The organism is Azospirillum sp. A1-3, assembly GCF_023806445.1.
GTDB lineage: Bacteria > Pseudomonadota > Alphaproteobacteria > Azospirillales > Azospirillaceae > Azospirillum.
The window spans coordinates 1-340,000 of the sequence record NZ_JAMSLU010000008.1; the positions used below are offsets into that span (position 1 = coordinate 1).

Genomic DNA, 340,000 nt, shown 5'->3' on the forward strand with positions numbered 1-340,000 from the left:
ATGATCACCTCGGCGGTGTTGTGCACCTCGCCCAGGCGCTGCTGCCAGCGCTGATAACGGTCGTTGAACTTGTCGTCGCTCTCGTCGGGCCGGCGCGAAGGCTCGGCGCGCTCAAGATAATACTGTTCGCGGAAGACGAACATCACCACGTCGGCGTCCTGCTCGATCGAGCCCGACTCGCGAAGGTCGGCCAGCTGCGGGCGCTTGTCCTCGCGAAGCTCCACCGCGCGGCTTAGCTGCGACAGCGCCACCACCGGCACGTCCAGCTCCTTGGCGATGGCCTTCAGGCCACGGGTGATCTCCGAGATTTCCTGCACCCGGTTCTCCGACCCGCGCGACGACGACCCGCGCAGCAGCTGGAGATAGTCGACCACCACCATGCTGAGGCCGGAGGTCCGCTTCAGCCGGCGGCAGCGCGTGCGCACCGCGGCGACCGACAGGGCCGGCGTGTCGTCGACATAGAAGGGGCAGCGGGCCAGATCCTGGCTGGCCTGGACGAATTTCGGGAAGTCGGTGTCGCGGATCTCGCCGCGGCGGATCTTGTCGCCGGGCACCTGCACCTCGTCGGCGAGGATACGGGTGGCGAGCTGTTCCGCCGACATTTCCAGCGAGAAGAAACCGACCACGCCGCCTTCTTGGCCTGAGGAGCGCATGTGCGCCTTGGCGGCGTTGAAGGCGATGTTGGTGGCCAGCGCCGTCTTGCCCATGGACGGACGACCGGCGAGGATGATCAGGTCCGACGGATGCAGGCCGCCCAGCTTGCGGTCGATGTCGATCAGGCCGGTGGTGACGCCGGTGACGTGGCTGGAGCGGCGGAAGGCCGCCTCCGCCGTCGTGATGGCGTGCTTCACCGACTCGCCGAACGCCACGAAGCCGCCCTGCACGTCGCCGGTGGAGGCGAGGTCGAACAGCTGCTTTTCCGCCTCGCCGATCTGGTCGAGCGCGGTGATGTCGAGGTCGTGGCGGTACGCCTCGTTCACCATGTCGGTGCCGACCTCGATCAGCTGCCGGCGGATGAACAGGTCGTGGATGGTCTTGCCGTAATCGCCGGCATTGACCACGGTGACGACGTTGGCCGCCAGCTCCGCCAGATAGGCGCTGCCGCCTTCCACCGCCAGTTCGGGATCGTTGTCGAACAGGGCCTTCAGCGTGACCGGGTTCGCGATCTGGCCGCGGTCGACCATCTTGGTGATGGCGGCGAAGATGCGCTGGTGGGCCGGGTCGTAGAAATGCTCCGGCCGCAGGAACTCGCCGACCTTCTCATAGGCCTTGTTGTTGACCAGGATCGCGCCCAGCAGCGCCTGCTCCGCCTCCTCGTTGTTGGGGGGGGTGCGGTATTCCGCCGTCGGCTTGACCGCGGCGGAGGGGCGGGGATCGAACAGCGATGAGGTCTGGTTGCTCATGGAGGACACAATATCAGAAACAGAACGCGAACGCTCGGTGAAGGGCGGGGAGCCATCCACAAAAGCTGTGCACAGAAGTTATCCACAAGCTGGGAAGTCTGGGGATAACCGGCGGAAGGGCCGATAGGGCCTCAGAGCTTCATCAGAGCTTCCGGGGCTGGGCCGGCTGGGCGGCGTCCGGCATCCCCTCCAGCGCCTCGAACACGCCGTCGATCTGGTCGGCGACGCGGTAGAGGGCGGAGCGGTCGATGCGGGCGAAGCCCTGGGCGACCATGTGGTCGATCAGGCCCAGCAGCGGGCGCCAGTAGCCGTCGACGTCGGCGATGACGATCGGCTTGTCGTGCAACTGCAGCTGCTTCCAGGTCAGGATCTCGAAGGCTTCGTCCAGCGTGCCCAGCCCGCCGGGCAGGATGACGAAGGCGTCCGACCGCTCCACCATCATGCGCTTGCGGGTGTGCATGCTGTCGACGACATGCAGTTCGGTCAGGCCGGTGTGCTCGATCTCTGCCGACTGGATGTGTTCCGGGATGATGCCGACCACCTCGCCGCCGGCGGCGATGGCGGCGTCGGCGGCGATGCCCATCAGCCCGACCCGGCCGCCGCCATAGACCATGCGGATGCCGCGGCGGGCCAGCCCGTCGCCCAGCGCGTGGGCGGCTTCCTTGTGAACATCGGCGACGCGGCTCGACGCACCGCAATAGACGCAGACGGACGACAGGCTCTTCATCGCGGGTCAACCTTTCTCGCCACCGTCACCCATCGGGGTCGGGGCCGTAAAAAATCTGGCGAATGCCATGGAATATCGGGCGAGGGCGGCGCGTCAACAGCGGCACAGGCACCGTTTAGAACCACGGCATCATCGGGAGGGACCACATGAGCAACCGGGTCGTCAATGTCCTTGCGGCGGCATCCGTCGCCGGTCTGATGTTCGCGCTGTTCGGCATGTCGGCACAGAGCGCCGGCGCCGCCGATCCGGCGGAGCAGGTGAAGGACCGGCAGCAGACCATGAAGAAGATGGGCGGCGGCATGGGCGCGGTCGCCAAGTTCGTGAAGAACGAAGGCGCCACCGCCGAGGATGCGGCCAAGGGGGCGGAAGCCGTGCTGGCGGTGTCCAAGATGGACCCGAAGAAGATCTTCCCCGAAGGCACCGCCGTCGGCGTCGCCGACAGCGCCGCCAAGCCGGAGCTGTGGAAGAACTGGGACGAGGTGCAAAAATACTGGAGCGCCGTCCAGCCGGCGGCCGAGAAGCTGAACGTCGCCCTGAAGAGCGGCGACCGCGCCCAGATCGCCCAGGCGCTCGGCGCCACCTCCAAGACCTGCGGGAGCTGCCACGAGGACTTCCGCGTCAAGAAGAACTGACCGGTGCGGCGCCTCCTGACCGCCGCGTCCGTGCTGCTGCCGCTCGCCCTCGCGGGCGGCGCTGCGCGTGCCGCCGGCCCTCTTCAAACCAGCGGGGCGTCCGCGGACAATGCCGGCAGCGATGCCGTCCAGCGGGGCGCCTACATCTTCAACGCCGCCGGCTGCCTCGGCTGCCACACCGACGAGAAGGGCGGCGGTCAGCCGCTGGCCGGTGGCCGGGCGCTGGCGACGCCCTTCGGCACCTTCCACACCCCCAACATTACGCCGGACCCGGAGAGCGGCATCGGCCGCTGGAGTGACGCCGACTTCATCCGCGCTCTGCGCGAAGGTGTGCGGCCGGACGGCGCCGCCCTGTTTCCGGCCTTCCCCTACGCCAGCTACACGCGGATGACCGACCGCGACCTGCTGGACCTGAAGGCCTATCTGTTCAGCCGGCCGGCGGTGGCGGCCCCGAACAAGCCGCACGACCTGACGCCGCCCTTCTCCTGGCGTTTTCTGCTGCCGGTCTGGCAATGGATGTACCTGACCCCCGGCGCGGTGCCCGACGACCCGGCCAAGCCGCCGGCCTGGAACCGCGGGCGCTATCTGGTCGATGCGCTCGGCCACTGCGCCGAATGCCACAGCCCGCGCACCCCGCTGGGCGGGCTCGACTCCGACCGCTATCTGGCCGGCAATCCGGACGGGCCGGACGGCGACAAGGTTCCGGGCATCACCGGCGCCAAGGGCAAGGGCGGGATCGGTGCCTGGTCGGACGGCGACCTGACGCTGCTCCTGGAGACCGGCCTGACCCCGGACGGCGACGTCGTCGGCGGCGCCATGGGCGAGGTCGTGCGCAACACCACCTCCAAGCTGACGGCCGACGACCGCGCCGCCATCGCCGCCTATCTGAAGACGGTTCCGGCGAAAGAGTGAGTCTTCGGCGCAACAGGCGCCGCTTTGCCGTGGACTCATGATCCTATGGGGCAATCGAGCCCGTTTGGCGGATGGTTCCGCTCCAACGGCGCCATTCTTTTGCGACCTGTCCTTCTGCTATAGTCAGTCATCCTGCCATTGTGGTGGGCCGCCGGATGGGTGCTCAGGTGAAACGAAACGCGTTGTTCGCAGCTTTGGGCGTGGCTCTGATGGGGGGAGCGGCGGCGGTCGCCCTTTGGCCGGGGGCCAAGCCGGTCGAGGCACCGGTGGTTCCAGCGTCCGTTCCGGCTCCCGCCGCACCGGTCCAGACCGCCGCATCGGCGAAGCCCGCCCCCCCGGCGAAGCCCGCCCAAGCCCCGGAACAGGCCAAACCTGCGGCTCCCAGCTTCGACGTGGTGCGGGTGGCGCCCGACGGTGCGACGGTGATGGCCGGCCGCGCCGCGCCGGGGTCGGAGGTGACGGTCACCGACGGCGGCAGCCCGGTCGCTTCGGCGAAGGCCGACCAGCGCGGCGAATGGGTGATGCTGCCCGACAAGCCGCTGGCGCCGGGAACCCGCGAACTCAACCTGACCGAGACCCGTCCGGGCGCCGAAACCCCGGTCCCCGCCGACAAGGTGGTGGTGGTGATGGTGCCCGATCCGGCGCCGAAGCCCGCTGCCGAGTCGGCAACCGAAAGCGCCCCGACCGCGCCGGTCGCGGTGGCGATTCCGCGCGACGGGCTGGCCGGCACACCGCCGACCATGGGCGGCAGTTCGCTGCTGCAGGCCCCGCCGGTGCCGGACAACGGGGCGCCGCCCCCGCCGGGCGGCGTGTCGGTGGAGACGATGGATTACGATCCGGCCGGCCGGGTGGCGTTGGGCGGACGGGCGGCGCCCAACAGCGCGGTCCAGCTCTATCTCGACAACATCCTCGTCGGCAGCGCCCACACCGACCCGAAGGGCAACTGGCGACTGACCCCGGAAAAGCTGATCGACCCCGGCGTCTACACCCTGCGCGCCGATCAGGTCACCCAGGGCGGCAAGGTGGTGGCGCGGGCCGAACTGCCGGTGCAGGTTTCCGCCATGCCGGCGGCCTCCACCGACGGCCGCAACGTGGTCGTCCAGCCCGGCAACAGCCTGTGGCGGCTGGCCCGCCGCACCTACGGCGATGGCATGCTCTACACCACCATCTACACCGCCAACCGCGAGCAGATCCGCAACCCGGACCTGATCTATCCCGGTCAGATCTTCGCGCTGCCGCAGGTGAACTGAGAAAAACGCCTCAATCCTCCGGCATCCGGCCGATGGCGGCCCAGCCGAGCGGGGTGAGGCGCAGCACCTCCGGCCCCTCGCCGGCCGGGTTCGGGTCCAGCGCCACCAGCTCGCGATTCTCGAACCAGGCCCAGCGCGCCACCTCGGCGGTGGTGCCGGGCCAGCCGTCGGCCAGACGCTTCAGAACCTCCAGGTCGGCCGACGCGATGGGGAAGCGCGGCTTGGGCATGATCGCCTTTTTGACGGGCGCGGGGGCCGCCTCCGCCCCGGTTGCCGGCAGCGGCGGGGCGTCGGACCCGGCGCGGGCGCGGATCCAGTCGGTCTGATAGCTGCGGAGCGCCTGTTCCAGCTCCGTGCGCGCGGCCTCCACCGGGCAACGCAGATAGGCGTCCAGCAGGGCGTGCAGCGTGTTCGTCGCGTCGGTCATGTCCGTCACCAAATTCCCGTCAAAGCGTCCCGTCATATCGTCTGGGGCCGGGCCGCCGTCACAGCCATCCCATCCGCCGGAAGCGGACATACAGCACGGCGCAGACCGCAATGATCAGCGCCAGCACCGCCGGGTAGCCGTAGCGCCAGTGAAGCTCCGGCATATGCTCGAAGTTCATTCCGTACAGGCCGGCGACGGCCGTCGGCACGGCGAGGATGGCGGCCCAGGCAGCCAGCTTGCGCGTCACGTCGTTCTGCCGCGCCGTCGCCAGGATCATACTGGTTTCGAAGGCGAAGGACAGCACCTCGCGCAGCGAGCCGATCTGCTCGTTGACGCGGATCACATGGTCCTGAACGTCGCGGTAATAGGGGCGGATTGCCGGGTCGATCATCGGCAGATCGAAGCGCTCCAGCCGCGAGCAGACCTCCAGTAGGGGCGAGGCGTTGCGGCGCAGCCGCTCCAGGTCGCGGCGCAGCTGGTGGATGCACTCGATCTCCGCCATGCTGGGCGGGCGGGCGATCAGCAGGGCGTCCAGCTCGTCCGCCGTGGCGGCCATCTGGTCCACCACCGGGAAGTAACAATCCACCACATAATCCATGATGGTATAGACGATGAAGTCCTCGCCATGCTTCAGCAGATGCGGCGCGCTTTCCGCCCGCGCCCGCACTGGCGAATAGCTGGTCGAGGCGCCGTGCCGCACGGTGACGACATAGCCGCGGCCGGCGAAGACATGGGTCTCCCCCAGCACCAGCTCGCCTTTTTCCAGCCGGGCGGTACGCAGGACCATGAAGAGGCTTTCGCCATAGATGTCCACCTTCGGCCGCTGGTGGGCGTGCAGCGCGTCCTCCACCGCCAGCTCATGCAGGCCGAACTGCTGCTTCACCTCCATCAGCAGCGCTTCATCAGGCTCCCACAAGCCGATCCAGACGAAGTGACCCTCCTTTGCGGCCCAGGCGCCGGCCTCGGCGATCGGCACGTCGGCGATGCGCCGGCCCTGGCAATAGGCGGCGCTCGCCACCACCGCATTGTGGGGGGCGTTGTGGGGGTGGCTGGGGTCCGGCGGCAGCGTCATGGAAATGAAAACCGGGTGGGAGGCGGCAGGTCGGCGTCACTCTAAAGAGGTTCCCCGGCAGCGTCGACGGATCCGGCGGCACCGCCTGGGCTGACCGGCCGCCTCAGGTGTTGTTGCTGCCAAGGACCAGCTTCGGAAGAGGGTAGGGCGATGTTCCAGTCGGCGGCGCGCGGGATGTATCTGCTGGCGGCGGTGACGCTCAGCCTGTTCTCCCTGCTGTTCATCGGCCTGTCCGCCCTGACGGTGTTCGAAGGGATGGTGGCGCTGGACAGTGCCGCCCTGACCTCGGCCATGCTCGACGGGGTGGGGATGATCGTGCTGGCCATCGCCGTGTTCGAGATCGCCAAATACCTCTACGAGGAGGAGATCGTCCGCGAACGCGAGCTGCGCCGCGCCGACGAGGCCCGCCGCACCCTGACCAAGTTCCTGACCACCATCATCATCGCCGCCAGCCTGGAAGGGCTGGTCCTGGTGTTCGAGGCCCGCACCAGCGAGATTTCCGCCATCGTCTATCCGGTGATGCTGCTGGGGGTGGTCACGCTGCTGGTGGTCGGGCTGGGTGCCTTCCAATGGCTGGCACGCCGGGCCGAGAGCATCCATGTCGACCCCCGGGCCTCCGAAGCCGACGAGGCGGAGGAGGACAAGCGTTCGGAGGCCTGAACCGGCACGGCATAGGCGGACATGGCGGGATCCCGACCCCGTAAAGTCCGCCTTTCGCAATGATTGACCCGCCCATACCGCCTGCGCCAAGCTTGCCGCCGTCCAAGGTGGTGAGGGAGATGGGGCATGGCCCGCGATACGGGCAACTACACGGCCGTCTACGGCTTTCCGGAATCGGCCGATGCCGCGCGCCGCCTCGCCGGGGTGCTCGACATCCCCTGCCACATTGCCGAGCTGCACCGCTTCCCCGACGGCGAGAGCCTCGTCCGCCTGCCGGAGCCGGTGGAGCGCGCCATCGTCTACCGGTCGCTCGACCGGCCGAACGACAAGCTGGTGGAGCTGACGCTCGCCGCCTCGGTCCTGCGGCGCCAGGGGGCGACCGACCTCTGTCTGGTGGCGCCCTATATGGCCTATATGCGCCAGGACGCCGTCTTCCGGCCCGGCGAGCCGGTCAGCCAGGCGGTGGTCGGCGAGTGGCTCGGCCGCTGCTTCGACCGCTTCGTCTGCGTCGAGCCGCACCTGCACCGCACCCACACGCTGGACGAGGTGTTCGTCGGCCGCCCCTCCGTCGCGCTGAGCGGCGCCGCGCCCATCGCCGCGCATCTGCGGGCCGCCGGCGTGGCCCCCGGCACCGTCGTCATCGGTCCCGACGAGGAGTCCGCCCCGCTGGTGGAGGCGGTGGCCGGGCCGCTCGGCCTCACCGGCATCGTCGGCCGCAAGGAGCGGCGTGGCGACCGCGACGTGACGGTGGCGCTTCCCCCCGATGCGCCGATCCATGGCCGGCCGGTGGTGATCGTCGACGACGTCATCAGTTCCGGCGAGACGATCTTTTCCTGCGCCCGGGCGGCGCGGGTGCTGGGAGCGGAGCGGGTGCAGGTCTACGGCGTCCATGCCCTGTTCAGCGACATCGTCGCCGAACGCTTCGCCGCGGAAGGACTCGGCCGCCCGCTGTCCTGTGACGGCGTGCCGCATCCGTCCAACTCCCTGTCCCTCGGCAGCCTGATCGCAGACGCCGTCAAGTCTTTCGCAATCCAATGAGAAAGGAGGCGGGTGCGACCATTGTGCCCGCCCTTTCGCCGCCATTCGTCGGATTCTATGACCATGGTGGGTTGCGTTTTATGACAATTTTTATATAACTGTCGCAAATTCAGTGCGGCGTCATGCTGATTGTGCGCCGCATCATCTGTATGGGTGGGCGACATGGCGGGCGATGGGCGGACGGGTGGCCGGGCAGGGGTCGATGCGGGCTTCTTCGGGCTCGAGGCGGAGGAGCGCGGGCTTCTCGCCAGCATGGGGCGGTTGATCGACCGCAGTCTGCCGGACCTGTCGGAGCGCTTCTATGCCCACCTGTCCCGCTGGCCGGAAACCCGTGCCCTGCTGGACGCCCACGGCGATCTGTCCGGGCAGAAGCGCCGGCAGGCCGATCACTGGCGCCTGATGTTCCAGGATGCCGGCTCGCCCGAGCATGAGGCGCGCTGCCGTGCCGCAGGCGAGGCGCACAGCCGCATCGGTCTCGACTCCTCCTGGTACATCGGCGCCTATGGCGTGGTGCTCAGCGACCTGCTGGCGCTGGTCCAGGGGGCGCTGCGCTGGCGCCCGGCCATGGCGCGGCGCGCGGTGGCGGCGGTGGCCCGTGCCGTTTCCTTCGACATGGACCGGACGCTTGCCGGTTATGGCCTGTCGGCGGCGGGTGCGGGCGGGCAGGGCTGCGGCCGCGCGCTGGGCGACTTCGCGTCGTCGCTGATGGACCGGACCATCGAGGTGGCGATGGCGATCAACGACGCGGCGGTCGCCAATGCCCAGATGGTCGGGCAGCTGCGCGCGGTCGATCACGAATCCCAGGGCATCGCCACCGCGACCGAGGAGACGGTGACCGGCATCCAGGAGATCTGGGCGCGCAGCCGCGACGTCGCCGCCCTGGCCGGACAGGCGCAGACGGTGACCGCTGAGGGTGGCCGCACCGTGCAGGAGGCGGTCGTCCGCATGGAACAGATCGCCGGCGCGGTGGAAGGCGCGGCGATGCGGGTCGGCGAACTGTCGATCGCCTCCGAACGCATCGCGGAGATCGTCTCCACCATCGAGGCGATCGCCAAGCAGACCAACCTTCTCGCCCTCAACGCCACCATCGAGGCGGCCCGCGCCGGGGAGGCCGGAAAAGGCTTTGCCGTCGTGGCGAGCGAGGTGAAGAGCCTGTCCAACCAGACCGCCCGCGCGACCGAGGACATCCGCCTGCGCATCGATTCCCTGAAGGCGGAGATGGGCGCCATCGTCGCCTCGATGGAGGACGGCACCCGCGCCGTCGCCGCCGGGCAGGCGGCGATCCGCGCGGTCAGCGACCGCATGAGCGACATCGGCGACCATATCGGCCGCACCGAACAGCGCATGTCCGACATCGCCAGCATCCTGACCCAGCAGTCGGCCGCCGCCAATCAGGTGGCTTCCGGCACCTCCCGCATCGCCGAGAGCAGCGCGTCGAACAGCGCCGCCATCCTGCGCAGCGTCCAGGCGACGCGCGGCGTCGAGACCCTGCTGGGCAACCAGCTGAAGCAGCTGATGGAACAGGACATCCCCGGCAAGATCGTCAAGATCGCCAAGGTCGACCACGTCATCTGGAAGAAGCGGCTGGCCGACATGCTGGTCGGGCTGGAGACCCTGCGCCCGGACGAGCTGGCGAGCCACGAGGCCTGCCGGCTGGGCAAGTGGTATTACGGCCCGTCGTCGATGGCCTACCGCGCCCATTCGGCCTTCGTCCGGCTGGAGGCCCCGCACCGCCGGGTCCACGACCACGGCAAGGCCGCCGCCCGCGCCTTCGCCGACGGCGACATGGACCGCGCGCTGGCCGGAGTGGCGGAGGTGGAGCGCGCCTCCCAGGAGGTGATCGCCCTGCTCGACGAGCTCGACAAGGCCGGGCTGGCGGGCGGTGCGACGCCGGCTGCGGCGGTGGGCTTCTGACCCGGCTGCCGGTAACACTAACGATAGGGGAAGGAACTGGTGTAGTCTGGCGGGGCAGCCGCCACGGGAGGCTGTCCGGTGTTGGCGATGCGATGATGACGCGATGATGACGATGCGCGGGGGCGGTCGGTTGAGCGGAGGCGTGTGATGTCGAAGGTGACGGACGTCGTGCTTCGGATGTCCCGCAAGCTGACCGAGGACATCGCCACCCTGGGTCGCCTGCGCGCCGCCGGAAAGCCCAAGACCTTTCCGCGATTCCGCGAGATCCGGGCGGCCTATCTGGACATCCAGGGGCTGATCTTCTCGATCCAGGAAAGGCTGGAGGCCGCCGGGAAGGAGCTGCCGCCGAACTTCCCGCAATGGGTCATCCGGCAGAAGCTGAGCGCCATCGCCATCTTCACCGACATCAGCCATTCCTTCGTCAGCGACCCGCCGCTGGCGCTGACCGCCTCGCTGGGCGCCTTCGACGTGCTGGTGGCGGAGCAGAAGGCCTTCAACGAAACGCTGCACACCTTCGACACCATGCTGATGGAAGCCGGCATCGACGACAGGATGGCCGACGAACTGGACGCCACCCGCACCAAGATCGAGCAGATCCTGGGCATGATCGAACAGCTCCTTCTGACCAGCCCGAAGATCCTAGAGGAGTTCTGATGCCGGAGCCGGCAGCCGAGTCCAAGGCCGATCCCAAGGCCGATCCTGGGCGGGATCCCCTTGCGGAAAGCCCGCCGGCCGCTGCTCCGGAACCCTCCCTTCGCCGCTTCCTTCGCAATCTGAACTTGCCGGTGGCCGTTCCCGTTCTGGCTTTGATTGCCGGTGCGGGGCTGTCCGTGGTGGCCATGCTCCACTCCGGCCGCCTGCTGCGCCTGGAGGAGGAGCATCGCTTCGCCGCACGGGTCGAGGAAATCCACGGCCAACTGGCCGACCGCCTGCGGGTGTACGAACAGGTGGCGCGCAGCGCCGCCTCGCTGGCGATGACCTTTCCCGACCTGCATTGGACGCAGTGGAGCCGCTTCGTCGAGGCGCTGGACATGCCGCGGCGCTATCCCGGCATCATCTCCATCGCCTATGCCCGCGCGGTGGCGGCCGACCGGGCCGGCGATCTGGTGGCGTCGATGCGGGCGGCCGGCCTGCCGGACTTCCGCATCTGGCCGGAGACGGCGGGGGCGGAGCGCGTGGTCAACATCTTCGCCGCCCCGGTCAACGAAGGCAACGCGCGGGCCATCGGCTTCGACATGATGTCGGAGGCGATCCGGCGATCCGCCATCGAACGGGCGCGCGACAGCGGCGAGCCCGCAGCCACCCGCGCCATCACGCTGAAGATCGACCAGGCGGCCGGGGTCGGCCCTTCCTTCATCCTCTATCAGGCCACCTACCGCGGCGATCCGCTGCCGCCGTCGCTGGAGGCGCGGCGTGCGTCCTTCACCGGCGTGGTGCTGACCCCGGTCAGGATCGGCCCGCTGGTGAACGGGCTGATCGACGCGAACCGCCAGGACACCGGCATCGAGATCTACGACGTGCCGCCGGCGGATGCCGAGTTTCCGCTGTACCGCAGCCGCCGCCCGCTGGACGCCACGCCCGTCCTCAGCCTGACGCGGGAACTGCCGGTCGGCGGGCGGGTGTGGACCGTCCGGTACGACAGCCTGCCCGATGGCCTGTTCACCGCGCAGCACTGGGTGCCCGGCGCGCTGCTGGCCGGCGGGCTGGCTCTCAGCTTCGCGCTGTCGCTGGTGCTGCGCATGGCGTTGGTGACCCATTCCCGTGCGGTGGAGCTGGCCGGGGAGATGACGGCCTCGCTCCGCCTGCAGGAGGCGGAGCGGCAGCAGCTGTTCACCCAGGCGCCCTTGGGGATCGCGCTGGTCGGCACCGACGGGCTGGTGATGGACTGCAACCCGGCCTTCGCCGTCGCCGCCGGCCTGCCCCGGCAGGAGCTGCTCGGCACCGACCTGCGCCTGCGTTTCAGCGATCAGGCCTCGGTCTTCGCGCTGGAGGCGGCGCTGCAGGGCGAGAGCGGCAAGCTCGAATCCGACCAGCCCCTGCTGCTGGGTGGCCGGCGCAGCCATTTCAGCCTGCATTTCCAGCCGGTCACCGCCGACGGCGCGCTGAAATTCGTCCTGGCCTTCGCCGAGGACATCGGCGAGAAGCGCCGGGCCGAGCAGCACATCCAGTATCTGGCCCATTTCGACGCGCTGACCGGCCTGCCCAACCGCGTCCTGCTGTACGACCGCATCGCCCAGGCCCTGCGCGAGGGGCGGCGCGACGGCACCAAGGTGGCGGTGCTGTTCATCGACCTCGACCGCTTCAAGGTCATCAACGACAGCCTTGGCCATAGCTTCGGCGACGAGGTGCTGCGGTCGGTGGCGCGCCGCCTCCAGGCGGGCCTGCGCGAATCCGACACCGTCGGCCGGCTGGGCGGCGACGAGTTCCTGATCGTCGTCCGCCGGGTGGCGGAGCCGAACGACGCCGCCCGCGTCGCGGAAAAGGTGGTTGCGCATCTGGCCAGCCCCTTCGCGGTCGGCGGCCAGAATTTCGTGGTGACGCCCAGCATCGGCATCAGCCTCTACCCCGACGACGCCGAGGATCCCGAAGGTCTGATCCGCTGCGCCGACATCGCCATGTACCATGCCAAGGAGCAGGGCCGGAACGGCTTCCGCTTCGTCACCAAGGAGATGGGCGCCAAGTCGCGCGAACGCATGGACCTGGAGGGCAGCCTGCGCGAGGCAATCCGCGCTGGTCAGCTGTTCCTGGTCTACCAGCCGCAGGTCGACACCCTGACCGGCCGCATCGTCGGTCTGGAGGCGCTGATCCGCTGGCGCCATCCCGACGAAGGGCTGATCCTGCCCGGCCGTTTCCTGCCGGTGGCGGAGGAGACGGGTCTGGTGCTGGCGATGGGCGACTGGGTGCTGTTCGAGGCCTGCGCCCAGATCCGGCGCTGGCGCACCCGCTTCGACCTGTCGATCCCGGTGGCGGTCAACGTTTCCGGCGCCCAGTTCCGCGACGGCCAGCTTCCGGCCAAGGTCGCCCGCGCGCTGGACGCCAACGGCCTGAGCGGCCCGGAGCTGGAGATCGAGGTGACGGAAAGCACGCTGATCGACGACGTCGAATCGGCGGCGGCGACCCTGGCGGCCTTGAAGCAGCGCGGAGTCCTGATCGCGCTGGACGACTTCGGCACCGGCTATTCCAGCCTCAGCTATCTGCACCGTCTGCCGATCGACAAGCTGAAGATCGACCGGTCCTTCATCCACGACCTGTCGACCGGCGCCAGCGACTCCTCCGTCCCCCGCGCCATCGTCGGCCTGGGCCGCAGCCTGGGCCTGTCGGTGATCGCCGAGGGGGTGGAGACGCAGGAACAGCTGCAACTGCTGCGCGACCTCGCCTGCGAAAGCTACCAGGGCTTCCTGTTCAGCCGCCCCATCCCGGTCGAGGAGGTGGAGCGGCTGCTGGAGAAGATGTCGGCCGTGGCGCAGACGGTTTCGGCGGAGTGATGGGTGACATCTTCATGTGGCCGCTTTTGACCCGAAGCGGTCATCAGGGCTCGCGATATCAGGTGTTTTAGCCTTCGAGAACGCTTGCAATCGAGCGTCGGAGCAGTTAACGGATATACAGTTTGACTGTACATCTTCTAACCGTTCTTGAGAGGCCGAGCATGACGATCGACAATAAGGAGTTGGTTCGCCGCTTCAACATCGAGGTCATTCAGAACGGCAATGAAGCCGCATTCAACGCATTGATGGCGCCGGACTTCATCAATCACGCCGCACCCCAGGGTATGCCTAACGGTCCGGAAAGCATGTGGAACACCTTCCAGAACATTCTTCGGCCCGCCCTATCGGGCTTGAGGGTGACAATCCATGACCAGATCGCCGAGGGTGACAAGGTCACCACCCGCAAGACAATCAGCGGCGTTCACTCCGGTACACTGGCTGGGATTCCTGCGACAGGACGTGACGTTACCATCGACGTTATAGATATCGTGCGTGTTCGGGACGGCAAATATGCTGAGCATTGGGGCTTGAACACTCTGTCAAATGTTCTTGCTTCACTGTCAAAGGCGTGATCCGGACTAGCAAAGCCGTCCGATAATAGGAATTGCGGCTTCAAGCGTCCGTCTATCCTCTTCGGACAGACGTTCCTCTATCAGAACGGCGATCTTCGATGTCCTGGCTTCGCGGGAGCGAGACAATCCCTCTCGCCCCTTTTCGGTGATCGATAGAAGTTGGCTGCGCCCGTCCGCTGGATTGGGCAATCTACAAACCAAGCCCTCGGTTTCAAGCTGAGCGGTCACCAGTCGCATACTTTGATGCCGGACATTACGGCTGTTCGCTAGTTCGGCGACACTCAACGGACCGCTTTTTTCAAGAAGCAGCAGGGTTTCAGACTGAGATGTCGTTGGCGTATCTGTCTCATTCCTCACGCTACGTACGAATTGACTGATAGTATCGCGCAGCCTTTCTGCAAGTGCCAGCGCAGTGGCTTCTTCTTTGGAGAAGGCTTTATCGTTGGTCATTTGCTTTCTCTGTCCTTGTGAAAATGCGTTGTACCTTCCCAATAACCCGGGCGCAACCGAAGTGAAACAGCATCGGCCGTTATGACCGCTCCTGGCGCTTTGCGGACGTTATCACTAAAGCACCGCAAGCTTGACACCGGGCCAATGTCAAACCGCCAGTTTCCCCAGTCGGCCACCCTCCGCGTTTGCAAAACCCCGACATCGCAGGAAAATTTTCCTGTAAACTCCCCCGCAAGCCCCCGCTTGTGGAGTTACGCCATGCCCGTCGATCCCCGTGCCTTCGCCGACGACCGTTACCCCTGCTGGGCCGAAGAGCCGCCGGTGCCCTCCGAAGGCTCGCTGGTTCCCGGATCGCAGTTCCATGACGAGCAATGGATCATGGCCGCCGGCATGCTGGCGCGCGGCAACAGCTTCCTGCAGGTCTCGCGCGCCATGGGCTGCAGCCGCACCACGCTCTGGCGCGCCTATTACGGCTCCAAGGATTTTCGTCACAGGGTGTGGTGGGAACGGCAGGCGCTGAACCGCGAAGCCGAGCTGCGCCTGTCCTCGATCCGCGCCCTGGTGGCCGAGCAGATCGAGCGGCTGGTCTCCGCCGGCGATCCGGCAACGGTGCGCTGGCTGGCCGAGCGGCTGGGGCTGTTCGCCGGCCTCGACCTTCCGGCAGCGAGGCCGCAATCCTCACGGCCCGACCTTGCGGCCGCCGCTGAAACGCCCGCTCCCAGGCCGTCCGCCCCCAGGCCGGAAGACCCGCCCGCCGTCACCGTCCCGGAACTTGACGACGATCTCCCCGGCGCGCTCCGCGAGCGCATGCCCCCCGATCCGCACGCCGTTGCCGCCATCCTCGCCCGCCCGGAATCCGCCGGCCCGAAGGGGGTCTTCCCCTGGACCCTCAACCAGTATGAGCCTTACCCCAACCTCAACCCCGGCCCGGTGAGCCGCCGCGCCGCCGGTGCCTTCTCCGGTCGCCGCTAGAGGGACCGGTAGATGGAACATCCGCCGAAACCTGTTCCACGCCGTTCCATCCGCCGCTCCCGCGGTCAGAAACGCAACCCGTCCTGTCCACCCATCAGATCCAGCGTCGCCAGCGCCATCACCTGGGCGGATTGCACCATGTCGTCGATGCCGACCCATTCGTCGGGCTGGTGGGCAAGGTCGAGAATGCCGGGGCCGTAGGCGATGCAGTCCTTCAACTGGCCGACGCGCACCACATGCTTCTGGTCATAGGTGCCGGGGGAAACCACATGCTGCGCCGGGCGGCCCAGCACCGTTTCGATGGCGGCGGCCACCGCCCGCACCACCGGCGCGTCGGCGTCGGTCATCGTCGGCAGGAAGGCCAGCACCTCGCGCAGCTCATACGCGAAGCCGGGGCGGGTGCGGCGCAGATCCTCCAGGATGGCGACGATCTCGCCGCGCACCGCCTCGGGGTCCTCCTCGATCAGGTACCGGCGGTCGATCACCATGCGGCAGCGGTCGGGCACCATCGGGCTGGGCAGGCCGCCATGGTCCTCGGGCTGGCCGCCATGGATGGCGTTGATGTTGATGGTGGACTGGCGCGCCCCCTCCGGCACCACCGGCATGTCGGTTCGCTTGGCGGCGAGGCGGGGGATCAGCTCGGTCTCGATCCGGTGCAGCACGGCGCCCATGTGGCGCACCGCGCAGTTGCCGAGGAAGGGCATGGAGCCGTGGGCGACGCGGCCCTTGGTCTCGATCTCCGCCCACCAGACGCCGCGATGGCCGATGCAGACGCGGTCGACGTTCAGCGGCTCCGGAATGATGACGTGGTCGACGCGCGGGCGGGAGAAATAGCCGAGCTTCGCCAGATGCCCGACGCGGCCATAGCCGCCGGATTCCTCGTCCACCGTGCCGGAGATCTCCAGGGCGCCCGCCGTCAGCAGCCCTTCCTCCAGCAGCGATTCCACGGCGATGATCGACGCGGCGATGCCGCCCTTCATGTCGCAGGCGCCGCGGCCATAGACCCGGCCGTCCTTCACCACCCCGCCGAAGGGATCGACGGTCCAGCCCTGGCCGGCCGGCACCACGTCGATATGGCCGTTGAAATGGACGCAGGGTCCCGGTCGCGGTGCCTCGATGCGGGCGACGACGTTGGTGCGCGGATAGCGGTCGCTGTCGCCGGCCGCCCCCTCCGCCCGCACATACTCGACATCGAATCCGCGCGCCGCCAGCCGCCGGCCGATCAACTCGGCGCAGTCGGTATAGACGTCGCCGGGCGGGTTGACGGTGGGGATGCGGATCAGATCCTGCGTCAGCGCGACCAGATCGTCGCGCCGCGACTCGATCCGGCGGAACAGCAGCTTGGTTGCGGCGTCGGTGTCGGAACGCATGGCCTCTCCCGCGGCAAGGACGGGTTCAGTGTCACCGCAAGCGGATGGTTCGTCCACCCCGCCTTTCGGGGACCATCATGGTGCAGCGCACTTTCCCGCATCGGCGGGGACCGCTACAGTCGCGGCGCCCCTCAGCGGAGAAGCTTTCCATGACCGTCACGCACCCCATCGGGCTGAGCGCCCCGACCCTGGCCGACCCGGTGATCGCCGAGGCAGCGGCCCGCTTCGTCGCCGCCCGCCGCGACGCGGCCGGCCTTGCCGATTTCCCCGGCCCGCTGCCGGCCGACCTCGCCACCGCCTATGCCATCCAGGCGACGGCGACCGCCTCCTGGCCCGACGAGGTCGCCGGCTGGAAGGTGGCGCGGGTGCCCCCGGCGCTGGAGGAGACGCTGGGTGCCATGCGCTACATCGGTCCGATCTTCGCCCGCACGGTTTCGGCCGCCAATGGCGGGCCGCTGAGCTTCCCGGTCATTCCCGGCGGTTTCGGCGCGGTGGAGGCGGAGTTCGCGGTGCGCATCGCCGCCGACGCCCCCGCCGACAAGCTGGACTACAGCCCGGCGGAGGCCGCCGCCTTCATCGCCGCCGTCCATGCCGCCATCGAGGTGGCGGGCGGGCCGCTGGCGCCGGTCAACACGCTCGGCCCCACCGCCTCCACCTCCGTCTTCGGCAACAACACCGGCCTGATCGTCGGCGAGGAGATCGTCGGCGGCGTCGAGGGCGCCGATACCCTTCGCGCCGAGGTGCTGATCGACGGCCAGAGCGTCGGCGTCGGCAGCGCCGCCAAGCTGCCGGGCGGCATCGCCGCCGCGGTCGCGGTGGCGTTGGGCATGGCGGCTCGGCTCGGCCGGCCGCTGAAGGCCGGGCAGTGGGTGTCCACCGGCGCCCTGACCGGCGTTCACTCCATCGCCATCGGTCAGCAGGCGCGCATCACCTTCACCGGACTGACGCCGATGTCCGGCACCGCCGTCGCGGCCGATCCGGCTTGACCGGCGTCTCCCAACCAATCACCGGATCCACGGCCTTGTCCCAGTCCAGCCTGCCCTCCGAAGCCGCCGCGACGCGGTTCCTGCCGCCGGTCCAGATGCTGGTCGGGCTGGGCCTTGCCGTCGCCGGGGTGATCGCCTTCTCGCTGCGGCCGGTCATCATCAAGCTGGCCTACCGCTACAACGTCGATCCGGTCACCCTGATCATGCTGCGCATGGTCTTCGCGTTGCCCTTCTTCCTGGCCATGGCTCTGTGGTCGAGTGGCCGGAAGGGAGAGCGGGCGCCGATCGCCGGACGCGACCTCGCCCTGACCGTGGCGCTGGGCATCACCGGCTATTACGCCGCCAGCTTCTGCGATTTCCTCGGTCTGCGCTATGTCTCGGCCGGGATGGGGCGGCTGCTGCTGTTCCTCTACCCGACCATCGTCGTGATCCTGTCGGCCCTGTTCCTCGGCAAGCGCATCGGCCTGCGCGAGGTGGTGGCTCTGGTGGTCTCCTACGCCGGCGTCGCCCTGGTGGTGTGGTCGGAGGTCGGGACCGGCCATCCCGACTTCATGACCGGGGCCGGATTGGTCTTCATGGGCGCCTTCCTCTATTCGATCTATCTGGTCGGCAGCAGCCGGGTGGTGCAGCGGATCGGCTCCATGCGCTTCACCGCCTATGCGATGACGGCGGCCTGCCTGTGCTGCATCCTGCAGTTCCTGGTGCTGCGGCCCCTGTCAGCGCTCGACCTGCCGCTGCCGGTCTATTGGCTGTCGGTGGTGATGTCGGTGGTCTGCACCGTGCTGCCGGTTCTGATGACGGCGGAGGCGCTGCGGCGGGTCGGCCCCAATCTGGTGGCACTCAGCGGCGCCATCGGCCCGGTCGCCGCCGCCGTCTTCGGCTATCTGGCGCTGGCGGAGCCGATGGGCTGGCTGCAGCTGGCCGGCGCCGCCCTGACCGTCGCCGGCGTCATGATCATCAGCCTGTGGAGAACCGCCTGATCCCGCATTTTTCATGGAATAACCGCCGCCCCGCCGCCGTCCCAATCCAAAGCCATTGGGAAAGGGACGAGCGATGACGAACCATGCCACCGCCTACGAGACCGGTGCCGCCACCGGCTGGCAGGATGCTCTGCTGCTGGCGGCCCGCGTGCTGCTAGGCGCCATCTTCGTGCAGAGCGGCTTCGGCAAGCTGATGGCGCTCGGCGGCTTCATCGCCGGAATGGAGAGCCAGGGCGTGCCGATGGCCACGATCGTCGCCCCCATCGGCGCGCTGGTCGAGGCGTTCGGCGGGCTTGCCATCGTGCTGGGCGCCTGGACCCGGCTGGCGGCGCTGGCGGTCGCGGCCTTCACCGTCGCCGCAACCCTGATCGCCCACCGCTATTGGGACGCCGCACCCGACGCCATGAAGATGCAGCAGATCCAGTTCATGAAGAACCTCGCCATCATCGGCGGCTTCCTGTCGCTGGTGGCGTCGGGGGCCGGGCGCTTCAGCGTCGACGGCTGGCGCGCCCGCCACTGACCTTAAGCCTGGACCTCACTCGTCATACGCCATCAGCGAAATGCTGGGCACGTCGATGCGGTCGCGGCCGTTCAGGAAGGTCAGCTCCACCAGGAAGGCGGCGGCACGGACGTCGGCGCCGACCTGACGCAGCAGGTTGATCGCGGCCACCATGGTGCCGCCGGTCGCCAGCAGATCGTCCAGCACCACAACGCGCTGGCCGGGCTTCACCGCGTCGGCCTGCACCTCGATGGTGTCGGTGCCGTATTCCAGGTCATAGGAATGGGCGATCTTGTCGCCGGGCAGCTTGCCGTGCTTGCGCACCATGATGAAGCCGATGCCAAGCGCCAGCGCCAGCGGGGCGGCGACCAGGAAGCCGCGCGATTCGATCCCGACCAGCAGGTCCGGCTTGTGCGGGCGCACCGCCTCGGCCAACTCGTCGATGGCGGCCTTCCAGGCGGCGCCGTTCGCCAGCAGCGGCGAGACGTCGTAGAACAGAATGCCGGCCTTCGGGAAATCCGGGACGCCGCGGATATGGTCTTTGAAGTTCATCGGAAGTCTTGTCCGTAAAGAATCGTATGCCGGCATGAACGGCCCGGTCGGCCGCCCGGCACTCTAGCGGCTGCCCACCCCGGCGCAAAGCCGGGAATGGACGCTTTGGCGGTGCCGCCATTTTACCGCATGGGGTTGACCATCCGACGATGCTCCGCCACGTTCCAGGCGCACCGGCCAGACGTACCGGTGAATGTGCGGATGCGTGCGGCGGAGCCTGTGGCTGGGACTTTAGCGAAGCATGGGACGGCGGACGAGGCCCGGATCGATGCCGGTCCGGAGGACGGCGGTTGGCGGATCGCCGCCGCCGGACGCTGGACCCTGCATGCTGCCGCCACAGCCTCCGATGCGCTCGACCGCGCACCGAAACCCCAGGAGGGTGCTGCGGTGCGTCTCGACATGGCGCGGGTGGAGGCGCTCGACACCGTCGGCGCCTATCTGCTGAACCGGCTGGCCGACCGCTTGGGGGCGGCGGGCCACACGGTTGCGGTGGTCGGGCTGCGGCCGGACCATGCCGCCCTGTTCGATGCCGTGCGCGATGCCGGCAAGGCGCCGCCGCATCCGATCGAGCGCGAGCATCACCCGATCATCGACATGATCGTCCGCACCGGTGAGACGACGGTGAGCGCCGCCAAGGAAATCCTCGACCTCGTCGGCTTCCTCGGCCTGGTCACCGTCACCTTCGCCCGGCTGATCCTGCGCCCGTCGCGCCTGCGCCTGACCTCCGTCCTGTTCCACATCGAGCAGACCGGGCTGAATGCCCTGCCGATCCTTGGGCTGCTGTCCTTCCTGATCGGCGTGGTGCTGGCCTTCCAGGGGGCGGACCAGCTGAAGCGTTTCGGCGCGGAGCTGTATGTCGTCAATTTGCTGGGCATCTCCGTCCTGCGCGAGATCGGCATCCTGATGACGGCGATCATCGTCGCCGGCCGCTCAGGCTCCGCCTTCACCGCGCAGATCGGCACGATGAAGGTGAACCAGGAGGTCGACGCCATCGGCACCATGGGCCTCGACCCGGTGGAGCTGCTGGTGGTGCCGCGGGCGCTGGCACTGATGATCACCCTGCCGCTGCTGGCCTTCTACGCCGACGTGATGGGGCTGTTCGGCGGGGCGGTGATGGCCTATGCCACGCTGGACATCACCTTCGGTCAGTTCATCCGCCAGCTTCACAGCGCGGTCGGCATCAATACTGTGATCGCCGGGCTGATCAAGGCCCCCGTCTTCGCCCTGGTGATCGCCATGGTCGGCTGTTACGAGGGGCTGAAGGTCTCCGGCAGCGCCGAGAGCGTCGGCATCATGACAACCAAGGCGGTGGTGGAGGGCATCTTCCTGGTGATCGTCATCGACGCGGTCTTCTCCGTCCTCTTCTCCATGCTGGGGGTGTGATGGCCGAAGCTCCCGTCATCCGCGTGCGCGGACTGGTCACCCGCTTCGGACCGCAGACCGTCCATGATGGCCTCGACCTCGACGTCGAGCGGGGGGAGGTGCTGGGCGTTGTCGGCGGCTCCGGCACCGGCAAGTCGGTGCTGCTGAAGGAGATCCTCGGTCTGATCGACCCCGCCGCCGGTCGGATCGAGCTGCTGGGCCACGACACCGCCGAACTGGACCGGGCGGAACGGACGGCGCTGCAGGCCCGCACCGGCGTGCTGTTCCAGAACGGTGCCCTGTTCAGTTCCATGACGGTGGCGGAGAATGTGATGCTGCCGCTGAAGGAGCACACCGACTTGTCCCCGTCGCTGATTGCCGAGGTCGCGCGGGTGAAGATCGCCATGGCCGGCCTGCCGCCCGATGCCGGGACCAAGCACCCGGCGCAACTGTCCGGCGGCATGATCAAGCGCGCCGGTCTGGCCCGCGCGCTGGCGCTCGACCCCGACATCCTGTTCCTGGACGAACCGACCGCCGGCCTCGACCCCATCGCCGCCGCCGCTTTCGACACGCTGATCCAGGGGTTGCAGCGCAGCCTGGGGCTGACCGTCTTCATGGTCACCCACGATCTGGACAGCCTGACCTCGATCTGCGACCGCATCGCCGTGCTGGTCGACAAGAAGATCCGGGTGGGGACCTTGGCCCAGCATCTGGCCGATCCGCACCCGTGGATCCACGATTACTTTCACGGACCGCGCGGCCGCGCGGCTCTCGACGCGAAAGAGCGCAATGACGCTCGGCGACATGAAGAAGACGCCAGGCGTCTTGCGAAAGGGTAGGGGCACGTCATGGAAACCCGCGCCAGCTATATCCTGGTCGGCAGCTTCGTGCTGGCGCTGGTCGCCGGCCTGCTGGTCTTCACCGCCTGGATCGCCAAGGTCCAGTTGGACGAGACGCGCGAGACCTACCGCATCTATTTCACCGGTTCCGTCACCGGGCTGCAGCAGGGAAGCCCGGTGCGCTATCGCGGCGTGCCGGTGGGCACCGTGTCGGACATCCGGCTCGACCCCGACAACGTGACGCGGGTCCGGGTGACGATCGAGGTGCAGAACGGCACGCCGATCATGTCCGATTCCATCGCCTCGCTGGAGGTGCAGGGCATCACCGGCGGCGCTTATGTCCAGATCTCCGGCGGAACGGTGGGGGGCAAGCGGCTGACCGCCACCGATGCCGACGGGGTGCTGACCATCCCGTCGCGGCCCAGTTCGCTGACCGCGGTGGTGGACAGCGCCCCGCAACTGGTCAACCGCTCGCTGGAGGTCATCACCAGGCTTGGCGAGATGCTGAACGGCGAGAACCAGAAGGCGATCGGCGACATTCTGGCCAACGCCCGCACCATCAGTGCCGAGCTTGCCCGTGCCAGCGCCGGCCTTGAGGAAACGATGGCCCAGGCGCGGCGGACGCTGAACGGGTTCGAGACGGTCGGGCCTCAGCTGGACCGCACGCTGGCCCAGACGCACGACACGCTGGCGACGGTGGACGGCACCGCCAAGCAGCTGGGTGGCGAGACGCGCGAGCTATTGCGGTCGCTGAAGCGCACCTCGGACACGCTGAACGGCCTCGTCGCCGAAAATCGTGAGCCGGTGCGCGACTTTACCGCCACGGGCCTGTATGAACTGACGTTGCTGATCACCCAGCTGCGCGATCTGTCGGGTCAGCTGTCGCGGGTGGTCACCCGGATCGAGAACGACCCGTCGAACTTCCTCTTCGGCGGGACGCGGCAGGGCGTGGAGGTGCGTGGGAAATGAGGCGGGCGACGATGGGGCGGGGCGAGGTCGCGGGGCCAATGGTGCGCAGGATGCTGGGTGCTGCCTTGCTGCTGGGGCTGGCCGCCTGTTCGACGCTGAACCCGACGGCGCCGCATCTCTACACCCTGACCCCGCGGGCCAGCGTCGCCCCCGGCCCCAAGGCCGACTGGCAATTGCTGGTGGAGACGCCGTCGGCTGCGGCGGGGATCGACACGCCGCGCATCGCCCTGGCCCGCACGCCGACCTCGCTCGACTATTTCGCCGATGTGTCCTGGGCCGACCGGGCGCCGAACATGGTGCAGGGGCTGATCGTCCAGACCTTCGAGGACAGCGGTCGCATCGTCTCGGTCGGGCGCGACACGGTGGGGCTGCGCTCCGACTATGTGCTGAAGTCGGAACTGCGTGATTTCCAGGCCGAATACGCCACGCCGGGTGCCGCCATGCCCGACCGGGTGCATGTGCGCCTATCGGCCAAGCTGGTCGCCATGCCGCGCCGGACCATCGAGGCCGGCGAGACCTTCGAGGCGTCGGCACCGGTGCGCGGCCGCTCCTTCACCGACGTGATCACTGCCTTCGACGAAGCGCTGGGCAAGGTTACCGGAGAGCTGGTGACATGGTCGCTGTCGCAGCGTTTCCGCCCTTCCGGTAGCTGAACGGCCAAGCGCAGGCCCGGCTGCAACCGCAGGTGCGGCAATCGAAAAGACCTTGCCACGCCCGCGTAGCCGCGTACGTAATAGGGGTGTTCGCGCAGCGCAGGATCGGGCGATGACGGATTTGTCGGACGTGTCCCGGGAAGAGTTGGAGGCGATGGCCGAGGCGGGACGCGAGGTGCGCCTGTGCCAGCGCGTTCTGGCCAAGACCGGCGATACGGTGGTGGGCGAGCTTCTGCGCGGCCACGGCACGCTGTACGAGTGGAAGCATTATCCGCCGGGTGACGTCTACGACGCCGAATTCCATGCCCAGTATTACTATCACTGCCATCCCGAAGGCGAACGGCCCAATGGGGAGCATGGGCATTTCCACACCTTCCTGCGCCCGCACGGCATGCCGCCGGGGCTGAGGCCGGCGCCGCTGGCCGATTTCTCGGCCCCGGACAACGACAATGACGCGTTGTCCCACCTGATCGGCATCGCCATGGACGTGGCCGGCCAGCCGGTGCGTCTGTTCACCACCAACCGCTGGGTGACCGGGGAGACCTGGTACAAGTCCGACGACGTGATCGCCATGCTCGATGCTTTCGAGATCGACCATGCCCGGCCGTCCTGGCCGGCCAACCGCTGGATCACCGCGATGATGCGGCTGTTCCGTCCGACCATCGTCGAATTGCTGCGCGACCGCGACGCCGCCATCCAGCGCTGGGCGGAAAGCCATCCCGACGCCTATGTCTACGAAGACCGCGGGTTGGAGGTCGCCTCGCAGCGCCACATCTCGGTGGAGGAGCAGATCGCAACTGTGGCGCTGCATCTGCGCGGGGCACGGCGACGCCGGCCGATCCTGCCGGAGCCGCCCAGCTTCGTCGGGATGCCGTGAGCCGCTCCTCCTCCTGCGGACTTATGGCCAAAGGCCATGGGCTTATGACCGCAGGGCGTTAAGGAAGGTTCAACCGTTTCGGAAGATCCTTGACGGTGTGGACAAGTCTCCGCCCACATTCGCGCGGGTTTTGCGTTCCGCGGCCCATATGGAGACGGACCAGGGCAGGAAGGGTCCGGCACCCATGAGTGACGGTTTCAAGTCGGGTCATCTGACCCAACAGGACGTGGCGCGGCTTCTGGCCGACCCGTCGCCGAACAGCCGGACCGATCTGGCCGCCAAGCTGGCTCAGCAGTTCGACAGCCCGGAGCTGTCGCAGTCGGAGCGCATGCTGGCGGAGGACATCATCCGCGTGATGGTCACGGACACGGTCCTGCGCGTCCGCCAGACCCTGGCCGAGAATCTGAAATCCAGCCCGTCCCTGCCGCGCGACGTCGCCCTGACCCTAGCCCGCGATGTGGAGGCGGTGGCGATCCCGGTGTTGAGCGTCTCCACCGTGCTGACCCCGGCCGATCTGGTCGAGATCGTGCGGACGGGTGCGGAGGCGAAGAGCACCGCCATCGCCCAACGCCCGACCGTGCCGGCCGTGGTCGCCGACGCGCTGATCGAAAGCGGGTCCGAACACGCGGTCGCGGCGCTGGTCGCCAACGAGGGGGCGGAACTCGGCGAGCAGAGCCTGGGCCGCGTCATCGACCGCTTCGGCGCGAGCGAGGCGGTGCAGGACCCGCTGGTCCACCGCTCCAAGCTGCCGATCACCATCGCCGAGCGTCTGGTCGCCGTTGTGTCGGAACGGCTGCGCCAGCATCTGGTCTCGCACCACGAACTGCCGTCGAAGGTCGCGTCTGAGTTGATCCTGCAAAGCCGTGAACGGGCGACCGTCGCCCTGTTCACCGGCGAAAGCGACGAAGGGGCGCTGGACCGTCTGGTGACGCAGCTTGCCCGCACCGGCCGCCTGACGCCGTCGCTGCTGGTCCGCTCGCTGTGCACCGGCGACATCGCCTTCTTCGAGATGGCGATGTCGCGCTTGGCGAACGTACCGCTGACCAATGCCCGGCTGCTGATCCACGATGCCGGACGGCTGGGGCTGAAGTCGCTGTATGACAAGGCGAAGCTGCCGCCGGCCCTGCTGCCGGCCTGCCGCATCGCCATCGACGTGCTGAAGGAAACCCCCTATGACGGCGAACCCGGCGACCGCGAGCGCCACCGCCGCCGCGTCATCGAGCGCATCCTGACTCAGTACGAGGATCTGGCGCCGGAGGATTTGGAGTTCCTGCTGGCGAAGCTGGGCGACATGATGCAGCCGGAAAACGCCGCGGCGTGACCGATCCGATCTTCTTCGCCGAGCCGGCCCCACCGCCGGGAGGCGGCCCGGCCGACATTGTCCGCCGGTTGGAACGCCGCATCGCCGAGTTGGAAGCCGCACTGCGCCAGAGCGAGGCACGGGCCGGGGAGGCGCGCTTCCGCTCTCTGCTGCGCACGGCTGCCAGCATCATCCTTGTGCTGGGAGACGACGGCCGCGTGCTGGAGGCCAACCGTGATGCCGAACGCGCCTTCGGGCTTGAGGCCGGCACCGCCATCGGCCGCCCCTGGACCGAGATGATGGGGGAGCAGCCGGCCGGCGCCTTCGCCGCCCAGCTCAAGGTCGCCGCCGAGGGGATGGAGGTCCGCAATTTCGAGCAGTCCCTGCGCGAGCAGGACTGCATGAGCGAGCGGGTGCTTCTGTGGAACCTGAACCGGCTGCCGGAGGCCGACGGCGCGCCGGCGGGTATTCTCTGCGTCGGCCAGGACATCACCCGGCGCAAGCGGGCGGAACTGGCTCTGCGTCAGGCCCGCGACGAGCTGGAGATGCGGGTGGCCGAGCGTACCCGCGCTTTGATGCAGGAGGTCCAGGAACGCCGCCGCGCCGAACAGGCGCTGATCCAGGCCAAGGAACAGGCCGAACTTGCCAACCGCGCCAAGAGCGAGTTCCTCGCCAACATGAGTCACGAGCTGCGCACGCCGCTGAATGCCATCATCGGCTTTTCCTCGATGATGGAGAGCGAGATCGTCGGGCCGCTCGGCCATCCCAAATACCTCGACTATGCCAAGGTGATCGGCAAGTCGAGCCAGCATCTGCTGGCGGTCATCAGCGACATCCTGGACGTTGCCAAGATCGAGGCCGGCAAGCTGGAAATGCATCCGCAGCCGATGGACGTGCGCGACGCCGTCGAAAGCTCGCTTCTGCTGATCGCCGAACGGGCGGAGGAGGGCGGGCTGACCCTGACCCAGGACATCGCCCCCGAAACCCCCCGCCTGCTGGGCGATCCGGTGCGGGTGAAGCAGATCCTGCTGAACCTGCTGACCAATGCGGTGAAGTTCACCCCCGCCGGCGGCAGCGTCGCCCTGCGGGTCCGCCCGGAATGCGGCCGCATCCTGATCGAGGTCGCCGACAGTGGGATCGGCATGAATGCGGAAGGCATCGCCATCGCCCTGCAACCCTTCGGTCAGGTCGACAGCCAGTTGTCCCGCCGCTCCGGCGGCACCGGGCTGGGCTTGCCGCTGGTGCGATCCTTCGTCGATCTGCTGAACGGCACGCTGGACATCCGCAGCCGCGAGGGGGAAGGCACGACGGTCAGCGTACGGCTTCCGGTGGCGCCGCCGTATGAAGGAGAATAATTGGGAATGATATGTCTGTGATGCAGGGATCGGCAGGGCAGGACGGCGACCGGAGCGATGATGCCTTGTCGGTCGCAATGGTGTTCGGGATTTCCGGAGTCGATCCGCTGGAATGGGACGCCTGTGCCGCCGGCAAGGGGCCGTTCCTGAGCCACGCCTACCTGAGGGCGGCCGAGGAAAGCGGGCTGGCCGGCGCGGACAATGGCTGGCGCTCTGCCCACATGATCGTGCGTGAGGCATCCGGCCGGTTGGTCGGAGCGGCCCCCCTCTATCTGCGCGACCGGTCGACGGACGAGTTCTGGCCCGATCAGACCTGGGTCGACGCCTTCCAGGCCTCGGGTGGGCGCTATTTTCCGAAGCTGGTCATGGAGGTCCCTTACACGCCGGTGACAGGAGCGCGGATCCTGCTGCGGCAGGGGGCGCCGTTCGGCGTGGCCGATGCACTGACAGGGGCCATGCGTTCGCTGGCCCACAAGCATGGGCTGTCTTCCATCCATGTCGGCTTTCCTGACGAGGAGGACCGTGCCCTGTTTGAGGCTGCGGGATGGTTGTCCCGCCACGGCATCGATTACGAATGGCGGAACGAAGGATTCCGTGACTTCGCCGACTACACCGCCGGCCTGACAAGCCACCGGCGCGGCACGCTTTTGTGGGAGCGGCGCAAGGTCCGCGAAAGCGGAGTGCGGATCCGCGACGTGCCGGGCAGCCGGGTGGAGGAGACGGACGCTACGGTCTTCTTGCAATTGCTGGCCGATCTCCATACCCGCAAGGGGCGACGCCAGGCACTGACCGTTGATTTCGTCATGCGGCTCTGTGCCGCCTTCGGTGACGCCCTTACATTGACGTTCGCAGAAGCGGACGGCGTCTCGATCGGCGCTCTGCTGACCATGGAAGGGGACGGCTGCCTCTATGTCCGCAACTGGGGGGCGAGGGAGGACACGCGGCTGGTCCACTTCGAGATCTGCTATTACCGGACTGTCGAACGGGCGATCGCCCGGGGTTTGAACCGGGTGGACGGCGGACGTGGCGGCCCGCACAAGCTGGCACGAGGGTTCCTGCCGAAACTCTCCCATGCCTGCCATTGGTTCCTGCACACCAATATGCGCCGCGCGGTGGCGGAAGGGCTGGAATTGCACAACGCCAAGGCTCTCGCTGCCTTCGCGCAGGAGCGGGCCCGCTCCCCCTTCCGGCAGCACAACGGCCGATAGCCGCTTGCACGGTGCGGCACGGCGGGCCACTTTGCCTCTTTGAATAGGTGACAGGCGGAGTGGGACATGACGGTCAGCCGGGCAGTGGGGCGGGACGATCTGAAGACGCGCATCGGGCAGGCGCTGGGCGAGGCGAAGGCCGATCTGGTCATCAAGAACACGCGCTTCCTGAATGTCGTCACCGGCGAGATCGCCGAGGGCGACATCGCCGTCTGCGGCGAGGTCATCGTCGGCACCTACGAGTCCTACGACGGGGTTGAGGAGATCGACGGTCGCGGTCTGACCGTGGTTCCGGGCTTCATCGACACTCATGTCCATTGTGAATCCACTTGCGTCACCCCGCAGGAGTTCGACCGCTGCGTCCTGCCCCGCGGCACCACCACCGCCATCTGCGACCCGCACGAGATCTGCAATGTGCTGGGCGAGCGGGGCCTCAGCTATTTCCTCGACAGTGCCGGGGGAACGGCTCTCGACCTGTTCGTACAGCTGTCCTCCTGCGTGCCGGCGACGGAGCTGGAGACGTCGGGCGCCCGGCTGGAGGCGCCGGACCTGATCCGCCACATGGACCATCCCCGCGTGCTTGGGCTGGCGGAGTTCATGAACTTCCCCGGCGTCTTCCATAAGGTGGACGGGGTGCTGGACAAGCTGGCCGCCTTCGATGGGCGCCACATCGACGGCCACGCCCCGCTGGTGTCGGGGAAGGAACTGAACGCCTATCTGTCCTGCGGCATCCGCAATTGCCACGAGACGACCAGTGCGGATGAGGCGATGGAGAAGCTGCGCAAGGGCATGCAGGTGCTGATCCGCGACGGATCGGTGTCGAAGGATGTCCATGCCCTGGCCGAAGTCATCAAGCCGGAGACTTCGCCCTTCCTGGGCTTCTGCACCGACGACCGCAACCCGCTGGACATTGCGGAGGAGGGGCACATGGATCACCTGATCCGCAGCGCCATCCGCCTCGGCGCGCCGGTGGCCCATGTCTATCGCGCCGCCACATGGTCGGCCGCCCGCGGCTTCCGCCTGTACGACCGCGGGCTGGTGGCGCCGGGACATCGCGCCGATCTGGTCCTGCTCGACGATCTGGAGGACTGCGCGGTCAACCGCGTCATCCGCAACGGCAAGATCGTCGGGCCGCACAGCTTCGACGGTCGCCCGGCAGTGACGCCGGTGGGCCTCGATTCGGTGAAGCTGGAGCCGGTAGCCGAGGAGGATTTCGCCGTGCCGGCCGGCGGGTCGGTCCAGTCGGTGATCGGGCTGGAGCCGGGCAAGATCCTGACCGAACACCGGCGGATCGAGGTCCCGGTGGTGGGCGGCCGGATGGTGGCCGATCCGTCGCGCGACCTGCTGAAGATCTGCGTCTTCGCCCGCCACGGCAGCAACCGCAACATCGGCCGCGGCTTCGTCCAGGGGTTCGGTTTTGTGGAAGGTGCGCTGGCCTCGTCGGTCGGCCATGACAGCCACAACATCTGCGTGGTCGGGGCGAGCGACGCCGACATGCGCGTCGCGGTCAACCGCCTGATCGAACTGCAGGGCGGCTTCGTCGCCGTGCACAACGGGCAGGTTGTCGGCGAATTGGCCCTGCCTCTGGCCGGGCTGATGAGTTTGGAGCCGTTCGAGACGGTGGAGGTGAAGCTGCGCTCCCTGCGCGCCGCCGTCCGCGCCATGGGCTGTCCGCTTGCCGAGCCCTTCCTGCAACTGGCCTTCCTTCCCCTGCCGGTCATCCCGCACCTGAAGATCACCGACCGCGGCATGGTCGATGTGGATCGTTTCGAGCTGATTGCCGCCTGATTGGGCGATCTGCGCGTCAAAGCGGCATCGGCCTGGGGAATGGGCGGCTGGAATTTGGCCTTGTGTTGATCGGCACCAACCACGAAACGACCGCGAAACCCGGAAAAGCCTGCTCTCCGCAAGGAGCGCGGGCTTTCCATGCCCGGATTTACGACCCTAAAATTTAGGCCGATTGCCGTCCCACCTCTGGCATGGGCTTTGCCACGACGACACATCATCTGTTGTTCGTCATCGAGCGAGCCCGATCAGCCATGACCCATCTGGCCCCGGTGATCCACCACTCCCACAGCCTGCTGCCGGTCCGGCCGCCGGAAACCGTGTCGATGCGGACGCGGGACGGCGTGCGGCTGGATGCGGACCTCTATCGGCCCGACGCCGCCGGCACATGGCCGGTGCTTCTCCTGCGCGTCCCCTGCGGCCGGCGCACCGCCCTGACCAGCCACTACGCCCATCCGCGCTGGTATGCAGCGCGCGGCTATGTGGTGGTGGTGCAGGACATGCGAGGCTGCGGCACCTCCGACGGCCGCTTCCGTCCCTTCGAGGCGGAGCGGGAGGATGGGGCCGATGCCGTCGCCTGGGCGGCCTCCCTGCCGGGATCGTCGGGGACGGTGGCGATGTATGGCTGCGGCTATGCCGGAATGGCGCAATGGTTGGCGCTGGTGGAAGCGCCCTCGGCCTTGCGTGCTGTGGCGCCGGCCTTCGCCGGCTGGGATGTCTTCTCCGACTGGGCCTATGAGGGCGGGGCTTTCCGGTTGGCCGACGCCATGGGCTGGGCCTTGCGCACCGCGGCCGACGCCGCGCGGCGGGTCGAGGACGGAACCGGGCACCGGCTGCTGTCGGATGCGGCGCGCAGCCTGCCCATCGACGACGAGATTCCGTCGCGGCCGCAGGCCCTGCGCGACTACGCCCGCTACACCCATTACGACGACTGGTTGACCAACCCGGTGCCCGGCCCGTCCTGGGCCGCGCTGTCGCCCAAGGCGATGCAGGACGCCATGCCGACCGATGTGTCGGTCCTGCAGATCGGTGGCTGGTACGACCCGCGTCTGGCCGGCATGCTGGATGCCCATGATCGTTTCGCCGCAAGCCAGAGGGCGCCGGTGCGGCTGGTCGTCGGCCCCTGGGGCGCCGATGGACCCGCCGCCGCGCCGGGACAGGCGCCGACGCTCGACACGTTGCAACTGGCGTGGTTCGACCGGGTGCTGAAGGGCGAGGGCGGCGACCGCGGCGGTCCGGTCCGCCTGCATGATGTCGAAACCGGACGCTGGCACGACCTGTCCAACCTGCCGGCGGCCGAAGCGGTCCTGCATCTGGCCAGCGACGGCCTCGCCAACCGACAGGGTGGGCGGCTGGAGTTGGAAATGCCCGATCTGGAGGCGCTCGACGTCATGGTGCACGACCCGCGCAGGCCGGTACCGACAGTCGGCGGCCATGCGGTGCCGGATGCCGCCGGGCGCCCCGACCGCGCCGCCATCGACCGTCGCCCGGACGTCGCGACCTACACCAGCCTGCCGCTGGACGAGCCGCTGATGCTGGCCGGGCGGGTGGCGCTGGATGTGTGGGTGGAGGCCGATGCGCCATCCTTCGATGTCAGCGCCGTTCTGTCGGTCTTGCGGCCTGACGGGCAGGTGCTGCCGTTGACCCAGGGTCATGCGCGGGTGGAGCCGGGCGACCCAACCCGTCCGCTGACCATCGCCATGCGGGCTGCCTGCGCCACGCTCGCGCCGGGATCGGCCTTGCGCCTCAGCCTTGCCGGGTCCTGTTTCCCGGCCTATCCGGTCAATCCCGGCACCGGGGCGGAGCCGGGCGAGACCCGCCGCGTCGATGCGCTGCCGATCACCCTGCTGATCCACAGCGGTCCAGACCGGCCGTCGCGCCTGCGCCTGCCGGCCGGATCGGCGGTTTAGGGAGCCACGTCCCCGTCCGCTTCGTCTTCACCTTTGCCCGCCGATTCCAGGCAGAAATCTAGGCTTTGGGACAGGAATCGCATCATCAGGTCGCGGAAGGGCGTCTTGTCGCCGACCGACCAGGCCCGCTCGACAAGATCCAAATACAGGCCGCGGTCGTCGGCCTGGACCACCACCGGCGGGTAGCCGGCGCGGTTCAGGATCAGATTGCACAGCAGCAGCGCCGTCGCCCGGTTGCCGGCATGGAAGGGACGGATGGCGCTCAGCCGGTGATGAGCCTCGAAGGCGGTGTCGGGGCCGGCGTCCGACTTGCGCATCCAGGTCGACAGCGCCGACATCGACACGCGCAGCTTGGCCGGGTCGGGTGCGGTTTCCGCCGGGTCGTCCTTCGGCGGACCGTCGCGGTACTTCCCGGCCTCATCCTCGATCCCGCGATAGAGCACGGCATGAAAGGCGGTGACCGTGCGTTCGGTGACGGCGCCCGACGGATCGAAGGACAGCCGGGCCATCAGTTCCAGCGCCGCGCGGTGGTTCAGGACGAAGCGCTGCTCCTCCACCCCGCGGTGGCGCAGGATGCTGCCGCGCTCCAGGATCGCTTTGACGTCCGCGCGCTTGAGCGGAATCTCCTCCAGCGCTGCGGCGGCGACGGTCAGATCCAGCTCGAACCGGTCGGCGATGCCGTGCACGACCTCCTGCGGCAGGGGACGCGCGGCGTCCAGCGCCCGTTTCTTCTCTGCGATCTCGTCGAGCAGGGCCATCGGTCACTCTGTCGCTGGGCAGGGGAGGGTTTGGCGCGATGCGCATCTTGCCGCGCCCCCTGCGGGGATTTGCCGCTTGGACGGGCACGGTTGCCGGTTTTAGGATCCCTGTCAAGATGTCCACAACCCAGCCATGGCCGGCCGCAACCGCCTCAGTCCGCGGGATGCGCCTGCGATCGCGGGTCGCGAGGGGGGAGATCGCTGCGATGAGCTACGTCGTCTGGGACAAGTCCATGAGCGTCGGCGTGCCCGTGCTCGACGACGAGCACCGGCGCCTTCTCGACCTGTTCAACGGTCTGCTGGAAAGCGGCATCACCCCCGCCAACCGGGAGGAGCTGTCCAGTCTGCTCGCCAGCCTCCGCGATTATGTCGCCGTCCATTTCGCACGGGAGGAGGCGATGATGGAACGCTGCGGCTATCCCGAATTGGACGGCCACCTCGCCGCCCACCGCTATTTCGCCGACGAGGTGGAAAAGCTGGCCCGCGACTTTGACGGCGACAATCCCACGATGCTGCGCATGGACCTGATCCTGCTGCTGAAGGACTGGTTCGTGGAGCACATCCAGCAGACCGACAGCCTGTACAAGCCCTATGTGGGGGTGCAGTAGCACTTCGCATATCCCCGAAGAGGCAGAAGTCCCCTCTCCCCTCCCGGGGAGAGGGTTAGGGTGAGGGGGGCGCGCGGCGAGGCGTCGATCTGCTGAAACGCGCTTTGCCTATCCCGGAATCCACCCTGTGCATCCCCCTCACCCAGCCCTCTCCCCGGGGGGGAGAGGGTTACCGCTCCGGGGAGAGGGCGTTCACTCACTGCTTTGCGGCGGCCTTCTGCTCCGGCAGGCCCTTGTCCAGCTTGGCCTGGATGGCGGCCTTGTCGGTGTCGTCGTCGGCGCTGCGCAATGCGCGCATCCACTGGAATCGGGCTTCATTGCGGCGGCCGGCCCGCCAATAGGCATCGCCGAGATGGTCGTTGATGGTCGGATCGACCGGCTTCAACTCCACAGCACGCTCCAGCTTGGCGACGGCGGCCTCATAGTCGCCTAGCGTGTAGAGCGCCCAGCCCAGGCTGTCGACGATGTAGCCGTCGCGCGGGCGCAGTTCCACCGCGCGCTCGACCATCGCCCTGGCCTTGTCCAGATGCTCGCCGCGGTCGATCCAGCTGTAGCCGAGGAAGTTGAGCAGCGACGGTTCGTCCGGCCGCAGCTTCAGCGCCGTCTGCAGGTCGGCTTCGGCCTGCGGCCATTGCTTGGTCTTCTCGTAGCACATGGCGCGGGCGTACAGCAGCGGCCAATGCCGCTCCTGCGGCGTGCCGATCCGCTCCAGCGCCGTGGTGTAGGCGGGGATCGCCTCGGCATAGCGCTTGGCGTAGCGATAGATGTCGCCAAGGCGGGTGATGGCGTCGGTGCGCTCCGGCCGTTCGGCGGCCAGATCCTTGAGGATCGCGATGGCCTCGTCGTTGCGCTCCATGCGGGCGAGGCTGTCGGCCTCGCGCATGCGGGCGGTCCAGCCCAGCAGCGGGTCCTTCTCCAACTGCTTATAGGCAGCCAGCGCCTCCTCGTGATGGTCACGCGACGCGGTGATGTCGCCGATCATCAGATGGGCGAGCGCCAGATCGCCGCGCAGGTGCAGGGCGATGCGGCCGAACAGCAGCGCCGGCTCGTCGGCATTCTCATGATGCAGTGCGCTGCCCAGATCGAACAGCGCCTCGGCAAGGCCGGAACGGGCATCGGGGACCGGGCGGGTGTCCGACGGGGCGTTCGCCATTGCGGCCAGCGCCGGCTCCACCAGCAGCCCGTCGGGGTTGCTGCCCTGGAAGGCCTCGTAGAGCTTGCGGGCTTCATCCTTGCGGCCGGTGCGGGTCATGAAGCTGCCGACGATCTGCACGACGCGCAACGGTGCGTCCGTCTCCGTCACCTTCGCGTAGCGGGCCGCCGCCTCGTCGTTGCGACCGGCGAGGTCGAGGATCAGTCCGGCATGCAGGTTGTAGAGCGCTTCGAAGCCCTGCACGCCGGACAGCGGCTGCAACGCCGTCAGCGCCTCGTCCGTCTTGCCGCGGGCCGTTGCCAGCCAGGCGCGGGTCAGCGGCGTCAGGAACCGGCCGAGTCCGTCGGTGGGCAGGCGGGCGGCATAGCCGTCGGCCTCGTCCAGCTTGCCCTTGGCCAGCGCGTCGGCGGCCAGCAGGGTCAGCGCCATCTGCGGCTCGCCCTTTTCATCGAGCAGACGGCTGGCGTAGCCGATCGCCGTGTCGATCCGGCCCTCGCCCAACCGCAGCAGGAAGGTGCGGCGCAGCAGGGCGGGGTCGTCCGGATCGGCGTCCAGAGCCTGTGCGGTGAAGCGCGCCGCCGCCGTCCAATCGTCCTGGTGCTGGGCGTAGCGGCCGGCCAGATAGCTGCCGGTGGCGGAACCGGTGCCGTCATCCGCAGCCAAGCCAGCCCCAGGCCCGGCGGCAAAGGCCGGCACCAGGGTGGTCCCGGCCATCAGAACGGCCAGGGAGATCGGCTGCAACCGGCGTCGCACACTCGTCATGCTCTCGTCACCTCGTTTTCCGAGTCGCTATCCCATCATCTTCGGCAGGGCGCGGGCAAGAGACTTTCGTGCGAGTCCCCTTTTCGCAACCGCTACCGCCACTCCCGCCGCACCTGTTCAATCCGCTCCGGGCGCAGGATGTCGGTGGCGTGGGCGTCCATGTGGGCACGGAGATGTTCCGGCATGCCGGGCGACAGGGTGGCGCCCTCGACCGACCAGCGGGCCATCCAGGACAAGGTGCGCAGCCATGTCAGCCGGCGCAGCGGCTTCAGCCATGGCCGCACTTCGTTGGCGAGGTCGCCCGGAACCGCGATGGTCCAGGCTTCGATGAAGGCGTCGACGTCGGCCGGGGTCAGCTCCGCATTCACCTCCGGATCCCATTTGGTCGAGGTGTAGAGGCTGGCATGGGCGAGATCGCTGGCCGGGTGGCCGTATTGCAGCTTTTCCAGGTCGGTGAACCACGCCTTGCCGTGGGCATCGATCAGGAAATTGCCGGGATGTACGTCCACCCCGACCGCGGTCAGTGGCATCGGGGTCTCTCGCGGCGGGGCAAGGTCGCCGGCGCGGGCGGCGGCAAGCTCCTCCGCGATCAGCGCGCGCGCCTCGGTCGACAGATCGGCGCGGTCGAACCATTCCGCCTGTCGTTCGACCTGGGCCAGCAAGGCGGCGACCGGATCGGGCGGGGCGGGAAGCGGTTCGTAGAAATCCGGCGGTGCCATGCGGTGCAGGGCGGCAAGGGCGCGGGCGATGGCCGGCATGTCGTCGGGCAGGGTGGGGGTGCGCCCCTCCACCTCGCCCACCACCAGGGCACCCAGTGGCAACCCCTCTCCCGGCGGCAGCAGGCCGGCGAAGCGCGGGGTGTGGCCCGACGGCTCGGCCCGCTGGAAAGCGGTGGCCTGTCGCTCCAGCGCCGTCCAGGCGTCGAGGCCGAGTTGGCTCCAGCGCGGAATGCGGGCGACCAGCAGCCGGCCGCGCAGCCGCACATGGTCGTGGGCGACGCCCTTCAGCGGCATCGGCTCCAGCGCGTCGGCCGGCAGGTCGGCAAGGCGCGGAAGCCGCGTCAGCGCATCGTGCAGGGCCTCGATCGAGAATCCAGCCGGTCCGCTCACGCCATATGCTCGCGCAGGCGGGGCATCAGCTCCACGAGGTTGCAGGGACGGTGGCGGTTGTCGAGCTGCCAGACCAGGATGTCGTCCCAGGCGTCGCGGCAGGCGCTGGGCGAGCCGGGCAGGGCGAAGATGTAGGTGCCGTTGGCGACGCCGCCGGTCGCCCGGCTCTGGATGGTGGAGGTGCCGACCTTGGCATAGCTGAGATAGCGGAACAGCTCGCCGAAGCCGGGGATCGCCTTTTCATAGAGCGCCTCGACCGCTTCCGGCGTCACGTCGCGGCCGGTGACACCTGTGCCGCCGGTGGTCAGCACCACGTCGATCTGCGGATCGGCGATATAGGCCTGGACCTGCGCGCGGATCGCCGCGATGTCGTCCCGAACGATGGTGCGGGCGGCGACCCTGTGCCCGGCGCCGGCGATCCGCTCCGCCAGCGCGTCGCCGGAACGGTCGTCGGCGGCGCTGCGGGTATCGGACACCGTCACCACGGCGATGTTCACGGGAAGGAAGGGGCGGTTCTCGTCGATCTTCGGCATGGCGGCAGGCGTGTCCTCATGTCGGGCCGGAGCCCGACAAGGGGGCGCCGGCGGTCAGGGTGTCGGGCTGGCCTCTCCCCGCTCCGCCACCGTTTCCACCGCGACGGGGGTCGCCGGCTTCACCGCGGGCAGCGAGTCCGGACGGGTCGCCACCTCGGTCGGGCGGGCCTCCACCGGGGTGTAGGTCGGCCATTTCCCATCGGCGACGGCGGTGAGCGACGCGGTCTCCTGGCCCAGCCGCAGCCGGTAGATCCAGAAGTTCGCCATCACCTTCTCCACATAGTCGCGTGTCTCGCCGAAGGAAAGGCTTTCGATGAACAGCAGTGGATCGGTGATGTCGCTGAGATCGCGCCGCCAGCGCGCCAGATTGCCCGGCCCGGCATTGTAGGCGGCGGCGGCCAGGAACAGGTTGCCGTCGATTTCCGGCATGCCCAGCAGCTCCGACAGGTAGCGCTGGCCCAGCTCCATGTTGCGGGACGGATCGAACAGCGCGTCGCGGCTGGCGTCATCGCTACCGATGTCGGCGTTGCGTTCACGCACATGCTGGGCGGTGCTGGGCAGGATCTGCATCAGCCCGGTCGCCCCGGCGGAGCTGACCAGACGCGGGTCGAAGCGCGATTCCTGGCGCATCACCGCGAAGACCAGCGCGCGGTCCAGCGCGAAGCCGTCGCGCGGCTTCCAGTGCGGCAGCGGGTAGAGCGCCGCGGCATAGGGTGCGCCGTCCGGCCCGGCCACCGCATTGCCCAGCCGCAGGGACAGCGAAGCCACGCCGGCGCGGTCGGTCAGCGCCACCATCGCCTGTTCGACCAGTTGGTCGCCCTGCGGATCGATGCGTTGCAGCTCCATTCCCGCCAACTCGCGCTGACCGGCCTGGAGCAGGGCGATGGCGCGGGAGCCGGCCGGCTTGGCCGCCATCGCCGCCAACTGGCGTCCGGTCAGTTCCGGCGCCTGCCAATGCACTTTTTCCAGCCCGTCCATGGTGCGCAGCGCGATCAGGCCATAGAAGGTGTGCGGATAGCGGGCGGCTGCGGCCAGATGCTCGGCCGCCTCCTTCTCCTTGCCCGGCTTGCGGGCCAGCGCCCGGGCGGCCCAGTAGTCGGCCGCCGCGGCCTTCCAGGGGGAGCGCGGGCCGGCCGCGGCCATGCCTTCGAAATGGCGGGCGGCCCGGTCTGTCTGCTTCAGCCGCCAAGCGGCGAGCCCGGCGATCCAGTGCGCTTCCGGCAGCATGTCGCCCGACCGCGCGGCACTGGCCGAGGCGAGAGTCAGCGCCTGCGCCGTCTCGCCGGAATAAAAGAGGGATGCGGCGATGCGGGCGCGGGCGGCGTCATACTGCACGGTGTCGAGCTTGCCGCCGAACTCGTCCTGGCCCAGCAGGCTCAGGGCGGAGGCGGTGCGGCCGGACCGCAGCAGCTCCTCGACCCGGGCCACCGCCGCGCGGTCGCTGCGGGCGCGGGAAACGGTGCGGCTGCGCGGAGCGACGGTGACGCTGTCGTCATCGTCGTCTTCGTTGCTGGCGACGGTGCGCAAGCCACCCAGCCGCTCCAGCGATCCGACGAGGCGCACGCGCTCCTCGCCCCGTGGCGGCTTCGGCGCCTTTTGGCCGGCGGGCTGGCGCTTCTGGGCGAGGCTGTGGATCCGCTCCGCCCCGGCGAGGTCGCCGTAATCCTGCATCCAGCGGGCGAGTTCCTCGTAGCTGGCCTTGCGGTCGGGGTGGAGATAGCGCTGGCGCAGGACATAGCCGACCAGACGGCGGTCCTTCAGCTTCGCCATCTCGGCATCGGCGGCGTCCCAGTCCGCCCGCTCCTGCGCCGCGAAGATGCGGCGGTAACGGGCGGCATCCTCTTCGTCCAGCTGGACGGCGCGGGCATCGGCGTCGGCTGCGAGCAGAAGCGGGACGCCGGCAGGGTTGGGAGCCTCATTCACCGTGGGGGCCGCCGACGGGGTGTCGTCGGTGGACTCGGGGGCTGCAATTTCGGGGAGCCCCGCGGCCGGATCGCCAAGCGATTCGCCGAAAACGGGGCTGTCGGGGTCAGGCACGGAATCCCCGCCGGGCGGGACGACGGCGTGACCGTCCGGCGCGTGGATGATGAGGGCGGCGCAAGCGGGCCGGAACCCGACCGCGCCGTCGGGTCCCAGGGTGAAAGCCACCGTGAGACCCAGCACCCCCAGAAGGTTCCGCCGCAGCGGGGCCGCGATCGCGACCCGGTATGCTGCACTGCAAAATATCCGGAGCATGGCTCCGGGATACCCCACGACCGCGCGAACCGCAAGCAACGGATTCGCACGGAATGTGTCATGGCTGGTATTCGGCAGATGTTACAACGGCTTAACAAGCCTGGAAAAAAGGCTCTAGCCCGTTGGGAAGGTGCCTTTCGGCATGGGTTGACGGCATTTGTGCTGCACGACGACCGCAGTCATACGAACGATTTAGCCAGCGCTGTGACATCGTTTTTAGTCTTGGGAATACTTGATGCCTTCTTCGCCGATCCTTTGCTGCAACGCAAGCATGTCCCGCCACGCTTCCCGCTTTGCGATAGGATTGCGCAAGAGGTACGCCGGATGGAGCATCGGCATCAGCGGAACCGCTGTTCCCGCGACTTCATAGGTCTTCCACTGCCCGCGCAGGCGGGTGATTCCCTCCGCCCGGTTCAGCAGGGTCTTGGCCGACACTCCGCCCAGCGCCACCAGCAGCTTCGGCCGCACCAGCTCGACATGCCGTTCCAGAAAGGGCAGGCAAGCGGCGATTTCCGCCTGGGTCGGGCTGCGGTTGCCGGGCGGGCGCCAGGGCAGGATGTTGGCGATGTAGACCTTGCCGCGGTCCAGCCCGATCTGGGCCAGCATGCGGTCCAGCAGCTTGCCGCTGACCCCGACGAAGGGTTTGCCCTGCCGGTCCTCATCCTCGCCCGGCGCCTCGCCGATCAGCATCACCGGGGCCTGCGGGTTGCCGTCGGCGAAGACGGTGTTCATCGCGGTGGCTTTCAGCGGACAGCCGTCGAAGCTGCGCAGCGCCGCTTCCAGCGCCTCCAGCGTCTGCGCCTCTCCGGCCCTGGCACGGGCCTGGATGCCGGCCTCGCTGGCGCCCAGCGGCTGGTCGGGGGAGGCGAAGAGGGCGGCCGGACGTGCTGCGGCTGGGGTCGCAGGGGCGGGTGCCCGAGTCGGTGCGGGCGGGCGCGCCATGGCGGCACCGGGTGCCATGCCGGCCGCGGGTGCGCCCGAAGGCAACGCCCGCGCCGCCGGCCGGGCGGTGAGAGTGGCCCAGTCGGTCGGCTCGTCACCGATGGCCTCGTCGCAGCCGATGTCGGCATGCCAGCGCAGCGCGTCTAGGATGTCGCATACGTCAATCATCGTTTGACCTTACCACAGATCGTGTGGTCTTACATGTCCAGATACCCAATTTGGGTGCGGCGCAAACCGTGCTACAAGCACGCGCCCGCAAAACACCATAGGGCGTCCCGAGGGAAACAGTACCAAAACAAGACGGTGGGGGAGTGTGGTGATGGAACGCGAACCGCGCGAGGTCATGGAATACGATGTTCTGATCGTCGGCGCCGGCCCGTCGGGCCTGAGTGCGGCGATCCGCCTGCGGCAGCGCGCGGTCGAAAGCGGCCAGGAGCTTAGCGTCTGCGTGATCGAGAAGGGGTCGGAGGTGGGCGCCCACCTGCTGTCCGGTGCCGTCTTCGAACCGCATGCGCTGGACGAGCTGATCCCGGACTGGAAGGAAAAGGGCGCTCCCCTCACCACCAAGGCTCAAGAGGATCATTTCCTCTTCCTGACGGAAACGAAGGCCTACAAGTCGCCCTTCGCTCCGCCGCAGATGAACAATCACGGCAACTACATCATCAGCCTGGGCAATCTGGCCCGCTGGATGGCGACCCAGGCCGAGGAACTGGGGGTGGAGATCTACCCCGGCTTCGCCGCGGCCGAGGTGCTGTATGACGACAAGGGCGCGGTGAAGGGCGTCGCCACCGGCGACATGGGCATCGGCAAGGACGGCGAGAAGACCGGCAACTACACGCCGGGCATGGAACTGCACGCCAAGCAGACCATCTTCGCCGAGGGCTGCCGCGGCTCTCTGACCAAGACCCTGTTCGAGAAGTTCGACCTGCGCCGCGATTGCCAGCCGCAGACCTACGGCATCGGCATCAAGGAGCTGTGGGAGGTCGACCCGTCGCAGTCGAAGCCGGGCCTGATCGTCCACACCATCGGCTGGCCGATGGACCCTAAGACCTATGGCGGGTCGTGGCTGTATCACATGGAAGGGAATCTGGTGTCGGTCGGCTTCGTCGTCGGCCTCGACTACTGGAACCCGCACATGAGCCCGTTCGAGGAGTTCCAACGCTACAAGACCCACCCGGCGATCCGCCCGACCTTCGAAGGCGGCCGGCGTCTGGCCTATGGCGCCCGCGCTTTGTCGGAGGGCGGCTTCCAGTCGATCCCGAAGCTGACCTTCCCCGGCGGCCTCCTCATCGGCGACGGTGCCGGCTTCCTGAACGTGCCGAAGATCAAGGGCAACCACACCGCCATGAAGTCGGGCATGGTCGCGGCCGAGGCGGTGTTCGACCACCTGACCGGCGGCAACGACAATGGCCCGGAGGTCATCGCCTATCCGGAGCGGCTGAAGCAGTCCTGGGTCTGGCCGGAACTTTACGCGGTGCGCAACATCCGCCCCGGCTTCCAGAAGGGCCTGTGGGCCGGTCTGGCCAATGCCGCTTACGAGACGGCGTTGAAGGGCAAGTCGCCCTGGACGCTGAAGCACCACGCCGACCACACCACCCTGGTGAAGGCCAGCGAGGCGCCGAAGATCGCCTACCCCAAGCCGGACGGCAAGGTCAGCTTCGACCGCCTGTCCTCGGTCTACCTCTCCAACACCAACCATGAGGAAGACCAGCCGCCGCACCTGACGCTGAAGGACAAATCGGTCCCGATCAGCGTCAATCTGGCGCTCTACGACGCGCCGGAGCAGCGCTATTGCCCGGCCGGTGTGTACGAGATCGTCCGCAACGACGACGGCAGCGACCCGCGCCTGCAGATCAACGCGCAGAACTGCGTCCACTGCAAGACCTGCGACATCAAGGACCCCACCCAGAACATCAACTGGGTCGTGCCGGAAGGCGGCGGGGGCCCGAACTATCCGGGCGGCATGTAAGGCGCTTTTGTCTCTCCCTCTCCCGCGTGAGCGGGGGAGGGTTGGGGAGAGGGCAAGGCCGACAGTCGGGTGTCGGTTGCGCCGGGGGCCACTCCTATCTATAAGGCAGGGGGTAACCTTTCTGCGACGGCGCGATGATCGTTTCCTGTCCGACCTGCTCGACGCGCTACACCCTGTCCGACGAGTCGCTCGGCCAGGACGGCCGGAAGGTTCGCTGCGCCCGCTGCGGCCACACATGGTGGCAGATGCCCGATCGGCCGGAACCCGATGATGTGGTTCCCGACGCCCTGACGGAAATCCGGCCGGCCAATCCCACCAAGCCCGCCGCCAAGACTGCCGCCAAGACCAAGGTCAAGCCGCCGAAGGCCCCGCGCGCCAAGCCGGCGCGCAGCACGGTGATCGGTTTCGTCGTGCTGGGATTGCTGGTCGCCGGGGCCGCTGCCGGCGCCTACTTCGGCCGCGACGCCATCGTCCGCAGCTGGCCGCCCGCAGCATTGCTCTATGACACCCTCGGCATGCCGGCCGAGCCGCCGGGCTTCGGGCTGGAGTTGCGCAACATTCGTTCCGAACAGAAGATCGAGGGCGGAACCACCGTCCTGCTGCTCGACGGCGAGGTCGCCAACGGCACCGAGGTCGAGCGCACCCTGCCGCCGCTGCGCGTCATCACCTTCGGTCCCGAGCACAAGCTGCTGCAGAGCTGGACCATTGAGCCGTCGGCCGAGACGCTCGGCCCCGGCGCATCGGCGAACTTCCACCACAGCCAGCCCGATCCCGGCCCGGTGACCGAGGTGACCATCACCTTCGGCGGCCCGCCCCCCGGACTGGAACCCCCTGCTGCCGAGAAACCGGCCGAGAAGGCCCCGGAGAAGGCAGCCGGCCACGCCAAGCCGGCGGCGGACAGCCATGCCGCTCCGGCCAAGGCATCGGGGCACGCCAGCGGCCACTGACCCGTACCTCTGACCGGTGGGTCACCGCTCCGGAATGCCGTATTTCCGCAGCTTGTTGGCGATCATCGTGTGCGAGGTGTTCAGCCGTGCGGCCAACTTGCGGCTGGACGGGAAGCGCGGATAGAGCCGGCGCAGCAACGTCCGCTCGAACCCCTCCACCGCATCCTCCCAGCTGTCGGCCTCTTCCGCCGGCACCCCGGCCGACTGCATGCCGGCGCCGGCCAGTTCCAGGTCTGCGGCGTCCAGCGCCCCGCCGTCGCTCATGGTCATGGCGCGGAAGATGACGTTCTCCAACTGGCGGACGTTGCCGGGCCAGCGGTTGGCGAGCAGCGCCGCCGCCGCCGCCGGAGTCAAACGACCGGGCGGTCGGCGGGCCTGCGCGGCGGCGCGGGCGATGAAATGGCGGGCCAGCAGCAGGATGTCATGGCCGCGCTCGCGCAAGGGCGGGACGCTCAGCGACAGCACGTTCAGGCGGTAGAACAGATCCTCGCGGAAGCTGTGGTCGGCGACCATCGCCTCCAGCGAGCGGTGGGTGGCGCTGATGACGCGGACATCCACCTTCTGCTCGCGCTCGCCGCCCACCCGGCGGAAGCTGCCGTCATTGAGGAAGCGCAGCAGCTTGGCCTGGAGATAGGCCGACATCTCGCCGATCTCGTCGAGGAACACCGTGCCGCCATGGGCGAGTTCCAGCAGACCGGGCTTGCCGCCGCGCTGCGCCCCGGTGAAGGAGCCGGGGGCGTAGCCGAACAGCTCGCTCTCCGCCAGATTCTCCGGCACGGCGGCGCAGTTCAGCGCCAGGAAGGGTTTGTCGCGGCGCGGGCTGGCGCGGTGGCAGGCATGGGCGATCAGCTCCTTGCCGGTGCCGGTCTCGCCCAGGATCAGCAGTGGCGCCTCCATCGCGGCGACCCGCGCGGCCCGTGCCTTCAGCGCCCTGACCGGTGGCGACTCGCCGAGGATGCGGTCGAAGCCGCCCTCATCGAAATTCTGGATCGCGTCCAGCCGTTCGCCCAGACGCGACGGGGTGAACAGGGTGATGACCGCGCCTGCCGCTTCGACATCGACGATGGGCGTCACCTCCAGCAGGAAGGGCTGGCCGTTCAGCGTCACCTCGCGGCCCGACATGCGGAAGCCCCCGGTGGTCAGTTCGCGCGTCAATTCCGGTTCGCCGAAGAGTTCGCCAATATCAAGCCCGGCGAGGCGCGACTCCGGCAATCCCGCGACCTGGGCCGCGGCGGTGCTCGCCACCACGACACGCCCGGTACGGTCCACCGCCAGCACCGGGTCGGGCAGGGCGGCGAGCAGCGCATCCAGATGCAGCCGCCGCCGTGTGCCCGGCAGCATGTCGATGGCCGCCACCGATCGCACCCCGGCGATGGTGCGCAGCGCGTCGGACAGGGCCGGCAGCGCCGCCGGATCGAGGCCTGGAGCGTCGATGTGGATCAGCGGCGGGTCGACCTCGACGCCGACGACGTTCAGGCGGCGCAGCGCCAGCACGGCGAGGATCTCATGGGCGATACCGACGCGGTCGGTGAAGGTGACTTCGATGCGCATGGGGGTGGAGCGTTCGGAGTGGGAGGTGTCGATTGCCCCCACCCCAGCCCTCCCCCGCTCCGCGGGAGAGGGTGCCTTATGCGAAGCGGCGGCAGTTCCCTCTCCCGCGCCAGCGGGGGAGGGTTAGGGAGGGGGCTCCCGGCACCCACTGTACACGCATCATTACGCCGTATCAAAATCTTTACACTGCAAAAATTCCATGATTTCCAACACTCTGCGTCCAAAAACCCCTCATGCTGTAAACATCTGCATACACTCCACGCTCCACCCCTCCCCCCGCACCTCAGCAAATCCGCCATTTTCCCGTCTGGCACACAGTTTGCGATCCACTTCCCCAAGCGAAGTCATCCATCCCCTTGGGAGCCAGTCTCATGCGCGTGATCGTTCTGGGCAGCGGCGTCATCGGTGTCACCACCGCCTATTATCTGGCGCGCGCCGGGCATGAGGTGACCGTCATCGACCGTCAGGCCGGCCCGGCGCTGGAGACCAGCTACGCCAACGCGGGCGAGGTGTCGCCGGGCTATTCCGCTCCCTGGGCGGCGCCGGGGCTGATGCTGAAGGCCGCCAAGTGGATGATGATGAAGCACTCGCCGCTGGTGATCCGGCCGAAGCTGGATCCGGCGATGTGGTCGTGGTGCCTGAAGCTGCTGGCCAACGCCAACGAGGCGAGCTACCAGCTGAACAAGAGCCGCATGGTCCGCGTTGCCGAATACAGCCGCGACTGCCTGAAGGCTCTGCGCGCCGAGACCGGCATCACCTATGACGAGCGCACCCAGGGCACTCTGCAGGTCTTCCGCACCCAAAAGCAGATGGACGCCGCCGGCTACGACATGGCGGTGCTGGAGCGCTACGGCGTCCCCTATAGCCTGTTCGACCGCGATGGCCTGACCTCGGTCGAGCCGGCGCTGGCCCATGTGAAGGACAAGCTGGTCGGCGCGCTGCACCTGCCGGGCGACGAGACCGGCGACTGCTTCCAGTTCACCAACAAGCTAGCCGCCTATGCCGCCAAGCGTGGGGTGGAGTTCCGTTACGGCGTCTCCATCCGCGGCCTGGAGAGCGACGGTCGCAAGATCACCGGCGTGCTGACCGACCAGGGCACGCTGACCGCCGACAGCTACATCGTCGCCATGGGCAGCTATTCGCCCATGCTGGTGAAGCCGCTGGGCATCGACCTGCCGGTCTATCCGGTGAAGGGTTATTCGTTGACCCTGCCGATCACCGACGCTGCCCACGCGCCGGAATCGACGGTGATGGACGAGACGCACAAGATCGCCGTCACCCGGCTCGGCGACCGCATCCGCGTCGGCGGCACGGCGGAGCTGTCCGGATTCGACCTGACCCTGCGCGAGAGCCGCCGTGGGCCGCTGGATCATGTGGTCAGCGACCTGTTCCCCAACGGCGGCGACCTGTCGAAGGCGGAGTTCTGGACCGGCCTGCGCCCGAACACGCCGGACGGCACGCCGATCCTGGGGCCGACCCATATCCGCAACCTGTACCTCAACACCGGCCACGGCACGCTGGGCTGGACCATGTCCGCCGGCTCCGCCCGCGTGCTGGCCGACGTGGTCAGCGGCCGCCGGACCGAAATCGACATGGACGGGCTGAGCGTCGAGCGCTACGGCCGCAAGCCGTCGGTGGCGGTATCCCGCCCGGCGGCGGTGCGTCCGGCCTGACCTGAATATGTGACCCGCGCCGCCCGGCGGACGCGGGTCATCGCCAGCTCAAGAAGGGCGGCGTCGGTGATCTCGGCCCCATCCAGCCGATGTCGCCCGCGCCGCCCTTCGCATTTCTCCACCCGGTGGCCGAGGCGCCTGAGATGCAGGATCGCCTCGTAGAGCCGGGCCGCCGGCTCGTTCGCCGGGCGGGCCGTCATGGGTGGACCACCAGCACGATCAGCCGCTTCGGACCGTGGACGCCGTAGGCCAGCGTCTGCTCGATGTCGGCGGTTTTGCTGGGGCCGGACACCAGCAGCGCGTTGGTCGGCATCGCCTGTGCCCATCCCTGCTCGCGCATGGCCTGCAGGAAAGTGTCGTAAAGGGCATCGGTGCGCAGGATTGCGATGTGGATGTGCGGGACGAGCGAGAGGGTGCGCGGCTCGTCCGCCGTCGGCCACAGGATCAGGCTTCCGGTTTCGGCGATGGCGCCACGGGTGGTGGTCAGGCCGGCCTCGATGGACTCGAACAGCTGGGGCTTGATGTCTTCGAGAGAGCGGTCGTAGGGGATGAGAACCGGACCCTCTCCCATCCCTTCAAATTCCCTCTCCCCCCTGGGGAGAGGGTTAGGGTGAGGGGGATGCGCGGCGGGACCTTCGGGAGAATCATGCGATGCGTCCCCCTCACCCCGACCCTCTCCCCGGGGGGGAGAGGGGGATTTCGGTGCAGTAGATGTGGCGTCCCACCCCTCGACCAACGTCTTCCCCGCCCCAGTCCCCGGCGCATACATCAACGACCCCACACCCTCCTGTGCCAGGAACTCGCGCAGCACCGCCGGCCATTCGGCCTCTGTCGCCTCAATGAACTCCGTGTGCACCGCCTCCATCAGGCGGCGAATGCGGGGCAGGCGCTCCTCCTCCGCCCAGTGCTTCGTCTCGATCGGCGCGAAGTCCGACGGGGGCGGTGTCAGCGGATGGGCGTCGCGGGTGGCGCGCAGCTTCGTCAGGATCGAGTTGCGGGCGTCAGACATCGGGAATCCCCTTGGCGCGGGCGAGGTCGTGCAGGGTGCGGCCGGCGAAGCGCGGCTTGGTGCGGACGTTCGTCCACTCCTTCAGCATGGGCAGCGACGACGGCGCCGCGTTGCCGAGCTTGCTCATTGCCAGCGTGGCGATGCGGTAGGCGGTTGGGGAGGCGTTCATCGCCGCCCAGCCGCTCCACACCATCGATTCCGCACGGCTGGCCTTGGCGCCGCCATCCTTCACCGCACCGCCGGGCTTCACCGCTTCCACCCGCAAGCGTCCCATGATCTCGACGATTGGGATCTTCACCGGGCAGATCTCGACGCAGGCGTTGCACATGGTGCAGGCGTGGGGCATGGCGCCGCGCTTGGCCAGCCCCTCGATCTGCGGCACCAGGATCTTGCCGATCGGACCCGGATAGGGCGCCTCATAGGCATGGCCGCCGACCTGGGTGTAGACCGGGCAATGGTTCATGCAGGCGCCGCAGCGGATGCAGCGCAGCGTGTCGCGCAGTTCCGGGTCGGCGTAGATGCTGGATCGGCCATTGTCGAGGATGACCAGATGCACCTCGCGCGGGCCGTCCTTCTCGCCGTCCTTGCGTGGGCCGGAGATCATGTTGACGTAGGTGGTGATCGGCTGGCCGGTGGCGGAGCGTGGCAGCAGGCTGATGACCGGCGGCACGTCCTCCAGCTTTTCCACCACCTTTTCCAGCCCCATGAAGGCGATGTGGACCGGCGGCACCGTGGTGCACATGCGGCCGTTGCCCTCATTCTCGATCAGGCAGAGGGTACCGGTCTCCGCCACCGCCGCGTTGACGCCGGACATGCCGACATCGGCGGCCTGGAACTTGGCGCGCAGCACACGGCGGGCGAGGTCGGTCAGATAGGCCGCGTCCTCCCGGCTTTCGGCATCCTTGATCTTGCGCTTGAACAGATGAGCGATCTGTTTGGTGTTCAGGTGGATCGCCGGCATGATGATGTGCGACGGCATGGTGCCGTCCAGCTGCACGATGTATTCGCCGAGATCGCTTTCCAGCACCTCAATACCGTCCTTTTCCAGCACGGCGTTCAGGTGCATCTCCTCCGTCACCATCGACTTGCCCTTGACCACCAGCTTGGCGTTCGCCTTGTGCAGGATGTCGAGCGCGATGGCGTTGGCCTCGTCCGTCGTGGCGGCCCAATGGACGGTGATGCCGTTGCGGGTGCAGTTCTCCTCCAGCTTTTCCAGCAGTTCCGGCAGCTTCGACAGGGCGCGCAGCCGGACCGAGGCGGCCAGCGCCCGCACGCCATGCCATTCGCCCGCGTTAGAGAACTGGGCGGCGCGCTTGGTCATCAGCCCGTCCATGGCGCGGCGGAAATTGCCGCGCAGCTGCGGGTCGGCCAGCGCCGCGCGGGAGGCAGCGGCGAAATCCGGTACGTTACCGTCCATGGATGCGCTCCTTCAGGAACTGGGCGATGTGCTGGCCGCGCGCGGCCTTGGCTCCGGCTTCCAACGCGCCGGTGATGTTCAACAGGCACCCGCAATCGCCCGACACCACGCGGGCGGCGCCGGTGCCCTCGATGTCCGCCACCTTGTCGCCGACCATCGCGGCGGAGATCTCCGGATGACGCACGGCGAAGGTGCCGCCGAAGCCGCAGCATTCCTTCTCCCGCTTCAACTCCACCAGCTCGACATTGGCGAGCTGGCGCAGCAGCGCCTTCGGCTCCTCCACCACGCCCATCTCGCGTTGGGCATGGCAGGAGGCATGCCAGGTGACGCGCACCGGCTCGCCCTTGTCGGTGAGTTGGACGTCCAGCACATGGACCAGGAACTGGGTCAGCTCCCACACGCGGGACGCCACCTGCACCGCCTTCGCTTCGTCCGGCTCGCCGCGGAACAGGTCGGGCCAGTGCTTCTTCATCATGCCGGCGCAGGAGCCCGACGGCACGACGATGGGGTCGTCGCCGGGGAACAGGTCCAGCTGCGCGCGGGCAACCTTCAGGGCGTCGGCGCGGTAGCCGGAGTTGTAGGCGGGCTGGCCGCAGCAGCTCTGCCCCTGCGGGAAGACGACGGTCAGGCCCTGGGATTGCAGAAGCTCGATCCCGGCCATGCCGGCGTCGGGGAAGAACAGGTCGACCAGGCAGGTGCCGAAGTAATAGACCCGGGTGGGTTTGGGGGTGGCGGGCATCGGGCGCTTCCTCAGGGATATCTTTATCGGCAGGCGTCGTTCAGAAGGCCGGTTCCGCCACCCGTGCCCTCTCCTCCACCTTCGCCGTCGCGCAGGCGTCGACCAGATAGACGATCGACCGGTAGGGCACGCCCGCCTTGTCGGACAGGCCGATCTCGCAGGTGCGGCTGGTGGAATAGCCCGACGCGCAGCCCTCCGGCACCGATGCCGGCAGGTGGCGCAGTGCGTGGGCGTTCAGTTCCGGCGTGGTGAAGCCCTTGTCGCCGGCGAAGCCGCAGCAGCCGACGTCGGGCGGCACCACCACCGTCTCGGCGCAGGCTTTCGCCACCGCGGTCAGGGCTCCGTCCAGCCCCATGCGGCGGGTGGAGCAGGTCAGGTGCAGCATCACCGGCTCCGCCGTCTTGTCGATGTCCAGGCGCGGCAGGGCGAACTCGCTCAGGAACTCCGCCACGTCGAGGATGCGCAGGCCGGCATCGGTCAGGCGCTTCCTGAGACGCAGGGCGCAGGGGCTGGTGTCCATCACCACCGGATACCGGCCGCCTCGGCTCGCCTTCGACAGCGCGGCCAGCATGGCGTCGGCCTTGGCGTCGGCGGCTTCAATCAGCCCCTTGCTCTCCAGCGGCATGCCGCAGCACTGGCCATCCGCCTCCTCCGGATAGAGGATGCGGAAGCCGGCCTTGCGCATCACCGACTCCACCACCTGTGGAAGCGGGCGCTGATGCGGATCGGTCGCCGCCGGTCCCATGGTCCGGCTGACGCAGCTGGGGGCGTAGACCACGGTCGGCAGGTCTTCGCTGGTGAGAATGTCCGCCTTCGGCGAAAAGGTCGCGGATGTGGGCATATTGCGGGGCAGAACCGGCAGGTTGCCGCCGGTCAGCACACGGGCTGCCGCCTGGGTGGCGCCATGGCCGATGGTGCGGCGGGCGAGGTCGGCCAGACGCAGGCCGGTGCGGGCGAGGCCCAGCGTGCCTTCCATGTGGTCGGCGACCAGCGTCCCCGCCTTACGGGCCATGGCGCCGCGCCGCTCGCCGCGCATGGATTTGATCAGCAGCCCGGTCTCGATCCCCACCGGACAGGCGCTGGCGCACAGGCCGCAGGCCGCGCAGGTGTCGATGCCCTGATACTCATAGGCGGCACTGATCTCGGCCAGTCGCCCGGCATCGTCGCCGGCCGCCGCCAGCCGTGCCATCTCGCGCCGGCCGACGATGCGCTGGCGCGGTGACAGGGTGAAGCGGTGGGAGGGGCAGGTTGGCTCGCAGAACCCGCACTCGATGCAGGTGTCGACCAGCGGGTCGGCGGGCGGCAGCGGCTTCAGGTTCTTCAGATGGGCCTGCGGGTCGCCGTTCAGGATGACGCCGGGGTTCAGCAGCCCGTTGGGGTCGAACAGCCCCTTGATCTTCTTCATCAGTCCATAGGCCTGCGGACCCCATTCCATCTCGACGAAGGGGGCCATGTTGCGGCCGGTGCCGTGCTCCGCCTTCAGCGAGCCGTCATAGCGGGTAACCACCAGCACGGCGACATCGTCCATGAAGCGGCGGTAGCGGTCGATCTCTTCCTGGGTGTCGAAGGCCTGGGTGAAGACGAAGTGCAGGTTTCCTTCCAGCGCGTGGCCGAAAATGATCGCCTCGTGATAGCCGTGGCGGACGAACAGTTCCTGCAGCTCGCGAGTCGCTTCGGCCAGCCGGGGCAGGGGGAAGGCGACGTCCTCGATGATGACGGTGGTGCCGGTCTGGCGAATGGCGCCGACCGCCGGAAACAGGCCCTTGCGGATCTTCCAGAAGCCTTCACAGGCCTTGGCGTCGGTGGTGAAGCCGGTGTCGCCGATGGTGACGCAGTCGGCAAGAACTCTGGCGATCTCCGCCACATTGGCCTCCAGCGCCGCCGCACTCTCGGCACGGGTCTCCACCAGCACCGCCGCCACCTCGGGGCCGAAGCCGCGGATCTGCGGCGGCATGCCCGGCTTGTCCTGGATCGAGCGGAGGGAGGCACGGTCCATCAGCTCCGCCGCATCGACCGGTGCCGCTTTCAGCAAGGACACGGCATGGCAGGCCTCGCCGATGTCGGGGAAGAACAGCAGGGCGCTGGCCTTGTGCGGATGCTCCGGCACGGTGCGCAGCGTGATGGCGGAGATGAAGCCGAGCGTCCCCTCCGACCCGATCATCAGGTGCTGGAGGATGTCGACCGGGTCCTCGTAGTCCACCAGCGCATTCAGGCTGTAGCCGGTGGTGTTCTTGATGCGGAACTTGTCGCGGATGCGGCCGGCCAGCGCCTCGTCGGCGCGGGTGCGGGCGCCGAGATCGGTCAGCCGGCTGAGCAGCGCGGCGTGGCTGTCGCGGAAGCGGCTACGGCTGGCTGCATCGGCGGTGTCCAGCACCGTGCCGTCGGCCAGAACCAGCCGCATCGACTCCAGCGTGCGGTAGCTGTTCTGCGCGGTGCCGCAGCACATGCCGCTGGCGTTGTTGGCGGCGATGCCGCCGATCTTGGCGGTGGCGATGGAGGCCGGATCGGGGCCGATCTTGCGCCCCAGCGGGGCCAGCCGCCGGTTCGCCTCCGCCCCGATCACGCCGGGCTGCAGGGTGACGGTGGCGGCCCCCGGACCGATGCTGCAACCGCGCCAGCCGTCCCCCAGCACCACCAGCACGCTGTCGCTGACCGCCTGCCCCGACAGGCTGGTGCCGGCGGCGCGGAAGGTCACCGGCACCGTGTGGCCGCGGGTGATGCGCAGCAACCGCACCACCTCCTCCTCCGTCTCCACCAGCGCGACGATCTTCGGGATCAGCCGGTAGAAGCTGGCGTCGGTGCCGTAGGCCAGCGTGCGCAGCGGGTCGGTCACCAGCCGGGCTTCGGGAATGACGGCCTGAAGCTCGGCCAGCACGCGGTCGTAGGGGGCGGCCAGGGGGAGGGACGGCATCGGCAGCGCTTCCTGCTGGTGGGTGGAGGAGGTGGCGGGAGGAACCGGCCTTAGCGGCCGATCACCATCTGGGTGAAGGGCCACAGATAGGCCTGGGCCATGATCAGCAGGCCGACCAACGCCGTCAGCGCCAGCGAGTGCCAGATGACGAAGCGCAGGATCTTGCCCTCATGCCCATGCCACTTGGTGGCGACGGCGGCGACGACGATGCTCTGGGCGTCGATCATCTTGCCCATCACGCCGCCCGAGCTGTTGGCGGCGGCCATCAGCACCGGCGGCAGGCCCAGCTGCTCCGACGACACCTTCTGCAGGCTGCCGAACAGCACGTTGGACGCCGTGTCCGACCCGGTCAACGCCACGCCCAGCCAGCCCAGGAAGGTGCCGAAGAACGGGTAAAGGAAGCCAGAGTTGGCGAAGGCGAGGCCCAGCGTGGTGTCCAGACCCGAATAGCGGGTGGTGTAGCCCAGCGCCAGCATCGCCGAGATGGTCAGCAGCGAGTTGCGGATGGCATAGAGGGTGCGGCCGTAGGTCTTCACCATCTCGACCGGCGAATAGCCCATCAGGAAGCCGGAGATGACGGCGGCGATGAAGATGCCGGTGCCGGTCGCCGACAGCCAGTTCAGGACGTAGACGGCGGCCTCCGGATGGGGCTTGGCCACCACCGGCGGAACGCGCATCACCATGTTGTGCAGGCCGTCGATCGGGAACTTGAGGATCGACACGCCGTCGAGGAAGGCCTTGACCTCCGGGATGCCCCACAGGAAGACCAGGATGCTGAGGATCGCCCAGGGCATCCAGGCGCGGCGGACCTCGGCGGCGCTGTAGCCGTGGCTGCGGCGCGCCTCGCCCTCGACCACGGCGGCGCCGACACCCTGCGTGAGCGCGGACGCTCCGCCCGCGGTGTGCCAGATGGTCTTCGGGTGCCAGACCTTCAGGAACAGGGTGAGCGAGACCAGCGAGACGATGGCCGCGGCGACGTCCACCAGCCAGGGGCCGTGATAGTTCGACACCACAAACTGCGGGACGGCGAAGGACACGCCGGCGACCAGGATGGCCGGCCAGATCTGGATCATGCCGCGCCAGCCGGCGAAGGCGACGATCAGCCAGAAAGGAACCAGGACGGAGAAGAAGGGCAGCTGCCGGCCGATCATCGCCGACAGGTCCAGCAGCGGCAGGCCGGTGACGGCGGCCAGCGCCAGCACCGGCGTGCCGAGCGCGCCATAGGCGACCGGGGCGGTGTTGGCGATCAGCGACAGGCCGGACGCCGCCAGCGGGGTGAAGCCCAGCCCGATCAGCATGGCGCCGGTCACGGCGACCGGCGTGCCGAAGCCGGCCGCTCCTTCGAAGAAGGCGCCGAAGCAGAAGGCGATCAGCAGAAGCTGGAGCCGGCGGTCGTTGGTGATGCCGGTGATGCTTTCCTGCAGGATCTTGAACTGTCCGCGCTGCTCGGTCAGGTGATAGAGGAAGATGATGTTCACGACGATCCAGCCGATCGGCAGCAGGCCATAAGCCGCACCCATCAGCGCGGTCTTTCCCGCCATCGCCACCGGCATGCCGAACACGGCGACGGCCACCGCCAGCGCGGTCGCCAGGCCTGCCAAGGCCGCGCGGTGCGCCTTCATGTGGAAGATGCCGAGACCGCCCAGCATCACCAGGACCGGCAGCGACGCGAACAGCGTCGACAGCCAGATGTTGTTCATAGGGTCGTAGACTTGCGACCAGGTCATCCTCGGGGGTCTCCTTCTCGGGGAGTGATGTCGGTCCGAACGGTGTCCCGGGAGAAGGCTGGCCGCATTTGGCTGCACCCGGTCTGCCCGCATCCTGAAGGGAGGCGCGGAGGAAGGCCGGACGTTCGGCAAAGCGGAGGCGTTCACCGCCGCCGGGGTCTTGCGGCCCCGATGCTCGCGGTGCGGATGCGCCCTTGTGGGGCCTGGTCCGTCCTGTCCCGGTACGTGTGGATGCACCTTCCGCCCCGGTCAAGCTTGGGGAAGACCCCTTGCCATTCGGGAAGCGGTGGACATCTCTTATCCATACGGTGGAGCTTGGATAAAATATTTTACCAGACTGTGCAACGGCTGAATCGTTTGCCAAGCGGCCCACTTTGGTAGGGGGGTGCGACGTTGCCGGTCAGCCACTGCTCTGGACGCCTGTTCCGTCCATCGGTATTGAAGAGGATCAAGACGTGCAGGGAGAGGCCGCCTACCCAATGCAGGGGACGATCAAACCGGCCAAGCTGGCCGATGCCATTGCCGAGCATCTGGAGCGGTTGATCCTGGAAGGCGCTTTGCGCCCCGGCGAGAAGCTGCTGGCGGAACGCGAACTCGCGGTGAAGCTGGACGTGTCGCGCCCGTCGCTGCGCGACGCCATCGCCAAGCTGGAGGAGCGCGGCCTGCTGGTCACCGGGCGCAGCGGCACCCATGTCGCCACCTTCCTGGCGCAGATCGCCGATCCGCTGATGACGCTGATGCGCAACAAGCCGGACGCGTCCTTCGACTATCTGGAGTTCCGCCGCTCCATCGAAGTGGCGGCGGCCGGGCTGGCGGCCCAGCGGGCGACCGACCTCGACCGCGACAGCATCCGCACCATCGTCGCCCGCATGCAGGCCGCCCATGGCAAGGACGACAGCTCGGAGGAGGCGGACTCGGACGCCGACCTGCATCTGGCGATCTACGAGGCGGCGCACAACGTCGTCATGCTGCACATCATGCGGACACTGTCCGACCTGCTCCGCAACGACGTGTTCTACAACCGCACCGACCTCTACTCCCGGCCGGGCGTGCGTGAGCTGCTGCTGCAACAGCATCTCGCCATCGCCAACGCGGTTCTGGCCGGCGACGCGGCGGCGGCCAGCGCGGCGGCCGAGGTCCATGTGGAATTCACCCTGCAGACCCTGCGCGAGATCCGCGAGCACAACGCCCGCGTCCAGGTCTCGTTGCGGCGGATCGGACGCACCGACCTGATCGACAGCGGAGCATGAAGGGGGTGGGCGCCTCCTGCCGGCGCTCTCCGTCAAAAGTCATATGCAGGTAGGCTCAGCCCGACTGGCGGCAGAGCCTTGGCCGGGTTACACTGCGCGGGCAATCTTGCCTGATCGACGCCCATTCACCGACCGTCAGAGTGCCGCCCCGTGTCCTCTCCCAAGAAGCGCCGCATCCTGCTGATCGAGGATACGGTCCCGCTGGCCAAGCTCTACATCGAGTTCCTGCGCGCGGACGCCCATGAGGTCGTGCATTGCACCCGCGGGGGGGAGGCGCTGGACGCAGCGGCGGCATCGCCGCCCGATGCGGTGATCCTGGACCTGAAGCTGCCGGACGTGGACGGGCTGGAGGTTCTGCAGGCGCTGCATGCCCGCGATCCCAGCGTTTCGGTGGTCATCATCACCGCCCACGGCTCCATCGATCTGGCGGTGGAGGCGATGAAGCTCGGCGCTTTCGACTTCATCGTGAAGCCCTTCAACGCCGACCGGTTGAACCTGACCCTGCGCAACGCGCTGGAACGGCGGACGCTGGCGCGGATGGTGGAGGGATACCGCAAGGATCTGGACCGCGGGCGCTTCCATGGTTTCATCGGCAGCTCGCCGGAAATGCAGGCCGTCTACCGCACCATCGAAAGCGTGGCCGCCAGCCGCGCCAACGTCTTCATCACCGGAGAGAGCGGGACTGGCAAGGAGGTCGCGGCCCAGGCCATCCACCGCGCCAGTCCGCGGCGCGACGGCGCCTTCGTCGCGCTGAACTGCGCCGCCATCCCGAAGGATCTGCTGGAATCGGAGATCTTCGGCCATGTGAAGGGCGCCTTCACCGGGGCGGCGGGTGACCGGCCGGGGGCGGCGCTGCTCGCCGACGGCGGCACTCTGTTCCTGGACGAGATCTGCGAGATGCCGTTCGACCTGCAGAGCAAGCTCCTGCGCTTCGTCCAGACCGGCACGGTCAGCCCGGTCGGCAGCGGGCGGGAGGAACGGGTGGACGTGCGCTTCGTCGCCGCCACCAACCGTGATCCGCTGGCCGAGGTGCAGGCCGGCCGTTTCCGCGAGGATCTCTATTACCGTCTGCACGTCATCCCGCTGGCCCTGCCGCCGTTGCGCGACCGCGGCGACGACGTGATCGAGATCGCCCGCTCCTTCCTGATTGACTATGCGCGGGAGGAGGGCAAGTCGCTGTCGGCCTTCGCACCGGAGGTCGAGGCGCGGCTGCGCGCCCATGACTGGCCGGGCAACGTTCGACAATTGCAGAATGTCGTCCGCAACGTCGTGGTGCTGAACGACGGGCCGCAGGTCACGCTGGACATGCTGCCGCCGATGGGCGGTCCGGCAATCGGCAGTCCAGACGCCGGCGCCTCCCCGTGTGCCGCCTGCGGTTCGCCGGCCGCCGATGCGCCGGAGGAGGATGGCGCCGTGCAGCCGCTGTGGCGGGTCGAGAAGGACATGATCCAGAGGGCGCTGCGGCTGACCGGCGACGATGTGCCGCGCGCCGCCCTGATGCTGGAGATCAGCCCGTCCACCATCTACCGAAAGCTTCAGCAGTGGCGCGTCGCCGACACCCGCGGCGCCGGGGAGAGTGCCGCTTGAGCGCGGGGGCGGTGCCGGCCGCTCTGCCGCCTGATGAGAACCGGCGGCAGGCCGTTCTGGACTCCTACTGCATCCTCGACACCGCTCCGGAATCGGGCTTCGACAACATCACCCGGCTGGCCCGGCATTTCTTCGGCACGCGCATCGCGCTGGTCTCGCTGATCGACCGCGAGCGCCAGTGGTTCAAGAGCCGGGTCGGGCTGGAGGCGACGGAGACCCACCGCGATCTGGCCTTCTGCGCCCACGCCATCCTGGACGATGGCGTGCTGGTTGTGCCGGACGCGACCAAGGACCCGCGCTTCGCCGGCAATCCGCTGGTCACCGGGGCGCCGAACATCCGCTTCTATGCCGGCGCGCCGCTGGTGGCGGATGGGCAGAAGCTGGGAACGCTCTGCGTCATCGACGACGTGCCCCGCCCCGGTTTCGACGACCGCGAGGCGGAGACCCTGGCCCAGCTCGCCCGGCTGGTGGTGGACGAGATGACGCTTCGCCGCGAGGTGGCCCGGCGCGAGCGGGCGGAAGCGGAGTTGCGCGACCGTTCGCGCCTGCTGAACCTCGCCGAGGAGATCGGCCAGTTCGGCCACTGGTACATCGACTTCGTCACCGATGCCCGCCGCTGGTCGGACGAGGTCTACCGGATCATGGGCCTGCCGCCGCAGGGAGAAACGCCGACGGTCGAGCTGTCGCGCGCCTGCTACCATCCGGATGACCGGCCGCTTCTGGCCGAACTGGTCGAGCGGGCGCGGACGACCGGTGAAGGGTTCTCGGTCGAGGCGCGGGTCATCCGGCCGGACGGGACGCTGCGCTATGTCTTCATCCGCGGCATGGCCGAATGCGGGGCCGACGGCCGGCCGGTCGGCCTGCTGGGCGTCGTCCAGGACATCACCGACGCCAAGCGGGAAGAGGCGGAACTGCGGTCGAACCGCGAGCTTCTGGACCTGACCGTCCAGGCGACGCGGGACGGTATCTGGGACTGGAACCTGGAGACGGGCGGTATCTGGTTCTCCTCCACTTGGAAGGAACAGCTCGGCTATCGCGACGGCGAGCTGGAAAACAGCCTGGACATGTGGGCCGGCCTGATCTTCGAGGAGGACCGGATCGCCGCGCTGGAGATGGTCCGCGCCTACAATGCGGGGCGGATCCCGAAATTCGAGGCGGTTCAGCGCTTCCGCCACAAGCAGGGCCACACCGTCTACATCCTCAGCCGCGCCATTCACATCCGCGATGCCAATAGCCGGGTCGTGCGCATGGTCGGCGCCCACACCGACATCACGCGTGAGAAGCTGGCGGAGGAGGAGCTGCGGCTCGCCAAGCAGACGCTGGACGACGCGATCGAGGCGGTGCCGGAGGGGCTGGCCTATTTCGACGCCGACGACCGGCTGATCCTGTGCAACGAACGCTACCGCGAAGCCCATCCGCTGACGGCGCCGCTGCTGACCGCCGGCCGTCCGTTCGAGGACATCCTGCGCGCCGCCATCGCCAATGGCGAGTTCGCGGGCAACCCGGACGGCCCGAGCGACGAAGCCTGGATTCGGGCCGAACTGTCCCAGCACCGCAACCCCGGCGCCCCGTTCGAGCGGGAGTTGCCCGACGGCCGCTGGATCGTGGTGGCGGAGAACCGGACCAGCAACGGTTCGCTGGTCTGCACCCGCACCGACATCACCGAGCGCAAGCGCTTCGAGGCGGAACTGCAGCGTCAGGCCGCCGACATGTGCGCGCTGGCCGAAGGGCTCGACGCCGCCCGCGAGGAGGCCGATGCGCTCCGCGCCCGCGCCGAGGCGGCGACGCAGGCGAAGTCGGAATTCCTGGCGGCGATGAGCCACGAGATCCGCACGCCGATGAACGGCATCATGGGCATGACGGAGCTGCTGTTCGACACCGCCCTGACCCCCGAGCAGCACCAGTTCGCCCAGGCCATCCGCAGCTCGTCCAACGCGTTGCTGACCATCATTAACGACATCCTCGACATCTCCAAGCTGGAGGCCGGCCGCGTCACCATCGAGACGCTGCCCTTCGACGCCGCCGATCTGGTGGAAGGGGTGGTGGAACTGCTGACTCCGCGCGCGCACGAGAAGGGGATCGAGATCGGCTTCTACATCGACCCGCTGCTGCGCCGCACGCTGCTGGGCGATCCGACGCGCATCCGGCAGATTCTGGTCAATCTGGTCGGCAATGCGGTGAAATTCACCGACGAGGGGTCCGTCGCGGTGGAGTTGGAGGCGCTGGACGCCACCGACTCCCATCTGGTGCTGCGCATCACCGTGACCGACACCGGCATCGGCATCGCGGCCGAAGCGCTGCCAACCCTGTTCAACAAGTTCCAGCAGGTCGACGGCTCGATCACCCGCAAGTTCGGCGGCACCGGCCTGGGGCTGGCGATCTGCCGCCAGCTGTCGGAACTGATGGGCGGCAGCATCGCGGTGGAGAGCAGTCCGGGTTCCGGCAGCCGTTTCCTGGTCGACCTGCCGCTGGCCCTGTCGGACGAGGCCCTGCCGCCGGCCGAACGGCCGCTGGCCGGGCGCCGCGCCCTGGTGGTGGACGATCTGGCGGTGAACCGCCGGGTGCTGGCGTCGATGCTCGACAGCCTGGGCGCCATGCCTGTCACGGTGGAAAACGGACCCGACGCGCTGGAGGCATTGCGGCGCGCGGTGGCCGGCGGCCGGCCCTTCGACGTGGTGCTCGCCGATCAGACCATGCCCGGCATGGGCGGCGACGCGCTGCTGGCGGCGGTTGCCGGCGATCCGGCGCTGGCGGTGACGCGGCGCGTTCTGATCGTCACGCTTGGGCCCGCCGCGCGGACCGACGGCGTGCCTCAGGGGCTGGCCCACGCCACGCTGAACCGGCCGCTGCGCCAGAGTTCGCTGGCCGGCTGCCTGACCGGACTGCTGGCTGCGGCAACCCCCGCCTCTGCCGTGGCTGCCGCTCCGGCCAAGGACCCCGGGGCGGAGGAGGCGCCGCGCCGCGGCCGCATCCTGCTGGCGGAGGACAACCGCACCAACCAGCTGTTCGCCACCACCCTGCTGCGCAAGCTGGGCTATACGGTCGAGGTTGCGGAGGACGGGGAGCAGGCGGTCGCGGCCGCCTGCCGCGGCGGTCTCGATCTGGTGCTGATGGACGTCCAGATGCCGGGGATGGACGGGCTGGAGGCGGCGCAGGCGATCCGGGCGCGCGGCGGCGCCCTGGCCAGCCTGCCGATCATCGCCCTGACCGCCGACGCCATGCCGGGCACGCGCGAACTTTGCCTGCGCGCGGGCATGAGCGATTACCTGACCAAGCCGATCAGCCGCGCCGGCCTGCTGGCCGCGCTGGACTGCTGGATCGGAGCGTCGGAAACCAAGGCGGGGTCCACCGGCGTCCCGGCGGATCCGGGTGACGGGAGCGGCGGTGACGACAGCGGCGACGCGCTGGACGAGGCGGTGCTGGCCGATCTGGTGGAAACGGTGGGCGCCGACAATCTGGCACTGATCGTCGACAGCTTCCTCGACGACGTGTCGCGCCGGCTCGAACGGCTGTCCGCGATGGCGGAGTCCGTTCTGGCCGGCACCGCCGACCTGCGGGCGCTGGCGGGGGAGGCGCACGACCTGTCCAGCCTCGCCGGCAGCTTCGGCGGGATGACGGTCATGCACCACGCCTGGCGCATGGAAGTCCTCTGCCGCAACGGCGACCGGGATCAGGCGGGCCAACTCCTGCCGGTGCTGCTGCACGAGTCCGCCCGGCTGGAGCGTTCCTTGCGCGAGCGCACCGGCGTGCAGCGGCCGGCGGCCTGAGCTTCCCGCCGGCCTTCCGGATTGCGGTCAGCCGGTGCCCGGCTGGGTCGAGCCGTCGGCGTCCTCCGCCCGCTCCCGCAGCTCTTTCGACGACAGGCCGGCCGGCGTGGCGTCCTGCAGCGTTCCGTCGCCGGGAGTCTTGGTCAGGTCCTCGCGCGGGGAGCGTTCGCCGGCCGGGGTCTGGTCATGGGTGTTGGCGCCGGGCGTGTCTGCACCGGATTCCCTCGGCTGGGGCATTCCTTCGGAGGGGGTGCGCGTTTGAGGCGTGTCGGTCATGATGTCCTCTGCTATCTTCTGGAGGAGTCAACGACCAGGAAGGGTGGGGGTTCCGCTCCCGGCCGATCCTTGCGTCAGACCGGGAGAAGACGGCGCGGCGCCGCAAGGGGCGAACGAGCGCGCGATACAAGCGCGCCGCCCATGCGCGCCGAAGACGGGCCAACCACCAAGGTCCGGCAGCGGAGGCCGCGAGCCGCCGCCCGGCCGGCCAGCAAGGAGTGTGAGAAGGTCATGGAATCGAGCAAGCACACGCCGCACGGCGATGTGAACCAGGTCGGCACCGTCACGCTGACAGACGACGCCACCGGCAAGACCTTGAAGCTGCCGGTGCTCAGCGGGTCGACCGGTCCCAACGTGATCGACATCCGCAAGCTCTACGCCGAGACCGGCTATTTCACCTACGATCCGGGCTTCACCTCCACCGCCGCCTGCGATTCGGCCATCACCTACATCGACGGCGACCAGGGCGTTCTGCTGCACCGCGGCTATGCCATCGCCGATCTGGCCGAGAATTGCGATTTCCTGGAGGTCTGCCACCTGCTGCTGAACGGCGAACTGCCCAACCCGCAGCAGAAGGCCGATTTCGAGCGCACCATCACCTATCACACGATGGTGCATGAACAACTCGCCAAGTTCTACAGCGGCTTCCGCCGTGACGCCCACCCGATGGCGATCATGTGCGGCGTCGTCGGCGCCCTGTCGGCCTTCTATCACGACTCCACCGACATCTTCGATCCGGTGCAGCGCAAGATCGCCGCGCACCGGCTGATCGCCAAGATGCCGACCATGGCCGCCATGGCCTACAAGTACACGGTCGGCGAGCCTTTCATGTATCCGCGCAACGACCTGTCCTTCGCGGAAAACTTCCTCTACATGACCTTCGGCACGCCGTGCGAGGAATGGAAGGTCGATCCGGTCCTGTCGGAGGCGATGGAGAAGATCTTCATCCTGCATGCCGATCACGAGCAGAACGCCTCGACCTCCACCGTCCGTCTTGCCGGTTCGTCCCACGCCAACCCGTTCGCCTGCATCGCGTCGGGCATCGCGGCGCTGTGGGGTCCGGCCCATGGCGGCGCCAACGAGGCCGTGCTGAAGATGCTGGAGGAGATCGGCTCGGTCGAGCGTATCCCCGAGTTCGTCCGCCGCGCCAAGGACAAGAACGACAGCTTCCGCCTGATGGGCTTCGGCCACCGGGTCTACAAGAACTACGACCCGCGCGCCAAGATCATGCGCGAGACCTGCTATCAGGTTCTCGACCGGCTTGGCATCCAGGACGAGCCGCATCTGTCCATCGCGATGGAGCTGGAGAAGATCGCCCTGTCGGACGAGTATTTCGTCGAGAAGAAGCTCTATCCGAACGTCGACTTCTATTCCGGCATCATCCTGAAGGCGATGGGCTTCCCGACCAGCATGTTCACCGTGCTGTTCGCCGTGGCCCGCACCGTCGGCTGGATCAGCCAGTGGAAGGAGATGATCGAGGACCCGGCCCAGAAGATCGGCCGCCCCCGCCAGCTCTTCACCGGCCACGCCGCCCGTTCCTTCGTCCCGCTGGACAAGCGTTGATCGGTCGAATTACGGCGTCCCCTCTCCAAAAGGAGAGGGGCGCCCTGTGACCCAGCCTCTCCAACTCGGCCTGTCGGTCGCCATCGTTGCGGTGACCGGCGGGACGCCGCGCGTCGTGACGGTGCGCAGCGGCTTTTCCGTGCCGGAAGACCACCGGCGCGGCGACGAGCCGTTGCCGCATCGCGACGCGCTGCCCGGCGCACCGTTCGAGCCCAACCGCTTCCGCACCCTACAGGACGGCGTGCGCGCGGTGGCGGAAGGACTGTCGGGGCTGGCGCTGCGCTATGTCGAGCAGCTCTATACCTTCGGTGACCGCTACCGCGATCCGCATGAGCTGTTCGGCGGCCCGCGCTCCGTCGTGGTCGGCTATCTGGCCCTGGTCCGCGACGGCCCGCTGGGCGGCGAGGCCTCGGCCGAATGGCGCGACCTCTACGATCATTTCCCGTGGGAGGATTGGCGCGACCAGCGGCCGCCGCTGCTGGACTCCGTGATCTGCCCGGCGCTCGGCGGCTGGATCGCCTCGGCGCCCGACGAAGGCACCCGACTGCGCAGGGCCGAGCGTGCCCAGATGGCGTTCGGCCTGGAGGGTGCCGACTGGGACATGGAGCGCGTGCTGGAGCGGTTCGAACTGCTCTACGAGGCCGGGCTGGTGGTGGAGGCCTTCCGTGACCGTGACCTCGCCGCACGGGTCGACCCGTCGGTGCGGGCCGGTGGGCCGATGCCGCGGGCGCTCGGCCGGCCGATGGCGCGCGACGGCCGGCGCATCCTGGCAACCGCGCTGGAGCGGCTGCGCGGCAAGCTGCGCTACCGCCCCATCGTCTTCGAACTGCTGCCGCCGACCTTCACCCTGCATCAACTGCAGCTGGTGGTGGAGGCGCTGTCCGGCGAGCGGGTGCACAAGCAGAATTTCCGCCGCCTGATGATCTCCGGCGGCTTCGTCGAGCCCACCGGCCAGTATGAAAGCCAGACCGGCGGCCGGCCCGCCGAGTTGTACCGCTTCCGCCGCCAAGCCATCCACGAACGCACCAGCGCCGGTGCCATCCCATCCGCGGACGGATAAGGGTAAAATCCATCGGAAACTTCGACGCGCGGCATTGGGCGCAGTTGTCAACGGGCGGCTGCAAGCGGATACTGGTGGAACGGTTTTAAACCCGGACTGTCCATAGCCGGAAAATCCAAGAAGGCCGATGTCGCACCGCATCCTGATCGCCGACGACCACCCGCTGATGCGCACTGCATTGACCCAGACCATCGGTCAGGCGATTCCCGGCGCCGTGATTCTGGAGGCGTCGCGGTTCGACCACATCAAGCCGCTTCTCGATACCGGGGAGCCGCCGGACATCATCCTGCTGGACCTGCACATGCCGGGGATGAGCGGACTGATCGGGCTGATGATGCTGCGCTCCGAACATCCGGCGATTCCGGTGATCGTGGTGTCGGCGTCGGAGGATCCGGTGACGATCCAGCGCTCCATCGACTATGGTGCCTCCGGCTTCGTCCCGAAATCCGCCCCCAACACCCAGATCGTCGAAGCGATCCATTCGGTGCTGGACGGCGAATTGTGGCTGCCGGAGATCAATGGCGGCCCCGAAACCGACGCCCCCGACCCCGCCCAACGCGCCGCCACCCTGACCCCCCAGCAACTCCGCGTCCTCGCCGGCATCGCCGAAGGCAAGCTGAACAAGCAGATCGCCTACGAGATGAACGTCGCCGAGACGACGGTGAAGGCCCACGTCACCACGATCCTGCGCAAGCTGGGCGTGCTGACCCGCACCCAGGCCGCAGTGCTGGCGAGCCAGCTTGCGCTGTCCGCGGCACCGCCGCCGCCGGTGGAGTAAATCTCCCTCGAAGAGGGGGAGGGTTGGGGAGAGGGCTCGGCGCGTCAATCGCTCGCCATCCGCTGCCCCTCCGCCAGCAACTGCCCCAGCAGCGCCCGCAACGCACCCGGACGCACCGGTTTGTAGAGCAGCCGGCAGCCCGCGGCTTCGATGTCCTCGCGCACGGCGGCGTCGCGGTCGGCGGTGACGACAGCCGCGGGGATGTCGCTGCCCAGCCGGGCGCGCAATGTCCGCAGGGCCTCCACGCCGGTCAGGCTGCGGTCGAGGTGGTAGTCGGTCAGGATCACGTCGGGCGTGCGGCCCTCCAGCTTCTCCAGGGCAAGGTCCGGGGCGACCGCGGTGACGACGCGGCAGGACCAACTGGACAGCAGATCCTCGGTGGCGCGGGCGATGGCGGGCTCGTTTTCCAGGCAGAGCACCAGCACGCCGCGCAGGTCGCGGCCGCGCGGGCGGACCACCACGGCGCGGGCGGCGACCGGCTCATCGGTCAGCGGCACCAGCACGGAGAAGGCGCTGCCTCGCCCGACCTTGGAGCGCACCTGGACCGTATGGCCGAGGATGCCGGCCAGACGCTCGACGATGGCGAGGCCGAGGCCCAGCCCCTTGCCGCGGTCGTCGCCGTCATTGTCCAACTGCCGGAACTCCATGAAGATTTCCGGCACCTTGTGTTCGGGGATGCCCGGCCCGGTGTCCCACACCTCGATCGACAGGAAATTCCCCCGCCGGCGACAGCCCAGCAGGATGCGGCCGGTGCGGGTGTAGCGCACCGCGTTGGCGAGGTAGTTCTGCAGAATGCGCCGCAGCAGCGTCGGGTCGCTGCGCACCGTGGCCGAACAGTCGACCACGCGCAGCCCCAGCCCGTGACGGCTGGCCAGCACGGTGAACTCCTCGCCCAGCGGCTTCAGCAACTCTTCGATGCGCATCGGCACCGGGTTCGGCTTCACCACGCCGCTGTCGATCTTGGAAACGTCCAGCAAATCGCCCAGAATCTGCTCCACCGACCGCAGCGAGGCGTCGATCTGGCGAATGGCGCTGTCGCCGTTGCGTTCCGACAGGGCCGACAGGAACAGCCGGGCGGCGTGCAGCGGCTGTAGCAGATCGTGGCTGGCGGCGGCCAGGAAGCGGGTCTTGCCGCGGTTGGCGCGCTCAGCCTCGGCCTTGGCTTCCGACAGGGCGTGTGTGCGCTCCTCGATCCGTCGTTCCAGCGATTCGTTGGCTTCGCGAAGCGCGGCGGCGGCGCGGTGGCGCTCCGTGACGTCGGTATAGACGGCGACGAAGCCGCCGCCCCGTGGCTTTGAACTGGGCATCGGGTTGGTGGCGATCTCCAGCACCGTCCCGTCGGGCCGCACCCGTTCATAGACGTCGGGCTTGTTGCGGCGGCGCGGGTCGGAACGCCGCTCCAGCAGGGTCTCGATCTCGCCATTCCGGCCATATTCGCCGCGCCGCGCGATCAGCCCGACGATGTCCTGCAGCGAGGTGCCGACCTGGACGAAGCCGTCCGGCAGATCCAGCAGGACCAGGAACTGGTTGTTCCAGGTGGCGACGCGCCAGTCCTCGTCGAACACCGCGATGCCCTGAGGCACATTCTCGACCGTGGCGCGCAACAGCTCGTGCTGCTTCAGGATGGCGCGCGACGCCTCGTCGATGATGGAGCGCGCGTCGGTGCGCGACAGCCGGCGGTCCGACAGCAGCCCGGCCACCACAACGCGGGCCGACGCCGAACCGACCGCACCGGCCAAGAGCCGTTCGGTCAGCTGGATCGCCTCCCCGTCGGTGCGTGTCAGCAACGCGGTGCGCAGATCTCCCTCCGCCACCCCGGTGAACCGGCGGAAGGCGGCGTCGGCGCGCGGCTGCCCGACATAGCGTAACGCCAGATCGTGCAGGTCGGCCAGCGTGGCGCCGCGCGGCCCGTGCGGCTCGCCGTCGGAGGCGCGGCGCAGGCTCATGAAACGGGCGGCCTGCTGGCGCTCCAGCGTCGACGGGCGGGTCAGCAGCGACATCACGACGAACAGCAGGATGTTCGGACCCAGGCTCCACAGGGCGGCGTTGGTCAGTGGGTCGATGCCGGCGATGCCGGCCAGCGCCACCGGGCTTAGGCCGGTCAAGCCGAACGGACCCTCGCGCAGCGCGCTGGAGGCCAGCCAGCCGGCATCGGCGAAGGACGGCAGCAGCATGGTGTAGGCCCAGCCCAGGAAGCCGGCGCAGATGCCGGCGAAGGCGCCGCTGCGGCTGGCCCGGCTCCAGATCAGGCCACCCAGCAGGGCGGGGGCGAACTGCGCCACCGCGGTGAAGCTCATCATGCCGATGGTCGCCAGCGGAAAGGCGGGGCCGATCAGCCGGTAGCAGCCATAGGACAGCAGAACCAGCACGATCACCGCCGACCGGCGCACCAGCAGCAGGATCCCCGCCGGATCGTCGCGCAGCCGCCGGTCGTCCGGGCGCAGCGCCATCAGCAGCGGAACGGCGATGTCGTTGCAGATCATGGTGCTGAGCGCCACCATCTCCACCAGGATCATGCTGGTGGCGGCGGAAAGCCCGCCGATGAAGGCCGCCAGCGCCAGCCACGGCCGGCCCTGGCTCAGCGGGATGGACACCATGAAGGTGTCGGCGTTGGTCGTGCCGTCGGGAAGCAGCATCAGCCCGGCCAGCGCCACCGGCAGGACGAACAGGTTGATGGCGACCAGATAGGCGGGGAACAGCTTGGCCGAAGACCGCACGTCGCCGGCATGGGTGTTCTCCACCACCGCGACGTGGAACTGGCGCGGCAGGCACAGGATCGCCAGCCCGGACAGCAGGCAGGCCACCCACCAGTCGGTGCCGATGCTGTCCAGCCTGATCAGTTCGAGGAATCCGGGATTGCGGACGGCGGCGTCGATGAAGGTGGCGGGGTCGCCGAAGACGGAAAAGGCGATGGCGCCGCCCACCCCCAGCGCCGCGGCCAGCTTCACCACCGATTCGGCGGCGATGGCCATCATCAGCCCGCGGTGATGTTCGTTGGCCGACACGCTGCGTACGCCGAACAGGATGGCGAAGGCCGCCATCAGCAGCGCCGCCATCAGCGCCGTCCCGCCTGGCATCTGGCTGAGGTCGGTGCCCAGCGAGGCCCCGGCCAGGATTTCGAAGCTGACGCTGATCGCCTTCAACTGCAGGGCGATGTAGGGCAGAAGCCCGATCACGGCGGCGATGGTGACCAGCGCCGCCAGACTGCGGCTCTTGCCGTAGCGGGCGGACAGGAAGTCGGAGATGGAGACGACGTTCTCCGACTTCGCCACCCGGACGATGCGGGCCAGAATCGGCCAGCCCAGCCCGATCATCAGGATCGGCCCGATATAGATCGGCAGGAAATAGAACCCCCCCGTCGCCGCCCGCCCGACCGCGCCATAGAAGGTCCAGGAGGTGCAATAGACGCCGAAGCTCAGCGCATAGAGCCAGGGCGTGCGCCGGTCGCTGCCATGATTGCCGGTGCGGTCGCCGTACCACGCGATGGCGAACAGCGACAACAGATAGGCCAGCGATGCGGCCAGGATGAACCAGCTTTCCATGGGGCTTTGCGCATCCCGTTCTTGATTTTCACTCCCTGCGGGAGACAGCTTATCACAAGGCGCGCATGTGCGCCGCGCCCGCATTCGCCACCCACCTTCGGCCGCACGCATAAGGCGGATACCGGCCTTGGACGGGGGCAAAGGTAGCCGCCCGACCGCGCCTCCGGCGAACGTGGCACTCTTCCGATCAGTCGTTGTTCTTCCTGCGGGGCTGCAAAGCCTTTGGTCGAAAACGCAAGGGTAAGGAGAGTCCGAATGGTAGCGGTCAGCGCCGGGTCCCAGACCAGCATCAACACCGACGAACTCGGGGTGACGGGTATCCGGGGCGGCACGGTCACCGTGGCCACGCCCAGCCAGCTCGTCATCAGCTATCCGGACGGCCGGTCCACCGACTTCCGCGGCAATTTCACCTATGACGCGGCCAGCCAGACCCTGACCGGCGGCACCATCGCGAGCGTCACCAACGCCACGAACGGCGTTCCCGACCTGTCGGTGTCGCAGTTGAACCTGCCGGTCGCGACCGCACTGGGTTGGGCTGCGGCCGGTACCGACGCGGAGGCGATCCGTGATGCCCTGCTGAGCGGCAACGACAGCCTGACCGGGTCGGACTTCAACGACACGATGCGCGGCTATGCCGGCGACGACACCATCAACGGCGGCCGGGGCGACGACCTGCTGGATGGCGGCAAGGGCGTGAATATCATCGACGGCAGCGACGGCATCGACACGGTGGTCCGCCACGCCTCGCGGGCCGACAGTGGCGCCGTCAAGCACGATGGCGAGATCTATGTGATCGACGCCAACGGCTATGACCGGCTGACCAATGTCGAGTTCATCCAGTACGCCGACCAGACGGTTGCCGGCGCCACCGCCCCGGTGTTCGACGGCCTGTCCTATCTCGCCGCCAACACCGACCTCGCCGCGGCCTACGGCACGGACTCCGATGCCGCCTTCGACCATTACCGGTCCTTCGGGTGGAGCGAGGGGCGCACCCTGACCTTCAACGCCGCGGGTTATCTCGCCGACAATCCGGACATCTTTGCCGCCTTCGGCACCGACACCAGCGCGGCGACCCGTCACTATATCGAAATGGGACGGCTGGAAGGCCGCCAGACCGATTTCAATTCCATGAGCTATCTTGCCGCCAACCCGGACCTGATCGCCGCCTTCGGCGCGGACACGACCGCGGCGGCGCTCCATTATGCCCAGTTCGGCCGCAACGAGGGCCGGAACCTGGAGTTCGACGCCTCGTCCTATCTGGCGCGCTATCCGGATCTGCAGGCCGCCTTCGGCACCGATCTGCAGGCCGCGACCAACCATTACGTCCAGTTCGGCTACCAGGAAGGCCGCGACGCCTCGCCGCTCGCCACCGGCACCGCCTTTGCCGCGGCCGACGCCACGCAGCCGCAAGCGGCGTTGTCGATTGCCTGACGGTGGTGCCTGACGGAACCAGGACGGAAAATGGGCGGAGGGAAATCCCCTCCGCCCATTTCCTTTGCGGGACCATCGCCGGTTCAGGCGAAGGCCGGTGGCGTCAATCGTGCTGATAGATGTCCACGTCCTTGGTCTCGCGGACGAACAGCAGGCCGATCACCAGGGTCGCGGCGGCGATGATGATCGGGTACCACAGCCCGGAATAGATGTCGCCGGTGGCCGCCACGATGGCGAAGGAGGTGGTCGGCAGGAAGCCGCCGAACCAGCCGTTGCCGATGTGGTAGGGCAGCGACATCGAGGTGTAGCGGATGCGGGTCGGGAACATCTCCACCAGCATGGCGGCGATCGGGCCGTAAACCATGGTCACATAGAGGACCAGCACCGTCAGCAGGGCGACGACCATCACCGTGTCGATGCGGGCCGGGTCGGCCTTCGGCGGGTAGTTGGCGGCCTTCAGCGCGTCGCCCAGCCCCTTGTCGAAGGCGGCGCCCGCCGCCTTGGCGTCGGCCGGGGTGGCGGCGGTGGCCGGACCGTGGCTCAGCGACACGGTGGTGTTGGCCTGCGGCAGGGCGGAATAGCCGGGGATGACCGTGCTGCCGACCTTGATCGAGGCGACGGTGCCGGCCGGCCCCGCTTCGTTGGTGTAGGGGATGCCGCGTTTCACCAGGGCGCTCTTGGCGATGTCGCAGGAGCTGGTGAACTGGCTGGTGCCGACCGGGTTGAACTGGAACGAGCATTCGTTCGGATCGGCGACGACGACGACCGGGGCGGTCGCGATGGCTTCCTCAAGCGCCGGGTTGGCGTAGTGGGTGATGCCCTTGAACAGTGGGAAATAGGTCAGGCAGGCCAGCAGCAGTCCCGCCATGATGATCGGCTTGCGGCCGATCCTGTCGGCAAGCGAACCGAAGATCACGAAGAAGGGCGTGCCGATCAGCAGCGCCGCCGCGATCATCAGGTTGGCCGCCTGGGCATCGACCTTCAGCGTCTGGGTCAGGAAGAACAGGGCATAGAACTGGCCAGTGTACCAGACCACCGCCTGACCGGCGACGAGGCCGAACAGGGCGAGCAGCACGATCTTCAGGTTCTTCCACCGGCCGAAGGATTCGGTCAGCGGCGCGGTCGAATGCTTGCCCTCCTCCTTCATCTTCTTGAAGGCGGGCGATTCGTTCAGCATCAGCCGGATCCACACCGAGATGCCGAGCAGCACGATGGAGATCAGGAACGGGATGCGCCAGCCCCAGGCGTTGAAATCCTCCGGCGACATCGACACGCGGCAGCCCAGGATGACCAGCAGCGACAGGAACAGGCCGAGCGTCGCGGTGGTCTGGATCCAGGAGGTGTAGTTGCCACGGCGCCCATGCGGCGCATGTTCGGCGACATAGGTGGCGGCACCGCCATATTCACCACCGAGAGCCAGCCCCTGCAGCAGGCGCAGCCCGATCAGGATGATCGGCGCGGCGATGCCGATCGAGGCATAGTTGGGCAGGATGCCGACGATGAAGGTCGACAGGCCCATGATGAGGATGGTGACCAGGAAGGTGTATTTGCGGCCGATCATGTCGCCGAGACGGCCGAAGACCAGGGCACCGAAGGGCCGGACCGCGAAGCCGGCGGCGAACGCCATCAGGGCGAAGATGAAGGCCGCGGTCGGGTTCACGCCCGAAAAGAACTGCGCGGCGATGACCGCGCTGAGCGATCCGTAGAGGTAGAAGTCGTACCACTCGAAAACGGTCCCGAGCGAGGACGCGAAGATGACTTTCTTCTCCTCGCCCGTCATCGGTCGGACGGCATCAGCCGTCGAAGCCGCATAGGCCATGGTCTTCACCCTCCCAAGTGAATAAGCCAGGACTGTGGTAGGTTTTTGGTGAGCGGCACATCGCGGTCATGCCGTTGAATGACCGAGCCCGCTTCTTGGTCGTTGTACGGATAGTTGCGTGCACAAACTATCAGCGTCACCCCCGACCATGGTCGGGGGGCAACGGGGCGCGGTATTGGGTTACGCTGTCCTATTGTGCGAATTCGGCCGCTTGCCGGAACAGCCCTTACTGGAAAACCGGGGCATAGAGCAGCCCGCCCTGCGTCCAGGGCCTGTTCACGCCGCGGTCCAGCTTGAAGGGGGAGCGGCTGCCGAGATTGCGGTCGAAGATCTCGCCGTAATTCCCGACCTGCACCACCGCTTGATAGGCCCAGTCCGGACGCAGGCCCGCCTTGGCCGCCACGTCCGGCATGCCGGACAGCAGGCGCCGCATCTCGCTGCTGCCGGTGATGCGCTGGAAATTGGCGTTGGCGCCGGTGACGCCGGCATCGTCGGTCAGGAACAGCGCGAACATGACCCAACGCACCGCCGCCATCCACATGCGGTCGCTGTTCGGCGTCAGTGGGGCCAGCGGCTCGCGGGCGGCAACGGAAGAGGCGACGGGGGTGTCGGCGATTTCCAGCGCGTCCTGCGGCGCGTCCAACATATTCAGCGCCGTGGTCAGCAATGCCCGGTCGGCGCTGACCGCCGCGCAGTCCCGGCTGAGGAAGGCCTCCAGCGTGTCGGGCCAGCCGGGGAAGCTGCGCAGCTTCCAGGGTCGCTTGCCGCCGGCGATCAGGGACTCCAGCTCGGCCTGGGTGGTGGTGCCGGCCGGCACGCAGACCGTCAGCTCGCCGTCCAGCGCCGACCGGCCGTCGGGCAGCCGCCATGCGGCGATCCCCTGCACGTCGTAGAAGATCGGCGGTCCGAAATCGACGGCATAGGTGGCGTCGCGCGTCAGGGTCCAAGACGTCTGGGCGAAGGAGACGTCGACCTCGCCGGTGGCGACCGCGGCGAACTCCTGCAGCTTCGACAGCCGGCGGATCTCGATGGCGTCGGCCTTGCCCAGCACCGCGGCGGCCAGCGCCCGGCACAGATCGACCATGAAGCCGACCGGACGGCCACCGTCGTCGTTGGCGGCGAAACCGGGGTTGAAGGACACCCCGCAGCGCACGACCCCACGCCGCTCGATCTCCGCCAGCACCGGCCGGTCGCCGTTGCGTGCGGCTGAGTCAGGCTGCGCTGCGGCGATGCCGGTGAAGATCTGCAGCGCCAGCAGCAGGCCGAACGCGACGGCAACAGGCTTCGACCCCATCCTTCTCCCCTTATCCCACGGCCGGGCTATGATACGCTGCGATCGTTCTCGCGCAAACGATGCGGGACCGGATAAGCAGGGACAGGAATGGCGGACGGCAGCGGGTCGGGGTCTGACGGTTCTGAACCGGACAGGGCCGGGATGGTCAGGATCGGCGTCGGGGCGCGGCTGTTCGGCGCGCTCGCCTTCAACGGGCTGGTCGCCTTCCTGATTGGGCTTGGCGCCTACATCGCCTTCGACGGGCTGCATGCCGGCATCACCAAGGTCACGTCGGAACAGTTTCCCGCCGTCGTCGCCTCCGCCAAGCTGGAGCGCCAGCACCAGCGGATCATGCGGACCCTGGAACAATTGGCCCTGTCCGAAGAGAATTTCGGACGCGAAACGATCAAGCAGGGGCTGGCCGACCAGTTGGACGGCTATGATCGCCTGCTGGCCGAGTTGGATTCGGCCGACGGCCGGCAGGTCCAGCGGATTGCCGGGCTGAAGCTGCAGCGCGACGAGATTCTGCGGCTGCGTGACGCCATCGACCGCGGCGTCGCCGCCCGCATCACCGCGCGCCGCGCCCTGGCCGACCGCACCCGCGACGTGCGGCGGATGGCCGACGCCCTGGCCGAACCGGCGTTGCGCGAGGTGGAGGATGCCGGCGTGCAGCGCTGGCTGGCGATGGCGGAACGGCTGCTGTTCCTGATCGCCTCGGTCCATCAGGCGGAGAACAGCTTCGCGCTTGCCCGGCTGGCCGACAGCGCCGCGGCGCAATTGGCAACGCTGGACGGCTCGGTTCCGGCGGGGGACGTGTCGGACCGGCTTGCCCGGCTGGCCGAGGGCATGCGGTCGGTGGTGGAAGGCGACCGCTCCGTCTTCCGCCAACGGCAGGCGGAATTGCAGGCGTCGGAGATGCTGAACGGGTTGGTCGACCGCGCCAATCAGGTGTCGCTGGTCAACACTGGCCTCAACACCGGCATCTTCGTGGAACAGACCAAGGCGGCGGAGGAAAGCCGCCAGCAGGTGATCGAGGTCTCCACCACCTACACCCGCCTGTTCTTCGCCTCGGTCGGCGTCGTCGTGCTGGGGATGGTGCTGTCGGTTCTGTATGTGCGGCGCAAGGTGCTGGCCCGGCTGTGGGCGGTCAGCGAGGCGATTCGCGACCGCACCGGCGGCGGCCGGGCCGAGGTGCCGGTGACCGGCGCCGACGAGATCGGCCAGCTTGCCCGCGCGCTGCGCTTCTACATCCAGGAGACGGAGGATAAGAGCGCGGCGCTCCGCCGCAACGAGCAATGGTTGCGCACGGTGCTGGAGGCGGCTCCCGTCCCGCTGGTGATCTCCGGCCGCGCCGACGGCCAGATCCGCTTCGTCAACCGCCGCGCCGCCGACCTGTTCGAAGTGGACGAGGCCGGCGAGTTGCTCGGCCGCCCCGCCGCCAGCGTCTGGTACGTCCCGCAGGTGCGCGACGAGTTCGTCCGCGACGTCTTCACCAGCGGCATCGCGCTCGATGTGGAGACGGAACTGGTGACCCAGTCCGGTCGCCGGTTGTGGGGCCTGCTGTCCGGCATCGCCTTCGAATTCCAGGGCGAGGAGGTGCTGCTCAGTTCGGTCGTCGACATCACCCGCCGCCGCGAGGCGGAGGAGCTGTTGCGCCGGACCCAGGCCTTCCTGGATGCGGTGATCGACAATGTGCCGAGCGTTCTCTACGTGCTGGACGGCGACAGCGGCCGCGTCGTCCTGTGGAACCGGGCGGCGGAGGATTGTTTCGGCACCCGCCGCGCCGACATCGAGAACCGCACGTTGGCCGAGGTTCTGGGGCCGGAAACCGGCCGGGCGCTTGCCGGCGGCGATCCCGGTTCGATGCGCTCGCTGGGGGTGGAGGAGCTGGTGCTTCCCCGCAACGGCGAGAACACCGTCTTCGCCCTGCAGCGCCATCCCTTCGAATGGTCCGGCGACGGGCGCTGCCGAATCATCTGCGTCGCCAACGACATCACCGCGTCACGACGGGCGCGCGAGGAGTTGCGGCAGGCCAAGGAGCGGGCGGAGCGCGCCGACGCCGCCAAGACCGAATTCCTCGCCACCGTCAGCCACGAGATGCGTACACCGCTGAACGGCATCCTCGGCCTGTGCCGGCTGCTGCTGACCGGGCAGTTGCATGCCGGGGAGCGGCGCTATGCCATGTCGATCATGCGCTGCGGCCATGGGCTGCTCGATCAGGTCAACGACATCCTGGACCTGCGCAAGATCGAGGACGGCAAACTGGACCTCGACCCCGCTCCCTGCGCCCTGCTGCCGGTGCTGGAGGAGGTCGTTGCGACGGTGGAAGGATTGGCGAACGAGAAGGGGATCGACCTAGACCTCGACATCGCGCCGGAGGTGCCGGAGCTGGTGGTGGTCGACCGCCAGCGGCTGCGTCAGATTCTGGTGAACCTCGTCGGCAATGCCGTGAAGTTCACCGAGCGCGGTGGGGTGGACCTGCGCGTCGATATCGAACCGGGGCCGGAACGTTCCGGTTCCGGAGAGATGCTGCGTCTGGCCGTGCGCGACACCGGCATCGGCATTCCGGCGGACCGTCGCGCCGCCATCTTCGAAAAACTGGAGCAGGCCGATCCCACCATCGCCCGCCGCTTCGGCGGCAGCGGCCTGGGGCTCGCCATCGTCCGCCACCTGCTGGACGCCATGCAGGGCAGCATCCGCGTCGACAGCGCCGAGGGGCTGGGCAGCGTCTTCACCGTCACCATCCCCTTGCAGCGGGTGATCGAGCCGGCGCTCCCCGCCCGGCCCGGACGGCTGTTGCCGATCAGCCGGGTGCGCTCGCTGGCCCTGCTGCTGGTGGAGGACGACGCGATCAACCGCGAGGTGGCGCTGGGCCTGCTGTCCGACGCCGGCCACCGCATCACCGTCGCGGAGACGGGGGAAAAGGCGCTGGAACTGGCGACGCGGCGGCGTTTCGATGCCATCCTGCTGGACATCCGCCTGCCCGACATCGACGGGCCGGAGGTGGCGCGCCGCATCCGCGCGCTTGAGGACGCCGACCGCGCGGCGGTGCCAATCGTGGCGGTGACCGCCAACGTCTTCGCCGCCGACCGTGCCCGCTACATCGCCTCCGGCATTGATGCGGTGATCGAGAAGCCGATCTTCCCGGAACGCCTGATGCACCTGCTGTCGAACGCCGTCGCCGCGCGATCCGATGAGGACGAGGAGACGGGTGCCGGAACGGTGCCGTTCGAGCCGTCCGCCCGTCCGCCGGTGGTGGAGGACGATGTGAACGAGGAAATTCTGGAGCGTTACATCCGCTCCCTCGGTCCGGCACGCTTTGCCACCATCCGCGGCCTGCTGCTGGAATCGGCGCAGGACGGTCTGCCCCGCCTGAGCGCCGCCGACAGCTCCGACGACGAGATCGAGGACATCGCCCACCGGCTTGCCGGCGCCGCCAGCCATTTCGGCCTGACCGGCTTCGTCGGCCTGATGCGCGCGGTTGAGGACGGCATGCGCGAAGGCCGCCGGGCCGAGGCGCAGGAGTTGGCCGCCACCGCGGAGTCGGCGTTCAGCCGCGGTCTCGCGGCGATGGACGCGGTGCGTGGTGTGCTGGAGGGGGTTTGAGGCGGGAGTTTGACGTCCCGCCCCAAACCAACCTGCTCACGCCCCCTTGGCGGCGCGGTAGGCTTCCATCAGCTGGCGGCCGGCGGCGAGGATGCCTTCGCGGTCGCCCTTCTTGACCAGGGTTTCGTCGACCAGCTTGCCGCCGGCGCCGACGCAGGCCACGCCGGCCGCGACATAGGACGCCACGGTGGTGGCATCGATGCCGCCGGTGGGGACGAAGCGGACGCCGGGGAAGACCGACTTCAGCGCCTTGATGTGCGCCGGGCCGACGGTGGAGGCCGGGAAGATCTTGATGGCGTCGGCGCCCGCGGAAATCGCGGCATGCACCTCGGTCGGGGTCAGGGCGCCCATCAGGCAGGCCACGCCATGGTCGCGGCAGGCGGCGGCCACCTTCGGCACGACGCAGGGCGACACCACATACTTGGCGCCGGCCTTCACCACCTCGGCGACGGCGGCCGGGGTCAGGACGGTGCCGGCGCCGATCAGGGCGCCGCCCTCGGCCGACAGCTCCTCGATCAGGCCGACGGCACCGGGGGTGGTCATGGTGATCTCGAAGGTGCCGTAACCGGCCTCGCGCAGCCAGGTGACGGCGGTGCGCGCCAGATCGGCGGAGCTGTTGCGGATGACCGGAACGACGCCATAGGCGACGAGCTGGTCCAGGATTTCAACAGGGCTCTGTGTGGTCGACATCAGGATTCCTCGGATTTCTTCTGGATGATTGGGGATGCGGGGTTTGAAAGGGAAGCCGGCCGCTCCGGTACGCGGTGGTGCCCGGCCAGGACCGCCTTGATGCGGGCCAGACGGCGGTCGAGGCCCGGCGGAGCCTGCAGCCCGACGGCGACCGTCAGCACGTCGATCAGCGCCAGCTGCGCCAGCCGCGACGCCATCGGGGTGTGAACGGCGGTGTCCTCGTCGACGTCGACGGTCAGGCGGATGTCGGCACGTTCGGCCAGCGGAGTCGCCGACGCGGTGATGGCGATCACCGTGGCGCCGCCGTCGCGGGCAATGGCGGCGACATCGAAGATCTCGTCGCTGGTACCGGTCTTTGAAATCGCCAGCAGGGCGTCGCCGGGGCCGAGCGTTGCCGCCGCCATCGCCTGAAGATGGGCATCGGTGCTGGCGGTGACCTGCGGCAGCAGGCGGAACAGCTTGTGATGGGCATCCAGCGCCACCGCGCCCGACGCGCCGACGCCGACGATCTGCACCCGCCGCGCCCGCGCCAGCACCCCGGCCGCCTTTTCCAGCGCCATGCTGTCGAGCCGGCCGCGCAGGCGGACCAGCGCGTCGATGGAGCGGTTCAGCACCTTTTCCGCCGCACTGGCGACGCTGTCTCCGGGGGTGAGGTCGCGCACCAGCGGGGTCGGGCGGTCGCCGACCTCCTCCCGCACGGCGGAGGCCGCCAGATGCTGGGCCAACGAGATCTTGAATTCCTGAAAGCCGCCGAAGCCGGCGGAACGGCAGAAGCGCAGGACCGACGGCTCGCTGACCCCTGCCTTCCCGGCCAGCTGCGCCAGGCTGTCGCGGACCGCGGCCTCCGGGTCGGCCAGAACGGTGCGGGCCACCGCGGCTTCCGCGCGGCGCAGGCTGTCGAGGGACGAGGCGATGGTGTCCAGCATGGGAAAGGCCAGCGTGGCTGCCGAGAAACGAGTGTAGTTTTACTACAGACACGCCGCTTTGTCGACCCACCTGTGAAGCAACGCTACATTTCGTCCGCGTACCCCTTCACTTTCCGCCCCCTCGCCCGAGTGGATTTGGCGGGTGCCGAAGGGGGGGAGTGCCCGATGCAGGAGGTGATCCTGGCGTTACAAATGAAAAGCCCCTCTCCCGGGGGAGAGGGGCTTTTCGGGTGGGTCAGGCCGACCGCACCTGACTGAGGAAGCGGTCGATCTGCTGCTGGAGGTGACCGGTCTGGGTCGAGACCTCCTGGGCGACCGACAGGACCTCCTGCGCCGACTGGCCGGTCTGGCCGGCGGCGGTGCGGACCTGACCGATGTTCTGCGAGGCCTGGGCGGTGCCCCCCGCCGCCTGCTGGACGTTGCGGGCGATCTCCGAGGTGGCGGCGCCCTGCTCCTCCACCGCTGCGGCGATGCTGGCGGCGATGTCGTTCAGGCGGCCGATGGTCAGGCCGATGCTGCGGATGGCGTTCACCGCCTCGCCGGTCGCCTGCTGCATGGCGCCGATCTGGCCGGCGATCTGGTCGGTGGCCTTCGCCGTCTGGCTGGCCAACTGTTTGACCTCCTGCGCCACCACGGCGAAGCCCTTACCGGCCTCTCCCGCTCGCGCCGCCTCGATGGTGGCGTTCAGCGCCAGCAGGTTGGTCTGGCCGGCGATGTCGGAGATCAGGTCGAGCACGGCGCCGATGCGGCTGGCGGCCTCGTTCAGTTCACGCATGGTGCTGTCGGTGCGGTCGGCCTCGTTTGCCGCCTTGGCGGCGATGGTCGCCGATTCGGTCACCTGCCGGGCGATCTCGCTGATCGACTGCGACAGCTCATGCGCGGCCGACGCGGCGCCGTCGACGTTTACCGACGCGGTCTCCGCCGCCTCGGCGGCGCTGCCGGCCTGACGGGAGGTGTCGTCGGCGGTCGCCACCATGCCGGCGGCGGTCTGATGCATCTGGGTGGCGGCGGCGGACACCGTTTCCACCACAGTCTTCACGCCGTTCTCGAACTGGTCGGCCAGCGACAGCATGGTCTGGCGGCGTTCGCCGGCGGCCCGCTGGCGTTCGGCCTCGGCGGCGGCACGGGTTGTTTCCACCTCGCGCGCGGTGTCGCGGAAAACGAGCAGCGCCGCCCCCATCTCCGCGATCTCGTCATGGCCATGCAGCGCGATCTCGGCGTCCAGGTCGCCGGCGGCGATCCGGGCCATGCCGGCTTTGAGAGCCATCATCCGACGGATGACGATGCGGCCGATATAGAGCCAGACGACCAGAATCGACACCAGGATGCTGGCGACGGCGACGGCGATCTGCGTCAGCTGGCTGTTGTCCAGCATGCGGGTGGTGGCGCTGCTGGCCTCGGCGATGTTGTGCTTCTGGCCCTCGACCAGGGTGGCGATCCCCTTGGACAGGGTGGTGGTCAGGGCGTGGTTGCTCTCCAGCAGCTGGGTGAAATAGCCCTGGATCGCCAGTTCCTTTTGCCGGAGGGTGACCAGCGAGGTCTCGCCGATCGAATAATCCTTCAGCAGCTCCGCCTGCTTCGAGGCGACGGCGGCCAGCCGCTCCGGCAGCCCCTGGGCACCGTTGGACAGGCCGGCGAGCGACACGCCGACCCGCGTCTCGATGATCGCCAGCCGCTGGTCGTCGTTGGTCGTCGCCGCTTCCATCAGCATGTTGCGGATGTTGGCCGCCTCGTTCGTGACGACCATCAGCGGCTTCTTCTGAGTCGTGATCTTGGACAGTGCGGTCGCCGCTTCGCGCAGCGCGGCGGGAGCGGTGTCCGCCTCTCCCAGGGTGGATCGGGCCTGTTCCTCGTCATTGTTGAGGACTGAGGTCCACGGGGCGGCGAATTTCTGGATTTCCGCCTCGGCCGCCAACACCTTCGGCAGCATCGCCGTGCGCTCGGCGGCGAGCGCCACCCGTTCGGCCGCCGCCTGGTCGAGCTGCACGAGGTTGTTGAGCAGCCCCTGCGACGCCTGCTCGATGGCGGCGAGCTGGTCCCCGGCGGAGCCGGTGGCGCGCAGCCGGGACAGGCGCGTGTTGAATTCCTCTTTCGCCTCCGCGATGCGGGTGGAAACCGCTTCCCGCGCGGCGGCGTCGTCGGCGGAGGTCAGGGCCGGTGCCAGCGCCACCAGCCGTTCGGCCTGCTGCGCCACCGCCATGCCCTCGGTCATCGCCGGCACCGCTTCGCCGACGATGGCGTCGATGGTGGTGCGCACATTCGCATAGCCGATCAGCGCCACGGCGGCGGCGACCAGCGTGCCGGACAACACCACGCCGATGGCGATCATCAGCTTGGCGCGCAGCCCGGAATACCAGGCAACGCCTTTCGCGGGCGCGCCTTGGAGCATCATGCTCCGGCTATCGTTCGACATACCGTCCTCCCCCCTTGATGCTCTCGGGCACCAGCGCTCCACACGTCACTGCGGCCGGCCGTTCCGGCTCTCGCCGCATCACCGTTTCCTCCGTCCCCTCCCCGGGACGGCCATCGGCGAGGTCACGGGAAAGGAACAGTTGCAAATAATTTGACCGTTCCGTGACTAGGAAAGCGCCAAAATCGCTAAGAAAGAAATAAGGAGAATCCACGATTCTTCCGCGTTGCGTTGCCGATCATGCCGCATCGCAATGGATGGCCCGCCGCGTCACATGAGGATTTCACCGAAAAGGAGCACACTTTGCCGGACGCAAGTCGGAAGGGTGGCCTATGCCGCAGCAATTCACATCTGATTTAAGTGATATAACAGATTTACTCGCAACCGCCGGACGCAAGGGCGTCAGGTGGACGGACATCGGCCGAAAAAACGCCGGCCTTTGGGGAAAGGCCGGCTTACGAGGTTTGGAGGCAACCTTGTTCGGGTGCCGCGTCAGGCGAGCGCTTCCCGCGGGCCGAAGAACTCGTGGATGATGGCCGACTCCGGGAGGCCCAGCGCGGTCAGCGCCTTGACCACCGCGGCCATGAAGGGCTTCGGGCCGACGACATAGGCGGCCACGCCCGGCTCCTTCGGCAGCAGGTTGGCCAAACGCTGCTGGTCGAGCAGGCCGACCATGTGCGGCTGGTCGCCCGGCTGCGGCTCGGCATAGCAATAGACCGGCTTCAGCGCCTCGTTCAGGGCGGCCAACTCGTCGATCTGCCGGCGGAAGGCGTGGACCGAGCCGTTGAGCGCGGCATGCACGTAAATGACCTTGCGGCCGGCGGCCAGCGCCTGTTCGGCCAGCGGCAGGGCGGGGGTCTGCCCGACGCCGCCGGTGATCAGCAGCAGCGGGCCGGCGCCCTCGCGCAGCACGAACTCGCCGGCCGGCGGATAGACGTCGATCTCGTCGCCTACCTGCACGCGGTCATGTAGGAAGCCGGACACCAGACCCTGCGGCTCGCGCTTCACCGAGATGCGGTAGTCGCGGCCGTTCGGCGAGGCCGAGAGGCTGTAGTTGCGGTGAACGGTGTCGCCGGCGACGGTCAGGCGCAGGCCGAGATACTGGCCGGGATGGAAGTCCATCACCCGCCCGCCATCGACCGGCGCCAGCCGGAAGGAGGTGATGACGGCGCTTTCCGGCGTCTTTTCCACGATGCGGAAGCGCCGGGCGCCGCGCCAGCCGCCGGTCAGCGCCGCCTTGCGGGCATATTCCTTTTCCTCCGCTGCGATCAGCAGGTCGGCCAGCTGCCAGTAGGCCGCGCCCCAGGCGTCGGCGACCTCGGCGGTCACCGCATCGCCCAACACCTTGCCGATCGCTTCCATCAGGCAGGTACCGACGATCTTGTACTGGTCGGGGGTGATGTTGAGCGAAACGTGCTTCTGCACGATGGCCTCCACCGCCGGGCCCAGAACCTCCAGCCGGTCGATGTTGGAGGCGTAGGCGATGATGGCGTTGGCCAGCGCTTCCGGTTGGGCGCTGCTGCGCTGGTGGCTCTGGTTGAAGACGGCGCGCACCTCGGGGAAGCGCTCGAACATCAGCGGATAGAAGGTGCCGGTGATCTCGTTTGCATTGGCGGCGACGGCGGGAGCCGTGGCCTTGATGACGGCGATCTGTGCAGGCGTCAGCATGAAGAGGGCAATCCTTTTACGCGTCACGTTGTCGCAACCAGATGGCAAACCCTGTGCCAAAGCGACGCAGCCAGCTATTCCGCACTGCACAGAAGGGAGCGTTGTCAAAGCGACCGCGGACGCTATGATGTCGAATGAACAACGATGTGGTCATTTCGACAACGGTGCTGCCGCTCGCAGAAGCAGGGGCGCTTTTGCGGGCGCTGGACGATCCGGCACAGCTGTGGCCGCTGCTGCTCGACCTGATGGCGCGGCATCTGCCCTGCGATGCCTGTGCGCTGCTGCGTCACGACAGCCGGCTGGGGGAGGAGGGGCTGCTGGTTCCGCTGGCCACGCGCGGACTCAGTCCCGACACGCTCGGCCGGCGATTCGAACTGGGTGAGCATCCCCGCCTGCAGGCGATTGCCGAGGCGGAGGACGGGCCGCTGCGCTTCCCCGCCGGCTGCGAGTTGCCCGACCCCTATGACGGGCTGATCCCCGACCTGCGCGAACGGTTGCATGTGCATGACTGCGTCGGGGCGCCGCTGAGCGTCGACGGGCGGCCCTGGGGCGTGCTGACGCTGGACGCGCTGAACGAGGGGCGTTTCGACGGCTGGGACGGGTCGATTGCCGCCTGGGCGCAATTGACTGCCGACCTCGCGACCGCGGTGGAGCGGCGGGCGGCACAGGACGCAGCCATGGCAGCGGATGGCGGAACGCCCTTGCGCATCCTGGACGATCCGCCGCAGGGGCTCGATTTCGACCCCGTCGGCAGCAGTCCGGCGATGGCGGCTCTGCTGACGGAGGTCGATACCGTGGCGGCCAGCGACCTCGTCGTGCTGGTGCTGGGCGAGACCGGGGTGGGAAAGGAGCTGGTGGCCCGCCGGCTGCACGCCCACTCCCCCCGCGCCGCCGGGCCGCTGGTCCACGTCAATTGCGCCGCCCTGCCGGACGCGCTGGTGGAAAGCGAGCTGTTCGGCCATGTGCGCGGCGCCTTCTCCGGTGCGGTGGCCGACCGGCGCGGCAAGTTCGAACTGGCTGACGGCGGCACCCTGTTCCTGGACGAGGTCGGTGAACTGCCGCTGGCGGTGCAGGCCAAGATGCTGCGGGCGCTGCAGAACGGCGAGATCCAGCGCGTCGGCTCCGACCGCCACATTACCGTCGATGTCCGGGTGATCGCCGCCACCAACCGCGACCTCGCGGCAGAGGTGCGGGAGGGCCGCTTCCGAGCCGACGTCTATCACCGGCTCAGCGTCTATCCGTTGCGGGTGCCGCCGCTGCGCGACCGCGGCACCGATATCCTGCGGCTGGCCGGCCTGTTCCTGGAACGCAACCGGGCGCGTCTGGGCTTGCGCAACCTGCGCCTGTCGGCGGCGGCGGAGCGGCGCATGCTGGCCTACCCCTGGCCCGGCAACGTGCGCGAACTGGAGCACGCCATCGGCCGAGGCGCCATCCGCGCCCGCGTCGCCCGTCCGCCGGACGGCGGTGTGCTGACCCTGACCCCGGTGGATTTGGGCTTGGAGGATTTGGGCTTGGCCGATTCGGGGCAGGAGGAGGGGAGTGCCGTGACGGCGGCGATGCCGGCGCAGCGGTCCCGCCTGCCGGAACCGCCGGACCCGCCCGAACTGCCGTTGCGCGACGCGGTGGAGGATTTCGAACGCCGGATGATCCGCGAGCATCTGGCCCGCCACGACGGCAACTGGGCGCAGACGGCGCGGTCGCTCGGCCTGGACCGCAGCAACCTGTTCCGTCTCGCCCGGCGGTTGGGATTGCGGGAATGAGCGGGGAGGGGCTGTCCTGGCGTGCGGACATCGACGCGCTGGTCTTCCGCCCGGCCGGTCACGGCGGCTGGTGCGCCGTCCACCGGCTGGCCTTCCGCGCCCTGCTCGGCCGGCGGGACCCGACGCCGGAGGACTGCCTCGCCTACGCCGCCGCCCACCGCACCGCGTTCGAGGCCGCGGCGGCCGGCAAGATCACAGGGCGCGGCTACGGCACCGCGGCCAGCCTGCATCTGACCAGCCGCGACATCGCCCGCTTCCTCTAGCAGGCTGCTGAAAAACACCCTTCCCGGCGCGGCATGGTTGTGATTCGCTTTCCTTGCGGTGGTCAGGTGAGGTCACGGGTATGCGCGGACGGCAGTCGCATCAGGGCGGGATGTTCAGCTACGTGTCTCTGGAGGAGCGGGTTCCGGCCAAGCATCCGTTGCGGGCGATCCGGGCAGTGGTCGATGAGGTGCTGGCCGGCATGGATACGGCGTTCGCCGGACTTTACGCCAGCACCGGGCGGCCGTCGATCCCGCCCGAACAGGTGCTCAAGGCGCTGCTGCTGCAAGCCTTTTACTCGATCCGCTCGGAGCGTCAGCTCGCCGAGCAGATTGACTTCAATCTGCTGTTCCGCTGGTTCGTCGGCCTGGGCGTGGACGATCCGGCCTGGCACCCGACAGTGTTCACCAAGAACCGCGACCGCCTGCTCGCCGGCGACGTGGCCGGCACTTTCCTCGGTGCCGTGGTGGCGCACGCCAAGGTCAAAGGCTTGCTGTCGGACGAGCACTTCTCGGTGGACGGGACGTTGATCGAAGCCTGGGCCAGCGTGAAGAGTTTCCGTCCGAAGGACGGGAGCGACGAGCCACCGGGGCCCGGACGCAACGGCGAACGGAACTTCCACGGCGAGCGGCGCAGCAACGACACGCACACCAGTCTGACCGATCCCGAAGCCAAGCTGTTCCGCAAGGGGCGCGGCAAGGAGGCCAAGCTCAGCTTCATGGGGCACGTGCTAATGGAGAACCGCAACGGCCTGGTGGTTGGAGCGACGCTCACGCAGGCCAGCGGCACCGCCGAGCGGAGCGCCGCGCTCGACCTGATCGGCGCCATGGAAGGCCGGCACCGTATCACGGTGGGCGCCGACAAGGGCTACGACACGGCGGATTTCGTCGCCGACCTACGGTCACTGAAGGCGACGCCGCACGTGGCGCAGAACATCTCCGGGCGGCGTTCGCGTATCGACGCGCGCACCACCCGGCATTCCGGCTACGAGGTGAGCCAACGCTGCCGCAAGCGCATCGAGGAGGTATTCGGCTGGATCAAGACGGTGGCCGGTCATCGCAAGAGCCGCTTCCGCGGCACCGCCCGGGTGGGCTGGGCCTTTACCTTCGCCACGGCAGCCTACAACCTGATCCGGCTGCCCAAGCTGCTGGCTACGGCGCCATGACGGCGGCGCGACGCTGCAAGGTGCTCGGCAAGTGGCGCCTCATCGAAGCCGACCAGTGGGACCGTGCATATCTCGATCTGGTCGAGCCGGCCTACATCCGCTTCGACGTCGACGGCCGCGGCGAGATGGTGTTCGGCGCCCTTCAAGCCGGCCTGGAGTGCGAGACTGGCGTCAGCACCATCTTCTTCGATTTCGAGGGCAGCGACGAGATGACCCCTATCCGCGGCACCGGCACGGTCGAATTGGCCGAGGATGGGAGCCTCGAGGTTGAAATCAGCATCCACCACGGCGACGAGATCCAACTCAAGGCTCACCGCTGGTAGTTTTTCAGCAGCCTGCTAGAACCCCATCTGCCGCGGCATCCACAGCGCCAGTTCCGGCCAGATGATCACCGCGACCACCACCAGCAGCATGGTGACCAGCGGCCACATCACCCAGCGCAGGGTGCTTTCCATCGAACAGCCGGTCATGCGGCAGGCCACCATCAGGTTGACGGCCATCGGCGGAGTGAACTGGCCGACGGCGATCATCAGGGTCAGGATGACGCCGAACCAGGTCAGGTCCCACTTGTAGGCGGTGGCGATGGGGATCAGCAGCGGCAGCAGGATGATGAAGATCGAGATGCCGTCCAGGAAGGTGCCGATGATGGTCAGCATCACCACCAGCAGCGCCATCACGCCATATTCGCCAAGGCCCGAGTGGATGATGGCGTCGGCGATGGGGTCGATCACCGACAGGGTGCTCAGCGCCCAGCCGAACACGCTGGCCAGCGCGATCACCGTCAGGATGATGGCGGAGATCTCCGCCGCCTCCACCAGCATGGAATAGAGATCGCGGAAGCGGATGGTGCGGTAGACCACCATGCCGAGCAGCAGGCCGTAGGCCACGGCGATCACCGCCGCCTCGGTCGGGGTGAAGATGCCGAGCCGCAGGCCGCCCAGGATGATGACCTTGGCGAACAGGCCGAGCGATGCGTCCCACAGGCTGCGCCAGAAGGGCGGTCGCGGCTCGTTCGACAGCTTGGCGCCCAGATTGTGTTTCCGCGCCAGCCAGAAGACCGGGATGATCAGGGCAAGGCCGGCCAGCGTACCGGGAATGATGCCGGCGGCGAACATCGAGGTGGTCGGGGCGGCCGGCACCAGGACGCTGTAGATGATGAGGGCGACCGACGGCGGGATCAGGATGTCGGTGGCGGCCGCCGCCGCGATGACGCTGGCGATGTAGGGGCGGGGATAGCCGGCGCGGATCATGCTGGGCGCCATCACGCCGCAGACCGCCGCGGCGATGGCGGGGCCGGAACCGGAGATGCCGCCCATCATCATCGCAACCACCACCGCGATGATCGCCAGTGCACCCTTACCCTGGCCGACGATGGCGGTGGCGAAACGCACCAGCTTCTGCGCCACGCCCGACCGGTCGAAGATGGTGCCGGCCAGCACGAACATCGGGATGGTCAGCAGCGGATATTTGGCGATGCCGGTATAGACGCTGGTCGGAACCGAAATGACGCCGAGATGGGCGAAGGCGATCGCGGCGGTGCCGGCCAGCCCAAGGGCGGCGGCAATCGGCACGCCCGCCAGCATCATGACCAGGAAGGACCCGAAGAGCAGGCTGGTGATCACGGTTCGCCCTCCGGGATATGTCCGGTTTCCAGCGGTTCGGTGCCGCGATGGATGCGGATCATGCGGCCGATGGTGCGGGCCAGCACCACCAGCGACAGGACCGGCAGCCAGATCGTGTAGATCCACTGCGGCAGCCCCAGCGCCGGCGAGGTCACCTCGAACCGGTAATCGTCCCAGGTCGTCCAGGTGCCATAGACCACCAGCAGCCCGTACATCACCGCCACGCAGGCCATGGCGAACTGCTCCGCCCGGCGGCGGTTGGTGGGCGACAGCTTGTCGGTGATGAAGGTGATGCGGATGTGCCGGTCCTTCACCACCGCGGCCGAGGCGCCGAGGAAGGTCAGGATCACCATCAGCGCGATCGAATATTCCTCGGTGAAGGCGAAGGAGACGTCGGTGAGGTAGCGCACCACGACGTTGGCGAAGGTGATCAGCGCCACCACCGCCATGGTGATGGCGACCAGCACCTCTTCGATGCCCAGGGGGACGCGGGGTTTCGGCACCGGCCGGACGACGGTGGGGTCGTGATCGCTCATATTGCCAGGGTCCAGATGGAGGGAGCGGGATTATTCCCTTCACCTGTCAATCAATGCAAGAAACGATCTCTCCGACGGATTAATCCGCCGGCATGCCGGCCATCCGGTCTTCGCAGAGCGCCTCTTCGGATAGCGGAAGCCGCAACGTGAAAACGCTGCCCTCGCCCAGCCTGCTGTCCACTGTCACCGTCCCGCCATGCAGCGCCGCGATGCGGCGGACCATGTTCAGCCCGACGCCGCTGCCCGCCGCCGTTCCGGTGTTGGACGCGCGGAAGAACCGGTCGAACACCCGCTCCCGCTCGCTGTCGGGGATGCCGATTCCCTGGTCGGCCACCGACAGCGCCAGCTGTGATTGCCCGTCCGGCCCGTCCTCGCTGCAGGCGCGCAGCCGGACCGGCGTGCCGGGAGGCGAGTATTTCAGCGCGTTGTTCAACAGGTTGTGGACGCACAGCTCCAGCATCGGGCCGTCGCCGGTCATCCGGGCCGGACAACCGTCCAGATCCAGCTCGATCCGCCGGCCGGGCGCGGCGTCGCCCTGGGCCGAAGCGGCGGCGCGCAGCAGGGCCGGCAGATCCAGCGGATCGCGGCGCAACGCGAAAGCCGGGTCGCTCAGCCGGTCGTCGGCAAGACAGGTCTCCAGGATGTTGACCTGCCGGCGCACGGCCCGACGGATCTTCTCCAGCCGCGGCAGCATGCCGGGGGCCTTCACCTCCGCATCCATCAGCAGAAGCTGGGCCGCGCCGTCGATGATGGCGAGCGGCGTCTTGAACTCGTGGGCCGCCATCGACAGGAAGCCGTTCAGCGCCCGCTTGGCCTCCTGCTCCGCCACCAGCCGCTCCTCCGCCTCCAGCCGGGCGAGGTCGAGGCGCCGCACCATGTCCTCCAGCCGCATTTCGGCCCGGCGGCGATGGGTGACGTCGCGCAGCATCAGCAGGCAGCCGACCTCGCGCGCGGCAACACGCCCGCCGGCATTGCCGGAGGTGAGCGGGACGCGCGTCGCCTCGAAGCTGCGCACTGCGCCGTCGCTCTCCAGCGTCAGCGGCACCGGTAGGGTGATGTCCCGCGGCGACAGTGCTGACAAGCCGGGGAGATCCGCCAGCGGGCGGCCGAGCGGCGTGCCGCCGGGCACCAGCGCCAGGGCCGCCGGGTTCGCCTCCACCACCGTGCCGTCGGCATCCAGCACCAGAACGGGGTCGGGTACGGCGTCCAGCAGGGCGTCGCGGGCGACCGGCAGCAGGACGAACAGGCGCCGCCGGGTGATCAGCCAGTAGAACACCGCGCCCATCAGCAGGAAGCTGAAGGGAGTGGGGTCGAAGTCGAACAGAGTCAGGTTGCCGGTGACGTAGCCGACATTCGCCACCCACGGCACCGCCATCGCCACCAGGAAGCCCAGGTAATGGGTGCGGTAAGCCGGCGTGGCCCGGTGGATGCCGCTGGCGGTGACGACGATGCTCATCACCATGAAGGCATAGAGATAGATGGTGACGACGAAGAACAGCAGGCCGTGGCTGTAGTCCAGCGCGGCGCCCGGCGCGTCGCTGATCGGTTGGACCGACGTGTAGATCAGCTGATGGGCATCGTTGGTCAGCGCCGCCGCCCAGGTCAGCGCGCCCACCACGACCGGCACCAGCCGCCAGCGCGCCGCCAATTCCTCCTGCGTGTAGGACCACAGGAACAGTGCCCAGAAGCTGGGGGTACAGACGATGCCGAACCACGCCATCTCGGCCCAGAACAGCTTGTCTGCCGGCGCCGGGACGATGGTTTCGATGGCTGCGGCCGTCGTCCACCAGGAGGCGGACAGCTGCATCGCCACGAAGTTGAAGCGTCCGGGAAAGGGGGGCAGAGCCCAGCTGCGCCATGCCGTCCACAAGGTCGCCAGCACCGCGGCAAGCAGGAGAAGGGCCGGCAGGGTCAGCATGGCGGAACGGACGGAACGGGCAAGATGGCTCCGGAGGAGTGGCGCGGCCGTTCCGCAATGGAGCGGGAAAGCGCTACGGCACCGCAGCATGGACCGGCCGGCCGCAACTCCGCAAGAGCCTGCGGCACTGTGATCGGCCTTGCCCCGAGGGTCTCTCTACCATTGCGGAATCCGGCATTGCGGAATCCGGGCTCGGTCCCGATAACACCTGGATGCGACGATCATGGGGAGCGATTGGGGTGACGGAACGGGCGGACGGCGGACGGCGGGGCGGAGCGGACAGGGCGGCGGTTCCCCTGGAAGGCGATGCTTTTGCCGGGAATGCCGCGTTGCTGCGCAGCCGCGCCATCCCGTCGCTGTTCGAGGCGCTGGAAACCCAGTCCGAGGGCACGGTGGCGGTCGACCGCGACGCGCGGGTGGTGTGGATCAACGAGAAATACGCCCGCATGCTCGGCATCTCCGATCCCGCCGAGGCCATCGGCCGCGAGGTGGAGGAGATCATCCCCCATTCGCAGATGCGTCAGGTGCTGGCGACCGGCCAGCCGATCCTGCTCGACCTGATGCTGTTCGGCACCCAGCGGCTGGTGGTGACGCGATTTCCCCTGACCGACGACCGCGGCGGGATCATCGGCGCCGTCGGCTTCGTCCTCTATGACAGTCTGCATCGCCTGAAACCCCTGCTGGCCGAGCTGTCGCGGCTGGAGGCCGAACTCGCGGCGACCCGACGCCGGCTCGACGAGGGGCGGCAGCCGCGCTACACGCTGCAAAGCTATGTCGGCGACAGCCCGGTTTGCCTGGAGGTCAAGCGCAAAGCCCGCCTCGCCGCCCGCAGCGATGCACCGATCCTGCTGCTGGGCGAGACCGGCACCGGCAAGGAGCTGATCGCCCAGGCCATCCACGGCCTGTCAGCGCGCAGCGGCCGGTCCTTCGTTGGCGTCAATGTGGCGGCGATCCCGGAAACGCTGCTGGAGGCGGAGTTCTTCGGCGCGGTGCCCGGTGCCTATACCGGGATGGACCGCCGGGGCCGGGAAGGCCGCTTCAAGACCGCCGATGGCGGCACCCTGTTCCTGGACGAGATCGGCGACATGCCGCTGGGGCTGCAGGCCAAGCTGCTGCGGGCATTGCAGGAGCAGGAGATCGAACCGCTGGGCTCCGACCGTCCGGTGAAGGTGGATGTGCGGGTGATTGCGGCGACGAATGTCGATCTGGAGCAGCGGATCCGCGACGGCCGCTTCCGCTCCGACCTCTATTACCGGCTGAACGTGCTGCCGATCCGCCTGCCGGCCCTGGCGGAGATGGGCGGCGGGCTGGAAGCCATCGCAGAGTCTATTCTTCAAGAGATCGCCGCCCGCAGCGGCCTTCCCCTGCGCGGCCTGACCCCGGAAGCGGTCGAGGCGCTGAGCCGCCACCGCTGGCCCGGCAATGTGCGCGAGCTGCGCAACGTGCTGGAACGCACCTGCCTGCTGACCGACAACCGCCGCCTGACCGCCGCCGACCTCGCCGAAGCGCTGCCGGATCTGGCGGATGCAGAACCGGCAGAGGTGACGCGTCCGACGCCGGTCCAGGCGCTGGTTCATGCGACGCCGCAGCCCTCACCGGGCTATGACGAGGCTTTCGACGAGTTCGAGCGCGGGCTGCTCGGCCGTGCGCTCGCGGCCAGCGGCGGCCGGGCGACGGAGGCGGCACGGGCGCTCGGCATTTCCCGCGCCGCCTTCTACAAAAAGCTCGCCCGGCTGGGGATGCGCGCCGGCGGGTGACGCCGGCGCCTCCCCACTCACATCGGCAGCTGCTTCACCGCCGCGACAGCGGTCATCACGCCGCGGATTTCGGCCAGACCACGCAGGCGGCCGATCATCGGGTAGCCGGGGTGGGTCGGCTTGCCCACATCGTCCAGCAGTTCATGCCCGTGGTCGGGGCGGAAGGGCAGGCGCCAGTTGTCGTTGCCGGCGTCCTGGCGGCGCTTCTGCTCCTCCAGCAGGGTGGTGACGACCGACACCATGTCGACGTCGCCGCCGAGATGGTCGGCTTCCTCGAAGGACCCGTCCGGCTCCTTGGCGACGTTGCGCAGGTGGACGAAATGGATGTCCTCGGCGAAGCGCTTGGCCATCGCCGGCACGTTGTTGGTCTGCCCCGCGCCCAGCGAGCCGGTGCAGAAGGTCAGGCCGTTGTTCGGCGACTTCACCGCGTTGATCAGATGGGCGAGGTCGTCCTCGGTGCTGACGATGCGGGGCAGGCCGAACAGCGGGCGGGGCGGGTCGTCGGGGTGGATCGCCATGCGGATGCCGACCTCCTCCGCCGTCGGGATCACCTCGCGCAGGAAGCGGGCCAGCGTCTCACGCAGGCCGTCGGCAGACATGCCGTTGAAGCGCGCGATCATCTTGCGCAGGCCGGGAATGTCGTAGCGGTCATAGGCGCCCGGCAGGCCGGCCATGATGTTCGACAGCAGCTTCGCCCGGTCGCTTTCCGACGAGCGGTCGAACCACTCCTTGGCCTTGGCGAGGACCTCCGGGGAATGGTCCTCCTCGGCGCCCGGACGTTCCAGCATGTAGACGTCGAATGCGGCATGCTCATGGGCGTTGAAGCGCAGCGAGGTGCCGCCGCCCGGCAGCGCCGCCGCCAGCTCCGTCCGCGTCCAGTCCAGAACCGGCATGAAGTTGTAGCAGATGGTGGTCACGCCGCAGGCGGCGAGGTTGCGCATCGACTGGCGGTAGTTGTCGAACAGCTCGGTCAGGTCGCCTTCGCCGATCTTGATCGCCTCGTGCACCGGCAGGCTTTCGGTGACGGTCCAGCTGAGGCCGAGTTCCTTGTCGGACTCGATCATCGCCTTGCGCTTCTGGATTTCCTCGACCGACCAGACGACGCCGTAGGGGATGTGGTGCAGGGCGGTGACCACGCCGGTGGCGCCGGCTTGGCGGATGTGGTTCAGCTTGATGGCGTCTTCGGGGCCGAACCAGCGCCAGGATTGTTCCATGGCTGCGAACTCCTTGGAAAGAGAGGGGCTTTGGATTTGGGTGTCAGCGGAAAAGCAGGCTCGGCAGCCACAGCGACAGGGCCGGGATGTAGGAGACCAGGAACAGGATCACGATGTTGCAGAGCAGGAAGGGCCAGATCGCCTTGGTGATGGCGCCCAGCGAGATCTTCGCGATGTTCGCCGCGACGAACAGGCAGACGCCGACCGGCGGGGTGGTCAGGCCGATCATCAGGTTCAGCACGGCGAAGGTGGCGAAATGGATCGGGTCGATGCCGACCTGCGTCGCCACCGCCAGCAGCGGCGGGAACAGGATGATCAGCGCGGCGATCGTCTCCATGAAGGTGCCGACGATCAGCAGGAGGATGTTGATCAGTAGGATGATCAGATACTTGTTGGTGGTCAGCGCCAGCATCGAAGCGGCGATGGCCTGCGGGATCTGCTCGCTGGTCAGGATCCAGCCGAACACGTTGGCAAGACCCACCAGCAGGATCAGCCCGCCCGACCCGATGGCGCTTTCCAACAGGATTCCCGGCAGCTGGCGCAGCTTGAAGCCCTTGTAGACGAACAGCCCGATGACGAAGGCGTAGAGCGCCGAGACGATGGAGGCCTCGGTCGGGGTGAAATAGCCGCCGACGATGCCGAACAGGATGATCGCCGTCATCAGCAGCGCCCAGAAGGCGCCGCGGCTGGCGCGCAGCAGGGCGCCGAAACCCTGCCACGGCTCCCGGGGATAGTTGCGCACCCGCGCCAGGATCCAGACCGTCAGCATCATGCCGATGCCCAGCAGCAGGCCCGGGACGGCGCCGGCCATGAACATCTTGCCGACCGACAGGCCGGTCAGGGTGCCGACGATGATCATCGGCACGCTGGGTGGGATGATTGGCCCGACGGTGGAGGCGGCGGCGGTCACCGCGGCGGCGAAGGGCGCGTCATAGCCGGACTTGCGCATCGCAGGGATCATCACAGCGCCGATGGAGGCCGTTTCAGCCACCGCTGTGCCGGAGATACCGGCGAACACCATCGACCCCGTCACGTTGGCAAGGCCGAGGCCGCCGCGGATGTGGCCGACCAGCCGGTTGCTGAACAGCACGATCTGGTCGGTGATGCCGCCGCCGTTCATCAGGTTGCCGGCCAGCACGAAGCCGGGGATGCAGAGCAGGACGAAGCTGTCCATGCCCGCATACATGAATTGCGGAACCACCGCGAGGTCGATGTCGCTGCCGACCAGATAGACCGCCGAAGCCCCGCCCAGCGCGATGCCCACCGGCGCGCCCAGGATCAGCAGGACGGCGAAGGTGACGAACAGTGCGGTGACCATCAGACGGTTTCCCCATGGCTGGGCGGCGCGGAATCGCGCCCGAGCCCGGCCAGCCGGGCAATCGAGAAGAAGGCGAGCGACACCGGGATGATCAGCGTCACCACATAGACCCAGATCATCGGCACGTTGATGGAGCGCGCCCGCTCACCAATGCTGCCGACCACGTAATCCCAGGCACCGGGGATGATGGCGATGGCAAAGACCAGGATCGCCAGATCGACCAGCCGGGCGACCGCCGTCTGCAGCGGCTTGGGCAGCAGCAGGATGAACATGTCGACATTCACCAGCTCGCCGCGCAGCAGCGCCAGCCCGCAGGAGAAGGCGACGAGATGGACCAGCGCGAAGCGGGCCACCTCCTCCGTCCAGGGCGGCGAGGGGAAACCGGGAATGCGGCCCAGCACCTGGATGGTCACGACGACGATGAGGACGCCGATGGCCGCCAGGGTTCCCCAGCGGCAAAGGGCGGAGACGGCCGACACCGCGGCGGCAAAGGCGTTGCGCATTGGAAAGGCTCTTGCGGTTTGGGGGGGCGCACTGCTCCCAATCTCCCTCTCCCCCCCGGGGAGAGGGTCGGGGTGAGGGGGATGCACATGGGTGGATTCTCGAGAATCCTCGCCGCGCGACCCCCTCACCCTAACCCTCTCCCCGGGGGGGAGAGGGGATAACTCCCGGGACGGGAGAGGGCTAGGGTCTTCCCCCTCACTTCACCGCGAGGATTTCGTCGTAGATCGGCTTGATCTCCGGCGACAGCGCCGCGACGACGGCCGGGCGGCCCTTCTCGGCGAAGGCGGCCTTGTCGACAGTGATGAATTCCATGCCCTTGGCCTTCAGGTCGGCCGCCAGCTTGGTCTCGTCCTCGATGAACAGCTTGCGTTCGGCGGCCTGGGCGGCCTTGGCGGCTTCCATGATCGCGGTGCGCTGCTCGGCCGGCATCTTGTTCAGCTTCTTCGACCCGCCAACCAGATAGATCCAGCTGATGACGTGCTCCGTCAGGTTCACGTATTTCTGGACCTCGTAGAAGCTCGCCGACTTGATGAGGGCCAGCGGGTTCTCCTGCGCCTCGATGGTATCGTTCTGCAGGCCGGTGAAGACCTCCGAGAAGGCCATCGGCGTCGGCTTGGCGCCCAGCCCCTGCCAGAAGGACACGAACAGCGGCACGTTGGGGACGCGCATCTTCAGGCCGTTCAGCTCGTCCGGCGACTTGATCGGGCGCTTGCTGGTCAGGTTGCGCGGGCCGCGGGCGAAGTAGGTCAGCGGGATCAGCTGGGTCTTCTGCTCGATGGCGTCGGCGATCTTCTTGCCCGGCTCGCCGGTGACGACCTTGTCGAGATGGTCGAGATCGCGGATGGCATAGGGAACCGCCAGCAGCGCCGCGGCCGGCGCCCAGTTCTGCAGCGACTCACCGGTGATGGTGAAATCGATGGTGCCGAGCTGGATGCCCTTGATCAGGTCGGTTTCCTTGCCGAGCTGCTCGTTGGGGAACACCTTGACCTCGACCGCGCCGTTGGTGCGCTTGGCGACTTCCTCGGCGAAGACCAGCGAGGCCTTGTGCCAGACATTGTCCTCGTTGGCGAGGTGGCCGAGCTTCAGCGTCGTCTTGGCCTGGGCGCGAACGATGGCCGGCGCGGCGATGCCGCCCAGCAGCGTCGCACCGGCGGCGATGCCGGCGCCGAGGCCGATGCTTTTCGCCAGCGTGCGGCGGGAGATCGGGGTCTTGCTGTTCATCCTGGTGTTCCTCCGTTATGGGCGGATCAGGTCCGCCATTGTTCGCTGGTGGATGCCGTTTGCCGGGCGGTCAGCCTTCGAAGTCGAGCTGGACCTTGATCGTGCTGGACGGGTCGGTCTCGATCAGGGCGAAGGCGCTCGCCGCGTCGGCGATCGGGAAGACCTGGGTGATCATCGCCGCCGGCTGCAGCTTGCCGCTCTCCAGCCAGTCGATGACCTGCGGCAGCAGGCGGCGGTTCAGGCGTGAACCGACCAGGGTCAGCTCCTTCTTCACGATCTCCTGCTGGCTGACGTTGCAGGGGGCGGGGGAGAAGCCCAGCAGGCCGATGCGCGCCGCCGGGCTGGCGAGGCGGCAGGCCTCCTCCAGCAGGGCCGGGACGCCGGCGCCGTCGATCACAACCGTGGGCCCTAGCCCGTCATTCTCGTCGCGCACCGCGTCGGGCACCGACACGCGCGACGAGTTGAGGACGACGTCGGCGCCGAACTCCTTCGCCCGCTCCAGCCGCTTGTCGTCCAGGTCGGCGACGATGCAGCGGGCGCCGTGCAGCTTGGCGACCTGCACCACCGTCAGCCCCACCGTCCCGGCGCCATAGACCAGCAGAGTGTCGTCGGCGCCGATGCCGGTGCGCGACAGCACGTTCGCGGCGATGGACAGCGGCTCCGCCAGTGCGGCAAGCGAGAAGGGCAGGTCGGAGCGCACCTTGATGGCGTTGGCTGCCGGCACCACGACATGGTTGCGGAACCCGCCGTCGCGATGGACGCCGAACACCTCCAGATTGGCGCAGACATTGGTCCGCCCGGCGCGGCAGGCGTAGCAGCGGCCGCAGGACACCACCGGATCGACCACCACATGGTCGCCGACCGCGACATTGCCCACGCCGTCGCCCACCGCCTCGACCGTGCCGGCGAACTCGTGGCCGATGACGCGGGGATAGACCGCGAAGGGGTTGGAGCCGTGGTAGATGTGCAGGTCCGACCCGCAGATCCCGGCGCGCCGGACGCGGACCAGCACCTCTCCGGCCTTGACCGGCCCGGCATCCGGGGCGTTTTCGGGGCGGAGCGCCAGCACATGCGGCTTTTCGACGGTCAGGGCAACCACGGGAACACTCCCTAAAGAAGATGATGCTGTGAAGCGGGGTCAGGCGGTGGCGGCAACCACGGCGCGGGCACCCTCGGCGAACAGCCGGTTGAGCGCGGCGGTGACCGGGCCGGTGAAGCGCGGGTCGCGCGGCAGATCTTCGCCAAACACTGCGGCCAGACCGAACAGAGCCTCGGCCAGCCGGTCGGGGTCGCCGGCGGTGGATGCGGCGATCTCCGCCAGCTTCGCGGCCAGCGGGTCGCGCACGTCGATGGGCTTGCCGGCCTCGTCGGTGCCGGCGACGTAGCGCATCCAGGCGGCGACGGCCAAGGCCAGCCGGTCGATGGAGAGGCCGGCGGCCAACCGGTCGCGGATCGGGTTCAGCAGCCGCTGCGGCAGCTTCTGCGTGCCGTCCATGGCGATCTGCCAGGTGCGGTGGCGCAGCGCCGGATTGCGGAAGCGGGCGATCAGCGCGTCCTTGTACTGTTTCATATCCGCACCGGGAGGCATGTGCAGCGTCGGCCCGGTCTCGCGGTCCATCAGGTTGCGGACCAGCGTGGCGAAGACGGGATCGGCCATGGTGTCCGACACCGTCTCATAGCCCGCCAGATATCCCAGATAGGCGATGGTCGAGTGGCTGCCGTTCAGCAGCCGCAGCTTCATCGTCTCATAGGGGTGGACGTCGGCGACCAGTTCGACCCCCACCGTCTCCCAGGCCGGGCGACCGGCGGGGAAGCGGTCCTCGACCACCCACTGGGTGAAGGGCTCCGTCACCACCGGCCAAGCGTCCTGCACGCCCAGAGACTGGGACACGCGGGCACGGTCGGCCTCGGTGGTGGCCGGAACGATGCGGTCGACCATGCTGTTGGGGCAGGCGACGGACTCCGCCACCCAGACGCCGAAATCGGCACCGCGCAGCTCGGCGAAGCGGCGCAGGATGCCGGCGACGGTGTCGCCGTTGCTCGGCAGGTTGTCGCAGCTCAGCACGGTGAAGGGCGGCAGCCCGGCGGCGCGGCGGCGGGACAGCGCCTCGGCCAGGAAGCCGATGGCGGTGCGCGGCTTGGCCGGATTGTCCAGGTCGTGGCGGATGTCGGGATGGTCCTCGTTCAGCGCCCCGGTCGCCGGGTCGTGGCAATAGCCCTTCTCCGTCACCGTCAGGGTGACGATGCGCACCGACGGGCGGCACATCCGCTCCAGCACCGCTTCCGGATCCTCATGCGCCACCAGCAGTTCCAGCAGGCAGCCGATCACCCGCAGCCGCTCACCGTCCGCGTCGCGCACGGCGACGGTGTAGAGCCCATCCTGCGGTTCCAGCGCGTCGCGGGTGTCGGGGCTGCGCAGGCTGACCCCGGCGATGCCCCACGCCCCGAACTGCGTCTCCAGCAGCGCGTCGGTATAGGCCGCCTGATGGGCGCGCTGGAAGGCGCCGACGCCGAGATGGACGATGCCGATCTCCAGATCCCTGCGGTCGTAACCAGGCCGCGCCACCGCCGCCGGCAGGGTCGCCAGTGTGGAGGCGTCGAGGCGCCGGGACGGGGCACCGGAAGGAGAAGAGGACGATGCGGGCGTTTGCATGGGAACTGTTTCCTTCCTGGTGAGCTGCGGGCTCACATTCTTGTATGGTAGTATGTCACAGGACTCGGAGAAGGGCAATCCGGATTGTTCCCTGGGCGAACTGATCTCCCCGACCGCGCCGTCGATGGAGACGGGCGAACCATGCCGGACCGCCCCTCACCATCCCCTTAAAGCTGGGCCGATCAGCGCGCTCCGGCAACCCTCGCGCGGCCCGCATTTCGGGAGGCCGCCTTCTGGGGCGGCGGAGGCGCGGCGTCATCCAGGGTGAACAGGTCGGGGAACTTGCCCTCCAACTCGGGCAGGGAGGTCAGGATCTCGCGCAGATGCAGCCCCATCGCCGCCTCCGCCTTGACGGGGTCGCGGGCGACGATGGCCTCGACCACCGCCTGATGCTGCGAGATCAGCCGGCGGATCGGCGTGGCGTAAGGAACGCTGAGATAGCGGACGCGGTCCATCTGGGCCTTCGTCTCCTCGACGATGCGCCACGCATACTCGCACTCCGCCCCGATGGCGATGGTCCGGTGGAAGGCCTCGTCCAGTTCCAGGAAACGCACGGGAACCGGTTCGTCGGCGATGTCCCACTGGGCCTTCAGGTTGTCGCGCAGTTCGGCGATACCGGCCGGCGTGATGGTTTCGCAGGCCTTGCGCACCACGGCAGTCTCCACCGCCTCGCGCACGAAACGGGCGTCGAGTACCTGCTTGACCGAGATCTTGACGACGAAGGTCCCGCGTTGCGGCCGGATGGTCAGCAGTCCCGACTCGCTCAGCTTGATGAAGGCTTCGCGCACCGGCTGGCGGCTGACGCCGAGCTGGTCGGCGATCTCCTGCTCGGACAGGGCTTGACCGGGACGGAACTGCATCGTCACGATGGCTTGGCGCAGCACCCGGTACACGCGCCGCGCGATCGGTTCGCCGGATTCCACGTCGATCTTGTTCAGCATCGGCACGTCATGGTTTATGGCGCCTCGAAACCGGCCCGAAGGACCGGAGCGAATATCTGGTCTATCAGGATACTACCATACCAAGCCGGCGGCAAGAGTATTTCCCGCCGCCCCGACTTGGCAAGGTGCGGATTTGCCAACGAAAGCTCTTTCCCGCCAAACAGTCCCTACCAGAGTTCCACAAATAAACCGTCGGCCTGTGCCGACGGAAATTGTGGGGACCGACTGCAAGACCATGATGCCGGCATCATGGTCTTGAGTGGAGCCGGGCCGTAACCCCGAGCTTACGCTGCGGGACGCTTGCCGCGGCCGACGATCTGGGTCGGGTTGACGAAGCGCAGGGCGACGATCAGCCAGACCAGCGTGGTGGCCATATAGATGACCGCCATGGCGTCGATCGACTGCACCGCCCGCACGCCGGAGGCGAACACCGCGTAGTAAAGCGCCACCACCAGCGTCTGGCTGCCGGGCCCGGAGACCAGGAAGGTCAGCTCGAACATGCCGATGGTCCGCACCAGCACCAGCAGCAGCGCCGCCAGCACGCCCGGCATCAGCATCGGCACCAGCACATGGACAAACATCTGGAAGATGTTGGCCCCGAAGACGCGGGCGGCCGCCTCGGTGCGGGGATCGATCTGCTCGATGAAGGGGATCATCACCAGCACCACGAAGGGCACGGTGGGCACCAGATTGGCCAGGATGACGCCGGTCAGCGTGCCGCCCAATCCCGCCTTGTACAGCACCGTCGCCAGCGGGATGCCGTAGGTGATCGGCGGAACCAGAAGGGGCAGAAGCAGAAGCAGCATCACCGCCCGCTTGGCCGGGAATTCGCGCCGCGCCAGCGCATAGGCGGCCGGGACACCGAGCAGGCCGGACAGCAGGACCACAGCCCCGACCGCCTGGAAGGTGACCCACAGCACGTCGCCCAGCTGGAACTCGTCCCAGGCGGCGAAATACCAGCGGGTGGTGAAGCCCGCCGGGATCAAGGTGCCGAGCCAGCGCGTCGCCACCGAAGAAGTCAGCACCGAGGCGATCAGCCCCATCAGATTGATAAGGAACAGCCCGATCACCGCCCAGACGGCGAAGACCCACAGGCGGGACATGATGGATTTCTGCATTGCCGCCTCTCCTCAGCCTTTGGCGCCCGCGGCGGGGCCGCGGTAGAACAGCGAGCGGCAGCCGAGAACCGCCACGACCACCAGCAATTGGACCGCCCCCATGATCATCGCGATGGCCGAGGCCATGGAGTAGTCGTACTCCTCGAACGCGGCCTGATAGGCGGCGATGGAGATGACGCGCGTGGCGTTGGCCGGATCGCCGACCAGCACCGCCGACGGCAGCACCGAGTAGGCCTGGACGAAGGACAGGCAGAAGGTGATAGCGAGGCCGGGGATCAGCAGCGGCAGGAAGACCTCACGGAAGCGGGCGGCCGGCCCGGCGCCGAGCGTCGCCGCCGCATTCTCCAGCGACGGGTCGATGCCGGTGACGTAGGACAGCGTCAGCAGGAAGGTGAAGGGGAAGCCGGTCAGCACCAGCGAGATGAAGACGCCCCAATAGCCGTTCAGCACCGAAATCGGGGTGGACAGCAGCCCGACCGCCATCAGGACCCGGTTGAACCAGCCCTGCGGCCCGAAATAGAACAGCATGCCTTCGGCGACCAGCACGGTGCCGAGCGTGATCGGCAGCACCAGCAGGGTGGTCAGCAGCCGCTGGCGCCGCATCAGCCGCACCCGGAAGGCGATGGGGATCGCGATCAGCAGGTTCAGCAGCGTCACCGGGAAAGCCAGCCGCAGCGTCTTGAAGATGGTGCCGTAGAGGAACGGATCGCTGAAGAATCTGGCATAGTTGCCGAACAGCGACCCGTCCTTCGGCTCGAAGGACAGCATCAGCCCGTACAGGAACGGGTAGATGAACAGCCCCAGGATCAGCGCCACGCAGGGCAGCACCAGCAGGGTCGCCCCGTCGATGCCGCGGGCGGCCAGCCGCTGGCGCAGGGTCGGGCCTTCGGCGCGGCCTTCCATGACGGCGCTCATCGCGCGTCACCGAACACCAGCACGCGGCCGGCCTCGGCGCCGAGCCGGATGGCGGCGCCCCGCTGCAGCGGATAAGGGGAGGCGAAATGCAGCTCCGTCCCCGACGCGGTAACGCCGACGCCGTGGAAGCCACGGCCACGATACTCCACCGCCTCCACCCGCACCGGAATGCCGCTGTCGGTGCCGGTCGGCTCAAGATCGTCGGGGCGGATCGCCGCGACGGCCGCCTTGCCGGCGGAGGCGGCCCGCATCCGGCCGCGGATCACCGTGCCTTCGATGTCGAGCAGGGCATCCTCGCCCTCCATCCCGACCAGTTCGCCATTGACGCGGTTGCGGAAACCCATGAAGTCGGCGACGTCGAGATGGGCGGGCAGGGCGTAAAGTTCCGCCGGGGTGCCGACCTGCCGGATGGCGCCGTCGCGCAGCACGACGATGCGGTCGGCCAGCGACAGCGCCTCTTCCTGGTCGTGGGTGACGTAGATGGTGGTGGAGCCGAGCGACTGGTGGATTCGGCGGATTTCCTGGCGCATCTCCAGCCGCAGCTTGGCGTCCAGATTGGAGAGCGGCTCGTCCATCAGCACCAGCGGCGGTTCGACCACGATGGCGCGGGCGATGGCGACGCGCTGCTGCTGGCCGCCCGACAGCTGGCCGGGCAGCTTCTCCGCCTGGGATTCCAGGCGCACCGCCGCCAGTGCGGCGTCGACGCGCTTTTCCAGTTCCGGCTTCGGAACGCCGCGCATGCGCAGGCCGAAACCGATGTTCTTGCGCACGGTCATGTGCGGGAACAGGGCGTAATTCTGGAAGACCATGCCGAAGCCGCGCTCTTCCGGCCGCAGCACGTCGACCCGGCGGTCATCCAGCATGATGCGTCCGCCGCTGACGGGCAGCAGCCCGGCGATGCAGTTCAGCGCGGTGGTCTTGCCGCAGCCCGAGGGGCCGAGCAGGGCGATGAACTCGCCTCGCTCGATGGTGAGGTCCAGCCCTTTCAGCGCCGTGAAGGCGTCGAACTCCCGCCTCACTCCCTGAAGGTGCAGTTGCTTGAAGGTGGTGGGTCCGACGTTCATTCCGGGGTCCTGTGGCTGGATGGAGCGCTGTCGCAGTTTGCGCCCTCTCCCGCCCCGGGAGAGGGCTTGCGAATGGGGCGCTGTCGTCAGCTGGAACGCTGTCACTTGCCCTTGCGCGCGCCGATCTCCTCGTCCCAGCGGCGGAAGGCCTGGACCAGCTTGTCGGCGGCGAGCGGCAGTTCGATGGGGTGGTCGGCGATCAGCTTGTCGTAGGACGGGCGGCCGAACTCGGCGATGGCGTCCTGGCTTTCCTTCGGCGCCATGGCGAGCGTCACGCCCTTCACCGCCGGGCCGGGATAGAAATAGCCCTCGTCATAGGTGTAGGCCTGCTGCGCCGGGGTCAGCAGGTGATTCATCAGGTCCAGGATGACGGCCAACTTTTCCGCCGACACGCCCTTGGGGATGCACATGTAATGGGCGTCGGCGACCCAGCGGAAATTCTCCACCGCGAAAACCTCGGCCGACTTCGGCACCACGCCGAGCACCCGCGGGTTGATGTCCCAGCCGGTGGTCGAGACGATGATGTCGAGCGACCCTTCGCCCAGCGCCTTCATGGTCGGGGTGGTGCCGGCCGGATAGGCCTCGATGGTCTCGCCCAGTTCGCGCAGGTAAGCCCAGGTCTTCTCCCAGCCATTGACGGGATCCTTGGGATCCTTGTCGCCCAGGATGTAGGGCAGCCCCATCAGGAAGGTGCGGCCGGGACCGGAATTGGCTGGGCGGGCATAGGCGAAGCGCTTCGGGTTGGCCTTCGCCCAGGACAGCAGCTCCGCCGCCGTCTTCGGCACCTGCTTCACCCGTTCCGGCGCATATTCGAACAGCGGGCCCGACGGGTAGTAGGTGACGACGACCCCCTGGCCTTCGGCGAGACCCTGCATGCGGGCGGCGGGCTCCAGATAGATGTCGGACAGCTTCGGCAGGTCACCGGCGCGATCCGGCAGCAAATTGATCCACAGCTTCTGGTCGATGCCGGCCGACAGCACGTCGGTGCCGGTAAGCACCAGATCGATGTCGACCCGGTTGGCGTCCTGCTGCGCCTTCAGCTTGCCGGGAAGTTCCGGCGCCGGCGCCTTGGAGAAGACGATGCGCGAGGCCCAGTCGGGCTTGGCCTTGCGGTAGTTCTCGATCGCCTTCTGGGTCAGCGCCAGATTGCCGGCGACATCCACCACGTTCAGCGTGACCGGGCTCGCCGGCTTCTGCAAGGCCGCGAAAACCGGACGGCCGGCAGCCAGCAAACCGGCGGTGCCGGCGGAGGCCGCAAGGAAGCCGCGTCTCGAAATCCCGAGGTCGATCATTGGAAGGTCCCTCCCGTTCAAGGCATTTTTTGGGTGTGGCCGGCAAGCTGGAAGCGGCCGGCGCACCAGGGGCCCGGCCGGACTGCGATCGATGTAGCGGAAGATGCGGATAATTCGTAACCCGTCCAAATGCTAGTATGGTAGCCGGGCGCCCGCAAGCCGAAACTTGTATGGTAGTGCCGCGCGCATGCGATTTTGCGCAGGAGGCTGGGAGACCGGGCGGGCCTATGCGCATGCCCTTATGCGACGTCGCATTTCTCAGCGCTGCGAATTATGGAAATCATTTCGCACCAGCACACGGACGGTTGAAACTTCTGACAGAATGGGCATGCTGTCGCCGATGGTCTGACCACTTCGCGTGCAGGGGGATTCTCCTGCCCGGACTTTGATCATCCCCATTCAAGTATCCAGCGTTCGCGCATCGACCCGTATCCGTCAATCCTCGACCAGGAAACCGTCGCCCATGTCCGCCATCCTGCTGCAGGAAAGTTCCGAGACGAAGGACCAGCCGCTCCGCGAAGATATCCGCCTGCTGGGGCGCATCCTGGGCGACACCGTCCGCAGCCAGGAGGGGGAGGCGGTGTTCGACATCGTCGAGCGGATCCGCCAGACCTCCATCCGCTTCCACCGTGAAGAGGACCAGGGCGCCCGCAAGGAGCTGGAGGCGATCCTGAACAGCCTGTCGCCGCCGCAGACGGCGCGGGTGGTGCGGGCCTACAGCTTCTTCTCGCACCTCGCCAACATCGCCGAGGACCAGCACCACATCCGCCGCACCCGCGCCCATGCGCTCGCCGGGTCGGCCCCGCGCGAAGGCACGATGGCCCACGCGCTGGACGAGGCGACGAAGGCCGGCGTCACCACCCAGCAGCTGAAGGAGTTCTTCGACGGCGCGCTGGTCAGCCCGGTGCTGACCGCCCACCCGACCGAGGTGCAGCGCAAGAGCATCCTGACCGTGCAGATGGCGGTCGCCAACCTGCTGGCGGAGCGCGACCACGGGCCGATGACGCCGGAGGAGGAGGAGACCAACCTCGAATCGCTCCAGCGCGCCGTGCTGACGCTGTGGCAGACCGCGATCCTGCGCGCCACCAAGCTGGCGGTAACCGACGAGGTGGCGAACGGCCTGACCTTCTACGACTACACCTTCCTGCGCGAGATGCCGCGCTTCTACGCTCAGCTGGAAGACCATCTGCGCAAGACCGACCCGTCCTGGGCGACGACGGAGCTGCCGTCCTTCCTGCGCATGGGCAGCTGGATCGGCGGCGACCGCGATGGCAACCCCTTCGTCACCGCCCCCGTCCTGCGGCAGGCGATGCGGATGCAGAGCACCCGCGCCCTGCAATTCTATCTGGATGAACTGCACACGCTGGGGTCGGAGCTGTCGCTGAGCACCCGCGTCATCGACGTGTCGGAGCCGCTGCGCCAGTTGGCCGAACGCTCGCCCGATCCCTCGCCGCACCGCAAGCTGGAGCCGTACCGCCGCGCCATTTCCGGCCTCTATGCGCGGGTCGCCGCGACCCTGCGGACGCTGGACGGGCTGGAGGCGCCGCGCCACGCCGTGGGCGACGCACCGCCCTACCTGACCCCGGCGGAGTTCCGCGCCGACCTCGACATCATCGACCGCTCGCTGACCGTCAACGGTTCGGCCGCACTCGCCAAGGGCCGGCTGCGCCACCTGCGACGCGCGGTGGACCTGTTCGGTTTCCATCTGGCCAGCATCGACCTGCGCCAGAACTCCGACGTGCATGAGCGGTCCGTGGCGGAACTGCTGTCCTTCGCCGACGTCGGCGTGGATTACAAGACGCTGTCGGAGGACGAACGGATCGAACTGCTGGTGCGGGAGCTCGAAACCAACCGTCCGCTCGCCTCGCGCTACGCCGATTATTCGGAGGAGACCGGGTCCGAACTGGACATCCTGCGCACCGCCGCCGAATCCCGCGCCCGCTTCGGCGCCGATGCGGTGGTGAACTGCGTCATCTCCAAGACCGACGGCGTGTCGGACATCCTTGAGGTCGCCGTCCTGCTGAAGGAAGCCGGGCTGCTGCGGCCGAAGGAAAAGGCGCTGGACCTGAACATCGCGCCGCTGTTCGAGACCATCGGCGATCTGCGCAACTGCGCCGTCACCATGGACCGGCTGCTGTCGATCCCGACCTACCGGCGCTTCCTGGAGAGCCGCGGCAACCTGCAGGAGGTGATGCTCGGCTATTCGGACAGCAACAAGGACGGCGGTTTCCTCACTTCAGGCTGGGAGCTGTACAAGGCCGAGATCGCACTGGTCGAGGTGTTCGCCAAGCATGGCGTGCGGCTGCGGCTGTTCCACGGCCGCGGCGGTTCGGTCGGCCGCGGCGGCGGCCCCAGCTATCAGGCGATCCTCGCCCAACCGGCCGGTGCCGTGCAGGGCGCCATCCGCATCACCGAACAGGGCGAGGTCATCGCCGGCAAATATTCCAACCCGGAAGTCGGCCGCCGCAACCTGGAAACGCTTGCCGCGGCGACATTGGAAGCCACGCTGCTGCACCCGGAATCGGCCGCCCCCTGTTCTGATCAGTTCCTCCAGACCATGGAAGAGCTGTCGGAGCACGCCTTCAAGGCCTATCGCGGGCTGGTTTACGACACCGAGGGCTTCGAGAAGTATTTCTGGGAATCGACGGTGATCGGCGAGATCGCCAACCTGAACATCGGCAGCCGTCCGGCGTCGCGCAAGAAGTCGACCAGCATCGAGGATCTGCGCGCCATCCCCTGGGTGTTCAGCTGGGCGCAATGCCGCCTGATGCTGCCGGGCTGGTACGGCTTCGGATCGGCAGTGAAGGCGTATCTGGCCCAGCATCCCGACGGGATGGAACGGCTGCGCGCCATGCACCGCGACTGGGGCTTCTTCAGCACGCTGCTGTCCAACATGGACATGGTGCTGTCCAAGTCGAACATCGCCATTGCGTCGCGCTATGCCGGGCTGGTGTCGGACCCGGCGCTGCGCGACGCCATCTTCTCCCGCATCCGGGCGGAGTGGCAGGACAGCATCGACGCGCTGCTGGCGATCACCGGCCAGACGGCCCTGCTTGAGAACAACCCGCTGCTGGCGCGGTCGATCCGCAACCGCTTCCCCTATCTGGACCCGCTGAACCATGTCCAGGTCGAGTTGCTGAAGCGCCACCGCACCAGCGACAGTGGCGAGCAGATCGCCCGCGGCATCCATCTGACCATCAACGGTATCGCCGCCGGTCTGCGCAACAGCGGCTGACCGCTTTACTGCACCGCACCACCGCGCGGCTTTCCGCCGTAGCGTTGCCCACGAACGCGCCTTTCCTCCACCGCGAGGAAGGGCGCATTTTGTTTGCAGACGAAGGGCTTGGTCCGACTTGCCCTTTTCTTGTGCGGTGCACGATCAACTCTTCGGCAGCGCAAAACAAGCGGCGGTTCTTGGGGGCTGGCCAAAATAAGTCACGAGATATCAGCCGAAAATCCAAGTTGATCGCCTCTGAATATTTTGATACCCCATGCCTCCCCGAGAGGAGAAATGGTATGACCACTCAATCCCAGCAGCAGCAGATGGCCCAGCAGCAACAGGCGCGGGCCGGCATCAACACCCAGGGCGGCACCCCCAGCACCCAGGGCGGCGCCACCGATACACACGAGGAATTCTGCGGCGGCGCCTGTGGCGCCGGTGCCGGCGCCGCGGTGATCTGGCGGCCGATCATGGTGGAGCCGCGTCGCCGCTGAGCGACCGTCTTGGCATAAAGAAAGCCCCTCTCCGGTAAAGGAGAGGGGCTTTCTTTTTGTGGCCTATCGCTTCTGAGGACCGGTCAGCCCGCCCGCATGCGGTTGACCAGGCCGTCGACCTGGGACCCCAGCGACCGCACCTCGTCGGCGACGGTGGAGGAGGCGGTCAGCACGCGGGTGGCGGATTCGCCGGATTCCGCGGCGGCGCGGGCGACGGAATCGATGTTGCGGCGGACATGCTGGGTGCCGTCGGCGGCCTCGCCCACATTGCGGGCGATCTCGCGGGTGGCGGCACTCTGCTGCTCGACCGCCGCGGCGACGGTGGCGGCGATCTCGTTGATCTCGCGGATGGTGCCGGCGATGGAGCGGATGGCATCCACCGCCTCCTGAGTCACCGACTGCATCGCCTGGATCTGGCTGGAGATCTCCTCCGTCGCCTTGCCGGTCTGGTTGGCGAGGCTCTTGACCTCCGACGCCACGACGGCGAAGCCCTTGCCGGCCTCCCCGGCGCGGGCGGCCTCGATCGTCGCGTTCAACGCCAGCAGGTTGGTCTGGCTGGCGATGTCGTTGATGAGTTGCACCACTTCGCCGATCTTGTTGGCGGATTGCGACAGCCCCTCCACCGTGCGGTCGGTGCGTTCGGCCTCGGTCGCCGCCTTGCGGGCGATCTGGCTGGAGGCGTGGACCTGGCTGCCGATCTCCTGGATCGAAGCCGACAACTCCTCCGTCGCCGCAGCCACCGCCTTGACGCTGCCTTCGGCCTGCTGCGAGGTGCTGGCGGCGGTGGCCGCCTCGCCGGTGGTGGCCTCGGCGTTGCGGCTCATGCGCTGGGCCATGTCCTGCATCTCGCCGGCGGCGCGGGCGACGCGGTCGAGCACGCCGCGCACGCTGCTCTCGAAATTCTCCGCCATCTCGACCATGGCGCGGCGGCGTTCGCCGGCAGCACGGCTGCGCTCCGCCTCGGCACGGGCGTTGGCGGCGCTCGCCTCGTTGGCGGTGTCGCGGAAGACCATCAGGGCCCGGGTCATGTCGCCGATCTCGTCGGAACCGGCAGCGGGGATAGGCGCGTTCAGGTTTCCGGCGGCGATCGCCCGCATGGCATCGGACAGCTGGCTGATGCGCGCGACGATGTTGCGGCCGACGACGAACCACGCGAGAGCGGCGGCACCGATCAGGCTGGCGACCGCGAACAGGATCAGCATCTTGCGGCCGGCCGACAGCGCATCGGTCGCCCCGGCGGCTGCGGTGTCCGCCTCCTGCTTCATCGCGGAGATCTGGTCGTCGATCATGCCGGCGAACTGCCGGGCGATCTGGCGATTCTCCGCCAGGACCTTCACGTTCTCTTCGGCGGCGGCGAGTTCGGAGCGGCGCAGCTTGAACAGGCTGGTGTCGCCCTTGCCGAATCCGGCCAGGACCTCGGCGCTCTTGACCAGCTTCGGCAGCCCGTCGTCGCCGGTGACCTGCAGCGCCTTCAGCCGCTCCTCCATCGCCTTGGCGGCGGTGGTGAAACGGGTTTCCAGCATCGTCAGCCGTTCGGCGCTGGGTGCCTGCGTCGCCTCGTTCAGCGCGCCGACGGTGGCGGCGGCGTAGGTCGACAACTCCAGATAGCTGCGGAAACGGGCCAGCCCGTCGCCCAGCAGATCCTGCATGGAATCGCGGGTCTGCGAGCGGACATTGACGCTCGACAGCTTGATTTCCGCCTTCAGCCGCATCAACGGCGATTCCATCTGCTCCAGCAGGGACGCCTGCCGGCGTGCGGCGTCGGCCAGGACATCGGCCGTCTTCTGGCGCAGGGCTTCCCGTTCGGCGCTGCCGATCGGCAGTTCCAGGGCCTTGCGGCGCATGTCGAAGATGCCGGTGGCGCCGTCGCCCAGCTGGAAGAAGGCGTCGAGACCGTCGGAGGCCTCCTTGCTCAGGCGGCTGCCGATCTGCGCGGTGGCGCTGACGATACGGGCGGCCGCTTCCAGATAGCTCTGCTGGTGCTGGGTGACGGCGAAGGCGGTCTCCGCACTCCCGGCGCGGGTCAGGGACTCCGACGCCACGCCCAGGTCGCCGCGCACTTCAAACATGGTGATCAGGGAGCGGACGGCGTCGCCCAGCGCGTTCATGTCGCGCTCGGTGCTGTTGTCCAGCGTCTCGCCCTTGCTGCGGAGGGTGGCGCCAGCCCGCTCGGTCAGCGGAGCGAGGTTGGACAGGAAAGCGTCGTAGGATTTCGCCAGATCGACGGCCATCGCCTCGCGCGTGCCGCGGACGGACAGGCGCTGGTTGGCCGCGGCGTTGCCATGCTCCAGCGTGGCGATCAGCCCTTCGGTCTTGCTGCGCAGCTCGCCGATCCGCGGGTCGCCGGACCGGTGGGAGGCCAGTTCCTCCACCAGGGCGCCCAGCGCCTTGCCGTTGCCCATGATCTCGCCATAGACGCGCTCGCGCTCGCTCTGGCTTTCCGCCGCGGCCAGCACCGGGGCGGCGGCGGCGATGCCGCTGCTTTCGCCCGACAGGCGCTTGGCCAGTTCCATCTCCGGCAGGCCGGTGCCAACGATCTGCGTCAGCGGCCGTTCCACCGCCGAGAAGGACGTCAGCCCGACGATGCTGGCGGCGACCGTCATGCCGGCCATACCGGCGAATGCGAGCAGAAGCTTGCCGCGTACCCCCATCCGTCTGCTGCGTGGGGTGCCGTCCTGGCGGTTCGTCCTCGTGGTGTCGTCGCGCGCGTCCATCGTCATATGCGTCCTGCTCCCCGGAAAATGCGTCAGATCGGGCTTTTTGCCCGTTTTGTTCGTTCCTGCCGGCCGCAGACCGCTCCCCCACTCCCGGAGATTGGCACCGATCCGCACTGCTTGGCAGACCAACCATACCGCAGTGTGGTTGACAGATCCTTACGGAGGAACTCTCATTTTCCGCCATTCCGGGTTCTAGCCATTTTGGGTTACGACCACCCGACGGCTGATGCGGCGTGCGTCATTATGACCATCCGCCACCCCCGAACGTTATAGGGCCTCTCCCCGACTCCGGCCGCGTGATAGTCTGCCCCGGAAATCATCGGCGAGGGGGAGTGGCATGCGGGTCTGGCAGGCGGCGTTCGCACCTCCGGCGGCGGAGCTGGCTCCGCAACCGGCCGATCTCGTCCTGGTGTTCGGTTCCTTCGACATCTTCGACGGCCCGGACCTCGCCGCCCGGTTGGCCTCCGCATTCCCCGGCGCGGTGATCGCCGGATGCAGCACGGCGGGCGAGATCGCCGGCGACGCCGTGCTCGACGGGTCCTGCACCGTCACCGCCATCCGCTTCGACCGTGGCGGCGATGCGGTCGCGGTCGAGGCCGACATCGCCTCCGCCGCCGACAGCCAGCAGGCGGGGGAAGTGCTGGGAAAGGCGCTTGCCGCCCGGCCCGGATTGTCAGGGGTTCTGCTGTTCGCCCGCGGCGTCGGCGTGAACGGCAGCGCGTTGATCGACGGGCTGTCCTCGCGCCTGCCGGCGGGTCTTCCGGTGTCGGGCGGGCTGGCCGGCGACGGCGGCGCCTTCGTCCGCACGCTGGTGCTGGGGCCGTCCGGCGTGTCCGACAGCCGGGCGGTGGCGGTCGGATTTTACGGCAGAAGCCTGCATCTCGGCCTCGGCTCCGTCGGCGGATGGGAACCGTTCGGGCCGGCTCGCAAGGTGACGAAGGCCGTCGGCAACCTGCTGCTCCAGTTGGACGGCGAGCCGGCGCTGAACGTCTACAAGCGCTATCTCGGCGACTATGCCCGCGACCTGCCGGCGTCGGGCTTGCTGTTTCCGTTCGAACTGCTGAACGGCAACCATGATTCGGTCGGGCTGATCCGCACCATCCTCGGCATCGACGAGGCGGCCGGCGGCCTGATCCTGGCCGGCACGGTGGAGGAGGGCTTCTTCCTGCGGCTGATGCACGCCAGCACCGACGGGCTGGTCGACGGAGCGGAGCAGGCCGGCGCCATTGCTGCGGCCGGCAGCGAGGGAGGGGGCGGAGCGCAGGGCGACCGGCTCGCCCTTCTGGTCAGCTGCGTCGGGCGCAAGCTGGTGATGGGCGACCGGGTGGAGGAGGAGGTGCAGGCGGTGGCGGACCGTATGGGGCCCGGCGCCGTACTGGCCGGCTTCTATTCTTATGGGGAGATCGGGCCGATGCGCGATCTGGTCGATTGCCGGCTGCACAACCAGACGATGACGGTCGCCCTGCTGACGGAACGCTGACCGCATGCACCGCCTGCTGCAAAGCCAGTTCAAGCGGGTGCTGGGCCTGCCGACCGCCGAGGCGGCGGACTCCGTCCTGACCGAGCTGAAGGCGCTCGCCGGCACCCCCGGCCTGTCGGCCGACGCGGCGCGGATGCTGGACTCGCTGCCGGCGCTGTTCGCCCGCATCGGCCAGAGCTATGAGCAGGCCGACCGCGACCTGACGCTCAGGGCGCGCAGCCTGCAGCTGAGTTCGGAGGAGTTGGCAGACACCAACGAGCGGCTGCGGCGCGAGGCGGCGGCCCAGGCCCATGCCATCCGCCGGCTGCGCGGCATCGCCAACAGCCTGCTGCGGGCAGACGGCCGCCCCGAACTGCCGGATTCCGCCGACAGCAGCCCAACCGACAGCCTGGAACGGCTGAGCCAGCTTATGGCGGCGCTGGTGGAGGAGCGGTCGGCGGCGCTTCGGGCGCTGGAGCAGCAGAAATTCGCGCTCGACCAGCATGCGATCGTCAGCATCACCGACCACCGCGGCATCATCACCTACGCCAACGACAAGTTCTGCCAGATCAGCGGCTTCAGCCGCGAGGAGTTGCTGGGCCGGTCGCACCGCATCGTCAGTTCCGGCCGCCACCCCTCCGGCTTCTTCGCGGAGATGTGGCACACCGTCATGGACGGGCAGGTCTGGCACGGCGAGATCTGCAACCGCACCAAAGCGGGCGAGGAGTATTGGGTCGCGGCGACCATCGTCCCGCTGCTGACCGCCGACGGCCAGCCGCACCAGTACATCGCCATCCGCACCGACATCACCGAGCGCAAGCGGATGGAGGCGGAGCTTGAGGACAGCCGGCGCTTCCTGCAGAGCATCACCGACAGCATGGGCGAGGGCGTCTTCTCGCTGGACCGCAACGGCTTCTGCACCTTCCTGAATCCGGAAGCCGAACGTCTGCTCGGCTGGTCGTTGGCGGATCTGCGCGGCATCACCCTGCATGACGCCGTCCACTACATGGATGGACAGGGGCAGCAGGTCTCCGGCGCGGACTGCGCGGTGCTGAACACCGTCCGGCGTGGCGAGATCCATCGTTCGGAAACCGACCATTTCGTCCGGCGCGACGGCACCATCTTCCCCATCGCCATCACCGCGGTGCCGCTGCGCGAGGATGGCCGCATCGTCGGTTCCGTCACCGTCTTCCAGGACATCACCGAACGCCAGCGCATACTGACGGCCCTGCAGGAAAGCGAGGAGCGGCTGACGGTGGCGCTCGACGCCTCCAACACCGGGCTGTGGGACTGGAACCCGGTGACGGGTCACGCCTATTTCTCCGACCGCTGGCTCGGCATGCTGGGCTATGCCCCCGGCGAGCTTCCCGGCAACGGCTCCACCTGGCTCGGGCTGCTGCACGAGGGCGACCGGGAGCGCGTGCTGGCGACGCTGGAGGAGCATGTGGCCGGCCGCGCCGCGGTCTACGAGGTCGAGTTCCGCATGCGCCACAAGTCCGGCGCCTGGGTCTGGATCCTGTCGGCCGGCAAGGTGACGGAGCGCGATGCGGACGGCCTGCCCACCCGCATCACCGGCATCCACAAGGACGTGACCGACCGCAAGCGGACCGAGGACGAGCTGGCCCGCGCCAAGGAGGAGGCCGACCGCGCCAACCGGCAGAAGAGCGACTTCCTGGCCAACATGAGCCACGAGATCCGCACGCCGATGAACGCGGTGATCGGGCTCAGCCATCTGATGATGAAGACGGAGCTGACGCCGCGTCAGCGCGACTATCTGGACAAGATCCACGCCTCCTCGCGCAGCCTGCTCGGCATCATCAACGACATCCTCGACTTCTCGAAGGTCGAGGCCGGAAAGCTGACGATCGAGGCGATCCCCTTCCACATCGGCGACGTGCTGCAGGAGGTGGCGACGGTCGTCCTGCCCAAGGTGCGGGAAAAGGGGCTGGAGCTGATCGTCGACCTGCATGGCGGCGTGCCGGGAGCGCTGGTCGGCGACCCGCTGAGGCTGGGGCAGGTGATTCTCAACCTCGTCTCCAACGCCGTGAAGTTCACGGAGCGGGGCGAGGTGGTGGTGACGGTGGACGGGCGCATCGGCACCGGCGACGATTACCGGCTGGAGGTGGAGGTCTGCGACACCGGCATCGGCATGTCGCCGGAACAGGCGGCTGCGCTGTTCCGCCCTTTTACCCAGGCCGACAGCTCCACCACGCGGCGCTTCGGCGGCACCGGGCTGGGGCTGGCGATCTGCCGGCAACTGGTGGAGCTGATGGGCGGCGGCGTGTCGGTGGAAAGCCGGCCGGGGGAAGGCAGCATCTTCCGCTTCGCCATCCGCTGCCGGGTCGCGGCCGGCGACACCGCCGACGACCGGCTGCCGCGCGACCTGATGGAACGCCGGGTTCTGGTGGTGGACGACAGCGACGCCGTGCGCTCCATCCTGACCGACATGCTGGAACGCTTCGGTCTGACCGTGGAATCGGTCGGCGACGGCTGGTCGGCGCTGCGCCGGCTGGAGGAGGGGCAGGCCGGGGCGAAGCCGGCGGTGGAGCTGGTGGTGCTGGACTGGCGCATGCCGGACCTCGACGGGGTGGAGACGCTGCGCCGTCTGCGCACGCTGCCCGGTGCCCAGCCGCCGGTGGTGATGACCACCGCCTATGGCGCCGATGGGGTGCAAGGGGCGCTGGACGGTGCGCTGGGCGCGGTCACCGCCGTGCTGGAAAAGCCGGTGACGCCCTCCGCCATGTTCGATTCGGTGATGATGGCGCTGGGCGGGGCGGCCCGGCCCGCCGATACCGCACGCCGGGCGAACGACCCCACCCAGTCGACGGAGCTTTCGGCACTGGTCGGGCGCAGCGTTCTGCTGGTGGAGGACAATCCGGTCAACCAGCAGGTCGCCTGCGGCCTGTTGGAACTGGTCGGCATCGAGGCGACCGTGGTCGGCAGCGGCGAGGAGGCCCTGCAGTGCCTGCGCGAGGTGAAGTTCGACCTCGTGCTGATGGACGTGCAGATGCCGGGGCTCGACGGCTATGAGACGACGCGGCTGATCCGCCGCGACCTGGAGCTGTCGAGCCTGCCGATCATCGCCATGACCGCCCACGCCATGGCCGGCGACCGCGAACGCTGCCTCGATTCCGGCATGAACGACCATGTCTCCAAGCCGATCGATCCGGACACGCTGTATGCGGCGCTCGCCCGCTGGCTGAAGCCGGTGCGCGGGATCGGGGGTGCCGCAGCCGGAACGGTCGCGATGCCGGCCGCAGCCGTGTCGGCCGCCCCGGCGCTGCCCGACAGCCTGCCGGCGCTCGACCTTGCCGTCGCCCGGCGCAACGTGAACGGCAACCTCGCCCTGCTGCGCCGAATCCTGACCGATTTCGCCGCCATCCACGAGGGGGAGGCCGTGCGCCTGGCCGCCGCGGTGCGGGAGGAGCGCTGGAAGGACGTGCTGCGACTGTCCCACACGCTGAAGGGCACCGCGGCCACGGTCGGCGCCATGGACCTGTCCGCCCTGGCCGGGCGGATCGAGGCCGGCGCGATGACGGTGCCGCCGGTCCTGGAGGACGGCGTGCTCGACCGGCTGGCCGACGCCCTCGCGCTGGTGGTGGAGGGGATCGGCACCCTCGGCCGGCCGGCGGCGGACAGCGTCCCGGCAGCGGAGTCGCCGATGGCACCGCCATCCTCGGCGGCCGGGCTTCCGCGCGACCTGCTGCGGGCCGCCCTGCCGCTGGCCGACCGGCTGGGCGGTCTGCTGATCGCCGGCGACCCGGAGGCGGGCGATCTGGCCGATGCGCTCGCCCGCCTGCTGACCGGCAGCCCTGTGGCGCAAATGGCGGAGCGGGTGAACCGCCATGCCGGCGCCTTCGATTTCGACGACGCGGCCACCGCCCTGACCGAACTGCGCGACCGCCTGCGTGACTGGAGAGAGACCGCGACATGAGCCTGCCGAACCCGGTTGCCCTGCCGAACGGCGACAAGCCGCGCATCCTGGTCGTCGACGACGAGCCGATCAACCTGAAGGTGATGGCCGACCTGCTGCGCGACAGCTATGGCCTGATCGTGGCGAAGGACGGGCCGCAGGCGCTCGCCCGTCTGGCCGGCGACCCTTTGCCCGACCTGATCCTGCTGGACGTGATGATGCCGGGCATGGATGGGGTGGAGGTCTGCCGGAAACTGAAGGAGGATGCCCGCACCCGCGAGGTCCCGGTGATCTTCATCACCGCCATGGGGCAGGTCCATGACGAGACCCGCGGGTTCGAGGTCGGGGCCGTCGACTACATCACCAAGCCGATCTCGCCGCCGGTGGTGCTGGCGCGGGTTCGCACCCACATCGCCCTGCGCGAGGCGCGGCGCGCGCTCGCCGACCAGAACCGCCAGCTGGAGGACCGGGTGGCGGAGCGCACGCGCGACTTGCTGCGCGCCCAGGACGCCACCATCCGCGCCATGGCCTCGCTGGCGGAAACCCGCGACAACGAGACCGGCAACCACATCCGCCGGACCCAGAACTATGTGCTGGCGCTCGCCCTCCATCTCAGCCGCGATCCGCGCTATGCCGGCCGGCTGGACGAGGAAACCATCGAGCTGCTCTACAAATCGGCGCCGCTGCACGATGTCGGCAAGGTCGGCATCCCGGATTCGATCCTGCTGAAGCCGGGCAAGCTCAGCGATGACGAATTCCATGTGATGAAGACCCACGCCGCGCTGGGCCACGACGCCATCTTCGCCGCCGAAGGGCAGGCCGAGATCGCGTTGGCCGGCGAAAGCTCCTTCCTGCGCATCGCGCGGGAGATCGCGCACGGCCACCACGAGCGCTGGGACGGCACCGGCTATCCCCAGGGACTGGCGGGGGAGGCGATCCCGCTGTCGGCCCGGCTGATGGCGGTCGCCGACGTATACGACGCGCTGATCAGCCGCCGCTGCTACAAGCCGCCCTTCCCGCACGAGAAGGCGGCGGCGATCATCCGCGAAGGCAGCGGCAGCCATTTCGACCCCGCCGTGGTCGCTGCCTTCACCGCGCTGGAGGACGAGTTCATGGACATCGCCAGCCGCTACAGCGACGAGGTGTGACGGCGCGGTCCCCCGCTAAATCCAGGAATCGTCCCCACCACCGCTGCCACCGTCGTCGAAGGACGAATCGTCGTATGATGCATCGTCGGCCGGCGGCGGATCGGGGTCGTAGGACGCGTCCTGCGCCGCATCCGGCGCCGTGTCGCCCTGCGGTCCCTGGTCGTCGCCGTAATAGTTGTTGTTGATCACGGTCTCGTTGATCGTCTCGCCGCCCAGGGGCTGGGCCATCGCCGTGCCGAAGGGGCCGGGCGAATGGTGCAGCAGGGAGGAGATGGCGCTTGCCGCCAGCATGCCGCCGGCCACCCCCGCCGCGGTCTGCGCCGCACCGGCGAAAAACCCGCCGCCGCGCGGAGCCATGCCCGGCTGCGGGAAGGGGGGAGGGCTATATGGCTGCTGCGGATAGGCGGCACCCGGCGCGGCACTCCAGGGGCTGCGGCCGGCAACCGGCTGTCCCTGGGGCGGCTGTCCTTGAGGCGGCTGCGGATAGGACGGGGCAGCGGGAGGTTCGGCCCCACGTCCCCAGGGGCTGCGGCCGATGCCGAGCGCGTTCGACAGGAAGCTGCCGCCGGATTGCGCCGGCTGGGCCGGGCGGTCGCGCAGTTGCCGCTCCAGCTCCTCGATCCGGGTCTGGGCTGCGGTCAGCGCCTGCTGCTGCACCAGCACCGTCTGCGCCAAGTAATAGGACGACAGCGGCTGGTCCTGGACCGACCGGCGGATGAAGTCCTCCGCTTCGGCATCGCGCGGCTGGGATTGCTGCTGCGTTTCCACCTCGCGCAGGCGGCGGAACAGGTCGGACAGAAGCGTGCGTTCCTCGGGGGTCATCGGCGTCTCCTAACATGGCGCCCGTCGCAAGGGGTGCCACCCCTTGATGTGGAGTCACCATCCCCCACCGGACAAGTCCCCAGTTGGGCGGCCCCGCTCGCGAAGACCATTCTGCCGCCCGACGCGGCCTTGGTCGTTTCGTTTCAGAATATCTGCAACATCACGCAATCGCGCCAGCAACTTGCCGAACATTCCGAACGCGGTTCTTCAGACGCCGGACTGTTGGCCTGACCATTGTGGGAATAGAGGCGGCTATATCGGCTATGGCGTCACCAGCTTAACATATGACATTGACGGGGGTGCCTTTTTCCAGGCCGATAGGCCACATTTGTGATGCGACCGCCCGGCGGCGCCGGTTGTGAAGCCGAGACCAAGAATGAACAGGCGCCGAGCGATGGTGGAACTGACCGACCTGGAGCGCGATGCGCTGACCGAGTTGGTGAACATGGGGGTCGGTCGCGCCGCCACCCATCTCAGCCGCATGGTCAACGATCAGGTCCTGCTGTCCGTGCCGACCGTGGACATCGTCAGCCGGCAGGAGGCGTCGGATTTCCTGACCGCGCGCGAACGCCACGGGCTCGTGGCGGTGGAGCAGCAGTTCCAGGGCTCCTTCGACGGCCGCGCCATGCTGATCTTTCCGGAGGCCAACAGCCTGGAACTGGCCCGCGCGGTCCTGGGCGGCGAGCTGACCCTGGCGGAGATCGTTGATCTGGAACAGGACGCCCTGGCCGAAATCGGCAACATCATCCTGAACGGCTGCCTGGTGGTGGTCGCCAACGCGCTGAGGGACCGGCTGACCATCTCGCTGCCGGCGGTTCTGCGCGGCGACGGCGCCAACATCCTGACCGACAAGGCCGGAGGCGCGGACGAGCTTGTGCTGTTCCTCTACATCGATTTCACCATCCGCAGCCGCAGCATCCGCGGTTACATCGCCCTGCTGATGGGGGTATCGTCCCTGCAGTCGCTGAAGCAGCTGATCCACGCCTTCATCGAAGGCATCGCCGCCGAAGAACCCTCATCCGCCGGAACGTCGCATGGCTCCCAGATTGCCTGAACAACCCACCTGGGCGCTCGATGTCCTTGGCGCGCTGGATGCGGGCATCCTGCTTCTGGACCGCCATTGCCGCGTCCTCTACTGGAACGGCTGGATGGAGCAGGCCTCCACCCTGACGGCCCGGGAGATCCTGGGGCACGACCTGTTCGATGCCCTGCCGAACCTGCGTGAATCGCGCCTGCACATCGCCGTGCGCGACACGCTGGCCACCGGCGCGCCCGGCGTTCTGTCGCACACGCTGAACCCGATGCTGTTCCCGCTGCGCCTGCCCGACGGGCGGCGGATGGTCCACAATGTTGTGATCCGCCCGCTGCCGTCCAACGCGTCGTCGCCCCATTCGCAGTCGGCCGGCAGCGAGGCGCGCTGCCTGATCCAGGTGACCGACGTCACCGCCTCGGTGAACCGCGAACGGGTGCTGCGCGAACAGCGCGACGCCCGTTACCGCGCCATCGTCGACACCGCCCCCGACGCCATCATCACCACCGACACCCGCGGCATGGTGCAGTGGATGAACGGCACCGCCACCCGCCAGTTCGACTACCGCCCGGACGAGCTGATCGGCCAGAGCGTCACCGTGCTGCTGGGCGACGACGCGCCCGACTGGATCGCCATGGCGGAGCGCAGCGGACCGGGCGCCGCCGGCATGGACGCCGCCACCCAGCCGGTGGAACTGTCCGGCCGACGCCGCGACGGCGGCCACATCGATCTCGAACTGTCGATGGCGCGCTGGGAATCGGAAGGGCGCAGCTTCATCACCGGCATCCTGCGCGACATCACCGAACGCCGCCGCACCCGCGAGGAACTGCGGACCAGCGCGCTCGCCATGCGCCAGCTGGCCGAACAGACCAAGGCGACGCTGGACGCGCTGCCGGCCTTCATCGCCGTGCTCGACCGCTCCGGCCATATCGTCTCGGTCAACCGCGCCTGGGCGGAAGCCGGGCCGGAGACCAGCTTCCTCGGCCAGGGCTGCATCGTCGGCGACAATTACCTCGATCATTGCGGCCGGGGGGAAACCGCCGACCCACGCGCCGACAGCGTGATGGAGGGCTTGCGCACGCTGCTGAACGAGGGCGGCCCGCCGGTGTCGGCCGAATATGTCACCAACACCCAGCACTGGTTCCGCTGCCTTGCCGCGCCGATGCCGGCCGGTCCCTTCGGCGGCACGGTGCTGATGCACATCGACGTGACGGAGATCAAGTCGATGGAGGCGGCGCTGCGCAAGTTGGTCGGCCAGAAATCGACCCTGCTGCGCGAGGTCAACCACCGCGTCAAGAACAGCCTGCAGCTGGTGTCCAGCCTGCTGACGCTGCAGACGCTCAGCCTGCCCGACGAAGGGGTGCGGGTGCATTTCCAGGATGCCCGCAGCCGCATCGAGGCGATCGCCCGCGTCCACAACCGCCTTTATCAGGCCGACCAGTTCCAAACCATCGAGTTCGGCACCTACCTGAACGAACTGTGCGAGGATCTGGCGCGTGCGTCGGGCGGCGACAGCATGTGCGACATCGTCGTGCGGTCCGACGTGATCGACCTGCCGATCGACCATGCCGCACCGCTCGGCCTGATCGCGAACGAGCTGATCACCAACGCGGTCAAGCATCGCGGCAACGGTCCGGCGCGGGTGACGGTGACCTTCATGCGCGAGGCCGACGAGCTTGCCCTGACCGTTTCCGACCGCGGCCCCGGGCTGCCGTCCAACTTCGACATCCGCAAGAGCCGCAGCCTGGGCATGCGCCTGGTCTCCAGCCTCGCCGGCCAGATCCGGGCCAGCGTCGACATCGACACCACGCCGCAGGGCACCACGTTCCGCATCGAACTGCCGGTGCCGGACGAGGTGCCGCTTCTCGAGGCGACCTCCACCGAGGAGATCGGGGGATGAAGATCCTGCTGGTGGAGGACGAGGTGCTGATCGCGCTGGAACAGCAGCTCTATCTGGAGAATGTCGGCCACAGCATCATCGGCCCGGCGATCACCGCGACGGAGGCGATGGAGATCGCCGCGGCCGACAGGCCCGATCTGGCGCTGGTCGACGTGCATCTGGGCATGGGCACCAACGGCATCGACGCCGCGCGCGGGCTGACGAAGCTGGGCGTGCCCTGCCTGTTCATCACGTCGTTCCGCGACGAACTGAAGAAGGACGGTCCGCTCACCGGCATCGGCTGTCTGCCCAAACCCTTCACCGAAAGCGGCCTGATCGCCGCCGTCGACGTCGCCCGCGCGATCCTGGCGGGGGAGACGCCGCGCAACGTGCCGCAGACGATGGAACTGTTCGTGTGAGGGGAGGGGGCAATACCCCCTCACCCCGCATCCGGAAAATCAGCGCCCAGCGTCGTCTTCTCCCAGGCGTCGATCTCGTCCAGCACCGAGTGCAGCTTGCCGCGCACGCCCTCCAGCGCCGGGCGGCCGAGCACGAGGCGGAGCGGCGGATTCTCGGCCATCACCGCGGTGATGATCGCCTCCGCCGCCCGCACCGGATCACCCGGCTGCTTGCCGCTATAGCCGGAGATCTGCTTGCGCCGTGCGCCGGAGGTCTGTTCGTAATCGTCGATCCAGGTCGCCGACTGCTTCAACGAACGCCCGGCCCAGTCGGTGCGGAACGGCCCCGGCTCGACGATCAGCACCCGGATGCCCAGCGGCGCCACCTCCTTCGACAGCGACTCCGACAGCCCCTCCACCGCGAACTTGGTGGCGGCGTAATAGCCGGAGCCCGGAAAGCCGACCATGCCGCCCTGGGACGAGATGTTGACGATATGGCCGGCGCGGCGCGCCCGCATCCCCGGCAGCACCGCCCGCGTCACCGCGGCCAGCCCGAAGACGTTGGTCTCGAACATCGCGCGGATCTCGGCATCCTCGCCTTCCTCGATGGCGGAGAGATAGCCGTAGCCGGCATTGTTCACGACGACGTCGAGCCGGCCGAACGCCTCCTCCGCCTCGCGGACGGCACGGGCGACCTGGGCCTGGTCGGTGACGTCCAGCGCGATGGCGCGCCCGCGGTCGCCATGGCCGGCCAGCAGGTCGTCCAGCTTCCTAGGGTCGCGCGCGGTCGCGGCGACGCGCCAGCCCTTCTCCAGAACCAGCCGCGCCAGTTCGCGGCCGAAGCCGGTCGAACAGCCGGTGATGAACCAGACGGGCGTGTCGGTGGTGGTCTGTGCCATGACGACTCCTGCGGTCTCTCGTGATGCGCCGCTGCCGGCGAACTGAGTTGGTCGCCAGGGACATACGCCTCCGCACCGGCGCGGCCACCCCACCTTTCGACAAAGGGGGCCGCCCTCAGCCCCCGATCCGGCGGATCGGCTCCGGCGCCGACTGCTGTTCGAACAGGCGGCGGTAGAGCCCGCCAGGCCGATGGAGCAGGGCGGCGTGGCCGCCTTCCTCCACCACACGGCCCTGGTTGAAGACCAGGATGCGGTCCAGCGTGCGGACGGTGGACAGGCGGTGGGCGATGATGATGGCGGTGCGGCCCTGCATCAGCCGTTCGATCGCCTCCTGGATCAGCGCCTCCGATTCCGAATCCAGGCTGGAGGTCGCCTCGTCCAGGATCAGGATCGGCGCGTCGGCCAGGAAGGCGCGGGCCAGCGCCACCCGCTGACGCTCGCCGCCCGACAGCTTCACGCCACGCTCGCCGACCAGCGTCGCATAGCCCTTCGGCAGGCGGGCAATGAAGTCGTGGGCGTTGGCGAGCTTGGCCGCCCGCTCGATCTCCGCCATCGACGCGCCGGGCCGGCCATAGGCGATGTTCTCCGCCAGCGTGCGGTGGAACAGGATCGGCTCCTGCGGGACGATGGCGATCTGCGAGCGCAGCGACTGCTGGGTCGTCGCCGCGACCTCCTGCCCGTCGATCAGCACGCGGCCGTCGGTCACGTCGTACAGGCGCTGGATCAGCTTGACGAAGGTGGTCTTGCCCGACCCCGACGGCCCAACCAGTCCGACCCGCTCCCCCGCCCTGATGGTCACCGACAGGTCGCGGTAGAGCGGGGTGGTGTGGCCGCCATATTGGAAAGTGACGCGATCGAAGCGCACCTCGCCCGCCCCGATGCGGATCGGCGTCGCGTCCGGCCGGTCCTCCACCCCCAGCGGTTCGGCGTGGATCGCCACCAACTCCTCCATCTCGTTGACGGAGCGCTGGAGGTGGTTGATGTGCATGCCGATGTCGCGCAGATAGCCGTGCACGACGAAATAGGTGGTCAACACATAGGCGACGTCACCCGGCGTCGCCTGCCCACGCCACCAAAGCCAGAGCGCAGTTGCCACCACGCTGCTGCGGATCAGCAGCAGCACCACCAGCTGCACGGTGCTGTGGCGGGTGTGGCGGGTCCAGGTGCGGTGGGTGCGGCGGCTCCACTTGCCGACGACGCCGGCCAGCCGGTCGTCCTCGCGCGGCTCGGCGCCGAAGGCCTTGACCACCGCGTTGCAGCCGATGGCGTCGGCCAGCGTCCCGCCCAGTTTCGTATCCCAGGCGTTCGACAGCCGGGCGGCCGGCGCGACGTAGAGGGTGGAGAACATCACCGTCATCGCGATGTAGACGGCGGTGCCGAGCGCGATAACCAGCCCCATCGCCGGCCAATGCAGCCCCAGCGTCACCATCGTGCCGATCAGCACGACCAGCGACGGCCACAGCGCCAGCAGCAGAGTGTCGTCCAGCGTGTCGAGCGCCCACATGCCGCGGGTGATCTTGCGCACCACCGACCCGGCAAAGCTGTTGGCGTGCCAATCGGTGGAGAAGCGCTGGATGCGGTGGAAGCTGTCCTGCCCGACATCGGCCATGATGCGCAGGGTGAAGGGGATGACGCCGCTCCAGGCGATATGGCGCATCACCACCATGCCGACGCCCAGTGCGACCATGGCGCCGAAGGCGGTCAGCGCCGCCTGCAGCGCCGCGTCGCGGTCGCCCGGCAGCAGGGTCAGCGCATCGACCAGCCGGCCGGCGAACAGCGGCATGAAGACGTCGGCCAGCGTCGACAGGGCGATGGCGCCGGCGATGCCGACGGCCAGCGGGGTCTGGCGGCGCCAATGACGGAAGGTGAAGGCCAGAACGCTGCGGATGGCGTTCGGGCGCGGGGTGCGTCTGGACAGAGCCATGGGTTCCAACCGGGGCAGGGCCGGCCATACAGGCGGCGGCGCCGTTGGGGGGAATGGGGAATGGTCGCGGTGCGCGGCTTGAGGCAGCCGGCGCGAAACTTAATGCGGCAATGATCGCCCTCTCTCCCGGGGAGAGGGAGGGGACCCACGAAGTGGGGAGGGTGAGGGGGGATGCACCGCGTATCTTCGCGAGAATCCTCGCCGTGCATCCCCCTCACCCTGACCCTCTCCCCAGGGGGGAGAGGGGAATGGGGCGTGTACCCTTTACCGTCACCGGCCCTTCAAATTCGTCTGGCGCGGCTTCATGCCGGAAGGCTTGCCTCCAGCCCCAGCCGGCTTCGCCCCCGTCGGCTTGCCAACCGGCGGCACCACGCGGCGGCCCTGGCCGGCCTGCTGGGTCAGGAAGGACTTGCACTTCGGCCCCTTCTCCCGCGGCTTGGCGGTGGCACCCACCGGCTGCCAGGCCGGGATCAACTGCTCCTCGCCCGGGCCGATCAGGTCCTCGCGGCCCAGGCGCTTCAGCGCATCGCGCAGGATCGGCCAGTTCTCCGGATCGTGGTAGCGCAGGAAGGCCTTGTGCAGGCGGCGCTGCTTCAGCCCCTTGGCCGACGACACCAGCTCCGACCCGACGCGGCGAACCGGGCGCAGGGGGTTGCGCTCGCTGTGGTACATGGCGGTCGCCAGCGACATCGGCGAGGGCAGGAAGGTCTGCACCTGATCCGCCTTGAAGCCGTTCCGCTTCAGCCACAAAGCGAGGTTCATCATGTCCTCGTCCGTGGTGCCGGGGTGGGCGGCGATGAAGTAGGGGATCAGGTAGAGCTTCTTTCCCGCCTCCTTCGCCGCCTTGTCGAACATCCGCTTGAACTCGTCATAGGCGCCCATGCCGGGCTTCATCATCTTCGCCAGCGGACCCGGCTCGGTATGTTCCGGCGCAATCTTCAGGTAACCGCCGACATGGTGGGTCACCAACTCCTTGACATACTCCGGATTGCGCACGGCAAGGTCGTAGCGCAGTCCCGACGCGATGTGGATCTTCTTCACCCCCGGCACTGCACGGGCCTTGCGGTAGAGCTGCACCAGCGAGGAATGGTCGGTGTTCAGATTCTTGCAGATGTCCGGGAAGACGCAGGACGGGCGCCGGCAGACGGACTCCGTCTCCTTGTCCTTGCAGGCGAGGCGATACATGTTCGCGGTAGGCCCGCCCATGTCGGAGATGACGCCGGTGAAGCCCTTGGTCTTGTCGCGGATATGCTCGATCTCGCGCAGGATGGAGCCTTCCGACCGGCTCTGGATGACGCGCCCCTCATGCTCGGTGATCGAGCAGAAGGAACAGCCGCCGAAGCAGCCCCGCATGATGTTGACCGAGAAGCGGATCATCTCCCACGCCGGGATGCGCGCATCGCCATAGGACGGATGCGGCGCCCGCGCATAGGGCAGGTCGTAGACGCCGTCCATTTCGTTGGTTTCCAGCGGGATCGGCGGCGGGTTCAGCCAGACGTCGCGGTCGCCGTGGCGCTGGACCAGCGCGCGGGCGTTGCCGGGATTGCTCTCCTGGTGCAGGACGCGGCTGGCATGGGCATAGAGCACCTTGTCGGCCGTCACCTGCTCGAAGCTGGGCAGCCTCACCGCCATGCGGTCGGCCCCGGCGGCGCGCGGCGATACCGGCGCGGACAGATCGTCGATGGAGCTGCTGTCGACCACCGTCCAGCCTTCCGGCAGGGACGAGCGCATGATCGCGGTGCCGCGGATGTCGGTCATCGCCTTGGGCGATTCCCCCTTCAGCGACCGCTGGGCGATCTCGATGATGGCGCGTTCGGCATTGCCGAAGACCAGCATGTCCGCCTTGGAATCGACCAGGACGGAGCGGCGGATCTTTTCGCTCCAATGATCGTACTGGGCGATGCGGCGCAACGACGCCTCGATACCGCCCAGGACGATGGGAACGTCCTTGTAGGCTTCGCGGCAGCGCTGGGAATAGACGATGACGGCGCGGTCCGGCCGCTTGCCGCCTTCGTCGTTCGGCGTGTAGCTGTCGTTGTGGCGCAGGCGGCGGTCGGCCGTGTAGTGATTGACCATCGAATCCATGTTGCCGCCGGTCACCCCCCAGAACAGCCGCGGCTTGCCGAGGATCTTGAACGGCTCCGCACTGCTCCAGTCCGGCTGGGCGATGATGCCGACGCGCAGGCCCTGCGATTCCAGCAGCCGGCCGATGATGGCCATGCCGAAGCTGGGATGGTCGATATAGGCGTCGCCGGTGACGACGATCACGTCGCACTGGTCCCAGCCCAGCCGGTCCATTTCCGCACGCGACATCGGCAGGAAGGGCGCCGCCTTGGGGCGCACGCTCCGGTCCGGGCGGTGGGCGAACAGGTTGGGGGCCGCGAGCATCGCGTTCTCCGGGTCTCTATCAACAATGCGGATGGATAAGCCGACAGTCTTACCCTGTCGGCCGGCAAATTCCCACCGCTGATAACGCAGCGGAGCAATGGGACATTGTGCGGGGTGGCGCGACAGCTATGTGGGACGCCCCACAGCCGGTGCAAGGGCCGGCCATGGGGGTTGGGCACGGGGAAGGGCAGGGTGCCGTTCAGGCGGCGACACCGTCCGGCCCCGCGGCCCGTCCATTGCGGCGCGCCACCACCCAGCCGATCAGCGCACCGGCCAGCAGCACCAGCGCCGCGATCAGGAAGGCTGCCCCCGGAAGCGGGAACAGCGCATCGCTGCCCACCGACGCGGAATAGACCGCCCCGAAGAAGACCGGCGACAGGATGCCGGCGACGCTGGCCACGCTCATGTTGGCACCCTGCAATTGACCCTGTTCGGACGGGCTGACCCGCTGCGTCATCAGCGACTGGATGGTCGGCATCGCCAGCCCCCACAGCGCGTTCGGCAGGATGGCGAGCGCGAACCAGCCGCCATCCGGCGCCAGCCCCATGCAGGCGAGCCCGACGGCCCCGCCGAACAGGCCGACGACCATCGTGCCGCGGTCGCCCAGCCATTTCACCATGCGCGAGACCACCAGCCCCTGCATGACCATGTCGAGCGCGCCGACCACCGCCAGCAGAAGCCCGACATCCCAGGCGCTCCAGCCATAGCGGTGCGCGGCATAGAGCACGAAGACGGCGGGGAAGACCTGATGGGAGACATGAAGCATGAAATTGACCATCGACAGACCCGACAGCTCCGGATGGGACCGCAGCAGCCGCAGCGCCCCGAACGGGTTGGCCCGGCGCCAGGAAAAGGCCATGCGGCGATCATGCGGCAGCGATTCCGGCAGCACCACCAGACCATAGAGGAAGGCCAGCCCGCTGAGCAGGCCCGCCCCCCAGAAGGGTGCCCGCGGCGAGATTTCGCCCAGCAGACCGCCCAGAAGCGGACCGGCGATGAAGCCGGCGCTGAACGCGGCGCCGATCAGGCCATAGGCGCGCGCCCGCTGCTCCGGCGGCGTCACGTCGGCCATATAGGCGAAGACGGTGGTGAAGCTGGATGAGGTGACGCCGGCAACCGCCCGCCCAACCACCAGCCACCACAGGTTCGGCGCCACCGCCATCAGCACATAATCCGCCGCCAGCCCCAGCGCCGACAGCAGAATCACCGGCCGCCGCCCGAAGCGGTCGGACAGCGACCCGATCACCGGGGAGCAGAAGAATTGCATCAGCGCCCACAGCGCGATCAGCGCACCATTGATGGTGCCGGCCTGGGCGTCGGCCCCGACGAACTGCTCGATCAGCGCCGGCAGCACCGGAATGACGATGCCCATTGCCACGATGTCGAGCGCCGCGGTGACGAGAATGAAGGCCGTCGCGGCCTTGCGCGGACGAAGAACGGGAGACATGGAAAAGACCTTCAGGAACAACGAGGTTTAAGGCGCCCGAACAGGGCGCGGACGTGCCCCGGCCAGAGAGGGCAGGCCGGGCGGCATCGCGCAATGAAGCATCATCATAGGATACGTGCAGCCTGTTGTGAAGCGAAATATTTCCGATAGCGGATATGTTTTGCCGACGCACGCGGTGAGGTCGGCTTGCCGATCACCGCCATTGGAGAAATCACGTATGCGCTGATCGCTTTGTCACCCCTCCAGGGTGCGCTCGATCCGGCGGTCAGGCACCAGCCACAGCAGGATCACCAGGACGTACAGCAGGATCGACAGCCATTGCAGGATGAAGGCCGCCGGAATGGCCAACACATAGATGGCCAGGCTGATCTTGCCCTTCAGATCGGACCCGACGGCACGGGCCACGGCCGACTCCCGGCCGCCGCAGGCGATGATCGCATGTTCGGTCAGGCTGTAGCCGACCGCCGCCATGCCGAGGACGACGCCATAGGCCGCCGTCGCCACCGGCGAGAACGAACTGTCATCGAGCCAGCGGATGACGAAGGGAACCAGAGACAGCCAGAACAGCAGAAAAAGATTCGCCCATAGAACCCGCCCGTCGATCCGCGTGGTCGCCTGCAACAGGTGATGATGGTTGTTCCAGTACAGTCCGACATTGATGAAGGACAGCACATAGGCCAGCAGAATGGGAACATGCTCCGCCAGTGCGGCGAGACTGCCGTCAACCGGCACCTTCAACTCAAGCACCATGATGGTGATGACGATCGCCAGCACCCCATCGGTGAACGCCTCCATCCGGCCGGCCTTCATGATCGATCTCCGGAGCGTCAGGCCGCTGCCGGCGCGGCGGCCACGGGGTGAAGCGCGCAGACAGCGGTGCCGGCCAGCACCAGAGCTCCCACGACGACCAGGGGAAGCACCAGTCCGCTCTGCATCACCATGACGGAGCCGATGGCGGCCCCAAGAAAGATCGCCGCCACGCTGGCCAGCCGCCGGCCGAGGTTGAGGTTCGCCCCGCCGGCGAGGCTGGAATCGGCGGCCACCCCCGTCAGGGTCAGGGTCAGAACCGTCGTGGTCAGGTCGGGAACCTTCAATTGCCGGACGGTCCCGTTGCGGAAGCCCATAGCGAACCCGGTCAGGGCGATGATCGCATAGATGCCGAACGCCCTGGATTGCACCGCGGCATTCAGGTCGGCATCGAAGCCGGCAGCGACGACCGCCGCGATCCAGAACAGCGACGTCTCGAACAGAGCCGCGACCAGCAGCCAGTGCCGCATCGGCCGCCCGGCCAGCGTTCTGCCGAGCCGGCCGGCGATCAGGGCGCCGGTAAGGAAGGAGACCAGCGCCGTCACCGCCGGCATGACCAGAAAGCCCGGCGTCCCCACAGCGGCGAAACCGAGAAAGACGATGTTGCCGGTCATGTTGGCGGTAAAGACCTTGCCCAGCCCAAGAACGCTGATGGCGTCGACCAGCCCCGTCGTCACCGACAGGAGAAGCAGAAGCCATGGCAGGGGAGAAGTGCCACTCGCAGCCGGTGCGGACATTGCCGTCGCCTTCCCAATGTTTTCATGTGGGTGGAGCGACAAAGTCGGGCATCAGCCCGGCGCCGGTCTTGTCGGTTCGCGGCCGGTTTGGAAAATTCTGCACATCCTGCCGATGCGGGAGGGTTATCGGCAGCGACACCGACACCTTGGTGACGCAAATCTGATGAAGAACTGACAGTTCTATGTTGCGCTGGACTGACAGTTTGACCTTGCGCCGCGGAATCAAGCTGAAGTGCGACAACACGTTTTTGTTGATCGGGCGGCCTGCTTTTTATCGATCGCGTCAGGAGAGGAGAGCTCGTACCGGTAGTCCATAGGCTTGATCCGCGCGCCTCCATCGCGATGGCGGATCAAGCCTGTGGACCCACCGGTGCGAGCGGCGGGGCAGGGGAGGCCTGCTGGTTTCACGGCCTCTCATGGCGCTCAGGCGTAGCTGGTATTCACCGCCCGATCTTCGAAGCCGCCAGATTGACCGCAAAGACTTCGGCTGGCGTCCTGTAGTCAAGGCAGCGGCGTGGCGTATTGTTGAGCCGCTTCGCGAGGGCGGCAAGTGCTGAGCCATTGCGCTCCGCTACAGGGATGCCCAGAGGCAAATATCGCCGCAAACGTCCGTTGGCATTTTCAACGCCACCTTTCTGCCAGGGACTGTGCGGATTGCAAAAGTAACTGTCCAACGATAGGCTTTTGTAGGACAGAAACTCCGTTCCCCGGTCAAAAGTAATGGTCCGGCATGCATGATGTGGAAATTTGCCAAGCACTGTTGCGATCCGGCTGATCACCTCGGCTGAGCGACGATCCTCATTGGCTATGAGGATGTGGTATCGGCTCTGACGCTCCTGAAGAGACGTGATGTTGGATTTTCCGAACTGAGGGCTGAAGATCACCAAGTCACATTCCCAGTGCCCGAAACTCTGCCGGGTCTCCACCTCGGCCGGACGATTGGCGATCGAGCGCTCGGCGGGAATCGGACTGCTGCGTGGTTTGCGACCCATACGCTTGCGGCGCCGACGCCGGGCGACGGCCAAAAGCGCATAGAGATTGAGGGTTTTCCCTTCCGGTCCATAGATGAAGCGGTAGATCGTCTCGTGCGACACTGTTGCGCCATCAGAAGCATCCAGTTTGAGGCGGCCAGCAATCTGTTGCGGCGACCAGCCCTCGCGCAGCTTGGCGATCACGTGGTCGCGCAGAACCGGCTTGAGCGTCAGTTTCAATCGACGCCGAGAGCGTCGATCACGGGCATACTTCTGGGCGCTGGTGCAGAAGTAGCCCTTGTACTCCTGGCCCCAGCGATCCCGGAACGGGTCGTGATAGAAGTTGCGCCGGATTTCCCGGTGGATGGTCGACCGGTGACGGCCCAAAGCCTCGGCGATCACCGTCACCGGCATCTTGGCGTCGCGCATGTCCTGGATGCGGCGGCGCTCTGCGAAATCGATCTGCGAATAATGTTCACCCATCAGCGCTCACGACCCGTAAAGCCCTGTGATTACAAGAAAGTTGCACTTCAGAATAGAACCTACCCCGCTTGCACACAAAAGACACATAAGTATGATTATGGAAATTATCAATTGCAGCCTCTCTGGTGCGGTCGCTTGAGACTGCCCGTCGATGCCCGGTAAGCCCGAACTGGAAGTTCTCCACCGAACCCGCCACACTGAGGCATGCAGCTCAAGCATCTTCGAACCTTCGCAACGGTGGCGTCGACGCTCAATGTCACACGGGCTGGCGAGCGGCTCCACCTTGCCCAGTCAAGTGTGACCGAGCAGATCCAGGCACTCGAAACAGATCTCGGCGTCGTCCTCTTCGACCGGTCGAAACGCCGCCTGCACTTGACGGAGGCTGGACGGCGCCTGCTGGACCATGCCGCCGATCTCCTCTCCCTCGCAGACGAGGCGCGGTCGGCGGTTGCCGACGTCGCCGGCCAGCCGACGGGTAGCCTGACTGTTGGCGGACTGGAGACGCTGTGCAGCAGCTTTCTCCCACCGCTGCTGATGACCTTCTGCACCGCGCACCCGGCGGTCGCGGTGAGGATGACGACTGCCGGGAGTGGTGAACTGCGCAGCGGCATCCGCAGCGGGGACATCGACGTGGCCTTCGTTTTCGGTGAAGGGCCACCAGAAGACGGCGTGGAGCGCGAAATTGTCGCTTGGGATCGCCTGACCGTCATTGTGCCGGCGGGGCACCAGCTTGCCGGGCGCGACGCCGTGGCTCCGGACGATCTCAGAGACGAGCCCTTTCTGGTGACCGCGACCGGCTGTGTGTACCGCCGGATGTTCGACACCGCCTTTCCGGCCGCCGGTGCCGGCCGGCCGCGCACCGCCGGGGAGTTCGACAGCATCGGCGCCATCCGCGCGCTCGTCGCGGCGGGGCTCGGCTGCGCACTCGTTCCGGCGCTGGCGGTCGCACCGGCCGCCGGGCTCGCGGTCCTACCCTGGGTTGGGGATGCCGACAGTGTCCCGGTATCCATGCTGTGGCGCCGGCGGCGCGTGCAGCCGCCGGGCCTGCGCCTGTTCCTGACCTCCGCGCGGAAAGGCTTCTGCGCTGTCAGATCAGACGATGACCACCATCCACATGCAGAACGGTTCCGGTGACGAAGCCGTTGCGCATCAGAAAGCGGATGGCGGAGGCGATGTCGTCGGGCTGCCCGATCCGACCGACCGGCAGCCGCTTGGCCATAGCCTCCAGCGTCGCCGCCTTGGCTTCGCCTGCGACATGCGTCCAGATCGGTGAATCGACCCAGCCCGGCGAGACCGCATTGACGCGGATCGGACCCAGTTCCACCGCAAGCGCGTAGGCGAGAGATTCAAGGGCTCCGTTGATCGCAGCGACCACCGATCCCCGCGCGACTGGTCGATAGGCCGCGATCCCGGATGTGAAGGTGATGGAACCCTGTGGCGCCAGCACGGGCGCGCCATGCTTGGCGAGCAGCAGCGGGCCGATGAACTTCGAACCGACGACCCGCTGCGCTGCGGCGACGTCCTGCGATGGCAGAAGCTGATAGGCGCCCTCGATATCCGCCGCCGTGGTGACGATATGGTCCAGCGGCCCTATCCGCTCGAACAGGCGTGCGACCTGCTCCTCCTGCGTGATGTCCGCGACCTCGGTCTGCAGCCGGCCTGTTATGGGCGAAAGGTTCGTCCGCGCCTCTTCCAGGCGGGCCTCGGACCGGCCGGCGATGGTCACCCTGGCCCCCTCGGACAGCAGAATGCGCGCCAGCGCCAACCCCATTCCCGAACTGCCCCCGACGATCAGGACATGCTCGTTCGTCGTCTCAATCCCTGTATTCATGATGTCGCTGCCCCATTCCTCGAAATGATGGGCGAGGAATTCGCCTCGGCGGCAGTGTCGTTTTTCATCGGGGAGACGGGAAACGGGAAGAAACGATTCCAATCATCGGCACTTCCGATGACGGAACCCGTCGGCCTTCTGGCCAAACCGTCACTAAAGATCTGGCCGAAGCTGTCCGGCAAAAACGCAACGGCTCCCGCCACCTCAAAGTGACGGGAGCCGTTGCGTTACCCCAAGCCCGACGTCTGGCTCAGCCGAAGCGGCCGGTGATGTATTCGGACGTCTTTTCCTTGGTCGGGTTGGTGAAGATCTCCTCCGTGTTCCCGAACTCGATCAGCTCGCCCAGATACATGAAGGCGGTGAAGTTGGAGATGCGGGCCGCCTGCTGCATGTTGTGGGTGACGATGGCGATGCAGTAGTCGGAGCGCAGCTCGTCGATCAGCTCCTCGCACTTGGCGGTGGAGATGGGGTCGAGCGCCGAGGTCGGCTCGTCCAGCAGCAGGACCGACGGCTTCACCGCGATGGCGCGGGCGATGCACAGGCGCTGCTGCTGGCCGCCGGACAGGCTCATGCCGTTCTGGCGCAGCTTGTCCTTCACCTCGTCCCACAGCGCGGCGCGGCGCAGCGAGAACTCCACCCGCTCGTCCATGTCGGCGCGGGACAGCTTCTCGTACAGCTTCACGCCGAAGGCGATGTTGTCGTAGATCGACATCGGAAACGGCGTCGGCTTCTGGAACACCATGCCGACGCGGGCGCGCAGCAGGTTCAGGTCCTGCTTGGGCGACAGGATGTTGTGGCCGTCCAGCAGCACCTCGCCGGTGGCGACCTGCTTGGGATAGAGGTCGTACATCCGGTTCAGGATGCGCAGCAGGGTCGACTTGCCGCAGCCCGACGGGCCGATGAAGGCGGTGACCTGACGGTCGTACAGCGGCAGCGAGATGCTCTTCAGCGCCCGGTAACCGTCATAGAAGAAGTCCAGGTTGCGGACGCTGATCTTCTCGGGCAGGCCGGCACCGGCGATTGCACGATCGGCGGCAGTTCCGCCCATCATGCCGGGGGGCATCTGGCGGCTGCCGTGGGCGGGGCTGTTGGCGTCCATGTGGGTCATCGTCATGGTTACTTTCTCGTCGTGCCGAGACCGGCCAGCAGCCGGGCGCCGATGTTGAGGAGCAGGATGGCGACCGTGATCAGCAGCGCGCCACCCCAGGCCAGCTGGCGCCAGTCCTCATAGGGCGACATCGCGTACTGGAAGATGACCACCGGCAGGTTGGCCATCGGCGCGTTCATGTCCGCGCTCCAGAACTGGTTGTTCAGGGCGGTGAACAGCAGCGGCGCGGTCTCGCCGCTGATGCGGGCGACAGCCAGCAGCACGCCGGTGATCATGCCGTTGCGGGCGGCGCGGTAGGCCACCATGGTGATGACCTTCCACTGCGGCGCGCCCAGGGCGGCGGCCGCTTCACGCAGGCTGTTCGGCACCAGCTTCAGCATGTCCTCGGTCGTGCGGACGACCACAGGGATGACCAGAACCGCCAGAGCCATGGCGCCGGCCCAGGCCGAGAAATGGCCCATGCGGACGACCAGAACCTCGTAGACGAACAGGCCGACCATGATCGACGGCGCGCTCAGCAGCACGTCATTGATGAAGCGCACCACCTCGGCCAGCTTGGTGCCACGGCCGAACTCCGCCAGATAGGTGCCGGCCATGACGCCGACCGGCGTGCCGACCAGCGTGGCGACCGTGGTCATGATGACGCTGCCGAAGATGGCGTTCAGCAGACCGCCCTCCCCGCCCGGCGGCGGCGTGTTCTCGGTGAACAGGCTGAGATTGATCGCCGACAGCCCGTTGTAGAGCAACGTCCACAGGATGGCGACCAGCCAGAACAGGCCGAAGCCGGCGGCGCCCAGCGCCAGGGTCAGCGCCAGCTTGTTGGCAATGCGCCGGCGGTGATACAGCCCCCCGATTGGAGTCGCCAGCGTCGCGGAATTGGACATCGTCATGGGCCTCAGACTCCGGCCTTGCGCTGCAGGCGCAGCAGCATCAGCTTGGCGATCGACAGCACGGTGAAGGTGATCAGGAACAGGATCAGGCCCAGCGCCACCAGCGAGGAGGTGTAGACGTCGCCGACCGCCTCGGTGAATTCGTTGGCGATGGAGGCCGAGATCGTCGTGCCCGGCGCCATGATCGAGGAGCTGATGCGGTGCGCGTTGCCGATGACGAAGGTGACCGCCATCGTCTCGCCGAGTGCGCGGCCGAGGCCGAGCATGACGCCGCCGACCACGCCGGTGCGGGTGTAGGGCAGCACCACGTTCCACACCACCTCCCAGGTGGTGGCGCCCAGCCCGTAGGCGGATTCGCGCACCATCGGCGGGACCGTCTCGAAGACGTCGCGGGTGATGGAGGTGATGAAGGGCAGCACCATGATGCCCAGGATCAGGCCGGCGGTCAGGATGCCGATGCCGTAGGGCGGGCCCATGAACAGGTTGCCGATGCCGGGGATCTGGCCCAGCGTGTTGATCAGGAAGGGCTGGATGGTCGACTGCATGAAGGGGGCGAAGACGAACAGGCCCCAGATGCCGTAGATGATGCTGGGAATGCCGGCGAGCAGCTCGATGGCGACGCCGAGCGGGCGCTTCAGCCAGGCCGGGCACATCTCGGTGATGAACAGCGCGATGCCGAAGCTGACGGGAATGCCGAGGGCCATGGCGATGATGGAGGTGACCAGCGTGCCGTAAATCGGGGCGAGCGCGCCGAATTGCTCTGACACCGGGTTCCAGACTTCGGTCGCGACGAAACCGAAGCCGAACGTGCGCAGTGCCGGAAGCGCGCCGTCGATCAGGGAAACCGTGACGCCGCCCAGGATCAGCAGGACGAGCAGCGCGAATGCGAGGGTGGCGTTGCGGAAGGCCGCATCCTGCAGGCGCTGGCGGCGGGCCCGTCGGGCGGTGGAGGCGTGTGCGTCGGTCAAGGTCAGCGCGATCTCGGTCATGGCCGCTCCGTGAGGCGTGCGGTGGGAACGGCGCAATTTCCGTTCCCACCGGCGATCATGCCCTCGGGCGAGCCGGCCGGCGGCCCACCCGAGGTCGGTTGGCCGTGGTTACTTGGCCGACGCGGTCCAGACCGGCTTGCCGTCGGCCTGGATGGTCTGCGACCAGGTCTTCTGGACCAGCGACACCACCGAGTCCGGCATCGGGACATAGTCAAGCTCGGCAGCCATCTTGCCACCGTTCTTATAGGCCCAGTCGAAGAACTTCAGCGCTTCGCCGGAAGCCGAGGCGTCCTGCGGGTTCTTGTACATCAGGATGAAGCTGGCGCCGGTGATCGGCCAGCTCTCCGCACCCGGCTCGTCGGTCAGCAGGACGTAGTAGCCCTTGGCATTGGCCCAGTCGGCGTTGGCGGCGGCAGCCTGGAAGGCCTCGATCTTCGGAGCGACGGTCTTGCCGTCCTTGTTCTGCAGGTCGAGGTGGGTGATGTTGTTCTGCTTGGCGTAGGCGTATTCGACGTAGCCGATCGAGCCGTCCGTCTGCTTGACCATGTTGGCCACGCCTTCGTTGCCCTTGGCGCCGATGCCGGCCGGCCACTGGACGGAGGTGTTGGCGCCGATCTGGGTCTTGAACTTCGGGCTGGTCTTCGACAGGTAGTCGGTGAACAGGAAGTTGGTGCCCGACCCGTCAGAGCGGTAGACCGGGGCGATGGCGGTGTTCGGCAGGTTGACGTTGGGGTTCAGCGCCTTGATCTGCGCGTCGTTCCACTTGGTGATCTCGCCCATGTAGATGTTGGCGAGAACGGTGCCCGACAGCTTGACTTCGCCGGACTTGATGCCCTTCAGGTTCACGACCGGAACCACGCCGCCCATGATCATCGGGAACTGGATCAGACCGGCCTGCTCCAGCTCTTCCGGCTTCAGCGGCATGTCCGAGGCGCCGAAGGTGACCGTCTTGGCCTTGATCTGCTTGATGCCGCCGCCCGAACCGATCGACTGGTAGTTCAGGCCCGTGCCCGTCTCCTTCTTGTAGGCGTCGGCCCACTTGGCATAGATCGGGTACGGGAAGGTGGCACCGGCGCCGGAGATGTCGGCGGCCGAGGCGACCGACAGCGGGGCGACCGACACGGACAGAGCGGCCAGGGCACCGAAGGCGGCGCAACGAACGAACGCCGAAGTCATGGTTTTCACGGCAAAACTCCCGATAGGTTTGGACGGTGTCGTTGGGTTGGAGAAATGCCCGGCCTCGGCCGGACGTCGTAACCCGCCTTCTTCGTCGCGGTGACCATAGCCGCCGCCAGTGACGGGTTTGTTTTGTTTACGTGTCAGTTTTATGAAACCGACCCGTTCTTGCCCCGGACCGCGCGCTCATCGCGCGGCCCGGATTTCCTGAAGGAACAGATGCACGGCGGAGCCGAGGCTGGTCGCCTCGTGCGACAGGCTTTCCGCCACCTGCAGCACGTCGCCGGCTTGCGCGCGCACCTTGGCCGCGGCCTCCGACAGGCCGGCGACATGGTCCGACGCCGCCTGGGTGCCGACCGCCACGCGGTGGGAGCTGTCGACGATGCTCGATGTGATGGTCGCCTGTTCCTCCACCGCCGCGGCGATGGCCGAGGCGTTGGATTCGATGCGCTGGACGCTACCGGCCATGGTCGCCACCACCTCCGCCGTTTCGCGGCTGGCCGCCTGGGTCGCGGCGATCTGGCGGGCGATCTCGGCGGTGGCCTGGGCGGTCTGGCCGGCAAGGGCCTTCACCTCCCCCGCGACCACCGCGAAACCGCGGCCCATCTCCCCTGCCCGCGCCGCCTCGATGGTGGCGTTCAGCGCCAGCAGGTTGGTCTGGCCGGCGATCTCGTCGATCAGGCCGACGACGGTGCCGATCTCCCCCGCCGTGCTCGACAGGTCGGCGACGGTGGCCTTGACCTGTTCCGCTCCGGCGGCGGTGTCGCCGATGATGCGGGCCGATTCGCCGGTTCGCTTGCTGATCTCGGCGATCGACTGCGAGATTTCCGACGCGGCGGTCGCCACCTGCTGGATCCCCGCCGCCATCTCGCCGGACAGCTGCATGGCGGCCTCCGCCCGGTCGTTGGCGTTGGCGGCGATGTCGGTCAGCGAACGGGCGCGGGCGGCCATCACGCGGGCGGCCTCGGCCAGGGTCTCGACGCTGCTCAGCACGTTGCGCTCGAACTGGTCGGCGATCTCCAGCATGCTCGTGCGGCGGGCCGACGCGGCGTTGCGGCGCTCGACCTCCACCTTTTCATGTGCCTCTTCCATGGCGCGGGCATTGGCGATGAAGACGAACAGGGCGCGGGCCATGTCGGTGATCTCATCGTTGCCGTCGGCCTTCTGCTCCACCGTCAGATCGCCGTCGGCGACCCGGCGCATGGCGTCGGCGAGCGCCTCCATCCGGCCGACAACACGGCGCCCGACATAGAGCGAGACGATCAGCCCGGCCAGCAGCACGCCGGCGGTCGCCAGCAGGATCTGGATTTCGTTGGTGCGTTCCAGCGCGTCATGGGCGGCGGCGGCCCCGTCGGCGGTCGCCTGCTCGGCCGATTGGACCAGCCCATCGACCATGGCGGTTAGGGCGGCGCCGGTGCTGCGGTTGCTGTCGATCAGCGTGGCGTTCTCGGCATAGGCCGCCAGTTCGCCGCTGCGCAGCGCCAGGATACCGTCGTCGCCGAAGCCAAGCGCCAGCAGCCGCTCCGCCAGCCGGCGGACCTCCGCGCCCAGATCGTCGTTCGAGTCCTTCAATGTGCCGCGGATCGTCGCCGCCAGCGGATCGAGCGTGCGGCGTGCGGTGGCCAGGCGGGCCGGCGTTTCCGCATTGCCGGCCTCGGCGAGTTTGCCGGCCAGCAGATTGGCGTCGGCCATCAGGCCGCTCAGCACGGTGTAACGGTGCTGGGCCGCCGGCACGACGTTGGTCGACAGGTCCTGCATCCGCTCGGCAATGGCGTTGCCGGCCTCGGCGATGCGGCCGCGCGAATTCAGCATCAGCGGCAGCATGCGAGCGTTGGCGTCGCGGTCCAGCCGGACGATGTCGTCGACGCCGGCCGCCAGCGATTCGGCCAGCTTCTGCGCCTCCGCCTCCGGAATGCCGGGGGTGAGTTGGCGGACGCGGCGCGTATAGACGCTCTTGTCGCCGTCGCCATACGCCGCCAGCTCGTTGATCGCTGCCACCACCGGGGCCGCCGCCTCGCTCTTCGCCAGCGGACGCAGCGCACCCTGCAGGTCGGACAGCGCGGAGTCGAAGTCGGTGGACAGCGACATCACCTTCGACCGGTCGGTCTCGAAGGCACCGATCAGCAGCGATTTCGCCAGGGCGGCTTCCGCCCCGCGCAGCTGGAACAGCGGGATCACCGTCTGCCCCAACTCGGCGCCGATCACCGCGGAGGATTGCGAGGTCGCCTCCACCATCGCGGCGATCGCCTGGGCCAGCTGTTCGCGCGAGGCCTGCATGTCCGGCTTCAGCGCAGCGAGCAGCTTGGCATGAATGTCGCTCAGCTCCGCCAGCCGGCCGCTGCGCTGTTCCTGCAGGGTGAGCCGCCGGCCGGTGGCCGTCCCCAGCGCGTCGATGGTGCCGAGCAGCGACCGGGCGGTGCCGGTCAGTTTGGCAATGCGGTCCGCATCACCATGCCCGTCCACCAGCCGGGCGAGCTGCCCGTCCAACGCCCCGCGCTGCTCCGCCACGGCACTGCGCAGCCGGGCCAGATCCTCCTTGGAGGTCGCGGCGTCGATCAGCGGCCCCAGCGCCAGCACCCGCGCCGTCGTGGTGGCGAGGCCATGGGCGGCGCTGAGCACCGGCACCTGCGTACCCGTGATGTCGGCGACATGGCCGCGGACGGCGCCATAGGACATCCAGCCCACCACCGCCGCGATGCAGGGAAGCGCCGCCACGGTGCCGAAGGCGATCAGCATCTTCGACTTGATGCCGGACCGCCGGCGCTGGTCGACTGGCTTTGCCATATGGGCCACCCGTGGCTTGGAGGTTGTCCGTGCCGCGCCCGCGGTTCTCCGCGGGCCGGCGGCGCCATGGGTAGCCCTTCTGGTTGGATGAATCGGTGACGGTTGGATGAAGTTTTCGCGACGCACAATCGAAAGATTGCCGGACGGGTGAAATCTTCCGTCGTCCAGACGGGCATGGTGAATCGAACGTAAACGGCGGCGAATAGAAAAGCGGCGCCCGACCCTGCCGGACGCCGCTCTACTGCACGTATCCCGCGTAAGAGCTTAGGCCTGCGGCCGGCGTTACACCGGCGGCGCCGTCCGCCGCAAGCTCTCACGGTCGGAGGCATTGGCATACCACGCGGTCAGTGCCGGCCGCCCCTCGCGCCAATCCTCATGCCCGAAGCGGAAATCGAGGTAGCCGAGCGCCACCAGCACCGCCAGTGTGCCGATGGTAATCTCGCCATCTAGCGACGCGGCCTCGGCCTCCAGGAGATCGAGCGAACGGGCAACCGCCTTGCGCTGGCGTTCCATCCAGTTGGCGGATTTCTCGCCGTCCGGACGCATGGATTCCAGCCGACGCAGGATGGCGGCGTCGCAGATGCCGTCGGCGATGGCCTGCAGCCGCAGCGCCGCCCAGCGGGCCGGGCCGGCGTTGGGAAGCAGCGGCGCCCGGTCGCCCAGCGAATCGAGATACTCGACGATCACCGGGCTGTCGAACAGGGTGGTGCCATCTTCCAGCGTCAATGCTGGCACCTTGCCCAGCGGGTTTTCCTGGGGCAGGTCGGTGTCGGCCGACCAGGGATCGGTCGTCACCCGCTCCACCCGGTCCTCCAGCCCGCGTTCGATCAGCACCGTCATCACCTTGCGCACATAAGGCGAGGTGGCGCTCCAGCGCAGCTTCAACATGGACGCTCCTTCGGCTTCGGTTTGGCCGCTTCTGAGTGGCCGCTTCGGTTTGGCTGACGACAGGCTAGCGGCAGGCCGGATCGCCGGTCCACCGCCGGGCCGGCAACCCTCATCCCCGGAAATGGTCCTTGCGCCGGCGCAATTCGGCGAACACCTCCACCGACGGGGCGCCGGACATGCCGATGGCGGACTGGACGCCGGGATCGTCGGCGCGCAGGAAGGGGTTGGTGCGGCGTTCCATCCCGATGGTGGTGGGAATCGTCGGCTGGTTCCGCTCGCGCAGGGCCGCGACCTCCTCCATCCGCTGGTGCAGGGCGGCGTTCTCCGGATCGACGGTCAGGGCGAAGCGGCCGTTCGACTGGGTGTATTCGTGACCGCAATAGACACGAGTCGAATCGGTCAGCGCCCGCAGGCTCTGCAGCGAGTCCCACATCTGGGCCGGGGTGCCTTCGAACAGCCGGCCGCAGCCGAGCGAGAACAGCGTGTCGCCGCTGAACAGCGTTTCCGCCGCCTCGAACCAGAAGGCGATGTGGCCGCTGGTGTGGCCGGGAACCGCGAAGACGCGGGCGGTCTGTTCGCCGAACACCGTGCGGTCGCCGTCGCTCAGCATCACGTCGAGGCCGGGAATGCGGTGGGCGTCGGCGCGGGCGCCGACCACGCTGGCGCGATAGCGGGCCTTCAGCGCCTCGGCGCCGCCGATATGGTCGTCGTGGTGATGGGTCAGGAAAATGTGGGTGAGGGACCAGCCGCGCCGCTCCAATTCGGCCTGCACCGGGGCGGCGTCGCCGGGATCGACCACGCCGACCTTGCCGGATGCCGCGTCGCGCAGCACATAGATATAGTTGTCGGCGAAAGCCGGAACGAGAATGACCTCCACGGCAGCGGACTCCCTGCTGTTGCGATACGAAACCCGTGTTACGCTTGGGATACCATGTACACAGATATCGTCGATCTGAGGGAGTTCTACGAGTCCGGATTGGGGCGCACCGCCCAGCGGATGATCCGCCGGCGCATCCGCACCATCTGGCCGGATGTCCGCAACCAGATCGTGCTCGGCGTCGGCTACACCACGCCCTACCTGCGTCCCTTCATGGGCGAGGCCGACCGGGTGGTGGCGGTGATGCCGGCCAGCCAGGGCGTCAGCTTCTGGCCGACGGAAGGGCCGGGCATGGTGGCGCTGGGCGACGAGGCCGACCTGCCCTTCGGCGACAACACCATCGACCGCGTGCTGTTGGTCCATGGGCTGGAAGGCACCGAGCAGCTGCGGCCGATGATGCGCGAGATTTGGCGGGTGCTGGCCGGCGGCGGCCGGGTGCTGGCGGTGGTGCCGAACCGCCGCGGCCTATGGGCGCGCGCCGACTGGACGCCCTTCGGCCACGGATTCCCCTATTCCGCCTCGCAGCTGAAGCAGGTGCTGCGCGACACCATGTTCGTGCCGGAACGCACCCGCCACGCCCTGTTCATGCCGCCCTTGCGCTCGCATTTCCTGCAGAAGACCGCGCCGGCCTGGGAAGAGGTCGGCGGGCGCTGGTTCAAGGCCTTCGCCGGGGTGACGATGATCGAGGCGTCGAAGCAGATCTTCGCCGGCGTGTCGCGCCGCGCGGCGCAACAACCGGTGAAGCGCCGGCTGATCGTGCCGCTGCCCGGTGGTGCGGCGCCTGCCGCCCGCAGCGGCAGCGCCCGCACCACCATCGCCGGAGCCACCATACCCGGCGGCGACTCCGTCGACTGCCAGCAGCCTTATCCGCGGACCTGATTAATTGCGCACCTGACGCAGCACATCGGCGATCCGGCCGCTGATGCCGCTGCCCAGGCCGCCGGCCCGCTCGGCGATGGTGCGGCTCAGCGTCGTCAATTCCTCCAGCGTGCGCGTCACCCCGCACAGCGTCTGTTCGGCATCGCCGATCCGCTGTTCCGCCGCCATGGCGTCCTGGCGCGACTGGTCGAGCGAGCGTGCGACATCCGAGGTCAGGGCCGCCTGCTCGTCGATGGCCGCGGCGACGGTGCCGTTGATCGTCTGGATCGAGCCGATGGTGGAGTGGATGCGGCCCAGCGCCTCGTCCACCGCGGCGGTCTCCTTCTGCAGGTTGGCGACCTGATCGGCGATCTGCTTCGTGGCGTCGGCGGTCTGGCGCGACAGTGCCTTCACCTCGTTGGCGACGACGGCAAATCCGCGCCCGGCCTCCCCCGCCCGCGCCGCCTCGATGGTCGCGTTCAGCGCCAGCAGGTTGGTCTGGCTGGCGATGGCGTTGATCAGCTTCACCACGCTGGCGATCTGCTCGGCGGCGGAGCGCAGCGAGTTCATCACCGTGGTGGCGCGGTCGCTGTCCGACGCCGCGGCCAGGCTGATTTCCCGCGCCTTGCTGGTATCGCCGGAGATCTGGTCGGAGGTGGAGGCCAGCCGGTCCAGCATGCCGGCGATGGCGCTGACCGATCCGTCGACGGCGCGGGCCGCACCGGCTGCATCGGCGGCCTGCCGCAGCCCCTCCGTCCCGGCCGAACGGACGGCGGCGACCGCCGATTCCAGCTTGCGGCCTGCCTCGGCCAGTTCGGCGGCGAACCCGCCGACCTCACGCTCCACCCGCTCGGACAGGTCGCGCGTCAGGGCGAGGCGGCGCGTCTCCGCCGTTTCGGCCCGCAAGGTCGCCACCACCCAATGACGGGCGAGGCGGGCGAAGCGGCGCGCCTGCTCCGTCGGGCCGGCGACGGCGAGCGCACCGACCCGGTCGCCGTCCAGATCGATGGCGATGGCATAGCCTTCCCGCATGGCGCCGCCGGACTTGGCCGCCTCGTCCCGGCTGACGGCGCGCTCGTCCAGGCGGCGGGCCATGATGTCGGCGCCGGCCGGATGGGTGGTGCCGATCCGCTCCCGCGCGGTGGAGGCGACGACGCTGCCGCCCTGACCGACGAAGGACACGACGGCATCCAGTTCCCGCCCGATGGACTCGCAGAGTTCCTGTGCGATGGTGGCGCTGATGTCCAAGACGTTTCTCCCCTTCTTCCCGTTTATGGTTTTCCGTCATCATTCCATGACGACGCCCTGGAATTCAGATCCACCTCATAGAGAGATTTCTCCGATTCGCAGGTAACCTTCCGACACTACACGCAACATTTACAAACGAAGAGTTGAAAGAATGACGCAGCCGACCATTCTGGTGCTCCCCGGCCTCGGCAATTCCGGTCCCGATCACTGGCAGACATGGCTGGAAGGCCGGCTGCCGGCCCTGACCCGTGTCGATCTCGGCGATTGGGACGCTCCGGAGCCCGACCAGTGGGTCGAACGGCTCGACCATGCGGTCCGCTCCGCCCCCGGTCCGGTGGTGCTGGTCGCGCACAGCCTGTCCTGCATCCTGGTGGCACGCTGGGCGGCGGACGGCGATGCCGCGGCCAAAGTCGCCGCCGCCCTGCTCGTCGCCCCGCCCGACGTCGAGTCGCCCGGAACGGTGCCGGCCGAGGCCTGCCGCTTCGCGCCGGTGCCGGCCGATCCCCTGCCCTTCCCGGCGGTGGTGGTCGGCAGCCGCAGCGATCCCTATTGCAGCGCCGCCCGCGCCTGCGGCTTCGCCGCGCTGTGGGGCGCCGACTTCATCGATGCCGGCGAGGCCGGCCATATCAACAGCGCAAGCGGTCACGGCCCCTGGCCGATGGGTGAGACGCTGCTGAAGGACTTGCTCGCCCAGATCTGAATAAAGCCTCTGAACGCCCCCTTGCCGCTGCGGGCGAAAGGGTGCGACACAGGGGGCGTCGTCGCGCGCCCGCCAGCGGATTCGGAGCTTATGACCGGCACTTCCATCGTCGAGGCCGCCCCGGCCAAGCTGAACCTCTACCTGCATGTCACCGGCCGGCGCGCCGACGGCTATCACGAGCTGGACAGCCTCGTCGCCTTCACCGAGTTCGGCGACAGCATCGCCCTGACGCCGGCCGCCGCGCGCGTGGCGTTGCGCGGAGCCGACCTGCCGCCGGCCGTCCCGCGTCTGGCCATCGCCGGTCCCTTCGGCCCGGCCCTGATGGGCGAGAACCCGGCCGACAATCTGGTGATTCGCGCCGCCTACGCGCTGGCCGCCCGGTTGGGCCGCGAGGCCGACGTGATGATCGCGCTGACCAAGGCGCTGCCGGTCGCCTCGGGGATCGGTGGCGGATCGGCCGATGCCGCCGCCTGCCTGCGGGCGCTCGCCCGGCTGTGGGGAGTGCCGCCCGACGACCCGGCGCTGTTCGCGGTCGCCGCCGGACTGGGTGCCGACGTGCCGGTCTGCGTCGCCGGGCGCAGCTGCTATTTTGGCGGCATCGGCGACGTTCTGGACGAGGCGCCGGAGCTGCCGGAAACCCATGTGGTGCTGGTCAACCCGAACGTGCCGGTGCCGACCCCGGCGGTGTTCAAGGCGATGGCCGCCGCCCGCGCCAGAAGCGGCGCCGGCTTCTCCGCCCCCGCCCGCTTCACCCGCAAGCCGGCCGACGCGGCCGACCTCGCGGCACTGCTGTTGGAGCGCACCAACGACCTGACCGCCCCGGCCCTGACGGTGGCGCCGGTGATCGCCGATGTTCTGGCGGCGCTGGAGCGCAGCGCCGGCTGTCTGCTGCCCCGCCTGTCCGGCAGCGGCGCCACCTGCTTCGGTCTCTACGCCACGGCGGCGGCGGCGGAATCCGCTGCGAAAACCATCGGGGCGACGGCGCCCGGCTGGTGGGTGAAGCCGACCCGCCTGCTCCCCACCCCGCCCGGCGCCCCCGCCCTGCCGCGCGGCATCGTCGCCGATCCCGTTGCAGCCCAACCCGCCAGCGTCCCGCCGCCCGCCGCGCCGTTCCCCGACACCGGCGGCTGGGGCGTCGGCTGAGACCGGCTCACGCCCGCATGTAGCTCCAGCCGTCCGCCTGCGCCTCGGCGATGTCGAGGACGCCGGCGGCGACCACCGTCAGCCCCTCGGCGGTCCGGCCGGTCTTCGCCAGCGTGTTGCCGCAAACGCGCAGGTGCCGGTCGGTCTCCGCATCCGGGCTGTCGAGCGCCGCGGCGACGGCGCCCGCATTGATGACGATGCGCACCTCCGCGTCGGGCCGCGCCTTCAGCAGGTTGCGGGCATTGTTCCGCGCCCGCTCCAAGGCGGCCGGCGTCGGGGCATGGATGACCAGCCGCAGGTTAGAGGTCATGGCGGTCATTTTCCTTTCGCCGCGTCATGGAAGGAGAAGTCGAACAGCGTATCGACATCGACCGGTTCGGTGATCTGGTTCAGCGACTGCTGGAAAGCCTGCATCTTCTTGGTGGAGTCCAGGATCACCCGCGGGTCGTCGACGAAAGTCGTCGCATCGGAGGTCAGCGCCGCCCGCATCACGTCGCGCTCGACCAGCCCCTTGCCGATGATGTCCGTCACCAGTTCCGCCGTGCGGTCCGGGTTGGACTTGGCGAAGGCGGTCGCGCGGATGTGCAGCTTGACCAGTTCGGCCACCGCGTCGCGGTTCTTGGCGATGGCGTCTTCGGTCACCGCCAGCACGGCGCCCGGCTGCTTGGGGAACATGGTGCCGGCCTTGGCGATGATGGCGGCATCCTGCAGGCGCGACTTCACCAGCGTCAGGATCGGTTCCAGGATCGAGGCGCCGTCGATGGCCCCGGTCAGCAGCGCCTGCTGCAAGGGCTGCTCGCCCATGCCGACGATCTCGACATCGTCGGGAGCGATGTGGGCGACCTCCGCCATCCAATAGCGCAGAACGGTGTCCGGCACCGATCCGGCCGGCAGCGAGCCGATCTTCGGCCGCCGGCCATTGGCGGCACGGAAGGCCTTGACCCCCTCGGCCGGGTTGGCGGCGCCGGCCATCGCCTTGGCCAGCGGACCGCGGCCGATCAGCGCCACCTGATCGATGACGTTGGCGGCGACGACCTTCAGCTTCACCCCCTTCGACCGGGCGATCAGCGCCGGACCGATGCCGACATAGGCGACGTCCAGGGTGCCGGAGGCGAGCGCCTGGATCATCGCCGGCCCCGACTGGAAGCTGGTGGTCTGCAGGGTCAACCCGGCATCCTTGGTCCATCCCTCGCCCGTGATCACGTAAAGCTGGGTCATCGGGATGATCGGGATGTAGCCGACGCGCAGGGTCGTCGCCGCAAAGGCCGGCAACGGCAGCGACGCGGTGGCGGCGGCAATGCCCAGCGCTGCGGCACCCACCAGCAGACCGCGGCGGGCGATGGGGTGGGCGGCGTTGAAAATCGGCTTCGGCGGCGGGGTCTGCGGCATGTCGGGTCTCCTTTTGCCGCGCAAGCCTAGTGCGCCCAGCCGTGAATTTCAATTCACGTCAGGTCCGTCTGGGCACACTCAATAATTCACAAATTATTTTTGTTTTTAGGTGGCGGCAGGCAACCGGCGGCGGAACGGGCGGATCAGCCACAGGTTCAGCGCCAGACCGACCAGTGCTCCCCCGCCGATCACCGCCGCCATCGGCATGGCCGTGCCGTCGGCCATCAGCCCGACCGCCCAGCCCGAAACCGCGCCGCTGCTGAATTGCAGCATGCCGGCGAGCGCCGATGCCGTGCCCGCCATCTGCGGGAAGGATTGCAGCGCGCCCGCCATGGAATTGGCGAAGCAGAATCCGGTCAACGACATGAACAGGAACAGGCAGCCGACCAGCCCCCACAACCCGCCCCAGCCGCCCATCACGCAGGCGACCAGCAAAATTCCGCTGGCGGCCGACAGCCAGACGCCGATCCGCAGCATCATGTCAGAGCCGAAGCGCATCACCGCGCGGCTGTTCAGCGTGTTGACGATGATCATGCCGACGATGTTCAGCCCGAACAGGAAACCGTAATTCTCCGGCCGGACGCCGAACAGCTCGATATAGACAAAGGGCGAGCCGGAGATGAAGGCGAACATCCCGGCATAGATGAAGGACGAGCCGATCGCATAGCCCAGATACCGGCGGTCGGTCAGCAGCTTGCGGTAGGATTCGGCCAGCACCATCGGGCGCAGGCTGGTGCGCCGCGACTCCGGATGGGTTTCCGGCAGGCTGGCGAGGGCCAGCATCGCGACGGCGCCGAAGGCCGCTTGCGCCCAAAAGATCCAGCGCCAGTTGGCCCACACCAGGATCTGGCCGCCGATCAGCGGCGCGATGATCGGGGCGGCACCCATCACCAGCATCATCATCGACAGGACGCTGGCCGCGCGGTCGCGCTCGAACACGTCGCGAATCATGGCCCGGACCAGCACCGGCCCGGCACAGGCCCCCACCGCCTGCACGAAGCGCCAAGCCGCCAGATGGCCGACATCGACGGTCAGCGAACAGCCGACGCAGCCGACGGCATAGAGAAGGATGCCGGTCGCCACCGGGATCCGCCGGCCGAACCGGTCGCTCAGCGCCCCCCACAGCAACTGCCCGACGCCGAAGCCCAGGAAGAAGGCCGACAGGGTCCATTGCACCTGATCCTGCCCCGCATGCAGCTCGCGGCCGATCGCCGGCATACCGGGCAGATACATGTCGGTGCCCATTGGTCCGAACGACATCAGCACGCCCAGCGCCGCGATGAAGAACGGGCTTTCGGCAGGCGAACGGGAACGAACGGCGGCAAGGCGCGCGAACATCAGCAAATCCAAATGTAACAAGGGGGAGGGGAAATCGACCGGACGGAGTCCGCAGCTTTTAAGCTGCGCCGTCCCCTGCCGGACGCAAAGTCCCGTCTCGGCATGGCTGCCTTGAGTAACCTGCGATGGAATGCCGCCGCGACAATCCGCGCCCTGGACGAGCCTTGGCCGCCCCCCCTTGGCCGCCCCTTGGCCGAGCGTCGACCGGCTGTCGCCCGCTTCGCTGCACGCCCTCGTGCCAGGATGGATCGCGGCGCAACAAAATTCTGGTTCAGACCACAAATCCATGCCTAAAATTGAATCCGGATGTAGGGCTTCCACCCAGCCAGAGGCCGCGCCATGCCGCACCCGACCCGCCGGTCAATCCTTTTCTTCGGTGCCGCCGGAACTGCCCTGGCGCTGCTTCCGCAACGCGTCCATGCGGCGGCGATCCAGCCCGGGCTGGTCTATGCAGCGGGGCAGAAGTTCGACAAGAGCTTCAACGAGGGGGCCTTCGCCGGGGCGGAACGCTTCAAATCGGCCACCGGCATTCCCGTCCTCGAATATCTGCCCTCCACCCCCGCCCAGTTCGACCAAGCCGCGGCATCGCTGCTGCGGCGCGGGGTGACCGATCTGATCGCCATCGGCTTCTATTATGCGACGCCGCTGGCCCGGTTGGCTCCGGCACACCCGGCAGTGCGCTTCACGCTGATCGATGCGGTGGCGGAGGGGCCGAACATCCGCAGCGTCACCTTCAAGGAGCAGGAGGGATCCTTCCTGGTCGGCGTGCTGGCGGCGCTGGCGTCGAAAAGCGGGACCGTCGGCTTCATCGGCGCGCTCGACATTCCTTTGATCCGCAAATTCATCGCCGGCTTTGAACAGGGCGCCCGCCATGCGCGCGGCGACGTCAGGGTGCTGGTGAATTTCGTCGGCACCACGCCGGCCGCCTTCAACGATCCCGCGAGCGGGGCGGAGGTGGCGCGCAGCCAGTTCCAGCGCGGGGCCGACGTGGTGTTCGCCGGGGCTGGAGTTTCGAACTTCGGCATCTTCGCCGCGGCGAACGAAGCCAAGCGGCTGGCCATCGGCGTCGACAGCAACCAGAACTACCTCTACCCCGGCACCATCCTGACCTCGATGCTGAAGCGGGTCGATCTGGCGGTGGCATCGAGCCTCGAAGCGGCACGCCAGGGCACTTGGAGCGCCGGCACGGTGGCGCTGGGGCTCGCCGAGGGGGCGGTCGATTACGCGGTGGACGAAAACAACCGCGACCTCGTGACCCCGGAGATGGTCAATGCGGTGGAAGCCGCCCGCCGTGGCATCGTCGCCGGGCGCATCCCCGTCGCCGACGGAAGCTGAGCCGCTTTACGCCGGTGCCCCTATGCCGGCGCCTCGAAGGGCTGCCAGCCGCGGGCGGCGGACAGGTCGGCGCCCTTCAGCGTGGCGAAGCTGGTCTTGATCGCCGTCAGGTCGGTGCCGCGCAGCACCACGCCGGCAAGGCTGGCATCGCGCAGGTCGGCGCCATTTAGCCGGGCCTTGGCGAAGCTGGTCGGCCACAGCCGGCTGCCGTCGCCGCTGAGATCGACCTTGCGGAACTTGGCCCGCCACAGCTTGGCCCCGGCCAGATTGGCGCCCTCCAGGTTGCAGCCGGACAGGTCGGCACTGGTGAAGTCGGCGTCGCGCAGATCGCTGTAGGACAGGTCCGCCATCATCAGCTTGGCGCCGGAGAAATCCGCCCCGCGCAGACCGCAGAAGCGCATCACCGCCCCGCACAGCAGCTGGTTGGCGAAATTGTAGCCGCGCAGGTCGATCCGCTGCAGCTGGATGCGGTCACCCCCCTTGCCCAGCTTGTCGACCCAGATCTGGTGCTCGGCGATCAGTTCGCTCATCCGGGCCGCGGTGGTGGTCAGGCCGGTGCCGTCCACATCGACGCCGTGCCGCTCCAGCGCCGTGCGCAGTTCGTCGTTCAGCCGGGCGCCGCACATCAGCACGCCGTCCAGCGTCGTCTTGCGCATGGTGGCGCCGGTCAGGTCCGCCCCGATCAGGATGGCGCCGCTGAGATCGCTGCCGCTGAAATCGACGCCGGACAGGTCGCTGCCGCTGAAATCGCACTGCGCCATCCGGCAATCGGTCAGGATCGCCTTGGACAGGCTGCAGCCGACGAAGGTGGTGGTGCCGTCGCTGTTGCCGGCCGCCCGGAATTCGCCCGCATCCAGCACCATGCCGCGGCGCAGGTCCGCACCCTGCAGATTGGCGTTCTGCAGCTTGGCACCATCCACCCTGGCCCCACGCAGGTCGGCGCCCTGCAGCTGCGCGCCGGTCAGGTCGGCCTTCGACAGGTCGGCACCGTAGAGATCCGCCTTGGACAGCAGCGTGCCGACCAGACGCGCCCGCGCAAGGCTGGCCCCGGTCAGCTTGGCGCCCGACAGGTTGACGCGGTTCAAGCCCAGTCCGCCCAGTTCATAGAAGCTGAGATTGGCGCGACGCCCCTTCCCTGCCGGATCGCGCAGCAGCCATTGCTGGTGCCGCACCAGCGCATCGCGAACCGCCCGGAGGTAGCGTTCATCCATCATGCGGTGCGTCGATGCCCCGGCATTGCCGTCCCGGACACGCTGTCCCGGACTGTTGGCGTCCAGGATGTTACCGAAACCGATTCAATTCCGAAAGGTACCAGCGGTCGAACCTTCGCCAGATCGGCAAGAATCTTTTGTCGCAGACGCACTTCCGGACCGATATAGGCCGCCCCGCTGGTCACGACCGCGTGATGGCCGCCTTGCCCGACTTGGGTAGGCGGGATTGCGGACCAATATAGGTGGCTCAGGACACCGACCATCAACATTGGAGACCGGCGGCATGCCCGAATCGGACAAGAGCGAACAGGACTGGAAGCGGGATCTGTTGCCCAACCAATACAAGGTGCTGCGCGAACACGCGACCGAATATCCCGGAACCAGCCCGCTGAACGACGAGAAGCGCCACGGCGTCTATCGCTGCGCCGGCTGCGGCCAGCCGCTCTACGCCAGCGACACGAAGTACGAGAGCGGGTCGGGCTGGCCCAGCTTCTGGGAGCCGCTGCCCGGCGCCGTCGAGACCTCCACCGACCACAAGCTGGCCTACCCGCGCACCGAGGTTCATTGCGCCGCCTGCAAGGGCCATCTGGGCCATGTCTTCGACGACGGACCGCAGCCGACCGGCAAGCGCTACTGCATGAACGGCGTCGCCATGAGCTTCGAGCCGGCGGAAAAAACCGACTGACCGGCAGGACTATGACCGGGTGCCGGGGTTACTCCGCCTGTTCGGCATCCGGTCATAAACCCTCCCAAAAAAGGCGGGTTTACCCTTATTTCGGCTAAAAATGACAACCTTGGCTTGGAGCGCGATGGTATGATCCGCCCCGTGCGACGGGTTGTCGCGAGGGCATCGCGGCCCTTCGCCCGCCGTGGCACGATGCGTCGGTACACCGGCGCAGGCATTCGGTGCGGCTGGCGGAGGGCGAATGGTCATTTCGGCCGAATTCCTGGGGATGCTGCTTCTGATCGCCAGCGCCGCCGCGCTCGGACTGTCCATCGTCGTCGATGTCGGCCGCGTCAGCGCGGAGAAAACCCGCGAGGCGATGAACCAGCGCCAATACGACAAGAAGCGCGCCGCGCTCGCCGAATGGCGCCAGAAGACGGAGCGCAAGCGCGTCGACCTGACCACGCTGCAGGCCCGCCTGACCGAATTCAACGGCCGGCGCCAAAAGGCGCTGACCGAATTGCGGGCGCTGGAATTTTCAAAGATCGAGCTTGTCCACGAACTGGGCGACCAGGACAGCGACGGCGACGTCTATTGGGCGCAACTGGCCGCCGGGCCCAATTTCAACGAGCTGGACCGCAAGGACATCGTCTTCTCCCGCCAGATTTGGGAATACCGCAACGTCGCCCACATCACCGCCCCGTCCGCCGAACAGGCCCACGGGACGGTCCGGACCAGCTTTTCCCAACGCAATGGCGTGATCTGCTCGCCGGTGGTTCCACTGGCGCTCGCCCCCGACCCCGAGGCGGAGGCGTCCGCGGCATGAGCGGGGGCGGCATGAGGGGCGGCAGCATGAAGAGGACGGCCGCATGACCGGCATGATGCTGTATTTCGCGCTGGGCCTGATGGTGCTGACCGTCCTGTCCAACCGCTACTGGCGCCGCCAGCTGGTGGTGACGCGGATCGCCATGTCCAAGCTGAAGGAGAAGGTGGACGACGTGACCAAGGAGGTCGCCGACGTTGCTTCCGACTATGCCCAGCTGGCGCATCACCATGCGGAGATGGAAAAGCGCGTGCAGAAGGCGGAGATTGACATGCAGGCCGCCATCCTGGAGCTTGACAAGAAGAAATCGTCGGCGATGCAGCGCTATTTCGTCTTCGACCGCAACGAGCCGCGCCCCGGCCGCTTCTGGGAGGTCGCGGTCCGCTGCCACCCCACCGGCGTCAGCCTGTCCGACCAGCGCGGCTATCGCGGCTGGTCCGGGGTCCGCCGCTACCTGCTGGTCGCCGATGGCGACCGCGAGGCGCGCGAACGGGTCGCCGCCCGCTATCCCCGCAAGGCCGGCTTCGAGATCGTCGAGGTCGCCGGTTGCCGGCTTAACGGCCTGACCGTCAACCGCATCTCCGAACTCAGCACCTTCCGCAAACCCGGAAAGCCGGAGGAGGACGGCGCGCCCGCCCGCCCGCAGCGCCGGGCCACATCCGCGCAATCCTGACCGCAGCCTAATCCACCGCAGCCTGGAACATGTAGCCCATGCCGTGTACGGTGACGATGCGGCTGGGGTCGGCCGGATCGGGCTCCACCACCCGGCGCAGGCGGCGGACCAGCCGGTCGATGGAGCGGTCGTAGGGCACCGAATCGCCGCGCAGGGTGAGGTCGAGCAGATCGTCCCGGCTCAGCACCCGCCCCGGATTCTCGACGAAGGCGGCGAGCAGTTCGAATTCGGCGGAGGTCAGGCGCGCATCCTCGCCGTGGGGATCGCGCAGGCGGCGCTTGTCGAGATGCAGTTCCCACCCGTCGAACCGCTTCACCCGCCCGCCCGCCGGCCGGGTCGGCTTGGCAATGCGGCGCAGCAGGCTGCGGGTGCGGGCCAGGATTTCGCGCGGCTCGAACGGCTTGGTGATGTAGTCGTCGGCGCCCAGTTCCAGCCCGATCAGCCGATCCATCCGGTCGGACCGCCCGGTGATCAGGATGATGCCGATGTTGGAGGTCGCCCGCAGTTCCCGCGTCACCGCCAGACCGTCCTTGCCCGGCAGCCGGATGTCCAGCAGCAGCAGGTCGATCCTTCCGCGCGCCAGCAGCGCCGACAGCTGGTCGCCGTCCCGCGCCAGCATCACCCGATAGCCCTCCCCTTCCAGGTAGGCCTTCAGGGTCTCGCGGGTGATGGGATCGTCGTCGACCACCGCGATGGTGTGCATTGTCCCCCGTGCCGGACTGCGATGGGTGGCGGATTGTCTGCCACGCCCGATACCGAAGCTATCGGTTCCTCAAACGTGATACAAGATGCGGCGTAACGGACTTGCGCAAGGCGTTTCCGGATTGTTCCGCTGCTTCCTGCCCTGCCGACGGGGACAATCGCGTAGACCTTGCCAGCGGGTCGGGACAATGCCACATTTGTATTCATGACAAATTGGACCCCGAACCTGGAGGGCCGTCCCGGCCCGCTCTATCGCGTCATCGCCGACGCGCTGGCCGACGATATCGCCGACGGTGTTCTGCCGGTCGGCACCCGGCTGCCGACCCACCGGGACCTCGCCTTCCGCCTGGGCGTGACGGTCGGCACGGTGACGCGCGCCTATACCGAGGCGGAAAAACGCGGGCTGATCGGCGGCGAGGTCGGGCGCGGCACCTTCGTCCAGGGTCAGCGGGCGCCCGCCACCCCCCTGCCGCTCGGCTGGCCGCCGGCCGGCGAGACCTCGGCCGGTCCGGCCATCGTCAACATGACAACGGTCCATCCCGAACATGCGGTCGCCGTGCAGACATTCGGTCAGACGCTGACGGCCATCGCCGCCTCCGGTCATGCCGCGGCGCTGATCGGCTACGGCCCCCATGCCGGCCTGCCCGACCACCGCGCCGCCGCCGCGTCCTGGCTGGAACGCCAGCACCGCGTCAAAGCCACCCCGGACTTAGTGCTGCTGACCACCGGTGCGCAGAACGCGCTGGCGGTGGCGCTGGCCGCCGTCGCCCGCCCCGGCGACGTCATCCTGGCGGAACGGCTGACCAACATCGGCACCAAGGCGCTGGCCGCCACCCAGGGCTATCATCTGGAAGGCGTCGCCATCGACGAACACGGGCTGGTGCCCGACTCCTTCGACAGCGCCTGCCGCCGACTGGGACCGAAGGCGGTCTATCTGGTGCCTACCCTGCAAAATCCGACTGCGGTCGTCATGCCCACCGCCCGCCGCCGCGAGATCGTCGAGATCGCCCGCCGCTATGGCGTGATCCTGATCGAGGACGACGTGTTCGGCTTCATGGTGCCGGATGCCGTGCCGATGCAGACCATGGCGCCGGACATCACCCTCTATGTGTCCGGCGTGTCGAAAAGCCTGGCCGCCGGGCTGCGGCTGGGCTTCGTCGTCGCTCCTCCGGAACTGCGCTCCCGCGTCGAGACCGCCATCCGCGCCCTGCAATATTCCGCCCCCGCCCTGCCGGCGGAGGTCGCGACGCGCTGGATTCAGGACGGCACCGCCGACCGCATCGTCGCCACCCAGCGGGAGGAGGATTTGGCCCGCCAGCGGCTCGCCCGCTCCATCCTGCCGGCCGAGACGGTCTACGGCCATCCGGCGGCCCAGCATCTGTGGCTGGTCCTGCCCGAACCCTGGCGGCGCGAGGATTTCATCGGCGAGGCCCGCCGCCGCGGGGTGATCGTCACCGGCGCCGACGCCTTCGCGGTCGGCCGCGCCAGTGCCCCCCACGCGGTGCGCGTCGGCCTGTGCATGCCGCGCAGCCGTGACGAGGCCGCCCGCGGCCTGCGCGCACTGGCCGATGCGATCGACGCGCCGGCGGCGGCGATGCTGTCCATCGTATGAGGGTGCGGGGCGGCCGACCCTGCCGCCCTGCTGGGAAAATCCTGCCGCCCGATGGGACCTGAATTGCCGCCCATCATAACGATTGCAGCGAGACTTCCTTCGTTATCAATAGCTTGGCCCTGGCCCGCATCCTGCAAACCCCTCGCCCATCATTCCTTTCCGGGAATGCGGGAAGAGGGGAGCGCACCATGGTCAGCCTGTCCAGTTACGCCGATATCGGCGGCATGGCCCAGAGCCTGCAGCAGTCGATCGACGCTGCGGTCAAGCGCGTGCAACAGCAGGCGGCGGGCAATGGCGGCGCGGCCGGCAAGGTCCAGGAATACGAGCAGACCGTCAACAAATCGGCGATGAACGCCGCCCCCTTCGCGACCAACATCGGAACGCTGGTCAAGGACAGCAGCCGCCTGAACGTCTTCAGCTCGCTGGCTTCCAACGATCCCGCCGATTTCTACAAGTTCAACGTCACCACCTCCGGCGCCGCGACGCTCGGCACGGTGGGCGATGCCGGGGTCCGGCTGCAGTTGATGGACCGCGGCGGCAAGATCATCGCCGACAGCAACAAGGATGCCGGTGCCGGCTATGACGCCTTCCAGAAGCTGAAGTCGGGACAGCTCACCCTCGACAAGGGCGATTACACGTTGCGCATCGCCCGCGACAAGGATGTGCCGGTCAAGGACGCCAAGAGCTACGGCGTCCAACTGCGCATGGGCAACTACAGCAAGGATTACGACACCATCGCCAAGCAGCCGGCCAAGGGCGACAATCCCTTCGGCGGCAACACCAAGCTGCAGAGTCTGGCCTCGATCCTCGGCGCCGGCAGCGCCTCGCCCAATCCCGCTTCGATGCTGCTCGGCGGGTCCGGCGGCAACGCCTACGCCGGCCGCGGATCGCTGCTGAACGCCATCCTGTAGCGGGTCAGATCAGCCGGTCGCGTCCCGATTCCTTGACCAACAGCACCGCCTGGGTGCGGCTGCCGACGCCCAGCGCCTTCAGGACGCCGGTGACGTGGGTCTTCACAGTGGACAGGTTCAACCCCAACCGTTCGCCGATTTCCTGGTTGGACAGGCCCTGGGCCAGCAGATCCAGCACCTCCAGCTGTCGGCGGGTCAGCCCGTCGAAGATGGTTGGTGCCGCGCCGCGGGCGGTCGCTGCTGCGGCCGGAGCCGGAGCCCCCGGCATGCCCAGCACCGGCGGCACATAGGACCCGCCGGCCATCACCAGCCGCAGGATGTTCACCACCAGCACGTCGTCGGTCGATTTCGGGATGAAGGCACGGACACCGCGCGACAGCACGGCGCGCATTTCGTCCGGCGACTCGATCATCGAGAAGATGGCGACCGGAACCGGCGCCACGCGCTTGACCAGCGCCTCGACATCGTCCAACCCGCCCAGTCCGGGCATGCGCAAATCCATCACGATCAGGTCGAACGGGGTCTCCCCGTCATGCATCGACGTGTCGAGGATGGCGTTCAACTGGCTGAAGTTGGTGGCGGCCACCACGGTGGCATGCTCGTCCAGTTCACCCACCAGATGGGTCAAGCCGCTGCGGACGATGGAATGATCGTCGGCGATCAGAACCTGCATGTAACGTCTCGGACCGAAGATGCCTGGGGTACCGCACCGTCATACGCTGACGCAACGGTCCGCGCTACCTCCTTCGCACGTCGGACAGCCGCAATCCCGGAAGGGTCACGGAGGTTCGCCGGGGGAGAGGCGCGCGCCCCTCCCCCCATTCCCCGGTCAGGAGATCTTGATCATGATCTGCGCGCGGCGGTTCGACGGCTCGCGCACGTTCGGGCCAGTCGGGACCATCAGCTGGTTCTCGCCGACACCCTCGATGGTGATGATGTTGGCCGGCGTGCCATGCCGGATCAGCGACTGACGCACCGCTTCGGCCCGGCGCAACGAGAGCTTCTGATTGTAGGACGGCGCGCCGGAGGTGTCGGTGTGACCGATCACCTGGATGCGAACGGCGCGGGCGCGGCTGGCTCCCTCCGCCGCATCGGCGATGATCTTGTCGGAGTTCGGCGTGATCACCGACTTGTCCCAATCGAAGAACACCTGATACTCGCTCTGCGGCTGGGCCGCCATCGGCGGAGCGGCCGGGGCCGGGGCGGCGACCGGCGTGGCCCGCTCCGGCCCGCCGAAGGTATAGCGCAGTCCGGCCAGGATGGTGTGGTTGCGGTACTCGCCCTTGGAGGTCACCGGACCCAGCTCGAACTCCGGATCGACGGTGGCGAAATACCGGTAGTCCAGCGTCAGCGCCACATTGTCGTTGATCGCATAGGACGCGCCGACGATGCCCTGATAGGCGAAGACCCAGTCACGGTCGCTGGCGCCGTTCAGCGACTGCTTCACGCCGGCGATACCGGCACCGGCGCCGATATAGGGGGTGATCGGCAGGCCGATGTCGATGTCGTACAGCAGGTTGCCCATGAAGGCGACCGAGCTCATCTTGCCGCCCAGGCCGTTCAGGCCGGGGGTGGCGCTGCTGGTGCTGTCGACGCTGTTGCGCCACCGCCAGGCGGCCTCCAGTTCGGCGCGCAGGCCCATCGCGGTGGCGTAGCCGACCGACAGGTCGCCGATGCCGCCGATCTTGAATTCCTCCTTCAGACCCAGGCCCGGGGCCGGATAGCTGCTGAGGTCGGCATCCTCGGTCCAGTTCACGCCGGCCCCCGCGCCGACATAAAAGCCTTCCGTACCGGCAAAGGCGGCGGTCGGGATGGCCAGTGAAGGAACGGCGACGGCCAGTGCCGTGCCCAGCAAAATCCCACGCATCGTCATGTTCTTGTTCCCATCGTTGACGGCGTTGGCGGATCGGGACGTCCCGGCCTGCGGCGAAGTGCGTGACAGAACGGGCTCCAGCCCCGACAATGGAATTGGCCGGCCCGGCTTCCAATCCCGGCTCCGCAAGGCCATTTTTCCTGTTGCAGATTTGCCTCACCGGAACTAGGGGCATTTTCTCTCGTGATAACAACAGCTTGGACAGACAGCGCAATGGCTTCTACCCCGGACGGATCGGTCGATTACCCCCTCTGCACCACCCCCGATCCCGGCGGATGGCAGGAGGTGGTGCCCGGCGTGCTGTGGATCCGGCTGTCCCTTCCCTTCCAGCTCGACCACATCAATGTCTGGGCGCTCGACGGCGGGGCGGCCGGCTGGACGCTGGTCGACTGCGGTCTGGGCGATCCGCGCAGCCGCGCGGTGTGGGAGGGTTTGCTGCGCGATGCGCTGGGCGGGCGTCCGGTGGAGCGGGTGGTGGCGACCCATTTCCATCCCGACCACATCGGCGCCGCTGCCTGGCTGGTGGAGCGGACCGGCGCCGGCTTCGCCACCTCGCTGACCGAGTGGCTGTTCGCCCGCACCCTGTCCGCCGGCAACGATGCCGCCGCCGATGTGGTGGTCGAGGATTTCTACCGCCGCTGCGGGCTCGATGAGGAGGCGCTGGCATCCCTGCTCGCCCGCAAGGGGGCCTACAGCCGTGGGGTGCCGGCGGTACCGGCGACGCTGACGCGCCTGCGGGCCGGCGACCGGCTCCGGGTGGGCGACCGTGATTGGACGGTGATCGGCGGCAGCGGCCACACGGCGGAGCCGGTCAGCCTGCACCGCCCGGCCGATGCGGCCGGTCCGGACCTGTTGATTTCCGGCGACCAGATCCTGCCGCGGATCAGCCCTAACATCAGCGTCTGGCCGTCGGAGCCGGACGCCGATCCGCTCGCCGACTATCTCGCCAGCCTGGAGGGGTGGAATGCCCTGCCGGCGGACACCCTGGTCCTGCCCTCGCACGGGCGCCCTTTCCACGGCCTGCACCGGCGCGCCGGGGATCTGGCCCGGCACCATGCGGAGCGTCTGGCCGAAATCGAGTCGCTGTGCGTGGATCCGCAGACCGCTGCCACGGTGACGCGGGCGCTGTTCCCGCGTCCGCTCGACCCGCAGCAGATGCTCTTCGCCGTGGGCGAGGCGGTGGCGCACCTCAACCACCTGATCGGCAAGGGGCGGCTGGAGCGGCTGGCCGGACGGCATGACGGAATGCCGGCCGCCGACCTTTACCGCCGGCCGGACGTCACGGGTCCGGCCTGACGGCGATCACTCGGTAACGATCTCGAACTCGTGGGGATCGAGCAGGGTCGCCACCGACAGGGTCTTCAGCGTCTTCGGGTCGTCGGTGCGTTTCATCTGGGCATGCTGGGTGCCCATGCCGTCCTTGCGGATGGCGATCACTTCCCAATAGCCGCCGCTGGGGGACAGCTTGCGATAAATCTGTCCCTCAACCACCTCGCGCTTCCTGCGCATTTTCGTTCTCCAAAACCCGTCCCATACCGGCGGCCGTCACGGTCGCCGCGAAGGGCGCCATTGAAGCACAAAACCCCCCTGCCGTGGCGAGTGTCCGTTCGGTGACCCTTTGCCGATGCTGCATATGCACTGTCGCAGCGCCACACGACGGGGGCACCCCCGATGACCCTTTGCCGCAGTGCGGTTTCCTGGTGGAACAAAATCTGCGGCTGTGGGTTCATAGGCATCATGAACACCGATCTCGACGTGCTTGTCTTCGCGACCCGCCTGGTTGATGAACTGGGCGAGACCGCGATTCGAATGAGCCGCGTTCGTCTTGTCGAACTCACGGCCGCCAATCACACCCGTGCCGCCGCCTTCTGGCGGGAGGTGATGCGCACCTCCGAACGGTTGCTCAGCGAGCAGTCGGGCCGGCGTGTGGCGACCGGGCTCTCCTCCCCGGCCATTGCCGCAGCGCAACCGGCCGTGGCCCAGCATCACGTCGCGCATGTTCCCCGACCTATTCCCTGACCCGTTTTCGGCCAAGGCCGCGGTGCCGCCGCGGCCTTGTCGGGCGGGCAGAAGAACCTCCCATCGATCGTCATAGGAAAAGGGCCGGCACGGAGTGCCGACCCTTTTCCACGGAACGCTGATGCGTTTCGCTTACTTCACTTCGGCGTACTGGCCGTTGTGCCACTTGTACCAGACATAGGCCGGGCTGGTGACGTCGCCCTTGGCATCGAAGGCGATCTTGCCGATGACGGTGTCGTAGTTGCCCTTGCGCATGACTTCGGCAACCTTGGCCGCGTCGGTCGACTTCGCCTGCTTCACCGCGTCCGCCCAGATCTGGAGAGCGGCATAGGTGTACAGGGTGTAGCCTTCCGGCTCGTAACCGGCCTTGCGGAACGTCTCCACGACGGCCTTGGCGGTCGGCTTCTCGCGCGGATCCGGACCGAAGGTCATCATGGTGTTTTCGCCGGCGTCGCCGGTGATGGCCCAATACTCGTTGGTCACCAGGGCGTCACCCGACACGATGGTGGCCTTCAGGCCCTGGTCCTTCATCTGGCGGGCGATCAGGCCGGCCTCGGTGTGATAGCCACCGATGTAGACGGCGTCGATGTTCGCCTGCTTCAGCTTCGACACCAGAGCGGAATAGTCCTTCTCACCGGCCGTGTAGGCTTCGTAGATGGCTTCCTTCTGGCCGCCGGCGTTCAGCGCCTTCTGCGTCTCGTCGGCCAGACCCTTACCATAGGCCGACTTGTCGTGCAGGATGGCGACGTTCTTGCCCTTGAACTTCTCCAGCAGATACTTGCCGGCGATGATGCCCTGCTGGTCGTCACGGCCGCAGACGCGGAAGACGTTCTTCAGGCCCTGCTCGGTCAGCTTCGGGTTGGTCGAAGCCGGGGAGATCTGCAGCATGCCCTCCTCGGCGTAGACCTGGCTGGCCGGGATCGACGAACCCGAGCAGAAGTGGCCGGCCACGAACTTCACACCGGCCTTGGCCAGCTGGTTGGCGACGGCGACGGCCTGCTTCGGATCGCAGGCGTCGTCACCGACTTCCAGCTTCAGCTTCTGGCCCAGGACACCGCCGGCGGCATTGATGTCCGCGACGGCCTGCTCCATGCCCTTCTTCATCTGCTCGCCGAAGGTGGCGTACTGGCCGGTGATCGGGCCGGCGGTGGCCACCGCGATGTCGGCCTTGGCGGCCGTGGCGGAAAGCGCGGTCGCCGCGATCGCGGCGAGAAGGGACAGCTTGAATTTCATGGGTGTGCTTGCTCCCTGTTCTGTGTGGTCCCTGTTGCAACATACCCCCGGCCCTTACGGGCCTTGCCGCCGGGTCCCCTCCGGCGGGTTCCAGAATACCATACCCCAAGTGGTGCACAGTGCGACAGTTTCGCAGGCACCAATCAGCCGTACGGTCTATTTCTCTTGTCTTATTCGCCGGCCCCCACGCCCGTCCGGTTGCGCCAGCCGAACGGGCCGGCGCGCTCATAGAGCCACGGGTACTGGTTGACCATGCGCCTTGCGATGGCGATGCGGTGCGCCGTCAGCGTGATGAGGCCGAGCACGACCGTGTGCACGATGAAGCCCCACGGCGCCAGCAGCTCCTCGCCGAACAGGCCCCAGGCCAGGAAGCGGTCGCCCACCCCCAGCAATGCCGAGTAGGCCAGAACGCTCGACACCGGCTTCCAGCCCTCCGCCAGCGTCTGGCCGGTCAGCACGCCGCAGCCGCCGAACACCAGGAGCGTCAGGAACACGAAGACCGGAACGGAAGAGCCAAGGATCGTTTCCATCTCAGTGACCCCCTTCCAGATAAGCCGAGCGAACCTCCGGGTCGGCCAGAAGCTGCGCTCCGGTTCCCGTCATCGTGATCTTCCCCGTCACCATCACATAGGCCCGGTGCGCCAGCTTCAGCGCATGGAAGGCGTTCTGCTCCACCATGAACACCGTCATCTTCTGTTCCCGGTTGATCTCCTGGATCACCTGGAAGATCTGCTTCACGATCAGCGGCGCCAGACCAAGGCTCGGCTCGTCCAGCAGCAGCAGACGCGGCTGGCTCATCAGCGCACGGCCGATCGCCAGCATCTGCTGCTCGCCGCCCGACATCGTGCCGGCGCGCTGGTTGATGCGCTCCTTCAGGCGCGGGAACAGGGTCAGCACCCGCTCCAGCTCGCGGTCGAAGCTGCCGGGCTGGGCGACGATCGAGCCCATCTGCAGGTTCTCCAGCACCGTCATGCGCGGGAAGATGCGCCGGCCTTCCGGGGACTGCGCGATGCCGCGCCGTACGATCTCGTGGGTGGGCAGGTCGGTGATGTCCTCGCCCTCGAAGAACACCCGGCCCTGGCGGGCGCGCGGGCTGCCGCAGATCGTCATCAGCAGCGTCGACTTGCCCGCCCCGTTGGCGCCGATCAGCGAGACGATCTCGCCGGCACCGATCTCGATGTCGATGCCCTTCAGCGCCTCGATGGCGCCGTAGAAGGTGTGGACGCCCGATACCTTCAGCATGGCTCAGGCCCCCTTCTGGGCAAGATTGAGGTCCGAGGCGACCTCCGGCGGCAGGGCTTCGTCCTCGTCCTCGCCCAGATAGGCGCGGATCACCGCCGGGTCGTTCTTCACATGCTCCGGATCGCCGTCGGAAATCTTCCGGCCATAGTCCAGCACCACCACATGGTCGGAAATGCGCATCACCACGCTCATGTCATGCTCGATCAGCAGAACGCCGGTCCGGTGGCCCTGCGGGGTCTGCACATCACGGATGAAGGTCAGGATCTCGGCCAGCTCGCCCGACTCGCGCGGGTTCAGGCCGGCCGCCGGTTCGTCCAGGCACAGCAGCACCGGCTCGGTGCACATGGCCCGCGCGATCTCCAGCCGGCGCTGGGCGCCATAGGGCAGGTTGCCGGCCTCCCAGTCGGCGAACTCGGTCAGGCGAACCCGGTCCAGCCAGTATTTCGCCAGCTCCACCGCCTCGTGCTCGGCCTTGCGGAAGCCGGGCAGGCCGAGAAGGCCGCCGATGGCGAAGCCCGACGCCCGCATCAGCTTGTTGTGCTGGGCGACGATCAGGTTCTCCAGAACGCTCATGCCGCTGAACAGCCGGATGTTCTGGAAGGTGCGCGCCACCCCGGCCAGCTGGGCGATGCGGTAGCCCGGCATCCGCTCCAGCAGGAACTCCTTGCCCTGCGGGTGGCGCAGCGTCAGCCGGCCGACGGTGGGCGTGTAGAAGCCGGTGACGCAGTTGAACAGCGTCGTCTTGCCGGCGCCGTTCGGGCCGATCAGCGCGGTGATCTCGCCCGCCCGCGCCTCGAAGGACACGTCGTTGTTCGCCACCAGACCGCCGAAACGCATGGTCAGGTGTTCGACGCTGAGAAGCGGCTTGTCGGTCATCGTGGTGTGGGGCATCACGGCGCTCATTTCGCGGCTCCCGCGGCGGGGTTCTTGCCGCCATGCAGGAGGATGGTCGGGTCGCGGTGGGCCAGCAGGCCGCGCGGACGCCACAGCATGATCACCACCATGCCGGCGCCGAAGGCCAGCATGCGGTAGTCGGCCAGTTCGCGGAACGCCTCGGGCAGGCCGATCACCAGCAGCGTGGCCACCACCACGCCGATCTGGCTGCCCATGCCGCCCAGCACCACGATGGCCAGGATGATCGCCGACTCGATGAAGGTGAAGCTCTCCGGGCTGATGAAGCCCTGGCGCGTGGCGAAGAAGGAGCCGGCGAAGCCGCCGAACATCGCGGCGATGGCAAAGGCCGCCAGCTTCATGTTGGTGCGGTTGATGCCCAAGGACGCGCAGGCGATGTCGTCCTCGCGCAGAGCCTCCCAGGCCCGGCCGAGCGGCAGCTTGCGAACGCGCAGCGTGAACAGGTTCACCACCAGCGCGAGCGCCAGGATGAGGTAGTAGAGGAAGACGATGCGGTGCAGCGGCGAGTATTCCAGCCCGAACAGCTCGTGGAAGGCGGCCATGCCCTCGGCCGGGCTGCGGCTGAAGTCGGCGATGCCGAAGAAGCTCGGCCGCGGAATGCCGGAGATGCCGTTGGGGCCGCCGGTGAACTGGTACCAGTTGACCAGGATGATGCGGATGATCTCGCCGAAGCCCAGGGTGACGATGGCGAAATAGTCGCCGCGCAGACGCAGCACCGGGAAGCCCAGCAGCACGCCCGAGCAGGCGGCCAGCAGTCCTGCCAGCGGCAGGCAGACCCAGAAGCTGAGGCCGAAGTAATGGGCGAGCAGCGCGTAGGAATAGGCGCCGACGGCGTAGAAGGCGACATAGCCGAGGTCGAGCAGGCCGGCCAGCCCGACGACGATGTTCAGGCCCCAGCCCAGCATGATGTAGGTCAGCAGCAGGATGCCGATGTCCAGCAGCATGCGGTCGGCCAGCGGCGTCATCGGCAGGATGGCGGCGAAGACCACGGCGACCGGGCCGATGTAGCGGCTGGCGTGCTGCACCTTGGCGGCGATGCGGTCCATCCGCTTGTCGCGGTCGGCCTGGCTCAGCTTGGAGCGGCCGGTGGCCACCGTCATGGCGGCGCGCAGAGCGATGACGCCGCCGCCCAGCACCAGGACCAGCCGCAGCACCTGGGTCGGCATCGGCAGCACCAGCCCGACGCCGGCGCAGATCAGCGCCAGGATCAGCACCGGCATCGCCATGCCCTGGCGGATCAGCCCGAGGCCGAGGCGGCCGAAGAAGACCAGGAGGAGGGAGGCGATCACCTCCTCCGGCCGGGCTTCGATGCCGAGGCCGGTGGGGCGGTCGACGGTGCGCAGACCGACCAGCGGCACGGTCAGCAGCAGGGCGACGAAGGCGGCGAGGCCGGCGTCCTTGATCGTGCCCGGCCAGTCGACGGCGGGGCGCTTGCCGTTGATGTGGTAATGGGGGTGCGACGGCGCGTGGGAAGGGGTGGTCATGGCGCTTACACCTTCTCGATCTCGGGCCGGCCGAGCAGGCCGGTGGGCCGGAAGATCAGGACGAGGACGAGGATGGAGAAGGTTGCGACGTCCTTCCATTCGGAGCCGACATAGCCCGACCAGAAGGCCTCGATCAGGCCGATGACCACGCCGCCGAGCATGGCGCCGGGCAGCGAGCCGACGCCGCCGAGCACGGCTGCGGTGAAGCTTTTCACCCCGGCGAGGAAGCCGATGTAGAAGTCGATGACGCCATAGATCAGCAGCACCATCATGCCGGCGACGGCGGCGAGCGCCGCGCCCATGACGAAGGTCAGCGAGATGACGCGGTCGACGTTGACGCCGAGCAGGCCGGCCATCTTCTTGTCCTGCTCGCAGGCGCGCTGGGCGCGTCCCAGCGAGGTGCGGTTGATCAGGATGGTGAAGCCGACCATCAGGACCAGGGTGATGATGATGGTGGCCAGCCGCACGTAGCTGACGGAGACGGCGCCGTCCATCAGGGTGAGGTTGCCGGGCAGGATGGGCTGCAGCGGCTTGGAACGGGCGCCCTGGAGGATCTGGATGTAGTTCTGCAGGAAGATCGACATGCCGATGGCGGAGATCAGCGGCGCCAGCCGGGGCGAAGAGCGCAGGGGCCGGTAGGCGATGCGCTCGACCGTCCAGCCATAGACGCTGGTGAACAGCATGGAGGCGACCAGCATGATCAGCAGCGCCAGCGGCACCCAGGTGACACCGAGCGCGCCGATGGCCAGGAAGGTGATCAGCGCGACGAAGGCACCGATCATGTAAATCTCGCCATGGGCGAAGTTGATCATGCCGATGATGCCGTACACCATCGTGTAGCCAATCGCGATCAGGCCGTAAATCGCCCCAAGCGACAAGCCGTTGATCAATTGCTGGAGAAAATAGTCCATGTCCTCATCCCACCTTCAGCGCGGCGCAAAGGCAGGGTGCGGCGGCACGGGCACACTCGGCACACCGGTCTCGCAACAGCAGCCCCCTGTCTGGTGCAGCCCGTCCAGTCACCAAACGGAATGCCGGTTCATCGGGAGTTCCGTCTACTGGTCTGACGGACCATGATTTTTCCTGTTCGGAGGATGCTCCTGCAATCCGGCCGGGCCGTCGGGCAGGCGCCCCTCCTGACCTTTTCGGTAGTACCAGCCTGACGGATTTTTGCAAGACAGATTTGTGCTGTCCGCATGCGTGATCCGCCGGGACAACCTTAGCCTGAAATGAGAAACGCCCTGCCGGCGGTTGCCGGCAGGGCGTTTCTCGCAACGAACCAGAGACCGTTGATGCGTCAGCGCACGGCGACCGACTGCTTGGCCGGGGCGGCGGCGACCTTCTGCTTCGGCTTGGCCGCAGCAGCGGCCTTGGCCGGCTTCGCCTTGGCCTTGGCGGTGACGACCTTCGCCGGGGCGGCCACCGGTGCCTGGGCGACGGCATAGTTGGTGTCCGGACCGCTGACCGTCTTCACGTCGCAGAGCGGACGGCTGGCCAGATGCATCAGGCCGGCGCCCTTCTCGTCGGTCGTCAGGGTGCGCAGGTCGTCGGGCGTCAGGTCCTTGGCGGCGGCCGAACGATCGACGAAATTGGCGCAGTATTGCGGAATGCCGATGGTGGCGGCGCGGCGGCTGATCTCGTTCGCCAGCTCCGTCCGGAACATGTCGAACTGGCGCGTGGCATTGCCGCCGCCCGACCGCTTGTAGAAGGAGATCAGCGACGCTTCCGAGTTGGACAGCATGGCGCGGTTCTTAACCGAGAAGTCCTGGTAAAGGTCGAAGGGCTTCTTGTCCGGCGTGACCGTGCGGCAGGTCAGGCCGACGATCATCATCTCCGTGTGCAGGCGCATCATCTGCTCGGCCGCATATTCGGAGCGGTTGTAGCAGGCGGGCGTGGCCGGGCCGCTCGACTTGGCCGGGCGCGCCTTCGCGGCAGCTGCCTTCGCCGGCGGCTTCGCAGCCTCCTTGGCGGCGGCACTCGTGGGCGCGGGCAGGGCGAGCAGCGCGCCGAGGACGGCGGCGCCGGTCAGGGCTTTCAGGGACAGGCGGAGGGCGGCGCGCTGGCGACTCATCAGGGGCTCCGGTGGCGCGGTACGATAGGACGGGTTCGGGCGGAGATGGGCGGCGCCCGACAGTCGGCGACCTTCTACCCGAACGCCCGGGCTGGTCAATGGGATTTGCCCGCCGCTCGCGTTTTGTCCCATCACCGCGGCGGAGAGGCAACGCGGATCCGGGCGGCTCCCGGCGACAGGGTCATGCCCCTCCGGACAGGGGTGGCGCCCGCCGCTGGACGCGGCGGGTCCGGCGACGTTATGGATGGACGTAGGACAGTCGGACAGGTGACAGGGCATGGCAGCCACCGGATCGCAATCGGTCGGAACGGGGTTCGGAACAGAGTATGCGGGCGGGCACCGCATCGGCATCGACCTGGGCGGGACCAAGACCGAGGGCATCCTGCTCGACCGACAGGGAAACCAGTTGGCGCGCCATAGAGTTCCCACGCCGAAAGGAGATTACGACGGCACGGTCGCGACCATCCACGATCTGGTCGCCCGCCTGGAAGGGGAGATCCCCGGCGGGCACAAGGCGACGGTCGGGCTTGGCATCCCGGGCGCCATTTCTCCGGCGACCGGGCTGGTCAAGAACGCCAACTCCACCTGGCTGATCGGCCGCGATTTCACCGGCGACCTGACCCAGGCGCTCGGCCGGCCGGTGCGGATCGAGAATGACGCCAATTGTCTGGCGGTTTCGGAGGCGACCGACGGCGCCGGGGCCGGCTGCGGCGTGGTGTTCGCGGCGATCCTCGGCACCGGCTGCGGCGCTGGCATCGTCGTGCATGGCCGGGTGCTGGGCGGACGCAACGCCATCGCCGGGGAATGGGGGCACAACCCGCTGCCCTGGCCGACCGACGCCGAGCGGCCGGGACCGTCCTGCTATTGCGGCAGGCACGGCTGCCTGGAGACCTTCGTGTCCGGACCCGCTGTGGCGGCGGATCATTTCGCGGCGACCGGCGAAAGGTTCGACGCCGCGACGATTCTCGCCCGCGCAGCCGATCGGTCCGCCGCCAACGACGGATGCAGGGCGACGGCGGACCGGCTGGTCGGCCGGCTCGCCCGTGGGCTGGCGGCGGTCGCCAACCTGCTGGACCCCGACGTCATCGTGCTGGGCGGCGGCCTGTCGAACGCCGAGCTGCTGTACGAGCGGCTGCCGGCGGCGATGCAGCCCTGGGCCTTCAGCGACCGTCTCGACACGCCGGTGCGCCGCGCCCGCCATGGCGATTCCAGTGGCGTGCGCGGCGCCGCATGGCTATGGCGTCCCGGAGAATTGCCGGACGGGACCTGACCGAAGGGGCTTAGTCGGTCCGCGCGGTGCGCGGGGCCGGCGGAACATCGGCGCTGCGCGGCGGAGCAGCGCCGCGCCGGGCGGCGGCGGGGTCCACCGGCGGCGGCGTCAGCGAGTGGGAAGCGGAATAATGCTGGGTCGTCCGCTTCACATCGGTGCCGTAGCGCGTCATGCCGGCACGGTCCTTGCCCGCCTTGATCGCCCCCCAATGGGACGGGGCCGGGCCGGGGATCGGCTGCGCCTGATCCATGTTGCGCAGGAGCGGGCCGGTCGGGACCATCTGGTCATACACCCAGGGCGCATACTCCTGCTTCTGGGCATGGGCCGGCAGCGACAGCGTCACCATCGCCAGCGTGGCGGCCACGGCGGAGAGGGCGAATTTGACGGCGGTTTCGGCAGAGGAGGCAACGCGGGTCATCGAACAGGCGCCTTTCGTCCGGAAAAACGGATCGGAAGGGTCAGTCGAGCGGAAAGCACCCGCGCCGTCCAATGCGGAGGCGCGTTACCCACCCCGGTTGCGGCATCCCCAAGCGGAGCAAACCCCCGTCCTTCCGATACGGATCGGAAGGCGGGTTATTGTGCCGGCAGCCGGTAGAGCGTCAGATGCAGTCGCTTGCCGGTGTTGTAGTTGAAGCCCGACAGCTCCGCCAGCGGCAGCGGCGTCGCCGTGCCGAGGCTGTCGAGGAAGGCCCGCGCCTCCCGGTCCTCCACCAGGGCCAGCCCGCAGGCGCGGTCCACCGTCAGATGCGCCGCCGCCCCCGCCCCATGGACCAGCTTGGTCGGCGTGCCGAGCAGGAAGACCAGGCTCGGCTCCGAATAGCCGGCGGAAGCCACCACACTGTCCGGACAGGGCCGGACCTGCGCCACCGCGCGGGCGGCCTGCCTGCTGACCCACACGCCGTCGATGTTCGGCAGCACGGCGGCATAGGTCCCGGCATAGAGCAATGCCGCGGCGCCGACCCCGGCAGCCAGCCCGGTCCGCCGTTCGCCCCGCAGAAGCGAGCGCAGGGCAAGGGCGAAGAGGCCGCCCACCGCCGGCACCAGCGCCACCCCGACCGGATCGATCCGGTGGTCGACCAGCCAGGGGATCACGGCGACGGCCAGGGTCAGGGCGCCGAAGCCGATCACGCCCAGCGCCACCGCGGCGGCAACCAGCCAGCGGCGCCGCCGTTCCCGGCTGCGGTCGAAATTGTCGATCAGGGCCGCGGCGGCAACGGCGGCAATGGCCGGGAAGACCGGCAGGGTGTAGTGCAGGAGCTTGGTCGGCACCGCTTCGAACACCAGCCAGCTCGGGACGATCCAGGCGATGCAGAAGCGCACGGCGTCCAGCCGGCGCCGCGCCCACACCCAGGGAACCGCCAGCAGCGCCAGCAGCGACCAGGGGGCGAAGGTCACCCAGAAGGTGCCGAGATAATAGCCGGGCGGCAGCCCCTTGCCCTCCTGCCCGCCCGACACCTTGCCCAGCATGTCGTGGCCGACGGACTCGGCGAAGAAGGCGCCCTTGCTCTTGATGGCGATGGCGATCAGCCAGGGAGCGGCGATGGCGACGACGATGCCGAGCCCGGCCAGCGGCTTCAGCCGCTTCAGCCACCCGGCCTCGCGGTCCCACAGCGCCAGAACCAGCGCGGTGGTGCCGGACACCAGCAGGACCATTGGCCCCTTGACCAGCACGCCGACGCCGGCGGCGATCCAGAAGACCAGCGGAACCGTCCAGGCAGCCCGTCCGGCGGGGACCGGATCGCGGCGGCCGAGATAGAGATGGGCGAGCGCCGCCTGCCCGATCACCACGGTGGCGAGCAGGACGGCGTCGGTCTTGCCCATCCGCGCTTCGACCCCCAGCACGACGCAGGACGCCATCATCAGCCCGGCGATGAAGCCGGCCGGGCCGCCGAACAGGCGCGCGGCCGTCCAGGCGCTGGCCAGAACCGCCAGGATCGCGCCCAGGAAAGACGGAATACGGTAGGTCCAGATGACCTTGTCGGCCCCGACCGGGAGTCCGCGCAACGCATCGGCCGCTGCGGTAGCGGCGCTCTGCAGCCAATAGATTCCGACCGGCTTCTTGTAGCGGGTCTCGTCCTGGAAGCGGATGTCGACGAAGTTGCCGCTGTCCAGCATCTGGGAGGAGGCCTGGGCGAAGCGGGCCTCGTCGCGGTCGAAGGGCGGCAGCACGGTGAAGCCGGGCAGGAACAGCGCCGCGGCGATCAGCGCCAGCAGCGCATAGGCCCAGATCGGAAGGCGGCTTCTCGGCAGCGGCGTCGCAGTCACGATTTGCTCGGCACCGCGCCATCGGCGGCCTGCAACTTCTTGTGGCTCCAGACGAAATAGACGTTGCGGGCGTAGATCACCAGACCCATGCCCTGCCCCAGCATGAAGACCGGGTCGAAGCGGTAGAAGGCGTAGGCGAACAGTAGAACGCCGCCACCCAGCGAGAAGTACCAGAACAGTTCCGGCACCACGCTGCGGCGCGCCTTTTCGCTGGCGATCCACTGCACGAGGAAGCGCATGGTGAACATGATCTGCGCGAATACGCCGACCCCGACCCAGATCAGGTCGGTGGTGCTTTGCCCCTGGAACCACGCTGCGGCGCGCTCGATCATCGTAAAATCCTGTCCCGAAAGGGTCGCTAGACGTCAATCAGAGGCGTTCGGAGACCGGGGACAGCTTCGTCCGCCGCTTCAGCCAGTAAACGCCCAGCAGATCGACCACGCCGATCAGCCCGCGCCGCCAGTTGTTGTATTTCGACACGCCGCGTTCGCGCGGGCGATGGTTCACCGGCACATAAGCCACCGGATGGCCGTGGGCGCGGAACAGCGCCGGCAGGAACCGGTGCATCGCCCCGAAGAAGGGCAGGTCGAGAAAGGCGTCGCGCCGGAACAGCTTCAGCCCGCAGCCGCTGTCGGTGCAGCCGTCCTGCAGGAAGGACTGGCGGACCGCATTGGCGATCTTGGAGGCCCAGCGCTTGGACAGGGTGTCCTGCCGCTTTTTGCGCAGGCCGCCGACCAGAACCGGCGCCCCTGTCTCCCCGGTCGAGACCAGGGCGAACAGCGCCGGGATGTCGGCCGGATCGTTCTGGCCATCCCCGTCCAGCGTCACGACGAACTCGCCACGCGCCGCCTTGACGCCGCTGCGCACCGCCGCGCTCTGGCCGGAGCGGCGGACATGGCGCAGCACGCGCAGCCGGCCGGCGTCCACCGCCGCGGCAAGGCGCGCCTGGGTGTCGTCGTCCGACTGGTCGTCGACGAAGATGATCTCGAAACCGCCGACCGGAATCAGCGCCCGCTCGATCTCTTCGAGCAGCGGCAGCACATTCTCGGCCTCGTTGAAAACGGGGACAACGACCGACAGCCGCACCGGCTGGCCGTTCTCCGGATAAATGCTCACGGTTTGCCATCCCATTCGCCGAACGGGCGGCAAATTACTCTCGCGGCGCGGCGAACGGTAGCGGAAAAGGATGAGACGGAAGCGGGGCAGATCCCCGCTTCCGTCCGATACGGTTCCGCAACGGCCGGATTACCCCTTCCGCCCATTGGTGGAGGGGGACAGCGGAAGCGGGACATAGCGCAGGTCGCCGCCGCGGCTGACCAGCATCAGCAGGGTCTTGCGCCCGTCTTCCTTCGCCTTGGCGATGCGGGATTCAAGGTCGGCGGGGGTCGCCACCGGCTCCTGCCCCGCTTCGACGATGACGTCGCCGAGGTCGAGCCCGCGCTGGGACGCGGCGCTGTCGCGGTCGACCTCCGTCACCACCAGCCCGTCGACATCGTCGGCGATGGAGAAGGTCTGGCGCAGGCCGGGGGTCAGCGGGGCGAGCTTGAGGCCAAGCGCCGACTTGCTTTCCTCAGGCTGCGCGGAGCGGGGGGCGCCGCTGGATCCGGACAGGGCCACCTGCTGCGGCTCGTCGCGCAACTCGCCGATCGTGACCTGGACCGATTCCTCCTTGCCGCCGCGCAGCAGGGTCATCGGAACCGTGCTGCCGATCCCGGTGGAGGCGACGAGGCGGGGCAGCTGGCGCATCTGTTCCAGCGGATCGCCGTTGAAGGCGGTGATGACGTCGCCCTGGCGCAGGCCGGCCGACGCGGCCGGGCTGTCGGGGGACACGCTGGTGACCAGCGCGCCGCCGGTGCCGTCCACGCCCAGGCTTTCGGCGATGTCCGGCGTCACGCGCTGGACCTGGACGCCCAGCCAGCCGCGCCGCACCTTCCCGCCGTCCTTCAACTGGTCGATGATCGGCTTGGCCAGCGAGGACGGAATGGCGAAGCCGATGCCGACCGACCCGCCGGTCGGCGAATAGATGGCGGTGTTGATGCCGATCACCGCCCCGTTGGCGTCATAGAGCGGGCCACCGGAATTGCCGCGGTTGATGGCGGCATCGGTCTGCAGATATTCGTCGTAGGGACCCTGCTGGATGTCGCGGGCGCGGGCCGACAGGATGCCGGCGGTCACCGATCCGCCGAGACCGAAGGGATTGCCGATGGCGACCACCCAGTCGCCGACCTCCACGGATTCGCTGTCGCCCCAATGGGCGGCGGTCAGCGGCTTGTTGCTTTCAACCTTCAGAAGCGCAAGATCGGTCGGGGCGTCGGACCCCACCAGCTTGGCCGGCAGCTTGGTCCCGTCATGCAGGGTGACGGCGATCTCCGCCGCGTCGGCCACCACATGGTTGTTGGTGACGACCAAGCCCGACGGATCGATGATGAAGCCGGAGCCCAGAGCCATGCTCGGCAGGCCGGGCGGGCTGCCGTTCGGCGCGCCATCGGGCGGAGCGTCTCCCTGCCCTCCCCTCTGGCGATTGCGGAATTCGCGGAAGAACTCCTCCAGCGGCGATCCCGGCGGCAGGTCCAGCCCCTCCGGCAGCCGGCCGCCGCCGGCCGAGGCCTGGGGTGCCTGGGTGCTGGAGATGTTGACGACCGTGTCGATCTGCGTCCGGGCGAGATCGCGGAAGGACGGCGGCGAATAGGTCCTGCTCGCCCCCGGCTGCGGGGCGGCGGAGGCATCCTGTGCAGCCGCAGGCAGCACCGGCAAAAGGACCGCGCCGGACAGCAGCGCGCACAGCGCCGCGGCCGGAAGGCGTCGGAAGATCGGATACGAGCGCGGCACGGACGCATGCGGCATGGACGGTCTCCGCAAAAAACGGTTGGGGCTGTTCTGCAACTGAAAACACGCCAGCCCCCGTCCGGGGTCCATCGCACTTTTCAAAAGTCGGCAATCGAAAGATGCCGGTGGCCGGTGACCGCGACCAGGGGTTTACGGTCGCTTGCCTATTTTAAAACACCCGATCTCCACCAAGCGTCGTACGCTGTTGTGACACCGGATACAAAATCACGATTCCGTGCAAAGTTATGCTGGCATTTTTGAGAAGAGTTTCCGATAGTCGTCCATACCGAAAACATCGCCCGCCAGCGTGAAGCCTCGATGCTGCTGACGCACGCGCCCGCGTGGTCCCGCGTCGGAAGCGTGCGGTCCGGGTAGACATGCTGACGAATGACTGAAAATTCACTTTGGCAACCGAGCGATATAATGAACGCAGAAACCGGGAGCGAACCGGAGTCTCCCAAGAAGCGTGGGCGCATTCCGCAGTCGGCGTGGCCCCAAATTCTTGAACGTTACCGCAGCGGCGTGACCCTTTCGGCCATCGCGCGTGAATTCGAATGCACGCCGAGCGCCATCTCCTACATCATCAAGAAGGCGGAGGCCGCGAGCGGCCAGGGCGATGCCGCTCACGGTGATGCCAGCGCCGAAGGGATGGGCGCCGAAGGGATGCAGGGCGAGGCGCAGGCCGCCGCCGACACCTCTTCCGCAGCGCCGGAAACGGTTGGCGAGGCGGCCGCTCCGGTGGCTCCGGCGGTCCCGGAAACGCCGGCACCCGCCGCTCCCGCCGCCGCGGAGCCCGAAACCCCGGCCGAACCGCGCCGCGCCGCCGGCCGCACCGGCCGCGCCACGCTGACCCGTGCCCCGCGGACCGAACCGGCCACCGAGCAGGCTTCGGCCGAGACGCCGGCTGCCGCTCCCGCGCCGGCTCCGACGGAAACGCTGCGCCTGAACCGGCCGGAGCCCGCCGCGGCTCCCGCGCCGGCTCCGGTTGCCGCCCCTGCTCCCGTCCAGGCTCCCGCCGCACCGGAGGCCCCGCGTGCCCCCGGCCAGCCGACGCCGCCGGTGGATGCGGTGGAAGGCCGTCTGCGCGACACCGCCAAGGCTTGCATTTCCGCTTATCGCGGCTGGCGTCAGCAGCCGAGCGAGGCGACGATCCAGGCGCTGTCCGAAACCGTGCACGAACTGCGCAAGGCCCTGGCCCGCGTGGAGATCGACATGTCGGCCAGCCGTCGCGAGGAACAGGCGATCCGTCCGATCCCGATCCCCGCGCACCGGGCGTCGCGCCGCCCGAACTGAGTGGTCTTTGAAAAGCGGGTTTGAAAGAGCCCCCTTTTGAAAATCCGTCGTCTGAAAAAACCTCCGTTCCCACCCGGGGCGGAGGTTTTTTCATGGCCGCTTTTCATGGCCGCGTCTCCGCTTGCACCATCCACGCAAAAGGGGCTTGACGGCCCCCCGATCGAAAGGCTAATCCTCTGCGCCCCGATGGAAGGGTGGCCGAGTGGTTAAAGGCAGCAGACTGTAAATCTGCCCGCGTTAGCGTACGCTGGTTCGAATCCAGCCCCTTCCACCATCGCATTCAAATAGAGAGCGTCCGGCGAACGGAACGGCCCTCGCGAATGCTGGATTTCCCTTCTTCGTCTTTTTAAATATCTGCCGCCTACAACGGCAGCGGTTCGGCCGGAGTCACGCGCGGGAAGCGCAGCGTGAAGGCGGTCCCCGCCCCCGGTGCGCTGTCCAGCCGCAGCCGGCCGCGCAGGGTCCGCATGACCAGCGTATAGACGATGTTCAGCCCCAGCCCGCTACCGCCGCGGTCGCGGCTGGTCGTGAAAAAGGGCTCGAACACCTTGCCATGCAGTTCCGCCGGAATGCCGCGTCCGTCGTCGGCATAGACCAGCTCCACCTCTCCATCCATCGCCGTGACGGTCACCGTCAGCTGGCCGCGCACCCCCGGGTCGTAGCCATGCAGAAGCGAGTTGATGACGAAGTTGGTCAGGATTTGGCTGAACGCCCCCGGAAAACTGTCGATCGTCAGATCGTCCGGGCAATGGACGGCAACCGTATGGCCGCTGCGGCGGATGCGCATGCCCAGGCTGCGCAGAACCTCGTGGATGTAGGTGTTCAGTTCGAAGACGCGGCGCTCCTCGCTCGCCTGATCGACGGCGATCTGCTTGAAGCTCTGGATCAGTCGGGTGGCGCGCTCGATGTTCAGCAGCATCAACTGCGTCGCCTCGTCGGCGATGTCGATGAACTCGGCGAAATCGCCCCGCCGCAGCGCACCGGCCTCGAACAGGTGGCGCAGCGCGCGGGTCTTCTCCGCCAGCAGCGAGGCGCCGGTCAGGGCGATGCCGACCGGCGTGTTGATCTCGTGCGTCACCCCGGCCACCAGCGAGCCCAGCGCCGCCATCTTCTCCGCCTGGATCAGCTGGACCTGCGCCTCCTTCAGGTCCTGCAGGGCGCGTTCGGCCTCCTCCTTGGCGGCGCGCACGGCCTCGGCCGCGCGCACGCTCTCGGTGACGTCGGTGTGGGAGCCGACGATGCGGAAGGGCTTGCCGTCGCCGCCCGCCACGGCAAGCGTGCGCGTCTCCAGGAAGACCGTGGCGCCCGAGCGGTGGTGAAAGCGCTGCAGCAGCCGGCCCTCCGACCGCCGGCCGGCCGCCAGATCCCGTTCCATCTCCAGTGCGGCGCCGAGATCCTCGACGTGGATCAGTTCCTCCCAGCGGCGGCGGCTGTTGTCCATCTCCGCCTCGGAATAGCCCAGCAGGCCCCACCATTGCGGGGAGAACCACACCTCGCCGGTGCGGAGATCCCATTTCGAGATGCCCTCGCGCGCCGCTTGGATCGCCAGCTCCAGCAATTCCCGGCTGGAGGCGACCTCGCGCTCGGCCTGCTTGCGCTGGGTGATGTCGGTGTAGGTGGTGACGAACCCGCCGTCGGGCAGCGGCAGGGTCACCGTTTCGATGACGACGCCGTCAGGCCGCACGCGCTCGTTGTAAAAGGGCCAGGAGGCCTTGCGGATATAGTCCAGCCGCTGCGCCACCAGATCGTCGACGTCGCCGCGGCCATAGCCGCCCTGCTCCGCGATGTGGCGGACAACCGCCTCATAGGGCTGGGCATAGCGCGGAAATCCGGGATCGATGTAGAGCAGTTCCAGCACGCGCCGGTTCCAGGCGACCAGCCGCAGGTCATGGTCGAAGGCCATCACCCCTTGGCTGAGGCAGTCCAGCACCGAACTGGTCTTCGCCCAGGGCTCTTGCTCGGCCGGCGTCGCAACCGCATCGACCGCCGTCAGCAGCCATTCGTCCGCCCCGCCGCTGCCCAGCGCAAGCGTCACGGCGCCGCCGTCGGGGAGCCCCCGCGTCAATGGACAACCGCGGCGCAGGTCGGCAACGGCGGCACAACCCAGCAGGCCGCCTAACAGCCCCTCCAGCGTCGCATCGGCCGGCACGGCGAATCGGGCCGCGAAGGCGGCATTGGCCCATACCAGGCGTTCGTCGGCGTCAAAGCGGGCGAACCCGGTCTCCCCCATGCCCGTGCCTACTCCCTCCGCTGAAAGGCGGGTTGAATTCACGATCGGCGTCCAACCGACGGGAGAAAACCGGCGGCAGGACACGCGGCGTGACCCGCGATCGCATTCTTGTCTCTTGACGGTTGACGGGCAAGCGTCATTCCGCACCTGCCGGCGCCGGACCCGGCCGGGAGACCGGTTGTTTTTACGAAACAGTGAAGCCTAATCCTGCGCCTGTCCAGGGGCCGTGGCGGCCAAGCCGTTGTCTGGGATAAGGATTTGCACGATGGCGGATGCGGCGGCCTGTGGAAGCACGTTCCTGGCGGAGCCGGTCGCCGCGACGATTTTTCCTGCCCGGTCCGCGCTTCGGCCGGCCGGACCGCATGCATCGGCCAACCATCACGACGATATCCTGACACTGGTGGCCGACATCCTGCGCGTCGCGCCTGCGCCTGTCCTTCCTGTCGGTAACCGTCGGCAGGCCCTAACGGTGCGTTTAACTGATTGCTTTGTTGAGCCACAGTATAGTCTCAGTATTGTACGTGATACCTTTATCGTCGAACAATAATCAGCTTGTCGATTGGCCATCTGGCACAGTATTAACGGACCCCGAAACGCGGATCCCTCGAACCGGTGAAAAGCCTTAGATCTGGAATGGCTTTTCGGAATATCGACGTTGTTTGACAGAGGTCAAACACGCCGCACTGGTGGTCGAATATGCTCCGCGCCAACGTGGAACCGGAAATCAGGCGCATCGACATGCCAGACGGAAGCATCGTTCAGCAGGGCTCAGCCCAACCCGCCAAGGTCCCGCTGTACGAAAGCCATAAGACGATTCATCCGAAGGCGGTTAAGGGCCTCTATCGCCGCCTGAAGACCGTCACCTTCTCCGTTCTTCTGGCGCTGTTCTTCATCGCTCCCTGGATCCGGTGGGAACGCGGTCCCGACGCGCCCGCCCAGGCGGTGCTGTTCGACCTGACCACGCCCCGATTCTTCCTGTTCTGGATCGAGATCTGGCCGCAGGAAATCTACTACCTCACCGGCATCCTGATCGTCGCGGCGCTGGGCCTGTTCCTGGCGACGGCGCTGGCCGGCCGCGTGTGGTGCGGCTTCGCCTGTCCGCACACGGTGTGGACCGACCTGTTCGTCTGGATCGAGCGCATCTTCGAAGGCGACCGGGCGGAACGCATCCGCATGGAAAAGCAGCCCTGGACAACGCGCAAGGCCCTGCGCAAGGCCGGCAAGCATGCGGGCTGGCTGACGCTCAGCCTCGTCACCGGGTTCGGCTTCCTCGCCTATTTCACCGACGCCCCGGCCCTGCTGCATGATCTGCTGACCTTCCAGGCCAGCTACGAGGCGGTGTCCTTCTTCGCCATCTTCGTCGGCATGACCTATGTGATGGCCGGCTGGGCGCGCGAGCAGATGTGCATGTACATGTGCCCGTGGCCGCGCATCCAGACTGCGATGCTGGATGAACATTCGCTGATCGTCACCTATCAGGCCGACCGCGGCGACAACCGCGCCCCCAAGCGCAAGTCACAGAATTGGGACGAGCGGCGCGCCCAGGGCTTCGGCGACTGCATCGACTGCGGCCAGTGCGTGCAGGTCTGCCCGATGGGCATCGACGTCCGCACCGGCGAGCAGGCGGACTGCATCAATTGCGGCCTGTGCGTCGACGCCTGCGACAGCATCATGATCCAGCAGGGGCTGCCCACCCGCCTGATCGCCTTCGACAGCCTGGCCGCCCAGGACACCCGGGCCTCCGGCAAGACCTATCAGTGGCGTCTGATCCGCCCGCGTATCATCGTCTATGCCCTGCTGATGCTGGTCATCGGCGGCGCCATGGCCTGGAGCTTCGCGCTGCGCCCCAGCCTGAACATCACGGTGCTGCGCGACCGCGCGCCGCTGTTCGTGACGCTGTCGGACGGCTCGATCCGCAACGCCTACACCTTCAAGGTCGCCAACAAGACCCGGCAGGACCGCTCCTACACCCTCAGCGTCGCCGGCCTGCCCAATGCCGAGATCAAGGTGATCGGCGAGGCGGAGGATGAGGCCGCCGCCCACACCGCCACCATCTCCGCCTCGCCGGACAGCGTCGCCACCTACCGCGTCTATGTTACGGCCCCGCGCACGGCGGTCTCCGCCACGTCGCTGCCGCTGACCTTCCAGCTGTCCGACACCGGAACGAACGAGAAGAACAGCCACGACAGCGTCTTCATGGGGCCGGCGAACTAGCCTCTGAATCCTCCTTGGCACGAGCGCGAAAGGCGGGGGCCGGCGGATCGGCCTACCGCCTTTCGTGTTTCTGCGCAAAGGGAGGGCACCCGCATGGGCAGTTTGCGCGGGCTTGCATGCCACTCACCTGACTCAAGCGAACGAAGGCTGGACCGCGGCGACGCCGGGTCCGCCTGCAGCGAGGTGAGACACCCATGCTTTTCGACTTCGAGCCATCGGGCATCAACGACACCTACCTGCGCCTGACGCGGAGCGGGCTGTCCTGCATCGTCGCTCCGGCCGGCGCGTGGAACGGGCTTCTGCGGGTCAACTACATCGTCGCCGGCGCACCCGGCGGCGGCGAACCGCACATGATCTTCCGCAGCCTGGATGTCGGCTGGGACGATGGCCGCTTCTGCTGGAAGGGGCGGGCGGCGCCGGTGATGACCAGCTCCGGCATGGTCGACATCCTGCTGGAACGCGGGCTGGTGACCGAGGCGGAGGCGGAGCGGCTGCTGTTCGGCATCAACACGCCGGCGGCCGGCGCCACGTCGGACGAGACGCTGATGATCCGCGCGTTGCTCAGCGGCTGCAGCTTCACCCCCGTCTACGACCAGCAGCCGCTCAGCACCGAGCCGCCGGTGGTCGCCGGATTCGCAATGCGCACCCTGGCCGATCCCGGCGCCTACATGCTGGAGGCCCGCAACGGCCTGCCGGTTCTGGACGGCGAAGCCCGCGACGCCCTGCGCCGGCTGGTCGGTCTGGTGATGTGACGCCCTCCTTCTTTGGTCGAAGACAGGGGCGAAATCGACCGAATCCCCCCCCTATGGCGTAGGGACTAGACCTTCGGGCGATAGAAACTGTCACGTTGCCGGGACATTCTTATTGCAACTGCTCACAGGAGCCATGCTGCCGCCGACCCCGATCCCTTGCGAAAGAGCCCGACCGCCATGAACGCCACTCTGTCCCATCGCTGCACCGCCCTGATCGACCGCGCCCGCGCCGCCTGGCTGAGCCAGCCGCTGGCCCGCAAGCTGGCATCCCGAAATACTGCCGGGCGACGCCGGATGTCGATGGAACTGCTGGACATGGAACTCTTCCGCATCGACATCGGCGGCTGAAGGGGGCGGCTGAAAGGGTCTGCCCTATTTCGCCAGCAGGTGTTCGTACCGCGAGTCGGTCAGCGTCTTCATGAAGGCGACCAGCGCCTTGACGCGGCGGGTGTCCAGCGCCGGCGCCGATTCCAGTTCCTTCGTCGACAGATTCGCCGCCACCTCCGGCAGTCCCCAGGGCTTGCCGGTCTCCGGATTGATCGCGGCCTTTTCCGTCCGGTTGTTGTAGTGGTCGTAGAAGCGCACGACCGTCTCCAGATCCTTGAAGACGCCATTGTGCATGTAGGGTCCGGTCACCGCGACGTTGCGCAGGGTCGGCGTCTTGAACTTCCCCTCATAGGCGGGCTTGGCCGCCGCCGGATTGTCGTGCAGTCCGCGGTCGGCGAAGCCCGGGTTGCCGGACGCCTCGCGCAGGGCCGGGTTGGCCGGGACGCCGATGTTGTGATGTTCGTAATTGGTGAACATCTCCCCCTCCGCGGCCGGCATCGCCTTCAGCTTGTGGCACTGGTTGCAGTTGGTGAACTGGGTGGAGAAGAACAGGGTCATGCCCAAATCCTCCTCAGGCGTCATCTTGTAGTCGCCGCGCAGATAGCGGTCGTATTTCGAATCGAAGGGCGCGAAGCGGTCGGTCTTTTCAAACGCGGCGAGGCTGTCGGTCATCGCGTCATAGGCGCGCCCGGCGTCGTCCAGCACCCCGGCGCCGTAGAGCGCCACGAAGGCGCGGGCGTAGTCGGGATTCTCCGCCAGCCTGTCTCGCGCCTGCTCTTTGGAGGTCAGCCCCATCTCCGCCGGGTTCAGCGGCGGCCCGCCGGCCTGATCCTTCAGCGTCGCGGCGCGGCCGTCCCAGAACTGGCCGCCGAGCGCCTTGCCGTCCGCCTTGATGTGGAAGGCCGGCGTGAAGGCCGCGTAGGCCGCCGTCGGCGCGTTGCGGTCGCCCACCGACTTGCCGTTGTCGCCGACCGAGGCCGCCCCGCCCGCCCCGCCGGTCCGCGGATCGGCGAAACCGAAATCCGGGTTGTGGCAGTCGGCGCAGGATTGCGTGCGGTTGGCCGACAGCGCGGTGTCGGAAAACAGCGCCTCCCCCAGCTTCTCCTTGCTCGACAGATCCGCGGCAAGAGCGGACCCGCCCCCGGCCAGCCCGGCCGACAGGAACGCCAGCGCAAGCGCGCGGCGGGACAGGGAAGAAAGGCGGACGGGCATGACGACGCTCCTGGCAACGGCCACAGACTGCGACCAACACTGAGCGTCAAAGGTTAATCGAGAGTGAGAATCGTTATCAATTTGTCCGCGCATAAGGAGGGTGGGGCGAAAGGTCGCTGGCCCGCAAAGGGCGATGGCCGGTCAGGCCGGCTTGCTCGCCTCCCCCTCCGTCAGCAGCCGGCGGATGGCGTTGACCAGCGGCTTCATGTGGAAGGTCGAGTCCGGGGAAACCGCGACGGTGCCGCCGGCCGCCTCCACCGCTTCCGCCACCACCGGGCCGACGGCGGCGATGCGTGTCCTGGCAAAGCCCTGGCGGAAGGCGTCACCGAGGCCGCAGGCCTCCGCCACCTCGTGCAGGCGCCGCACCTGGGGCGAGGCGGTGAAGGCGACGAAGTCGATGCGCCCATCCGCCATGTCGCGGATCGCCGTCTGGACGGCGCCGGTCTCCGAATCGTTGGCGTAGCGGTAGGGGGTCACCGCCACCGGAATACCGCCGCCGGCCCGCACCGCCTCCAGCAGAGGTTCGTTCGGGTTGTCGGGATAGAGCTGAACGCCGACACGCCGGCCAGTGAGGTTCTCCTCCCCCAGCATGGCGATGACGCCGTCGGTGGTCGGGGCCGGAGCGGATTTGTAGGGGGCGCAGCCGATCTCGCGCAGAGCCTTCACCGGCTTCGGCCCCCGGACGAAGACGCGCGCGCGGCCGATGGCGGCGACCACGTCGGCCTCACGCTCCATGGCGCGGGCGACGGTCATCAGCCGCCGCAGCCCCTCGCCGGTCAGCAAGACGATGTCGTCGAACCCTTCGGTCAGCAGCCGCTCCAGCCACTCCTTTGCCGGCGCCGGATCGTCGAGGTCGAGGATCTTGACCAGTGGGCAGCGGATCGTCTCGGCGCCATGCTGTTCCATCATGCCCGCGAACAGGTCGAGATCCCGGCTTTCCGGCACCAGAATCCGCTTTCCCGCCAGGTCGCCGCCCTGCTCGGCCATATCCCCGCTCCCATGATCGCGTGTGTCGTGACGGCAAGACTAGCAGCAGGCGACCGGAGCGGTCACGCGCGACGAACGGCCTTCTACCCCCGCCGGCAATGCAGCAGGCTGAACAACCCGAAGGGCGGCAGGGTGCGGATGCTTTCCACCGCGAGCCGCGAGCCGGCCATCATCGCGTCCAGCGTGAAATCGGGCCGCCAGCCGAGCTTCTTCGACAACGGCGACAGCCAGCCCTCCACCGCGCGGCGGACGCCGGGGCGGGGGGCGGCGAAATGGTTGACGATGACGATGTCGCCGCCGGGTTTGCAGACGCGCTCCAGCTCCGCCATCGTGCCCTGGGGGTCGGGAACGACGGTCATCACATACATGGCGACCACCACGTCGAAACTGCCGTCGGCGAAGGCCAGCTTGCCGGCATCCATTTCCAGCAGCCCTTCGACATGGTCGAGCTTTTCGCGCTCCACCCGCTCCTGCGCCACCTTCAGCATGTCGGTGGACAGGTCGATGCCGACGACGCTGTTGTCCTTGCGGTAATCGGACAGCGACAGGCCGGTGCCGACGCCAACTTCCAGGATGCGCAGGCCGCCGCGGCGGTTCAGCCACTCCACCGCCGCATGCCGGCCGGAGGCCAGCAGCACGCCGAACACCCGGTCATAGAATCCGGCATAGCGGCGATAAGCGGCGCGAATGGATTCGGCGTCCATGATCCTGTCTCCCCCGTTTCGATCCCGTTGCCTGCATGTGCCGCAAGGTCCAGCCCAAGCCGGCAGCGGCGCACCATACCCGCCTTTTGCATGCCATGAAAGTGACGCAAACAACAGAATCCCGCCAATGTCACCGCTGGCGGACCCGTTCATTTGTCATATCCGCTTGGTTGATTTGTGTTCGCACGACTCCTCGATATTTTTGATTGGACGTTCATTCAAGAACCCTGACCGTTTTACCAACCCGTCCGGCCGCCGGAAAAGGCGCTGGACAGCATCGCCCCGGCGGTTCCATAGACAGGCCATGGCCGACCCCGTTTCCCCCCGTTCGCTGCGCCACCGCCGGCTGGCGATCCTCGTCGCGGCGCTGGCCGCGGTGACGGCGCTGGCCTGCTGGGGCGCCTATCGCTGGGCGGAGGCGGAGGCGCGGGCGGCCCTGACCCTGAACGGCGACCAGCGGCTGGGTCTCTATGCCAGCAGCATCCGCAACGCGGTCGGCCGCTACGACTACCTCCCCTTTCTGGTCGCCCGCGACCATGAGGTGCTGGACCTGCTCGATGCCCCGTCGGAGACGCGGCGCGACGCGGTGAACCGCCGGCTGGAGACGGCGAACGAGGCGGCGGGATCGGCGGCGCTCTATGTCGTGGACCGTTCGGGCCTCGCGCTGGCGGCAAGCAACTGGGCCGATCCGGCGCAGAGCTTCGTCGGCCAGACCTATGACTTCCGTCCCTATTTCCGGCAGGCGGTGGAGTCCGGCAGCGGCCGTTACTTCGGCATCGGCGTCACCACCGGCCTGCCCGGCTATTTCCTGTCGCACGCCGTGCATAGGGGGGAGGCGCTGATCGGCGTCGCCGTGGTCAAGATCGACCTGGAGCCGCTGCAACGCGATTGGGCCGCCGGTGGCGAGCGGGTGCTGGTGACCGACGAGAATGGCATCGTCTTCCTGTCCAGCCACGCCGACTGGAAATACCGCGCCCTGCGCCCACTGCCCGACGTGGTAAAGGCCCGTCTGGCGCAGACCCGCCAATATGACCGCAGCGACCCGGCCCCGCTCGGCCTGCGCGACGGCCCGCTGGCGGAAAACGGCGCGCGCCAAGTCAGCCTGCCCGATCTCAGTCTGCCCGATCCCCTCTCCCACGGCGCCCGCCACGCCTACCTGATGCAGGAACTCCCCCTGCCGGAATTCGGCTGGACCATCCGTTTCCTGTCCGATCTGGAGCCGGTGAAGGCCGAGGCGGCGGGCGCCGCCGTGCTGACAGCGATGGGAATCCTGCTGCTGGCCGCCGCCCTGGCGCTGGGCTGGCAGCGGCGCCAGACCCTGCGGCTTCAGCATGAGGCGCGCGTGACGCTGGAACGCCGTGTGGAGGAGCGCACGGCCGAACTGCTGACCGCCAACCGCGTCCTGCGCGAGGCGCAGGAGGAGCTGGTGCAGGCCGGCAAGCTGGCGGCTTTGGGCCAGATGTCGGCGGCGCTGGCGCACGAGATCAACCAGCCGCTGGCCGCCATCCGCACCTTCGTCGCCTCCACCCGCCTGCTGGCCGAGCGGGGCGAGACGGCGATGGTCCGCGACAACCTCGCCATGATCGGCGATCTGGCGGAGCGGATGGCGGTGCTCTCCGGCCATCTCAAGGACTTCGCCCGCAAGGGTCCGGCGCGGGTGGAGGCGGTGCCGGTCGCCCGCGCCATGGACCGCGCGCTGGCCCTGCTCACCTCCCGCCTGCGCGAGGAGGAGGTGCAGGTGGAGCAGAGCATCCCACCCGACGCCCGCGTGCGCGGCGACGCGGTGCGGCTGGAACAGGTCTTCGTCAACCTTCTGCGCAACGCCGCCGACGCCATGGCCGAGTGCGAGGAGCGGCGCCTGACCTTGACCGCCGACCGGAATAGCGAGGGTTGGGAAATCCGCATCCGCGACACCGGCACCGGCATCGCCGAGGCGCACCAGTTCCAACTGTTCGATCCCTTCTTCACCACCAAGGAGGTCGGCCAGGGGCTTGGCTTGGGGCTGTCGCTGTCCTATGGCATCGTGCGCGACTTCGGCGGCACGCTGCGGGCGGAGAACAATCCCGACGGCGGCGCCTGTTTCGTCGTCCAGTTGCCGGAAGCCCAATCGCCGACCGCCCAATGAGGACCAGATGAAGACCGATCCGCTCGCCACCCCCGTCCTGTTCATCGACGACGAGCTGGCGATGCGCGTGTCGGTGACGCAATGGCTGCAGCTGGCCGGCTTCGCGGCGCAGGGCTTCGAGACGCCGCAGCCGGCGCTCGACCTGCTGGCGGCGGACTTTCCCGGCGTGCTGGTCACCGACGTGCGGATGCCGAGGATGGACGGCATGGCGGTGCTGGAGCGGGCGCTGGAGCGTGACGCCGACCTGCCGGTGATCCTGGTGACCGGCCATGGCGACGTGGCGCTGGCAGTGGAGGCGATGCGGCGCGGCGCATACGACTTCATCGAAAAGCCCTTCGAACCCGACCATCTGGTCGCCGTCATCCGCCGTGCGGCGGAGAAGCGGCGGCTGGTGCTGGAAAACCGCGGCCTGCGCCGCCGGGCCGGCGGTGGCGGGATCGAATCGAAGCTGATCGGCACCTCCCCAGCCATTGCCGAACTGCGGCGCGACCTGATCGACCTCGCCGCCACCAGCGCCAGCGTGCTGATCCATGGCGAGACCGGCACCGGCAAGGAGCTGGTCGCCCGCTGCCTGCATGATTTCGGTCCCAGGGGGGCGAAGGGCGCCTTCGTCGCCGTCAATTGCGGCGCCATCCCCGACAGCATGGCGGAAAGCGAGCTGTTCGGGCATGAACCCGGCGCCTTCACCGGCGCCACCCAGCGCCGCGCCGGCAAGCTGGAGCATTCCAGCGGCGGCACCCTGTTCCTGGACGAGATCGAGAGCATGCCGCTGGCCATCCAGGTTAAGCTGCTGCGCGCCCTGCAGGAGCGCACCATCGAACGGCTGGGCTCCAACAAGCAGGTTCCGGTCGATCTGCGGCTGGTGGCGGCGACCAAGATCGATCTGCTCGATCTCAGCGAGGAGGGGCGGTTCCGTGCCGACCTCTATTACCGCCTGAACGTGGCGGAGCTGCACATCCCGCCGCTGCGGGCGCGGGCGGAGGACATTCCGCTGCTATTCGACTATTTCACCGCGGAGTTCGCCGCCCGCCATGGCCGCGAGCCGCGCCCGCTGGAGCCGGCCGACATCGACGCGCTGCTGGCCCATGACTGGCCCGGCAATGTGCGGGAGCTGCGCAATCTGGCCGAGCGCCATGTCCTGTCGGTCGGGCGCAGCGGCGTCGCCGGCCTGCTGCGCCGCCGTCCCGTCGGCGGTGAGGCGGCGGTTGCTCCGCGCGCACTGGCCGATCAGGTCGATGCCTTCGAGAAGCGGGTGATCGAACAGGCGCTGGACCGCTGCAAGGGTGACATCAAGTCGGTGATGGACCTTCTGGACATCCCCCGCCGCACCCTGAACGAAAAGATGGCCCGCCATGGGCTGGACCGCGCGCGCTTCCTGCCCAAGGGATAACGGCCGGCCGTTACCAATGCCGCTGGTGGCGGCCGGTGCGCAGGCGGGCCATTTCGACGGTTGCTTCCGCCGGCTCCGCCGGCTTGCGCAGATCCTTCACCACCGCCAGCAGGGCGCCGTCGCGTTCGACCTCCGCCACCGTCGGACCGGTCATTAGCGTGTCGCAATCCTCCTGCGTCGGCGCGATGAAGAAGTCCGCCTTGTGCCAGTCAGTAACCCAATGCAGGTTGGCCGGTGCCAGCTTTTCGAAGGCCAGCGGCTCGGCGCAGACGGCGACGCTGTAGGTCTTGTGATGGTGGGTGCGCGCCTCTTCCGCCGCGATCACCTCGGACAGGTCCTCCACCGCTTCCGGCAGGCTGTTGACCCAGTAATCGACATCGTACTTGCGCACCGCGCCGGCGACGCCGCCGACCAGCTCGTTGAAATAGACATATTCGTCCGGATGCAGCGACTCCAGGACCGTCGCCTCGCGGCCCAGCACCAGCGCCAGCGCGACCCCTGCCAACGCCGCCGCCGACAGCCCGCGCCCCGTCCGCTGCGACACGCCGAACCTCCAGGCCCCGGCCCAACCGAGCAGCCGGTCGAGCCCGATGCCGCCCAGCACCGCCAGCGGCGGCAGCACGAACAGGAAATGGCGGATCGCGGTGTAGCCGGGGGCATGGGTGATGGTGAACCAGGCGACCGGGAACAGCGCCGCCAGCGCCACCAGCCCGCAGCCGACCGCGCGGACCCGACCGTCGTCATCCGCCAGCCGGTCGCGATACATCATCATCGGCAGCACCAGCAGCCCCAGCGCCACCCCTCCCAGCATCACCAGCGGCAGCTTGACCCCGAGATACCAGACCAGATAGCTGCGCGGCACCTCGTACATCCAATATTCGGTGCCGCCCAGCATGGTGCGGATCGGGTAATGGAAATGCGAGAAATCGGCCAGCGCCCGCAACGGGTTCAGCGGCTCCAGCACCGCCCAGGGCCAGAAGACCGCCATCAGCCCATAGGCGACCGGCAGCGCCGGCAGCAGCCGCAAGGCCCCCCGTCCGGCGTCGCGCAGCCGTCCGGCGGAAACTCCGCCCGCCAGCACCCACCCCGCCAGCGCCGCCACAGCATAGCTGGCCACCAGCAGCGCCCCGACCCGGATGCCCAGCGCCAGCCCGACGACAACGCCTAATCCCAGCACCGTTCCCCAACGCGGCCGCGGCATCTGCCCGACCAGCCGGATCAGCATCGCCACCGCCGCCATCATCAGCACGGCGAAGGGCACGTCCTTTGTGTGGTTGAACAGCCCGCCATACCAGGGTCCGCACAGCGCCAGCAGCGCCCCGGCCAGGAACCCGGCCCGCGGCCCGGCGACCCGGCGCCCCACGCCCCAGACCACCGCGATCCCCGCCACCCCGATCAGGGCGCACAGCAGGTGCCGCGTCTCATAGGGGTCGAAGGGCAGCAGCGGGGCCAGCGCCACCGCAGCCATGTCGAACAGGCCGCCATAGAGATAGAGGTTCTTGTAGGTGAAGGCCGAAGCGTCGGTGAAGCCGCTGCGGTACCAGTCGATCAGCTTAGCGCCATAGACATGCTGCACCTCCTCATCATTGGAGATGCCGTATTGCCGGAAGGTGACGGCGACCAGCACGATCAGAGCCAGCAATCCCAGCGCCGCGGCAAGATCCCACGGCTCGCCGATCAGCCGGCGCAAAACGCTGCTCTTCCCCCTCACGCCCGGCTCCCCCGCTTCGCGTCCGCAAGCCCCCCAAGGCCGATCTGCAGAAAGCACCGGCCGCCGCGGCTTGTCATGTGAAATCTCTGACATGACCGTGGATGCGCGGACGCTCCTCACGACGCGACATAAAGTCCGCTTTAGCTCATTGACGTTGACTTCCCCCTGGCAGCCGTGGCGAAATCCTTGGTGCAGGGGATTGTCCATGGCCGAACGGGATCGGGTGTATGGCGTGACGGAGCTGGCGGCGGAGTTCGACCTCACGCCGCAGGCGTTGCGCTTTTACGAGGAAAAGGGACTGCTGGCGCCGCAACGGGCCGGGGGACGGCGGGTGTTCACCTACCGCGACCGCGCCCGGCTGATGCTGATTCTGAAATTCCGGCGGGTCGGCTTCTCGCTGGAACAGATCGCCGAATACCTTGCCCATTACCGCTCCGGCCGGCCCAGCGCCGGGCAGTACCGCGACGGCCTGCGCAAGATCCGCGCCCGCCTGATCGAGCTTGAGCGCATGCAGTCGGAAATCGCCGAGGTGATCGGCGAGTTAAAGGCGATGGAGGACGATGCCGAACGGCGGCTCGCCGCCTGCTGCCTGACGCCTACTTGCCCGACGAAGACCCAAGACAGACCGTGCCCACACAGAAGAGAAATGAACCGGGAGTGAAACGATGCTGCGCGGAATGATGATGAATGGCCCGCTGCTGGTGACGTCGATCCTGCGTCACGCGGCGCTCTACCATGCCGACACCGAGATCGTGTCGCGCACCACGGAGGGGCCGATCCACCGCTATACCTATGCCGACGCCTGGGTCCGCGCCCAGAAGCTGGCCAATGCGCTGGCGGCGCTGGGGATGCAGCCGGGCGACCGCATCGGCACGCTGGCCTGGAACGGTTACCGTCATCTGGAATGCTATTACGGCATCGGCGGCTCGGGCATGGTCTGCCACACCATCAACCCGCGCCTGTTCCCGGAACAGATCGCCTACATCGTCAACCACGCCGAAGACCGGCTGCTGTTCACCGACCTGACCTTCGTGCCGCTGCTGGAGGGCATCGCCCACGAACTGACCGGGCTGAAGGGCATCGTCGTGATGACCGACCGGGCCAACATGCCGGCCTCCAGCCTGCCCAACCTGCTGTGCTACGAGGATCTGCTGGCCGAACAGCCGGACAGCTTCGAGTGGCCGGAGTTGGACGAGAACACCGCCTGCGGCATGTGCTACACCTCCGGCACCACCGGCAATCCGAAGGGCGTGCTGTACAGCCACCGCTCCTCCTACCTGCATGCCATGGCCGCCTGCATGCCGGACGTGTTCGGCCTGTCGGCGTCGGACGTGGTGCTGCCGGTGGTGCCGATGTTCCACGTCAATGCCTGGGGCGTCCCCTATGCCGCGCCGATGGTCGGCGCCAAGCTGGTCTTCCCCGGCGGCAAGCTGGACGGCGCCAGCCTGTACGAGCTGTTCGAAAGCGAAAAGGTCACCAACACCGCCGGCGTGCCGACCGTCTGGCTGGCCCTGCTGAACTGGCTGGACGCCAACAAGAAGAAACTCACGACCATGCGCCGCATCGCCATCGGCGGCTCCGCCTGTCCGCCGGTGATGATCCAGCGCTTTCAGGAGATGGGCGTGGAGGTTCTGCATGCCTGGGGCATGACGGAGACCAGCCCGCTCGGCCTCGCCAACATGCCGAAGGGCAAGCATCGCGGGATGGATGCCGACGCGGCGCTGGCGCTCGCCTCCAAGCAAGGGCGGCCGATCTGCGGCGTGCAGTTCCGCGTGGTCGACGGCTCCGGCAACGACGTGGCCCGCGACGGCACCAGCTTCGGCCGGCTGCTGGTGCGCGGACCCACCGTCTGCTCCGGCTATTTCGGCGTGACCGAAAGCCCCGCCCATCAGACGGTGCCGGGCTGGTTCGAGACCGGCGACGTGGTGACGATGGATGCCGACGGCTATGTCCAGATCGTCGATCGCACCAAGGACGTCATCAAGTCCGGCGGTGAATGGATCAGCTCCATCGACCTGGAGAACATCGCCGTCGGCCATCCCGGCGTCCAGGAAGCCGCCGCCGTCGCGGTTCCCGACGAGAAGTGGGGCGAGCGCCCGGTGCTGGTCGTCGTCCGCAAGCCGGACTCCACCCTCACCCGCGAGGAATTGCTGGCGGTCTTCGACGGCAAGGTCGCGAAGTGGTGCATCCCCGACGACGTCCGCTTCGTCGACAGCCTGCCCCACACCGCAACCGGCAAGCTGCTGAAGAGCGAGATCCGCCACATACTGACCAGCCCGGACAGGGTGTGACCGAACAAGGCCGGGGGCGGTCTTCTTCCGTCCCCGCCGCGTTCATTCGGCAGCGATCAATTCGGCAAGCCGCCGCCGCTGGATGTCGGCGCCGATTTCCGATGCGATGCGCGCAAGCTCGACCGACCTTGGATCGGGGTGGAGGTCGGTGTTGCGGTTGAACCAGACCAGCACCTCGGCTAGACGCCACAGGCTGGGATTGCCGGTATAGACCGGATCGGGGAAAGCGGCCGCCACCGTCCTGATCTCGCCCGCGGCATATTTCCGGATGTTCTGGCGCGAACAGCCGACGATCTCCGCCAGATCGGCGAGGTTGACCAGATCGGGCGCGATCTCGGTCAACTGCGCACCGGGAATCGCCGTCAGCACGTCGGCGACGGCGGAACGGACCGCCATGTCGGCGGTGGCCGCCTCTCGCGAAAAATCCAGCGCGATGGACCCACGTCGCCCCACGCCGATGGTAGCGTCATCGCAGCCGGCTTCGAACAGGGCGTCCAACCACGCCGTTGGCTCTTCCCGGCCGGGCGGCAGGCGGAATTTCAGGACGAACTCCCACATCTCGCACCCACTCCCTAGGGCTTGCCTGCTTTCGGGCGCCCCGCATAGACACAGCCATCGACCGCCCGGCGAATCTTGCGCGCCTCGTTCTCCGGCACCCGCGGTGTACTCCAGATCGAGATCTGGCAGAACTCCCCGCACCGGCAGTCGGACTCGTTTTCCGGGCAGCGAAGCAGGCCCCAGCAGTGTCCATGGCCCTTCTGTCACGTCCAGCCCCGGTGCTCCGCATAGACGACGGCCTCCTCGATCTCCTTCTTCGGATGCCTGTTTCGCGGCACGCCCGTCTCCAGCACATGATTATGGGGCAGGCCGCATAGTTGTCAACAGACAACCCGGTTGTTTATATACCGCCCCTATTCTCTCATTTCATGGCAGCGACCATCATGCAAGTGGATGGCAGCGCGGTAATGCCGAAAAAATGAAAACGGGCCGGACGGCATGAACCGTCCGGCCCAGTGTCCTCGCGGGAGTGGCGAGGACGACGCACCCGAGGGAGGAGCGCGCAACCAAGGTCAATCTACCGGCCGACGAAGAAGGAGACTTGTTCGTCTGCGCCACAAACTCTGCAAATTCACGCCATCAAGGCTGCTTCAGCGCTCCGACCGCACCCGCGCCACGGCATCGCGCCAGCCGCCGTAAAGGCGGTCGCGCCTGTCCTGCTCCATGCGCGGTTCGAACCGGCGCTCGCTGCGCCAAGCGTCGGACACAGAATCCAGCCCGTCGAACACGCCGACCCGTAGCGCCGCGAGGCAGGCGGCGCCCAGCGCCGTGGTCTCGATCACCTTCGGGCGTTCGACCGGCATGTTCAACAGGTCGGCCAGGAACTGGCAGAGCCAGTCGTTGGCAGCCATGCCACCGTCGATGCGCAGCGCGTTGATGGTGCCGCCCCAATCGCCGGCCATCGCCTCCATCAGGTCGCGGGTCTGGTAGGCGACCGCCTCCAGCGCCGCGCGGGCGATGTGGGCCGGGCCGACGTCCAGCGTCATCCCGAAGATCGCGGCGCGGGCATCCGAATCCCAATGCGGCGCTCCCAAGCCCACGAAGGCCGGGACGAAATAGACGCCGTGGCTGTCGGGAACGCGCGTCGCCATGTCGTCGGTCTGGCTGGCATGGGTGATGATGCCGATGCCGTCGCGCAGCCACTTGATCGCCGCGCCCGCCACGAAGATCGAGCCTTCCTGAGCGTAAGCCGTCTTGCCGTTCAGCCGGTAGGCGACGGTGGTCAGCAGCCGGTTCTTCGACACCACCGGCGTCTCCCCGGTGTTGATCAGCGCGAAGCAGCCGGTGCCGTAGGTCGATTTCGCCATGCCCGGCGTCAGGCACGCCTGCCCGAAGGCCGCCGCCTGCTGGTCGCCCGCCACTCCGGCGATCGGGACCGGCTGGCCGAGCAGTTCCGGCTCGGTGGCGCCGAAATCACCGGAGCTGTCCAGCACGCGCGGCAGCATGGCGCGCGGCACGCGGAACAGCGCCAGCAACTCGTCGTCCCAATCCTGGGCATGGATGTCGAACAGCATGGTGCGCGAGGCGTTGGTCGCATCGGTCGCATGCACCCGGCGCCCGGTCAGGTGATAGATCAGGAAACTGTCGATGGTGCCGAAACACAGCTCGCCACGTTCGGCCCGCGCGCGGGCGCCCGGCACATGGTCGAGAATCCAGGCGATCTTGGTGGCGGAGAAATAGGCGTCGATCAGCAGGCCGGTCTTGGCGCGTACCAACTCGGCATTCCCTGCGGCGACCAGATCGTGGCAGAGCGACGCGGTGCGGCGGTCCTGCCAGACGATGGCGCGGTGGATCGGCTCGCCGGTGGCGCGGTCCCACACCACGGCGGTCTCACGCTGGTTGGTGATGCCGATGGCGGCGATGGACGCAACATCGACCCCGGCCTTCTCCACCGCCTCGCGCGCCACGGTGCGGATGTCGCGCAGGATGTCGGCGGGATCATGCTCGACCCAGCCGTCGCCGGGGTAGTGCTGAGGAAACTCGCGCCGCGCCTCGGCCAGCGGAGTCCCCCTGCCATCGAACAGGATCGCCCGCGACGAGGTGGTGCCCTGGTCGATGGCGAGGATATGGCTGGCCTTGGTCATGGAAGCGTTCCCTCGTGATTTCTTGCGCTTCCTCCCTCTCCCCCCCGGGGAGAGGGTCGGGGTGAGGGGGATGCATGACGTGATTTTTCAAGGAATGCGGAGCGGCTTCAACTATCGAAAGACACGCCGCGCACCCCCCTCACCCTAACCCTCTCCCCGGGGGGAGAGGGGATATTCAGGGAAATAAAAATCGGGGCGACGGCATGCCGCCGCCCCAGGGTCACCTCCGGCGCAACCAGGACGCCCGCCGGAAGGGTAAACCCGTCACCGCATCCCGGATCAGCGGGCGCGGCCTTCCTTCCAGGCCTTCAGCAGGTCGTCATAGGCAACGGTCTCGCCCTTCGGCTTCTCGTTGGCCAGCTTCGGCTTCGGCGCGCCCGGCTTGTCGAACCAGACCTTGGCGTCCTCTGGCTTGTTCAGCTGCGGGGCGCACTCGCCACCGATCTTGGCGCGCTCCATGCGGGCCATGACCTGTTCCATCTGGTCGGCCAGATTGTCCATCGCCTGCTGCGGGGTGCGCTCACCCGTGACCGCCTCGGCGATGTTCTGCCACCACAGCGGAGCCAGCTTCGGATAGTCCGGCACGTTGGTGCCGGTCGGCGTCCAGGCGACGCGGGCCGGGCTGCGGTAGAACTCGACCAGACCGCCCAGCTGCGGCGCAACCTTGGTCATCGCCTCGGACTGGATGTCGCTTTCGCGGATCGGCGTCAGGCCGACCAGCGTCTTCTTCAGCGACGCGGTCTTCGACACGGTGAACTGGGCATAGAGCCAGGCGGCCTTGCGGCGTTCCAGCGGGGTGGACTTCAGCAGCGTCCAGGAACCGACGTCCTGGTAGCCGAGCTTCATGCCCTCTTCCCAGTACGGGCCGTGCGGCGAGGGGGCCATGCGCCACTTGGGCGAGCCGTCCTCGTTGACGACCGGCAGGCCCTTCTTGGTCATGTCGGCGGTGAAGGCGGTGTACCAGAAGATCTGCTGCGCGACCGCACCCTGGGCCGGCACCGGGCCGGCTTCGGAGAAGGTCATGCCCGAGGCTTCCGGCGGCGCGTACTTCTTCAGCCAGTCGATGTACTTGGTCAGCGAATAGACGGCGGCCGGACCGTTGGTGTCGCCGCCGCGCTTGACCGAGGCGCCGGCCGGGCGGCAGCCCTCGACGCGGATGCCCCACTCGTCCACCGGCTTGCCGTTCGGCAGGCCCTTGTCGCCGGCGCCGGCCATCGACAGCCACGCATCGGTGAAGCGCCAGCCGAGCGACGGGTCCTTCTTGCCGTAATCCATGTGGCCATAGACGCGGGTGCCGTCGATCTCCTTCACGTCGTTGGTGAAGAAGTCGGCGATGTCCTCATAGGCGGACCAGTTCTGCGGCACGCCGAGATCATAGCCGTACTTGGCCTTGAACTTCTCCTTCAGGTCCGGACGGGCGAACCAGTCGGCGCGGAACCAGTAGAGGTTGGCGAACTGCTGGTCGGGCAGCTGGTAGAGCTTGCCGTCCGGGCCGGTGGTGAAGCTGGTGCCGATGAAGTCCTTGACGTCCAGCGTCGGCAGGGTGACGTCCTTGCCCTCGCCCGCCATGAAGTCAGAGAGCGCGACCGCCTGGCCATAGCGGACGTGGGTGCCGATCAGGTCGCTGTCGTTGACATAGGCGTCATAGACGTTGCGGCCCGACTGCATCTGCGTCTGCAGCTTCTCGATGACGTCGCCTTCCTGGATCAGGTCGTGCTTCAGCTTGATGCCAGTCAGCTCGCTGAACAGCTTGGCGAGAGTCTTCGATTCGAACTCGTGCGTCGTCAGCGTCTCGGAGACGACGTTGATCTCCATGCCCTTGTACGGCTCGGCCGCCTTCACGAACCATTCCAGCTCCTTCATCTGCTCGTCCTTGGAGAGCGTGGAGGGCTGGAGTTCCTCGATGATGCGCTTGGCGACGGCTTCCTGGTCCGGCGTCATGGCGGCGGACGGGGCCGCCGAGGCCATCGCCAGCAGAACGCCGATGCCGCCGGCCATCACGGCCCCGGTCAGGCGGCGCCGCAGAGTCTGGTGCTGAAGCATGCTTCCTCCCACTTGTCGACTTGGTGTCTGGTTGACGTTTGATTGTTGAGCTACCGGCGGAAACCACCGTTCTTCCCGTCATCCCCGCAGCCCCGCGGAGGAACGGATCCCGTGAAAACCCTGTCTCTTCGCCCTCAGCCGAAACGGATCACGAAAGCGACCCACAGCAGCGAGACCGCGGAGGCGCCCCACAGCGACACGTCGGTCGCGGCGAGCCAGCCCAGATGGATGAAGGCGCTGCCGAGCAGGCCGATGAACAGGCGGTCGCCGCGGGTGGTGCGCATCGGCAGGAAACCCTTGGCCTCCACCGTCGGCGACAGCACCTCCCACACCGTCATGCCGGCCAGCATCAGGGCGATGCAGACGAAGAAGATCGCGGTCGGCGCGGTCCACGCCATCCAACCCATATCCATGACGCGGCCTCCCTTAGACCCGGCCCAGGGCAAAGCCCTTGGCGATGTAGTTGCGGACGAACCAGATCACGAGCGCGCCCGGCAGGATGGTCAGCACGCCGGCAGCGGCCAGCAGGCCCCAATCCATGCCCGACGCGCTGACGGTGCGGGTCATGGTGGCGGCGATCGGCTTGGCGTCGACCGAGGTCAGCGTGCGGGCCAGCAGCAGCTCGACCCAGCTGAACATGAAGCAGAAGAAGGCGGTGACGCCGACGCCGGCCCGGATCATCGGCAGGAACACCGTGCCGAAGAAGCGCGGGAAGCTGTAGCCGTCGATGTAGGCCATCTCGTCGATCTCGCGCGGCACGCCCGACATGAAGCCTTCCAGGATCCAGACCGCCAGCGGCACGTTGAACAGGCAGTGGGCGAGCGCCACGGCCAGATGCGTGTCGAACAGGCCGACCGTCTGGTACAGCTGGAAGAAGGGCAGCAGGAAGACGGCCGGCGGCGCCATCCGGTTGGTCAGCAGCCAGAAGAACACATGCTTGTCGCCGATGAAGCGGTAGCGCGAGAAGGCGTAGGCCGCCGGCAGCGCCACCGTCAGCGAGATGACCGTGTTCAGCGTGACGTAGTAGATCGAGTTGATGTAGCCGCTGTACCAGCTGGGATCGGTGAAGATGGTGACGTAGTTCTGCAGCGTCGGATTGCGCGGGAACAGCGTCAGGCCGGACAGGATCTCCTCGTTCGTCTTGAAGGACATGTTGACCATCCAATAGATGGGCAACATCAGGAAGACGATGTAGCAGACGAGAACGATTGTCCTGTTCGACACCCTGGCGGAGGACCGGCGGACATTGGCCGGAGCGGCCAGCGAGCCGGGAGCGAGAACCGCAGCCTTGCTCATTTCTTCTCTCCCGATCCGGAGTTGGTGATGACGGTGTAGAAGATGAAGCTGAACAGCAGCACGATCAGGAAGTAGACGATGGAGAAGGCCGCGGCCTTGCCGATGTCGAACTGCCCCACCGCCATCTGCGTCAGATACTGGCTGAGGAAGGTGGTGGAGTTGCCGGGGCCGCCGCCGGTCAGCACGAACGGCTCGGTGTAGATCATGAAGCTGTCCATGAAGCGCAGCAGCACCGCGATGATCAGGACGCCGCGCATCTTCGGCAGCTGGATGTAGCGGAACACCGCCCATTTGGACGCGCCGTCGATCTTGGCCGCCTGATAGAAGGCCGGCGGGATCGACTGCAGCCCGGCATAGCACAGCAGCGCCACCAGACTGGTCCAGTGCCAGACATCCATGACCAGCACGGTCATCCAGGCATGGGCCGAATTGTTGGTGTAGTTGTAATCGATGCCGAGGGCGCGGAAGGTGGCGCCCAGCAGGCCGATGTCGCCGCGGCCGAAGATCTGCCAGATGGTGCCGACCACGTTGAACGGGATCAGCAGCGGCAGGGCCAGCAGCACCAGCGTCAGCGACGTCTTAGCGCTGCGACCGCCGGGCATGCCGAGAGCGATCAGGATGCCAAGCGGGATCTCGATCGCCAGCACCGCCAGCGAATAGATGATCTGGCGGACCAGCGCGTCATGCAGCCGGTCGTCGGTCAGCACCGCCTCGAACCATTCGGTGCCGACGAAGAAGGTCTGGCCGGGGCCGAAGATCTCCTGCACCGAATAATTGACCACCGTCATCAGCGGAATCACCGCGCTGAAGGCGACGATCAGAAAGACCGGGATGATGAGGAACCAAGCCCGGTTGTCCTGGACCTTATCCATGGCTTGTGCCTCCGACCAGATGGCTGTCGCGGTAGAGCTTGGTCCACCGGGTGGGGAAACGGATGGCGGCGTCCAGCGCCGGGATCTCCTGCTCCTCGCTCAGGCGCGCCTTCAGCGTGTGATTGCCCATGCGGACCGTCGCCAGCTTGGAGGTGCCGAGATCGTCGACACCGGTGACCTGCACCGGGATCGATCCGGCGCTGCCGCTGCGGGTCAGCTCCAGGAATTCCGGCCGGATGCCCAGCTCGAACTTGCCCCCCACCGCAGGCACGGCACGGTCGGGCAGCGGAATGGCGATGCCGTCGACCAGCGCATGGTCGTTGCCCAGCGTGCAGGGCATCAGGTTGATGCCGGGGCTGCCGATGAAATAGCCGACGAAGGTGTGCTCCGGATTCTCGAACAACTCCTGCGGGGTGCCGAGCTGGACCATCGCGCCCTCGTACATCACCGCGACCTTGTCGGCGAAGGTCAGCGCCTCCACCTGGTCGTGGGTCACGTAGATCATGGTCAGGCGGTATTCCTCATGGATCTGGCGCAGCTTGCGGCGCAGGATCCACTTGGTGTGCGGGTCGATGACGGTCAGCGGCTCGTCGAACAGGATGGCCGCCACGTCCGAGCGCACGAGGCCCCGGCCCATCGAGATCTTCTGCTTGGCGTCCGGCGTCAGCCGCTGGGCGCGCTTCTTCAGATCGTCGGTCAGGTCCAGCGCCTCGGCCACCTGCCGCACCCGGCGGTCGACGTCGGCGGCCGGAACCTTGCGGTTGCGCAGCGGGAAGGCGAGATTCTCGTACACCGTCATGGTGTCGTAGATCACCGGGAACTGGAACACCTGGGCGATGTTGCGCTCCTCGGGCGTGCAGCGGGTCACGTCCAGCCCGTCGAACAGCACCCGTCCCTCGCTGGGCACCAGCAGGCCGGAGATGATGTTCAGCAGCGTGGACTTGCCGCAGCCCGACGGGCCCAGCAGCGCATAGGCCTTGCCGTCCTCCCACTCCTGCGACAGGCGGCGGAGCGCGTAATCCTCCGGCTTGGTCGGGTGCGGGTGATAGGAGTGGCCGAGATTGTCGAATTGGATGGTCGCCATCGCTCCCGCCCCCTTTAAGCGATGTTGCGCAGCGCGCCGCGCCGCCAGTTGGGTGCCGCCACCAGCTGCCCGGCGGTGGAGAAGACGAAGATGCGGTCGGGATCGGCATAGACCTGGATGTCGCTGCCGATGGGATGGCTGTGCACCCCCTCCTCCCGCGCGATCAGCGTGGTGTCGCCGTGGCGCAGATGGACGAAGGTCTCCGACCCGCTGATCTCCGACAGGGCAACCCGGCCCTTGATCGGCACCAGCCGCTCGCTCCGCCGCAGCACCGTCAGGTGGTTGGCGCGGATGCCGACCTTGCAAGGGCCGGCCGGCAGGTTGCGGTCATGGGCGGACAGCGGCAGGCTGGTGCCGTCGGACAGGGCGACGCGGTCGTTGGTCAGGATCGCGTCCATCACGTTCATCGGCGGATCGCTGAACACCTGCGCGCATTCCAGCGAGGCGGGCGTGTGGAACACGTCGCCGGTCGCCCCGGTCTGCAGCATCCGCCCCTCATGCAGCACCGTGACGTTGCCGCCCAGGATCAGCGCCTCCTGCGGTTCGGTGGTGGCGTAGACCACCGTGGTCTTGCCATCCGCAAAGATGTCGCGCAATTCGGCGCGCAGCTCCTCGCGCAGCTTGTAGTCGAGGTTGACCAGCGGCTCGTCGAGCAGAAGCAGGCCGGCGCCCTTCACCAAAGCCCGCGCGATGGCGCAGCGCTGCTGCTGCCCGCCCGACAGTTCGGCCGGCAGACGCTCCAGATAGGGCTCGATCCGCAGCATGGCGGCGGTCCGCCGCACCTTGGCGTCGATCTCCGCCTTGTCCTTGCCCTGGCGGCGCAGCGGCGAGGCGATGTTCTCGTAGACCGTCATCGCCGGGTAGTTGATGAACTGCTGGTAGACCATCGCCACGTCGCGATGGCGCACCGACGTGCCGGTGACGTCCTTGCCGTTTTCCAGCACGCGCCCGGCGGTCGGCTTGTCCAGCCCGGCCATCAGCCGCATCAGCGTCGTCTTGCCGGCCAGCGTCCGCCCCAGCAGGACGTTGAAGCTGCCGGCTTGCAGCTCCAGCGACAGCGGGTGGAGATGCTGCTCGGCGCCGACGCGCTTGGCCACGCCTTCCAGTGTGAGTGTCACCGCATTCCTCCCATCGACCGCAGGCCGGCGGTGTCACCGCCCGTGTCCCTGTTGGCCGTAGCTTCTCGGCGCCGGTCGAACCAGCCGCCGATGGCGTCCCGGATCGCAGCGTCCAGGTGCAGCCCAAGTTTGGAACGCCGCCACAGGAAGTCGTCGCCGGTCATGGCGAACTCCTCCCGCGCGGCATAGTCGAGTTCGGCCTCGTAAACGCCGCCCCCGAAATCGATGCCCAGATCGTCCAGCCCTTTGGCGTCGCCCAGCAGCCGCTCCACCCGTGTGCCGTAGGCCCGCGCCAGCCGGAGGGCCAGCGCATCGGGCAGCCAGGGCCGGCTGCGCTTCAGACCGGCCAGGAAGCCGGCGAAATCGGCGTTGGCGATGTCGCCGCCGGGAAGCGCCACGTCGGCAGTCCAGGCGGCCGTCCAGGTGGCACCGCCCTTGCCGAGCGCCTTGCCCAGCTTCTCCGTCGCCTCTTCCGCCAGCCGGCGGAAGGTGGTGATCTTGCCGCCGAAGATCGACAGCATCGGCGCCTCGCCGGCCGGCTCGTCCATCTCCAGCACATAGTCGCGGGTGACGGCCGAGGCGTTGCCGCTGGCGTCGTCGAACAGCGGCCGGACGCCGCTGTAGGTCCACACCACGTCGCTCTCGCGCACCGGCTTGGCGAAATAGCGCGACACCGCCCGGCACATGTAGGCGATTTCGTCCTGGCTGATCGCCACCGCGCCGGGATCGCCCGAATAATCGAGGTCGGTGGTGCCGATCAGGGTGAAATCGCGCTCGTAGGGGATGGCGAAGACGATGCGGCGGTCGTCGTTCTGGAAGATGTAGGCGTGTTCGCCTTCGAACATCTTCGGAACGACGATGTGGCTGCCCTTGACCAGACGCACCGACTTGTCGACGGTGACGCCGGTGCGCTTGGCGATCATCTCGCGCACCCAGGGGCCGGCGGCATTGACCAGCGCACGGGCGCGGACGGTGCGGGTGGCGCCCGTGGTCACGTCGACCAGCGTCGCTTCCCACAGCCCGTCGCGCCGCTCGGCCTTCTCGCAGCGGGTGCGGGTCAGGATTTCGGCCCCGCGCGCCTGCGCGTCCATCGCGTTCAGCACGACCAGCCGGCTGTCCTCCACCCAGCAGTCCGAATACTCGAACGCCTTGGTGAAGCCGCCCGACAGCGGCTTTCCCGCCGGGGCGCTGGTCAGATCGACGCCGTGCGAGCCCGGCAGCAGCTTGCGTTTTCCCAGATGATCGTAAAGGAACAGGCCGATGCGCACCATCCAGGCCGGACGCATGCTGCTGTCGTGGGGCAGAACGAAACGCAGCGGCCAGATGATGTGCGGAGCCGCGCGCAACAGAACCTCGCGCTCCTGCAGGGCTTCGCGCACCAGACGGAATTCGTAATATTCGAGATAGCGCAGGCCGCCATGGATCAGCTTGGTGCTGGCCGACGAGGTGGCGCCCGCAAGGTCGCCCTGTTCGCACAGCACCACCGACATCCCGCGCCCGACCGCATCGCGGGCGATGCCCGCCCCGTTCACGCCGCCGCCGACGATTAGAAGGTCAGCCACCACGGAACCGGCAGCCCCGGGTCCGCTTGCACCGAGCCGGCCGTCCGTTCCTGCAGGGCTCGCGTTTGCCATTGGGTTCCTCTCCGTACCGCGCCGGTTCCTTGCGAACCCGGCCGCTTTCGTTTCGGAACATAGAATGTTCGTTCGCGTTTGAAAAGGAAAATGTTTGTTCAGCGGACCATGTTTTTGAGGCTACGCCGGATCGCGCCTCTTTCCTATCGGAAATATGGCCGATCCGGCGTGCCTTGTGCGAAAGCGCTCACGCCGCGCGGATGCCGCCCAGCAGGCGGTCGATGTCGTCACTCAGGTTTTCGGAGCGTTGCGAAAGCGCGCGGGTGGCGTCCACCACCTGGGCGGCGGCACTGCCGGTGCGGTTCACCGCGTCGTCCACCGACACCACCGTATCGGCGATGCTCTGCACCGCGTCGGAGGCATGGTTGATGCTGCGCGCGATCTCGTCGGTGGCGGCGGACTGCTCCTCCACCGCAGCGGCGACCATGGCGGTGATCTCGTCGATGCGGCTGATGGTGCGGCCGATGTCGTCGATGGCCGACACGGCCCCCTGCGCCGTGCTGCGCACCGCCTGGACCTGCTGGGCGATCTCCTCCGTCGCCTTGGCGGTCTGGCCGGCGAGGCTGCGCACCTCCTCCGCCACCACGGCGAAGCCGCGGCCCGCCTCCCCCGCCCGTGCCGCCTCGATGGTGGCGTTCAGCGCCAGCAGGTTGGTCTGGCCGGCGATGGCGTTGATCATGCCGACCACGTCGCCGATCTTCTGTGCCGCGGTGGCCAGCGCCCCCATCAACTCGTTGGTGCTCCGCGCCTCCTCCACCGCGCTGCGGGCGATCTGGCTGGAATCGCCGACCCGCCGGGTGATCTCGCCGATCGAAGCCGAAAGCTGGCTGGCGGTGGCCGCCACCGTCTGCACGTTCGTCGCGGTGTCGGCGACGGCGGAGCGCACGTCGGTCATGCGGCGGCAGGTCTGCTCGGCGGTCGCCGACATCCCCTCCGACGCCTCGCGCATGTCGGCCGACGCGGCGGCGATGTGGCGCGAGGCCTCCTTCACGCTGGCCTCGATGCTGGCGGTGATGGACTGGATGGTGCGCGACCGCTCGGCATCCGCGGCCTGCTTCATCGCGTCCTGTTCCTCCTGCAGGCGGGCGATCTCCGCGCTCTTGTCGCGGAAGACGCCGACGATCCCGGCCATTTCGGCGATCTCGTCGCGCCCACGGACCCTGGCATCGGCCGTCAGGTCTCCGGCGGCAACCGCACGCATGGCGTCGATCACCCGCAACAGCCGGCGGGTCAGCCGGTTGCGGACATAGAACCAGGCGATCAGCAGGCTCGACAGCACCACGACGGCCGCGGCTCCGCCCTGGACGGCGACGGCCCCGGCAATCGCGCTTTCGGTCCGCGTCACGTCGGCCCCGGTGCGCTCCTGCTGGTGGGCAACCACCGTGTCGATGGTAGCGTTCAGTTCGGTGGTCAGCCGCACCGTCTCGGCAAGCGCGCTTTCGATGTCGGCGATGATGCGCGCCTGATCGTCGCGCAGGCGAAAGACGCTGCCGAAGGCGGCCAGCCCGTCACGCGCCTTGACCAGCGACGGCCGGTCGGCGCTGTCCTTCGGGTAAGCCTCGATGGCGTTGTCGACGCGCAGCAGCGCCCAATTGTACTTCGACCGGATGTTGTTCAGCGTCGCCCCGTAAGGCACGCTGGACGCGGCGGCGATCATGCCGAAGGCGAGGTTGCCATTGGCCTGTACGTTCATCAGCTGCGTGATGACCGGCAGTTCCTCCTGCGCCAGACGGCGGCCCAGCCCGGTGGCGGCATCGACAGTCTGCGCCGCCGCCAGATCGCCCACCACATTGTTGACCGACAGGGTCGACACCTCCAGCAGCGGCGCCACCAGATCGGTGAAGTCCTCGTGCGCCATCACCGCGTCGGCCATCAGCGTGTTGAGCTTCTCCTCCAGGTCCAGCCTCTCGGCAGTGCGTTTGCCCAGCGTGTCCAGCGCCGCCCCCATGCGCTCCGCCAGCTTGGCGACCGCGTCGGCATCCGCCGCCATTCCTCCGGCGCCCGCTCCCGACTGGTTGCGCATCGCCGCGATGCGGTCGCGCAGACCCACCAGCCGCTTGGTCAGGCCGTCCATCCGCTCCGTCAACTCGGCCGTGTCGCGCGATGCCGCCACCGCCGGCGCATCGGCGGCGATCGCCGTGCTGTCCTTCGCCAGATTGAGGGAGCCGACGATGGCCGGCACGCTGCTGCGGCCGATCTGGCCCATCGACCGCCCGGTCTCGGTCAGCGACCACCAGGCCATTACGCTGGCGAAGGCGGCGAGCATCGCCACCCCGCCGAAGGCCAGGAACAGCCGCCCCTGAATGCCGAGCCGAATGCCCCGCCGCTCCCCTTCCGGCGTCAGTCGCGTCATATTCCTCTCCTATACGTTAATTATTCGTCAGCAGGCCAGACAGTTTGGAGTCACGACAAGTTTGAAGGATGGCGACGATGGCCGTCAGTCGCGGCAAACCCTGATCGGGCGCATATTGGAACCGCGTGCGTCCTCTCTTAGCATGCGCGTTCATTTTCGTAAAGAAACATGCTTGTGTTGCGAACAATATCCAGCGTACATATTTGCCGTACGGGGCCGTAGGTTCACCGTGTGACCGAAACGCCCGGCCTGCCTGGACCGAAGGCGCCGCAACTCACCGCTTTTCGCTTTGACCCATTCCGCGCATCTGATTCACTGACGCCCCACCCCTAGCCGACCGGAGACAGCCCCCCGATGGATGCGCGCCTGGACGCCGAACGCCGCCAGCAGGAAATCGTGGCCCTGGTCCATGCCAAGGGCATGGTGCAGATCCAATGGCTGGCCGAACATTTCGACGTCACGCCGCAGACCATCCGCCGCGATATCGAACATCTGGCCGGGCAATCCGCCGTGCGGCGCTTCCGCGGCGGCGTCACCGTGCCGTCCAGCGTGGAGAACATCGCCTATTCCACCCGCCAGACCCTGATGGCGGAGGAAAAGCGGCGCATTGCCGAGATGGTCGCCCGCCATGTGCCGGAGGACGCCTCGCTGTTCCTCAACATCGGCACGACGACCGAGGCGGTGGCCCAGGCCCTGCTCGGCCACAAGCGGCTGCGGGTGCTGACCAACAACCTGAACGTCGCCACCATCCTGCACAAGAACACCAACTTCGCGCTCTCCATCGCCGGCGGCCTCGTGCGCGAGCGCGACGGCGGCATCATCGGCGAAGCCACGGTGGAGTTCATCCGCCGCTACAAGGTCGACATCGGCATCATCGGCATCAGCGGCATCGACGCCGAAGGCGACCTGCTGGATTACGACGAGCAGGAGGTCCGCGTCGCCCGCGCCATCATCGAAAGCTCGCGCCGGGTCTTCCTGGTCACCGACCACACCAAGTTCGGCCGCAACGCCATGATCCGCATGGCCGACGTCAGCGTGCTCGACGCCCTCTTCACCGACCGCCTGCCGCCGCCGGAGTTGATGGAGGTGCTGGGCAACGCCGACTGCCAGGTCCACGTCGCCGACGGAAGCGAGCCGGCGAATGGCGACGGCGAGGATACGGAGGAGTAAGGGGATACCCCCCGTTTCTGCGAAACTGATTCAAACGCGGCACCCCCACCCGCGGCCCCGATGTCGCTTGCCGAAGCGGGGCATCGCCTCCACTCTGTGATGTTGGGCCTTATGAAAGCGGTTGGCCCGGCAAACAGATATCAGCAGGTGTGTGGTGATCATCGAAAGCGACCTCAAGCTCGACTTCAAGGATGTGCTGATCCGGCCGAAACGCAGCACGCTGCAGAGCCGCAACGACGTGGACGTCAACCGGACCTTCACCTTCCTGCACACCCAGCGCGACTGGACCGGCTTCCCGCTGATCGCCGCCAACATGGATGTCACCGGCAGCATGGGCATGGCCCGCGCGCTGTCGCGCTTCGGCGCCATGACCGCACTGCACAAGCATTACAAGGCGGAAGAGCTGGTCGCCTTCTTCCAGGCTGAGGCGGAATCCGCCGTCCAGTCGAACGTCTTCTATTCGATGGGCATCGCCGACGCCGACCATGACAAGTTCCAGGCGGTGAAGGCCAAGGCGCCGGTGGGCAAGATCTGCCTGGACGTCGCCAACGGCTATACCGAGCGCTTCGTCGAGGTGATCGCCCGCCTGCGCGAGGAGAACCCGGAAACCGTCATCATGGCCGGCAACGTCGTCACCGGCGACATGACGGAGGCTCTGCTGCTGGCCGGCGCCGACATCGTCAAGGTCGGCATCGGTCCGGGGTCGGTCTGCACCACCCGCAAGATGACCGGTGTTGGCTATCCCCAGCTGTCGGCCATCATCGAATGCGCCGACGCCGCCCACGGGCTGAAGGGTCAGGTCTGCGGCGACGGCGGCTGCACCGTTCCGGGCGACATCTCCAAGGCCTATGGCGCCGGCGCCGACTTCGTCATGCTCGGCGGCATGCTGGCCGGCCATGACGAGTGCGAGGGCGAGATCCGCTACGAGGACCGTGACGGTGACCGCGTGCCGGTGGCCATGACCTTCTACGGCATGTCGTCGGACACCGCGATGCACAAATACTCCGGCGGGGTGGCCTCCTACCGTGCCTCGGAAGGCAAGACGGTAGAGATCCCCTATCGCGGCCCGGTGGAGAACACGATGCAGGAGATCATGGGCGGCGTGCGCAGCATGATGACCTACATCGGCGCCACAAAGCTGAAGGAGGTGCCGAAACGCACCACCTTCGTCCGCGTCGGCGCCCAGCTGAACACCGTGTTCGGGGGCTGATCCACTCCGGCGCCGCATGGCAGATCCCTGCCGCCCCACCCCGTCCGATTCTTGTCTCTTGGACCCGTTCCGTTCTACTGCTTGGGTAAGCGGCGAATCGGAGCTTTGCGGGAACGAGAGAGCTTATGGACGGGGTGCCCGGCAGCGGAGCGGACGTCATCCGCGCCCAATTGCCGACCCTGCCGGACACGCCCGGCGTCTATCGGATGCTGGCGGCCGACGGGTCGGTCCTTTATGTCGGCAAGGCGAAGAACCTGAAGCGCCGGGTGGCGAGCTACACCCGGACCGACGGGCTGCCCAACCGGACCCGGCGGATGGTGTCGCTGACCCGCTCCATGGAGTTCGTCACCACCCACACCGAGGCCGAGGCGCTTCTGCTGGAAGCGAACCTTATCCGCAGCCTGCTGCCGCCATTCAACATCCTGGTGAAGGACGACCGCTCCTTCTCCTATATTGTCATCGGCAAGGGTCACGACTTCCCCCGCCTGATGCAGCATCGCGGCAGTGCTGAGCGGCGCGGCACCTCCGGCAAGGGCAACCGCAGGGATTCCGACCTGTTCGGCCCCTACGCCTCGCCGCATCTGGTCGGCATGACCATCGCCGCCCTGCAACGCGCCTTCCTGCTGCGCAGTTGCGACGACGGCGTGTTCGCCTCGCGCACCCGTCCCTGCCTGCAACACCAGATCAAGCGCTGCTCGGCCCCCTGCGTCGGCCGCGTCAGCGAGGAGGAATATGCCGATCAGGTCCAGGGTGTGCGCGACGTGCTGTCCGGCCGCAGCGCGGAGGTGCAGGCGGAATTCGCCCGCCACATGCTCGACAGCTCCGACCGGCTGGAGTACGAGGACGCCGCCCGCTGGCGTGACCGCATCCGCGCGCTGACCGCCCTTCAGAGCCGCCAGGACATCAATCTGGAAGACACGCTGGGCGACGCCGACGTGCTGGCCCTGCACCGCGAGGGCGGTGCGGCCTGTGTCCAGGCCTTCTTCTTCCGCGGCGGCCGCAACCAGGGCACCCGCGCCTTCTTCCCCCGCATCGACGCGGAGGAGGAACCGGGTGACATCCTCGCCGCCTTCGCCGCCCAGCTCTATGCCGACACCCCGCCGCCGGCCCTGCTGCTGCTGAGCGACCCGGTCGAGTCACCGGACCTGCTGGAGGAAGCGCTGAGCCTGTCCGCCGGTCACCGCGTCGCCATCGAATGCCCCAAGCGCGGCCCGAAGCGCCGCGCCGTCGAACACGCGCAGACCAACGCCCGCGACGCTCTCGGCCGCCGTCTTGCCGAGCGCTCGACCCAGGCGACGCTGCTGGAGGGGGTGGCGCGCGTCTTCGGCCTGCCGGCCGCGCCACGTCGCATCGAGATCTACGACACCTCGCACATCCAGGGGTCCTTCCCGGTCGGCGCCATGGTGGTGGCCGGGCCGGAGGGGTTCCAGCGCAACGCCTACCGCCGCTTCTACATCCGCGATCCGGAGGCCGCCGGCGACGATTACGCCATGCTGCGCGAGACCTTCACCCGCCGCTTCCACCGCAGCAGCGAGGCCGGCCGCGATTCCGGACAATGGCCCGACCTCGTCCTGATCGACGGTGGTCTGGGGCAGTTGAACGCGGTGAAGGACGAACTGGCGATGCTGCAGATCACCGACATACCGCTGGTCGCCATCGCCAAGGGTCCCGACCGCAACGCCGGGCGCGAGCGCTTCTTCCGCCCCGGCCAGCCGCCGCTGACGCTGGAGCCCAACGATCCCGTGCTGCATTTCCTGCAAAGGCTGCGCGACGAGGCCCACCGCACCGCCATCGACAGCCACCGCGCCCGCCGCATGAAGGCGATGTCGCACACCCGCATCGACGGCATTCCCGGCATCGGCCCCGCCCGCAAGAAGGCGCTGCTCCACCATTTCGGCAGCGCCACCGCCGTCGCCTCCGCCGGCCTGAAGGACCTGGAGGCCGCCCCCGGCATCAGCGAAACCATTGCACGGAAGCTCTACGAACACTTCCACGGATAGAGGGTTACGGCACCGTCTTCCCCGTGAACGGGTTCCAGCCCACCGCCGCCAGAGCCGCCCAGGCGGTGGCGCCCAGATGGGGACGGCGGTAATAGAGGAAGTCGTCGGTCTTGCTGTCCGGCCCGATGGCAAGCCCGGTGGACAGCACCTGCGGCCGGGTGGCGTAGAGATAGCCGCCGGGGCTGATCTCCTTCAGCAGTTCGCCGAACAGCCGGTCGGCATCGCCGCGGCGACCGACGGCGCGGTAGGCCAGCGCCGCCTGCGCCGTGCCCTCCACCCACATGCCGTCGCGGTCGTCGTTGAAGTCGAAACCGCCATCGGCGCCATGGGCGCGCTCCGCATAGGACAGGGCGGCCCGCCAGGCCTCCGGCGCCTTCGGCAGCAGCAGCGGCCACAGCTGCGCATCGAGACCGGAGGTGGAGGTGCTGACCGTCACCCCGTCCGGCGCGGTGCCGATGGGGAAATGGTCGCCGCCCGCGGTCCACATCTTGTCGAGGAAATCGCGCGCCTCCTTCTCCGGCCCAGCGAAATCGCCGCCAAGCCAGCCGAACAGCGCGACCAGATCGGTGTTGTGCTCGGTCGATTTCCAGGTCAGCGGCTGCGGTGCGTCGTCGAAGCCCTGCAAACCGCCGTTGAAGCCGCCGGGGCCGCGCGGGTCGCGGGTATGCTCGACCACCCATCGCGCCAGTTCCGCCGCTCCGTCGCGAAAGCGCGTCTCGCCGGTCGCATCGGCCAGCGTCAGCAGGGCCAGCCCGGCCCAGGCGACGTTGCCGGTGGCGGTGCCGACCTGATAGGGGTCCTCGCCCCAATGGTTGCCGATGGCATCCCACCAGCCGTTGGGCGGGATCGGCCGCTGCTTCTGCGCGCCCGCCCGATAGGTGTTGCGCAGGCGCCCCTTCCAGCCGGCGCGGTCGAGCGACACGGCATCAAGCAGCGCCTCGCCGATGCGCAGCGCCTTGTCGCGCTGGCCGCAGGCGGTCAGCGCCATGATCGCCAGCGCGTTGTCGTAGGTGAAGGCGGCATTGGACAGCGCCGGCTCCGAAGTCGGGCCGGGCGCATAGGAATTATCGTAGCTGCGCAGGAACAGCGGCCCGCGCCCGGACACCTCGTCGACGCGCGCGGCCAGCGTGCCGCAGGTCTTCTGCGCCAGTTCCTTCGCCGGAGGGGCGGGTGCGGCGGAAGCGGGGGCGGTCATGAGGACGGAAACCCCAAATGCGACTGCCGTCAGCGCGGCACGGCCGAACCGCAAGCCTCGCCGGGAGAGCATTCGCTTGACGCTGACACGCTTGGACATCGACACCGCCGGCCAGTTCCAGAAAGCCCCAGATATGGCCCCTTCGCCGGCCGACGGCAACCAAACGGGATGGCGTAGCCCTCCTTACAGCGGCGCCAGCCCGGCCATGATGTGCTTCTTGCGGTCGTCATAGGCGCCGCCCAACTCGGCCGCGCGGTCGTCGTCGAGGACGTCCCTGGCCTCCTCGAACAGCTCCTCTTCCTCTTCGTCCAGGTGGTGGCGGACCAGTTCGCCCAGCACCTGCAGCTTTTCCTTCCAGCCGCTGTCGGTGGTTTTCATCGCGTTCAGCTCGTCGAGCAGGCCGTTGATGAGGTGATGCTCGTTCAGCCCCTCGACGGTTTCCGACTTCGCTTCCTTGGCCTTCTTCAGCGAGGCGTAGAAGACGCCTTCCTCCACCTTCGAATGGGCCCACAACTCGCGCTGCAGCTCCTCGAACACGGCGCGGCCGCTGCCGTTGGCCTTCTCGGTCTTTTCGAGAAGGCTGCGGATGGTGTCGTGATCGGTCTTGATGCGGGCGAAGATATCAGCCTGGGTGCCGGTGGTCTTGCTGGCCATCGTCGGGGTCCTTGGCAATTGTCGAGAGGCGACTGCCGGAGGGCAATCGCGAAAAAGCTTGCCAGTAGAACCCCGCCGCAGCCGGACTGTTCCCAGCCTTCTCACCCTCAGCCTTGCGGATGCGTTTCCACGAATTCCCGCAGGGTATGCATCAGTTCCACCGCATGGTCGACATGGCCGTGGGCACAGGCGTCCGCGATGTCGTCGGCGATGATGTGGGCGATGCGGTCGGGTCCGCCGGGGCAGTGGGCAAGGCAATAGCCCATCTCCACCGCCACCATTTCCGGCAGATGTTCGTGTTCGGCGATCGCGTCGATCTCGGCTTCGGTGAGATCGCTCAGAGCGATGCAGTCCTTGATCGTCAACATGGCGCGTTCCTCCCGGGAACGGCCGGGCTGCAAATGCCGGCGCCGCACGGGATCCCCGCCGGAACAGGCGGCAGGGAAACCCGCGCGGCCGAAGACCGCAAAGATCAGTGGGCCATCAGAACCGGCAGCCCGGCGTGGTTCAGCACGTAGCGCGTGACACCGCCCAGGATCATTTCCCGCATCCGGCTGTGGCCATAGCCGCCCATAACCAGCAGGTCGGCGCCCAGCTCCACGGCTTTCTTGGTGACCGTCTCCCCAACGGGTTCCGATCCCGGATGCAATATAGTTAACTCCGGGTTAACTCCCTGCCAAGCGAGATATTGGGCAATGCGGCGTCCTGTCGCGCCTTCCGTCACCGAAGTTTCGGCGGTCAGCACATGGGCGCGGTCGGCGCTGCGCAGGAAGGGCAGGGCAGCGGCGACGGCGCGGGTGGCTTCCGTCTTGCCGTTCCAGGCGACGGCGACGGTGTGGCCGATCTCCGCCGGCAGGTTTTTCGGCACCAGCAGCACCGGCCGGGCGGAGCCCAGCAGCGCCGTTTCCATGGTGGTGTAGCCCTGCGTGTCCGCCTCGATCGAGGTGTGGGCGCAGACGATCAGGTCGGCGAGACGGCCTTCGGCCGGCACCACGTCCTCGATCCGGCCGACGACCTCGCGCCAGGAGGCGGACGGCGCCTCGACCCCGCCGGGGACCTCGCGCATCTCAAAGCCGGCCTCGGCGACGGCGGCGTCGAAGGAACGGCGGGCGGCGGCGCGATGGTTGTTCGATTCCGTCTCGGCCGCGCGCATGATCTCGTCCACCATGGCGCCGGACATGCCCTCGCCCAGCATCGGAACGGCATCGCGCGGGTCGAGGCTGACGAACAGGCCGACAAGATGGGCGTCGAAATCGCGCGCCACCGAGATCGCGCCCTTCAGGGCCACCGGATCGTTCTCACTGCCGCAGAGCGGCACTAGGATGGTCTTGTAGGTCATGGACTCCTCCCGGACCGGTTCGAGCGGCCCTTCCCGGACGGCGGCGGTCCGTCCGCCGGTGTGGCGGGCGATTCTCACCGGGCCGTCATTCGCCCCATCGTCGCTGCGGTCCGCGGTCCGCGGTCCGGGGCAAGGGCCGCAAACCTTGAAGATTCAGTCCATAAGATGCTGTCACTCCTGGAATTAGGCCAAGCTTGCAAGGGCGTCGTCCAGCACATCCGCTGCAACCCTGCCAGAATCCAGGCGCGTCCAATCGATTGTACCCAAATCATAGGATTCCTGCCGTTCCACCACGTCGGCGGTGGCGTCGGACGCATCGTTGCGACGATTGGTCACACGCTCCACCCGTTCCGACAACGGCGCCTCCATCCAGATCCCGTCGAACCGCACCCCGGCCTCCGCCGCGACCGCTTCGATCCGGCGGCGCTCGTCCGGCCGGGCGCTGACCGCATCGACCACCACGGCATGCCCGGCGGCCAGCACCGCCGCCGCCCTCCGGTACAACTCATCATAGACCCGTTCCGTCACCGCCGGGGTATAGCCGTCGGCCGGCAGCCGGTCGGTGTCCGCGACTCCGCACAGCCGCTTGCGCAGCACGTCGCTGCGCAGCACCACCGCACCGGGCGACGGACCCAGATCGGGCGCGATCCCCTTGGCCAGCTTGGTCTTGCCGGTGCCGGACAGCCCGCCGACCGCCACCAGCCGCGCCGGCGTCGGGTCCAACGCGGCGAGCGCTTGGTCCAGATAGCGCCGCGCCTCTCCGGCCAGCCCCTCCGCCTTTCCGCCAAGCCGCAGCGCCGCAGCCGACACCTTGGCCCGCACCGCCGCGCGCAGCGACAGGAACAGCGGCAGGGCCGCCAGCCCGCCGTAATCCTCCGTCTCCTCCAGATAGCGGTTCAGCACCGCGTTGCCCAGCGGCCGCAGCCCGCGGTGATCCAGATCCATCAACAGGAAGGCGAGGTCATAGAAGACATCGGCCACCGCCAGCGCCTCGTCGAACTCGATGGCGTCGAACAGGGTCGGCTCGCTGTCCAGCAGGACGATGTTGCGCAGATGCAGATCGCCATGACCGTGGCGGACGAATCCATTCCGCCGCCGCGTCTCCAGCAGCGGCGCCAGCCGGTCGAGCGCCTCCCCGGTGCGCTCCGCCAGCCGCGCCACAGCGTCGGCAGGAAACAGATTCGGCGCGGCGCGCAGGTCCTCCAGATTGCCGTCCGCCACTGCGCGTAGCGCTTCCGCCCCGCCGCCATCCGGCCGGGGAGCGGCATCGCGGTGGAAGGCGGCGATCCGCTCGGCCAGCCGGCGCATCAGAACAGGGGTCAGGCCGCCCCGCTCGGCCATGCGGTCGAACAGCGCCTCGTCGGGGAAGCGCGCCATCGACACCAGCCAGTCGGTGGCGTCCCCTGCCGCTTCCCCACCCTCTTCGTCCAGCCGCAAGCGGCCATCGGCCTCGCGGCGGATTGCGACCACGCCCCGATAAAGCGTCGGTGCGGTGCGACGGTTGATCGCCAATTCCGCGACGCAGGCCGCATGGCGCTTCGCAACCGTCGAATAGTCCAGATAGGGATAGCGCACCGCGCGCTTCAGCTTCAGCGCCCGGTCACCGGCCAGGAACACCAGGGCGGCATGGGTGTCGATCCGCTCCACCGGCTGCCCGCCATGGGTGCGCGGATCGCCGAGGAAGGCGATCGCCTCCTCCTGCGGCGCAGGGCCGGACACTGGCTCGGCGGGATGCACGCTCATGAGCATATGGTAACAGACAACCGTCCCGCACCGCTCATGCTTTCATGGTTGAAACGCGGATGGCGATCACGACATCCTAGGGGTAGTGCCGATACTCCATGGGTCAGTCGCCACGCCCCATCGTTATAGTGGCCGGACCGCGTGGTGCGATCCGACGCGTCACCGGGAGGGGGTGCCCGTGAACCGCCTGTTCAGCCGCCAGGGGAATTACCGGCCGGCCGTCTTGGCCGCCTGCCTGCTCGCGCTTGCCGTCACTCTTCCTGGCGCCGGATCGGCGCGGGCGGAGTCGATCGACGCGGACGGCCGGTTCGGCAACTGGGCGGTCGGCGGCCTCGCCTACAGCCTGCAGCCGCCGGCGGAAAGCAACCTCACCATCCTGAACAGCAAGATGCGGATCGGGTCTTCGCTGGTCCCGCAGGTCGAACCCTATGTCAGCATCCAGCCCTGGATCGGGCCGGGCAGCGGCAGCAGCCTGACCCCGCGCGGCGCCGTGACCAGCGTCGGCACGGGACTGACCGGTGGCCTGAGCGGCGGCGTGCTGGTCGACGTGCCGCTCGGCTCCTTCGTCTTCACCCCCAGTTTCGGCGCCGGCACCCTGCCCACCGCCCGGCGCGAGGGCGCCCCCACCACCGAGTTCCGCTCTCAGCTGGAATTGGGATACGAGTTCGACAACAAGTCGCGCTTCAGCCTGGGCTACAGCCGCATCGTCAACGACGCCGCGGCGGGCGATCCGGCGGCCGGCACCAACAACGTCTTCGGCTTTTACTATCGCTTGCCTTTCGGCGGCCCCTGACTGATCGCCGAGCTCAGGACATCGTGTCGCGGCGTCTGGCGCCGGCAAAAGGCGCGCAAGGGTAGCGTCTTAACCACATCTTAAACATGGTTGGTTCAAGTGGACGCGGACCGAACGCTCCCCGGGGAACCCACCATGGCCACCAAGCGCAAGACCGCCTCCTCCGCCGCTCCCGCAACCGCTCCCGCCGCAACCGCCGCCGCGCCGGTGTTCGAGGCTCCGGTGGAAAGCTGGGCCGACACCATCCTGCGCACCAACTTCGCGTCGGTGGAACAGGACAGCATCGTCCTGCTGCAGGCAGCCAGCACCCTGCTGGAATCGGACGTGCCGGAAAAGGTCAACCTCGCGCTGGACCAGAACCTGAAGCTGTGGATCGCCATCAAGACGGTCCTGCTGAACGATGATTGCCCGGTCGAGCCGGAGGTGAAGGCCAACCTGCGCAATCTGGCGCAGTATGTCGTCTCCACCACCATGCTGGCGACCCAGGGCGCCATTGAGACGCGCAAGCTGGTCTCGCTGGCCCGCCTGAACATGAACATCGCCGAAGGCCTGCTCAGCGGCCAGCGCAACCGCATGATCCAGGAACGCGCCTATCAGATCTGGCAAGAGGAAGGCTGCCCCGAAGGCCGCGAGCAGGAGCACTGGCTGCGCGCCGAGGCCGAAATCTCCGGCCTGTTCAAGGTCTGAGCGAAGGTCCGACGTTCCGGGCCGAGTGCCAGCGCGGGTTTACGCAACACCGCCATACCGCTCCGACATGACCGCCCGCGTCGCGACATCGTGACGCGGGCGGCAACGCTTGGTAGGCTCGGCGCACCGTGACAGTCCCGCCGCAAACCATCCACAAGCCGCACAAGCGCGTCGACAACACCCCCCTCGGCATCGCCTCGATGCTGATTTCCGTGCTGTTCTTCTCGCTGATGAACGTCCTGGCGAAGCTCCTGATGGACCGCTTCCCGGTGACCGAGGTCATGTTCTTCCGCAGCCTGTTCGCGCTGATCCCGGTCTGTCTGGCGATCCATTTCGGCATGGGCTTCGTGACGACGCTGCGCACCCGCTATCCCTGGGGCCATCTGGGGCGGTCGCTGATCGGGCTCAGTTCCATGGCCGCCATGTTCTGGTCCTTCCACCTGCTGCCGCTGGGCGACGCCATCTCGCTGAATTTCGCCGCCCCGCTGTTCCTCACCGCGCTGTCGGTGCCGCTGTTGAGCGAGAAGGTCGGCATCCACCGCTGGAGCGCAGTTCTGGTCGGTTTCGTCGGCGTGCTCATCATCGTCCGGCCCAGCGGCGACGTGCTGAATCTGGGCGCGCTCATCGCGCTGTTCGGCGCGCTGACCAACGCGCTGGCGATGATCGCCATCCGCCAGCTGAGCCGGACGGAAGTTCCGAACACCATCGTCTTCTACTTCACCCTGCTGACTACCGTTCTGCTCGGCCTGACCCTGCCCTTCTCCTGGATTACGCCGGCCCCGATGGACTGGCTGCTGCTGCTGGCGACCGGCCTGTGCGGCGGCGGCGGCCAGCTGATGCTGACCCGAGCCTATTCGCTGGCCCCGGCCGCCCTGGTGGCGCCGCTGAATTACACCTCGCTGCTGCTGGCGGTCGGCTTCGGCTGGCTCCTGTGGGGGGAGGTGCCGACCACGGCCATGGCGGTCGGCGCCGCTGTGGTGATGGCGAGCGGCCTCTACATCCTGCACCGCGAAACCCGGCGCGGCACGGCCGTGACCAAGCCGCTCCCGGCCGGCGAAGGCGACTGACGGCACCCCGCGCGCCCCGAAATTTCGGCGGACCGCCGCGCGTCATAGTTTCGCCATGGCGCAATGATGGGCTGTAGCATTGCGCCGGTGAACGAGTCGGTGGGCAAAAGCCGCAGGCGGCACCTATATGATTGGCTCGCGCAGCATGACCGGCCGGCGCCGCCAAGCGAACCGCCGGACCGGCTGCATTTCGGCGCGGAGGGGGCGGCATGAAGCAGAACGAACGACGCGGCGACTCCGGGCCCGCCCAGAATCAGGCTGCCCAGAACCGGCCCGCCGATGATCGTGGCGACAGCGACGGCGTGACCGAACCGCGCCTCCGCCTGGCCCAGGCGCGCGCGGCGCTGCTGTGGGAACGGCTGGGGCCGGCGCTGTGGGCTCCGCTGTCGGTGCTGGGCGCCTTTCTGGCGCTGGCGTTGCTGAATCTGCTGGTCCTGCTGCCGGGCTGGCTGCATGGGCTGGCCCTTCTGGTGCTTGCCGCCGCCTTCCTGCTGTCGCTCGTCATCGGGGTCCGGCGCTTCCGCAGCCCGGCCGAGGATGAGGCCCGCCGCCGGCTGGAACGGGACAGCGGCCTCGCCCATCGTCCGCTGCACACCCTGCGCGACCGGCCCGCCGGCAACGACCCGACCGCCCAGGCACTGTGGCGCCTGCATCAGGAGCGCACGCGCGCCGCCATGCGCGGCCTGCGCGTCGCCTGGCCGGGCACTGAGGTGCCGTCGCACGACCGCTATGCCCTGCGCGCCCTGGTGATCCTGACGCTGGTGGTCGCCGGCGCCGCGGCCTGGGGTGACTGGCGCCCGCGCATCGCCGCCGCGCTGACCCCCCATTTCGCCGGCGGCACCGCCACGGCGGCGGCAACGCTCGACCTCTGGATCAACCCGCCCGACTATACCGGCCTGCCGCCGGTCTTCCTGAAATCCGGCTCCACCGCAAAGCCGGCAAGCCAGCAGACCGCCGGTTCCCCCACCACCAACCACTCCGGCGACCACCCCGCCGACCAGCCGGTGAAGGTGCCGCAGGGCAGCCTCGTGCTCGCCCGCGTCACCGGCGGCGGCGGCACCCCCAGCCTGGAGGCCGGCGACCAGACCGGCCCGTTCGAGGCGGTGGATTCGGCCAATTTCCAGGTGCAGAAGCCGGTGACCGGCGGCACCCGCATCGCCGTCACCCAGGGCGGGCGCACGCTGGGCTCCTGGCCGATCGAGGTGGTGCCCGACCGCGTGCCCATCATCGCCCATGCCAATCCGCCCGCCGCCGGAGAACGCGGCGCGCTGAAGCTGGACTATGCCGCCCGCGACGACTACGGCCTGACCGAGGTGAAGGCGCAGATCCGCCGCGCGCCCGATGTTCCGCCGCAGCCCGGCACCACGAACAATGGCGCCGCGAAGACCGAGGCGCCGAAGGCCGAAGCTGACCCGGTGCTGGAATTCCCGCTGTCGCTGCCCGGCGTCCGGCCGAAGGAGGCGCACGCCACCGCCTTCCAGGACCTGACCGCCCATCCCTGGGCCGGCATGCCGGTGACGGTGCGGCTGACCGCGACCGACGGCGCCGGCCAGACCGGCCGGTCGGAGGATGCGGCGATCATCCTGCCGGAACGGACCTTCAATCATCCGGTCGCCCGCGCCATCATCAACCAGCGCAAGGTCCTGACCCGCAATCCGCAGGAGTCGCGGGTCCAGGTCGCCCGCGCGCTGGCGGAGATTTCCTCTCGCCCCGGCACCTATGGCGACGACATCGTCGCTTTCCTGTCGCTGCGCACCGCCATGGCCCGGCTGATGCTGGACCAGAGCGCCGACTCCGTCCCGGCCCTGCAGCAGCTTTTGTGGGAAACCGCGCTCCGCATTGAGGATGGCGGCCTGTCGCTGGCGGAGAAGGACCTGCGCGACGCCGAGAAGCGCCTGTCCGAGGCGCTCGACAAGAACGCCTCCGACGAGGAGCTGAACCGCCTGATGGACGAGCTGCAGGCGGCGCTCGACAAGTTCATGGACGCCATGGAACAGCGGATGATGGAGGCGCTGCAGCGCGGCGAGAAGATCCCGATGGTCCCGCCGGAAATGGCCGACCAGATGACCGACCGCAACGACCTGCAGCAGATGCTCGACAAGATGCGGGAGATGGCGCAGACGGGGTCGCGCGACGCCGCCCGCCAGATGCTGTCGCAGCTTCAGCAGATGCTGGAGAACATGCGCTCCGGCGCCATGGCCCAGATGAACCAGCAACAGGCCCAGCAGCAGAACCAAACCTGGGAGATGATGCAGCAGTTGCAGAAGCTGGCGCAGCAGCAGCAGCAGCTCCTCGACCAGAGCTTCCGCCAGTCGCAGGAGTCGATGGACCAGCAGGGGCAGCAGGGCGAACAGCCCCGCGGCCGCCAGCCCAACCAGCGCCGCAACCAGAACGGCCAGCAGCAGAATGGTCAGCAGAATCCGGGCAGCCCGACCCTGCAGAAGCAGGCCGAGCAGCAGGAGGCTCTCCGTCGCCAGCTGGGCGAGCTGATGCGCCGCATGGGCGAACAGCAGGGCGGCGAGATCCCGCAGCCTCTGGGCCGAGCCGAGCGCGCCATGCGCGACGCCGCGCAGGCGCTGCAGCAGGGCGCCCCCGGCGCCGCGGTGCCGTCGCAGACGGAGGCGATGGAACAGCTGCAGCAGGGCATGCAGGGCATGGCCGAACAGATGGCCCAGCAGATGATGGGCCAGGGGGGGCAGGCGATGATGGGCCAGCAGGGCCAGATGCCCCGCCAGGGCCGGGGACGCGACCCGCTGGGCCGCCGCCCGTCCGGCTACGGCATGCAGGATTCCAACGACGTGAAGATCCCCGAACAGTCGGAACTCCAGCGCGCCCGTGAAATCCTGGACGAACTCCGCCGCCGGTCCGGCCAGTACGGCCGCCCGCAGGAGGAACGCAACTACATCGACCGGCTGCTGAAACAGTTCTGATACCTGTCGGGGAATTCCGGCAATTCGGGTCGGAATTCCCGCCCGCCGAACCGCTTCGACTTGCAACGCTCCGCTCCTGCCGTCATTTCCTCACAAATTCCGGCCAAACCGGAGCGGAGCGGTCGGTAAGTGGGGGGAGCGGGCGTATGAAGGTCATCATCTGCGGGGCGGGACAGGTCGGAGCCAGCATCGCGCGGCATCTCGCGCTGGAAGACAACGACATCACGGTCATCGACACCTCGACCGAGCTTGCCCAGCGGATGGACGAGAGCCACGACGTGCGCGGCATGGTCGGCTACGCCTCGCACCCCGACGTGCTGGCCCAGGCGGGGGCGCGCGACGCCGACATGCTGATCGCCGTCACCCACTCCGACGAAGTCAACATGGTGGCCTGTCAGGTCGCCCATTCGGTGTTCGACATCCCGCTGCGCATCGCCCGCATCCGCAAGCAGGCCTATCTCCAGCCGGAATGGTCCAAGCTGTTCGCCCCGGAGCATCTGCCGATCAGCGTCGTCATCTCGCCGGAGGTGGAGATCGCCCACAGCATCGCGCGCCGCCTGCGCTCCCCCGGCGCGTTCGAGATGGTGCCGCTCGCCGACGCCAAGGTGCATCTGATCGGCGTCCACTGCACCAACAGCTCGCCGCTGCTGAACACGCCTCTGCGCCGCCTGACCGAGATGTTTCCCGACCTGCGCGCCGCCGTGCTGGCGGTCTTCCGCGACGGCACCGGCTTCGTGCCGAAGGGCAACGACCAGCTGCGGCTGGGCGACGACGTGCATCTGGTCTGCCGCACCGCCGACATCGTCCGCGTCGTCGCCCTGTTCGGCCACAGCGAGGCGCCGGCCCGCCGGCTGGTCATCGCCGGCGGCGGCAATGTCGGCTTCAATCTGGCGCAGATCGTCGAACGCCACATGCGCGGCATCTCGATCAAGATGATCGAGGGCAACGCCGACCGGGCGGAGCTGATCTCGCGCTCGCTGCGCTCCAGCACGGTGGTGCTGAACGGCGACGCGCTCGACCATGAGATCCTGGAGGAGGCGCAGGTCGGCCGGGCCGAGACCATCGTCGCCGTCACCAACGACGACGAGACCAACGTCTTCACCTCGCTGCTGGCCAAGCGGGCCGGCTGCGGCAGGGCGATCACGCTGCTGAACAAGACCTCCTACGCGCCGATCGTCGCCGGGCTGGGGATGGATGTCGTCGTCAACCCGGCGGCGGTCACCGTGTCGTCGATCCTGCGCCATGTCCGTCGCGGCCGGGTGGCGGCGGTGCAGACCATCGGTGACAATTTCGGCGAGGTGGTGGAGGCGGAGGCGCTGGAGACCTCGCGCGCCGTCAGCGGTCCCATCGGCACCATCGACCTGCCGGCCGGCATGATGATCGGCGCGCTGGTCCGCGGCGGCGAGGTCATCATCCCCACCAGCCAGACGGTGATCGAACCGCACGACCGCGTCATCGTGATGGCGACCGCCGATCTGGTGCGCAAGGTCGAAAAGCTGTTCGCCGTCGGGCTGGAATTCTTCTGATCGGCCGCCTTTCCCTCCGCCGCCCGCCCCTTCTGCCGCCCGTTCAGAGACATCATGCCGAATTTCAGGCCGATCCTGTTCATCATCGCCATCGTGCTGCTGGCGCTCGCCGCGACGATGCTCATCCCGGCCGCGGTCGACTATGCCTATGGGAATCCGGATGCGCGGGTCTTCCTCTATTCCGCCGCCTTCACCGGTGCCTGCGGGGCGGCGCTGGCGTGGTCCGCACGCTGCCATCTGCACGGCGGGCTGTCGCTGCGGCAGGCCTTCCTGCTGACGCCGCTGACCTGGACGACCACCGCGGCCTTCGCTGCCTTACCGTTTCAGTTCGGCCATTTCCCCGACCTGTCGCTGAACTACGCCAACGCCTTCTTCGAGACGATGTCCGGGCTGACCACCACGGGATCGACCGTGCTGGTCGGGCTGGACCTGACGACGGAGGGGATCCTGCTGTGGCGGGCGCTGCTGCAATGGCTGGGCGGCATCGGCATCATCGGCGTCGCCATCGCGGTGCTGCCGGCGCTGAGGGTCGGCGGCATGCAGCTGTTCCGCACCGAATCCTCCGACCGCTCGCAGAAGGTTCTGCCGCGCGCCCAGCAGATCGCCAAGGCCATCACCGCCGTCTATACCGGGCTGACGGTGATCTGCGGTGTCAGCTACTGGCTGGCCGGCATGACGCCGTTCGAGGCGGTGGTGCATGCGCTGACCAGCCTGTCGAGCGGCGGCTTCTCCACCTCGGACGCCTCGGCTGGGCACTTCCGAAATCCAGTGCTGCACTGGCTGATGACGCTGTTCATGCTGGCGGGCAGCCTGCCCTTCGTCCTCTATGTCCGCACCCTGACCGGCCAGCGCGACGCGCTGTGGCGGGACAGCCAGGTGCGCACCTACCTGACCTTTCTGGCGGCGGTGATCCTGCCGCTCAGCCTCTGGCTGACGCTCAAGCACGACTACGGCTTCGCCGATGCGCTGCGGCTGGTCGCCTTCAACGTGGTGTCGGTCGTCACCACCACCGGCTACGCCTACACCGATTACAGCCAATGGGGAAATCTGGCGGTCGGCGTCTTCTTCGGCCTGACCTTCATCGGCGGCTGCACCGGATCGACCGCCGGCGGCATCAAGATTTTCCGGTTCGAGGTGATGGCGACGGTGCTGCGCACCCATTTCCTCCACCTGATCTATCCCCGCGGCGTCTTCCCGCGCCAGTACGGCAACCGGCAGCTGGACGACGACGTGCTGGGATCGGTGATCGTCTTCTTCGCGCTGTTCTTCACCGCCTACAGCGTCACCACCATCGCGCTGATGGCGCTGGGGCTGGACTTCATCACCAGCGCCAGCGCCGCGGTGACCGCGCTGGCCAATGTCGGCCCCGGCCTGGGCGACGTGATCGGCCCGGCCGGCACCTTCGCCTCCCTGCCGGATTCCGCCAAATGGCTGCTGTCGCTGGCGATGCTGCTGGGCCGGCTGGAGCTGTTCACCGTGCTGGTGCTGTTCATGCCCCAATTCTGGCGGGGCTGAATCTGGCGGGGCTGAAACGGCGACGGGACCGGCTTTCGCACGGTCCCGTCCCGAAACACCTCAACCGGTGTTCCACGTCACCTGTCGGGCCGGCATTATTCGTCAGGATTGTGGTTGGCGGCGTGGTCCTGCATCTGTTCGGTCTGCACGGCCTTGCTGTCCAGGCCGCGGGCGTCGGAATGACGGGACTTGTCGCGGTTCGACAGCACTTCGTTGTCGCCGATGGAGCCGGCAGGCAGGTCGGTGGTGGCGCCGGTGCCGGTGCCCTTGCCCTGTCCACTCGGGCTCATGTGCTTCTTGCTGGCGTTCGCCATCGCGTTATCTCCGTCGGTTGGCCGTGTCGTTTGGCTGTACGGGGCCGCCGGGAAGAGATCCCCGGCGGCCGACGGCTGGAAGCGGAATCAGGAGTGACCGTCGGACCCGCGCTGGCTCACTGCGGGTTGCGCGGCTTGGTGCTGTCCAGGCTGTTGGCCGTGCCATGGGCCGCGTCGCCGCCGGACATCCCGCTGTGGTTGGCATTGCTGCCGGTGCTGCCGGTGTTGTGGTCGCCGTTGCGCTTGCCGAGCGAGACGGTGTTGTCGTCGTACTTGAACTCCGCCATCTGTTTGACCTGATCCTCGGTCACCTGACGGGCGACGACGCGGTCGCCGTCGGTCCGCAGCAGGTTGTAGTCCAGCGCCACATGCTTGGCGCCGATGCCCAGCACGCCGCCGCGGTTCAGGATCACCTGGGTGGCCTTGCCGCTCTGGGCGTCGAGGATGATGTCGGCGACGTCGCCCAGCTTCTTGCCGTTCTCGCCGTAGACGTCCTTGCCCATCATCTTCTCGATGCTGGCGCCCTGCTGGGTGGCGGCGCCGGCCCCGGCACCGGCAGAGGCGACGGCCGGGCGCTGGTCGCGGGCCATGCGCAGATGCTGTTCCAGCGTCGGCAGGGTCTGCTCGGCGAAGCGCTTCAGGTCGGCGTCCTTGCCGTTCTGCGCCTGGTCGCGGAACAGCGAGACGGCGGTCTGGTGGGCGTCGACCTGACCCTGCATATAGGCGGAATCGAACTGCTCACCCTTTACGCCGCGCAGCTTGTCCAGCTTCTGCTGGTGTTCGGAATCGAGCTTGGTCGGCAGCGTCATCGACTTCTTCTGCGCCATCTCCTTCATGGCGTCGGAGGTCTTGGTGTGGTCGGACACCATGTGGCTGCCGAACTGCTTGACGTCCTTGTCCTTCGCCTGGTCCTGCGCCAGCTTGCCCGCCTGGATTTCGAACATGTCGCTCATCGCCGCCTTGGTGGCGAAATTCATGTCCTGCTGCGCCAACTGGCCCTTCTCGGTCACCTTGGCGGTCGGCGTCGGCGTCTGGGCCAGGGACAGGGACAGGGTGGGGGCCGCGAACAGAACCAGGGCGGCGGTCGCGAGAAGATGATGGCGTTTCATGGAGGCGGCTCCTGCAATTTCATGGTTTTCCGGTCGCCGACAGTCCGACCTCGCGGCCGGGCCGAAGCGCCCTTCTTCGCCACCTCAACCGTCGAGCGCTGCGGTCGTTCCCTTCCACCCGGCAGACTGGCCGGCAGACTGGCCGGCCGCCCACCCACCCATCCGCCCCCCATCCGGACCACCCCATCTGGTTCGTCCGGGGTGCCGCGCTTGTGCGCCGGATCGGTCAGTGGGGACGCGCCGGGGGTATAGCCAAAAGAGCACTCGGCCTAGGCCGCGCGTCCGGGGCAAGAAGGGTGGGCTTATGACCCCGGTACGGAGGCCCGCTTGCTTCGTGACGCCCGCCATGTCCTCAACGGCACGCACATCGACTGCGATCTGTGCGTGATCGGTGGCGGTGCCGCCGGCCTGACCATCGCGCGCGAACTGGCGGGCGGCAGCTTAAGCGTCGTCCTGCTGGAAGGCGGCGGGCTGGAGGTCGACGGCATCTCCCAGGCGCTGTACGCCGGCCGCAACGTCGGCCTTCCCTATGAACGGTTGACCACCGCGCGCAGCCGCTATCTGGGCGGCAGCACCAATTGCTGGGGCGGCTTTTCCCGCCCGCTGGAACCGGGCGATTTCGCCGAGCGTCCCTGGATGCCCGGCAGCGGCTGGCCGATCCCGCGCGACACGCTGATGCCCTATTACGAGCGCTCCCACGACGTGCTCGGCCTCGGTCCCTTCCAGTACGACAACGATTTCTGGATGGAGCGGGTCGGCGGGCCGAAAACGGCGCTGATCCCGCTGGAAAACGACGGCAATGGCGGCGGCGATTTCGAGAACCGCGTCGCCCAGCTCAGCCCGCCGATCCGCATGGGCGAGGCCTATCGCGCCGAAATCGGGCGGGCGGCCAACATCACCGCCTTCCTCAACGCCAACGTCACCGGGCTGGACACCAACCCGACCGCCACCGCGGTGGAACGGGTGCAGGTCCGGACCCTGGCCGGCCCCAGCTTCACCGTCGGCGCCCGGCTGTTCGTGCTGGGCTGCGGCGGGATCGAGAATGCCCGCATCCTGCTGCTGTCCAACAAGGTGCAGGCGGCCGGCCTGGGCAACGGCAACGATCTGGTCGGCCGCTATTTCGCCGACCACCCGCGCTTCAAGACCTCGCCGATCCGCCTGACCCGGCAGGGGCAGCACCGCACGCTCTACGACGTCAGCCTGTGCCTCGCCCGGCGGCGGCTGCGCCGGCCCCATCCGTCGATCGCGCTGGCGCTGTCGCCGACGGCGGAGCTTCAGGAACGGCACGGGCTGCCCAACTCGCGCACATATCTGGTCGCCTCCTACCATTCCGGGGCGCTGGACGCCTTCAAGGCGATGCGCGACCTGCGGCTCCTGCCGTCACGCCACAGCTGCCGCCGCTTCGGCGTGTCGGAGGACGAGGCGGCGAGCCTGCTGCGCAATGCCGGCCCGCGCATCCTGCGCAGCCTGCCGCAGCTGACCCATGCGCTGTTCGACAGCACCATCGACCCCGGCTGGCTGTCTCGCCGCTTCACCCTGGAGACGGTGCTGGAGCCGGTGCCCAACCCCGACAGCCGGGTGACGCTGGACCACGCCACCGACCCGTTCGGCTGCAACCTGCCGCGGGTCGACTGGCGCCTGACCGATCAGGACCGCTGGGGCGCCACCGAGACCCAGCGCCTGCTGCGCGAGGACCTGCTGCACCGCGGCCTGATCACCGTGGAGAACGGGGGCGAGGCGTCGGCCGAGGCGACGATGGCCGATGTCGGCTGGTGCTGGCACCATATGGGCACCACCCGCATGCATGAATCGCCGCGTCACGGCGTGGTCGATCCGGACGGCCGCGTCCATGGCGTCGGCAATCTCTATGTCGCCGGCAGTTCCGTCTTCCCGACCATGGGGGCGGACCATCCGACCATGACCATCGTCGCGCTCGCCCTGCGGATGACCGACCGCATCCTCGCCCTGCTGCAGGACGAACGCAGCAGTCCGCCCGCTCCCGCGGTCGCCGCCTCGCTTTGAGCGGGGCGGCGGCATCCTATATTCCTCTCCTTCGCGGAGAGGATTTCACCATGGATCTGTTCGACGATGTCCCGGCCCCACCTCCGGAGGGGTTGCCGCCTCCCGCCGGTCCGCTGCCGGACATCGTGGCGCCGGGGCTGGACTGTCTGTTCGTCGGCTTCAATCCCGGTTTGCGGTCGGGGGCGCTCGGCCATCATTATGCCGGGCGCGGCAACCAGTTCTGGCGCCTGCTGGCCGAGGCCGGCCTGACCCCGCGCCTCTACCGGCCGGAGGAGGACGTGACGCTGCCGGCCATCGGCCTCGGCTCCACCAACCTTGTCGCCCGCGCCACCGCCAGCGCCGCCGAGCTGTCGCGGGCGGAATTGCGCGGCGGGGTGCCACGGCTGGCGCGGATCGTCGCCTTCGTCCGGCCGCGGGTGCTGGCCTATACCGGCAAGGGCGTCTATCTGGCGGCGACCGGGCTGCCCGACGCCCCCTGGGGCGTGCAGGACCGCGGCCTGTTCGACGGCATCGCCGACGTGGTGGTGCCTTCACCGAGCGGCCTCGCCCGCCTGCCCTTCGAGGAAAAGCTGCGCTGGTTCCGCGAAGTCCGGGCCGAGATCGGGCGGCGGCCCGGCTCGTTTGCAATTCCTGGCTAGGCGGTAGAGATAACGATCCGGACGGGGAATGCCGGCCGGCGGTGGGGGAACGCGGGTGGCAATCCCCCTGCCCTGGCGGTTCGCCGGGAAAGGCAGGGGGCATCGGCACCGCCTTGAGCGATGCTGTGCCCCGCATGACCGCCATAGAACGCCACAGCACCCGTCACGACCCACTGCCCCCGCCGGAGATCGACATGGTCGCCCGGCAGCTGCGCCGCCGCCATTGGGCAGTGCTGGCGCTGGCCGCCCTGCTGCTGGCCGGGGTGCTGCGCGCCGCCTTCTACCTCACGGCGCTGACGCCCGCCCTGACAGCGACCGCCGCCGATCCATGGGGACCGCAACTACCCCGACCGTCCCTTCCGGTCATCCAGTCCCAGCGGCTCGCCCGGCTTCTGCGCATCGAGCCGCCACGCAAAAAAGAACCGGCGGAGACGTCCATCCCCGCCGGTCCGATGCGGGTCGATCCCGCGGTAAGGCTGCTGGTGGATCAGGGCTGGCCCGGCCGCCGGCCGGCGGCGCTTCCCGCCGCCGCCCGGACTGCCAGCATAGGGGCGGCCAGCATCGGAACAGCCAGCATCGCCCCGTCCCCGCAACTGACCTCGGCCCAACCGGTCCCCGCCCAACTGACGGCGGGGACCAAGTCGGCCTCACCCTAGCCGCCCCTACTCAGCTGACGATGCCGCCACGGCTGAAGGGCAGCGTCTGCAGCGGCTGCCCGGTCACCGAGAAGACGGCGTTCGCCACCGCCGGCGCCACGGTCGGGACGCCGGGCTCGCCGGCGCCGGTCGGCCGTTCGTGCGACGGGACGATGTGGACCTCCACCACCGGCATGTCCGACATCCGCATCGGCAGATAGCTGTCGAAATTGGCCTGATCCACCTTGCCGTCGGTCATGGTGATCTCGTCGCGCAGCGCATGGCCGATGCCCCAGCCGGCGCCGCCCTCCATCTGCGCCTTGACGATGTCGGGGTTGACCACCTCGCCGCAATCGACGGCGACGACGACGCGATCCACCTTGATCTGCCCCTTGGCGTCGACCGACACGTCGGCGACATGGGCGACATAGGTGTTGAAGCTTTCATGCACGGCGACGCCGCGGCCCTTGCCCTGCGGCAGCGGCTGACCCCAGCCGGCCTTCTCCGCCGCCAGCTTCAGCACGCCGGCCAGACGTGGATGGTCCTTCAGCATCTCCATGCGGAAGGCCACCGGGTCCTTGCCCGCCGCCTTGGCGAGGCGGTCGATCATCACCTCCTTGGCATAGGCGGTGTGGGTGTGCCCGACCGAGCGCCACCACAGCGTCGTCACCGGCGAGGCAACGGTGTGCGCGTCAACCGCAAGGTTCGCCACCGGATAGGCCATGTCCGAGGCGCCCTCGACCATCGTCGCGTCGACACCGTTCTTGATCATCACCGCTTCGAACGGCGTGCCGGCCATGAAGCTCTGGCCGACGATCCGCTGTTTCCAGCCGACCAGATCGCCCTTGGCATCGACCGCCGCCGTGATCCGGTGCAGGACCAGCGGACGGTAGCGGCCGCCCTTGATGTCGTCCTCGCGCGTCCAGACCAGATGCACCGGGGCCTTGGGATAGGCCTTGGCGATGGTCACCGCCTCGGCGATGTAGTCGGCGCTGGGGGTGGCGCGCCGGCCGAAGCTGCCGCCGGCCCACTGGGTCTCGATCTTCACCTGCTCCGGCTTGCAGCCCAGGATGTGGGCGGCGGTCATCTGCTCGACCGTCTGGAACTGCGACCCGGCCCAGATGGTGCAGCCACCTTCCGGATTCAGCGCCACCACGGCGTTCAGCGGCTCCATCGGCGCGTGGGCGAGGTAGGGGAAGACGAACTCGCCCTCCACCACATGGCCGCCCTTGGTCTTGGCGTCGGCGATGGCCTTCTCCGCATCGCCCTTGGCGGCGGCGACGTCACCCGGCTTCTCCGCCGCCTTGCGGTAGTCGGCCAGCATGGCGTCGGTGCCGCGGGTCTCGGCCTTGGCGTCGTCCCAGGTCACCGTCAGCGCCTCGCGGCCCTTGATGGCGGCCCAGGTGTTCTTCGCGATCACCGCGACGCCGACCGGCAGGGTCAGCACCTCGATGACGCCCGGCACCTTGCGGGCGGCGGCGTCATCGACGCTCTTCACCGTGCCGCCGAAGCGCGGGCTGCGGGCCAGCACCGCCGTCACCTGACCCGGACGGCGGATGTCCATGGCGAAGATGGCGGTGCCGTTGGTCTTGCTGACATGGTCCAGACGGTGCAGGTCCGGGTTGCCGATCAGCACATAGTCCTTCTGGTCCTTCAGCTTGACCTGCTGCGGCACCGGCAGCTTCGCCGCCTCTTCCGCCAGTTCGCCGAAGGTCAGGCTGCGGTTGCTGGCGGCATGGCGGACCACGCCCTTCGACACCGTCACCTCGCCGGCCGGCACGTTCCAGCGGGCGGCGGCGGCGGCGACCAGCATGGCGCGGGCGGCGGCGCCGGCCATGCGCAGCTCGTCCCAGCTGTTGGCGACGGCGGTGGAGCCGCCGGTGCCCTGGACGCCGAACATATGGTTGGCATACAGCTTCTGGTTGGCCGGAGCGAAGGCGCCGCGCACCTGGGACCAGTCGGCGTCAAGCTCCTCCGCCGCGATGGTGGCGAGGCCGGTGACGATGCCCTGGCCCTTGTCCAGATGCTTGGCCAGCACGGTGACCGTGTTGTCCGGCGCCACGATGATGAAGGCATGCGGACGCGGGTCGGCCGGGCCGACGATCTTCGGCGCCGCTTCGGCGGCCAGCGCCGGCATGGGCAGATGCGCGCCGATGACCAGCGCGCCGGCCCCGACGCCGATCGCCTTCAGGAAGCCGCGGCGCGACGGCGCCGGCAACGGACCGGGAGCGAAACCGGACTCCGGAAACCCGTGTTCGGCAGCGTGGCGGATCAGATGATGCAGCATGGATCAGGCCCTCATCGTCTGGGCGGCATCCTTGATCGCCGCGCGGATTCGGACATAGGTGGCGCAGCGGCAGACATTGCCGTCCATCGCCGAATCGATGTCCTGGTCGGAGGGGTTCTGGTTGTCGGTCAGCAGCGCGATGGCGCTCATGATCTGGCCCGACTGGCAGTAGCCGCACTGGACGACGTCCAGCTTCTGCCACGCCGCCTGGACGGCCTGGGCGGCCTTGCCCTTCACGCCCTCGATGGTGGTGATCTTGCTGTCCGGCGTCAGCATGCTGACGGGGGTCTGGCAGGCGCGGGTCGGCGTGCCGTCGACATGGACGGTGCAGGCGCCGCACTGGGCGATGCCGCAGCCGAACTTGGTGCCGGTCATGTTCAGCTCGTCCCGCAGAACCCACAGGAGCGGCATGTCCTCCGGAACGTCGACCTGACGCTCCTCGCCGTTGACGTTGATGCGAACCATGGCTCTTGCCTCTTTCTCCCTGAACGGAACCGCCGGCTTTTTGGAGGCGACGACAGGTCCGCTGCCCGGCTATGGGCGTTGGCTAGGAATTGAAAGTTTTTTTGATTGTCGGCTGCTGGGTCAGCTCTGCCTCGACAGAATACACCGTCTAGTGCACAATGAAGTAGGTGGCTTTGGTTCATATCGTCATGAAAGCTATTCATAACCCCGCGCTCGATCTCAACCTCATCAAGGTGTTCGACGCGCTCTTGGAGACCCGCAACGTCTCCCGCGCCGCCGACGCGCTGGGCGTCAGTCAGTCGGCGGTCAGCCACGCGCTGGCCCGGCTGCGCACGCTGGTCGGCGACCCGCTGTTCGTGCGCACCGGCAACCGGATGGAGCCGACGCCGCGCGCCCAGCGTCTGGCCGAACCGCTGCGCGACCTGCTGGTGGGGGCCGCCCGCGCCCTGTCGGCGGAGGAGGATTTCGATCCCCAGCGGGAGGAGCGGAACTTCACCATCTCCACCTCCGATTCGATGCAGGCGGTGCTGCTGACCGGCATCCTGCGCGATGCGGTGGAGGGCAACCAGCGCGTCACGGTCTCGCTGCTCAGCCTCGATCCCGACGCCATGATGACCGCGCTGGACGACGGCACGCTGGACCTCGCCATCGGCTATCTGCCGGAGCTGCGGCGCTGGCACGACCGGCAGGTGCTGTACCGGGAAACCCATGTCTGCCTGTTCAATCCGGCGCTTGTGCCGGTCACCCCACCGATCGGGCTGGAGGACTACACCCGCTATCCGCACCTGATGCCGTCGCTGCGCGGCGGGCTGACCAGCTTCATCGACGACGAACTGGCGGCGCTGGGCACAAGGCGGCGCGTCGCCGCCTCCACCACCCAGTTCCTGGCGATCCCGATGATCCTGACCCAGGCGCCGATGCTGACCTCGCTGCCCGCCCGGCTGGCCCAATTGTGCGCCGATGCGCTGGGACTCGCCACCAGCCCGCTGCCCTTCGACGTCGGCGATTACGAGGTGTCGATGATCTGGCACCGCCGCAACACCGGCTCCCCCTCCCACGGCTGGCTGCGGCAACGGATGGCCGAGGAAGCGGCGAAGCTCTGACAAGAAAAGGGCGCCCACATCGGGGCGCCCCTCCTTTGCCGTCCTGCCCGCCGTTCCTCAATCCGCCGTAATCGACCGGATCTCGTCCTGGCTGAAGCGCTGCTGCTCCTCCATCACCATCTGGGACAGCTCGCGCTTCAGGCGGTTGAACTCCGGGGCGGAGCCGTCACGGGGACGCGGCATGTCGACGACGACGTCGCGCTTGATGGTGCCCGGCCGGTAGGTCATCACGATGATGCGGTCGGCCAGATAGATGCTCTCCTCGATGGAGTGGGTGACGAATAGGATGGTCTTGCCGACCTCCTCCCAGATGCGCAGCAACTCGTCCTGAAGGGTGCGGCGGGTCAGCGCGTCGAGCGCGCCGAACGGCTCGTCCATCAGCAGGATCGGGCTGTCGAGCGCCAGCACGCGGGCGATGGCGACGCGCTGGCGCATGCCGCCCGACAGATCCTTGGGGAAGCGGTTGCGGAAGTCCTGCAGGTGCAGCTTCTGCAGCAGCCACTCCACCCGCTCCGCGATCTCGGCCTTGGACATCCCCTTGATCTCCAGGCCGAAGGCAACGTTCTGCGCCACCGTCATCCAGGGGAACAGGGCATATTCCTGGAACACCATGCCGCGGTCGGGACCGGGTTCGGTGATGGTGCGGCCATCGACGGTGACCGTCCCATTCGTCGGCGGCTGGAACCCGGCCACCGCGTTCAGCAGCGTGGACTTGCCGCAGCCCGACGGTCCCAGCAGGCAGACGAACTCGCCCTTGCGGATGTCGAGGTCGATGTTCTGCAGGGCGACGATCTTCTGCGGACCGACGGAGAAGGTCTTCTCCACCCCGCGCACCTGGATCTGCACGGGCGCGGCGTCGGGAACGGGCGTGGTGTCGGCAACGGTCTTCAGCATGGACATCATCTCCAGTCCCTCCCCATCAATTCTCAAGCCCGCGGTGCCAGCGCAGCAGGTGGTTGTTCAGGCGGTTCATGCCGATGTCGATGGCAAGGCCGAGCAGGCCGATGGTGAACATCCCGGCGATGATCTTGTCCGACCACATGAACTCGCGCGCCTCCAGGATGCGGAAGCCGAGGCCGGAGTTTACGGCGATCATCTCCGACACGATGACGACGATGAAGGCGGTGCCGATGCCGATCCGGGCGCCGGCCAGGATATAGGGGGTGGCCGCCGGCAGGATGACGCGGACGAACATGGTCAGCCGGCCGGCGCCCAGGTTGCGGGCGGCGCGCAGATAGATGCCGTCGACATGGCGCACCCCGGCGATGGTGTTCATCAGCACCGGGAAGAAGGCGCCGATGGCGATCAGAAAGATTGCCGGCGGGTTGCCCAGCCCGAACCACAGGATCGACAGCGGGATGTAGGCGATGGGCGGGATCGGCCGCAGCACCTGCATCAGCGGATCGAACAGCGCGTAGATGCGCGGGTTGCCGCCCATGGCGAGACCCAGCGGAAGGGCCAGCCCGGCGCCGACGGCGAAGCCCAGCACCACGCGGTACAGGCTGGACCAGGCGTCGAACAGCATCTCGCCCGACAGCGCCCACAGGATCCAGCTGGATTGCGCCGGATCATAGGGCTCGGTCGGCAGCAGATAGGCCCACCAGCGCTCCACCACCGCGACGGGCGACGGCAGAACCACTTGGTTGATCAGGCCGGAACTGGACAGGGCCTGCCACAGCGCGATGGCGAGGACCGGAACCAGGGCGCCGCGCGCGACGGCGGCGGGCGAGAAACGGGGCTTGGCTTGGGACATCGGGCGTCCTCCTTCCGCTGGGTGTGGCTCAGTTCGCCTTCACGGTGCCGGCATCAGCCGCCTTGGCGCCGGCCTTCGCCTTCTCCAGCAGGTCCAGCTTCACCCAATCCTCGGCCTTCGGCGGGGTGTCCATGCGGCCGACGCCGAACTTCTGCATCATGTCGGTCGTGACCTGCACGTGATGGACCGAGATGTCATAGCTGTAGGGCGAGTTGCCGATGGCGTCCTTGAAGTCCTGGCTGCTCAGCTGGCCCTTGAACATCTTCTCGCGGACATAGGTCTCGGCCAGATCGGGATTGGCGATGAAGGTCGCCGTCGCCTCGACGAAGCAGCGGACCAGCCGCTGGGCGACGTCCGGCTTCTTCTTGTAGAAGTCCTCGGTGACCACCAGCGAGCGCACCGGCTCGCCCAGCTCGGTGTCGTAGGGCTTCACCACCTCGACGCCGAAGCCCTTGTTGATGGCTTGGCTCGACTGCGGTTCGGACTGCGACATGGCATCGATGCTGCCGGCCAGCAGGGCCTGATTCATGTCGGCATAAGCCATATAAACGATCTGCACGTCCTTGCCCGGACGGTCGGACCAGCTCAGCCCATGCTTCGACAGCTCGGCCAGCAGGATCAGTTCCTGGGCGCCGCCGCGCGGGGTGGCGACCTTCTTGCCCTTCAGGTCTGCGATGCTCTTGATGCCGGCGTCCGGCTTGGCGACGATGCGGGCGCCACCCTTGGCGAAGCCGGCCACCGCATAGATCGGCACGCCGGACGCGCGGCCGGCGATGGCGGCGTCGACGGCGCTGGCGGCGACGTCGATCTCGCCCGCCACGATGGCCGGCAGGATGTCGATGCCCTTGGCGAAGACCCGCTCTTCGATCTTCAGGTCGTACTTGCCGGCGATCTCCTTCATGTAGGAAACCGCGCCGTAATGGGCGAATTTCAGGTTGCCGAGTCGGACCAGATCGGCGGCCGAGGCGGCCTGGGTGGCGAGCGCGGCGGCGGCGAAGGCGGTGGCGGCAAGCAGGGTCTTCCTGAGCATCTGGTCTCTCCCATGGGGCTTGATCCGCGACCCGTCGCCGCGGTTGACCAAGGAGAGAGCAAGCGGCGTGCCATAATCAGTTCGCCGCGCAAACAGTTGAAAAGCCTGGACCCAGCCTTTCCGACCACAGATTTTTTCGGCGGAAATCCGCCGTCCCGGCTCTAGCAGTCGGCGGATTTCCGCCGATGGCAGGGCTGCGGCAGGTCGCCGCGCCGGGTGGAAGCCCGCCTTGCCGCATACGACAAGTCATCGCAGCGCAACGAAAAAACGTGTAGAAGATGCTGCATCTGCGAACCAACGCACGCGCTCAACGATAGGGACAAGAAACATGGCCGAGAGCATGGGAATCGAGACCATCGGCGTCATCGGCGCCGGACAGATGGGTAACGGCATCGCCCAGGTCTGCGCCGTCGCCGGCCTGACGGTGGTGATGACCGACATCTCCGAGGCAGCGGTGCAGCGCGGCCTGTCGACCGTCGCCGGCAGCCTGGACCGTCTGGTCAAGAAGGAGAAGATGACCGCCGCCGACCGCGAAGCGGCCCTGGCGCGCATCACCGCCACCACCGACAAGTCGAAGCTGGCTGCTTGCGATCTGGTGATCGAGGCCGCGACCGAGAACGAGGACCTGAAGGTCAAGATCCTGAAGGAACTCTGCGCGACCCTGAAGCCGGAGGCGCTGGTCGCCACCAACACCTCGTCGATCTCCATCACCAAGCTGGCGACGGCCACCGACCGTCCGGACCGCTTCATCGGCCTGCACTTCTTCAACCCGGTGCCGCTGATGGCGCTGTTGGAGATCATCCGCGGCATCCAGACCAGCGACGACACCCACGCCAAGGCGATGGCCTTCGCCAAGCGCGTCGGCAAGTCGCCGATCACCGCCAAGAACAGCCCCGGCTTCGCCGTCAACCGCATCCTCTGCCCGATGATCAACGAAGCGATCTTCGCGCTGCAGGAAGGCATCGCCACGGCCGAGGACATCGACGCCGGCATGAAGGCCGGCTGCAACCACCCGATCGGCCCGTTGGCGCTCGCCGACCTGATCGGTTTGGACACCATGCTGTCGGTGATGGAGGTCTTCTATGAAGGCTTCAACGATCCGAAGTACCGCCCGGCCCCGCTGCTGAAGGAGATGGTCGACGCCGGCTTCCTCGGCCGCAAGTCCGGCCGCGGCTTCTACGACTACAGCAAGTAAGTGTCGGTGGGAGGGGGCGTTACGCCCCCTCCCTGATCTCCCACGCTCCCTGTTGCGAACACCCTGCCAATAGACTGTTTCAGCTCGGTTTCTACGAAATTCCAGAAAACGCTCCCATTCTGTAGAAGACCGCATAAGGCATTGAAAGTCGCCAGTTTCTACGGAAATATGAAGAAACGTACTTATTCGTAGAAACGAGGAGACCAGATGCCCGAGCTGCTCCTGATGACCGCGAACCAGCGCCGCATGCTCGTTGACATGCGACAGCTGTGGGACGCTTGGCGGGCCGCTTGGCGACGCCGCGCCGGGTACGCGGGCAGCCTGTCGTGGAAGGAGGAAAAGGGAGCGGATTATCTGGTGAAGGTGTTCGACGATCCCGGCACCGGGGTCCGTAAGATGCGGAGCCTCGGGCCGCGGTCGCCCGAGACCGAACGCATCTACGAGGAGTTCCGGACGGGGAAGGAGGAGGCCAAGGAGCGGCTGGACTCCTTGTCGCGAAGGCTGTCCGAGCAGGCCCGGTTGAACCGGGCGGTCGATCTCGGCCGTGTCCCGACCATCGCCTCGAAGATCCTCCGGCGGCTCGATCGCGAAGGGCTGCTCGGGCACAACGTCTACGTCGCCGGGACGAACGCGATCTACGCCTACGAGGCGGCGGCCGGGGTTTTCGTGCGGACGGACCTGCTGGCGACCGACGACCTCGACATCCTGATGGAGGCGCGGGCGAGGCTGCGGCTGACAGTGACCGGCGAGGAGCCCGCCAGCGTCATCGATGTCCTGCGCTCGGTTGACCGCAGCTTCAAAAAAGCGGACGAGGCGTCATTCCGGGCCGTCAACCGCGATGGCTACTACGTCGATCTCATCAAGGCCGCGGCGAACCCGCCTTGGCGGGACGAGCGGGAAGGGTTCGGCGAGGGCGACCTGCTGGCCTCGTCGATCGTGAACATGAAGTGGGTTGCCAACGCGCCGAAGTTCGAGGCGGTCGCCGTCGGCGAGGATGGCCAGCCTGTGCCGATGGCCTGCCCCGACCCCCGAGCCTTCGCCCTCTACAAGCTCTGGCTGGGGACGAAGGACGACGGGCGCGATCCGGTGAAGCGTGCCCGCGACGTGGAGCAGGCCCACACCGTGGCCGCCATCGTGACGCAGCATCTGCCGCAGCTCCCATTCGAGCCGGAGCACCTGAAGTGCTTCCCGAAGCCTGTCGTCGATTTCGCGTCCGAGGGCGACGATCCGTTCTTCAAGCCGTTCTGAAGCACACCGCAACGCACGAATCGCCGCTTAGGTGGGGGCAAGCCCGCGCTCCATCGCCGCGACCAGCTCGCGTTCCAGCGTCTCGGCCCGGTGCGCCGCGGTGTGCGCGGCCAGGATCCGCCGGCGCGCCTGCTCGCCGATCTCGCCCTCCGCCGCCGGGCGGCGCAGAACCTCCAGCACCCCGTCGGCGCTTTCCGCCAGGATGATCTCGCGGCCCGGCTCCAGCAGCGTATCGATCCCGTCCCAGATGTCGGAGATGATCGGCGTGGCGCAGGCCGCCGCTTCGAACAGGCGGACGCTGGGACTGTAGCCGGCGCGGATCATGTCCTCGCGCGTCACGTTCAGCGTGAAACGGCTCGCCGCGTAGAAGGCCGGATGGTCGGCCGGCGGCACATGGTGCAGCCGCTCCACATTCGCCGGCCAGACGATGTCGTCGGGATATTGCGGCCCGGCGACGACGAAGCGCAGGTCCGGCGCCCGGCGTGCCGGCTCCAGCAGCAGGCGGTCCAGTGTCGGCTGGCGGTCGATGCTGTAGGTGCCGAGATAGCTGAGGTCCCAACGCTTGGGCACCGGCATCGGCGCGTAGGCCTCCGCATCCACCGAACAGTAGAGCGCCCTTGCGGCCGGCGAGCCGTATTGCCCCATCAGCCGGTCGAGCGTCGGCCCGCCGGTGAAGGAGAAATACACATCAAAGCCGGGGATGACCTCCGGCGCGAGATACTCGTAATCGCCGCGCTCCAGCTTTGCCAGCGTCACCGGCGTGTCGATGTCGTAGAAGGCGACGACACCCCGCGCCGTCTCCTGCGCCCAGCGCCCGACCGCCACCCCCTCCGGCACGTAAGATCCCACCAGCACCGCATCCGCCCCGGCGACGGCGGCGGTGAAGCGCTTCAGATCCTCGAGGTCCTTGTAGAAGGCCAGCTCGCACCAGCCCGGATTCGGCAAGTCGCGGTTGTCGGCGTACCAGGGCACGTCGCGTTCCAGGAACAGGATCTGGTGCCCACGCGCCGCGAAGGATTTCAGCAGCGCGCGGAAGGTGGTGGCGTGCCCGTTGCCCCAGGAGGAGGACAGGCTGAGCCCCAGGACGACCAGCTTCATGCCGCGCTCCGTTCCCGGCGGGCAGCCAGCGCGCCGCGCAACAGTTGGTCCACCTCGACCGCCCGGCGGGCATAGGTGTGGCCCGCCAGGATGCGGCGCCGCGCCGCCGCGCCGATGGCGCGGGAGCGTTCCGGCGTCAGCGCCCGCAGATGCTCGGTCACGTCCTGCCCGTCGCGGGCGACCAGCACCTCCTCGTCAGGGGCCAGGAACAGCTCCACCCCCTCCCAGGCGTCGGTGATCAGGCAGGCGCCGGCGCCGGCCGCCTCGAACACGCGGGTGGCGGGGGAGAAGCCGACCTCCGCCATGCTGTCGCGGGCGATGTTCAGCACCGCCTTGGCCGAGGTGTTGAAGGCATTGTGATCGGCGGTGCCGACATGGCCGATGTGGGTGACGTTGGCCGGCAGGCCCTTGGACTCCCAGCCGCTGCCGCCGATGATGTAGCGGCCGTCCGGATTGCGCGCCGCCGGCTCTAGGAAGAATCGCTCCACCCGCGCCTCACGGTCGGGCAGCCGGTTGCCGAGGAAGTTCAGGTCGGCGCGGAAGCGGTCCTGCGGCGGCACCGGATGGTGCGTGGACGGGTCCAGCGCGTTGTAGATCGGCCGGCAGACCGGCGCCCCCATCGCCTCGTACGCCGACACCACCGGCGGCCCACCGCCATAGGTCAGCACGAAGTCTAGCTCCGGCAGGCGGCGGCGCAGCACATGGTCGGGCGCCTGCCGCAGCTCCGCCAGCGTCGCCGGGGCGTCCACGTCCCAATAGATGCGCAGGGCCTGCGGGTCGGCGGCGTTCATCACGCCGTCCAGCAGTTCATTGTCGAAGACGCCGACGCCGTTGGCCTTGACCACCACATCGGCCTTCGCGGCTTCCGCGATCACCGTGCGGCAGGCTTCGGGCGTGGCGTCATAGACGACGACCTTGGCATAGTCCGGCGGCTCGATATCGCGGTGCTTCTGGCGATCGAAGGCGTCCGGCTCGTAGAAGGTGATGTCCCAGCCATGCCTGGCCAGTTCGCTCAACATGCCGCGGTAATAGGTGGCGGCGCCGTTCCAGTAGGAGGACAGCAGGCTGGACCCGTAAAAGGCCATCTTCATCGGGCGGACTCCTCAAGGACCGGTTCTTTTTGATTGCCGCGCAGGCTGCCGACGATGGACAGCAGCTCATCGACACGGTGGGCGCAGGTGTGGCGGGCGCGGATCGTCTCCAGCCCGTTGCGGACCAACTCGGCGCGTAGCCCCTCGTCCTGGTCGACGGCGCGCAGATGGGCGGCCATCTCCTCGCCGTCGCGGGCGAACAGGAAGTCGCGGCCGGGGCGGAACAGCCCCTCGGCATCGCTCCACGGCGCGCTGACCAGCGGGATGCCGCAGGCCAGCGCCTCGAACACGCGGATGGTCGGGATGCCCGGCAGCATGTCGACATAGAAGCGGCGCGGCACATGGACGGTGACGCGGTGGCGGGCGAAGATCTCCGGCGCCCGCGCGTTCGGCAGCCAGCCCTTGTAGGCGATGCCGTAGCGCTTCAGCGTTGCCAGGGCCGGCTTTGGATAGCGCACGCCGTAGATCTCCAGCGGCAGCCCGGCGGCCCTGGCAGGCGCGAAGAGAAAGCGTTCAAGCTCCTCCGTCCGCTCGCCGTCGCCCCAATTGCCGATCCACACCGCGCCGCTGCGCGGCCCTTCTTCGGCCGGCGGGTGGAACAGCCGGATGTCGGCGGCCTCGTGCCAGACGAAGACCCGGCCTTCCCAGCCCCAGCGGCGGTAGACGGCCGCCAGCGTCTCGCCGAAGGCCAGCACGCCGTCATAGCCGGACAGGTCGAAGGCGTTGATCGCCTTGGGATCGCTGACCGCACGGTGGTGGGTGTCGTGGAACAGCAGGGTGAAGCGGCCGCCGCGCCTGCGCGCCTCCCCGACCGCCGCGACCAGCGCCGGGTCGTTCCATTCATGGACGATGACCAGATCGGCACCATCGCAGGCCGCCTCCACGTCGAAGCCCTTCGGCATCGTCCGCGACGACAGCTCCGGATACAACGTGCGATAGGCCTCCAGCCCGGCTTCGCCATGGTCGGCCAGCAGGTTCTGCAGGCTCCAGGCCCCTTCCGGTTCCAGTACCTGCACGTCATGGCCGCGGGCGATCAGGTCGCGCAGCACCCCGCGCAGGAAATGGGCGTTGCCATGGTTCCAGCAGGAGGCCAGGGAATGGGTGAAATAGACGATCCTCACGCGATCACCTCCGAACGCACGGGATGCGTCACCGACCGGTAAACGTCGAGCATCCCGGCGGTGAGCCGGTCCATGTCATAGCGGGCGGCCCGTCGGCGGGCGGCGGTGCCGAGCCGCCGGGCCTCCAGCGGGTCGTCCAGCAGCCGGCGCAGGGTCGTGGCCAGCGCACCGGCATCGCCCGGATCGGCGAAGATAGCGGCGCCGTCCCATAACTCTCGGAAGCTGGCGATGTCCGACAGCACCAGCGCGCAGCCGGCTTGCGCCGCCTCCAGCACCGTCAGCCCGAACGGCTCGTAGAGCGGCAGGGAGGCGAAAACCGGCGCCCGCGCCATCCACCCGGCGACCGACGCCCCGTCCAGCCGCCCCAGTGCCCGCGCATGGCTCAGCCCCACCCGATGCCCGGTCGGGCTTTCCAGCGGCCCGGCGGCGAAGACCGGCACGTCCAGCAGCTTTGCCGCCGCGTCCAGCAATTCGACGTTCTTGCCTGAATCCCACAGCCGCCCGGCGGTGAAGACGAAGCGTTCCCGCCCCATCGCGGCCCGTCGCGGCCCGGTCTTGCGGGCATAGCGCCCGTTGCGCACCACCACCGGTGCCGTCACGCCATACAAGGCGGCGGTCGCTTCGGCAAAGGCGGCACTGGGCGCCACCAGCACGTCGCAGGCCTGATAGCCGCGACGCAGAAGCTCGGTCCGCCAGCGGAAATCCTCCGGCATCTCGCCGCCGCGCACCGCCACCCACCAGCTCGCCATGCAGGAATGGCAGACGCCGACGACCGGCATGGTGAAGCCGGCATCGGCGGCCAGCGCCGGACTGTTCAGATGCACCACATCGTGGCCGAGCCGTGCCGCCAGATCGCCCAGCGCCTCCGCCGTGCGGCGCACCGCCGCCTCGTCGGGCGCGGTCCAGTCCAGGGCCAAGCCGGTGTCGATCAGCTCCAGCCCGTCCACCGCGGCGGCGGCAGTGACCTGATCGGGGTGGGGCGACGGTCCCAGCACCGCCAGCGTCACCCGCGTCCCCTGCCCCGCCAGTTCGCGGGCCAGATCCAGCGCATAGGTCCACACCCCGCCGACGCTGTCGGCCGTCATCAGCACATAAGGCGGTTCTGGGGGTGGTTCCGCGAGCGGTTGTTTTCTTTGGGCACTCGTCAGCGGCAGGAGCATGCCGCCTCCAGTTCCGTCAGCGGCAAGGGCTCGTCCTCCTGGATGTCGCTCAGGCGTTCGAACTGGCCAAGGTAATGCTCGTGTGCCCGCTCCCACGCCCGGTCGTCCGGCTCGCCCCACAGGCGGCGGTAATCGGGCGAGGCCGGATAGGGGTAGAGCGGCACCGGATCGTTGGCCCACACCCCGGCGGCCAGCAGTTTCTCGCGCCAAGCCTTGACCATGTCGGCATCGTCGCCGGCCATGGCGATCAGGTTGGCCTGGACGAAGGGCACGCTGCGCCGGGCATGGATCAGCCGGTCGGCCAGATCGTCGGTGCTCATCCGGCATTTCTTGTCGAGCGAGGCGCGACCCTCCTCGGTCAGGCTTTCCACCCCGGCCTCTATCGACACGCAGCCGGCCGCGCCCAGGAGGTCGAGCATGTCCGGTTTCCACAGATCGATGCGCGTCTGTACGCCGAACTGGATCGGCCGCTCCACCAGCGCTTCCAACAGGTCGCGCCGGGGCAGGAAGATCTCGTCGATGAAATAGACATAGCGGACACCGGCCGCGATCAGCCCGTCGATCTCCTCCAGGATGATGGCGGTGTCGCGCCGCCGGTACTGGTCGCGGAAATCGATCTTGGCGCAGAAGCTGCAGTTGTAGGGGCAACCGCGCGACGCCTCCACCTCCGCCCCCGGCCCGACCGGCTCGGTGCCATAGCGGTGGTGGTGGTGCGGATGGCGCTGCAGCCACTCCACCGGCCAGGACAGAGCCGGCAGGTCGGTGAAGCGCGCCGCATGCGGCCCGCCGGTCACCACCAGATCGCCGTCCCGCTGGAAGGCCAGCGCCGGCACCTCGTCCAGCACCAAACCGTCCGCCAGCTTTGCGACGATCTCCTCGCACTCCCCGCGCACCACCAGATCGACGCCGAGCTTGCTCAGGGTGGGCGCCGGGGTGGTGGAGCCATGCGGCCCGACCGCGACGGTGCGCCCGCCGCGACCGCCCAGCGCCGTCAGGAACTCGCGCGGCACCCGCAGCTCCGGCTGGGCGCAGCGCCAGAACAGGTAGGTCGGCGCGGTGGTCAGCACGGTCATGTCGGCGGCGAAGGCGGCGACCCGCTCCGCCATCTCCGCGTTCGACAGCCCGTCCAGCGCACCGTCCAGCAACAGCACCTCGTGCCCGGCCTGCTCAAGCAGCGCTTTGCTGTATCCCAGCTCCAGCGGCAGATGCGCTTCGCGGCATCCGAAATAGATGCTGTGGTCGAAGCTCCAGGCCGGGTTGACCAGCGCAACCCTCATCAGGCGGCCTCCACCGACGGTGCGGCTTCGGGCACGCCGCTCTTCTCCGCCCGCAGCCATTCGGCCAGCAGCGCCACGCCGCGCTTCCAGTCGGTCGGCTCGGCCAGCCCCAGCGCGTGGCGCGCCGCGCGGGTGTCCGACACGTAGTAGCGCTGGTCGCCGGCCCGCCAGTCGCCGTAGCTGACCTCCACCTTGCGGCCCATCAGATATTCGATGTGGGCGATCAACTGGCGCAGGCTGATGGCGTTGGCCGCCCCGCCGCCCAGGTTGAAGGCGCGGCCCTTCACCTGCTCGATCCGTTCCCAGGCGGAGACATAGGCCTGCACTGTGTCGGCGGCGAACAGCACGTCGCGCACCTGCCGGCCGTCGCCATAGATGGTGATCGGCTCGCCGTTCAGCGCTCGGATCAGGAAATGGGCGACCCAGCCCTGATCCTCCGTCCCCATCTGGCGCGGGCCATAGATGCAGCTCATCCGAAGCACGGCGGTCGGCAGGTCGAAGCTGCGGGCGTAATCCAGCACATACTGGTCCGCCGCCCCCTTCGAACAGCCATAGGGGGTGTGGAAGTCGAGCGGACGCGCCTCCGACACGCCATGCGCGCGGATCGTCGGATCGGCGGGCGCGTAGGCGTCGTCCACCAGTTCCAGGGGCACGTCGGCGAGGTCGCCATAGACCTTGTTGGTGCTGGCGAAGATCACCGGCGTCCGCCGACCCTGCTTTTGGCCATGCCGGCGCACCGCCTCCAGCAGGGACAGGGTGCCGCGGATGTTCACCTCGAAATCGTCGACCGGGTCGACCATGCTGGTCGTCACCGCGACCTGGGCGGCCAGATGGAACACCGCCTTGGCGTCCTTGGCGGCATCGGCCAGCGCCTGTTCGTCGCGCAGGTCGGCGGTGACGGCGGTGATGCGCGACGGGTGGCGGGCCTGCAGCCAGCGCAGGTTCCGCTCCACCCCCGGACGGCGCAGCGCGTCATAGATCAGCACGTCATGTCCGTCCGACGCCAGCCGGTCGGCAAGGTTCGATCCGATGAATCCGGCGCCGCCGGTGATCAGAACCGGGTTCTTGCTGCCGCTCATGCCACCAGACCCCGCTCTTCCAGTTCGCGGCGGGCGTCGGCGACGCGGTCCTGTGCCTCCTGCCGGGCGACCCATTCCGCCAGTTCGGCCAGCCCTTCGGAGAAATCCTCCTTCCGGTCATAGCCCAGCACGGTGCGGGCCTTGGTCAGGTCGGGGATGTTGTGGCGGATGTCGCCGGCCCGCGCCTTGCCGGTGATGTCCGGCGTCAGGTCCGGCCGGCCCATCGAGGCGGCCTGCATCAGCGCCACCTCTTCCACCGTGCGCTCCTCGCCGGAGCCGATGTTGAACACCTCGCCGTTGGCGGCCGGATTGTCGAGCGCCAGCAGGAAGGCGCGGGCGACGTCGCGGACATGCACGAAATCGCGGCGCTGCTGCCCGTCCTCAAAGATCATCGGACGCTGGCCGTTGGCGATGCGCGAGGCGAAGATCGCCAGCACGCCGGTGTAGGGGTTCGACAGCGCCTGTCCCGGCCCATAGGCGTTCCACAGGCGAAGGGCCGAGCCTTCCATCCCATACTGCGCGGTCAGCGTCAGGGTCAGCCGTTCCTGCACATATTTGCCGATGGCATAGACCGACTTCAGCGCCGGGCGCTTGCTCTCCGGGGTGCGCACCGGCATCAGCGGCCGCCCCTGCTGGTCCAGCGGATCCCAGGTCCCGTCGGGGTTGCGGGCGCCGCGGACGACGTCCTCCATCAGCGTGCCGTCGGCGGTGCGGTACAGCCCCTCGCCATAGATGCTCATCGACGACGCGACGACGACGCGGCGCACCGGCTTGTTGATCAGGCGCTGGAACAGCACGGCGGTGCCGTAGTCGTTCACCGAAGTGTAGCGGTCGACCGCATACATGCTCTGGCCGACGCCGACTTCGGCCGCGAGGTGGATCACCGAATCGACGCCTTCCAGCGCGCTGGCGACCATCGCCTCGTCGCGCACGTCGCCGACCAGCAACTCCACGTCGGCATCCAGTTCGTCGGGGCGCTGCCGCGTCGGGTGCACCTGTTCGATCAGGCTGTCCAGAACCCGGACACGGTCGCCGCGGGCAAGCAGGGCCTTGGCGACGTGGCGGCCGATGAAGCCGGCTCCGCCAGTGACGAGAACGGTCTCTCCCACAAGTCCCTCCGAGGAATTTGATACGATTCTTGACGTTGACGTGCGGAAACAAGGGGCAGGGCCTGCGGACATCGACACCGCGAGCCCCCCGCTCGTCCCCGCAAGTTGCCCAGGGCACCCTGTGCGGTTTTATTTCAGGACCGGCTCGCAACTCAGTGTCGGAGTCACGTCGGCCGTACTGTCGACGTTAACACCGGCGTGAAAAATTGCGCACCTCGTCCAAAAGGCTTGCTACCAACGACCGATCTTCCGATGACTCCTTTTAAAGTCTACAAATATCCGCGCTCCGTGAAATGACGTGCATTTAAGGACGGGAGATCTCAGTGACTGGGAAAAAGCTCCGGGTAGCAATAGCTGGTGTCGGGAATTGCGCATCATCTTTTGTACAAGGGATATGCTATTATGCTGACGCCAAAGCCAACGAGCCGCCACCTGGGCTTATGACTGTCGACCTCGGCGGTTATCACGTTGGAGACATCGAGATTTCTGCGGCCTTCGATGTTGCAGCCTCGAAAGTGGGGTTCGATGTCGGAGAGGCTATTTTCGCACCACCTAATAATACTTTCCGTTTTGCCAAGCCTCCGCGCTTCGGCGTGCAGGTGAACCGCGGCCCGACGCTTGACGGCATCGGAAAATACCTCGCCGGCGACATCACCGAATCGGAGCAACGGCCGGTGAATGTGGCGGAAACCCTGCGCCGCACCGGCACCGACATCCTGGTCTCCTACCTGCCGGTCGGGTCGCAGCAGGCCACGGAATTCTACGCCGAACAGGCGCTGGAAGCCGGCTGCGCCTTCGTCAACTGCATCCCGGTCTTCATCGCCTCTAACCCCGTCTGGGCGCGGCGCTTCGCCGAACGCGGGCTGCCGATCATCGGCGACGACATCAAGAGCCAGGTCGGCGCCACCATCGTCCACCGCATGCTGGCCAACCTGTTCCGCGAGCGCGGCGTGCGGCTGGACCGCACCTATCAGCTGAATTTCGGCGGCAACACCGACTTCAAGAACATGCTGGAGCGTGAGCGTCTGGAATCGAAGAAGATCTCCAAGACCCAGGCCGTCACCAGCCAGCTCGACGTGCCGCTCGATCCCGACGACGTGCATGTTGGCCCCAGCGACCATGTGCCGTGGCTGACCGACCGCAAATGGGCGCATATCCGGCTGGAAGGTACCACCTTCGGCGGCGTTCCGCTGAATGTGGAGCTGAAGCTGGAGGTCTGGGACAGCCCGAACTCCGCCGGCATCGTCATCGACGCGGTGCGCTGCGCCAAGCTGGCGCTGGATCGCGGCATCGCCGGCCCGCTGGTCGGCCCGTCCAGCTACTTCATGAAGTCGCCGCCGGAACAGTTCACCGACCACGAGGCACGGGAACGCACGCTGCGCTTCATCGCCGGCGAACGTGTGGAGCCCAAGCCGACCCGCCTGATGTGAGCGGCGGCATGGAAACCATCTTCATCCTGATCCGCCACGGCTCGCACGACCGACTGGGCTCGGTCCTGTGCGGCCGCATGGCGGGCGTGACGCTGAGTGCCCAAGGCCGGGCGGAAGCCGACTTGCTGGCCGATCGCCTGTCGGGCCAGCGCCTGACCGCCGTGCTGTCCAGCCCGTTGGAACGCGCCGTCGAGACCGCCACCCCCATCGCCGAACGGCAGTCCCTCCCCCTGACCATCGAACCGGCGCTGAACGAACTCGACCTCGGCGCCTGGAGCGGCAAGCGGTTCGAGGAGCTGCGCGGCGATCCCGCCTGGGATCTGTGGAACCGGGCGCGCAGCCATGGCCGCCCCACTCCCGGCGACACGCCCGGCGAATCGATGGCGGAGGCGCAGACCCGGATCGCGTCCCTGCTCGACCGGCTGCGCCGCGCCAACCCCGGCGGCACGCTGGCGCTGGTCAGCCACGGCGACATCATCAAGGCGGCGCTGGCCCACGCCCTGGGCCTGCCGCTCGATTTCCATGGGCGATTCGAAATCAGCCCGGCTTCCCGCAGCGTCCTGATCGCCGGCGATTGGGGGCTGAAGGTCCACAGCATCAACGAGGGTGCGGCATGACGAGCCTGACGGCCGACCAGATCCGTGAACGGGTGGCCGAACTCGGCGACTGGTTCCACAACATCGACCTCAACGGCGTGCGCACGGCGCCCAACCATTTCCTCAATGACTACCCGAACGTGAAGTGGAAGCGGTTCGAGCACGCGGTGCCGAAGGATTTGACCGGCCGCACCGTTCTCGACATCGGCTGCAACGGCGGCTTCTACTCCATCGAGATGAAGCGCCGCGGCGCCGACCGGGTGGTCGCCATCGACTTCGACGACCGCTATCTGGCCCAGGCCAAGTTCGCCGCCGAGGTGACCGGCCAGGACATCGAATTCCACAAGATGTCGGTCTATGACGTCGCCAAACTCGGCGAAAGCTTCGACGTCGTGCTGTTCATGGGCGTGCTCTATCACCTGCGCCACCCGCTGCTGGCGCTCGACCTGATCCACGACCATGTCGCCAAGGATCTGATGATCTTCCAGTCGATGCAGCGCGGCTCGGCCGAAGTGGCGCCGGTGCGCGCCGACTATGACTTCTTCGAACAGGATCACTTCGACGATCCCGGCTATCCGAAGCTGCATTTCATCGAACACGAATACGCCCGCGACTGGACCAACTGGTGGGCGCCCAACGCCGCCTGCGCCGAGGCCATGCTGCGTAGCGCCGGCTTCGCCATCACCGAACATCCGGAACGCGAGGTCTATGTCTGCCGCCGGGTCGACCGCCCGACCGAGGCCGGGGCGGTGTACCCGGCCCAGCCCAAAGAAGACGCCGTGACGAAAGGGACCGAGGGATGATCGAAGCCGCCAAGATCTGGAACGAGCCCAACAACAAGTCGCACTGGGACCCCAACCTCGACCCCGAATGGGACCTGTTCGCCCGCATGACCATCCTGGCCGGACAGGCGATCCGGGCGGAGAATTCCACCATCACCCGCGTGCTGGGCGGCATGTCCCCCATCGACCCGTCCTTCGTCCGCCGGCTGGAGGAACGCGGCGCGCTGGAGGAGGTGGACGTGGTGGCGGTCCACGGCTTCCCGCTCGACTGGAATCTCTGGCAGATCCAAGAGTGGCCGAACAAGATCGACGAGATCCGCGCCGTCACCAACAAACCGATCTGGGTGACCGAGGCCGGCGTCTCCTCCTTCGGCGCCGAAGAGGTGCAGGCCTGGGGCGTCAAGCGCACCGCCGAACTGCTGATCGGCAAGGTGCCGCGCATCCACTGGTACAGCCTGTACGACCTGCCCAGCCATTGGGAGGCCACCACCCGCCACAAGGAGGCCGAAGGCTCCTCCTATTACCGCCACTTCCACATGGGCCTGCTGCGCGCCGACGGCACGCCGAAACCGGCGGTGGAGGCCTTCGCGCCCTATGCCGGCCAGATGGGCATCTGCCAGTGGTTCCATTACGAGGATCACCGGCTTGACGAGGCGGTGGCGTGGCTGAAGCGGCTGGGCGTGCGGCACCTGCGCACCGGCCTGTCCTGGGCCGACAGCTTCCGCCCGAACGCGCTGGACTGGTTCGACCGCCAGATGGAGGCGCTGGCCGATTTCGACGTCACCGTCACCTTCTGCTTCACCCCCGAACACCGCGGCGTCGAACCCCACCACACCAGCCCGCCCCAGGTGGCCGAGGAGTTCGCCGAGTTCTGCGCCGCGATGATCCGCCGCTACGGCACCACGCGGACGGCCGATTCGGCAGCGTCGATGGCGGCGGTGGGGTAAGGCCGCGCGCAGAACCGGCAAAAGCGGTTCGGAAGGAGCAATCACCCGGCCGGGCATCTCCCTAGGATCGGTGCAGTCCAGCGCCATCACGGAGATGCCCCATGTCGGCCCGCCTTCGCGCGGCGGCGGTCGCCCTGTTGCTGTGGATCGGTCCGGCCCATGCGGCCCAACCGACAAATCCACCGCCGCTGACCAACACCCGCTTCGACGAGGATTACCGCTACCTGCTCTCGCCCGAGGCCCGCTCCGGCGCCTTCTGGGAGCGGTTCAAGGCGATCCCGGTCACCGGCGACGGCACCGCCTCGCTCTCCACCGGCCTGGAGCTTCGCCTGCGCGGCGAGGCGATCCGCAACAGCAGTTGGGGCCAGGACGAGCCGCGCAACGACGCCTACGGTCTGTGGCGTGCCCTGCCCTATGCCGACCTGCGCGTCGGCCGGAGCCTTCGCCTTTTTGGCCAGCTCATCATGGCCGGCACGGCGGGCAAGCTGGACCCGCTGGCACCACCCGACGCCGACCGCATCGACCTGATGCAGGGCTTCGCCGACCTGAACGCCCCGCTCGGCGATGCCCAAGGCACGCTGCGCGTCGGCCGCCAGATGCTGGCCTATGGGTCGGAACGGCTGATCTCCATCCGCTATGGCGCCAACGTGCCCCGCTCCTTCGACGCGGTGAAGGGCATCGTCACCGCCGGTCCATGGCGGGTCGATGCCTTCTATGGCCGGCCGGTCCAGCCGACGCCGGAGCTGTTCGACGACGGCCGCGACGCCAAGCGCACGGCATGGGCGCTCTACGCCACGCGCCCGCTCGATCTGGGTTGGGGGGGCAGCGCCGGCCTGGACGCCTATTACATCGGCTACCGCAACCGCCGCGCCGCCTTTGACTCCGGCAGGGGCAACGAACTGCGCCACACCATCGGCCTGCGCAGCTTCGGCAAGGCCGCCGGCTGGGACTGGAACTGGGAGGCGATGGGCCAGTTCGGCCGCTTTGGCGGCGTATCGATTCGCGCCTGGTCGCTCGCCACCGACAGCGGCTATCGCTTCACCACGCTGCCGCTGCAGCCGCGCCTTAGCCTCAAGGCCAACATCGCCAGCGGCGACGGCAATCCGAGCGACGACCGGCTGGAGACCTTCAACCCCCTGTTCCCACGCGCGAAGTATTTCGGGGAGCTGACGCCGATCGGTCCCTACAACCTGATGAACCTGCACCCGTCGCTCGACCTCGCCCTAACCGACGAGTTCAGCCTGTCCGCCTCCGCCATCGCCTATTGGCGCGAAAGCCTGGATGACGGGGTGTACGACCTGACCGGCGGCCTGCTGCGCTCCGGCGCCGCGTCACGGGCGCGCTATGTCGGCACCCAGGGCGAACTGGTGCTGTCCTACAGCTCCGGCCGCTCTTTCGAGGGGCTGATCTCCTACTCGCTGTTCCGCCCCGGTCCCTTCCTCAAGGACAGCGGCCCGGCCAAGACCATCCACTTCGCCGGAATGGAGGCGGTCTTCAAATTTTAGAGACGCGGCTCCCGCGACCCGAACGCGGTTTCGCGCGTTCAGACTATCGGGCGGAAAGCCCGAACGGACGAACAGCGGAACCAGGATCCGGTGGAGCGGCGAATACAGGACAGAAGACGAGGCAAGCCGTCCCTGAAGAAGGGGCGGCTTCTCCATGTCCGCTCCGGCCTGTCGGCGGAAAAGACGCTGCTGCTGCGCATCGGGATCGTCGCCGTCCTGATCGCGCTGGTCATCGCGGTGTTCTGGTTCGACCGTGACGGGCTGAAGGACCAGATCGACGGCACCATCAGCTTTCCCGACATCCTCTACTTCGCCATGATCACGGTCACCACCGTCGGCTATGGCGACATCGTGCCGGTCAGCCACTCCGCCCGCCTGATCGACGCCTTCGCCGTCACGCCGATCCGCATCTTCATCTGGTTCATCTTTCTCGGCACCGCCTACGAGTTGGTGGTGCAGAGGATCGTGGAGGAATTCCGATTGAGCCGCATTCAGAAGCAGCTGCAGGGTCACATCGTGCTGTGCGGCTTCGGGCACAGCGGATTCATCGCGGCGCAGGAGACCGTCTCGAAGGGCCATCCCCCCGACCACATTGTCGTCATCGACGATTCGGAGGACCGCATCCAGCTGGCCGCCGACGCCGGCTTCATCGGCCTTCTCGGCGACGGCACCAGCGAGGAGACGCTGACCAAGGCCTGCGTCGGCAAAGCCAAGGCGGTGATCGTCAGCACCGGTCGCGACGACACCACCATCCTGGTCATCCTGACCGTGCGCCACCTGTCCGCCGCCACCAAGATCGTGGCGAACATCAGGCAGGAGGAGAACATCAAGCTCGCCAACCTCAGCGGCGCCGATCTGGTGGTGTCGCCGCCGAAGATCGGCGGCTACCTGATGGCCGACGCGGTGGAGACACGCCACGCCACCCCATTCCTGTGCGACCTGATGTCGGCCGGCGGGCAGATGGTGCTCAGCGAGCGGCGGGCGGAGCCGGACGAGGTCGGCCTGACGATGGCGGAGGTCACCGGCGGCATGGTCGTGCAGATCCACAGCCACGGCCGCAACATCCCCTTCACCGAACGCAACCGCTACGTCATCCAGCCCCAGGACACGCTGCTGATCATCAGCCCGCCCGCTGACGGAAAGATCCCCTCTCCCCCCCGGGGAGAGGGTTAGGGTGAGGGGGTGCACTGCGTGCCGTCCCGAGGATCCTCGCCTTGCATCCCCCTCACCCCGACCCTCTCCCCAGGGGGGAGAGGGGGACATCCCCACACGCTCAGCCCTTGTAATGCCGGCCAAAGCGGTTGCTCAGGAAGGCGTCCAGCGGCACCTGCTCCTGCCGGATGAAGCCGGCCTGCGGGATGGAGCCCTCGCGCAGCAGGTCCAGCACGGCGCAGATGCCGGCGGCGGTGGTGACCTGGATGGCGCTCCAGGTACGGCCGGCGATCTGCTTGCTGTAGATCTTGGTGGCGAAGGTCTCCTGCCGCAGTTCGCCCTCCTGCACGCCGGTGGCGGTCGCCAGCACCAGAACCACGTCCTGCAGCGTCAGCGGCACCGCCGTCTCCAGCACGTCCTTCAGCAGGTGGCGCCGCTCGCCCAGCCGCAGGTCGCGGATCAGCAGGCGGACGATGTCGCGGTGGCCGGGATAGCGCACGGTCTTGTAATCGAGGTTCCGCACCTTGCCGGCCAGCGTCTCGCACAGCGAGCCCAGCCCGCCCGAGGTGTTGAAGGCTTCGTAATCGACGCCGTCCAGCGCGAAGCGCTCATCGCCTTCCAGCGGCATCACCTCGTGCGGGCGGCCGTCGACGATGGCCTCGCACGGGTTGCAGTATTCGTTGATGAGCCCGTCGGTGCTCCAAGTCAGATTGTACTTCAGGGCGTTGGTCGGATACTGCGGCAGGGCGCCGACCCTAAGGTGCAGGTTGTGCAGCTCGTCGAATCGGCGGGCGAGGTCATGACCGACGATGGAAATGAAGCCCGGCGCCAGACCGCATTGCGGGATCAGCGCGCTGTTGGCGGTCTCCGCCAGCGACTTCACCTTGCGGGTGGCGGCGACATCCTCGGTCAGGTCCAGGTAATGGGCGCCGGCCGCGACGGCGGCGGTGGCGATGGCCGGGGTCAGGGTGAAGGGGCAGGCGCTCAGCACCGCATGCTGGCCGGCCATGGCGGCGCGCAGGGAATCCTGATCCTCCACATCGACGCGCCTCACCCGCAGCCCGGCATGTTCGGCGCGGTACAGCAGCGCCTCGTCCCGGTCGCCGATGGTGACGGCGAAATCGTCGGTCTCGGACAGCAGCGTGCCGATCATCGACCCGATCTTGCCGGCACCCAGAACCAGAACCTTCATCGTTGCCATCTCTTGCGCTCCTCTGTTCAGCCGCATCCGTATTGGCGAGCCAAGCTGACGATTTGGCTCGCACACAAAAGGTGCCGGCTGGAACGGCCGGGCTGAACCGGGCAATGCGCCGGTCACGCTGGAGATTTCCGGCGGAATGACGGAAACACCGTTGAAATAACGGATGCGCTTTATCCCTCGCGCAGCATCGGCAGCGGCGCTATCGTCGCAGCCGGTTTTCACCAAGCCCGGCCCGCACCCATGACCACGCGCCAACTGACCGCCCCGCACGCCGTCCTGCTGGAGGAGCCGCAGAACGGCGTTCCCCAGACCAGCGAGATGATCCGCGGCGAACGCTTCCGCATTCTGGAGGAGCGTGACGGCTGGCTGCGGGCGGAGAACGCCTTCGACGGCCATGTCGGCTGGCTGCCGCCGGGCACCGCGCATCGGGAGCCGGTCGCCCCCACCCACCGGGTGCGGGCCTTGCGCGCAGACCTGCACCCCGGACCGACGCACCGGGCGCCGCCGGTGGCGACGCTCAGCTTCGGATCGCTGGTGACGCTGGACGGCCGGGCCGAGAATGGCTGGGTCGGCACCGACGACGGGCTGTGGCTGTTCGCGGGCTGGCTGGAGCCGGTGGACGCCCCTCCCGCGACCGATCACCTCGCCACCGCCCTGCGCTTCCTGGAGACGCCCTATGTCTGGGGCGGGCGCAGCAGCTTCGGCATCGACTGTTCCGGGCTGGCGCTGACCGCCATGGCGGCGGCCGGCGTCGTTTCGCACCACAGCAGCGGCATGCAGCGCAAGGACGACCGGCTGGGGACGTGGCTGTCCGACGACGGTCGCGGCGTTGACTATCAGCGCGGCGACATCGTCTTCTTCCCCGGCCATGTCGGGCTGATGGTGGACGGGACGAACCTGCTGCACGCCACCGTCTTCACCATGTCAGTCGTGATCGAACCCCTGAGCGAGGTTGCCAAACGCGCGGAGATCAACGGAGTCCGCCGCCCCAACCTTACGCGGGCGTAGCGCCTCCCCCACCAGCAGCAGGGTCGGCCCCTTGCCGGCGGCCACCCCCCGCTCCGCCATCGCGCCGAGCGTCGTCCAGTAACGCCGCTCGTCGGGCCGGCAGCCGTTTTCCACTGCCAGCACCGGGGTGTCGCCCGGCAGCCCGGCCCCGGTCAGCCCCTGGCCGACCGCGCGCGCCTGCTCACGCCCCATATAGATCGCCAGCGTACCCTGCGGGTCGGCCAGCCGCGCCCAATCCGGCTCGAACCGCTCGCCGTCCCTGCCATGGGCGGTGACGAAGGTCACGGCGCGCGACACCCCGCGCCTGGTCAGCGACAGGCCCGTCGAGGCGGCACAGCCGAGCGCCGCGGTGATTCCGGGGATGACGCGAACCGGAATGCCGAGGCTGTCGAGATGCTCGATCTCCTCGCCCGCCCGGCCGAACACCATCGGGTCGCCGCCCTTCAACCGCACCACCCGCTTGCCGCGCTGCGCATGGAAGGCGATCAGCGCGTTGATCTCCCCCTGCGGCAGCGAATGCCGGCCGGAGCGCTTGCCAACGCAAATGCGCTCGGCCTTCGGGTTGGCGAGGTCGAGAATGCCGTCGCTGACCAGCGCGTCGTAGAGCACAACCTCGACCGCGGCGAGCGCCTTCACCGCCGCGACGGTGAGCAGGTCCGGGTCGCCGGGGCCGGCACCGACGAGGGTCACTTGCCCGCACTGATCTTCGCCTATTGGGCGTTTCGGTATGCACGCATCTCGCCGAGCGGAACGAGATCCCCTCTCCCCCCCGGGGAGAGGGTTAGGGTGAGGGGGACGCGCGGCGGCCCTTTCCCAAAAATCCAGTATATGCATCCCCCTCACCCCGACCCTCTCCCCGGGGGGGAGAGGGGGAATGGGCGAGGCACCACCGCCAGCGCCCGCGACATGCGGGACCAGGAGGCGTGCCAACGCCGCGAGACCATCACGCCACTTCGCGCTGATGAGCATGACGTAGCACCTCCTTGAGTTCTGGCACGCAGGAACCACAATTCGTCCCGGCCTTCAACGCCGCACCGATTTCCGCCACGCTGGTCAGCCGGCGGTCGCGAATCGCACCGGCCAGCCGGTTGATACCGACGCTGAAGCAGGCACAGACGATCCGCCCTTCGTCGGCCTGTGCACCCGGCACCCGCCCGGCGAGTAGCCCGGCCCGCGCGCCATCGTCCAGCCCATCCGCCTTCAAGAGCCCGGCCAGCCAGCCGCGCGGCGGCAAACGCCCGTCGGCGGCGACGAACAGGCAGGCCTCCAGCCGGTCACCCACCATCCAGGCCATCCGCAGACCGCCGCGAGCCTCATCGCGGAACTCCACCACCGCTTCGGCCGGGTCGAGACCGGGCAGCCATGCCGCAACATCGGGGATCGCCCCCGTCCCCGCCATCTCCACCAGATGTCCGCCGGCCACCGCGCGCCGCGCCCAATAGCCGCCATGCCCAGGCTCCACCGGCCGGCGGGTCAGCAGGAAGGCGGTCCAGTGCGGCCGCCAGGGCTCAACCGTCGCCGGCATCCGCTTCAGATCCGGCTGGCCGGAGACCGGGTCCACCGCCTCGTCGTCGATCAGCCGGCCGATGACGCAGGCGCCGGTGAAGCGGTCGGTCCAATGCATCGGCAGGAAGATCGTGCCTTCGCTCTGGGCATCGGTGACGCGGACCCGCGCCAGCGCCTCCCCCGCCGCCGTGGCGATGCGGGCAAGCCCGCCATCCGTCAGCCCATGCACCGCCGCATCCGCCGGGTGGATGTCCAGCCGGGGCTCCGGAGCGTGCGCCGACAGCCGCGCCGACAGTCCGGTGCGCGTCATCGTGTGCCACTGGTCGCGCAGCCGCCCCGTGTTCAGCAGCAAGGCACCGTCCGGCACCGCACGCGGCAGCGGCTTCGCCGTCACCGCCAGCATCCGCGCCCGCCCGTCAGCGGTGAAGAAGCGGCCATCGCCGAACAGCCGCTTCTGCGGCTCGCTGCCTGCGCGCCACGGCCAGGGGAAGGGCGCCAGCGCGTCGTAGCCGGCGTCATCCAGCCCGCTCAGCGCCCCGATGTCGAAGGCGCGCGTCCCGCCATTCTCGAAAGCCGACAGCGCCGCATGCTCGCGGAACACCGCGGCGGCGCTCTCGTACGGGAAGGCGTCGCCAAACCCCATCCGCCGCGCGACCTGGGTCACAATCCACCAGTCCGCCCGCGCCTCCCCGGCTTCCGCCTTGAAGGCCCGCTGCCGAGAGATGGTGCGGTCGGAGTTGGTGACGGTGCCGTCCTTCTCGCTCCAGCCCTTGGCCGGCAGGCGGATATGGGCGAAGCGGCCGGTGTCGGTGTCGTGGATGCAGTCGGAGACCACCACAGTTTCACACTTCGCCAGCGCCCGGCAGACCCGCCCGGCGTCGGGCATGCTGACCGCCGGGTTGGTCGCCATGATCCACACCGCCTTGACCGTCCCGGCCTCGATGGCGCGGAACAGGTCCACCGCCTTCAGCCCCGGCCTGTCGGCCATGCGCGGCGCGGTCCAGAAGCGGCCGACACGGTCGACCTCTTCCGCCGAAAAGCCCATATGGGCGGCCAGCTGGTTCGCCAGCCCGCCGACCTCGCGCCCGCCCATAGCGTTCGGCTGTCCGGTGACGGAGAAGGGGCCACAGCCCGCCCGGCCGACACGCCCGGTGAGGAAATGCACGTTCAGGATGGCATTGACGGTGTCGCTGCCTTGCGACGACTGGTTGACACCCTGCGAATAGACTGTCACCACCCGGTCCATCGCCGCGAACTTGGCATAGAAGGCCGCGACCTCCGCCTCGTCCAGCCCGCAGCGGCGGGCCACCGTCGCCACATCCGGCGTATCGGCGCGGGCGGCGGCAAGCGCCTCCTCCACGCCTTCGGCATGAGAATCGACAAAGCCGGCGTCGCGATGGCCATGCTCATCCAAATAGGCCAGCAGCCCATTGAACAGCAGCGCGTCGGTCCCGGCCGTCAGAGCCAAATGGCGGTCGGCGGCATCGACGCAATCGGTCCGGCGCGGATCGACCACGACGATGCGCGTGCCCCGCTCCGCCCGCGCTGCCAGCAGCCGCTGATTCAGCACCGGGTGGCACCAGGCGAGGTTCGACCCCACCAGCACCACCAGATCGGCGCACTCGAAATCCTCGTAGCTCCCCGGCACCGCGTCGGCGCCCAGGCCGCGCTTGTGCCCGACCACGGAGGAGGCCATGCACAGCCGCGAGTTGGTGTCGATGTTCGCCGAGCCGATGAAGCCCTTCATCAGCTTGTTGGCGACGTAGTAATCCTCGGTCAGCAGCTGGCCGGAGACGTAGAAGGCCACCGACTCCGGCCCATGCCTGGCGATGGTTTCGGAAAAGCGCCGGGCCACCTCGTCCAGCGCCTCGTCCCACGACACCCGCTTGTCGCCGATTTCCGGATGGAGCAGCCGCCCATCCGGCACCAGCGTGTCGGCCAGCGCCGATCCCTTGGAGCAGAGCCGTCCCCGGTTCGCCGGGTGGTCGGCATCGCCGCGCACGGTCACGGCGCCATCGGCCGAAACGCGCGCGATCACCCCGCACCCGACCCCGCAATAGGGACAGGTGGTCCTCACCTCCCGTGCCGGTCCGGAGGACGACTCCGCCCCGTCAAACATGGCCGCAGGCCTTGCGGCAGCCGCCGCGCGACAGCTTGGCCTCGCCGAGCGCGATGGCGACGCTGCGCCCCTCCACCCGCACCGGGACATGGCCGGTGCGGCCCTCGTCGGGGGCTACGGCCTCGCCGGTCGCCAGCTCGATCACCCAGCTGTGCAGCGGGCAGGTGACGCGGCGGCCATGGACGATGCCTTGGGACAGCGGCCCCTGCTTGTGCGGGCAGGCATCCTCCAGCGCAAAGACCTCATCCTGTGCCGTGCGGAACAGGGCGATGTCGCCATCGGGCGTGCGGACGACGCGCGAGCCCAGCACGGGGATATCGTCGATGCTGCCGACCTGGGTCCAGACCGTTTCCATGATGATGCTGTCCATGATCCGTTACCCCACTTCGGCGAGCAGATTGAATTCGTGACGGTCGACGCCCTTGGCGGCGCGCTCCGCCCACGGGTCGTCCTGCGAGAAGGTCTGCGAGAACAGGAAGCGCGCGTTCAACGCCCGCCGCCGCTCCGGATCATCGACCAGCGCCGCCTTGATGTGGTCGAGGCCGACACGCTCCACCCACGGCGCGGTGCGCTCAAGATAGCGGGCCTCCTCACGATACAGCTGCATGAAGGCGCCGGTGTATTCCAGCACCTCCTCCTCCGTCGCAACGCGGACCAGCAGGTCGCAGGCCCGGACATGCAGACCGCCGTTGCCGCCGACATGCAGCTCATAGCCGCTGTCGATGCACACCACGCCCAGATCCTTGATCGTCGCCTCGGCGCAGTTGCGCGGGCAGCCGGACACCGCCAGCTTGACCTTGTGCGGCGTCCAGGTGCCCCAGGTCATCCGCTCCAGCTTCACGCCCAGACCGGTCGAATCCTGCGTGCCGAAACGGCACCATTCCGATCCGACGCAGGTCTTCACCGTGCGCAACCCCTTGGCATAGGCGTGGCCCGACACCATGCCGGCGGCGTTCAGGTCGGCCCAGACCGCCGGCAGATCCTCCTTCTTCACGCCGAACAGGTCGATGCGCTGGCCGCCGGTGACCTTCACGGTGGGAATGGCGAACTTGTCCACGACATCGGCGATGGCGCGCAGCTCCGCCGCATTGGTCAGGCCGCCCCACATGCGCGGCACGACCGAATAGGTGCCGTCCTTCTGGATGTTGGCGTGGGCGCGCTCGTTGATGTAGCGCGACTGGTAGTCGTCCCGGTACTCGCCCGGCCAAGCGCACAGCAGGTAGTAATTCAGCGCCGGCCGGCAGGAGACACAGCCGTCGGGCGTCGTCCATTCCATCGCCTGGAACACGTCGGCCATGGTCTTCAGCCCGTGCTCCACGATCGCCACCCGCACCGCGTCATGGGTGTGATGGGTGCATTTGCACATCGGCTTGACCTTCGGCGCCGCCGTGAAGCCGTCGCCCAGCGTCACCGCCAGCAGCCGCTCCACCGTGCCGGCACAGCCGCCGCAGGAGGCCGAGGCCTTGGTGTGGGCCTTCACTTCGTCCAGGCTGGTCAGGCCCTTCTCGGCGATCGCCTTGACGATGGTGCCCTTGCAGACGCCGTTGCAGCCGCAGATCTCGGCACTGTCGGGCAGCGCCGCGATGGCGGCGTTCGGGTCGCCGGCATCGGCGCCGCCGAAGCCCTGCCCGAAGATCATCGTGTCGCGCTCGGCCGACACGTCGGCGCCGTCCTTCAGCAGCGAGAAGTACCAGGCGCCGTCCTTGGTGTCGCCATACAGCACGGCGCCCAGCAGCTTGCCGTCCTTCAGCACCAGCCGCTTGTAGACGCCGCGCGCCGCATCGCGGAACACGATATCCTCGGTCCCCTCCCCGCCGGAGAAATCACCGGCGGAGAACACGTCGACACCGGTGACCTTCAGCTTGGTCGAGGTGACGGAACCGGTGTAGGCCGCACCCTCCCCGCCGGCGAGGTCATGGGCCAGCACCTTCGCCATCTCGAACAGCGGGGCGACGAGGCCCCAGGTGACGCCGCGATGCTCGACGCACTCGCCGACCGCATAGATCGATGGGTCGCTGGTGCGCATCTGGTCGTCGACCCGGATGCCGCGCCCACACTCCAGCCCGGCCGCCTTGCCCAGCGCCATGTTCGGGCGGATGCCCACCGCCATGACGACGATGTCGGCCGGCAGTTCGCGCCCATCCTTCAGCCGGACCGCGCTGACCCACTCATCACCGACGATCTCGGCGGTGTTGGCACCGGTCAGCACCTCGATGCCGCGGCGCTCCAGCTCGCGTTGCAACAGCATGCCGGCCGACGGGTCGAGCTGGCGCTCCATCAGCGTCGGCATGAGATGGACGACGGTGACCTCCATCCCCTTGACACGCAGGCCGTTGGCGGCTTCCAGCCCCAGCAGCCCGCCACCGATCACCACGGCGCGGCCGCCCTTCGCCGCCGCCGCCAGCATGGCATCAACGTCGGCAAGGTCGCGGAAGCCGATGACGCCCGGCAGGGTCGATCCCGGCACCGGGATGATGAAGGGCATCGACCCTGTGGCGATCAGCAGCTTGTCATAGGGAACGACCCGGCCGGACTGCGAGACCACCGTCTTGGCCACCCGGTCGATGCCCTCCACCGGCTCGCCGGTCAGCAGGGTGATGCCGTTGGCGTCGTACCACTCGCGGCTGTTCAGCACGATCTGGTCGAAGGTCTTTTCCCCCGCCAGCACCGGCGACAGCATGATGCGGTTGTAGTTCGGATGCGGCTCGGCCCCAAAGACGGTGACGTCAAAGCGGCCCGGCGCCTTGGCCAGCAGCTCTTCCACCGTCTTCATGCCGGCCATGCCGTTGCCGACGACCACCAGCCGCTCCCTGGTCGGGCCGGCACTGCGCAGTTCGGCCTCGTTAAGCTCAACGACGGGCCCGTTGTTCGATGAGAGATGCATGTCCATGGCGCGTCTGCCTCGTCAATCGTATCCGGCCTGCCGCAAAGTCAGGCACGGGGCCAAAAAGAAAGGCGTCCGAACGGGCCGTCTCCCTCCCCCGCGAGTGGATCGCGAAGGCGGGTGCAGACCTGTTCGGACGCCGTTGTCCGGGCGGTTCGTCGTCGAACCAGAGCCAAATCCGCGCGTCGTCGCGAGGGCTTCGGCGGGGTCGCGGGCACTGGCGACGTTGCCGGCACCCGCTGTTGTCTCGCCACTCCCTTTGCAATCCCTGTGCCAATTGCTGCGCCAGCAGGCCGGCGCAGGAAAACTCCAGGGAATCCGCGGGGTCCTGCCTGGATCCGCACCCAAGACCTAGGTGCCTGTTTTTGGATCATTCTTAGGTGCTGCACAAAGGATGACCATGCGGGCTTGTGTGCGCCGCAAAAATCGGCAGGCACACCGCAGCCCTGTCAGGCGCTTCATACCTTCCGCCGGGTCATAGCCAGCAAAATCAACCTCTGTGGCTCGATTTTCGGCAAAACCCATCCTTTGGCATGAGGCTTGCGAAGAGGGAGGCCAGAGACGCGCCAACGACGGTGCGTGCATCCCAAGCGTCCAATGATGGGCCAGCCCCCGGCAGTGTTGCCGACCCCGGTATCGACACACTTTTCCGGTCGATCCCGCTGGACCCTTTCGACGGCCAAGGTGCGCAAGAGCCATCTGCCTGAAAAACAGCCAGTCCGGGACCTGCCCAGAAAATCGCCAAAGTTCGAAACCGGTGTCGCCTCACCCGGCCGCTGGCCCGGATATTAGAGATGGAGCAACCGACGTGGCCCAGTTCTCCCGCACCACCTCCCGCACCCTCCGCCACCTTCTCGCATCCGCCGCTGCGGTCGTCGCCCTGACCGCAGGCGTCTCTGCCTATGCTGCCCCGCTCGACGTGGAGAAGGAGCAGCTGAAGCTCGGCTTCATCAAGCTGACCGACATGGCGCCGCTGGCCATCGCCGTCGAGAAGGGCTTCTTCGAGGATGAAGGCCTCTCCGTCACGCTGGAGCCGCAGGCGAACTGGAAGGTTCTGCTCGACCGCGTGATCTCCGGCGAGCTGGACGGCGCCCACATGCTGGCCGGCCAGCCGCTGGGCGCCACCATCGGCTTCGGCACCAAGGCGCACATCGTCACCGCCTTTTCCATGGACCTGAACGGCAACGGCATCACGCTGTCGAACGAGGTCTGGCAGAAGATGAAGGCCAATGTGCCCAACGGCCCCGACGGCAAGCCTGCCCACCCGATCAAGGCCGACGCGCTGAAGCCGGTGATCGCCCAGTACAAGGCCGAGGGCAAGCCCTTCAACATGGGCATGGTCTTCCCGGTCTCGACCCACAATTACGAGCTGCGCTACTGGCTGGCGTCGGGCGGGATCAACCCCGGCTTCTACAGCCCGACCGACGTGTCGGGCCAGATCGGCGCCGATGCGCTTCTCTCCGTCACCCCGCCGCCGCAGATGCCGGCGACGCTGGAGGCCGGCACCATCTATGGCTACAGCGTCGGCGAGCCGTGGAACCAGCAGGCGGTGGTCAAGGGCATCGGCGTCCCCGTCATCACCGACACCGAGATCTGGAAAAACAACCCCGAGAAGGTCTTCGGCGTCACCGACGAGTGGGCGAAGAAGAATCCCAAGACCCATCTGGCCGTCGTCAAGGCGCTGATCCGTGCCGCCCAATGGCTGGACGAGAACAACAACGCCAACCGCGCCGAAGCGGTGAAGATCCTGGCCAAGTCCGAATATGTCGGCGCCGACGCCAGGGTGATCGCCAACTCGATGACCGGCACCTTCGAGTACGAGAAGGGCGACAAGCGCGACGTTCCCGACTTCAACGTCTTCTTCCGCTACAACGCGACCTACCCCTTCTATTCCGACGCCGTCTGGTACCTGACCCAGATGCGCCGCTGGGGCCAGATCGCCGAAGCCAAGCCCGACAGCTGGTATGACCAGACCGCGCGGAGCGTCTACAAGCCGGACATCTACCTGCAGGCCGCCAAGCTGCTGGTCGAGGAAGGCAAGGCGAAAGAGGCCGACTTCCCGTGGAAGAGCGACGGCTACAAGCCGGTCGACAACGGCTTCATCGACGGCATCCCGTACGACGGCCACAAGCCCAACGACTACCTCGCCAAGCAGCCCATCGGCCTGAAGGGCGACCAGAAGGTCGAAGGCGGTCAGGTGGTGGGGGGCTGAGAACTCCCGCCTGCACCCGCCAAATCCCCCTCTCCCCCCGGGGAGAGGGTCGGGGTGAGGGGGATCCGCTTCGTGGATCTCTTCGGCTCCGCCGAACCCCCTCATCCTAACCTTCTCCCCAGGGGGGAGAAGGGACCTTGCCGAAGGGACACCCCGCCATGACCAGCCTGACCGACACCGCCTCCGACCTCGCCCGCGCCCAGCGCAAGGCGCGCCGCGCCCACACGCTCAACCGCATCGCCTCCGTCCTGACCACCGTCGGCCTCGGCTGGCTGGCGCCGCTGCTGCGGCTCGCCGCGGGCGAGAACCCGCGCCAGCAGGGCATAGAGCTGTGGCGCCAGATGGGCATCCCGCTGACCGCCATCCTGCTGTTCCTCGCCGCCTGGGGCTGGGCCGCCCCGCAGGTCCACACCAGCCTCGGCGCCATCCCCGGCCCGGCCCAGGTGTGGGAGCAGGCGACCAACCTCTACGCCGACCATAAGGCCGAGCGCGCCAAGGAAGCCGCCTTCTACGACCGGCAGGAAAAGCGTAACGCCGAAAAGCTGGCGAAGAACCCGGCGGCGGAGGTGAAGACCCTGCCCTATGCCGGCAAGCCGACCTACCTCGACCAGATCGTCACCAGCCTGAAGACCGTCTTCACCGGCTTCCTGCTGGGCGCGCTGGTGGCGGTGCCGCTGGGGGTGGCGAGCGGCCTGTCGCCGACCGTCAATGCCGCGATCAACCCGCTGATCCAGATCTTCAAGCCGGTGTCCCCGCTGGCCTGGCTGCCGCTGGTCACCATGGTGGTCAGCGCCACCGTGTCGGGCAGCGACCCGCTGTTCGAGAAGTCCTTCCTGACCTCCGCCATCACCGTCACGCTGTGCTCGCTGTGGCCGACGCTCATCAACACGGCGGTCGGCGTGTCCTCCATCGACCGCGACCTGATGAATGTCGGCAAGGTGCTTCAGCTGTCCGGCTTCACCATGGTGCGCCGCCTCGTGCTGCCGTCGGCCCTGCCCTTCATCTTCACCGGCCTGCGGCTGTCGCTGGGCGTGGGCTGGATGGTGCTGATCGCCGCGGAGATGCTGGCGCAGAACCCCGGCCTCGGCAAGTTCGTCTGGGACGAGTTCCAGAACGGCTCCTCCAACTCGCTCGCCAAGATCATGGTGGCCGTCTTCACCATCGGCCTGATCGGCTTCCTGCTCGACCGCGTGATGCTGGCGCTCCAGTCCGCCGTCAGCCACAGCCCCGCCCGCTAAGGAGACCGCGACCATGGCGATCCTGGACCTGAAAGGCGTGTCGAAATCCTACGGCGGCACGACCGTGCTCCACAACATCGACCTGTCGATCGAAGAGGGCGAGTTCGTCGCCATCGTCGGCTTCTCCGGCTCCGGCAAGTCGACGCTCATCAACCTGATCGCCGGCTTGGCGATGCCGGACGCCGGCGAGGTGCTCTATCGCGGCAAGCCGGTCACCGGCCCCGGTCCGGAGCGCGGTCTGGTCTTCCAGTCCTATTCGCTGATGCCCTGGCTCAGCGTGAAGGAGAATGTCGCGTTGGCGGTCGACGCCGTCCACACGGCCAAGCCGTCGGCCGAACGCGGCGTGCTGACCCGCCGGGCGGTGGAGACGGTCGGCCTCGGCCACGCCACCGACCGCCGGCCCAAGGAGCTGTCGGGCGGCATGCGCCAGCGCGTCGGCTTCGCCCGCGCGCTGGCGATGAGCCCGGAGATGCTGCTGCTGGACGAGCCGCTCTCCGCGCTCGACGCCCTGACCCGCGCCAAGCTGCAGGACGAGATCGAGGCGATCTGGCGCAAGGATCGCAAGACCGTCATCCTCATCACCAACGATGTGGACGAGGCGATCCTGCTGGCCGACCGCATCATTCCGCTGACCCCCGGCCCCAACGCCACGCTCGGCCCCGCCTTCACCGTCGACCTGCCCCGACCGCGCGACCGCACCGCCGTCAACCATGACGAGGACTTCAAGCGCTTGCGCGCCGAGGTCACCGCCTATCTGATGGAGGTCGGAGTCGCCCGCGGCACCGGCGGCGAGGATGACCTTGTCCTGCCGGACGTGAAGCCGATCACCGCCGCCCCGCCGCCCGCCGCCTATATCGAGGCGATGGGCGGGCGCGGGATGGAGGACCGCTATCTGGAATTCACCCGCCTGACCAAGACCTTCGCCACGCCGAAGGGTCCGCTGACGGTGGTGGACGGCTTCGATCTGAAGATGCGCAAGGGGGAGTTCGTCTCGCTGATCGGCCATTCCGGCTGCGGCAAGTCCACCGTGCTGTCGATGGTGGCGGGGCTGGCCGACGTGACCAGCGGCGGCATCGTGCTGGACGGCAAGGAGGTGGACGGCGCCGGCCCCGACCGCGCCGTGGTGTTCCAGGCCCCCAGCCTGTTCCCCTGGCTGACCGCCTATGAAAACGTCATGCTCGGCGTCAACCGCGTCTTCCCCCATGCCAACAAGGGCGAGCGCGCCGACATCGCCCGCTATTACCTCGCCCGCGTGGGCTTGGGCCATGCCATGGACCGGAAGGCGTCGGAGCTGTCAAACGGCATGAAGCAGCGCGTCGGCATCGCCCGCGCCTTCGCCCTGTCGCCCAAGCTGCTGCTGCTCGACGAGCCCTTCGGCATGCTCGACAGCCTGACCCGCTGGGAGTTGCAGGAGGTGCTGATGGAGGTGTGGGCACGCACCAAGGTCACCGCCGTCTGCGTCACCCACGACGTCGACGAGGCGCTGCTGCTGGCCGACCGGGTGGTGATGATGACCAACGGCCCCAACGCCAAGATCGGCCACATCCTGAGCGTCGACATCCCCCACCCGCGCACCCGTCAGGCCCTGCTGGAGCACCCGCGCTATTACGACTACCGGGAAGAACTGCTGAACTTCTTCGAAGGCGGCCACGCCGGGGCGCCGAAAAAGGCGGCATAACCCCGTCCCATCCCCCGGAAAGCCCACCGAAGATCCATCGACAAGCTGGCCCTACGGGACCAGCTTGTTGTTTTTCGGCGAGACAGACGGGAGAGAGGAAGATGAAGCGCGTGACCCTGCCGGACGGCACCGAGGTCCCGGCTCTCGGCCAGGGCACCTGGATGATGGCGGAGGGCCGCGGCGACCGCGCCGCCGAGATCGCCGCGCTGCGGGCCGGCATCGACCGCGGCATGACCCTGATCGACACCGCCGAGATGTATGGCGACGGCGCGTCGGAGGAACTGGTGGGCGACGCCTTCGCCGGCCGCCGCGACGGCCTGTTCATCGTCACCAAGGTCCTGCCCAGCAACGCGTCCCGCATCGGCACGGTGAAGGCCTGCGAGCGCAGCCTGAAGCGGCTGAGGATCGACCGCATCGACCTCTATCTGCTGCACTGGCGCGGCGGCGTGCCGCTGGAGGAGACGGTGGAGGCCTTCGAATCGCTGATCCAGGCCGGCAAGATCGCCCGCTGGGGCGTGTCGAACTTCGATGTCGACGATCTGGAGGAACTGGCGGAGATTACCGACCTGCACGGCTGCGCCGCCAATCAGGTGCTCTACAACCCCGAACATCGCGGCATCGAATACGACCTTCTGCCCTTCCAGCACACCGCGCGCATGCCGGTGATGGCCTATTCCCCCATCGGCCAGGGCGGCCGCCTGCTGCGCTCCCCCGCCTTGCTGGCGGTGGCGAAGCGCCACGACGCCACCCCGGCGCAGGTGGCGATTGCCTGGGCCCTGCGGCAACAGGGCGTGATCGCGATTCCCAAGGCGGGAACCACCGCCCACGCCCTCCAGAACGCCGAGGCCGTGAAGCTGACCCTGACCGGCGAGGACATCGCCGAGATCGACCGGGCCTTCCCGCCGCCCAAGCGCAAGCAGCCGCTGGCGATGATCTGAGGGAAGCCGCCGGGAGGGTGCCAGACTTCGCGACTATCAATTCGCGACCGTCCGGCACTCTCCGCCAAGGCACGATCCGGACGTCACCGCAGCTTGAGGGTGACCATCTGGGAATCGGTGATCGAGGCAAGCTGTTCGCGCCGTTTCCGGCCGATCTGCTTAGCCTCGTTCATGGTGTTTTCAAATTTGCTCTGGAAGAGCTGTTTCATCACGTCGCCCGAAACCTGTTTCAGGGCTACCCCCGCAAGCTCCGACGCGCCGCCCGTATATCGGATCTTCCCCAGATTGACGCCCCTGTTTTCCGGCAAGCGGGCAATAAGTCCGTCATCAAGCTTCAGTCTTGCGAGCCGTACCGCGCCGCCCGTCTTGGCCCGTGCATTGTCCGCTTCGATGCGCAGCTTCTGCTCCAGCGGATCGGCCTTGGCGAAGGGTTTGTTCCGTATGGCTTTGGAAAACAACTTCATTGTCTCTCTCCATTAGGTCTCTCGCTGTCGGCAAAATCTATAAGCTTCGACAGTCTGCTGGAGGCGAAACGGGCGAAATCGTCGTTCAGCATGCCCCTAACGTAGGACGGATCGCCGTTCCCGTCCAGAAGCAGCACCATGGCAGGCCGCGCCTGCCCATTGCCTCCTGGCAAATATATGGGGATGGCAAGCTGCCATGTTATACCGCCCCACAGCAGACGGCTGAGGCGGCGCTTGGCGTCTCCAGCAAGCCGAAAGGTGGAGGACCCGACATGGAAGGTCGGTTCCCCGGTGTCAAAGACATGCCCCGCCAGCGAACCGTCGATTGGAACGGTCAAGGTCTCGTCGGGATAACCGGACGGTTATAGCCATGGAGATAGCGAAGGCTGCGATGGGTGCCGGGTTCGGCCATGGCAAGACACACCCGAACCTCGCCCGCATTGCCATGCCCACCCGCCTCGAGCAGAGCGACGGCAACCTCATGCACATTCCGGCATGCGCTCTGTAGCAGACTTGGCCGTGTGTCCAATTCATAGATGACGTTGGCCGACGTCAATTGATAAGCCGCATCGACCATCTTTGCCGCCTGATCCGCCCCCAAATCGAAATCCAGAACCCTGACGTCAGTCCTGATCGGTAGGGCGTACAGGCCGTCCGCCGCCCTCTTGTTCAGGATCCCGGCCCCGAAGAGGGCGGCCCGTGTTGCCGCGGCAAGGTTTTGGAACGGCTTCAGAAAGGCCGGCGGACCGCCGGTCTTCCGGCGTTCGTTCTCGACGATTTCGATGGCGATGGTATGGGCGTCGGGATCGAGGGCGCGCTCCTCGTCGAACGTCCAGGCCGGCAGGTTGCTGACCAGACCGCCATCGTAATAGGGAACGCCGGCAATGATCTTGGGACTGAAGATGACCGGAATGGCGATGGAGGCGGCAACCGCATCGGCGACCGCCACCTGCGGCGTGTGCTCCTGCGAAAACAGCGTCAGCTCGCCGCTCTCCAGGTTGGTGGCGACGATCTTCAGCGGTCGGGGCAGATCCCTGAAACAGACCCGGCCTTTAGACCCGACGCTGCGGATCTTCCGGCGCAACGCACGATCCATGTTGATGGTGAAGGTGTCGGTTGAGCACAGCCCGGCGCATAGCCAACGAAAAACGAGGACCGCGACCGCCATCACCGCCAGCATGAACAGCGGCACGCCGAACATAGACGTAAGTCCCCAGGTCTCCCGATCCAGATGCCACCCCACCCAGGCAGAAAACAGCACGAAAAAACTCCCCAGCCCGCCGAGCAGCAGTTTCCAATGGTCCAGGCACCAGCGGAATCCGCGGATTATGCTCCAAGCGTCGCCGAAGAGTTCGGTGGCGCGGCCGAGATGCAGATCCTGCAGGATCGTATGGGAGCCATCCAGCGCGAACAGCTCCTCCGCACGATAGCCGGCGGCAACGAGCGCCGCCAGGATGGCGCCGGCCGACGTGCCCGCCACGCCCAGTATGTGCGGTTCCAGTTCTTCGATGGCATGCAAGGCGCCGACATGCACCAGCCCCTTCGCCCCACCGCCCTCGAAAACCAGAATGGCACGCTTGGACCGCATGTTCCTCGACGCCACCACCACTCTCTCCGCTCGACAGGACGGCACCAATCGGCCCAACGCCGCGACCTTGGTACAGCGGTTGCGACACGCCACCCAAGGAAAAAAGAGAGCAGGGCACTCGGTTCATCGTCTGCCGGTTGCCGGCGCCATGCCGGTCGAGACGTGGATCCCCAAAAACGATGGCCCAAGATGGCGAAGGCCGCCAACCCGTTCCGGTTGGCGGCCTTCAGAATGGTGGTCCCGACTGGGATTGAACCAGTGACCCCTACGATGTCAACGTAGTGCTCTCCCGCTGAGCTACGAGACCACGGGAACCCAAAACTGTCGCTCCAGTAATGGAGCGGGCGAAGGGATTCGAACCCTCGACCCCAACCTTGGCAAGGTTGTGCTCTACCCCTGAGCTACGCCCGCAAAGTGGCGCGAGTGACGGGACTTGAACCCGCGGCCTCCGGCGTGACAGGCCGGCGCTCTAACCAACTGAGCTACACCCGCGCTGAGGAGCGGCGCCTTATACAAGGCTTCACCCCGACAGACAATACCTAAACCTACTCAAACCTTCAGAAGTGGTGGAGCCAAGGAGGATCGAACTCCTGACCTCTACAATGCCATTGTAGCGCTCTCCCAGCTGAGCTATGGCCCCACTATACTTCTGCTACCCTTCACCAACACTTGGAGTGTTGGTGCGCTTGGAGGGAGTCGAACCCCCACGGCCTTTCAGCCACTAGGACCTGAACCTAGCGCGTCTACCAGTTCCGCCACAAGCGCTTTCCCCGCACCGCGTTGGGCGCCGCGGGGAGCGCTTATGTAGCGGGATGGATCGCGGCCCGCAAGCGGAGAATTCACTCGCCGCGAAAATTTTTCCCAAGCCCGTTCCGGCGGGCCAGAAGGGCCAGTCCGACCCCTACCGCCGCGCCCGCTGCGACCCCGGCGCCGATGCGCCATGCCGTCCGGTTCACGTCGCCGAACACCGTCGCGCCGCGCAGGATCGTCTCCGCCATCGGTTCCGGCCGGTCGGGGTCGAGCAGGCGCTCGTCCACCAGCCGGCGTTCCGCTTCGTTCAGCGGCTCCGGTTCCAGCGGGCGGAGCGAGCGGCCGGCCGGGCGCATCAACCGGTCCACCATGGCGGTCAGCGACCCGGCCTCCTCCTCTGTCCGCTCCACCTCCTCCACTTCGACCCCCAGATGCTCGGCCATCAGGCGGGTGCGGACGGAGCGGATGGCGCGGCACACCTCCGGCCGCTCGCCTTGCTGGACCTCGATGGCGAGGTCGCATTCGGTGTCCAGCCCCTGGGAGCGGTTGTTGATGTTGGACGACCCCACCCGCAGCAGCCGGTCGTCGACCACCAGCACCTTGGCATGGACATAGATGCCCTCTCCGCCCTCGGTCACCGGCGACAGGATACGGAAACGCCCGTGCGGATCCTGCTCGCGCAGGCGCTGGACCAGCAGCGAACGGGCGCTGCCCATTGCCTCCTCCTCCACCCAGCCGGGGGTGCGTTCGGGGTTGACCACCACCACCTCCGGCCCGTCGGGTTCCGACAGCCGGGCGGTGATGGCGCCGACGATCTTCTGCGAGGCGAAATACTGGCTTTCCAGATAGATGAAATCGCGCGCGGCGGCGACGGCGGCCAGATAGAGCGCCTCGATCTCGCGGGCACCGCCCTGGGGTCGGTCCGTCATCGGATCGGTGCGGGCGATGGCGACGGGGATGTCGCGGAAGTCCGGCGTCAGGTCCTCGGGCCAGTGCGCCTTGGTCGGCGGCGGCGGGGCCAGCTCCTCGCCGGTGGCGCGGCGCCAGCGCTCCCGCGCCAGGTCGCCCAGCGCCCGCGCGGCCTCTCCGTCGACCGCCGTCGTCACATCGTGGAAGGGGCCGTATGGCTCGCCGCTCGGCCGCACCCGGCGCGGGTCGCCGTCGCGGTGGTCGGGCGTGTCCCAGCGGTCGGTCGTCATGTCGATGCCGCCGCAGAAGGCCAGCGCATCGTCGATGATGGCGATTTTCTGGTGGTGGCAGGCGCCCGGCGGATGGGCGGAATCGAGGCGGAAGCGCAGGCGCCGGCTGGTCATCCAGTCCAGCAGCACCAGCGGAGTCCCGCCGCGGAACGGCATCTTCAGGATCGACAGGTCCCATTTCAGCACATTGATGGTCAGCCCCGGCCGCACCCGGACGATCCAGCTCAGGAAATCGCCCAGTTCGTTCGGCACGCCCGGCATCGGGTCGTCGGGCTCCAGCTTGATCCGGGTGTCGAAATCCCAGCCGATCAGCATCACCGTGTGGCGGGCATTGAGGATGGCCGCCTTGATCCGGGCAAAATAGGCGGCGGCGTCGATGATGACGGCGACCCGATCCGCCTTTTCGATCCGCCAGCAGGTCCGGCCGGGCACCAGAACCGGACCGGCCGGAGTCCGGCCAGCCTGAAACGTGGGGTCTGGGCGGGCGGCGTCCGGCATCGCGGCCATGTCGAGCTTTCCTTCCGGCGTTGTGGAGCGGCATCGCGGGACCGGCAGCGGAACCGCTGCCATGCCCTTCGATGAACCCCACAAGCCGGGGACGGTTCCCCGGTTCCGTTCAGTCCGCCCCGAATCGCAGCCGCATCCGATGGCGGTAGGTTTCACCGGGATCGAGCCGCGCCGACGGGAAATGGCCAATGTTCGGGCTGTTGGGAAAGCGCTGGCTCTCCAGCGCCAGCCCGGCGAAGCGGCGATAGGGCTGCCCGCCCTTCCCCACCATCTTTTCGCTGAGATAGCCGCCGGTATAGACCTGCAAGCCCGGCTGGTCGGTCGCCAGCTCCATCCGCCGGCCCGATGCCGGATGCTCCAACACCGCCACCGGCCGCAGTGCCCCCGCCGGCCCGTCCAGGCACCAGTTGTGGTCGAAGCCGAAACCGCCGACCGCCTCCAATGCCTCGCCCAGTTCCGCCCCGCCGCGCAGGTCGAAGGGTGTGCCGTCCACCGGCCGCACCTCCCCCGTCGGGATCAGGTCGGCGCCGACCGGCGTGGTGAAGCCGCCCTGCACCGTCAGCCGTTGGTCGCGCAAATCGCCCGACGCATGACCCCCGAGGTTCCAATAGCTGTGATGGACAATGTTGACGATGGTCGGCCGGTCGCAGACCGCCGTCATCCGGATTTCCAGCACCCCATCGTCACTCAACTGGTAGCGCGTGCTCGCCGTCAGCGTCCCCGGATAGCCCTGGTCGCCATCCCGAGAGACCAGTGTGAAGGTGATGGCGTTCTCCGCCTCATCAACCTTGGCGTCCCAGATCCGGCGGTCGAACCCTTCCGGCCCACCGTGCAACTGGTTCGGCGGCTCGTTGACGGCCAACTCATGGCGCACCCCGTCGAGCGTGAAGGCCGCCCCGCCGATGCGGTTGCCGTAGCGGCCGCAGGTAGCGCCGAAATAGGCGTCGCTCGCCAGGTAATCGGCCAGCCGGTTGAAGCCCAGCACCACGTCGGCTCTGGTCCCATCGCGGCCGGGCACCAGCATCCGCACCAGCCGGGCGCCATGGGCGATGACGGTCGCCTCCAGCCCGTCGGCGGACAGGGTGAAACCCTCCACCGGCCGCCCCTCGACGGTATCGAACAGGAAACTCTCGATGGGCATCACGCCTCCGCCGGTTCGCCGCCGCGGCCGGCCCAGACCGTCAGCAGACCCTTCTGCAACAGGATGAAGACGAACAGCAGGACACCGATGGCGATCTTGGTCCACCAGCTGCTCAAGGTGCCGTCGAAGGTGATATAGGTCTGGATCAACCCCTGGATCAGCACGCCGACGAAGGTGCCGACGACATAGCCATAGCCGCCGGTCAACTGGGTGCCGCCGATCACCACCGCGGTGATGGTGTCCAGCTCCACCCCCGTCGCCGCCAGCGAATAGCCGGCGCCGGTGTAGAGCGAGAAGACGATCCCCGCCAACCCGGCCAGCAGCCCCGACAGAGCATAGACCGCCACCGTCGTCCGCCCCACCGGCACGCCCATCAGCTCCGCCGACTGCCGGTTGCCGCCCAGCGCGTAGAGGTTGGCGCCGAAGCGGGTCCAGTGCGCCAGCACCACCGCCGCGACCACCACCCCCAGCATCAGCATCGCCGGCAGGCTGAGCTTGCCCCCAGCCCCGAAGCGCAGGGCGATGTCGTTCAGCTCGCCATAGAGCGGATGGTTGATCGGCACCGAATCGGTGGTCAGGACGAAGCCCAACCCACGGGCGATGAACATGCCGGCCAGCGTGACGATGAAGGGCGGCATCTGGAAGACATGGATCACCCCGCCCATCGCCGCGCCGAAGCCGCCGGCGGCGATCAGCGCGACGGCGAAGGCGGCCAGCGGGTGCCAGCCGCCATGCTCGATCAGCACGGCCAGCAGCACGGTGGTGAAGCCGATCACCGCCCCCACCGACAGGTCGATCCCGCCGGACAGGATGACGAAGGTCATGCCGACCGCCGTGATCCCGAGAAAAGCGTTGTCAGTCAACAGGTTGCCTACCACCCGCCAGGAGGCGAAGTTGGGGAACTGCGCCGCGCACAGCAGGAACCCGACCACCAGCACGGCGGTGGTGACGATCAGGGGAAGGAAGCGCTGGAGTGCACTGGTCATGGCTTTGCCCCTCCGCTGGTCGGCGCCACCGGCGGCTTGACTGCGCCCATCGGCCGTGCCCCTTTCGGGCGCGGCAGGAACAGGGTCAGCGTCGGCGATTGCAGCAGCAGGACGACCAGCAGAACGCCCGCCTTGACGATCAGGTTGAATTCCGGCTTGAAGCCGCTCAGCAGGATGCCGGTGTTCATCGCCTGGATGATCAACGCGCCCACCACCGACAGCACCAGTCCGAACCGCCCACCCAGCAGCGACGTGCCGCCGACCACCACCGCCAGGATGGCGTCCAGCTCCAGCCACAGCCCGGCATTGTTGGCATCGGCGCCGCGGATGTCGGCGGTGACGATCAGCCCGGCGACCGCGGCGCACAGCCCGCACCAGACATAGACGGCGACCAGCACCACCGGCGTGTTGACGCCGGCCCCGGCGCTGGACAGCCGGTTGATGCCGACCGCTTCGATCATCAGCCCCAGCGCCGTCGCCCGCACCAGCAGGGCCGTGACCGCCAGCAGCGCGATGGTGATGACCACCGGCATCGGCACGGTCAGGAAGGACCCGCCGCCGATGAAGGCGAGCGCCGGGCTGGTGAAGGTGACGATCTGCCCCTCCGTCACCAGCTGGGCGATGCCGCGCCCGGCGACCATCAGGATCAGGGTGGCGATGATCGGTTGGATGCGCAGCACCGCCACCAGCAGCCCGTTCCACAGCCCGCACAGCAGCCCGGCCGCCAGCGACGCCGCCAGCACCGCCGGCAATCCCCATCCGGCACCGGTCATGGTTGCGGCGACCGCGCCGGAAATCGCCATGACGGCGCCCACCGACAGATCGACGCCGCGGGTGGCGATGACCATCGTCATGCCGATGGCGAGCAGCGCCACCGGGGCGCCGCGGTTCAGCACGTCGATCAGGCTGCCGAACAGCCGGCCGTCCTGCAGGCGAATGGCGAAGAAATCGGGAAACAGCAGCCAATTAGCCAGGAGAACGGCGATCAGCGCGCCATATTGCGGCAGGTTGCGCGACGGGACGGGAGCGGACAGCGTCATTGCCGCACCTCTACACCCGATCCGGCGGCCGGCGTCTCCGACGCGATGGCGGCGACGATACGCTCCACGCTGACCTCCCCTCCCCTCAGTTCCGCCACATGGCGGCGGTCGCGCAGCACGACCACGCGGCGGCTGTAGGCGACGATCTCCTCAAGCTCCGACGACACCACCAGCAGCGCCATGCCGTCGGCGCACAGCCGCTCGATCAGCCGGATGATCTCGGCATGCGCGCCAACGTCGATGCCGCGCGTCGGCTCGTCGAGGATCAGCAGCCGCGGCTCGGTCGCCAGCCAGCGCGCCAGCAGCGCCTTCTGCTGGTTGCCGCCCGACAACAATTGGATCGGCCGTTCGGCGTCCGGCGTGCGGATGTCGAGCAGGCGGATGAAGCGGTCGGCGATCTCCTCCTGCCGGCGGCGCGGGATCGGCTTCAGCCAGCCCTGCCGGGCCTGGAGCGCCAGGATGATGTTCTCCCGCACCGACAGCTCGCCGACGATGCCCTCCTTCTTGCGGTCCTCCGGACAGAAGCCGAAGCCGAGCCGCACGGCGTCGCGCGGCCCCTTCAGCCGCACGGCGCGGCCAGCGACGGTCGCCTCGCCCTGGTCGGCGCGGTCCATGCCGAAGATCAACCGCACCGTCTCGGTCCGGCCGGAGCCCAGCAGCCCCGCCAGCGCCACCACCTCGCCGGGGCGGATGTCGAGGTCGAAGGGCTCGACGCCGCGCGATTTGCCGAATCCCTTGAAGCTGGCCAGCGGCGGACGGCTGTCCACCTCCGCCGGGCCGAGGTCGATGCGGTGCGCCGCCGCCTCCAGCTCCCGCCCCAGCATCATGGCGACGAGGTCGAGGCGCGGCAGCTCGGCCGTCCGCCGCTCGCCCACCAGCCGGCCGTTACGCAGCACGGTGATGCGGTCGCAGACCTCATAGACCTGATCGAGGAAATGGGTGACGAAGACGATGCCGATGCCGCGCGACCGCAGGGTCCGCATCACCTTGAACAGCACCGCCACCTCCTGCGCGTCCAGGCTGGCGGTGGGCTCGTCGAGGATCAGCACCTTGGCCGACATGTCGACCGCCCGTGCGATGGCGATGATCTGCTGCGTCGCCACCGAAAAGCGGCCGAGCGGCGCCGTCACGTCGATCGACAGGCCATAGGGCATCAGAATGGCCCGCGCCCGCCGCCGCATGGCGCCGCGATCGACCAGTCCCCAGCGCATCGGCTGGCGCCCCAGGAACAGGTTTTCCGCCACCGACAGGTTCGGCAGCAGGTTCACCTCCTGATAGACGGTGCCGATGTGCAGGCGCTGCGCCTCCTCCACCCCGCGCGGCGCGATCTCCCGCCCCTCCAGCGCCACACTGCCGCCGTCGCGCTGATAGACGCCGGTCAGCGTCTTGATGAGCGTCGATTTGCCGGCGCCGTTCTCGCCCAGCAGGGCATGGATCTCGCCATGGCGCAGCGTGAAGTCGACGCCGTCGAGCGCCTGGACGCCGAGGAAGGCCTTGGACAGCCCGCGGATCGCCAGCAGAGGCGCGGAAGGGGGAGCGGTGGATGCCGTCATGGCGGACCTCGCCGGAAGCGCAATGAAATATGTGGAGAATCCCCTCTCCCCGCTTTCGGCGGACCAAAGGTCCGCCTGTCGCGTCAGCGCAAACGAAGTTTGCGCGTGAGCGGGGGAGAGGGAGATTTCACCCCCGATCAGTAGGCGTCCTTGCGGCGCTCATACTCTTCCTTGGCGGTGTCGGGCGTGAACAGCTTCGATTCCGTCTGGATCCACTTCGGCGGCATCTTGCCGTCCTTCTTGTAGGCGATCAGCGCGTCGAAGGCCGGGCCGGCCATGTTCGGCGTCAGCTCCACCGTGGCGTTCGCCTCGCCTTCGGACATCGCCTTGAAGATGTCGGGCACGCCGTCGATCGACACGACCAGGATGTCCTGGCCCGGCTTCAGGCCGGCTTCCTTGATCGCCTGGATGGCGCCGACCGCCATGTCATCGTTGTGGGCATAGACGGCGCAGATGCCCTTGCCGCCATTCTCGGCCTTGATGAAGCTCTCCATCACCTCCTTGCCCTTGGCGCGGGTGAAGTCGCCGGACTGGGTGCGGATGATCTTCATCCCCGGATTCTTGGCGACGATCTCGTCGAAGCCCTTCTTGCGGTTGATGGCGGGCGAGGAGCCGACAGTGCCCTGCAACTCCACCACCGCGCATTTGCCGCCGGTCTTCTTGGCCAGCCATTCGCCGGCCACCCGGCCTTCATGCACGGTGTCGGAGGTGACGGCGGTCATGTACAGGCTCTGGTCCTTGGTCTCGATCTGCCGGTCGAGCAGCATGACCGGGATCTTCGCCTCCTTGGCCTCCTTCAGCACCGAATCCCAACCGGTCGCCACCACCGGCGCGATAAAGATCGCGTCGACGCCCTGGGCGACGAAGGAGCGCACGGCCTTGATCTGGTTCTCCTGCTTCTGCTGGGCGTCGGAGATCTTGAGGTCGATCCCGCGCTTCTCGGCTTCCGTCTTGGCGGTCTTCGTCTCGGCCGCGCGCCAGCCCGATTCCGAACCGATCTGCGAGAAGCCGACGACCAGCTTCTTGGCATCGGCGGCCTGGACGGCGCCCAACCCGATGAACAGCGCCGCGGCGGCGGTGGCGGCGGAGATCACCCATTTCCTGGACATCCGTTTCACTCCCTGAGGTTTTATGGCGAGGATTTATTGCGGTGCTTGCTGGATGAAGGCGGGCGACGGGACGGGGCGAGGAATTTTCCTGATCGCAGCCCGGTCCGAAATTGTTCGTCATGCCTACTTTAAGTACACAGAACCATAACTGTCCAATACGATTCTCGACCTGCATGATGCCGAAAAGGATATGGCTGGCGCGGAATCAGGGCCAAACCCAGGTCGAAAAAACGGCCGGGCAGCGCAAGGCCGCCCGGCCGTGAGGTGACCCTGCTCCTGTCCGGAACAGGGCCGACGCACCCGAGGGAGAGCGCGCCGGGACGCAACCGCCGCGGCGGGATGGAGAGCAACACCGCGGGCGGCGCGAAGCCGAAGGAAAAGGGACCAGGACGTCAACCGGCCCCGTATCAGAAAGCGAGGCCCTTAGAAGGCGAGATTCGCCTGGACCAGGAACATGTCGCCCTTGTCGCTGTTGGCGGCGACGTCGGAGCTGAGCTTGAAGTGGTTGTATTCCGGCCCGATGGCGAAGCCGGGGGCGACCACATACTTGGCGCCGACGGTGATCAGCTCGAACTTGGTCCGGCCGCGCACCGTCAGGTCGCCGGCATCCTTGGCGTTCAGGTAACCGACGCCCAGCGTGGTGGGCCCGAAGGTGTACTGCGCGCCCGCGGTCCAGACGTCCTGCTTCTCGCGGCTGACGATGCCGGCGGTGCTGGACTTGGCATAGCCGCTGTCGCCCGACCAGGCATAGCTGCCGCCGACCTTCAGCCCGCCATAGGCCACGGTCAGGCCGGCGTGGGTGGAGGACAGATCGTCGAAGCTCGCCCCGGTGATGCTGGAATCCTTGGCCTTGCCGCCCAGGTAGAACAGGCTGGCATTGACCGCGACACCGCCGAAGCTGTTGGTGTAGGTGCCGCCGACCTCGTAGACGTCGCGATAGGCGCCGGTGCGGTTGGCCGAGGCCAGCGCGAACTTGGAGCGGTTGACGTCGGTGCCGCTGCTGTCCGACGACGGCTGGTAGGAGGCGCCGAGCTTGAAGCCGGCGATCTCCGGCGTCCAGTAGGTGGCGCGGGTGGCGGGGTTACCGGAGATCAGGGCGCGGATGTTGCCGATGGTGACCGGCGAATTGGCCGCGCTGTTGCCGAGCCAGGACGGGAAGGAGCCGTCGACGCCGCCGGTGCCCCAGTCGGACGGGGCGATGATGCCGCTGTCGTCGGACGGGCCGTTCTCCACGCCCATATGCACGGTGCCAAAGCTGCCGTTGACGAACAGGAAGGCGCGGTCATAGCCGGTGGTGCGGGCGTTGCCGGCACCGTTCTCCGCCAGCAGGCGCAAACGGGCGCCGTATTCCAGCCCGTTGTCGGCCTTGGCTTTCGGCGTCACCAGCAGGCGCAGACGGTTGCGGAACTCGGTGGAGCGCAGGCCGGCGTCGCGGTCCTGATCGACATAGCCGGCCTCGAAATAGGCGTCGCCACCGATGACCACGTCGAACTTCGACTGGGCGAAGGCCGGGCCGGCTCCCAGGACGGAGACGAGCGAAAGGGTGGCTGCGCCAAGCAGCAGAGCGGATCTCACCATCAGGGTTTCCTCTTAATGCGGTTTGTTCTTGCTTCGGTACCGTGTGCGGGAGCGGTGCTTCGGCGGCGCGCGGACGCACGCCGTCCCCGGCCGTCGGACCCGGCACGCGGCCGGGCACGACGGTTTGCTCTGCGTCAGCGCTCCCTCTGACGCAGCCGTTGCGGGTTGCTGGTGTCGATCAGTCTTTTCCGAGCGTTCCGTCGATGCGCCGCCACAGCCCCAGCGGGTTGCCGTCGCGCAAGGCCTCGGGCAGCAGGTCGGCGGGAATGTCCTGGTAGCAGACCGGGCGCAGGAAGCGGCGGATCGCCAGCGTGCCGACCGAGGTGCTGCGCGGGTCCGAGGTCGCCGGGAACGGGCCGCCATGCACCATCGCGTGACAGACCTCAACCCCCGTCGGCCAGCCGTTCGCCAGGAGGCGGCCGGCCTTGCGCTCCAGCGTCGGGATCAGACCCGCCACCGCCGCCTTGTCCTCCGCATCCATCTGCAAGGTCGCCGTCAGCTGCCCTTCCAGCTTTTCCGCCACCGCTTTCATCGCCGCCACGTCCGGGCAGCGGATCAGCAGAGAGGCGGCGCCGAAGACCTCCTCCTGCAACTCGGTGTCGGCCAGGAAGGCGTCCGCCGTGGTGGTGAAGAAGGCCGCCTGCGCCTGGTTCGGGCCGCTGCAGGCCAGACCGCGCGCCAGCGCCGTCACCGCGCCGCTGCCGGCCAGCTTGGCGACACCGGCGTCATAGGCGGCGTGGATGCCCGGCGTCAGCATGGTGGACGCCGCACTGCCGCCGAGCGCCGCAACCGCGGCATTGACGAAGCGGTCGAGGTCGGGGCCTTCGACGCCGAGCAGGATGCCGGGGTTGGTGCAGAACTGCCCGGCGCCCATGGTCAGCGAGGCGACGAACGCCTTGCCCAGCCCCTCGGCGCGCGACGCCAGCGCCGCCGGCATCAGGAAGACCGGGTTGATGCTGCTCATTTCGGCATAGACGGGGATCGGCTCCGGCCGCTTGGCCGCCACCTCCATCAGCGCCAGCCCGCCGCGGCGCGAGCCGGTGAAGCCCACCGCCTTGATGCGCGGATCGGCGACCAGCGCCGTGCCGATCTCGTTGCCGGTGCCGAACAGCAGCGAGAAGACGCCTTCGGGCAGGCCACAGGAGGCAACCGCCGCCTGGATGGCGCGGCCGACCAGCTCCGAGGTGCCGGGATGGGCGCCATGGCCCTTCACCACCACCGGGCAGCCGGCGGCGAAGGCCGAGGCGGTGTCGCCGCCGGCCACCGAGAAGGCGAGCGGGAAGTTCGACGCGCCGAACACCGCGACCGGGCCGAGCGGGATGTGGCGCTGGCGGATATCGGCACGCGGCAGCGGGGTGCGCGCCGGCAGCGCCGGGTCGATGCGGGCCTCGATCCAGCTTCCCTCGCGGACGACTTGGGCGAACAGGCGGAGTTGGCCGACGGTGCGGCCGCGTTCGCCCTCCAGCCGGGCGCGCGGCAGGCCGCTTTCGGCCATGGCGCGGGTGATGAGGTCGTCGCCGATGTCGAGGATGTTCTGGGCGACCGCCTCCAGGAAGGTCGCGCGCTGCTCCAGGCCGGTCTCACGGAAGCCGTCGAAGGCGGCCCAGGCTAGGGCGCAGGCGCGCTCCACCTCGGCTGCGCCGCCGCCGTGGAAGACGGGCTCCAGCGCCTCGCCGGTGGCGGGGTCGACGGCGCGGAACTCGCCCTGGCGGCCGCGGTGGGCGCTTGCGCCGATCAGCATCTCGCCGGTGATGGTCATGTGGGGTCTCCTTTGTGGAGGGCGTTTTGCCCCCTCCCTAACCCTCCCCCGCTTCGCGGGAGAGGGGACTGCCGCCGTCCTTTGCTAAACTCCCGCAAAGCTCCTGCCCCCTCTTCCACCGAAGGTGGGGGAGGGATGGGGAGGGGGCACCCGCCGCGACGACCTACCGCCCCCAGCGCAGCACCAGCGGATCGAGCCGCCGCGCCGCGTCCAGCAACCCCTCGCGGCTGATGGGGTGCGGACCCGCCAGCGGGTGGCGCATCGCGTCGGACTTGATGACGCCGCCCTCCTTCATCAGGATCTTCGCGGTGGCGATGCCGCACTGGCGGTTCTCGTGGTTGATCAGCGGCAGCCAGCGCCCATAGGCCGCCACCGCCGCCTCGCGGTCGCCCGCCAGATACGGATCGACGATCTGCCGGATGCCGTCCGGGTAGCCGCCGCCGGTCATCGCCCCCGTCGCCCCGGCGTCGAGGTCGGCCAGCAACGTGATCGCCTCCTCGCCGTCCCACGGCCCCTCGATGGCGTCGCCGCCCAACTCGATCAGCGTGCGCAGCTTGGCCGCCGCCTGCGGCACCTCGATCTTGAAGTAGGAGACCTGCGCGATCTCCCGCGCCATCCGCGCCAGCAGCGGGGCGGACAGCGCGGTGCCGCTGACCGGCGCGTCCTGGATCATGATCGGGATGTCGATGGCGTCCGAAACGCGCTGGAAGAACTCGACGATGCCGGCCTCCGGCACGCGGATGGTGGCGCCGTGGTAGGGCGGCATCACCATCACCATGGCGGCACCCAGATCCTGGGCGCGGCGGCTGCGCTCGGCGCAGGCGCGGGTGCTGAAATGGGTGGTGGTGACGATCACCGGCACCCGGCCGGCGACATGGGCCAGCATCGTCTCCATCAGCACCGTGCGCTCGTCGTCGGTCAGCACGAACTGTTCGGAGAAGTTGGCGAGGATGCACAGGCCACTGGAGCCGGCGTCGATCATGAAGTCGACACAGCGCTTCTGACCGTCGAGGTCCAGCTCTCCCGATTCAGTGAAGATGGTGGGGACGACGGGGAAGACGCCACGATAAGGGCGGGCGCTGGACGGCATGGCAATCGTATCCTTCATCGAATTCCGGCATGAAAATCCGGACAGCGTTCAGCGCGAGGCGGGTCCGAACCCGCAGGCCGGCAGGCCGCGCACGCCGGGATCGCACTCGAACAGCGCACCGGCCAGCGGTTCCTCGTCCCGGCCATGCGCCGCGGTGGTGATGAACATCCGGTCCAGATCGGGACCGGCGAAGACGCAGGAGGTGACGCGGGACACCGGCAGCGCGATCACGCGGTCCAGCGTCCCGTCGGGACGGAAGCGGCTAACGCGCGCGCCGTCCCAATGGGCGATCCACAGCCCGCCCTCGGCATCGCAGGTCATGCCGTCGGGATAGCCGTCGGCCTCGGTGAAGCGGATGTGGACGCGCTTGCCCGACAGGCCGCCATCGGCGCCGATGTCGAAGGCGTAGACCCTCCGCGCCGCGCTGTCGGTGTGGTAGATCGTCCGGCCGTCGGGCGACAGCGCCGGCCCGTTGGCGACGGTATAGCCCTGATCGACCCGCGTGACCGAGCCATCGTGATCGATGCGGTAGAAGCTGCCAGCCGGCGCCTCCTCCGCATCGTCCATGCTGCCGACCCACAGCCGGCCGTCGCGGTCGGCCTTGCCGTCGTTCAGCCGGTTGCCCGGCATGTCCGGCTCGATCCGCGCGATCTCTTCGGCAACCGTCGCCTGCCCCGGCTCCAACCGCAGCCGGACCACCCGGCGCGAGCGCAGCCCGGCGATGAAGCCGTCGCCGTCGGCGCTCTCCACCAGCCAGCAGGCGGCGTCATCCAGATCCCACACTGCCTGCGAGCAATCAGACAGGCCGTGGCGCAGGATGCGGGAGCCGCGGATGTCGACGAAATAGACGGCGTCCTGCCGCGGGGACCAGAGCGGACCTTCCCCCAGCAGCGCCCGAGCTTGCCAGACGCAACGCGCTTCCTGCGCCATACCGCTCGACCCCCTCACCCTGGCGGACCGCCATTCGCCGGCGGCCTTTTCAAAATTTGTTGACGGCCCAAACGATAAGGGGCCTCTTGATAATCGTCCAATATGAAGATCGGCGTTTGCGATATCAAATGTCGTATCCCGGCATTTCCGATCCCGACGCCGCTGCCCGACCGGAGGCATTCCCCCCGTGACCCAGCAACGCTTTTCCCCGAACTGGTTCCAGAAGGCGCGGCTGAAGCTGCGCCATCTCCAGCTGTTCGCGGCGCTCGACGAACACCGCAACCTGCACCGCGCCGCCGCCAGCCTGAACATGTCGCAGCCCGCCGCCTCCAAACTGCTGGGCGACCTGGAGGAAACACTGGGCATCGAGCTGTTCGACCGCCATGGCCGCGGCGTCGAGCCGAACTGGTACGGCAGCCTCATGATCCGCCACGCCCGGATGATCCTCAGCGAGCTGCAGGAGACGGGGGAGGAGCTGAACGCGCTCCTCGCCGGCCACAGCGGCCGGGTGTCGATCGGCACGGTGATGGCCCCGGCGGTGGAGCTGGTGGTGCCGGTCATCAGCAGCCTGACCCGCGAACATCCCAACCTGAAGGTCGCCGTGGCGGTGGAGACCAGCGACGTGCTGGCCGACCGCGTCCATCAGGGGGTGATGGATTTCGCCATCGGCCGCCTGCCCGGCCATTTCGACCCCACCGCCTTCGAATATCAGGAAATCAGCAGCGAGGAGCTGTGCTTCATCTGCCGCGAAGGCAACCCCCTTCTGCAGCTGGGCCGTCCGCTGACCGCCGCCGACCTGTCCGACGCCACCTGGATCCTGCAGCCGGTCGGCACGCTGCTGCGCGACCGGGTGGAGGCGCTGTTCCGGGCCGAAGGCGCCCGGCTGCCGCACCGGGTGATCGAAAGCGCTTCCCCCGTCATCTCGATGGCGATGGTGGCGGAAACCGAGTCGATCACCGTCTTCGCCCGTGCCCTGGCCCAGGTGTTCTCGCCCAGCGGCTGCTGCGAGATCATGCCCTTCCACAAGCGCTTCAGCGTCGAACCCTACGGCATCTTCTGGCTGAAGGACCGGCCGCTGTCGCCGGGTGCCCGCACCGTGCTGTCGGCGGTGCGCGCGGCGTCGGAGCTCAAGATGCGCCTGGTGTCGGCCACCGCCTGAGCGATGTGATGGTCGATACCTAAATGCATATCGATTTGCCGAATAATCATATTTGACAGTTATGGGAAAACGGAGGATTGCTAGGGACACAAACCATCGCGTCCGACGCCATCCGCGCCACAGAACGCGGGGGCGGCGTATCGCGTGCCGCAGTAACGGGGAGGATTCCGGTCCATGTCGTCTCCTAAAGGGTCTTCTTTCACTTCCAAGTTCGCCGGCCTCGCCGTCGGCCTGCTCGTCGTCACCGGCGCCGCCGTGCCGGCACTTGCCCAGACCAAGCCGACCGTCGGCATCGCCATGCCGACCAAGTCGTCGGCGCGCTGGATCGACGACGGCAACAACATGGTCAAGTATTTCCAGGAAAAGGGATACAAGACCGATCTGCAATATGCAGAGGACGACATCCCCAACCAGCTCGCCCAGATCGAGAACATGGTCACCAAGAACGACAAGGTTCTGGTGATCGCCGCCATCGACGGAACGACGCTGACCGACGTGCTCCAGAAGGCGGCGGAACAGGGCGTCAAGGTCATCGCCTACGACCGCCTGATCCGCAATTCGCCCAACGTCGATTACTACGCCACCTTCGACAACTTCCAGGTCGGCGTCCTCCAGGCCTCCTACATCGAGAAGGCCCTCGGCCTCAAGGACGGCAAGGGTCCGTTCAACATCGAACTGTTCGGCGGCTCGCCCGACGACAACAACGCCTACTTCTTCTACAACGGCGCCATGTCGGTGCTTCAGCCCTACATCGACAGCGGCAAGCTGAAGGTGCAGAGCGGCCAGATCGGCATGGACAAGGTGTCCACCCTGCGCTGGGACGGCGCCGTCGCCCAGGCCCGCATGGACAACCTGCTCAGCGCCTATTACGGCGACAAGAAGCTGGACGCCGTGCTGTCGCCCTATGACGGGCTCAGCATCGGCATCATCTCGTCGCTGAAGGGCGTCGGCTATGGCACCCCGCAGCAGCCGATGCCGGTCGTCACCGGCCAGGACGCCGAGGTGCCGTCGGTCAAGTCGATCCTGGCGGGCGAGCAGCGCTCCACCGTCTTCAAGGACACCCGCGAACTGGCGAAGGTCACGGTGGGCATGGTCGACGACCTGCTGGCCGGCCGCAAGCCGCAGGTCAACGACACCAAGACCTACGACAACGGCAAGAAGGTGGTTCCCTCCTATCTGCTGAAGCCGGTCAGCGTCGACGCCTCCAACTGGAAGCAGGTCCTGGTCGACAGCGGCTATTACAAGGAATCGCAGATCAAGTGAGTGAACGGCGCGGGGTGAGGGCGCCGACCGGCACCCTCACCCGCGCCCCGTCCAACTGCAGCTCGGACGGCAAGGTCGGCGATCGGGGATTTATCCATGGACAGCATTCTTGAGATGCGCGGCATCACCAAGACGTTCCCGGGCGTCAAGGCGCTCGACAACGTCAACCTCTCGGTCCGCGAGGGGGAGATCCACGCGCTGATCGGCGAGAACGGCGCCGGCAAATCGACGCTGATGAAGGTGCTCAGCGGCGTCTACCCGCACGGCACCTACGAGGGCGAAATCCGCTTCCGCGGCCAGCCCGTCGCCTTTCGCGGCATCGCCGACAGCGAGAAGCTGGGCATCATAATCATCCACCAGGAACTGGCGCTGGTTCCGCTGCTGTCGATCACCGAGAACCTGTTTCTCGGCAACGAGCAGGCCAAACGCGGCCGGATCGACTGGATCGCCGCCACCGCCCGCGCGCGCGAGCTTCTGCGCACGGTCGGCCTGACCGATTCGCCCGAAACCCTCATCACCGACATCGGCGTCGGCAAGCAGCAGCTGGTGGAGATCGCCAAGGCCCTGTCCAAGGAGGTCAAGCTGCTGATCCTGGACGAGCCGACGGCCAGCCTGAACGAAAGCGACAGCGACGCCCTGCTGGCCCTGCTGCTGCGCTTCAAGGAACAGGGCATCTCCTCCATCCTGATCTCGCACAAGCTGAACGAGATCGCCAAGGTCGCCGACCGCGTCACCATCCTGCGCGACGGCACCACGGTGGAGACGCTGGACTGCCACGACGCCCCCATCAGCCAGGACCGCATCATCAAGGGCATGGTCGGCCGTGACCTTGCCGACCGCTATCCGCGCCGCACCAGCAACCCCGGCGACATCCTGTTCGAGGTGAAGGGCTGGAGCGCCGACCACCCGATCCATCCCGGCCGCCGCGTCGTGCGCGACATCGACCTTCATGTCCGCCGGGGCGAGGTTGTCGGCATCGCCGGCCTGATGGGCGCCGGCCGCACCGAATTCGCCATGAGCCTGTTCGGCCGTTCCTACGGCCGCAACATCCGCGGCAAGGCCTTCCTCGCCGGGCGCGAGATCGACGTGTCGACCATCCGCCGGGCGATGGACAGCGGGCTGGCCTACGCCACGGAGGACCGCAAGCATTACGGTCTCGTGCTGGACAACGACATCCGCCACAACGTGACGCTGGCCAAGCTGGACGGCGTCGCCAAGCGCGGCGTCATCCACCACGAGCGCGAGATCGAGGTTGCCAACGACTTCCGCCGCCGCCTGCGCATCCGCTGCTCCGACGTGTTCCAGCAGACGGTCAACCTGTCCGGCGGCAACCAGCAGAAGGTCGTGCTCAGCAAATGGCTGTTCGCCGACCCGCAGGTGCTGATCCTGGACGAACCGACCCGCGGCATCGACGTCGGCGCCAAATATGAAATCTACACCATCGTCAACCAGCTGGTGGCCGAAGGCCGCGGCGTCATCCTGATCTCGTCGGAACTGCCGGAGCTGCTGGGTGTCGCCGACCGCATCTACGTGATGAATGAAGGCGCGCTGGTCGCCGAGATGCCGGCGGCCGAGGCCAGCCAGGAAAAGATCATGCACGCCATCATGTCCTCCGCCTCGAAATCCACGGCAACGCGCGCCGCCGTGGCCGCTGCTGCCCGGGAGTCCCTGCAATGAGCGCCGAACTGAACATGCCCGCCGCGCCGTCCCGTCAGGCTTCGATGGCCAAGTTCCTGAAGAGCCACATGCGCGATTACGGCATGCTGATCTCGCTGCTGGCGATCGTGGCGTTCTTCCAATACATGACCAACGGCACGCTGCTGCAGCCGCTGAACCTGACCAACCTCGTGCTGCAGAACAGCTACATCGTCATCATGGCGCTGGGCATGCTGCTGGTGATCGTCGCCGGGCACATCGACCTGTCGGTCGGGTCCATCGTCGGCTTCATCGGCGCGCTGGCCGCCATCCTGATGGTGCAGTTCCACTGGCACTTCATCCCCACCGCCATCGTCAGCCTGATGGCGGGCGCCGCCATCGGCGCGGCACAAGGCTACTGGGTCGCCTATTTCCGCATCCCGTCCTTCATCGTAACGCTGGCCGGCATGCTGGTCTTCCGCGGCCTCAGCCTCGCGCTCTTGGCCGGCCAGTCCGTCGGTCCCTTCCCGGTGGAGTTCCAGCGCCTCAGCTCCGGCTTCATCCCGGACATCTTCGGCACCACCGGGTTCCACACCACCACGCTGCTGCTGAGCATCGCGACGCCGGCCATCCTGATCGCCTTCAGCGTCGCCGCCCGCATCCGCCGCCACCGCTTCGCCATCGAGCAGGAGCCGCTGATCCTGTTCGTGCTGAAGAGCGCCGGCCTGTTCGCGGTGGTCGCCTATGTCGGCTGGCTGCTGGCGACCTACAAAGGGCTGCCGAACGTCCTCATCATCATGGCGCTGCTGATCGGCCTCTACGCCTTCGTCACCCGCGACACCACCATCGGTCGGCGCATCTACGCGCTGGGCGGCAACGAGAAGGCGGCCAAGCTGTCGGGCATCGATACCCGCCGCCTGTCCTTCTACACCTTCGTCAACATGGGCGTGCTCGCCGCCCTGGCCGGCCTGATCTTCGCCGCCCGCCTCAACACCGCCACGCCGAAGGCCGGCGTCTCGTTCGAGCTGGACGTGATCGCCGCCTGCTTCATCGGCGGAGCGTCCGCCTCGGGCGGCGTCGGGCGGGTGACCGGTGCGGTGATCGGCGCCTTCATCATGGGCGTGATGAACAACGGCATGTCGATCGTCGGCATCGGCATCGACTGGCAGCAGGTCATCAAGGGTCTGGTGCTGCTCGCCGCCGTCTGCTTCGACGTCTACAACAAGGGCAAGGCCTGAGGCTTTCCGCCCCGACCGGACTTACCGCCATGACGCTCCCCACCCTCGGTCTCGTCGGCTTGGGCAAGATCGCCCGCGACCAGCACATCCCGGCCATCGCCACCACCGGCCTGTTCGAACTCGCCGCCGTGGTCAGCCCGGACGGCGTCGGCACTGAAGGCGTGCCGACCTTCCGCTCCCAGGCGGAGATGCTGGCGACCCTGCCCGCTCTCGACGCCGTGGCGCTCTGCACCCCGCCTGCCGTGCGCCACGGGCTGACGGTGGAGGCCCTGCGCGCCGGCAAGCATGTGCTGATCGAGAAGCCGCCCGCCGCCACCCTGTCGGAGCTTCACGATCTGGTGGCGGAGGCAGAATCCGCCCGCCGCACCCTGTTCACCGCCTGGCATTCGCAGTTCAACCCGGCGGTCGAGGAAACCCGCCGCCGGCTGGCCGATGCCACCATCCGCAGCGTCGCCATCACCTGGAAGGAGGATGTGCGGCGCTGGCATCCGGGCCAGGACTGGATCTTCGCCGCCGGCGGCTTCGGCGTCTTCGATCCCGGCATCAACGCCCTGTCGATCCTCACCGACATCCTGCCCGCCCCGGTCTTCGTCCGCGCCGCCGACCTGCATGTCCCGGCCAACCGCGACACGCCGATCGCCGCGACGCTGGAGATGAGTGCGGCCCCCGGCTCCCGCATCGGCCGCGTCACCGCCGATTTCGACTTCCTCCAGCAGGGTGAGCAGACCTGGTCGATCGTCATCGACACGGCCGACGGACGTCTCGACCTCACCCATGGCGGCACCCGCCTGCTGGTGGACGGCGTCCCGGTCCTGGCCGAGCCCGACACCGAATACCAGCGCATCTACCGCCACTTCCACCGGTTGATCGGCGAAGGGGCGAGCGACGTCGACGCCCGTCCGCTGTCGCTGGTCGCCGACGCCTGCATGGTCGGGCGCTGGCACCGCACCGACTCCTTCGACTGGTAGAAGGCCCTGGGAGAGGGTCCGGCAACAGGGAGGTTCCCCGCATGTCCATCGCCACCCGCGTGCAAATCGGCACCCGCATCGGCCACCGGATCACCGCCGGCAGCGCCGGAATCCTGCTGTTCCTCGCCGCCGTCGCCGGGGTGGGCATCAACGCCCTGTCGGAGACGGAGACGGTGGTGCGCCGCAACGGCGTGCTGGCGGAACAGGTGGTCGATCTCGGCCGCATGCAGACGCTGATGCTGGACATGCGCCTGAAGACCACCGCCTTCCTGCTGAACGGCCGCGACGAGGACGCCGATGCAGTCGCCTCGCTGGCGGCGGAGGCCGCCGGTCTGGTCGCGGCGGTGGACCAGCGCCTCAGCGGCAGCGGCGACACCGCCCCCCAGCAGATGGCGGTCCAGCAGATGAAGGCCCGCGTCGCCCAATATGGCGACAGCTTCGCCGCCGTCCGCGCCGCGCATGCCCAGCGCAGCGACGCGGTGGCCGAGGTGGCGAAATATGGGTCGAAGCTGCAGACCATGCTCAGCACCATCCTGACCAACGCCAAGGGCAGCGGCAATGTCGAGGCGCTGAACCTCGCGGCCCAGGCGGCGATGCATGTCCAGGCCGCCCGCACCGTCGCCGCCCGCTTCCAGGGGGAGGGCACGGCCGGCCTCGCAACCGCCACCCGGACGGAGCTGAAGACCGCCGCCCAGAATGGCGACACCATGGCGAAGACGCTGACCGACCCCGCCCTGCGCGGGCTGGTCGCCGCCTTCCTGAAGACGCTCGACGGCTATGCCGCCGGCTTCGACCGGCTGGTGGAGGCGACGCAGCGCCGCGACGCCCTGGTCACCGGCACCCTCACCCCGCTCGGCACCGCCATCGGCGAGCAGGCCCGCGCCCTGACCGACCAGGGCATCGCCGACGAACAGCAGCTGCGCGCCGACACCACCGCCGACATCGCCGGCTACCGCAGTGCGATGGTGCTCGCCTCGGCCGCCGGCCTGATCCTCGGCCTCGCCGCCGCGGTGCTGATCGCCCGCAGCCTGTCGCGCCCGGTGGTCGCCATGACCGACGCCATGACCCGGCTGGCCGGCGGCGACCGCTCCGTCGCCATCCCCGGCCTCGACCGCCGCGACGAGATCGGCGGCATGGCCGAGGCGGTGCAGGTCTTCCAGGCCGGCCTGATCGAGGCCGACCGCATGGCCGCCGACAAGGCTGCCGAGCATGAGACCCGCGTCCGCCGCGGCGAGCGCATCGACCGCCTGACCCAGGAGTTCGAGCGCATGGTGGAAAGCACGCTGGGCCGCGTCGCCAGCGCAGCATCCCAGCTGCAATCGACCGCCCACTCCATCCAGTCGACCACCGACGAGACCAGCCGTCTGGCCGGCGACGCCGTCCGCAGCTCCGGCGAGACCACCGGCAGCGTCGAGACGGTGGCCGCCGCCGCCGAGGAACTGGCCGTCTCCATCGCCGCCATCAGCCAGCATGTCGCCCACAGCGCCCAGGTGACAGAGCAGGCGGTCGGCATCGCCCGCATCACCGACGAGACGGTACGCAGCCTGACCGGCGTCGCCCGCCAGATCGGCGACGTGGTGCAACTGATCGGCTCCATCGCCGCCCAGACCAACCTGCTGGCGCTGAACGCCACCATCGAGGCGGCACGGGCCGGCGAGGCGGGACGCGGCTTCGCCGTGGTGGCGAACGAGGTCAAGAGCCTCGCCGCCCAGACGGCGAAGGCGACCGAGGAGATCGAGACCCAGATCGCCGCCGTCCAGCGCGTCAGCAGCGAGGCGGCCGGCGCCATCACCGAGATCACCAAGGTGATCGGCGAGGTCAACGAGGTCTCCACCACCATCGCCTCCGCCATCGGCGAGCAGCGGGCCGCCACCCAGGAGATCAGCGGCAGCATCCAGCTCGCCGCACGCGGCACCCAGGATGTCCGCGACAACATCACCGGCGTGACCCACGCCTTCCAGGCCACCAGCGACGCCTCGCGTCAGGTCAAATCCGCCGCCGACGGCCTGTCCGGCGAGGCCGACGACCTGCGCGGCTGCGTGTCGCGCTTCCTGGCCGACATGCGCGCGGCCTGATCCACCACAACGAGACGCAAACCCAACTCCGGCGCCCAGCCATCCGCTCCGCGCCCCAACCTGAAACCGGTGCCGATATGTCCGAGACGAAGCCCCCCTTCCCCGCCAATGCCGACGGTTCAGAACGGCGTCTGCGTTCGCGCGCATGGTTCGACAACCCCGCCAACCCCGACATGACCGCGCTCTATCTGGAGCGTTACCTGAATTTCGGCCTGACGCGGGAGGAGCTGCAGTCCGGCGCCCCGATCATCGGCATCGCCCAGACCGGATCCGACCTCAGCCCCTGCAACCGCCACCATCTGGTGCTGGCCGAACGGCTGCGCGAGGGCATCCGTACCGCCGGCGGCATCGCCATCGAGTTCCCGGTCCACCCGATCCAGGAAACCGGCAAGCGGCCGACCGCCTCCATCGACCGCAACCTCGCCTATCTCGGCCTCGTCGAGGTTCTGCACGGCTATCCGCTCGACGGCGTGGTGCTGACCATCGGCTGCGACAAGACCACCCCGGCCTGCCTGATGGCGGCGGCGACCGTCAACATCCCGGCCATCGCCCTGTCGGTCGGCCCGATGTTGAACGGCTGGTTCCGCGGTGAGCGCACCGGCTCCGGCACCATCGTGTGGAAGGCCCGCCAGATGATGGCGGCCGGCGAGATCGACTATCAGGGCTTCATCGAGCTGGTGGCCTCGTCCGCCCCCTCGACCGGCTATTGCAACACGATGGGCACCGCCTCCACGATGAATTCGCTGGCGGAGGTGCTGGGCATGCAGCTCCCCGGCTCCGCCGCCATCCCCGCTCCCTATCGCGAGCGCCAGCAGGCCGCCTACGAGACCGGCAAGCGCATCGTCGAGATGGTGCGCCAGGACATCAAGCCGTCCGACATCCTGACCCGCGACGCCTTCCTCAACGCCATCGTCGTCAATTCCGCCATCGGCGGCTCGACCAACGCGCCGATCCACATCAACGCCATCGCCAAGCACATCGGCGTGCCGCTGACGGTGGACGACTGGCAGACCCATGGCCTGGACATCCCGCTGCTGGTCAACCTCCAGCCCGCCGGCGAATATCTGGGTGAGGACTTCCACCGCGCCGGCGGCGTCCCGGCCGTGGTCGGGCAGCTGATGACCAAGGGCCTTATCCGCGAGGACGCCCCCAACGTCAACGGCCGCACCATCGGCGAGAACTGCCGCAACACCGAGATCCTCGACACCCGCGTCATCCACCCGATCGACGACCCGCTGAAGATCAACGCCGGCTTCGTCGTTCTGCGCGGCAACCTGTTCAACGCCGCCATCATGAAGACCAGCGTGATCTCCGACGAGTTCCGCGAGCGCTACCTGTCCAACCCAAAGGACCCGGAAGCCTTCGAGGCCAAGGTCGTCGTCTTCGACGGTCCGGAGGACTATCACCACCGCATCGACGACCCGTCTCTGGGCATCGACGCCTACACCATCCTGGTCATCCGCGGCGCCGGCCCCATCGGCTACCCCGGCGCGGCCGAGGTGGTGAACATGCGGCCCCCCGCCGACCTCATCAAGCAGGGCATCCACTCCCTACCCTGCATCGGCGACGGCCGCCAATCCGGCACCTCGGGCTCCCCGTCGATTCTCAACGCCGCCCCGGAAGCGGCGGCCGGCGGCAATCTCGGCGTTCTGCGCACCGGCGACCGCGTGCGGATCGACCTGCGCCGCGGCAGCGCCGACATCCTGATCTCCGAAGCCGAACTCGCCGACCGCCGCGCCGCCCTGGAGGCCGCCGGCGGCTACCCCGCCCCGCCGTCGCAGACGCCGTGGCAGGAAATCCAGCGCGGCATCGTCGACCAGTTGGACGAGGGCATGGTCCTGAAGCCGGCGGTCAAGTACCAGCGCGTGGCGCAGACGATGGGGATCCCGCGCGACAATCATTGACCGGGCACCGGGGGCGCCACCGGGCGCCCCCGACTCCCCCCGCGCATCCCAGCAATGCCCCACCATTTCGTGTGACTTTTTACGCGCGCCCTTGACGTACGTCCTCCTTTCCCCACATAAGCCTTCACGAAACATTCGATCCCAGCCGTCCGACGGCCGCCGACAAGGCGCCTCCGGCCGGGTCCCTCCCACCCCCGAGATCCGCATCGACGAGCGATGCACGCCCGTCCGGCAGCGTCGAATGCCGGCCTAAGTGAGACGTACGACAGAGGCATGACGTTTGATTCAAAGCGGCGCCGGATGGCGCCGAACAACCGCGCACGCAATCGCAACCCGCGTCCGCGTGACGATTTCGACGGCTCCCGCCCGGCGACCATTCCGGTCCATGGCGGCGGCCCCACCGGCCCGGTTCCGGGCAAGGACGAGATCCTGTTCCTTCCGCTGGGCGGCTGTTCCCGCATCGGCATGAACATGGCGCTCTACGGTCACGCCGGCAAATGGCTGATCGTCGACGCCGGCGTCGCCTTCATGGGCGACGAGGCGCCGGGCATCGACAGCCTGATGGCCGATCCGGCCTTCATCGAAGAGCGGATGCAGGACGTCGTCGGCCTCGTGGTGACCCACGCGCACGAGGACCATATCGGCGCGATCCACCATCTGTGGCCGCGCCTGCGCTGCCCGATCTATGCCAGCCCCTTCGCCTCCCACATCATCCGGGACCGGCTGAAGGAAAAGGGCGCACACCGCGCCGCCAAGGTGCAGACCTTCGAGATCGGCGACACGCTGACCATTGGTCCCTTCCGGATCGAGACCATCGCCGTCACCCACTCGATCCCCGAACCGATGTCGCTGGCGATCCGCACGGCGGCCGGCACGGTCCTGCACACCGGCGACTGGAAGTTCGATCCCAACCCGCTGGTCGGCCGCAGCACCGATTTCGCCGCGCTGAAGCGCCTGGGCGACGAAGGGCTGCTCGCCATGATGTGCGACAGCACCAACGCCGACGTGCCCGGCTCCACCGGCTCGGAGGCCGACGCCCGCGCCGGCCTGATCGGCGCCTTCGCCAACCGCTCGGGCGCCATCGCCGTGACCGGCTTCGCCTCCAACGTCGCCCGCATGACCGCGGTGGCGGAAGCGGCGGCGGCGGTCGGGCGCAAGGTGGTTCTGGTCGGCCGCTCCATGCTGCGCATGGAAAAGGCGGCGCAGGCCTGCGGCTATCTCGACCATGTGCCGGACTTCATGGATGTCCGCGAGGCGTCCTGGACCCCGCGCGAGAACCTCGTGTTCCTGTGCACCGGCAGCCAGGGCGAGGAGCGGGCGGCGCTCAGCCGTCTGGCCCGCAACGAGCACCGCGACCTCTGGCTGGAAGAGGGCGACACCGTCATCTTCTCCGCCCGCGCCATCCCCGGCAACGAGGAGGTGCTGGCCGACATCCACGCGCATCTGCGCGGCATGGGTGTCGAGATCGTCACCCCGGCCGATGCACCGGTCCATGTCTCCGGCCACCCGAAGCGCGACGACCTCGCCCGCATGTATGGTCTGGTCCGTCCCCGCTTCGCCGTGCCGGTCCATGGCACCATCGAGCATATGGAAGCCCACGCCCGCCTCGCCCGCACTTGCGGCGTCGAGCGCGCGCTGGTTCCGGAGGATGGCGACATCCTGCGCATCGCCAAGGAAGGCACCCGCGTCATCGGCCGGATCGAGCCGAAGCGCCTCGCCAACACCGGGCGGGACCTGATCCCCTGGATCCCGCCGGTGGCGGTGGACGCAGAGGAAGAGCGCGTCGCGGCCTGACCGCCGCCTCCCCTCTCCGAACGAACAAAAGCAAACGGGTCCTGTGGAACACTCCACAGGACCCGTTCGTTTTTTACGACACTGAAACCGTCATTCGGCCGGGGTAGCGACCATCGGAACCTCGATGGCGCGGGCCTGCAGCAGTTCCTTCCACTTGCGGAAGGCGGCGATCAGGATGATGAAGCCCAGCACCAGCATGATGATCGAGATGCCGGCGTTGAAGGGGTTGTAGCCCTTGGCGGCCTTGTTCAGATAGACGTTGGCGATCATCCAGTAGCCGGCGACGTTCACCGTCACGAACAGGTAGGCCAGCGGGACCAGGCAGGTCAGCATGTAGATCCGCTTCTGGGCCAGCCGCAGGATGATGGTGGCGCCGATGATCAGGCCGACCGAGGCCATCAGCTGGTTCGACACGCCGAACAGGGCCCAGACCGAGTTGATGTCGCCCGAGGTCAGCAGATACCCCCAGGCCACGCAGGCGATGACGCTGGCGATGATCGAACCGGGAACCCAGTCCAGCCGCTTCATCGGGGCATAGAGGTCGCCCAACAGATCCTGAAGCAGGTAACGGGCGACGCGGGTGCCGCTGTCGACGGCGGTCAGGATGAACACCGCCTCGAACATCACGACGAACTGGAAGAAGTAGGAGGCGAGGCTGTTGAACCACGGCACGCGGGTGAAGATCTCGGTCATGCCGACCGCCAGCGTCACCGCACCGCCGGTCCGGCCATAGAGGTCGAGACCGATGTCCTGGCTCAGCCGCGGCAGGTCCACCACATCCATGCCCAGGGCCTTGAAGGCGGCCGGCGCGGAGTTGATGGCGAAGTAATCGGCCGGATGCAGCGAGGTGGCGGCGATCAGCGCCATGACGCCGACCAGGCATTCCGCCAGCATGCCGCCGAAGGCCACCGGACGGATGTCGCTCCACTTGTCGATCAGCTTGGGCGTGGTGCCCGACCCGATGAAGGCATGGAAGCCGGAGATGGCGCCGCAGGCGATGGTGATCGAGATGAAGGGCCAGACCGGGCCGTTCAGCACCGGGCCGCCGCCATGGATGAAGTCGGTCAGGGCCGGGAAGCGGATTTCCGGGTTGATGAAGACGACGCCGACGACCAGCGCGCCGAACACGCCGATCTTCATGAAGCTCGACAGGTAGCCGCGCGGAGTCAGCAGCATCCACACCGGCAGGGCGGTGGCGAAGAAGGCATAGACCGGCAGGGCGATCGCCACGGTTTCGGCATGCAGCGTCAGCCACTCGCCGACCATGGTGCCCTGGATGTAGGGACCAGCGAAGACCGAGGCGGCGATGGCGGCGATGCCGATCTGGGTGGCGCCCTTGGACGAGCCGGTGATCCGCTCGTAAAGGCCGAGCGCGATGGCGATCGGGATCGTCATGAACACCGCGAAGGTGCCCCAGGCGTTGCGTTCCAGCGCATGAACGACGACCATCGACAGGCCGGCCATGGTGATGGTGATGATGAACAGCATCGCCAGACCGGTGCACCAGCCGGCCACCGGGCCGAGTTCGGCCTTGGCGACCTCGGACAGCGACTGTCCCTTGTGCTTCATCGAGGCGAACAGCACGACGGTGTCGTGCACCGCGCCGCCGATGACGCAGCCGATCAGCAGCCACAGGAAGCTCGGCAGATAGCCGAACTGGGCGGCCAGCACCGGACCGACCAGCGGGCCGGCGGCGGCGATGGCGGCGAAATGCTGCCCGGCATTCACCCACTTCTTGGTGGGCACATAGTTGCGACCGTCCGCCAGCATGTGGGACGGGGTGACTTCCGAATCGTCGGCACGGAGAACCTTGCGCACGAAGAACACGCCGTAGAAGCGGTAGCAGAGCGCAAGAATGCAGAGTGTCGCGATCACAAATGTTAGGGCGTGATCCATGACGGCTCTCCTGAGAAGGATATGCCGCCGGTGTACGCCTGCCGCTTACCCCCGTGGGGTGGAATGCCGCGAGCGGCAGCCGGGAGGTGCTAAGCGGCAGCCGGCAGGGGGCGAGCGGCGGCGCTCAAGTCCCCGTCGCTTGCCGCTGCCCCGCCCACGCTCACTTGCCGCCGGTGACGTCCAGGAACGTGCCGGTGATGAAGGAAGCCTCGGCGCTCGCCAGCCACAGGATCGCCCGCGCGACCTCCTCGGGCTGGCCGCCTCGTCCCATGGGGATCGAATCCTTGACGCGGTCCACCCGTCCCGGCTCCCCGCCGCTCGCATGCATGTCGGTGTAGATGTGGCCGGGGCGGATGCAGTTGACGCGGATGCCGTCCCGCGCGACCTCCTTGGCGAAGCCGATGGTGAAGGTCTCCAGGGCGCCCTTCGAGGCGGCATAGTCGACATATTCGTTCGGGCTGCCGAGCCGGGCCGATGCCGACGAGATGTTGATGACCACGCCGCCCCGGCCGTTATGGCGATGCGACATGCGCTTGGCCGCCTGCTGGGCGCAGAGGATCGGGCCGATCGCATTGACCGCGAAGATGCGCTGCATCCGCTCGAAGCCGAGATCCTCGGTCCGGCACTGGCGCGCGAGCACCGCGGCGTTGTTGACCAGCACGTCGATCCGGCCGAACTCCTGGTCGATTGCGGCGAACAGCGCGGCGACCTGCGCCGGATCCGCGCTGTCGGCACGTACCGCCAAGGACCGGCGCCCGAGAGCTTCGACATCCTTCGCCACCGCACGGGCGGCGGCCTCGTCGGCGACGAAGCTGATCGCAACATCATAGCCCTGGGCGGCGGCAAGCCTTGCGGTTGCGGCACCGACGCCACGCCCCCCGCCCGTTATCAGAATCAGCGGCGCTTGAGAGACGGTGGTCATTGGAAAACTCTCCCTATGGTGGGGACGGTCACGCGGAGCGCGGCAGGCCGGGCTTCCCCTGCGGTTCCACGGCGGCGGCACCGAGATGGGGCTTCAGCATCAGGACGAGCGGAACGATCAGGGCGGCGGTCGCCGCCGAGGCCAGCACGCCGGTCGTTTGGCTGCTGTGGTCGGCGATTGCCCCGTAAAGGATCGGGGCCAGCCCGCCGGACCCGATGACGCAGGTGTAGAAGACCGCGAAAGCCCGGCCGGTATCGCCGTTGGAAAGCTCCGGCACGGTGCCGTAGAGCACCGAAGAGGTGCCGTTGAGCACGGTGCCGAGCAGCGGCAGCAGGACGAGCGTCGGCGTCAGCGAGGTGAACAGCGTCGCCGCGATCAGCACGGCCGTGGCGGCTTCGGTCACCATGACGCTGCCGACGACCCCCAGCCGTTCCCCGAGCAGGCCGCATGTCGCCTTACCCAGCGCGCCGCCGATGAACAGCAGGGCGAGGGCCAGTCCGACCGTCGCCGAATCCCCGCCCTGGCCATGGATGAGGAAGGGCAGAAACAGCAGATAGCCCATGCGGGTCGCCGTATCGAGCGCGCCGATCACTGTCAGGATGCCGAAGCCGCCACGGCCTTGCCCCGCCTTGGTCCCCGTCTTTGCAGCCCTCACGATGGGAATCGCCGGCGCCAGCGGCAGCAAAGCGAGCGACAGAACGAGTCCGATCGCCGCCATCAGCCCGAGCACCGGCTGCCAGCCGATCGTCGGCAACAACACCGCGACGAGCGCCGGCAGCGCCGCTTTGCCGAGATCGCCCGAAAAATTGTAGATGCCGAGTGGATGCCGCGATGCCGATCCGTAGCTGACGGTGACGAGCATCGAACCGCAGGGGTGCTGGATGCTCGATCCGATGCCGGCCACGACGAGGCCGACGCACAGACCCGGCAAGCCGAACGGCAAGGCCATGATCAGCAAGCCCGCCGCCGCGAGGACGGTCGACAGGATCAGCGCCGCCCGCGGCGACAGGCCGCGAAGGGCCCGGTCGGCCGGGATTTGCAGTCCTCCCATCGTTCCGGAGTAAAGGGCGCGGATGACGGCAAGCATCGCATAGGAAAGACCGAACTGCGCCTGCCATACCGGCAGGAAGACATACAGGGCGTCTGTGTACCCGTCATGCACCGCATGGGCAAGGCATGCGCTCGTCAGACTTTTCTTCTTCTCTGTCCACCACTGTCTCGGATTCATCTTCAATGGCTTTCCCGGAGGCGCCACAGGCATTGCCCGGCTGGTCTCATTGGGAAGGCATGCTATGCGTGTGAGAATTCATCGACTAGTATGCTTTGAATCACGGATACCGTTCCTTTTCCTCACGGATCGCCCCACCGATCGCCCATGCGCCGCCTTCCTCCCCTGAACGCCCTGCGCATCTTCGAGGTCGCGGCCCGGACCGGCAGCTATGCCGAGGCCGGGGCTGAACTCGGCCTCACCCATGGCGCGGTGAGCCGGCAGATCGCCACGCTCGAAGGCTGGCTCGGACAGAGGCTCTTCGTGAGGGACGGTCGCCGCATGGTCGCGACGCCGATGGCGAGGATTTTCGCCGCAGAGGTCGGTCTATCCTTCGACCGGCTGGCCGTTGCGGCGGAAGCCTGCGGCCGGCCCGACGCGCGCCGCATCCTGCGTGTCAGCGCCCCGACCAGCTTCGCGATGCGCTGGCTGATCCCGCGGCTCAGCCGTTACCACGCCGACCATCCGCAGGTCGAAGTGGCGGTTACGACGGTTTCGACCGTGCTTGAAGAGTTACGCGGCGGCGTCGACGTGGCGATCCGGCGCGGCGCCGCTCGGGAGCATGTGTGGCCTCAGCACCGCATCGTTCCGGTGCTGGACGATGTGGACACGCTGATCATGAGCCCGGCGCTGTTCGCGCGGCGGCCGATCATGAGGCCCGCCGACATCGAGGGGCACACTCTGCTCGCGAGCGAAACCCGTCCGGGCGATTGGACCGGCTGGCTCGAGGCCGCAGGGCTCCAGCATCTTGCCGGGCATCCCCGCCAGATCTTCGATCACTTTTACGTGACCCGTCAGGCGGTGGAGGATGGGCTTGGCGTCGGGATCGGCCCGTTGCCGATGCTGGACATCGACGTCGCCAGCGGAAGACTGATGACGCCGCTGCCCGAGATCCGGGTTCCAAGGACGGGGTACGTCGCCCTCGTTCCACGTCAGGCCGATACGGGAAAGCTGGTTGCCGGCTTCGTCGACTGGCTCGTCGGTGAGGCACGAGGGCCACGGTGACCGGCCGGGCCGGCAGGATGCCCTGGAACCGCTCAAGCCCCGGAATCCACCGCTCAAACGGTCAAACCGCCGCTCGCCGGAAACCGGCCCCGTGCGTGCGGCAACGGCGCTAACGTGGGACGTCCCACAACGCCGGCTCCCGCCAGAGGTCTCCGATGGACACTCCCTGCCCCCGCACTCCCCTGCGCAAGGCCCTCGCCAATCTGCGTCGTCTGTTCAACGACGACTCCTACGACCGCTACCGCGAAGCCCAGGCCCGCCTCGCCCCGGAGGAGGAGCCGCTCGACGAGCGGTCTTTCAAGGCGCGGCAGATCCTGATGACTCTGGGACGCGGCTGCTGCGGGCGGTAGTCCCCTCCCCTACCCCAGGGCCCACCCCAGGCCCCGCCTCCGGGTTCAGCCCCGGCATCCGTGCCCGGCTGCCGCTGCGCTCCGAATAGGCGCGGGTCAACTCCGCCCCGAACAGGAAGATCACCGCCGAATAATAGACCCACAGCAGGATCAGCACGAAGGACCCGGCCGCGCCATAGACCGACACCACGCCGCTGGTGGCGATGTAGAAGCCGATCAGGAACTTGCCGACCGCGAACAGGAAGGCGTTCGCCGCCGCCCCCAGCCAGACGTCGGTCCAGCGGATGTAGGTGTCGGGCAGGATGCGGTAGATCATCGCGAACAGACCGGTCAGCACCACCCAGGACGTGACGACGTCGACCAGCCACAGCAGCGACGGCATCGCCGGCAGATAGCCGGCGGCCCAGCGGCCGGCCGCCGCCAGCGCCGCGCTGACCACCAGCGACACGATCAGCAGGAAGCCGATGGCACCGATCAGCGCCAGCGCCTTCAGCCGGACCCGCACCAGCCATGTGATGGTCGATTCCTGGGGCGCGGCCACCCGCCAGATGCGGTTCAGCGCGGTCTGCAGCTCGACGAAGACAGTGGTGGCGCCGACGAGGATGGTGCCGATGCCGATGATGCTGGCGACGATTCCGGTCTCCCGCGCGCCGGCACGCGCGATCAAATCCTGCACCGTCTGGCCGGCATCGCGCCCGACCAGCGCGGTAAGCTGCTCGATCAGCGCGCCGCGCGCCGCCTCGTCGCCGAACACCAGCCCGGCCAGCGCGATCACCAGGATCGCCAGCGGCGCCAGCGAGAAGATGGTGTAGAAGGCGATGGACGCCGCCATGCTCATCGCATCGTCGTTCATCCAGCCATACGCCGCATCGACCACGATCCCCCACCACCGCCGCACGCCGCCCATCGCCGCCCTCCCGTCCCGGACCTTCTCCCCCGGGTAACACCGGCGGCGGCCATTTGGTCATGCCCCGAGGACTCGAATGGCCCGTTTCATCCCGCTCTACCCGCTTCAGCGGTCCCGTGTTAGGAAGAAAGCGTCGTCGGCCGGCAGTTGCTGAACAGGTGAACAGCAGACCGAAAACCGTTTCACGGCGTTCCAAGTGTCCCATCCACCAAGGCAGGAGACCCGCCCGGTGTCGCAAAAAGTGATCGGCCTGATCGGGGGCATGAGCTGGGAAAGCTCCGCCGAATATTACCGCATCGTCAACGAGGGCGTCCGCGACCGGCTGGGCGGGCTGCGCTCGGCCCGCTGCCTGATGTGGTCCTTCGACTTCGCCGAGGTCGAGGCGTTGCAGCATGCCGGCCGCTGGGACGACGCCACCGCCCTGATGATCGACGCCGCCCGCCGGCTGGAGCGCGGTGGCGCCGACTTCCTGCTGATCTGCACCAACACCATGCACCGCATGGCGGCCGAGGTGCAGTCCGCCGTCGCCATCCCGCTGCTGCACATCGCCGACCCCACGGCCGAGCGCATCCGCGCCGCCGGCCACCGCCGCGTCGGGCTGCTCGGCACCGCCTTCACCATGGAGCAGGACTTCTACAAGGGCCGGCTGGCCGACCGCCACGGGCTGGAGGTGCTGATCCCCGACGACGCCGACCGCGCCACCGTCCACCGCATCATCTACGAGGAACTGGTCCAGGGCCGGGTCGAACCCGCCTCCCGGCAGGCCTACCGCGAGGTCATCGCCCGGCTGGTGGAGCGTGGTGCCGAGGCGATCATCCTCGGCTGCACCGAGATCATGCTGCTGGTGAAGCCGGAGGACAGCGCCGTTCCCCTGTTCGATACCACCGCCATCCATGCCGAAGCGGCGGTGGAGCGGGCAATCGCCGGCTTCACCCCATCCCCAGCCGTTCCTTGAGCGCGCCCAGGAAGCGCCGGCTGACTGGGACCACATGCCCGCCGCTGGTCTGAATCTCCGCCAGCCCGCCGTCGACGAAGCGGATTTCCCGGATGCGGTCCGGATTGACCAGATGCTGGCGGTGGCAGCGGAACAGCGGGCTCTTCTCCTGGATGGTGTGGAGCGTCAATTCGGTGAAGCGCTCCTGCCCGTCCTCCCCCACCACATAGACGCCGGCGGGGCGGGAGACGACATACTCGACATCGGCCAGCTTCATCAGGGTGATGCGGTTGACCCCGGTGCAGGGAATGTGGCGCAGCTCCGCAGCTCCCGGCAGGACGGACACCTCCTGCGGCGCATGCTGCCGGCGCAGGCGCTGCAGCGTCTTCTCCAGCCGCGCCGGATCGGCCGGCTTCAGCAGATAGTCGAAGGCATGTTCCTCGAAGGCCTGGACAGCATACTCGTCGTGCGCGGTCAGGAAGACGATGCGCGGCATCTGCTCGGGATCGAGCATGCTCAGCATCTCCAGCCCGCTGACCCGCGGCATCTGGATGTCGAGGAAGACCACGTCGGGCGCCTGCCGGTTGATGGCGCCGATCGCCTCGATGGCGTTGGCGCATTCGCCGACGATGCGGATGTCGGCGGCCTCCTCCAGCATCCGGCGCAGCTCCTCACGCGCCAGCGGCTCGTCGTCGACGATCAGGACATTCATGGCGGCCGTCATGCGGGCACGGTCTCTTCTTCCAGGGGCAGGCGCAAAGTGACGCGGGTGACGGCATCCGGCTCGCAGGCGACCGAGACGCCGTAATCCTCACCGTAGCGGTTGCGGATGCGGCGGTCGACGATGGTCATCCCCAACCCGTCGCCACCCGGCTTGGCCTCATAGAGCCCGGCATTGTCCTCCACCGACAGCAGCAAATCGCCGCCCTCCCGCCGCGCCGCGATGCGCACCCGGCCGTCGCCCAGAAGCTGCGCCGTGCCGTGCTTGATCGCGTTCTCCACCAGCGGCTGGAGCGAGAAGGCCGGCAGCCGGGCGTGGCGCAGATCGTCCGGCACCTCGATCTCCACCGCCAGCCGGCCGGTGAAGCGGGCCAGCTCGATCTGCAGATAGGCGCTGACATGCTCGACCTCGTCGGCCAGCGTCGCCATCTGGCTCGGGCGCTTCAGGTTCTTGCGGAAGAAGGTCGACAGGTTCTGCACCAGCTGCCGCGCCCGCTCCGGATCGTTGCGGATGACGGCGGAAATGGTGTTCAGCGCGTTGAACAGGAAATGCGGGTTGACCTGCGCATGCAGCAGCTTGATCTCCGACTGCGCCAGCAGCGCCTTCTGCTGCTCATACCGCCCGGCCAGGATCTGGTTGGACAGCAGCCGGGCCACGCCCTCCCCCAGCGTGCGGTTGATGGTGGAGAAGATCTTGGTGCGCGGCTCGTACAGCTTGATGGTGCCGATCACCCCGCCCTCCTCGCCCACCAGCGGGATCACCAGCGCCGCCCCCAGCCGGCAGCCCGGACTGATCGAGCAGCGATAGGCCACCTCGTTGCCGTCGGCATAGATCACCTGATTGCTGGCGATGGCCTGATGCGTCTGCGGCGAGCTGATCGGCGTGCCGGGCAGATGGTGGTCGTCGCCGATGCCGATGAAGGCCAGCAGCTTCTCGCGGTCGGTGATGGCGACGGCACCGACGCCGGTCTCCTCATAGATGATGCGGGCGACGCGGGTGCTGTTCTCGCTGTTGAACCCGCCGCGCAGCACGCCGTCGCAACGCGCGGCGATCTTCAGCGCCTTGGCGGAAAAGGCGCTGGACTGCTTCTCGTCCAGCACGCGGCGCTCCAGCAGGATGCGCATGAACAGCGCCGCGCCGAGCGTGTTGGCAACGATCATCGGGGCCGCCACCACCTCGACCAGATGCATCGCCGCCTCGAACGGCCGGGCCACCGCCAGGATGATGAGCATCTGCACCACCTCCGCCACGAAGGTGACGGCGCCGACGCGCAGCGGGTTGAACAGCGGTTCGATCCGCCCCTGCCGCACCATGTGCCGGTGGACCAGCCCGCCGATCAGCCCCTCCGCCATGGTGGAGATGGCGCAGGCCAGCGCCGACATGCCGCCCAGCGAATAGCGGTGCAAGCCCCCGGTCAGCCCGACCGCCAGCCCCACCGACGGCCCGCCGAAGATGCCGCCCAGCACCGCCCCGATGGCGCGGGTGTTGGCGATGCTGTCGTCGATGTGCAGGCCGAAATAGGTGCCCATGATGCAGAAGATCGAGAAGATCGCGTAACAGGCCAGCTTGTGCGGCCAGCGCACCGTCACATGGGTCAGCGGCAGGAACAGCGGCGTCCGGCTCAGCAGATAGGCGATCACCAGATAGACGCACATCTGCTGAAGCAGCGAGAGGATCAGAGTGAAGGGCTCGACTGGCATGGCGGTGCTTCCAACGGCGGCCCTGAGGGATGACGGCCGCCCGCCGCCATCCTACACCGGCCGGGCATCCCCGCCGATGGGACATCCTTGCATCCCTACCCTGGCCCCGGCCCTACCCCGGCGCGGGCCTTCAGCGCCGCCGCGGCGCCGGGTGCAGCAGCGCCATTTCCGGCGTCACCGATTGCCGCATCGCCGCCTCCCACTCGCTCATGGTGACGAAGCGCAGCCCCCGCTTCTCCCCCTCCTCCAGGATCGCCGGCAGCGCCGCGACGGTCGCCGCCTTGGTGCTGTGCATCAGCACCACGGCGCCGGGCACCAGCCGCTCGGTCACCCGGTGGCGGATGATGTCGGAGCCACTGTCCTTCCAGTCCTGGCTGTCGGCGGTCCACAGCACCGTCGCCATGCCGTGCCGGCGCACCAGCGCCGCCAGCGCGTCGTCCACATCGCCGAAGGGCGGCCGGAACCACGTCGCCGTCACCCCGACCGACGCCAGCGCCTTCTCCGCCTGCGCGATGTTCCACTCGCGCTCCGCCGGCTTCAGGTCGGTGGTCATCGGGTGGGTCTGGGTGTGGCTGCCGACCTCGTTGCTGGAGGCCGCGACCAGCCGGGCGATGTCGTGATGCGCCGGGATCTTGTCGCCGATGTAGAAGAAGGTCGCCTTCGCCCCATGCGCCCGCAGAATGTCGAGGATGCGCGGATCATTGGCGTCCGGCCCGTCGTCGATGGTCAGCGCCACCACCCGCGCCTGCGGCAGGGTACGGTCGACCTGATCGAGGTCGAGGTCCGATCCGGGGATCAGATGCTCCGTCACGAAGGGGGCGGCGCCGTGGGTGGCGGCATAGCTGCGCTGTCCGGCCATGGCCGAAACGGGCAGGGCGAGCAAGGCCGCCGCCAGCGGCAGGACGGCACGGCGGAACAGGGTCATCATCGCGGACGCACATGGAAAAAGCCGGAGCCGCACCCCTCCCTTCGAAAGGGGTAGGGCGCGGCAGAAGGCCGAGCATTGCTCCCGCCGCGGACGGCGGACAAGCGATAACTTGGGGACCCTGGCCGGCGTTCCCCTTACGCTCCGAAACGGCCCTTGTTCGCCTCGCGCAGCAGGTTCTTCTGCACCTTGCCCATGGCGTTGCGCGGCAGTTCATCGACGAAGGCCACCGCCTTCGGCACCTTGAAGTTCGCCAGCTGCTCCCTGCAGGCGCCGACCACCGCCGCCTCATCGACCGTAGCGCCCGGCCGGCGCAGCACCACCGCCATCACCGCCTCGCCGAAATCCGGGTGGGGGATGCCGATCACCGCCGATTCCACCACGCCCTCGATCCCGTCGATCACCGTCTCCACCTCCTTGGGGTAGACGTTGAAGCCGCCGGAGATCACCAGATCCTTGGCGCGGCCGATGATGTGGACATAGCCGCGCTCGTCGATCCGGCCGACATCGCCGGTGATGAACCAGCCGCCGGGGCGGATCTCCTGCGCCGTCTTCTCCGGCATGCGCCAATAGCCGGAAAACACGTTCGGACCCTTCACCTCCAGCACGCCGATCCCGCCCTCCGCGACCGGTTCCCCGGTCTTCTCGTCGGCGACCCGCACCGACACCTCGGGCAGCGGAAAGCCGACGGTGCCGGGGATGCGGTCGCCGTCCAGCGGGTTGGAGGTCAGCATGCCGGTCTCCGTCATGCCGTAGCGCTCCAGGATGGCGTGGCCGGTGCGCTCCCGGAACTCCCGGTGGGTGTCGGCCAGCAGCGGGGCGGAGCCGGAAATGAACAGCCGCATATGCGCCGCCGCCTCCCGCGTCAGCCGCGGGTCGGCCAGCAGGCGGGTGTAGAAGGTCGGCACCCCCATCATCACGGTGGCCCGCGGCAGCAGGCGGAACACGGCATCCGGATCGAACTTGCCCAGGAACAGCATGCCTGTGCCGTTCATCAGCACGCAGTTGGTGGCGACGAACAGGCCATGGGTGTGGAAGATCGGCAGGGCGTGCAGCAGCACGTCGTCCGGCCGGAACCCCCAGATGCGGTGCAGGGTGGCGGCGTTGGAGGACAGATTGCGGTGGCTCATCATCGCCCCCTTCGACCGCCCGGTGGTGCCGGAGGTGTAGAGGATAGCCGCCAGATCGTCCGCCGCGCACGCCACCGTGTCGAACTCCGGATCCAGCCCGGCCGCCCGTTCCGGCAGACTGCCGTCGCCACCGGTGCCCAGCGTCAGCAGCGTGCCCACCCCGGCGCCCTTCGCGGTGTCGGCCAGCGCCATCTCGTTGCCGGGCGTGCAGACGAAGACCTTCGGCTCGGCATCGCCCAGGAAATAGCCGACCTCGGCCTTGGTATAGGCGGTGTTCAGCGGCAGATAGGCGGCCCCGGCCCGCAGGCAGGCGAGATAGAGGAAGACAGCCTCCGCCGACTTCTCCACCTGCACCGCCACGCGGTCGCCCTTGGCGACGCCCAGCTCCGCCAGCAGCCGGGCATAGCGGCCGCTGATCTCCATCAGGTCGCGGTAGCTGTAGCGGCGGCCGGACTCCAGCTCGATGAAGCTGCTGTCGGCATCGGCGGGGAAGCGGGCGGCGGCGATGTCGAAGAAGTTGTCGCTCATTCTGGTCGGACCTCTGCGGAACGGATTGTTCATCATACACAGCAATGGGGTAGGGGAGCAGCCTAACGCTTTGTGGGACGTCCCACATCGGCACCTCCGGATCACTGGCACGAACAGCCGCGGAAATCCTCAACCTTCGAAGCGCTCCGTCACCACCAACTCTCCCAAACACGAAAATTGTGTGCCGACCTGATTATTTCCGGTGGAAACCCTTCAAGTGCTCGCGTAAGCACGAGTCAAGACGCGGGAAAATCAAACAACGAACACAACCTCCCACGACTGACGTGCCCACCCCGCCCCGGCAGCGCCGCCGGACGATACAGGAGACGGAGCGAATGACGGCCAAAGACCCCAACAAGAGTCCCCCCTGCTTCGACTGCGCGACCAACGCCACCCAGCGGCTGGACGAGATGTTCATCGCCATGGGCCAGATGAAGCGCATCGCGCTGGGCCAGAAGCCGGCGGAGCGTGCAGTGTTCCGCAAGTTGCACGGGGCCGCCCATGGCCGTCTGGTGATGGATCCCAACCGGCCGGAGGCGCTGCGCGTCGGCGTCTTCGCCAAGGACGAGCTGCCGGCCTGGATGCGCTTTTCCAGCGACACCAGCCCGACCTCGCCCGATCTGGGTTCGACGCTCGGCATCGGGCTGAGGGTCTGGGGCGTCGATGGCGTCAACGCGCTGGGCGAGACGGGCGACGTTGCCGACTTCATCATGCAGAACTTTCCCGTCTTCTTCGTCGACGACGCGGAGCAGATGTGCGAGTTCACCTATGCCGGCACGGTCCTGAAGGATTATCCCAGCTATCTCGCCAAGCATCCGAAGACCGACGGCATTCTCAACGCCATGTCGGCCCAGGTCGACGGCAGCGTGCTGACCACCCAGTACTGGGCGATCCTGCCCTTCGCCTTCGGCCCCGACCATTACGCCAAATACTCGCTGGTGCCGGAAACGCCGCCGCCCAGCCATCCGGCGGTCAATGTCCCGACCGACGACAAGAACTATCTCGCCACCGACCTCGCCAACCGGCTGCTGGAGGATGACTACCGCTTCACCTTCATGGTGCAGGTGGTGCCGAAAAGCGCCGGCTATCCGCTGGACAAGGCGACGGAGGAATGGTCGGCCGACCAGTACCCCTACCAGCCGGTCGCGACTCTGGTCCTGCCCAAGCAGGATGTCTGCGCCCGCGGCCAGGGCGACTATGGGCAGGAGCTGGCCTTCAACATCTGGCGCACGCCGGTGGAGCAGGCGCCGCAGGGCAGCATCGCCGCGGTGCGCAAGGTGGTCTACAACCACGGCGCCGACGTCCGCCATCAGGCCAACGGCCAGCCGCTGCAACAGCCGACGCAGCCCCGCACCCAGACGCCGCCGCTGCCCAAGGACGACTGCATCGTCAAGGCGGTGATCTACCCGCCCATCGGCATCGCCCGCATCGGCAACGCGCCGGAAGGCTATGTCGTCGGCCCCGAAGTGCCGAACCCGAAGCCGCTGATGGCCGGCGACGACCCGGCGCGGAATCCCTACCGTGACGCCGAAGGCCGGCTTCTGCCGCAGGCCGCGCGCTTCCGCATCTATGGCGTCAACGCCATGGGCCGGATCGTCCGCGAGCTGACTGCCGCCGACAGCGGTGCCGACATCACTTGGAAGGTCCATCTCGCCAACAAGAAGTCGGCCTGGTACGGCTTCCAACTGGCGCTCGACATTCCGGAGGCGGCATCCGCCGACCCGACCACGCTGCGCAACCCGACCGTCGCCGACCGTCAGGCGCTGGTGCTGGATGCCGGGGAGCATGCCATCCACGCCGGCCACGGCAGGCAAAGCCACGAACTGGTCGCCGGCAAATTCATGCACCAGGGCGAACCGGTCTATCTCGGCCGCATGTGGTGCGAGGAGGGCGACCACCGCCTGCTGGTCACCGGCGAACGCGGCAAGTCGGCCTCCTACAACGGCACCAAGGCGATCACCTTCGGCAACAACGAGGGCTGGCACGACGACGTGTCGGACGGCCCGGTCGATGCCGTGGTGAAGCTGAACGGCATGGAGCTGCCGGTCACCCCCGCCTGGATCGTCGTCGCCCCGCCGAACTACGGGCCGCAGCGCAAGTCGGTGCGCACCATGTGGGATCTGATGCGCGACGTGGCGATCCAGGCCGGAACTCTGCCCAAGCCCACCCGCCCGTCCTTCACCCACGACATCTACCCGGTGTTCGAGCGGATGACCGGCCTGCAATGGGTCAATGCCGGCTTCGCCGCCGGGTTCGGCTGGAACTCCGCCAACGACTTCACCAAGCCGGAGTGGATCGCGCGGCTCAGCGACCGCAGCCTCGCCAACCAGGAAACCCGGCGGGTGCTGAAGAACGCCTTCCGCCATGACGCGGTGGACAGCTGGTCGCCGACGCCCTGGCCCTGGGTCTATGGCGACGCGATGAACATCCCACCGGCCGAGACGCCGCGCCAATACACCTCGCTGACCCAGACCCAGCTGGAGTTCCTCGACCAATGGGTCGCCGGCGACTTCGACGATGATTGGGGCAAGGTCCCGGTCTACACCGACTTCGATCAGGTCCCGCTGGACGAGCAGGGCGACGTGCTGACCCGCGCCGCGCTGGATTTCTGCCTCGCCGACGCCTTCCATCCCGGCTGTGAGATGACCTGGCCGGTCCGCGCCGCCACCCTGTATATGGAGCCGTTCCGCTTCGCCCATGCGCCGAAGGGCTGGGTCGAGCCGGGGCTGGGCGCCATCCTGTCCAGCGACACCGTGACCATCCCCAACGGCCCGCTCTATGGCCAGCTTCCCGGTGGCATCACCCGCTGGATGGCGGTGCCGTGGCAGACCGACACCGGCAGCTGCCGCTCCGGCTACGATCCCGGCTACGATCCCAATGTCCCGACCTTCTGGCCGGCCCGCGTGCCCAACGAGGTGCTGACCCGCGAGAACTACGACATCGTGATGGACGCCGCCCAACCGGCCCAGGTGCGTCTGGCCGCCTTCGCCAACCGCGCCGCCTGGGTGGCGCCGCTGGGCACCACCAGCTACACCGACCAGATCAACAACATGATCCATCACTTCGACCATCTCGGCGTGGTCGAGGTCAATCCCGGCCCGACCGATCCCGAAGGCGCCAGGCTGTTCCCGCCGCTGATCGAGGTGGAGGACCAGCATATCCCGATCCCCGACGTGGACGACACGGTCGACACCAAAGCCGTCCGCACCGCCCACCACACCCTGTCCACCAAGGCGCCGGCCCTGTCGGGCGGCGGTGCCGGGCTGCGGGCGACCCAGCCGATCGACCTCAGCCGGATCGACAAGGTCCGCCGCTTCCCACGCGGACTGCGGTGACCCGGACAGGCATGATCGAAGCGGATGCGGTCGTGGTGGGGGCAGGCCCCGCCGGGACCGCGTTCGCCCTCAACCTCGCGCCGCTGCACCGGGTGCTGGTGCTGGACCGGCGGGCTGGTCCCGCCATCCGCATCGGTGAATCGCTGGCTCCGGCGGCGCGTCGGTTGCTGACCGACATGGGTCTGTGGGACGCCTTCCTCGCGGAAGGTCATTCCCCCTGCCATGGCGGCCGGTCGGTCTGGGGCGGGCCGCTGCCGGTCGAGGCCGACAATCTGCGCGACCTCGACGGGCCGGGCTGGCATCTCGACCGCGGCCGTTTCGACGGCTGGCTGCGCCGGGTGGCGGTCTCGCGCGGCGCAGCCCTGCTGATCCCGGCCCAGACGCTGTCGGTCAACCGGGCAGGGGAGGGCTGGCTGCTGGAGGTGGAGACCGCCGGCCGCTGCCTTCCCGTCCACGCCCGCCTGCTGGTCGATGCCGGCGGGCGCGGCTCGCCGCTCGCCAAGCGTTTCGGCGCCCGGCGGGCGGTGTCGGACCGGCTGGTCTGCGGCTGGGTCCATGGCCGGGACGCCCCCGGCCGGCAGTCCGGCCTGACCTGGATCGAGGCGGAGCCGGATGGCTGGTGGTACAGCGCCCCGCTGCCCGCCGGCCGCCGGGTCGTCGCCTTCCACACCGACGCCGACCTGCCCGCCGCGGCGGATGCCCGCGACACCGCATCGCTCCTGCGCCGGCTGTCCGGCTGTTCCGTGCTTGCAGATTCGTTGCGCGCCTGCGGCTTCGAACCGGAGGGGCAGGGGGAGGGGAGGGGAGGTTTCTGCGCCGCCCACAGCAGCACCCTGTCCCCCGCCTCCGGCGAGGGCTGGCTGGCGGTCGGCGACGCCGCTCTCGGCTTCGACCCGCTGTCGTCGCAGGGCATCTTCAATGCGCTCTACACCGGCCTCGCCGGGGCGGAGGCCGCCCACCGTCATCTGTTCGGCGATCCCACGGCACTGTCCGGCTACGCCGCCGGCCTGACACCGATCCGCGACGCCTACCGTGCCCATCTGCACGCGTGGTACGGCCTGGAACGCCGCTGGCAAGACCGCCCCTTCTGGAGCCGGCGCCTTGAAATGCCCTCTCCCGTCCCGGGAGAGGGAGGGGACCCGCGCCGAAGGCGTGGGGAGGGTGAGGGGTGATCCAAGACTCCTGAACCGCATGGCTCCGTGCCTAGCCCCTCACCCTTCCCATGCTCCGCATGGGCCCCTTCCCTCTCCCGGGACGGGAGAGGGACGTGATTGTGGGACGTCCCACATCGCCCTCTACCGTCCGCCCCCAAGCTCCCGCACCAGATCGACCAACGCCCGCAACCCCGGCGGCAGGTGGCGTCGACCTGAATAATAAAGACACAAGCCCGGAAACGGCGGCGTCCACGCCTCCAGCACGCGCAGCAACCTCCCGACAGCGATGTCCTCGGCGATATGCCATTCCGCCAGATAGCCCACCCCCATCCCTGCCCGCACGGCCTCAAGCATCAGATCCGGATCATCCAGGATCAGCGGCCCGCTGCCGTCGATGGCGACCGTCTCGCCATGCCGTTCGAACTCCCAGTGATAGAGCGCGCCGCTCGGCAACCGGCTGCGGATGCAGCGGTGCCCGGCAAGATCAGCCGGCGTGGCCGGCAGGGAGCGACCGGCGAAATAGTCCGGCGTGCCGACCACCGCGAAGCGCAGCTCCGGGCCGAGCGGGATGGCGATCATGTCCTGCGGCACCTGTTCCGCCAGCCGGACCCCGGCATCGAAGCCCTCCAGCACGATGTCGACCAGCTTGCCTTCGGTGACGATGTCCACCGTCATCTCAGGATAACGGCGCAGATACTCCAGGATGACCGGCCTCATGATCATCCGCGCCGCGCCGGCCGAGCTGTTGATGCGCAGCGTTCCCGTGGGGGATGCCCGATGGTCGGACAGCCGGTCGATGGCGGCCCGGATGTCGCGCAGGGCAGGGGCGGTGTCGGCGACGAACTGCTCGCCCGCCTGGGTCAGCGCCACGCTGCGCGTCGTCCGGTGGAACAGCCGCACCCCCAACCGCTCCTCCAGCGCCGCGATGGCGTGGCTGAGCGCCGAGCGCGACATCCCCAGCTCGGCCGCCGCGGCCCGGAAACCGCGATGCCGGGCGACCGCCTGCACGGCCTCAAGCTCGGCCAGTCCAGTGAGTGACATTGTCCCGATCCGTTCACCGATTCATGCGGGATTGTCCACCTTATCACCCGACGGCCGCTGTGCCACCTGAATGGCCAGCCACCAGCCATTCCGCGAGACCCGTCATGCACGACATCGACACCATCTATATAGACGGACGCTTCGTCACCCCGCACGGGACCGAACTGTTCGACCTGCACAACCCGGCGACCGGCGCCGTCACCGGCCGCGTCCGCCTTGCCGACGAGGAGGATGCCCGCGCCGCCATCGCCGCCGCCAAGCGCGCCTTTCCGGCCTTCTCCCGGACCGGCAAGGCGGAACGCATCGCCATGCTGCACCGGCTGGGCGATGCCGTCGCCGCCCGGCGCGACGATCTGCTGGACGCGGTGATCGAGGAGTATGGCGCCCCGGCCTCGCGCGCCGCCTTCATGGTCGATCACCCGGTGAACGCCTTCCGCGAGACCGCCGCGCTGCTGGCCGACTACCCCTTCCTCCGCCGGATGGGCACGGCCCAGGTCAGCATGGAGCCGCTCGGCGTCGCCGGGCTCATCACGCCGTGGAACAGCAATGCCGGCTTCATCTGCGGCAAACTCGCCAACGCCGTCGCCGCCGGCTGCACCGCGGTGATCAAGCCCAGCGAGATGAGCGCCCGCCAGACGCAGATCGTCACCGAAGCGCTGCATGCCGCCGGCCTCCCGCCCGGCCTGTTCAACATCGTGACCGGCCGCGGCGACCGGGTGGGGGCGGTGATCTCCAGCCATGCGGACGTCGCCAAGATCTCCTTCACCGGCTCCACCGCCACCGGCAAGGCGATCCTGCACGCGGCGGCCGACACGCTGAAGCGGGTGACGCTGGAACTGGGCGGAAAGTCGCCGACCATCATCCTCGATGACGCCAACCTGTCCCGGGCGATCCCGCTGGCGATCAACGCCGCCTTCATGAACAGCGGCCAAGCCTGCATCGCCGGCACCCGCCTGCTCGCCCCGCGCAGCCGCCTCGCCGAGATCGAAGCGCTGGCCAAGGCGGTGGTCGAGGCGGTGCGCGCCGGCGACCCGCACGATCCGGCGACCACCGTCGGCCCGATGGTCAGCCGGACCCAGTGGGAGCGGGTGCAGCGCTACATCCGCATCGGGGTGGAGGAGGGCGCCGTCCTGCTGGCCGGCGGAGAAGGGCGGCCGGACGGGCAACCGGAATTTTCCGGCGGCTGGTTCGTGCGCCCGACCCTGTTCACCGAGGTCTGCAACGACATGACCATCGCCCGCGAGGAGATCTTCGGCCCGGTCCTCTCCGTCCTTCCCTATGAGGATGAGGAGGAGGCGATCGCCATCGCCAACGACACCATCTACGGCCTCCAGGCCTATGTGCTGTCGGCCGACACCGCCCGCGCCCGCCGCGTGGCGGAGCGCATCGTCGCCGGCCGCGTGCTGATCAACAGCCTCGCCCACGACCCGAAGGCGCCCTTCGGCGGCTTCAAGCAGTCCGGCATCGGCCGCGAGTACGGCAGCTTCGGCCTCGACGCCTTCCTGGAACCCAAATCGCTGCTGGGGGAAGGCGTCTAGGCGCCCGCTTCCCCCTCCAGAATGGCATCGATCTCCGCCCGCAGCCGCACCAGTTGGTCGCGGTTGTCGGGGTCGAGGAAGCGGCGCTGCTCGCGCACCACGGCCACTTCGCGCAGGATGCGCTTCACGCTGGCCTGCAGCGTCCGCATCGCCTCCTTGGCATCCGGTTCCTGCGGAACAGCATCAGCATCGGCAGCGCCCCCGCTGGCATGGTCGCGCTTGGCCTGCCGCACCGCCTTGACGCTCGCCCCCTCCTTGGCCCGTTCCCACAGCCGGGCGTGCAACTCCGCCGGGGCGGCGGCGATCTCGATCATCACGGAGCGGGAGACATGGGCGAACCCGGTCGCATACTCCTCCCGGATCTCCGCCGGCAGGCCCATGATCGCCAGCAGCTTGGTCACGTCGGTGCGGTCGCGCCCGACCACGGCGGCCAGTTCGTCATGGGTGTAGCCGTGCTTGTCGATCAGCCGGGCCAGCGCCGCCGCATATTCCACCGCGTTCAGGTCGACGCGCTGGACATTGTCGATCAGCCCGATCTCGTCCGGATCGCCGGAGGTCAGGATGGCGAAGACCGTCTTGCGGCCCAGCATCTCATGCGCGCGCACCCGGCGCTCGCCGCCGATCAGCAGATACTCGCCCTGGGGCAGCGGGCGGACCAGGATCGGGTTCTGCAACCCATGCCGCTCGATGGACGATGCGAGGCTGCGCAGCTCGGCCTCGTCGAAATGGCGGCGCGGCTGATCGGGATTGCGGTGGACGCGGGCGAGGTCCAGTTCGACGACATGCGGGAAGCCGGCCGAGGTGCCGAACAGCCGGTCGCTGCCCACCATCAGCCCGCCTGCCATCGCGCCCACCGGCTCCGCCGCGGTGCCCAGCAGCTCACGGGTCTTGCGTTCGAACTTACGCGACATGCGGCAACTCCCGGTTTTGGGCATAGGCACGGATCTGGCGCGCCACCTCGCGGAAGGTCTCGGCCCCCGGCGCCTTCGGGTCGCCGGCCAGCGTGATCATGCCGGCCGCCGCCGCCTTGCCATAGACGGTGGCGCGCGGGATCGGGGCGAAGACCGGGACCTGATCGGCGTAGGATTCGTGCAGCTCCTGCAGGGTGGCGCGGTCCTGGGTCAGCCGGTCGTTGTACATGGTCGGGATGATGCCGGCGATGCGCAAGCTGGGGTTCACCCGGCGGCGGATGCGGCCGATGGTGTCGACCAGCCGCTTGACACCCAGCAGGGCCAGCGCCTCCGTCTGCACCGGCACCACCACCAGCTCGGCCGCCGACAGCGCGTTGGCGGTGACCAGCCCCAGGTTGGGGGCGCAGTCCATCACCACGAAATCATAGGCGTGGCGCACCTCGTCCAGCTTCTCCCGCAGGATCAGCCCGCCGGTCGAGTCCGCCGCCAGTTCCACGTCGGCATCGGCCAGCGACAGCCCGGCGGGGGCGAGGTCCAGCCCGCGCTCCGCCGTCGGCATGATGACGGAGGTCAGCGGCTCTTCCGAGCGCAGCACATAATAGAGTGTCTTGCGCTGCTGCTCCAAGGCGACGATGGCGGCGTTGCCGATGCCGACATGGACGGTGGCGTTGCTCTGGGAATCGCAGTCGATCAGCAGCACCCGCGCCCCGCCCTCCGTCAGGGCATAGGCGAGGTTGACGGCGGTGGCGGTCTTGCCGACGCCGCCCTTCTGGTTGGCGACCGCCAGATAGGTGGCGGAGCGGGGCCGCTCGTCCGCCTTGTGGCGGGTCAGGAAATCGACCAGTTGCTGCGGAATACGCTCCGCCCCGCTTTCCCAGCGGCTGATCCGAGCCTTGGTGTAGCTGCGGCCGAGCTGCGCGTTCAGCCATTCGGCGAACTGCGTCTGGTTCTCGCCGCGGCGCTCGCGCAGCTGGCGCATGTCGTCGCCCCCGATCGACAGCATTCCGATAATTCCCCTTCAGACTCCGGTGGCCCATAGATACGGCCGCGCGGAGTCTGAGCAAGTTGCCGGAACTTTGTCAATGGAGCCTGCGCGGAGTTGCCACAACAAACGCCCTCAGCCGCCCATCTTGGACAGGGTGAAGGCGGCGAGGAAACCGGCGACGGTGATGAAGCCGGCATAATCGTGGGTCGCCTCGAAGGCTTCCGGGATCATGGTGTCAGCGATCATCGCCAGGATGGCGCCGGCCGCCACCGCCTGGGTTGCCGCCACCACCGCGTCGCCCAGCCCGGCGAACACCACATAGCCCAGCCACGCCGCCAGCCCGGAGATCAGGGCGATGCCGGCCCAAAGCCCGAAGATATAGGCGGCGGATTTGCCGGCCTTGCGCATGCCGGCCGCGCTCGACAGCCCTTCCGGCACGTTGGAGAGGAAGACGGCGATGACCGCGACCATGCTGACCGCCCCGCCTTCGATCAGGCTGACGCCGATGACGATGGATTCAGGGATGCCGTCCAGCAGCGCGCCGATGGCGATGGCCAGCCCGTTATCGCCGCCGGAGTCGGACGCCTTCTGCTGCCCGCCCGACCGCTTGCGGTGCTTGCCGCCGGCTTTGGAGACGGCGACGTTGGCCAGCGTGTAGACCAGCGCCCCGCCGAGGAAGCCGAGCGCGGTGGCGATAAAGCCGCCACGCTGGATCGCCTCCTCCATCAGCTCGAAGGACAAAGCGGAGATCAGGACGCCGCTGCCGAAGGCCATCACCGCGGCGATCACGCGCTGCGGGATGTTGGCGACCCAGGCCGCCCCCGCCCCCAGCAAAAGCGCCGAACCGCTGAGCAGGCCCCACAGCCCGGCTTGAATCGACACTGGCATGGATCACCCGTTCCGGTTGGTTCCGTTGTCGGTCGGCACGCCCGCCGCCCGCACTTCGGTGAAGACGCGGCGGATTTCCGGGAATCGCTCCGTCACCCGCCGTTCGATACGGGCCAGCGCCTGCTCCACCTGCCCGGCGCTGACCTCGTCCCGCACATCCAGGCTGACGGTCACGATCACCACCTGCGGGCCGAGATGGATGGTCAGCACCTCGTTCACCTGGTCGACGGCTGCATCCTCCATCAGCAGGGCGCGCACCCCGCGCACGAGGTCGGGGCGGGCGGATTCGCCGATCAGCAGGCTCTTGGTCTCATAGGCGAGGAAGGCGGCGGTCATCGCCAGCACCAGCCCGATCAGGACCGATCCGATGCCGTCCCACACCGGCTGGTCCAGAACCAAGTCGGCCGACAGGCAGGCGGCGGCGATGAGCAGCCCGACAAGGGCGGCCGAATCCTCGAACAGCACGATGAAGACGGTGGGGTCCTTGCTGGCATGGACCGTCTCGATCACGCCGGCCTCGCCACGGCTGGCGTTGAAGGCACGCAATGCGATGGTCCAGCTGATCCCCTCCATCACGAAGGCGATGCCCAGCACGACGAAGTTGATCCAGGGCGACTCCACCTGCTGCGGGTGCAGGATCTTCTCCACCCCCTCATAGATGGAGACCACGGCGCCGCCGGCGAAGATCACCAGCGCCACGACGAAGGTCCAGAAATACAGTTCGCGCGCGTAGCCGAAGGGATGGCGCTCGTCGGGCGGCTTCTTCGACCGTTTCAGCCCGACCAGCATCAGCGCCTCGTTCCCGGTATCGACCAGGGAATGGACCGCCTCGCTCAGCATGGAGGCGCTGCCGGTGAAGACCGCCGCGACGAATTTGGTGACGGTGATCGCCAGATTTGACGCGATGGCGGCAAAGACGACCTTCCCCGATTCCCCGTCTTCAGCCCCGTCCGCCGATGCCGTCATCGCATTCCGCGCCATATCGCCCCCTCCGCCCGGCCGAACCCCAGGGCAAGACAACTCCGCCGCCGCCGCCCGGTTCCCTGGCGGCGGGACGCCTGAACCTTGGTGACGCCCCAACGGCGGTACGGCCGGCCCGGATTTGAACTTTGGTGACGCCCCCAGCCGGACCGACTCGGCAAGACTCCTGAACTTTGGTGACGCGGAGCGGTACAGCGGCGCTTCGGGGGTTTGAACTTTGGTGACGCCCTGGCCCCCGAATCGACTCGACCGGCCGTTTGAACTTTGGTGACGCCCGGACAGTGCGGACCGATGACGAATGGCGGGACGAGCCTCCACCCATCTCAGCGTCACTCCCGCGAATGCGGGAATCCAGCCATTTCAGCGGCTTAACCGGGGCGTTTCCTGGATTCCCCGCCTTCGCGGGGATGACGGAAATCCCATGCCGTCCGGCAGCCTGCGGACTGGGCCGCAGAACAGGCCCCTCGCAAAGCCCGATCTTACCCGCTGGAATCCTTGAACTTTGGTGACGCTTTGCAGGCCCCGCCACCCGACTCCGCCCCCGAATCGACAAGTCCAGCGTCACCAAGGTTCAAATCGCCAAGCGATCGACAGACCCGATTCGTCCACAGACCCCCGGTTTTTCCCCATGAACTCTGGTGACGCCATCCTTGAACTGTGGTGACGCGACTCGGACTTATCCCCTGAACCTTGGTGACGAATCTAATAGTTGGTTCCAAATAGCTTCCAATTAGCCTGCGTCACCAAGGTTCAAATTGCCTTCGGCGCGATCCGGGGTGTTGTATCTGGCAGGTTCGGTCACCGGCCCGTCATACGACGGTCATGGCGGCCAAAAGCGGGAGGTCGTCATGGGCAGCATTCATCGTTTGATCGAGACTCACGGACGCGACGGCGCGCTGGCCCTCGTTTCGGACGAGGAACGGCCCCTGATCGACATCGCCGCCGCGGTCCAGGCGGCGGAGAACGGCAAGCTTGGCATCACCTACGCCGGATTCTGCCAGACGGCGCTGCCCCACCGCCAGCTTCCCGACGACCAGCATTGGGAACGGCCGGGCCACAAGGTGAAGCTGGTGATCCAGCCCGGTGTGATCGAGGACCGCAACGGCGTCACCCGCCGAATCGGCGTCCCCTATGGCAGCCGGGCGCGCATGATCCTGCTTTATCTGCAGACCCGCGCCATCCAGACCGGAAATCCGGAGGTGGAGCTGGGCGGCTCCATGCATGATTGGCTGAAGCGCATGGACATTCCGATCTGCGGCAAGGCCTATCGCGACGTGGAAGATCAGGCCGCCCGCCTGTCCGCCTGCCATCTGACCTTCTTCACCGACGCCGACGGCGGACGGCGGCAGAGCAAGGAATCGATCGTCGCCGACGCCATCCAGCTGCGGCGGCCCGACGACCGCCAGGGGACCCTGTTCACCGAGACGGTGCGGCTCAGCGACAGCTTCTTCAAGGCGCTGCGCGAACATCCGGTCCCGGTGGCGGAAGAGGCGCTGAAGGCGATCAGCGGCAAGTCGATGGCGCTCGACGTCTACATCTGGCTGGCCTACCGCCTGCATTCGCTGGACAAGCCGACGCCGATCACCTGGGCGGCCCTGCACGGCCAATTCGGCGCCGGCTACGCCCTGGTCCGCCAGTTCAAGACCAAGTTCATCCCGAATCTGAAATACGCCATGGCCGCCTATCCCGACGCCCGTGTCGAAGAAGCGGCCGAAGGGCTGATCCTCTACCCGTCGCGACCGCCGATCAACGAGCGGGTGATGGCGCGCATCGCCTGATCTCCTGCGGACTCCCGCCGTTGAACTTTGGTGACGCCGGTCCCGCCGATTCTTGAACTCTGGTGACGCTGCGCATCACAGGCCGATAGTCACGAAAAGCGGTCGATCATCAGATCCAGCAGGGCGCGCAGGCGCGCCAACCGGCGGAGATCCTGGTGATAGCCGACCCAGACATCGCGTCCGGGCGGCGGTTCGCCGAGGTCGATGACCTGCAACCTGTCCAAGGCATCGCCGATTGGACGCGGCAGAACCGCCAATCCAACGCCGAAGGCCGCCATGGCGGCCTGGACGTCACGGTTGTTGCTGCGAAACGCGATGCGGGCGTTCGGCAGCATCCGCCGCAACCATGTGACATCCGGCATGCCGCCAAAGGCGACGTCCATCGTGACCAGCGCGCAGCCCGTGCCGTCACCGACCTCCGGCGGCAAGCTGCCGACAATCCCGTATAGGGCGTAGTCGATCCGGGTCAGCTTGCGCTGCACCACTTCCGGCTCCTCGAACGGACGGATGCGGAACACGAGGTCGGCCTCGCGCCTGGACAGGCTCAGCAACCGTGACTCGGTCAACAGCTCCACCACCACACCGGGATGGCGCTGGGTGAACTCGTGAATGACCGGCGTCAGCATGTGCAGGCCGAACCAGTCGGAGGACGACAGCCGCAGGCTGCCCTCCAGCCGTCCGCCTTGGCCGGCCAGTTCGCGTTCCAGCGCAAGGCTTTCCTCTTCCATGCGCTCGGCGTGGCGCAACACAGCCGCCCCTTCGTCGGTCAGCACGAAGCCGTCGCTGGTCCGCTGGAACAGTGTGTGCCCCACCGCCTCCTCCAGCGCGCGCAGACGACGCCCCATGGTCGGCTGGGTCTGTCCGACCCGCCGTGCCGCCGCGCCGAGCGTGCCCTCGCGGGCGATCGCCAGAAAAATCCGAAGGTCGCTCCACTCCATGGCGCATCATACAGAAATGAATGGGGTTCAAACAGTATCGTTGTTTTTCAAACATCCACGTTGGGCACATCCTTTGGGACATCACCACGAGGCACCCCAACAAGGAGCAAGGTCATGTCCCAGGATCCGAACAACACGATGCGCGCGCTGGTGCTGGATGCGTACGACGCCCCGTTCCGGCTGACCGAGGTCGCGCGGCCGGTGGCCGGTCCCGGCCAAGTGCTGGTCCGCATCGCCGCCAGCGGCGTCAACCCGCTGGACACCAAGATCCGGGCCGGCGCCGCCGCCCACGCGAGGCATCCGCTGCCTGCCATCCTCGGCATCGATCTGGCGGGCGAGGTCGTCGCCGTCGGACCCGGTGTCACCGCCTTCAAGCCCGGCGATCAGGTCTATGGCATGACCGGCGGCGTCGGTGGCCGGCAGGGCTCGCTGGCGGAGTACGCCGCAGTTCCGGCCGAGCTGCTCGCACACAAGCCGGTGAACCTGACGATGCGCGAAGCCGCCGCGCTGCCGCTGATCACCATCACCGCCTGGGAAGGTCTGGTCGACCGCGCCAATGTGCTGTCCGGCCAGACGGTTCTGGTCCAGGGCGGCGCCGGCGGTGTGGGCCATGTGGCGGTGCAGATCGCCCGTGCCTTCGGCGCGACCGTCTGGGCGACGGAATCGGTGGGGAAGCTGGCGCTGGTCGAACAGCTGGGCGCCACCGCCATCGATTACCGGGCGGAGACGGTCGAAGCCTACGTCGCCCGTCACACCCAGGGCCGTGGTTTCGATCTGGTCTATGACACCGCCGGCGGGCCGGTGCTCGACGCCTCGTTCCAGGCGGTGCGGCGCTTCGGCCATGTGGTCAGTTGCCTGGGCTGGGGGACGCATGCGCTGGCGCCGCTGTCGTTCCGGGCCGCGACCTATTCCGGCGTCTTCACCCTGCTGCCCATGCTGACGGGGGAAGGAATGGCGAACCACGGCGAAATCCTGCGCCAGGCCGCCGCCCTGGTCGAAGCCGGCAAGCTGCTGCCCCGTCTCGATCCGCGGCGCTTCTCGCTGGAGCAGGCCGACGAAGCGCACACCGCCGTGGGCGACGGCAGTGCCGGCGGCAAGATCGTCGTCGAGATCGCGCTCTGACTGTCGGGCTCGCCACCTTGGGCCGGCGGCCTGCTCGCACGCCGAACCGCCGTCACCAGAGTTCAAACCTCCCAGTCCCCCTCCGCTCCAGGGCCGGCGAAGGGGGAGGGGGCCGTGGCGAACCGCTAGGCCCGTCCGGCCGTCACGTCGCGCAGATAGCCGCGCGGCAGCGCTTCGGTCAGCCCGTCCACTCCGGTCTGCACCGCACGGGCGAGCGCGGTGCGGGCCAGCACCACCAGCAGGTCGGTCTGGGTGACCATGCCGAGGATCCGGCGGTTCTGGTCGACGATCACCACATCGTGGGTGCGGCCGTCGGACAGCCGGCCGAGCAGGCGGAAGACCGGCGTGTCGGGCAGCTCGGTCGCCGCCGGCGCCATCACGGCGCCGACGCGCGTTCCATGATGGGCGACATCACCGTGCGACAGCTGCTCGTGCCCGACGATGCCGACCAGTATGTTCTGCGCATCCACCACCGGCAAGGTGCGGAAGCCATGCTCCAGCAGCCGGGCGCGTGCCACCTGCGGATGGGTGTCCGGCGTGACGGTGACGAGGTCGCGCGACATGATCTCCCGGCAGCTGATGTCGACATGCAGCCGCTCCAGCGCATGCAGCTCGGCATTGACCAGCAGGGTGCCCAGATCGTCGCGGCTGACGTCCAGCGTCTCGGCCAGCGTGCGCAGCGCGTCGTCGACGTCGCCCTGGGTCAGGCCGGGGCGCAGCTGCGCCGGCGGATCGTTGGTGCGGTGGGTGTTGACCGCCCTGTGCGGATAACGGTGGCCCGACAGCCGATGGAACATCAGTCCGGCCGTCACCAGCAGGATGGAGTTCACCGCGACCGGGAAGAAGGCGAACTTGATGCCCATCTCCGTTACCGCCGGCCCGCCCAGCACCGCGGTCAGCGCGGCGGCGCCGCCCGGCGGATGCAGGCAGCGGGTCAGCGACATGGTGGCGATGGCCAGAGCCACAGCGGCGGCCCCGGCCAGCATCGGGTCGGGGATGACGCTGGCGACCAGCACGCCGACGACGGCTGACAGCGTGTTGCCGCCGATGATCGACCAGGGCTGGGCCAGCGGACTGGCCGGCACGGCGAACAGCAGCACCGCCGACGCTCCCATCGGCGCCACCAGGACCGGCGCGCTGGACATGAAGGTCAGCATGTTGCGGCACAGCAATCCGGTCGCGGCGATGCCCAGCAGCGCGCCGCAGCAGGCGATCATCCGGTCGCGCAGCGTGGCGCCCGGCAGGATCGGCCGGAACACAAGCTCACCCAATCCCGCCAAACGTTCCTGCAAGGCGGCAAACTTTCCCCTGCTCATTCGGTCCCCATCCCCCTCGTTGCACCATCCGGCCCGTTCGGGCAGCAAAGTTGGGCGACCCTAAAACCTCAACAGGACTTGAGGTCAAGCGGAAAAGCCGTCAGACTTGCGGGACGGAGGGTTGCAGGAAAGGGGAGGAACCGCAATGCTGTCACCTGAGGACTACGACAAGGACCTGACGGTGGGGGAGGTGGCGCGCCGCTCCGGCGTGGCTGTCTCGACCATCCATTTCTACGAGGCGCAGGGGCTGATCCGCAGCTGGCGCAATCCCGGCAACCAGCGCCGCTTTTCGCGCGACGTGCTGCGGCGGGTGGCGGTCATCAAGGTGGCGCAGCGGCTCGGCATCTCGCTCGCCTCCATCGCCGACGCGCTGAACGCCCTGCCGCAGGACCGCTCCCCCACCACCGCCGACTGGCGCCGCATGTCGGAGCGCTGGCGGGCGGAGCTGGACGACCGCATCGCCAAGCTGACCAAGCTGCGCGACAATCTGGACGGCTGCATCGGCTGCGGCTGCCTGTCGATCCGCGACTGCCCCCTGCGCAACCCGTGGGACGAGCTTGGCGACGCCGGCGCCGGCCCGCGGCTGCTCGACCCCGCCTGACCTTGGGCCCGCCTGACCTTGGGCCGGCCTGATCCTGCCGCTGTCCCACATTAAAATTGCGGCCCATACGAAAATAAGGGGTGAAGCCGGCGCGGCGATGGTTCATGGAAACGGCCGTCGAAAGAGCCATCCGTCACCTCAGAGGATCCGCAGGGTGATCGTCGCCAATCCGCCCCGTTCCGCCGCCCCGTTCCGCAGACCGCTCCGTCATCTGGCCGCCTGCCTGTCGCTCGCCGCCGCCCTCCTGGGTTCGGTCCCCGCCATCGCGCTGACCCCGCCGGACACGGCGGCCAAGCAGGCTTATCTGGTCGATCTGACCAGCGGGGAGGTGCTGCTGGACAAGAACGGCGAAACCCGCATGGCGCCGTCGTCGATGACCAAGATGATGACGGCCTATCTCACCTACGACGCGCTGGTCCATGGCCGGACGACGCTCGACACCGGCTTCCCGGTCAGCCAGACCGCCTGGAAGATGGGCGGCTCGCGCATGTTCCTGAAGCTGGGCAGTCAGGTGCGGGTGGAGGATCTGCTGCGCGGCCTGCTGATCGACAGCGGCAACGACGCCGCCGTGGCGCTGGCCGAGGGGCTGGCCGGCAGCCAATCCGCCTTCGCCGCGTTGATGAACGCCAAGGCGCGCGAGCTGGGGATGACCGACACCCATTTCATGAACGCCAGCGGCTGGCCGGACCCGGACCACTATACCACCGCCCGCGATCTGGCGATCCTCGCCAGCCACCTGATCCGCGACTTCCCGCAATTCTACCATTACGAGTCGGAACGGACCTTCACCTGGAACGGCATCCGCCAGGGCAACCGCAACCCGCTGCTCTACCATCCCGTCAGCGTCGACGGCATCAAGACCGGCCACACCGAGGTCGGCGGCTACGGCCTGACCGCGTCGGGCGAGCGCAACGGCCGCCGTCTGGTTCTGGTCGTCAACGGCCTGCCCAGCCCGCAGTCCCGCAACGACGAGCCGACGCGGCTGCTCGACTGGGCCTGGAACAGCTTCAAGCTCTACCCGCTGCTGCACAAGGGCGAGCTGGTCGAACAGGCGCCGGTGTGGATGGGGGCGGAGGACAGCGTCCCGGTGACGGTCGCCGACGACGTGACGGTCACCATGGCGCCCGCCGACCGCAACAGCCTGCATGTCGTCGCCACCCTGGCCGAGCCGCTGCCCAGCCCGGTCCATCGCGGCGACGTCGTCGGCAAGCTCCGCATCGACTATGACGGCGCCGTCCGCCGGACGGTCGATCTGGTCGCCGGCGCCGACGTCCCCGCCTCCAGCGGCCTCACCGCTCTCGGCCAACGGCTGGGGCATCTTCTGCCGTGAGCGGCGCTCCCTCTCCCGTCCCGGGAGAGGGCATTCTTTCCCCGCTCAATCGACCTTCAGCGTGATGGTGCCCATGGTGCCGTAGCGGGCGACCGACCGGCTGCCGGGCTCGACGAAGACGGTGCCGGTGCAGGATCCGGTGGTCACCACCTCTCCCGCATGCAGGCCGCCGAAGCTGCGGGTGCCGACATTGGCCATCCACACCAGCAGCCGGACCGGATCGCCGGCGCTGTTGCCGCCGACGACATCGACCTTGGTCTCGCCGTCGACCTCCAGCGTCACCGTTTCCTTCAGCGGGTCGAGCGAGCGCCAGTCGGCGATGGCCGGCCCGACGATGAGCGCCCCGTGGTTGAACTGGTCGGCCATGTGGCTGAGCCGGTCCTGGCTGCCGAACCCGGCGAAGCGGGTATCGACGATCTCCCAGGCCGGATGGACCGAGGCGACGGCGTCCAGCACCTCTTCGCGGCTGTAGGGCTGCTCGCGCACCGGCAGGTCGCGGGCGAAGCGGTAGGCGATCTCCGCCTCCACCCCGATGACCTGGAAGATCTTGGCCGGCAGATGGTCGGTGCCCTCGAAGACGGTGGCGGCGTTGATCGGCGCGCGGAAGGGCTCCGCGTCTGGCGTCACGGCGCCGACCTTCCAGGCGGTCACTGGACCCAGGCGGCGGGCGACGGCGTCCTGGATCGCATAGGCCTCCGCTTCGGTCGTCGGGCGATTGTCCAGCCCGGTCAGCCACTGGCGGGTCTCGCGCGCAGCGATCAGGGCCTCGACGGTATCGGTCATGGCAAGTCTCTGTGGTGAGGGGAAGGGGAGGGGACGCCGCCCAGGGAGTCGCTGGGAGCGCCGCAGGATTGGCGGACGACCAGTCGGCTCGGCAGGATGATCCGCTCGGGTGGACCTTGCGGGTCGGCGATGCGGCGCAGCAGCAGCCGGGCGGCTTCCTGCCCGATCTGCCTTGCGGAGGTGGCGACGGTGGTCAGCGCCGGCCGGCTGAGTGCGGCCTCCGGCACGTCGTCGAAGCCGGTGACGGCCAGATCGCGCCCGGCCCTCAGACCGCGCGCCTCCAGCCCCAGCATCAGGCCGAGCGCCACCACGTCGTTGTAGCACAGTGCCGCCGTCGGCGGTTCGGCCCGGTTGAGCAGGGCACCCACCACTTCGGCGCCAGCCCGCCGGGTCAGCGGGCAGCGCAGCACCAGATCGTCGGCCAGCCCATGCCGCCGCATCGCCGCCGTGAAGCCGGCATTTCGCGCTGCATAGGCGGAATGGTCCAGTGTCCCGCCGACGAAGGCGATCCGCCGGTGACCCAGCGAAATGAGATGCTCGGTCACCGTCTCCATGCCCGCCTGGTAATCCACGCCCGCATAATCCCGTCCCGGATCCGAGACGAAGCGCAGGGCCTGCACGCAGGGCAATCGCCAGCGGTCGAGCCGGTCGAGCAGCTCGGCTTGCGTCCCGGCGGCGGGGCAGAGGATCACCCCGTCGACATTGTGCTCCCGCATCCGCTGCAGGAAGCGGTCCTGGCGTTCCGGCTGCTCGGCGGTGTTGGCGATGAAGGCGACGAAGCCTTCGGTGTCCAGCACGTCGTCCACCCCCGCCGTCAGCTCGGCATAGAAGGGGTTGTTCAACTCGCAGACCAGCAGCCCGACCGTGTGGGTGCGGGCGGCGCGCAGGTTGGCGGCGCCGCGGTTGTAGATGTAGCCGAGCGCCGCCATGGCGGCCTGGACCCGCTCCCGCGTTTCCGCCGCCACCAGCGGGCTGCCGCGCAGCACCAGCGACACGGTCGAGCGCGACACCCCGGCATGGCCGGCGACCTCCGTCAGGGTGACGCTTTCCATCTTGCCGGTGGCCGGTTTGCTGCTGGCCGGTTTGCTGCTATCGGGCGCTCTGGCCACGGCGGCGGTGCCTCACACCACGGCGGTCGGCAGCGGCCGGCCGGCGAAGAAGGCTTCCAGATTGTCCAGCACCAGCTGGCCCATCGCCATCCGCGTCTCCACCGTGGCGCTGGCCTGATGCGGCTGGAGGACGACGTTGTCGAGGCCGTAGAAACCCTCCGGCACATTCGGCTCGTCGGCGAAGACATCCAGCGCGGCGCCGCCGATCCGGCCCTCGGTCAGGGCGGCCAGCAGCTCCGGCTCATCCACCACGCTGCCGCGGGCGACGTTGACCAGCAGCCCGTCCGGTCCCAGCGCGTCGAGCACGGCGCGGCCGACCATGTTGCGGGCGTCCGCCCCGGCCGAGGCTGCGACCATCAGGATGTCGCTCTCCCGCGCCAGTTCGACCGGCGAGGCGACGAAGCGGTAGGACATGCCGTCGCGCGGCTTGCGGTTCGTGTAGGCGATGGTCATGCCGAAGGCTTCCGCGCGCTTGGCGATCGCCTCGCCGATGCGGCCCAGACCCAGCACGCCCAGCCGCTTGCCGCTGACCTTGCGGGCCAGCGGCAGCTTGCCCTTCGGCCAGTTTCCGGCGCGGACGAAGCGGTCGCCCACCATCATCCGGCGCGAGGCGGCGATCATCAGCCCGATGGCGAGGTCGGCGACGTCGTCGGTCAGCACGTCCGGCGTGTTGGTGACGCGCACGCCGCGGCCGCGGGCATGCTCCAGATCGACCGCGTCGGTGCCGACGCCGTTGATGGTGACGATCCCGAGATTGGGCAGCGCCTCGACCACCGCCTTCTTCACGCCGGTCCCGCCGCCGGTGACGACGGCGCGCACCCGGTCGGCGACCTCGGCGATCAGCCGGTCGCGATCCGCAGCGGCGGACAGGCGGTGGACGGTGTAGGCCGCATCCAGAGCCTGCTCGATGGCGGGCATCATGGGTTCGACCAGAAGGATTTCGGGCTTCATCGCAATTCGTCCTTGGTGGAACAAAAAATCCTCAGTGAGCCAGGATCTGGCCGAGGAAGCTTCGGGTCCGCTCCGATTTCGGATCGGTGAAGAATTCCTCCGGCGTGTTCTGCTCGACGATCTCGCCACGGTCCATGAAGATCACGCGGTGGGCGACCGACTTGGCGAACCCCATCTCGTGCGTCACGCACAGCATGGTCATGCCGTCTTCCGCCAGCCCGATCATGGTGTCGAGCACCTCCTTCACCATCTCCGGATCCAGTGCGGAGGTCGGCTCGTCGAACAGCATCACCTTCGGGTTCATGCACAGCGACCGCGCGATGGCGACGCGCTGCTGCTGGCCGCCCGACAGCTGGCCGGGGTATTTGTCGGCCTGTTCGGGGATGCGGACCCGCTCCAGATACCGGATGGCGGTGGCCTTCGCCTCGGCCTTGGTCGTGCCGCGCACCTTCATCGGCGCCAGCATGCAGTTCTCCAGCACGGTCAGGTGCGGGAACAGGTTGAAGCTCTGGAACACCATGCCGACCTCGCGCCGGACGGTGTCGAGCTGGCGGTGATGCGGCCCCAGCTCGACGCCGTTGACGGTGATCCGGCCCTTCTGGTGGCGTTCCAGCTGGTTGATGCAGCGGATCAGGGTCGATTTGCCCGATCCGGACGGGCCGCAGATGACGATGCGCTCACCCCGGTGGACCTCCAGGTCGATGTCCTTCAGCACCTGGAAATGATCGTACCATTTCTGGACGCCTTCCATGCGGATGACGACATCCGCGCTCATCGCGGGCGCGACGCCGTCGCGCGTCGGCTCAGACGCCATTGTCATGGTCGTAACCTCCACCGGGGATTGCGCTTCGTTCGATTTAGGACTTGCTGGCGGTGACCGCCGCCGGCAGGTCGGTGCCCAGCCACTTCTGATGAATGGCGTTCAGCTCGCCGTTCTTCTTCACGGTGTCGAGGAAGCCGTTGACCCAGCCCATCAGCTTGTCCTGGCCCTGGCGAAGGGCGATGCCCTGCACCTGGCTCTTCAGCACGAACTTCATCTCGTAATTGGCCTGCGGCGCCATCGTCTTGATCTGCTGCGCCACCACGTTGCTGACACCCAGCGCATCGACCTGACCGGACAGCAGGGCCTGCACGGCGCTGGCGTCGTCGTCGAAGCGCATGATGCGGGCATCCTTGGGCGCCACCGCGCTCAGCGACTGGTCCTGCGTGCTGGCGCGGGCGACGCCGACGCTCTTGCCCGACAGGTCTTCAGGCTTCTTGACCGCCGACTTCTGCGGGGCGAGCAGCCCGATCTCGATCGCCGCATAGGGCTCGGAGAAGGCGACCTGCTTGGCGCGCTCCGGCGTGACGCCGAGCGAGGCGACCAGCACGTCGACCTTGCCGGTCAGCAGGTAGGGGATGCGGTTCGGCCCGGTCACCGGCACGATGTCGACCGGCACGCCCATGTGCTTGGCCATCAGCTTGGCGACGTCGGCGTCGTAACCGTCCGGCTTGCCTTCGCTGTTGGTGATGCCGAAGGGCGGGAAGTCGACCAGCATGCCGATGGTCAGCTTGCCCTTGCCCTTGATCTCCTCGACGCTCTGGGCGTGCGCGGTGGCGGTCAGGCCGCCAAAAGCGATAGCCGCGGCGGACATCAGGGCGCCGGCGACGACGAGGCGGCGGGTGACGGTGAAGGCCATGGGTGTTTCCTCCAAGTGCGAGTGTTTTTAGGGATTTAACGGGAAGGCGCGGCGTAGCGGGCTTCCAGACGCTGACTCAACAGCGACAGCGGCCAGCACAGCGCAAAATAGATCGCGGCGACGATGCTGAAGACCAGGAAGGGCTGGAAGGTGGCGTTGTTGACGATCTGTCCGGCGCGGGTCAGCTCGACGAAGCCGATGATGGCGGCCAGCGAGGTGCCCTTGATGACCTGGACCAGATAGCCCACGGTCGGCGGCACCGCGACCTTCACCGCCTGCGGCAGGATCACGTAGCGCATCAGGCCGGGATAGCGCAGGCCGAGCGCCGACGCCGCCTCCCACTGACCGCGCGGCACCGACTGGATGCAGCCGCGCCAGATCTCGCCCAGGAAGGCGCTGGTGTTCAGCGTCAGCCCTACCGCCGCAGCGACCCACGGGCTCATGTCGATGCCGATCACGGTGGCGCCGAAGAAGACCAGGAACAGCTGCATCAGCAGCGGCGTGCCCTGGAAGACCTGGATGTAGCCGGTCGCCAGCAAGCGCAGCGGCTTCACGTCGGACGTGCGGCCCAGCGCCACGAACAGCCCGACGATGCCGCCGCCGATGAAGGCGATGACCGACAGCAGCAGCGTCCATTGCACGGCGCTGAGCAGGAAAAGGAATTCGTTGTATCCGAAGGCGCGGATCATGGGGCAGCCTCCTTCAGCGCCGGTCGACGGTATAGGCGAAGGCCAGCCGGTAGATGCCGGCGAACAGCGCCGAGAACATCAGCGCCAGCACCAGATAGATGCCGGTCACCACGATGTAGATCTCGAAGCTGCGGAAGGTCTGCGACTGGATGTTGTTGGCGACCGAGGTCAGCTCGTCGGCGGAGATGGCGGACACCACGCTGGAACTCAGCATCAGCAGGATGAACTGGCTGGTCAGCGCCGGATAGACCGTGCGCAGAGCCGGCTTCAGCACGACATAGCGGAAGACCTGCAGCGGCCGCAGGCCCAAGGCCAGCCCGGCTTCGATCTGGCCCTTATGGATGGATTCGATGCCGGCGCGGATGATTTCGGTGGCATAGGCGCCGACATTGACGACCATCGCGATCAGCGCCGCCACATCCGGCGACAGCCTGAGGCCGATGCTCGGCAGCCCGAAGAAGATCAGGAAGATCTGCACCAGGAAGGGCGTGTTGCGGATGACCTCGATATAGGCGTTGATCAGCCAGCGCACCGGCTTCGGCCCGGAGGTCTTGCCGAGTGCGCAAACGATGGCGATCACCAAGCCGATGGCCATGGCGCCGAACGACAGCCTGACGGTCAGCCAAGCGCCGTCGAGCAGGTAATCCCACGACGCGAACACCGCGTCGAATTGAAAATCGTAGGTCACGGGCGTTCCTCCGCACCCGCGTCGCGCCGCCCTTGATGGCCGGCGTCGCGCGGATTGCCTTTGTCCGCTTGGGCTGTCGTCCGGGGAAGCCTCACCCGGACCGCCGGGACGCCGCGACGACGGCAGTCCCGCTCTCTCAGTGTTCGTACACGGTAATTGGATCGATCCAAAAGCGCAACGGGAAATGAGGAGTGCCGTGATGATTTGCAGCCCAGACATTTGATCGGGTCCAGCATGTGCGGAAACCTTCCGGCGGCGCAGGGCGTTTCACCGGACACCGGAACGCCACCCGACCGTCAGCCTCGAGGAGCCCCCGACATGACCGCAGGAACAAATGCCGTCACGGGCGCCGTCAGGAGCACCGCCGCGGTGAGCAGCCTCGTCCCCGCCCGGATGGACCGGCTGCCCTGGGCGCGCTTCCACTGGATGGTGGTGGTTGGGCTGGGTGTCAGCTGGATTCTCGACGGCATCGAAATCCAGCTGATCTCCGCCTCCGGCTACAAGGAAAGCTTGGGCATGTCGAGCGCCGAGGTCGGGTTCGCCGGCACCGTCTACCTGATGGGGCAGGTGGTGGGCGCGTTGGTCTTCGGCCGGCTGACCGACCGCTGGGGGCGCAAGAAGCTGTTCATCACCACGCTGGCGCTCTACCTGATCGCGTCGGGCATTGCCGGTTTCGCCTGGACGCCCTGGTTCCTCTATGTCTGGCGCTTCATCGCCGGGATGGGCATCGGCGGTGAGTATGCCGCCGTCAACTCCGCCATCGATGAGCTGATCCCCGCGCGCTTCCGCGGCCGGGTCGACATCGCCATCAACGGCACCTATTGGGGCGGCGCGATGATCGGCGCGGTCGGCAGCGTCTTCCTGCTCGACCATTCGCTGGTCCCGGAAAATATCGGCTGGCGCATCGCTTTCTTCATCGGCCCGCTGCTGGGCCTCATCATCATCTATCTGCGCCGGCACATCCCGGAGAGCCCGCGCTGGATGGTCACCCACGGCATGGAGGACGAAGCCGAGCGCATCGTCGACGACATCGAGGCCAGCGTGCGCGCGCAGGGACGGACGGTGCCGCCGGTCGATCTGAAGCGGGCCATGTGCATCATTCCGGAAGATTCGGTGACCTACGCCCAACTGGTCGACGTGTTCTTCCGGCAATACCCGTCGCGCACCTTCCTGGGCGTGACGATGATGGTGACGCAGTCCTTCCTCTACAACGCGATCTTCTTCACCTATGCCCTGGTTCTGCAGAATTTCTACCATTTCGATCCGTCGCAGACGGCGCTCTATTTCTTCCCCTTCGCTGCCGGCAACCTGATCGGGCCGCTGCTGCTGGGGCCGCTGTTCGACACGGTGGGTCGGCGGTGGATGATCTTCGGCACCTATCTGCTGGCGGGCGTGGTGCTGCTGGTCTCGGCCTTCCTGTTCCGCCAGGGGGTGCTGACGGCGAACACGCACACGATCTTCTGGTGCGTCTCCTTCTTCTTCGCGTCGGCCGGCGCCTCGTCCGCCTATCTGACGGTCAGCGAGATCTTCCCGCTCGAGGTCCGGGCTCAGGCGATCTCCTACTTCTTCGCCATCGCCCAGGTGGTTGGCTCCACCGGCCCGCTGCTGTTCGGCCTGCTGGTGGGGGAGGGGACCGAGCGCGACCCGCTGTTCTGGGGCTACGTGGTGGGATCGGTGGTGATGATGTTCGGCGGGATGGTCGCCCTGGTCTATGGCGTCGACGCCGAAGGCAAGGGTCTGGAGGACATCGCCGAACCGCTGACCAAGGCCAACCGCGACCAAGGCGTGGGCGAGGAGGCCGCGGAGACGATTTGAGGGCGCTGGGCGGTCACCAGGATGGCGTCGAGATGTGGCGCCTCAGAAAATGTTCTTGGGGACGGCAGCTCTGTCCTCGATCTCCGGGAACTCCTCGCCCTGCAGTTCCCAGCTTTCAAGCAGCGCCAGAAGCCCTTTCTTCCGAACCGGCTCGATGATCAGTCGATCCCCGTCGCGACTGATGAACACCGTATCTCCGGGAAGTTCGAACTCCACCGGAATGCGCACGGCTTGGCTGCGGTTGTTGCGGAACAGGCGAACTTCCTTGCGCTGCTGCATGTCGCGGCACTCCATGTATACGCCAATTACATGTGCCATGGACGCGGCCGAGGTCAATCGCGGGTCGTCCCCGCCACGCGCGCCCCGCTCAGGAACAGCCGCACCGCCTGCCGGACATAACGGTCCAGGTCGGGGATGGCCGGCGCGCTCTGCGGCAGGATCAGGCGGCGCATCAGCAGGTTGCCGGTGACCATGCCCAGGAAGGCCTGGGCGGCCACCGCCGAATCCTCGATCTTCAAGGTGCCGCTGTCCGACAGCCGTTGCAGATATTCGGCAAGGCGGCGGATGGCGTTTTCCGGGCCGATGTGGAAGAAAGCCTCGGCGATGTCCGGCACGCGGTCGCCTTCGGAGATCAGGATGCGGACCGTGCCGGTCGTCTCCTCGTTCAGCAGGGCCTTGACCAGATGCAGGGCGAAGGCGGTCAGCCCCGCCTCCGGCGTGACGCGGTCGTCGGCCTGGGCGGGGGCGAGGCCGGAGAGGATCATGGCGTTGTCCTCCTCCATGATCGCGCGGAACAGGCCTTCCTTGTCGCCGAAATGCTCGTACAGCGTGGCGCGGGAGCCGCCGGCCACGGCGATGATGTCGCTGAGCGTGGTCTTCTCGAATCCCTTCTCGATGAACAGCCGCCGGGCGGCGGTCAGGATGGCCTGCCGGCGCGCCATTCCGCGCGGTCCGCAGGTGGCGGGGCCGGCCACCGATGGTCCCGCAGTGGCTCCGGCGGCGACATCGGCCTTGTGGCTGCTGCTCGTCATGATGCGCTTTCCTCCGGCGCGGCGGCGCCCGCGTCCGGTCTGATTGTTCGTTCCACGCCATTGCGCGTGCGCGAATGTAGAACGTCTGCACCGGAAGGAGGGACCGGTGCGATTTGCAAAAAAGACGCAGGGGTCCCCCTTCGGCAACGTCATCGCGACAGAAGGATCGGCGTGTTCGCCTTTGCCAGAACCGTCCGGGTCGTCCCGCCGAACACGAACTCGCTGATCCGCGGCCGGCCATAGGCGCCCATCACCAGCAGGTCGGCGTCCACGGTGCGCGCATGGTCCAGCAGCACGGTGCCGGCATCGGTGCCGGGGCGCTGATCCAACACCACCTCAACCCCGTTGCGGGCCAGATGGCGGGACATGTCGGCCCCCGGATCGCCGCCAAGCAGCCCGTTCGGGCGCGCTTCCGGCACCACGACCAGATGCACCACGTCCGCCGCGCTCAGGAACGGCATGGAAAGCGCGATGGCGGTCGCGGCCTCGCGGCTGCCGTTCCAGCCGACGACGATGTGCCGGCCGATGCGGTGCGACGGCCATCCCGTCGGCAGAAGCAGGGTGGGGCGGCCGGAGGCGAAGATCACATCCTCCGACAGGCTGAGCATCCGCGTCGGCCGGGTCGGCCGCTGCGGCGGGCCGACGATGGCGAGGCTGGCATGGCGGGCATGAAGCATCAGCGCCTCGCCATCCTCATGGTCGGACAGGCGCCATTCGCCGCTGATGCCGGTGTCGGCGACGATGCGGTCGAACTGCGTCCGGGCCGCCGCCGCCGCGTTGCGGGTGGTGGTATGATGCTGGCGCAGCATGGCTTCCAATCCGCCGCCGCGGGCGAAGCCGCTGCCGGGGGACAGTTCCAGCCGGTTGACGACGAAGGTGGCGATCAGGTGCGCCTGCCAGCTTTGCGCCAGGGCGGCGGCATAGGCAAGCCGGCCGGCCCGCTCCTCATCCGCCTCGATGAAAACGACGATGTCCTTCGGCATTCCTGGGGGCATTCTACGGGCCTCTTGCTTGGCGGTCGGTTCGGGAACGTGGTCGGGTCGCAGTGCCGTCAGGAGGCCGACGGAGGCGGGGCGGCACCGCGAAGGAACAGACGGACGCAGGTGCGCACATAAGCCTCCACCGCCAGCATATCGACCGGCCGGTCGGGCAGGATCAGCCGTTCCATCAGGAGGTTGCCGGTCACCATGCCGCAGAAGGCCTGAGCCGCCGCATCGGGGTCGGAGACGCGGATCCGCCCTGCCTCCGCCAGTTGGCGCAGGCAGCCGGCAATACGCTCGCGCGTCCGTTCCGGCCCGGCGCGGACGAAGGTCTCGACGAGGGCGGGAATGCGGGCGCCTTCGGAAATCAGCGTGCGCAGGATCGCCGTCGTTTGCGGCTCCGTCAGCGCATGCATGATGTGCAGCGCGATGCGGACCAGCCGCTCTTCCGGATCGGCAACCTGCTCCGAAACACTGCCGGCGGGGGCATCCAAGGCGAGGGCGTCCGGTGCCATGCCGTCCAGCACCCGGGCGCAATGTTCCTCCATCATGGCGCGGAACAGTCCGTCCTTGTCGCCGAAATGGGCATAGAGCGTCGTGCGCGACCCGCCGGCGAGCCGCAGCACATCGCTGAGCGACGTACCGTCATAGCCCTTCTCGACGAACAGCGCCGCCGCGGCATCCAGCAGAGCCCGGCAGCGCGCATGGCCGCGGGTGCCCGTTCCGGCGCCGTAATCCACCCCCCTTCCATCCAGCCCCGTATCGGGCATTGCGGAACCCCCTTGCGCGCTGCAGCATTCTGAATGTATCGTCTGGTACACTGTACTGTATGAGACAGTACTAAGCAACGGGGATGTGCCGGACCAACCGAAGCCCGGCGTAGCAGGGAGACGGGTCCGCCGACGCGCGGCGCCGAGACGAGGAAAGAGATGTCCAGATCCAATCCATTCATGACGCTGGCCGCGGCGGCCTGCCTGATCGCGCTGCTCGCCGGCTGCAACCAGCAGAAGCAGGCGGGCGGACAGCCCCAGGGCGGCGGCCCGCCGGAGGTGTCGGTCCTCACCATCGAGCCTCAGCGCCTGACCGTGACCACGGAGCTTCCGGGCCGCACCGCCGCCTACCGGATCGCCGAAATCCGGCCGCAGGTCAGCGGCATCGTGCTGAAGCGCCTGTTCCGCGAGGGCAGCGACGTCAAGGCCGGCGACCAGCTCTATCAGATCGACCCCGCCACCTACGAGGCGTCGCTGGCGAGCGCCCAGGCCGATGTCCAGAAGGCGGAGGCCAACCTGCAGGCCGCCCGCAACAAGGCGTCGCGCTACGGCGATCTGGTCAAGAACAGCGTGGTCAGCAAGCAGGACTTCGACGACGTCCAGGCGTCGCTGAAGCAGAACGAGGCGCAGGTCGCCGCCGCCAAGGCCGCCTACAACCTCGCCAGCATCAACCTGAACTACACCAAGGTGTTCGCCCCCATCTCCGGCCGCATCGGCAAGTCGGGGGTGACGGAGGGCGCGCTGGTCACCGCCAACCAGGCGACGGCCTTGGCCACCATCCAGCAGTTCGACCCGATCTATGTCGACGTGACGCAGACCGCCTCGCAGCTGATGAAGCTGCGCGAGGATATGGCGACCGGCCGCATCCGCCCGGCGGAGCCCGGCAAGATCCCGGTGACGCTGTTCCTGAACAGCAACGCCAGCGGCGACGACACCGCCTACCCGGCGAAGGGCGAACTGCAATTCTCCGACGTGACGGTGGATGCCGGCACCAGCTCGGTCCAGCTGCGCGCGGTCTTCCCCAACCCGAACAAGGACCTGCTGCCCGGCCTGTTCGTCCGCGCCCGCGTCGAGCAGGGGGTGGCCGAGAACGCCATCACCGTGCCGCAGGCCGCGGTCGCCCGCGGGCCTGACGGCTCCGCCCGCGTCTGGGTGGTGGGGGCCGACAACAAGGTGAACCCGCGCACCATCAAGACCGAACGCGCGGTCGGCAATGTCTGGCTGGTGTCGGACGGGCTTGCCGTCGGCGAGCGCGTGGTGGTCGAAGGCCTGCAGAAGGTCAAGCCGAGTGCCGAGGTGAAGCCGGTGCCGGCCCAGAACGCCCTTGCCGCGCTGCCGGAAAAGGCCGCCTCGGCCCGCTGATCCCAGGACACCGTCCCCAGGAACCGCTCCCATGTCAAAATTCTTCATCGACCGGCCGGTCTTCGCCTGGGTCATCGCCATCGTCATCATGATGGCGGGTGCGCTGGCGATCCTGCGGCTGCCCGTCGAGCAATATCCGAAGATCGCACCGCCGACGGTGTCGATCACCGCCAGCTATCCCGGCGCCTCGGCCAAGACGCTGGAGGACACGGTCACCCAGGTCATCGAGCAGAAGATGACCGGGCTCGACCATTTCCGCTACATGTCCTCCAACAGCGACTCCTCCGGCAACGTCACCATCACCCTGACCTTCGAGCCGGAGGCCAATCCCGACATCGCCCAGGTCCAGGTGCAGAACAAGCTGCAGCTGGCGGTTCCCCTGCTGCCGCAGGAGGTCCAGCAGCGCGGCATTCAGGTGTCGAAGGCCGGCAACGACTTCCTGCTGGTGGTCGGTTTCGTGTCGAGCGACGGCCGCCTCAGCCAGGGCGACATCGCCGACTACGTCACCTCCAACCTGCAGGACACGCTGAGCCGTGTCGAAGGCGTCGGCGACATCACCGTCTTCGGGCCGCAGCATGCCATGCGCATCTGGCTCGACCCCGACGCGCTGAACAACTTCGCGCTGACCACCACCGACGTCACCAACGCGATCAAGACCCAGAACGCCCAGGTCTCCGCCGGCCAGCTCGGCGGCGCCCCCGCCGTTCCGGGCCAGCAGATCAATGCCACCATCACCGCCCAGTCCCGCTTGCAGACGCCGGAGCAGTTCGGCGCCATCCTGCTGCGCGTGAACCCCGACGGTTCCCAGGTGCGGCTGCGCGACGTGGCGCGGATCGAGATCGGGTCGGAGACCTACGAGATCAACGCCGCCTACAACGGCAAGCCGGCGGCGGGCGTCGGCATCAAGCTGGCGACCGGCGCCAACGCGCTGAACACCGCCGCTGCGGTCAAGGCGCGGGTGGCGGAACTCCAGCCCTTCTTCCCGGCCGGCATCGAGGTCATCTACCCCTACGACACGACGCCTTTCGTCCAGCTGTCGATCCATGAGGTCATCAAGACGCTGTTCGAGGCGATCGTCCTCGTCTTCGTCGTGATGTACCTGTTCCTGCAGAATTTCCGCGCGACGCTGATCCCGACCATCGCGGTGCCGGTGGTTCTGCTCGGCACCTTCGGGGTGCTGTCGGCCTTCGGTTTCTCCATCAACGTGCTGACGATGTTCGGCATGGTGCTGGCGATCGGCCTGCTGGTGGACGACGCCATCGTCGTGGTCGAGAATGTCGAGCGCGTGATGAGCGAGGAGGGACTTCCCCCGCGCGAGGCGACGCGCAAGTCGATGGACCAGATCACCGGCGCGCTGGTCGGCATCGCGCTGGTTCTGTCGGCGGTGTTCGTGCCGATGGCCTTCTTCGGCGGGTCGGCCGGCGCCATCTACCGCCAGTTCTCGCTGACCATCGTCTCGGCGATGGCCCTGTCGGTGCTGGTCGCCCTGGTGCTGACGCCGGCGCTCTGCGCCACCATCCTGAAGCCGGTCTCCGTTGGACACGGCCATGCCCGCGGCGGCTTCTTCGGCCTGTTCAACCGTGGCTTCGACGCCGGCAGCCGGGTCTATGTCCGCGGCGTGCGCGGCGCGGTGAACCGTCTGGGCCGTTATTTCATCGCCTATCTGCTAATCCTCGGCGGCCTCGGCTATCTGTTCCTGCAGATGCCGTCCTCCTTCCTGCCGACGGAGGACCGCGGCCAGCTGTTCGTGCTGTGGTCGGCCCCGCCGAACGCCAGCTCCCAGCGCACCGCCGAGACAGCCAAGACCGTCACCGCCTATTTCCTGGAAAAGGAGAAGGACAACGTCGAGGGCCTGTTCACCATCGTCGGCTTCAACTTCTCCGGCCGCGGCCAGAATGCCGGCATGGCCTTCGTCCGGCTGAAGGACTGGAGCGAGCGGCCCCTGCCGTCGCAGAAGCCCCAGGCCATCGCCGGCCGGGTGATGGGGGCGATGTCGAAGCTGAAGGACGCGGTCGTCTTCTCCTTCCTGCCGCCGTCGGTTCCGGGCCTCGGCAACGCCACCGGCTTCGACCTTCAACTGGTCGACCGCGGCGGGCTGGGCCATGACCGGCTGATGCAGGCGCGCAACCAGTTGCTCGGCATGGCGGCGCAGAACCCCAAGCTGGTCGGCGTCCGCCCCAACGGGCTGGAGGACACGCCGCAGTTCAAGCTCGACATCGACCGCGAGAAGGCGAGCGCGCTCGGCCTGTCGCTCAGCGACATCAACACGACGCTGTCGGCGGCCTGGGGCTCGTCCTACGTCAACGACTTCATCGACCGCGGCCGGGTGAAGAAGGTCTATCTCCAGGCCGACGCGCCCTATCGCATGCAGCCCAGCGACATCGATCGCTGGTACGTGCGCAATTCCAGCGGCCAGATGGTTCCCTTCTCCGCCTTCACGACGGCGCAATGGATCTACGGCTCACCCAAGCTGGAGCGCTACAACGGCTCCTCGTCGCTGAACATCCAGGGATCGGCCGCACCGGGCATCAGCTCGGGCGAGGCGATGGCCGAGATGGAGGCGATGATGCAGAAGCTGCCGCAGGGCATCGGCTACGAATGGACCGGCCTCTCCTACGAGGAACGGCTCAGCGGCTCGCAGGCGCCGGCGCTCTACGCCCTGTCGATGATCATCGTCTTCCTCTGCCTCGCCGCGCTGTACGAGAGCTGGTCGGTGCCGGTGTCGATCATCATGGTGGTGCCGCTTGGCGTCATCGGCGCCGTCATCGCGGCGACGCTGCGCGGCCTGCCGAGCGACGTCTATTTCCAGGTCGGCCTGCTGACCACCATCGGCCTGTCGGCGAAGAACGCCATCCTGATCGTCGAGTTCGCCAAGGCGCTGTACGACCAGGGCATGGAGCTGAAGGAAGCGGCGGCGGAAGCCTGCCGTCAGCGCCTGCGCCCGATCATCATGACCTCTCTGGCCTTCATCCTCGGCGTGCTGCCGCTGGCGATCAGCACCGGCGCCGGGTCGGAGAGCCAGAACGCCATCGGCGTCGGCGTGATGGGCGGCATGATCTCCGCCACCGTGCTGGCGATTCTGTTCGTACCGGTCTTCTTCGTCGCCGTCTACCGCCTGTTCGTCCGCCGCCGCCCCGGCCACGGCGCCATGCCCCAGCCGGCTGCGGGGGATTGAGGCGGAGAGGCGTCCCCTTCTCTCTCGCACCAATCCCCTCTCCCCCGCTCACGCGCAAACGGAGTTTGCGCTGACGCGACAGGCGGACCTCCGGTCCGCCGAAAGCGGGGAGAGGGTCGGGGTGAGGGGGATGCACATGCTGGATTTTGGGGGAGTGCCGCCGCGCTTCCCCCTCACCCTAACCCTCTCCCCAGGGGGGAGAGGGGATCCCGGCGGGTGGGACCGCTCCCACACTCACCCGGCCGGCATCCGTCAGCAGCGTGTCCAGCACCTCGACCAAGCGGTCGATGCGGTAGGGTTTCGGCAGCACCATCACGCCGGTGGCGCGGGCGACCTCCTCGCTGTAGCCGGTCGCCAGCACGACGGGCAGGTCCGGCCGGAGCCGTTGCGCGGTGCGGGCCAGATCGACCCCGCTCATGGTGCCGGGCATCACCACGTCGCTGAACAGCAGATCGAACCCGCCGGCCTCCAGCAGCGGTAGCGCCTCGTCGGCGGTGGTGGCGCGGGTGATGGTGAAGCCGGCATCCTCCAGCGCGGTCGCGACGGTCAGCGCCACGATGGGGTCGTCCTCCACCACCAGCACATGGCCGCCGATGCGGCTGGCGCCCGCCTCATCCATCGCCGGCTCGGCCGCCGTGGCCGGAGCGGTGCCGGAGCGACGGATCAGCAGGCCGATGGTGGTGCCGCGTCCCTCCTCGCTCTCGATCCAGGCGGTTCCGCCGGAATGGCGGGCGAAGCCGTAGACCTGCGACAGGCCCAGCCCGCTGCCCTTGCCGATCTCCTTGGTGGTGAAAAAGGGATCGAAGGCGCGCGCCCGCACGTCGGCCGGCATGCCGGTGCCGGTGTCGCTCACCGTCAGCTGCACGAATTCTCCCGACAGCCCGTCCAAAACGCCCTGGGGCGCCCGCGCGTCGCCGGGCGTCAGGATCACGTTGGCCGCCCGGATCGTCAGGGCGCCGCCGTCGGGCATCGCATCCCGCGCATTGACCACGAGGTTCAGCAGAGCCAGTTCCAGTTGGGTCGCATCGACCTCCACCGGCCACAGCCCGGTGGTGAAGTCGATCTCCAGCCGGATGTCGGCGCGCAGCGCCCGGTTCAGCAACTCCGACATGCCGAGCACGCGGTCGCGCAGGTCGACCGTCTCCGGCCGCAGCGCCTGTCGGCGGGCGAAGGCCATCAACTGCTGCACCAGCTTGGCGCCGCGGTCCACCGCCTGCCGGCCGGCATCGACCAGCGGCTGGATGCGCGTTCCCTCCGCCCGCTTCTCGATCATGTGCAGGCAGCCCGACAGCGCCTGCAGCAGATTGTTGAAGTCATGGGCGACGCCGCCGGTCATCTGGCCCAGCGCCTCCGTCTTCTGCGTCTGCAGCAGGGCGACCTGGACGCGCTCGCGCTCCGCCACCTCCTCGGCGACGCGGGCCTCCAGCGTGGCGTTGAGCTGATGCAGCTCCTCCTCCGCCCGTTTGGCCTCGGTGACGTCGCTGCCCTCCACGAACAGGCCGCTGACGCGCCCGTCTTCATCCCGGATCGGCTGATAGACGAAGGTGAGGAAGCGTTCTTCCAGCGGTTCGCCCGGACGGCGCTGGAACCGGATCGGCATGTTGCGCCCGACGAAGGTCTCGCCGCTGGCATAGACGCGGTCGAGAAGTTCGAAGAAGCCCTGGCCCTCCACCTCCGGCAGCGCGTCGCGCGCCGGGCGGTCCACCAGATCCTGGCGGCCGACCAGTTGCATGTAGGTGTCGTTCGCCATCTCGAAGACATGGTCCGGCCCGCGCAGCACGCACATGAAGCCCGGCGCCTGCCGGAACAGGGTGCGCAGCCGCTCCCCCTCCGCCGCCAGCCGGGCGTTGGCCGCCTCGACCGCCGCGCGTTCGCGCATCAGCGCCTTGTTGGCGGCGCGCAAGGCCGCCTCGGCGAGCGCGCGTTCCACCGCGGCCCAGGTCCGCTCCGCCACATCCTCCGCCAGGGCGGCGTCGGTGTCGGTCCAATGGCGCGCTTTGGTCTCGTGCAAATAGAGGATCGCCGTCAGCTGTCCCGCCTTCAGCAGCGGCACCACCAGCAGGGAGCGCGCACCGATGCCGGCGAAGGCCGCCGCCGGTCCGCCACCACCGGTGTGGGGATCGGAGATGCGGGGATCGGTGGCGACGTCGTCCACGCGCAGCGTGTATCCCGCCCGCAGCTCCGCGATCAGCGCCGGGCCGAAGCTGTCGAGCAGGCGGGACTCGCCGGCGAGGCTCGCCACCCCGCTGTCGCTCCAGTCGCGCTCGACCGAGATCAGGCTGCCGGTCGGATCGGTGCGGCCATAGCCGGCCCGCGCCACCCGCAGATGGCGGCCGATCGCCTCGGCGGCGGCGGCGGTGATGCCGACCGGGTCGTTCAGCCCGCGCAGCCGCTCCGCCAGATCGAGCTGGAAAGTCAGCCGCCGTTCGGCCAGCACGCGGGCAGTGTTCTCGGTGCAGGCGCAGAACATGCCGGCGACGCGGTCGGTCTCGTCGCGCACCGGGCTGTAGGAGAAGGTGAAATAGGTCTCCTCGCGATAGCCGTGCCGCTCCATCACCAGCAGCCGGTCCTCGTGATAGGTCGCCTCGCCGGCAAGCGCCCGCACCACCAGGGGGGACAGGTCGGGCCAGATGTCGGCCCACACCTCGGCGAAGGGACGGCCCAGCGCCTCCGGCTTGTCGCCCAGGATCGGGCGGTAGCTGTCGTTGTAGAGGAAGGTCAGTTGCGGCCCCCAGACCGCGAACATCGGAAAGCTGGAGGTCAGCATCAGGTTGACGATGGTGCGCAGCGACTGCGGCCAGTCCTCCGCCGGGCCGAGCGGCGTGGCCGACCAGTCCATCGCCCGCATCCGCCGGCCCATCTCGCCGCCGCCGGTGAAGACGTCCGGCCCGCCCGGAGCCGGATCGCCGTGAACCGGGCCGCCCGGAGCCCGACTGCCGGACACCCCGGCCTGCCGCAGCCTTGCGGCATCCTGCCAGACCGGATCGGTCGTCATGCGACGAACACCGCCGCCGCGGGTTTGCGTCGTCGATGCCCGGTAGTCCGGAAAAAGATAGGGGTATTCACGCAGATCATGGCGCGAGAATAGGCAATCGCAAGATGGGTGGCAATCAGCGGCATCTAGCCATTTGGGAGTAGTTTTCTTGACTCCTTATGCAGGCGCGACGTTCACGCCTCCGCTGATGTTGTCGAGATCATCATATCTGCCAACCGCTTCTTGTCCTGTCCGGGAGATCGGCCCCGGGAGATCAGACGGGCAGCCGCTCATTCTGTACCGCTTTCTTTGGAGAACGCCCGTGGGTCCGTTCGATCTGGCCGCCATCCTGCTGACTCTGGCGGCTGCCTTCGGCTTCATCAATTATAAGTGGCTGAAGCTGCCCAGCACCATCGCGCTGTTCTTCGAAGGGCTGGCGCTGGCGCTGTTGGTGAGCGGCGCAGATTTGGTCAGCGCGAGCCTGGGTGTGGGCAACTGGCTGCGCCATCTGATTCAACAGATCAGCCTGCCGGCAATCCTGCTCGACGGCATTCTTAGCCTGCTGCTCTACGCAGCCGCGGTGAACGAGGATCTGTGTGCGCTGCTGAAGCGGAAATGGACGGTGCTGGCGTTGGCCACCGTGGGCGTCCTGCTGTTCACCGGCCTGATGGGGCTGGGTCTGCACGTCATCTTCACGCTGGTCGGGATCGAGGTGCCGCTGATCTGGTGTCTGGTGCTGGGGGCGGCCGTGGCGCCAACCGATCCGGTGGCGGTGCATGGCATCCTCGGGCGGCTGCCGGTTCCGGACTCGCTGCGGTCGGTGATCTCCGGTGAAA

Annotated in this window: 275 protein-coding genes, 6 tRNA genes and 1 pseudogene (1 of these 282 cut by a window edge); 119 read left to right on the forward strand and 163 right to left on the reverse strand. The window is 68.0% G+C overall.

The features are described 5' to 3' along the window. The coding region (locus M5E06_RS33115) for a replicative DNA helicase (RefSeq protein WP_252141903.1) at positions 1–1,403 on the reverse strand (1,403 nt) is incomplete at its 3' end. A 142-nt stretch (positions 1,404–1,545) separates the two neighbouring features. Further along, positions 1,546–2,130 carry an LOG family protein gene (locus tag M5E06_RS33120; RefSeq protein ID WP_109151155.1) on the reverse strand — a complete coding sequence of 195 codons (585 nt, stop codon included), beginning with the start codon at positions 2,128–2,130 and terminating at the stop codon, positions 1,546–1,548. A 146-nt stretch (positions 2,131–2,276) separates the two neighbouring features. On the opposite strand from M5E06_RS33120, the gene M5E06_RS33125 reads away from it, so the two are divergent. The 3 genes from M5E06_RS33125 to M5E06_RS33135 all read left to right on the forward strand — a co-directional run bounded on the left by M5E06_RS33125 (position 2,277) and on the right by M5E06_RS33135 (position 4,924). Then, positions 2,277–2,762 carry a c-type cytochrome gene (locus M5E06_RS33125; protein WP_109151154.1) on the forward strand — a complete coding sequence of 162 codons (486 nt, stop codon included), beginning with the start codon at positions 2,277–2,279 and terminating at the stop codon, positions 2,760–2,762. Positions 2,763–2,765: 3 nt separating this feature from the next. Next, positions 2,766–3,674: a c-type cytochrome gene (locus tag M5E06_RS33130; protein WP_252141904.1), complete on the forward strand. Its 909-nt coding sequence runs from the start codon at positions 2,766–2,768 to the stop codon at positions 3,672–3,674. Between the two features lie 167 nt (positions 3,675–3,841). Beyond that, positions 3,842–4,924 carry a LysM peptidoglycan-binding domain-containing protein gene (locus M5E06_RS33135; RefSeq protein ID WP_252141905.1) on the forward strand — a complete coding sequence of 361 codons (1,083 nt, stop codon included), beginning with the start codon at positions 3,842–3,844 and terminating at the stop codon, positions 4,922–4,924. 10 nt (positions 4,925–4,934) lie between these two features. Here M5E06_RS33135 and M5E06_RS33140 read toward each other — a convergent pair whose 3' ends face one another. Next, the gene (locus M5E06_RS33140; RefSeq protein ID WP_252141906.1) at positions 4,935–5,351 is read right to left on the reverse strand and encodes a hypothetical protein; all 417 of its coding nucleotides are present in this window, start codon (positions 5,349–5,351) and stop codon (positions 4,935–4,937) included. Between the two features lie 58 nt (positions 5,352–5,409). Beyond that, positions 5,410–6,423 (reverse strand): magnesium/cobalt transporter CorA, encoded by a 1,014-nt coding sequence (corA, locus tag M5E06_RS33145; RefSeq protein ID WP_252141907.1) that lies wholly within the window; start codon positions 6,421–6,423, stop codon positions 5,410–5,412. Between the two features lie 150 nt (positions 6,424–6,573). Here corA and M5E06_RS33150 point away from each other — a divergent pair, with 150 nt between their 5' ends. From M5E06_RS33150 to M5E06_RS33175, 6 genes are all read left to right on the forward strand, one after another. Next, complete coding sequence (locus M5E06_RS33150) at positions 6,574–7,083, forward strand: hypothetical protein (RefSeq protein WP_252141908.1); 510 nt, start codon at positions 6,574–6,576, stop codon at positions 7,081–7,083. 126 nt (positions 7,084–7,209) lie between these two features. Beyond that, positions 7,210–8,121 (forward strand): ribose-phosphate diphosphokinase, encoded by a 912-nt coding sequence (gene prs, locus M5E06_RS33155; RefSeq protein ID WP_252141909.1) that lies wholly within the window; start codon positions 7,210–7,212, stop codon positions 8,119–8,121. 162 nt (positions 8,122–8,283) lie between these two features. Continuing rightward, on the forward strand, positions 8,284–10,035 hold the full coding sequence (locus M5E06_RS33160; protein WP_252141910.1) for a methyl-accepting chemotaxis protein: 1,752 nt from the start codon (positions 8,284–8,286) through the stop codon (positions 10,033–10,035). A gap of 147 nt (positions 10,036–10,182) precedes the next feature. Then, positions 10,183–10,689, forward strand: coding sequence for a hypothetical protein (locus M5E06_RS33165; protein WP_109151146.1), 507 nt, complete (start codon positions 10,183–10,185; stop codon positions 10,687–10,689). Beyond that, positions 10,689–13,520: a bifunctional diguanylate cyclase/phosphodiesterase gene (locus M5E06_RS33170; protein WP_252141911.1), complete on the forward strand. Its 2,832-nt coding sequence runs from the start codon at positions 10,689–10,691 to the stop codon at positions 13,518–13,520. Before M5E06_RS33165 ends, M5E06_RS33170 begins: the two co-directional genes overlap by 1 nt. Positions 13,521–13,681: 161 nt before the next feature. Next, the gene (locus M5E06_RS33175; protein WP_252141912.1) at positions 13,682–14,092 is read left to right on the forward strand and encodes an ester cyclase; all 411 of its coding nucleotides are present in this window, start codon (positions 13,682–13,684) and stop codon (positions 14,090–14,092) included. 6 nt (positions 14,093–14,098) lie between these two features. On the opposite strand, the gene M5E06_RS33180 is transcribed toward M5E06_RS33175, so the two are convergent. Then, positions 14,099–14,542, reverse strand: coding sequence for a MarR family winged helix-turn-helix transcriptional regulator (locus M5E06_RS33180; protein WP_252141913.1), 444 nt, complete (start codon positions 14,540–14,542; stop codon positions 14,099–14,101). A gap of 258 nt (positions 14,543–14,800) precedes the next feature. On the opposite strand from M5E06_RS33180, the gene M5E06_RS33185 reads away from it, so the two are divergent. Beyond that, positions 14,801–15,514 (forward strand): hypothetical protein, encoded by a 714-nt coding sequence (locus M5E06_RS33185; RefSeq protein ID WP_252141914.1) that lies wholly within the window; start codon positions 14,801–14,803, stop codon positions 15,512–15,514. Between the two features lie 65 nt (positions 15,515–15,579). Here M5E06_RS33185 and M5E06_RS33190 read toward each other — a convergent pair whose 3' ends face one another. Then, complete coding sequence (locus M5E06_RS33190; RefSeq protein WP_252141915.1) at positions 15,580–16,884, reverse strand: acetylornithine deacetylase/succinyl-diaminopimelate desuccinylase family protein; 1,305 nt, start codon at positions 16,882–16,884, stop codon at positions 15,580–15,582. A 149-nt stretch (positions 16,885–17,033) separates the two neighbouring features. Between M5E06_RS33190 and M5E06_RS33195 the strand changes: the two genes are divergently transcribed. The 3 genes from M5E06_RS33195 to M5E06_RS33205 all read left to right on the forward strand — a co-directional run bounded on the left by M5E06_RS33195 (position 17,034) and on the right by M5E06_RS33205 (position 19,370). Then, entirely contained in the window at positions 17,034–17,870 is an 837-nt protein-coding gene (locus M5E06_RS33195; RefSeq protein ID WP_252141916.1) for a 2-keto-4-pentenoate hydratase, read from the forward strand. Between the two features lie 35 nt (positions 17,871–17,905). Next, a complete protein-coding gene (locus tag M5E06_RS33200; protein WP_252141917.1) occupies positions 17,906–18,850 on the forward strand; it encodes a DMT family transporter in 945 nt (314 codons plus the stop codon). 73 nt (positions 18,851–18,923) lie between these two features. Next, positions 18,924–19,370: a DoxX family protein gene (locus M5E06_RS33205; protein ID WP_252141918.1), complete on the forward strand. Its 447-nt coding sequence runs from the start codon at positions 18,924–18,926 to the stop codon at positions 19,368–19,370. A 15-nt stretch (positions 19,371–19,385) separates the two neighbouring features. On the opposite strand, the gene M5E06_RS33210 is transcribed toward M5E06_RS33205, so the two are convergent. Next, positions 19,386–19,901, reverse strand: a complete 516-nt coding sequence (locus M5E06_RS33210) for an adenine phosphoribosyltransferase (RefSeq protein WP_109074629.1) — start codon at positions 19,899–19,901, stop codon at positions 19,386–19,388. A gap of 219 nt (positions 19,902–20,120) precedes the next feature. Between M5E06_RS33210 and M5E06_RS33215 the strand changes: the two genes are divergently transcribed. From M5E06_RS33215 to M5E06_RS33260, 10 genes are all read left to right on the forward strand, one after another. Continuing rightward, entirely contained in the window at positions 20,121–21,284 is a 1,164-nt protein-coding gene (locus tag M5E06_RS33215) for an ABC transporter permease (RefSeq protein WP_252141919.1), read from the forward strand. Beyond that, a complete protein-coding gene (locus M5E06_RS33220) occupies positions 21,284–22,102 on the forward strand; it encodes an ABC transporter ATP-binding protein (protein WP_252141920.1) in 819 nt (272 codons plus the stop codon). Before M5E06_RS33215 ends, M5E06_RS33220 begins: the two co-directional genes overlap by 1 nt. A gap of 9 nt (positions 22,103–22,111) precedes the next feature. Then, positions 22,112–23,071: an MlaD family protein gene (locus M5E06_RS33225; RefSeq protein ID WP_252141921.1), complete on the forward strand. Its 960-nt coding sequence runs from the start codon at positions 22,112–22,114 to the stop codon at positions 23,069–23,071. A 50-nt stretch (positions 23,072–23,121) separates the two neighbouring features. Beyond that, positions 23,122–23,724 (forward strand): ABC-type transport auxiliary lipoprotein family protein, encoded by a 603-nt coding sequence (locus tag M5E06_RS33230; protein ID WP_252141922.1) that lies wholly within the window; start codon positions 23,122–23,124, stop codon positions 23,722–23,724. Positions 23,725–23,836: 112 nt separating this feature from the next. Further along, positions 23,837–24,601, forward strand: a complete 765-nt coding sequence (locus M5E06_RS33235) for a DUF6969 family protein (protein ID WP_109151134.1) — start codon at positions 23,837–23,839, stop codon at positions 24,599–24,601. Between the two features lie 184 nt (positions 24,602–24,785). Next, entirely contained in the window at positions 24,786–25,922 is a 1,137-nt protein-coding gene (spbR, locus tag M5E06_RS33240; protein WP_252141923.1) for a SpbR family protein, read from the forward strand. After that, positions 25,919–27,256, forward strand: a complete 1,338-nt coding sequence (locus tag M5E06_RS33245; protein ID WP_252141924.1) for a PAS domain-containing sensor histidine kinase — start codon at positions 25,919–25,921, stop codon at positions 27,254–27,256. Before spbR ends, M5E06_RS33245 begins: the two co-directional genes overlap by 4 nt. Positions 27,257–27,276: 20 nt before the next feature. Next, entirely contained in the window at positions 27,277–28,464 is a 1,188-nt protein-coding gene (locus tag M5E06_RS33250) for a GNAT family N-acetyltransferase (protein ID WP_252141925.1), read from the forward strand. A 66-nt stretch (positions 28,465–28,530) separates the two neighbouring features. Next, on the forward strand, positions 28,531–30,252 hold the full coding sequence (ade, locus tag M5E06_RS33255; protein ID WP_252141926.1) for an adenine deaminase: 1,722 nt from the start codon (positions 28,531–28,533) through the stop codon (positions 30,250–30,252). A 251-nt stretch (positions 30,253–30,503) separates the two neighbouring features. Beyond that, positions 30,504–32,159 (forward strand): CocE/NonD family hydrolase, encoded by a 1,656-nt coding sequence (locus tag M5E06_RS33260; RefSeq protein WP_252141927.1) that lies wholly within the window; start codon positions 30,504–30,506, stop codon positions 32,157–32,159. Here the strand turns inward: M5E06_RS33260 and M5E06_RS33265 are convergent. Beyond that, on the reverse strand, positions 32,156–32,917 hold the full coding sequence (locus M5E06_RS33265) for a Fic family protein (RefSeq protein WP_252141928.1): 762 nt from the start codon (positions 32,915–32,917) through the stop codon (positions 32,156–32,158). The genes M5E06_RS33260 and M5E06_RS33265 overlap by 4 nt on opposite strands. 206 nt (positions 32,918–33,123) lie before the next feature. Here M5E06_RS33265 and M5E06_RS33270 point away from each other — a divergent pair, with 206 nt between their 5' ends. Then, entirely contained in the window at positions 33,124–33,525 is a 402-nt protein-coding gene (locus tag M5E06_RS33270) for a bacteriohemerythrin (RefSeq protein WP_252141929.1), read from the forward strand. A gap of 196 nt (positions 33,526–33,721) precedes the next feature. Here the strand turns inward: M5E06_RS33270 and M5E06_RS33275 are convergent, their stop codons facing one another. The 5 genes from M5E06_RS33275 to M5E06_RS33295 all read right to left on the reverse strand — a co-directional run bounded on the left by M5E06_RS33275 (position 33,722) and on the right by M5E06_RS33295 (position 40,427). Beyond that, entirely contained in the window at positions 33,722–35,440 is a 1,719-nt protein-coding gene (locus M5E06_RS33275; RefSeq protein WP_252141930.1) for a tetratricopeptide repeat protein, read from the reverse strand. A gap of 92 nt (positions 35,441–35,532) precedes the next feature. Further along, positions 35,533–36,549, reverse strand: a complete 1,017-nt coding sequence (locus tag M5E06_RS33280; RefSeq protein WP_252141931.1) for a phosphotransferase — start codon at positions 36,547–36,549, stop codon at positions 35,533–35,535. Then, positions 36,546–37,082: a molybdenum cofactor biosynthesis protein B gene (gene moaB / locus M5E06_RS33285; RefSeq protein WP_252141932.1), complete on the reverse strand. Its 537-nt coding sequence runs from the start codon at positions 37,080–37,082 to the stop codon at positions 36,546–36,548. Before moaB ends, M5E06_RS33280 begins: the two co-directional genes overlap by 4 nt. 54 nt (positions 37,083–37,136) lie before the next feature. Then, on the reverse strand, positions 37,137–39,245 hold the full coding sequence (locus M5E06_RS33290) for a lytic transglycosylase domain-containing protein (protein ID WP_252141933.1): 2,109 nt from the start codon (positions 39,243–39,245) through the stop codon (positions 37,137–37,139). Positions 39,246–39,533: 288 nt separating this feature from the next. Continuing rightward, complete coding sequence (locus tag M5E06_RS33295; RefSeq protein WP_252141934.1) at positions 39,534–40,427, reverse strand: uracil-DNA glycosylase; 894 nt, start codon at positions 40,425–40,427, stop codon at positions 39,534–39,536. Between the two features lie 151 nt (positions 40,428–40,578). Here M5E06_RS33295 and M5E06_RS33300 point away from each other — a divergent pair, with 151 nt between their 5' ends. Together M5E06_RS33300 and M5E06_RS33305 are read left to right on the forward strand one after the other, a co-directional pair. Next, positions 40,579–42,228 carry an electron transfer flavoprotein-ubiquinone oxidoreductase gene (locus tag M5E06_RS33300; protein WP_109074265.1) on the forward strand — a complete coding sequence of 550 codons (1,650 nt, stop codon included), beginning with the start codon at positions 40,579–40,581 and terminating at the stop codon, positions 42,226–42,228. A 134-nt stretch (positions 42,229–42,362) separates the two neighbouring features. Next, positions 42,363–43,175 carry a zinc-ribbon domain-containing protein gene (locus M5E06_RS33305; RefSeq protein WP_252141935.1) on the forward strand — a complete coding sequence of 271 codons (813 nt, stop codon included), beginning with the start codon at positions 42,363–42,365 and terminating at the stop codon, positions 43,173–43,175. A 21-nt stretch (positions 43,176–43,196) separates the two neighbouring features. Here the strand turns inward: M5E06_RS33305 and M5E06_RS33310 are convergent, their stop codons facing one another. Next, positions 43,197–44,768 (reverse strand): sigma-54-dependent transcriptional regulator, encoded by a 1,572-nt coding sequence (locus M5E06_RS33310; protein WP_252141936.1) that lies wholly within the window; start codon positions 44,766–44,768, stop codon positions 43,197–43,199. 329 nt (positions 44,769–45,097) lie between these two features. Between M5E06_RS33310 and M5E06_RS33315 the strand changes: the two genes are divergently transcribed. After that, positions 45,098–46,399 carry a D-amino acid dehydrogenase gene (locus M5E06_RS33315; RefSeq protein ID WP_252141937.1) on the forward strand — a complete coding sequence of 434 codons (1,302 nt, stop codon included), beginning with the start codon at positions 45,098–45,100 and terminating at the stop codon, positions 46,397–46,399. Here the strand turns inward: M5E06_RS33315 and M5E06_RS33320 are convergent. The 6 genes from M5E06_RS33320 to M5E06_RS33345 are packed head-to-tail and all read right to left on the reverse strand — an operon-like array spanning position 46,342 to position 54,202. Next, entirely contained in the window at positions 46,342–46,599 is a 258-nt protein-coding gene (locus tag M5E06_RS33320; protein WP_252141938.1) for a hypothetical protein, read from the reverse strand. The genes M5E06_RS33315 and M5E06_RS33320 overlap by 58 nt on opposite strands. Then, entirely contained in the window at positions 46,596–47,408 is an 813-nt protein-coding gene (locus M5E06_RS33325; RefSeq protein WP_252141939.1) for a LutC/YkgG family protein, read from the reverse strand. The genes M5E06_RS33320 and M5E06_RS33325 overlap by 4 nt, the downstream gene beginning before the upstream one ends. Further along, complete coding sequence (locus M5E06_RS33330; protein WP_252141940.1) at positions 47,401–48,825, reverse strand: LutB/LldF family L-lactate oxidation iron-sulfur protein; 1,425 nt, start codon at positions 48,823–48,825, stop codon at positions 47,401–47,403. The genes M5E06_RS33325 and M5E06_RS33330 overlap by 8 nt, the downstream gene beginning before the upstream one ends. Beyond that, positions 48,815–49,564 (reverse strand): (Fe-S)-binding protein, encoded by a 750-nt coding sequence (locus M5E06_RS33335; protein WP_109151119.1) that lies wholly within the window; start codon positions 49,562–49,564, stop codon positions 48,815–48,817. Before M5E06_RS33335 ends, M5E06_RS33330 begins: the two co-directional genes overlap by 11 nt. Before the next feature lie 40 nt (positions 49,565–49,604). Beyond that, positions 49,605–52,475 carry an FAD-binding and (Fe-S)-binding domain-containing protein gene (locus M5E06_RS33340; RefSeq protein WP_252141941.1) on the reverse strand — a complete coding sequence of 957 codons (2,871 nt, stop codon included), beginning with the start codon at positions 52,473–52,475 and terminating at the stop codon, positions 49,605–49,607. Between the two features lie 50 nt (positions 52,476–52,525). Further along, a complete protein-coding gene (locus M5E06_RS33345) occupies positions 52,526–54,202 on the reverse strand; it encodes an L-lactate permease (protein WP_252141942.1) in 1,677 nt (558 codons plus the stop codon). 479 nt (positions 54,203–54,681) lie between these two features. Here M5E06_RS33345 and M5E06_RS33350 point away from each other — a divergent pair, with 479 nt between their 5' ends. The 3 genes from M5E06_RS33350 to M5E06_RS33360 all read left to right on the forward strand — a co-directional run bounded on the left by M5E06_RS33350 (position 54,682) and on the right by M5E06_RS33360 (position 60,806). Beyond that, positions 54,682–55,452, forward strand: coding sequence for an FCD domain-containing protein (locus M5E06_RS33350; RefSeq protein WP_252142204.1), 771 nt, complete (start codon positions 54,682–54,684; stop codon positions 55,450–55,452). 150 nt (positions 55,453–55,602) lie between these two features. Further along, entirely contained in the window at positions 55,603–57,039 is a 1,437-nt protein-coding gene (locus M5E06_RS33355) for a sigma-54-dependent transcriptional regulator (protein ID WP_252141943.1), read from the forward strand. After that, positions 57,036–60,806 (forward strand): response regulator, encoded by a 3,771-nt coding sequence (locus M5E06_RS33360; protein ID WP_252141944.1) that lies wholly within the window; start codon positions 57,036–57,038, stop codon positions 60,804–60,806. The genes M5E06_RS33355 and M5E06_RS33360 overlap by 4 nt, the downstream gene beginning before the upstream one ends. Before the next feature lie 27 nt (positions 60,807–60,833). Here M5E06_RS33360 and M5E06_RS33365 read toward each other — a convergent pair whose 3' ends face one another. After that, positions 60,834–61,082, reverse strand: coding sequence for a hypothetical protein (locus M5E06_RS33365; RefSeq protein ID WP_109151113.1), 249 nt, complete (start codon positions 61,080–61,082; stop codon positions 60,834–60,836). Positions 61,083–61,313: 231 nt separating this feature from the next. On the opposite strand from M5E06_RS33365, the gene gltA reads away from it, so the two are divergent. From gltA to M5E06_RS33380, 3 genes are all read left to right on the forward strand, one after another. Next, on the forward strand, positions 61,314–62,645 hold the full coding sequence (gltA, locus tag M5E06_RS33370; protein WP_252141945.1) for a citrate synthase: 1,332 nt from the start codon (positions 61,314–61,316) through the stop codon (positions 62,643–62,645). A 46-nt stretch (positions 62,646–62,691) separates the two neighbouring features. After that, entirely contained in the window at positions 62,692–63,705 is a 1,014-nt protein-coding gene (locus M5E06_RS33375; protein WP_252141946.1) for an NUDIX hydrolase, read from the forward strand. Between the two features lie 127 nt (positions 63,706–63,832). Then, positions 63,833–64,483: a response regulator gene (locus M5E06_RS33380; protein WP_109151111.1), complete on the forward strand. Its 651-nt coding sequence runs from the start codon at positions 63,833–63,835 to the stop codon at positions 64,481–64,483. 44 nt (positions 64,484–64,527) lie between these two features. Here the strand turns inward: M5E06_RS33380 and M5E06_RS33385 are convergent, their stop codons facing one another. Further along, positions 64,528–68,025 carry a hybrid sensor histidine kinase/response regulator gene (locus M5E06_RS33385; RefSeq protein ID WP_252141947.1) on the reverse strand — a complete coding sequence of 1,166 codons (3,498 nt, stop codon included), beginning with the start codon at positions 68,023–68,025 and terminating at the stop codon, positions 64,528–64,530. A gap of 255 nt (positions 68,026–68,280) precedes the next feature. Here M5E06_RS33385 and M5E06_RS33390 point away from each other — a divergent pair, with 255 nt between their 5' ends. After that, on the forward strand, positions 68,281–69,456 hold the full coding sequence (locus M5E06_RS33390; protein ID WP_252141948.1) for a calcium-binding protein: 1,176 nt from the start codon (positions 68,281–68,283) through the stop codon (positions 69,454–69,456). Between the two features lie 103 nt (positions 69,457–69,559). On the opposite strand, the gene M5E06_RS33395 is transcribed toward M5E06_RS33390, so the two are convergent. Both M5E06_RS33395 and M5E06_RS33400 read right to left on the reverse strand, forming a co-directional pair. After that, positions 69,560–71,275 (reverse strand): MFS transporter, encoded by a 1,716-nt coding sequence (locus tag M5E06_RS33395; protein WP_109151108.1) that lies wholly within the window; start codon positions 71,273–71,275, stop codon positions 69,560–69,562. Positions 71,276–71,501: 226 nt separating this feature from the next. After that, complete coding sequence (locus tag M5E06_RS33400) at positions 71,502–72,569, reverse strand: transporter substrate-binding domain-containing protein (RefSeq protein ID WP_252141949.1); 1,068 nt, start codon at positions 72,567–72,569, stop codon at positions 71,502–71,504. Between the two features lie 141 nt (positions 72,570–72,710). On the opposite strand from M5E06_RS33400, the gene M5E06_RS33405 reads away from it, so the two are divergent. Then, positions 72,711–76,154 (forward strand): ATP-binding protein, encoded by a 3,444-nt coding sequence (locus tag M5E06_RS33405; RefSeq protein ID WP_252141950.1) that lies wholly within the window; start codon positions 72,711–72,713, stop codon positions 76,152–76,154. Positions 76,155–76,190: 36 nt separating this feature from the next. Here M5E06_RS33405 and M5E06_RS33410 read toward each other — a convergent pair whose 3' ends face one another. The 4 genes from M5E06_RS33410 to hmpA form a co-directional block, all read right to left on the reverse strand. Further along, complete coding sequence (locus tag M5E06_RS33410) at positions 76,191–76,844, reverse strand: bifunctional 4-hydroxy-2-oxoglutarate aldolase/2-dehydro-3-deoxy-phosphogluconate aldolase (RefSeq protein WP_252141951.1); 654 nt, start codon at positions 76,842–76,844, stop codon at positions 76,191–76,193. After that, positions 76,844–77,770 (reverse strand): MurR/RpiR family transcriptional regulator, encoded by a 927-nt coding sequence (locus M5E06_RS33415; RefSeq protein ID WP_252141952.1) that lies wholly within the window; start codon positions 77,768–77,770, stop codon positions 76,844–76,846. The genes M5E06_RS33410 and M5E06_RS33415 overlap by 1 nt, the downstream gene beginning before the upstream one ends. Before the next feature lie 235 nt (positions 77,771–78,005). Next, complete coding sequence (locus tag M5E06_RS33420; RefSeq protein ID WP_252141953.1) at positions 78,006–80,162, reverse strand: methyl-accepting chemotaxis protein; 2,157 nt, start codon at positions 80,160–80,162, stop codon at positions 78,006–78,008. Between the two features lie 510 nt (positions 80,163–80,672). After that, positions 80,673–81,848, reverse strand: a complete 1,176-nt coding sequence (hmpA, locus tag M5E06_RS33425; protein WP_252141954.1) for an NO-inducible flavohemoprotein — start codon at positions 81,846–81,848, stop codon at positions 80,673–80,675. A gap of 134 nt (positions 81,849–81,982) precedes the next feature. Here hmpA and norR point away from each other — a divergent pair, with 134 nt between their 5' ends. From norR to M5E06_RS33445, 4 genes are all read left to right on the forward strand, one after another. Next, a complete protein-coding gene (norR, locus tag M5E06_RS33430; RefSeq protein ID WP_252141955.1) occupies positions 81,983–83,608 on the forward strand; it encodes a nitric oxide reductase transcriptional regulator NorR in 1,626 nt (541 codons plus the stop codon). Further along, on the forward strand, positions 83,605–83,871 hold the full coding sequence (locus M5E06_RS33435; protein WP_252141956.1) for a DUF1488 family protein: 267 nt from the start codon (positions 83,605–83,607) through the stop codon (positions 83,869–83,871). Before norR ends, M5E06_RS33435 begins: the two co-directional genes overlap by 4 nt. An 80-nt stretch (positions 83,872–83,951) precedes the next feature. Further along, positions 83,952–85,034, forward strand: coding sequence for an IS5 family transposase (locus M5E06_RS33440; RefSeq protein WP_252139121.1), 1,083 nt, complete (start codon positions 83,952–83,954; stop codon positions 85,032–85,034). After that, positions 85,031–85,357: a hypothetical protein gene (locus tag M5E06_RS33445; protein WP_252139120.1), complete on the forward strand. Its 327-nt coding sequence runs from the start codon at positions 85,031–85,033 to the stop codon at positions 85,355–85,357. The genes M5E06_RS33440 and M5E06_RS33445 overlap by 4 nt, the downstream gene beginning before the upstream one ends. A gap of 15 nt (positions 85,358–85,372) precedes the next feature. On the opposite strand, the gene M5E06_RS33450 is transcribed toward M5E06_RS33445, so the two are convergent. From M5E06_RS33450 to M5E06_RS33460, 3 genes are all read right to left on the reverse strand, one after another. Continuing rightward, positions 85,373–86,656, reverse strand: a complete 1,284-nt coding sequence (locus M5E06_RS33450; RefSeq protein ID WP_252141957.1) for a TRAP transporter large permease — start codon at positions 86,654–86,656, stop codon at positions 85,373–85,375. Further along, positions 86,653–87,192 (reverse strand): TRAP transporter small permease, encoded by a 540-nt coding sequence (locus M5E06_RS33455; RefSeq protein WP_109151099.1) that lies wholly within the window; start codon positions 87,190–87,192, stop codon positions 86,653–86,655. The genes M5E06_RS33450 and M5E06_RS33455 overlap by 4 nt, the downstream gene beginning before the upstream one ends. A 79-nt stretch (positions 87,193–87,271) precedes the next feature. Further along, on the reverse strand, positions 87,272–89,110 hold the full coding sequence (locus tag M5E06_RS33460) for a sensor histidine kinase (protein WP_252141958.1): 1,839 nt from the start codon (positions 89,108–89,110) through the stop codon (positions 87,272–87,274). A gap of 239 nt (positions 89,111–89,349) precedes the next feature. On the opposite strand from M5E06_RS33460, the gene M5E06_RS33465 reads away from it, so the two are divergent. Then, positions 89,350–90,867: a sigma-54 interaction domain-containing protein gene (locus tag M5E06_RS33465; protein WP_252141959.1), complete on the forward strand. Its 1,518-nt coding sequence runs from the start codon at positions 89,350–89,352 to the stop codon at positions 90,865–90,867. A gap of 17 nt (positions 90,868–90,884) precedes the next feature. Here M5E06_RS33465 and uxuA read toward each other — a convergent pair whose 3' ends face one another. The 11 genes from uxuA to M5E06_RS33520 form a co-directional block, all read right to left on the reverse strand. Continuing rightward, the gene (gene uxuA, locus M5E06_RS33470; protein WP_109074234.1) at positions 90,885–92,081 is read right to left on the reverse strand and encodes a mannonate dehydratase; all 1,197 of its coding nucleotides are present in this window, start codon (positions 92,079–92,081) and stop codon (positions 90,885–90,887) included. Positions 92,082–92,124: 43 nt separating this feature from the next. Beyond that, positions 92,125–93,399 (reverse strand): TRAP transporter large permease, encoded by a 1,275-nt coding sequence (locus M5E06_RS33475; RefSeq protein ID WP_252141960.1) that lies wholly within the window; start codon positions 93,397–93,399, stop codon positions 92,125–92,127. Then, positions 93,399–93,902 carry a TRAP transporter small permease gene (locus tag M5E06_RS33480; RefSeq protein WP_109074232.1) on the reverse strand — a complete coding sequence of 168 codons (504 nt, stop codon included), beginning with the start codon at positions 93,900–93,902 and terminating at the stop codon, positions 93,399–93,401. Before M5E06_RS33480 ends, M5E06_RS33475 begins: the two co-directional genes overlap by 1 nt. 196 nt (positions 93,903–94,098) lie before the next feature. Next, positions 94,099–95,124, reverse strand: a complete 1,026-nt coding sequence (locus tag M5E06_RS33485; protein ID WP_252141961.1) for a TRAP transporter substrate-binding protein — start codon at positions 95,122–95,124, stop codon at positions 94,099–94,101. Between the two features lie 70 nt (positions 95,125–95,194). Then, positions 95,195–96,223, reverse strand: a complete 1,029-nt coding sequence (locus tag M5E06_RS33490) for a Zn-dependent oxidoreductase (protein WP_252141962.1) — start codon at positions 96,221–96,223, stop codon at positions 95,195–95,197. A gap of 39 nt (positions 96,224–96,262) precedes the next feature. Further along, the gene (locus tag M5E06_RS33495; protein ID WP_252141963.1) at positions 96,263–97,777 is read right to left on the reverse strand and encodes a mannitol dehydrogenase family protein; all 1,515 of its coding nucleotides are present in this window, start codon (positions 97,775–97,777) and stop codon (positions 96,263–96,265) included. Between the two features lie 182 nt (positions 97,778–97,959). Next, positions 97,960–98,718, reverse strand: a complete 759-nt coding sequence (locus tag M5E06_RS33500) for a GntR family transcriptional regulator (RefSeq protein ID WP_136702328.1) — start codon at positions 98,716–98,718, stop codon at positions 97,960–97,962. Positions 98,719–99,002: 284 nt separating this feature from the next. After that, a complete protein-coding gene (locus M5E06_RS33505) occupies positions 99,003–99,836 on the reverse strand; it encodes an ABC transporter permease (protein ID WP_252141964.1) in 834 nt (277 codons plus the stop codon). A gap of 12 nt (positions 99,837–99,848) precedes the next feature. Further along, entirely contained in the window at positions 99,849–100,751 is a 903-nt protein-coding gene (locus M5E06_RS33510) for an ABC transporter permease (protein ID WP_109151090.1), read from the reverse strand. After that, the gene (locus M5E06_RS33515) at positions 100,748–101,815 is read right to left on the reverse strand and encodes an ABC transporter ATP-binding protein (protein ID WP_252141965.1); all 1,068 of its coding nucleotides are present in this window, start codon (positions 101,813–101,815) and stop codon (positions 100,748–100,750) included. Before M5E06_RS33515 ends, M5E06_RS33510 begins: the two co-directional genes overlap by 4 nt. A 101-nt stretch (positions 101,816–101,916) precedes the next feature. Beyond that, on the reverse strand, positions 101,917–103,107 hold the full coding sequence (locus M5E06_RS33520) for an extracellular solute-binding protein (protein ID WP_109151088.1): 1,191 nt from the start codon (positions 103,105–103,107) through the stop codon (positions 101,917–101,919). 463 nt (positions 103,108–103,570) lie between these two features. Between M5E06_RS33520 and ppc the strand changes: the two genes are divergently transcribed. After that, positions 103,571–106,342: a phosphoenolpyruvate carboxylase gene (ppc, locus tag M5E06_RS33525; RefSeq protein WP_252141966.1), complete on the forward strand. Its 2,772-nt coding sequence runs from the start codon at positions 103,571–103,573 to the stop codon at positions 106,340–106,342. 281 nt (positions 106,343–106,623) lie between these two features. Further along, positions 106,624–106,821 (forward strand): hypothetical protein, encoded by a 198-nt coding sequence (locus M5E06_RS33530; RefSeq protein ID WP_252141967.1) that lies wholly within the window; start codon positions 106,624–106,626, stop codon positions 106,819–106,821. Between the two features lie 83 nt (positions 106,822–106,904). Here M5E06_RS33530 and M5E06_RS33535 read toward each other — a convergent pair whose 3' ends face one another. After that, positions 106,905–109,541 carry a methyl-accepting chemotaxis protein gene (locus M5E06_RS33535; RefSeq protein ID WP_252141968.1) on the reverse strand — a complete coding sequence of 879 codons (2,637 nt, stop codon included), beginning with the start codon at positions 109,539–109,541 and terminating at the stop codon, positions 106,905–106,907. A 334-nt stretch (positions 109,542–109,875) separates the two neighbouring features. On the opposite strand from M5E06_RS33535, the gene M5E06_RS33540 reads away from it, so the two are divergent. The 3 genes from M5E06_RS33540 to M5E06_RS33550 are packed head-to-tail and all read left to right on the forward strand — an operon-like array spanning position 109,876 to position 116,058. Continuing rightward, complete coding sequence (locus M5E06_RS33540; RefSeq protein ID WP_252141969.1) at positions 109,876–111,018, forward strand: FIST signal transduction protein; 1,143 nt, start codon at positions 109,876–109,878, stop codon at positions 111,016–111,018. A gap of 4 nt (positions 111,019–111,022) precedes the next feature. Next, positions 111,023–114,931, forward strand: coding sequence for a PAS domain S-box protein (locus M5E06_RS33545; protein ID WP_252141970.1), 3,909 nt, complete (start codon positions 111,023–111,025; stop codon positions 114,929–114,931). Next, positions 114,928–116,058, forward strand: coding sequence for a response regulator (locus tag M5E06_RS33550; protein ID WP_252141971.1), 1,131 nt, complete (start codon positions 114,928–114,930; stop codon positions 116,056–116,058). Before M5E06_RS33545 ends, M5E06_RS33550 begins: the two co-directional genes overlap by 4 nt. Before the next feature lie 15 nt (positions 116,059–116,073). On the opposite strand, the gene M5E06_RS33555 is transcribed toward M5E06_RS33550, so the two are convergent. Beyond that, entirely contained in the window at positions 116,074–116,880 is an 807-nt protein-coding gene (locus M5E06_RS33555) for a DUF2076 domain-containing protein (protein WP_252141972.1), read from the reverse strand. Between the two features lie 376 nt (positions 116,881–117,256). On the opposite strand from M5E06_RS33555, the gene M5E06_RS33560 reads away from it, so the two are divergent. Genes M5E06_RS33560 through M5E06_RS33570 form a run of 3 tightly spaced genes read left to right on the forward strand, consistent with a single transcriptional unit; the run spans position 117,257 to position 120,208 of the window. Beyond that, positions 117,257–117,934 (forward strand): chemotaxis protein CheX, encoded by a 678-nt coding sequence (locus M5E06_RS33560; protein ID WP_247870637.1) that lies wholly within the window; start codon positions 117,257–117,259, stop codon positions 117,932–117,934. Continuing rightward, positions 117,927–119,810: a sensor histidine kinase gene (locus M5E06_RS33565; RefSeq protein ID WP_252141973.1), complete on the forward strand. Its 1,884-nt coding sequence runs from the start codon at positions 117,927–117,929 to the stop codon at positions 119,808–119,810. Before M5E06_RS33560 ends, M5E06_RS33565 begins: the two co-directional genes overlap by 8 nt. After that, positions 119,807–120,208, forward strand: a complete 402-nt coding sequence (locus tag M5E06_RS33570; RefSeq protein WP_109151080.1) for a response regulator — start codon at positions 119,807–119,809, stop codon at positions 120,206–120,208. The genes M5E06_RS33565 and M5E06_RS33570 overlap by 4 nt, the downstream gene beginning before the upstream one ends. A gap of 20 nt (positions 120,209–120,228) precedes the next feature. Here M5E06_RS33570 and M5E06_RS33575 read toward each other — a convergent pair whose 3' ends face one another. The 7 genes and pseudogenes from M5E06_RS33575 to M5E06_RS33605 form a co-directional block, all read right to left on the reverse strand. Further along, positions 120,229–121,086, reverse strand: a complete 858-nt coding sequence (locus M5E06_RS33575; RefSeq protein ID WP_109151079.1) for an oxidoreductase — start codon at positions 121,084–121,086, stop codon at positions 120,229–120,231. 115 nt (positions 121,087–121,201) lie between these two features. After that, complete coding sequence (locus M5E06_RS33580) at positions 121,202–123,010, reverse strand: ABC transporter ATP-binding protein (protein ID WP_252141974.1); 1,809 nt, start codon at positions 123,008–123,010, stop codon at positions 121,202–121,204. Between the two features lie 270 nt (positions 123,011–123,280). Further along, entirely contained in the window at positions 123,281–125,398 is a 2,118-nt protein-coding gene (locus M5E06_RS33585; protein WP_252141975.1) for a YgiQ family radical SAM protein, read from the reverse strand. Positions 125,399–125,597: 199 nt separating this feature from the next. Next, positions 125,598–126,845, reverse strand: a complete 1,248-nt coding sequence (locus M5E06_RS33590; RefSeq protein WP_252141976.1) for a TCR/Tet family MFS transporter — start codon at positions 126,843–126,845, stop codon at positions 125,598–125,600. Between the two features lie 234 nt (positions 126,846–127,079). After that, positions 127,080–127,655 carry a TMEM175 family protein gene (locus M5E06_RS33595; protein WP_252141977.1) on the reverse strand — a complete coding sequence of 192 codons (576 nt, stop codon included), beginning with the start codon at positions 127,653–127,655 and terminating at the stop codon, positions 127,080–127,082. 17 nt (positions 127,656–127,672) lie between these two features. After that, positions 127,673–128,389, reverse strand: coding sequence for a YoaK family protein (locus tag M5E06_RS33600; RefSeq protein WP_252141978.1), 717 nt, complete (start codon positions 128,387–128,389; stop codon positions 127,673–127,675). A 283-nt stretch (positions 128,390–128,672) separates the two neighbouring features. After that, positions 128,673–129,843, reverse strand: a pseudogene (locus tag M5E06_RS33605) (IS30 family transposase). A 204-nt stretch (positions 129,844–130,047) separates the two neighbouring features. Between M5E06_RS33605 and M5E06_RS33610 the strand changes: the two are divergent. Further along, the gene (locus tag M5E06_RS33610) at positions 130,048–130,977 is read left to right on the forward strand and encodes a LysR family transcriptional regulator (RefSeq protein WP_252141979.1); all 930 of its coding nucleotides are present in this window, start codon (positions 130,048–130,050) and stop codon (positions 130,975–130,977) included. On the opposite strand, the gene M5E06_RS33615 is transcribed toward M5E06_RS33610, so the two are convergent. The 8 genes from M5E06_RS33615 to gloB all read right to left on the reverse strand — a co-directional run bounded on the left by M5E06_RS33615 (position 130,931) and on the right by gloB (position 140,386). Further along, positions 130,931–131,776: an SDR family oxidoreductase gene (locus M5E06_RS33615; RefSeq protein ID WP_252141980.1), complete on the reverse strand. Its 846-nt coding sequence runs from the start codon at positions 131,774–131,776 to the stop codon at positions 130,931–130,933. The two genes, M5E06_RS33610 and M5E06_RS33615, sit on opposite strands and share 47 nt — an antisense overlap. A gap of 148 nt (positions 131,777–131,924) precedes the next feature. After that, complete coding sequence (gene pstB, locus M5E06_RS33620; RefSeq protein ID WP_286209129.1) at positions 131,925–132,788, reverse strand: phosphate ABC transporter ATP-binding protein PstB; 864 nt, start codon at positions 132,786–132,788, stop codon at positions 131,925–131,927. A gap of 2 nt (positions 132,789–132,790) precedes the next feature. After that, positions 132,791–133,672, reverse strand: a complete 882-nt coding sequence (gene pstA / locus M5E06_RS33625; protein WP_109075036.1) for a phosphate ABC transporter permease PstA — start codon at positions 133,670–133,672, stop codon at positions 132,791–132,793. Positions 133,673–133,677: 5 nt separating this feature from the next. Beyond that, positions 133,678–134,661, reverse strand: a complete 984-nt coding sequence (gene pstC, locus M5E06_RS33630; protein ID WP_252141981.1) for a phosphate ABC transporter permease subunit PstC — start codon at positions 134,659–134,661, stop codon at positions 133,678–133,680. Positions 134,662–134,769: 108 nt separating this feature from the next. Further along, on the reverse strand, positions 134,770–135,837 hold the full coding sequence (gene pstS, locus M5E06_RS33635) for a phosphate ABC transporter substrate-binding protein PstS (RefSeq protein ID WP_109151075.1): 1,068 nt from the start codon (positions 135,835–135,837) through the stop codon (positions 134,770–134,772). A gap of 186 nt (positions 135,838–136,023) precedes the next feature. Beyond that, complete coding sequence (locus M5E06_RS33640; protein ID WP_252141982.1) at positions 136,024–138,621, reverse strand: methyl-accepting chemotaxis protein; 2,598 nt, start codon at positions 138,619–138,621, stop codon at positions 136,024–136,026. A 282-nt stretch (positions 138,622–138,903) separates the two neighbouring features. Then, positions 138,904–139,509: a glutathione S-transferase N-terminal domain-containing protein gene (locus M5E06_RS33645; protein ID WP_252141983.1), complete on the reverse strand. Its 606-nt coding sequence runs from the start codon at positions 139,507–139,509 to the stop codon at positions 138,904–138,906. Between the two features lie 109 nt (positions 139,510–139,618). Continuing rightward, entirely contained in the window at positions 139,619–140,386 is a 768-nt protein-coding gene (gene gloB / locus M5E06_RS33650; protein WP_252141984.1) for a hydroxyacylglutathione hydrolase, read from the reverse strand. Positions 140,387–140,440: 54 nt separating this feature from the next. Between gloB and M5E06_RS33655 the strand changes: the two genes are divergently transcribed. Continuing rightward, positions 140,441–141,265, forward strand: a complete 825-nt coding sequence (locus M5E06_RS33655; protein WP_252141985.1) for a methyltransferase domain-containing protein — start codon at positions 140,441–140,443, stop codon at positions 141,263–141,265. Here M5E06_RS33655 and M5E06_RS33660 read toward each other — a convergent pair whose 3' ends face one another. Then, complete coding sequence (locus M5E06_RS33660; protein ID WP_252141986.1) at positions 141,266–142,492, reverse strand: methyl-accepting chemotaxis protein; 1,227 nt, start codon at positions 142,490–142,492, stop codon at positions 141,266–141,268. A 151-nt stretch (positions 142,493–142,643) separates the two neighbouring features. On the opposite strand from M5E06_RS33660, the gene M5E06_RS33665 reads away from it, so the two are divergent. Both M5E06_RS33665 and M5E06_RS33670 read left to right on the forward strand, forming a co-directional pair. Beyond that, positions 142,644–143,192 carry an RBBP9/YdeN family alpha/beta hydrolase gene (locus tag M5E06_RS33665; RefSeq protein WP_252141987.1) on the forward strand — a complete coding sequence of 183 codons (549 nt, stop codon included), beginning with the start codon at positions 142,644–142,646 and terminating at the stop codon, positions 143,190–143,192. Between the two features lie 90 nt (positions 143,193–143,282). After that, complete coding sequence (locus M5E06_RS33670) at positions 143,283–144,335, forward strand: 4-(cytidine 5'-diphospho)-2-C-methyl-D-erythritol kinase (RefSeq protein WP_252141988.1); 1,053 nt, start codon at positions 143,283–143,285, stop codon at positions 144,333–144,335. Between the two features lie 7 nt (positions 144,336–144,342). Here the strand turns inward: M5E06_RS33670 and M5E06_RS33675 are convergent, their stop codons facing one another. From M5E06_RS33675 to M5E06_RS33685, 3 genes are all read right to left on the reverse strand, one after another. Next, entirely contained in the window at positions 144,343–144,645 is a 303-nt protein-coding gene (locus M5E06_RS33675) for a DsrE family protein (protein ID WP_252141989.1), read from the reverse strand. Positions 144,646–144,650: 5 nt separating this feature from the next. After that, positions 144,651–145,724, reverse strand: a complete 1,074-nt coding sequence (locus M5E06_RS33680; protein ID WP_252141990.1) for an ABC transporter substrate-binding protein — start codon at positions 145,722–145,724, stop codon at positions 144,651–144,653. 105 nt (positions 145,725–145,829) lie between these two features. After that, positions 145,830–147,062, reverse strand: a complete 1,233-nt coding sequence (locus M5E06_RS33685; protein WP_252141991.1) for a Bcr/CflA family multidrug efflux MFS transporter — start codon at positions 147,060–147,062, stop codon at positions 145,830–145,832. Between the two features lie 339 nt (positions 147,063–147,401). Here M5E06_RS33685 and M5E06_RS33690 point away from each other — a divergent pair, with 339 nt between their 5' ends. Next, on the forward strand, positions 147,402–148,397 hold the full coding sequence (locus M5E06_RS33690) for a BMP family lipoprotein (RefSeq protein ID WP_252141992.1): 996 nt from the start codon (positions 147,402–147,404) through the stop codon (positions 148,395–148,397). A 20-nt stretch (positions 148,398–148,417) separates the two neighbouring features. On the opposite strand, the gene M5E06_RS33695 is transcribed toward M5E06_RS33690, so the two are convergent. After that, positions 148,418–149,611, reverse strand: coding sequence for a pentapeptide repeat-containing protein (locus M5E06_RS33695; RefSeq protein WP_109075049.1), 1,194 nt, complete (start codon positions 149,609–149,611; stop codon positions 148,418–148,420). A 280-nt stretch (positions 149,612–149,891) separates the two neighbouring features. On the opposite strand from M5E06_RS33695, the gene msrB reads away from it, so the two are divergent. From msrB to M5E06_RS33710, 3 genes are all read left to right on the forward strand, one after another. Continuing rightward, on the forward strand, positions 149,892–150,293 hold the full coding sequence (msrB, locus tag M5E06_RS33700; protein WP_252141993.1) for a peptide-methionine (R)-S-oxide reductase MsrB: 402 nt from the start codon (positions 149,892–149,894) through the stop codon (positions 150,291–150,293). 241 nt (positions 150,294–150,534) lie between these two features. Next, positions 150,535–151,098, forward strand: a complete 564-nt coding sequence (locus M5E06_RS33705) for a hypothetical protein (protein ID WP_136702356.1) — start codon at positions 150,535–150,537, stop codon at positions 151,096–151,098. A 43-nt stretch (positions 151,099–151,141) separates the two neighbouring features. Continuing rightward, a complete protein-coding gene (locus tag M5E06_RS33710) occupies positions 151,142–151,768 on the forward strand; it encodes a hypothetical protein (RefSeq protein WP_252141994.1) in 627 nt (208 codons plus the stop codon). 7 nt (positions 151,769–151,775) lie between these two features. On the opposite strand, the gene M5E06_RS33715 is transcribed toward M5E06_RS33710, so the two are convergent. Then, positions 151,776–152,471 carry a response regulator gene (locus tag M5E06_RS33715; RefSeq protein WP_085091146.1) on the reverse strand — a complete coding sequence of 232 codons (696 nt, stop codon included), beginning with the start codon at positions 152,469–152,471 and terminating at the stop codon, positions 151,776–151,778. A 204-nt stretch (positions 152,472–152,675) separates the two neighbouring features. Here M5E06_RS33715 and M5E06_RS33720 point away from each other — a divergent pair, with 204 nt between their 5' ends. Together M5E06_RS33720 and M5E06_RS33725 are read left to right on the forward strand one after the other, a co-directional pair. After that, the gene (locus M5E06_RS33720) at positions 152,676–154,082 is read left to right on the forward strand and encodes an aminotransferase-like domain-containing protein (RefSeq protein ID WP_252141995.1); all 1,407 of its coding nucleotides are present in this window, start codon (positions 152,676–152,678) and stop codon (positions 154,080–154,082) included. Between the two features lie 188 nt (positions 154,083–154,270). After that, positions 154,271–154,993: a hypothetical protein gene (locus M5E06_RS33725; protein ID WP_252141996.1), complete on the forward strand. Its 723-nt coding sequence runs from the start codon at positions 154,271–154,273 to the stop codon at positions 154,991–154,993. 4 nt (positions 154,994–154,997) lie between these two features. On the opposite strand, the gene M5E06_RS33730 is transcribed toward M5E06_RS33725, so the two are convergent. Both M5E06_RS33730 and M5E06_RS33735 read right to left on the reverse strand, forming a co-directional pair. Beyond that, a complete protein-coding gene (locus tag M5E06_RS33730; RefSeq protein ID WP_252141997.1) occupies positions 154,998–155,666 on the reverse strand; it encodes a response regulator transcription factor in 669 nt (222 codons plus the stop codon). A 156-nt stretch (positions 155,667–155,822) separates the two neighbouring features. Beyond that, on the reverse strand, positions 155,823–156,866 hold the full coding sequence (locus M5E06_RS33735; RefSeq protein ID WP_252141998.1) for an OmpA family protein: 1,044 nt from the start codon (positions 156,864–156,866) through the stop codon (positions 155,823–155,825). 213 nt (positions 156,867–157,079) lie between these two features. Here M5E06_RS33735 and M5E06_RS33740 point away from each other — a divergent pair, with 213 nt between their 5' ends. Next, positions 157,080–158,162 (forward strand): MBL fold metallo-hydrolase, encoded by a 1,083-nt coding sequence (locus M5E06_RS33740; RefSeq protein WP_252141999.1) that lies wholly within the window; start codon positions 157,080–157,082, stop codon positions 158,160–158,162. Positions 158,163–158,168: 6 nt separating this feature from the next. Here M5E06_RS33740 and M5E06_RS33745 read toward each other — a convergent pair whose 3' ends face one another. Beyond that, entirely contained in the window at positions 158,169–158,375 is a 207-nt protein-coding gene (locus M5E06_RS33745) for a hypothetical protein (RefSeq protein WP_042696427.1), read from the reverse strand. A gap of 228 nt (positions 158,376–158,603) precedes the next feature. Between M5E06_RS33745 and M5E06_RS33750 the strand changes: the two genes are divergently transcribed. Continuing rightward, positions 158,604–158,885 carry a hypothetical protein gene (locus M5E06_RS33750; protein WP_109157623.1) on the forward strand — a complete coding sequence of 94 codons (282 nt, stop codon included), beginning with the start codon at positions 158,604–158,606 and terminating at the stop codon, positions 158,883–158,885. Positions 158,886–159,017: 132 nt separating this feature from the next. On the opposite strand, the gene M5E06_RS33755 is transcribed toward M5E06_RS33750, so the two are convergent. The 7 genes from M5E06_RS33755 to M5E06_RS33785 all read right to left on the reverse strand — a co-directional run bounded on the left by M5E06_RS33755 (position 159,018) and on the right by M5E06_RS33785 (position 165,827). Then, the gene (locus M5E06_RS33755) at positions 159,018–160,118 is read right to left on the reverse strand and encodes a branched-chain amino acid ABC transporter substrate-binding protein (protein WP_252142000.1); all 1,101 of its coding nucleotides are present in this window, start codon (positions 160,116–160,118) and stop codon (positions 159,018–159,020) included. 170 nt (positions 160,119–160,288) lie between these two features. Then, the gene (locus M5E06_RS33760; RefSeq protein WP_252142001.1) at positions 160,289–160,648 is read right to left on the reverse strand and encodes a DUF6867 family protein; all 360 of its coding nucleotides are present in this window, start codon (positions 160,646–160,648) and stop codon (positions 160,289–160,291) included. A 1-nt stretch (position 160,649) separates the two neighbouring features. After that, positions 160,650–161,360: an ABC transporter ATP-binding protein gene (locus M5E06_RS33765; RefSeq protein ID WP_042696422.1), complete on the reverse strand. Its 711-nt coding sequence runs from the start codon at positions 161,358–161,360 to the stop codon at positions 160,650–160,652. 3 nt (positions 161,361–161,363) lie between these two features. Further along, positions 161,364–162,263, reverse strand: coding sequence for an ABC transporter ATP-binding protein (locus M5E06_RS33770; protein WP_252142002.1), 900 nt, complete (start codon positions 162,261–162,263; stop codon positions 161,364–161,366). Next, the gene (gene livM, locus M5E06_RS33775) at positions 162,260–163,756 is read right to left on the reverse strand and encodes a high-affinity branched-chain amino acid ABC transporter permease LivM (RefSeq protein ID WP_252142003.1); all 1,497 of its coding nucleotides are present in this window, start codon (positions 163,754–163,756) and stop codon (positions 162,260–162,262) included. The genes M5E06_RS33770 and livM overlap by 4 nt, the downstream gene beginning before the upstream one ends. 5 nt (positions 163,757–163,761) lie before the next feature. Beyond that, on the reverse strand, positions 163,762–164,667 hold the full coding sequence (locus M5E06_RS33780; protein ID WP_085091136.1) for an ABC transporter permease subunit: 906 nt from the start codon (positions 164,665–164,667) through the stop codon (positions 163,762–163,764). 386 nt (positions 164,668–165,053) lie between these two features. Then, on the reverse strand, positions 165,054–165,827 hold the full coding sequence (locus tag M5E06_RS33785; protein WP_252142004.1) for a hypothetical protein: 774 nt from the start codon (positions 165,825–165,827) through the stop codon (positions 165,054–165,056). Between the two features lie 277 nt (positions 165,828–166,104). On the opposite strand from M5E06_RS33785, the gene M5E06_RS33790 reads away from it, so the two are divergent. Continuing rightward, positions 166,105–167,097, forward strand: coding sequence for an ROK family protein (locus tag M5E06_RS33790; protein ID WP_252142005.1), 993 nt, complete (start codon positions 166,105–166,107; stop codon positions 167,095–167,097). Between the two features lie 10 nt (positions 167,098–167,107). Here the strand turns inward: M5E06_RS33790 and M5E06_RS33795 are convergent, their stop codons facing one another. The 5 genes from M5E06_RS33795 to M5E06_RS33815 all read right to left on the reverse strand — a co-directional run bounded on the left by M5E06_RS33795 (position 167,108) and on the right by M5E06_RS33815 (position 172,206). Continuing rightward, complete coding sequence (locus M5E06_RS33795) at positions 167,108–167,515, reverse strand: hypothetical protein (protein WP_109073421.1); 408 nt, start codon at positions 167,513–167,515, stop codon at positions 167,108–167,110. A 155-nt stretch (positions 167,516–167,670) separates the two neighbouring features. Beyond that, positions 167,671–169,362 (reverse strand): ArnT family glycosyltransferase, encoded by a 1,692-nt coding sequence (locus tag M5E06_RS33800; RefSeq protein ID WP_252142006.1) that lies wholly within the window; start codon positions 169,360–169,362, stop codon positions 167,671–167,673. Next, positions 169,359–169,694, reverse strand: a complete 336-nt coding sequence (locus M5E06_RS33805; RefSeq protein ID WP_252142007.1) for a lipid-A-disaccharide synthase N-terminal domain-containing protein — start codon at positions 169,692–169,694, stop codon at positions 169,359–169,361. Before M5E06_RS33805 ends, M5E06_RS33800 begins: the two co-directional genes overlap by 4 nt. A gap of 37 nt (positions 169,695–169,731) precedes the next feature. Then, entirely contained in the window at positions 169,732–170,493 is a 762-nt protein-coding gene (locus tag M5E06_RS33810; RefSeq protein WP_252142008.1) for a glycosyltransferase family 2 protein, read from the reverse strand. Between the two features lie 114 nt (positions 170,494–170,607). Beyond that, the gene (locus tag M5E06_RS33815; RefSeq protein ID WP_252142009.1) at positions 170,608–172,206 is read right to left on the reverse strand and encodes a DegQ family serine endoprotease; all 1,599 of its coding nucleotides are present in this window, start codon (positions 172,204–172,206) and stop codon (positions 170,608–170,610) included. 405 nt (positions 172,207–172,611) lie between these two features. Between M5E06_RS33815 and M5E06_RS33820 the strand changes: the two genes are divergently transcribed. Next, positions 172,612–173,481 carry a hypothetical protein gene (locus M5E06_RS33820; protein ID WP_252142010.1) on the forward strand — a complete coding sequence of 290 codons (870 nt, stop codon included), beginning with the start codon at positions 172,612–172,614 and terminating at the stop codon, positions 173,479–173,481. A 188-nt stretch (positions 173,482–173,669) separates the two neighbouring features. Further along, positions 173,670–173,755, forward strand: a tRNA-Tyr gene (locus tag M5E06_RS33825). Positions 173,756–173,842: 87 nt separating this feature from the next. Here the strand turns inward: M5E06_RS33825 and M5E06_RS33830 are convergent. Beyond that, on the reverse strand, positions 173,843–175,711 hold the full coding sequence (locus M5E06_RS33830; RefSeq protein ID WP_252142011.1) for a PAS-domain containing protein: 1,869 nt from the start codon (positions 175,709–175,711) through the stop codon (positions 173,843–173,845). Between the two features lie 265 nt (positions 175,712–175,976). Here M5E06_RS33830 and M5E06_RS33835 point away from each other — a divergent pair, with 265 nt between their 5' ends. The 4 genes from M5E06_RS33835 (at position 175,977) to M5E06_RS33850 (ending at position 179,025) form a co-directional block, all read left to right on the forward strand. Then, on the forward strand, positions 175,977–176,258 hold the full coding sequence (locus M5E06_RS33835; RefSeq protein WP_252142012.1) for a hypothetical protein: 282 nt from the start codon (positions 175,977–175,979) through the stop codon (positions 176,256–176,258). A 191-nt stretch (positions 176,259–176,449) separates the two neighbouring features. Further along, positions 176,450–177,925 carry a cytochrome c oxidase accessory protein CcoG gene (gene ccoG, locus M5E06_RS33840; RefSeq protein WP_252142013.1) on the forward strand — a complete coding sequence of 492 codons (1,476 nt, stop codon included), beginning with the start codon at positions 176,450–176,452 and terminating at the stop codon, positions 177,923–177,925. 194 nt (positions 177,926–178,119) lie between these two features. After that, positions 178,120–178,677, forward strand: coding sequence for a hypothetical protein (locus tag M5E06_RS33845; protein WP_252142014.1), 558 nt, complete (start codon positions 178,120–178,122; stop codon positions 178,675–178,677). Positions 178,678–178,854: 177 nt separating this feature from the next. Further along, positions 178,855–179,025: a hypothetical protein gene (locus M5E06_RS33850; RefSeq protein WP_252142015.1), complete on the forward strand. Its 171-nt coding sequence runs from the start codon at positions 178,855–178,857 to the stop codon at positions 179,023–179,025. Between the two features lie 24 nt (positions 179,026–179,049). Here M5E06_RS33850 and M5E06_RS33855 read toward each other — a convergent pair whose 3' ends face one another. From M5E06_RS33855 to M5E06_RS33865, 3 genes are all read right to left on the reverse strand, one after another. Further along, on the reverse strand, positions 179,050–180,216 hold the full coding sequence (locus M5E06_RS33855) for a cytochrome-c peroxidase (protein WP_252142016.1): 1,167 nt from the start codon (positions 180,214–180,216) through the stop codon (positions 179,050–179,052). Positions 180,217–180,357: 141 nt separating this feature from the next. Continuing rightward, positions 180,358–181,203 (reverse strand): uroporphyrinogen-III synthase, encoded by an 846-nt coding sequence (locus M5E06_RS33860; protein ID WP_252142017.1) that lies wholly within the window; start codon positions 181,201–181,203, stop codon positions 180,358–180,360. 83 nt (positions 181,204–181,286) lie between these two features. Further along, complete coding sequence (locus M5E06_RS33865) at positions 181,287–181,907, reverse strand: class I SAM-dependent methyltransferase (RefSeq protein WP_252142018.1); 621 nt, start codon at positions 181,905–181,907, stop codon at positions 181,287–181,289. 304 nt (positions 181,908–182,211) lie between these two features. Here M5E06_RS33865 and M5E06_RS33870 point away from each other — a divergent pair, with 304 nt between their 5' ends. Both M5E06_RS33870 and M5E06_RS33875 read left to right on the forward strand, forming a co-directional pair. Beyond that, on the forward strand, positions 182,212–184,032 hold the full coding sequence (locus M5E06_RS33870; protein WP_252142019.1) for a sensor histidine kinase: 1,821 nt from the start codon (positions 182,212–182,214) through the stop codon (positions 184,030–184,032). A gap of 7 nt (positions 184,033–184,039) precedes the next feature. Further along, a complete protein-coding gene (locus tag M5E06_RS33875) occupies positions 184,040–185,422 on the forward strand; it encodes a sigma-54-dependent transcriptional regulator (RefSeq protein ID WP_252142020.1) in 1,383 nt (460 codons plus the stop codon). Positions 185,423–185,432: 10 nt separating this feature from the next. Here M5E06_RS33875 and M5E06_RS33880 read toward each other — a convergent pair whose 3' ends face one another. Continuing rightward, positions 185,433–187,133, reverse strand: a complete 1,701-nt coding sequence (locus tag M5E06_RS33880; RefSeq protein WP_252142021.1) for a glycosyltransferase family 39 protein — start codon at positions 187,131–187,133, stop codon at positions 185,433–185,435. Positions 187,134–187,338: 205 nt separating this feature from the next. Here M5E06_RS33880 and M5E06_RS33885 point away from each other — a divergent pair, with 205 nt between their 5' ends. Both M5E06_RS33885 and M5E06_RS33890 read left to right on the forward strand, forming a co-directional pair. Beyond that, positions 187,339–187,794: a MerR family transcriptional regulator gene (locus tag M5E06_RS33885; protein WP_252142022.1), complete on the forward strand. Its 456-nt coding sequence runs from the start codon at positions 187,339–187,341 to the stop codon at positions 187,792–187,794. 4 nt (positions 187,795–187,798) lie between these two features. Then, positions 187,799–189,424: a 3-(methylthio)propionyl-CoA ligase gene (locus M5E06_RS33890; protein WP_286209130.1), complete on the forward strand. Its 1,626-nt coding sequence runs from the start codon at positions 187,799–187,801 to the stop codon at positions 189,422–189,424. Between the two features lie 42 nt (positions 189,425–189,466). Here the strand turns inward: M5E06_RS33890 and M5E06_RS33895 are convergent, their stop codons facing one another. The 10 genes from M5E06_RS33895 to M5E06_RS33940 all read right to left on the reverse strand — a co-directional run bounded on the left by M5E06_RS33895 (position 189,467) and on the right by M5E06_RS33940 (position 202,466). After that, positions 189,467–189,982, reverse strand: coding sequence for a DNA-binding protein (locus M5E06_RS33895; protein ID WP_252142023.1), 516 nt, complete (start codon positions 189,980–189,982; stop codon positions 189,467–189,469). A 590-nt stretch (positions 189,983–190,572) separates the two neighbouring features. Further along, positions 190,573–192,066, reverse strand: a complete 1,494-nt coding sequence (gene glpK / locus M5E06_RS33900; protein ID WP_252142024.1) for a glycerol kinase GlpK — start codon at positions 192,064–192,066, stop codon at positions 190,573–190,575. Positions 192,067–192,345: 279 nt separating this feature from the next. Continuing rightward, positions 192,346–194,109 (reverse strand): ABC transporter substrate-binding protein, encoded by a 1,764-nt coding sequence (locus M5E06_RS33905; protein ID WP_109151917.1) that lies wholly within the window; start codon positions 194,107–194,109, stop codon positions 192,346–192,348. Between the two features lie 134 nt (positions 194,110–194,243). Continuing rightward, positions 194,244–194,522, reverse strand: a complete 279-nt coding sequence (locus M5E06_RS33910) for a DUF2160 domain-containing protein (protein ID WP_244560968.1) — start codon at positions 194,520–194,522, stop codon at positions 194,244–194,246. 13 nt (positions 194,523–194,535) lie between these two features. Next, on the reverse strand, positions 194,536–195,405 hold the full coding sequence (locus tag M5E06_RS33915) for a carbohydrate ABC transporter permease (protein WP_199232042.1): 870 nt from the start codon (positions 195,403–195,405) through the stop codon (positions 194,536–194,538). After that, positions 195,402–196,277, reverse strand: a complete 876-nt coding sequence (locus M5E06_RS33920) for a carbohydrate ABC transporter permease (protein ID WP_109073443.1) — start codon at positions 196,275–196,277, stop codon at positions 195,402–195,404. The genes M5E06_RS33915 and M5E06_RS33920 overlap by 4 nt, the downstream gene beginning before the upstream one ends. Continuing rightward, positions 196,270–197,361 (reverse strand): ABC transporter ATP-binding protein, encoded by a 1,092-nt coding sequence (locus M5E06_RS33925; RefSeq protein ID WP_252142025.1) that lies wholly within the window; start codon positions 197,359–197,361, stop codon positions 196,270–196,272. The genes M5E06_RS33920 and M5E06_RS33925 overlap by 8 nt, the downstream gene beginning before the upstream one ends. 14 nt (positions 197,362–197,375) lie before the next feature. After that, positions 197,376–198,479, reverse strand: coding sequence for an ABC transporter ATP-binding protein (locus M5E06_RS33930; protein ID WP_109151919.1), 1,104 nt, complete (start codon positions 198,477–198,479; stop codon positions 197,376–197,378). Beyond that, entirely contained in the window at positions 198,476–200,113 is a 1,638-nt protein-coding gene (gene glpD, locus M5E06_RS33935) for a glycerol-3-phosphate dehydrogenase (RefSeq protein ID WP_252142026.1), read from the reverse strand. Before glpD ends, M5E06_RS33930 begins: the two co-directional genes overlap by 4 nt. A 187-nt stretch (positions 200,114–200,300) precedes the next feature. Further along, entirely contained in the window at positions 200,301–202,466 is a 2,166-nt protein-coding gene (locus tag M5E06_RS33940; protein WP_252142027.1) for a methyl-accepting chemotaxis protein, read from the reverse strand. Between the two features lie 354 nt (positions 202,467–202,820). Between M5E06_RS33940 and M5E06_RS33945 the strand changes: the two genes are divergently transcribed. The 3 genes from M5E06_RS33945 (at position 202,821) to uvrC (ending at position 206,846) form a co-directional block, all read left to right on the forward strand. Further along, entirely contained in the window at positions 202,821–203,636 is an 816-nt protein-coding gene (locus M5E06_RS33945; protein ID WP_286209131.1) for a DeoR family transcriptional regulator, read from the forward strand. Between the two features lie 154 nt (positions 203,637–203,790). Beyond that, positions 203,791–204,846, forward strand: a complete 1,056-nt coding sequence (locus tag M5E06_RS33950; protein WP_252142028.1) for a GMP reductase — start codon at positions 203,791–203,793, stop codon at positions 204,844–204,846. A 125-nt stretch (positions 204,847–204,971) separates the two neighbouring features. Next, positions 204,972–206,846, forward strand: a complete 1,875-nt coding sequence (uvrC, locus tag M5E06_RS33955; protein WP_252142029.1) for an excinuclease ABC subunit UvrC — start codon at positions 204,972–204,974, stop codon at positions 206,844–206,846. Between the two features lie 4 nt (positions 206,847–206,850). Here uvrC and M5E06_RS33960 read toward each other — a convergent pair whose 3' ends face one another. The 5 genes from M5E06_RS33960 to M5E06_RS33980 form a co-directional block, all read right to left on the reverse strand. Then, positions 206,851–208,041 carry a hypothetical protein gene (locus M5E06_RS33960; RefSeq protein WP_252142030.1) on the reverse strand — a complete coding sequence of 397 codons (1,191 nt, stop codon included), beginning with the start codon at positions 208,039–208,041 and terminating at the stop codon, positions 206,851–206,853. Positions 208,042–208,224: 183 nt separating this feature from the next. After that, on the reverse strand, positions 208,225–208,695 hold the full coding sequence (locus tag M5E06_RS33965; protein WP_252142031.1) for a hemerythrin domain-containing protein: 471 nt from the start codon (positions 208,693–208,695) through the stop codon (positions 208,225–208,227). A gap of 107 nt (positions 208,696–208,802) precedes the next feature. Further along, on the reverse strand, positions 208,803–209,063 hold the full coding sequence (locus M5E06_RS33970) for a hypothetical protein (RefSeq protein WP_109073453.1): 261 nt from the start codon (positions 209,061–209,063) through the stop codon (positions 208,803–208,805). Positions 209,064–209,167: 104 nt separating this feature from the next. Beyond that, on the reverse strand, positions 209,168–210,034 hold the full coding sequence (locus M5E06_RS33975) for a universal stress protein (RefSeq protein WP_252142032.1): 867 nt from the start codon (positions 210,032–210,034) through the stop codon (positions 209,168–209,170). A gap of 183 nt (positions 210,035–210,217) precedes the next feature. Further along, entirely contained in the window at positions 210,218–211,777 is a 1,560-nt protein-coding gene (locus M5E06_RS33980; RefSeq protein WP_252142033.1) for a bifunctional aminoglycoside phosphotransferase/ATP-binding protein, read from the reverse strand. A 178-nt stretch (positions 211,778–211,955) separates the two neighbouring features. On the opposite strand from M5E06_RS33980, the gene M5E06_RS33985 reads away from it, so the two are divergent. From M5E06_RS33985 to M5E06_RS34010, 6 genes are all read left to right on the forward strand, one after another. Next, positions 211,956–212,570: a hypothetical protein gene (locus tag M5E06_RS33985; RefSeq protein ID WP_252142034.1), complete on the forward strand. Its 615-nt coding sequence runs from the start codon at positions 211,956–211,958 to the stop codon at positions 212,568–212,570. 135 nt (positions 212,571–212,705) lie between these two features. Then, positions 212,706–213,257: a DUF2934 domain-containing protein gene (locus M5E06_RS33990; RefSeq protein ID WP_252142035.1), complete on the forward strand. Its 552-nt coding sequence runs from the start codon at positions 212,706–212,708 to the stop codon at positions 213,255–213,257. Positions 213,258–213,385: 128 nt separating this feature from the next. Next, a complete protein-coding gene (locus M5E06_RS36000) occupies positions 213,386–214,324 on the forward strand; it encodes a DMT family transporter (RefSeq protein WP_252142036.1) in 939 nt (312 codons plus the stop codon). A 209-nt stretch (positions 214,325–214,533) separates the two neighbouring features. Beyond that, entirely contained in the window at positions 214,534–217,254 is a 2,721-nt protein-coding gene (locus tag M5E06_RS34000) for a TIGR02302 family protein (protein ID WP_252142037.1), read from the forward strand. A gap of 146 nt (positions 217,255–217,400) precedes the next feature. Continuing rightward, positions 217,401–218,780, forward strand: coding sequence for a Trk system potassium transporter TrkA (gene trkA / locus M5E06_RS34005; RefSeq protein ID WP_252142038.1), 1,380 nt, complete (start codon positions 217,401–217,403; stop codon positions 218,778–218,780). A gap of 54 nt (positions 218,781–218,834) precedes the next feature. Continuing rightward, positions 218,835–220,295 carry a TrkH family potassium uptake protein gene (locus M5E06_RS34010; RefSeq protein ID WP_252142039.1) on the forward strand — a complete coding sequence of 487 codons (1,461 nt, stop codon included), beginning with the start codon at positions 218,835–218,837 and terminating at the stop codon, positions 220,293–220,295. 95 nt (positions 220,296–220,390) lie between these two features. On the opposite strand, the gene M5E06_RS34015 is transcribed toward M5E06_RS34010, so the two are convergent. Together M5E06_RS34015 and M5E06_RS34020 are read right to left on the reverse strand one after the other, a co-directional pair. Then, positions 220,391–220,609 (reverse strand): hypothetical protein, encoded by a 219-nt coding sequence (locus M5E06_RS34015; RefSeq protein ID WP_109151932.1) that lies wholly within the window; start codon positions 220,607–220,609, stop codon positions 220,391–220,393. A 116-nt stretch (positions 220,610–220,725) separates the two neighbouring features. Next, the gene (locus tag M5E06_RS34020; protein ID WP_252142040.1) at positions 220,726–221,718 is read right to left on the reverse strand and encodes a DUF4142 domain-containing protein; all 993 of its coding nucleotides are present in this window, start codon (positions 221,716–221,718) and stop codon (positions 220,726–220,728) included. Positions 221,719–222,045: 327 nt separating this feature from the next. Here M5E06_RS34020 and M5E06_RS34025 point away from each other — a divergent pair, with 327 nt between their 5' ends. The 3 genes from M5E06_RS34025 (at position 222,046) to M5E06_RS34035 (ending at position 225,034) form a co-directional block, all read left to right on the forward strand. Then, positions 222,046–223,740, forward strand: coding sequence for a GMC oxidoreductase (locus tag M5E06_RS34025; protein ID WP_252142041.1), 1,695 nt, complete (start codon positions 222,046–222,048; stop codon positions 223,738–223,740). Between the two features lie 50 nt (positions 223,741–223,790). Beyond that, positions 223,791–224,378, forward strand: a complete 588-nt coding sequence (locus M5E06_RS34030; protein WP_252142042.1) for a mismatch-specific DNA-glycosylase — start codon at positions 223,791–223,793, stop codon at positions 224,376–224,378. A 134-nt stretch (positions 224,379–224,512) separates the two neighbouring features. Beyond that, positions 224,513–225,034, forward strand: a complete 522-nt coding sequence (locus M5E06_RS34035) for a hypothetical protein (RefSeq protein ID WP_252142043.1) — start codon at positions 224,513–224,515, stop codon at positions 225,032–225,034. Positions 225,035–225,044: 10 nt separating this feature from the next. Here the strand turns inward: M5E06_RS34035 and M5E06_RS34040 are convergent, their stop codons facing one another. Continuing rightward, positions 225,045–227,300 (reverse strand): xanthine dehydrogenase family protein molybdopterin-binding subunit, encoded by a 2,256-nt coding sequence (locus M5E06_RS34040; protein WP_252142044.1) that lies wholly within the window; start codon positions 227,298–227,300, stop codon positions 225,045–225,047. A gap of 3 nt (positions 227,301–227,303) precedes the next feature. Then, a complete protein-coding gene (locus M5E06_RS34045; protein ID WP_109151935.1) occupies positions 227,304–227,765 on the reverse strand; it encodes a (2Fe-2S)-binding protein in 462 nt (153 codons plus the stop codon). A 188-nt stretch (positions 227,766–227,953) separates the two neighbouring features. Between M5E06_RS34045 and M5E06_RS34050 the strand changes: the two genes are divergently transcribed. Beyond that, positions 227,954–228,868, forward strand: a complete 915-nt coding sequence (locus M5E06_RS34050) for a LysR family transcriptional regulator (protein WP_109151936.1) — start codon at positions 227,954–227,956, stop codon at positions 228,866–228,868. 57 nt (positions 228,869–228,925) lie between these two features. On the opposite strand, the gene M5E06_RS34055 is transcribed toward M5E06_RS34050, so the two are convergent. From M5E06_RS34055 to M5E06_RS34065, 3 genes are read right to left on the reverse strand one after another with little or no spacing between them, the layout of a single operon-like run. Next, a complete protein-coding gene (locus M5E06_RS34055) occupies positions 228,926–229,762 on the reverse strand; it encodes an ABC transporter ATP-binding protein (protein ID WP_252142045.1) in 837 nt (278 codons plus the stop codon). A gap of 25 nt (positions 229,763–229,787) precedes the next feature. Next, the gene (locus M5E06_RS34060; protein WP_136702400.1) at positions 229,788–230,621 is read right to left on the reverse strand and encodes an ABC transporter permease; all 834 of its coding nucleotides are present in this window, start codon (positions 230,619–230,621) and stop codon (positions 229,788–229,790) included. A 28-nt stretch (positions 230,622–230,649) separates the two neighbouring features. Next, positions 230,650–231,651: an ABC transporter substrate-binding protein gene (locus tag M5E06_RS34065; RefSeq protein WP_109151938.1), complete on the reverse strand. Its 1,002-nt coding sequence runs from the start codon at positions 231,649–231,651 to the stop codon at positions 230,650–230,652. Positions 231,652–231,979: 328 nt separating this feature from the next. Between M5E06_RS34065 and M5E06_RS34070 the strand changes: the two genes are divergently transcribed. Both M5E06_RS34070 and M5E06_RS34075 read left to right on the forward strand, forming a co-directional pair. Then, positions 231,980–232,846 carry a 3-hydroxybutyryl-CoA dehydrogenase gene (locus M5E06_RS34070; protein WP_252142046.1) on the forward strand — a complete coding sequence of 289 codons (867 nt, stop codon included), beginning with the start codon at positions 231,980–231,982 and terminating at the stop codon, positions 232,844–232,846. Positions 232,847–233,053: 207 nt separating this feature from the next. After that, the gene (locus M5E06_RS34075) at positions 233,054–234,094 is read left to right on the forward strand and encodes a GSU2403 family nucleotidyltransferase fold protein (protein WP_252142047.1); all 1,041 of its coding nucleotides are present in this window, start codon (positions 233,054–233,056) and stop codon (positions 234,092–234,094) included. Positions 234,095–234,121: 27 nt separating this feature from the next. Here M5E06_RS34075 and M5E06_RS34080 read toward each other — a convergent pair whose 3' ends face one another. Genes M5E06_RS34080 through M5E06_RS34110 form a run of 7 tightly spaced genes read right to left on the reverse strand, consistent with a single transcriptional unit; the run spans position 234,122 to position 242,029 of the window. Then, positions 234,122–235,192: a CgeB family protein gene (locus M5E06_RS34080; RefSeq protein ID WP_252142048.1), complete on the reverse strand. Its 1,071-nt coding sequence runs from the start codon at positions 235,190–235,192 to the stop codon at positions 234,122–234,124. After that, the gene (locus M5E06_RS34085) at positions 235,189–236,283 is read right to left on the reverse strand and encodes a CgeB family protein (protein ID WP_252142049.1); all 1,095 of its coding nucleotides are present in this window, start codon (positions 236,281–236,283) and stop codon (positions 235,189–235,191) included. The genes M5E06_RS34080 and M5E06_RS34085 overlap by 4 nt, the downstream gene beginning before the upstream one ends. After that, the gene (locus M5E06_RS34090; RefSeq protein WP_252142050.1) at positions 236,280–237,404 is read right to left on the reverse strand and encodes a CgeB family protein; all 1,125 of its coding nucleotides are present in this window, start codon (positions 237,402–237,404) and stop codon (positions 236,280–236,282) included. The genes M5E06_RS34085 and M5E06_RS34090 overlap by 4 nt, the downstream gene beginning before the upstream one ends. Then, complete coding sequence (locus M5E06_RS34095) at positions 237,401–238,489, reverse strand: glycosyltransferase family 4 protein (protein WP_252142051.1); 1,089 nt, start codon at positions 238,487–238,489, stop codon at positions 237,401–237,403. Before M5E06_RS34095 ends, M5E06_RS34090 begins: the two co-directional genes overlap by 4 nt. 59 nt (positions 238,490–238,548) lie before the next feature. Continuing rightward, positions 238,549–239,841 carry a TIGR04295 family B12-binding domain-containing radical SAM protein gene (locus M5E06_RS34100; protein ID WP_252142052.1) on the reverse strand — a complete coding sequence of 431 codons (1,293 nt, stop codon included), beginning with the start codon at positions 239,839–239,841 and terminating at the stop codon, positions 238,549–238,551. Then, positions 239,841–240,920, reverse strand: coding sequence for an SDR family NAD(P)-dependent oxidoreductase (locus M5E06_RS34105; protein ID WP_252142053.1), 1,080 nt, complete (start codon positions 240,918–240,920; stop codon positions 239,841–239,843). The genes M5E06_RS34100 and M5E06_RS34105 overlap by 1 nt, the downstream gene beginning before the upstream one ends. Then, on the reverse strand, positions 240,917–242,029 hold the full coding sequence (locus M5E06_RS34110; RefSeq protein WP_252142054.1) for an NAD-dependent epimerase/dehydratase family protein: 1,113 nt from the start codon (positions 242,027–242,029) through the stop codon (positions 240,917–240,919). Before M5E06_RS34110 ends, M5E06_RS34105 begins: the two co-directional genes overlap by 4 nt. Positions 242,030–242,628: 599 nt before the next feature. On the opposite strand from M5E06_RS34110, the gene M5E06_RS34115 reads away from it, so the two are divergent. The 6 genes from M5E06_RS34115 to M5E06_RS34140 all read left to right on the forward strand — a co-directional run bounded on the left by M5E06_RS34115 (position 242,629) and on the right by M5E06_RS34140 (position 248,462). Continuing rightward, positions 242,629–243,459 carry an inositol-3-phosphate synthase gene (locus tag M5E06_RS34115; RefSeq protein ID WP_252142055.1) on the forward strand — a complete coding sequence of 277 codons (831 nt, stop codon included), beginning with the start codon at positions 242,629–242,631 and terminating at the stop codon, positions 243,457–243,459. Between the two features lie 8 nt (positions 243,460–243,467). Beyond that, entirely contained in the window at positions 243,468–244,076 is a 609-nt protein-coding gene (locus tag M5E06_RS34120; RefSeq protein ID WP_252142056.1) for a histidine phosphatase family protein, read from the forward strand. Then, the gene (locus M5E06_RS34125) at positions 244,073–244,858 is read left to right on the forward strand and encodes a TIGR04290 family methyltransferase (RefSeq protein ID WP_252142057.1); all 786 of its coding nucleotides are present in this window, start codon (positions 244,073–244,075) and stop codon (positions 244,856–244,858) included. The genes M5E06_RS34120 and M5E06_RS34125 overlap by 4 nt, the downstream gene beginning before the upstream one ends. Next, positions 244,855–245,784, forward strand: coding sequence for a glycosyl hydrolase (locus tag M5E06_RS34130; RefSeq protein WP_252142058.1), 930 nt, complete (start codon positions 244,855–244,857; stop codon positions 245,782–245,784). The genes M5E06_RS34125 and M5E06_RS34130 overlap by 4 nt, the downstream gene beginning before the upstream one ends. Positions 245,785–245,885: 101 nt before the next feature. Beyond that, a complete protein-coding gene (locus M5E06_RS34135; RefSeq protein ID WP_252142059.1) occupies positions 245,886–247,289 on the forward strand; it encodes an alginate export family protein in 1,404 nt (467 codons plus the stop codon). A 90-nt stretch (positions 247,290–247,379) separates the two neighbouring features. Continuing rightward, complete coding sequence (locus M5E06_RS34140; RefSeq protein WP_252142060.1) at positions 247,380–248,462, forward strand: potassium channel family protein; 1,083 nt, start codon at positions 247,380–247,382, stop codon at positions 248,460–248,462. Between the two features lie 100 nt (positions 248,463–248,562). On the opposite strand, the gene M5E06_RS34145 is transcribed toward M5E06_RS34140, so the two are convergent. Further along, positions 248,563–249,642, reverse strand: a complete 1,080-nt coding sequence (locus M5E06_RS34145) for a saccharopine dehydrogenase family protein (RefSeq protein WP_252142061.1) — start codon at positions 249,640–249,642, stop codon at positions 248,563–248,565. Positions 249,643–249,882: 240 nt separating this feature from the next. On the opposite strand from M5E06_RS34145, the gene M5E06_RS34150 reads away from it, so the two are divergent. Then, positions 249,883–250,650 carry a C40 family peptidase gene (locus M5E06_RS34150; protein WP_252142062.1) on the forward strand — a complete coding sequence of 256 codons (768 nt, stop codon included), beginning with the start codon at positions 249,883–249,885 and terminating at the stop codon, positions 250,648–250,650. Here the strand turns inward: M5E06_RS34150 and cobA are convergent. The 4 genes from cobA to nirB all read right to left on the reverse strand — a co-directional run bounded on the left by cobA (position 250,567) and on the right by nirB (position 257,159). Then, on the reverse strand, positions 250,567–251,340 hold the full coding sequence (gene cobA / locus M5E06_RS34155; RefSeq protein WP_353654390.1) for a uroporphyrinogen-III C-methyltransferase: 774 nt from the start codon (positions 251,338–251,340) through the stop codon (positions 250,567–250,569). The genes M5E06_RS34150 and cobA overlap by 84 nt on opposite strands. Before the next feature lie 253 nt (positions 251,341–251,593). Next, entirely contained in the window at positions 251,594–254,194 is a 2,601-nt protein-coding gene (locus M5E06_RS34160; protein ID WP_502802034.1) for a molybdopterin-dependent oxidoreductase, read from the reverse strand. 73 nt (positions 254,195–254,267) lie between these two features. Continuing rightward, positions 254,268–254,645: a nitrite reductase small subunit NirD gene (gene nirD / locus M5E06_RS34165; protein WP_252142064.1), complete on the reverse strand. Its 378-nt coding sequence runs from the start codon at positions 254,643–254,645 to the stop codon at positions 254,268–254,270. A gap of 6 nt (positions 254,646–254,651) precedes the next feature. Further along, positions 254,652–257,159 (reverse strand): nitrite reductase large subunit NirB, encoded by a 2,508-nt coding sequence (gene nirB, locus M5E06_RS34170; protein ID WP_286209160.1) that lies wholly within the window; start codon positions 257,157–257,159, stop codon positions 254,652–254,654. An 808-nt stretch (positions 257,160–257,967) separates the two neighbouring features. On the opposite strand from nirB, the gene M5E06_RS34175 reads away from it, so the two are divergent. The 4 genes from M5E06_RS34175 (at position 257,968) to M5E06_RS34190 (ending at position 263,225) form a co-directional block, all read left to right on the forward strand. Next, positions 257,968–259,371 carry a CmpA/NrtA family ABC transporter substrate-binding protein gene (locus M5E06_RS34175; protein ID WP_252142065.1) on the forward strand — a complete coding sequence of 468 codons (1,404 nt, stop codon included), beginning with the start codon at positions 257,968–257,970 and terminating at the stop codon, positions 259,369–259,371. A gap of 158 nt (positions 259,372–259,529) precedes the next feature. Further along, positions 259,530–260,609 carry an ABC transporter permease gene (locus M5E06_RS34180; protein ID WP_252142066.1) on the forward strand — a complete coding sequence of 360 codons (1,080 nt, stop codon included), beginning with the start codon at positions 259,530–259,532 and terminating at the stop codon, positions 260,607–260,609. Positions 260,610–260,622: 13 nt separating this feature from the next. Further along, positions 260,623–262,287, forward strand: a complete 1,665-nt coding sequence (locus M5E06_RS34185) for an ABC transporter ATP-binding protein (protein ID WP_252142067.1) — start codon at positions 260,623–260,625, stop codon at positions 262,285–262,287. Between the two features lie 101 nt (positions 262,288–262,388). Further along, complete coding sequence (locus tag M5E06_RS34190; RefSeq protein ID WP_252142068.1) at positions 262,389–263,225, forward strand: aldo/keto reductase; 837 nt, start codon at positions 262,389–262,391, stop codon at positions 263,223–263,225. Positions 263,226–263,308: 83 nt separating this feature from the next. On the opposite strand, the gene M5E06_RS34195 is transcribed toward M5E06_RS34190, so the two are convergent. The 17 genes from M5E06_RS34195 to M5E06_RS34275 form a co-directional block, all read right to left on the reverse strand. Further along, positions 263,309–263,689 carry a hypothetical protein gene (locus M5E06_RS34195; RefSeq protein ID WP_252142069.1) on the reverse strand — a complete coding sequence of 127 codons (381 nt, stop codon included), beginning with the start codon at positions 263,687–263,689 and terminating at the stop codon, positions 263,309–263,311. Between the two features lie 334 nt (positions 263,690–264,023). Beyond that, positions 264,024–265,277 carry a patatin-like phospholipase family protein gene (locus M5E06_RS34200; RefSeq protein WP_252142070.1) on the reverse strand — a complete coding sequence of 418 codons (1,254 nt, stop codon included), beginning with the start codon at positions 265,275–265,277 and terminating at the stop codon, positions 264,024–264,026. A gap of 232 nt (positions 265,278–265,509) precedes the next feature. Beyond that, positions 265,510–265,584, reverse strand: a tRNA-Val gene (locus M5E06_RS34205). Between the two features lie 29 nt (positions 265,585–265,613). After that, positions 265,614–265,688, reverse strand: a tRNA-Gly gene (locus tag M5E06_RS34210). 4 nt (positions 265,689–265,692) lie between these two features. Continuing rightward, a tRNA-Asp gene (locus tag M5E06_RS34215) sits at positions 265,693–265,769 on the reverse strand. A 72-nt stretch (positions 265,770–265,841) separates the two neighbouring features. After that, a tRNA-Ala gene (locus tag M5E06_RS34220) sits at positions 265,842–265,917 on the reverse strand. Positions 265,918–265,955: 38 nt separating this feature from the next. Further along, positions 265,956–266,042: transfer RNA gene (locus M5E06_RS34225), tRNA-Leu, on the reverse strand. Between the two features lie 74 nt (positions 266,043–266,116). Continuing rightward, positions 266,117–267,733 (reverse strand): phospholipase D-like domain-containing protein, encoded by a 1,617-nt coding sequence (locus M5E06_RS34230; protein WP_252142071.1) that lies wholly within the window; start codon positions 267,731–267,733, stop codon positions 266,117–266,119. Positions 267,734–267,842: 109 nt separating this feature from the next. Then, positions 267,843–268,874, reverse strand: a complete 1,032-nt coding sequence (locus M5E06_RS34235; RefSeq protein WP_252142072.1) for an aldose epimerase family protein — start codon at positions 268,872–268,874, stop codon at positions 267,843–267,845. Next, the gene (gene yjfF / locus M5E06_RS34240) at positions 268,874–269,860 is read right to left on the reverse strand and encodes a galactofuranose ABC transporter, permease protein YjfF (protein WP_085091061.1); all 987 of its coding nucleotides are present in this window, start codon (positions 269,858–269,860) and stop codon (positions 268,874–268,876) included. Before yjfF ends, M5E06_RS34235 begins: the two co-directional genes overlap by 1 nt. After that, positions 269,857–270,900 carry an ABC transporter permease gene (locus M5E06_RS34245; protein WP_252142073.1) on the reverse strand — a complete coding sequence of 348 codons (1,044 nt, stop codon included), beginning with the start codon at positions 270,898–270,900 and terminating at the stop codon, positions 269,857–269,859. The genes yjfF and M5E06_RS34245 overlap by 4 nt, the downstream gene beginning before the upstream one ends. Continuing rightward, the gene (gene ytfR / locus M5E06_RS34250) at positions 270,897–272,453 is read right to left on the reverse strand and encodes a galactofuranose ABC transporter, ATP-binding protein YtfR (protein ID WP_252142074.1); all 1,557 of its coding nucleotides are present in this window, start codon (positions 272,451–272,453) and stop codon (positions 270,897–270,899) included. Before ytfR ends, M5E06_RS34245 begins: the two co-directional genes overlap by 4 nt. Positions 272,454–272,590: 137 nt before the next feature. Continuing rightward, entirely contained in the window at positions 272,591–273,562 is a 972-nt protein-coding gene (ytfQ, locus tag M5E06_RS34255; RefSeq protein WP_109155636.1) for a galactofuranose ABC transporter, galactofuranose-binding protein YtfQ, read from the reverse strand. A 423-nt stretch (positions 273,563–273,985) separates the two neighbouring features. Then, the gene (locus tag M5E06_RS34260) at positions 273,986–275,140 is read right to left on the reverse strand and encodes a porin (RefSeq protein ID WP_252142075.1); all 1,155 of its coding nucleotides are present in this window, start codon (positions 275,138–275,140) and stop codon (positions 273,986–273,988) included. Positions 275,141–275,318: 178 nt separating this feature from the next. Next, positions 275,319–276,899, reverse strand: coding sequence for an aldehyde dehydrogenase (NADP(+)) (locus M5E06_RS34265; RefSeq protein ID WP_252142076.1), 1,581 nt, complete (start codon positions 276,897–276,899; stop codon positions 275,319–275,321). A gap of 163 nt (positions 276,900–277,062) precedes the next feature. Beyond that, on the reverse strand, positions 277,063–277,989 hold the full coding sequence (locus M5E06_RS34270; protein WP_252142077.1) for a dihydrodipicolinate synthase family protein: 927 nt from the start codon (positions 277,987–277,989) through the stop codon (positions 277,063–277,065). Between the two features lie 48 nt (positions 277,990–278,037). Continuing rightward, positions 278,038–278,919: an SMP-30/gluconolactonase/LRE family protein gene (locus M5E06_RS34275; protein WP_252142078.1), complete on the reverse strand. Its 882-nt coding sequence runs from the start codon at positions 278,917–278,919 to the stop codon at positions 278,038–278,040. A 187-nt stretch (positions 278,920–279,106) separates the two neighbouring features. Here M5E06_RS34275 and M5E06_RS34280 point away from each other — a divergent pair, with 187 nt between their 5' ends. The 8 genes from M5E06_RS34280 (at position 279,107) to M5E06_RS34315 (ending at position 290,955) form a co-directional block, all read left to right on the forward strand. Then, on the forward strand, positions 279,107–280,078 hold the full coding sequence (locus M5E06_RS34280; RefSeq protein WP_252142079.1) for a LysR family transcriptional regulator: 972 nt from the start codon (positions 279,107–279,109) through the stop codon (positions 280,076–280,078). Between the two features lie 174 nt (positions 280,079–280,252). Beyond that, on the forward strand, positions 280,253–281,341 hold the full coding sequence (gene chvE, locus M5E06_RS34285; protein ID WP_252142080.1) for a multiple monosaccharide ABC transporter substrate-binding protein: 1,089 nt from the start codon (positions 280,253–280,255) through the stop codon (positions 281,339–281,341). 96 nt (positions 281,342–281,437) lie between these two features. Then, the gene (gene mmsA, locus M5E06_RS34290) at positions 281,438–283,018 is read left to right on the forward strand and encodes a multiple monosaccharide ABC transporter ATP-binding protein (protein WP_252142081.1); all 1,581 of its coding nucleotides are present in this window, start codon (positions 281,438–281,440) and stop codon (positions 283,016–283,018) included. Then, positions 283,015–284,214, forward strand: a complete 1,200-nt coding sequence (mmsB, locus tag M5E06_RS34295) for a multiple monosaccharide ABC transporter permease (RefSeq protein ID WP_252142082.1) — start codon at positions 283,015–283,017, stop codon at positions 284,212–284,214. The genes mmsA and mmsB overlap by 4 nt, the downstream gene beginning before the upstream one ends. A gap of 29 nt (positions 284,215–284,243) precedes the next feature. Next, positions 284,244–285,182 carry a Gfo/Idh/MocA family protein gene (locus M5E06_RS34300; RefSeq protein WP_252142083.1) on the forward strand — a complete coding sequence of 313 codons (939 nt, stop codon included), beginning with the start codon at positions 284,244–284,246 and terminating at the stop codon, positions 285,180–285,182. 41 nt (positions 285,183–285,223) lie between these two features. Further along, a complete protein-coding gene (locus tag M5E06_RS34305; protein ID WP_252142084.1) occupies positions 285,224–287,257 on the forward strand; it encodes a methyl-accepting chemotaxis protein in 2,034 nt (677 codons plus the stop codon). A gap of 77 nt (positions 287,258–287,334) precedes the next feature. Further along, complete coding sequence (locus tag M5E06_RS34310; protein WP_109151001.1) at positions 287,335–289,161, forward strand: IlvD/Edd family dehydratase; 1,827 nt, start codon at positions 287,335–287,337, stop codon at positions 289,159–289,161. A 273-nt stretch (positions 289,162–289,434) separates the two neighbouring features. After that, complete coding sequence (locus M5E06_RS34315) at positions 289,435–290,955, forward strand: ribonuclease J (protein ID WP_252142085.1); 1,521 nt, start codon at positions 289,435–289,437, stop codon at positions 290,953–290,955. Positions 290,956–291,045: 90 nt separating this feature from the next. Here M5E06_RS34315 and M5E06_RS34320 read toward each other — a convergent pair whose 3' ends face one another. From M5E06_RS34320 to M5E06_RS34330, 3 genes are all read right to left on the reverse strand, one after another. After that, on the reverse strand, positions 291,046–292,851 hold the full coding sequence (locus M5E06_RS34320) for a carbon starvation CstA family protein (protein WP_252142086.1): 1,806 nt from the start codon (positions 292,849–292,851) through the stop codon (positions 291,046–291,048). A gap of 160 nt (positions 292,852–293,011) precedes the next feature. After that, positions 293,012–293,773 (reverse strand): SDR family oxidoreductase, encoded by a 762-nt coding sequence (locus M5E06_RS34325; RefSeq protein ID WP_252142087.1) that lies wholly within the window; start codon positions 293,771–293,773, stop codon positions 293,012–293,014. Positions 293,774–293,801: 28 nt separating this feature from the next. Then, a complete protein-coding gene (locus M5E06_RS34330; protein ID WP_252142209.1) occupies positions 293,802–295,001 on the reverse strand; it encodes an MFS transporter in 1,200 nt (399 codons plus the stop codon). A gap of 147 nt (positions 295,002–295,148) precedes the next feature. Between M5E06_RS34330 and M5E06_RS34335 the strand changes: the two genes are divergently transcribed. Continuing rightward, complete coding sequence (locus tag M5E06_RS34335) at positions 295,149–296,045, forward strand: LysR substrate-binding domain-containing protein (protein ID WP_252142088.1); 897 nt, start codon at positions 295,149–295,151, stop codon at positions 296,043–296,045. Positions 296,046–296,200: 155 nt separating this feature from the next. Beyond that, positions 296,201–296,395 carry a hypothetical protein gene (locus M5E06_RS34340; protein ID WP_252142089.1) on the forward strand — a complete coding sequence of 65 codons (195 nt, stop codon included), beginning with the start codon at positions 296,201–296,203 and terminating at the stop codon, positions 296,393–296,395. Here M5E06_RS34340 and M5E06_RS34345 read toward each other — a convergent pair. Beyond that, complete coding sequence (locus tag M5E06_RS34345) at positions 296,343–297,302, reverse strand: YihY/virulence factor BrkB family protein (RefSeq protein WP_252142090.1); 960 nt, start codon at positions 297,300–297,302, stop codon at positions 296,343–296,345. The two genes, M5E06_RS34340 and M5E06_RS34345, sit on opposite strands and share 53 nt — an antisense overlap. Before the next feature lie 229 nt (positions 297,303–297,531). Here M5E06_RS34345 and M5E06_RS34350 point away from each other — a divergent pair, with 229 nt between their 5' ends. Beyond that, the gene (locus tag M5E06_RS34350) at positions 297,532–298,257 is read left to right on the forward strand and encodes an aspartate/glutamate racemase family protein (protein ID WP_252142091.1); all 726 of its coding nucleotides are present in this window, start codon (positions 297,532–297,534) and stop codon (positions 298,255–298,257) included. Here the strand turns inward: M5E06_RS34350 and btsR are convergent. The 4 genes from btsR to M5E06_RS34375 form a co-directional block, all read right to left on the reverse strand. Further along, positions 298,232–298,948 carry a two-component system response regulator BtsR gene (gene btsR / locus M5E06_RS34355; RefSeq protein ID WP_252142210.1) on the reverse strand — a complete coding sequence of 239 codons (717 nt, stop codon included), beginning with the start codon at positions 298,946–298,948 and terminating at the stop codon, positions 298,232–298,234. The genes M5E06_RS34350 and btsR overlap by 26 nt on opposite strands. 8 nt (positions 298,949–298,956) lie before the next feature. Next, positions 298,957–300,657 carry a sensor histidine kinase gene (locus tag M5E06_RS34360; RefSeq protein ID WP_252142092.1) on the reverse strand — a complete coding sequence of 567 codons (1,701 nt, stop codon included), beginning with the start codon at positions 300,655–300,657 and terminating at the stop codon, positions 298,957–298,959. Between the two features lie 130 nt (positions 300,658–300,787). Then, the gene (locus M5E06_RS35775) at positions 300,788–301,585 is read right to left on the reverse strand and encodes a polysaccharide deacetylase family protein (RefSeq protein ID WP_286209135.1); all 798 of its coding nucleotides are present in this window, start codon (positions 301,583–301,585) and stop codon (positions 300,788–300,790) included. 134 nt (positions 301,586–301,719) lie between these two features. Then, positions 301,720–303,240, reverse strand: a complete 1,521-nt coding sequence (locus M5E06_RS34375) for a malonate--CoA ligase (protein ID WP_252142093.1) — start codon at positions 303,238–303,240, stop codon at positions 301,720–301,722. A gap of 335 nt (positions 303,241–303,575) precedes the next feature. Between M5E06_RS34375 and M5E06_RS34380 the strand changes: the two genes are divergently transcribed. Together M5E06_RS34380 and M5E06_RS34385 are read left to right on the forward strand one after the other, a co-directional pair. Next, positions 303,576–306,575, forward strand: a complete 3,000-nt coding sequence (locus tag M5E06_RS34380) for a LodA/GoxA family CTQ-dependent oxidase (protein ID WP_252142094.1) — start codon at positions 303,576–303,578, stop codon at positions 306,573–306,575. A gap of 11 nt (positions 306,576–306,586) precedes the next feature. After that, positions 306,587–307,747 (forward strand): NAD(P)/FAD-dependent oxidoreductase, encoded by a 1,161-nt coding sequence (locus M5E06_RS34385; RefSeq protein ID WP_252142095.1) that lies wholly within the window; start codon positions 306,587–306,589, stop codon positions 307,745–307,747. Between the two features lie 123 nt (positions 307,748–307,870). Here M5E06_RS34385 and M5E06_RS34390 read toward each other — a convergent pair whose 3' ends face one another. Further along, entirely contained in the window at positions 307,871–308,770 is a 900-nt protein-coding gene (locus M5E06_RS34390) for a LysR family transcriptional regulator (RefSeq protein ID WP_252142096.1), read from the reverse strand. Positions 308,771–308,874: 104 nt separating this feature from the next. On the opposite strand from M5E06_RS34390, the gene M5E06_RS34395 reads away from it, so the two are divergent. Further along, the gene (locus M5E06_RS34395; RefSeq protein WP_252142097.1) at positions 308,875–310,308 is read left to right on the forward strand and encodes an aldehyde dehydrogenase family protein; all 1,434 of its coding nucleotides are present in this window, start codon (positions 308,875–308,877) and stop codon (positions 310,306–310,308) included. On the opposite strand, the gene M5E06_RS34400 is transcribed toward M5E06_RS34395, so the two are convergent. The 4 genes from M5E06_RS34400 to M5E06_RS34415 all read right to left on the reverse strand — a co-directional run bounded on the left by M5E06_RS34400 (position 310,305) and on the right by M5E06_RS34415 (position 314,073). Continuing rightward, positions 310,305–311,219 (reverse strand): ParB/RepB/Spo0J family partition protein, encoded by a 915-nt coding sequence (locus tag M5E06_RS34400; RefSeq protein ID WP_252142098.1) that lies wholly within the window; start codon positions 311,217–311,219, stop codon positions 310,305–310,307. The genes M5E06_RS34395 and M5E06_RS34400 overlap by 4 nt on opposite strands. Beyond that, positions 311,209–312,222 carry an AAA family ATPase gene (locus M5E06_RS34405; protein WP_109150984.1) on the reverse strand — a complete coding sequence of 338 codons (1,014 nt, stop codon included), beginning with the start codon at positions 312,220–312,222 and terminating at the stop codon, positions 311,209–311,211. Before M5E06_RS34405 ends, M5E06_RS34400 begins: the two co-directional genes overlap by 11 nt. A gap of 114 nt (positions 312,223–312,336) precedes the next feature. Beyond that, a complete protein-coding gene (locus tag M5E06_RS34410) occupies positions 312,337–313,092 on the reverse strand; it encodes a ZIP family metal transporter (protein ID WP_252142099.1) in 756 nt (251 codons plus the stop codon). 3 nt (positions 313,093–313,095) lie between these two features. Next, the gene (locus M5E06_RS34415) at positions 313,096–314,073 is read right to left on the reverse strand and encodes a cation diffusion facilitator family transporter (RefSeq protein WP_252142100.1); all 978 of its coding nucleotides are present in this window, start codon (positions 314,071–314,073) and stop codon (positions 313,096–313,098) included. An 848-nt stretch (positions 314,074–314,921) separates the two neighbouring features. Here M5E06_RS34415 and M5E06_RS34420 point away from each other — a divergent pair. Further along, complete coding sequence (locus M5E06_RS34420) at positions 314,922–315,851, forward strand: replication protein RepA (RefSeq protein WP_109074722.1); 930 nt, start codon at positions 314,922–314,924, stop codon at positions 315,849–315,851. 89 nt (positions 315,852–315,940) lie between these two features. Here the strand turns inward: M5E06_RS34420 and M5E06_RS34425 are convergent, their stop codons facing one another. Next, positions 315,941–316,789, reverse strand: a complete 849-nt coding sequence (locus M5E06_RS34425) for a LysR family transcriptional regulator (RefSeq protein ID WP_252142101.1) — start codon at positions 316,787–316,789, stop codon at positions 315,941–315,943. A 114-nt stretch (positions 316,790–316,903) separates the two neighbouring features. Between M5E06_RS34425 and M5E06_RS34430 the strand changes: the two genes are divergently transcribed. Beyond that, positions 316,904–317,911 (forward strand): zinc-dependent alcohol dehydrogenase family protein, encoded by a 1,008-nt coding sequence (locus tag M5E06_RS34430; RefSeq protein ID WP_252142102.1) that lies wholly within the window; start codon positions 316,904–316,906, stop codon positions 317,909–317,911. Positions 317,912–318,036: 125 nt separating this feature from the next. Here M5E06_RS34430 and M5E06_RS34435 read toward each other — a convergent pair whose 3' ends face one another. Further along, positions 318,037–319,227, reverse strand: coding sequence for an HPP family protein (locus tag M5E06_RS34435; protein WP_252142103.1), 1,191 nt, complete (start codon positions 319,225–319,227; stop codon positions 318,037–318,039). A 145-nt stretch (positions 319,228–319,372) separates the two neighbouring features. Between M5E06_RS34435 and soxR the strand changes: the two genes are divergently transcribed. Then, the gene (gene soxR / locus M5E06_RS34440) at positions 319,373–319,828 is read left to right on the forward strand and encodes a redox-sensitive transcriptional activator SoxR (protein WP_109074726.1); all 456 of its coding nucleotides are present in this window, start codon (positions 319,373–319,375) and stop codon (positions 319,826–319,828) included. A gap of 154 nt (positions 319,829–319,982) precedes the next feature. After that, the gene (locus M5E06_RS34445) at positions 319,983–321,158 is read left to right on the forward strand and encodes a D-alanyl-D-alanine carboxypeptidase family protein (RefSeq protein ID WP_252142104.1); all 1,176 of its coding nucleotides are present in this window, start codon (positions 319,983–319,985) and stop codon (positions 321,156–321,158) included. A 45-nt stretch (positions 321,159–321,203) separates the two neighbouring features. Here M5E06_RS34445 and M5E06_RS34450 read toward each other — a convergent pair whose 3' ends face one another. Genes M5E06_RS34450 through M5E06_RS34480 form a run of 7 tightly spaced genes read right to left on the reverse strand, consistent with a single transcriptional unit; the run spans position 321,204 to position 327,057 of the window. After that, the gene (locus M5E06_RS34450; RefSeq protein ID WP_252142105.1) at positions 321,204–321,941 is read right to left on the reverse strand and encodes a 2-keto-4-pentenoate hydratase; all 738 of its coding nucleotides are present in this window, start codon (positions 321,939–321,941) and stop codon (positions 321,204–321,206) included. Next, on the reverse strand, positions 321,938–323,050 hold the full coding sequence (locus M5E06_RS34455) for a LacI family DNA-binding transcriptional regulator (RefSeq protein ID WP_252142106.1): 1,113 nt from the start codon (positions 323,048–323,050) through the stop codon (positions 321,938–321,940). The genes M5E06_RS34450 and M5E06_RS34455 overlap by 4 nt, the downstream gene beginning before the upstream one ends. 12 nt (positions 323,051–323,062) lie before the next feature. After that, the gene (locus M5E06_RS34460) at positions 323,063–324,001 is read right to left on the reverse strand and encodes a 2-hydroxyacid dehydrogenase (RefSeq protein WP_252142107.1); all 939 of its coding nucleotides are present in this window, start codon (positions 323,999–324,001) and stop codon (positions 323,063–323,065) included. A 31-nt stretch (positions 324,002–324,032) separates the two neighbouring features. Further along, positions 324,033–324,821 (reverse strand): amino acid ABC transporter ATP-binding protein, encoded by a 789-nt coding sequence (locus tag M5E06_RS34465; RefSeq protein ID WP_286209137.1) that lies wholly within the window; start codon positions 324,819–324,821, stop codon positions 324,033–324,035. Between the two features lie 37 nt (positions 324,822–324,858). Further along, positions 324,859–325,680 (reverse strand): transporter substrate-binding domain-containing protein, encoded by an 822-nt coding sequence (locus M5E06_RS34470; RefSeq protein WP_252142108.1) that lies wholly within the window; start codon positions 325,678–325,680, stop codon positions 324,859–324,861. 35 nt (positions 325,681–325,715) lie between these two features. Beyond that, complete coding sequence (locus M5E06_RS34475; RefSeq protein ID WP_109150975.1) at positions 325,716–326,369, reverse strand: amino acid ABC transporter permease; 654 nt, start codon at positions 326,367–326,369, stop codon at positions 325,716–325,718. Positions 326,370–326,382: 13 nt separating this feature from the next. After that, the gene (locus M5E06_RS34480) at positions 326,383–327,057 is read right to left on the reverse strand and encodes an amino acid ABC transporter permease (protein WP_109074732.1); all 675 of its coding nucleotides are present in this window, start codon (positions 327,055–327,057) and stop codon (positions 326,383–326,385) included. Between the two features lie 318 nt (positions 327,058–327,375). Between M5E06_RS34480 and M5E06_RS34485 the strand changes: the two genes are divergently transcribed. Continuing rightward, positions 327,376–328,872 carry an MFS transporter gene (locus M5E06_RS34485; RefSeq protein ID WP_252142109.1) on the forward strand — a complete coding sequence of 499 codons (1,497 nt, stop codon included), beginning with the start codon at positions 327,376–327,378 and terminating at the stop codon, positions 328,870–328,872. A 42-nt stretch (positions 328,873–328,914) separates the two neighbouring features. Here M5E06_RS34485 and M5E06_RS34490 read toward each other — a convergent pair whose 3' ends face one another. The 4 genes from M5E06_RS34490 to M5E06_RS34505 all read right to left on the reverse strand — a co-directional run bounded on the left by M5E06_RS34490 (position 328,915) and on the right by M5E06_RS34505 (position 331,653). Further along, the gene (locus M5E06_RS34490; protein WP_502802035.1) at positions 328,915–329,151 is read right to left on the reverse strand and encodes an antitoxin; all 237 of its coding nucleotides are present in this window, start codon (positions 329,149–329,151) and stop codon (positions 328,915–328,917) included. Positions 329,152–329,204: 53 nt separating this feature from the next. After that, complete coding sequence (locus M5E06_RS34495; RefSeq protein WP_252142110.1) at positions 329,205–329,903, reverse strand: TetR/AcrR family transcriptional regulator; 699 nt, start codon at positions 329,901–329,903, stop codon at positions 329,205–329,207. 149 nt (positions 329,904–330,052) lie between these two features. Further along, complete coding sequence (locus M5E06_RS34500) at positions 330,053–330,898, reverse strand: universal stress protein (protein WP_252142111.1); 846 nt, start codon at positions 330,896–330,898, stop codon at positions 330,053–330,055. 56 nt (positions 330,899–330,954) lie between these two features. Next, on the reverse strand, positions 330,955–331,653 hold the full coding sequence (locus M5E06_RS34505) for a TetR/AcrR family transcriptional regulator (protein ID WP_252142112.1): 699 nt from the start codon (positions 331,651–331,653) through the stop codon (positions 330,955–330,957). A 159-nt stretch (positions 331,654–331,812) separates the two neighbouring features. On the opposite strand from M5E06_RS34505, the gene M5E06_RS34510 reads away from it, so the two are divergent. Both M5E06_RS34510 and M5E06_RS34515 read left to right on the forward strand, forming a co-directional pair. Then, on the forward strand, positions 331,813–333,015 hold the full coding sequence (locus tag M5E06_RS34510; RefSeq protein ID WP_252142113.1) for an efflux RND transporter periplasmic adaptor subunit: 1,203 nt from the start codon (positions 331,813–331,815) through the stop codon (positions 333,013–333,015). A 31-nt stretch (positions 333,016–333,046) separates the two neighbouring features. Then, positions 333,047–336,190, forward strand: coding sequence for an efflux RND transporter permease subunit (locus M5E06_RS34515; protein WP_252142114.1), 3,144 nt, complete (start codon positions 333,047–333,049; stop codon positions 336,188–336,190). A gap of 178 nt (positions 336,191–336,368) precedes the next feature. Here the strand turns inward: M5E06_RS34515 and M5E06_RS34520 are convergent, their stop codons facing one another. Beyond that, complete coding sequence (locus M5E06_RS34520) at positions 336,369–339,185, reverse strand: PAS domain-containing protein (RefSeq protein ID WP_252142115.1); 2,817 nt, start codon at positions 339,183–339,185, stop codon at positions 336,369–336,371. A 301-nt stretch (positions 339,186–339,486) separates the two neighbouring features. On the opposite strand from M5E06_RS34520, the gene M5E06_RS34525 reads away from it, so the two are divergent. Then, a protein-coding gene (locus M5E06_RS34525) for a cation:proton antiporter (RefSeq protein ID WP_252142116.1) crosses the window boundary here: on the forward strand, positions 339,487–340,000 show its 5' portion. 746 nt of this gene lie beyond the right edge of the window; 514 of the gene's 1,260 nt are visible here — the first part of the coding sequence; the start codon lies at positions 339,487–339,489; its stop codon lies off the right edge, out of view.

Excerpts from the sequence above, each read along its gene's own strand:
- M5E06_RS33120 (WP_109151155.1), bottom strand. The coding sequence starts at position 2,130 with ATGAAGAGCCTGTCGTCCGTCTGCGTCTATTGCGGTGCGTCGAGCCGC.
- M5E06_RS33125 (WP_109151154.1), top strand. The coding sequence starts at position 2,277 with ATGAGCAACCGGGTCGTCAATGTCCTTGCGGCGGCATCCGTCGCCGGT.
- M5E06_RS33140 (WP_252141906.1), bottom strand. The coding sequence starts at position 5,351 with ATGACCGACGCGACGAACACGCTGCACGCCCTGCTGGACGCCTATCTG.
- corA (WP_252141907.1), bottom strand. The coding sequence starts at position 6,423 with ATGACGCTGCCGCCGGACCCCAGCCACCCCCACAACGCCCCCCACAAT.
- M5E06_RS33150 (WP_252141908.1), top strand. The coding sequence starts at position 6,574 with ATGTTCCAGTCGGCGGCGCGCGGGATGTATCTGCTGGCGGCGGTGACG.
- prs (WP_252141909.1), top strand. The coding sequence starts at position 7,210 with ATGGCCCGCGATACGGGCAACTACACGGCCGTCTACGGCTTTCCGGAA.
- M5E06_RS33160 (WP_252141910.1), top strand. The coding sequence starts at position 8,284 with ATGGCGGGCGATGGGCGGACGGGTGGCCGGGCAGGGGTCGATGCGGGC.
- M5E06_RS33165 (WP_109151146.1), top strand. The coding sequence starts at position 10,183 with ATGTCGAAGGTGACGGACGTCGTGCTTCGGATGTCCCGCAAGCTGACC.
- M5E06_RS33170 (WP_252141911.1), top strand. The coding sequence starts at position 10,689 with ATGCCGGAGCCGGCAGCCGAGTCCAAGGCCGATCCCAAGGCCGATCCT.
- M5E06_RS33175 (WP_252141912.1), top strand. The coding sequence starts at position 13,682 with ATGACGATCGACAATAAGGAGTTGGTTCGCCGCTTCAACATCGAGGTC.
- M5E06_RS33180 (WP_252141913.1), bottom strand. The coding sequence starts at position 14,542 with ATGACCAACGATAAAGCCTTCTCCAAAGAAGAAGCCACTGCGCTGGCA.
- M5E06_RS33185 (WP_252141914.1), top strand. The coding sequence starts at position 14,801 with ATGCCCGTCGATCCCCGTGCCTTCGCCGACGACCGTTACCCCTGCTGG.
- M5E06_RS33190 (WP_252141915.1), bottom strand. The coding sequence starts at position 16,884 with ATGCGTTCCGACACCGACGCCGCAACCAAGCTGCTGTTCCGCCGGATC.
- M5E06_RS33195 (WP_252141916.1), top strand. The coding sequence starts at position 17,034 with ATGACCGTCACGCACCCCATCGGGCTGAGCGCCCCGACCCTGGCCGAC.
- M5E06_RS33205 (WP_252141918.1), top strand. The coding sequence starts at position 18,924 with ATGACGAACCATGCCACCGCCTACGAGACCGGTGCCGCCACCGGCTGG.
- M5E06_RS33210 (WP_109074629.1), bottom strand. The coding sequence starts at position 19,901 with ATGAACTTCAAAGACCATATCCGCGGCGTCCCGGATTTCCCGAAGGCC.
- M5E06_RS33220 (WP_252141920.1), top strand. The coding sequence starts at position 21,284 with ATGGCCGAAGCTCCCGTCATCCGCGTGCGCGGACTGGTCACCCGCTTC.
- M5E06_RS33225 (WP_252141921.1), top strand. The coding sequence starts at position 22,112 with ATGGAAACCCGCGCCAGCTATATCCTGGTCGGCAGCTTCGTGCTGGCG.
- M5E06_RS33230 (WP_252141922.1), top strand. The coding sequence starts at position 23,122 with ATGCTGGGTGCTGCCTTGCTGCTGGGGCTGGCCGCCTGTTCGACGCTG.
- M5E06_RS33235 (WP_109151134.1), top strand. The coding sequence starts at position 23,837 with ATGACGGATTTGTCGGACGTGTCCCGGGAAGAGTTGGAGGCGATGGCC.
- spbR (WP_252141923.1), top strand. The coding sequence starts at position 24,786 with ATGAGTGACGGTTTCAAGTCGGGTCATCTGACCCAACAGGACGTGGCG.
- M5E06_RS33250 (WP_252141925.1), top strand. The coding sequence starts at position 27,277 with ATGCAGGGATCGGCAGGGCAGGACGGCGACCGGAGCGATGATGCCTTG.
- ade (WP_252141926.1), top strand. The coding sequence starts at position 28,531 with ATGACGGTCAGCCGGGCAGTGGGGCGGGACGATCTGAAGACGCGCATC.
- M5E06_RS33260 (WP_252141927.1), top strand. The coding sequence starts at position 30,504 with ATGACCCATCTGGCCCCGGTGATCCACCACTCCCACAGCCTGCTGCCG.
- M5E06_RS33265 (WP_252141928.1), bottom strand. The coding sequence starts at position 32,917 with ATGGCCCTGCTCGACGAGATCGCAGAGAAGAAACGGGCGCTGGACGCC.
- M5E06_RS33270 (WP_252141929.1), top strand. The coding sequence starts at position 33,124 with ATGAGCTACGTCGTCTGGGACAAGTCCATGAGCGTCGGCGTGCCCGTG.
- M5E06_RS33275 (WP_252141930.1), bottom strand. The coding sequence starts at position 35,440 with ATGACGAGTGTGCGACGCCGGTTGCAGCCGATCTCCCTGGCCGTTCTG.
- moaB (WP_252141932.1), bottom strand. The coding sequence starts at position 37,082 with ATGCCGAAGATCGACGAGAACCGCCCCTTCCTTCCCGTGAACATCGCC.
- M5E06_RS33295 (WP_252141934.1), bottom strand. The coding sequence starts at position 40,427 with ATGATTGACGTATGCGACATCCTAGACGCGCTGCGCTGGCATGCCGAC.
- M5E06_RS33300 (WP_109074265.1), top strand. The coding sequence starts at position 40,579 with ATGGAACGCGAACCGCGCGAGGTCATGGAATACGATGTTCTGATCGTC.
- M5E06_RS33305 (WP_252141935.1), top strand. The coding sequence starts at position 42,363 with ATGATCGTTTCCTGTCCGACCTGCTCGACGCGCTACACCCTGTCCGAC.
- M5E06_RS33315 (WP_252141937.1), top strand. The coding sequence starts at position 45,098 with ATGCGCGTGATCGTTCTGGGCAGCGGCGTCATCGGTGTCACCACCGCC.
- M5E06_RS33320 (WP_252141938.1), bottom strand. The coding sequence starts at position 46,599 with ATGACGGCCCGCCCGGCGAACGAGCCGGCGGCCCGGCTCTACGAGGCG.
- M5E06_RS33325 (WP_252141939.1), bottom strand. The coding sequence starts at position 47,408 with ATGTCTGACGCCCGCAACTCGATCCTGACGAAGCTGCGCGCCACCCGC.
- M5E06_RS33330 (WP_252141940.1), bottom strand. The coding sequence starts at position 48,825 with ATGGACGGTAACGTACCGGATTTCGCCGCTGCCTCCCGCGCGGCGCTG.
- M5E06_RS33335 (WP_109151119.1), bottom strand. The coding sequence starts at position 49,564 with ATGCCCGCCACCCCCAAACCCACCCGGGTCTATTACTTCGGCACCTGC.
- M5E06_RS33340 (WP_252141941.1), bottom strand. The coding sequence starts at position 52,475 with ATGCCGTCCCTCCCCCTGGCCGCCCCCTACGACCGCGTGCTGGCCGAG.
- M5E06_RS33345 (WP_252141942.1), bottom strand. The coding sequence starts at position 54,202 with ATGACCTGGTCGCAAGTCTACGACCCTATGAACAACATCTGGCTGTCG.
- M5E06_RS33350 (WP_252142204.1), top strand. The coding sequence starts at position 54,682 with ATGCAGGGGACGATCAAACCGGCCAAGCTGGCCGATGCCATTGCCGAG.
- M5E06_RS33365 (WP_109151113.1), bottom strand. The coding sequence starts at position 61,082 with ATGACCGACACGCCTCAAACGCGCACCCCCTCCGAAGGAATGCCCCAG.
- gltA (WP_252141945.1), top strand. The coding sequence starts at position 61,314 with ATGGAATCGAGCAAGCACACGCCGCACGGCGATGTGAACCAGGTCGGC.
- M5E06_RS33380 (WP_109151111.1), top strand. The coding sequence starts at position 63,833 with ATGTCGCACCGCATCCTGATCGCCGACGACCACCCGCTGATGCGCACT.
- M5E06_RS33385 (WP_252141947.1), bottom strand. The coding sequence starts at position 68,025 with ATGGAAAGCTGGTTCATCCTGGCCGCATCGCTGGCCTATCTGTTGTCG.
- M5E06_RS33390 (WP_252141948.1), top strand. The coding sequence starts at position 68,281 with ATGGTAGCGGTCAGCGCCGGGTCCCAGACCAGCATCAACACCGACGAA.
- M5E06_RS33395 (WP_109151108.1), bottom strand. The coding sequence starts at position 71,275 with ATGGCCTATGCGGCTTCGACGGCTGATGCCGTCCGACCGATGACGGGC.
- M5E06_RS33400 (WP_252141949.1), bottom strand. The coding sequence starts at position 72,569 with ATGGGGTCGAAGCCTGTTGCCGTCGCGTTCGGCCTGCTGCTGGCGCTG.
- M5E06_RS33405 (WP_252141950.1), top strand. The coding sequence starts at position 72,711 with ATGGTCAGGATCGGCGTCGGGGCGCGGCTGTTCGGCGCGCTCGCCTTC.
- M5E06_RS33410 (WP_252141951.1), bottom strand. The coding sequence starts at position 76,844 with ATGTCGACCACACAGAGCCCTGTTGAAATCCTGGACCAGCTCGTCGCC.
- M5E06_RS33415 (WP_252141952.1), bottom strand. The coding sequence starts at position 77,770 with ATGCTGGACACCATCGCCTCGTCCCTCGACAGCCTGCGCCGCGCGGAA.
- M5E06_RS33420 (WP_252141953.1), bottom strand. The coding sequence starts at position 80,162 with ATGATGCTCCAAGGCGCGCCCGCGAAAGGCGTTGCCTGGTATTCCGGG.
- hmpA (WP_252141954.1), bottom strand. The coding sequence starts at position 81,848 with ATGCTGACGCCTGCACAGATCGCCGTCATCAAGGCCACGGCTCCCGCC.
- norR (WP_252141955.1), top strand. The coding sequence starts at position 81,983 with ATGAACAACGATGTGGTCATTTCGACAACGGTGCTGCCGCTCGCAGAA.
- M5E06_RS33435 (WP_252141956.1), top strand. The coding sequence starts at position 83,605 with ATGAGCGGGGAGGGGCTGTCCTGGCGTGCGGACATCGACGCGCTGGTC.
- M5E06_RS33440 (WP_252139121.1), top strand. The coding sequence starts at position 83,952 with ATGCGCGGACGGCAGTCGCATCAGGGCGGGATGTTCAGCTACGTGTCT.
- M5E06_RS33445 (WP_252139120.1), top strand. The coding sequence starts at position 85,031 with ATGACGGCGGCGCGACGCTGCAAGGTGCTCGGCAAGTGGCGCCTCATC.
- M5E06_RS33455 (WP_109151099.1), bottom strand. The coding sequence starts at position 87,192 with ATGAGCGATCACGACCCCACCGTCGTCCGGCCGGTGCCGAAACCCCGC.
- M5E06_RS33460 (WP_252141958.1), bottom strand. The coding sequence starts at position 89,110 with ATGCTGACCCTGCCGGCCCTTCTCCTGCTTGCCGCGGTGCTGGCGACC.
- uxuA (WP_109074234.1), bottom strand. The coding sequence starts at position 92,081 with ATGGAACAATCCTGGCGCTGGTTCGGCCCCGAAGACGCCATCAAGCTG.
- M5E06_RS33475 (WP_252141960.1), bottom strand. The coding sequence starts at position 93,399 with ATGGTCACCGCACTGTTCGTCACCTTCGCCGTCCTGCTGATCCTGGGC.
- M5E06_RS33480 (WP_109074232.1), bottom strand. The coding sequence starts at position 93,902 with ATGCGCAACGCCTTTGCCGCCGCGGTGTCGGCCGTCTCCGCCCTTTGC.
- M5E06_RS33485 (WP_252141961.1), bottom strand. The coding sequence starts at position 95,124 with ATGAACAGCAAGACCCCGATCTCCCGCCGCACGCTGGCGAAAAGCATC.
- M5E06_RS33495 (WP_252141963.1), bottom strand. The coding sequence starts at position 97,777 with ATGCAAACGCCCGCATCGTCCTCTTCTCCTTCCGGTGCCCCGTCCCGG.
- M5E06_RS33500 (WP_136702328.1), bottom strand. The coding sequence starts at position 98,718 with ATGCTGAACAAGATCGACGTGGAATCCGGCGAACCGATCGCGCGGCGC.
- M5E06_RS33505 (WP_252141964.1), bottom strand. The coding sequence starts at position 99,836 with ATGCAGAAATCCATCATGTCCCGCCTGTGGGTCTTCGCCGTCTGGGCG.
- M5E06_RS33510 (WP_109151090.1), bottom strand. The coding sequence starts at position 100,751 with ATGAGCGCCGTCATGGAAGGCCGCGCCGAAGGCCCGACCCTGCGCCAG.
- M5E06_RS33515 (WP_252141965.1), bottom strand. The coding sequence starts at position 101,815 with ATGAACGTCGGACCCACCACCTTCAAGCAACTGCACCTTCAGGGAGTG.
- M5E06_RS33520 (WP_109151088.1), bottom strand. The coding sequence starts at position 103,107 with ATGATCGACCTCGGGATTTCGAGACGCGGCTTCCTTGCGGCCTCCGCC.
- ppc (WP_252141966.1), top strand. The coding sequence starts at position 103,571 with ATGTCCGCCATCCTGCTGCAGGAAAGTTCCGAGACGAAGGACCAGCCG.
- M5E06_RS33530 (WP_252141967.1), top strand. The coding sequence starts at position 106,624 with ATGACCACTCAATCCCAGCAGCAGCAGATGGCCCAGCAGCAACAGGCG.
- M5E06_RS33535 (WP_252141968.1), bottom strand. The coding sequence starts at position 109,541 with ATGACGATGGACGCGCGCGACGACACCACGAGGACGAACCGCCAGGAC.
- M5E06_RS33540 (WP_252141969.1), top strand. The coding sequence starts at position 109,876 with ATGCGGGTCTGGCAGGCGGCGTTCGCACCTCCGGCGGCGGAGCTGGCT.
- M5E06_RS33545 (WP_252141970.1), top strand. The coding sequence starts at position 111,023 with ATGCACCGCCTGCTGCAAAGCCAGTTCAAGCGGGTGCTGGGCCTGCCG.
- M5E06_RS33550 (WP_252141971.1), top strand. The coding sequence starts at position 114,928 with ATGAGCCTGCCGAACCCGGTTGCCCTGCCGAACGGCGACAAGCCGCGC.
- M5E06_RS33555 (WP_252141972.1), bottom strand. The coding sequence starts at position 116,880 with ATGACCCCCGAGGAACGCACGCTTCTGTCCGACCTGTTCCGCCGCCTG.
- M5E06_RS33560 (WP_247870637.1), top strand. The coding sequence starts at position 117,257 with ATGAACAGGCGCCGAGCGATGGTGGAACTGACCGACCTGGAGCGCGAT.
- M5E06_RS33570 (WP_109151080.1), top strand. The coding sequence starts at position 119,807 with ATGAAGATCCTGCTGGTGGAGGACGAGGTGCTGATCGCGCTGGAACAG.
- M5E06_RS33575 (WP_109151079.1), bottom strand. The coding sequence starts at position 121,086 with ATGGCACAGACCACCACCGACACGCCCGTCTGGTTCATCACCGGCTGT.
- M5E06_RS33580 (WP_252141974.1), bottom strand. The coding sequence starts at position 123,010 with ATGGCTCTGTCCAGACGCACCCCGCGCCCGAACGCCATCCGCAGCGTT.
- M5E06_RS33585 (WP_252141975.1), bottom strand. The coding sequence starts at position 125,398 with ATGCTCGCGGCCCCCAACCTGTTCGCCCACCGCCCGGACCGGAGCGTG.
- M5E06_RS33590 (WP_252141976.1), bottom strand. The coding sequence starts at position 126,845 with ATGTCTCCCGTTCTTCGTCCGCGCAAGGCCGCGACGGCCTTCATTCTC.
- M5E06_RS33595 (WP_252141977.1), bottom strand. The coding sequence starts at position 127,655 with ATGAAGGCCGGCCGGATGGAGGCGTTCACCGATGGGGTGCTGGCGATC.
- M5E06_RS33600 (WP_252141978.1), bottom strand. The coding sequence starts at position 128,389 with ATGTCCGCACCGGCTGCGAGTGGCACTTCTCCCCTGCCATGGCTTCTG.
- M5E06_RS33610 (WP_252141979.1), top strand. The coding sequence starts at position 130,048 with ATGCAGCTCAAGCATCTTCGAACCTTCGCAACGGTGGCGTCGACGCTC.
- pstB (WP_286209129.1), bottom strand. The coding sequence starts at position 132,788 with ATGACGATGACCCACATGGACGCCAACAGCCCCGCCCACGGCAGCCGC.
- pstA (WP_109075036.1), bottom strand. The coding sequence starts at position 133,672 with ATGACGATGTCCAATTCCGCGACGCTGGCGACTCCAATCGGGGGGCTG.
- pstC (WP_252141981.1), bottom strand. The coding sequence starts at position 134,661 with ATGACCGAGATCGCGCTGACCTTGACCGACGCACACGCCTCCACCGCC.
- pstS (WP_109151075.1), bottom strand. The coding sequence starts at position 135,837 with ATGACTTCGGCGTTCGTTCGTTGCGCCGCCTTCGGTGCCCTGGCCGCT.
- M5E06_RS33640 (WP_252141982.1), bottom strand. The coding sequence starts at position 138,621 with ATGGCAAAGCCAGTCGACCAGCGCCGGCGGTCCGGCATCAAGTCGAAG.
- M5E06_RS33645 (WP_252141983.1), bottom strand. The coding sequence starts at position 139,509 with ATGTTGAAGCTGCGCTGGAGCGCCACCTCGCCTTATGTGCGCAAGGTG.
- M5E06_RS33655 (WP_252141985.1), top strand. The coding sequence starts at position 140,441 with ATGTACACAGATATCGTCGATCTGAGGGAGTTCTACGAGTCCGGATTG.
- M5E06_RS33665 (WP_252141987.1), top strand. The coding sequence starts at position 142,644 with ATGACGCAGCCGACCATTCTGGTGCTCCCCGGCCTCGGCAATTCCGGT.
- M5E06_RS33670 (WP_252141988.1), top strand. The coding sequence starts at position 143,283 with ATGACCGGCACTTCCATCGTCGAGGCCGCCCCGGCCAAGCTGAACCTC.
- M5E06_RS33675 (WP_252141989.1), bottom strand. The coding sequence starts at position 144,645 with ATGACCTCTAACCTGCGGCTGGTCATCCATGCCCCGACGCCGGCCGCC.
- M5E06_RS33680 (WP_252141990.1), bottom strand. The coding sequence starts at position 145,724 with ATGCCGCAGACCCCGCCGCCGAAGCCGATTTTCAACGCCGCCCACCCC.
- M5E06_RS33685 (WP_252141991.1), bottom strand. The coding sequence starts at position 147,062 with ATGTTCGCGCGCCTTGCCGCCGTTCGTTCCCGTTCGCCTGCCGAAAGC.
- M5E06_RS33690 (WP_252141992.1), top strand. The coding sequence starts at position 147,402 with ATGCCGCACCCGACCCGCCGGTCAATCCTTTTCTTCGGTGCCGCCGGA.
- M5E06_RS33695 (WP_109075049.1), bottom strand. The coding sequence starts at position 149,611 with ATGATGGATGAACGCTACCTCCGGGCGGTTCGCGATGCGCTGGTGCGG.
- msrB (WP_252141993.1), top strand. The coding sequence starts at position 149,892 with ATGCCCGAATCGGACAAGAGCGAACAGGACTGGAAGCGGGATCTGTTG.
- M5E06_RS33705 (WP_136702356.1), top strand. The coding sequence starts at position 150,535 with ATGGTCATTTCGGCCGAATTCCTGGGGATGCTGCTTCTGATCGCCAGC.
- M5E06_RS33710 (WP_252141994.1), top strand. The coding sequence starts at position 151,142 with ATGACCGGCATGATGCTGTATTTCGCGCTGGGCCTGATGGTGCTGACC.
- M5E06_RS33715 (WP_085091146.1), bottom strand. The coding sequence starts at position 152,471 with ATGCACACCATCGCGGTGGTCGACGACGATCCCATCACCCGCGAGACC.
- M5E06_RS33720 (WP_252141995.1), top strand. The coding sequence starts at position 152,676 with ATGACAAATTGGACCCCGAACCTGGAGGGCCGTCCCGGCCCGCTCTAT.
- M5E06_RS33725 (WP_252141996.1), top strand. The coding sequence starts at position 154,271 with ATGGTCAGCCTGTCCAGTTACGCCGATATCGGCGGCATGGCCCAGAGC.
- M5E06_RS33730 (WP_252141997.1), bottom strand. The coding sequence starts at position 155,666 with ATGCAGGTTCTGATCGCCGACGATCATTCCATCGTCCGCAGCGGCTTG.
- M5E06_RS33735 (WP_252141998.1), bottom strand. The coding sequence starts at position 156,866 with ATGACGATGCGTGGGATTTTGCTGGGCACGGCACTGGCCGTCGCCGTT.
- M5E06_RS33740 (WP_252141999.1), top strand. The coding sequence starts at position 157,080 with ATGGCTTCTACCCCGGACGGATCGGTCGATTACCCCCTCTGCACCACC.
- M5E06_RS33745 (WP_042696427.1), bottom strand. The coding sequence starts at position 158,375 with ATGCGCAGGAAGCGCGAGGTGGTTGAGGGACAGATTTATCGCAAGCTG.
- M5E06_RS33750 (WP_109157623.1), top strand. The coding sequence starts at position 158,604 with ATGAACACCGATCTCGACGTGCTTGTCTTCGCGACCCGCCTGGTTGAT.
- M5E06_RS33755 (WP_252142000.1), bottom strand. The coding sequence starts at position 160,118 with ATGAAATTCAAGCTGTCCCTTCTCGCCGCGATCGCGGCGACCGCGCTT.
- M5E06_RS33760 (WP_252142001.1), bottom strand. The coding sequence starts at position 160,648 with ATGGAAACGATCCTTGGCTCTTCCGTTCCGGTCTTCGTGTTCCTGACG.
- M5E06_RS33765 (WP_042696422.1), bottom strand. The coding sequence starts at position 161,360 with ATGCTGAAGGTATCGGGCGTCCACACCTTCTACGGCGCCATCGAGGCG.
- M5E06_RS33770 (WP_252142002.1), bottom strand. The coding sequence starts at position 162,263 with ATGAGCGCCGTGATGCCCCACACCACGATGACCGACAAGCCGCTTCTC.
- livM (WP_252142003.1), bottom strand. The coding sequence starts at position 163,756 with ATGACCACCCCTTCCCACGCGCCGTCGCACCCCCATTACCACATCAAC.
- M5E06_RS33780 (WP_085091136.1), bottom strand. The coding sequence starts at position 164,667 with ATGGACTATTTTCTCCAGCAATTGATCAACGGCTTGTCGCTTGGGGCG.
- M5E06_RS33785 (WP_252142004.1), bottom strand. The coding sequence starts at position 165,827 with ATGAGTCGCCAGCGCGCCGCCCTCCGCCTGTCCCTGAAAGCCCTGACC.
- M5E06_RS33790 (WP_252142005.1), top strand. The coding sequence starts at position 166,105 with ATGGCAGCCACCGGATCGCAATCGGTCGGAACGGGGTTCGGAACAGAG.
- M5E06_RS33795 (WP_109073421.1), bottom strand. The coding sequence starts at position 167,515 with ATGACCCGCGTTGCCTCCTCTGCCGAAACCGCCGTCAAATTCGCCCTC.
- M5E06_RS33805 (WP_252142007.1), bottom strand. The coding sequence starts at position 169,694 with ATGATCGAGCGCGCCGCAGCGTGGTTCCAGGGGCAAAGCACCACCGAC.
- M5E06_RS33810 (WP_252142008.1), bottom strand. The coding sequence starts at position 170,493 with ATGGGATGGCAAACCGTGAGCATTTATCCGGAGAACGGCCAGCCGGTG.
- M5E06_RS33815 (WP_252142009.1), bottom strand. The coding sequence starts at position 172,206 with ATGCCGCATGCGTCCGTGCCGCGCTCGTATCCGATCTTCCGACGCCTT.
- M5E06_RS33820 (WP_252142010.1), top strand. The coding sequence starts at position 172,612 with ATGAACGCAGAAACCGGGAGCGAACCGGAGTCTCCCAAGAAGCGTGGG.
- M5E06_RS33830 (WP_252142011.1), bottom strand. The coding sequence starts at position 175,711 with ATGGGGGAGACCGGGTTCGCCCGCTTTGACGCCGACGAACGCCTGGTA.
- M5E06_RS33835 (WP_252142012.1), top strand. The coding sequence starts at position 175,977 with ATGGCGGATGCGGCGGCCTGTGGAAGCACGTTCCTGGCGGAGCCGGTC.
- ccoG (WP_252142013.1), top strand. The coding sequence starts at position 176,450 with ATGCCAGACGGAAGCATCGTTCAGCAGGGCTCAGCCCAACCCGCCAAG.
- M5E06_RS33845 (WP_252142014.1), top strand. The coding sequence starts at position 178,120 with ATGCTTTTCGACTTCGAGCCATCGGGCATCAACGACACCTACCTGCGC.
- M5E06_RS33850 (WP_252142015.1), top strand. The coding sequence starts at position 178,855 with ATGAACGCCACTCTGTCCCATCGCTGCACCGCCCTGATCGACCGCGCC.
- M5E06_RS33855 (WP_252142016.1), bottom strand. The coding sequence starts at position 180,216 with ATGCCCGTCCGCCTTTCTTCCCTGTCCCGCCGCGCGCTTGCGCTGGCG.
- M5E06_RS33860 (WP_252142017.1), bottom strand. The coding sequence starts at position 181,203 with ATGGCCGAGCAGGGCGGCGACCTGGCGGGAAAGCGGATTCTGGTGCCG.
- M5E06_RS33865 (WP_252142018.1), bottom strand. The coding sequence starts at position 181,907 with ATGGACGCCGAATCCATTCGCGCCGCTTATCGCCGCTATGCCGGATTC.
- M5E06_RS33870 (WP_252142019.1), top strand. The coding sequence starts at position 182,212 with ATGGCCGACCCCGTTTCCCCCCGTTCGCTGCGCCACCGCCGGCTGGCG.
- M5E06_RS33875 (WP_252142020.1), top strand. The coding sequence starts at position 184,040 with ATGAAGACCGATCCGCTCGCCACCCCCGTCCTGTTCATCGACGACGAG.
- M5E06_RS33885 (WP_252142022.1), top strand. The coding sequence starts at position 187,339 with ATGGCCGAACGGGATCGGGTGTATGGCGTGACGGAGCTGGCGGCGGAG.
- M5E06_RS33890 (WP_286209130.1), top strand. The coding sequence starts at position 187,799 with ATGCTGCGCGGAATGATGATGAATGGCCCGCTGCTGGTGACGTCGATC.
- M5E06_RS33895 (WP_252142023.1), bottom strand. The coding sequence starts at position 189,982 with ATGTGGGAGTTCGTCCTGAAATTCCGCCTGCCGCCCGGCCGGGAAGAG.
- glpK (WP_252142024.1), bottom strand. The coding sequence starts at position 192,066 with ATGACCAAGGCCAGCCATATCCTCGCCATCGACCAGGGCACCACCTCG.
- M5E06_RS33905 (WP_109151917.1), bottom strand. The coding sequence starts at position 194,109 with ATGCTTCAGCACCAGACTCTGCGGCGCCGCCTGACCGGGGCCGTGATG.
- M5E06_RS33910 (WP_244560968.1), bottom strand. The coding sequence starts at position 194,522 with ATGGATATGGGTTGGATGGCGTGGACCGCGCCGACCGCGATCTTCTTC.
- M5E06_RS33915 (WP_199232042.1), bottom strand. The coding sequence starts at position 195,405 with ATGAGCAAGGCTGCGGTTCTCGCTCCCGGCTCGCTGGCCGCTCCGGCC.
- M5E06_RS33920 (WP_109073443.1), bottom strand. The coding sequence starts at position 196,277 with ATGGATAAGGTCCAGGACAACCGGGCTTGGTTCCTCATCATCCCGGTC.
- M5E06_RS33925 (WP_252142025.1), bottom strand. The coding sequence starts at position 197,361 with ATGGCGACCATCCAATTCGACAATCTCGGCCACTCCTATCACCCGCAC.
- glpD (WP_252142026.1), bottom strand. The coding sequence starts at position 200,113 with ATGGCAAACGCGAGCCCTGCAGGAACGGACGGCCGGCTCGGTGCAAGC.
- M5E06_RS33940 (WP_252142027.1), bottom strand. The coding sequence starts at position 202,466 with ATGACGCGACTGACGCCGGAAGGGGAGCGGCGGGGCATTCGGCTCGGC.
- M5E06_RS33945 (WP_286209131.1), top strand. The coding sequence starts at position 202,821 with ATGGATGCGCGCCTGGACGCCGAACGCCGCCAGCAGGAAATCGTGGCC.
- uvrC (WP_252142029.1), top strand. The coding sequence starts at position 204,972 with ATGGACGGGGTGCCCGGCAGCGGAGCGGACGTCATCCGCGCCCAATTG.
- M5E06_RS33960 (WP_252142030.1), bottom strand. The coding sequence starts at position 208,041 with ATGACCGCCCCCGCTTCCGCCGCACCCGCCCCTCCGGCGAAGGAACTG.
- M5E06_RS33965 (WP_252142031.1), bottom strand. The coding sequence starts at position 208,695 with ATGGCCAGCAAGACCACCGGCACCCAGGCTGATATCTTCGCCCGCATC.
- M5E06_RS33970 (WP_109073453.1), bottom strand. The coding sequence starts at position 209,063 with ATGTTGACGATCAAGGACTGCATCGCTCTGAGCGATCTCACCGAAGCC.
- M5E06_RS33975 (WP_252142032.1), bottom strand. The coding sequence starts at position 210,034 with ATGACCTACAAGACCATCCTAGTGCCGCTCTGCGGCAGTGAGAACGAT.
- M5E06_RS33980 (WP_252142033.1), bottom strand. The coding sequence starts at position 211,777 with ATGAGCGTGCATCCCGCCGAGCCAGTGTCCGGCCCTGCGCCGCAGGAG.
- M5E06_RS33990 (WP_252142035.1), top strand. The coding sequence starts at position 212,706 with ATGGCCACCAAGCGCAAGACCGCCTCCTCCGCCGCTCCCGCAACCGCT.
- M5E06_RS34000 (WP_252142037.1), top strand. The coding sequence starts at position 214,534 with ATGAAGCAGAACGAACGACGCGGCGACTCCGGGCCCGCCCAGAATCAG.
- trkA (WP_252142038.1), top strand. The coding sequence starts at position 217,401 with ATGAAGGTCATCATCTGCGGGGCGGGACAGGTCGGAGCCAGCATCGCG.
- M5E06_RS34010 (WP_252142039.1), top strand. The coding sequence starts at position 218,835 with ATGCCGAATTTCAGGCCGATCCTGTTCATCATCGCCATCGTGCTGCTG.
- M5E06_RS34015 (WP_109151932.1), bottom strand. The coding sequence starts at position 220,609 with ATGGCGAACGCCAGCAAGAAGCACATGAGCCCGAGTGGACAGGGCAAG.
- M5E06_RS34020 (WP_252142040.1), bottom strand. The coding sequence starts at position 221,718 with ATGAAACGCCATCATCTTCTCGCGACCGCCGCCCTGGTTCTGTTCGCG.
- M5E06_RS34030 (WP_252142042.1), top strand. The coding sequence starts at position 223,791 with ATGGATCTGTTCGACGATGTCCCGGCCCCACCTCCGGAGGGGTTGCCG.
- M5E06_RS34035 (WP_252142043.1), top strand. The coding sequence starts at position 224,513 with ATGACCGCCATAGAACGCCACAGCACCCGTCACGACCCACTGCCCCCG.
- M5E06_RS34040 (WP_252142044.1), bottom strand. The coding sequence starts at position 227,300 with ATGCTGCATCATCTGATCCGCCACGCTGCCGAACACGGGTTTCCGGAG.
- M5E06_RS34045 (WP_109151935.1), bottom strand. The coding sequence starts at position 227,765 with ATGGTTCGCATCAACGTCAACGGCGAGGAGCGTCAGGTCGACGTTCCG.
- M5E06_RS34050 (WP_109151936.1), top strand. The coding sequence starts at position 227,954 with ATGAAAGCTATTCATAACCCCGCGCTCGATCTCAACCTCATCAAGGTG.
- M5E06_RS34055 (WP_252142045.1), bottom strand. The coding sequence starts at position 229,762 with ATGCTGAAGACCGTTGCCGACACCACGCCCGTTCCCGACGCCGCGCCC.
- M5E06_RS34060 (WP_136702400.1), bottom strand. The coding sequence starts at position 230,621 with ATGTCCCAAGCCAAGCCCCGTTTCTCGCCCGCCGCCGTCGCGCGCGGC.
- M5E06_RS34065 (WP_109151938.1), bottom strand. The coding sequence starts at position 231,651 with ATGCTCAGGAAGACCCTGCTTGCCGCCACCGCCTTCGCCGCCGCCGCG.
- M5E06_RS34070 (WP_252142046.1), top strand. The coding sequence starts at position 231,980 with ATGGCCGAGAGCATGGGAATCGAGACCATCGGCGTCATCGGCGCCGGA.
- M5E06_RS34075 (WP_252142047.1), top strand. The coding sequence starts at position 233,054 with ATGCCCGAGCTGCTCCTGATGACCGCGAACCAGCGCCGCATGCTCGTT.
- M5E06_RS34080 (WP_252142048.1), bottom strand. The coding sequence starts at position 235,192 with ATGAAGCTGGTCGTCCTGGGGCTCAGCCTGTCCTCCTCCTGGGGCAAC.
- M5E06_RS34085 (WP_252142049.1), bottom strand. The coding sequence starts at position 236,283 with ATGAAGATGGCCTTTTACGGGTCCAGCCTGCTGTCCTCCTACTGGAAC.
- M5E06_RS34095 (WP_252142051.1), bottom strand. The coding sequence starts at position 238,489 with ATGACGGCCGACAGCGTCGGCGGGGTGTGGACCTATGCGCTGGATCTG.
- M5E06_RS34100 (WP_252142052.1), bottom strand. The coding sequence starts at position 239,841 with ATGAGGGTTGCGCTGGTCAACCCGGCCTGGAGCTTCGACCACAGCATC.
- M5E06_RS34105 (WP_252142053.1), bottom strand. The coding sequence starts at position 240,920 with ATGAGCGGCAGCAAGAACCCGGTTCTGATCACCGGCGGCGCCGGATTC.
- M5E06_RS34120 (WP_252142056.1), top strand. The coding sequence starts at position 243,468 with ATGGAAACCATCTTCATCCTGATCCGCCACGGCTCGCACGACCGACTG.
- M5E06_RS34125 (WP_252142057.1), top strand. The coding sequence starts at position 244,073 with ATGACGAGCCTGACGGCCGACCAGATCCGTGAACGGGTGGCCGAACTC.
- M5E06_RS34130 (WP_252142058.1), top strand. The coding sequence starts at position 244,855 with ATGATCGAAGCCGCCAAGATCTGGAACGAGCCCAACAACAAGTCGCAC.
- M5E06_RS34135 (WP_252142059.1), top strand. The coding sequence starts at position 245,886 with ATGTCGGCCCGCCTTCGCGCGGCGGCGGTCGCCCTGTTGCTGTGGATC.
- M5E06_RS34145 (WP_252142061.1), bottom strand. The coding sequence starts at position 249,642 with ATGGCAACGATGAAGGTTCTGGTTCTGGGTGCCGGCAAGATCGGGTCG.
- M5E06_RS34150 (WP_252142062.1), top strand. The coding sequence starts at position 249,883 with ATGACCACGCGCCAACTGACCGCCCCGCACGCCGTCCTGCTGGAGGAG.
- nirD (WP_252142064.1), bottom strand. The coding sequence starts at position 254,645 with ATGGACAGCATCATCATGGAAACGGTCTGGACCCAGGTCGGCAGCATC.
- nirB (WP_286209160.1), bottom strand. The coding sequence starts at position 257,159 with ATGCATCTCTCATCGAACAACGGGCCCGTCGTTGAGCTTAACGAGGCC.
- M5E06_RS34180 (WP_252142066.1), top strand. The coding sequence starts at position 259,530 with ATGACCAGCCTGACCGACACCGCCTCCGACCTCGCCCGCGCCCAGCGC.
- M5E06_RS34185 (WP_252142067.1), top strand. The coding sequence starts at position 260,623 with ATGGCGATCCTGGACCTGAAAGGCGTGTCGAAATCCTACGGCGGCACG.
- M5E06_RS34190 (WP_252142068.1), top strand. The coding sequence starts at position 262,389 with ATGAAGCGCGTGACCCTGCCGGACGGCACCGAGGTCCCGGCTCTCGGC.
- M5E06_RS34195 (WP_252142069.1), bottom strand. The coding sequence starts at position 263,689 with ATGAAGTTGTTTTCCAAAGCCATACGGAACAAACCCTTCGCCAAGGCC.
- M5E06_RS34200 (WP_252142070.1), bottom strand. The coding sequence starts at position 265,277 with ATGCGGTCCAAGCGTGCCATTCTGGTTTTCGAGGGCGGTGGGGCGAAG.
- M5E06_RS34230 (WP_252142071.1), bottom strand. The coding sequence starts at position 267,733 with ATGGCCGCGATGCCGGACGCCGCCCGCCCAGACCCCACGTTTCAGGCT.
- M5E06_RS34235 (WP_252142072.1), bottom strand. The coding sequence starts at position 268,874 with ATGCCCATCGAGAGTTTCCTGTTCGATACCGTCGAGGGGCGGCCGGTG.
- yjfF (WP_085091061.1), bottom strand. The coding sequence starts at position 269,860 with ATGACCAGTGCACTCCAGCGCTTCCTTCCCCTGATCGTCACCACCGCC.
- M5E06_RS34245 (WP_252142073.1), bottom strand. The coding sequence starts at position 270,900 with ATGACGCTGTCCGCTCCCGTCCCGTCGCGCAACCTGCCGCAATATGGC.
- ytfR (WP_252142074.1), bottom strand. The coding sequence starts at position 272,453 with ATGACGGCATCCACCGCTCCCCCTTCCGCGCCTCTGCTGGCGATCCGC.
- ytfQ (WP_109155636.1), bottom strand. The coding sequence starts at position 273,562 with ATGTCCAGGAAATGGGTGATCTCCGCCGCCACCGCCGCCGCGGCGCTG.
- M5E06_RS34260 (WP_252142075.1), bottom strand. The coding sequence starts at position 275,140 with ATGGTGAGATCCGCTCTGCTGCTTGGCGCAGCCACCCTTTCGCTCGTC.
- M5E06_RS34265 (WP_252142076.1), bottom strand. The coding sequence starts at position 276,899 with ATGACCATCACCGGCGAGATGCTGATCGGCGCAAGCGCCCACCGCGGC.
- M5E06_RS34270 (WP_252142077.1), bottom strand. The coding sequence starts at position 277,989 with ATGCCGTCCAGCGCCCGCCCTTATCGTGGCGTCTTCCCCGTCGTCCCC.
- M5E06_RS34275 (WP_252142078.1), bottom strand. The coding sequence starts at position 278,919 with ATGGCGCAGGAAGCGCGTTGCGTCTGGCAAGCTCGGGCGCTGCTGGGG.
- chvE (WP_252142080.1), top strand. The coding sequence starts at position 280,253 with ATGTCGTCTCCTAAAGGGTCTTCTTTCACTTCCAAGTTCGCCGGCCTC.
- mmsA (WP_252142081.1), top strand. The coding sequence starts at position 281,438 with ATGGACAGCATTCTTGAGATGCGCGGCATCACCAAGACGTTCCCGGGC.
- mmsB (WP_252142082.1), top strand. The coding sequence starts at position 283,015 with ATGAGCGCCGAACTGAACATGCCCGCCGCGCCGTCCCGTCAGGCTTCG.
- M5E06_RS34300 (WP_252142083.1), top strand. The coding sequence starts at position 284,244 with ATGACGCTCCCCACCCTCGGTCTCGTCGGCTTGGGCAAGATCGCCCGC.
- M5E06_RS34305 (WP_252142084.1), top strand. The coding sequence starts at position 285,224 with ATGTCCATCGCCACCCGCGTGCAAATCGGCACCCGCATCGGCCACCGG.
- M5E06_RS34310 (WP_109151001.1), top strand. The coding sequence starts at position 287,335 with ATGTCCGAGACGAAGCCCCCCTTCCCCGCCAATGCCGACGGTTCAGAA.
- M5E06_RS34315 (WP_252142085.1), top strand. The coding sequence starts at position 289,435 with ATGACGTTTGATTCAAAGCGGCGCCGGATGGCGCCGAACAACCGCGCA.
- M5E06_RS34320 (WP_252142086.1), bottom strand. The coding sequence starts at position 292,851 with ATGGATCACGCCCTAACATTTGTGATCGCGACACTCTGCATTCTTGCG.
- M5E06_RS34325 (WP_252142087.1), bottom strand. The coding sequence starts at position 293,773 with ATGACCACCGTCTCTCAAGCGCCGCTGATTCTGATAACGGGCGGGGGG.
- M5E06_RS34330 (WP_252142209.1), bottom strand. The coding sequence starts at position 295,001 with ATGAATCCGAGACAGTGGTGGACAGAGAAGAAGAAAAGTCTGACGAGC.
- M5E06_RS34335 (WP_252142088.1), top strand. The coding sequence starts at position 295,149 with ATGCGCCGCCTTCCTCCCCTGAACGCCCTGCGCATCTTCGAGGTCGCG.
- M5E06_RS34340 (WP_252142089.1), top strand. The coding sequence starts at position 296,201 with ATGGACACTCCCTGCCCCCGCACTCCCCTGCGCAAGGCCCTCGCCAAT.
- M5E06_RS34345 (WP_252142090.1), bottom strand. The coding sequence starts at position 297,302 with ATGGGCGGCGTGCGGCGGTGGTGGGGGATCGTGGTCGATGCGGCGTAT.
- btsR (WP_252142210.1), bottom strand. The coding sequence starts at position 298,948 with ATGAATGTCCTGATCGTCGACGACGAGCCGCTGGCGCGTGAGGAGCTG.
- M5E06_RS34360 (WP_252142092.1), bottom strand. The coding sequence starts at position 300,657 with ATGCCAGTCGAGCCCTTCACTCTGATCCTCTCGCTGCTTCAGCAGATG.
- M5E06_RS35775 (WP_286209135.1), bottom strand. The coding sequence starts at position 301,585 with ATGATGACCCTGTTCCGCCGTGCCGTCCTGCCGCTGGCGGCGGCCTTG.
- M5E06_RS34375 (WP_252142093.1), bottom strand. The coding sequence starts at position 303,240 with ATGAGCGACAACTTCTTCGACATCGCCGCCGCCCGCTTCCCCGCCGAT.
- M5E06_RS34380 (WP_252142094.1), top strand. The coding sequence starts at position 303,576 with ATGACGGCCAAAGACCCCAACAAGAGTCCCCCCTGCTTCGACTGCGCG.
- M5E06_RS34385 (WP_252142095.1), top strand. The coding sequence starts at position 306,587 with ATGATCGAAGCGGATGCGGTCGTGGTGGGGGCAGGCCCCGCCGGGACC.
- M5E06_RS34390 (WP_252142096.1), bottom strand. The coding sequence starts at position 308,770 with ATGTCACTCACTGGACTGGCCGAGCTTGAGGCCGTGCAGGCGGTCGCC.
- M5E06_RS34395 (WP_252142097.1), top strand. The coding sequence starts at position 308,875 with ATGCACGACATCGACACCATCTATATAGACGGACGCTTCGTCACCCCG.
- M5E06_RS34400 (WP_252142098.1), bottom strand. The coding sequence starts at position 311,219 with ATGTCGCGTAAGTTCGAACGCAAGACCCGTGAGCTGCTGGGCACCGCG.
- M5E06_RS34405 (WP_109150984.1), bottom strand. The coding sequence starts at position 312,222 with ATGCTGTCGATCGGGGGCGACGACATGCGCCAGCTGCGCGAGCGCCGC.
- M5E06_RS34410 (WP_252142099.1), bottom strand. The coding sequence starts at position 313,092 with ATGCCAGTGTCGATTCAAGCCGGGCTGTGGGGCCTGCTCAGCGGTTCG.
- M5E06_RS34415 (WP_252142100.1), bottom strand. The coding sequence starts at position 314,073 with ATGGCGCGGAATGCGATGACGGCATCGGCGGACGGGGCTGAAGACGGG.
- M5E06_RS34420 (WP_109074722.1), top strand. The coding sequence starts at position 314,922 with ATGGGCAGCATTCATCGTTTGATCGAGACTCACGGACGCGACGGCGCG.
- M5E06_RS34425 (WP_252142101.1), bottom strand. The coding sequence starts at position 316,789 with ATGGAGTGGAGCGACCTTCGGATTTTTCTGGCGATCGCCCGCGAGGGC.
- M5E06_RS34430 (WP_252142102.1), top strand. The coding sequence starts at position 316,904 with ATGTCCCAGGATCCGAACAACACGATGCGCGCGCTGGTGCTGGATGCG.
- M5E06_RS34435 (WP_252142103.1), bottom strand. The coding sequence starts at position 319,227 with ATGAGCAGGGGAAAGTTTGCCGCCTTGCAGGAACGTTTGGCGGGATTG.
- soxR (WP_109074726.1), top strand. The coding sequence starts at position 319,373 with ATGCTGTCACCTGAGGACTACGACAAGGACCTGACGGTGGGGGAGGTG.
- M5E06_RS34450 (WP_252142105.1), bottom strand. The coding sequence starts at position 321,941 with ATGACCGATACCGTCGAGGCCCTGATCGCTGCGCGCGAGACCCGCCAG.
- M5E06_RS34460 (WP_252142107.1), bottom strand. The coding sequence starts at position 324,001 with ATGAAGCCCGAAATCCTTCTGGTCGAACCCATGATGCCCGCCATCGAG.
- M5E06_RS34465 (WP_286209137.1), bottom strand. The coding sequence starts at position 324,821 with ATGACAATGGCGTCTGAGCCGACGCGCGACGGCGTCGCGCCCGCGATG.
- M5E06_RS34470 (WP_252142108.1), bottom strand. The coding sequence starts at position 325,680 with ATGGCCTTCACCGTCACCCGCCGCCTCGTCGTCGCCGGCGCCCTGATG.
- M5E06_RS34475 (WP_109150975.1), bottom strand. The coding sequence starts at position 326,369 with ATGATCCGCGCCTTCGGATACAACGAATTCCTTTTCCTGCTCAGCGCC.
- M5E06_RS34485 (WP_252142109.1), top strand. The coding sequence starts at position 327,376 with ATGACCGCAGGAACAAATGCCGTCACGGGCGCCGTCAGGAGCACCGCC.
- M5E06_RS34490 (WP_502802035.1), bottom strand. The coding sequence starts at position 329,151 with ATGCAGCAGCGCAAGGAAGTTCGCCTGTTCCGCAACAACCGCAGCCAA.
- M5E06_RS34495 (WP_252142110.1), bottom strand. The coding sequence starts at position 329,903 with ATGACGAGCAGCAGCCACAAGGCCGATGTCGCCGCCGGAGCCACTGCG.
- M5E06_RS34500 (WP_252142111.1), bottom strand. The coding sequence starts at position 330,898 with ATGCCCCCAGGAATGCCGAAGGACATCGTCGTTTTCATCGAGGCGGAT.
- M5E06_RS34505 (WP_252142112.1), bottom strand. The coding sequence starts at position 331,653 with ATGCCCGATACGGGGCTGGATGGAAGGGGGGTGGATTACGGCGCCGGA.
- M5E06_RS34510 (WP_252142113.1), top strand. The coding sequence starts at position 331,813 with ATGTCCAGATCCAATCCATTCATGACGCTGGCCGCGGCGGCCTGCCTG.
- M5E06_RS34515 (WP_252142114.1), top strand. The coding sequence starts at position 333,047 with ATGTCAAAATTCTTCATCGACCGGCCGGTCTTCGCCTGGGTCATCGCC.
- M5E06_RS34520 (WP_252142115.1), bottom strand. The coding sequence starts at position 339,185 with ATGACGACCGATCCGGTCTGGCAGGATGCCGCAAGGCTGCGGCAGGCC.